The following is a 458,142-nucleotide window of genomic DNA, read 5'->3' as shown; positions in this document are numbered from 1 at the left end:
ATCGAAATCGATTCGTCCAGTTCAGCTCCCCGCGCTCACCCCGCGCGGCACGCACGCGGCCTTCGACACCGGCCGGCGAGCCGTCGTTGGCCGAGCACGCGAGCTGCGCCGCACGGCACCCCGGCAACATATCTCAAAAACGGGGCACGGACGAACCGACGATTTCATCATAGTAGTATGAAATTCGCCAAGAAATTGCGCGGACTACGGTCCTTTATTCGAATAATCCTTCCCGCCGCGTGATCGCGCGCCTAGTCGGCGCCTGTCTCGCCGGCCACCGGCTCGGTCGCGTCATCGGCCGACAGTCGCCGCAACCGCGCGCCCGCAAGCGCCTGCGGCCGTCGCGGCATGGGCTGCCCCTGCCCCAACATCCGCGCCAGTTGGCCGCGCACGCGCTCCCAAGCGGGCGCTGCATAGTCGGGCTGGCTCGCCGCCCATGCCTGCGCGAGATCGAACACGCGCTCGATCGTTGCACCGCAATACGTCAGGCCCGCGCCTTCGTCCTGCGCGGCGCCGCGCAGCCGTTCGTCGAGCGATTCGGCCAGCCACGGCATCTCGGCCGCGGCCGAATCGGCATACGCCTCCAGCGCGGCACGCGCGTGCCTGTCCTGTTGCGGGTCGAGCTCGATCCGGCTCAACCCCGCCACGCGTGCGGGCGCGATGCATTCCGCTGCGGACGGACTTCGAATGGTCCCTGGTCTGAAGGACATGTCCTCTCCCCGTTTGTACGACGGCAGCGTCAGGCATGGCCCCCGTGCCAGCCTCGTATGACGTACCGTGGCCGGCGCGTCGATCCGAGACGGACGACCGGCCGGGCCAGTATACGCAGCCGGCCGTGCGACGAGGTTTAAGAATTGTCAGAGGTGCGGAGAAGACGCGGCCGGGCCGCGACGGGCGCTGCCCGTGCGGGGGCCGCAAGCGGCGCGTGATGCGGACCGTCAGCGGCGGCGCATCAGGAACACGAACGTTTTGTCCTGGGTGGTGACTTCGACGATCTCGTTGCCCGTCTGCTTCGCGAACGCGGCGAAATCGCGCTGCGAGCCCGGATCGGTCGCGAGCACCTTGAGGATCTGCCCGCTCTCCATATCGGCGAGCGCTTTCTTGGCGCGCAGGATCGGCAACGGGCAATTGAGCCCGCGCGCGTCCACTTCCTTGTGAATCTGCATCGGCTTTCGACCTTCGAATGACGCGCCACGCGGGCGCGGGAGGAAGCGGCGATTTTACCGCAGCGCGACCAGCGCCGCCCGAGCGGCCGCCCTCGCCCGTCAGGCAGCCGAGAAGCCGCCCGCGAGCCGCTCGCGCAGGTGCCGCACGAGCGCGCGCGCCGCGCTCGGCACGACCGCGCTGTATGGGCGGATCGCGAAGATGTGGTCGCCGAACGCGCCCGACGGTCGCCAGCCATCGAGCAGCGCGACGAGCCGGCCGGCGTCGAGATCGCGCCGCGCGCTGAAATCCGGCAGCAGCGCGATGCCGAGCCCGCCGAGCGCGGCCTCGCGCATCGCCTCGCTGTTGTTCGCCGCGAAACTGCCGCGCACGGGCACGCTCACGCGCTCGCGCCGACGGCCGTGCGGCTCGAAGCTCCAGGCCGCCGGTTCGTTGTCGCGCAGGTAGCACAGGCAGCTGTGGTCGACCAGTTCGCCCGGGTGGCGCGGCGTGCCGCGCGCATCGAGGTAGTCCCGGCTGGCCACCAGCAATGAACGCGTGTCGCACAGCTTCCACGCGACGTGGGTTTGCGGCGCGGTCGTCGTATGGCGGATCGCGAGGTCGAAACCCTCCTGCGTCAGCGAATGCAGCCGGTCGGACAGGTCGAGTTCGATATGCACGCCCGGATGCTGCCGCAGGAAATCGGGCAAGTGCGGCACGATCTGCTGGCGCCCCAGCGCGACGGGCGCAGTCACGCGCAGCAGCCCGCGCGGTTCGCCGGCCAGGTCCTTCACGCGCGCGAACTGCTGGCCGATCGATTCGAATGCGTCGCGCGTGCTGTCGACCAGCGTCTGCCCCGCGTCGGTGAGCCGCACGCTGCGGGTCGTGCGCCGCACCAGCGGCACGCCGGCCGCCTTCTCGAGATCGGCGATGCGCTGGCTCATCGCGGCCTTGCTGATGCCGAGCCGCTGCGCGGCGGCCGTGAAACTGCCTGCGGCCGCCAGCACCGTCAGCGAATGAATATGCGGCCAGAGCGCCTGGACATTTTGCTGATTCATTCGTCGATTATTCAGAATTCTGAACAGTGAATCAAGTTGCGCGAGCTTCTCCCGCCCCGCCGCTTTGCCTAGACTAGGTTCCGTTCGCCCCCAATCTCAGGAGACACGATGAACCCGGTTCCCGCCTACACGTCCGACGCCGACGTCGGCCACTATGTCGACGGCGCGCCCGTTGCCGGCCGCAGCGGCCGCTTCCAGGACGTCTTCAATCCGGCGCTCGGCCGCGCGGTGCGCCGCGTCGCGCTCGCCGGCGACGACGAGGTACAGCAGGCCGTCGCGTCCGCCCGCGCCGCATTCCCGGCCTGGGCCGACACGCCGCCGATCCGCCGCGCACGCGTGCTGCACCGCTTCCTGCAGTTGATGAACGAGCACCGCGACACGCTCGCGGCGATCATCACGGCCGAGCACGGCAAGGTGTTCTCCGACGCGCAGGGCGAAGTCGCGCGCGGCATCGACATCATCGAATTCGCGTGCGGCGTGCCGCAACTGCTCAAGGGCGACTTCACCGACCAGGTCAGCACCGGCATCGACAACTGGACGATGCGCCAGCCGCTCGGCGTCGTCGCCGGGATCACGCCGTTCAACTTCCCCTGCATGGTGCCGTGCTGGATGTTCCCGGTCGCGCTCGCGACCGGCAATACCTTCGTGCTGAAGCCGAGCGAACGCGACCCGTCGGCGGCGCTGTTCATGGCAGACCTGCTGACGCAGGCCGGCCTGCCCGCCGGCGTGTTCAACGTCGTGCAGGGCGACAAGGGCGCGGTCGACGCGCTGCTCGACCATCCGGACGTGCAGGCCGTCAGCTTCGTCGGCTCGACGCCGATCGCGGCTTACGTGCAGCAGCGCGCGGTGCAGTCGGGCAAGCGCGTGCAGGCGCTCGGCGGCGCGAAGAACCACCTCGTCGTGATGCCCGACGCGAACATCGAGCAGGCGGTCGACGCGCTGATCGGCGCGGCGTATGGCTCGGCGGGCGAACGCTGCATGGCGATCAGCATCGCGGTGCTGGTCGGCGACGTGGCCGACAGGATCGTGCCGGCGGTCGCCGAGCGCGCGCGCAAGCTGGTGATCGGCGACGGGATGTCGCCGGAAGTCGAGATGGGTCCGATCGTCACCGGCGACGCGCTCAAGCGCATCGAAGGCTATATCGAGCAAGGCGTCAGCGAAGGCGCGCAACTGGTGGTCGACGGGCGCGGGTTGCGCGTGCCGGGCCGCGAAGCGGGCTTCTTCACCGGCGGCACGCTGTTCGATCATGTGACGCCCGACATGCGCATCTACAAGGAAGAAATCTTCGGGCCCGTGCTCGGCTGCGTGCGCGTGAAGGACTTCGGCGAAGCGGTCGACCTGATCAACGCGCACGAGTTCGGCAACGGCGTGTCGTGCTTCACGAGCGACGGCGGCATCGCGCGCGAATTCGCGCGGCGCATCCAGGTCGGCATGGTGGGCATCAACGTGCCAATTCCCGTGCCGATGGCATGGCACGGCTTCGGCGGCTGGAAGAAGAGCCTGTTCGGCGACATGCACGCGTACGGCGAGGAAGGCGTGCGCTTCTATACGCGCCAGAAGTCGGTGATGCAGCGCTGGGCATCGAGCATCGGCAAGGGCGCCGAGTTCGCGATGCCGACCGCGAAGTAAGCGCGATGGGCAAGCCCGCCTGCCGGAACTACCGGCGGGCGGCACGCATGCGCAACGCCGGCGTCAGCCGGCCTTCGTGCCGTGGGCGCCGTCGGCGGTGGGCAGATACGACAGCTCGAGGCGGTATGCGAGCGCGACGAACAGGCTCTGCGCGAGACCCATCGTCGCGGTCAGCGCGCGGAACCCGAACGTCGCGCTGTCCTGCACCATCAGCGTCACCTCGGCCTCGCGCGCGAGCGGGCTCATCCGGCTGTCGGTGATCGCGATCAGGCGCGCACCGCGCTGCGCGGCCTGCTGCGCGACCTGCACCGTCTCTTCCGCATACGGCATGAACGAGATCACGATCATCACGTCGCCCTCGCGCACCGAGCGGATCTGCCCCAGATGCATGCTGCCGAGCGCACTGAACAGGCCGATGCGCTTGTCGGTGTGCTGCAGCGCGTAGTCGAGATAGACGGCGATCGGAAACGCGCGGCGCGAGCCGGCGATCCAGATCGCCTGCGTGTCGGCGAGCAGGTCGACGGCCTGCGCGAGCGCCTGCGGGTCGAGCGTCTGCCGCAACTGCTGCATCCCGGCAATGCTGCCCTTGATGAATTCGTCGGCGATCTGCTCGGGCTGCAGGCTGGACGACCCCGATTCGATCACGTCGCGCACTCGCAGGTTGTACGCGCGGCCCGGCGCGATCTGCTGGGCCAGGCCCTCGCGGAACAGGCGCTGCATCTCGGAGAAGCCGGAGAAGCCGAAATGCTTCGCGAACCGCACGACGGCCGACGGCTGCACCCCGCACGCCTCCGCAAGCGACTGGATGCCTTCTAGCCCAAGCTGGTCCCGATGCGTTTCCACGTGACGCGCAATTACCTTCAGGCGATTGCTGAGGCCATCGTACTCCTGCGTCAGATGCTGCAGGAACTGCTCGACGGTGGCGGGAGGTTTCTCGGATGAACTCATCGGATAGCGCGAAGTTGACGGCCCCGATGCGCGCGCGACGCCGACGCACGCCGCCCGGGACTCACCTGTATGGATGCATGAAGGGCGAATTTAATCACGTTTGCGGCACGGACCGCGCCGCACGCTCGCTCCCACGCGCTCGATCATCACCTGCACACGCTCCACGGCGATACTGAAACGATTTTCCAACGCTCTCGCCGTGCCGTAAAGATCGGGACGTTTACCGACGCGGACGCGAACGCAACGCCGGTGGCCGCCGCCGCTGGCCGATGGCGCGCACCGGCCAGCCGTGGCTCAACGATAGTCGACCCACACGCCGCCCGCATCGGCGGAGCGCACGCAGTTCTCGACCCAGCGCACGCCCTCGACGCCGGCATGCACATCCGGAAAACGGATTTGCTTCAGTGCCTGCGCATCGCCGCGATCGGCCGCATCCATCGCGAGTGCGAAGCGCGCGTACAGGTTCGACCATGCTTCGAACAGCCCCTCCGGGTGCCCGGCGCCGATGCGGTCCTCACGCAACGCGTGCGGATGCAGATAGCCCATGCCGCGATCGAGCACCTGCGCGGGTTGTCCCTGGATCTCGTAGCGCAACTGGTTCGGATGTTCGTCCCACCATTCGACGCTCGCCTTCGAGCCGATCACGCGCACCTTCTGCCCGTGCATCGAGCCTGCGTTCACGGCGCTCGACCATACGTAGCCGATCGCACCGGTGTCGTATTCCATGATCGTGAACGCGTTGTCCTCGAGCGGCGCGCGGCTCTTCACGAAGCTTTGCCGCGAGCACATCAGCCGGCGTATCTTCAGCTCGGGCGCCATCACTTCCGAGATGTACAGCGGGTGCGTGCCGATGTCGCCGAGCACGTAGCTCGGGCCCGCGAACTTCGGGTCGACGCGCCAGCGCGCTGCCGCGCTCGCGGCCTCGACGCCCTCGCTGTGGAAACCGTGCGCGAACTGCATCTGCACGATGCGGATTTCGCCCAGATCGCCGCGCGCGATCATCTCGTGCGCCTGCTCGATCATCTGGTGACCTGAATAGCCATACGCGACGCCGACGATGCGGTTCTTCTCGATCGAAAGCCGCGCCAGCGCCTCGGCCTCCTCGGTCGTGAAGCACAGCGGTTTCTCGCAGATCACGTGCAGCCCGGCGTTCAGCGCCGCGCGGCAGATCTCGAAGTGCGTGTTGTTCGGTGTCGCGATCGACACCGCGCGAATGCCGTCGGCGCGCTTCGCCTCGGCCTCGAACATCGTCCGGTAGTCGGGATAGCAGCGCTCGGCGTCGACGCCCAGCTTCACGCCGAACTGCCGCCCTCGTTCGGCATCGATGTCGAACGCGCCGGCAACCAGCCGGAAACTGCCGTCGCGCAATGCGGCCGATCGATGGCTGTAGCCGATCTGGCTGCCGAGCCCGCCGCCGACCATGCCCCAGGGAATCGAATGTCCGAGCAGAATCTGTCCGTCGATCATGATTGTCGTGTTCCTGTCCGTGTTCAGATTTTCATATATTCAGAAGTACCGATCGTCCGTCGCTCACGCGAATCCGGCCGATGCGAGAAACGCGCGGCTCGCCGCGACGTCGCGCAGGCTCGTACCGGCATTGCGCGGGTCGCGCTCCTGTTCGATCGTGATGGTGCCCGCATAGCCGATGTCGTCGAGCGCGCGACGGATCGCGCGGTAGTCGAGCACGCCGTTGCCGATCGGGCACATCACGCCGCGCGCGCAAGCGGCGAAGAATGCGATGTGCTCGCCCATCACCGCGTCGTAGACGGCCGCGTCGATATCCTTGAAATGCACGTAGTCGAGCCGCGCCGCATGACGGCGCAACCACGTCTCGGGATCCATGCCCGAGTAGTACAGGTGGCCGGTATCGAGACACAAGCCGGCGGTGTCGGCCGCGATGTCCACGACGATCCGGTCGATCTCGTCCGCGAACTCGATGTAGCCGCCCGCGTGCGGATGAATCACCGCGCGCACGCCGAATTCGTCGCGCGCGACGGTCGCGATCCTACGGATATGGTCGACCATGCACGCCCAGCGCTCCGCGGACAGCCGCGGCGCGCGATCGGCATGGCCGGCCGCGTAGTCGCGCTCCTCGTGCCCCCAGTCGATTACGACCAGATACGGCGCCGCGTAGCGCTGGCCGGGTTGGGTCGGCAGCGTCGGCAGCCGCGAGATCAGCGCACAGATCTCGCGCGTCTGGCGCAGCAGGTTCGGCAGGTTCTCCGGCGACACCAGGTCGTCGAAGATCGTGCCGGCGGTGATGCTCAGGCGCTGCCGGTCGAGCTCGGCGCTCACCACGTCGAGCTCGAGCGGGATATAGCCGTATGGCCCGAGCTCGATGCCCGAGTAGCCGGCCTGCGCGGCCTCGGCAAGCACGTGCCGCCACGGCGGCAGGTGCGGGTTGTTCACGTCGTCGACGCCCCAGCAGCAGGGCGCGCAGCCGATCTTCATCGTCATGTCGGTCGCTCCGGTGGAAAAACGGCGCGTCGCCGCGTGCGTGGCGACGCGGCCACGGGTCAGGCGCGATAGAACGCCGGGCGTTCGGCCATTGCGATCGGCTCGACCGCCCCGCTTTTTTGGGCACGCACGCAAGCGTCGGCCGCGACCGCCGCCGCATAACCGTCCCACGCGGACGGGCCCGTCAGTGCGCCGTGCCGCACGCCGTCGATGAATGCCTGCAGCTCGACGTCGTACGACGCGATGAAGCGCTCCTTCCAGTCGGTCATGATCTCGACCGATTGGCGCGCCGCATGCTTGAGCCCGACAGCCGGCGGATCGGGCAGCTTCGCGATGCCGTTCTCGCCGACGACTTCGCACTGGATGTCGTAGCCGTACTGGCAATTGACGAAGATCTCGACGTCGATGCGCACGCCGCTCGCGGTTTCGAGCAGCACGATCTGCGGATCGGCGAGATGCGCGCTCGCGTGGCGCGTCTTCTTCGGATAGACGACCTGCGCGCTCGCATAGTCCTCGCCGAGCAGCCAGCGCAGCACGTCGAGCTCGTGGATCAGCGTGTCGGTGATCGCCATGTCGGTCGTGTAGCGCTCGCCGACGGATTGATTGCGGTGCGCGCAATGCAGCATCAGCGGCGCGCCGATCTCGCCGCTGTCGATCACGCGCTTGAGCGCGCGATAGCCTTCGTCGTATGGCCGCATGAAGCCGACCTGCACGAGCCGGCGGCCGTGCGCGACCTCGGCCTCGACGATCCGCATGCAGCCGTCGGCCGTCACCGCGAGCGGCTTCTCGCAGAACACCGGCTTGCCGTGCGCGATCGCGTCGAGCACGAACGCTTCGTGTGTCGGCCCCCAGGACGTGACGAGCACGGCCTCGACGTCGGCGGCCGCGACGACTTCGTGGCCGTCGCCGTAGATTTCCGCATCGAGCCCGTACTTCGTCACCGCATCGCGCGCCTGCTGCGGATCGATGTCGTTGACGGCCACCACGCGCGCGCCGGACAGCGTGCGCGTGAGCCTGCGGATATGGTCCTGGCCGATCGCGCCGCAGCCGATCACGCCGATTTGCAAGGTCATCCGGATATCTCCAGTCTGTCGTTCATCAACGGCACGGCCCGTGCCGTTCGTTCATGAGTCAGCGCGCCGCCGCGTGTGCGAAATGGCGATCGACGTAGCGCCGGATCGTGTCGCGCATGTAGCGCGACGACGCCTCCGCGCGGTCCTCCCACGCGAACACGCACGACGACATCACGCCGTCGAAGCCGGCATCGCCGAGCGCGCGAAAAAAGATGTCCCAGTCGATCTCGCCCTGCCCGATGTCGAGATGCTGGTGTACTCGAATCTGGTTCGAGCCGGGCGGGTTCACGATGTAGCGCAACTGGCTGCTCTTGCGGTGATCGAAAGTGTCGGCCACGCGCACGTGCGCGAGGATCGGCGCGGCCTGCGCGATCATCGCGGCCATGTCGTCGCCGTAATAGAACGTGTGCGGCGCGATGTACGACAGCTTCAGCGAAGGCGAGCCGATGTTCGTGACGATGTCGATCGCCGGCTGCAGCTGCTCGATCCAGTCCTCCGGATGCGGCTCGACCGACAGCACGATACGTTCGCGCTCGAGGATCGGCAGCAGCTCGTCCATCGAACGAAACCATGCGGCTTCGCACAGTTCCTTCGGATTCGCGCCCGGCCGCTCGCCGACCGAGCGCTCCGGCGACGCGCCGCGCCCGAACTCGGACACCATCAGCGCGCACTCCATCTCGAGCGCGACCTCGATCGCCTTCTTCCAGCAGCGCACCGCCCATTGGCGCTCGTCCTCGAACGGGCTGGCCCAGCGGTACATCGGCTGCAGCGACGCGAGGCCGACTCCGCTCGCACGCAGCGCTTGCCGGAACGCGGCCATGCGCTCGCGCGTCGCGCGCGGCATCACCCACCAGTCGAGAAAGTCGCTGCGCGGCGACAGCTCGATCTGGTCGTAGCCGAGTTCGGCAACCGCGTGCGGCAGCCGATCGAGCGGCAGGTGGCGAATCATGTAGGGATCCAGAGCAATTTTCATCTTCTTCCCGGTCGGTTCCGTATTCGATCGTCGCAGGTCAGCGGCGGGACTTCTTGTTGCGGTACTGGTCGGCGATCACGGCCGCGACGATGATCGCGCCCTTGACCATCTCCTGGTAATACGCGTCGATCCGGATGAACGTGAAGCCCGATGTCATCACGCCGAGGATCAGCACACCGATCACGGTGCCCGTCACGCGCCCGAGGCCGCCCGACAGCGACGTGCCGCCGATCACGACGGCCGCGATCGCGTCGAGCTCGTACATCACGCCCATGCCCGACTGGCCGGAGATCGCGCGCGCGGCCGTCACGGTGCCGGCGATCCCGCTCAGCAGGCCCGCGATCGCATAGACGAACACCAGGTGGCGCGTCACGTTGATGCCCGACACGATCGCCGCGTGGCGGTTCGCGCCGATCGCATACGTGTACTTGCCGAAGCGCGTGTAGCGCAGCACGACGTGGAAGATCGCGGCCACCACGACGAAGATGATCACCGGGTTCGCCCCCGCGCCGATCGCCGCGAACTGGTCGGTCAGCATCGACACCGGCATCCCGTTGGTGAACCACTTCGCGAAGCCGCGCGCGGCAACCATCGTGCCGAGCGTCGCGATGAACGGCGGGATGCCCGTCAGCGCGATCAGCGAGCCGTTCAGCAGGCCGACCAGCAGCCCGACGCACACGCCCGCCAGCACCGGCCAGATGACCGGCAGGTCGGTCAGGTGCGGGAACACCGCGCGCGGAAAATCGGATACCTGCGCGAGGCTGGCCGACACGACGGCCGCCGCAGCGACGACCGATCCCGACGACAGGTCGATCCCGCTGGTGATGATCACGAGGTTCACGCCGACCGCGATGATGCCGATCACGGCCATCTGCAACACGATGATCTCGAGCCGCTCGGCGTTGAACAAAAAGCTCTGGCCGACGACAAGCCAGCCGATCACCTCGAAGAACAGGCTGATGCCCACCAGCACCATGAAGATGCTCAGTTCGGGCGGCCACTTCGCATGCCGCGTCTTGATCGTCATGGACTGCGCGTCCGCGACGGGATTCAGGTTGCCCATTTCAGTTGTCTCCATGCTTGTTGCGGCTCAGCGCGAAGCCAGGTCCATGATGCGGACCTGGTCGGCGTCCTTGCGCTCGACGATGCCGGTCATCCGGCCTTCGTGCATCACCATCACGCGGTCGCTCATGCCGAGCACTTCCGGCATTTCCGACGAAATCATCAGCACCGCGACGCCCTTGCCGGCGAGCGCGCTGACGAGCCGGTGAATCTCGGCCTTCGCGCCGACGTCGATCCCGCGCGTCGGCTCGTCGAGGATCAGGATGCGCGGTTGCGTCAGCAACCATCGGCCGATCAGCACCTTCTGCTGGTTGCCGCCCGACAGGTTCTGGATTTCCTCGTGCAGCCCGGGCGTTTTCACGCGCAACATCCGGCTCATTTCCTCGCAGTCGCGCTTCAACTGCGCCTGCCGCACGAAATTGAACTTCACGTAGCGATTGCTGAGCACCGCGGCTTCCATGTTCGCGAGCAGGTCGAGATTCAGGAAGCATCCGGTGTCCTTGCGGTCCTCGGTGAGGAACGCCATCCCGTGCTTCATCGCCTGCGCGGGCGTGGAAATGCGCACCGGCTTGCCGTCGATCAGGATCTCGCCCGTCGTCGCCGGCACGACGCCGAACAGCGCCTCCGCGACGTTCGAGCGCCCCGAGCCGACGAGGCCCGCGACACCGAGAATTTCGCCCGCGCGCAACTCGAAGCTGACGTCGCGGAACACGCCGTCGACGCCGAGGTTCTTCACGGCCAGCACGACGTCGCCGATCGGCACCTCCTCCTTGGGGAACATCTGCGTGATCTCGCGGCCGACCATCATCCGGATGATGTCGTCGCGCGTGACGTCGGTCGACGCGTGCGTGCCGATGTACTTGCCGTCGCGAAACACCGAGAACTCGTCGGCGATCTCGAACAGCTCGTTCATCTTGTGCGTGATGTAGACGATGCCCTTGCCCTGCTCGCGCAACTGGCGAATGATCCGGAACAGGTGCGTGACCTCCTTGTCGGTCAGCGCCGAGGTCGGCTCGTCCATGATCAGCACGTCCGAGTCGAACGACACCGCCTTCGCGATCTCGACCATCTGGCGGCTCGCGACCGTCAGCGTGCGCACGTCGGCCTCGGGGTCGATGTCGATCGACAGCCGCTCGAACAGCGCGGCTGTGCGGCGGCGCAGCTCGGCGTGATCGATCAGGCCGAAGCGGTTCTTCGGTTCGCGGCGGATCCAGATGTTCTCCGCGACCGTCATGTACGGCATCAGGTTGAGTTCCTGGTGGATCATCGCGATCCCGCGATCGAGCGCGTCGAGCGGGCCGTTGAGCACGACCGGCTCGCCGTTGATCAGGATCTCGCCCTGGTCGGGCGTGTAGACGCCTGCGATGATCTTCATCAGCGTCGACTTGCCGGCGCCGTTCTCGCCCATCAGCGCGTGCACGGTGCCGCGGCGCACGCGAAACTGCACGCCGTCGAGCGCGACGACGCCGGGAAACGACTTGCCGACGCCGCGCACCTCGAGCAGGCAATCGTCGACGGGTACACCGGACGAACCCGGTGCGCCGAGCGAGGCGGCCGGCCCGCTTTCGCCGGCCATCGGGCGCGCCATCCTGGCTGTATACATGGACGTTCCTCGAAAGTCACACGCGAACCCGGGCGCGCCGGGCTCGCGCAGTTCAGCGGAAAAGCCGGTCAGTGCTTCGCGTACTGGCTCATGTTCTCCGGCGTGACGAGCTCGAACGGCACGTTCACGTAGCGCTCCACCGGCTGCTTCTTCGCGAGCTTCAGCGCGGTCGCGACGGCCTGCGCGCCCTGCCCGGCCGCGTTCTGGTACACGGACACCTTCAGCTCGCCGCTCTTCATCGCCGCGAGCCCGTCCGGCGTCGCATCGATGCCCGCGACGATCGTCTTCGGCGTCAGCTTGCGCGCCGCCTTCAGCGCGTTGATCGCGCCGATCGCCATCTCGTCGTTGTTCGAGACGATCGCATCGAACTTCGTGCCGGAACTGAGCCAGTTCATCGTGATGTCCTGGCCCTGCGTGCGGCTCCACTTGCCTTCGCGCTTGTCGACGATCTTCATGCCCGAGCAGTCCTTGGTCGCGATCACGTCCTCGATGTCCTTGGTGCGCGCGCGCGCCGACTCGTTGGACAGCTCGCCCATCAGCACCAGGATGTCGCCCTTGCCGCCGAGCAGCTTGCAGACCTGGCGCGCCTGCAGCGTGCCCGACTGCTTCTCGTCGGACGCGACCACCGCGACGCCGGCCGGCAGCTTGTCGAAATCGACCGGCTTGCGGTTCACATAGACGAGCGGAATCTTCGCGGCGGTCACCATCTTGGTGATCTTCGGCGTCGCGTCGGTGTCGACCGCGTTCACGATGATCGCGTCGACCTTCTGCGCGATCATGTTCTGGACCTGGCTCAACTGCTTGCCGACGTCGTTGCCGCCGTCCTCGATCTGCACGGTCGCGCCGTCCTTCTTCGCCGCATCGCCGATGCTGTTGCGCAGGATCGTCAGGAACGTGTCGTCGAACGATGCCATCGTCACGCCGATCTTCTCGGCATGCGCGAGCGGCATGGCCAGGATCGCGGCGGCCGCGGCGGCCATCAGCTTGGTCTTCATGATCACTCTGTCTCCTCATCTCCGGGGGCGGAAAACGGCGCGTTGCGCGCCGCCGGGCCGAGTCCGATAACGGACTGAAGCATCCGGATGAAACTGTAGATCACTTCCTCGAAATTTTGGAAATTTATTTCTACGTGATTTCACCTAGGGAACTGGATTTCCAAAAAGTCTAGACTCCGTTCCGTAGCCCGATTCCTCGCGGCAGGCGCACTCGTGTCGCGCCGCGGATGTGACGCATCGTCGTCCGGGATCGGTCCCCAATCTGCCGGCAAGGTCGAGCGCCGGCCGCGAGCGTGATACGTGATATGAGCCCGTTGAACTTTCCGACTGACCGCCCCATCGATCTCGCCTGCCTCGGCCGCGTCGCCGTGGATCTTTACGCGCAGCAGTACGGCAGCCGCCTGGAAGATGCGCGCAGCTTCCAGATGTATCTCGGCGGTTCGTCGGGCAACGTCGCGTTCGGCGTCGCCCGCCTCGGGTTGAAGACCGCGATGATCTCGCGCGTCGGCGACGAGCAGATGGGCCGCTTCGTGCGCGAGACGCTCGAGCGCGAAGGCTGCGACACGAGCCAGTTGCAGACGGATCCGGAACGGCTGACCGCGCTGGTGCTGCTCGGCCTGAAGGATCGCGACACGTTCCCGCTGCTGTTCGTGCGCGAGAACTGCGCAGACATGGCCGTGCGTGCCGACGAAATACGCGAGGACTTCATCGCCGGCTGCCGCGCGCTCGCGATCACCGGCACGCATCTGTCGACGCCCGGCACCCGCGAGGCGTCGCTCACCGCGCTCGGCTATGCGCGCCGCCACGGCGTCGTGCGGATCCTCGACATCGACTACCGGCCGGTGCTCTGGGGGCTGACCGCGCGCGGCGCGGGCGAGAACCGCTACGTGCCCGACGCGCAGGTCACGCGGCAGCTGCAGCAGGTGCTCGGCGAGTTCGACCTGCTGGTCGGCACCGAGGAGGAATTCCTGATCGCGGGCGGCGTGCCGCACGACCTGATCGCGTCGCTGCAGGCCGTGCGTCGCGTGAGCGGCGCGGCGCTGGTGGTCAAGCGCGGTGCGCTCGGCTGCTGCGTGATCGAGGGCGACGTCCCCGCGCGCATCGAGGATGCGCCGGCCTTCCACGGCGAACGCGTCGAAGTCCTGAACGTGCTCGGCGCGGGCGACGCATTCCTGTCGGGCCTGCTGTCCGGGCTGCTGCGCGGGCGCGACTGGGCGGAATCGACCCGCATCGCGAACGCATGCGGCGCGATCGTCGTGTCGCGCCATGCGTGTTCGGCCGCGATGCCGACGCCGGCCGAGCTCGCGCACTGGTTCGGCGGCAGCCGCAATCCGCAGGTGGACGCCGATCGCACGCTCGCGCACCTGCATCGCGTGACGGTGCCGCGCCGCGAATGGGACGACCTGTGCGTGATGGCATTCGACCATCGCAGCCAGTTCTACGAACTCGCGGTGCAGGCCGGCGCGGACGAAGCGCGCATCAAGACGCTCAAGCGCCTGCTCGTGCGCGCGGCCGAACAGGTCGAACGCGATCGCCACATCGAAGGCCATGTCGGCGTGCTGATCGACGGCGGCGCGTATGGCCGCGACGCGCTCGCGTCGGCCACCGGCCGCGGCTGGTGGGTCGGCCGCCCGGTCGAGCTGCCCGGCTCGCGGCCGCTGTGCTTCGACGACACGCGCTCGGTCGGCTCGTCGCTCACGCACTGGCCGACCGAGCAGGTCGTGAAGTGCCTCGTCCACTACCACCCCGACGACGACGTCGACCTGCGCGTCGCGCAGGAGCAGCGCGTGCTGGAGCTGTGGGAAGCCACGCGCGCGAGCGGCAACGAGCTGCTGCTGGAAATCATTCCGCCGCGTGCCGTCACGCCGGCCGGCACCGAGGACGACGCGGTGCTGCGCACGGTCGCGCGCTTCTACAACCTCGGCGTGATGCCCGAATGGTGGAAGCTCGCGCCGATGAGCGCGGACGGCTGGGCGCGGCTCGAAACGCTCGTTGCCGAGCGCGACCCGTACTGCCGCGGCGCGGTGATCCTCGGGCTGAACCAGCCGCTGCAGTATCTCGTCGACAGCTTCCGCTCGGCGACCAATCCGATCGTCAAGGGCTTCATGGTCGGCCGCACGCTGTGGGCCGACGCGTCGCTGCACTGGCTCGCCGGCCGCATCGACGACCAGGCGCTGATCGACGAAGTGGCCGGCAATTTCGCGCAGCTGGTCGACGCATGGCTCGGCCGCCGTGCCGCCGCGCGCGCCGCGGCAGCAGCCTGACGCGCATGCCCGTGACGACCATCCGACTCCTCTTGATCGACAGACGATGACCACCACCGTGAGACTGACCGTCAGCCAGGCGCTCGTGCGCTACCTGGCCGCCCTGCGCGCCGAAGTCGTCCAGCCGGACGGCCGCATCGAAATCCTGCCGTACTGCGGCGGCGTGTTCGCGATCTTCGGGCACGGCAACGTGGCCGGGCTCGGCGAGGCGCTGCACGCCGAAAAGGACCGACTGCCGACGTTCCGCGCGCACAACGAGCAAGGCATGGCGAATGCGGCCGTCGCATTCGCTAAAGCGAACTTCCGCCAGCGGATGATGGCCGCGACGTCGAGCATCGGCCCGGGCGCGACCAACATGCTGACCTCCGCCGCGCTCGCGCACGTCGGCCGGCTGCCGCTGTTGCTGCTGCCCGGCGACGTGTTCGTGTCGCGGCTGCCCGATCCCGTGCTGCAGCAGGTGGAGGATTTCGAGCAGGGCGACGTCAGCGCGAACGACTGCTTCCGGCCCGTGACGCGCTACTTCGACCGGATCACGTCGCCGGAACAGCTGCTCGTCGCGCTGCCGCGCGCGATCCAGGTGATGACCGATCCCGCGCAGTGCGGGCCGGTGTGTCTCGCGCTGCCGCAGGACGTGCAGACCTTCGCATACGACTGGCCCGAGGACTTCTTCGCGCCGCCGGTGATCCGGATGCGCCGGCCGCCCGCCGACGCGCTCGAGCTCGCGGATGCGCTCGACGTGCTGAAGGCCGCGAAAAAGCCGCTGATCGTCGCCGGCGGCGGTGTGCTGTACAGCCAGGCATGGGACGCGCTGCGCACGTTCGCCGACACGCACGGCGTGCCGGTAGCCGAATCGCAGGCCGGCAAGGGCAGCCTCGCGTGGGACCATCCGCTGAACCTGGGCTCGATCGGCGTGACGGGCTCGCCCGCCGCGAATCGCGCGGCCGCGCAGGCCGACGTCGTGTTCGCGGTCGGCACCCGCCTGCAGGACTTCACGACCGGCTCGCATGCGCTGTTCGGCAACGCGACGCTGCTGAGCCTGAACGTGCAGCCGTTCGACGCGGGCAAGAAACGCGGCAGGCAATTGATCGCCGACGCACGCACCGGCCTCGGCCAGCTGTCGGCCGCGCTCGCGGGCTGGCACGCGGATGCGGCGTGGACCGCCGCGAACCGCGACCAGGCCGCCGCGTGGAATGCGCGCGTGACCGAGCTGACCACGCGCGTGCCGAAGGACACGCTGCCGTACGACGCGGAAGTCATCGGCGCGGTGCGCGACTCGGCCGCCGACGCGGGGCGCGACAGCGCGCGCGACGATCTCGTCGTGTGCGCGGCCGGCACGCTGCCGGCCGAACTGCACAAGCTGTGGCGCAGCGGCGTGCCCGGCAACTATCACATGGATTACGCGTACTCGTGCATGGGCTACGAGGTCGCGGGCGGGCTCGGCGCGAAGCTCGCGCGGCCCGAGCGCGAAGTGATCGTGATCGTCGGCGACGGCTCCTACATGATGCTCAACGCCGAACTGGCGACCTCCGTGATGCTCGGCCGCAAGATCATCGTCGTGATCCTCGACAACCGCGGCTACGGCTGCATCGAGCGGCTGCAACTGAACTGCGGCGGCGCAAGCTTCAACAACATGCTCGACGACTGCGTGCCCGAGGGCGGCGAACGCTCGACGATCGACTTCGCGATGCATGCGCGCGCGATGGGCGCCGAAGCCGTGCACGTTCGCGACGTCGGCGAGCTGCGCCGCGAAATGACGCGTGCGCGTGCGGCGAAGACGAGCCAGGTCATCGTGATCGACACGACGCACGAGCGCACGACCGCCGATGGCGGCGCATGGTGGGAAGTCGCGGTGCCGCAGGTGTCCGCGCGCGCCGGCGTCGAAGCGGCGCATCGCGCGTATCTCGACGCGAAGACGCGGCAGCGGCACTGACACGCTTTCGGTTTCACTCCTTTGCCCCGCGACAACAACATTCGAACCAAGGAAGCAAGTCATGAGCTGGAACGTTCGCATCGGTATCAATCCCCTGTCGTGGATGAACGACGACCTGCCGTCGCTCGGCGGCGAGACGCCGCTCGAGACGGCACTGAAGGAAGGCGCCGAAATCGGCTATGCGGGCTTCGAGCTCGGCAACAAGTTTCCGAAGACAGGCCCCGAGCTTAAGGCGAAGCTCGCCGAATTCGGGCTCGTGTGCGTGTCGGGCTGGTATTCGGGCTTCCTTGCGGAAGTCGAACCGGGCATGAGCGATGCCGACGCGCTCGCCGCCGAAATCGAGCGTTGTCGCGCGCACATGACGAAGCTGCAGTTCAACGACGTGAAGGTCGTGGTGTATGGCGAATGCGCGGGTACGATCCAGGGCAGCATCGACACGCCGGTCGCGAAGCGTCCGCGTTTCGTCGACGACGAAGCCTGGCGACGCTATGCGGCACGCCTCGACGCGTTCGGCGCGCACCTGCTCGAGACCTACGGAATCAAGCTCGCCTACCATCACCACATGGGCGCATACGTCGAATCGCCCGCCGACGTCGATCGCCTGATGGCGCTGACCGATCCGGCCAAGGTGTTCCTGCTGTTCGACACGGGCCACGCATATTTCGGCGGCGCCGCCGATCCGGTGGCACTACTGAAGAAACATGTGTCGCGCATCGTGCACGTGCACTGCAAGGACGTGCGCCCGCAAGTCGTCACGCAGGCGCGCAACGGCGGCTGGAGCTTCCTGAATGCCGTCATCAACGGCACGTTCACGGTGCCGGGCGACGGCGCGCTCGATTACGAAGCGACGCTGCGCACGCTGAAGGACGCCGGCTACGAAGGCTGGCTCGTGGTCGAGGCCGAGCAGGATCCGGCCGTCGCGCCGAGCTATCAATATGCGAAGAAGGGCTACGAATCGCTGCGCGCGATCGTCGACCGGTTGAGCGCGTAAGCCCTGCCCCCAGTTGATCACCTTATTGCGGAGCTCCGTTCCATGGCGATTTCTCCCCTGCTGGTCAAGGCATCCGCCGACCGCGAAATCTGCAACGTGACGCCCGAGTCGGCCGGCTGGAAACACGTCGGCTTTCGCGCGCTGCGCCTGAAGGCCGGCGACACCGAGACGCTCGATACCGGCGCGCGCGAATTGTGCGTCGTCGTGCTCACGGGCACGCTGCGCGCACAAGTCGACGGCGAAACCTACGATGCGCTCGGCAAGCGCGACAGCGTGTTCGAGGAAGTATCGCCGGACGCGCTGTACGTGCCGGGCGGCAAGACCGTCACGCTGGTGGCGACGCGCGATGCGGAAGTCGCGCTGTGCACCGCGCCTTACGCGAGCGGCGACAAGCGCGTGCAGCGCCTCGACGGCGAACGGATGCGGCGCACGGTGCGCGGGCAAGGCACCAACACGCGTTACGTGTGCGACATCCTGATGGGCGACAACCCGGCCGCCGACCGGTTGCTGGTCGTCGAAGTGATCACGCCCGCGAGCCATTCGAGCAGCTATCCGCCGCACAAGCACGATCGCGACGCGGCGCCGGACGAAACGTCGCTCGAGGAAACCTATTACCACCGGATCGATCCGCCGCAGGGCTTCGCGTTCCAGCGCGTCTATACGGACGACCGCAGCCTCGACGAGGCGTGCGCGGTCGAGAACCACGACGTGGTGATGGTGCCGCGCGGTTATCACCCGGTGGTCGCGCCGCATGGCTACAACCTGTATTACCTGAACGTGATGGCCGGGCCGAGCCGCGCATGGGCGTTCAAGAACGACCCCGCGCACGAGTGGATGCTCGACGCGGCACCCGGGCGCTGATGCGTCGATGCGCTGAACGATCGACGGCGGACGCGCGACGCAGTGCACGCGCGCACGAACCGGACCTGGGACGACACGGAGCTGCCATGGCGACCACCTTCCCGCACTTCCCGCCCTTCGGCGACACCGCGTCGATGCCGATGCTGCCGCACTTCGATGCCGACGTCGCGCGCCGGCTCGGCGACATCGCGGTCAATCTCGCGTCGCGCCGCGGGCTGCCGATCGCGGTCGGCATCGTCGGCGAGACCGCACCGCTGTTCTATTGCGCGCTGGACGGCAGCCGCGCGAACGACAGCGACGCGATCCGCCGCCGGCAGAACACGGTGTTCCGGTTCGGTGTCAGTTCGCTCGAGGTCGGCGCGCGCTTTCGCCGCGCCGGCTGGTCGTTGCAGTCGCAGGGATTGTCGGACGCCGACTATGCGCTCGATGGCGGCAGCGTGCCGTTGCGGCTCGCCGGAGGCGGTTTCGTCGGCGCGATGACGGTCGCCGGGCTCGACGACGCGCGCGATCACGCGCTCGTCGTCGAAAGCCTGCGCTGGCATGTCGGCGCGCACGCGCTCGCGATGAGCGCGTAACCGCGCGCCGGCGCGTGCGATCAGTGCAGCCCGCCGCTCGCGACGAGGCGCTCGCCGGTCAGCCAGCGCGAGTCGTCCGACGCGAGGAACACGGCGACCGACGCGATGTCGTCCGGCTCGCCGAGTCGGCCGAGCGGCGTCTCGCTGCGCACCTGCTTCTCGAGATCCGAACCGATGATGCCGGCGCTGTGCGTGCCTTCGGTCACGATCATCCCCGGGTTGATCGCATTCACGCGGATCTTGCGCGGGCCGAGCTCCAGCGCGAGCACGCCGGTGATCGCGTCGACGGCGCCCTTGGTGCCGCTGTACACGGCGCTCGCGGGCGGCGTGATGCTCGTCACCACCGAGCTGATGTTGATGATGCTCGCGCCTTCGCCGAGATGCTTGACGGCAGCCTGCGTCGTCAGCAGCACGCCGAACACGTTCGTGTCGAACTGCCGGCGGTAGTGCTCTTCGGTGATCGCCTCGATCGGCGCGAATTCGTACACGCCGGAATTGTTGACCAGCACGTCGAGACGGCCATAGGTGTCGATCGCGGTGTCGACGATGCGCTGGGCGTCCGCTGCCTTCGACACGTCGCCGCCGACCGCGACCGCGCGGCCGCCTGCCTCGACGATCGCGTTCACGACCGCGTCGGCGCCTGCCTTGCTGCTCGCATAGTTGACCACGACCGACGCGCCTTCGGCGGCCAGCGCCCTTGCGATCGCGGCGCCGATGCCCTTGGACCCGCCCGTGACGATCGCTACCTTGCCTGCCAGCTTGCTCATGATTTCATTCCTCAGTCGGATGACCTTCGATGGATGGGTGCCGGTCTCGCCTGTCGCGGCGCACACCGGCCTTGCTGGCAATCTTGGCGGTTCGCGCGACCGCGATAAAGCGGCTCGACGCGAATTGACTGGCGGAGTTTTCCGAACAATCGGCGCACGGGCGATCAGCCCGCACTCAGCCATGCATTGACGACATCGGGACCGAGCCCGCCGAGCGGGCCGTCGTAGACGATTCGACCGCGCCCCATCACCGCGACGCGCCGCGCAAGCCGCGGCGCGAGCTGCAGCCGCTGCTCGATCAGCAGGATCGCGACGCCGTCGGCCTGCAGCGCGGCGAGACAGGCACCGACCTCGTCGACCGCGCGCGGCGCGAGCCCTTCGGCCGGTTCGTCGACGATCAGCAAGCGCGGACGGCCGGCCAGCGCGCGCACCAGTGCGAGCACCTGCTGCTCGCCGCCCGACAGCCGCCCGGCCTTCACGTCCGCCCGCGCGGCCAGCATCGGAAAGCGCGCGAGCAGCCGGTCGAGCGCCGCGCGTTCGGCCGCGCCGCGCGCGCCGCGCAGCCCGAGCCGCAGGTTGTCGCGCACGCTCAGCAGCGGAAACACATCGCGGCTTTCGGCGACGTAAGCGACGCCGCGTCGGGCGATCTCGAACGTACGCGCGCCCGCGCATTCGGCACCGGCGATGCGCACCGATCCCGCGGTGCGTACGAGCCCTGTCACGGCCTTCGCGAGCGTCGAGCGGCCCGAGCCGTTGCGGCCGAGCAACGCGAGCGTCTCGCCCGGCGCGAGCGCGAGATCGACGCCGTCGAGCACGGGTTGCATCCCGTACCACGCGCGCAGGCCGCGAATGTCGAGCAGCGCGCTCATGCAACGTCGCCGAGATAGGCGGCGCGCACGGTCGGGTCCGCACGGATCGCGTCGGGCACGCCGGTCGCGACCACCGCGCCGCGCACCAGCACCGTGATGCGCTCGGCGAAGCCGAACACCGCATCCATGTCGTGCTCGATCATCAGCACCGTACGACCCTGCGTCGTCGCGCGGATTAGCTCGATCATCCGCGCCGCCTGGTCGCGGTTCATGCCGGCCGTCGGTTCGTCGAGCAGTAGCGTGCGCGCGCCGCTCGCGAGCGCGATGCCGAGATCGAGCGCGCGCTGTTCCGCATAACCGAGTTCGGCGGCCATCGCGTCGCGCCGCGCATCGAGACCGATGTCGCTCAGCACGCGTGCCGCCGCGCGATCGACCGACGCGGATTCACGCAGCCGGTTCCACCAGCGCCGTCGCTCGGCCGGCGCATGCAGCGCCGCGCAGCGCAGGTTGTCGAACACGCTCAGCCGCGCGAACGCGCTCGTCTGCTGGAAACTGCGGCCGATGCCGAGCCGGCTCGCGACGACCGGCCCGCGCCCGCGCAGCTCGACGCCGTGCAACACGACGCGCCCGCGCGTCGGCCGCGTCGCGCCGGCAATCACGCCGAACAGCGTCGACTTGCCCGCGCCGTTCGGGCCGATCAGCGCGTGACGCTCGCCGGCCGCGACGCTCAGCTCGATACCGTCGAGCACCGTCTGCACACCGAAGCGCTGCACGATTCCGTGCAGCGCGATCGCGCTGCCGCTCATCGCTCGTCCTCCCGCTGGCCGTGCCCGTGGCGCGGGAATCGCGCGCGCCAGCGCCACAGCAACGTGCCTATACCGGCCGCCGAGCATGCGACGCCCCAGCCCGCCGGCGCATCGGCGTCGATGGCCCACGCACCGAATGCGAGGCCCGTGCCGTCGTCCTGCGCGAAGCGCCATGCATATCCGAGCTCGGCCGCGCAGACGATCGCGACGGCCCAGAACGCACATGCGCCGGCGCCGCACAGCACGCGCCAGCGCTCGGCGGGCGGCGCGTCGCCGCGCAACGCATGCGCGAGCGTCTGCGCGATGCCCGCGATCCCGCGCGGCGCGGCGACGACGACCGCGACGAACAGCACGCCGAGATACAGCGCCCATGCGCGCGACACGCCCGCGACGCCGATGCTCAGCGCTGTCAGCACCACCGCGCCGGCCGCCGGCCCGAAGAACGTGCCGGTGCCGCCAATCACCGCGGCGATGAGCACGGTCGCGGAACGCGCCATCGATACGCTGTCGGGCGTCGCGATCTCTACGTCGATCAGCGTCAGCGTACCGGCAATGCCGGCAAAGAACGACGCGCAGGTCACCATCGCGAGCCGCACGCGGCGCGGCTCGGTGCCGAGCGCGGCAACGCGCGCGGGGTTGTCGCGCACCGCGTTCGCGAGTCGCGCGAGCGGCGTGCGCGTCAGCGCATGCATCGCGGCCGCCGAGACGATGCACCACGCGGCGATCACGGCGTAGGCCTGCGTTTGCGCGCCGAAATGCCAGCTGCCCAACGGCGTGCCGCTCGCACGGTCGATCGGTACGCCGCCGAGGCCGCCGAACCATGCGGGCACGCTCCACGCCGCGGCGGCGACGCATTCGCCGAGGCCGAGCGTGATCATCGCGAACACGGTGCCCGCGCGGCGTGTCGCGAGCAGGCCGGCGACGAACCCGAAGCCCGCGCCGGCCACCCCGCCGACGAGCGGCAACAGCGGCAGCGGGCCGCCGACATGATTGAACCAGTGCGCGGCGGCGAAGGCGCCGAGGCCGGCGAACGCGGCATGACCGAACGACAGCAGCCCGGTCGTGCCGAGCTGCAGGTTGTACGACAGCGCGAGCACGACCAGCGCGGCCGTCTGCGCGAGATAGCCGAGCACCGCGCCGTGCGGCCACAGCCACGCGGGCAGCGCAACGCACGCCGCGAACAGCATCCAGCGCAACACGCCGGCTCGTGCGCGGCTAGCCATCGACTCGCTCGCCGAACAGTCCGCGCGGACGGGCGACCAGCACCGCGACGAGCAGCAGGTACGGGACCAGCGGTGCGAGTTGCGCGACCGACACGGCAGCGACGCTGTCAGGCAGCGCGATACCCGACCATTGCGCGAGGTCGCGCAGCGACGTATCGCTGGATGCCGCGAAGGTCTGCGCGAAGCCGACTGCGAGCGACGCGACGAATGCGCCGCCGAGCGAGCCGAGCCCGCCGATCACGACGACCGCAAACACCACCGACCCGACGGTCTCGGCCAGCGCCGGTTCGATCACCGCAAGCGGCGCGCCGATCACGCCGGCCAGCGCCGCGAGCGCGGTGCCCGCGCCGAACAGCGCCGTCATCATGCGCGGCACGTCGTAGCCGAGAGCCTCGACGGCGGCGCGGTGCGTGAGCGCGGCGCGCACGACGAGCCCGATGCGCGATGCCCGCAGCAGCGCGCCGAGCGCGACCAGCATCGCCGTGGACATCGCCATCATGAAGAGCCGGTAGCGCGGCAGCGCGAGGCCGAACACGGTCACGGGCGCGCCGTCGAACAGCGGCGGCACCGGGGCCGGCAGCGGCGCGAGGCCCCACAGGAGTTTCGCGCCCTCGCCGATCAGGTACGCGAGCCCGAAGGTCAGCAGCAGTTCGCTCGTGTGCCCGTGCGGCTGTACGCGGCGCAGCAGCCAGCGCTCGCAGCCGGCGCCGAGCAGGCCGACCGCGAGCGGCGCGAGTGTAAGCGCGGGCCAGAAACCCGCGCGGGCCGCGATGCTGTACCCAATGTATGCGCCGAGCATGTAGAAGCTCGCATGCGCGAAGTTGAGCACACCCTGCACGCTGAATATCAGCGTGAGACCGGCCGACAGCATGAACAGCAGCAACCCGTAGCTGAGGCCGTTGAACGCCTGGATGGCGATCGCGTGCACCGCCCGCGCCCGTCAGCCGGCGAGCGGTTCGAGCGCCGCGCGCAGCGCGTCGGGCAGCGGCACCGGACGCCGCGTGCCGCGATCGACGTACACGTGCACGAAATGCCCTTGCGCGGCCGGCGCGGCTTCGCCTGCCGCGAACAGCCCGATCTCGTAGCGCACGCTCGACGTGCCGAGCTTCGCGACGCGCAGCCCCGCATCGACCGACTGCGGAAACACGAGCGGAGCGAAATAGTTGCACTGCGTCTCGACCACGAGCCCGATCGTCTGCCCGTGCTCGACGTCGAGCACGCCCGCGCGGATCAGGTATTCGTTCACGACGGTGTCGAAGTAGCTGTAGTAGACGACGTTGTTCACGTGCCCGTAGACGTCGTTGTCCATCCAGCGGGTCGTGATCGGCAGGAAGTGGCGATAGGCGTCGCGCGGGCGCGGTTGCGGCTTGTCGGACATGGCGATGGCGTTCAGGATGAAGAGGGCGAAGCGGACGGCGCGCGGTGGCCGTGCCTGACGGCGCGTCGGTGAATGGCGGAATGTCGCGCCGCGACCGTGCCACGCGCGGCGGACGACATGCCGGAAGCGGCGCGGCCCGTCACTGCCCCGCTCGATCGACGAATTCGAAATCGAGGCCGCGCGCGCGCATCCAGTCGGCCAGCGCGTAACCGGTGCCGGCGCGCCACGGGCGCAGCATCGGCGGCTCGACGAGCCGGTATTCGAGCAGCTCGGGCGACAGCGCGACGGTGCCCGACGCGCGCACGTGATACGCGATGATCAGCTCGTTCTTGCGGATGAATTCATAGACGCCGACCAGCGCGACCTGCTCGGCCTTCAGCCCCGTTTCCTCGAACACCTCGCGCGCGATGCCGTCCTCAGGCGTCTCGCCGTTCTCCAGGAATCCGGTGATCAGCGCGAACATCCCTTCCGGCCAGGCCGCATTGCGCGCGAGCAGGATCTTGCCGTCGAGCTCGACGATCGCGGCCACCACCGGCAGCGGGTTGTTCCAGTGAACGTAGCCGCACGCGTCGTCCGGGCACGCCTGGCGAACGCGGCCGCCCTCGTGTTCGGGATCGGCGCGCTCGGTCAGCGGGCGCGCGCAGCGCGGGCAAAAACGGTAGTCGACGATGGTCATCGATGGAAGATCTGGCAAGCGCCGACGGCGGCCGGCAGCCGCGCCGCACGCCCGCTCGGCGCGGGAAAGGCTTCATTCTAGCGAGTTTGCCCGCGTCGCTGACGATCCGGCCCCGACGATGTCAGGGTTGCGTGCCGGGTCGGGCACGCCCGCGCGCGGCCGTCGCCGCGAAGCCGGCCGCACCGACGAGCAACGCACTCGCCGCGACCCACAACGCCGGCGAGAACGACCCGAAGCGCGCGGCGAGCGGCGCCGCGACGAGCGGGCCGAGAATCTGCCCGACCCCGTACGACGCGGTCGCGTAACCCATCAGCCCGGCCGCGCGCTCGCCGTGCAGCCGCCGCGCCTCGCGCATCGCGAACAGCGTGATCGCGGTGAACGGCAGCCCGAGCAGCGCGCTGCCGATCGAGAAGCCGGCCGCATTCGGCCACACGATTCCCGCCGTGATCCCGAGCGCCTGCGTCGCGCAACCGGCGGCGAGCAGCAGCCGGTTGTCCCAGCGGGCAGGCAGCCGCGCGGCCGCGATCGCGCCGACGATCAGCGCCGCGCCGAACATCGGCCAGAACAGATCCGGCCACGGCGAGCCGGCCGGCAGCGCGGCGCGCGCGATGACCGGCAGGAACGTCGCGGTGATGATGTAGCCGAAGCCCGGCATCCCGTAAAGGACGACGAGCCACGCGGCGTCCGCGCGACGGCGCCGCGCGTCGTGCGGCGCCGCATCCGTCGCCGCAGGCCGGACTGGCGCTGCCGACGTTGCGCCTGCCGCCGCCGGCACGGGCCCACCGCCGAAGGTGCGCCAGATCGCGACCGACAGCACCGCCGACAACGCCGCGAAACCCAGCCAGCCGGGCGCCGCGCGATGGCCGGCCAGTGCGCTGCCGATCAGGCCCGTGAGCACGATGCCGACTCCGGGCCCCGCGTAGATCACCCCGCTCCACTCGGGCGCGTGCAGCTCGGCGAGCCGCCGCAGTCCCCATTGCGACACGAACACGAACGTCCATGCGCTGACGACGCCCGCGACGAAGCGCACCACGAGCCACACCGGCAGCAGGTGGCCGATGCCCATCGCGGCGGTCAGCAGCACGGTGGCGGCAAGCCCGAAGCGCACCATCCGCGCGGGCGCGACGCGCACTGCCGCGCAGCTGACCGCGCCGACGAAATAGCCCGCGTAGTTCGCCGACGCGAGCCAGCTGCCCGCCTTCAGGCCGATCGAGCCGTCGGCGAGCATCAGCGGCAACAGCGGCGTGAACGCGAAACGGCCGACGCCGAGCGCGACGGCCAGCCCGATCATGCAGGCAAGCGCGGCCGTGCGGGCGCGGCGGTCGGCGTCATCGGACAGGTGTACGCCGGCGGCACTCGGAGCATCGGGACGGGACATGGCGGCGTGGGCCGCGCGGGTTGCGCAACGGCCGGAACGGGAGTCGGATTGCTTGTATCGTAGCTTGACCAACCATTCTCGAAAAATGAATAATTGAGAATCCAACCATCGCACGGAGAGAATCATGGATCTGGCGGCGCTGGCGATTTTCCGGGCCGTCGTGCGCGAGAACGGCGTGACGCGCGCGGCGGCGAAGCTCAATCGCGTGCAGTCGAACGTGACGACGCGCATCAAGCAGCTCGAGGAGGAGCTCGGTGCGGCGCTGTTCGTGCGCGACGGCCGCCGGCTCGTGCTGACGCCGGCCGGGCACACGCTGCTGCCGTACGCGGAGCGGCTGCTCGAGCTTGCCGACGAGGCGCGCCACGCGGTGCGCGAGGACACGCCGCGCGGGCGGCTGCGGCTCGGCACGATGGAAAGCACGGCCGCGAGCCGGCTGCCGACCGTGCTCGCGCGCTATCACCATGCATGGCCCGACGTGTCGCTGGAACTCGTGACCGGCACGACCGGCTGGCTGATCGACAAGGTGCGCGACTTCGAGGTCGACGCGGCGCTGTTCGCCCGGCCGCCGGAACCGGACACGCTGCCCGACACATTCGAGACGGTGCCGGTCTTCCGCGAGGACCTGGTGCTGCTGACGCCGCGCGGCCATCCGCCGGTGCGCACGCCGCGCGACGTGATCCTGCCGACGCTGATTGCGTTCGAGCGCGGCTGCACGTACCGGAAATACGTCGAACGATGGTATGCGGCATACGGAATGCGGCCGGAACGCGTGCTCGAACTGGGTTCGTATCACGCGATCGTCGCGTGCGTCGCGGCCGGTGCGGGCATCGCGGTCGCGCCGCGCTCGGTGCTCGAGCTTCAACCCGAGACCGGCAACGTCACCGCGCACACGATCGCGGAACTCGAAGGAATCGACACGCTGCTCGCGTGGCGGCACGGTTACGCGTCGGCGGCGCTCGCGGCGCTGCGCGATGCGCTGGGAGATGCCGCGCGGGAATCGGGCGATGCGCCCACGTTGCCGGCGACGGCATTACCGGCCTGATTCCGCGGCGTCGGCGGCCGGCACGCGCTCATCCCGCGCACCGGCGAAAACAAAACAACCCGACCGGCCATCGCCGATCGGGTTGTTCTTTCGTGCGCTGCGATGCAGTCAACAAGACCGCATCGCACCCACCATGACGATCAAAGACGCTGTTCGATCCAGCCCTTGACGCCTGCCAGCGCGCCCGGCAGGTTCGCCGGTTCGGTGCCGCCTGCCTGCGCCATGTCCGGACGGCCGCCGCCCTTGCCGCCCACCTGCTGCGCGACGAAGTTCACGAGCTCGCCGGCCTTGACCTTCTTGCTCGCCTCCTGCGTGACACCCGCGATCAGGCTGACCTTGCCGCCTTCGACGGCCGCCAGCACGATCGCCGCGCTCTTCAGCTTGTCCTTCAGCTTGTCGACCGTCTCGCGCAGGGTCTTTGCATCCGCGCCGTCGAGCGTCGCGGCCAGCACGTACACGCCGCCGATTTCGACCGCCTGTTGCGCGAGCTCGTCGCCCTGGCTCGAAGCGAGCTTCGACTTCAGCGCGCCCAGCTCCTTCTCGAGCGACTTCACCTGGTCCTGCACCTGCGCGATACGCTGCGTGAGCTCCGACGGCTGCGCCTTCAGCGCGGCTGCCGCTTCGTTGACCCGCGCATCCAGCTCCTGCACGTAACGCACGGCATTGTCGCCGGTGATCGCCTCGACGCGGCGAATGCCGGCCGCGACGCCGCCTTCGACGACAATCTTGAACAAACCGATGTCGCCGGTGCGATGCACGTGCGTGCCGCCGCACAGTTCGCGCGAGAAGCCGAGGTCGAGCACGCGCACTTCGTCGCCGTACTTTTCGCCGAACAGCGCCATCGCGCCGCCCTTCACCGCTTCGTCGTACGGCATCACGCGCACGATGCCCGGCGCGTTCGCGAGGATTTCATTGTTGACGATCTGCTCGACGCGACGGATTTCGTCGTCGGTCATCGGCGCGTTGTGCGCGAAGTCGAAGCGGGTTTTCTCCGCATCGACGAGCGAACCCTTCTGCTGCACGTGCGCGCCGAGCACTTCGCGCAGCGCCTTGTGCATCAGGTGGGTCGCCGAGTGGTTGCGCTGCGTGCGCGCGCGGCGCTGCGCGTCGATTTCCGCGCGCAGCACGTCGCCGACCTTCAGCGTGCCCTGCTCGAGCGTGCCGTGGTGGCCGATCACGTCGGCCTGCACCTTCAGCGTGTCGGCCACCGCGAAGCGCGTGGCGGCATTCGCAAGCACGCCCTGGTCGCCGACCTGGCCGCCCGACTCCGCATAGAACGGCGTGTGGTCGAGCACGACGACCGCGTCCTGGCCGTGCTTCACTTCGTCGACGGCCGAACCGTCGACGTACAGCGCGACGACCTTCGCGTCGTCGAACGCGATTTCCTCGTAGCCGTGGAAGGTGGTCTTCGCGCCCGAGTATTCGAGGCCCTGCGTGGCCTTGAACTTGCCGGCCGCGCGCGCCTGCTCGCGCTGGCGTGCCATCGCGTCGTCGAACGCCGGCTCGTCGACCGTCATCCCGCGCTCGCGGCACACGTCGGCCGTGAGGTCGAGCGGGAAGCCGTACGTGTCGTGCAGCTTGAATGCGAGTTCGCCGTCGAGCACCTTGCCGCCCTTCGCCTCGACATCCGCCAGCGCGGCCTCGAGGATCGACATCCCGTGCTCGATCGTCTCGAAGAAGCGCTCTTCTTCCTGACGCAGGACGTCCGTCACGCGCTGTTCGGCTTCCTTCAGTTCCGGGTACGCGTCGCCCATCTCGGCGACGAGGTCGGCCACCAGCTTGTGGAAGAACGAACCCTTGCGGCCGAGCTTGTAGCCGTGGCGGATCGCGCGGCGCACGATACGGCGCAGCACGTAGCCGCGGCCTTCGTTGCCGGGGATCACGCCGTCGACGATCAGGAACGAGCATGCGCGGATGTGATCGGCGATCACCTTCAGCGAGTTGTTGTTCAGGTCGCTGATTTCGGTCACGCGCGCGGCGGCCTTGATCAGGTTCTGGAACAGGTCGATCTCGTAGTTGCTATGCACGTGCTGCAGCACCGCGGCGAGGCGCTCGAGGCCCATGCCGGTGTCGACCGACTGCTTCGGCAGGCGCGTCATGTTGCCCTGCGCGTCGCGGTTGAACTGCATGAACACGAGGTTCCAGATCTCGATGTAGCGGTCGCCGTCTTCTTCCGGCGACCCCGGCGGGCCGCCCCACACGTCCGGGCCGTGGTCGTAGAAGATTTCCGTGCACGGGCCGCACGGGCCCGTGTCGCCCATCGTCCAGAAGTTGTCCGACGCGTAACGCGCGCCCTTGTTGTCGCCGATGCGGATGATCCGCTCGGTCGGCACGCCGACTTCCTTCGCCCAGATGTCGTACGCTTCGTCGTCTTCCTGGTAGACGGTGACCCACAGCTTTTCCTTCGGCAGCATGTAGACCGTGGTCAGCAGCTCCCACGCGAACTTGATCGCGTCGTGCTTGAAGTAGTCGCCGAACGAGAAGTTGCCGAGCATCTCGAAGAACGTGTGGTGGCGCGCCGTGTAGCCGACGTTCTCGAGGTCGTTGTGCTTGCCGCCCGCGCGCACGCTGCGCTGCGCCGTGGTGGCGCGCGAGTACGGACGCGGATCCGTGCCGAGGAACACGTCCTTGAACTGGACCATGCCCGAGTTCGTGAACATCAGCGTGGGGTCGTTACCGGGCACGAGGCTCGACGAGCGGACGATCGTGTGGCCCTTCGATTCGAAGAATTTGAGGAATTTCTCGCGGATTTCGGCAGCTTTCATGGCGTGCGGGGAATGTCTGGCTGAGACGGCTTCAAACGCCGGCCGTCCTCGCGGACGCACGGCGGGCAAATATCGTAATCGATCGATTATACGATACAGATCGGCGCCCCAGACGGCAGCGGCCCGGCGCGCCGGACGAGCGCGCTGGGCCACCCGCGCGACCGATTCGCCTTAAGATGCTCGGCATGACAATCCGCCTTGCCCCGGCCGGGCGAGCCATGAAAGGAGACGATTCGACGATGGGTGCCTTGAGCCATATCCGCGTGCTTGACCTGACCCGCGTGCTCGCGGGCCCGTGGTGCGCGCAAACGCTCGCCGACTTCGGCGCGGACGTGATCAAGGTCGAGCGCCCCGGCGCCGGCGACGACACGCGCCACTGGGGGCCGCCGTACCTGAAGGACGCGAACGGCGCCGATACGGCGGAAGCCGCGTACTACCTCGCGGCGAACCGCAACAAGCGCTCGGTGACGGTCGACATCGCAACGCCCGAGGGCCAGCAGATCGTGCGCGAACTCGCCGCGCAGAGCGACGTCGTGCTCGAGAACTACAAGGTCGGGCAGTTGAAGAAGTACGGGCTCGATTACGCGTCGCTGCGCGCGGTGAAGCCCGATCTCGTCTACTGCTCGGTCACGGGCTTCGGTCAGACGGGCCCGTACGCGCACCGCGCGGGCTACGACTTCATCGTGCAGGGAATCGGCGGCTTCATGAGCATCACCGGCGAGCGCGACGGCGCGCCGGGCGGCGGCCCGCAGAAGGCCGGCGTCGCGATCGCCGATCTCGCGACGGGCCTCTACTCGACGATCGCGGTGCTCGCCGCGCTCGCGCACCGCGACCGCACGGGTGAAGGCCAGTACATCGACATGGCGCTGCTCGACGTGCAGGTCGCGCTGCTCGCGAACATGAACACGAACTTCCTCGCGAGCGGCAAGCCGCCGGTGCGCTGGGGCAACGCGCACCCGAACATCGTGCCGTACCAGACGTTCCAGACGAGCGACGGCTGGATCATCGTCGCGGTCGGCAACGACGGGCAGTTCCGCAAGTTCGTCGAAGCCGGCGGGCGGCCCGAGCTGGCCGACGACGAACGGTTCGCGACCAACCCGTCGCGCGTGCGCCATCGCGACACGCTGGTGCCGATCCTCGCGGAGATGGTGAAGACGCGCGCCAAGGCCGACTGGATCGGCGCGCTCGAAGCGGCCGGCGTGCCGTGCGGGCCGATCAACGACCTCGACGAGGTGTTCGACAACGAGCAGGTGATCGCGCGCGGGATGCAAGTGACGCTGCCGCACCCGTGCGGCGCGGACGTGAAGCTCGTGCGCAATCCGATCCGGATGAGCGCGACACCGCCCGACGCACACACCGCCCCGCCGCTGCTCGGCGCACAGACGGTGGACGTGCTGCGCGACATGCTCGGCTACGACGACGCGCGCATTGCGGCGCTGAAGGCCAAGCAGGCGATCTGAATCGTTCCGGACGAGCGCGCCGCCGTGCCTGCCCGGCACGTGTCGGCGCGCCGGCGCGCAGGCGGACGCCGGTGAATCGATGGACCGGTTGTCAGCGGCTAGCGCGCGAGCGCATCGAGCCAGCCCCGCGCATCGGGCCAGTCGCCGAGCCCGCTGTCCGCGTTGATGTGGCCGCGCGGGCCGAGATCATGGAACGCGCTGCCCCACGCGTGCGCACAGCCGCGCGCGAACGCGAGCGAGCCGTACGGATCGTCGCTGCTTGCAACGACGCAGGTCGGAAACGGCAGGCGTTCGTGCGGCACCGGCCCGAAACCGTGTGCGTCGGCCGGAAACGCCGCGCCAGCCGGATCGGGCAACGCCACGAGCAATGCGCCGCGCACCTTCGCGAGCGCGGCCGGCCGCGCGTAGCGGGTCGCCCACCACGCGGTGGTCAGCGTGCCGAGGCTATGCGCGGCGATCGTCACGGGGCCCTTTGCGGCCTCGACCGCGCGGTCGAGCGCAAGACACCAGCCGTTGCGGAATGCACGCTCCCAGTCGGGCATCGCGACGCGCACGAAGCGCGCGTCGGCGCGCTCCCAACGGCTTTGCCAGTGGAGCGGGCCGGAGTTGCCGTAGCCCGGAAGCACGAAAACGATAGAGTCGCTCATGAAGGATTCGTCGACGATTGAAGTCGTTGTGTGATGTCGACGAAGTGTCGCACATCCGCTCCTCCCTGATGCTGCCTGTCGAATCGCGGAATGGATGTGCGGAGCGGGAACGGGCCGTGATGCGGCGGCAACGCCGTCACGCCCGGCCGGCGCTCATGCGCGCCGGCTTCGATCAGCGCACGCCGGCGCCGACCAGGCCGCCTGCCGCGGCGCCCGCAACCGTGCCGACCGGGCCGCCCGTGATCAGGTAGCCGAGCGCGCCGCCCGCGGCCGCGCCGATGCCGGCGTTGCGTTGCGTATGCGTCATCGCGCATGCGCCGAGTTGCGACAGGGCCGCGACGATCACCGCGGTACGAACGAGAAAAGTGGTCTTCTTCATCATGATTGTTGATGTCCTCCCGCCAGCAAAAAATGCGAATGGCGGCATTGAATCGGTAAGGCCATCATAGGAAAAGCCGAATGCGCGCGGCAATCCGATTTACGTCGTGTTACAGCCGACACACAATCGAGATATTGCGCTCACGCCCCGCGAACCGCCCGCCCGGTGGCGCAACCCGCGCGGGACGGACCCCGGTCAGGTAGAATTACGGGATTAAACCGGCGCGACGCGCCGACACAACCTGACGCCAACCGCATGAGCACCGAACGCAACGACGCCCCCGCGGCTTCCAACTTCATCCGCAACATCATCGACGACGACAACCGCACCGGCAAATGGGGCGGCCGCGTCGAGACACGCTTTCCGCCCGAGCCGAACGGCTATCTGCACATCGGCCATGCGAAGAGCATCTGCCTGAACTTCAGCGTCGCGCGCGACTACGGCGGCGTGTGCCACCTGCGCTTCGACGACACGAACCCGGAAAAGGAAAGCGTCGAGTACGTCGACTCGATCGTCGACGCGGTTCGCTGGCTCGGCTTCGACTGGCGCAAGGACGCGGTCGATCACCAGTATTTCGCGAGCGACTACTACGACAAGCTGTACGAATTCGCCGAGTTGCTGATCCAGCGCGGCAAGGCATACGTCGACAGCCAGAGCGCCGAGGAGATGCGCGCGAACCGCGGCTCGCTGACCGAAGGCGGCAAGCCGTCGCCGTTCCGCGACCGTTCGCCCGAGGAGAACCTCGACCTGTTCCGCCGGATGAAGGCCGGCGAGTTCAAGGAAGGCGAGCACGTGCTGCGCGCGAAGATCGACATGGCTTCGCCGAACATGAACATGCGCGACCCGGTGATCTACCGGATCCGCTACGCGCACCACTATCGCACCGGCGACGCATGGTGCGTGTATCCGATGTACGACTACACGCACTGCATCTCGGATGCGCTCGAAGGCATCACGCACTCGCTGTGCACGCTCGAGTTCGAGGATCATCGCCCGCTGTACGACTGGGTGCTGAACGAGCTCGCGGAAGCCGGCGTGTTCACGCGCCCGCTGCCGCAGCAGATCGAATTCTCGCGCCTGAACCTCACGTATGCGATCACCAGCAAGCGCAAGCTGCTGCAGCTCGTCACCGAAGGCCACGTCGAAGGCTGGGACGACCCGCGCATGCCGACGATCGTCGGGATCCGCCGTCGCGGCTTCACGCCGGAGAGCATCCAGCTGTTCTGCGAGCGGATCGGCGTGACGAAGGTCGATTCGTGGATCGACATGAGCGTGTTCGAAGGCGCGCTGCGCGACGACCTCGACGACAAGGCGCCGCGCTCGGTCGCCGTGCTCGATCCGCTCAAGCTCGTGATCGACAACTATCCGGAAGACCTCGAGGAAGCGTGCACGGCGCCCGTGCATCCGCACCACCCGGAGCGCGGCGTGCGCACGTTCCCGATCTCGCGCGAGCTGTGGATCGAACGCGAGGACTTCGTCGAGAATCCGCCGAAGGGCTATTTCCGCCTATTCCCCGGCAACAAGGTGCGCCTGCGCTACGGCTACGTGATCGAGTGCACGGGCTTCGACAAGGACGCCGACGGCAACGTGACGGCCGTGCACTGCAACTACTTCCCGGACAGCAAGTCGGGTACCGAAGGCGCGAACAACTACAAGGTCAAGGGCAACATCCACTGGGTCAGCGCGAAGCACGCGCAGGCGGCCGAAGTGCGGATCTACGACCGGTTGTTCAAGGAGCCGCACCCGGACGCAGGCGGCGCGAACTTCCTCGAGGCGCTGAACCCGGATTCGAAGAAGGTCGCGCAGGCCTATGTCGAACCGGGTGCCGGCGACGTTGCGCCGGAAACGCGCCTTCAGTTCGAGCGTCACGGCTATTTCGTCGCCGACCGCGTCGATTCGAAACCGGGCAAGCCCGTGTTCAACCGGATCGTCGGGCTGCGCGACAGCTGGGGCAAACCGGCCTGACGGCCGGCTCGATGCGCGACGTGCGGCTCCAGGGCCGGCGTCGCGTGACGATAAAAAAACCGGCCTTCGGGCCGGTTTTTCATTGCGCGCGCGGGATCGTCGCGATCGTCGGGATCGAAGCGGCCGCGCTCACGCGCTCGCCAGGCGCCGGTGCAGATCCGCGAGCGGCAGCGTGGTGCGAAACAGCCGCGCGAGGCTGCGGCTCGCATACGCATCGACGTCGCCGGGCGCGGTCCAGCGATACGCATCCATCTCGGGGATCGGCGAGCCGTCGCGACGGCTCGGAAACAGCGACGTGCACGTGCAGTGTGCGGGATCGATCTCGCCGTCCGCGACCCGCACCGCGAACAGGTGCAGGTCCTTGTCGTGACGGTAGGCAAAGCGGCCCAGATCGAGCAGCCGCGCGGCCGCGAGCTCGATGCCGGTTTCCTCGCGCAGCTCGCGCAGCGCGGCTTCGGCCGGCGATTCGCCGGGCTCGCCTTGCCCCTTCGGGATATCCCAGTGCGTGGTATCCGTCGCGTGCGCGAGGAATACGCGGCCTGCCCCATCGAGTATCACGACGCCGCACGACACCGTGCGCGGCGCACCGCTGCGCTTCATTGCTCGCGCGCTCAGCGCTTCTGCAGCTGCCACTTGCCCGCGGCGGTCTTGCAATAGACGGGCTTGAGCGTCATCGTCTGCCCCTTCGCGGAAATTTCGGTGGCGATCTCGCGGCAGGTCTTGCCGTCGCTCTCGGACGTCGACGGCGTGAGCTTCGCGTCGATCTGCGTGCCGCGGCCGCTGCTCTGCCACGTCGTGGTCTCGCCGTCCTTGCCCGCGTCGCGCACCTGCACGACGGCCTCGGCCAGCGACGCGCGGTCGGTCTTGCTGAAATAGCTCAGCGGCGTGTCGCTCAGGAAGCCCAGGTTGTTTTGCGCGTGGGCGGGCAGCATCGCGGCTGCGCACGCGGCGCCGGCCAGCACGCGCGTGACGACGAAAAGGGATGCACGCATCGACATGTGTTGTTCTCCTTGGATGTTCGATCGAACGGCGTGGCGCGCGGCCGGCGGCCCGGCACGCGCCACGCCCGTCAGCCAGCGAGCATAGCATGCGTGCCGCAACGACCGCGTTCTAGCGCGCCGCCGTCGTGGCCGCCGGTTGATATCCGTCGGTCAGCGTGTTCAGGAACGCGATCACGTCCTTGATCTCGGCCTCGTTCAGCGCGGGCGCGTCGCCGCGCTTGCGGTCGAACGGCGGCTCGCGGTTGATGTTGGGCCAGTAGCGCTTCGGCAGGTCGTCGTACACCTGCACCTTGCCGTGCACGACCGGATAGAACTTCTCCGGGTGGATGTCGCGCTCGACGTAGAAGTGCATCACCTCTTCGAGCGAGTGATATACGCCGTTGTGGAAGAACGTCTTGCGCAACGCGACGTTGCGCAGCGACGGCGTGCGGAACAGCCCGCAGAATTCGTCGCGGCCCTTCAGGTCGGTGCGCTCGGGGCCGCACGCGCCGAGATCGTGGAAGCGCGGATCGCGATTGACCGGCAGCGCGCGGTTGCGCGGCACCGCGATCGCGATCAGGCCGAAATCGCTGAACTGCGGCGGGCCGCCTTCGAGCGTGCGCTGGCTCACGTGGCAGCTCGCGCAGTTGCCCTTCTTCTCGTCGTTGAACAATTGCAGCCCGTGCAACTCCGCGGGCGTGAGCTGTGCGCGGCCGGCCAGATACGCGTCGTACTTGCTCGTGTATGGATCGAACAATGCCGGCTGCTGCTGGAATGCGTCGAGCGCACGCAGCACTGCACCGAAAGTCGCCTGGTCGTCGCCGAGCACGCGATCGCCGAACGCCTTGCGAAACGCGTCGGCGTAAGGTGCGGCACGCACCGCCTTCGCAACGCGCGCCGGCGAGCTGCTCATCTCGAACGGCGACGTGAGCGGAATGCGCGCCTGCGCATCGCGCGTGTCGACGCGACCGTCCCAGGTCAATCCGCCGGTCGGGCCCGCATCGATGCTTTCGTCGCCTTCGTCGGGCGAATCGTGGAAGTGCTCGGTGAACGGCGGAATGCCACGCACGTATTTCAGCGACGGCACCGCGCGAAAGCCCATGCGGTGCATGTCGTCGCCGCCGAGCTGCACCGACAGCGCATTCGGCGGGCCGAACGCATGCTCGGCGCTGTGACACGACGCGCATGCGAGCTTGCCGGAGCCGGACAGCGACGGATCGAAGAACAGCTGCTTGCCGAGCGCCGTCATCTGCTTCACGCCCTCGAATACCTGCGCGCGCGTTTGCGGCTGGCCGGCCGGCGCGACGGCCGGGGTGGCCGAGGCGGCCGGGGCTGCTTGTGCCGCCGACACGACCGAGGCCGCCTGCGCGTTCGCGCCGGGCCGCGCATCGCAACCGGCGAGCGGCGCGAGGCCGCCGATGAGCGCGAGCGCCGCCGCGGCCGGGATCAACGATCGCGCGAACGCGAGGGATTTCAGAAGGCTGTGCATCGTCGTTCTTCTTGTAGCGGTGGGCAATCGGCCGGAGCTTATGTCAGTTTCATGACCGGTGCATGACGTTCGACCGACAGTCAATTGAAAGCGCCCCTACACCCGGCTGTCAAACGGGTTCCAGATAATGCGCGCAGCCGGTCGGTGCCCCGTGGTTCCCGCGCCGGCCCGACGACAACCCGGTTCCCACACGCGACTAACGACGAAAGAGAGAACATCGCATGAAGAAGCACGCCTGGATTCGCTACACGCCGATCGCGCTCGCGGCCGCGCTCAGCCTGACCGCCTGCGGCGGCGACGACGTCACGCAGCAAGGCCTGTCGGCCGTGAAGAACGTCGTCGTGATCTATGCGGAAAACCGCAGCTTCGACAACCTCTACGGCAACTTCCCGGGCGCGAATGGCCTGCAGAACGCAACGGCCGCGAACTCGGTGCAGAAGGATCGCGATGGCTCGACGATGGCAACGCTGCCGAAGATCTGGGGCGGCCTGACCGCGACCGGCATCACGCCGGCGGTCACTGAAGCGATGACGGCGAACCTGCCGAACGCTCCGTTCGCGATCGACGATCCGAACGGTTTCAACCAGTCGATGAGCATCGCGACGCGCGACATCGTGCACCGCTTCTATCAGGACCAGATGCAGATCGACGGCGGCAAGAACGACATGTACGCCGCATGGACCGATGCGGGCGGCCTGACGATGGGCCACTACACGCCGGATCCGTCGAAGCTGCCGCTGTGGAAAATCGCGCAGCAATACGTGCTCGCCGACAACTTCTTCATGGGTGCGTTCGGCGGCTCGTTCCTGAACCACCAGTATCTGATCTGCGCATGCGCGCCCTACTACCCGAACGCCGACAAGAGCCCGGCGGCCGGCAAGATCGCAGTCCTGAATGCCGACGGCAAGTCGCTGAAGGTCGCCGCGAACTCGCCCGCATCCGCGCTGAGCGGCCCGCCGAAGTTCGTCAACGACGGCGCGCTGACGCCGGACTTCTACGGCGTCAACACGATGCAGCCGGCGTACCAGCCGAGCGGCAACAAGGCCGCCACGGGCGGCGACCCGCTGCTCGCCGACCCGGCCAACCCGTCGACGATGCCGCCGCAGACGGCGACCAACATCGGCGACCTGATGACCAACGCAAACGTATCGTGGGCATGGTACGGCGGCGCGTGGGGCCAGGCGCTGCAGGCGAGCCAGAACGGCACGTCGAACGTGATCTACGGCGCCGACCTGTCGACGCCGAACTTCCAGCCGCACCATCAGCCGTTCAACTACTACGCGAACCAGGCACCGGGCACCGCGAGCCGCGCGCAGCACCTGCTCGACGGCGGCGCGAACGGCGCGGAATTCATCAAGGCGATCGACGCGGGCACGCTGCCGCAAGTCACGTTCTACAAGCCGCAGGGCAACCTGAACGAGCACCCGGGCTATACGGACGTCACCTCGGGCGACCAGCACATCGCCGACGTGATCGCGCACCTGCAGGCCAGCCCGCAGTGGAAGAACATGGTCGTGGTCGTCACGTATGACGAAAACGGCGGCTTCTGGGATCACGCCGCGCCGCCGAGCGGCGATCGCTGGGGCCCGGGCACCCGCATCCCGGCGCTGATCGTGTCGCCGTTCGCGAAGAAGGGTTTCGTCGACCATACGCAGTACGACACGGGTTCGATCCTGCGCTTCATCACGCGCCGCTTCTCGCTGCCGCGCCTCGCGGGCCTGCAGCAGCGCGACGACGCGCTGAAGGCGAACGGCGCGCAGCCGATGGGCGACCTGACGAACGCGCTCACGCTGTCGCCGAACCTGTAACGGCATCGCGGCGAACGGGCCGGCCGCGCTGCCGGCCCGAACGAGCGAAGGGCGACCCGCCGGGTCGCCCTTTTTTCATGCACGCGCGCTGCCGTGCGGCCGCGTCACCAGCCGTACTTCAGCTCGATACCCGCGTAGTCCGCGTTGTGCCCGCCCGCCTGCCGGATCGTGTCGCCCACCTGGAAGTGCACGGCCTCGATCGAGCCGATCAGGTTCGCGGCGATCGTCCAGTCCGCGCGCAACTGCACGTACATCCCCGTCCACAGACCGCCCTTGCCTGCCGTGCCGGGCACGGCGACGTTCGGCTGCTGATAGACGGCGTCGCCGGTCGTCTCGCGCCACTGGAAACCGAGCGCGCCGAGCAGCGACAGGTTCGACGACGGCTTCAGCGTCACGGACGGCTTCACGTGAATCAGGTTCGCGTAACTCGTATAGCCGGCGAGCGTGAAGTAATAGCCGTTCGGAAACAGCGGATTGAAGGTGCCGACGCGGCCGTCGTGCGGATGCCGGTCGCCCGATGCCGCGTCCACCTGCAGCGCGATGCGCGGCGACCACGGCGCGTCGAGCTTGTAGCCCGCGATCGAGCCGACGGCCCACGCGCCGATCGTCGCGTTGCCGAGCGTGCCGGTCTGCAGCATCGTTTCGAGATCCCAGTCGAAGCGGCCCCGCGTGCCCGTGTAGCGAACGTCCCACACGTCGCGATGCTCGGGGCCGCTCGCGTCGAGGAAGCGTGCGTTGCTGCGGTTGTAGCGCGACCAGTAGCCCGACAGGTCGCCCGGCCCGACCGACTGCCGCTCGAAGCGCACGCCGCTGAACGTGAGGTCGCGATTCGACACGTCATCGAACGCGGACACCGTGCGGTTCTGCACGGGCTGCGTCGCATACGCGATGAAGCGCCACTTTTGATATTCGTAGTCGGCCCACACGGCATCGAACGCCTGCCGCACGTTCGGACCGTCGCGCGTCGCGATGAAGCGCTGCAAGTCGAACGCCATTTCCTGCCGGCCGACGCGGAACTTGAACGTGCCGCCACCGAGCGCGCCCGTGTAGGTCGCGAACGCCTGTTCGAGATCGAGCGGGTTCTTGTCGACCGGCGAGATCGTGTTCTTGCCGAATGCGCGGTCGTCCTGCAACTGCACGAAGAACTGCCAGTGCTGGCCCAGATGCGCATCGGCATGCACTTCGACGCGCTGGATCACGTACGTATCCGATTGCGCGGAGCCGATCCCGAACAGCGGCGCGTCGTTGGTCTCCAGCCGCTCGCGCAGGTTCACGCCCAGCGACAGATAGGAGGCCGGATCGTTGCCGAGCGGAATGTATTTCAGTGCGTCGAGCGGCGCGCGCGGCACGCACGGATTCGCGAGCACCGACCAGTCTTCCTGCCAGCGATTGAACAGCACCGTCGGCCGCTTCGCCGTGCAGGCCGACGCGGTGCCGTCACCGGGCGTCGATGAAGACATCGAACTCGCCGGCGTTTGCGCGACCGCCGCGTCGGCACCCGCGAACAGCAGGCCCGCGACGATCGACACGCGCACGGCCCGCTCGAAGCCGCCGCCGTGGCGGCTTCGTCGCCTGCGCCGCTCCCGCGCGATCATGCACGCTCCTGCGTGGCAGGTCCGGCTGCTCGCGCCGCACACAGTGCAAGCATCGCAAGCGCGCCGACGGGTGCGAGCAGCGCCAGGAATCCGACCTGGCGGAACCCGAGCGCACCGCCCATCGCGCCGAGCGCGAACGCGACGATCGCCGGCAGCATCTTGCCGAAGCGCGCGCGCGCCGCCGCGCGTGCGGTGTCGGGCGTGCCGGCCGACAGCAGATCGACGGCGTCGAGGATCGCCTGCGTCACGTTTCCCGTCATCACCGTGTTCGGCACGCCGCCCGCACGCGAAATCACGCGCGGATGCGCGTTCTGCACGCCCATCGCGAACGTGCCGACGATGCCGGCCACGAGCGCCGGCAACGCGTCGGGCTGCGTGACGGGCGTCGCCCATACACCGGCCGCGCAGAAGCCGAGCAGCAGCACGGCCTGCACCGCGTGCAGCGCGCGCGCCCCCTGCCACGCGGGCCGTCCGGACATCGACCGCGCGATCAGGCTGCTCGCGATCACGCCGCACACGAACGCGGGGAACACGCTGAGCTTCAGCACGACACCCTGGCCGAAGCCCGCGGTGCCCGCGCCGATCAGCACGAAGTTACCGGTCACGTGTGCGGTGAACAGCCCGAACAGCGCGACGAAGCTCAGCGTGTCGACGAAGCCGGCCACCGCGGCAAGGATCGTGTCTTCGTGCTTCATCGCGTCGCGCTCGCGTGGATTTCGGCGACGTAGCCGCCCGGGAACTGCACGAGTGCAGCGTCGCGGCCGTCCGCGGTGAACGGCGGCACGAGCACGGTCGCGCCCGCGGCTTCGGCCTTCTTCAGCGTCGCCGCGAGATCGGGCACTTCGTAGCCGGTCATCTCGCGCCCGAACGGGTAAGGCAGATGGCCGTCGGTCACGAGCACGGTCATCTTGCCGAAACCCGATTCGATGCGGATGCGGCGGTACGTATCGTTCGGCCGGCCGATCTCGATGCCCGGCGCCTTCAGGTCGTCCGACACCACCTTGCCCTTCGAGAACTTGACGAAGTCGTGCACGAACTTGCGTACGCTTTGCGGCGACACGTAGACGCGGTTCTCGGGAATCGTCTGCAGCGCGTCGTAGTGCGGCGCCTGGGTATGCCAGTAGAGCTGCATCTTCACGCCGCCCGCCCACGCAATGATCGCATCGCGGCCGATGGGATCCGGGAACGTGTCGACGATCACGTCGGCGCCGTGCTCACGCGCCGACTTCACGGCAACGTCCATGTCCGTGACGAGATAGCCGGTGCGCTCCGTGCAGAACGGATACGGGACCGGTGTCTTGAAGCCGAACACGGAGATCGTGCCGACCGGCGTCAACACGAGCTGCGACATCGTCTGGCTCGGTGTCGGCGTGACCTGGAACACACCCTGCTTCGACTTGCTGCCGCCGAAGGTCGCGACGAAGCTGTCGGTGAAGCGGTCGAAGTCCTCCGGCGCCACGCACACGTGCGTCGTGTCGTATTGCGGGCCGACGGCCACCGTGGGTGCGACGGCCGGCGGCACGGGCGGTTTCGCGAACGCGGCAGGCGCGGCGACGAAGCCGCCGGCAAGCGCAAGCGCCAGCAACGCGGAACGAAGAATTTTCATCATGGATGTCCTTGTTGTTTCATCAAATGGTACGGCGGCTCGGGCGATCGCGGTTACCCGCGGCTGTCGCCGGCTGGATCCCGCGCGTCGTCGACCACGGTAGCAAGCACGAGCGCTGCGATCAGGCCCAGATGCTCGAAGAAGCTGTTGAGCGCCATGAAGTGCGCGGTGCCCGTCTGGTTCCAGAAGTCGTTCGCCACCAGCATCGCGACGAGCGTCAGCATGCCGAGACTGCCGGCACCGAGCCACGTGAAGCGGCGAAACACCACGCAGAGCGAGCCGGCGATCTCGACCACCACCGCCAGTGCAGCCCACAGAGCGGCCGGCTGCAGCCCGAAATGCGCCTGCTCGGCCACCGCGTCGTCGAAGTCGAGTGCTTTAGCGATGCCACCGACCAGATAGGCTGACACCAACGCGAGACGCGTGAGCGGCAGGATCCACGGCTGCGACAACAGCAAGCGGACCCATGCCGGGTTGCCATGGACGTTGCGCGTCGTCATGTCAGATCGCCCAGCACGAGCAACCGAACGCGCCCCAGAAGCCCTTCGCGTCCGACGTCGGCAACGCACTGCCCCACGCGCTCGCATGCGCGTGCTGGTGCACGTTGCAGGCGTTCGCGCAGCCGCACATCGCGGCCGCCGCCGCCCGTTGCAGCGGCGCGCCGCTGCGCTGCGTCGCGCCCCAGCCGCCGTAGCCGCCGTACTCGCGCACCGGCGACCAGTCCGGCATCGCCGGCGGAATCGGCGCATCGTGCGACGCGAACGGGCCCGCGCCCCACACGATCTTGCCGCCGACCACCGTCAGCAACGCGGTCGTGCCCGCGATATCGTCTTCCGCGCATGCGAAGAAGTCACGATCCGGAACCACCAGGTCGGCGAGCTGCCCGACCGCGATGCGCCCCTTCTTGCCTTCCTCGTTCGAGAACCACGTCACGTACTCCGTCCACATGCGCAGCGCCGTCTCGCGATCGAGCAGGTTGCGCTGCGGGTACATCCGCAGGCCGCCGACCGTCTTGCCCGTCACCAGCCATGCGAGCGACACCCACGGGTTGTACGACGCCACGCGCGTCGCGTCGGTGCCGGCCGACACCTTCAGGCCCTTGGCGAGCATTTTCGCGACCGGCGGCGTGGCTTCGGCCGCCTGCGCGCCGTAGCGCTCGACGAAATACTCGCCCTGGTACGCCATCCGGTGCTGCACCGCGACACCGCCGCCGAGCGCGGCGATCCGGTCCATCGATTGCTCGGAGATCGTTTCCGCGTGATCGAAGAACCAGTTCAGCCCTTCGAGCGGGATGTCCTCGTTGACCTTCTCGAACACGTCGAGCGCGCGGCTGATCGTTTCGTCGTAGGTCGCGTGCATGCGCCACGGCCAGCGGTTCTGCGCGAGCACGCGCACGACGCCTTCGAGATCGTCCTCCATCTGCGCGGGCAGGTCCGGGCGCGCGACGCGGAAGTCCTCGAAATCGGCCGCCGAAAACACCAGCATCTCGCCCGCGCCGTTGTTGCGGAAGTAGTCGGTGCCGTCGTGATACTTGACGCTCTGCGTCCAGTTCACGAAGTCTTCCTTCTCGGCGTTCGGCTTCTGCGTGAACAGGTTGTAAGCAATCCGGATCGTCATCTCGCCCGCGTCGTGCAGCTTGCGGATCACTTCGTAATCGTCCGGGTAGTTCTGCGATCCGCCGCCCGCGTCGATCACGCCCGTCACGCCGAGCCGGTTCAGCTCGCGCATGAAGTGGCGCGTCGAGTTGTACTGATACTCGAACGGCAGCTTCGGCCCTTTCGCGAGCGTCGCGTACAGGATCGTTGCGTTCGGGTTCGCGAGCAGCAGGCCCGTCGGGTTGCCTGCCGCATCGCGCAGGATCGTGCCGCCGGGCGGCTCGGGCGTGTCCTTCGTATAGCCGACCACGCGCAGCGCGGCCGCGTTCAGCAGCGCGCGATCGTACAGGTGCAGGATGAACACCGGCGTATCGGGCGCGGCTGCGTTGAGTTCGTCGATCGTGGGCAGGCGCTTCTCGACGAACTGATGTTCGGTGAAGCCGCCGACCACGCGCACCCATTGCGGCGCGGGCGTCACGGCGACCTGCCGCTTGAGCATCTCCATCGCGACCGCGAGCGAAGGCACGCCGTCCCAGCGCAGCTCCATGTTGTAGTTCAGGCCGCCGCGAATCACGTGGCAGTGGTTGTCGATCAGGCCCGGCAGCACGCCGCGGCCGTCGAGGTCGACCACCTTCGTCGCGCGGCCCGCGAGCGGCATCACGTCCGCGTCGCTGCCGACCGCGACGAAGCGGCCGGCCGCGATGGCCACCGCGGTTGCGACGGGGTTCGAGCGGTCGAGGGTCGTGATGCGGCCGTTGTGCAGAATGAGATCCGGTTGAATGTCGGGTGCGTTCATCAGTTTGTCCTCGATGCAATCAGAAGCCGAGCCAGTGACGGACCGGTGCGACGGCCGCCACGCCGATCAGCATGCCGGCCAGCCCGACCAGCGCGATCAGCGGCGGCGCGGGAGAGCGGACCTTGATCACGCTGTACACGACGCCGACCAGCACGCCGGCGCCCAATGAAGTCAGATACGATTCCATACGCCCTTCCCGACTGAATTAAAATGTCCCGCATTGCCGCCCGGGCACCGCGCGCCGCTTTCCTGCCACCGTCTCCAGCCATGCAACATCTTCCCGATCTCGAAGCCTGGGCCATCTTCGCGCGCGTCGCGGAGACCGGTTCGTTCGCCAAGGCCGCCGACCTGCTCGGCATCACGCAACCGACCGTGTCGAAAGCGATCGCGCGCCTCGAAAAGCGCCTCGGCGCGATGCTGCTGTACCGCACGTCGCGCAAGCTGTCGCTCACGCCAACCGGCGAACTGCTGCGCGATCGCGCGATCCGGCTGCTCGCCGACGCCGAGCTGATCGAGGGCGAAGCATCCGCGCACGCGCTCGAACCGCACGGCCTCGTGCGCGTGAACGCGCCGATGTCGTTCGGGCTGCACCATCTGGCGCCGGTGCTGCCCGCGTTTCTCGAACGCTACCCGCGCGTCGACATCGACCTCGTGCTGACCGACCATTTCGTCGACATCGTGTCGGGCGGCTTCGACGTCGCGATCCGGATCGCCGAGCTCAACGACTCCTCGCTGCGCGCGCGCCGTCTCTGCGCGGTGCGCCGGCCGCTCGTCGCATCGCCCGCATATCTCGACCGGCATGGCCGGCCGACCCATCCGAGCGAACTCGAGCGGCACGTGTGCCTGACCTACACGAACATCCCGACACCCGACTACTGGCGCTTTCGCCACACCGCGTCGAACGATGAAATCGGCATACCCGTGCGCGGCCGCATTCGCACCAACAACGCCGACGTCATCTGCCCCGCGCTGATTGCAGGCCACGGTCTCGCACTGCAGCCGACGTTCCTGGTGTGGGACGCACTGCAAAGCGGCGAGCTCGAGGAAGTCATGCACGACTGGAAAATCGCCGACATCAACCTCAATCTCGTCACACCGCCCGGCATGCTGCGTGCCGCGCGCGTGACGGCGTTGCTCGACTTCCTCGTCGAACATCTGTCGCACGCGCCGTGGGCGCTGCCGCCCGTCTGAACGGGCGGCCCGCGGCCGTTACTTCGCCGGCACGGCCGGCATCGACTCGTGCGGCGTCGCGGTGCGTTGCGGCGCCTTGTGAACCATCGTGTACGCGTAGTCGATGCCCATCCCGTACGCGCCCGAGTGCTCCTTCGCGACCGCCATCACAGCGTCGTACGTGTCGCGGCGCGCCCAGTCGCGCTGCCATTCGAGCGCGACCTGCTGCCAGGTGACCGGCACGACGCCGGCCTGGATCATCCGCTGCATCGCGAAGTCGTGCGCGTCCTTGGACGTGCCGCCCGACGCATCGGCGACCATGTAGATTTCGTAGTCGCCTTCGAGCATCGCGCTGAGTGCGAACGTCGTGTTGCAGACTTCGGTCCACAGACCCGACACGATCACTTTCTTGCGACCGTTCGCGGCCAGCGCATCGCGCACCTTCTGGTCGTCCCACGAGTTCATCGACGTGCGTTCGAGCGTCTTCTGGTTCGGGAACACGTCGAGCAGTTCGGGATAGGTGAAGCCGGAGAAGCTCTCGCTTTCGACGGTGGTGATCGTGGTCGGGATGTTGAACGCCTTCGCGGCCTTGGCGAGTCCGACGACGTTGTTCTTCAACGTCTGGCGATCGATCGACTGCACGCCGAATGCCATCTGCGGCTGCTGGTCGATGAAGATCAACTGGCTGTTCTGGGGAGTGAGGACTTCAAGCTTCGGGTTGCTCATGGCGCGAATCATCCTTTGGACAGGAAACGTGTGAGGCTTGCCTCGACCGGAAACCGGGAGTAGCCGACTGTGCGTTGCCCCGGATCTGCGTGTTCCGGTTGCAGCCATTTAATCGGAAAAGCCGCCGTTCGAACATCCAACAAATGGAATCGATCGAATTCCGGACGACGGGGCTCTCCAGCGGCCATCCGCCCTTTTGTTCCACACGTAAACCCGATACGCTTCGAGCACGTCGAAGGCGCGCCCCGCGCCCCGGTCAGCCCGTCACGAGAGATTTTCATGATGAAACCGTATCTTCTGTCGCTGTTCGCAGGCGTCCTCGCCGGCGTCATCTACGGCGCGCTCGGCGTCAACTCGCCGGCGCCGCCGATCATCGCGCTCCTCGGCCTGCTCGGCATGCTGGCCGGCGAACAGATCCTGCCGCTCGCGCGCCGGATGCTGGCCGGCTATCGGCTGAATACCGCATGGCGCGATGCACAATGCAGCCAGCACATGTTCGGCGCACTGCCGGGCAGTGCCGCGAACGACCGCAAACCGTCGTGACGCCAGGCTCATGACCAACGTCGAACTGTTTCACTACCTGCTGCTGTTGATCTGCGCCGCCGGCGCGCTGACGTGGATCGCCGAGCGCATCTCGATTCCGCCGGCCGTCGTGCTGCTGCTCGGCGGCTGCGTGGTGGCCGTCGCCGGCAAGGGCGTGCCGGACATGGACCCGGCGCTGCTCCTCGCAGCCGTGTTGCCGCCGCTGCTGATGTCGAGCGGCTTCTACACGGCATGGAAGGAATTCCGGCGCGAGCTCGGCTCGATCGCGTCGCTCGCGCTCGGCGCGGTGGCATTCACGACGGTTGCGGTCGCGCTCGCCGTGCATGCGGCCGATCCGTCGCTGCCGTGGGCCGCATGCTTCACGCTCGGCGCGATCGTGTCGCCGCCCGATGCGGTCGCCGCGAAGGCGATCCTGCAACGCCATCCGCTACCCGCGCGGCTCGTCACGGTGCTCGAGGGCGAAAGCCTCGTCAACGATGCGTCGGGCCTGCTGCTGTATCAAATGGCCGTTTCGGCCGCGCTCGCCGTCACGATCACGACCGCGAGCGCGACCGGCCTGTTCTTCTCGCTCACGCTGATCGGCATCGCGATCGGTCTCGCATGCGGCCATGCGATGTGCTGGGTGCTGCAACGCCTGCGCGAGCCGATGCTCGGCATCGTCGTGACCTTCGCGATGGCGTGGGGCAGCTACGGGATCGCGGAAGCCGTGCACGGCTCCGGCGTGCTGTCGGTCGTGACCTGCGGCCTCGTGCTCGGCGTGCGTCAGCATCGCGTGTTCGACGCCGACATGCGGATCAAGGCGAAGGCGACCTGGGAAGCGATCGTGTTCGTGCTCGACGCGCTCGTGTTCATCCTGATCGGCCTCGCGCTGCATGCGATCCTCGCGCGCGTGAATCACGAAGGCGCGGTGCTGATGGCCGGCCTGCGCGTCGCGCTGCCGGCGACGGCCGCCGCGATCGCCGCGCGCGTCGTCTGGGTGTTCGTCGCGATGTGGCTGCCGGGCCGCCTGCGCGCGCCGCGCGCGGGCCATGCGCCGTGGTCGTGGCGCGAGGCCGTCGTGCTCGGCTGGTCCGGCATGCGCGGCGTCGTGAGCCTCGCGGCCGCGATCGCGCTGCCGAGCAATTTCCCGGGGCGCGACCTGATCCTGTTCAGCACGTTCCTGCTGATCATCGCGACGCTCGTCGTGCAAGGCGGCACGCTCGCGCCGCTGATCCGCGTGCTGAAGCTGCGCCCTGCCGCGCGGCACACGATGTCCGAGCACGCGGTGCGCGCAGCCACGTTCGGCGCGGCGCTCGCCGAGCTCGATGCGCGCGGGCAGCGCGGCTCGGGCCTCGAACGCGCATCGCTCGACCGGCTGCTGACCGAATACCGCAGCCGCGTCGCGTTCAACGAACGCGCGCACCGCGACGGCGCGGAGCCGGCGGACGTGCGCGCGCGGATGCTGCGCGTCGAGCTCGAGCTGGTCGGCGTGTCGCGCGACGCGCTGCTCGACCTGCATCGCGACGGCCGCGTCGACGACGCGGTGTTGCACCGCATAGAATCCGAGCTGGATTTCGAGGAACTGAGGCTGCAGCGCCTGCTCGAACCGTGACGTCCGGCCATGCCCGGCCGGCCCGTCTTCCCCTCCCCCACATGGAATTGCAATGAGCGAACTGTCCGTCGAAGCGAGCATCGGCTCCGTCGATTACCTGGTCCATTTCACCGACGGCGTGCATCAGTGGCGCGCCGACGAACCGGCGTCGCTCGGCGGCGGCGATACCGCACCGACGCCCGTCGCGCTGCTGCTGTCGAGCCTCGGCGCCTGCACCGCGATCACGCTGAAGATGTATGCGCAACGCAAGGGCTGGCCGCTCGCCGAAGTGCACGTGAAGCTCGCGCACGAAGCGGGCAGCGCGGGCAGCACGATCGTGCGCCGCATCACGCTCGACGGCGACCTGACCGACGAACAGCGCGAGCGCCTGCTGCAGATCGCGAACGCGTGCCCGGTGCACAAGATCCTCACGCACCCGATCGCGATCGATACGGCCATCGCCTGATTCACCGAAACCGGGAGACCACCATGTCCGCAACGATCAAGACCGTGCTCACGCCGCGCGAGAGCGACATCGGCAACCTCGTCGTGCGCCGCGTGCTGCCCGCGCGCGCCGCGCGCCTCGTCGGCCCGTTCATCTTCTTCGACGAGATGGGTCCTGCCGTGCTGCCGGCCGGCAGCGGGATCGACGTGCTGCCGCATCCGCACATCGGCCTCGCGACCGTCACCTATCTGTTCGACGGCACGCTGATGCATCACGACAGCCTCGGCTTCCGGCAGAAGATCGTGCCCGGCGACGTGAACTGGATGACCGCCGGGCGCGGCATCGTCCACTCGGAGCGCTCGCCCGACGAGGACCGCCCGCATGAGCAGCCCGTGCACGGAATCCAGACCTGGGTCGCGCTGCCGATCGAGCACGAGGACACCGCGCCCGCGTTCGTGCATCACGCGGCCGACACGCTGCCGTCGTTCACGCGTGACGGCGCGAGCGTGCGCGTGATCGCGGGCACCGCCTTCGGGCTCACGTCGCCCGTCGCCGTGTTCTCGCCGACGCTCTATGCGTATGCGGAATTCGCCGCAGGCGGACGACTCGTGCTCGACGCGGAACACGACGAGCGCGGCGTATATCTCGTCGACGGCGACCTCACGATCGACGGCACGCCGCTCGCACCGGCGACGATGGCCGTGCTCGAAGCCGGCGCGAACGTCGCGCTCGCGAGCGCGAACGGCGCGCGCGTGATGCTGCTCGGCGGCGCGCATCTGCCGGGCGAACGGTTCATCGAATGGAATTTCGTGTCGAGCGAGCGCGCGAAGATCGAGGCGGCGCGCAACGCGTGGGCCGCGCAGACCTTCGGCAAGGTGCCGGGCGAGGAAGACGAATGGACGCGCCAGCCGGAGCGCCGCGCGCAGTAAGCCGGTAGCCGCCGGCTCATCGATGCAGGGCGGCCGGCATTCACGCCGGCCGCCTTGCGCTTACCGCTTCAATCCCATCAGCTTCGCGAGCACCGGCCAGCGGTCGAGCGATTCGACGAACGCGCGCCGCGCCTGCTCGTCCACGTAGCGTGCGGGGTCCAGCGCGGGCAAATGCCGCGCGAGGCCGATCACGTCGTTCGGCTGCGACAGGCGATCGTCGTCGCCTTCGCCGATGTTTATTGTTCGTCGATCCATACGCCGTCCGGGGTCTTCACCGCATAGCCGGTGCTCGTCTGCATCGTCACCGTGCCTTCGTTCTCGCCGACCATCCGCGTGCGCGGCAGGTCGGCGGCATATTGCGCAAGCGTCACGCCCGGCTTGAACGGACTGTTCGACACGAGGTTCGACAGCAACTGCGCGAGCGCGAGAAAACTCGTCGGCTGGTCGATCACGGTCGTCGTGCCGTGGTTGCCGGTAAAGCCGACGAGCCGCACGCCGACCGGCCCGTGAACGATGCGCGGCGTCGGAATCTCGCGCAGGCCCGCGACCTGGTTCTTGTCGCCGCGCAACGCGGCACCGTGCTCGGGCACGAACACGATCACCGCGCGGCGGCCCGACTGCGCGATCAGGTCGGCGAGCCGGTCGAAGTCGTTCATCAGCTTGGTCGCGCGCTGCGGATACGAATCGATGCTGGTCAGCGAACTGCCGACCACGCGGTTGCCGTCGTGCAGGCTGATCGTGTTGTAGTACAGCGCGACCGGGCCCGGCACCGATGCACGCTGCGCGTACCAGTTCGCGAGCGTGCCGTAATCGTCCTTGATCGCCGAACCGTCGAACGCATGCATCGCGACCGGGGCGGCGGCGTTCGAGATCAGCGGTGCGTCGGGCACGCCGATATTGTCGTGAATGACCTGCAGGAAGTTGTCGAAGTGGCCGTCGTGATTCAGCAGCGACTGCACCGAATAACCCGCGGACGCGAGTTGCGAGAACAGGTAGCACTGCTGCGGCGCAGGTTTGTACAGATCCGCATGCGCCTCCTGCCCGCAGCTCGCGCGCAGCACGCGGATCGCGGCCGGGCCGCTGTAGCTCGCGGCCGTGCTGAAGTTGTTGAACAGGTAGTCGAAGTGACTGAGCATCGGGTGGTTGCGCACCTTCGCGGCGTCGAGGTCGTCCCACGACAGCGAGCACACATGCAGCACGATCACGTCGAATTGCGCGGACGTGTCGTTGCCGAGATGACCGAACGCGACCTGGCGCTGCGATTCCTGCGCGCGGAACGTCGCGAGTGCCGCGTTGTGGTCCTCCGGCTGGCCGGCGCGCACACCCGCCGCGTTCGCCTGCTGCGGCAGCGGCGCGACGACGCGCGCCATCAGCCCGTGGCCGGCCTGCCACAGCGGCATCACGATCAGCGCGGCCAGCACGAAGGTCGCAACACGCAGCCAGCGGTTGACGATGAAATAGACGATCAGCACGCCCGCCACCGTCAACACCAGCACCGGCGGCAACAGTCGCGGCAGCAGCTCCATCCAGTACTCGAGGCGGAACGTGCCGACCTCGCGCGCGGCTTCGGCAAGGCGCGCGAGCGGCGGCGCATGCATCTCGCGCGCGAGAAGCGGCACCGCGATCGCGATCGCGACGAGCTGCCGCACGATGCGCCACGCGCGTTGCCGGATCGGCGCGCTCGCCGCGAGCGCGAGCGCGAACGCAAGATTCGCGAGCCACAGCGGCTGCAGGTGACCGGTCGCGAACAGCGCGAACTTCAAGATGAAATACAGATTCCAGAACGTCATCTAAACCACTCCATGATGGGCGCCGCGTCAGTCGCGCGCCCGATCGAGCTTCGGTGCCAGCATCGACTGCACACCGCGCGCCGCACCCTTCCACATGCGTACGTAACCGTCCAGGCCCACGCGCAGCACTTCCTTCAGCCCGCGCAGCGGCGTGTCCGCGCGTGCGCCCGCATGCCAGTCGAGCCATGCGTCCGCGCGGCCGAACGTGCACTGCACCAGCTGGCGCTCCTGCTCGAGCGTCAGCGCCTCGAAGCTCACGCCGACATGCGTCGGCGTCACGCGGCTCACGCGCACCGGGAACGGAAACGGTCGGTCACCGCGCGTCACGCACACCGTCAGCGTGTCGCCGACCGCGAGCGTCAGCCCCGGCACCGCCTCGAGGCCGAGGCCGCCGGTCGAGTAGTCGCTGGTGAAGCAGGCGGCCGTCGACCCGTCGGCGAGCAGCAGCGTCGCCGGCACACGCATCGCGATCCGGTGCGTGACGCGCACCTGCTTGGTCTCGCGCGCGACGGCCAGCGCGGCGCCGAGCATCGCGAGGTTGTAGACGGTCCAGCCGAGCGTGATGAGGATCGTCGACGCCTCGTCGCCCTGATCGACCACGAGCCGCCACAGACCGGCCGCGATCGCGAGCACGTTCAGCGCGAACAGCACGAGATACGGCTTCGACGTCGACCAGTCGACGTAGCCTTCGTCGATCTTGCCGCCCTTGTCGGTCACGTTGAACTTGCCGTGCTTCGGGCTGAAGAACGCGACGGTGGTCGGCAGCGCGATGTACCACGCGAGCACCGATTCATAGACTTCCGCCCAGAACGAGTGGCGATAGCGCCCCTGCATCCGCGAGTTAGCGACGTTCGCGAGCACCAGGTACGGGATCACATAGCTCGCGAGCGCAACCGACGACGCATTGATGAAATACAGGTGGAAGAACAGGTAGGCGAGCGGGATCGTCAGGAACACGAGCCGAGGGATCCCGTAGAAGAAATGCAGCATCGCGTTGCCGTAGCAGATCCGCTGGATGAAGCCGAGCCCGCGCCCGAGGAACGGATTGTCGATGCGGAAGATCTGCGCCATCCCGCGCGCCCAGCGCGTGCGCTGCTTCACGTGCCCGGCGAGGCTCTCGGTCGCGAGGCCGGCCGCCTGCACGGTCGGCAGGTAGGCCGACGTGTAGCCGCGGCGATGCAGCTTGAGCGCGGTATGCGCGTCCTCGGTCACCGTCTCGACGGCGACGCCGCCCACCTCCTCCAGCGCGCTGCGCTTGAGCACCGCGCACGATCCGCAGAAGAACGTCGCGTTCCACAGATCGTTGCCCGACTGGACGAGCCCGTAGAACAGGTTGCCCTCGTTCGGGATCTCGCGGAACGTGCCGAGGTTGCGCTCGAACGGATCGGGCGAGAAGAAATGGTGCGGCGTCTGCACCAGCGCGCACTTCGGGTCGCGCAGGAACACGCCCATCGTGGTCTGCAGGAACGAGCGCGTCGGCACGTGATCGCAATCGAAGATCGCGATGTATTCGCCGTGGGTCTTCGGCAGTGCGCGGTTGATGTTGCCGGCCTTCGCGTGGCGATTGTCGTCGCGCGTCAGGTAGCCGATCCCCGCTTCCCGCGCGAACGCCTCGAACTCGGGGCGGCGACCGTCGTCGAGCAGGTACACGCGCAGCTTGGCCGTGGGCCAGTCGATGCTCTGCGATGCGAACACGGTCGGCTTCACGACCGACAGCGGCTCGTTGTAGGTCGGAATGTAGATGTCGACGCTCGGCCAGCTGTCGGGATCATCAGGCAACGGCACGATCGGCCGGTCGAGCGGCCATGCGGTCTGAATGAAGCCGAGCAGCAGGATCATCCACGTGTAGACCTCGGCACCGTAAAGCAGGTAGCCGGCGAACGCCTCGACGGGGCTGCGGAAATCGAGCGTCTGGGTCGTGCGCCACCACACGTAGCGGACCGTGGCGAGCAGCGCGAGCGATGCGAGCGCGAGGGTCGGCAGATGGCCCGGCAGGCGGCGCAGCGCCAGCGCCAGCACCGCGACGATCGCGAAGAATGCGAACTGCGCGCCGGGCATCAGCGGCGACATCCCGGCCGCGGCCCACATCAGCGTGCCGGCGATCAGCAGCAGCGGCGCGAGCCAGCGATGCCGGCCGACGCCGTGCGCGCGTGCATCCAGCCAGCCGCCCCAGCGCGCCCAAGGGAGTCGCTCGAGCAACGCGTCGAAGCGCTTGCCGAGTGCGCGCGCCGCGACGTAGGCCGGTACGACGAACGTGTCGAACCACGCGAGCGGATCGCGCGCGGGGCGCTCGTCGGCCGCGCGCGGCGCGCGCACGATCGCGCGCCACAGCCATTCACGCGGGCTCAGCGGCTGCAGCACGCCCCACTCCCGCGCGAGCCACAGAAACGCAACGCGCGCCCGCCGGCGCATCGGGTCGGCGCGGCCGGGCGGCGGCGCGTGGAAGAACAGTCGCACGAGCCAGTCGAGCAGCGTGCGCTCGGCCGGCAGCCCGATCCCGCGCGCGCACCAGTCGGTCGCGCGCCGAACCGCGGCGCGCCAGCGCGACGCGAATGCGGCGTTCATTGCCGCGCTCCCGTATGGCCGGCCGCCGCTGCGGCCAGCCACGCGTCGACCCAGTTCGCGACGCCGTTCAGATCGTGCGACGCCTGCGAATACGGTGCATCGTCGAAGATCCAGGTTCCGCCCGCGAGCGTCTCGGGCACGGCTGCATCGACGTGAATCCGCTGTTCGAGCATCGATGCGGGCCCCGCGACCGCGCGCAGCATCGCAAGCGCATCGCGCTGCATGTCGCGCGCCGGGTTCAACCGGTTCACGACGATCCGCAGGTCGCCGCCGCCGGCCCGCAGCGCGTCGAGGCGCGCGGCCACCGTCGCGCACGCGGCCGGTTCGGGCGGCACGACGACGAGCGTCAGGTCGGCAACGCGAATCGCCTGTTCGGCCTGCGGCGACGGATAACGCGCGGTGTCGACCAGCACGACGCCGTCGGCCGGCAGCGCGATCTCGTCGAGCGCACGCGACAGCCACGCCGGATCGGCGACGAGCCGCGCATCGCAGGCGGCGGCACCCGCCGCGTCGACCTGCCCGTACGGCACGAACAACACGCCGTCGGCGTTGCGCCACGTATGCGCGTGCCATGGCGCGGCGTCACCCGCGTCATCGAGCAGGCTGTGCGCGAGCCCGTGCTCGGCCAGCGCGTCGAGACCGAGCGTCACGCCCATCAGGTTCTGCGCATCGAATTCGACCGCGACGACCGGCCGGCCGCGGCGCGCGAGCAGCACGGCGAGCGCGCCGGCGAGCGTCGTGCGGCCCGCGCCGCCGGTCGTCGACGTGATGGCGATCGTCTTCATCGCGGGGCCTCGTCGCTACGGCCGGCTTCGGGTAACAGGCGCCCGCGCAGCGCGACCGGCACAAGCACGCACGGCACCACGTCGCGCCGGTGCAGGCCGCGCGGCGCATGAAAGCCGCGGCCGAGGCCCAGATGCTGCGCGACGATCCACACCGGCACCGCGATCGCGATGCCGACGACGAATCCGATGACGAGTTCGGCGATCATGCGCCCTCCGGCTTGCGCAGCGGCATCGCGCTGCGAATGGCGCCGCGCGGGCGCGCGGCGGGAAATTCGGCGGACGGTGCCGGCGCATCGGCGGCCGGCGTCGTGTCGCCGGCGCGCGGCGCCGCATCGGCAGGTTCGTCGACCGTCCGCGCCGCTGCGATTTCGGCTCCCGGTTCGGCACCCGGTTCGGCGAGCGTCACGGCTTGCGCGGCGCGTTCGATCGACGCGCGCGCCGCACCGGCCGGTTTCGCCGTCGCGAACAGGTCGCTGTAGTCGGCGATCGGCGCGCGCCGGTTCTCGGCCTTCAGCGCATCGAGTTCGGTGTCGATGCTGCCCTGGCCGAGACATACGACGCGATCGGACAGCGTGTCGACCGGCACGTCGAAGATCCGCGCGAGCGCGTCATCGGCATCGCCCGGCTCGCACGCGAACAGGAATACGTACAGGTGTCCGGCATCGGCGGTCACGACGTCGCCCGCGCGGCGCGGCCGGCAGTGGCGCAGCGCATCGACGTGCGACACGCCGGGCAGCAGCGCGATCTTCGCGAGCGTATGCGGCAGCGCGAGCACGGCACCGCGATCGAGCACCGCGCGAATCCGCAGGCAGAATGCGCCGACCGGCAGGTAGCCCAGCACCGAATCGCCGAGCGCGGCCGCGAGCGCCGCGCGATAGTCGGCCGCGACGGGCCGCGCATAGAGCTGCCCGCGCAGTGCGTTCACGGCCCCCTGCATCCGCGACATCGGCAGGTCACGGGCGACGACGCGGTTCGCGCCGACGCTCAGCACCAGCATCTCGAACTGCTGGCGCAGCACTTCGCCGCGTTCGACGACGGCGATCTTCAATGCGCCGCCGGATTGGCGGCGCAGTGCATGAACGGCCGCGCACAGCGCCTCGAGCTGCGCGTGCGAGCGGAACGCCAGCACCGCGGTCGCAGCCTGCGCGTGCGCACAGGCGGCGACGACCGCCGCGTTGTCGTCGACGACTTCCCAGCCGGCGGGCACGCGGCCCGTCTCGTCGAGCGCCGCGCGGCTGACGACGACGCGATCCTCGTCGGTCGCGAGCTTCATGCGGCTCGACGGCTCGGCGGCGCCGCCGTCGACGATCGCCGCGAGCCGGCCGCTCGGCGCGAATCGCAGCGGCCGCACTTCGCCGGCCGCGAGCGTGTCGCCGGCACGCCAGAAATCGACGACCCACAGCAGCTCGCCGTGCGTGCGCTGCAACTGCGCGACGCCCGAGCACACGCCGTGAAAGCCGCTGCGCGGCGCACGATTCGCATCGCGCACGAGCGGTGGATCATCGGTATCCAGGTCGGCGCCGGTGCGCACGATCTCCGGATCGACCAGCAGCACCAGCGCGATCCGGTGCGTGCGGCACCAGTCGGCGAGCGCGTGCGCCTCTTCCGCGAGTGCGGCCGGATCGTCCCAACTGAACCAGCGCTGCGCGCCTTCGATGAAATACAGCGAGCGCGCGCGGAAACCGTAGCGCTTCATCGCGCGCAGGGCGCCCGCGAGGCGCGCGAACGGACCGGGTGCCGCACGACGTGGTGCGCCCGATTCGCGCGCGGCATCGCCGTCGGCCGGCTCGTGCGCGCCCGGCATCGCCAGCACGTTCAGGTTGCGCGGCCAGCCGGCCGGCTGCGCGCCGCCCGCGAAACCGCGCGACGCCATCTGCGCGGCAACGCGCGCCGCGTCGCGCGAGAGCACGACCGTCACGTCGCGCGTGCGCGACTGCCGCGCGCTTTCCCACACCAGCGCGTCGCACGCCGGCGTGCCGGCAGCGGCATAGATCGCATACAGGCCGCCCGCTTCCAGCTGCGTCCATGTATCGGGCAGCCCGTCGATCGCGAGCCGGCTCAACACACCCGCTCGGCCGCCTGCCGGCCCCGTGCGCAGCAATGCGCGCAAGCGGCCCAGCAGGCCGGCGGCGCCGAGCGCGGGACGGGTTGCATCGATTTCCGTATTCACGCGCTTCCCCTAGTAATCCGAATAAAGCCGCACCGGCGTCGGCGTGACGAGCCAGCTGCGCTCCGCGCGTGCGTCGAACGCATAGCGCAGATACACGAGCGCCGAACTCGGCGCGTAGTCGTGCGACCGGTCGACGTGCAGTTGCGCGCCGACGCTCAGGTGCGGATTCACGCGATATTCGACGATGCCGTTCACGCCGTACGAGAACGACACGCCGCGCGTCGAACTGCCCGCGTAGACGAGCCCCGCCGCCTCCTGCGCGGCGCGCTGGTTCGCGAAGGTCGGGTAGAACAGCGAATCCTTTTCATAGCTGTTCGAGATCCCGGCCGTGACGGTCAGGTCCCACGACAGCGCGTCGCGCCGCCCGGCCCATTCGATCGGCACGCCGAGCGACAGGTAGCGCTGCGGGCTGTAGTAGCCGCCCTGCCCGTACGTGTAGTAGCGCAGGTTTTGCGCGTAGTGCCACGCGTTGCCGACGAGCCCCGTGCTCACCTTCATCGTCGCGCGTTCGTACACGGGCACCGTGAAGCCCGAGCGCAGCGTGACTTCCGCGTTGCGCTCGACGTTGCGGCCCGACAGCACGCCCGCGCCGAATTCGGCGAACAGGTTCACGCGCCCGACGTCGAGCGCCGCGCGCAGGTTCACGCCGTCGCGGCGCACGCCGCCCCAGACCGCCCCGGTCCACGGATCGCGCATCCCCGCATACGACAGCACGCTGCTCGTCTCCGGACGGCGCGACGCGTTCACGGTGAAGCTCGCCGGGCCCGCGTCGAAGCGATAGCGTACGCCGCCGACCAGGTAATGCACCGGGAAGCCGAGCGGCGACGTGCCGAGATCGAAGCGCCACGCGTCCGTGCGATAGCCGGCGCCGAGCGCAACGCCCGTCATCGGCTGATGCAGGTCGCCCGGCGGATGCGCGATCGACGCGGCAGCCGACGGATTCGCGGCGAACGGCGCAGGCAGCCCGATCGGCGAGTTGAGCGCCGCGTAGGTCCCGAATGTCTTCAGCGAATACGCGTTGGGGTCGCTCGTATCGAGCGTGCCGGCGTCCAGATGCACGGTGTCGAGCTGCAGGAACGCATGCCCGTCGTAGCGCACCGGCATCTGCATGTAGATCGGCACCTGCTGTGCACGGTACGCGGAAATCCCTTCGTCGCCCGACTTGTACGCGGGCAGCCAGCCGATCTCGATCTCGGGATCGCGCCGCTGCGCGAGCTCCGCGAACGCGGCCTGCGCGGGCGTGCGGCCATCGCGGCCCGGGCTCACGCCGCTTGCGCGCTCCTGCGACAGCGACAGCCGGTACAGCGACGCGGCATCGTCGTAGCGGCCCTGCGTCTCGGCCACGCGCCCCGCCGCGACCGTCACGTCGGGGCGCGCCGGGTATGCGGCCTGCAACGGGTCGATCACCTGTGCCGCGTCGTCCGGACGACGCAGCGCGTTCAGCCGGCGCACGATCGACAGCCGCGTATCGACGTCGTCGTCCGGCGTGCGCGCGAGCACGGCCTGCACGCGTGCGAGCGCGGCCGCGCGATGGCCGCTGTCCTCGTCGATGCGCGCGAGTGCGAGTTGCGTGTCCGCATCGTCCGGCGTGCGCGCGACCACCGGCGCGAGCGCGTCGCGGGCCGCGTCGTAATGCCCCTGCGCGCGTTCGAGATCGGCCCGCTCGAGCGCGTAGCGCTTGTCCGCGCGGCCGGCCGGGCTTGCCCGATCGAGCAGCGTGCGCGCGCGTGCATAGTCGCGTTGCGCGATCGCGTCGTCCGTCTGCCGCAGCACGAGCCGCAGCGACTGGTCCTCGATCCGCGCGGTCTGCGCCGGCGTCAGCGCCGGTTCACGGCGCAACGCGTCGAGCCACGCGGCGAGCGCGTCGTCGCGCGCCGCGCTGCCGAGCAGGTCGCCGTAGCGCAGCCGCACGTCGGTGTCGGCTTCGTGCGGATGCGCGGCGATCCAGTCGCGCAACGGCGCCAGACCGCGATCGGGTTCGCCCGCGTCGATCCATTGCGCGCCGATCGAGGCCAGCATGTCGGGATCGTCCGGCGCGCTCGCCTGCGCATGCGCGAGCGCCGCGTCGAATGCCGCGCGATCGCCACGGCCGAGCGCGCCGCGTGCGTCGGTCAACGCGCTTTCGGCATCGAGCTTGCGTGCGAGCGCGCGCATGCCGTCCGAACGATGCGCGTCGTCGACGCCCGCGAGCGCGGCCTGCGCGCCGGCGACATCGTCCAGCGAATTGCGGTACAGCGCGGTCGCATAGCGCATCTCCGGCGACTCGCTCCGTGCGAGCCCGTCGTCCATCACCGTGCGGCCAAGCTGCGGCAGTCCCATGTCGCGGTACAGCCGTGCGAGCGCGAAACGCGTCCACGGCGCGTCGGGCGCCGCACGCACGGCCGCTTCGTAGCGTTGCGCGGCCGGCCCGCGTTCGCCCTTCTCCGCGAGCGCACGCGCGTCGTTCGCAAGCAGGTCGGCACGCAGCCCGTCGAGCGCACGGCGATCGTCACCGCCCGTCATACGGCTTCGCAGCGCGTCGAGCAGCGGACCGACGCGATCGGCACGGCCGGTGTTCTCGTACAACATGGCCGTGCCGCGCACCGCCGACAGGCTCGGCTCGCGCGCGGCGAGCAATTCGCGCAGCAGCGGCTCCGCGCGCGCCCAGTCGCGCTGCGCGAGCAGCGCATCGGCGAGCTGAAGCTTCGCGTCGGGGCTGTCCGGCTGCATCGCGAGCGCCGCGCGCGCCGCACGTTCGGCATCCTGCGGCCGCCCGGCCGACGCCGCCGCGCGGCCTTGCGCGAGCAGGCCCCAGAACTGCGCGGTGCGCGCGAGACTCTGCCACTTGCCGCGCTGGTCGGTCGACAGCGCAGCGGCGCGCACAAACAGCGCGCGCGCTTCGTCATGCCGGCCTTCGCGCAGGCGCAGCAGGCCGAGCCCGCCGACCGCGTCGGCGTCGTCGGCCCGCGCTTTCGCCGCGCGCGCGAGCAGCGGATCGGCGCCGGCCAGGTCGCCGCGCACGAGCGCCTGCAGGCCGCGCTGCTGCGCGATGTAGTCGGGGTCGCGCTCGAGCCGGCGCTGCGCGTCGCGCTGCCGGTCGAGTGCGGCCGCGCGATCGCGGAATTCGGTGTCGTCCGGCACGAGCGCGAGATACGCGTGCAGCGCATCGAGATACGCGGGGTCGCCGCCGGCTGACTGCAGCACGCGCCGCCACACGGCCATCGCTTCCGTATGGTCGGCATCGACCCGCTTCGCGAGCGACCACGCGATGCGGTTCGCTTCGGCGCGCGTATCGGCGCGCTGGTTCAGCAGCCGTGCGAGCGCCAGCGCCGCGCTCGAATCTTGCGGGTCGGCCGCGACCGCACGGCGCAGTGCGGCGATTGCCGGCTCGCGGCCGCCCGGCGCGTTCGCGACGATCTGGTAATACTCGGCGCCGAGCGCGCCGGACGGCGCGCCGTTCGGAAACAGCGCGACGATGCGGCGGGCGGCCTCGTCGGCGCGGCCGCTGCGCGCGAGCAGGCGGATCTGCGCCATCTCGCCGCGGCCGCTCGTCGCGACGCGGTATTCGTCGGCCGCGCGCCGCGTGTCGGGCGCCGCGGGCGCGCGCGCCTGCAGGCGTGCGAGCGTGGACTGCGCGCCTTGCGCGTCGCCGAGCCGCAGCAGCACGCGTACCTGTTCCGCAAGCAGTTCGGGATCGTCCGGCGCGATCAGGAGCCCCTTGCGCAGTGCATCGCGGGCGAGGTCGTCGCGATGCTTGGCGCCCCACATGCGGGCAGTGGCAAGCTGACGCTGGACATCGGACGCGGCGGACGCAGCCGCCATCGACGCCGCTTTCGGCGCGACGGGTTTCGTCGCCGCGACGGCGACCGCGGCCGGCGCCGCCGCGGAGACCGACGACGCGAGCCATGCCAGCCCCGCGACACGCCGCGCGGTGCGCTTCATCGGGCCGCGCATGAACGGCCCTCCCAGCGCGCATCGAGCGACCCGTCCGCGCCGAACCGGTAGCGGCCGTCGCGCCAGCCGAGGCCGAACAGCGTCAGCACACTCGAGTAGTAGCCGGGCGGCGACTGGCGCGCGAGCGCATCGACACGCGCGGCCTGCGCATCCGCGAGCGCATGCTGGCCGCGCGCGTCGAGGAACGGCACGGCCGCCGCGGAGAAGCCGCCGTTGCCATCGTTCGGCCCCGCGACGCCGGTCGTCGTGTCGACCTTCTCCGGCGGCGCGCCATGCGCGGCGATGTGATCGGCGAATGGCGCGAAGCGCGCGAGCAGCGGTGCCGCGAACGGATCGGCACGATCGAGCATGCCGGCCCACAGGTACACGCGGATCGCGTTGTACGCGCTTTCCGCGTGGGTCTGCGGATCGGGCGCGAAGCCGGCACCGGCGCGATACAACGCCCAGTCCGGCGCAAAGCCCTTGGGCGCGGTGTCGAGCAGCACGCGGCCGGTGCTCGCCGCGAGCGCGGCCCAGCGGCGATCGTCCGGCAGGCGCGTGGCGAGCCCGCGGATCACTTGCGGCGGCGAATAGCTCGGGTTCACGCGCCATCGGCCGTCGGCCAGCCGGAAGCCGGTCGGCCCGGGCAGCAGCGTAAGGCCGAGGCCCGGCACGCTGGCCGTCTCGTCGTCGAGCACGCGCTTCGCCAGCAGCGCGCCGCGCGCGGTGTAGCTGCGCTCGTGCCAGAGCCATCCGGCTTCGACGAGCGTGTATGCGATCCACAGGTCGGCATCGGATGCCGCGTTCGCGTCGAGCACGCGCCACGCGCCGTCGGGCGCGCGGCCCCACAGCCACGCGGGCAGACGCGCGCTCAGGTCGCCCTGCGCGAGGTTGTTCTCGGTCCATGCGAGGATCGTGTCGAAGGTGCGCCGGTCGTTCGCGACGAGCGCGAAAAACAGTCCATACGCCTGCCCTTCCGATACCGTGCGCGAATCCGCCGAGCCGACATCGATCACCCGGCCGTCGGCCGACACGAAATCGCGCTTGAACGCGTCCCAGCGCGGCCACGCCGCGCCGCACCGTGCGTCGGCCGGGTCGCTTTGCGCGGCGTGCGCGCGTCCGGCGGCGCCGGCCGTCGCACACGCGGCCGCGATGGCCAGCACGAGCGTCGCGCCGACCCGCCGCGCGGCCCGTCGCCTTGCGAATGCCCACGCCATCCGTTACATCCCCCGTCGGCGCGCGGCGATTCTCTGCAGCACGCTGAACACGCCGAGCGCGAGCAGCAGCCCCGCGACGACGCCGACCACACCGAGCACCACCGGGTGCCGCGCCGCGTGCGTCCATACACGCGCGTACCACGGCACGAAGCCGACCACGTACGGCTCGCCGACGCGCAGGCTGTCGACCTGCCCCGGCCGCACCAGCGCGAGGTCGCCCTGCAGCTGCGACACGAGGCCCGGCTTCTCGAACACGTCGAGCAGGTCGGCCAGACGCGCCTGGTCGGTCGCCGTCAACGCCACGACGCTGCGGCCGTGGCTGCCCGGCAGCTCGAACCCGGCCAACGCCGCGAGCGAGCCGGTCTGCTCGATATGCGCGCCGCCGTCGGCCATGCCCACGCCGTTGCGCCAGCGTTCCTTCACCGAGAACGCGACACGCGTCGCGCCCGCACCGGCCTGGCGGTCGATCGACAGCGGCAACGCCGTGCGCCAGCGCGACAGCAACGGCGACGCGGGCGAACCGTCGATCACGAGCAGGTCCTTGCCCGCCAGTGCGGCCACGTCGCCGGGCCGCGCGATCTGCACGCGCAGCGCCGGGAAGCCGGTCCACTGCCCCATGTGGCCGAGCATCGTCAGGTAGGCTTCCAGCTCCTGCGGCGACGGCCGCTCCGGCATCACGACCGCCGTCTGCGACAGATCGGCGAAGCGCGTGAACGGGAAACCGCTGTTCGCGAAGAACGCGAGGTTCGGCAATTGCGCGTAATGGACGAAGTGCGAGAAGTCGATCGTCGAATCCGGATCGATCGCCGCGCGCTGCGGCTCGGTCGCGGTGCTCGAACACAGCCCCGTCTTCTGCGAATCGAGCGTGAAGCGGAACTGCAGCTGGTTGCCGCTGCCCACGCGAAACGCCGGGATGTCGACATCGCTCGTCACGCGCCCTTCCGGCACCGACAGCAGCGGCAATTGCATGCGCCCGCGCGCGTCTTCCGCATGCGCCGGCCCGAGCCGGTACGACTTCACGAGCTGATCGTTGATCTCGACGGCGAGCGTCGAGTTGTCCTGCACGGTCGGCGCCGTGTAGCGGTAGCGCAGCGTGATCGGCACGCCCGAGCCGTTCCACGAATGCAGATCGGCCGGCACGCGCAGGTTCAGCCGGATCGCGTCGGGCGACGTGCCGCGCACTTCCAGTTCGCGTGGATCCGACACCAGCTCGCGGAACGCGATCGGCCGGTTCACCGGCAGCCAGCGCGGTGCGTCGTACGGCTTGCGCGGCGCGCCGAGATCGACGTGCGCGACCGTTGCCGCCGGGCCCGACAGCGCCGCGCGGCCGAGCACGAGCGCCGCGACCGCATCGTCGACCTCGGCCGCCGTGCGGCCCGTCACGATCAGCAACTTGCGGCCCGGCGCGGCCGGGTTGTCGGCGACGGCGAGCAGCGGGCCGTCGACCGACGGCAGCGCGAGGCCGGCCGGCAAGGTCGCGGCCGTGCCGACCACCACCGCCTGGTCGTCGGCCGGGAGCGTCGCCGCGACCGGGAAGCGCGCCTGCCGATAGTCGGCCAGCGCGCCGAACCACGACGCGAGCACGCCGGCGCTGCGCAGCGTCGCCGAGTCGGGCGATGCCGGCAGCACGAACGGCAGCCGCAGGAGCCCGTTGTCGCGCCGGTCGAAGAACGGCGCGGGCAGCAGTGCGAGATCGTTCGGCAGGCGTACCGGCGACTCGTCGAGGATCAGTTCGCTCGTCGGGCTCACGTCGGCCCACAGTGCCGAGCTCGACGGATCCTCGCAGTGATCGAGCGTGTAATGCGCGATCAGGCGCAGGCCGATCTGGTTGAAATCGGAGAAGTAGCGCGGATCGATCGGGATGTCCTGCGTGACCGTGCGCCCGGCGCGCGTCGCATCGAACGGGACGGTCGCGACCACCTCGCCGTTCATCGACACCTTCAGGTGCGACATCGGAAAGACCAGCGACGGCGAATACGCGTAGGTCAGGCGCAGCCGTGCGCCGGTGACCACGCGATCGAGCCGCACACCCGCATTGATCGTGCGCGCGTCGTCGGCGCCGCGCAGGTGGAGCGGATCGAACGCGCCGAGCGACGCGAACGGCAGGTGCACGGTCGTCGCGGGCAGGCCGGCGGTGGCCACACCGGCGGCGGCGCCCGGCGCTGTCGCGAGCGGCGGCGCCGCCGTGCCGCCGGCGAGCATCGGCCCGGCCGGAGCGCCGGCGGACGCCGAAGCGGGCGCGGCCGGCATGGGCGCGGCCGACAACGCGGCCGCATGGAACGCGGCGAACGTGGCGACCGACACGACGAACAGCGACGCGGCCGGCTTCATGCGCGGCCCCGCATCGTCATGATCGTCCGGTCGTCAAGCGCGCCGCAACCGGCGCGCGCAAAGCAGCTATGCCCGTGAGTGCAGATCCCCACTGCTTCCCCTCAAAGTCTGGCCTGAATTGCATTTATCGAAACGACACGGCGAATCATTTTGCTGTCGAATCGTCGGACAGTGCGCACCTGGCACCGGTGCTCGCACATTCGTCACACTATCTCAAAATTGGGACAATTCTCACCCTGATTCGTGCTGATGAAGCGAAAAACAACTCAATCCGGTCGGAAATGCTGCGCGTCGCGATGGAATGGCAAGAGTTACGCCGTTGCTGCCGGCCAGGCCGACCGGCATACTGCCGGCGCCGCCGAACCGATGGGCCGACCGTCCGGGGCACCAACCGGATGCCGGCGGCGGCCCGTTGCGGGCCGCCCGGAACGCGCTGCCGCGTGAGCGGCGCGTATGCTACCGCAAGCCCGCGCCGCGCGCTGTGCTTTCTTCATGGAAAAGTGACTTGGATCAAATCGTCGACACCGCCACCCCGTCCCCCGATACGCTGCTGCGCATCATCGCCGTGCAGGCCGAGATCGTGAAACTCGGCCTCGACCTCGGCAGCGTGATGGCCTACGTGGCCGAGCAGGTCCCGCAACTTACGGGCGCGAGCGGCGCGGCGGTCGAATTCGCCGAAGGCGACGACATGGTGTACCGCGCCGCGTCGGGCTCCGCAGCCGGGATGCTCGGGCTGCGGCTGCGCCGCTCGGGCAGCCTGTCCGGCCTGTGCGTGACGCGCGGCGAACTGCTGCACTGCAAGGATTCCGAATCCGACCCGCGCGTCGACCGCGACGCGTGCCGCCGGGTCGGCCTGCGCTCGATGCTGGTGATGCCGCTCACGCATGCGGACACCACGGTCGGCGTGCTGAAGGTGATGTCGCCGGACATCGACGGTTTTTCAGCCGCCGATGCCGGCACGCTGCGGCTCACGGCCGACCTGATCGCCGCCGCGATGTTCCACGCGGCGCGCAACGAGGCCAACGAGCTGTACCTGCGTGCCACGCACGATTCGCTCACCGGCCTGCCGAACCGCGCGCTGTTCTACGATCGGCTGCGCCAGTCGATGCATACGGCACTGCGCGCGAACGGCCGGCTCGGCATCCTCAACATCGACATGGACGGGCTCAAGCCGATCAACGACGGCTACGGCCACCGCGCGGGCGACGCCGCGCTGCGCGAGATCGCCACGCGGATGCAGCGCGCCGTGCGGCGCTCGGATACGGTCGCACGCGTGGGCGGCGACGAATTCGCGGTGATCCTGCCGAACATCGCCAGCCGCGACGACGTCGATGCGCAACGCGCACGGCTCGCCCGGCAGGTCGGCGAGCCGTTCGAGTTCGAGGGGCATCCGCTGCGGCTCGGCGTGAGTGTCGGCATCGCGATGCTGCCTGACGACGGCACCGACATGAACGCGCTGATCGAGCGAGCGGATCAGGCGATGTACGAGGTGAAGCGCACGCGGACGCGGCGGGCGGCGCACGCATGACCGGCTTGGCAACCGCGGCCCGCCGGCCGCCCGTGCCGGTCGCGGATGGCTAACCGAGCCGCGGCAGCGCGATCGCCATGCCGATAGAACAGCGTGTCGCCGTCGTGCGTGACGAAGTCGGCCGCGCGGGCGGTGCGCGCGCTCACGCCATCTCTCTCGTTTCGTCGTTCGAATCATGCGCCGCCGCCCTCCGGCGCCGGTCCTGCCCGTCCTTCTGCGGCCGTTAGCCGCCCGCTTCGGCGACGCCGGCCTGCACGCGCCGCACCACCGTCACGATCGACAGCACGATCAGCACGCGCCACAGCCACACCGCCACGCTGCCGACCGGCAGACCGACGCCGATCCACAGCGCGAACGCGCCGAGCGCGAGCGCGCGGTCGCTCTTGCCGAACGGGCCGTCGTAGCGGCGCGTCGCGCCGGCGAGCGGGCCCATCAGCCCCGCGCATTCGACGATCACCGCCGTCAGCGCGAACAGCCAGACGTCCGCCTGAGCGAACGCGGCGACCGCGAGGAACGGCAGCACGAGCGCGACGTCGGATACGATGTCGCCGAGTTCGTTCAGGTACGCGCCCAGCGTGCTCTTCTGCCCGTGCTCGCGGGCGAGCATGCCGTCGATCGCGTTGAGCGCCATCCGCACGAACAGCCAGATCGGAATCAGCAGGAATAGCACGCGGGCGAACACGCCGAGCCCGGCGAGCGCGCCGACGACGATCGAGCCGCCGGCCGCGAACAGCGTGACCTGGTTGGCCGTGACGCCGCGTTCGGCGAGCGAATCCGCGAACGGGCGCAGACGGTTCTGGAATTTCGGTTTGAGTGCGTAGAGGCTCATCGTTTTATTGGTTTATTCACGTTCGGACACGTTTGCGGCAGCCCCGCCCCGGGCCGCGCACCCATCGGCAGTGGCGTGCAACGGATGGGCGTAATCGTCGCCGAGCGGTCGCCAGCGCGTCAAGCCGCACACGCGCCGGCGGTGCCGGGCAATCTGGCGTTTTCGACGGAAACTCGCGATAATCCGCTGGCCCGCGAGCGCAGCAATTCATTCGAACTGTGACCGGGCGCTCGTGCAACAGCCGATTATCACGCCGTCGAACGGCGCATTCGCCGCGACGCAACACCGTCGGCGCATCGTCCGATTATCGCGGCCCTGCGACAGGCAGCCACGAATTTGAAAAAACTTAAACAATGGCCGTCCGGTGCGCATTCTGCCGCGCCGGCATTCCGGGATTCCGTCCGCCGCGCATGCGCGGTTGCGCGGGCATGCGTGCAGGAGGCGCGACGCCGATGAACATCCTGAACGTGTGGCAGCGCGACTTCCTGCTGTCGATCGTGCGGCTCGTCGCCGGTGCGTATCCGGTCTGGCATCAGGCACCGCCCTCCCCGACACAGAAGATCTACTTCTCGAACCATACGAGCCATATCGACACGCTCGCGATCCTCGCCGCGCTGCCGCGCGACGTGCGCGCGGTCGTGCGGCCCGTCGCCGCGCGCGACTACTGGGACAGCAGCAACGTGAAGCGCCACGTCGCGCAGAAGCTGCTGAACGTCGTGCTGATCGACCGTCACCGCGAAAGCGGCGGCGACCCGTTGGACCCGGTGCGCGATGCACTCCGGCAAGGGCACTCGATCATCATCTTTCCCGAAGGCACGCGCGGCGCCGAAGTCTTGCCGCAGCCGTTCAAGAGCGGCCTGTTCCATCTCGCGACCGAGTTTCCTGAGGTCGCGCTCGCGCCGGTCTACCTCGAGAACCTGCAGCGCATCATGCCGAAGGGCACGATCTGGCCCGTGCCGCTGATCTGCAAGGTGCACTTCGGTGCGAACGAAGCGCTCGCCGCCGGCGAGGACAAGCCGACCTTCCTCGCCCGCATGCGCGACGCGATCGTCGCGCTCGCGCCGCCGCAGCGGCCGGCCGGTTGAACACGGCGCCCTTCTCTTCCTTTTCCGGACCTCTTCATGCGAACTCTCTTCTGGGAACTGGTCGCGGGCGTCACCGGCGTGCTGGTGCTCGCGACCGTGATCGGCGCGATCCTCGGCGCGCGCAGCGGCGGCACCAGCGCGACCATCGTCAACCTGAACCAGCGCATCCGCGCGTGGTGGGCGATGATCGCCGTGATGGTCATCGCGATCAGCCTCGGCAACAACGTCACGTATCTGGTATTTGCGCTGCTGTCGTACCTGACGCTGCGCGAGTTCATCACGCTCACGCCGACCACCGCAAGCGACCACACGACGCTCTTCATCGCGTTCTTCATCGCGATTCCGGTGCAGTACCTGCTGCTGGCGATCAACTGGTACGGGATGTATTCGATCTTCGTGCCGGTACACCTGTTCTTCGCGATGTCGCTGGTGTCGGCACTCACGCAGGACACGCGCGAATTCCTGAGCCGCAACGCGAAGATCAACTGGGCGCTGATGGTGTGCGTGTACGGGTTGAGCCATGCGCCGGCCGTGCTGATCCTCGACATTCCGCGCTACGCCGGGCAGAACGCGCTGCTGCTGTTCTTCTTCCTGTTCGTCGTGCAGATCAGCGACGTGCTTCAGTACGTGGTCGGCAAGCTGTGCGGGCGCCGCAAGATCGCGCCGCGGCTGTCGCCGTCGAAGACGGTCGAGGGCTTCGTCGGCGGCGGCCTGCTCGCGACGCTGTGCGGCGCGTCGCTGTATCGCGTGACGCCGTTCAGCTTCGGTGCGGCGTTCGGGATCTCGCTCGCGATCGTGATCGCGGGCTTCGTCGGCGGCCTCGTGCTGTCGGCCGTGAAGCGCTCGCTCGGCACCAAGGACTGGGGCTCGATGATCGCGGGCCACGGCGGGATGCTCGATCGCGTCGACTCGATCTGCTTCGCGGCGCCGGTGTTCTTTCACCTCGTGCGGTATTTGTACGTGTGATGCACGGGCGGCGCCATGCCGCCCGTTTCCGCGCATGAAGGATCAGTATCCTTCGCGCAACGCCTTCGGCACGATGTAGCGGCCACGCGCCGCATCGAACTTCACCGTGTAGCGCACGTGAATCGCGTGGCCGCCGCGGGTTCCGGTCTCGGTCACGATCAGCGGATAGACGATGCCAGCGTCGGTCGTATCGGGAGCGATCTCGAAACGGCGGTCCTCACAGCGGGTCGGGTTGCTTGCGCAGTCGTTCGACGCTGCATTGTCGAGTGCCTCGTTGATGCGCGGCGCGGCCAGTACCAGCGCATCGCCATTCGGCAGCCAGATCGAGCGCAGGCGCTGTGTGTAGCCTTGCCGTGAATCGGCTTCGCCGATCACGAAACCAAACAAATGTGGGCCGAGCCGCTGAATGTGCATCGTGCCCGGCTCGCCGCGCGCGCCGGACGCGATGCCTGTCTTCTTTAGCACCGGTTCGAGTCGACTGCCATCCGCCGACGGCTTCAGCACGTACAGGTCGATCGTACCCGTCGTCACGTCGTCGTCCATTCCAGGTGTTCCGTTCTGCACGGCGTCCTCGGTCTCGCCGCACATCGCGAGCAACGTGCGCGGGCCGTCGGCCGTCGCGACGCGCAACGATCCGCAGGGTGTGTAGATGAAGTCGCCGGCGCCTGCCTGCCAGCCCTTGCGGTCCGCGCGCCAGCCACCGTACGTGTCGCGGATGAACGCTTGCAGCGCATGCGCGAGATTCGCCGACTCGGCGGCATGGACGGGCGGCAGCGTGGCAAGCGAGGCGAATAGCGCGACGCCGGACAGTGCGGCGAGCGTTGCCGCGAACCGGCCAATGCGCACAGGCTCGACAATCGCGCCGCCTGGCATAACGATTTCTTTGTTCATCCCTGGATCCGGTCGATGCGTGCGCCCCCATGCCGCACGCGCGGGCCTGCCCGCGAGTCCGAAGCGTACACGTACAGCGCGGCATGCGCACGTGCGCATGCCGCGCGCCCTCGACCAGAACCGCCCGCCGGCCAATTACTTACTGCGGATCCCGCTGCCCTAGATCCACGTGCAGCGATTCGCCGATCGCATAGAAGTTGCCGCCCGCGATGTAGTGCAGGCTGCGCAACGCCGGATCGGCCGATTCGAAATACCAGTGGCCGTCGCGGAACACGCGCGTGTCGGACCACGCGCCGACCACCTCGCCGATGAACAGGTCGTAAGTCTGCTGGTTGTGCGGCTCCGGAATCAGCTTGCATGCGAGCCAGCCCGAGCAGCCGGCGACGAACGGCAGGTCGTGGCCCTCGACATCGAACAGCGTGACGCCCGCTTCGCGCAGCTTGTCCGGCCGCTCCGCAAGGCTGTGGCTGCCGACCGCATGCGTGAGCTGCAACTGCGCAGCCGTCGGTACCTGGATGACGAAAGTGCCGCTGCGCTCGACGAGCTCGCGCGTCTTCGCCGACTTGTCGAGCACGACCGTCAGCTTCGGCGGCAGGAAGTCGAGCGCGCAGGCCCATGCGGCGGCCATCACGTTGTCGACGCCGTCGTGACGGGCCGACACGAGCACGGTCGGGCCATGGTTGAGAAGACGGTAGGCTTTCTGCAGCGCCACCGGAGCGATGTGACTGTCCATGCGGGTTCCCTGGTGAGCGGCCCGACGCGTGCCGGCCGAAGGCCGCATTCTCGCACCCTGTGCCGATCGACGCTGACGGCGAGCGCGGGTCGGCGCGAGCGCGCAATAACACATCCGGCCCGCATGACGCGATTCAATTCATTAAATAATCAATTGATGAATCGGCGACGAATGCGTTCTCGTCGAATTTCCACCGAAAATCGCGCGGAATTATCACGAATCCGGCAATACGCCGATCGCTCCCCGTTGAAACTCAAATCGATTGATACACAATTCTCAATAATGTGAATCTCTCAATGGACCTTGCCGAAGCACGCACCTGTCTGCTTTAGGTCACATCGGAGAATTTCATTTTTGCCGTTCGTCGTCGGCTCGGTAGTCTTCCTGCCATTCCGGTTCAAGAAAGCAAGCCAATCGCAAGGAGATGAAATGAAACGCACGACCCTCTCGCTGATTTCGCTCGCATCGTTCGCGGCCATTCCCGCCGCGCATGCGCAGTCGAGCGTCACGCTGTATGGCGTGATCGACACGTCGATCACCTACGTGAATCATGCGCAGGGCAAGGACAACGCGTGGATGCTCGGCAACAGCAGCGCGGGCAACCTCGCCGGCAGCCGCTGGGGCGTGAAAGGCACCGAGGATCTCGGCGGCGGGCTGAAGGCGCTGTTCCAGCTCGAGAACGGCTTCGATCCGAGCACCGGCCGGCAGGGCCAGGGCAACCGCCTGTTCGGCCGGCAGGCGTTCGTCGGGCTGACGAGCGACCGCTACGGCACGCTCACGTTCGGCCGCCAGTACGATCCGCTCGTCGACCTCGTGCAGGGCATCACCGCCGACAACTATCTCGGCAGCGTGTTCGCAACGCCGGGCGACGTCGACAACTACGACAACAGCTTCCGCGTCGACAATGCGGTGAAATACACGTCGGCCGTGTATTCGGGCCTGCAGTTCTCGGCGATGTACTCGTTCGGGGGCATCGCCGGCAGCACCGGCGCCGCGCAATCGTATTCGGCTGCCGTGTCGTACAACAATGGCCCGTTCAGCGTCGCGGGCGGCTACTTCCACGCGACCAACAGCCCCGCATCGAACGGGCTGCGCACCGGCTGGACGAGCTCGTCGGACGGCACCTTCGACGGCCCGATCAACAACGGTTACGCGAGCGCGCACTCGATCGGCATTGCCCGCATCGCGGGCCAGTACGTCGCCGGCCCGTTCACGTTCGGCCTCGGCTACAGCAACGCGCAGTACCGCCGCGACGCGAGCTCGGTGTTCAACTCGAACGAGCACTACAACACCGGCCAGGGTTTCGTGAACTATCAGGCGACCAATGCGCTGCTCGTCGGCGTCGGCTACAGCTACACGCGCTCGGGCGGCGATACGTCGGCGACCTATCACCAGGTGTCGGCCGGCGCGGACTACAACCTGTCGAAGCGCACCGACGTGTACCTGACCGCCGCGTACCAGCATGCAAGCGGCCGCACGGGCGACGGCAACGGCGGGTCGATGGACGCGCAGGCGTCGATCGGTTCGTATGGCTATGCGGGCACGAGCTCGCAGACGATGGTCAACCTCGGCCTGCGCCACCGCTTCTGATCGATGACGGCCGGCTGCGCGCGGCAGCGTGCGGCCGGTCGATCGGCTCCGGATTCGGGGATCGAGATTCACCGACACGGCGGCTGCGGCCGCCGTCTTCGTTTTCACTGTGCGCGCACGGCCCGATGCGCCGCCCGTCATTCCGCGTCGCCGCATTATTCACTGCCGCCTTCACCGCACATGACGCGACGCGTCAGGATTGCGACCGCGATCGCCCGCCGGCACGCGCACGATCGCAGTCGTTTTTACCGATTCCGTCCCGGCGCGCATCGATACCGGCGCCCACCGAAATGCGCGACACATGCGCGGGCAAATGCAAAGGAAAGTTTGACGCGAGCCATTTGACTGCGCGCTATGGCACACTTCGCGTCTGCGTAATTTCCTTGCACCGGGCGGCCGGATTCCGCCCCAACCTGCCATGCCGCGTCAGACTGCCCGTTCGATCAGCCACGCCACGCCGAAGATCGCCGCGACGATCGCGCTGTCGTGCGCGCTGCACGGATTCGCGCAAGCCGACTGTCTCGACGACGCAGCCACGTTCCAGAAGGTGAGCGTGAGCCTGCTGCGCGGCATCGCGCAGGTCGAATCGGGAATGAATCCGAACGCCGTCAACACCAACACGAACGGCACCGTCGACATCGGGCTGATGCAGATCAACAGCACCTGGCTGCCGACGCTCGCGCGCGAAGGCATCACGCGGGAAAGCCTGTTCGATGCGTGCACCAACGCGTATGTCGGCGCGTGGATCCTGTCGCAGAACATCCGCCAGCTCGGTGCCAACTGGAACGCGATCGGCGCGTACAACGCCGCGTCGCCCGACAAGCGCCTCGCGTATGCGCGCAAGGTCTATGATGCAATCCGGACCATGCCGGATTCGCCGGATACTCCCATGCCCATCCTGCCCCCCTCCTTCACGCCGCCGCAGCAGGTGCAGCCGTACAACCCGTTCGCGAGCCTGAGCGTGTCGGCGCCGCCGGTCGCGCGTGCCCGCACGCTCGCGCCGGCCGCCCCGCCCCCGCAGCCGCAAGGCGGACCCGCCGGCCCGGCCGGCACGTACAACTTCGGCTGGACGGTCACCGGCGCCGACCAGGCGAAGCCGACCCAGGTGTTCGACGACGGCGCACGAATCTACGTGCAGTTCAGCGACATGAAGCATGTGCCGGCGATCTTCACCGAGACGTCGTCGGGACGCGTGCTGATGTCGTGGGAACTGCAGTTCCCGTATGCCGTTCTGACGCGTCCCGCGCAAACGTTAATCTTCCAGCTTGGGCCGTTCGAGGCGCGCGCGCAGCGCGGCGCTGGTGCGGCGGCTGCAGCCACAGCACAGGGCGGAACGGCAACGACAGCGGGAACGCAGCGTCCGGGGGCGGCGGCAACGGCCGCAACGGCTGCCGCAGCGCCGACGGCGAAACACGGTGCCAATGCGTCGGCCAAGCGCACCACGTCGTCCGATGCGCTCTGGTACATCGATACGGCGTCGACGTCCGGTTCGGCGGCGACCGCGAGTACGGCAAACTCGTCGCCGGCGTCCGCCACGTCCTCAACGCCAGCGACGTGGCCGACCGCAGTGACGTCGAACACACCGGCCCCCGTTGCGACGCCTCAGGCGCCCGCGGCAACGAAGCCGGCTGCGCGCGTCAGCACCGACGCGCTCTGGTACATCTCGAAGTAACGCACGCGCCGGCCCGCCGCATCACCCGCGCCGCACCCAGATCACCTTGCCGTCGCGAATGCCGAGATCGCGGCGCTCCGCGCGGTAATCCATCGTGCCCGGCAACGACTTGCCGTCGCGCTCCAGCACGCGCCACAGGCAGCCGTCGAGCAGCGCGGCCGCGTCGGCCTCGGTCCTGCCGATCAGCGCGTCGTCCGGGGCGGCGTCCGCCTTGCACGCAGCCGTGGTGCCCGACGGCGCCGGATCCATGACCGCGCCGCCGGCGGTGGCATTCGGATGCTTCACATTCATGTCCGCACATCCTGCAAAGGTTGCGCTTGCAACGAGCGCAACGATCATCGCGATCGTTTTCTTCATCGGTTTTCTCCGTGACGCGGCCCGGCCGTTCATGCGACGCATGATGCGAGCCACCGGGCATTTCGTGCGTAATCGATTCCGCGCGCGGCGCGAACCGCGCCCCGGCAGATGCAGGCCGGCGAACGACGGCACGCCGCGACGCGATCAAGCCACTTCAGCCAACCCGCGCCGCTGGCCCGGCGTCGCGCCGGACCGGATTGCATGTTACCGCACGCGATCCGCGGCAGCCATGACATCGGCGTCCGCATTCCGCATGCGCGATGCGGGCCGCCTTCCCGTTCAGAACTTGTACGTCGCGCCGGCCATTCCGAAGTAGTTGCTGCGCGTCTGCACGATCGGGCTGTCGCCGTAACGCCCGAGCAGCCGCGTAAAGCCGCCGGTCGCGCGCACCGACCAGTGCCGCGACACGTCCCAGTTCCACGCGAGCGACAGCGTCGCGCTGTCGACCCCGCCGCTCGTCGAATACGGCCTGAACCCGCTCGCCAGCGACTGCGCGTCGGTCACGCCGTAGAACGTCTGCATATAGCGTCCCGTGCCGGCGTGCACGCTACCCGTCGCGACGAACGAATGGCGTCCCGTCTCGAACAGCGGCACCGCGAGATCGACATGGCCGGACAAGCCGCGCGACGCATGCGTGACAGGCGCGTCGACCGCGATCGTCAGTTCGCCGCCATCCAGCAGCTTCACGCCGGCGCGCAAGCCGACGAGCACCGATCCCGGCACCCGGCCCATGCCCTTCAGGTGGTCCGAGCCCGGCAGGCCGAAGCGATTTTCGTCGGCGCGGCCCGCGTCGTAGCCCAACGCAGCCGATACGAATGCACCGTGGGGCAGGTTCAGGCGGTAGCCGGCGCCGGCGTTGGTATCGATGAAGAAGCCATTGCCGAACATCGCCGAAAACGACGGCCCGACGACCGCGCGATACTGGTTGCTCCCCTGGTAGCGCGGTGCGAAGCCGCCACCGAGCGATATCGTGTACTGGTTTTCGGCGTGAGCCAGGGCGGCAAGCGTGAGGCCGGCAAGCGGCATGCAATAGCGCAAGGAGCGGAGGGAAGGACGCACGATGTCGGGACAAGAGTGAAGGAGCCCGAAGTCTAGGTTCGGCCGCTCGGCACGACTGTCCGGAAACTGCGGCAAATGTGTGGTCAATTGTGTTCGAATGTTCCCGATTGTCGTGCGCGTCCCCGCGCCTTCGGAACGGCGGATAGAATTCGCGTGCCGCGCTCCGCGCCGCCGGCAGGATGACGGAGGACGCGCGCATTTCGAGGAGACCCATGAACGACAATCCGCTCAAACATCGCGTGCTGCTGATCGAGGATGACGACCGTCTCGCACGTCTCGTGCGCGAGTACCTCGACGGCTACGAGTTCGAGGTGACGGTCGTGCGCCGCGGCGATCTCGCGGTCGCCGCAATACGCGAACATCGGCCCGCACTCGTGATACTCGACCTGATGCTGCCGCATCTCGACGGGATGGAAGTCTGCCGGCGCATGCGCGCGTTCACCAACGTTCCCGTGCTGATCCTGACCGCGCGCGCCGACGTCTACGACCAGGTCGCCGGCCTCGAAATCGGCGCCGACGACTACGTGACCAAGCCGATCGAGCCGCGGGTGCTTGTCGCGCGTGCCCGCGCACTGTTGCGTCGCGCGCAGCCCGCCGCGTCGGAGCCGCACGCCGACACGCCGGCGCACGAACTCGTGTTCGGCGAACTGGCGATTTCGGCACCGAACCGCACCGTCACGTGGCGCGGTGAACTCGTCGACCTCAAGACCACCGAATTCAACCTGCTGCTGATCCTCGCCCGCTCGGCCGGCACGGTGCTCAGTCGCGACGCGATCCTGAAGCAGTTGCGCGGAATCGAATTCGACGGCATCGACCGCTCGGTCGACTCGGGCATCTCGAAGCTGCGCCGACGCTTCGAGGACGCTTCGTCGGAGCCGCAACGGATCAAGACGATCTGGGGCCGCGGCTACCTGTTCAGCCCTTCTGCGTGGGACGACTGAATGCTGCGCTCTCTGATCAGGCTGTACCTCATCGTGATCCTGTGCTGTGCCGCAGCGATCGTCTTCATTCAATGGTCGTTCAACAGAATCTTCTACGAGCGGGTGGCGCAGGCGCAGCGCGACGCGCTGACCACTTACGCATTCGTGCTGAACGACTACCTCGAACGTCATCCGGGCGGGAAACGCTCCCTCGCGCTGCGGGAACTTGCGCAGCACGGCAACGAGCGATTCGGTTTCGTGACGATGGCCGACGCCCGTGCCGCACTGACCGGCGCGCCGTTGCGCGATCTGGACGCCGGCCGGATCGCGATCAGTTACGACCGCAGGAACTACTACATGCCGCTCGCGGACGGCTCGGTCCTGCATGCTCGCCCCATCGCGCCGGCCGATCTCGACATCCAGATCTACGCATACGGGATGACCGCGCTCGCGGCGCTGTTCGCCGTCGCGCTGTGGATCTCGTATCACTGGCGCGACCTGCGCAAGCTGCAGGCCGCCGCGCACGCGTTCGGCGCGGGCAACCTGTCGACGCGCGTGAAGGTGTCCGGGCGGTCGAACATCTACGAGCTGTCGCGGCAGTTCAACGACATGGCCGAGCGGATCGAAGCGTCGATCAAGCAGCAGCGCGAGATGATGCACGGCATCTCGCACGAGCTGAAGACGCCGCTCGCCCGCCTCGAATTCGGCCTCGCGCTGCTCGCCGATTCCGACGACAACGGGCGGATGCGCGCACGTCGCGACGAACTGCGGCGCGACGTGCGCGAACTCGACGAACTCGTTACCGAGCTGCTGACGATCGGGCGGTTGGAACAGGGGGCAAGCGAGCTCGCGCCAATGGACGTCGTCGTCGACGCGCTGATCGACAGCGTCGCCGGCAACGTCGCGAACGATGTCGCGGATCGCGGCCTCACGCTCGGCGTCGCGACGACCGGCGCGCCTGCGACCCACGTCTGCGATCCGAAACTCGTCGCGCGGGCGCTGCTGAACCTGATCCGCAACGCCGCGCGTTATGCGTCGCGCACGATCCTGCTGTCCGCCACGCACGATGCGTGCGGCGCGCTCGTGCTCAGCGTGGACGACGACGGCCCCGGCATTCCGGTCGCCGAACGCGCGCGCGTGTTCGAACCGTTCCAGCGGCTCGACTCGAGCCGCGATCGGCAGACGGGCGGGTTCGGCCTCGGGCTCGCGATCGTGCGCCGCGTCGCGCTCGTACACGGCGGCGATGTGCGGCTCGAGGATTCGCCGCTCGGTGGCGCACGCTTCGTGATGACGCTGCCGTCGCATGCGTTGCCGGCGTTCCGCAGTGATGGGTCGTCGGCGTGCTGATGCATGTTCGTCACGAACACGCGAGCGGACCGAGCGCGTCGGATGAAAGCAGGAGGCGCGACGCTTCGCGGCGTCGCAGCCGTCGATCGGCGTCGCTTATCCGCCGACCTTGAACGCCGGCAACTGCTGCCCGAGCCGCGCGCCCATTTCCGCGCCGAGCGCCTGCAACGCATTGAACGGGCGGATCATTACCTCGAATTCGACGATCCGTCCGTCGGTGTCGAAGCGGATCATGTCGATCCCCTTCAGCCGCTTGTCGCCGACCGTCGCACTGAATTCCAGCACGACACTCGTGCCGTCGTCATCGGCGAACGCGCGGTGATATTCGAAGTTCTCGAGGATCGTCAGCACCGTGCGCAGCGCCAGCAGCAGCGCGGGCGCCGGTCCGTACGGCTTGAACGCCATCGGCGACCGGAACACGGCGTCCGGATGGACGATCGTGTCGAGCTCGCTGAAGTCCTTGCGCGCGAGCATCGCGTGCCAGGTCGCGAGCGATTTCGCGACGGCGGGCTGCACATTCGATAAAGGTTGCATACTCAACGACTCCGGGGACGTCACACAAAGGATGCTCGACCGAAGGCGGCGGCGGATCGGGCCGCCCTCGCATCGTCCGGCACGGCGCGCGTCATGCATCCGGCAGGATCACGACCTTGCCCTTCACCTGCCGGTTCGCCATGCGCGCGATCGCGTCGGCCGCGCCCGCGAGCGGCACGCGCTCGGTGATCGCGGGCCGCACCTTGCCGGCCGCGAACCATTGCGCGAGCTGGTGCATGTTCGCTGCATGTTGCGCGGGGTCGCGCCGCACCGCGTCGCCCCAGAATACGCCCAGGATGTCGCGCTCCTTGAGCAGTGCAAGATTCAGCGCGATCTTCGGAATTTCGCCCGCTGCAAAACCGACCACGAGGAACCGGCCGCGCCGCGCGGTCGCGCGCAGCGCCGCCTCGCTGTACGCGCCGCCGACCGGATCGTAGACGACGTCCGCGCCGCGTCCGCCGGTCAGTTCGTCGACGCGGCGCCGCAGATCCTCGGTCGCGTAGTCGATCGTCTCGTCGGCGCCGGCCTCGCGGCATAGCGCGAGTTTCTCCGCGCTCGACGCGGCCGCGATCACGCGCGCGCCCAGCGCCTTCGCAATCTCGATCGCGGCGAGCCCGACACCGCCGGCCGCGCCCAGCACCAGCAGCGTCTCGCCCTGCTGCAGGCGTGCGCGCTGCTGGAGCGCATGCAGCGACGTGCCGTAGGCCAGCACGAGCGCCGCGCCCTGCTCGAACGACATCCCCGGCGGCAGCGCCGCGATCTGGTGGACGTCGGCCACGCATTGGCCGGCGAAGCCGCCGTGGCCGGTGAATGCGACCACCGCGTCGCCCGGCCGCCAGGTGCTCACGCCGTCGCCGACCGCGTCGATCACGCCGGCGAATTCCGCGCCCGGCGAAAACGGCAGCGACGGCTTCACCTGATACAGCCCCTGGACGATCAGCGCATCGGGGAAATTGAGCGACGCCGCCTTCACGCGGATCCGCACCTGGCCGGCGGCCGGTTCGGGAATCGCGACATCCTCGATACGCAAGCGGTCGATCGGGCCGAATGCGGTACACAACAGGGCTTTCATGCTCTCCATTCTCCTTGCGCGACAGCGCCGCGCATCGATACGGCAGCGGGACGCGCCCGCCGGCGGCGCCGGAACCGGCCGATTGAGTCGTGACTGCGCATGCTGGCGGGAAACTTAGCACGGTCGTTCTAAAACGACAATGGCAGGTCGCCCCGACGGGAATCCGGGCGCGATGGCGCCATACGAAGATGGGACGCGCATCGATACGGGTCGAGGCACGCGACGCTCCGCGCGCGATGCGCAGCGTGCCCGGGCCCCGGCTCACGCGTGCGGCGGCAAGTCCGCGTCGTCGTCGGCCAGCGTGCCGAGCGGCACGAAAATGTAGCCCTTCCCGCGCACGGTGCGGATATAGCGATAATCGCCGACGGCCCGCTCGATCAGGTTGCGTAGCCGGAAAATCAGCACGTCGAGCCCACGCTCGGAGCGTCCGGCCACGTTCAATCCCAGCAGCGCGAGAATCTCCGTGCGCGACAGCACGCGCATCGGTTGCGAGATGAACAGCTCGAGCAGCGCGAATTCGCTCGCACGCAACCCGAGGTCGTATCCCGCGCGGGTCGCGCGCCGACTGACGAAATTCACCTCGATGTCGCCGAATGCGTAGGATTCGGGTTTCCCGCCCGCGCGCACCGGCTCCGCGCGGTTCGCCGCATACCGGCGCATCGCGCTGCGCACGCGCGCGACCAGTTCCATCGGCTCGAACGGCTCCACGACGTAGTCGTCCGCACCGAGCTCGAGCGCGACGACCTTGTCGACCACTTGCGCGTCGCGGCTGATCACGATCACCGGCATGTCGTGGCCGGCACGCCGCAGCGCACCGAGCGCCATGTGGAACGCCGTGGCCGGCCGTTCGACCCGCAACACGATCAGCGTGGGCGGTGCCTCGGTCACGTGCGCCAGCAGCAGCGACACGTCGTCGAGCGCGGACGAATCGATCTGGCAGCCGCGCAGCAGCGCACGCATCATGTCGCGCACGCGCGGATCGGGCTCTACGACGAGAACTCGGGTGGTCATAAGAAATCGCCCGGCACGACGGCTCGAACAGTGCATCGCGACGTCACGTCGCCTCGCGGTCCGGCCGCAACGGCCCGGCACGGCCTGCACGAACCCGCGAGCGTGCGGCACCGGCGACTACACATGCATGCAGCAATCGAGACTCGTCAGAAAATAGCTCAGGCTCTTGCGAATCGACGCCTCGACCTCCCGCACGTCGCTGGGCGCCGGCGACCGGCCGAGCAGCGTCGCGACGATGTCCAGTGCCTCCCAGGGATGCCGGTCGTCGTAATCGGCATGCAGCTTGAGCCAGCGCATCGCGCGATGCCGGACGGCCGGATCGAACTGCTGTTCGTACGGCGATGCGCAAAGCAGCGCACTCCACTCGCCGGTCACGCCTTCGATCGCGTAATTGGTCGCGGCGATGCTCGGCGCGAGAGCGTCTGCGCTGGCGCTCTTCCAGCACCAGTGGCTCAGCGCGAATCCGGCGAGCGGCGCCTCGCCGCGCAGCAGCATGTCGATAGTCACGCCCGATTCCGCGGCCCAGTTGGCCCAGTGATCGACGTGATTCTGCTCGACGCGGATATTGCGGATCAGATAGCGCCGCGCCTTTTCCTCGCCGCGCGACCGATAGGCGGCGGTCTTCACCAGGTTCATCGCCATGTATTCCGGAAACTGGCTGACCACCGCCCAGCCGGTCACGAAGAAGGCGCGCAGTTGCGACGCGCGCAGCGTCCCGCCGCTCATCGCCGCGAACACCGGATGCGCCCGGACGCGCGCCTTCAGTTCGTCGGTCGCGCCGACCACGTCGCGCAGCCAGGCCGGATAGCTCGCCAGGTCCATCAGGTCGCCGGTCAGTTCAAATGGAGCACTCATGCGTTCGTACCTCGCTTGTTCAATGGAATCCCCCTTCCCGCCAGGGCGCGGGGCGGCTGAAGTAATAGCCCTGGCAATAGTCGACGCCGAGCGCACGCAGCATCTCGGCCGTCGCCGTGTCCTCGACGTGCTCGGCGACGGTGCGGTACTGCATCACGTGCGCGATGTCGTTGATCGCGGACGCGATGCCGCGCTTGATGCTGTCGGACGTCATGGTCGCCACGAGGCCGCCGTCGATCTTCAGGTAGTCGATCGGCAACTGGCGCAGATACGAAAACGACGACATGCCGGCGCCGAAGTCGTCTAGTGCGAAGCGGCAGCCGAGATCGCGCAGCTCGCACATGAAACGCGACGCGACCTCGAGGTTGCGCACCGCGCTCGTCTCCGTGATTTCGAAACACAGCAGCGACGGGTCGAGCCCCGACGCCGACAGCTCGGCGATCACGAACTCCACGAAGCGCTCGTCGGTGATCGACATCGCCGACAGATTCACGTTGTATTCGACGTACTGGCGCTGTTCGAGCCGCGCGAGACGCCGGATCACGGTGCGCACGACCCAGCGGTCGATCATCGTCATGTGGCCGTAGCGCTCGGCGGCCGGCAGGAAGACCGGCGAGATCAGCTTGCCGTCGGCATCCGGGATGCGCAGCAGGATCTCCGCGCGCTCCTGCGCGCCGAGTGCCGGCTGGATCGGCACGATACGTTGCGCATACAACTGGAAGGAATTCGTTTCCAGCGCGGTCTTCACGCGCCGGCTCCACTGCATGTGGTACGCCTGACGGCCCGAGTTCATGTCGCGCGAATCCGCGACGTGCACGCGATTGCGGCCGCGATCCTTCGCGACGTAGCACGCGATGTCGGCCATCTGCATCGCCTTCTCGACGCTCTCGGGCCGGCAGGCGAGATCGAGCACGCCGATGCTCACGCTGATCTTGAACGGCTCGCCCTCCCACAGAAACGTGAAGTCCTCGAGACTCGCGCGGATGCGTTCCGCCTTGCCGCCGTCCCGCGCGCCATCGCGACCGCCCGGCAGCAGGATGCCGAATTCGTCGCCGCCCAGGCGGCCGATCACGTCACCGTCGTCGAGACAGCGCGCGAACACCGCCGTCGCTTCGCGCAGCAGCGCATCGCCGGCCGCGTGCCCGCACACGTCGTTGACTTCCTTGAAGCCGTCCAGGTCGAGTACCAGCAACATCCCGTCGCCGCGTTGCGCCAGCCCGTCGCCCAGGCGCCGCTCGAACGCCGTGCGGTTGATGAGGCCGGTCAGCGCATCGTGCGATGCCTGCCATGTCAGCTTCTCGATCAACTGGTGTTCGCGTGTCATGTCGCGCAGGATCAGCACGTAGCCGACGCAGCGGCCCGCGGTGTTGTCCATCTTCGACAGCGACGCGCGCACCGGCACCGCGGAGCCGCACACGCGGATCAGGTCGAGATCGCGGGTAAACGTGTGATCGCCGCTGTTGCTGAGCGACGCGAGCAGCTTGATCGACATGCCGGTCGACGTGTCGATCAGGTCCAGCACGTCGTTGATCGGCTTGCCGACGCACTGCTGCGAGGACGCGCCGAGCAGTTGCTCGGCAGCCGGATTGACGGTTTCGATGCTGCGCGTGAGGCCGATCGTGACGATCGCATCGGCGACCGAGCGCAGCGCGGCTTCCGCGAACGCCTGGCTCCGGTCGAGTTCGGTCTGCATCGACACCTGCTGGCGTTGCGCGCGGCTCGCCCATCGCACGGACAACAGGATGATCAGCAGCGACGCGACGATGTATGACAGGAACAGCTGGATGACGGCCGAGCGGAATTCGGCGCTCAGCTCGGCGGAAAAGCGCTTCGGCAACGGTTCGATGTGCGAATTGAGATCCCAGATCGCGCGGTTCAGGCGGCTCGTGCGCCGGACGTCGTCCGCATGCACGGACTCGCGCAGCGCATCGGCGATCTCGCGCAGGTCGACCAGTTGCCGATCCGCGTCCTCCCAGTATTGCAACGCGGCGTTCAGGCGCGCAAAACTGCTCAGGATCGGATAAAACCACACCACTGCCGCCGCGTCGACGGGATTGATGCCCGCCGCGATCAACGCCCGGCGCGCCACGCCGTGGTCCGGCGGCAGGCTGGTCATCGCGCGGCGCGCGACGCCGAGAAATGCGAGGGTTCGATCGACTGCCAGATAATCGTCGAACAGCTTTGCGTCGCCGGTCTGCCCGTAGCGGCTCAGCAGGATGATCTCGTCCTTTTGCGCCTTCGACCAACTGCTCTCGCCGCCGACGTACACGCGCAACGACATGATCACGATCAGGCTGACGGCGACGAACCCGGCCAGCGCGACGATCACGACGACGATCGGCAGGATGCCGAGCGCCGGACTCCATGGCCACACATGAAACGAGCTGCGTTGACTCTGGAGCTTCGAAATGTTTTCCATACCTGATTGACTTCTTTTCTGATTCTTCTCGATGCCGCCGGCCTGCCGCATCGCTGCGCGCTCCGGCCTCTCCCCCTTCCGTCCCGACGCGCCGGCGCTCATGCAGTCGTGGCGGGACGGCACACCGGCGGGCGCCGAGCCGCAGCACGCCACGCCGCCGACTAGGTCGTCCAGACGCGTCGCGACAGCTCGACACCGCCGCCCGTGCCGTCATCGATCGCGAGAATGCGGCGCGTTTCGTCGCGGATGACCCGATGGCAGTCGCAGCCCTGCCGCTCGAGACCGGCGAGATCGGTCAGCACGATGGCACCGCGATGCTGATGAATCACGCCGAGCTCGTGAAGCTGCCGCGTGGTATCGGTGACGGTCTCGCGGCGCACGCCCAGCATCTGGCCCAGCATGCCGTGCGTGACCGGGATTTCGATGCTGCGCGAGCGCTCGTAAGCGATCAGCAGCCAGCGGCTCAGTTGATGCCGCATCACGTGGTGGCGGCTGCAGAACATGACCTGCGATGCCTGGGACAGCACCAGTTGCATCCGCACGAAGATCTGCCGCCGGATCGCCGCCGATGCGTCGCACACGCTGGCGAACCGGCGCACATACAACCGGTACGCGAAGCCGCCGCGATAGACGACGACGCGGCGCTGCATCGCGCTGCCGATGACGTCGTCGCACACGATGCCTTCGCGGCCGATTTCCGTCACGCCGAGCGTCATCTTGCCGCCCGCCGTGTATTGCAGCGAAATACCCGCCGTCACCGGAAAATAGACGGCCTCCAGATCCTCGCCGGCATCGCACAGCACCTGCCCGGTCTTGAGATTGGAAAGCATCAAATGCGGCGCCAATTCCGAACGGCTAATTCCATCGAGCGCAGACAGGAAATGATTGGCACCAAGCGCATGCGGCAACTCGATGACGTTGTTGGCCTGATGTTTCACGGCACACCTCGTACGTTGTATCCCTGCCCCTCGGCCAACGAATCTTCATGCTGTTTTTACCGCACCGGTTTTACGGCGTTTCCGCCTTGTCGTCGCGGTGACATTGAGTAAAAAGGTATCACGCGGCCCTGCGGTTCGCGACACTTCGCTTTTGTTACATGAAGTAATTTGACAGTTCGATTCACCATTTCCGGATACTTGCATCGTCAATCAAAAATCCACGATTTAAACCCGCTTCATATAAGGTGGATTGCTCGATGAATCATTGAAAATGCCGGGCGAATGCCAATACGCGGCAATGCTATTTACACGGGAAATTAAAATCATTCTCGAATCGAAAATAATGCGGGAAATGTGGGCTATCTCGCATTTGTCGCGCGACAGGTGTGCGTGCGGCGGCGACACGCACGCCGGAGACGGCCGCTAGTGCGCCGATGCCGCGGCCCTGCCCGCGTCGAGCGACGCGGCCCGCAATGCGTCCGCCGGATCCGGGAAATCGCGTTGCCGCAGTTGCGCGATCCGCGCATCGCGCGCGTCGGGCGCAAGCTGCTGCGCATCGAGCCGGTCGCGCTCGGACGCATAGTCGCGATAGCGCGCCTGCCACGCGTCGTCGTCCTGCTGCATCCGCGCGACACGCGCGGCGACATCGGCACCGAGCTGCGCACGCAGCGCATCGGTCGTCGCGCGCTGGCCGTCGAGCCGCGCAATCGTTGCAATCGCGTCGCGTTGGCGCGCCGCGCGCGCGCGTGCATCGCGCTCGCCGGGCGGCAACGTCAGGTCGAGCGCGGCGAGACGCTCGCGTTTCTGCGCGTCGTCGAGCGTCGGATCGCGCGCGATCCGGACCCGGTCGAGGTCGTCGTGCTGACGCCGGAATTCCGCGTCGAAGAACGGCGTGCTCCAGTCGCCGAGCCAGCGGCGAGCCAGCGCCGCGCGCCGCTCGAGCTCGCCCGAGATCGCGTCCGGGTCGAGACTGGCGCCGGCCAGTGTCGCACCCGGCTGCGCGTCGAACGCGGCGATGCACGCGCGATAGCGCGGCCAGAGTTCGCGCGCGTCGCGGCGGGCCGCCGCACCGATCGGCTGTGCGTCGATCTCGCGCTCGACCAGTGCATCGAGCGCCACCGGCATCACGTCGTGCCGCGCCAGCAAGAAGTAATCGAAGAATTCCCGCACCGCGCTTACTTTCGCGAGATGCCCGTCCGGCCCGACCGGCAGGCTCGGCGCACGCGAACCCGCGAGCGACGCCGGCAGCGCGACATCGGACGCGGCAAGCACCGGCTGCGGCCGCGCGGCGTCGCCGGGCGCGGCGCGGCCAGACGGCGCATTGCCCGCGGCGGACGGCGAAGTCTGACGGCCGAACCCATGCCACACGGCCGCCGCCGCGATCAACCCGGTCGCGCCATACAACACGGCGCGGGACAGCATCGCCCGGACTTCCATCGCTCAGACGCCCTGCTGCTTCAACCGGTTCGCCTGCACGCGCAGCGCGGCGACCGGGTCTTCCGCGTAGGCGCCGCGAATGCCGAACAACTGGTTGATCGCGTCGAAGTGATTCCAGCGATAGCGCGTCGAAATCACCGTGCCGAACAGCGAACTGCAGGTCGACGTGAAACCGTCGTTCGCGCCGGCGCCGGCCAGCGCCATCACGTTGCCGGCCGTCAGGAACACGAGGGTCGACGGATCCAGCACGTTCGCTGGATCGATGACGGGAATCACGCTGGTGTCGACCGCCCCGGTCACGATACCGAGCAGCGACACCGGCTGATACGCGGCACCGCTCCACGAATACAGCAGATGCACGTTGCCGCCGATCGTCTCGACCGGTGCGCCGGCGCCGCACGCGCCGGCGCCGAGCCCCGGGCTCGGGAACAGCTGGTTGAATCGCGCGACGTAGGTCGTGCTCAGCGCGTTGAGCGCGGCGATCGCATCCTGGTTGGTGTTGTGCGTGTCGCTGGTGAGGATACCGAACAGGTTCAGCAGCGCGCCGAACACCGGTGTCGACAGGCCGGTCGGGTCCAGCTTCAGCGCGCCCAGCACGAAATCGGCGAACTGCGAGCCGCGGTGCGGCGTCGCGATCGTCGTGACCGATGCGACGAGCGCGGGTGCGACCGACGCCACGTATCGCGACGTCAACCCGCCCTGGCTGTGGCCGATCAGGTTCACCTTGGCCGCGCCGGTGACCGCGAGCACCTGCTTCACATAGGCCAGCAACTGCTCGCCGCGCCCGTTCGGACCAAGGTCGCTCTGGAAGCCGGACAGGTCGGCGACGTAGACCGTCGCGCCGTGCCGCTGAAGATCGCTCTGGATGCCGTACCAGTACGGCAGGATGCCGAAATAGTCGTCGGTTCCGGTCAGCCCGTGTACGAGGATGATCGGATAACGGGTCGCCGCGTAGTCGTCGGCGGCCGTCTGCGCGCCGGCCTGTGCCGGACCCGCGATGACACACGCGAGCAGCACGATGCGGGCGATGACCCGTGCGCGCACGACCGACATGCATCGCGCCGCCACGGCGTGCAGGCGTGTCGCGATGCGCTGCACGGAAATATCGGCGCGACGACGCAGCGCCACATGCCGGTTGATGTCGATGTCATGCATTTGCACTCTCCCATGCGGCCTGCGCGGCCACGCGCCGCTGCCATGCGATGAACAACGGCGCGCCGACGACTTCGAGCACCGTGAAGCCAACGAACGGCGGCCACGGCAGCCCGAGCGCCGCAAGCGAAATCAGCCGCCCGACACCGCCGAGAAAGATCATCATCCACAGCGTCGCGAACAGCCGTCCCTGACGCTCGATGCGCGGAATCACCGAAAACGCCGCCAGCCCGAGCCCGAGCCAGACGCCCGCATAGAAGCGCAGGTTGCCGTCCAGCGTCGCGTCGCTCGGCAGCGCGATGCCAAGCGACGCGTACAGCGGATCGCGGATGCCCATCATGCCGAGCACTCCGGTGACCGTCGGGACCAGCGCAAGCACGGCGGTCGCCGCCTGAAGCGCGCGTTTGCTCATTCGAACTCTCCTTGCGTCATCGATAGAAAATGCCCAGCACCTGGATGCTCGTCGACTCCGGCATCGCGCCGAAGCGGCTCCACGACGGCCCGCCCTGATGCAGCCATTGCAGCGCGACATCGAACCGGTCGAAACGCCGCCGCAGCTCGAGCCAGTATTGCCGGCCGCCGCCGAGGTCGGCCTGCACGAAGCCCGACAGGTCGAGGCGCCGCATGCCGACGTTACGCCATGCCGCCATCACGAACATTCCGTGACGGGTCTGCAGTTCCTGCGCGGCGATGGACGTCTGCACCGCGCGGCCCCAGGCAGCCGGGTTCGCGCGCTGCAACGACCGCCATTGCGCCGCGTCCGCGCCGCCGCCGTTGCTCTGGAATTCGGCGGTCAGCGACAGATCGACCGGCAGCGTCCATGTCGCGCCCACCGACGAACTGGTGCGGAACGCACGATCATCGGCCGCGCCCGTTGCACGTGCGATCAGCGAGCGCCGGTAGCCGCCCGTCCATTCGACGTACGCGACCACCGAGTTGCCGAGCAGCACGCTCAGATTCTGGCCGAACTGTGGCGCCTGCCCGCTTTCTCCGTAGACGATCCACTGCGGCTGGATCGCCGCGGTGAGCCGCTGGCTTGCGACGAGCATCCAGCGGTCGACACCGTTGGTGCGCTGCAGGTCGGACGCCGCGGCCGGGTCGCCCGGCAGGCTGCGGCGCTCGAGGCGCGGCGACAGCAGCGTCGTGAGCGATCCCGTCTCCCACACCTGCTGGGCGCGCAATCCGACCGTGCCGAGCCGGTTCGTATGCCGGCTGTCCGGGTCGGGCGGCACGTCGAGGCTCACCGCGCCGGCCCGGAAGAAGTCGGTCGGGTTGTAGCCGGTCGCCGCGCCGAGCCGCGCGTTCACGCGGCCCGCGTCGACGACGAGCGCAGGCGACGCGCGCCAGCTCGCATAGGCTTCCTTCACGAGCGTCACGTCGCGCGACGACGTGCGCGACGTGCCGAGCGGATCGAACCGGTCGAAGCGCATCGAGAAATGCGCGGCGAACGACGGCGTCAGCCACTGCCCGTACTCGAATTCGACCGACAACTGGTTGCGGCCGGCCTCGCCGCCATCGCGATAGCGGCTCGCGCGCAGCGCGTCCTGCACGTTCAGCTTCCACGGCTTCGCGGTGGCGGCCGGGGTCGCGGCCGGCTGGTCGGCGAGCGCGAGCGCCGCGGCATCGGCCGCGTCGACGCCGGCCGTGCCATCCGCCCCGCCCGCATCCGCCGCACGCGCGAACGCCGGTAGCAGCGCGAACGCGAGCATCGCGATCCGGCCTCGGTGCCGCGCCGTCATTGCGCCTGGAAGCGGGACAGGTAGTCGCGCTGAAGCCATGCATCGGGAATGTCGCGCCATGCGTAGTCGGAGAAGCGCATGACCGTGACCCAGTTGCTGTCGAGCCCGTCGATGATGACGGTTTCGGTCGGCCGCTCGACACCGAGCTGCATCATGTAGCGGCGATAAAACGCGGTCTTCAGCAGCCGGTCGCTTTCCGAATAGAAGCGTGCCTTCAGCGGCCGGTTGTTCGCCGCATCGATCCAGATCTCGATGCGGCGGTACGTGAGCCCTTCGCCGTGCCCGTTGAGCGCGAGCCGGTACGCGCGGCGCGTCTGCCGGTCGCCGTCGACGATGTCCTCGACGCCCTTCAGCTGGGCCGCGTAGTCGTGCGCGAGATTGACCGTCACGACGTCGCCGTTCGCGGCCTGGCCGAGCAGCCGCTGGTCCGGCGAGATCCGCACGCTCGCCTGGTTCGCCGGATCGTAGAACCACAGGTCGTTGCCGTTCTTCAGCATCAGCTTGCCCGTATCGCGCGCCGGCGCGACGAAGCGCACCAGCGTGCGGAACGCGCCGCCGGGCGCATCCGGCTTCGAAAGGATCGACAGCGTATTGCCGTCGACCTGCTTGCCGGACCGGTATTCGATGAGCGTCGCGGTCAGCACGAACGATTTCTCCGGCGTGCGGATCGCGTCGCTCGCCGCGAGCACCTTCTGCGGATCGGGCGCCGGCTGCGCGTGCGCGACGCCAGTGAGGAACGAAAGACTCAGACAGCATGAAACGAACAGGCGACGCACGGGCGCTCTCCCGAAAGTGAAATGAACGAAAAACGCGGCATTCGCGCGACATCACACATGCCGCAGCGCATCGACGATCGACAACCGCGCCGCGTGCCGCGACGGCAGCCACGCGGACAGCCCGGCCACGCACGCGAGTCCGACGAACGTGACGGCGATGGTTCGCCACTCGCCCCACACGCGCACCGTCAGCGCGACGGCATCGATCCGCGCGGGCGGGGTCCACGCGAGCCCGCTGTGATTGACGATCGCGGCAATCGCAAGCGCGACCAGCACGCCGAGCGATGCACCGGCCACGCCGAGCAGCGCGCCCTCGCAGACGAACAGCGCCTGGATGCCGCCGCGTCGCATGCCCATCGCGCGCAGCGTGCCGATCTCGACGGTGCGTTCGATGATCGCGGTGCTCATCGTGTTGCTGATCACGAACAGCACGATCGCGCTGATCAGCACGAACACGAAGCCGAAGATCACCGAGAACATCCGGTTGGTCTGGTCGTAGAACGGGTTCAGCGTCGCGAAGTCGACGACGTCGAGCGGCTCGCCGTCGAAGCCGCCGTGCAGCAGCCGCTCGATGCGCGCCCGCGCCGCCGGCAGATCGGCCGTGCGCGCGAGCTGGATCTCGATCGCGGTCGCGCGCGGCGCAGCGCCGCCGTAGACGAGCCGCTGCGCCTGCGGCAGGCGCACCGCGAGATACACGTCGTCGAGCTCCTTCACGCCCTGCTGGTCGGCCTTCACGACCGAGAAGCGACCGACGTTCGGCGCGCCGCCCGCGCTCGCGGTCAGCACTTCGACATGAGTCGCCCCGCCGTCGGCCGGCCGCGTGCCGGCTTCGGCCCGGGCGAGCGCCAGCACGTCGGGCGGCGCGCTCGCGGCCGCGCCGTCGGCAGCCGGCTCGGCCGGGCCCGGCGGTGCATCGTGGCAGTCCGGCACGCGCAGCGGGCCGCACAGGTGCAGCACGCGCGCGACGCCGAGGCCGACGATCGCCGCATCGTCGGCGCTGCCGCGCAACGCGAACGCACGCGGGCGCAGCGGAAACCCGTACGCGTTCCATTGCTGCATCCGGTACTGGTCGTCCGGAATCGCGCCGAAACCCATCACGGTGCGCGACACGCCGGCCGCGAAATTGCCTGCGATCCCGCCGAACTGCAGCGTCGGCGTGACGACCTGCAGCAGCGGCGCGAGCTGCGGATCGCGCCGCAGCCGTTCAATCAGCGCCGGGTAGTCACGAATTCCGTATGCGGCCGGATCGCCCGTGCCGTACAGGAAATAGCCCTGCCGCTGGATCTGCAGATGGCCGCTGCGCTGCACGAAGTCGGTCTGCAGGCCGAGCGTGATGTCGCGGCTGAAGCCGCCGAACAGCAGGATCGCGCTGACGCCGACGATCATCGCGAGCAGCGTGGTCAGCGAGCGCCGGCGGTTGCGGAGGAGATTGCGCAGCGCAAGCATCAGCGTATGGGTCATCGGCACACCTCCTGCGTCGCCGTGACGCCGCCGGGCCGTTCGTGGCCGACGATACGGCCGTCGAGAATCCGGATCACCTCGTCGGCCACCCGCACCACCTGCGGATCGTGCGACGACACGATGAACGACACGTCGCGCTCGCGCTGGATCGTGCGCATCAGCTCGATGATCGCGTGCCCGGTCGCGCTGTCGAGGTTCGCGGTGGGTTCGTCCGCGAGGACCATCGCGGGCTCGGCCGCGAGCGCCCGCGCGATCGCAACGCGCTGGCGCTGACCGCCCGACAGCTGGCTCGGCCGGTGTCGCGCCTTGTCGGCGAGGCCGACCGCATCGAGCAGGTCGCGCACCCGCGCGGTACGCCGTGCCGGCGCCCAGCCCGCCATCAGCAGCGGATACTCGACGTTCTCGTACGCGGACAGCACCGGCAGCAGGTTGAAGGTCTGGAACACGTGGCCGACATGGCGCGCGCGAAAATCGGACAGCGCATCGTCGGACAGCGACGCCGTGTCGTGGCCGGCAATCGTCACGCGTCCGCCGTCGGGGCGGTCGATGCAGCCGATCAGGTTCAGCAGCGTCGTCTTGCCGCTGCCCGACGGGCCGCTCAGCACCGTGAAGCGGCCCGCGTCGAGCGTCGCCGACACGTCGGCAAGCCCGGTCACGCGCACGCTGTCGAGCAGGTAGGTCTTCGACAGATGTTCGACATGCACGAGACTCACGCCGCACCTCCCGCGCGTGCCGCACGCACCGGCGCCGCCTCCGGCGCACTCGCCGGCGCGCCGCCGGCCACGGCCGGCAACGCGCGTATCAGCCGCCGCAGCTGCTGCCGGTACGCGAAATGTTCGACCTCGATCACATGCCGCGGCGTGCGATGGAACGCGATGCCGCCGCTCCAGTCCGAGCGGCCGCGCCGGATCAGCCGGTCGATGCGTGCGGCCTTGCGCGGCGCCGCGTCGCGTGCGTGCAGATAGCGTGCGAGCAGTTGCGCCTGATAGTCCATCAGCGGCCAGTTGCCGGTCGACGTCTGGAACAGCCCGATGAAGAACAGGTCGCGATGCTGCGCGTCGAACAGATTCAGGTACAGCGACGGCTGCTGCTTGCGCCATTGCAGGTGCGCCTGGTCGATGAACGGGAAGCTCGGCTGGTAGCCGGTTGCGTACACGATCACGTCGATCGGCTCCTCGCGGCCGTCGACGAACACGACGCGATCGCCCTTCAGTTCACGCACGTCCGGCCGCGCATCGAGGTCGCCATGGCCGAGGTGATAGAACAGCGTCGAGTTGATGATGAAATGCGATTCGAACAGCTTGTGGTCGGGCTTGCGCAGCCCGTAGTGTTCCGGCTGTCCGGCCGTCGTGAGGCGCAGCAGCCGTTCGCCGAAGAAGCGCCGCGCCCACAGCGGCATGCGCAGCCGCAGCGGCCATTCCGCCCACTCGTCCGCCGGCATCCCGAACAGGAATTTCGGCCAGTAGTAGTAGCCGCGGCGCGTGCTGTGGAATACCGCGCTCGCATGATGCGACGCCTCGACCGCGATGTCGCAGCCGGAATTGCCGGCGCCGACCACGAGCACGCGCTTGCCGTCGAAGATCTCCGGCGTGCGGTACTGCGACGAATGAAGCTGCAGCCCGTCGAATTGCCCCGGATAGTCGGGCAGTTGCGGATGCGACAGGTGGCCGTTGCAGACGATCACGCCGCGGTAGGTCCGCACCTCGCCGCGATCGAGTTCGACGCGCCACTGCGTGCCGCCCGGCACCGGCGCGATCTCGAGCACCGAGCGGCCGAACTCGATCCGGTCGTACACGCCGAAGCGCCGTGCGTATGCGCGCAGATACGCGAGTGCCTGGTCGCCGCGCGCGTAGGTCGGATAGTCGTCGGGAATCGGAAAGTCGGTGTACTCGGAAAAACGCTTCGAGCTGATCATGTGGATCGATCGGTACACCGCGCCGCTCGGCCGGCCGTAGTACCAGTTGCCGCCGACGTCGTCCTCGCGCTCGATCACGTCGAAGTCGATGCCGGCCGCGAGCAGGTTCTTCGCCGCGGTAATGCCCGCCGCGCCCGCGCCGATGATGCAGTATCGCGCGCCGTCGTTGCGCTCCGTCATGGTGAGCCTCCTCTTCCCGTTCAAAGATCCGGCGCCGCCACGGCCTGCGCGTCGGTCGCGCCGGCAAGCCGTGCGTCGTACAGTTCGGCGATCGATGCGCCCGCGCGATCGGCGATCGCGAAGCGATCGTCCGGATAGCGCAGCAACATGTCGGCATCGCCGGCCTGCGCGGCGCCGAACACGATGCGGCCGATGCGCCATGCGCGCGGTGGCTCGCCGTCGGCAGTCCGGGCGCCGAGCAGCACACGCAGCACGTTTTCGAGGTGATTGACCGGCAGCCACAGCTGCGGGCACGTCGCGCGCGCCGCATCGTCCTGCACGCCCCACAGCGCCGCGGGGTCGGCGGCCTTCCCCTGGGCGATGCCGCCGCTCCATCGCGCCTCGGGCAACAGGTCGTCGCGCCAACGCGCGCGCGCGGCGTCCCGGGCCGGGGCGTCTTCGGTTTCGCGCGGCAGCGCAACGGTCATGCCGCCGGGCGGATGACTGCGGTACACGAACGTCGCGTCAAGCAGCACGCGGCCCGCGAGCGACGCACAGCGCACCGTCACGTGCCAGCCGTCGCCTGCCGTGCGGCCGTTCGCGTCGGTGTCGAGCGCGAGATCGCCGTGACTGTCGAGTGCGTCGGCGAGTGCGTCGAGCGCGATCGTGATGTCGACGGCTTCGTGCAGGCAGGCCCGCTCGCCGCCAGGCGGCGCGACCCAGTCGGCCACGACGCGCGCGTGCTCGAGCAGCAGCGACGCCGGCACGGCCGCGCGGCCGTCGAAGCGGAATGCCTGCGTATAAGGTGCGCCTGACGTGCGATAGCGCGTCGAGAAGCAGCTGAACGGCCGGAAGCGTCGTGGCGTGCCCGCGTGATGCCGGCGCGTCGCGAGTTCGCCGAGGTTCGGCAAGCCGTCGACCGCATCGAATCCGCGCAGCTGGATCGGCGTCAGCGCGCGGCCGACCGCGCCCATGTACATCGGTTCGCCGCTGCCGGAGGACGTCGGTGTCGCCGGTGTCGCGAGTTCCGCGAGCCAGTGGCGCACGCCTTCGTCGATCCGCATCGGCGTCACGTAACGCCGCGTGACGGCAAGGTTCGTGATCATCCCGACCCCGTCCCAGGTCGGCCATGCAATCGTCTTCACGACGCGCGCGCCGGCATCGCGTCGCGCCCACCAGCCGAGCCGCGCAAGCGCCTCGTTCGCGGCCGCATAGTCGGTCTCGCCCGTCATGCCGCCCCAGCGGCCGGTCAACGAGCCGACGTTGACGAAGCAGCCGACGCGCGGCCGGTTGCGCACGGCCGCGTACAGATTGACGAAGCCGAGCACCTTCACGCGCACGGTGCCGATGAATTCATCGGCGCTCTTGCGCGACAATCGCACCGGCTGGTCGATGCCCGCGTTGTGAATCACGCCGCGCAGCCGGTCGCCGAAGGCGTCGCACAGCGTGCGCACCGCGTGTGCGTCGGTCACGTCGCATACGCGGTAATGCACCGGCAGGCCGAGCGCGGCCACCGCGTCGAGCGACGCCTTCAGTTCACGTCGGCGTTGGAGTTGCCGCAGCGTATCGCGGATCGCCTTCGGCGAACGCCCGGGTGCGGCCTGACGCAATTGCTCGAGCCCGTAGCGCTTGAAGCCCGCATCGTCGAGTGCGAGCCACGGCTCGTCGCCGGCGGGCAACGCGTCGCGCCCGGTGACGATCACCGTGCAACGATGGCGCTTCGCCAGCGCGCACGCAGCCAGGAATCCGATGCCGCGCGCGCCGCCCGAAAACAGGACGACGTCGTCGGCTCCCCAGTCCGGCGCCGCGTCGGCCGGCAGCGCGTCGCGGGCCGCCACGAGCGTATGTCGGCGTCCGCTGCGGTGCCCGACCTCGAAGCGTCCCCAGCGATACAGTTCCCGCATGATCAGCTGGTCGACGCGCCCCGTTTCGTCGGGCGCGATGTCAAGCACGCGCACGTTGCAGTTCGGCAGTTCCTGAGGCAGCGTCTTCGCGAGGCCGGCCCACAGTCCGCCGAGCGGCTGCACGAGCGTGTCGTCGCCATGACCCATCAGGCCGTCCTGCCAGGTGAGCGCCAGATAGAACAGTCGCGACGTCGACGCCTCCTGCGACCAGTCGCCATAGCATGCTTGCAGCAGTGCGACCGTGCGGCGCAACGGCGCTTCCCATTGATCGTGCACGTCGAGCGAGAACGGCGTTTCGACGCCGAGATCGACGATCCCGTCGAACGGCCCCGACTGCACGAAGAACGTGCTGGCGGCGGTCGCCGGATCGACGCCGTCGGCCGGCGCGAACACGCTCGGTTTCGCACAGGCGCGCGTGAGCGTCGCCGCCACGCGCTCGACCGTGCGACCGAGGCCGTTGACGATCGCGATCCGCTTGCCGCTCAGTTCGGCCGCCGGCAGGTCGGGCAGCGGCTCGATCTCGACCGGCCGCCATGTGAAGCGGTGCGTCGGCGTCGCGTCGGCGCCCGGCGACGCTTCGTCCGTGACCGGGTCGCGTTGCAGGAAGGCCAGCATGTCCGGCGCCAGCGCGGGGCCGGCGGAACGAACGGGCGTTGGCGATGCCGCATTCGCCGGTGGCGCGGTGCTGGGGGTCGGAGACGGCGCGGGCGCCTGAGCCTGAGCCTGCGCCTGTGCCTGTGCGCCACTGAACGGACACACGGAGGCCCGGTCGGCCGGCGTACCCGGGTCCGCTCCCGCGCGCCCAGTGCCCCCGCGCTCGCGCGATCGCCGCTTCGCGATCAATCGAATCCCGTCGCGCGGACGCAGCGAGATCGTCGCGCCGGTGTCCAGCGAATGACCGGGCACCGCGCTCAGGTCGACGTGCTGCACGACCACCGCGATCAGCACGCGGATCTGCAGCAACGCGGTCTGGTAGCCGATGCATTTGCGCATCCCGCCGCCGAACGGAAAGTACGCGTACTTGTGGCGCGCCGGCGCATGCGATCCGAAGTTCTCCGGATCGAATGCGTCGGGATTCGCCCACAGTGCGGGATGACGATGCGTGACATACGGCGACATGAAAACCGACGAGCCGGCCGGCACGTGATAGCCGCCGATCTCGTCGTCGTCGACCAGATCGCGCGTGAAGCCCCAGATCGGCGGATACAGGCGCAGGACCTCGTCGACGGTCTGCGCAAGGTACGGCAGGCGTTCGAGATCGGCGGCATCGGGCGCGCGGCCGCCGAGTACCGCGTCGAGCTCGTCGCGCAGGCGGCGCAACACGTCCGGATGCTGCGCGAGCGCATAGAGCCCCCACGCCATCCCGCTGCCGGTGGTTTCGTGACCGGCGAGAAACACCGTCATCACTTCGTCGTGCACCTCGCGCTCGGTCAGCGGCGCCCCGGTTTCCGGATCGCGCGCGGCGAGCAGCAGCGAGATCACGTCGCTCGTTTCGCAGCGCCCCGCGCGATGCTCGGCGACAATCGCGTCGACGATCGCGTCGATCCCGCGGCGCGCGTGCGCGATCCGGCGATTGAACGGCGTCGGCATCCAGCGCGGCACGAAATCGTTCAGGTTGCCCTGCGGCATCATCGCCGCGATGCCGAAACGCACGGCCGGCCCGACGTCGTCCGCATGCCGCGAAATGTCCGCGTTGAACAGCATCAGCCCGAGCATGCGCAGGCTCACGCGCATCATTTCCTCGACGGCGTCGAACGGCTCATGCGCCGGCCGCTTCAGCCAGCGCTCGACGAGCGCGAGCGCCGCGTCGCCGAGCGCGGCCGTATGCGACTCGACCTGCTTGCGGTGAAACAGCGGCTGCACCACGCGACGGTGACGCCGCCAGAACTCGCCGTCGGTCGTCAGCAGGCCGTCGCCGAAGAACATCTTGAAGTTGTCGTAGAAGCGGCCGCGCACGTAGTTGCGGTGGTTGTCCTGCAGCACGTGCTGGATGCCGTCCGGATGCGCGAGCGCGTGCGTGAGGAACGGGCCGAGCCGGTTGCGCGCGATGTCGCCGTACTGCTGCTGCAGCTTCAGCAGCATCGTGACGGGATTGCGCTTGTATTCCGCGAGGTTGCCCATCACGACGCTGCCGCGCGGGCCGGGCGCGAGTCGCTTCATGCTCATGCGGGCACCCGTTCGGAACGCGTGCGCGCGGCCAGTTGCGCGTCGATCTCGCCGCGCGCGGCGAACGCGCCGGTCGCACGATGCACGTAGCCGATCACGATGCCCGTCACGTCGCGCATCTGCATCAGGATCCTGCCGTCCGGGCGCACCGCGACGAACCGGTTGCCGCTGCTCGCCGGCCCTTCGAGCGCGAATGCGCGCGGCGTCACGCGCAGCGCGATCGACGCGTGGCGGCTCGACAGCTCGCAGTCGTTGCCGGCTTCATAGATATCGATGCGGCCGATCGACATCGGCGCCGCGAGCGGGATGTAGTCGCCTGCGACGTGATCGAGCGCGGCCACGCGCGCGAGCCCGTCGAGCAGGATGCTCGGGACCACGAAGCGCGAGAACACCGGGTCGTCGCCCGGCACGTTCAGCCGGAAACGCGCCTGCTTGCCCGCGTCGCTCATGCCGGTATCGGTCGTCGACACGAACATGCCGGTCAGCCGCACCGGCGCCGCGTCGAAGTGATACGGATCGGCGACGGGCGTGAACGCCCCCGCTGCCGGTTCGCGCCATATCGGTGCCGGCGCATATGCATCGGCGAGGCGAACGGTGATCTCGAAGTGCGGCTTGTCGCGCACGAGCACCTGCCCGCCAGGCGCGAGCACGTCGCCGGAGATCCGCACGCGCACCTGTACCGTGTCGCCGTCACGCGACGCGATCCGCGCATGGATGCGCTTCACGCTCGGCCGCTTCGCATCGTAGACGCGCAGGAAGTGCAGGAATGCCGCGTCCGCGAAGCCGACGACCTTGAGCCCCGGCACGAGCCGCAGCGCGGCCTCGGCGGCCACCTCGGGCACGAAGGTCCCCGGCAGCGTCGGAAAGCCGTTGACGACGTGATGCTGCAGGTACGCATCGCGCTCGAGGTCGAACACCCGCTCGAACGTCACGCTGTCGTCGGTGCGCGCAAGCTCGGCGCCGAGATAGAAATCCGGCTCGTGCGATGCGGCGACGGCGGCGCGGGCACCTTCGTCGAGATCGAAGTAACCGGGCAGGTGCGTTTCGATCGCGCGCCGCTCGGCTTCGCCGAGATGCACGGACATCGGCGCGCGCTCGCCGAGACCGAGTTCGCGCATGAAGTGATGCTGCCCCTCCGCAGTGCGCATGCTCGTGAACAGCCCGCTTTTCTCGAGGAACGCACGCGTGACCGGATTCGCGCCGAGCCCGACCGAGCGCCACAGCGTCCAGCCGATCGTGAATTCGTCGTGACCGAGCGCCGCGCGGTGGTACGACGCCTGGGTGTTCAGGAAGTCGTTGCCCGACGCGTAGTCGGTTTCGCCCGCCTGTCCGGTCAGTCCGATGAACGAGCCGAAGTTGCACCACAGGCGCGGCTGCCGCGTGCCGAACGCGCGGCGCAGATTCCAGTAACCGCGCACCTTGATGTCGCGCACCGCGACGAAATCGTCCAGCGACTTCACGCGCACCGATGCCGAACGGTTCAGGCCGGCGGCGTTGACCAGCAGGTCCACACGCGACTCGCGGGCAAGAATCGCGTCGATGGCCGTCTTCACGCTGTCCGGGTCGAGCACGTCCGCGCGCAGGTAGGTCACGCGATGCGCACCGCAGAACGCGCGCATCGCGTCGATGTTCATGCACGCCGTGCGCGCGTCGGCACGCCGCTCGAAGGCGCGGATGATCTCCGGCAACGGCCGTTCCGGATGCCGCGCCTTCTGCGCGCGGATGTAGTCCGGGCGGCTCTTCGCGAACGTTTCGTCGTCCATTGCAAGCAGCTCCGCGTCGATCGTGTCCAGCGCGCTGCTGCCGATCAGATACAGCGTCGGACGCACGTGCGAGGCCAGCGTCTTCATCAGTTCGCCGGTGATCCCGCGCGCCCCGCCGACCGCGACCACGACCGACTCCTGGCCGAGCGACAACCGCTCGTCCGCGCTCAGTTCGCCCGCATCCGCGATCACGCGCGGCGTGCGGCGGCGCCCGCCGCCCAGCGCGACGACCGGCAGCCAGTGACGTGCGCCGCTTTCGCGCTCGGCGTCGCGCAGCGCGTCGGGCAGCGCACGCGCATCGGTCAGCACGGCGACCGGGCGCGCTTCCGGCATCTCGATTGCGAGCGCCTTCACGAGGCCCGTGAACAGGCCCGCATCCGGGTGCGGCACGTCGCCCGCCAGCGCGTCGAGCAACAATGCGATGACGCTGCCGTTGTGCTCGAGCGCCGCATGGCATCGCTTGATCGCGAGGAATGCGAGGTCGTGCAGCGCGAGCCGTGCAGGCGCCGCCGGTGCCGTGGCGCCCGGTGCGAGCGTGCCCGCGTCGAGCGACGTGAGCACGCGCACGTGGCCGATGTCGTCGGGCACGACGTCGAGCGCCGCCGCATCGATGCGCTCGATCCAGTGCCAGCCCGGCCGGCGCGCGGCGAACGGGCGCGTCGATAGCACCACGCAGCCGGGGCCTGTATCGCCTCGCGCGGCCAGCGTGTCCGGCATGTCGGTCACGATCACGCAGCGCGGCGCGATGAACGGCACCGACCGGCCCGCCGGCCGCCACGGCGCGTCGCGCCATTCGATCCGGTAACGCGCGACGCCGAGCGGTTCGCCGTCGGTCGCGACGCCGGTCCGGCGCAGCGGGCCCGGTATCAACGTGCCCGGTGCAACGAGTGCGGCGCAAGCGACCGCCGATCCGGCCGGTTCAGCGGACGCAACGGCCGGTGCCGGCGCGTGCGCCGGCGGCATCTCGCGTTGCGGCTCGCGAGGCACCGCCGGCAGCGCGTCGGCCGCCTCGCATGCGACGTGCAGCGCATAGCGCGCGTGATCGCCGCCACCGCCGTCACGCGTGAGCGTCGTGCCCGCCTCGCGCGCGACGATGGCGCGTAGCACGTCGATCGCCGAATCGGCACCCGCATACGTGACCGCACGACCCGTCGCATCGCGCGGCGCGGCCGGTTCGACCGCAGCCCGCGCTTCGCCGCCGCCGACCACCGCGAGCACCGGCAGCCCTTCCGCTCGCGCGCGGCGCACCGTCGTGACCGCGAACAGCACGATGCCCTCCGCGAGCGGCAGCCCGAATGCCGGGCGTACTTCCTCCGCCGAATTGCCGTTGATCCCGCCGACGATCGCCATGTCGAGTTCGCCGCTGCACAGGAAGCGCTCGGCCGCCTCGAACGCGGCCAGCGTCGATGCGTGGCCCGCATCGACCGTCATGTTCATCCCGTGCAGGTCGTGATAGTTGGCAACGCGCGCCGGAATCACGTTCGGCATCATTCCCGGAAACGAATTCTCCGTCGTCGGCGCGACGAGCTGCTTCGTCGCCTCGCGCAATGCCTCCAGCACGCTTTCGGTCGCCGCGCGTTCGTCCGGCCGCGTCGCATCGCGCACCGCGGCCGCGATGTCGTCGAGATAACAGCGGCTCGCGTAGAGCGCCGCGTTGCGGGTAGGCCCCATGTGTCCCATCACGAGCCCGATCGTGTCGGCGTGCTCGCGCCAGAACGCCCCGAGGTGCTCGCGCAGGTCATGCGCGGCGTCGAGCGCCATCAGCTGGCAGCGGTCGAGTGCTCGCAGCACCGCCGGCGGCATCTTCACGCGCGCGAAGCTCGGCAGCCGGTAGCCGATCCCGAAGCTCGCGTCGGGCGCACGGCCTTCGCCGCGCAGCCACGCGGCGACCTCGGCGTCGCCGTCGAGGCCCGGAAACTTCGCGGACCAGCCGACGATCGCGAGCGGTTCGCGCTTGAACCGGCCGCTCGCCCGGCCGGCCGGCAGATCCGCGCGATACTCCGACACGATCAGGTGGCCATTCGTGCCGCCGAAGCCGAACCCGGAGACCGCCGCGACGCGTGCGGACTCGCTCCGGACCGGCCACGATACCGGCGCCACGGGAATCCGCAGGTTCGTGCCGGCGATGTCGAATTCCGGCGGCGGCTCGCTGAAGCGATGTTGCGGCGGGATCATCTGATGCCGCAGGCCGAGCAGCACCTGGATCACCGACACGACCCCGGCCGCCCAGCCCGTATGCCCGACCAGCGACTTGTTCGACGTCACCTGAACCGGGCGGTCGCGCCGAATCGCATCGCGCAGGCTCTGGAACTCGGCGAGATCGCCGGCCGGCGTGCCGGTTGCATGTGCAACCACCCAGTCGACGTCGGCCGGCACCGTCGCGGTGCGTGCATACGCGCGATCGATCGCGATACGCTGGCCGGCCGAGTTCGGCGCGTAGATCGCCTTGCCCTTGCCGTCGGACGACGAGCCGAACGATTTCAGCACGCCGAGGATACGATCGCCGTCGGCGCGTGCCCGCGCGAGGCGCTTCAGGATCACGACACCCGCGCCGTCCGCGAACAGCACGCCGTCGCAGTTGCGGTCGAGCGGCCGCACCTCGCCGCTGCGCGACAGCCCGTGCAGCTTCGAGAACAGCACCGAGCCGCGCGGCGCAAGCGCGAATGCGCCGCCGCACGCGACGACGTCCTGCTTGCCGAGCAGCAACGCCTTGATCCCCAGGTCGATCGAATACAGCGACGACGAACACGCGGTATCGACCATCATGCATTGCGCGCTGTCCGGCAGCACGCCCTTCATCGCGTTCAAGCCGACCCGGTGCGGGAAGAACGACGCGAGATCGCCGGCGCCGCGCGCATAGCGTGCGCTCAGCACCGCATCGATCGCGGCCACGCGGCGCTCGCGCTCGGCCGCGTCCACGCCCGCATCGATCAGCACCGCATTCAGGCGCTCGCGCGCGGCGGCCAGCACCATTCCCTCCTCGAGATGCTGGCTGCCGTCGGCCGTGTAGCCCACGAGGAATGCGACGCGATCGGCGTCGCGCAATGCCACGCCGTCGAGCGACTGGCACAGCGCGTGACGCAGCCACAACGTCGTCAGCTCGCGCGGCGCGGTGCCCGCATCGAGTTCCGCGCGTACCGTCGGGCACGGGTCGAAATGCTCGATGAAGACCGAGCGCGACTGATAGCTCTTGTCCTCCGCCGACGGATCGGGCGAGTAGAACGAGCGGTAATCCCAGCGATCCGGCGGCACGTTTCCGAACAACTCGGGGCCGTCGAGCAGCGCGCGCCAGAACGCGTCCGGATCGCTCGCGCCGGGCAATGCGAGACCCATGCCGACCACGGCGATATCGTCGCCGTCCGGCGCTTCGTCGGCCGGCGCGGCGGGACGCTCGCTCCCGCCCGAGGCCGTCTGCTGCCGCGTCGTCGACGGAGCCGGCCGCACCGCTGCGGGCGCCGCCGCGCCCGCGCCTTCGGCACGCCCCTCGCCCGCCCATTCCGCGCGCGGCGACAACCCCTCGCTGCACAGCGACAGCCCGCCGTCCGCGACGACCACCTGGCCCGTGATCCAGCGCGCCGCGTCCGACGCGAGAAACACGACCAGATCGGCGAGGTCCTCCGCACGTGCGAGCCGCTTCAGCGGCGTCGCCGCGATGCTCGAGCGCTTCGTGTTCTCCGGGTCCGGAAACTGCGCGGCGACGTCGCCGTCGATCAGCGTCGACGACGCGCCGTTCACGCGAATGTCGCGGCCCGCGTACTCGACCGCGAGATAGCGCGTCAGCGATTCGAGCGCCGCCTTCGCCGTGCCGACGACCAGATAGTTCGCCGGCACCAGCGTCGCGCCCACCGACGACACGTTGACGATCGCACCGCCGCCCGATCGCGCCATCAACGCCGCGGCCCGGCGTGCGCACCAGAACGCGCCTTTCAGGTTGGTGTCGAGCGCGCGATCGAAATGTTCGGCGCCGATCTCGTCAACGCCGAGCAGCGCACCGGAGGCCGCATTGTTGACGAGCACGTCGAGCCGGCCGTAGCGCCGTTCGATCTCGTCGAACATCCGGTCGACCTGCGCTTGCTGCGCGACCGACGCACGGATCACGTCGACCGTCGCGCCGAGCGCGCGAAGTTCGTCGGCCGTCTGCTTCGACGCGTCGAGCGAGTGGAAGAAATTCAGGATCACGTGCGCGCCCTGCTCGGCGAAACGCCTGCAGATGGCCTTGCCCACGTTTTTCGCACCGCCCGTCACGAGAACGAGCTTGCCGCGCATGCTGGTATTCGACATGGATCGCCTGCCTATCGAGAACGTGTCATTACGGGCAGGGCCCCCCCTGCCGACCAACGGCTCAGATCGCTGCCGTCAAGCGAGCGCCTTTCCCTGGTTCTCGTAGACGAAATCGACGATCTGCCCCATCGCCTTGAAATCGCCGCTGCGGAAATTGGCCGGCAGCGGCGGCAATGCGTAGCGCGCGGTAATGCGCTGGATGATTTCCGTCTGCTTGACCGAGTCGATGCCCAGTTCGGCTTCGAGTTCGATCGTCTCGGAGAACACCTCGGCCGGATACTCCATCGCTTCCGCGTAGATATCGACGAGCTCCGCGAACAGCCGCTCGCGCGGCACATGCGCGGGCTTCGCCGCCGTGTGCGGGTCGTGCGGCGCCGACGGCGCCGGTACGGCCGTCAGTGTCGGTGCGGCCACGGCCGCCAGACGCGGTGCGGACGCGGCGATCGGCTCGGCCTGCGGCGCAAATGCGGCGACCGTCGACGCCGCGGCCGGCGCGGCGGCGGCCGGTGCCGCGTTCGCCATATCGAACGCATGACGCAACTCGCCCTTGAGCCAGTCGACGATGTGCGGTCCGCGCGCATGCCAGAACGCGTCGAACCCGGAGCCGGAATTGCCGATGCGAATATCGTCCTTCATGATGTTGTCCTCCTGGAAATAACGGGTGATCGTCGTGACGACGCTCGATTCCTCTATCGCGTTCGACGGGCCGCCGAACGTCCTGACCGTGCCGGGCCCCGCGATGCGCACGACGATGCGCGCCAATGCGTTCAGCGCGCCGCATTCGACATAGCGTCCGATGCCGTCAGCGTGCGCGGCGCGAATCGCATCCGCGAACCGCACCGGCAGCACGAAGTGCGACGCGAGCCGCGCGCCCGGATCGTCGGCGCCGCTGTAACGGCGGCCGAGGATCGGCGAATACACCGGAATCGCGAGCGGGCCGTGCCGATACGCGGCAAGACGCGCGGCGAACTGTTCGCGCGCACCGGCCAGATCGGGGTGATGAAAGCCATACGGAGACCTGAGCGTCTGCGCAGCCACACCGCGTGCCGCACATGCCGCGACGAAATGCTCCAGCGCATCGCGCGCGCCGGACACGACGGTCTGCGACGGATGGTTCTCGACCGCGACGCACACGTTGCGCACCGCATGCGCGACGGCGCTCGCATCGATCAGCTCGCGCGTCACGTCGGCGCCCGCGGAGATCGCGGCCATCATGCCGTCGGCCGGCGCAGCCGCCTGCAACGACGCGATCCGGTCGCAGACGATATGCGCGCCCTGCTCGATCGAATACATGCCGCCGCACACCAGCGCCGCGATCTCGCCGAAGCTGTGTCCGATCAGCACGTCGGGCTTCACGCCATGCGCGTGCAGTACACCGAACATCGCGACCGACACGCCGTAGATGCCGAGCTGCAGCAGATCGGGCGCTTCGCGCAGCCACACGTCGAGTCCGGCATCGTCGCGCCACAGTGCGCCCGTCAGCGGGCGTCCGAGGCGCGCGCTCGCGACCGCATCGAGCGTGTCGAGCGTCTGCCGCGCGCTCCGGTGTTCACGTGCGAGCTGCCGCAGCGCACCCGCATAGAACGCGCCCTGCCCCGGGAACAGGAACGCGCAACCGCGCGCTTGCACGCCGCCCGTGTCTGCCCCCGCGCCGTTCAACCCGCGTCGTTCCATAATCCCAATCTCCCCAGGCTCTCGGCCAGCTTCAGTCTCGCGATCCGCCACTTCGATACCGCGAGCACGCGCTGACGCCGCGCATCCGCGAGCGCCGACTGCGCATTCAGCAGTTCCGTGAACGTGCCGACGCCGGCCTTGTAGCGGCCGCGCGCGATGTCGAGCGAATGCAGCGCGGTATCCAGCAGATGCCGCGAGTTGTCCAGGTTCGTCGTGTCGGTCTGCAGGCTCTGATAGCTCTTCCACACGTCGAGCGACACCTTGAGTTCCGTGTTGCGCAAGTCGGCTTCCTGTGCGTCGGCCTGCGCCTTCGCCTCCGCGATGCGGTAGCCCGATGCGAACCCTTCGAACAACGGGATCGATATCTGGATGCCGATCGAATTGCTGTGACTGCTCTGCAACTGGAGAAACGACGCTTGCTGCTGATATGACGGGTTGTTGCGCGCGAGGCTGCCCATCAGCGAAATCGTCGGCAACGATTGCGCGCGCACCGCGCGCACCTCGTCGCGCGCCGCTTCGAGCTTTTCGCGTGCGGCGATCAGCTTCGGGTGATGGCGCTTCGCCTCGGCGATCAGGTCGGCGACGCCACGCGTGAAGTCGTCGCGATCGGGCGACGGTTCCGCGTCGGCAATGCGCAGCGGCGTATCGGCGTCGGCGCCCAGCGTCGTCGCGAGCGTGCCGATCGCGTTCTGCAGGTCGCCCTCCGCGCTCACGCGATCGAGCAGCGCCTTGCGATAGGTCGTCTGCGCCTGCAGCGCGTCGCCCAGCGTGCCGGCGCCGCCGTCGTGCCGCGCGCTCGCCTCGGCCAGGCTCTCCTGTGCCGCATGTTCGACCGCCTGCGCGGCGGCGAGCGCCGCCTGCGCGTCGCGCAGCGCGTAGAACGCCTGCGCCGCCTCGTAGAAGACGCTCTGCAATGCGTCGTCGTGTGCCGCGTTGGCCGCACGCAACAACGCGCGCGCACGGTCGAGCGTCGCGCCGCGCTTGCCAAAATCGAACAGCACCCAGCTCAGGTTGAGCATGCCGTAGCGGCTCGTGCTGCGCTGGTCCTGCGTGAAGCCGCCGCTGTAGTTCGTCGTCAGGTTGTCGCGCTCGATGCCCACCGTTGCATTGAGCGTCGGCCAGTACGCCGCTTTCGACACGCCGACCTCGGCCGCCGCGGCGCGCGCGTCCGACCATGTGCGGCTCAACTGCGGATGCGAACAGATCGCGAGCAGGATTGCATCCTCGAGCGCGAGCGGCTGCGCGTCGACATGCCGCGCGCCGCACGCGGTCGCCGATGCCATCGAACCGGCCGGCGTCGCCGTGACCTCGTCGCGCGTGCCATAGACATCGAACGTCTGCGCGCACGCGCGCGGCGCGAGCATCGCGAACGCGACGGCAGCCAGCACGGAAGCGATCGAATGCCTCATCGCTCAACGCCCCGCGACCGGTTCAGCGGCGGCGCCGGTGTCATGCGGCGTAGCCGCCGCACCGGCGGACGTTCTGGCCGCCATCGCCGCGCGCATCGCGGCGGTCGACTGGTCGAGCACGACCTTGCCGCCCTGCAACATGATGACCCGCTGCGCCGACGCGATCGTCTCCGGCCGGTGCGCAACGATCAGCCGCGTCATCGCGAGCTGCGTGACGGCCGCGTTGACCTGCATCTCGCGCTGAATGTCGAGATGGCTCGTCGCCTCGTCGAGCACCAGAATGGCCGGCCGCTTGTACAGCGCACGCGCAAGCAGCACGCGCTGCTTCTGCCCGCCGGACAGCACCGTGCCCATGTCGCCGACCAAGGTGTTGTATCCCATCGGCATTGCGGCGATATCGTCGTGTACGGCGGCGATGCGCGCGCACTCGGCGATCCAGCGCGGGTCCGCGTCCGGGTCGAAGAAGCTGATGTTGTCCGCGATCGAGCCCGCGAACAGCACGTCGTCCTGCAGCACCGTGCCGACGAGCCCGCGCAGCCGTTCGATGCCGAGCCGGCCGACGTCGAGTCCGCCGATCCGCACCGTGCCGCTCGTCGGTTCATGGATGCCGAGCAGCACGCCGATCAGCGTCGTCTTGCCGCAACCCGACGGCCCGACGATCGCGACCGACTCGCCCGCGGCGATCTTCGCGCTCACGCCGTCCAGGACCAGCGGCTCGCCATCCGCGTAACGGAACGACATCCCGTCGATCTCGATGCTCGCGTCGAGCGCATCGGCCTCGCCCGGCACGCTGCGCAGGCTCGCGTCCGGCTCGCTTTCGGCAAACACGATGTCGGCCAGCCGCTCGCCCTGGAGCTGCAACATCCGGACTTCGAAGTATTTGTCGATCAGGCTGCCGACCCGGCTGTCGAACTGGTTCTTGTATGCGTTGAACGCCATCAGCACGCCGACCGTGAACTGGCCGTCCATCACCATGCGCGCGCCGAGCCAGATGATCAGCACGTTCTCGATGCCGAACAGCAAGCCGTTGAGCTGCTGATAGAAGATCTGCAGCTTCTGCACGTGCAGGCTCGCATTGACCTGTTCGACGATCAGCGTGATCCAGCTCGCACGCCGCTCCGTCTGGCGGTTGAACAGCTTGATCGTCTTCACGCCGCGCACCGTCTCGAGAAAATGGCTCTGCTGCTTGGCCGCGTGCACGATCTGATCCTCGGTCGCGCGTCGCAGCGGGCCGTACCACAGCCACCGGACGAGCGCGTACAACGCCATCGTCACGAGCGCGACCATGCCGAGCATGCGGCTGTAGACGAACATCATCGCGAGCGTCACGGTCGTCATCAATCCGTCGATCACCGCGCCGAGAAACGACGTCGTCAGCGTTTGCTGGATCGTGTCGATCGAACCGAAGCGCGACACGACGTCGCCGAGATGGCGCCGCTCGTAATAGCGCACCGGCAGGCTCAGCAAGTGCGTGAAGACGTTCGCGCGCCACTGGATGTTCAGCGTGACGCCGACGTACATCAGCGCCCACGCGCGAATCGTGCCGGTCGCCTGCTGCATCAGCAGCAACAAGCCGAAGCCGAGCGCCAGCACCGTCAGCAGGTCGCGATCGGCGCTGACGATCACTTCGTCGATCACCCACTGCAGAAAGAACGGCTGCACCAGCATGAAGACCTCGAGCGCGATCGCGAGCGCGAGGATTTGCGCCAGCGAGCGCGACAGCCCCGACACCGGGCCCAGCAACTCGCGCAGCTTCACCGCCGGACGTGCCGCGCGCGGCGCGAAGCCCGCGGCCGGCCACAATTCCAGCGCGACGCCGGTAAACGCCCGCGACAGTTCGGCGAGCGACACCTTGCGAATGCCGTGCGACGGATCGTGAATCGTCGCGGCCTTGCCGTTCACTTCCTTCAGCACGACGAAGTGGTTGAAATTCCAGTGCAGCAGACACGGCAGACGCAGTTGGCCGAGCTGCGCCATGTCGAGCTTCACGGCGCGCGTGCCGAGCGCGAGACGCTGCGCGACCTCGATCACGCGTCCGAGTCCCGCACCCTTCAGCGATACGGGGAATTGTCCGCGCAGCGTCGCGAGATCCACGTGATGGCCGTGATAGCCGGCCACCATCGCAAGGCATGCGAGCCCGCATTCCGCGGCTTCGGTCTGCAGGATCATCGGGAGCCGGCGGCCGAGGCCGAACGAGAGTCGATCGAGTAATGGCATGCGCGACCTCGTCAGAGTTTGCCGGTCAGGCTGTAAAGCGGCTCGAGCACCCACTCGTACAGGCGCCTGCGCTCCTGCAGGATGTCCGCCTGCAACGTCATGCCGGCCTGCAACGGCTGCTGCGCGCCATACGCGACGACGTGCTGCGCATCGAGCGCGACGATCACGCGATAGAAGGTCGCATCGCGCCCCTCGCCCGGCGTCGCCGCCGGGCCGCCGTCGTTCGCGAGTTCGGCCGCCGACAGCGCCGTGCGCGCGATCGACACGACCACGGCGCGATACTGGCCGAACTTCTGGTACGGGAACGCCTGATAGCGGATCAGCACCGGCTCGCCGACCCGTACGAAGCCGATCGCCGTGCTCGGCACGAACAGATGCGCCTGCCAGCGCGCACCGCCGGGCACCACGCTCGCGAGCGGCCGGGACGTATCGACCGACTGGCCGACGTCGGCGATCGCCGCCGTCACGATGCCCGTCTCCGGTGCGGTGACGACGATCCGGCGCTTCGCCTCGCTCTCGATCAGGTTCTGGTCGACGTCGATCACGTTGCGATCGATCTGCGCGAGCTGGTTTTGCTGCTTGAGGTCGAGGCCGGCCAACTGGTTGTTCGCTTCCGTCAGCGACTGCGCCGTCGACGCGCGCTCGCGAAGCAGCCCGTTCAGCTTCGACTGCTGGTCGAGCAGGTCGGCCTCGCGCTGCTGTGCCTGATCCTTCGAAATGTAGTCCTGGGCCAGCAGGCCGCGATAGCGTTTCGCGCCGTCGGCAGCGATCGACGTGCGCAACCGCTGCGCCGAAAGCTGATCGTCGATCTGTGCAAGCTCGCCGCGCAGGCTTGCGATCTTCGCGCGCACCGTCGCGCGTTCGTCCTGCTGCAGGCTGCGTGTCTTGTCCATTTCCGTGAGCAACGACGCCTTGCGCTGCCGCGCCTGCGCGATCAGCGCGGCCTGCGTCGCGCCCTCCGCCGCGCTTTGCAGATCGGTGGACACCGTGTAGAGCGTCTGCCCGCGCGCAACGTGCTGCCCTTCCCTCACGTCGCGCTCGACGACGATGCCCGGCTGCAGCGCATAGACCTTCACCAGTCCTGCATCCGGCATCACGACACCGCTGACCGTCGTGCGACGCGTGTAGGTACCGAACGCGAAGAACAGCAGCACGCATGCGGCCATCGCGACTGCGGCCACAGCCAGCAGCGTCAGCGACACGGGGCGCACCAGCACGATCTCGCCGAGCGCGCCGGCGCGCTGCGCCTGTTGAGCTTCGTGCCGGAAAAGAGAAGTCGGGTTCGTCAAGATACGGATGACAGACAGTCGGTTGGATTCGGCGGACGCATTGCGGTTACCGGCAAGATCGCCGCGACAGCCCGCTTCGGTGCCGCGGCAACCCGCGATTCACGCGATGGCGACGCAGCGCGCGCCATCGCACGGAAATCGCGTCCGGCTTACGCGTGCTGGCCGGTCAGCAGGCCGAGCAATGCGTTGCCCGTGCCGACGACAGCCGTCGTCAGTGCTTCGCCGACGTTGTAAAGCGTCTGGCCATACAGCTCGACCACGTTGCCCAGCGTGTCGAAAATCGAGCCGCCGCTGTAGTAGCCGCCGGAAACTTGTGCGATTTCCTGCTGATTCAGTTCTTGCATTGCGTTTCTCCAGATTGAGAATGCTAGATAACCCATCTAGCGAGGCATCGAGCCACGCCGCGATTGCGACGCAGATCAATACGTTGAATATCTTTACTTTATTGATGACATGATTATTCCGTCGAGCAATGCTTCATTAATTCACTCGACACGCAGGAATGCGAAACCATGCCAAATCAAACATCCAGGACGGCTTCCTGGCTTATAAATCTGAATTCAGCAACTGGTTTTTATTTCGGTTTTCGACGTGATGTTTTCAATCCACTGACGATCATTCTCTCCTGCTCGCGCGCCACGGCGCCTGGCGCGCCATGAGCACCAGAATGAAAGCGATGGCGAATACGCGGTCGACGATTTACCGGAAAAAATGTAGGCGCCCAGTGCCCAGCATCGAGCGAACCATGGCCACACGCTTAATCACGCCGATTTTACTCATTGAATTTTTTACAACGTTGAATTCGATGAGCCAATGATCCGACACTTTCCATCTGATCTTTGTACGATACCGCACCATCGGGCAAACCCGATATCCGAAGGCAATTGATTCTGTTTTTATGGGGAATTCCTGACCATAACGCCACGATTGAATTCCCGTGGTTGATTCTGGAAAGGACTGCCATGGCGGTCGAACGGATGGGGCGTAATCCGTCGAATTTATATGCGAATCACATGCATGAATGGATCGCGCAATCGCCCGGGTGCGCGAGCGGACGCCCGCGCCGGGCCTTGCGGGCTGCACGGCGCGCAGCATGCATTACCCGTCTTGCTGCTTTGCGAGCTGGTCCGCGACGGGCAGGCTGCGGATATGCGTGTCCGTCTCGGCGAAGATCGTATTGGTCAGCGTGGGCGGTGGCGCTTTTCGTCGTTTCGAAGAAGCGATCGGCCGATGGTCCGCGAGCATCCAGGCCAAGCCCACTACGGCCCGTCATGCTTCCTGACGGTAAAGAGAGTCAGCCGGATTCTCGACTCGTCCAGAAGGCTAAGCCTTCTGGACCGCATCACACCGTCGATGTTCAGTGCTTCAGACGGACGACGTATATCCCGGCGTCCTGCGCGCTCGCGCTAAGGCTGTAGTTCGGCGGATTCACATACGACGCTCCCTGAACAAGCGGCTTGTAGACCGTCGGTCCATTGGAATGGTCCGCCAATTCGATCACGGGCGGATTCGGGCTGGGCGTAACGGTGGTCGTAAAGTTCAGCGTCAGCGTTGCGGAGGCCATCGAGTGAAGACTCCCCTGAGGCACCTCAACACCGTAGATGTAATCCCCGGTCGCACCGGCCGAAGACGGGTCCATCTTGCCCAGACACACCGTGAGATCGCCGGTCAGGCCACTCGCAGGTGTCTTGAGCGTGAGCGTAGCGATACCATCGTCGGTCGTAAGATTGATGTTCGCGTTGGCTATCACGCTGCTATTCGAGATCGTCAGCTTCTTGTAGCCGTCCGTGCACGCAAACGACGGCTTTGACGATGTCGACGTGGTCTGCGACGTCGAACTCGATGTGTTCCCGGACGTCGCACCGCCGCTGCTGTCGTCGCCGCCACCGCAAGCGGCCAGAAAGATCGCCGAACTCATCAAACCCGCCAAAACAAGTTTCTTCTTCATTGCCTACCCCTTTAATTGTTAAATACAACTAACAAAATTGACAACACCTAACTTGGCGATATCGCTCAAGTCTTCCGGTGCGCCCCCGGGACAAAAATGCGCAGCTGTTCTGCAGACCACGCAAAGCGTCCAGACGGAGGGACGTCTAGACGCAACCACTCATGCGAAAGCCAAGCGCCTCTTCCGCTTCACGATAATCGTCGGCTCAGCAGCAGGCGCATAGACTCGGCCTGGTGTCTGCGACTCGACTTCCGTCTGTCGTGCCCTTTGCGTCGCACGGCGCTTTCCGTTCAACCACGGATGACGTGGGGGAAGCCGAATCGGCCTGGTGTCGCAAGATCCATTCGATTCGTCCAACTGCCTGTCGTCCACAAGCGGCTCCCCACTTAAAACTGCGAAGTCAACTGAAATCCAACGGTCACACGCGCGGTAGGAAAGCCGGACGGCTTGTAGATCGGCGTGCCCACGAACAGGTCGTACGCGTAGCCACCGAATCGAGTACCGATACTGCCCTTCACGCCGATGACCGCACCAGCCAACTGCGTACCGACGAGCGCGATCGGCTGCGGTCCCCAGACTCGGCCATAGTCAACACCCGCATACACCGCCTGCCCAGTCTGGCCGATCGGCATTTTCAGCTCGTTACGCCAGTAGAACCCACGAGCCGCAGCCAGCATCGTTTCGCCGTCAAAGCCCCGGACGGTGTACCGGCTGCCGATGGTCATGTCATCGAGGTAGTACAGGGTGTCCCCGGTGTACTGGCCGTGAAACGTGCCAATATAGCGAAACGGCTGCTTGCTGATCTCGAACGGCACTGACAGGTTCGCGTCGAGTACGGCCATCCTGAAGCGATACGTTGGGCCGCCGCCCGCGGCAAGCGCATCGTCCCTCGCGCCGAGGCCGCCGACGCCTTGTCGATACGCGAGCGAGCCGTCGAATTGCGCGCCGTCGAAGTAGTGCCGGTCGGTCAGGCCGAGTTCCACAATCGTGTTGTTGCGGCGCTGCTGCGAAATCTCGGTGTCTTCAATGAAGCTTTGCCCAAAGCGACGCGACAACCGGAAATACCCTCCCAGCACGTCGTTCTGGCTGCGCGCAATCACACGGGCCAGCCTGAAATCGACCGTCTTCGAATTACCGCTCGCGACGAACGTCTGGTTCACGCCTGCGATCTGCTGGTAGTAGGTATTCGTGTTTGCGGACAGCGTCGCCGTCCAGTAACCCCACGGAATCGAATAGAAGCCGTTCCAACCGTGCGAACCGAGGCGCTTGTCGCCGAACTCGAGGTCCTGGGTGACGCCGACGTTGAACATGTCGTTCAAACCGAGCGGGTTGTCGATGCCGACTGAGAGGTTGCCTTGCAGCTTGCCGGTAGCGCGCGTGCCGGAGTTGTCGATCGATGCGACGACGGTCCACGGCTTGCTGCGCTTCACGTCGAGCACGACATCGCTCTCGCCGGGGAGTTCGCCGGGAACGATCTGCATTGAGACGTCCTGACTCGTCACTCGCTTCATTTGCTCAAGACCTTGTTCGAGGTCGCGCAGATTCAATACTTCCCCGTCGCCGGTCGGGAATGCAGTTTTCCATGTGCCGCGCAGCTTTTCATCTGAGAAACGGATGCGCCGGATCGTGCCGGGAATCAGCGACAGTTTCAGCGTACCGGTCGACAGGTCTTGCTCGGGGACGAGCACGCGCGTGGTGACGTAGCCGCGCGCCAGAATTGCCTGAGACAGCCCCTTGACCAGCACGTCAACGCCTTGCTTGCCGACGCATTGCCCGGCGTAGTGGTCCAGCCAGTCGCGCGCAAACGCGAAGCGATCCATTGGCAAGGCGGATGCGCCCTCGGCCTTCGCTGCGTCGGACAACGAGGCCGGAACGTCGAGCGTAAAGCGGTCAATGCGAAAGCACGGCGTTTCGGTAGGAATGGCCGGATGCGCTTCAACCTTCGGCACTTCAGAGCGAACGGACGGCGCACGCACGGCCGCGTCGCGCTGCTGCGCGTCCCTCTGCTGCTGCGCCTGTCGCTCCCGTTCCGCATTCGCGCGCGCGGCGGCGGCTTGATCAGCTGGTGTGGGAGTCTGCTGTGCGTGCACCCCGAGCGAAATAAAGGCTGTTATTGGCAAAGCCATCAGCCGTCTTTTCATTTTCATTCTAATTATTTTTGCCGTTAATTATCTCGGCTTTCTATCCCAAACCGATCGAGTTTGACTGAGACTCGCCTCAGTCAAATCATGGTGCTCGTAGAAATCTCGAAACATTTCCAATGCGACCGATAGATCACGACACACTGTTCGGTCATCCCATTCATGGTCCAAAAAGCTAGTAGTCCCTCGAAATGGCGCGTCACCTGGCTCCCACCATTCTCGTCGCGCTGTCTTCTCGGTCGGCGGAGTTACGGGATCATAGACGATCCTACATTCGCCAGGATGGGAATACATCGCGAGAGAATCTCCTAGCAAGAGTCGATCGACGTCCTCGCGAACTGCGATCGTCAACGTGACTGTCCCACCAAATTCAAAGGCGCGTCGAACCCACTGCTCAATCTCCTCCCACGAACTCTCCTCACTATGGAATGAAGACAACTCTCCAGAATTCTTACTTGCCGCCTTCAATCGCATCACATTTTTCAAAATTTCGCTCCTTGAGTTTCAATCAGCTTATTTCCGCTTCCTCTGACCCATTGCGAAATCGATCCGTCTGCCCCATTAACAACGGTCAGTTTACTTAGCCCTGCAGCGTCAGCCATCTTAACGAGATCAGATTGACAATAATTGCATGGCGCCAACCCTCTCACTACGATTGTCATAGGTTGATCTTGCGTCAATCCCGCGTTATATGCTTGCTGAATGACACCGATCTCCGCATGGGCCTCACCATAGATTCCGTTCGGGTCGCCCGGCGCTACCAATTTGGAAATTAGCGTAGGTTGATTGGGGTCTCCAAATCCGACTCCGCGCGCCGACTGGTTGACATCATAGAACGATTGCCCCCCAATACTCGCATCAGCCGTCACCTGAACCGGCGCGGATGCGCCAGGTAGTGTCTTGCCAATCAGAGGATCAACAGACTGAGCCTTCGCAAGATCAATCGCAAGCGGCTCCGCGGTGGCGGCATTCGCGGTCCCGCCGGATGTGACCGGCTTCGGTACATCCGCTATAGACTGCGAAACCACGTCTGACACCGCAGCCGCGACCCGTCCCGCAATCGCTTTAACGGCTCCAGTCGCCAACCCTCCGCCCATAGTCGCCACAATAAAATCTTCGGCGGTATGCTCTGGCGCGATTGCATCCTGCGACGTTCCTGCCTTCGCAATCTGGTCTTGTGCGAATCCCGCCACCTGCTGGGTCGTCGGGCCGTTCGGATCGACGTAATACTGTGATCCGATCCCGGCCGTCTGAGGCGTTTGTCCCGGGGCGAGTGCATGTGCGGTTCCTCCCGGCGTACCAAACAACGTCGAGTCATTGAATTGACCGCTGGTCGACTGGAACGTCTTGACAGTGCTGCCATCCGCAACTATCGGACCGGTCATCCCCGAAATCGTATAGCCGGACATCTGATTGATCGCTTTCTGAGCGATCTCCAGATTCTGCATAAACGTGTCGAGAGCCTGCGAATTGCCTGATGCCTGAGCTGCCTGCACTAACTGAATTTCATACTGCGTGAGCTGTGACTGTGCCTGCGCATCTACCTTCGCGCCGGCCGCCAACGTCAGCATATTGGTCCAGTAGTCGGCCAGCGTCGCTTGATCAGCCGGTGTCTTGCCGTTCGCGGCTGCGATCCCCTTTGCCACCGTGGAAATCATGGTGCGTTCTTGCGGGTGAAGTTGGCGATTGAACAGATCCGCGCTCAATGCACCATTTGCGCCGCTCATTGCACCAGCCGAGCCGCCCAGCAAACCGCCTGCCGCCGCACCAGCCAGCCCCGACGCCGCATTCGCCAACAACGTGCCGCCCAGTGTATCGCCGAGCGCGTTCCCAACGGCATTGCCTGCCATGTCACCGGCTACCGTGCCAGCGACCGCCCCGGCCACATTGCCACCGCCCATCGCCGCCCCGATTGCAGCTACTCCTGCGTGCGACGCAATGCGTGCAGCACCATCGTTACCCCACAAAGCTTCCTGCTGTTGCGCCGCCGTGAAATCTGCCTGTGCCTGGGCCATCCCGGCCGTGTCGCCTGTGGCACTAGCGTTGGCGTATGCCAGTCGCGCCTTGGTTTCGTCTGCGATCGCCTTGTTTTGCAATGCGTTCGCTACGTCGCCCACCACCTGCATGCCGACTTGGCCGACCGACTGCTGAACCGCGATGTCGTTCTGCACGTTCTGCGCATTGAACGTGTTCTGTACCGCACCGTTCGCATTCGCGGTGTCGCGGCTCAGTCCGGCAGTGCTGTCATGTCCGGTACCTGCATCTCCGCGGACCGTGATCTTGCCCGGGCTGACGGCCGCATAGGTCGTCCCCGACGCGTCGCTGCTCGTGCCCGCCGTCGAGAATCCGCTCGGTCCCAAGCCTTGCGAGTTCTGCGCTCCCGGTACGGTGCTCGCGCCCTGCTTGACAGGCGTATTGAGGTTCACACCACCCGGCGTGCTGTTCCCGAATCCGCCGCTCGCGCTGACGCCCACCGTATCGCCCGAATAGGTCGCATGGTTCTCCAGATTGGTAAACCCGAGAGTCTGCGTCGACAAGCTGTTCTTGTCCGGCATCGCCGTGCTGGCGATCACGCCACCGTCGAGCTGCGTATGGTTCCCGACGTTCACGTTGTATCCGCCCGTGCCCGCATAGATCCCGCTTTGCTGGTTCACCGACTGATAGTTCGCATTGATGTTCTGCTGGCTCGCGCCCGCGCTGCCGCTCACCGTCTGACCGTAGCAGAACGGCGGCACGCAAATACTTGCCTGGAATCCGGCACTCGATTGCTTGCTGTCGTACGTGCTGGTGTCCTGCTGGCTCTGGATGTTCAGGTCGCGCCCAACGCTTGCGTTGACGGTATTGCCCGACACCTCCGCCCCGCGCAGGTTTGTATCGCGTCCGCTTGTCATCGACAGCGTATCGCTCGCGGTAATCTGCGTATCCCGATTCGTCACGCTGTTGCCGTTCGCGTTGCCGTGCGCCGTGCTCGCACCAAGCTCGAGCGTAAAACCATTCTGCTGTCCGCCGAGAGCGGCCCCCACACCGATACTACCGCCGCTGCTGCTGTTGCTGCTCGACTCCTGGCTCGTATCCTTCGCGCTTGTCAGGTTAATATCGCGAGCCGCGCTCAGCTCAACGTTCTGCGCGCTAATCTGCGTCCCGCTGGCATTGATGTCACCGTCGGTCGCAAAGCCATTCGCATCCTTGGCTCCGCTCCCCGTTGCAATCAGCGTTGCCTTACCGCCAGCGTGCAGCGTGCTCCCGTCGTTGGCGACCGAGCTCGATTGCGCTTCGCTGTGGCTGGTACCGCCGCCAATGCTGACTGTCGCCTTGACCAGTGCCTGATTCGTTGGCTGCCCGTTACTCAACGCACTACCAACTTGATATGCGTTGTATGCGGCAAGTCCGGCCTGTGCCTTGTCGAGCGCCGCCAACCGCGAGTCGCCGCCGCGCGCCGGTTGGCCAAACGCCTGATTCGCCTGCGCAATTGCATTGCCAACAGCACCGCCAAGCGCAACACTCACGCCGAACTGGCTCGAATCCTGACTCATCCGGCTCTGCGTCGCGTCCGTCCCCGGATCGAGATTCAGGTTCTTGCCGATCAGCGTCAAATCCTTGCCCGCGCTCAGATCCGAACCGGCCACCGTGATGTCCTGCTTCGCATCAAGCGTCACATTGCCGTTACCGCTCACGATCTGGCTGCGCATCGTGCTCTGCGTTTGCGACGCCGTATCCTGCACGCTATGGCTGTTCGCTACGCCCACCGAAAAACCTGTAGCCGTACCGTTACTGCCAAGACTGCCAACTTGGTGACTGCTCGACTCCTGATGCGTCACATTCGTATCGAGACCCGCCAGTACATTGATCGCACCCTGCGTTGCAACCAGATCGACGCCTTGCGTTCCACTGATGCCGGAACCAACGACGTTGATATCGCCTGTCTTGCTCTTGATGACGACGCTGTTACCCGTGACCGACGACGCCGTTTGCTGGGTCATCGTCTGGCTACCGTCCGAATTGCTCCGGCTCGCATTGTACGGAGACGGGCTATTCCCGCCACTGTTGGCTGTGCCGCCGATCCAGCGGGCGACGTCGCCGAGACTCGGCGTCGAAATTAGCGCAAGGCTCGTGCTGGAGCTGCTCGATGACGTACTCTGCTGAAGCTGATCCGTCGATGCCTGCAACGTCACGTTGCGATTTGCATCTAGCGTCGCCGTGCCGCCTGCGCTGATCGCCGAGCCGATCACCGCAATATCGCCGTCCACGATGTTGCCGCTTGCATCCTTCTGCGCGCCGCCAGTGGCTTTCACGGTTACATTGCCGCCGCCCCGTACCGTGCTTCCGGCGTTCGTCAGGCTCGACATATCGGTTGTACTGCTGCTGCGGCTCTGACCATACATCACTGAAATCGACGGCACGTCCGCGGCGCTTGCGCCGATTTCGGTCAGCACCGATTGACCACGCTGAAACCCGTTGCCCGACGACGCATCCGCTTTCAGGTTGCGCACCGTATCGAACGGCGTGCCGGTCACGGCCACCGTCAGGCCGCTCGAATGCGCTTCCCGTTGATCGTGCGATTGCGCTCGGTCCTGTCCAGGATCAATCGTAACATTCTGTCCAGCGATGCTGATGTTGCCCGTTGCACCAGTGGTATCGCCCGCGGCCTTGCCTGCCACGATGTCGCTGCCGCTGATATGGACGTCCTTCCCACCCGATACCGTCACGTTGCCTTCGACACTGCCGACAGTGCTGCGTGACTGGCTTTGCGTTGTCGACGACGCGTTATACCGATCGCTCTGTTCGCTCGATCCGATCGTGATGCCCAGGCCACCCGAACCCGACAGGCCCGAGTGCTTCTCTTGATGGTACTCGTTGTCCTGATAGGTATTGGTCGCCGCCGTGATGTTGACGTTGTCCTTGGCAGAAAGTGCTACATCGTGCGTCCCGATAATGGCGCTGCCGGTGACGTTGATGTCTTTCCCGCTCACGACCGTCACGCCGTCGGCCGAGATCGTGCTGCCATTGGCGTACGTGGTGGTCTGGTCAACCCGATTCGTCGCGCTCGTATGACTTGCGACACCGCCATGGTCATGCGATTCGTCCATGTTCGACACATGCGTTTCGGTTGCCGTGCCGACATTCACGTTGCCGACTGCCATCAGTCCGACGTTGCCCTGGTCAAGCGTAATCGTACTTCCGACGACGTTGATATCCTTGCCCGAAGCAACGTTTAAGGTATTGCCGCTATGCAGCGTCGTGCCAACCACGGTCTGGTCGGAGGTATGCAACGTTTCCGTATAGCTGCCGTGATGATCGCTACCCGAACTGTTGCTGTCGACCGTCGAAGTCGTGCTCGCCGCCCCGAGCGTGACATTACCCTTGGCAACGATCGTGCCGCCATTACCCAAGTTGATTTGCGCGCCACTCGCGGTCAAATCACCATTCACACCGATCATCGACACACCGCCGACATTCAGAGCGCTGCCCACCACGCCATTGATGTCGGTATTCGAAACACCATTCGCCCGCTGGACAACCTTGTGCTCGCCGACTTGCTGCGTACCGAGGTCGTAGTTCCCACCGACGAGCATGCCGAGATTGCCGCCGACCGTCAGCGCACCCGCGTGCTGTTCAAAGTTTCCACCGGTCACGATTGCTGCATCGCGCTTGACGTCAATCTGAGCGATCGGCCCGAGCGTCGACGTGACGCTCGTTGCGCCATCGCGGCTGACCCGCTTGTCGGTCTTCACTGCGGTATCGAGAATCAGGTCGTCGCCGGCATTCAGGTTCAAGCTACCGGCTTGGACCTTGGCCGAAGTCAAATCGACATTGCCGGTTGTCATCAACGACATCAGGCCACCGCTCTGCAGCGCACCAAATGCGTTGTCGATCTGCTTGCCCTGGATCAACAGCGTGTTGTCCGCCTTCACCGTGCCGCTGTTCGCGAAGTTCTGTGCGTCCTTCAGGTCGATGTCGGTGGCCGTAATCAGCGGACCGTTGATATTCTGTTGACTTGCCTTCGCGAGATACACGACCGGCACCAGCACCGACTGCCCGTCAACAACGCGCGTCTCCATCATGATCACGTTGCTCGTGAGCTGCGACACCTGCTCGGCCGACAGGCTCGCGCCCAACGGAAGGTTGAGCGACTTCTCCAGCGAAGCGCCTGCCGCCATCAGCGACTGGTACATCGACTGGAGATCCGTGTACGGACCGAGCACCGCACGGCCCGTCAGCGACGTGACTTGGTTGCGAACCAATTGCTGCTCGTAGAAGCCGTCACCCAGCCTCTTCGGAATGTGGGTAAGGTCGACACCGATCTGACCGAAGAAGTAGTCGCTCGAAATGAAACTCTTCTGATTCGTGAACGCCGGATTCGTCTCGATCACGTAGCTCGCGTTCGGCGACGGGTTCGGTCTGAACAAGCCGCCCTGCGGAATGGTCAGGTTGTTCAGCACGTTCGACGCAGTCGCGCTCGCGATGACCGGATCGACCGTGGTCACACCACCATGCACCGCCGACGCACCCGACTTCGTGCCGCTTGCGCTACCGCTCAGTCCACCGATCGTCAGGCCGGGGACGGCTTGCCCGGGCAGCAGGCCCAGCGACGGGATCGAGGCGTTGCCCGCGGTGTTGTTGATGCTCACGCCGGTTCCGGAAATCGTCCCGTTCGAACCCAACGTCGAATGGTAGTCCGGCAGAGAGTACTGCTTGACCGACGCCGGCGCAGCCTGCGTATAACCGCCCGGACGAGAGGTAACGAACGGCGCATTGCCGAACGGCAACTGCCAGTTGTATTCGCTGTTGTCGTAGTTGTTGTAGTGGTACTGCCCGGAGTACGACACGGTCACGCTCGGCGCCTGTTGTCCAGTGGCGGCCCACCCGTTAGCATCGTAGCTCTTCGGCATCTGGACATTGCCAACGGCCGTGATGCTGCTCCAGTAGTTTTGCAGGCTGGCGACCGTTGATGCATTGATACTGCCGCCCGACACGATTTGAGCAGCCGGGCTGATGCTGGTCACGGTCGTCGCGGTCGCGCTATCCGCGTAGTAGGTCGTGTATTGATACGTACTGTTCCACTGGCCGCCGTGGGGCGGATCGGTATACACCCCGCCAATACTGGTCGGATCCTTAACACCGACCTGCCCCGTTTGGCCCTTGATCGGTACGCCGAACTGCGCCAGCGTCGCGGGGTCGACCGAGCCGGTCGAAGTCGTCATCACGCGACGCGTGTTCGTGATCTTGTCGGCATGCAATTCCATGTCGCCGCCGGACTGGATCAACGCCGACGAATTGTTGATCAAGGCCGCGTTCGTGTAGTTGCCGCTGGCGTCCTTGCCACCGGCCAGGACAACCTTACCCATACCGAAGATGGCCGTCGTCGCCATCGAATCGGTCGCAGTGGTGTCATCGCGGTTCTCGATGTCGTTCGCGAGAATTTCAAGCGTGCCGCTGCTGTCCGACGCACCAATCAGCGCGGTCGGACCGAGGTTCGACACCGTGCTCGTTGCATTGAGCGACACGCTACCGCCGACGATCGCGCCAGTGTTGGTCAGATTGCCCGATTGCGTATGCAGCAACCCGCCCGCGGACAGTGCGCCCGCGTTGACGATATTGCCTGCATTGACGTTCAGGTTGTTGACCGATTGCACGTTGCCGCTATTGTTGAACGTGCCGGGCAACTTGAACGCAAGATCGTGACCGACGTTGAACTGATAGTCGGGCGTCACCGAGAAATCGCCCTGCAGGTTCACGTTGGCATCGTGGGCCGCGCTGTATGTGCCGCCGCCCTGCAGCGTCGGAGCCGTTACCGTCAGGTCATGCGTGGAGCTGATCTGCCCGTTCGTGTTCGTGACCGTGCCGGTCGTCGTCACGTCCACGTCGCCACTCGAATTCGCGACGTTACCGATCTGCCCACCGCTGTTGTCCAGGGTCGTCCCTTGAACGTGGAGGCTCGCACCGCTCAGCTGACCGCCCTGCGTGTTCGAAATCGATACTGCGCTTACCGTCACGTCGCCGTTGCCGGTGATCGCGCCCATGCCCGGGACGCCGCCCGCGTGACTGTTGGTGATCTGGCTGCCGCCCTGCACGGTCATCTTGCCGGCGCCGAGGTCTGCAATCGAGCCATCAGCATTGTTGATCGATGCCGACTGGATGCTGAGCGTGCTCGCATCGCCCGCCGCCGTCTGGCCGGCCTGAATGTGTCCGCCCTGGTTCACCAGCGCGCCGCCGTTCGTCAACGACAGGGATGCGCCCGCCCGGACCAGCCCTTGCGCGTTGTTCACGTCGCCCGCGATCGTGCCGGTGATGCCGCCCTGTGCGGCGAGGATACCGCCCGCGTTGTGCCAAGTGCTCGCGTCAACCACCACTTGGCCCTTGGTGACGATGGTGCCGCCTGCATTGTTCAGCGCGCTCGCACCTTTGCCCGGTTCGATCGTCAGCGTGCCCGTGCCGGCATGCGTGATCGTGCCGCCCGCATTGTTCAGTTGAACTGGAGCGAGCATGAGATCCGTGCTGTTCGTCTGAATCACGCCACCCGCGGAGTTGTCCAGCGTGCCGCCCACATTGACGCCCATCGCGGACGATCCAAACTGCGTGATCGTCCCGCCATGGTTCGTCAGGTTCGGCGTGGTCAACGCCATCTGGTTCGCTTCGAGCGTGCCACCGCTGTTGTCGAGCGTCGAATCGGCGGTGATAGACAAGTTCGGCGCAACCATCGAGCCGCCCTGGTTCGTCAGCGCGCCCGTATGGATTGTCGCATTCGTGCTCGCGCCAATCTGACCGCCGCCGTTGTTCGTCAGCGTACCGCTCGTCAAGCTGAGGTCAGTATTCGACAGCAGCTTGCCGTTCGTGTTGTTCAACGCGCCGCCAACCGTCGCTGCCAACCCAGTCTGAGCGTTGATCGAACCCGACGTGTTGTTCAGCGAGCCGGTATTCGCTGCTCCCCGCCCGTTGCTGGAGATCTTGCCGCCGACGTTCGACACCGAACCCGTGCCGTTGCCAAGCGTCAGCGTGCCGGTGCCGGCATGCGTAATGATGCCGCCGTCGTTGACGAGCGAGGCCGGCGCGAGCGTCAAATCGGTACTATTGGTTTGCAGCGTGCCGCCGCCCGAGTTATCAAGCGTGCCCGAGATGTTGACGGCCATCGCGCCGGACCCGGTCTGCGTGATCGTCCCGGCATGGTTCACGAGATTCGTCGCGTTCAACGTCACCTGAGCCGCCTGCACGGCGCCCGAACTGTTGTCGAGCGTCGTGCCGCTTAACGCCGCCGTCTGGCTGGCGATGGTGCCGCCGCTGTTGGACAGGTGCGCGACCGCATCGACCGTCACGCCCTGCGCGGCTTGAAGCGCCCCGCCGCTGTTATCGACTGACTGCCCGGAAACATGCAGATTCGTGTTCGACGTGATCGTCGCGTGGTTCGCAATATTCCCGCCCTGCACGATCACATCGCCGTTGCCGCCGATTACGCCGCCTTGCGCGCCGTTCGCGGTCGTGCCAGCCGCGTTCGTGAGCTGACCCGTTGCCGTCAACACCATTCCATCGGTGTTGAGTGACGTAATGCGACCCGCTGTATTGTCGATCGTGATTCCGTCGACCGTCGCCTGACCCGCGCTCTGGATCGTGCCTTGATTGTTCGCGATGGTGTTACCGCGCAGCGCCATCGTGCTGTCCGACACGAGCAGCCCGGCCTGGTTCGCAATCAGCCCGGCAGTCGTCACCGACAGCGGCCCGTGCGACGACACATTGCCGCCCTGGTTCGATATGTTGCCACCCGTCAGCGCCGTACTGCCACCGCTCGTCAGGCTGCCGTGGTCGTTGATGAGCGTCCCCGTGGCGTTCGCCGTGACTGCCCCTTGGGCGCTCGTCGTCGCGTTCGTGAGATTCACGTCGCCAGCCGTCGCGCTCAGCGACAGGTTGCCGTTCGCGGCAGTCGTGCTGCCCGCGAGGTTCACGCCGGCGCCAGTTGCCGAGACGTTGCCGCCCGCGACGTTCTTGCCGGTCGCGTTCAACTGGCCCGCCGTCGTCAGTTGCAGGTCGCCGACCTGCGTGACGGTACCGTCACTATTCACGCCTGCACCCAGCAAGCCCGTTGAATTCAGCGAACCCGCCGTCACGCCCACGTTGTGTTGCGCCGCGAGCGTACCGGTATTCACCACGTCCGCACCGGTATTGAGCGACACCGACTGCTGACCGTAGGTCGTGCCGCTGTTCTCGATTCCCCCCGCAGCGGACACCGCGACGTTGCCGAGCGAGCTGACCTTGCCTGATTGCACGAGTCGCCCGTCCGTCGTCAGCGTCAGGCCCATCGCATCGGCCGCGATCGTCCCGGCGTTCCGGACCCCGACGCCTCCCTCCGTGCCAACAAGGAAGATCCGGTTACTATACATACCACCCAATTGACCCACGTCGATTGCAACAGCAGGGGCTGCGCCATCGCCCTGAATGCGGGTCGACTGGAGCGTGTCGTGATTGACCTGATTTGCGCCAGTAACCACGTTCAGGTTCGACGCATAAATGGCGGCATTCGCCTGCACGGCTCTCGAAATGAGATCAACCTGATCCACATTCGTGGCGTTCAGGCCCGCGCCTTGTACCGTGATGAGGCCGCGTGTCACGTTGAAGCCCGCCAGCGAGCCGTCCGCATTCAGGTTCGGCGTGCCAGTCGTCAGAATTGCTCTCGAGGTGTTGATAAATCCGCCACCATCGACCACCAAACCCGACGGATTCGAAATAATCATCTCGGCACGCTGGCCGGCGATCTCGACAAAACCTTTCAGTTGTGAAGGGTTGTTGCTGTTGACCTGGTTGATGATGATCTTCGCCGAACCATTCGGACTAAGGTTCGGGTTGCCGTTGATATAGCCCGCCTGCTGTGTGTTCGTCAGCGTGGCTGAGTTATTGACGATAACGCCGACCTTAGGTACGTCGAACTGCGAGTACGTGTTCAGCGACACGCCTGCACCGCTCGGCTTGGTGATGTTGACCTGTTGAAGACCGTTTTGCGTCTGGACGACGGACGGCGCGTTCGCGCCAGCACCGACGACCTGGGCATTAACCCACGTCGGCACGACGCCCGACACGATCAGCGCTGCGAATGCTGCGTGACGCAGCGCGAATTGCGTCACTGCACGCTGCAAACTACCACCGGCCCGGATGGTTTCTCCCCCGTTCGCCTTCCCCGACGCGGTTGCAGTCTCTTCGACTGCAATCAACATGCCGCGGACGCGGCTGAATACCAGACGATATTGGTTCTTGTTCATAAATGCGGCAGACACTCGATTCGAGCGTCAAACGAGTGGATACGGGGCGCGTTGCGCGGTTACAGAAACGCTCGTCAACGCCAACCTCAACGCGGCTGAAATTTCTTGATTCTTCTTCACTCGCGTGGGCGGTAGAACAGTGGTCTCTCACACTGGAATTTATCGCAATGTATGCCGGCTCAATGTCAGAGATTGCAAAGGACACTACCCGACGCGCAGTCATCGTAGATCATCGGGATCACCGCCCATTAATTCAAGATAAGATCAAACTTATAGAAAGATAAAAATCAGCGACTTCCAAAATAAAAATTTAACCATTCGCATCACATCCTCAATGGCACACGTCAAGGCTGAAGCATCCAGGAAGGATGCAAACGATGACCGCACAGCGGACGAATAGCCGCATACACGCCGACCTCTCCCCCGTCAAAAGTCTCATGCAAAAATCGTCCGATTCGGCGCCTTTCCAATTTAAATAACATCACCACCTTAAAAAATAAAAAATAAGTAAGATGCAATTGAAACCCGATACTCGAACACAAACGATGAAAGCGTCACGATCTAACATTTAGATCGCCCCGTTTAATCAGACAACGCCTCGCATGCTGGAATCGGCACGTCGCTTTGCCATGTGACGAATTTACAACACGAGCGAGAGCCGATATTGGCTTTCACATCCGTAATCCAGCTTTTTTGAACCACATATCACTGTCCTGAGCACGGTCGGTCAAGGTCACTCCGCCGCTGCATCCCGCGTCGGCTCATGTGGCTCGGGAGTTTTCGTGAACCCTGCCCTCTACACCGCCGTGCTGGTCGGCCTGGCACTTGTGCTCGCCGCGATGTTCGGATTCGGATTCCATTGGCTTGCAATCAGAGACCGTTCCGTCCTTCCTGCTACACCAACGCCCGTCCCCGCTTCTCCGTCGCCAGCCGCGGTTGACGAGAACGACGAGTGGGAGGCATGTGCCCCCTATCCCGATCACGTTTTCCACGCCCCGCATTACGACGATGCGACGCTGAACGACATCTATCCGTCATTCGGTCGACACGAAGAACTGCTCCATGCTTCCCACACGGCTGACGTTCGGCACGATCTACACAACGCGATCGAGTCGTTGACAACCGGACCATCTGCACCGGAACCGCCCCGACCCGCTACCCCGCCATCTGCTACGACGCTTCGCTGTCCGCGTTGTCTGTTATCGCGCATCGACACGCGTACGTTCGACGCCGAAATCCAGCAACCGATGCACGGCCGGCCGTTCCGCCCCGAGATGACGGCGATCGTCGACATCGCGACGCGTCGCGCGGTCGACTTCTCGATCGGCCTGGCGGAATCGGCAATCGCCGTAATCGACGCGCTGCGCCACCTGTACAACGCGGACGCGCGCTGGTTCGATCAGCCAGATCGCAGCCATGGCGCCGTTGGAGACCGTCGCAAAGGCGACCGAGCCGCCGTACTCGGTGATCTGGACGTCGGCCGATGGCATCGACGTCACGCTCGATGCTGATGGGATGGTCGATCTCGCGATGGGCGTCGCCGCGCGGCACCCGAACGTTCACCAGATCGCCGCGCAGCGGAAAGCCCAGATCGCCGAGGCGCACGACGAGGCCGAACTTGTCGCTATCAAGTGGCCAGCCACGTCTCAACGCGCGGTGCCAAATAACCGCGAAATTTGAAGGATCCGTTTATGTTCATCTCCGCCCTTGGGGCGGAGCTGCCGCACTATCGCAATCTGCATGCTGGCAGCCCCCACTATGACCCGCACTACCGGCCGCGCTACGAAGCGTTGGTCGGTGCCCCCGGTAGTGCATATGCTGGCGCATTGTGCGTCGCGACGACCCTCACCGGCGACGCGGTAAGCAACTCGGACGTCGCCGTGACAGAATCAAGCCCCGTCCAATATTGATGCGCCAGGGCCATCATGTGGGGGACGGCCGGGCTTTGCTCATTCGGGAAAGGGCTGGTAATAGAGAAATGTTGCCGTTGAACACGGGGCTGTCCTCAACGAGTTCGACCTCGCAAATGAGCGACGTGTAGGCGTGTAGAAACCGATAAATCGAGGCGTGGCTCAGGGTTGGCAGGAGAAAGATCGATGTCAGGCGGCTCGGCCGGTTCGGCAAGGCACTGAGTCAAACGACCTCGAAGGTCATCTCTCGGGTCGATAGCGGCCCCAGCTCACGTGGTCTGTACTGGCTGATCACTCGGCCGAAATTGCCGGCTTTGATGACCGCGCCCGTCTCCGGCGGGATCGGACAGACGTGGAAGTATGTACTCATGGCCCCTCGCTCATTTTGGAGGGTGCATCCTGCTTTTCTTCGTTGACGGTCGTGTCAAAAGCCCCGCGAAATCCGCCCGGCGCGGTAGCGCCAAAGCCGAGGCGAGACAGTGCCAAAGTGCGCGCGACGCTACACATGGGGTTACACGAGCATGCCGACCGCGGACGGGGAATGTGAAAATACCAGCTAGCGTACTGATTTGACTGGCCCGCCCTACACGATTCGAACGTGTGACCTACGGCTTAGAAGGCCGTTGCTCTATCCAACTGAGCTAAGGGCGGTCGAGGGAAAAAGACACGGCCACAAAACCCGGGCCGCATTTGACGCTAAAGGGCTTTGAGCACAACACGGCACCAGCCGAATTCAAAGCCCCGAAACGAAACGGGCCCGGCATGAAGCCGAGCCCGAAATTATACCCGATCATCGCGTCAAATCACGCGCGCCGCGCGACCGGCACCGCACCCGTCAAACCGGCTGCGGATGCAGCATGAACCATCCGAGGCAGAACACCCCGGCAATCACGCAATACAAGCCGAACGAAGCCAGCCGCCCGCGGCCTTCGAAATAGCGCATCAGGAATCGCACGCTCAGATAAGCGGCAATCGCAGTCAGCACGCCACCGAGCAGCGCGTCGGCGAGCTGGTCGCGCGCATGGAACAGCTTCGGCAGTTCGAGCACGCCGGCGGCAAAAATGATCGGCGTGCCGAGCAGGAACGAAAACTCCGCCGCCTTCTCCGCCGTCAAGCCGGCCGCGTTACCGGCGATCATGGTCAGGCCGCTGCGCGAGAAACCCGGAATCAGCGCGCCGATCTGCGCAAGACCCACGAAGAACGCCTGCTTGAACGTCATCTTTTCGGGCGGCTGGTGCGCACGGCTGCGCTGAATCCGATCGCCGATCCACAGCAGCACGCCGTTGATGATCAGCGCGATCGCGACGATCCGCAGGTCGTGGAACACGCGCTCGATGCGCTTCTCCAGCAGCAGCCCGACGATCCCGGTCGGAATCGTGCCGATGATCAGCGCCCACATCAGGTGCCCGTCGTCGTTCTTGCGGCCGCCGAGCTGCGCGAAGAAACCGCTGATCAGCGCGATCCAGCGTGCGCGGAAATACCACAGCAGCGCGAGCGCGGTGCCGAGGTGCAGCGCGACGAGGAACGGCAGCAACTGCGGCGCATGCTTGTCGATGTGCATGCCGAACAGCGCCGGCACGAGCAGCGTGTGGCCGAGACTGCTGACGGGGAAAAGTTCGGTGACGCCCTGCAGGACGCTCAGGAATACCAGAAACCAGAGACTCACGCGTCGGTCCTTTTAGTGGTGATCGATCGGGAAGAAAAGCGGACGACGCATCGCGCGTCCGAAAAACGCGCCCCGATTATGCCGAGCCACGATTACTGCGCCAAGGCATTTGGCGGGATATTGCGGCAATGCACACAAACGCTTGCAATTTGTAAGCGCCAAGAAAGCAAAAAGCCCGCCATTTGCATGGCGGGCCTTGCGATTCCGGCAGAAATTGCCGTCAGCGGCCGAGCTGATAGAAAAACAATACCGTGCTGCCGGTGAACATGCCGAACAGTGCGATTCCCATTGCCATTGCCAGATCCATGGCCCCCTCCACGAAGTGTCATGACCCGGCAACATCACCGGTTTACAGGCATTATCCCGACCGTCGGCAGTCTGAAAAACTCGCGATTTCCCGAGAAGGGTTTTCCCCGACCGTGTCGCGGCCCGATAATGGAGCGCGCCATCGCGCATCCGCCCACCCGTTCATATCGATTCGCCATGCCGATCTTCCAGCAGCACGACATTCATGAACTTCACGCCGGCCCGTCGTTCGTCAGGGTCGCCCCGCAATTCGGCGGCCGCCTGCTGTCGTGGCACGTCGACGGCGAGCCTGTCATCTTCTGGCCGGAAGCCGCCGACTGGAGCAACCTCGCGCGCGTGCGCGGCGGCAATCCGCTGCTGTTCCCGTTCCTGGGCCGCCATCGCGTCGACGGCGAACTGGGCCGTTGGCGCGATGCCGCCGGCATCGTCCGCGACCTGCCGATGCATGGTTTCGCGCGCGACCTGCCGTTCGCGGCCCAACTGTCGGCAGACGGCGCCGCATTGTCGATGACGCTCGAAGCGAACGACGCGCTGCGCGAGAGCTACCCGTTCGATTTCCGGTTCGAGACAACCTACCGGCTCGCCGACGCGCACACGCTCGACGTCGCGCTGACCACGACCAACCGCGGCGACACGCCGCTGCCCTACTACGCGGGTCACCATTTCTACTTCGCGCTGCCGCACGGCGAGCGCGCGCAAACCACGCTCGAACTGCCGCCGACGCGCCGCTGCATGCAGCGCGCCGACGGCTCGATCAGCCCGCTCGAACCCGGCGAAGCGTCGTACAGCCTCGGCGATCCGGGCATCCTCGACCGCTTCCACTGCCTGGATGGCGCGCCGTCCACGCCGGTGCGCATCGTGATGCCGGGCCGCGGCCGCACGATCGAGATCGCGCTCGACGTCCCGGGCTCGATCCCGTGGTACGCGGTCACGACGTGGACGGAAAAGCCGGAATCTGACTTCTACTGCGTCGAGCCGTGGCTCGGCCTGCCGGACGCGATCCACAACGGCCTCGGGCTGCGCATGCTCGCACCGGGCGCGACCGAAACGGCCGCGCTGCGGATCCGCGTGCTTCCGCTCGCCAGCTGACGCCGGCCGCACCGGTGGACCGGTGCGCCGGCAGCGCCCGCGGCCCGAAACTGCGTTGCCCGGGTCGAACCCGTTAAAATCGGACGTTTTGTATCACCTGCCGCGTCGCGCGCGGCGGGGTTTTGCGAGGTTCAATGTTCGGAACAACAACGAAGCGGCTGTTCGCGGCCGCCTGCGCCGCGCTGCTCGTCGCATGCGGCTCCGCACCCGTCGGCCCGGGTTATTACCGCGTCGAGCGCGGTGACACGCTGTACAAGATCGCGCGCGAGAATCGCACGTCGATGGCGAACATCGTGCGCTGGAACCAGATCTCGAATCCCGACGCGATCGAAGTCGGCCAGGTGCTGCGCGTCGCGCCGCCGCCCGGCACGACGACCGCGTCGACCACCGGCACCGGCAGCGCGGGCCGCAGCCGCCCCGCGCCTTCGGCGCCGGTCGAATCGGCCGTCAAGCCGGCCACGAGCATCGCGCTGATCTGGCCGGCCGCGGGCAACGTAGTGCGCAGCTTCGACGGCTCGAAATCCAAGGGCATCGACATCGCGAATGCCGCGGGTACGCCGGTGCTGGCCGCCGCGCCGGGCACCGTCGTCTATGCGGGCAACGGATTGCGCGGCTACGGCAACCTGATCATCCTCAAGCACAATGCCGACTACCTGACGGCCTACGCGCACAACCGCGCGCTGCTGGTGAAGGAAGGCCAGTCGGTCACGCAGGGGCAGACGATCGCGGAAATGGGCAACAGCGACAGCGATCGCGTCGCGCTGCACTTCGAGCTGCGCTACGGCGGGCGCTCGATCGATCCGGCACGCTACCTGCCGGCGCGCTGAGCACGTCGGCGCCGAACAAGGACGACACGCGATGCCGGCATGCATCGCATGTCGTCGCGAGGCAGATCGGGAAGGTTGTGTCAGCGCTTGCGCAGACGGCCGATGAACCGGCCGGACAACGGATCGACGCGGCTGGCGAACACCACCAGCACACCGATTCCGAAGAGGCTGAACCCCGCAGCTATCAAAAGCAAATCCATGGTCTCATCACTGTTTTGTCATGATCTTATGCGTCATAGCCGAATCGTGCACTGAGCCGCCCGCGTTGCACGAGTCCGCACATTCCCCTATCCATCAGACGCCATTGTCGTTTCGGTCGCGTTAAACACCGATGTAATCCATCGACCGATGCCGGCGATCGGCGCCAAGGAGACTCTCGATGCTGCCAGCCGCCGACTGCTACGACAACCTTCTCTCCCGCTTCGCGTGGGACGTTCCGGCCCGCTACAACATCGGCGTGGACGTCTGCGACAAGTGGGCCGACGGCAGCGGGCGGCTCGCGCTGATTCACGAAACGGCGCAAGGCGACGTGTCGCGCGTCACGTTCGACGACCTGAGGAATGTTTCTAATCGTTTCGCAAACAGCCTCGCGCGGGCGGGTTTGCAACGCGGCGACCGGATCGCCATTTTCCTCGCGCAGGGTCCGGAAACGGCGATCGCCCATCTCGCCGCGTACAAGCTCGGCGCGATCGCGGTGCCGTTGTTCACGCTGTTCGGCGCCGACGCACTCGAATACCGGCTCGAGAACAGCGAAGCCGCCGCGCTCGTCACCGACGCCGCCGGTTACGAGAAGATCGCGCCGCTGCGCGCGCGACTGCCGGCGCTGCGCACGTGCTACTGCATCGGCGACGATGCGCCCGATGCGCCCGGCGTGTTGCGCTTCGATGCCGCACTCGCGGCCGAATCGCCGGATTTCGTGCCGGCGGACACCGCTGCCGACGATCCGGCGTTGATCATCTACACGTCCGGAACGACCGGCAAGCCGAAAGGCGCGCTGCATGCGCATCGCGTGCTGCTCGGCCACCTGCCGGGCGTCGAGATGTCGCAGCAATGCTTTCCGCGCGACGCGCGCCTGTTCTGGACACCGGCCGACTGGGCGTGGATCGGCGGGCTCCTCGACGTGCTGCTGCCGTCATGGCACCACGGTGTGCCCGTGCTTGCACGCCGCTTCGAGAAGTTCGACGGCGAAGCGGCGTTCGCGTTGATGGCGCGGCATGGCGTGACCCACGCGTTCCTGCCACCGACCGCGCTGAAGCTGATGCGCACGGTGCCCGCGCCGCGCGAGCGTTACGCGCTGGCGCTGAAATCGGTCGCGAGCGGCGGGGAGACGCTGGGCACCGAGTTGACGGCCTGGGGACGCGACGCGCTCGGCGTGACGATCAACGAGTTCTACGGGCAGACCGAATGCAACATGGTTTTGTCGTCGTGCGCGGCGCTGTTCGATGCGCAGCCCGGGGCGATCGGCAAGGCCGTGCCCGGCCACGCGGTCGCGATCGTCGACGAGCACGGCACGCCGCTGCCGCCCGGCGTCGAGGGACGCATCGCCGTGCGCCGCCCCGACCCGGTGATGTTCGTCGAATACTGGCGCAATCCCGCCGCCACGCGCGACAAGTTCGCGGGCGACTACCTGCTCACCGGCGACACCGGCACGATCGACACCGACGGCTTCGTGCGCTTCGTCGGCCGCGACGACGACGTGATCACGAGCGCCGGCTACCGGATCGGCCCGGGGCCGATCGAGGACTGCCTGCTCACGCATCCGGCGGTGCGGATGGCGGCCGTCGTCGGCGTGCCCGATCCGACGCGCACCGAAATCGTCAAGGCGTTCGTCGTGCTGAACCCCGGCCATGTCGGCGACGACGCACTCGTGCAGGCGCTGCAGGCCCATGTGCGCACCCGCCTTGCCGCGCACGAGTATCCGCGCGCCATCGCGTTCGTCGACGCCCTGCCGATGACGGCAACCGGCAAGATCGTCCGCCGCGCGCTGCGCGACGCGTGAACCGGGCGCATGCCCGCCGCGCGGCGCGGCCGGCCGTGCGCCCGGATGGTTTATAGTGGCGCCCACGCAGTCTTTTCAGCTCATCACCGATGTCCTCCGACCAACACGAAACCGCCGCGGGCGCGTCGCACAGCCCGCTCTACGCCAAACTCCTCGGCGAAACCGCCAAGATCGACTGGTGCGATCTCGAGCGCTTCTTCGCGCAGGGCAAGCTGCTGTCGGTCGCGCGCGATCTCGATCTCGTCAGCGTCGCGGAAGCGATCGCCGGCGACGACGCCGAACAAGTCACGCGGTGGCTGTCGGCCGGTCTTGTCGCGCGCATGCCGGCGGAAACCGCGGCCGATTTCGCGGCGCGCAATCCGGAGTTGTGGGCGGTCGTCGTGTCGCCGTGGGTCTGCGTGCAGGAACGCGCCTGACCCGCTAGCCATGTCCGAATCCGCCTTGCCGCACGGGGCCGGCATCGGGTCGGCCGCCGTCTCGCACCGGCGCGTCCTCGCGCTCGCCTTCCCGATCGTCCTTGCGAACCTGACCCAGCCGATCCTCGGCGCGGTCGACACGGCCGTCGCCGGCCACCTCGACGGCGCGCAGTATCTCGGCGGCGTCGCGCTCGGCGGACTGTTCTTCAACTTCGTGTTCTGGGGCTTCGGCTTCCTGCGCATGGGCACGACCGGCCTCGTCGCGCAGGCGCATGGCGCCGGCGACGCCGCCGGCATCCGGCTCAACGTGCTGCGCGCGCTGATCGTCGCGTTCGCGCTCGGTGCGGCCGTGCTCGCGTTGCAGGTGCCGCTGCTGTCGTTTGCGCTGACCGCGCTGGGCGGCAGCGATGCCGTCCGCGCGACGGCGCTGGCCTATGGCCACGCACGCATCTGGAGCGCGCCGTTCGCGCTCGCGAACTATGTCGTGCTCGGCTATCTGCTCGGCGTGCAGCGCGTTCGGCTCGCGCTCGTCGCGCAGGTGTTCATCAATGCAGTGAACATCGGTGCCGTGCTGCTGTACGTGTACGGCTTCGACTGGGGGATTGCCGGGATCGGCGCGGCAACCGCGACCGCGGATGCGTGCGGCTTCGCGCTCGGCGCATGGATGCTGTGGCGATTGCGCCCGCGCGGCCTCGCGCCGCTGGCCGCGGGTGCATTGGCGGATCGCGCGGCGCTCAAGCGGCTGATCGCGCTCAACCGCGACATCTTCCTGCGCACGCTGTGCCTGCTCGGCGCGTTCGGCTGGTTCGCGCACCTGGGCGCCCGACAGGGCGACGCGACACTCGCGGCCAACGCATTGCTGCTGAATTTCCAGACTTTCATGGCATACGGGCTCGACGGCTTCGCGCATGCGGCCGAGGCGCTCGTCGGCGCGGCAGCCGGTGCGCGCGACCGCGCCGCATTCCGGCGGGCCGTCCAGGTCACGCTGCTGTGGTCCGCGCTCGGCGCGCTGCTGTTCGCGCTCGTCTACTGGGCGGCCGGCGACTGGATCGTCGCACGGCTGACCGACCAGGCCGCGATCCGCGCGGTCGCGCTGCAATACCTGCCGTGGGCGGCAATTTCGCCGATCGTGTCCGTCTGGGGCTTCCTGCTCGACGGCGTGTTCATCGGTGCGACGCAGACGCAATCGCTGATGCGCGCAATGGTCGCGTCGTTCGCGATCTTCATCGCCGCGACGCTGGCGGCTGTCGGCCCGTTCGGCAATCACGGGCTGTGGTTCGCGCTGCTGCTGTTCATGGTTGCACGCGGCGCGACGCTCGCGCGCTACCTGCCTGCGCTCACGCGGCGAATCGGCGCCGACGTACCGACGGCCGGCGCCTGACGGCCGCGCAGGCAGGCCGATCGCGTTATTGCGCTGGTGACGTTGCGGGTGCCGATGGCGCCGGCTCACCGAGCATCGACGGGGGCGTCATGTCGGTCGGCACGCCATGGTAATCGGCCGGGTCTTGCGGCGGGTGGCCGCGACGAGCCTGGCGGGGATCGCTGGAACAGCCGGCAAGAATGGACGCGGCCAGCACGGCCAGCATGAGACGGGTCATCGGGAAGGCTCCGGAAAATGGCGCGCCCATCGCGCGCCAGGACCGCGCCGAGTCTAGCGGAATTCCGGGTTAGGGGTTGTCCCGCGCATGTCCTACCATGTAGCCATGGCGCTGTGCCGTTGAAAGGAGGCTGCCATGACGTCTGAAGAGATCGCGGGCCTGATCGGCCTGTTCATTGGCCTGATGGTGCTCGTCGCCCTGTCGTATTTCGAGTCGCGCGAATACAAGCGCAGCCATGGCGGCGAAGGGATGATTCACCACTGGATGGCCGAACACCACCTGCTCGACTGGCGGCGCAAGCACTAGGCAAGCCCGCCCTGCCGTCCGGGCCGCCGCGAGTGCGGCCCGTTCCGAACGTGCGCGCTGCCGCACGTTGGAGGGCGCGTATCGCCAAAATTATCGGGGCCGGATATACGACGATCGTCGGCACGAACGCCGTCGCGCGGCAGCCAGCCATGCGACGGCGTTCGTTCGTGTGCGCGCCATTGCCGGCGCGCTACGATCGGAGCGGCTCAGCCCAGGAAGTGCCGGGCGTAGCGTGCGTTGATGTCCGACAGCCGGAACAGCGTCAGGAAGTCCGCGCAGTTGAAGTCGGGATCCCATGCCGGCGCGCCGCAGATCTTCGCACCGAGACGCAGGTAGCCCTTGATCAGCGGCGGCGGTGCAACGACGGTGCCCGTCTGCAGTTCGTCGACCGGCAGCGCCGTGTGAGGGAACGCGCGATATTCCGGCGCCGTCAGCGAGTTGGCCGGCAGCGACTGATACAGGTTCGCCGCGTAGTGCCCGCCGTCGGCCATCGACACGCTCGCGCAGCCGAGCATCGTCTCGTAGCCGTTCTGCATCATGTACGCGCCGAGGCCGCCCCAGAGCGCCATGATGACGGCGCCGCTGCGGTAATCGCTGTGCACGCACGAGCGGCCGACCTCGACCATCTTGCCGCGCAGGTGCGTGAGACGCGACAGGTCGAATTCGCCTTCGGCGTACAGACGGCCCACACGCGCGGCCTGGTGCGGCGGCAACACGCGGTACGTGCCGACCACCTTCAGCGTATCGAGATCGCGCACCAGCAGATGATCGCAATAGGCATCGAACGGATCGACGTCGAGACCGGACGGGCCGCTGACCTGCGCGCCCATCTCTTCGGCGAACACGGTGTAGCGCAGCCGCTGGGCCTCGCGCAGTTCGTCTTCCGTGCGCGCCCACGCGGCACGCAGACGGTACTCGGATGTGACGGTTTCAGCAGCGCGCGGCAGATGACGCCGCGACGTGTCGAGGGGAAGCGAGGCAAAGGGGAGCGTAGGCGTCGGCAGTTCTCGCATTAGGCTTTCCTGGTCGTAAGGAATAGGACGACATGCCAGCCAATGTAGTAACCGGTCGTTACCGTTCTGTGGCACGACCGTGTCCTTTCAATGACGTGTCGCCGAATTGACTTTAGCAGAAAGCTTGCGAAACCGTATGAACAAAGCCTTCGATCCCGTTCAGACAAGGTCTGGCGTCAACACTGCGCGCAGTACGGCCTGACGGCTCCCGTCGCGCGTGCGGCTCGCGAGCCACACGATACCGCCCTTCTTGACGCTCCAGCTGTCGTCGTTGCCGGCGATCAGCTGCGCCGCGACACTGCCCAGCGTCGGCTGGTGTCCGACGATCACGACCGTCGGCGCGATGCCGTCGGGCCAACCGGCCGCCGCCAGTACGTCGTCGACGCTACCGCCCGGGGCGAGCGCGTCGACGGTCCGATACTGGTCGGTCAGCGCCTCGACGGTCTGCACGGTGCGCGCCGCAGGGCTCGCAAGGATCACGCTGCTCGACTCGAGCCGGTTGCGCAGCCATTTGGCCATCGCCTGCGCTTCCTTGCGACCGCGGGTCGTCAGCTGGCGGGCGAGGTCGTTTGCCGCGTAGTCTTCGGCTTCGGCGTGGCGCCACAGGATCAGGTTCATCATGATGTTCTCCCATACTTCGACGAATGATCTGACGGCACACCCGCGGGCCGGACGATCATCCTTCGAATTGTTGCCAATCGTAAGCGATTCGTGATGACGCGCGCCTTATATAAAACGTGATTGACCCGGCAACCCATTAGACGATAGAATCTCTGGCTCGTCGGAGCGTAGCGCAGCCTGGTAGCGCATCTGATTTGGGATCAGAGGGTCGAAGGTTCGAATCCTTTCGCTCCGACCACGAGATATACGACAAGGGTTGCAAGCCATCGCGCTTGCAGCCCTTTTTCGTTTGGTCAGCCGCCTGCATTCGCCGGCGGCGCTGCACCGCCCTTCAGCGCGCGCACGGCACTTGCTGGAACACGCGATAATGTCCGTGACCAACCCGCAACCGCGCATGAAAAACCACGTTTTCAAGACCGCCCTGCTCGGCGCGCTGCTCGCAATCGGCACCTTCGGCGCGCCCGGCGTCGCATCGGCCAAGTCGCTCGACGACGCGCTTGACTGCCATTCGAACGGCCACAAGTTCGTCGCGCCGCTGCTCGCCGCGGGCGACATCCAGTCGGAGCCGATGCACGTCGAGTCGAATTCGGTGAACGCATTCCGCACGAACCATCCGCTGACCGCCTACGGCTTCGGCGTGTATGTCGTGCTCGGCTACCAGGCGAACGACCCGATCTTCCGGCCCGGCGACGGCACGCCGATCGGCGACTGGGCATACGGCGTCGTGGTGCGCGGCACGAAGAGCGCAGTCGAAGAGGCCGTGCGCAAAGCGGGCAGCGATGCGACGGTCAAGCAGGCATTCCCGTTCCTGACCGCGATCGTGTGCTCGGACTGAGCCCAGCGCCACGCAGAACCAGACGGCGCAAGCGCGCCGCCGGCGTGCCGGCGCGTCACGCGCCCGTGTAAACCACGCGATACGGAATACCGACCTTCTCCCACTCGGCCGCTTCCTGGCTGAGGCTGTAGTCGGTCAGCGGGTTCTGCTCGACCCAGGCGCTCGGCAGGCGCACTTCATACCCGCCCTTCTTCATCTGCGACACGAAAATGTCCGGCAGCCCGGCATCGGTCCGGCGCCGGCACAGCAGCGCCGCGAGCCGCAGGCAGAACAGCAGCGGCCATTCGACGTCGCGCGCCTGCGACAGCTTGCCGAGCTTGCCCGCATGGCCGAGCACGAGCGCGGCAAGACGCGCCTGGTCGGTGCGCGAGAAACCGGGCATGTCGGCATTGCTTGCGATATAGGCCGAATGCTTGTGATACGAGCTGTGCGAGATCGACAGGCCGATCTCGTGCAACGCGGCTGCCCACCCGAGGAACATCCGGCCTTCCTCGCGCTCTTCGTCGTCGGCTTCGTCGAGCTCGTCGTAAAACCGCACCGCAAGCGCACCGATGCGCTCGGCCTGCGCGCGATCGACGCCGTAGCGGCGCGTGAAGCCCTCGACGGTCACCGCGCGCATGTCCTCGTGCTGGGTCCGGCCGAGCAGGTCGTAGAGCACGCCGAGACGCAGTGCGCCATCGGTCGTGTCGACGTAGTCGACCCCCAGCTCCTCGAATACCGCGAGCATGATCGCGAGGCCGCCGGCGAGCACCGGCACGCGATCGGGCTTCAGCGCGATCAGTTTCAGCCGGTTCACGTTCTCGGCCTTGATCAGCGCGCGCTTCAGCCGCTCCAGCCCGCCGCGCGAGATGCCGTGCGTGATGCCCGCGTCGTTGAAGCCGTTCGCCTCGACGAGCTCGGCGAGCGCACGCGCGGTGCCGGACGAACCGATCGCCTGGTCCCACCCGGCCTTCTTGTACTCGCTGGAAATGATCTGGATCTCGCGCTTGGCCGCGAGTTCGGCCTGCCGCATCGTGTATTCGTCGACGTTGCCGGCCGGAAAGAATGCCCGGCTATGGCTCACGCAGCCGATGTAAAGGCTCTCCATCACGATCGGCGTGTAGTGCGAGCCGATGATGAATTCGGTCGAGCCGCCGCCGATATCGACGACGAGCCGCTTGCCGGCGCTCGCCGGCACCGAATGCGCGGCACCCGCGTAGATCAGGCGCGCCTCTTCGCGGCCCGCGATCACTTCGATCGGAAAACCGAGCGCCGCTTCGGCCTCGCCGAGAAACTCGCCCGCGTTCTTCGCGACACGCAGCGTGTTGGTCGCCACCGCGCGCACATGGTCGGGATGGAAATCGCGCAGGCGCTCGCCGAACCGCTTGAGCGCCTCCCAGCCACGCTCCTGCGACGCGCGATCGAGCATCTTGTCGCTCGACAGGCCCGCGGCCAGTCGAACGGGCTCGCGCAGCGCGTCGACGGGATAGATCTGGCTGCCCGCCGGCGTTTCCTCGACGCGCCCGACGATCAGCCGAAAGCTGTTCGAGCCGAGATCGACGGCAGCCAGCAAGTGGGGGGATGTAACCATCAGAAGGGGGCTCCGTGCGCGTTCGCCCGCGGCAGCCGGCCGGCCGCGCTGAGCGATCAATCAAAGGCGACATTTTAAGCGTGGAACGCTTGCCATTGCCACGCTTCACGGGCATGTACACGGGTAGATTGTATATGGCCGAAACATTTATGAGACGAAACGGTTCCGGCGTAGAATTTCCCGATATAAATACATCATCGTCATCAGCACGTCATCGTACCGTGAGAGTTTCCGAGCGTCCTTTCGAATCATCGCCCGAATCATCCCCTACTCTGCCGATGTCCGTCCGTTATCCGCTTCTCAATCGTGAACTCGGCATCCTCGGTTTCAACGAGCGCGTGCTGGCCCAGGCGGCTGACCCGCAAATTCCATTGCTCGAGCGACTGCGCTTCATCTGCATCACCAGCAGCAACCTCGACGAATTCTTCGAAGTCCGGATGGCGGGCCTGCAGGAACAGATCCGCGACAACCCCGGCGCACTGACACCCGACGGCATGTCGCTGCAGCACGCTTACGACCTCGTCGTCGAGCGCGCGCAACGCCTCGTGCACCGCCAGTACACGATGCTGCACGAAACCGTGCTGCCGGCGCTCGAACAGGAAGGCATCTACTTCCACGCGAGCGACACGTGGAACGACGAGCAGCTCGAATGGGCGCGCCGCTACTTCCTCGATGAACTGCTGCCCGTGCTGACGCCAATCGGGCTCGATCCCGCGCACCCGTTCCCGCGCGTGCTGAACAAGAGCCTGAATTTCGTCGTCGAACTCGAGGGCCGCGACGCGTTCGGCCGCCAGGCGGTGATGGGCATCGTGCAGGCGCCGCGCGCGCTGCCGCGCGTCGTGCGCATGCCGCAGGCGCTGTCGGGCTTCGAGCACGGCTTCGTGCTGCTCAGCTCGTTCATGCAGCGCTTCGTCGGTGAACTGTTCCCGCAACTGGTCGTGAAGAGCTGCAACCAGTTTCGTATCACGCGCAACAGCGAGCTGTTCGTCGACGAGGACGAAATCACCAACCTGCGCGTCGCGCTGCAGGGCGAACTGCCCGCGCGCCACCTCGGCAACGCGGTGCGGCTCGAAGTGTCGGCCGACACGCCGGCGCATATCGTGCGGCGCCTGCTCGACGAAAGCCTGCTCGGCGAGAAGGACTGCTATCGCGTGGCCGGCTCCGTGAACCTCGTGCGGCTGATGCAGATTCCCGATCTCGTGGATCGCCCCGACCTGAAGTTCGCGCCGTTCGCGGCATCGATCCCGCCCGCGATCGTCAACGCGCCGACGATGTTCGACGCGATCGACGACGGCGACATCCTGCTGCACCACCCGTACGAAAGTTTCCAGCCGGTGCTCGAGCTGCTGCAGCAGGCCGCGAAGGATCCGAGCGTCGTCGCGATCAAGCAGACGATCTACCGCACCGGTACCGATTCGCCGCTGATGGACGCGCTGATGGAAGCCGCGCGCAACGGCAAGGAAGTGACCGTCGTCGTCGAACTGCTCGCTCGCTTCGACGAGGAAACCAACATCAACTGGGCGTCGCAGCTCGAAGCGGTCGGCGCGCACGTCGTGTACGGCGTGGTCGGCCACAAGTGCCACGCGAAGATGATGCTGATCGTGCGGCGCGTCGTGCAGCACGGCAAGGCGTCGCTGCGCCGCTACGTGCACCTCGGCACCGGCAACTATCATCCGCGCACCGCGCGCCTCTACACCGACTTCGGGCTGATGACGGCCGACCAGAAGATCTGCGAGGACGTCCACCATGTCTTCCAGCAGCTGACGGGAATCGGCGGCGAGCTCACGCTGCACGAGCTATGGCAGTCGCCGTTCACGCTGCATCCGCGCATCATCGAATCGATCCGCGCGGAGATCGACAATGCGCGTGCCGGCAAGCGCGCGCGCATCGTCGCGAAGATGAACGCGCTGCTGGAACCGTCGGTGATCGCCGCGCTGTACGAAGCGTCGCAGGCGGGCGTCAAGGTCGACCTGATCGTGCGCGGCGTATGCGCGCTGAAGCCCGGCGTGCCTGGGCTGTCGGAAAACATCACGGTGCGCTCGATCGTCGGGCGCTTCCTCGAACATCACCGCATCTACTATTTCCACGCGGGCGGCGCCGAGGACGTCTATCTGTCGAGCGCCGACTGGATGGACCGCAACCTGTTCCGTCGCGTCGAAGTCGCGTTCCCGATTCGCGATCGCAAGCTGAAGCGCCGTGTGATCGCCGAAGGGCTGTCGGTCTGCCTCGGCGACAACCAGTCGGCCTGGCAGATGCTGAGCGATGGCCACTACCGCCGGCGCCGCGCGGGCAAGACGATCCGCAACGCGCAACTCGGGCTGCTCGCGAAGTTCTGTTCGTAGGCACCGGGCGGCGCGCGGTTTCGCGTGCCGTGCCACCCAACGAAAAAGCACAGCCCGAGGGCTGTGCTTTTTCGTTTCCGACGGGGTGCCGATACAGGGCCCCCGAATCGCGTCACGCGCTCATGCTTCGAACGCAGCCGGCCGGATCGCGATGATCCGCGACGCCGGGAAACGTGCGGTGAACGTGCTGCCGCGCCCTTCCTCGCTCTGCACGTACAGGTGCGAATCGTGTCGCTGCAGCACGTGCTTGACGATCGCGAGGCCGAGCCCCGTGCCGCCCGTGTCGCGCGAGCGGCTGCGGTCAACGCGGTAGAAGCGCTCGGTGAGCCGCGGCAGGTCGGCGGCCGGAATGCCGAAGCCGCTGTCGGTGACGGAGAACACGCCCTGCGCGCCTTCGCGCCGCCATGACACGACGATCTTGCCGCCGTCCGGCGTATAACGGATCGCGTTGGTCACGAGATTCGCGAACGCACTGAAGACTTCCGTCTGCGCGCCCGTGACGCCGAGCGTCTCGTCGATCGTGAACGTGATCTCGTGATGCCCGTTCGACAGCGTGCGTGCATCTTCCTTCAGATGGTCGAACACGGCGCGCATGTCGATCGCGTGATCCATCGGCGGCTTGCTTTCGCCCTCGAGCTTCGCGAGCACCAGCAGATCGGTGACGATGTGCCGCATCCGCGACGCCTGCTGCTCCATCATGTCGAGATAGCGCGCGCGATCTTCTTCGTTCAGCGGCAGCTCGCGCATCGTCTCGAGAAAACCCGACAGCACGGTAAGCGGCGTCTTCAGTTCGTGCGATACGTTCGCGACGAAGTCGCGCCGCATCGCGTCGGTCCGCTCGAGCTCCGTGATGTCCTGCGTGAGCAGCAGCTTGCGGTTCTCGCCGTACGGAAACACCTGCACTTCCAGCACGTTCTGCCGCGAATCGCCCATCCCGCGCATCACGAGCGTCTCGTCGTAATGTTGCGCGTTCAGGTAGCGGACGAATTCCGGATGACGAACCAGATTCGTGATGTGCTGGCGCAGGTCGCGTTTCGCATCGAGCCCGAAATGCACCTCGGCGATCGCGTTGCACCATTCGATCTGGTCATGGTCGTCGAGCATCGCGACGCCGTTCGGCGACGCCTGGATCGCCTGGATGAAGCGCGAATGCTGCTGCTCGACCTGCCGCACCTGCGCATGCCACTGCTTCGCGAGCTTGTGCAGCCGGTAGTAGATTTCGCCCCAGATGCCCGGCGCGCTCGGCACCTCGCCGTAGACGGGCGCATCGAGCAGACGCCACAGGCGTTGCGTATGGAAGGTACTGAAGAAGCCCTGCGCGACCAGCATCACGACCGCGAAGCCGAGGCCCGCGATCGGGCCGGCGAACACGCCGACCAATACGCTGATCAGCACGAGCAGCACGAGCGACACGAGAAAGCGCGCCCAGATGATGTTCATGATTCAGCGCCCGAAAGAATGAACGGCATGCCGTGGCACACGGCATGTCCGGATACGTTACGCGTGCTTGGCGAGTCGGTAGCCACTGCCGCGCACGGTCTCGATCATCGCATCGCAGCCGGCCGGTTTCAAGGCCGCGCGCAATCGTTTGATGTGGACGTCGACGGTGCGCTCTTCGACGAACACGTGATCGCCCCACACCTGGTCGAGCAGTTGCGTGCGGCTGTGCACGCGCTCCGGATGCGTCATGAAGAAATGCAGCAGGCGGAATTCGGTCGGGCCGAGATCGAGCTTGATCTCGCTGCCGTCGCCGTGCGCGGCGACCCGGTGCGTGGCCGGATCGAGGCGCAGCCCGTTGATCGACACGACGTCCTCGGTCAGCTGGGGCGCGCGGCGGCGCAGCACGGCCTTGATGCGCGCCATCAGCTCCTTCGGCGAGAACGGCTTCGTCACGTAGTCGTCCGCGCCGATCTCGAGGCCGAGCACCTTGTCCTGCTCGTCGCCGCGCGCGGTCAGCATGATGATCGGGATGTGCTTGGTCCGTTCGTTGTTGCGCAGGTCGCGCGCGAACGCAATGCCGGACTTGCCCGGCAGCATCCAGTCGAGCAGCACGAGATCGGGCAGCACGTCGCTGATCAGGTTCTGCGCCTGCTCCGCGTTGTATGCGCGAATCGGACAGTGACCGGCATGCTGGAGATTCACCGAGATCAGTTCGGAAATCGCGGGCTCATCTTCAACGACGAGAATGTTGCTGGGCATCGGCACCTCTGTTCTTCCTTACGGAGTCGATTAACTGTTGGCTTCGCGATCGAGCATGTCGCGCGGCTGGTGCCGCACGTCCGTGCCCTTCACGATGTAGATGATGAATTCGGCGATGTTCTTCGCGTGGTCGCCGATCCGCTCGATCGCCTTCGCGATGAACAGGTACTCCAGGCCGACCGAGATCGTGCGCGGATCTTCCTGCATGTACGACACGAGCTTGCGCACGAACGCGCGGAATTCGAGGTCGATTTCCTTGTCGTCCTTGACGATCTGCGCGGCCGCCACCGTGTCGAGACGCGCGAACGCGTCGAGCGCGCGGCGCAGGATCGTCACGGCCATCTCGCCCGACACCTTGATCTCGGCGATGTTCACCGCACGCGCGGCCGGCTCGTCGATCAGGCGGCGCACGCGCTTCGCGATCTTCTCGGCCTCGTCGCCCGCGCGCTCGAGGTTCGTAATCGTTTTCGAAATCGACATCAGAAGGCGCAGGTCGCGCGCGGCCGGCTGCCTCCGCGCGATGATGTTGCCGCACTCCTGGTCGATGTCGACTTCCATCGCGTTCAGCGTTTCCTCGGCCGCGATCACCTTCTCGGCCGCGTCGCGGTCGAACTCGTTCAGCGCATGCATCGCGCCGACGATCTGCGACTCGACGAGCCCGCCCATTTCCAGCACTTTCGACGACACGGCATTCAGGTCCGCGTCGAACTGGCTCGACAGATGTTTATCCGACATGGTTGTTGTTCTCCGTCATCAGCCGAAACGGCCGGTGATGTAGTCTTCCGTTTCCTTGCGCACCGGCTTGATGAAGATCTTCTCGGTGTCGCCGAATTCGATCAGCTCGCCCAGGTACATGTAGGCCGTGTAGTCCGAGCAGCGCGCGGCCTGCTGCATGTTGTGCGTGACGATCACGACCGTGTAGTCGCTCTTCAGCTCCGCGATCAGCTCCTCGATGCGGCCCGTCGAGATCGGATCGAGCGCCGAGCACGGCTCGTCGAGCAGCAGCACTTCCGGACGGATCGCGATACCGCGCGCGATGCACAGACGTTGCTGCTGGCCGCCGGACAGCCCGTAACCGCTCTGGTTCAGCTTGTCCTTCACTTCGTTCCACAGCGCGGCCTTCGTCAGCGCCCACTCGACGCGATCGTCCATCTCCGAGCGCGTGAGCTTCTCGAACATCTTCACGCCGAACGCGATGTTGTCGTAGATCGACATCGGGAACGGGGTCGGCTTCTGGAACACCATGCCGATGCGCGCGCGCAGCAGCGAAATGTCGCGTTTGGTGGTCAGCAGGTTCTCGCCGTCCATCAGGATTTCGCCTTCGGCGCGCTGCTCCGGATAGAGCGCGTACATCTTGTTGAACGTGCGCAGGAGCGTCGACTTGCCGCAACCCGACGGACCGATGAACGCCGTCACCTTCCCTTCGGGAATGCGCAGGTTGATGTTCTTCAGCGCGTGGAACTTGTTGTAGAAGAAGTTGAGGTTGTTGACCTCGATCTTCGCGTTCAGCGGCGCCAGCGGACGGCCATTTGCCGCATCTTGCGTGCCGGCGGGCGCAGCGGTGCGCTCGACGGGGTTCAGGTGGCTTTCTGCCATATTCATCGGATTGCTCCGCCGTTACTTTTTCGAGAAGATCGAACGCGCCAGGATGTTGAGTCCGAGCACCCCGAGCGTGATCAGGAACACGCCCGCCCATGCGAGCGACTGCCATTCGGCGAACGGGCTCATCGCGAACTTGTAGATCGTGACGGGCAGGTTCGCCATCGGTTGGCTCATGTCCCACGAGAAGAACTGGTTCGACAGCGCGGTAAACAGCAACGGCGCCGTTTCGCCGGCGATCCGCGCGACCGCGAGCAGCACGCCCGTCACGATCCCGCCGACCGATGCGCGCAGCGTGATCTTCAGTACCATGCGCCACTTCGGCGTGCCGAGCGCGACGGCCGCTTCGCGCAGCGCGTTCGGCACGAGCTTGAGCATGTTCTCGGTCGTGCGGATCACGATCGGAATCTGCAGCAGTGCGAGCGCGATCACGCCGGCCCAGCCCGAGAAGCGCCCCGACTTCGCGACGACGATCGCGTACACGAACAGGCCGATGACGATCGACGGCGCCGACAGCAGGATGTCGTTGATGAAGCGGATCGTGCTCGCCAGCAGGTTCTTCTGGCCGTATTCGGCGAGATAGACGCCCGCGAGGATGCCGATCGGCGTGCCGACGAGCGTGCCGAAACCGCACAGCAGCAAGCTGCCGACGATCGCGTTCGCCAGGCCGCCGCCTTCCGTGTTCGGCGCCGGCGTCGATTCGGTGAACAGCTGCAGCGACAATCCGCCGACGCCCAGATGCACCGTCGTGTAGAGAATCCACACGAGCCATAGCAGGCCGAACGCCATTGCAGCGAGCGACGCGGTCAGCGCGATCGCGTTGGTCACCTTGCGCTTGCGCTGCAGGCGATTGCGCATCGCGTCGAGCACGGCGCCATTCGGCCCCGGAAAATTCATGACGGGCTCGCTCATTTCTTGCCCTCTCCTTTCTCGAGACGAAGCAGCAGCAGTTTGGAGATGGTCAGCACGATGAACGTGATCACGAACAGGATCAGGCCCAGCTCCATCAGGGCGGACGTATGCAGGCCCGGTTGCGCTTCCGCGAATTCGTTCGCGAGCGCCGACGTGATGCTGTTGCCCGGCGCGAACAGCGACACGCTGTCGAGCAGGTTGGTGTTGCCGATCACGAAGGTCACGGCCATCGTTTCGCCGAGCGCGCGGCCGAGGCCGAGCATCACACCGCCGATCACGCCGGTCTTTGTATAGGGCAGCACGACCTTCCACATCACTTCCCACGTCGTGCAGCCGATCCCGTACGCCGATTCCTTCAGCAGCACGGGCGTGACTTCGAACACGTCGCGCATCACCGATGCGATGTACGGGATGATCATGATCGCGAGGATCACGCCGGCCGCGAGAATGCCGATGCCGATCGGCGGGCCCGCCGTCAGCGGACCGAGCACCCACACGTCCTTGAACAGACGGCCGATCGGCTTCTGGAAGTATTCGGCGAAGATCGGCGCGAACACGAGCAGGCCCCACATGCCGTACACGATCGACGGAATCGCGGCGAGCAGCTCGATCGCGATGCCGAGCGGGCGACGCAGCCACACGGGCGCCAATTCGGTGAGAAACAGTGCGATGCCGAAGCTGACCGGCACCGCGATGATGAGAGCGATGATCGACGTCACGATCGTGCCGTAGATCGGCACGACTGCGCCGTAGATATCCGAGTTCGGATCCCACTCGGTTTGCCACAGGAAACCGAGGCCGAACTTCTGGATGGTCGGCAGCGACGCAATGATCAGGGAAACGATGATCCCGCCCAGCAGCAGCAGGGTCACGATCGCGGCCAGCCGTGCGAGGCCGCCGAACAGAACGTCTCCGAGACGGCTCGGCGCGCGTTGCTGCGCGGCATCGGACCGGGAAGACGTGTAGGAAATATCAGACATGGGCGCCTGTTCTGGATCGCCGGGCGCCGTAACGCCCGGCCTTACCGCACACACTGCCCGGCCGGCACGGCCGGGCAGCGAACCGCTGGATTGCTTACTCTGCGGCGACCGGCTTGCCCGATGCGTCCGTCACCTTCGTCTTCCACTGCTTGCGGATTTCCGTCTCGACCGACGCCGGCAGCGAGATGTAGTCGAGGCTGTCGGCTGCCTTCTCGCCGTTCTTGAACGCCCAGCTGAAGAACTTCAGCGTTTCGGCGCCCTGCTCCGGCTTGTCCTGCTTCGCGTGCAGCAGCACGAACGTCGCACCGACGACCGGCCATGCTTCCTTGCCCGGCTGGTTCGTCAGGATCTGGTAGAACGACTTCGACCAGTTCGCGCCGGCAGCAGCGGCCTTGAACGTTTCGGTCTTCGGCTCGACCACCGTGCCCGTCGAATTCTTCAGGGCCGTGTAGGTCATGTTGTTCTTCTTCGCATACGCCCACTCGACGTAGCCGATTGCGCCCGGCAGGCGCTGCACGAAGGCCGCGACGCCGTCGTTGCCCTTGCCGCCCGTGCCGGTCGGCCAGTTGACCGTCGTGCCTTCGCCGATCTTCGACTTCCACTCGTCGTTGACCTTCGACAGGTAGTTCGTCCAGATGAAGCTGGTGCCCGAACCGTCAGCGCGACGAACGACCGCGATGTCCGTATCCGGCAGCTTGACCTTCGGGTTCAGTGCAACGATCGCCGGATCGTTCCACTTCTTGATCTTGCCGAGGTAGATGTCGCCGAGCACCGGGCCCGACAGCGTCAGTTCGCCGGCCTTCACGCCCGGCACGTTGACGACCGGCACCACGCCGCCGACCACCGTCGGGAACTGGAACAGGCCTTCCTTCGCGAGTTCTTCATCCTTCAGCGGAGCGTCCGAACCGGCAAAATCGACCGTCTTCGCGACGATCTGCTTCAGGCCGCCCGACGAACCGATACCCTGGTAGTTCACCTTCGCGCCGCCGGACTGCTGGTAGTCGGCAGCCCATTTCGTATAGATCGGCATCGCGAACGTGCTGCCTGCGCCCGTGATGTCGGCAGCTTGCGCGGCGACTGCGAAAAGCGCGCCAGCCAGGCCGGCAATCGCGGTTTGCATCAATTTCATGAGACCTCCAGTGTGTGAGCGGATGACTACGGCACCGCGAAGGTTAGGGGCTCCTCATGACGATAATGTGACAATCGATGAAACTGGCGTGACAGTAACATGACTGGTTGAAAGGGTGTATCGGGCCCTGTGCGGGCGGCCGCGCGCCGACATCGCGGCGCGGGAATACCGGCTGGAACTGCCGGTCGGGAAGGGTCCTCGGCACCTGCATATGCGAGGCCCGAGCGAAGCGCGTGCGCCGGATGCGGTGCGGCACGCGCATCGCCGCCGGCCCTCGCGATTCAGGGTCGAAAACTTTCATCAGACGAAATTCGCGCCGAAGTCACCCTCTATTTAATAGCGCAAACCTTTGCGTCTGACGAATTGCGGCGCCCGAAAGCGCCGCCTGTCGAATCACCGGCGAGGCCGCACGTGGCCGGCCGGACCATCGTGCACCGTCGCCGGTTCAGCTCAGCTCGTCGCCGCGCGCACTGCGTCGGCGATCGCTTCCGCGTGACGGGTTGCATCGACCGCATGCTGCGCCTCGACCATCACGCGCAGCACCGGCTCGGTACCCGACGCGCGGATCAGCACGCGACCACGGCCGGCAAGCGCGCTTTCGGCCGCGTCGATCGCCGCGCGAATCGATGCGCTGCCCTTCCAGTCGGCACCCGGCTTCATCCGCACGTTGATCAGCTTCTGCGGGAACAGCGTGACGCCGTCCAGTATCTGCGCAAGCGTGCGGCCGCTGCGCTTGAGCGCCGCCAGCACGAGAAGCGCCGAGACGATGCCGTCGCCGGTCGAATGGCGATCGAGCGACAGGATATGGCCCGAACCTTCCGCGCCGAGCTGCCAACCGCGCTCGCGCAACTGTTCGAGCACATAGCGATCGCCGACGGCCGCTCGCACGAACTGCACGCCCTCGCGCTGCAGCGCGACTTCGACCGCGAGGTTCGTCATCAGCGTGCCCACCGCGCCGTCGACCTTGCCGGCAGTCGCGATCCGGTCCTTCACGAGCACGTAGAGCAACTCGTCGCCGTTGTACAGGCGGCCCGTCGAATCGACGACCTGCAGGCGGTCCGCATCACCGTCGAGCGCGATGCCGAGGTCCGCATGGTTCGCCCGCACCGCACGCACCAGTGCGTCGGGCGCCGTGGCGCCGACACCGTCGTTGATGTTGAAGCCGTTCGGCGCGACGCCGATCGGGATCACGTCCGCGCCGAGCTCGTGGAACACGTGCGGCGCAATCTGGTACGCGGCGCCGTGCGCGCAGTCGATCACGAGCTTGAGCCCGCGCAGGTCGTACGCGGCCGGGAACGTGCTCTTGCAGAACTCGATGTAACGGCCGGCCGCGTCGTCGAGGCGGCGCGCCTTGCCGAGACGGTCCGACGACGCGCATTCAAGCGGCTTGTCGAGCCATGCTTCGATCTCGGCCTCCGTATCGTCGGGCAGCTTGTTGCCGTCGGCGGAGAAGAACTTGATCCCGTTGTCCTGATACGGGTTGTGCGATGCGCTGATCACGACACCGGCCGACAGGCGCAGCGCGCGCGTCAGGTACGCGACGCCCGGCGTCGGCATCGGGCCGGCCAGCATCACGTCGACGCCGGCCGCCGAAAAGCCGGCCTCGAGCGCGGCCTCGAGCATGTAGCCCGACACGCGCGTGTCCTTGCCGATCAGCACCGTCGGACGCGCACCCGCCGCGACGTCGGCCGCGCCGGCCAACACCTTGCCGGCCGCATAGCCGAGACGCAACACGAAATCAGGCGTGATGGGCGCATCGCCCACCGTGCCGCGAATGCCGTCCGTGCCGAAATATCGACGTCCCATGGCGAACCTTCCTCCTTCGTCTTTCCAACTTTTGACTTATCGTTGCCGCGCGGCTTCGCGCACGGCATTCCAGACCTTCAGCGCATCGACCGTCGCCGCGACGTCGTGCACACGCACGATCGCCGCGCCGCGCTCGACCGCGCACAACGCGGCCGCCACGCTCGCCGCGACGCGTTCGATCGGCGGCTTGCCGCCGATCACCGCGCCGAGCATCGATTTGCGCGACATGCCTGCAAGAATCGGATACGCGCGCCCGTCGGGCCGCGCGGGCGCCGTGTCCGGCAGCGCGGCCAACAGCGCGTAGTTGTCGTCGACCACGGCCTTGCCGAATCCGAACCCCGGATCGACGCAGATCCGCTCCGGCGCGACGCCCGCATCGCGCAGCGCCTGCGCGCGGGCCGCGAGAAAGTCGCGCACGTCGGTCACGACGTCGCCGTAGTCGGGCTCGCCGACCTGCATCGTCTGCGGCTCACCCAGCATGTGCATCGCGCACAGCCCGCTGTTGCCTTCACGCACGGCGTCGATCGCGCCCGGCTGGCGGAATCCCCAGATGTCGTTGATCAGATCCGCGCCGGCGGCGAGCGCCGCCCGCATCACGGCCGGCTTGTAAGTGTCGATCGACAGCGGCACGTTCAGCGGCCGAAGCGCTTCGACGAGCGGAATCACGCGCGCGAGCTCCTCGTCGAGCGGCACGGGCGGCGCGCCGGGACGCGTCGATTCGCCGCCGATATCGATCAGGTCGACGCCTTCGGCAATCATCCGCTCGGCCTGGCGCAGCGCATCGTCGCGCGCGAGGAAGCGGCCGCCGTCGGAAAACGAATCGGGGGTGGCGTTGAGAATGCCCATCACGAGCGGGCGTTCGAACGTCAGCGAGAAACGGCCGCACTGGAGCGGCGCGGGAATGGAGGCTGAAACTGCGGAGTCGGGCACGGGCGGGAAGCGTTGATGAATGCAAAACGGGCCGGTGTGAAGCCACACCAGCCCGTGAACGGTGCTACGGCGGAGGTCAGGCCGGCGAAGCGGGCGCCGGCGCGCTGCCGGGCTTCACTTCGGCGGCCGTGCCGCCACCCGACGAATCGCCGCCAACGGCCGGCGAGCTCTTCGGCGAGCGCGGCGGACGCCCTTCCATGATGTCGTTGATCTGATCGGCGTCGATCGTCTCCCACTCCATCAGTGCGGCCGTCATCGCCTCGACCTTGTCGCGGTTCTCTTCGAGCAGGCGGCGCGCAAGGCTGTATTGCTCGTCGAGCACGCGGCGGATTTCGCCGTCGACCTTCTGCTGCGTCGCTTCCGAGATCGTGCGGGTGAAGCCGCGGCCGAACGGGCCGCTGTCGTTCTCGTCGTCGACATAGACCATCGGTCCGAGCGCGTCGGTCATGCCGAAACGCGCGACCATCGCGCGGGCCGTCTGCGTCGCCTTGTTGAAGTCGTCCGACGCGCCGGTGCTGATCAGGTTCAGGAACAGCTCCTCGGCCACGCGGCCGCCGAACAGGATCGCCAGGCGGTCGAGCAGGTAATCCTTCGAGTAGGTCTCGTTGTCATGCTCCGGCAACTGCCACGTGACACCCAGTGCGCGACCGCGCGGGATGATCGTGACCTTGTGCACCGGGTCGGCCTTCGGCAGCAGCTTCGCGATCACCGCGTGGCCCGACTCGTGGTAAGCCGTCGCGCGCTTCGCCTCTTCGCGAATCACCGCCGACTTGCGCTCCGGACCCATGAAGATCTTGTCCTTCGCGTCCTCGAAATCCTGCATTTCGACGATGCGCTTGCCGCGGCGGGCGGCGAACAGTGCCGCTTCGTTCACGAGGTTCGCCAGGTCGGCGCCCGAGAAGCCCGGCGTGCCGCGCGCGATGACCGCTGCGTCGACGTCGTTCGCAATCGGCACCTTGCGCAGGTGCACGCGCATGATCTGCTCGCGGCCGCGGATGTCCGGCAGGCCGACATAGACCTGGCGGTCGAAACGGCCCGGGCGCAGCAGCGCCTTGTCGAGCACGTCGGAACGGTTGGTCGCGGCGATCACGATCACGCCCGAGTTCGCTTCGAAGCCGTCCATCTCAACCAGCATCTGGTTCAGCGTCTGCTCGCGCTCGTCGTTGCCGCCGCCCATGCCGGCGCCGCGATGACGGCCGACCGCGTCGATTTCGTCGATGAACACGATGCACGGCGCGTGCTTCTTCGCCTGCTCGAACATGTCGCGCACACGGGCCGCGCCGACGCCGACGAACATTTCGACGAAGTCGGAACCCGAGATGCTGAAGAACGGCACCTTCGCTTCACCGGCGATCGCGCGGGCGAGCAGCGTCTTGCCGGTACCCGGAGGGCCGACCAGCAGCACGCCGCGCGGAATGCGACCGCCCAGCTTCTGGAATTTCTGCGGGTCGCGCAGGAAGTCGACGAGCTCGGACACTTCTTCCTTCGCTTCGTCGCAGCCCGCGACGTCGGAGAAGTTCACCGCGTTGTTGTTCTCGTCGATCAGCCGCGCGCGCGATTTCCCGAACGAGAACGCGCCGCCTTTGCCGCCTCCCTGCATCTGCCTCATCATGTAGAACCAGAACACGATGATCAGGATCGTCGGCCCGAGGTAGTACAACGCGGACATCAGCGCGTTCGGCTCGTCGTCGGCCTTGCCGCTGACCTGCACGCCGTACTTCATCAGATCGCCGACCATCCAGATGTCGCCGGGCGACACGATCTGGTATTTCTGCCCATCAGCCGGAGTGACGGTGAGGTTGCGCCCCTGCACGATGACGTTCTTGACCTTGCCGTTCTTGGCGTCGTCCATGAACTGCGAATAGGACACACCTTCCTGGACGCGGGGCTTGTCGAACTGCTTGAACACCGTAAACAGCACCAGTGCGATCACCAGCCACACTGCTGCCTTCGAAAACATATTGTTGTTCAAAGCACCACTCCTTCACTCGTAGACGAGCGCCTACATTTTCCTTGCGGCGCTCCTCGGTCATTCTAATCCAGTCCGACCACCCCCGCCATAAGCATTGACAACCGCCGCGATAGCGCTTCGCTTGTCTGGCAAGGGCCGGAGCCCGTTTGCGGCACCGCGCTCCGCGTCACCGCGGATGCTTCAGCTGCCGGCCCAAAATGAACGTTTCGGACGATTTGTCGCGCGACGCCTTCGGCTTGCGCGGCGCGACGACCTTAAACTGCTGTTTGAACTTTTCGACGATCTGACTGTAGCCGCTGCCGTGGAAACACTTCACGAGCAGCGCACCTTCCGGCTTCAGGTGATTCTGCGCGAATTCGAGTGCCAGATCGCACAGATGCTCGATGCGCGCCGCGTCCGCCGAGGCCACGCCGGAGAGGTTGGGGGCCATGTCGGAAATAACAAGGTCCACCGCGCGGCCTTCGAGCACCTCTTCCAGCCGGTGCAGAACGTCGTCCTCGCGGAAGTCGCCCTGGAGGAAGTGGACGTCGGCGATCGGCTCCATCGGCAGGATGTCGAGCGCAACGATCGTGCCGTCGATGCCGCCTTCGCGCTCCGCGTCACGCTTCTTGCCCTGCGCGAGCTTGTTGCGGGCATACTGGCTCCAGCTGCCCGGCGTCGCGCCGAGATCGACGATCACCTGGCCCGGACGGATCAGCTTGTCCTGTTCGTCGATTTCCTTCAGCTTGTACGCGGCACGCGCGCGATAGCCCTCCCGCTGCGCCATTTTGACGTACGGGTCGTTGATGTGGTCGTGCAGCCAGTGCTGGTTAAAGCGGTTTTTTGCCATTCGAGAGAGAGATTGCTGCTATTTGCTTCGTGAAGCCGTGCTTTTGGCGGATAATACGCGTCTTCTTCGCGCGGCTGCGGCCCCTTCCGGGGCCCAAGCCGCGATTTTACGTGGTTTCGGCGCGCGGCTGATGCGGTAACTTCCCGCGATTCGCTTCTGACGCAGTGCGCCCCTAATTTGATTTCGACATTTCCATGCCCGCCCTTTCGCTTTCCCCCGCCGAGCGCTCCGCGCTGCGTTCCCAGGCCCATGCGCTCAAGCCCGTCGTGCTGATTGGCGCCGAAGGGCTGACCGACGCCGTGCTGAAGGAAATCAAGGTGCACCTCGCCGCGCACCAGCTGATCAAGATCCGTGTGTTCGGTGACGAGCGCGACGAGCGCGTCGCCATTTACGACGAGATCTGCGACCGCCTGAACGCAGCGCCGATCCAGCACATCGGCAAGCTGCTGGTGATCTGGAAGCCCGAGGCTGCCGTGGCGGCCCCGGCCCGCGGCCGACGCGCCGGCGCGCTGCCGAGCGCGGCCGAAGCCGTCGACGACAAGAAAGGCCGTGCGCCGCGCACCGTCAAGGTCGTCAAGGTGTCGCCGAACGCGAGCCCCGTGCGTCGCCCGCGGCCGGTCAAGGTCACGGTGCGCGGCAACGAGCGCGTGACGGCGGGCGGCAACGTGAAGCGCGCGAAAAAGCGTCAGGCCAGCACGAAGCGGCCGCACCAGGGCAAGTAATCCTGCCGCGCGGCACGGGGCACCCCGTGCCGCCCTGCCGCTGCAACGCTCGAAGCGTTCAGGCGTCTCGCGCCGGCAGACGCCAGATCAGCATCAGCCCCAGCACGCTCTCGACGAGATAGAACAGGCTCGAGACGCCGTGCAGCATCCCGAAGCGGCTCGCGTACGGCGAGTTCGCGATATCGGTGCCCGCCTCCATCGCGGCCACCCGCAGCGCGTTCATGAACGGCTGCAGCGCGAAATACCCGACCAGCACGCACGCCACCATCGCCGCAACGATCCAGCGCACGCGCCGGTAATCGCCGCTGCCGCGCCGCACCTGCTGATTCGACAGCGCGAGCAGCAACACGCCGCACACGACGCCGACGATCGCCTCGATCCGGAACAACTGGGCGGCGACCGAGCCGGCCGTCATCCGCTCCAGCGTTCGGAACAGCACGGGCGCGACCGCATACCCGATCGTCAGCAGGCTGCCGACCCACACGGCCGACAGCAGACGGAACACGCGGTGCGGCATCACGTCGCCCCGCTTCAGATGTAGCTGACCGAGATGATTTCGTATTCGCGCACGCCGCTCGGTGCCTGGACGGCCGCGACGTCGCCTTCGGACTTGCCGATCAGCGCGCGCGCGATCGGCGAACTGACCGAGATCAGGCCGTGATCGATGTCGGCTTCGTCGTCGCCGACGATCTGGTACTTGACGGTGTCGCCCGACTCGAGATCCTCGAGTTCGACCGTCGACGCGAAGACCACGCGGCCTTCGGCATCGAGCACGGTGGGATCGATGACCTGCGCGGCCGACAGCTTCGATTCGATTTCCGCGATGCGACCCTCGATGAAGCCCTGCTTTTCTTTCGCAGCGTCGTATTCGGCGTTTTCGGACAGATCGCCCTGTGCGCGGGCCTCCGCGATCGCGTTGATCACGGCCGGCCGCTCGACGGACTTGAGGCGCTGCAATTCATCGCGCAGTTGCTCTGCGCCACGCTTTGTCAACGGAATGGTGCTCATAAACGGCTCAATCGCTAAAAACGGCTATAAAAAAAATCACCGCGATTAAGCGCATTCCCGGCGAACCGGAAACACCGCTTAACCGCGGCACGTGTTGCTTCGACAGGTAACTGACCGCTTAGTTTAGGCGAGCATGAAGACCTTGTAAATCATAGACTTCCAGATCCTTCAGGTAGCGCAAGCCTTCGACGGCCGCGCGCGCGCCCGACATCGTCGTGTAGTACGTGACCTTGTGCGCCTGCGCGCTCATGCGGATCGAACGCGAATCGGCGATTGCCTGGCGCGTCTCGTCGACCGTCGTGAACACGAGTGCGATCTCGCCGTTCTTGATCATGTCGACGATGTGCGGACGGCCGTCCTTCACCTTGTTGACGACCTTCACCGGCACGCCGGCCGCTTCGATCGCGGCGGCCGTGCCCTTGGTCGCGACGATCGGGTAGCCGAGGTCGTGCAGCATGCGCGCGACTTCGACGGCCTTCGGCTTGTCGGCGTCCATCACGGTCAGCAGCACCGTGCCCGACTCCGGCAGGCGCGAGCCCGCTGCGAGCTGCGACTTGAACAGCGCCTCGCCGAACGTGCGGCCGACACCCATCACTTCGCCGGTCGAACGCATTTCAGGCCCGAGGACCGGATCGACGGTCGGGAACTTGACGAACGGGAACACCGCTTCCTTCACGCTGAAGTACGGCGGCTCGACTTCCTTCGTCACGCCCTGCTGCGCGAGCTTCTGGCCGACCATCGCGCGCGCCGCGATCTTCGCGAGCGGCAGGCTGGTTGCCTTCGACACGTACGGCACCGTGCGCGATGCGCGCGGGTTCACTTCGAGCACGTAGATGATGTCCTGCTTCGAGCCGTCCGCCTGCGGCACCTGCTGGATCGCGAACTGCACGTTCATCAGGCCGACCACGTTCAGCGCCTTCGCCATCGCGCCCGTCTGGCGCTTCAGCTCGGCAACGGTTTCCTTCGACAGCGAGTACGGCGGCAGCGAGCATGCCGAGTCGCCCGAGTGGACGCCCGCCTGCTCGATGTGCTCCATCACGCCGCCGATGAACACCGACTCGCCGTCGCAGATGCAGTCGACGTCGCACTCGATCGCGTCGTTCAGGAAGCGGTCGAGCAGCACCGGCGAATCGTTCGACACCTTCACGGCCTCGCGCATGTAGCGCTCGAGGTCACGCGGCTCGTGGACGATTTCCATCGCGCGGCCGCCCAGCACGTACGACGGGCGCACGACGAGCGGGTAGCCGATTTCGGCCGCCAGCGCGAGCGCTTCTTCTTCGGCACGCGCGGTGCGGTTCGGCGGCTGGCGCAGGCCGAGGTCCTGCAGCAGCTTCTGGAAACGCTCGCGGTCTTCGGCCGCGTCGATCATGTCCGGCGACGTGCCGATGATCGGCACACCGTGCGCCTCGAGGTCGAGCGCGAGCTTCAGCGGCGTCTGGCCGCCGTACTGGACGATCACGCCGACCGGCTTTTCCTTGTCGACGATCTCGAGCACGTCTTCCAGCGTCAGCGGCTCGAAGTACAGGCGGTCGGACGTGTCATAGTCGGTCGACACCGTTTCCGGGTTGCAGTTGACCATGATCGTTTCGTAGCCGTCCTCGCGCATCGCGAGCGCCGCGTGCACGCAGCAGTAGTCGAACTCGATGCCCTGCCCGATCCGGTTCGGGCCGCCGCCGAGCACCATGATCTTCTTGTTGGTGGTCGGCTGCGCCTCGCACTCTTCCTCGTAGGTCGAGTACATGTAGGCCGTCTTGGTCGCGAACTCGGCCGCGCAGGTATCGACGCGCTTGTAGACCGGGCGCACGTTCAGTTCGACGCGGCGGCGGCGGACGTCTTCCGGCGTCGCGCCGAGCAGCTTCGCGAGGCGACGATCGGAGAAGCCGCTCTGCTTCAGGAAGCGCAGCTCGTCGAACGTCAGCGATGCGAGCGTGCGGCCCGACAGCGCCTTTTCCTTCAGGATGATCTGTTCGATCTGCTCGAGGAACCACGGGTCGATCGCCGTTTCCGCGAAGATTTCCTCGGCCGTCATGCCGATGCGGAATGCATCGCCGACGTACCAGATGCGGTCCGGGCCCGGCTCGTGGATCTCGATCGCGATCTCGTCGCGGTCGGTCGACTTCTCGTCGAGACCGTCGACGCCGACCTCGAGGCCGCGCAGCGCCTTCTGGAACGATTCCTGGAACGTGCGGCCGATCGCCATCACTTCGCCGACCGACTTCATCTGCGTGGTCAGGCGCGAATCGGCTTCACGGAACTTCTCGAACGCGAAACGCGGGATCTTCGTGACGACGTAGTCGATCGTCGGCTCGAACGATGCCGGCGTCTGGCCGCCGGTGATTTCGTTCTTCAGCTCGTCGAGCGTGTAGCCGACCGCCAGCTTCGCCGCGACCTTCGCGATCGGGAAGCCGGTCGCCTTCGATGCGAGCGCCGACGAACGCGACACGCGCGGGTTCATCTCGATGACGACCATGCGGCCGTCCTTCGGGTTGATCGAGAACTGCACGTTCGAGCCGCCGGTGTCGACGCCGATCTCGCGCAGCACCGCGAGCGATGCGTTACGCAGGATCTGGTATTCCTTGTCGGTGAGCGTCTGCGCCGGCGCGACCGTGATCGAGTCGCCGGTGTGCACGCCCATCGGGTCGAGGTTTTCGATCGAGCACACGATGATGCAGTTGTCGGCGCGGTCGCGCACGACTTCCATCTCGTATTCCTTCCAGCCGAGCAGCGACTCTTCGATCAGCAGCTCGCGCGTGGGCGAAAGATCCAGACCGCGCTTGCAGATCTCCTCGAACTCCTCGCGGTTGTACGCGATGCCGCCGCCCGAGCCGCCGAGCGTGAACGACGGGCGAATCACGACCGGGTAGCCGCTGCCGCCCGTCTCCGCCATGATCTGCGCGTGCACCTTGGTCGCTTCTTCCATCGAGTGCGCGATGCCCGACTTCGCGGAGCCGAGACCGATCTTGGTCATCGCTTCCTTGAACTTCTGGCGGTCTTCCGCCTTGTCGATCGCTTCCGGCGACGCGCCGATCAGCTCGACACCGAACTTCTCGAGCACGCCGTGGTGGTGCAGGTCGAGCGCGCAGTTCAGCGCGGTCTGGCCGCCCATCGTCGGCAGGATCGCGTCCGGGCGCTCCTTCTCGATGATGCGCGCGACGACTTCCCACGTGATCGGCTCGATGTAGGTGACGTCGGCCGTGTTGGGGTCGGTCATGATCGTCGCCGGATTGCTGTTCACGAGGATGACCTTGTAGCCCTCTTCACGCAGCGCCTTGCAAGCCTGCGCGCCCGAATAGTCGAACTCGCAAGCCTGGCCGATGATGATCGGGCCGGCGCCGATGATGAGGATGCTTTTGATGTCTGTGCGTTTTGGCATGGCTTGTGAATTCAGTAAGTAATCTTTGTCGTGGCGTTGTCGCGGATCGGCGGTTGCGCTCAGCTCATGGTGGCGAGCGCAAGCTTCACCGAGAAACCGATGAACAGGCCGCCCACGCTGCTCGCCGCGCCCGCCGCGAGCTTGCGGCGGCGGCGGAAATGCTCGGCAAGCCGTGCGCCCGCGAAGATCAGCGTGCTCAGGTACAGGAAGCTCGCGCATTGCGCGATCGCCCCGAGCACGACGAACGACAGCGCGGGATGCGGGAATGCCGGGTCGACGAACTGGATGAAGAACGAGATGAAGAACAGGATCGCCTTCGGATTCAGGAGGCTCACGATCAGCGCCTTGCGGAACGGCGTGTCGAAGGACTGCTCGCCGTCGACCGCGCGCGGCGCATCGGCCAGCTCATCGTCGCGCGCGCGCAGCTTCCGCCACGCGCCGCGCAGCATCCCGGCACCGATGTACAGCAGATACGCGGCACCGCCGTACTTGACGACGGAGAACAGCAGCGGGTTCGCCTTGAGCAGCGACGCGACGCCCGCGGCGGACAGCACCATCAGCACCGTGTCGCCGACGAACACACCGCAGGCCGCGCGATAGCCGGCCTTCACGCCACGCTGCGCCGCGAGCGACAGCACGTACATCGAGTTCGGCCCCGGCAGCAGGATGATGAAGATCACGCCGAACACGTAGGTCCAGATATCCGTGATGCCGAGTGCGTGGCCGAACATGATGCGAATCTCCCGTTCTTCGGTTGCTTCGGTTGCGTCAGGCGGAGCGCTGCTTCGCCGCGTCCATCAGGGCGGTGAAACGGTCGAACAGATACGCGATGTCGTGCGGGCCGGGCGACGCTTCCGGGTGACCCTGGAAGCAGAATGCCGGCTTGTCGGTCAGCTCGAAGCCCTGCAGCGTGCCGTCGAACAGCGACACGTGCGTTACGCGCGCGTTGGCCGGCAGCGAATCCGCATCGACCGCGAAGCCGTGGTTCTGCGACGTGATCACCACGCGGCCATCGCCGAGATCCTTCACCGGGTGGTTCGCGCCATGGTGGCCCGTCTTCATCTTCAGCGTCTTCGCGCCGACCGCGAGGCCCATGATCTGGTGGCCGAGGCAGATGCCGAAGGTCGGCACGCCGCGCTCGATGAATTCGCGGGCTGCCGCGATCGCGTAGTCGCACGGCTCCGGGTCGCCCGGGCCGTTCGACAGGAAGATGCCGTCCGGATTCAGCGCCAGCGCATCGGCCGCGCTCGCCTCGGCCGGCAGCACCGTCACGTGGCAACCGCGCTCCGCGAGCATGCGCAGAATGTTGTACTTGACGCCGAAGTCGTACGCGACGACGCGGTACTTCGGCGCTTGCTGCATGCCGTAACCGCTGCCGAGGCGCCACTCGGTCTGCTTCCACTCGAACGGCTTCGTGGTCGACACGACCTTCGCGAGATCCATGCCGGCGAGGCCCGGGAACGAGCGCGCGAGTTCGATCGCCTTCGCCTCGTCATTCGAGCCGGCCAGGATGCAGCCGTTCTGCGCGCCCTTGTCGCGCAGGATACGGGTCAGCTTGCGGGTATCGATGCCGGCGATCGCGACGACGCCTTCGTCGCGCAGGTAGTCGCCGAGCGTGCGCTCCATGCGGAAGTTCGATGCGAGCGTCGGCAGATCACGGATGATCAGGCCGGCGGCATGGACTTTCGTGGCTTCGACGTCTTCGGCGTTGACGCCGACGTTGCCGATATGCGGGTAGGTGAGCGTGACGATCTGACGCGCGTAGCTCGGATCAGTCAGGATTTCCTGATAGCCGGTAATCGCGGTGTTGAACACGACTTCACCGATCGTGTGGCCTTCGGCCCCGATCGAATAACCACGAAAGACCGTGCCGTCGGCGAGTGCAAGCAAGGCGGGAGAAAAAGACGGCAACACGGGAGGCTCCTTGGGGAACACCCTGCTGCCGACCTGTTTACCCTGCCGCGCGAGCGCCGCGCTGCGTAGGCGCGCGGAGTCGCTAGCTGGACGCGACCTGCGGTGTCGGCGCGCGAACCCGGCGCGTGGCGCACGAGGCTTCGCGGCATCGCCCGACAGGCGGCGTGCGGCGGATGAACGGGATAAGTGAGGTAGGCGCTAGGGTGCGAGGTTGATCAGCACAAACTTTCAAATTATAGCCCGAAAATGGCCTTATCTTCAATCGACATGGCCGTCCGATCATGCGTGTGGCGCGCACAATGCCGCTGTATCGCGCACGACGCGCGTTGCTGCGGCCCCGTTTCCGCAGCCGCGCTACCCGTCAGCGTACCGCCGGATCAACGCGCTTGCCAGCGCTGCGCGCGGGCCATGCGTACCAGACCGCGCTCGCGAGCTGCAGCGCGAGCAGCACGCTCCATGCGGTGACGTGCGCGACAGCCGGGTAACGGCCGTCGATCGCCGGCCAGTACGACAGCACCGCGCCGATACCGATCTGGAACGCAAAGATCAGCACGAAGATCACGAGCGTCAATGTCGTATTCGCGCGGCCGATCAGATGGGCCGGAAAGTGGCGGGCCAATACCGCATAGGTCAGGATCCCGACGCCGCCGAACATCCCGTAGGCCGCCCACAGCACGCCCGGCGGCAGCGAGACGCGCGCGACGATCGCAACCTGCGTGGCAACGAACAACGCCATGCCGACGCCGCAAAACGCCTGGACCGACACCCCGCGGCGCTCGAGCACGCGCGCCGCCGCGCCAAAACCGACACAACCGGCCATCATCGCAAAGCCGAGCACCGACACGAGCCGCGCGGCGTGCTGTGCGTCGAACCCGGCGACGTCGCGCAGGTACGGGCCGACCCATAGCGACTGCATCGCATAGAACACGCCCTGCGTGACGATCGAGAACGACGAGATCTTCCAGAACGCGCCGCTGCCGAGGATGTGCCACGTGCCCTTGAACTGGCTGACGAGTCCGCCCTGATGGCGCGGCTGCTCGGCCTCCGGCGCGCCGAAGCCGATGGCGGCCGCGACGGCGATCGTCAGCACCGCGAGGCCGCCGCAGATCACGCGCCAGCTCGTCATGCCGAGCAGCCACGTGAGCGGCGAGCCGACCGCGACGCCGCCCAGGCCGCCGACGGCCATCACGAGGCCGTTGACGAGCGGCAGCCGGCCAACCGGGAAATGCTGCGCGAGCGCCTTGAATGCCGCACCGAGACACACCGATACGCCGACGCCGATGAGCAATCGGCCCGCCATCATCGTGCCGAGGTCGTGCGCGACGCCGAACACGGCGGCGCCGGCGGCCGCGAACAGCAGCATGCCGGCCGTCACGCGGCGCGGGCCGAAATGGTCGAGCAGCACGCCCGCCGGAATCTGCGCACCGGCAAAGCCGAGGAAATACAGACTGGTAAGCAGCCCGAGATCGGCAGCCGAAAGCCCGAGCTCGTGCGTGACGAATGGCGCGAAGCCGAGATTGACGCCGCGGAACACATACGACACGAAATATCCGAGCGCAAACAGCGCGAGCACCCTCACCTGCACCGACGACATCGCTCCTCCTCGTGATCCGGGGCCCGCGAAGCAATAGCGTCGCGGCCGTGCACAAACGAAAACGCCGTCACCTCGGTGACGGCGTTCCATCGCGTTTCATCGGATGATAGCGCAAGCGCGCGGTTCTGCCGGCGCGCCTCGCCGCGGTCGCGACCGCGTTACTTCTTCTTGCCCTTGTGCGCAGCAGCCTTCGGCGCGGCCTTGGCCGGTGCCGCCTTCGCGGGAGCCGACTTCGTCGCACGGGCGGCCGGCTTCGCGGCGCCGTGCTTCGTGCCGCGCGACTTGCCGCCCACGGACAGGCTCGCGCGCTCGATATGCGCACCGGCGGCCGACGTCGCGATCCGCTCCGGACCCGGCTCTGCCGGCACCGCGCGGCCAACCGGCACGTGCAGCACGAGCGCCTGGCCCGGCATCGCGAGATCGCGATGCGTGCGGTTCCATGCCTTCAGCTGACCGACCGACACGCCGTAGCGGCCAGCGATCGCCGCCATCGACTGCTTGCGGCGCACGCGAATCAGCATCTTGCGCGTGTCGGGCACGTCGGGCTCCATCGCGAGCACGCCGTTTTCCGCGACGTCCGCGCTGATGTCCTCGTCGTCGTCATCGCCGCGCGGCACGACGATCGTCGAGCCCGGCTTCAGGCGCATGCCGGCCGGAATCTTGTTGACCGACATCAGCGTATCTGCGTCGACGCCGATCTTCTCGGCGATCGCAGCCGGGCGCGCGCGCTCGCTGACCGTATAGGTCGTCCACGTCGACAACTGGCCGCTGTACGCCTTCAGGTTCTTCTCGAACGCTGCCGCGTTGTCGAACGGCAGCAGAATCTGCGGCTCGGTCGCGCCGAGGATCACCGGCTTCGAGAACGACGGGTTCAGCGAACGGAACTCGTCGAGCGACAGGTTCGCGAGCTTCGCGGCCACCGCCACGTCGATGTCGCGCGACGTCGTGACCGTCACGAAATACGGGTGGTTCGGGATATCCGGCAGCGTCAGGCCGAACTGCTGAGGATTGGCGATGATGTTCTTCACCGCCTGCAGTTTCGGCACGTAGTTGCGCGTTTCGTTCGGCATCCGCAGGCTCTGGTAGTCGGTCGGCAGGCCGGCCGCCTGGTTGCGCGCGATCGCACGCTGCACGTTGCCCTCGCCCCAGTTGTAAGCGGCCAGTGCCAGATACCAGTCGCCGAACATGTCATGCAAGCGCGACAGGTAATCGAGCGCGGCGCTCGTCGACGCGAGCACGTCGCGGCGCTCGTCCTGCCACATGTTGCGCTTCAGGTTGTACGTGCGGCCCGTGCCGGGCATGAACTGCCACATGCCGGCCGCCTTCGCGACCGACAGCGCCTGCGGATTGAATGCGGATTCGATGAACGGCAGCAGCGCGAGCTCGGTCGGCATATGGCGCGCTTCGAGCTCCTCGACGATGTGATACAGGTACTTCTGCGAGCGCTCGGTCATGCGCTGCACGTAATCGGGACGTTGCGTGTACCAGGTCGTCTGCATGTCGACGAGGTCGCTCTGCAGGTCGGGCATCTGGAAACCGCGACGGATGCGGCCCCAGAGATCGGAGTCGGCACTGGTCAGATCGCCGACGGATTGTTTGTCGACGTCGACGGTTTCTTTGGCGGTGGCTGATTTACGGAGGTAGTTGGACGCCGCCTGCGAATCGGCGGCGTTGTTGGCGACAGGTGGCTGGCTCGCACAAGCGGCGAGCAGCAGGACCACCATCGCACTCAATATAAGTCGCATGAAAATCTCGGCTTCCGACGGCTGGAAATTGCTGGCGATACTACGGAAGTGCGTGCTTCACGTCAATAAAAACGCCGAAAACTCAGCCAAATCCTACATTTGGAGCAATTTTTACAGACTCCGCTTGAGCTTTGGAGTCCTCCGGAAATCGTCATCGGAACCGGTTTTTCCATTCGCGCATCAATGTGAATGCCGTCAGGCGATCCGGCACCGTTTCGTGCAACTCGGCCGCGAGCGTCGCGTGGATGGCCGCGCTATCCGCCCGCATGAACGGGTTAACGGCGCGTTCGTGCGCGATCGTAGTGGGCAGTGTCGGCACGCCGCGCGCGCGCAGCGCCTGCGCGTCGTCGCGCCAGGCGGCGAGCGCCGCATTGCCCGGTTCGCACGCGAGCGCGAAGCGGATGTTGGACAGCGTGTATTCGTGTGCGCAATGCACGCGGGTGTCGCCGGGCAGCGCCGAGAGCGCGTCGAGCGACGCGAGCATCTGCGCGGGCGTGCCTTCGAACAGGCGGCCGCAGCCGCACGAGAACAACGTATCGCCGCAGAACACGTGCGGCACGGCGGCGCCCTGCCCGGCCGCCTGGAAATAGGCGATGTGGCCACGTGTATGCCCCGGCACGTCGAGCACGTCGAACGCGAGCGCCGGTGCGTCCAGCATCACGCGATCGCCGCCCGCGAGCGGCCGCGTGACCACGCCGATCGCCTCGGCCGCCGGGCCGAAGACGTCGAGCGGCGCATCGTCCGGTTGGCCATCGCGCAGCGCGGCGACACCGCCGACATGGTCGGCGTGATGGTGCGTGAGTAAAATAGCGGTCAACCGCCAGCCGCGTTCGGCAAGAACACGGCGTACGGGTGCGGCTTCACCCGGATCGACGGCGATCGCATCGCGGCCGTCCGAGACGAGCCAGATATAGTTGTCTTCGAATGCCGGAACCGGCACGTATTCCAGCTCGTTCATGGGCGCGCAATCATCGTTATGTCCGATCGTCAAATTATAGACTGGCCCGCCTGGACCGACTCGCCGCCCGGCCGCTACGTGCTGGGCTGGGAGCAGGCACAGCTCGACCGGATCGTGTCCGACGTGTTCGGATTTCATGCGCTGCAGCTCGGCCTGCCTCAGCTCGATGCGCTGCGCGAGAACCGCATGCCGTATCGCGGCCTCGTGCTCGACCCGGCGAGCGGGGCGAGCGCGCCCTACCAGTATCCGTGGGCGCGCGACGCGCACGCGCCCGACCATGCGCCGGCCGGTAGCAGCACGACGTGGTGCGACCTGCTCGACCTGCCGTTCGAGTCGCAGAGCGTCGACCTGATCGTGATGCCGCACACGCTCGAATTCACGTCCGACCCGCACCGCCTGCTGCGCGAAGCCGAGCGCGTGCTGATGCCGGAAGGCCAGCTCGTGATCACCGGCTTCAATTCGCTGAGCCTGTGGGGCATGCGGCAATCGTTCGGGCGCATGGCGAACCGTCCGTTCATACCGGCCGCGCGCGACCAGATCGCGTTCATCCGGCTCAAGGACTGGATCAAGCTGCTCGGCTTCGATCTCGAGCGCGGCCGCTTCGGCTGCTACCGGCCGCCGCTCGTCACCGACCAATGGCTTGCCCGCTACGGCTTCATGGAAGCCGCCGGCGACCGCTGGTGGCCGATCTTCGGCGCAATCTACATGGTCACGGCCGTCAAGCGCGTGCGCGGCATGCGCCTCGTCGGCCCGATCAAGATGAAGAAGCCCGTGCTCGCGCCGGGCCTCACGCCGGCGGCCACCCCGACCACCCATCAAGAACATTCATGACCACCGACACCATCGACATCTATACCGACGGCGCCTGCAAGGGCAATCCCGGCCCCGGCGGCTGGGGCGCACTGTTGCGCTACGGCGACCGCGAAAAGGAGCTGTTCGGCGGCGAGCCCGACACGACCAACAACCGCATGGAGCTGATGGGCGTGATCGCCGCGCTCGAAGCGCTGAAGCGGCCGTGCCACGTGATCGTCCATACCGACTCGCAATACGTGCAGAAAGGCATCAGCGAGTGGATCCACGGCTGGAAAAAGAAGGGCTGGGTCACCGCGGCGAAGACGCCGGTGAAGAACGCCGACCTGTGGAAGCGGCTCGACGCGCTCGTCGTGCAGCACGAGGTCGAGTGGCGCTGGGTGAAGGGCCACGCGGGCCATCCCGAAAACGAACGTGCGGACGCGCTCGCCAATCGTGGCGTCGAATCGCTCGCGGCCTGAACGCAGGCCGCCCTACCGTCTTTCCCGATTTATCCGACATGCGCCAGATCATTCTCGATACCGAAACCACCGGCCTGAATCCCCGCTCGGGCGACCGCCTGATCGAAATCGGCTGCGTCGAGCTGCTGAACCGGCGGCTCACCGGCAAGAACCTGCACATCTACGTGAACCCCGAGCGCGACAGCGATCCGGGCGCACTGGCCGTGCACGGCCTCACGACCGAATTCCTGAGCGACAAGCCGAAATTCGCGGAAGTCGTCGACCAGATCCGCGACTTCGTGAAGGACGCCGAGCTGATCATCCACAACGCGCCGTTCGATCTGGCATTCCTCGATGCCGAATTCGCCCGGCTCGGCCTGCCGCCGTTCATCGAGCATTGCGGCGGCGTGATCGACACGCTCGTGCAGGCCAAGCAGATGTTCCCGGGCAAGCGCAACTCGCTCGACGCGCTGTGCGACCGGTTCGGCATCAGCAACGCGCATCGAACGCTGCACGGCGCGCTGCTCGACTCGGAACTGCTCGCCGAGGTCTATCTCGCGATGACGCGCGGCCAGGACAGCCTCGTGATCGACATGCTCGACGACGTCGGCGCCCACGGCGGTGCGGCGAACGGGCAGCGCGTGTCGCTCGCGTCCCTCGACCTGCCGGTGCTCGCGGCGAGCGACGACGAACTGGCCGCCCACCAAACGCAGCTCGACGAGCTCGACAAGTCGGTCAAGGGCACCTGCGTGTGGCGCAAGTCCGCCGACGTGGATGCCGCCGAAGCCGCCTGACGCGTCACCTGCCGAAGAGCGCTGCAGCCGTGCTCACGCGCGCGGCTGCAGCGCGATGACGGCCATCCCGCCGAGTGCGAGCACTGCGCCCGCCACATCCCAGCGGGACAGCGCGATGCCGTCGACCACCCGCAGCCAGATCAGCGCCACGGCGATGTACACGCCGCCGTACGCCGCATACGTGCGCCCGGCCGCACTCGGATGCAGCGTCAGCAGCCACGCGAACAATGCGAGCGACAGCGCGGCCGGCACCAGCAGCCACACGGGCCGGCCGCCCTTCAGTACGAGCCATGGCAGATAGCAGCCGACGATTTCGGCCAGTGCAGTAACGGCGAACAGCGCCGCAATCCTGATCAGTTCGGTCATCCGGTTCCTCGCAGATTCGCCCACCGCGCGGCGGGCCACGCGACCCCGCCGCGCGCCGCCGATCATACCGGAGCCGGCCCCGCCGGAACCGCGGCCAGACGGGGGCTTCGAGGCAATTTGCACGATCGTCTGCCATCGTGCTATCATGTCGCCTGTTTCAACATTCAATCTCTGTCTATTCGATTTCGAAAGAAGTCCGTCCGCGCGTTGCGGGCCGGTGCTTCGACCGAAATTGCATCCACAGGAAAGCCCGCCCGACAGGCCCGCTTTTCTCGTTTCGCTGCCCCTCCGGGGCGCTTGCCGGAACGCTGGACTCCGTCCGCACCGGCATCTGCCGCTCGTATCACGCGGCCCATTCTTCATGAGCGCACCGTCGCGACGGCCCATCCGGCCCGCGTCGAAGCAGTCCCTTGCGGCCCCTTACCGCCTCACGTGCAGTAAGCGCTTAAATGGCCTGCCCCGACGCGCAGCACCCGACATCGCGCTCGCCGGCAAACCGTGTCGGACGGCCATCCGTTCCGGCGCAGTCAAAGGAGTGCATGACCTTGACCGCAACACACGTCAGCCCGACCGCTGCTTCTTCCTCCACGTCGTCCGGCGCGGCCCCGCTCGCCGCGGACGACATTACCGTCGTCGACCAGAGCCTGCTCAAGCGCGCCGTCAGCGCGATGGCCATCGGCAATGCGATGGAATGGTTCGACTTCGGCGTCTACAGCTACATCGCCGTCACGCTCGGCAAGGTGTTCTTCCCGTCCAGCAGCCCGTCCGCTCAGCTGCTCGCGACCTTCGGCACGTTCGCCGCCGCCTTCCTCGTGCGCCCGCTCGGCGGCATGGTGTTCGGCCCGCTCGGCGATCGCATCGGCCGCCAGCGCGTGCTCGCCGCCACCATGATCATGATGGCCGTCGGCACCTTCGCGATCGGCCTGATCCCCAGCTACGCGTCGATCGGCATCATGGCTCCCGTGCTGCTGCTCGTCGCCCGCCTCGTGCAGGGCTTCTCCACCGGCGGCGAATACGGCGGTGCCGCCACCTTCATCGCCGAGTTCTCCACCGACAAGCGCCGCGGCTTCATGGGCAGCTTCCTCGAGTTCGGCACGCTGATCGGCTACGTGATGGGCGCCGGCGTCGTCGCGCTGCTCACCGCGTCGCTGTCGCAGGAAGCGCTGCTGTCGTGGGGATGGCGCGTGCCGTTCCTGATCGCGGGCCCGCTCGGCCTGATCGGCCTGTACATCCGGATGAAGCTCGAGGAAACACCGGCGTTCAAGCGCCAGGCCGAAGAGCGTGAAGCGCAGGACAAGGCCGTGCCGAAGGCGCGCTTCCGCGAAACGCTGATGCGCAACTGGCGCGCGCTGCTGCTCTGCGTCGGTCTCGTGCTGATCTTCAACGTGACCGATTACATGGTGCTGTCGTATCTGCCGAGCTTCATGTCGTCGACGCTGCACTTCGACGAGTCGCACAGCCTCGTGCTGGTGCTGATCGTGATGGTCTTGATGATGCCGCTGACGCTCGCCGCCGGCCGCCTGTCGGACCGGATCGGCCGCAAGCCCGTGATGCTCGCCGGCTGCGTCGGCCTGCTCGCGCTGTCGATTCCGTCGATGATGCTGATCCATGCGGGCACCACCGCGTCGGTGTTCGGCGGCCTGCTGATCCTCGGCGTGCTGCTGTCGTGCTTCACCGGCGTGATGCCGTCCGCACTGCCGGCGCTGTTTCCGACCGAGATCCGCTACGGCGCGCTCGCGATCGGCTTCAACGTGTCGGTGTCGCTGTTCGGCGGCACGACGCCGCTCGTCACCGAGTGGCTCGTCGACGTGACGCACAACCTGATGATGCCCGCGTACTACATGATGGGCGCTGCCGTGATCGGCATCGTGTCGGTCGTCGCGCTCGCGGAAACCGCGCGCCAGCCGCTCAAGGGCTCGCCGCCGGCCGTCGCGACGCGCCGCGAAGCGCACCAGCTGGTGCGCCAGATGCGCGAGGACGACGACGCGGAGATTTACGGCGTCGCGTCGACGGCACGCGCCTGAGCATCGCCCAACAAAAAGCCCCGGCAAAAGCCGGGGCCTGATCGGATTCGATCCGCCCGACCGGCTTGCGCCGGTCGGGCTTTTTTTCATCTGTCGCGTGGACGCGCGATCATGCGTGCGCTTCGCAGTCGCGGCAGAAAATCAGCGCCCGCGAGCGCGACACGGCAGCCTGCGCACCGCGCGCCGCGACGATCAGGCCGACCTGGCCGAGATTGAAATCGCGCTCGACCATCAGCTGCGTCAACGCGGCAAGCGGCAACACGACGGACGGGTGGTACAGACTCGATTCGATCAGCGCTCTCATCATCGGCTCCATCAGGCAATGCATATTCGATGGAGTGGATTCTAGGGACCGGCCGCAACCGGATAAACAGCGCGAATGCGAAGTCACTTGTCAGCGTCGGAGAACAATCGGCCGCGACCGTCACGGACGTGGTCAACGCGGTCGAGCGGACGGTGGCCCACGGCCCGGAAACGCAACGCGGAACATGCGCGACGGGTGTTTCGGGCACCGGCCCCGGTGCAAAAAGGCGCGCACGCGGGGCCCGTGGCGGGCCGGTTTATCCGTGCCGAATGCCCGCGCGACTGCCGCCGCGACCGTATGCTGGTTCCGTCGCCTGGCGCCCGCCCGTGCTCCCCCGCCTTCGTGCCGACGCGACAGCCGCCGCCTCAGTCGAGTGGCGTCTCGGCGAACGCCGGCAGCGCTTCCGCCCGCGCCGAATGCGCGGCGAGCGCCGGATATCGGGCCGGATCGATCCGCGCGAGCGCCGGGTAATCGGCGGTCATGAACTGCGTGAAGCGCCACGCGACGGCGACGGTCACGTCGGACTGCAGCAGGCGCGCGCCGCCGAGCCAGCCATTCGCTGCCGCGACGAGCGGCTCGAGCGCGCCGTACGCGGCCTCGATCTGGCCCAGCACGCGCTCGAGCCATGGCGCGTGCTGCTTTTCGGCCGGCCTCAGCGCGTGCTCGTACACCACCTGCACCGTCTTCTCCGCCGCTGCCAGCGCGAATCCGACCGGCACGAGCGTACGTAGCCGCGCGTCGGCGGCGTCGGGCAGCAGGCGCCGCTCGGGCGCGACGCAATGATCGAGATAATCGACGATCAGCGACGAGTCGATCAGCGTCGCACCGTCGTCGGTCACGAGCGTCGGCGCCTTCACCACCGGGTTGAATGTCTGGAACTGGTCGAACTGACGGAACACCGAGATCGACTCGTGTTCGAACGGCAGGTCGAGCAGCTTCGCCGAAATGGCGGCACGGCGCACGAACGGGGAATCCAGCATGCCGATCAGCTTCATCGCAAACGCTCCAGTCGAGGGATTCAGACCGACGAATGTAGCAGTGCCGCGTGTCGCCGCCTAGCGCTTGATGCACGTCGCTCCGGTCACGTTTCCGACACCCGCTGCGCGGCCGGAGTGACCATAATGCAGATTCACGCCCCCTCCGCCCCAAGGTTCGCCATGTGGTATGCCGTCGTCGAGCAGCAGCGGGAATGGATGCGCGCCTGGCGCGCGGCGACGTGCCATGCATTCGACGTGTGGCCCGCCGCGACGCTGGCGCACGCCGCATCGTCGTGCTACGACGACCTGTTCGAGCCGCTGCTCGGGCCTGCCGTCGCGCCGCCGCGATTCGAGATCGCGCGCCCGGCGATCGACGAGCGGATCGTCGCGTGCACGCCGTTCTGCCAGTTGCGACGCTTCGCGCGCGACGACGCGCGGCGCACGGTGCTGCTGTGCGCGCCGCTCGCCGGACATGCGGCCGTGATGATGCGCGAGACCGTCGAGGCGCTGCTCGCGGACGGCGACGTCTGCGTGACCGACTGGGTCAATGCGCGCGACGTCCCGCTCGCAGCGGGCCGCTTCGGGCTCGACGAATACGTGGCGACGCTCGACGGCTTCGTCGACGCGCTCGCTCGCGACGAACGGCCGCTGCACGTCGTCGCCGTGTGCCAGGCCACCGTTCCCGCGCTCGCCGCACTCGCGCTGCGCGCCGCGCGCGGCCTCGCACCGCCGGCGAGCGTCACGCTGATCGGCGGGCCGCTCGACGCGCGGGTCAACCCGAGCACGCTCGGCACCACCGCCGCGTCCCGGTCGCTCGCGTGGTGCCGCCGCCATCTGATCGACGTCGTGCCGCCCGGCTTCCCCGGCCGTGGCCGGCACGTGTTCCCGACCTATCTTCAGCAAGGCGAGATCGCGCTGCTGTATCCGCAACGCTTTCTGATGCTGATCGAGGACTACGCGCGCGCCGCGTCGCATTTCGACCTGGCGGCGCTGGCCGACGCGCGGCGTGCGCTGCGCGAATACACGGCCCTGCTCGACATGCCGGCCGAATACTTCCTCGATACCGTCGATATCGTGTTCCAGCGAATGTGCCTCCCGAACGGCACGTGGAACGTCGGCGGGCAGCACGTCGAGCCGGCCGCGCTGCGCGGCGTCGTGCTGGTGACGGTCGAAGGCGCTTGCGACGCCGTTACGGGCGCCGGCCAGACGCATGCAGCGCTCGCCATGTGTCGCGGACTCAAGGCCGGCGAGCGCCAGCGCGTCGATATCGACGATTGCGATCATTACGGGCTGTTCACCGGCGCGCGCTGGCGCGACGAAGTCCATCCCGCACTGCAGCGCGCATTCGCGCAGGCCGAAGCCGGCCGCCCGGGATCGCGCCGGCGGCGAGTCAGACGGGCGTGATGTCGTCGTCCGGCGCGCGGGCCGCGTCGAGGAGCGCACGCACCTCGTCGTCCCCGGTCTGATCGAAACGCGCGTAGAACTGGCTGATCCCGAAGAACGACAGCGGCTGCAACACCGTCACGAACGTGTCGGCGAGATCGTCGAACGCGTGCCGCGCGCCGTTCGGGGCGACCGGTGCGGCGGCCACGATGCGCGCGGGATGGCGCTCGCGCAGCGCCTGCAACGCGACCCGCATCGACGCGCCGGTCGCGACGCCGTCGTCGACGACGATCGCGATGCGGCCGTCGACCGGCAGCGGCGGTCGGGCGCCGCGATACAGCGCTTCGCGGCGCTGCAATTCGGCCGTCTCGCGCGCGATCACGTCGGCCAGTTGCGCATCGGTTACGCCCATCGCGCGGATCGCCGAATGCTGCAGATGAATCGCGCCGCCGGTCGCAATCGCGCCGATCGCGAATTCCGGATCGGACGGCATGCCCAGCTTGCGCACCACCAGCACGTCGAGCGGCGCGCGCAGCGCCTGCGCGACCGGGAAGGCGACCGGCACGCCGCCACGCGGCAGCGCGAGCACGACGACGTCGCGACGCCCCGCGTAGTCATGCAGCGCGTGCGCAAGCCGGCGACCCGCGTCGGCGCGATCGGCAAAACGCTCGGTCACGATCGGCTCCCTGCCGTTGCGCCGAATGCGCGACACGCGCACCGGCATCATGTTCAACGAGCATGGTTCATCGGGCGCGCCGATGCAAGCGGGGTCATACCGGCACGCGGCACCGGGATGGCAGCGGGAATGGATAGGTGGCGCTTGCCCTGCGCGGGCCGCCGTCAGACGCTCAGAGACCGCCGGCCTGCCGGTACAGCCGCCAGAACGACTGCGCATACGACTGCGCGAGCTCCGGTGCGCGCTGGAACACGTTCACCGTTTCCGCGTGCGCGGGCGCGCCGTCGGACAGCGTCGTCAGCGCGACGCTGTCGTCGACGATCGCGAAGCGCGGCGCGGGATCGCCGTGCCGCGAATCGATCGCGACGTCGATGCCGGCCGACTTCAGATATCCCGCGCCGCTGTACTTGCCCGCACGCGACGAGCGCACCAGCACGACCCGCACTTCGATGCCGCGCGAACGCGCGTCGCGCAGCGCCGCCGCGACCGCGGGCGGCACATACGCGTAGCCGGCCAGCAGCACGCGGCGCTGCGCCTGTCCGATCAGGTCGACGGTCGCGTCGGCCGCCGCATTGTCATACGAAAAGTATGTGCCGACCGATGCGGCATCGGATGGAATCGGGCTGGCGTGGGCGGCCGCCGCGCAGCAGAGCGCGGCGAGGAGGAAGGCGGCTGGTCTCATGGCGGGCGCCATTTTAGCGATGCCAATTCGCGTGGCAAGCGCCGGCTGCACCGCTGCTGCGCCGGCGCAACACCTGGTGCGCAACAACCATCCGGCGGGTCGTTTCCCGCATCGATGTTACCGGGAATTCCGAGCGTATCCGGGCCGCTCGGAGGCCGCCCGTCAGCCGGCCGCGACGCGCGCGAGCCAGCCTGCGATACCGTCGACGGACCGAAAATCCGCGACGCTGCGTGCCGGCAGCGCCGGATATGCAGCGCCCGCCATCTCGGCCAGCGCGCGGCCGGGACCGAGCTCGAGAAACGCGGTCGCGCCGGCCTCGACGCACGCAGCCAGACAGGCCGCCCACTCGACCGGCTCCGCGATCTGCCGCGCGAGCTTGTCGAGACCCGCGTCGACATCGAGCACCGACGCGCCGTCGATCCCGGAAAACAGCCGCGTACCGGGCAACGGCCGGCGCACGTTCACGGCGGCTAGCGACGCGCGAAACGCGGGCACCGCCGACGCGAGCCGCCGCGTGTGCGACGCGATCCGCACGCACACGGGCGCGACGCGCAGCGCACCGTCGCTTAGCGCGTCGTCGGCCACCGCGGCGACGTCGGCCTGCCGCCCGGCCACCACGAACGCGTCGCCCGGATTGGCGATCGCGATCGCCGCATCGCGGCCGTCGCACAATTGCGCGAGCTGCGCGCGCGTCAGCCCGCGCACGAACGCCATCCGTTCGTCGCCGCCGCTCGCGGCGTCCATCGCGCACGCGCGCGCGTCGGCCAGAGCCAGCGCGTCGTGCGGATCGATCATCCCCGCGACGCTCCAAGACGCGACTTCGCCGACGCTGTACCCCGCGACGCAGCGGCGGCGCGGCCACACAGCGTCGAGCATCGCGGCCGCCGCGAGCGCCTGCACGGTGCAAAGGATCTGCGCGGCGCGGTTCTCGCGCAGCGCGTCCGGCTCGGCGTGCCGTACCCAGTCGCGCGGATCGTCGCCAAGGAGGCGGCCCGCATGCTCGAACAGCGCATCGGCGCATGGCGCGGCGCCGGTCAGCTCGAACATGTCGGCGCGCTGCGCGCCCTGCCCCGAACACAGGATCGCCAGCGTCATTGCCGCTCCTCGGCCGCTTCGATTGCATCGACGAATACGCTCATCGCGAGCAGGTCGGCCGCGCCGCCCGGGCTCAGGCGCCGGGCGACGAACGCACGGTGAGCGGCGACGGCGCGCAATCGCCAGTCGCGCGCGCGTATGCCACCGCGCGCGACGAACGCGCGCGCCGTGGCCCGCGCGAAATCGAGGCCGGCCTGCCCGCCCCGGTGCAGCAGATTCGTATCGTCGAGCGCGGCGATCAGCGCGAAGCATGCGTCGACGCGCGCGGCCTCCGGATCGTCGGGCACGCGGTGCTGCGCGCGGCGCAGTGCCGGCAAACCGACGGAATACACGGTCGGGAACCCGTCGGCCGCCTCGCGACGCGCACCGCCGACACCGTAGCGGCGGCTCGCGCGCTCGCCGTGACTGTCGGGCAGCCGCGGGCCGCCCAGGATCTCGGTGCCCCACCGCTGCGCGACGAACGCGCCGAGCGTCATCGTGCGGCCGGCCGCGCCGGGCACCGTGCGGCGGCCGGCGGCCGCGCAAAGCAGCCCGAGCCCGAAGATCGCGCCGCGGTGCGTGTTGACGCCGCCGGTCGCGGCAAGCATCGCGTGTTCCGCACGCAGCCCGATCTTGCGCAGCACGGCCATGTCCGCATCACGCGCGCCGGCGGCGGCGAGTTCCGCGAAGTATGGCCGCAGCACGGCCGCGCTGCGCGCGAACGTCGCGGCGTCCATGTCCGCATGGCTGCCGGTGTCGACGTGGCTGACCAGGCCCGGTTTCGGATAGGTGTCGATTTCGAGCACGAGACTGCGCTCGGCGAGTTCGGCGATGCGCTCGGCGTCCGACAGCGCCGCCGCGCGGCAGGCGGCCCATGCATTCATCGCGTACCTCCGATGAATGCGTCGACGGACATCAGTTCGACGGCGATCGCCGTCTTCACCGCGACTTCAGGCAACCGCGCATGCAGCTCGCGCCAGTTCACGCCCGCGCCGTCGTCGCGCAGCAGTTCGCCGTCGATGCGCATTGGCGCGCGCGCGTCGATTGCCGCGAGACCGTCGAGCAGCACGGCGAGCGATGCGGCGCTGGGCAGCGGGAACACGATGTCGAGATCGGACGACGCGCTCACGTAACGCTCGCCCGTCAGCGCCTGCCACGCGAGGCTGCCGAACACGCGGCCCTGCACGCCGCAGCGCAGGCCGAGCGCATCGAGCGCGCGCAGCGTTGCGTGCCACGCGTCGGGCGCCGTGACCAGCACGTCGGCCAGCGTGGGCAGCGGGCCGACCGATTCCACCGCATCGGCGGAGACGTTCAGTGCGATGCGCCGCTTGCCCGCCGAAGGCGGCAGCGGCAAACCGAGCGGCGCGCACCGCGCATCGGCTTCGTCAGGCGACGCGCGGCGCACGATCAGCGGCCAGCCGTGCGCGGCCCACGCCTGCACGAGCGGATCGGCCGCCAACGCGGGGGCGCGCGCGCATGCCGCGCGCCACCCGGCCGCCGTCAGCGTGACGAGCGTGTGGCGGCGCAGCGGCGGCTCAGCGTGCGGCACGCGCGAGGGCCTCGACGCGCCGCGCGACGTCGGCCGCGACCGGCCGGCCGCGCGCCGCACGCTCGTCGGTGCGATCGATCGGCTTGCCGAGCCATTCGCCGACCTGCGCGTCGAGCGCGCGGGCCGGATCGAGCACGGCGTCGACGGCGCCCATCTTCACGAGATTGTCGAGCCCCGGCGCGAACACCGGCGTCGAGCGCGCCATCTCCTTGAGCACGTCGATCGGCAGCTTCGTCACGCGCGACATCGACGGCAGGTCCATCACCTCGGGCTCGGCACCCCGCACCGCAAGCAGCGTGCGCGTCGCGAGCGCGGTCGCGATGAATGCGCCCGCGGCCGTATGGCCGTACAGCAGCCCGATCGTCCGGTGCCCGGCGAGCGCCGCATGCATCAGGCATTTCGCGAGATGCGACAGCCCTTCGTTCAGGCCGAGCAGTTCGTCGCGCTTGCTCATCCGCTGGCTGTCGCTGTCGACGAGCACGAGAACCGGCGTGCCGCCGCCACGCTCGATCGTGTCGAGCACGTGCGAGGCGAGCGTCACGGCTTCGTCGATGCCGAACGGCAGGCGCTCGGCGACGCCGATCACGTCGACGCGCGTGCCGGCCAGGTCGCCATGGCCCGCCAGCAGGCCGCCGTTTCGCTGGATCGAATGGCCTTTGGGAAACAGGGAGCTCAGCACTTCATCGAGCGTCATGCTGCCTCCCGCGCGGCTGCCCAAATGGGCTTGGCGAGCAATTCGCGGAGCAATGCTGCGCGCCCGGCCAGCTGACCGTGGACGGCGCGCGCCCCGTCGTCTGGTGCCGTGCACGCGGCCGAAGCGGGCGCTGAAGCGGCGGCTTCGGTCGACGGCGAACGAACTGAGCATGTGAGTCGTTTCATTTCTGCTCCTGCAATTGATCGGCGAGCTTCGCGAATTCCTCGTCGGGCATGCCCGGAATCGCCTCCGGCTCGCTCGCGCCGAGCGTGTGCCACACGTCGAGCGCATCCTTGCACGTGCCGAACCGCTCGATGCGCGCTTCGAGCCGCGCCTGCTCCGCGCGCAGCATCGCCGCGTCAAACGGCGGCGCACGGTCGATCAGCTCGAGCACGGCCGTGCGAAACGCCGCGGGCGTATCGGCCACGTAACGGTCCGCGCCGCCGATCAGCCGACGATGCTTGCCGCCCATCGTGCGCCAGATCAGCGCGCGGTCCTTCGCGTCGAATTCCTCGACGCCGCGGTTGGTCTCGATCACCTCGGGCCCCGACACGCTGATGCGCCCCTGCTCGGACACCGCAAGCGCCGAGCAGCACGCGGCGAGCAGCCCGCCGCCGCCGTAGCAGCCCGCGCGCCCGCCGATCAGCCCGATCACCGGCACGCCCGCCGCGCGCGCGTCGACCAGCGCACGCATGATCTCGGCGATCGCGAGCTCGCCCGCATTCGCTTCCTGCAACCGCACGCCGCCGGTGTCGAACAGGATCAGCACCGGCGCGCCGAGATCTCGCGCCGCGCGCAGCAGCCCCGTGAGCTTCGCGCCGTGCACCTCGCCAAACGCGCCGCCCATGAAGCGGCCTTCCTGCGCGGCGACGAACACCGCCCGACCGTCGAGCCGGCCGTGGCCGACGATCATCCCGTCGTCGAACTGCTGCGGCAGGTCGAACAGCGGCAGGTGCGGGCTCGTCACGCGCTCGCCCGGCCCGAGAAATTCCGTGAAGCTGCCCGCGTCGAGCAGCCCGTCGACGCGCTGGCGCGCCGATGCTTCGTACCAGCTCGCAGCGTTCGCGACGAATGCGGGTCCGTCGTGGATCGCGTCGGTCATCGTGCGTCTCCCTCGATCGCGCGTACGGCCTGCGCGAGCCGCAGCGACACCATGTCGGGCCGCGCGCCGCCGTCGTTGATCGACAGCTTCAGGCCGCCCGGCGCGCGCCGTTCGACGAAATCCGACACGACCGCCTGCCACACCGCGCCGAAACCGACCGCCGCGGTGCGGATGTCGATCTCGCATTCGTTGCCCGGCAGCACGCGTTCGACCAGCACCTCGAGATTGCCGGACGCGACCACGCCGACGAGCGCCGTGGCCAGTTCGCCCCGCGCACGCGCGCGCGCGGTGAAGCGATAGTTCAACTGTTCCATGCCCTCTTCCTCACCAGTTGCGGAACCGGGCCGGCGGCGCATACAGGCCGCCCGACCAGTGCACGAGATCCTTGATCGAGCGCGCGGCGAGCCAGCGGCGATCGGCGTCGAGCGGATCGATGCCGAGATCCTCCGGGCGACGGATCACGCCGCGCTCGCGCAGCCGCTCGACCATCCTGCGGTCGCGGCCGCGGCCGACTTCCGTATAGCCGGCCACGCCGCGAATCGCATGCTCGCGCTCGTCCTTGTCGCGGCACATCAGCAGGTTCGCGATCCCTTCCTCGGTGACGATGTGCGTGACGTCGTCGCCGTAGACCATGATCGGCGCGAGGTCGAGCTGCAGCTTGTCGGCGAGCTTCAGCGCATCGAGCTGCTCGACGAACATCGGCACGTTCTTGTCGCCGAAGGTCTCGCCGATCTGCACGACCAGCTTGCGCCCGCGCCTGAGCGCGGCTGGCGTATCGGGGTCGGCCTGCGCGCCGGCCTTCAGCCATGGCTCGCTCGGGTGACGGCGGCCGCGCGCGTCGCTGCCCATGTTCGGCGCGCCGCCGAACCCGGCGATGCGCTCGGCCGTGACCGTCGACGAATGGCCCGACAGGTCGATCTGCAGCGTCGAGCCGATGAACATGTCGCACGCGTAAAGGCCGGCCGTCTGGCAGAACGCGCGGTTCGAGCGAAGCGACCCGTCGGGGCCCGTGAACCATACGTCGGAGCGCGCGCGGATGTAGTCGTCCATCCCGACTTCGGAGCCGAAGCAGTGGATCTGCTCGACCCAGCCCGATTCGATCGCGGGAATCAGCGTCGGGTGCGGATTGAGCGCCCAGTGCGTGCAGACCTTGCCCTTCAGGCCGAGCTTCGCGCCGTAGGTCGGCAGCAGCAGCTCGATCGCGGCCGTGTTGAAGCCGATTCCGTGATTCAGCCGCTTGATCCCGTAGGGCTCGTAAATGCCCTTGATCGCGAGCATCGCGGTCAGGATCTGGGTCTCGGTGATCGCGGCCGGGTCGCGGGTGAACAGCGGCTCGACGTAGAACGGCCGGCCGGCCTCGACGACGAAATGCACGCGATCGCCCGGAATGTCGACGCGCGGCACCTTGTCGACGATGCGGTCGACCTGCGCGATCACGATGCCGTCCTTGAACGCGGTGGCCTCGACGACGGTCGGCGTGTCCTCCGTGTTCGGGCCGGTGTACAGGTTGCCGTCGGCGTCCGCGCTGACCGCGGCGATCAGCGCGACCTGGGGCGTGAGGTCGATGAAGTAGCGCGCGAACAGTTCGAGGTACGTGTGCACCGCACCGAGCGCGATCTTGCCGCCGAACAGCAGCTTCGCGATCCGCTGCGATTGCGGGCCCGAATACGCAAAGTCGAGCCGCTTCGCGATCCCGCGCTCGAATACGTCGAGATGCTCGGGCAGCACGACGCCGGACTGCACCATGTGCAGGTCGTGGATCTTCGCGCTGTCGACGTCGGCGAGCGCCGTCGCGAGCAGGTCGGCCTGCTTCTGGTTGTCGCCTTCGAGGCACACGCGATCGCCGGGCCGCAGCACCGCTTCGAGCAACGCGACGGTGTCGCGCGCATCGACCCGCTTGCCGCGCGCGAAGGCAGCGCCGGCCGCGAGGCGTGCATCGCGCGCCTGCCGCGCGTGATTCCATCCCGTCATGAACAGTTCTCCAGCTTCAATGGTTCAGCGGCATTCTAAGCCTCGCGCCGCCGCCGATTGATGATGTTGACGAATCCGACTCAGAGGGCATCGCGATGGATGCGGCGCGCCGGTGCCCGCGCGCGACGGCTGCGCGCGCGAGCTGCCGGAATCGCGCGCGACGGGCCGTGCGCGCTCACGCGCCGACCAGCGCGCGCGTGGTGAAGAACAGCACCGACGGTCCGAGCAGGCAGCCGACGCCGGTATGGAAGGTCGCGACCAGCGCGCCATACGGCACGAGCCGGCGATCGGTCGCGGCAAGGCCCGCGCTCACGCCGCTCACCGTGCCGGCGAGGCCGCCGAAGATCATCGCGGAGCGCGGCGTCTTCAGGCCCATGAAGCCGGCCGCGACCGGCGTGCCGACCATCACGATGATCGCCTTCACGAGGCCCGTCGCGATGCTGAGCGCGATCACGTCGGAGCTCGCGCCGATCGCGGCACCCGTGACGGGCCCGACGATGTAGGTGACGGCGCCCGCGCCGATGGTCGTCATGCTGACCGCATCGGTGTAGCCGAACGCCCGCGCGATGCACGCGCCGACGATGAACGGCAGCACGGTGCCGAGCAACAGCGACACGACGCCGACAAGGCCTGCCTTGCGCGCCTCGGTCGGCTGCACTTCGAACGCGGTCGCGACGATCGCGAAATCGCGCAGCATCGCGCCGCCCATCAGGCCGACGCCCGCGAACAGCGGCACGTCGGCGATGCCCTTTTGCCCTCCGGTGAACGCCCCGCCGACATACGCGAGCGCAAGACCGATCACGATCGCGATCGCGGAACCGTGCACGCGGCCGAAGGTGAGCTTGCGCGACGCGATCGACGACAGCCACATGATCAGGCCGACCAGCGCGAACGACGCGACGAGCCCGTTGTGGGCGACGGTTTTTTCGAGCATCTGCAGCATGGCGGCCTCCGTCACTGTTGTTCGAATTGCGGCACGCCCGCGAAGGCCGTGTCGTCGCGCCCCGTGCGCACGAGTACCGCGATGCAGCATGCGCAGATCGCAACGGCGCCGATGGCGGCAAGCAGCGCGACCGGGCCGCCCTTCAGCGCGGCGACCACGTTCTGGTTCGCTGCCATCGCGACGACGACGGGGATGTACATCGCGCCCCAGAAACCGACGCCTGCCTCGGTCTCCTTCGGCAGCCAGCCGCGCCGGTGCAGCCACAGACGCAGGCAGATCAGCAGGAGCATCGCGATACCGACGCCCCCGACGTTGGTCTTCACGCCGATCGCGGCGCCCAGCAGGTCGCCGAGGAACAGTCCGGCCAGATGGCAGAACGCCAGCAGCGCGGTTCCGTAGATGATCATGAGTCGTCTCCAGTCTCTTCGTGACGGGCGCCTGACGCGTGCGGGAGTCAGGCCCGCACGCCGATCCCGGGCGCGGGAGGTCTGTCTCCGGCGGCGGTGCGCCGCGGCCCGGCGGCTCGTCGTGCGAGCGCGTTCTCGGGCGGTCGATGGGATGATGCGGTTTCGGGCCGGGCACCGGATGGCTTAGACTGACCGATGCAGCCGGCGGCACGACACGGGCTACGCGCCCGGAGTGCCCCTTGAGCATGGGCCGCACCAGCGCGTGATCCGATACTAGCGCCGCAAAATCCGGCCATTTATGAAGTTGTCGAAACCGATTCAGTGGATTTAGCAATGCGTCCATTACCGCCCGAGCTGCTGCGCAGCTTCGTCGCCGTCGCCCAGTCCGGCAGCTTCACCGCCGCGTCCGAGCGCGTGAGCCTGTCGCAATCGACCGTCAGCCAGCATATTCGCCGCCTCGAGGAACTGCTCGACCGGCCGCTGTTCGAGCGCGACACGCGCAACGTGCACCTGTCGCAGCACGGCGACGCGCTGTTCCGCTACGCGGTGCGCATCCTCGAACTGATGGACGAAGCCGTCACGTCGGTGTGCGGGCCGCCGCTGTCGGGCAAGGTGCGGCTCGCGATGTCGGAGGATTTCGCGTCCGCGCACCTGACGGCCGCGCTCGCGAGCTTCGTGCAGCGCAATCCGGAAGTCGAGCTCGCGATTTCGACGGGGCTGTCGGGCGACCTGTTCGACGCGCTCGACGAAGGCCGCCACGATCTGGTGTTCGCGAAACGCGTCGCGGGCAGCCGGCGCGGCCGCGTGATCCGCAGCGAGCCGCTTTACTGGTGCACCGGCCCCGATTCGCCGATCACCGGCCACGAGGCCGTGCTGCCGCTCGCGATGCATCCGGAGCCGAGCGTATCGCGCCGGCGCGTGCTCGAGTCGCTCGAGGCGGTCGGCCGCCCGTACCGGATCGCCGTGGTGAGCAGCAGCATCGCGGTACTGCGCGCGGCAGCGAGCGCGGGGCTCGGCGTCAGCGCGTTCGCCGGCTACGTGATTCCGGCCGGGCTCGCGCGGCTCGATGCGGGGCTGCCCGAACTCGGCGAACTCGAATACGTGATCGACCGGCCGGCGGCCGCGTCGCGCTCGACGCTCGCGCTCGAAGCGACGCTGATCGCGGCGGCGGCCGGGTTGTAGCGACCGCTTTCACCGTTTGCGCCGGTGCCGCCGCGGCTCGGCGTGAACGCGCAACTGACAGTCTTGCCCGAAACGCGTCAGCGTGCGCGCAGCGCCCGCTCGCGACAATGTGGCCCATCGGAACGCACGGCAGCGTGCCGCGCGTCCGCTGTCCCGTCACCTTGATCGGAGCACATCATGAACGCCTTGCGATTCGCCGTCGCGACCGCTGCAGCCGCGCTGCTGTCCCCAGCCTTTGCACAAACCGATGCCGCCGCACCGACACAGGGCCTGACGCGCGCGGAGGTCGTCGCGCAGTTGAAGCAAGCCTACCTCGACGGCGAACTGCCGACCAACGACGGCAACTATCCGCCGGATGCCGCCACGCGTGCACGCAATCGCGAGCTGGTGCAGGCCGCGCAGCCCGCGTGGCTCGCGCAGACGCCGCGGGCCCCGCAAACGGCCGCCCGGCAATAGCGCTTTGCCGGGCGCGACCGGCACGCTGCGCGACGACGCATTCAGGGCAGGAAGCTGCGGCGCCGCGCGTCGATCAGCTCGACGAGCAGCCGGTCGCGTTCGGCCGCCAGTTCCTGCATCGAACGCTCGCCCTGGATTGCGCGCAATGCTTCGTCGAGCTTGCGATCGACGGCCGGATCGAACGACGGCGTGCCAAGATCGTCCCACCACGTCGTGATCGGCCCCGACAGGTGTTCGAGGAAGTGCGCGATGCCGCCCGCGCCGCCGCCGAGGTGATAGGTCAGGCACTGCCCCATCAGCCCCCAGCGCAAGCCGGGACCCCAGGCAACCGCCTTGTCCGCATCCGCGACGCTCACCACGCCCTCGCCGACGAGGTGATACACCTCGCGAAACAGCGCGGCCGCGAGCCGGTTCGCGACATGGCCGGTCATTTCCTTGTTGAGCACGATCGTCTGCTTGCCGAGTGCGTCGTAGAAGGCCTTCACGCGCGCGATCACGCTCGGGTCGGTCGCGTCGCCGCCGACCAGCTCCACGAGTGGAATCAAGTGCGGCGGGTTGAACGGATGCGCGATCAGGCAGCGTTCCGGGTGCCTGTCGCATGCGGTCTGGATGTCGGACATCTTCAGGCCCGACGAACTCGACGCGATCGGCACGCGCGCGGGCAGCACATCGTCCATCTGGCGGTACAGCGCCCGCTTCAGGTCGAGCCGCTCGGGCCCGCTTTCCTGGACGAAATCGACGCGCTCGAGCGCGCGAGCAAGATCCGCATCGAACGACAGCCGCACGGAAAGTTCGGCGGCCCGCGGCTCACCGAGGAACGCGGCGAGCGCGTCGCGCAGCCGCGCGTCGGCCTGCGGTGCCGGATCGGTCGCGACGACGTCGAAACCCTTCGCCAGATAGAAAGCCGCCCAGCTCGCGCCGATGACGCCCGCCCCGACGATCGCGATGCGTTGAATGTCCATGTCCGTCCCGTCTCCGTGGTCTGTAAGTAGCGCGACGATTGTCGCATCGATTCACGTCGCGACGCGTTGACGGCGATTGCGCCTCCCCTCTTGAAAACCGCCGCGGCAGCCTCTAATTACCCGTTGCCCGGCAGTGCCCGTCACGCGCACTGCCCCCGTTTCGACTCAGCGGAAAACCGCGCGTCGCACTCGCCGTCGGCATTGCGTCGCCGCGTCTTTCGCGTTTCATGCTCCGGAGGACTTTCATGAGCGGTATCCATTACGGCCACGACCTGTTCGACGAATTCGCCCGCGTGCAGCGGCAGATGGCGAATCTGTTCGGCGAGCTTCCGGCCGGCATCCGCGCGGTGCGGCCGAGCGCGTTTCCCGCGCTGAACGTCGGCGCGACCGACGACGCGATCGAGATCGTCGCGTTCGCCCCCGGCATGGCCGCGGCCGACTTCGACGTCTCGATCGACAAGGACCTGCTGACGATCAGCGGCGAACGCAAGATCGCGGCGCACGAGCATGGCGACGACGTGCGCACCTATGCGCAGGAGCGCTTTCACGGCGCGTTCCGCCGCGTGGTCGAGCTGCCGCAGAGCGCGGATCCGGACAACGTCAGCGCCCGCTACGAAAACGGCTGCCTGCTGATTCGCGTCGGCCGGCGCGAGGCGTCGAAGCCGCGCGCGATCAACGTTCAGTAACCATTCAGGATTCCGACATGAACATGACCCAGACCCTGACCGAACGCCAGCCCGGCGCCGTCCAAGCGCCTGCCGCCGAAGCCGCGCGCCGGCCCGCGATCACGCCGGCCGTCGACATCGTCGAAGACCGACATCGCGTCACGCTGCGCGCCGACCTGCCGGGCGTGCCGCGCGAGAACCTCGACGTGAAGGTGCACGACAACACGCTGACGATCGAAGCCGACTCGCGCATCGAAACGCCGGCCGACCTGCGCGTGCGGCACGTCGAAGTCCGCGCGCCGCGCTACGCACGCTCGTTCGTGCTGAGCCCCGATCTCGACACGTCGCGAATCGATGCAAGCCTGCGCGACGGTGTGCTCACGTTGACGATTCCGCGCCGCGAGGAAACGCGCCCGCGCCGCATCGACGTGGTCGCCGGCAACGCGTAAGCGCCGGCGCGCGCCCATCGCGCGACGCGCATGGCGAAGCCCCGCCCGGCATCACGCCCGGCGGGGCTTTTTTCCATCGTGCCGCGCGAGACACGCGCGCCGTCACGCTCAATCGAAATCGAACAGGTCGAACACCGATTTCCTGCGACGCCGGCCATCGTGCCGGTAACGGTCATCGTGCGAGCGGCCATCGCGCCCCCAGCCATCGTCGCGCCCGCGCGGCGCCTGCGCGTCGTGCCGCTCGGGCGCCGCGTCGCGACGCGGCGGCGCATCGCCGGTTTCTCGTGCGATCAGCTTGTCGAGTTCGCCGCGATCGAGCCACACGCCGCGGCAGGTCGGGCAATAGTCGATCTCGATCGACTGGCGCTCGGCCATCAGCAGGTCGGGGGTCTTGCAGACCGGACATTTCATCGCGCTTCTCCTTTCGTTGAGCATTCCGAATCGAGGGCGGGCGCGGCCCGCCCGCCGTGTCAGCGACCTTCGACGCGTGCCGCGCGCTTCGCCTTCGCACGCCGCGCCAGCATGTTCATGCCTTCGACGAACGCCGAGAACGCCATCGCCGCGTAGATATAGCCCTTCGGCACGTGCGACCCGAAGCCTTCCGCGATCAGCGTCATGCCGATCACGACAAGGAACGACAGCGCGAGCATCACGATGGTCGGATTGCGGTCGATGAAACGCGCGAGCGGCTGCGCGGCGAACAGCATCACGCTCACCGCGACGATCACCGCGACGAACATGATCGGGATGTGCTCGGTCATGCCGATCGCGGTCACGATGCTGTCGATCGAGAACACGATGTCGAGCATCACGATCTGGCCGATCGCGGCCCAGACCGTCAGGCCGGCCGCGCCGCCGGACGCACCCGCGCCGTCGCCGTCGTGCGACACGTGATGATGGATCTCGGTGGTCGCCTTCCATACGAGGAACAGGCCGCCCGACAGCAGGATCATGTCGCGCCACGAGAACGGGTGATCGAACACCGTGAACACCGGTTCGGTAAGACTCGCGATCCACGCGACGCTGCCGAGCAATGCGAGGCGCATCACCAGCGCGAGCGCGATGCCCAGGCGCTGCGTACGGGCGCGCTGCGCTTCGGGCAGCTTGTTGCTGAGGATCGAGATGAAGATCAGGTTGTCGATGCCGAGCACGACTTCCATCACGACGAGCGTCAGGAGCGCAGCCCAGACGGCGGGGTCGGCGGCAAGCGTCAGCAGATAGTCCATGAAAAGGGCCGATTCGAATGTGGAAAGCCCGATGTTAGCGAACCCACAGCTTCGTAAAAATCAGAGAGAATCTGATCTTTAGTTCGGTTTTTTCGAAATGTCGATCCGATGCTGAATTTTCGCCATCTGTACTATTTCTGGGTCGTCGTGAAGGAAGGCGGCTTCGCGCGCGCCGCGCAGCGGCTCGACATGGCCGTGCAGACGATCAGCGCGCAGGTCCGCGAACTGGAAAAGTCGCTCGGCCACCAGTTGCTGCGCCCGGCGGGCCGTGGCGTCGCGATGACGGACGCGGGCCAGGCCGCGTATGCGCGCGCGGAGGTCATCTTCGAAATGGGTCGGCTGATTCCCGACGAAGTGCGCGCGGCGGCCAGCCAGCCGACCGTGCGGCTCGCGGTCGGCCTGGCGGACGGGATCTCGAAGCTCGCCGCGCATGCGATCCTCGCGCCGGTGCTCGACACGCCCACGCTGCGGCTGCTGTGCCACGAAGGCGAGCACGACGCGCTGCTCGCGGAACTCGCGCTGCACCACCTCGACCTCGTGCTGGCCGGCCAGGGCGCGCCGTCGGGGTCGAATCTTCGCGTGACGAGCGAGCGGCTCGTCGCGTCGCCGGTCGACTGGTACGGGCCTGCCGCGCTCGTCACGCCGGCCGCGCGGCAGCGCTTTCCGCAGTGCCTCGCCGAGCTGCCGGTGCTGCTGCCGACCGCGCACTCGGCGCTGCGCGCGCGGCTCGACCTGTGGCTGGAGCGGGAACGGATCGTGCCGCGCATGGCCGGGGAATTCGAGGACAGCGCGCTGATGGCCGTGTTCGCGGCGCGCGGCCTCGGCGTATTTCCGCTCAGCGAACTCGGCGCGAACGACGCGTCGCTGCTGCGCGGGCTGCGCCTGCTCGGCCGGGCGGGCGACGTGACCGAGGAGATCCATGCGATCCGCTCGCGGCGCGGCGAGCATCATCCGCTGGTGTCGCGACTGCTCGCGGCCGCGCGGCCTGCGCCGGACGCCTGAAGCGAGCCAGACATCAAACGAAACTATAATGACGCCCCGGCCATACGAGATTGCCACGCGCATCGCAGCGGCCCCGCCGCTGCACCCCCGGCCCCGCGCGGCATCTCGCCGAGCCTTTTGAAAGACGCCATGCACAACCGATTTCGCCTGTTTTCCGTTTCGTGCGCGCTCGCGGCCGCGACCGTGCTGGCGGCGTGCTCGTCGCCGCCCAAGCCGATCTACCAGCAAGAGCAGTTCGACGCGACGAGCAGCCCGTATGCGCACACGTTCCACTCGAAATCCGACGCGGCGTGCGAGGCCGCGCGGCGCGCGCTGCTGAGCCAGGGCTATGTGGTGTCGTCGTCGCGCAACGACGCCGTCGACGGCAGCAAGAATTTCCAGCCGAGCAACGACATGCACGTCGTGATCGAGTTTCACGTCGTGTGCGCGGACGCGAACGCCGACGGCTCGTCGAGCATCGCGTACGTGAACGCGGTGCAGGATCGCTACACGCTGAAGAAGTCGAATACGTCGGCGAGCGTCGGGCTCAGCGTGTTCGGCTCGCTGTCGCTGCCGATCGGGTCGAGCGACGACGCGCTCGTGAAGACCGCGAGCGAGACGATTCCCGCCGGCGTGTTCTACGAGCGCTTCTTCAATCTCGTCGAGCATTTCCTGAAGATCGATCCGGCCCGCCGCGATCGCGCGACCGTGAAGGCGGCCGAGAAGGAACCCGTCACGCCGCTGCCCGAACCCGCACCGACGCCGCAGGGCGAGCCGATGAAGATGACGACACCGGTCGTGCCGACGCCGCCTGCGGCGCCGGTACCGCTGTCGGTGCCGGGCATCGCGCCGGCTTCGGGCACGTCGGCCGTGCCTGCTGCGCCTGCTCCGGCATCGGCCGTGGTCGCGCCGGGGGCAATGCGGGGTGGCGTGCCGGCGTCGGCTTCAGCTTCGGCACCTGCGGCGGCTTCGGCCGCAGTCCCGGCTTCGTCGTCCACGTCGGCGCAGGCACCCGCTTCAGCGCCGGTGCCTGCTTCGACATCGGCGCCGGTCCCCGCTTCGGCAGCCGTGCCTGCTTCCACATCCGCTGCGGCGCCTGCCTCCGCTCGGATCCCCGCGTCTGCTTCGGCTCCGCCCGCGTCGACGCCTGCCCCCGCCACGCGCGCGGCAGCAACGCCGGCATCGGCGGCACCCGCTTCGGCGGCCTCCGCACCCGCTCCGTCGAACGCTGCTCCGGCATCGGCGGACAAGACGCCCGCGCCCGCTGCCGTCGATCCTGTGGCCTCGTCCGCACCCGCAGGTACCAGCGCGCCAGCCGCGAACTGATCGCGCAGTCCTCTCGGTGCGCCGTGCGCCGGTCGCGCGGCGCGCGATGTGCGCCCTTCCCCGCTGTCCGCGTAATGGTCGAACACCCAAAGGCCGGTTGCGCATACGCACCGTGACGTGACCGGCGATCGCGCACATCCCGTCGCGAAGGACCACACGCGTCGCGATTCCGCAGGCGCGCGCGATCATGCATGCCGTGCGCTCACTCCGCCGTTACTTCTTCACCCGCTTCATCGTCCGGCTGCGCCGCGTCACGCGCGTCGGCGCGTTACCGCAACGTCGCGCTCAGCGTCTGCAGTTGCTCGACCGTCGCCGTCACGCCACCGCACACGATCACCGCGATATCCGACGCGGACGCCAGCACCGGCACCGACTGCTCGAGCGCGGCCAGCGCGGCGCCGCACGCCGGCTCGACGACGATCCGGTGCTCGTCCACGAACCGCAGCGACGCAGCCACCGCCTGCGCATCCGACACGACGACCGGATGGATCGCATGCCGCTGCGCCCATTCGACCGCCGCGTCGCACGGCCGCTTCGCGCCGAGCGACGTCGCGATGCTCGTGATCGCCGGCAACTCGACCGGACGCCCGTGCGCGACCGAGCGCGCGTAGCTGTCGGCGCCTTCCGTCCCGACGGCGACGACCGGTACATCTTGCCAACCATTGCGCGCGAGCCCCTCCAGTACGCCGCACAGCAACCCGCCGCCGCCGACGGCAAGCACGATGGCATCGGGCTTCGGGCCGGCTGCCGCCATCTCGTCGATCATCGTCGCGTGCCCTTGCCACAGCACCGGGTCGTCGAACGGATGCACGAACGCGTCGTGCGCGCCGACGGCCGACAGCGCGTACGCATTCGCCTCGGCCCAGCTCGCGCCGTGCACGACCACCTCCGCGCCCTCCGCGCGGATCAGCTCGCGCGCGCGGGCCGATGCGGTTTCCGGCACGACGACGAGCACCGGCACGCCGAGCTCGCGACCGCAATACGCGACCGCGATGCCCGCATTGCCGCCTGACGACGATACGAACCGGCGCGCGCCGGCTGCATGGCGCGCTTCGCATGCCGCGCCAATGCCGCGCAACTTGAACGAACCGGACGGCTGCAGCGCGTCCAGCTTCAGTCGGATGTTCTTGCCGAAACGGCGCGAAGCGATTTGCGAGCGGACATAGGGCGTCTGGATATGGAGCGGCATGGTGAGGGACACGGTCGGGACACAGGGAATGCACGCGGCCGTAAACAGGCCCGGCAACGTCGATCATCGTACGGCAGCCGGACCATGCTTTCCAATACCATCCAATGACACTTGCTATGCTTGGCAGGCATACCACCGAATCAACAGCAACATCGGAGTCGATACCGCATGCGTCAGATCGAACTGCGTCACCTGCGTTACTTCGTGGCCGTCGCGCAAGCCGGCAGCGTGATGGGCGGCGCGCGCGCGGCCGGCATCGTCCAGCCGGCGCTGTCGCGACAGATCCGCGAGCTCGAGGAGGCGATCGGCACGCCGCTGCTGATCCGGCGTGCGACGGGCGTCACGCTGACGGCGGCCGGCGCAAGTTTCCTGCGGGATGCGACAGGCCTGCTCGCGACATTGCAGGACAGCCGCGAACGCGCGCTGCGCAGCGCGGCCGGCCAGCTTGGCGAGCTGCGCCTCGGCGCGCTGCCCAACTGCCTGCCGCTGCCGGTCGTCGCGGACGTGCTGAAGGCGTTTCGCGACGCGTGTCCGGACGTGAAGCTGTCGATCGCGCCGATGCTGTCCGCCGAACAGGCGGCAGCGCTGATGCGCGGCCAGCTCGACGGCGGGATCATGGCGTGGCGCCGCGACGAGGCACCGCATCTGTCGGGCGTGCGGCTGCTGAGCGACCGCTTCGTGCTCGCGATGCCCGCGCCGCCCGGCGGCCGCTTCCGCGCCCCGCGCACGCTCGCCGACGTCGCGCATGAGCCGTTCGTCTGGTTCGACGCGCAGCGCTCCGCCGCGCACCACCGCTTCCTGATGGCGCAGTGCGAACGGGCCGGCTTCACGCCGCGCATCGCGCAGGTGGGTAGCGACATCCCGACGCTGATCGGCCTAGTGGCAGCCGGCATGGGCTGCGCATTCGTGCCGGAAAGCGCGTCGCCGACGTGCCCGCGCACGGTGCGGCTCGTCGCGCTCGACGAACTCGCGAGCCGCTTCGATATAGAGTTCGTATTCGACGGTGCGGCGGTGCCCGCGTCTCCCGTCGTAGAGCGGTTTCTCGAGGCGGTGCGCGACGCGGCCGGTCACGCGGGATGATCCACTGCTACGGCACGCGTGCCCGCGCGTCGGCGGCGGATCCGGCCGGCCTCGCCGTCCCCGCGCACTAAACATCTGCTCGGGCGCACGAAAAAACTTTCAGATCGATGACGGACGACGACGCCGTGTCGGAATTTTTAAATTGGCGCCAAAAGAGGCCGTTTAACGTCATTTCGAAATGTCAGGCCCCGAAATATACTGCGCCCGCATCCAACCCTCGTGCCAAAGAGAGGATGCTTTTTGCCCCGGTCACGGCCCCCCTGTGACCGGGGCTTTTTTCCGTGGAGCGCCACACCGGCGCGAATCGTCGAACGCCGCGCCTCACGGGCTGCGCGCGCATGCTGCCTCCACGCGCTGCATCGTTCGCAGCGAATCGAGACAATTCAGTGGTGAACCTCGCCGCGTTCGAGCGGCAGGATCAGGCGTTCGGGGATGCTGCGTCGCGACGCGCGCGCACCGACGTAGTACAGCACGGCCGGCACGACCAGGCCAAGGATCCACGAGATGTCGGTGCCGCCGAGCGCGTCGACGAGCGGGCCCGTGTAGATGTGGGTCGACATGAACGGCAGCTGCACCAGGATGCCGAGTACGTAGATCGTAATCGCCATCACGTTCCAGCGGCCATAGCGACCGTCCGGATCGGACAGCGCCGGCACGTCGTAGCGCGAGCGCGTGAAGCAGTAATAGTCGACCAGGTTGATCGCGCTCCACGGCGTGAAGAACGCGAGCAGGAACAGAATGAACGCGGTGAATTCCTTCAGGAACGAATGGCGGCCGGCGAGCGCGATCAGCGTCGACACGCAGATCATCCCGAAGATGTACACGAGACGGCTGCGTGACGACACCGCCCGCTTGCCGCGAAACCCACTGACGATCGTCGCCATCGACATGAAGCTGCCGTATGCGTTGAGCGCGGTCACCGTCACCTTGCCGAATGCGATGCTGAAATACAGCAACGCAGCCACCGCGCCCGTCGAGCCGAGGCCGACGATATAGGACACCTCGTGGTGCGCGAACTGGCTGCCGGCCAGCGCGGCCGCGAACACGCCGAACACCATCGCCGCCTGCGCGCCGATCACCGAGCCGAGGCCCACCGCGAGGAACGTGGCAGCGGACGAGGTCGAGCGCGGCAGGTAGCGCGAATAATCGGCGACGTACGGGCCGAACGCGATCTGCCACGATGCGGACAGCGACATCGACAGCAGGAAGCTCGCGAGTGAAAAGTGCCGGTTCGCGAGCAGCGCGCCGACGTCGTGGTTCGCGAACAACTGCGCGAACATGTAGACGAACGCGACGATGCCGATCACGCTGGCGATGCGTCCGACGAAGTGGATCGCGCGATAGCCGAACACCGTCAGCACGACGATCACGGCCGCGAACAGCAGGATGCCGGCCGCGTCGTCGACGTGCAGCAGTTGCGCGACGGCCTGCCCGGCGAGCACCGAGCCGCTGGCGGAAAAACCGACGTACATCAGGCACACGAGCACGATCGGGATCATCGCGCCGTAGACGCCGAACTGCACGCGGCTCGAGATCATCTGCGGCAAGCCGAGTTGCGGCCCCTGCGCGCCGTGCAGCGCCATCACCGCGCCGCCGACGAGCTGGCCGAGCAGCAACGCGATGAGCGACCAGAACACGTCGCCGCCGAGCACGACGGCCAGCGCGCCCGTGACGATGGCCGTGATCTGCATGTTCGCCGACAGCCACAACGTGAACTGGCTCAGCAGCCCGCCGTGGCGCTCCGCGTCGGGAATGAAATCGATCGAGCGTACCTCGATCAGACCACCGGCCTTTCCACTGGGATTCGTTGACACGGGAAAATCTCCAAGATGCTGAGGATCGCAAATGATTTTGACGGCGAGACGGGAAACGTGCCGAGCCGCCCTTCTCGCCTCGGCGGGCCGGTGCGCCGTGTATCGCCGAAGCACGCGCGGCGCACGGCTGCACGCTCGCGCACGGCCGGTACGATTCGCGCCGACAATGCCAGCGGATGATCTTGTATATACAACTCGGACGATATCGGGGATTACCCGGTGTCCCGCAGTCTTGCCGAACGCCCGAAAAATCGCGCACAGCCGGCGACCGTGGATGTTGGTTACGCGTATGGAAAACGCAGGGAAAACGAAACCTCAGGTGCCGGTGGGCGACGCCTGATCGGGTGCGGCAATCATCTCGCCGGCGGGCAGCAGAAACAGCATGTGTCGCGCAGCCTCGATGTCGCGCGTGTGCAGCCACGCGTCGTAGTCGTCGCGGCGCAGGATCACGACACCGCGCTTCTCGTCGCCGGGCCGATGCATGCGCGCGAACACCGGATGGTCGTCGGCATTGACCGTGAGCATCGTCATGCCGATGCACTCGCGGCCGTCGGCCGTTTCGTAACGTCGCCAGAGGCCGGCGACGCAGCATGGTTGCCAGCCGTCGACACCGATCCGGTGCCATACGTTGCGGCCCGTTTCGTAGCAGGGCTCGAAGATCCAGCGTACCGGAATCAGGCAGCGCTGGCCGTTGCGCCAAGCGTTGCCGTAGAGCCGCGAAGAACCGACCGTTTCCGCGCGCGCGTTCACCGTATCGAGTTTCTTCCGCTTGCGACCGTGCTCGTCGAACCGCTCTGGCTGCATGAACTTCGGCCAGAAACCGAACACCGCGCGAACGACCACGAGACCATCGCCGTCGGCACGCGCAATGGGCGCCGCGTAATCCGGATATACGTCGGGCTCCCAAGGATCGCGACGAAACAGGTCGCCGATGCCGATCCTCAGCTCGCTGATACCCGGGTCTTCATCAGGGGCGCGGTAGTGGGTGCACACGGTTGGGCGGGCGATGGACGCAATGTCTTCATCGTAGGTCAGCGCGCACGCCACGTTTCGCCATCGTGTGGTATGACGAAACAGTCTTACGTCTGCCCGTCCCGCCGCGTGCCGATTTCGTCGCCCGCGTGGTCCAGCTTGCCGGTCGACGTCGGGCGGAGACGTCGGCAGAAATCGCATGAATGCGCGGCCGGATCCGTCGAGCAAACGACGAACAGCGTCGCGAAGCCGTTCGCCGCGAGCGCATCGATTACGTACCGAAGCAGCCGCTCGCGCCGTGCCGCGCAACGCGATGCATCAGCCGCATCGTCGGGCACGGCGCGGCGGTAGCGCGGTTCATGCAGCGTCGATCGCTTGCGCTTCCCGTCAGCGTGCGGCGCGACGGCGCGACGCATACAGGCAGATGAGTTCCAGCGCGATCGTCGCACCGGCCAGCGACGTGATTTCCGCATGATCGTACGGCGGCGACACTTCGACCACGTCCATCCCGACCAGGTTGATGCCGTCGAGCCCGCGCAGGATCTCGAGCGCCTGGTGGCTCGACAGTCCGCCCGACACCGGCGTGCCCGTGCCGGGCGCGAAGGCCGGATCGAGACAGTCGATGTCGAATGTCAGGTACACAGGATGATCGCCGACGCGCTCGCGGATCCGCGCGGCGACCGCCGCGGGCGTCGACGCATGCACGCTGCGCGCATCCTGGATCTCGAAGCCCATCGGCTCGTCGTTGGTCGTGCGAATCCCGACCTGCATCGAGCGTTCGGGCACGACCCATCCCTCCCGCGCCGCGTGATAGAACATCGTGCCGTGATCGATGCGCTTCACGTCGAGATCGGGCCACGTGTCGGTGTGCGCGTCGAAATGCACGAGCGACAGCGGCCCGTGCACCTTCGCATGCGCCTTCAGCAACGGATACGTGATGAAGTGATCGCCGCCGAGCGTCAGCATCGCGCAGCCGCGCGCGAGAATCGCGTCCGCATGGCGTTCGATCGCGCCCGGCACCGATTCGGGCTGCCCGAGATCGAACGCGCAGTCGCCGTAGTCGACCGCCGCGAGCACGTCGAACGGATCGAATGCCCACGGCCACGGACGTTCCCACGCGATGCCGGTCGACGCGATCCGCAGCCCGCGCGGACCGAAGCGCGTGCCGGGCCGGTGCGACGCGGCCGCATCGAACGGCACGCCGGTGATCGCGAGATCGACGCCGTCGAGATCGCGGCTGAAGCGCCGGCGCATGAAGCTCGTCGCACCGGCGAAGGTCGGTTCGGCCTGCGTGCCGTAAAGGGTGTCGCGCGTGAACGCGAGATCGTTCTGGGTCATGGTCGGATTCCTGTCGTGGGGAGAACGCGGTCGCGCGGCTCGCGACCTCGTGCCGGATTCTGCCGTGGCGTTATCCAACGAAAAATATGAACTAACATAAGCTGACTTCACAAAACGCGATGTATCGTCATGCTGACCCGATTGAGAGACATGGATGTGCAGTTGCTTCGGCTCTTCGTCACGATCGTCGAGAGCGGCGGCTTCAGCGCGGCGCAAGGCACGCTCGGAATGGCGCCGTCGACGATCAGCACGCAGATGGCCAAGCTCGAGACGCGCATCGGCTTCCGGCTGTGCGAGCGCGGCAAAAGCGGCTTCCGGCTCACGCCGAAGGGGGAACGCGTGCTGCAGTCGACGCGGCGCCTGCTGCAGGCGATGGACGCCTTCACGCGCGATACGCAGCACGTGTCGGGCACGCTACTCGGCGAGCTGCGCATCGGCTTGTCCGAGCGGCTCGCGCCGGACGTCGTCGAAGCGATCGCGACGGCCGTCGGCCGCTTTCGCGCGCAGGCGCCGGACGTGCTGGTCGAAATGCTCGCGGTCGCGCCCGACGAACTGGAGCGCAAGCTGCTGAAAGGCGAGCTGCAGCTCGCGATCGGGTATTTCTCCGGGCACCAGGCCGGCCTGAACCATGTGCCGCTGTTCGTCGAGCAGCAGTCGCTCTATTGCGGCGCGCGGCATCCGCTGGCCGCCAAGCGAACCGTATCGGTCAACGACGTCGAACGCGCGAGCAACGTCGCGCGGCTCTACAAGACCGGCACCGCCGGCTCGGCGCTGCGCAATACGCGGCCGACGGCGTTCTCCGAAAACGTCGATGCGGACGTGATCTTCATCCTGTCCGGCGCGCACGTCGGCTTCCTGCCCGACCATGTCGCGGCGCCGTGGGTCGCGGCCGGCAAGATGCGCAGGCTGCTGCCGGGCAAGTTGAGCCACGCCGTTGAATTCCAGCTCGCGACGCCGCGCAACAGCGACGGCAGCGAAGTGCTCGACGCGTTCTGCGATGCCCTCGCGGAACAGTTCGGACCGCTTGACGATGTCGGGCGCGACTAGCCGGTTCGGGCGGTTCGTTCGTGCGCGCCGGCCCGAGGTATCGGCTCCGGGTCGGTGCGCGTATCAGTTCAGGCAAGCTGCTCCGAACCGATCACGTGCACGCCCGGACGCGCGTCGAGCGCGGCGTCGAGCAGCGCGCGCGCAATGCGCGGTGCGGGATTGACGCGCCACTTCCTCGGCAGCAGCGGACCGGCGGCGCTCAATGCAAGCACCAGCATCCGTTCGCCGAAGCGGAATTCGTCGCGGCTGCCACCGATCAGGCCCGGCCGCACGCAGGTAAGCGACGCGAACCCGACGCCCGCGAGCGCGCGTTCGACCTCGCCCTTCACGCGGTTGTAGAAGATGCGCGAGCGCGGATCGGCACCGAGCGCGGAATTGAGTACGTAGGTCGGCGTGCCAGCCCGGTGCGCGAGCCGCGCGACCGCGAGCGGATAGTCGTGATCGACGCGCCGGAATGCGGGCTGCGAGCCCGCGACGCGCATCGTGGTGCCGAGCGTGCAGATCACCGCATCGGCCTGCCACCAGTCGGCCGCCTCGGGCAGGTGATCGAAGTCGACTTCCAGCGCGCGCATTTTCGGATGCGGCGACAACGGCCGGCGCGCGAGCACGACGATCTGGTCCACCCGCGCGTCGGCGAGCGCGGCATCAAGGACGAGGCGCCCGACGAGTCCGGTCGCGCCGACGAGCAACAGTTTCATGGGCAGTCATTCCGTGTGACGCAGGTGAATCGACGTGAACCGACACGATGAACGCTCCGCGCCGGAGGGTCAACCACAACCCGCATCACGCCCGCCACGAGCGCGTTCCCGCCTGCCGCGACACGCACGGTGCGACACCGGCCTGGCGCTTGTACGCCTGCGCGAAAGAGGACATGTCGCTGAACCGCGGCGCCTCCGCGATCTCCTCGATCGACAGCCGCCCTTCAGCGACCAGCGACCACGCGCGCGTCTTGCGCATTCCGTTCGAGACGCCACGGAAACACGCGCCCTCTTCCCGCAGCCGTCCGCGGAAGGCAATGTCGAACCCGGTGCGGGAAATCCGAAGCCGCCGCCGGCAGTCGACACAAACAACGAGCCCCGCCGCGGGGGGCTTCTGTCGAGCATGCGCGCTCACACGTGCAGCGCATGCCCGAGCGCGCGCAACGCCGCCTCCTGCATCGCTTCGCCGAGCGTCGGATGCGCGTGGATCGTGCCGCCGATGTCCTCGAGCCGCGCGCCCATCTCGAGCGACTGCGAGAACGCCGCGGCCAGTTCCGACACGCCGCGTCCGACCGCCTGCCAACCGACGATCAGGTGCGTGTCGCGCCGCGCGACGACGCGCACGAAGCCGTCGTTCGCCTGCAGCGTCATCGCGCGGCCGTTCGCCGCGAACGGAAACGACGCGCTGATGCAGTCGACGCCGGCCGCCTTCGCGTCGTCGGGCGACCAGCCGGACGTGACGACTTCAGGATCGGTGAAGCACACGGCCGGAATCGATGCCGGCGTGAACTTGCGGCGGCGTCCGGCGATCAGCTCGGCCACCATCTCGCCCTGCGCCATCGCGCGATGCGCGAGCATCGGCTCGCCGGCCACGTCGCCGATCGCCCATACGTTGCGCATCGACGTCCTGCATTCGTCGTCGATGCGCAGCGCGCGGCCATTGCGATCGAGCGGCAGCGATTCGAGCCCGAAGCCGTCGACGCGCGGCCGTCGGCCCACCGCGACCAGCACGCGATCGGCCGCCAGCGTGCTCTGCGCGCCGTCGGGTGCCTGTACGCGCACCGCGCCGTCGCTCGCGAGACCCAGCACCGTGTGGCCGAGTCGCAGCCCGACGCCGAGCCGCGCGAGCGAATCGGCGACCGGCTTCGCGAGTTCCGCGTCGTACGCGGGCAGCACGCGCTCGGCCGCCTCGACGATGGTGACGTCGACGCCGAGCTTGCGATAGACGAATCCGAGTTCCAGTCCGATGTACCCGGCACCGACGACGACCAGCCGCTTCGGCAACGACGCGGGCGACAGCGCCTCCGTCGACGACACGACGTGCCCGCCGAACGGCATCGACGGCAGCGCGACCGGCTCCGAGCCGGTCGCGAGCACCAGGTGCTCGCAGGCGATCCGCGTCGTGTGGTCGCCTGCGATGATGTCGACGGTCTTGCCGTCGACCACGCGCGCGTCGCCGTGCAGCACGTGCACGCCGTGCTTCTTCAGCAGCGCGCCGACGCCGCGCGTGAGCCGCTCGACGATGCCGTCCTTCCACGCGACGCTTTTCGCGATGTCGATCTCCGGCGCGCGCACGCGAATCCCGAGCATTCCGTCGCCGGCCTGCCCGCATGCCTGCTCGAACGCGTCGGCGACGTGGATCAGCGCCTTCGACGGAATGCAGCCGATGTTCAGGCACGTGCCGCCGAGCCGTTCGCGCTCGACGAGCACCGTCGGAATACCGAGCTGTCCCGCGCGAATTGCGGCGACGTAACCGCCCGGTCCGCCGCCGATCACGAGCAACGTGGTGTGTTCGTTCTTCATCGTTCTCACTCCACGAACAGCAGCGCCGGGCGCTCGAGCAATCCGCGCACGGCCTGGATGAATTCGGCCGCGTCCGCGCCGTCGACGACGCGATGATCGAACGACGACGACAGGTTCATCATCTTGCGCGCGACGATCGCGCCGTCGCGGATCATCGGCCGCTCGACGATCCGGTTCACGCCGACGATGCCGACCTCGGGATGGTTGATGACCGGCGTCGACACGATGCCGCCGAGCGCGCCGAGGCTCGAGATCGTGATCGTCGAGCCGGTGAGCTCGTCGCGCTGCGCGCGGTTCGCGCGCACCGCGTCGGCGAGCCGCACGATTTCCGCCGAGATCGACCACACGTCGCGCGCTTCCGCATGCCGCAGCACCGGCACCGTGAGACCGCCGTCCGTCTGCGTCGCGACGCCCATGTGCACCGCGCCGTAGCGCGTGACGACACCGGCTTCGTCGTCGTAGCGCGCGTTGATCTGCGGGAACTCGCGCAGCGCGATCACCATCGCGCGGATCAGCAGCGGCAGCGGCGTGAGGCGGCCGCGCGTGTCGCCGTGACGCCGGTTCAACTCGGCACGCAGCGATTCGAGCTCGGTGACGTCGACCTCCTCGACGTAAGTGAAGTGCGGAATGCGGCGCTTCGCTTCCTGCATCTTGCGCGCGATCGCGCGGCGCAGGCCGATTACCGGCACGTCGGTTTCGTCGTTGCGTTCGTCGTAGCCGCGCGCTTGCGATCCGCGTGCAGCGCCGCCGCCAGTGCGTGCATACGCATCGAGGTCCGCATGCAGGATCCGCCCGGCTTCGCCCGTGCCGCGCACGTAGCGCAGCTCGATGCCCATGTCCCATGCGCGCTGGCGTACCGCCGGCGACGCGATCGGCCGTTCGCCCGGCGCAAGTGCCGCTCGCGGCGGCACCGCGTGCTCCGCGCGGCGCGGCTCGGCCGGCACGCGGGGCGCGGCGTGCGTCGTCGCCTTCGACGACGCATGTGCTTCGGATCCCTCATCGATATCAGACGGTTCGGCACGCACATCGGCCGTCGCCGGAGCTTGCGCCACCTCCGCGCCGGGCTCGCTCGCCTTCGCGCCAGGCTTCAGGTTGCCGTCGCCTTCGACTTCGAGACGGATCAACTCGCTGCCGACCGCCATCATCTCGCCGATCCGCCCGCCGAGTTCCAGCACCTTGCCGGCCACCGGCGACGGAATCTCCACGGCCGCCTTGTCGGTCATCACATCGGCGAGCGGCTGGTCTTCGGCGATCGTCTGCCCCGGTTGCACGTGCCAGGCCACCAGCTCGACCTCGGCAATCCCTTCGCCGATATCCGGCATCTTGATGACATGAATCCCCATCTCAGGCCTCCATCACGCGTCGCAACGCTTCGCCGACCCGGGCCGGCCCGGGGAAATACGCCCATTCCTGCGCGTGCGGATACGGCGTGTCCCAGCCCGTCGTCCGCTCGATCGGCGCTTCGAGATGGTAGAAGCAGTGCTCCTGCACGAGCGACACCAGCTCCGCGCCGTAGCCGCAGGTGCGCGTCGCCTCGTGTACCACTACGCAGCGGCCGGTCTTGCGCACCGACGCGACGATCGTGTCGAGATCGACCGGCCACAACGTGCGCAGGTCGATCACTTCCGCGTCGATGCCGGTTTCCTCGGCGGCCGCCAGCGACACGTGCACGGTCGTGCCGTACGTCAGCACCGTCAGGTCGTTGCCGGGTCGCACGACGGCGGCCGTATCGAGCGGCACCGTGTAATAGCCTTCCGGCACCGCGCTGCCCGGATGCTTGAGCCACGACGTGACCGGACGCTCGTGATGGCCGTCGAACGGCCCGTTGTACAGGCGTTTCGGCTCGAGGAAGATCACCGGATCGTCGTTCTCGATCGATGCGATCAGGAGTCCTTTCGCGTCGTACGGATTCGACGGCATCACCGTGCGCAATCCGCAGACCTGCGTGAACATCGCCTCCGGGCTCTGGCTGTGCGTCTGCCCGCCGTAGATGCCGCCGCCACACGGCATCCGGATCGTCATCGGCGCGGTGAACTGGCCCGCGGAGCGGTAGCGCAGCCGCGCGCCTTCCGACACGATCTGGTCGGACGCCGGATAGAAGTAGTCCGCGAACTGGATCTCGCAGACCGGCCGCAATCCGTACGCGCCCATCCCGACCGCGGCGCCGACGATCCCGCCTTCCGAGATCGGCGCATCGAACACGCGCGACTTGCCGTACTTCGCCTGCAGCCCCTCGGTGCAGCGGAACACGCCGCCGAAGTAGCCGACGTCCTGCCCGAACACCACCACGTCGTCGTCGCGGGCGAGCATCACGTCCATTGCCGAGCGCAGCGCCTGGATCATCGTCATCGGCTGCGCCGATGCCGTCGTCGTTTCATGTTGCGCCATGATCACGCTCCCAGTTCCTGGCGCTGACGGCGCAGGTGCGCGGGCAGCTCCTTGTACACGTCGTCGAACATCGACGCCGGCGACGGAATCCGGTCGTCGGCCAGCGTCCCGAACTTCTCCGCTTCCTTCTGCGCGGCGATCACCTCCGCCTCCAGCTCGGCCGTGAGCGCGTCGTGCGCGCTGTCCGACCAGATGCCCTTCGCGATCAGGTGCTGCTTGAAGCGGGCGATCGGATCGCCGAGCGGGAAATGGGCCCAGTCGTCGCTCGGCCGGTATTTCGACGGATCGTCCGACGTCGAGTGCGCGCCGGCGCGATAGGTCACCCACTCGATCAGCGTCGGACCGAGATTGCGGCGCGCGCGCTCGGCCGCCCACGCCGACGCCGCGTAGATCGCGAGGAAGTCGTTGCCGTCGACGCGCAGCGAAGCGATGCCGCAGCCGACGCCGCGCCCGGCGAACGTCGTGCCCTCGCCGCCCGCGATCGCCTGGAACGTCGAGATCGCCCACTGGTTGTTGACCACGTTCAAAACGACCGGCGCGCGATACACGTGCGCGAACGTGAGCGCGGTGTGGAAGTCGGATTCCGCGGTCGCGCCGTCGCCGATCCACGCGGACGAGATCTTCGTGTCGCCCTTGATTGCCGACGCCATCGCCCAGCCGACCGCCTGGATGAATTGCGTCGCGAGATTGCCCGAGATCGAGAAGAAGCCGGCTTCGCGGTCCGAATACATGACCGGAAGCTGGCGTCCCTTCAACGGGTCGCCCTCGTTCGACATCAACTGGCAGATCATCCGTTCGAGCCGCACGTCACGCGCGATCAGGATGCTTTGCTGGCGGTAGGTCGGGAAGCACATGTCGCCATGGCGCAGCGCCATCGCGTGCGCGGCGCCGATCGCCTCTTCGCCGAGGCTCACCATGTAGAAGGAAATCTTCTTCTGGCGCTGCGCGATCATCATGCGCGCGTCGAAGATGCGCGTCTTGAGCATCGCGCGCATCCCGGCGATCAGGTGCGCATCGTCGAGGTCCGGCGCCCATGGGCCGAGGGCTTCGCCGTGATCGTCGAGCACGCGCACCAGGCTGCGGGCGAGATGGGCGGTGTCCGCCGGCGCAACGTCGATCGGCGGGCGGCGGACCGCGCCGGCCGGCGACAGATGCAGATAGGAAAAATCCGTCTTGCAGCCCGGACGCCCGGTGGGCTCCGGCACATGCAGACGCAATGGCTCTGACAGGCTCATCGTGTCGTCTCCACGCTCGATTGTGTCTCACGCTGATGGAAGCGCGCGGCCGGTTGCCGGCTCGCGCGCGGGATGGCGCACGGATAAGCGCGCCAACCTTGAAAATCTATGCCTTATGGCGCGAAACGTCGATGACCAACCCGCTCGTTGCGGATGAGCAGATTTGCCATGGCGGATGTGGATGGACGATCGGTGCGGCTGGTGGAGCGAACGCACGCCGCCCGTGCTGCGATGCGTCAACAGCCGGTGAAGCGTGCGTATCGAGGCCGGACCGATCGGTACACGTCGAGCATGTCGGACGATACGAAGGAAAAGACCCCGCGAAATCCTGGATCCGGGCGGGGCCTGGTATGTCGGGCGCTTGCGCTCCCGCCTCGCCGGGTGGCCCCGGCGGGCGATGCATCACGCGTCGGGGCGCGCGATGTCGAAGCGGCTGTCGGGTCTCACGTGCGCGTACGCCGACGGGCCGCCCGCACGCAGAATGATGCCCGCGCCGAACGTGTCGAAGATGCCGTCCTTCAGCAGGTCATGCCGAATATGCACGGCGATGACCTCGCCGAGCACCAGCGTCGCCGGAGTCTCGATGCCGCGGTGATCGCGCAGCGGGATCACGTCGGTCACCTTGCATTCGAAGTTCACGCCGCTTTCCGCCACGCGCGGCACGTCGACGACGCGCGACGCAATCGCGGTCAGGCCGCCGAGGTCGAATTCGTTGACGCCGTACGGCACCGCGGCGCAGGTCTGGTTCATCCGCTCGGCAAGGTCGCGCGTCGCGAGGTTCCACACGAACTCGCCGGTTTCCTGCACGTTGCGCAGGCTGTCCTTCGCGGCGATGCTCGAAAAGCCGATGATCGGCGGACGATAGTTGAACGCGTTGAAGAAGCTGTACGGCGCGAGATTGACCGTGCCGTCGGCGCCTCGGGAGGAAATCCAGCCGATCGGGCGCGGGCCGATGATCGCGTTCAGCGGATCGTGCGGGAGGCCGTGGCCTTGTGCGGGTTCGTAATAGTGGTAGGTGGAGTCGGTCATGGCGAGTGACGTTGCGGCGGGAACATCTGGTCGGATAGATCGTATTGCGATGGTAAACGCGAACCGCCCTTCGCGCTCGCACGGCGATGGCGCCACGTCCCGCCAGGCATGCTCGTAACGGCATCCTCCATCGAGTCGCCTCCGTGTGCGGCGCGTGGCGCCATCCGTCCTCGTGTGCAGCCCGCCGTGCTCCTCAGGCACCGTCAACAAGAAAGCCCGCAGAAGCGGGCTTTGACATCGCAATTCATTTCACCGCGCCGTTCTGCCTCGCGCTTCTTCCCGCTTGCGCGCTTCGCTTGGTGCGGGCCTGGTTCGTGCTGATACGCAGCCCAGGACTCGTGCGACCCTCAGCGAACAATTGGCGACGCTACTTGCCCGGGGCCCGGCCCGGGAATGTCTATGTCCGACAGCGCCATATCGAGGCAGGTCATGTACTCGTAGATATGCTGATAGCCAACCTGCGTGTGGAAATCACGGATGTGTCCATTCACCGTACCGTCGAGCCGGTATTGCATTGGCGTCGTCACCGACGCTGAAAGATCGGCCGTTCCCCATTGCGCGTAATCCAGGGGCCGGGTAGCCGCGGAAACCGCATCGACGGCAATCTTCGTATCGAGCGGAGTATCCAGCCCCGCATCGCTGTAGACGTCCTTCACCTGCAGAATGGTGTCCGCATTCCAGGCCATCGGAACGATATCCCGCGAATTGAACACGCGCACCGCACGGTCCCGCATTTGCTGGTTGAAATAGTCGGCAAATGCCGCATTGCCTGCTGTCGGGCCCGCGAATGTCTGGCAGTTGTACGTGTGGGCCTGCAAGCCATTCTGATTCTTCAGGTACAACACGATCGCGGATGCCAGCGCGCCGCCGAGGCTGTGCCCGATGACGTTGACGACCGACGACGGCTGCACGGTCCTCAGAAAGTCTGCAAGCTTCACGCGACTTGAATCCGGCGTGTCCAGCACGTAAAACAACGCCCCGTTGGTACCCGCCGATATGCGTGCGTCGGACGGGCAGTCCCGCACATACGCGCTGAACGGTTCAAGCGTTCCGAACGAAAAGTCGCCCATGAGATCGAGCGGCGATTCGAAATTGGTGCCGCTCGTCACGACCGAATATTCGCCGGTGGCGGTCGATTGCAACACGGCCGTGATATTGGCGGCATAGCCATTCCGGTCCGATACGATGGCGGGCCCCCAAACGATCGCAAACTGATCGTTCCGCGTCATCCGCGATCCGTTCAGGCGATCCACGATGATCTTTTTCACCTGCGGGGCTGTCGGATGCTGGATGCCGTGTCCGAATTTGTCCGTGGCCGCGTTGTTCAGCACATAGGCCAACGTGAGGTTGACCTGCATTTGCCCGAGTTTGCTGGATGTCATGGTTCGTCGCCTCGTCGTCGCACTGCGGAAGGGAATCATTGCGAGTAACGCCGGCTCCTGGCCGCTTGCGCCGGTGCAAATGTCATTCGGTGCGCAACGACGGTTCTTCAATTGCAGACGGCGCAGGTTCGCAATAATCGCGCAAATAATGGCGCACGCATTAGAGCGAAACAACCTGTCGATATTGGCAGGTGCCATTGAGCCATTTTCGGATTCACGTCAAATACCGGCCCTTATTTTTATTGAATAAATTCAACATCGCCAAATCGATGTTCGCCGTTTCAAATAATCGCATCACCATCCCGATATTTTCGATAAGCGAATAAATTGGTGCGGACACGTAACATCGCTTACGTCTGAAGAATTTTCGACTAGAATTCGATCCGACGTGGCCACGTCGAGCATCGTATGACAACTCGGAGAACAACGATGGCAGACTACGTGAAGTACGGCGATGTTATTCGACTCACCAACGGCTACGGGGGCAACTGGAAAGGCGGTTATCTGTGCGTGGGCGGCCCTGCCCGAGTCGATGGCGGCCAGGATTATGTGGGAACCGTCTCGTCGCTCAGCGGAAATGAAACGGCAACGCAATGGATTATCGTTTCGCCGCTCAATCAGAAACCCAAAGGGCAAAACGTCGTCAGTTGCGACCAGATTCTGCTTCAGAGCGTCAAGGACAACAGCTATCTGGCCCTGTTCAATAACAATGCCAATAACGGCCAAAATCTCGACGTCGCCACATCGGGCGGCCTGGGCGGCACCGGATCCGTCGCCTGGCATATTTTCATTCGCTCGAATCCCCAGAACGATCCGAAGCTGATTACCGAAGACCAGCTATTTTTGCTGAATTCGTTCAATAACGGCGCCGGATTCCTCGATACGCGGGGCGAAGGACAATCCGGCTTCCTGTACAACGTCTCGGCTTCGTTGCTGGTGGATCGAGAAGGGAGCGGCAGCGGTGCATGGATGATCACGCGCGGTTAGGCGTCGCGCCTCGGTCCCGTGTGCAACGGCATTGGGCCGAGGCGCCATCCTGGCGATACGCCGAGCCGCCTTCAACGGCAGCGGGATGGTGGAGTCGACGAGAGATCGATCCGGAGAGGAAACGGCCGGCACGCCGCAACGGCTCGGTCCATGCCGCCGCATGACGCGGACGCGTGTCGGCAAATACGAAATGGTGCCGGGGACCGGACTCGAACCGGCAAGCCAATCAAGGCGGCGGATTTTCGTCACACTGCTTCTTTCAAAGCCGGCGTCGTCGAAACGACACCGTTCGTGCGCTGGACTATGCCTTCGCCGTCGCGCGCGGGCGTGATCGCCACCCGTGCGCCTTAGGCGCCCCCCGTCTAGTCTCTACACCTTCCTCGCTCGAGCTGTACCGCGAGGCTTGGCTCGGCGTTGCCTCGACGCGCGTCGCGCATCAGGGGTTTCGCCGAATTTGAAGGGTTCTGCACCGACCGTTTCCGGCCGGGCACTCAATCATTTAAGTCCGCTATGTTTACCAATTTCATCACCCCGGCAAAAGGGCGGACGCGATTCTACCATTGCTTGCACATGCATTAGCTGATTCACGCGTATTGCATCGCGATGCAGCATGTCGGCGCGCACCGTGCACGCCCGGATTCATCCGGCGTCTTCGACATCCACGCGACACGGTCGTCGATTTCGCCCCGCACCGCAGCATCCGCCGATACAATCGAATCCGCCCCGCTCGCCGGGCGCTGAAACATCTGACGTTTGTATCGCAATGTCGACGAAACAGACGTCTCATGCGTCATCGCGAAGTCACAAACGTTTTCGATAATTTCCTCGCCGAAAACGTTTACATCGCATCACGCCATGACCCCGACCATCAAGGACGTCGCCGCACTCGCCGGCTTCTCGATCGCTACCGTCTCGCGCGCGATCAACGCGCCGCACACCGTCAGCCCCGCCACGCTGGCGACGATCCGCACCGCCATCGACACGCTGCAGTTCCGCCCGAGCCCGCTCGGCCGGCAGTTGCGCGGCGAGCGCACGCGGCTGGTCGGCGTCGTCGTGCCGACGCTGTCGAACCCGGTGTTCGCCGACTGCCTGCAGGGCATCGACGAACTCGCGACCGCAGCCGGCTTCAAGCTGATCCTGATGACGACCGAATACGACGCCGCGCGCGAACGCCATGCGATCGAGACGCTGCGCGAGCAACGCGTCGAAGGGCTGATCCTGACCGTCGCCGATGCGGACACGCATCCGCTGCTCGACATGCTCGACCGCGACGGCCCGCATTACGTGCTGATGCACAACGACACGCAACGCCGCCCGTCGGTGTCGGTCGACAACCGCCGCGCCTCCTATGACGGCGTCCGTCTGCTGACCGCGCGCGGCCATCGTCGCGTGCTAATGCTGGCCGGCTCGCTCGCCGCGTCGGATCGCGCACGCCAGCGCCATCTGGGCTACGCGCAGGCACTCGAGGAAGCCGGCGTCGCGACGCTGCCGCCGGTGGAAGTCGACTTCAACGCGGCCGAGCTTCCCGACGCGGTGCTCGCGCACCTCACCGCGCAAGCCACGCGCCCGACCGCCCTCTTCTGCAGCAACGATCTGCTCGCGATGGTCGTGATGCGCGGCCTGCGTCGAGCAGGCTTCTCGATTCCCGACGACCTGTCGGTGCTCGGCTTCGACGGCATCGCGATCGGCGAGCTGCTCGCACCGCCGCTTGCGAGCGTCGCGACGCCGAACCAGGACATCGGCCGCCATGCATGGCGGCGTCTCGTCGAATGCATCGGCGGCGCGACGATCGAGCGCACGTCGCTGATCCTGCCGCATACGGTACGCGACGGCGCGACGGTCGCGTCGCCGGCCGCCGACCTTCAGCTGCACCAAGCCTGAACACGCGCCGCGCCACCGCGCGCGGCGCGGCGACATACCTTCACCCCGCCCGGAGACCCACCGTGTCCTTTCGCCTGACCTCGCTGCTGCGCGTGCTCGCCGCACCCGTCGCCTGCGCCGCGCTCGTCGCGCTCGCCCCCGCTGCCCACGCCGACGAAACCGCGATCTGCTACAACTGCCCGCCCGAATGGGCGGACTGGGCCGCGCAGATCGCGGCAATCAAGCAGAAGACCGGCATCCGCGTGCCGTTCGACAACAAGAACTCCGGCCAGGCGATCGCGCAGCTGATCGCGGAGCAGAAGAGCCCGGTCGCCGACGTCGTCTATCTCGGCGTGTCGTCGGCGTTCCAGGCGAAGGACAAGGACGTGATCGCGCCGTACAAGCCCGCGCACTGGAACGACATCCCGGCGAACCTGAAGGATCCGCAAGGCTACTGGTTCGCGATCCACTCGGGCACGCTCGGCTTCTTCGTGAACAAGGATGCGCTCGACGGCAAGCCCGTCCCGCGTTCGTGGGCGGACCTGCTGAAGCCCGAATACAAGGGCATGGTCGGCTATCTCGATCCGTCCAGCGCGTTCGTCGGCTACGCGGGCGCGGTCGCCGTCAACCAGGCGCTCGGCGGCAGCCTCGACAACTTCAAGCCGGGGCTCGACTGGTTCCGCAAGCTGAAGGCGAACGCGCCGATCGTGCCGAAGCAGACCGCGTATGCACGCGTGCTGTCCGGCGAGATTCCGATTCTGCTCGACTACGACTTCGACGCGTATCGCGCGAAGTACAAGGATCACGCGAACGTCGAGTTCGTGATTCCGAAGGAAGGCACGATCGCGGTGCCGTACGTGATGAGCCTCGTCAAGGGCGCGCCGCACGATGCGAACGGCCGGAAGGTGCTCGACTTCGTGCTGTCCGACGAAGGCCAGAAGCTGTGGGCCAACGCATACCTGCGGCCGGTGCGTGCGCAGACGCTCGGCGCCGACGTCGCCGCGAAGTTCCTGCCGGCGAGCGAATATGCGCGCGCGAAATCGGTCGACTTCGGCAAGATGGCGGCCGGTCAGCAAGCGTTCGGCCAACAATACCTGCAGGTGATGCAGTAAGCGCCGGATTCACGTCATGCTCGACCTGACTTTCCCGCTGCGCTGGCGCGTCGCGCTCGTCGCGCCGGCGCTGGCGGTGTTCGCCGCGTTCTGGCTGCTGCCGATGGCGGCACTCGTGCACGTATCGGCCGACGGCGCGTTCTTCACGCAGTACGCGGCACTGCTCGGCAACGCGCGCTACATGAAGAGCCTCGGCGAAACGGTCGCGTTGTCGGCCGGCGTCACGCTCGCGACGCTCGCGCTGTCGACGATCTCGGGCCTGCTGCTTGCACGTCGCGAATTCGCCGGCAAGCGCGTGCTGCTCGCGCTGCTCACCTTTCCGCTCGCGTTCCCGGGCGTCGTGGTCGGCTTCATGGTGATCATGCTCGCCGGCCGGCAAGGGCTGATCGGGATGCTGTCCGCGAAGCTGACCGGCGACAAGTGGGTGTTCGCGTATTCGGTTGCCGGGCTGTTCGTCGGCTACCTGTACTTCTCGATCCCGCGCGTGATCGTCACGGTGATCGCGGCCGCGTCGAAGCTCGACGCGTCGCTCGAGGAAGCGGCGCGCTCGCTCGGCGCGTCGCCGTGGCGCATCTTCGCCGACATCGTGCTGCCGGCGCTCGCGCCGGGCCTGATCGCCGCCGGCGCGATCTGCTTCGCGACCGCGATGGGCGCGTTCGGCACCGCCTTCACGCTCGCCACCGACCTGAACGTGCTGCCGATGACGATCTACACCGAATTCACGCTGAACGCGAACATCGCGACGGCCGCCGGCCTGTCGATCGTGCTCGGCATCGTCACGTGGGCCGTGCTCGCGCTCGCGCGCCGGTTCACCGGCCACACCGCCGCCGCCGCGGCCTGAGGATTCCTTCATGCAATCGCTTTCCGGTTCGTCCGCGCCGTCGCCGGCGCCTGCCCCATCGCACGCGACCGGCGCCGCGCGCCGCGCACCGCGCGTGTCGGGCGCGCGTGCGATCGCCGCGCTGCAATGGGGCGTCACGCTGCTGCTGTGCGCGTTCCTGATCGTGCCCGTCGTGATGTCGGTGCTCGCGGGCCTCACCGTCAACTATTTCCGCGGACTGTCGAGCGGCCTCACGCTGCGCTGGCTCGAACAGGTGTGGCAGCAATACCAGGGATCGGTCGTGCTGTCGCTCGGCGTCGCGTTCGCGACGCTCGCGATCGTGCTCGTCGTCGGCGTGCCGGCCGGCTATGCGCTCGCGCGCAGCAAGAATCGCGTCGCCCGTGTGATCGAGGAAGCGCTCGTGCTGCCGGTCGCGCTGCCGGGCCTCGCGTCCGCGCTCGCGCTGCTGGTCGTGTACGGCGGCTTCACCGCGTTCCGGATGAGCCTCTGGTTCATCGTCGTCGGCCACGTCGTGTTCACGCTGCCGTTCATGGTGCGCGCGGTCGCGGCCGTCGCCGCCGGTGCCGACCTGCGCACGCTCGAGGAAGGCGCGGCGAGCCTCGGCGCGTCGTTCGTCACGCGCTTCGTCACGATCGTGCTGCCGAACCTGCGCCCCGGCATCGTCGCGGGCGCGCTCGCTGTGCTCACGCTGTCGATCGGCGAATTCAACCTCACGTGGATGCTGCACACGCCCGATACGAAGACGCTGCCCGTCGGGCTCGCCGACACCTACGCATCGCTGCGCCTCGAAGTCGGCAGCGCGTACACGATCGTGTTCCTGCTGATGACGCTGCCGCTTCTCGTCGCGATGCAGTGGCTGGGCGTCGATCCGTCCGGCACGCGCGCGCTGAAGCGTCGCCCGCGCTGACCCTGCGTTGACCCTCCCGCTCCCATGAAACTCGAATCCACTTCCATCACCCTGACCCGCTGCGCGAAGACGTTCCGCGGCACGCGTGTGCTCGAGCCGCTCGACCTGTCGATCGGCGCGGGCGAGACGCTCGTGCTGCTCGGCCCGTCGGGTTGCGGCAAGACGACGACGCTGCGCCTGATCGCCGGCCTCGACACGCCGGACGCCGGCGGCACGATCCTGTTCGGCGGCGACGACGTGACCGCGCTGCCGATCGAGCGCCGCCAGGTCGGCATGGTGTTCCAGAACTACGCGCTGTTCCCGAACCTGACGGTGCGCGGCAACGTCGGCTACGGGCTGAAGATCCGCAAGACGGAGCCGCGCGCGCTGCGCGCACGCGTCGACGAATTGCTCGCGATGATGCGGCTCGACGCGCATGCGGACAAGCCGGTCGATCAGCTGTCGGGCGGCCAGCGCCAGCGTGTCGCGCTCGCGCGCGCGCTCGCGGTGCGCCCGCGCGTGCTGCTGCTCGACGAGCCATTGACCGCGCTTGATGCGAAGCTGCGCGACGTGCTGCGTCGCGACATGAATGCGCTGCTGCGCGAGCTCGGCGTGACGACCGTCTACGTCACCCACGACCAGGCCGAGGCGATGGAGCTCGGCGACCGGATCGTCGTGATGGGTGCGGGCCGCATCGAGCAGATCGGCACGCCGCGCGACATCTATTACCGGCCGGCGAACCGCACGGTCGCGCAGTTCATCGGCACGCTGAACCGGCTTGCGGGACAATGGCGCGATGGCGCGCTCGTGACGACGGGAGGCTCGATCGTCACGCCGCACGCCGCCGACGAGTGGTTCTTCCGCCCGGAGGATGCACAGCTCGCCGATCCCGCGCATGCGCCGCTGCGCGGCGCGATCGGCGCGTGCGCATTCCTCGGCGAGCGCACGCGGCTCACGATCGAGCACGCCGCGCCCGACGCGCTCGTGATCGACGTGCCGGGACGCATCGAGCTCGCACGCGGCACGGCGGTCGGCCTCGCGATTGCGGCGGAAGGCCTGATCGCACTCGCCGCGTGACAACGCCCCACGATAATCAGATATTCCGAGGAACAACGATGCTGCTTGCTCAAATCAGCGATCTTCACATCAAGCGTCCGGGCCAGCTCGCGTACCGGCGCGTCGACACCGCGGCCGCGCTCGCGCGTTGCATCGCGAAGCTGAACGCGCTGGTGCCGCGCCCCGACGCAGTGCTCGTCACGGGCGACCTGACCGACTTCGGTCACGACGACGAATACCGCCATTTGCGCGACTTGCTCGCGCCGCTCGAGATTCCGTATTACCTGATGGTCGGCAACCACGACGATCGTACGGGGCTGCGCCGCGCGTTCGCCGATCGCGCCGAATTGCAGGACGGCGAATTCGTGCAGTACGCACTCGACATCGACGCCGTGCGCGTGCTCGCGCTCGATTCGCAGGTGCCCGGCGCGAGCCACGGCGACCTGTGCGATGCGCGACTCGCGTGGCTCGCCGCGCAGCTCGACGCCGCGCGCGACCGGCCGGTGATCGTCGCGCTGCACCATCCGCCGTTCGCATCCGGAATCGGGCACATGGACGCGCTGCGCCTCGCGCCCGCCGCCGCCGCGAAACTCGATGCGCTGCTGCGCGGCCATCCGAATGTCGAACGCGTGCTGTGCGGCCACGTGCACCGGACGATGTTCACGCGCTTCGGCGGCACGCTTGCGTCGGCCGTGCCGGCGCCCGCGCACCAGGTCGCGTTCGACTTGCGGCCGGACGCGCCTTCCGCGTTCCGGCTCGAGCCGCCGGCGTTCGCGGTGCACGTCCATACGCCGGAAGCGGGCGTGGTGTCCCATCACGTGTACGTGGACGAAGGCGACGGGCCTTATCCGTTCTATGAACCGAGCGGCGAACTGGTGGACTAAACGCGCGCGTCGCGCGCGATGACGGGCCGGTGCGGGCGGTCGCGGCTGCGGACCGTTGGATTGCGGCGGATCGGCGGCCCGTCACACGCGGCCCTGCTGCCCGGCCGTGGCGGCCCGGCCGGCAGGATTCGCCATGCTCCGGTATGATCGGCACCCTCGATCGGCACCCGGCGCCTGCGCAACCGATGCAGGGCCGCCCGCCCAACTCCGTTCCATTGCCGCCATGTCCGCCGCTTCCACCGACCGTCCGACCGACGCCGCCTCGCCCCACTACTCGCGCAGCCTGCTGTTGCTGCTCGCGACGATCGCGGGCGTGTCGGTCGCGAACATCTATTACAACCAGCCGCTGCTCGACAGCTTCCGCTCGGCCTTTCCCGACGGCGCGTCATGGATCGGCGCGGTGCCGACCGCGACGCAGCTCGGCTATGCGGCCGGCATGTTCCTGCTCGCGCCGCTGGGCGACCGTTTCGATCGTCGCGGGCTGATCCTGATGCAGATTGCGGGCCTGTCGCTCGCGCTGATCGTGGCCGCGACGGCGCCGTCGCTGGCCGTGCTCGCCGGCGCGAGCCTCGCGATCGGCGTGCTCGCGACGATCGCGCAACAGGCGGTGCCGTTCGCGGCCGAAATCGCGCCGCCGGCCGAGCGCGGGCATGCGGTCGGTACCGTGATGAGCGGCCTCCTGCTCGGTATCCTGCTGGCGCGCACGGCGGCCGGCTTCGTCGCCGAATATTTCGGCTGGCGCGCGGTGTTCGGTGCCTCGGTCGCGGCGCTCGTCGCGCTGGCCGCGGTGATCGTGCTGCGGCTGCCGCGCAGCTCGCCGACGTCGACGCTGCCGTACGGCAAGCTGCTCGGCTCGATGTGGCACCTCGCGGTCGAACTGCGCGGGCTGCGCGAGGCATCGCTGACGGGCGCCGCGCTCTTCGCCGCGTTCAGCGCGTTCTGGCCGGTGCTTACGCTGCTGCTCGCCGGCGCGCCATTCCACCTCGGCCCGCAGGCCGCGGGCCTCTTCGGGATCGTCGGCGCGGCCGGTGCGCTGGCAGCGCCATACGCGGGCCGTTTCGCGGACAAGCGCGGCCCGCGCGCGATCATCTCGCTCGCGATCGCACTGCTCGCGGTGTCGTTCGTGATTTTCGCACTGTCGGGGACGAGCCTCGTCGGGCTCGTGATCGGCGTGATCGTGCTGGACGTCGGCGTGCAGGCCGCGCAGATCTCGAACCAGTCGCGCATCTACGCGTTGAAGCCCGAAGCACGCAGCCGCGTGAACACCGTCTACATGGTGTGCTACTTCATCGGCGGCGCGCTCGGCTCGTCGGCCGGCGTCGCCGCGTGGCACGCGTTCGGCTGGCTCGGCATGTGCGCGGCCGGCCTGCTGTTTACCGCGCTCGCCGGCTGGTTCCACCACCGCGGCGCACGGCACGGCTGAACGCCGCGCCTCGCGGGCATCACGCGTCGGCGCGAGACGCGGCCGGTTCATCGGCGGGCGGAAGCGTGAATGCCGGCGCGGGATCCATGACGGCCGCCGGATCCACGACGGCGCCCGGTGCCGGCACCGCAAGCGGCACCGCGGAAGGCGTGAGGATCGGCGCCGCGTCCGGCGTTGCGGCCTGTTCCGGTGCCGGTGCCGCCGCACCCGTTGACGATTCGACGGCCACGGTTGCCGCAACCGATGACGCATCGGCGGCCGCGCGCGCGGCGGGCCGGCGCGCCGGATCGAACACGAACGACAGCCCGACACTGCCGAGGATCGCGATCGTCGCGATCACGGTCGCCGTCGTCACGGGCTCGCCCAGCATCAGCGCGCCGAGCGCGACCGCGACGATCGGGTTCACGTACATGCAGCTGCTCGCGATGATCGGGCTCGTATGGCGAATCAGGTAGCCGTAGGCGACATACGCGGCCATCGTGCAGAACACCATCAGGTACAGGAACGCGAACACCGGACCGACCGCGACCTGCTCGATGCGCTCGCCCATCAGCCACGCGGCCATCGTGGACATCAGCCCGCCGAGGCCAATCTGTAGCGACGTCGACAGGAACAGGTCGGACGGCAGCTTGAGCCGCGTCGCGAGATGCGCGCCGCCAGCCCAGAACAGCGCGCCGGCAAGCACGCAGATCGTGCCGAGCGCCGAGTTCGCGGCGGCCGCGCCACCCGAATTCAGCACGACGATACCGACCATCCCGAGCGCGACGGCCGCCCACTCGCCCTTCGTCACCGGACGCCCGGCGACCGCCGCGATCACTGTCGCGAACAGCGGCACCGTCGCGACCATCACGGCGGCCGAGCCGCTGCTGACCGTGCGCATCCCGAGCGCGATCGTGCCGGACGAAAGCGCAACCAGCATCGTGCCGACGATCGCCGAGTTGCGGATTTCCAGCAGCGTCGGCCATTCGGGCTTGCGACGCAGCGCGAAGATGAACAGGCCGATCCCGCCGAGCAGGTTGCGCAGCCCGGACAGCAGCAACGGCGGGAACGACTGCAGCGCGAAATGCAGGCCGCTGTAGGTCGAACCCCAGACGAAATAGATGAATACCAGGGCCAGTGCGACACGGCCGCCGCGGCTTTGCGGCAGGCGGATCCGGATCGGCAGGCGGGCGAGGAAATCGAGAAGGCGATCGAGCGGTGTCATCGTTCAGCCCGCCTGCACGGCGTGCCGCGTGCCCCGCTGCAAGACGCCGGCGATGCCGGCAAACGCCCCTGACGGGACGAGGAAGGCGGAGACGAACGTGCGGAACGACATGGCAGTGCGAACGGCGACGAAGAGAACCGGCAAGCGGCGGCAGAGGGTCGAAAAACGTGCGCGGACCGCTTTGGCCGCGCACGCTCGGCATTATGGCATCAAGGATTCGAAAGCATCGCCAGACCTGTCTGAAAGGATATCGACTGACGTTTCGGCGCGACATTTTTCGGGATCCGGACCAACGCGATCAGGGCCGGACACGCGCCGCGCGGGGCGCCGCGGACATCACCGGCAGTCCTTCCGCGCCCATCGCGATCGATCCATCGGCCTGACGGCCAGTCATGCGCTGCGAGCGTTGCTTCGCGCTTATGGTGATGGTCGGCCTGCCCGTCCGGGCGGACATTCCATTCGTTCAACCCGCGCACTGCGCATACAAAATTTTGTATAATCCCACCATCCTTCCGCCGAAGCCGGTGGTCTTCGTCGGCAGCGCACTGGACGCGCTGCGCGGCTTTCCGATGCCCGCGCGCCGCGAAGCCGGTCACCAGATCGACCAGGTGCAGCGTGGCCTGGCGCCTGACGACTGGAAGCCGATGCGCACCATCGGTGCCGGCGTGCGGGAAATTCGCTTGCGCGATGCGAGCGGCGCATTCCGGATCGTCTACGTCGCGACCTTCGTCGACGCGATCTACGTGCTGCACTGCTTTCGCAAGCAATCGGCGCGCACCTGCAAGACCGATATCGAACTGGCCACCCGGCGCTATCGCGCGCTGGCGATCGAGAGGAAACGATGAGTAACGAACGCTATACGAATGTCTGGGACGCCATCGAGAGCCAGCCGGCCGAGGCCGAGAACATGAAGCTGCGCTCCGCGCTGATGATCGCGCTCAAGCAGCGCATCGCACAGCTCGAACTCAGCCAGGCCGAAGCCGCTAAGCGGCTGGGTGTCACGCAGCCGCGCGTGTCCGATCTGCTGCGCGGCAAGATCAATCTGTTCGGGCTCGACGCGCTCGTGAACATGGCGGCGGCGGTCGGCCTGCGCGTCGATCTGCAGGTAAGCGAATCCGCGTGACGCAGCCGTGAAGCACGGCGGGCGCGGGCGCGCCCCGCCGCTCACGATCCGCCGAACCAGTTGTATCCCTGATCGACCCAGTAGCCGCCCGGAAAGGTATCGGTCACGAAGATTTCCATGATGTGCTTCGGATTCTTGTAGCCGAGCTTGGTCGGCATCCGCAGCTTCATCGGAAAGCCAAACTCCGGCGGCAGGCGGCGGCCGTCGTAGTCGAATGCGAGCAGCGTCTGCGGATGCAGCGCGGTCGGCATGTCGATGCTCTCGTAGTAATCGTCCGCGCATTTGAAGCCGACGTATTTCGCATGCGTATCGGCGCCGACGCGGGCAAGGAACGCGCCAAACGGCGTGCCGCCCCAGCGGCCGATCGCGCTCCACCCTTCCACGCAGATGTGCCGCGTGATCTGCTCCGCGTGCGGCAGCGCATACAGCTCGTCGAGCGTCCACACGCGCTTGCCCGTCACCCGGCCCGACAGCACGAGCCGGTACGTCGATGCGTCGACGTGCGGCACGTCGTCGATGCCGTAATACGCGTTGAACGGGAACGGCCGCGTGATGTCGGCCTCCGTATAGGTCGGCGCGAGCCGCTCGCCGCTGAACAGCCACGCCTGCACGCGATCGTTCATGCGCGATACCTTCTCGAGGAACGCGTTGACCGACGCGTCGTCCTGCAGCGTGCAGCCGGTCAGCATCGTCAGGCCGCCGAGCGTCAGCACGCGCCGGTTGAACAGGCGCCGCGACGGCATCTCGAGTTCGCGGCGCACGTCGAGCTCGAGCGACTTGCGGTCGAGCGTCCAGCCCGGCCGACCACGGTTGTTTCCGGATTCCGACATGATGAATTCCTTCGCCCGCGGCATGCGGGTCAGCGGCCGCGCAGCATCGCGAGCAGCGAGCGCGGCACCAGCAGCGCCATCGCGACGTGTACGACGAAAAACGCAACGAGCAGCGACATCGCCCAGAAGTGCACGACACGCGCGTTGTCGTAGCCGCCGAACAGCTCGCGCAGCAGCGGAAACTGCACCGATTTCCAGATCGTGAGCCCCGACAGCACCAGCACGATCAAATCGACGATCGCGGTCAGGTACGCGGCCCGCTGCACCGCGTTGTAGACGCTCAGGTCGTCGTGCGACAACCGGCCGCCCAGTGCCGCGCGCACGTCGCGCCCTATCGAGGCCGGCGTGACCGGCAGCATCTTGCGCGCGAGGCGCCCCGTCGCGATCGACATCGCGAGGTAGAACAGCCCGTTGCCGACCAGCAGCCACATCGCCGCGAAATGCCATTGGAGCGCGCCGCCCAGCCAGCCGCCGAGCGTGATGCCGTGCGCGAACGTGAACGGCGGATAGATCGGCGACGCATCGTAGATGCGCCAGCCGGACAGTGCCATCAGGATCGCCGCGAGCGCGTTGAGCCAGTGGCTCACGCGCACCCACAGCGGATGAATCGTGCGCGCGGGCGGCGTGGCAGCCGCGTGCCCGGCAGCGGGAACGGTTTGCATGATGAAGACTCCCGGAACGTAGCGGCGGTGCGCGACGCGCGCGCGGCCTCGTGTGCCGCATGCGCGGGCCGCGCGCCACCGCGTGGGTCAGTTCGACGGCGCCATCTTGTCGCCCGACGTCGACTTGCCCATCGCGTCGTGCGACATCGCGTCCTTCTTCATCGCGTGCTTCTTCATCGCGTCTTTCTTCATCGCACCGTCCTTCGCCATCGCGTCGTGGCCCATTGCGTCCTTCGACATCGATGAGCCCTCCTTCGACATCGCGTCGTTCTGCGCATATGCGCCCGTTGCGACCATGGCGAAACCGGCGACACAGGCTGCGATCAGTACTTTTTTCATGACATCTCTCCGAAACATGGGTTTGAGGAGCCGAATAGACGGAGGACGTCGCGGGATATGACAGTCGTTTCGAGAATTTTTTTTCAGGGACCGTCGAAACCGCTGCATTGCTGCACCGCGCCGTCATTGTCAGCGGGGCCGCAGGGCCGCGCGGCGGTGCAATTGAGCGCGGCTTGCGCGGCGGGCGCTCGCCCCGCATTGCTGCAAGCGCACCGCGGCCACCGGTCCGCCACCGGTTGAAACCGCCGCGAAGCCAGTGTATCGTGTGCGCTGCTAACGCGGGGGTCCTGCAATGCGTTCGGTCAAACAACCGGCATTGCGGGTGAGAAATACCCTTTGAACCTGATCTGGATAATGCCAGCGCAGGGAAGCGTACGGATTTCACCGCCATCCTTCTGACGAAATCCGCCGCCTCACCAAGCCTCGTCTCCTGCTTAGCTCGAGCCCCACATTCGTCAAGGGCTCCGGGCAAGCGCCGTGGCGCCTGTCCGGCGCTCACACAGGAGATTGCATGAACGCCAATCCGAAATTTCTGTCCGCGGACGCGCACGTCGACGCCGCCGCCGTCGCCCCGCTGCCCAATTCGCGAAAGGTTTATGTAACCGGCTCGCAGCCCGACATCCGCGTGCCGATGCGCGAGATCACGCAGTCCGACACGCCGACCGGCTTCGGCGGCGAAAAGAACCCGCCGATCTACGTGTACGACACGTCGGGCCCGTACACCGATCCGGACGCGAAGATCGACATCCGCGCAGGCCTGCCGGCACTGCGCCAGCGCTGGATCGAAGCGCGCGGCGACACCGAGGTGCTCGACGGCCTGTCGAGCCTGTACGGCCGCGAGCGAGCCGCCGACCCGGCCACCGCCGACCTGCGTTTCCCGGGCCTGCACCGCAACCCGCGCCGCGCGCAGGCCGGCAAGAACGTCACGCAGATGCACTACGCGCGCCAGGGCATCATCACGCCGGAAATGGAATACATCGCGATCCGCGAGAACCAGCGCCGCGCCGAGTACATCGAGAGCCTGAAGTCGAGCGGCCCGAACGGCGCGAAGCTCGCCGCGATGATGGGCCGCCAGCATCCGGGCCAGGCATTCGGCGCCGCGGCCTTCGGCGCGAACGCGCTCGCCGAGATCACGCCCGAGTTCGTCCGCGACGAAGTCGCGCGCGGCCGCGCGATCATTCCCGCGAACATCAACCACCCGGAATCCGAGCCGATGATCATCGGCCGCAACTTCCTCGTGAAGATCAACGCGAACATCGGCAACTCGGCCGTCACGTCGTCGATCGGCGAGGAAGTCGACAAGATGACGTGGGCGATCCGCTGGGGCGGCGACACGGTGATGGACCTGTCGACCGGCAAGCACATCCATGAAACGCGCGAGTGGATCATCCGCAACAGCCCGGTGCCGATCGGCACGGTGCCGATCTACCAGGCGCTCGAAAAGGTCAACGGCAAGGCCGAGGACCTCACCTGGGAAATCTTCCGCGACACGCTGATCGAGCAGGCCGAGCAAGGCGTCGACTACTTCACGATCCACGCGGGCGTGCGCCTGCAGTACGTGCCGCTCACCGCTAACCGGATGACGGGCATCGTGTCGCGCGGCGGCTCGATCATGGCGAAGTGGTGCCTCGCGCATCACAAGGAAAGCTTCCTGTACGAACACTTCGAAGAGATCTGCGAGATCATGAAGGCGTACGACGTGAGCTTCTCGCTCGGCGACGGCCTGCGTCCCGGCTCGATCTACGACGCGAACGACGAGGCGCAGCTCGGCGAACTGAAGACGCTCGGCGAGCTCACGCAGATCGCGTGGGAGCACGACGTGCAGGTGATGATCGAAGGCCCCGGCCACGTGCCGATGCAGCTGATCAAGGAGAACATGGATCTCCAGCTCGACTGGTGCAAGGAAGCGCCGTTCTACACGCTCGGGCCGCTGACCACCGACATCGCGCCCGGCTACGACCACATCACGTCGGGCATCGGCGCCGCGATGATCGGCTGGTTCGGCACCGCGATGCTGTGCTACGTGACGCCCAAGGAGCACCTCGGGCTGCCGAACAAGGACGACGTGAAGGAAGGCATCATCACGTACAAGCTCGCCGCGCATGCGGCCGACCTGGCCAAGGGCCACCCCGGCGCGCAGGTGCGCGACAACGCGCTGTCGAAGGCGCGTTTCGAGTTCCGCTGGGAAGACCAGTTCAACATCGGCCTCGACCCCGACAAGGCGCGCGAATTCCACGACGAGACGCTGCCGAAGGATTCGGCGAAGGTCGCGCACTTCTGCTCGATGTGCGGCCCGCACTTCTGCTCGATGAAGATCACGCAGGACGTGCGCGAGTTCGCGGCGCAACAGGGCGTGTCGGAAACCGAGGCGCTGAAGAAGGGAATGGAAGTGAAGGCGGTCGAGTTCGTGAAGACCGGCGCCGAGATCTATCACCGCCAGTAAATCTGCAAGCGAACGCGGCGGCCCGCGCGGGCCGCTTCGCTTCGTGAAGCACGGCACGAAGCCCGCCATCAGGCGGGCTTTTTTCTGCGCGCTCGCATGCGGTGTACCCGCCGGTGCGAGCGAAACAATTGATTACGAAACCGCCAGAGCCTTAACAAGTCCTTACAACCGCCGCTCGGAAGCGCGCGTAGATTGAATTCATGCGCGGCCGTCAGGCGGTCGCGCGACCTCCGTTCACTACCACAAGGACAACGATCATGAACCATTCGATTCGGCGTTTTGGGGTATGCGCGCTGCTCGTCGCGACGGTGGCCAGTCTCTCGGCCTGCGATTCGATGACACGACGCCAGCGCGATACCGCGATCGGTGCCGGTGTCGGCGGCGTCGCCGGCGCGGCGATCGGCGGCAACGCGCTGTCGACGCTGGGCGGTGCGGCAGCAGGCGGCATCATCGGCAACCAGGTCGGCAAATAAGCCGGCCGGCTTACCCGGCTGCCGCGCTACGCGCGGCAAGCGCCGGCCTGACGGCGTTTCCGCCACGCGGGAGCGCCGTTTTTCATATGCGGCGCCGCAACATCCCGTAGCGGCCCGGAAATGATCCGTTACCGTTTAGCGCACCTTGTCATCGCCGCGCGGCCTAAGCTTAAGCATCTGCCGATTGCCGGCCCCGCCGGAGAGACATCATGAACAGGATCTTCGTCGCCGCGGCGCTCGCGTGCACGACGCTCGCCGGCTGTTACTACCCTTACGGCTACTATCCGTCCGGTTACTACGCGGCGGCGCCGGTTCAGCCCGCGCCGGTATACGTCGATCCGGGCCCCGCGTACTACTACCCGGCCCCTGCGTATGCGCCGGCCTGGGGCGGCTACTGGGGCCCGGCGGTGTCGCTCAATTTCGGCTTCGGCGGACACGGCGGCTGGCACCATCATTGAACGGCCGGCCGGGTACCCGGCCGGGCCACGTCGCCGACGGGCCGACTTCCCGGTTCTTGTCATTTCATCCGATCGTGAAACGACGGCACGGGAACACATGTAAGATTCTTCGCATCCCGTCCCCTCGCCGCCACGCTCGATGTCGCCCAAAAACGCCTTTCTGCTGACCGTCCTCGCCGCCCTGTGGGGCGCGTCGTTCCTGTTCATCCGGATCGGCGTCGCCGATTTCGGTGTCGCGCCGTTGATGGCGCTGCGCGTGGGCATCGGCGCGCTGTTTCTCGCAGGCTTCGCGCTGACGCGCTTCAAGCCCGCAGAGCTCGGCGCACAGCTGCGCCGTCGCGCGTGGCCGCTGTTCGTCGTTGGCGCGCTGAACTCGGGCATCCCGTTCTGCCTGTTCGCGTTCGCGGAACTGACGCTGTCTGCCGGCGTGACGTCGGTGATCAACGCGACGACGCCGCTGTGGGGCGCGCTCGTCGCGTATCTGTGGCTGAAGGACAAGCTGTCGCTGCCGCGCGCGCTCGGCCTTGTGATCGGGTTTGCGGGCGTCCTCACGCTCGTGTGGGACCAGATCGCGAACGCACACGGCAGCACCGGCGCCAGCGCGACCGCGCTCGCCGCCGTCGCCGCGCTCGGCGCGACGCTGCTGTATGGCATCGCGGCAAACTACACGAAACGCACGTTGAGCGGCGTCGACCCGCTCGTCAACGCGACCGGCAGCATGATCGGATCGACCGTGCTGCTGCTGCCGTTCGCGATCGCGACGTGGCCCACGGCGGCCGTCGGCATGCATGCCTGGGGTGCCGTGCTCGCGCTCGGCATCGCCTGCACGGGCATCGCGTATTTCATCTTCTTCCATCTGATCGCGCATGTGGGCCCGGCCCGCGCGATTACCGTGACGTTCGTGATCCCGGTGTTCGGCCTGCTGTGGGGCGCGCTGTTCCTCGGCGAACACGTATCGCTCGTGATGATCGAAGGCTGCGCGATCGTGCTCGTCGGCACCGCGCTGGCGACCGGCGTGATCAAGCGGATTCCCGGGCTCCGCCCGCGCGGCGGCGAAGCGGCCTGAACGGCGGATGCGGCCGGTGCCCCGCCGGTGCGGATTTCCCGCGCCGCACCGGCCGCCGATCCTCGAGCGCCGCATGTCGCCCGGTGCGCGACGGCGCGCGTCGAGTTTCGCGTGACGCAATGCAGCCGCGCGGCTTTCCGGCCCTCCCGTATTCCTTGCACGCGATGCGCGCGGCACACGCGGCGCTGTCGCCGCATACGCGAGCAGCGAGCCGCGCGTGTCGTGTTCCCGGTCGCACAGCCGCGTCCAGCCGTCGGTGTAGCGTTTGCGTCTGGAGTTACCCTGATACGCGCGCGGCACCATTGCCGTTACACTCGAAATATCCATCCGCAGAAGGCGGTTACGATGCACCACGATCTTTCGCGTCCACCTGTGCGTGCGACGGCTTCTGCGTGGCGCGTACGATGCCGCCCCCCCGATCGCCCCCGGGCATCGTTGACATGAAGCCCTCCCGCGATCTCTCGCTCGACTCCCTGCTCGAACGCCTCACGCCGACGCCCAGCGGCTGGACCGCCACGTACCGCGAGACGACGCTGCGCAGCGTGTTTCAACCCGTGCTGTCGATCACGCACAAGCGCGTGGTCGGCTATGAAGCGTTGCTGCGCGTCGTGGACGAGAACGGCACACTGGTTTCGCCGGTCGCGCTGTTCGACAGGACGCGTGCCGCTGCCGAAGCGTTGCTGCTCGACCGGCTCGCCCGCTGCCTGCATACGGCCAACTTCGTCGCGCAAGGCATCGGCGACGGCTGGCTGTTCCTGAACGTGACGCCGCGCGTGCTCGATTCGGGCCTCGTGCAGCGCGAATTCGTCGAAGCGCTGTGCCGTCATTTCGCGCTGCCGCCGAACCGCATCGTGCTGGAAGTCGTCGAGCAGCCCGCGCGCGACGAAGCGGCGCTCGCCCGCACGATCGACATGATCCAGCACCGGGACTTCCTGATCGCGATCGACGATTTCGGCACCGGGTTCTCGAATTTCGACCGTGTTTGGCGCACACGTCCCGATATCGTGAAGCTCGATCGGTCGCTGGTCGAACGCGCGAACGCGTCGGCCGACGACCGTCGCATCATGCACCACCTGGTATCGATGCTCCACCAGGCCGGCGCGATGGTGCTCGCCGAAGGCGTCGAAAGCGACGACGCGCTGCAGACGCTGATGGAGGCCGACATCGATTTCGTCCAGGGTTTCCAGTTCGGCCAGCCCGACGCATCGATCGCGCACGCGAGTGCCGCGGCGCCCGCGATGCTCGACGCCGCGTGGCAACGCTTCATCGCCCGCCGGCATGCCCCGGCGATCGCCGAGCAGCCTGGCTTCGACGCGATCGAGCGGCTCGTGCTCGCCGGCGCGGCCGCATTTTCCGCGAGCGGCAATCTGCAGGACGCCGCTCAGCGCGTATTCGCGGTGCCGGCCGCGCGCCGGGTGTTCGTCACGGACGAGATCGGCGAACAGTTCCTGCCGTCGATCGGCGCGCGTCCCGAGGACGGCCAGACGACCGGCACGCGGCTTTCGCCGCTGTTTCCGGAGACGCACAGCAACTGGTCGCGGCGCCCGTACTTCCAGCGCGCGATCGCGGCACCGGGGCGCGTCGCGCTGATGGGCCCGCACTTCTCGCTGACCGAAGGCCGCGATTGCTACACGGCAGCCGTCGCGATTCGCGCGCAAAGCCGCCTCGTGGTGTTCTGCGTCGACTTCGTGCTCGACAGTGCGGGCACCGTGATGCGTTAGCTGACGCCGCGGCACGGCTGCGCCGCGATGGCGGCCCATCGACCGGTTCCGGCGTCAGTCGGTCACCTTGCCTCTTCCGGACTTCACCATGCTGCGGCGCGACTTGTGTTCGAGCCGCCGCTCCTTCGATGCGCGTGTCGGCCGTGTCGCGACCCGCGCCCGCGGCGTGAACGCGACGCTGCCGATCAACGCATCGAGCCGCGCGAGTGCCGCCTCGCGGTTTTTCTCCTGGGTGCGGTATTCCTGCGACTTGATCACGACGATGCCGTCGCGCGTGATGCGCTGGTCGGACAGCGCGAGCAGCCGTTCCTTGATGACGGGCGGCAGCGACGACGCCCGAATGTCGAAACGCAGGTGAATCGCGCTCGACACCTTGTTGACGTTCTGGCCGCCGGCGCCCTGCGCGCGCACGGCGGTCCATTCGACTTCGGCCGGATCGAGCGTGTAGCGGATCATCATCGCGACGTCTCCTTGCGGCGCCGCGCGAGCGCCTCGTCGACGCGGGCGGCAAGGCCCGAATCGCGTTGCGTACGTGTCGCGACCGCCTGGGCCAGCACACGCCGCGGGCCGATTACCTGCACGCGCGTGCGTGCGCGCGTGACGGCGGTGTAGACGAGTTCACGCGTGAGCACCCGGCCGAACGACGCCGGCAGCACGAGCGCGGCCTCGTCGAATTCGGAGCCCTGCGACTTGTGGACGGTCAGCGCGAATGCCGTTTCGTGCGGCGGCAGCGCTGCGGGCGACACGGCGCGCGCGGTGCCGTCCGCGCGGCGGAACCATACGCGCAACACGCCGTGCGCGTCCGGCAGCGCGATGCCGATGTCGCCGTTGAACAGGCCGAGTGCATAGTCGTTGCGCGTCACCATGATCGGCCGACCGGTGAACCAGTGTGCGCCGACCGCGAGCGGCACGCGCGCGGCATGCCGCAAATGTGACGCCACCAGCGCATTGACGTGTTCGGCACCGCGTGATCCCGTGCGCGTCGCGCACAAGATCCGGAAGCGGTTGAGCGCATCGAACAAGGGCAACGGATCGGGCTCCGGCTCGGACAGCGCGGCGCGCAGCGCATCGAGGTACGCGCCGAACCGGCGCGCAAGCCGCTCGACCGTCGACGCCGCAAGCGTCTCGCCCGCATCGTCGTGAAACGATGCGGCAGCGGCATCGTCGGCCGGCAACGCATCGAGCGCGCCTTGCACGTCGCCACGGCGGATCGCGAGCGACAGGCGACCGATCGGCGAATCGAGGCCGAAACGGTAATTGCGCTCGAGCCACACGACGCAGTCGGCGAGCGGTGCGGGCGCGGGCGGCGCGGCGGCGATGTCGTCGGCTCGCGTGGCGTCGATCGGCGCGATCGCCGGAGCGGACGGATCGAGCGGCGCGAGCTCGATCGCATCGAGCCACGCGAGGTCGTCGGCCTCGATCCACGCAGGATCGGTGGCCGCGAACGCGTTATCGAGATTCGCCGGTTCAGGCGACGACGAAGCGGCCGGGGAAACCGCTTCTTCCTGCGGGCCGTCGTCGAACAGCGACGCCTGGCGTGCATCGACGTTGCGCCGCGCCGACGGCTTGCGCGCAGCACTCGCCGACAACGGCGCAGGCGCCGGGGCCGGCGCTCGAGCCGCGACGGCAACCGCCGCCTCGCCGTCCGGTACCGGCAAAGCGGCAACGAAAGCCGCTTCGTCGATCCCGAGCGCATCCGCGATGCGCTTGCGCGCGGCGGCGGTAAACGTCGGTCGCGCGCTGAGTTCGGCAAACACGGCGCCGGCTTCGACCGCGGCAAGCTGATCCTTGTCGCCGAGCAGCACGAGCCGCGCGCCCGGCGCGAGCGCGTCGAGCAGATGGGCGGCGAGCGCGACGTCGATCATCGACGCCTCGTCGACCACGATCAGGTCGTACGGCAACGGATTGTCGCGATGATGGCGGAAGCCCGCGCCACCGCCACCGCCACCGCCCAGCAGGCGATGCAGTGTGTACGACGTGTCGGGCAGGCGCGCGGCAAGTTCCGGCGGCAGGTCGCCCGCCCGCGCATGCAGCGCTTCCTGCATCCGTTGCGCGGCCTTGCCCGTCGGTGCGGCCAGCGCGATGCGCAACCCCGGATGCGCGTCGAGCAGACAAGCCAGCACGCCGACGACGGTCGTCGTCTTGCCGGTGCCGGGGCCGCCGCTGACGATCGTCACGCGTCCCGTCAGCGCCACGATCGCCGCGACGCGTTGCCAGTCCACCTCGCCCGTCGCCGGCCCGAAGTAACGCGCGAGACTGTCGCGCAACCGGTCGGGCGACAGCGCGTCGCCCGGCGCGGAGACGCCTGCCTGCGCGACGAGTGCATCGGCGAGCCGTCGCTCGTAGTCGAAATAGCGCGACAGATAAAGATGGTCGTGCCGATCGACGATCAGCGGCCGCTCGTCGCCGCGCGCGAGCGTGCCGAATGCCACCACGCCGCTCGCGGCAAGTGCCGCGCGCACGTCGTCGAGCGGTTCCTCGTAGCGCTGCGCGAGCGCGCCGAGCGACACGCACACGTGGCCGCCCGCGGTCGCCCGGCTCGTTGCGAATGCGGCACGCGCGGCCCAGCGCGCAGCCGCGGCGGGCGCACCCGCGCGGCGCGACAGGTCGCCGATGCGTCGCGCGAACCCTTCCGCCAGCGCGATGCCGAAATCAGCCGGCTCGGGCAAGCGCGCGACGAGGCCGCCGGTGAATTCGAGCGTATCGTCGGACACGTTCATGCGCGGCCCCCTTCCATCATCCGGTCGAGCGCGTCGACGAGTTCGCGCGCGGGCCGCCGCGCGTGCACGCCGGCCGGCTCGCCGGCGCTGCGCCAGTGCGGCCGCACGCCGCGCACGAACAGGTACAGGTAGCCCGCGACATGCGTGTCGTAGTCGTAGTCGGGCAGCCGGCCGCGCAAATAGCGATGCAGCGCGACCGTATAGAGCAGCGCCTGCAGGTGATATGCGTGATCGGCCATCGCGACGTCGAGCGCGCGCGGGCCGTAGGCGTCCGGCGTATTGCCGAGATGGTTCGACTTCCAGTCCACGATCCAGAAGCGGCCGTCGTGTTCGACGATCATGTCGATGAAACCCTTGATGAAACCGGCGAGCGTGCCCGCGTCCAGCGCAACGTCCGGATAGCCGTGCGCGACCAGCAGCCGGCGCAGCGCGCCGAGCTCGAGCGCAGGCGCCGGAAACAGGAAACCCATTTCGTCGAGCCGCCGGGCGGGATCGAGATCCGCAAGCCGCATGCCCGGCACGAGCTCCGTGCGCACGACATCGTCGACGAGCCGCGCCATCATCGCGGGCAGGCGCTTTGCGAGTTCCGGCTCTGCCTCGACCGGCCGGTCATGCAGCGCGCCGAGTGCCGCCTGATGCCACGAATCGGGCGCGTCGAATCGGCTGAGCTCGAACAGGCGGTGCAGACACTCGCCCGCTGCCGCACCGCGCGGGAACATGAGGATGTCGTCGTCCGGCGGCTCGACCGCGACGGCGTCGCCCACGCCAGGCGCACCGTCCGGCAGCACGGCCGCAAGCGCGTCGTGATCGGGCCGCAGCTCGTCGTCCGGCACGGCCGCGACGCCCGCCTCCTCGCGCGCCATCGATGCGGTCAGCGAACTGAAGCTCGCTATCCGCCACGCGTCGCGCAGCACGCGCGTCGCATGGCGAGCGGCGAGGGTCTGCGATGCATCGTGGCCAGCCACCAGCCGCTCGCGGCGCACCGGCATCGGCAACGGTGCGACGCTCACGGGCCCGCCCGCTAGCGCCTGCCACGCAGCATCGAGCACCGCTTCGTCGGGCGGCTCGTCGAGCCACGCGTCGAACGACTGGCCGGCCCCGGCCACGAGCCAGTTCAGCACGCTGCGCCGCGCCTCGCGGGTCGAGCGCGACGACAGATATGGCCCTGCGACGAGATAGCACCGATAGACCGCGCGCGTGAGCGCCACGTAGACGAGCCGCGCGCGTTCCGCCGCCTGCTCGCGCAACGCCTGGCGCGCGGCATGTTCGGCAGCTTCGTCGTCGCACCCGTAATGGAGGACGGCGTCGCCTGCATCGTCGTGATATTCGCGCGCGTCGGGCAGCGCCGAAGCGGGCGCTTCGCGCAGCGCGCCGTCGTTCAGGAACGGACAGAACACGACCGCGTATTCGAGGCCCTTCGACTTGTGCACGGTCACGATCTGCACGAGGTTCCGATCGGATTCGAGACGCAGTTGCGCTTCCTCGCCGCCGCCGTCGAGCCGTTGCGCGGCGAGCCAGCGCAGCGTCGGCGCGATGCCCGGCTGCGCGGACGCACGCGCCTGCGTCAGTTCGGCCAGATGGTTGATGTCGGTCACGCGCCGTTCGCCGTCCGCACCGGCCATCAGCCGCTCGGCAATCCGCAGCTCGCGCGTGAACGTACGCCACATCACCGCGAAGCCGCGCTCGCGCCACAACAGCCGATAGCGCGAGAAGCGCTCGACCCAGCTCATCGCGTCCGCAGTGTCGGCGGCTGCGCGCGACGCATCGCCGTCGCCCTGCTCCATCCGCCACAGCGCCTGCGCATCGAGGCCGAACCAGTCGGCGGCGAGCGCCGCACGCAAGCGTCGCAGATCGCCCGGCGCATCGATCGCCGTGAGCACGCGCTCGAGCTGCTCGGCATCGCCGGTCGAAAATACGGAGGCCTGCGCAAGCTCGACACTGCCGATGCCCCACGTGGCCAGCACGCGTTTCACGAGGCTCCCTTGCCGGTGCGTCTGCACCAGCACCGCGATATCGCCCGGCGACAGCGGCGTATCGCCGAGCCGCACATGGCCTTCGCGCGCACCGCGCATCAGCCGCGCGATCTCGGCCGCACACGCCTGCGCGGCCTGGGCTTGCGCATCGCGCTTGAGCAGCGTGCCGTCGCCGGCCGGTAGCGCCCAGATCCGAAAATCGCCGGCCGGCCCCTGATCGGATTCATCGACGAACGGTGCACGCACGCGCGTGCCGGCCCGTACCGCGTAATAGTCGAGCCCGTCGAGCACGAATGCGCGCGGGTTCGACATGAAGAAGCGGTTGCACGCATCGACGATCGCCGGTGTCGAGCGCTGGTTCACCGCGAGCGTGTAGCACGCGCTCGCGCTTGCCCGTGCGGCGAGATACGTATGCAGGTCCGCCGCGCGGAAACTGTAAATCGCCTGTTTCGGATCGCCGACGAGAAAGAGCGGCCCGCCCGGCGCGAAGATCCGGTCGAAGATCGCGAACTGCAGCGGGTCCGTGTCCTGGAATTCGTCGATCAGCGCAGCCGGATAGCGTGCGCGCAGCGTCTGGGCAAGCCACGGATGCGCATGCAGCGCGTGATGGAGATTGGCGAGCAGATCGTCGAACGACACGACGCGCCGCGTACGCTTGCGTTCGGCCAGCTCGCCCGGGGCGGTGTCGAGCCAGTCGGCAACCAGCGCGAGCCAGCGTGCGCGCTGCGTGGCCTCGACGGCGGCCACCGCCCCTTCGAGCGCGTCGGCCACGTCGAAGAACGGGTGTTCCGGCGTCGCGCCGCCCTTTTTCGTCGCCTTCGCGAGCGCGGTGCGCGTGAGCTTGAGCGCCGCCTTCGGTAGTGCGGCCGCGGCGTTGCCTTGCGCGAAATGCGCGGACCACGCTTCGAGCGCGTCGGCGAGCGCGTCCGGCTTGTGCGAGCGCTGATTGAGCACGGGCTGCGCAGTGCGCAGCAACGCGTCGATCGCATCCCGCTCGTCGGCCCACATCCGCGCGGCCTCCGCGAAGCATTCGGCGGCAGCGGCCTCCGCCGCTGCGTCCGGTTCGCCGACGCCGTCCCAGCGCAGCGCGGCGAGCGGCTTCTTCAGCCGCCGTGCGAGCTGCGCGTCGAGCGCGGCCGGGCCCGCGCCCGCATCGACGAGCCACGTCGCGAAACCCGGCCAGCGCGCGGCCATCGGCTCCACGCGCGTGCGCCAGAAGTCGGCCGCGAGCTCGAAGCGCAGTGCCGCATCGTCGGCCTGCATGTCGAATGCGAACGGCATCGCGGCCGCGAACGGCGCTTCCTGCAGCGCACGCTGGCAGAACGCGTGGATCGTGTGGATCGCCGCCTGGTCGAATGCGCGCAGCGCACGCCGGATTCGCTTCGCGGCGGTATCGGGGTCGAGCGCGCCGCCTTCGCCGAGCGTGGTCTCGAGCAGGCGCGCAACGAACGGATCGCCGCCGTCGTCACCGGTATCGAGTGCATGTGCGAGTTGCGCGAGCCGGCCGCGGATCCGCTCGTGCAGCTCCGCCGTCGCGGCCTTCGTGAAGGTCACGACGAGGATTTCGTCCGCGCCGAGATCCTTCTCCAGCAGCAGGCGCACGTAAAGCGCGCAAATATTCCACGTCTTGCCGGTACCGGCCGACGCCTCGATCTGGTTGACGCCGTCAAGCGGGCATGCGAACACGTCGAGTTCGAGCGCCGCCTGCGGCTGGGATTCGGCGCTCATGCGACCTCCTTCAGGTGTTCCAGCATCGGCTCGAACACCAGCCGCGCGAGTGTGCCGAACGGCTCGTCGAGCGACGGATGCGCGCCGCGCCACGCGATCGCGATCGCCGGATCGTCGGCTTCGCTCACCACGCGCTCGTTGATCCAGACGCTCGCGGCCTTCGCCTCGCCGTCGGAAACGCGCGCCCACGCACTGCGCGGGAAGAACCGCAGCGGCATGCGCCGCCCCGCGCGGAACAGCGCGGCGAGCGGCGCGAGCCGATCGAGCGGTGCCGCGACCGGCGTGAGTTCGAATGCGCCGCCGCTGCCGAACCAGAGCGTGCGGCGCGGGCCGTCGGGCGCCACCGCGCAGTAGACGAGGTGTGCGAGCCACGCGGACAGGTAATCGCGCGCGCTCGGCCGTGCATAGCGATAGATGATCTGGCCCGCCGGCGTCAACCGGTTCAGCGTGCCGTGCAGCTCGAGCGGCGCATCCACCGCATCGCGCGACAGCATCGCATCGTCGGCACCGAACAGCGTCTGCTCGGTGTCGGGCCATGCCGGTGCGATCGCGAGCGTAAACGCCCGCCGTTCCATGCCGTCGGCCAGCGCACGGCGCACGTTCGACGCAAGCTGCGCCATCGAGCCGAGCGCCTGGTCGCGCCAGACGGCACCCGTCGCGCCGCCTGGCAGTTCCGGGCTGGCATCCGCGATGCGCAGCGCGTGATCGTGCACGCCGCCTTCATCCGATTCGATCAGAAGCGGCAGCACGCGCTCGGCGAGCGCGTCGCTGCCCGCGAAGTCGAGCGCGAACGGCTCCGTGTCGAGCAGTTCGGCCTGCGCGTCGGCAAGCACGATGCCGAGCCGTGCGCGCAGCAACGCGCGAGCCGGATGCCGCCAGAACCGTTCGAATTCGCTGAACGCGACGGGTTCGACCGGCTCGGCCGGCAACGGCTGCGCGAAGAACGGCTGCTCGCGCGTCGCATCGCGCGCGCCGTCGGCTGCCAGCAGCGATGCGAGCGTCGCGCGCTCGGCGTCGTACGACACCAGATCGCTGCCGGGCCGGAAATACTCGGCCGCGAACGGTTGCAGCGGGTGTTCGACGATGAACGCGCGCCGTGCGGCATCGACCGCATCCGGCGCGGCGTCCTCGCCGGCCGTGACGAGCGCGAGATGGTCGAGCAGTTCGTCGACGAGGGCCGCCGGCGGCAATGGCGCGTTGTCGCGAATGCTGCGCCCCGTATAGGCGATCAGCAGCCGGTCGCGCGCGGCGAGCAGCAGGTCGAGGAACAGGTTGCGTTCGTCGTCGCGGCGCTGGCGGTCGCCGAGCTTCGGCAGCACGGCCATCAGGTCGAACTCGTCCGCGCGAGCCAGGCTCGGCAGCACGCCGTCGTCCATGCCGAGCAGACACACGACGCGGTATGGCAGCCCGCGCAGGCTCGTCAGCGACGAGAACGTGACGCCGCCCCACGGCACGCCGCCGCGCGCCGGATCGTCGAGCGCGGCTGCCAGGCCAGCGCGTACGACGGCCGCGGGCAAGGCCTCGTCGGGGGCGCCCTCCGTCATCGCGGCGAGCATCGCGTCGAGCGCGTCGCGCACGCCCGCGAGCGCATCGGCATACGCGGCACCGGAGTCGAAGAATCGCGCGAGCGTATCGGCGAACAGTTCGCTCCATGCGCGCGGCGTGTGCGCGTCGGCGAGCCGTCGCGAGAAGCCGTCGAGATCGTCCGTGAAGCGCGCGAGCCGGCCGAGCAGTTCAGCCTCGCTGCCGGTCGCCGCCTCGATCGGCAACCATGCGCCGACCGGCGCGGCGCCTTCGGGCATCGCATAGCCGAGGAAGAGTCGCGCGAGCGCATCGGAAAACGTATGGCGCGGCGCGGGCACCGCCGCATCGTCGCTCACCGTCGGCGACAGCCCGCGCCGCGCGCCGGCGGCCGCGAGCCAGGTCTGAACCGTCTCGAGCGCGGTTGCGTCGATGCCGTAACGGGCCGCCACCGCGTCGACGCGCAGCCATTCGACCAGCTCGGGCGCGCCGACCTGCCGTTCCGGCAACGCGAGCCATTCGAGCAGCACGCGCGCGACCGGGTTCGCCTGCGACGGCGGCAGGCCGGTGATCCGATAAGGCACGCGCGCGCCGCCGGCGCCCGCCGTGCCAAACACGGCATCGATCAGTGGCCCGGCCGCCGCGAGATCGGCGACCGCCACGAGCACATCGGACGGCTGCAGCGTCGCGTCCGCATCGAACCACGCGAGCAGACGATCGTGCAGCACCTCGAGCTGGCGCGCGAGGCTATGGCACACGTGCACCTCGATCCCGCGCTCGGCCGGCGCTTCGCCGAGCTCGGCCTCCGGTTGCAGTTCGAGGATCGCGTTCTGCACACGCGCGAGCCAGGTCGGCGCGGGGTTCTCGACGAAACGCGACGCATCGCCCGACGCGGCGCTTTCAGTCAGTTCGTGCAGCATGTGCAACTGCGCCTGCGTCTGCCGCCCCCACTCCGCGAGCAGCGGATGGCCGACTTCCTGATAGTCGAGCCGGCCGGCCGCGTCGAGCGCCTCGGCGTGCGCGGCGGTGACGATGTCGAACCAGAATTCCCGGCACGGGTTGAGCGCATAGACGCGCACGTCGATCCAGCGCGACAGCTCGCGCAGCAGCGCGACGTGCAGCGGCGGCATCGTCGGCAGCGCGAACACGCTCACCGATTCCGGCCAGTCGGCACGCGCGACGGTTTCGAGATCGAGGTTGCGCGCCTCCACCAGGAAGCGATGCGCGGGCGGCGGGCCGCTGTCGCTCAGCTCCGCGAGCAGCGCGCGCCACAGCGCGGCCTGCCAGTGCTCGTCGTCACGTGCGGCATCGCTGATTCCGCGCGGCGCGGCGTCGCCCGCGAGCACCGACTCGCCGGCTTGCCACGCGGCGAGCCATTCGGGTCGATAGGTCAGGTAATGATCGAGCACGGACGCGACACGCTGCGCGAGCTCGTAGCGCATCGCGTCGTCGGACGCGGACAGATACGCGGCCAGCCGCGGCGACGCGAGCCACGGCGCGCCGCTGCCGCCTTGCGCGAACAGCCGGTAGCAGCGCCACACGAGGCGATCGGGCGCGAACGGCGAGCGCGCCGGCACCGTCAGCACGCGGCCGATCTGCGCCCACAGCCACTGCGCGAGATACGTGAACTCGACGTTCGCGCACACGCCGTGGCGCGCGGCGATGTCGAGTTCCAGACGGCGGCGCAGCGCAGCGCTCGGCACGATGACCTGTTGCGGCGCCCACGGGCCGTTGCGGGCCGGGAACGCGGCCAGGTCGTCGAGCAGCGCGTCGGCCAGCGTTTCGTGACGGTTCGAATAGAAGAGATGGAGCATGCGGCGGGTGTCGGAGCCTCGCGCCGGACAGGCCGGGCGAACAGGAGCACCAAGGATAGCAAAAGGGCCGTCGCGGCGGACCTCGTCCGAATGGCCAGGTTTTGCGGACCGCGAAATACGATAGACTCGTCGCCAGTCAATACGCCGCCCCGGGCGTCTTCGTCTGTCATTCAGCTCATCGATGCGCTATTCGGTCGAAATCAGAAAGTTTTTCTACAGCCAGTACTTTTTCGGCGGCCTGCGGATCGCGGTCGGCGTATCGCTGCCGGCCGTGCTGTGCCTGATCGTGTTTCACAACCGGGAGCTCGGCTTCACGATCTCGACCGGTGCGCTCGGCGCGTGCGTCGTCGACATGCCGGGCCCGCTGAAGTACAAGCACAACGAAATGCTTGCGTGCAGCGTGATCGGTTTCCTGGCCGCGCTCGCGACCGGCCTCGCCACGCCGAACATCTTCGCGCTGTGGCTCACGATCGTGCCGCTCACGTTCGTGCTGTCGCTGATCGTCGTCTACGGCAACCGCTGGCCGCAGATCAGCTTCGCGACGCTGTTCATGATGGTGATGACGCTCGAGGAGAAGTTCACGCCGCTGCAGGCATTCGTCAATGCCGGCTGGATTCTCGCGGGCGGCCTCTGGTACACGTACTGGGCGACGCTCGTGTCGCAATGGCAGGCGCGCCGGATCGAACAGCAGGCGCTCGCCGAAAGCCTGTTCGCGTGCGCCGACTACCTGCTCGCGCGTGCGCAGTTCTACGATCTCGATGCCGATCTCGACGAGTGCTATCGCAATCTCGTCGCGAAGCAGATCACCGCGGTCGAAACCCAGGAAACGGCACGGGACATCGTGCTGCGCAATTTGCCGAAGCTGCGCCGCGGCAAGCTCGACCCCGGCCGCACGACGATGTACAACCTGTTCATCAACAGCGTCGACCTGCACGAGCTGTTCGTCGGCGCGCACACCGACTACCCGCTCGTGCGCAACACCTTCGGCGGCTCCGACCTGATCATTTTCTATCGCGACCTGATTCGCAAGGCGGCCCGCGACCTCGAGGAAATCGGCCTGGCGGTGCTCGAGAATCGCGCGCCGCATTCGCGGATCAGCGTAAAGGCCGAGCTGCGCGCGATCGAGTACGAGATCGAACTGATGCGCAAGAAGAACTTCCCGGCCACCAACGCGGAAGCCTACGCCGCCGTGCTCGCGACGTTCCGGCGCATCTGGAGCGCGACGCGCCTGATCGACCGGATGCGCCGCAACCTGTCGGGCCATGCCGACCCGCAGCAGACCGAACTGAAGATCGACAAGGCGCTCACGCGCTTCCTGCAGCGGCGCCGGATGTCGCCGCTGCTGATCTTCTCGAACCTGAACATGCGCTCGCCGAGCTTTCGCCATGCGCTGCGCGTGACGATCGCGGTCGCGGTCGGCTTCTGGCTCGGCCGGCTGCTGCCGCTGACGAACGCCTACTGGATCGTGATGACGACCATCATCATCCTGAAGCCCGGCTACTCGCTCACCAAGCAGCGCAACGCGCAGCGTATCGTCGGCACGCTGATCGGCTGCGCGGCGAGCATTGCGCTGATCTACACCGTCAAGGAGCCGCACCTGCTGATCGCCATCATGTTCGGGTCGATGGTGATGAGCTACAGCCTGCTGCTGTTCAACTACGCGGCGAGCGTCGTGTTCACGTCGTCCTACGTGCTGCTGATGTTCCACCTGCTCGCGCCGGGCAGCATGCGCATCATCGGCGAGCGCGCGATCGACACGGTGGTCGGCTGCATGATCGCGATCGCAGCGAGCCGCCTGTTCCCGTACTGGGAATACCGGCTGATGGGCAAGCTCGTCACCGACATGCTGACTTCGACCCGCAAGTATTTCGAGGCCGTGTGGCGCGCCGGGCGCGGCGTGTCGCCACCGCCGGTGCCGACCGCCGACGGCGCGGCGGTGGTGCCGGTCGTGGCCGCGGCGATCGAGACGCCGGCCACCGCCCTCGACGACGACTACCGCTACCGCCTCGCGCGCAAGGACGTGCACATCGCGTTCGCCAACCTCGGACAGGCGTTCCAGCGGATGATGATCGAGCCGAAGGCGCACCAGCGCTTCGTGCCGGAGCTGAACGACCTGCTCGTGCAGACGCACGTGCTCGGCGCACAGATCACCGCCGCCGCGCCGCTGATCCGCAGCGCGTGCGCGGCCGACGCGAACCTCGTCCACGACGATGCGCTGCGCCGCGGCCTGTCGGCCGTGCTCGAGAATCTCGAGAAGGCGGAAGCCGGCGAGCCGCCGCCGGCCGACCATCTCGACGCGACGAAGCAGATCACCCGCGACCTCGACGCGATGGTCGTGTCCGCGGAAAAATCCGACGCGGTGGGCGCCGAGCTCACGCACGACCTGAAGGTGCTCGCGCACCAGTGCAAGCAGATGCTCGCGTCGTCGCTGCTGATTCGCAAGGACGCAAGCGTCATTCGCCTGCCTGCATGACGCGATGAAGTCGTTCCGCCACCGGCTGCCTGCGCAAGCGGGCCGGCCGGCAGCGCTCGCCGCCCCGCAACATCCTCCCCAAGCATGATCCGCACGCCCGATACGCCACCCGCGCCTGCCACGCGGTGGCCCCACCTCCGATTGCGCCGGTTGCGCCACTCAGGGAATACCCGATTCCGGTCACATGGCCCGGCTTGTTATCATTCCGTCACATTCAAGTTGTATAGACAACTTGAGCCAACCGGGCCGGCTCCGCTCGCCCGGTCCGTCGCATAACGATATCGGAGACTCGATGAAGAACTTGCAGCGCCATCTGAGCGCGCGGCACATCCGCTTTCTCGCGCTGGGCTCGGCGATCGGCACCGGGCTGTTCTACGGCTCGGCGTCCGCGATCCAGCTTGCGGGCCCGGCGGTGATCCTGGCCTATATCCTGGGCGGCGCGGCTGTCTACATGGTGATGCGCGCGCTCGGCGAGATGGCCGTGCGCGAGCCCGTCGCCGGCTCGTTCGGTCACTACGCGACCGAGAACCTCGGCCCGTTCGCCGGCTTCGTCACCGGCTGGACCTACACGCTCGAAATGGTGATCGTCGCCATCGCCGACATCACCGCGTTCGGCATCTACATGGGCTTCTGGTTTCCCGATGTCCCGCAATGGATCTGGGTGCTCGGCGTCGTCGCGGTCATCTGCGGGCTGAACCTGTGCCATGTGAAGGTGTTCGGCGAGCTCGAGTTCTGGCTGTCGATCATCAAGGTCGGGGCGATCGTCGCGATGGTCGGCGGCGGCGTCGCGATCCTGCTGACCGGCATGCACTTCGGCCATTCGGCCGACGTGCCGACGTTCGCCAACCTGTGGAACCATGGCGGCTTCTTCCCGAACGGGATCGGCGGGCTGGTCGCGTCGCTGTCGGTCGTGATCTTCGCATACGGCGGCATCGAGGTGATCGGGATGAGCGCCGGCGAGGCGAAGGATCCGGAGCGCGTGATTCCGCGCGCGATCAACGCGGTGCCCGCACGCATCCTGTTGTTCTACGTGCTGACGATGATCGTGCTGATGTCGATCAGCCCGTGGACCGGCGTCGGCAGCGACGGCAGCCCGTTCGTGCAGATCTTCTCGGCACTCGGTGTGAAGTCGGCGGCGACGATTCTCAACCTCGTGGTAATCAGCGCGGCGATCTCGGCGATCAACAGCGACATCTTCGGCGCGGGCCGGATGATGTTCGGGATGGCGCGGCAGGGCCAGGCACCGCGCGTGCTGATGACGACATCGCGGCACGGCGTGCCGTGGGTCACGGTGCTCGTGATGGCCGGCGCGCTGCTGGTCGGCGTGCTGCTCAACTACCTGATGCCGAAGGACGTATTCCTGGTGGTCGCGGCGATCGCGACGTTCGCGACCGTGTGGGTGTGGCTGATGATCCTGCTGTCGCAGGTCGCGATGCGCCGTCGCCTGTCGCGCGCGGAAGTCGCGGCGCTGAAGTTCAAGGTGCCGCTGTGGCCCGTCGCACCCGCGCTGACGATCGCGTTCATGACTTTCGTGATCGTGATGCTCGGCTGGTTCGAGGACACGCGCGTCGCGCTCTACGTCGGCGCGGCATGGCTCGCGCTGCTCGCGGTCGTGTTCTACGCACGCATCCGCCCGAAGTTTGCGCCTGCGTCACGTTGACGCATAGCTGACCCATCCACGCGGCGCGCCGGCTTCGGCGCCCGCGTCCGTCCCGGCGCGACGCCCTGCGCTGCCCACCGCTTCCATTCTTCCTGCCGTTCCCGAGCATCGCTGGCGGCCCGATCGTGCGCGTGCGCGCGTGCGTCAGTGCGACGCGGCGCTCGCGGCCTCGGCCGGATGGGCTTCGTCGTACGCGCGCTTCTGCGAGATCGCGTTGTACAGGATCGTCCCGATCACGAGCAGCACAACGACGACGATCAGGATGCTCACGTTGCGGACAGGGTTCTTCTTGCGCTGATCGTTCATGGTCGGTGCCGCTCCGTCGAATTCGTTGAAGCCGGCATTCTACGCGCTTGCGTCCGCGCTGCGGCGCGCCGGGAGCACCCTCCTCTCGCCTTCGTCCTCGCGTCGCGCAACCTTTCATTTGATAATCATTCCCATTCCGATCTAGAATCCGAAATCTTTCGCTTTGTAATGTTTCGGGTTGCTCGGGCGGCAGGCACGCCCCGGAACGCTTCTTCGTCCGCCTGCCTCATCGGAGTCTCCATGTCGAATCCGCGCACCCGCCTGCTGCCGCTCGCCGGCGCCCTCGCCCTTGCCGCCGCCGCATTCGCGCCGCTGGCTCACGCGGCCGAGGAAGTGAGCCTGTACACCACCCGCGAACCGAAGCTGATCCAGCCGCTGATCGACGCGTTCACGAAACAGAGCGGCATCAAGGTCAACACGGTGTTCGTGAAGGACGGCCTGCTCGAGCGCGTGAAGGCGGAAGGCACGCAGTCGCCGGCCGATGTGCTGATGACGGTCGACATCGGCAACCTGCTCGACCTTGTCGACGGCGGGCTCGCGCAACCGGTGCGCTCGAAGATGCTCGACGATGCGATTCCCGCGAACCTGCGCGGCGCGCAGGGCGACTGGTACGCGCTGTCGCTGCGCGATCGCGTGCTGTACGTGGAGAAGGACCTGAAGGTCGACGCGTTCCGCTACGAGGATCTCGCCGATCCGAAATGGAAGGGCAAGGTCTGCATCCGCTCGGGGCAGCATCCGTACAACACGGCTCTCGTCGCGGCGATGATCGCGCACGACGGCGAAGCCGCGACCGAAAAGTGGCTGCGCGGCGTGAAAGCGAACCTCGCCCGCAAGGCGACGGGCGGCGACCGCGACGTCGCGCGCGACATTCTCGGCGGCATCTGCGACGTCGGTCTTGCCAATGCGTACTACGTCGGCCACATGAAGAACGCGGAGCCGGGCACCGATGCGCGCAAGTGGGGCGACGCGATCAAGGTCGTGCGGCCGACGTTCGCGAACGCGAAGAGCGGAGGCACGCACGTGAACATCAGCGGCGCGACGGTCGCGAAGCACGCGCCGCACAAGGCCAACGCGGTGAAGCTGCTCGAATACCTCGTGTCGCCCGAAGCGCAGGCGCTGTATGCGCAGGCGAACTACGAATATCCGGTGCGCGCGAACGTGAAGCTCGACCCGGTGATCGCGAGCTTCGGCCCGTTGAAGGTCGACTCGCTGCCGCTGACCGACATCGCGAAGCACCGCAAGGCGGCCAGCCAGCTCGTCGACAAGGTCGGCTTTGACAACTGATGCATCGATCGTCCGCGCGCGAGGCCGGCGGCGCCATGCGCGCGCGGGCGCGCTCTGGCTCGGCGCGGCCGTCGCGATCGCCGCGGTGGTCGCGGCGCCGCTCGCGGTGCTGGTCGCGGCGTCGTTCGGCGCGGATCTCGCGCACTGGAAGCATCTCGCCGAATTCGTGCTGCCGCAGGCACTCGTCAACACGCTGCTGTTGCTCGCGGGCGTCGGCACGATCGTCACGGTGCTCGGCACGGGCTGCGCGTGGCTCGTCACCGCGTACGATTTTCCCGGCCGCCGGATGCTGACCTGGGCGCTGCTGCTGCCGCTTGCGGTGCCCACCTATATCGTCGCGTTCGCATACCTCGACCTGCTTCATCCGATCGGCCCGGTGCAGGGCGCGATCCGCTGGCTGCTCGGCTTCGACAGCCCGCGCCAGTTCCGGCTGCCCGACCTGCGTTCGCTACCCGGTGCGATCTTCGTGCTCGGCTTCGTGCTGTATCCGTACGTGTACCTGAGCACGCGCGCGATGTTCGTCACGCAGTCCGCGAGCCTGCTCGAAGCCGCGCGCACCCTCGGCGCGGGGCGCGTCACGACGTTCTGGCGTGTCGTCGTGCCGCTCGCGCGGCCCGCGATCGCGGTCGGCGTGAGCCTTGCGCTGCTCGAAACGCTGAACGACATCGGCGCATCGGAATTCCTCGGTGTGCAGACGCTGACCGTGTCGGTCTACACGACCTGGATCACGCGCTCCGATCTCGCCGGCGCCGCGCAGATCGCGCTCGCGATGCTCGCGATCGTCGTCGGCATGATCGTGCTCGAACGCTACGGGCGCCGACGCCAGCGCTACGCGCACGGCCGGCGCATGCGTCCGATCGCACCGCGCAAGCTGACGGGAAAGGCCGCGTGGAGCGCCGCCATGCTCGGCTGGTTGCCGGTGCTGCTCGGCTTCGGCGCGCCGGCCGCGTACCTCGCGGTCGAGACCGGCAAGCGGCTGCATCTCGTCGGCGGCGTATCCGCTCAATTGATGACCGGGCTCGCGAACACGCTGACCATCGCCGCCGCCGCAACCGTCGCGACGCTCGCATGCGGGCTCGTCGTCGCGTGGGCGGCGCGCGCGCGGCGCGACAGCGCGCGTGCGGGCCCGGCTCGCGTGTGCGCGCGAATCGCGAGCCTCGGCTATGCAGTGCCGGGCACCGTGCTCGCGATCGGCCTGCTGGTCCCGTTCGCGGCGGCCGACCGGCTGCTCGGCGCGGCGTTCGGCCGCGACGGCCTGCTGCTGATGGGATCGGCGGCCGCACTTGTGATCGCGTACACCGTGCGTTTTCTCGCGATCTCGGCCGGCAGCATCGAAGCCGGTCTCGCGCGCATTCCGCCGTCGCTCGAGCATGCCGCGCGCTCGCTCGGCGAGACGGCCAGCGGCACGCTGCGCCGCGTGCACCTGCCGCTGCTGCGGCCCGCGCTCACGACGAGCGCACTGCTCGTCTTCGTCGATGCGATGAAGGAGCTGCCCGCAACGCTGCTGCTGCGCCCGCTGAATTTCGACACGCTCGCGACGTGGCTCTATGCAGAGGCCGCGCGCGGCACCTATGAGGAAGGCGCGGTCGCCGCGCTCGCGATCGTGCTGGCCGGGCTCGTGCCCGTGATCCTGCTCGCGCGCACCCGTCACAAGATCGGAACCTGACACCGTGAACCTTCTCGAACTCGACGACCTCTGCATCGCCTATGACACGCCGCACGGCCGCCGCACGGTGGTCGACGGGCTGAGCCTCGCACTGCCACGCGGCGACATCGGCTGCCTGCTCGGCGCATCGGGCTGCGGCAAGACCACCGTGCTGCGCGCGATCGCGGGCTTCGAGCCCGTGCGCATGGGACGCATCGTACTGGACGGCACGCCCGTCGCGGCGCCGTCGCTCGACGTGCCGCCCGAGCGGCGGCGCATCGGGATGATGTTCCAGGACTACGCGCTGTTCCCGCACCTGAGCGCGGCCGACAACGTCGCGTTCGGGCTGCGACGGTTGCCGAAGGCCGAGCGACGCGCGCGCGTCGCGGACATGCTCGAACTCGTCGGGCTCGCCGCTTCCGGCAGCGCATATCCGCACGAGCTGTCGGGCGGCCAGCAGCAGCGCGTCGCCCTCGCCCGCGCGCTCGCGCCGTCGCCGGAGCTGCTGCTGCTCGACGAGCCGTTCTCGAATCTCGACGTCGATACGCGCGAGCGTCTCGCGTTCGAGCTGCGCGACATCCTGAAGCGCACGGGTCACACCGCGATCCTCGTCACGCACAACCAGGCGGAAGCGTTCGCGATCGCCGACCGGATCGGCGTGATGAACGACGGCCGACTCGCGCAATGGGACACGCCCTACGCGCTGCACCACCATCCGGCCAGCCCGTTCGTCGCGGAGTTCGTGCGCCGCGACGCGCTGGCGGACGAACGCGCCCGCGCGCTGTCGCGCGGCCGCTGACCGGGCGACGACGGCGCGTATCACCGGCGCGCATGCGCGGCACCGCTGCGCGCCGACGCGATCCGTTGCCGTCCCTTGCGCTATGCCGGCTCGGACAGGTCGCGCACCGGCAGCGCGGTCGAATACTTGATCTGCTCCATCGCGAACGACGAGCTCACGTCGAACAGCGGCACCGCGCGGATCAGCTGCTTGTACACGCGATCGTAATCGTCGATGCCGGCCACCACGACCCGCAGCAGATAGTCGGTCTCGCCGCTCATCCGGTAGACCTCGACGACTTCCGGCATGTCGCGCACCGCCTGCGTGAAGCGCTGCGCCCATTCCTCCGTGTGCTGGTTCGTGCGGATCGCGACGAACACCGTCGTGCCGACACCGAGCTTGCGCGGATCGCACAGAGCGACCTGCGCGCGGATCGCGCCGGTTTCCTTGAGCCGCTGCACGCGCTTCCAGCACGGCGTCTGCGACAGGTTCACGCGCTGCGCGAGCTCCGCAATCGGCAATGTGGCATCTGCCTGCAACAGCTCCAGCAGCTTGCGATCGATGGCATCCATTTGCCAGGTCCCTCGTAGATAGAAATTTTTTCTATGCATCCTGCATGACGGGGAACAATATGGAAACCGCCGCGCGGCGTCGACCGGGATAAATACCAATCGGCCGGGAAGAAACCGCGCCACGCACGCGCCCGGCGCGGCGGTCCATCGATCATCGGCACATCAAACGAAACAGGCGATTCCACCGGTCGAGGTGGAATCGCCTGAAGTCGCGGCAGCCGCGCTGCCGGCTGGCCGCTCACGGCGAAGGGCGGCACCCGCGCGCCGCCTTGCCGTGAGATCGCTCAATACGCGACCGTCGCGATCTCGCGCACGAAGCCGTGTTGCTCGAGCGCATCGACGAACGCGACCGCGTAGTCTTCCGCCGAGATCCTGCTGTTGCCCTCCGCGTCCACGATCAGCTTGCCCGCGCCCGTGCGGAACGTGCCCGTACGCTCGCCCGGCGCGATCAGGGCCGCCGGCGCGAAGAACGTCCAGTCGAGATCGGTGACCGTCTTCAGATAATCGAGCGCATCGCGGTGCGCGAGCGCGACCGCCTTGTACGCGTCCGGGAAGCCTTCGGTGTCGACCAGCTGCTTGCCCGGCGCGACTTCGAGCGAACCGGCGCCGCCCACCACCACGAGCCGCTTCAAGCCCGCCTTCCGCGTGCTTTCGACCAGCGCCTTGGCCGCGGCGACGATCTTCGCGGGCTCGTCCTGCTTCTGGCTGTACGCGCTCGCGACGACGTCATGGCCCGGCAGCGCGGCCGCGATGCTGGCCGCGTCGAACAGGTCCGCCGCCTTCGCGGTGATGCCGTCGCCGGCCGCGCCCGGGTGGCGCGACAGCGCGGTCACGCGATGGCCGCGGCGCACGGCCTCCGCGGCGATGCGCGAGCCGATCATCCCGGTGGCGCCGAACAGGGCGATGTTCAAGGTACGTTGCGTCATGTCGATTTCTCCAGAAATAAAAAGTAACTACAGCAATTACATATAAGACCGAAAAAAACGGAGCAATGCTCCGTCGCGCCGTGCGAGACACCCGGCGTCCCGCGCTGCTTCATTCGTTGCCCGGGATCAGCCGCCCGTGCTGCCCGCCGGCCGGCTGCGTTGCTCCGATTCGAGCACGTCGGCCGTGACGTCAGCGAGCGTGCGCGTGGCAAGCGAGGCTTCCATCGCGCGCTGCGCGTCGCCGATATAGTCGATCAGCACGCCCTGGATGTGCCGCCCGACGAGACACGCGGGGTTCGGCGCCTCGCGATGCAGCGCGAACAGCTGCGCATCGTCGACCGCGCGATACACGTCGAGCAAGGTGATCTCGCCGGGCTCGCGCGCCAGCAGCGCACCGCCGCCCGCACCGAGCTGCGACGTGGTCAGCCCCGCGGCCGCCACCATCGACAGCAGACGGCGAATCAGCGCCGGATTCGTGTTCACGCTACCCGCGATGATGTCGGACGACAGCGGCACACCTTCCTGCATCGACAGCAAGGCAAGCACATGTACGGCAAACGCGAACCGGCTGCTGGTATTCATTCCCTACTCACTCGGTGACGCCGGCCCGGACGGCAGCCGGCGACAATGTGTAACCACTATAATTACATTTCGCGGATTCCGCAAGTGCCCGGTGCGCTTACTCGCCGCTGGCCGGCTTCGCACCCGGCGCGTTCTGCTGGCTCCACTGCTGGAGCTTCTTGCCGGCCTCCGCCATTTTCGCGCCCGCTTCCGAGGCCGCGTGTGCGACGACGGCGGACGCGGCCGCATCGATCTGCGCCTGCGCAGCAGATGCGAGACCGCTTGCGGACAGCGGCGGCACGGCCGAGGCCGCGCTCGCGAGGCCGGCCTTCGCGGCATTGATCTGCTGGTTGACGGTGCTCGCCACCTGGTCGAGCGCCTTGGCCGCGCTGTTCGCGGCATCGGCCGCCGCGCTCGCGGCCGTATCGGGTTGCGGGGCCGGCGTGCCGGACTTCTCGCAGCCTGCGAGCAACAGCACCGCACCGGCGGCCGCGGCCGCCAGCACCGAACCTCGCACGCGGCGTGCCGGCCAGGTCTTCATCTTCATCAGCGATCTCCGGCCGTGCGCTGCACGGCCTGAATGGTTGAACCAGCGTCGATGATACCGCCTGTCGAACCGGGCCAAGAACCACTCGTGATTAAAAATGCCTTTCAATTTCAGAATTATCTGATTCAATCGCCAGCTTGCCGCCGCTAAAGTGGGCACACTTCAATCCGCTCCGTCCGCTTCCCGTTCGTTCATGGCTTTCCTCATCGACTGGTTCATCGCGCTGGCCGCCACGCTCGCCGCCACACTGTTCCTTGGCCTTCGCTCACCGGCCGCATCGCGCCTGCGGGCGGCCGGGCGCTCGCGCCGCCGGGCGTGCGCTCGCTTGCTCGCCCAAGCGGTCATCGGCTTCTGGACGGCCGCGCTGATCGTCACGCAAGGCATCCTTGGCCCCGACGGCGACGGCCAGTCGCACGCGGGCTTCGCCGCGCTCGCGTTTGCCGCGCTCGGGCTCACCGCCGTTGCCATCTACTGGTGCGCGTGCGCGCTGCGGCTGCGCTGGCGCATGCTGTCCCCCTACCGCTGACGCGCCAGACCGGTGCATCGCGACGCACCACGTCGCGCATCGCACGCACCAGTTACGCACGCATCGCACCATGCGCGTGCAACCCGGACGGCTTCACGTCTTGTCCCGCCTGCCCCGCTACCGTGCACGCATCGCCGGCATCGCGCACCGCGCGGCCTTCCGCACCACTTGTACGCACCCGTTCACCAACTTGGCTCGATATTTGCATTCCTTGCCCGTTTTTTGCGCAAGGAAGCCACGGCATGGATGGTCTGAAATCCGGCGTCGACACACTGTTCCTGTTGATCGGCGCCGTCATGGTGCTCGCGATGCACGCGGGCTTTGCATTTCTCGAGCTCGGCACGGTTCGCAAGAAGAACCAGGTCAACGCACTCGTGAAGATCCTGGTCGACTTCTCGGTGTCGACGCTCGCGTACTTCTTCATCGGCTACACGATCGCGTACGGCGTCGAGTTCTTCGACGACATCGGCACGCTGTCGCAGCACAGCGGCTACGCACTCGTGCGCTTCTTCTTCCTGCTGACGTTCGCGGCGGCGATTCCCGCGATCGTGTCCGGCGGGATCGCCGAGCGCGCGAAATTCAATCCGCAGCTCGTCGCGACGCTGATCATCGTCGGCTTCATCTATCCGTTCTTCGAAGGGATCGCATGGAACGAGCGCTTCGGCGTGCAGGGCTGGCTCACGCAGGCATTCGGCGCGCCGTTCCACGATTTCGCGGGCTCGGTCGTCGTGCACGCGTTCGGCGGCTGGGTCGCGCTGCCGGCCGTGCTGCTGCTCGGCGCACGCCACGGCCGTTATGTGAAGGACGGCCGGATCGCCGCGCACCCGCCGTCGAACATCCCGTTCCTCGCACTCGGCGCGTGGGTGCTCGCGGTCGGCTGGTTCGGCTTCAACGTGATGAGTGCGCAGACGCTCGACAAGATCAGCGGCCTCGTCGCCGTGAACTCGCTGATGGCGATGGTCGGCGGCACGCTCGCCGCGTGGATGGCCGGCCGCAATGACCCGGGCTTCACGTACAACGGCCCGCTCGCGGGGCTCGTCGCGGTCTGCGCGGGCTCGGACGTGATGCACCCGATCGGTGCGCTCGTCACCGGGGCGGCCGCCGGCGCGTTGTTCGTCGCGATGTTCACCTGCGTGCAGAACAAGTGGCGCATCGACGACGTGCTCGGCGTGTGGCCACTGCACGGGATGTGCGGCGCGCTCGGCGGCATCGCGGCCGGCGTGTTCGGGCAACCGGCGATCGGCGGCCTCGGCGGCGTGTCGTTCGTGTCGCAGCTCATCGGCACGCTCGGCGGCATCGCGATCGCCACCGCCGGCGGCACGCTCGTGTACGGCGTGCTGAAGGCGACCGTCGGCCTGCGCCTCGAGCGCGAAGCCGAATTCGACGGTGCCGACCTGTCGATCCACCGCATCTCGGCGACGCCCGAACGCGACTGAGTGTGACCAAGCGCCACTGAGCGCGAACGCGCGTCCGGCCGGCGTCCGGCAGCCCGCCTGCCGGACGCCCGACGCATCATTACGTTTTCAATTCAAAAAACTTTCATCTAGCGTCCCTAAACTTCGGTCCAGTTTTCATCTCGCCTTCGCCATGCTTGCTGATTCCCTGCGTCGCGACAGGCCATTCTTCCAACATTCGAAACTGGACTCCACATGCCCGCGTTGCCCAATGCTTCCCGTCGTCAGGCCCTGAAGATCCTCGCCGGCGCGCCCATGCTGCCCCTCTCCGGCCTCGCGCTGCCGGCCCTGCTGACGGGCTGCGGCGGCGACGACAATCCGGCGGCGACGCCGGCCGCCGCCGCGTACACGTCGGCGGCGTTCTCGGCCATGGCCGCACCCACGCTCGACAACGCGGCCGCGATGGCCACGACGACGGTCGGCTCGACGCTGTCGGTGTCGTTCTCGGACGGCTCGTCGCGCAACTTCAAGCTCGCGTACCGCCCGTTCTTCGTGACGGGCGACATGGTGCCGGACGGCAACGGCGGCACAACGCTCGCGGGCGGCTACTACGACATCAACAACCAGCCGATCATCGATCGCTCGGTGGCGGGCAAGGAGCGCCAGTTCTATTCGGACTGCCCGGACGGCAGCTCGCTGCTGACGCTGAAGAACGCGAACGTGGCCGGCGTGAAGGGCAACACGGTGTTCGCGGTCGTGCAGTTCGAGTACACGACGCGCGACCAGGCGAGCGCGTCGCAGTACGGCCAGCTGCCGTCGCCGATCGCGGTGATCACGCTCGACCAGGATCCGGCGAGCGGCGCGCTGAAGGTCGTCAAGTATCACAACGTCGATACGTCGAAGGCGCACGGCCTGTGGATCACGTGCGGCGCGAGCCTGTCGCCGTGGGGCACGCACCTGTCGAGCGAGGAATACGAGCCGGACGCGACGAAGGCCGCGACCGACGCGCAGTTCAAGGCATTCAGCAAGAACACGTTCGGCGACGAGACGAAGGCGAATCCCTATCACTACGGCCATCTGCCCGAGATCACGGTGAACCCGGACGGCACCGGCTCGGTGAAGAAGCACTACTGCCTCGGCCGCATCTCGCACGAGCTGATCCAGGTAATGCCGGACCAGCGCACGGTGATGATGGGTGACGATGCGACCAACGGCGGCCTGTTCATGTTCGTCGCGGACAAGGCGGCCGACCTGTCGGCCGGCACGCTGTACGTCGCGAAGTGGACGCAGACGTCGTCGGTCGGCGCGGGCAGCGCGACGCTCACGTGGATCCGGATCGGCCACGCGACGAGCAGCGAGATCGAGACGCTCGCGAACACGCTGAAGGCGTCCGACATCATGGACCTGACGACGACCGACCCGAACGACGCGAGCTACACGAAGATCCACTTCGGCGGCAAGTTCAACTGGATCCGCGTGAAGCCCGGGATGGAAAAGGCGGCCGCGTTCCTCGAGACGCACCGCTACGCGGCGCTGATCGGCGGCAGCATGGCGTTCACGAAGCTCGAAGGCACGACCGTCAACGCGAAGGACAAGATCGTCTACACGGCGATGTCGCGGATCGAGACGTCGATGGTCAAGGGCAACGCGGTGTCGCGCGACGTCGCGGTGGACAAGAAGATCGCCGCGGGCGCCGTCTACGCGCTGAACCTGAAGGCCGGCCAGCGCGACACGTCGGGCGGTGCGATCGACAGCGAATGGGTGCCGGTCGACATGAGCGCGCCGGCTGCGCTCGTCGGCGAGGACCTCGCCGCGGCCGATGCGCTCGGCAACCTCGCGAACCCGGACAAGATCGCGAACCCGGACAACCTGAAGTTCTCCGAGAAGCTGCGCACGCTCTTCATCGGCGAAGACTCGGGCATGCACGTGAACAACTTCCTGTGGGCGTACAACGTCGACACGAAAACGCTCGTGCGCGTGCTGTCGTGCCCGGCCGGCGCCGAGTCGACGGGCCTGCACGCGGTCGACGAGATCAACGGCTGGACCTACATCATGAGCAACTTCCAGCACGCGGGCGACTGGGAGTCGCCGCTGCACGACAAGGTCAAGCCGACGCTCGATCCGCTCGTGCGCGCGAACTACAAGGACCGCTTCGGCGCGAGCGTCGGCTACCTGACGGCCGAGCCGACCAGCATCAAGCTCGCGAAGGGCTGAGCTTCCGGCCCGGCGGCGTCGGCCGGGCACCGCTTTCTTCTTCACGTTTCATTCGTCGGCGCTCCACGCCGTTTTACGCGCGATGCCCATTGCGGGCATCGCGCTTTTTTTCGTGCGGCCGCCGCGTCAATGCAGGCCGACCGGGCGCTGGCCGGGCAGCGCGCCGCCCGGAAAGCCGGACAGGCTCGCCGCACTGGCCGGCATCGCCGGTGCAACCGCCGGTGCGTCGGCGACCGGCGCGGACAGCCCCGGTGCGAGGTACACGAACTTCCATTGCCGATAGGTCTCGGCGCCTTCGAAATCCCGGTATCGATCGGGAAATCCGGCGCGTTTGACCGTCGCGCCGTCCGAGCTGCTGTACAGGCCGTAGAAACGGTCGGCCCGCCACAGGAACGACCAGTCGTTCTTGCCGCTGACCGGATCCGGATACGCGCGGCGCAGGTGGTGCATGGGCTTCGCGAAACGGGTGTCTTCCAGCAGATCGTCGACCGTTTGCGGATACGCGCGCGTGAGCCGGTAATAGCTGACGATGGCCTTCCGGTACTGGTCGCCCACGAACAGCAGTTGCCGCTCCTGCTCGCGGCGGCGCTGCAGCGACCAGACGTCCAGCGCGCCGGCCAGCGCGATCGACATCAGCATCAGCGCGATCAGCAGCGCAAGCAGCACGAGCCCGCGCTGTCGCCCGCCGCGGCGCCGGGCATGCGGCGCGCGCACGACGCGGCGCCCGGCCCCGCTCATTTCGGCGCTCCGGGCGCGTCCGTCGCCACGATGCCCGGCGACACGCCCTGCGCGCTGCTCGCCGGCGCGACGTCGTACACGCCCGGCTTGGTCTCGTCCGGCGATGCAAGCGTCGCCCATTTGTCGTCGCCGTTCACGGGATCGACCGGCACCGCGCGCAAATAGTGCTTCGCGACCAGTTCGTCGAGCGTCTCGGGATACTGCCCGTTGTCGCCGTAATACTGGTCGATCGCATTGCGCATCACCGCGAGGTTCTGCCGCCTCACCTGCTCCTTGCCATGCTCGATGCTGTGCATGTAGCGTGGCACGGCCAACGTCAGAAGCAGGCCGACGATGGCCATCACGACCACGATTTCGATCAGCGTAAAGCCGCGGGTGCTGCGGATGCGAGCGGATTTCATGATGAACCGTCACCACTGTTTGTACGGAATGCCGTTGATGCCGATACGCGCCGATTTCGACGTGACGTCGAACACGTCCTTGCCCGGATCGATGCCGCCGGGCGGCCCGTCGGCCGCCTGATCGGGCGGCGTGCCGTATGCACGCACGTCCCAGGTGTCTGCGTCCGGCGTATCGGGGTCTCCGGTGAAGAACGGATCGCGCGGCACCCGGCGCAGGAACATCACCAGGCCGCCCTTCGGATCGCGGGCGTCTTTCACGCCCGTCACGAGCACGATCAGCGACGGCGGATAGCCGGACGATTCGGCCTCCTTCTCGATCTTTCCCTCATCGCTCGCCTCCTTGTAAGCATCGAGCGCCGTGCGGATTTCGCGCAACGCGGCGCTCAACTCCTGCTCCTTCTGCCGCTGCACGAGCAGTTCGGAGAACGGCATGATCGCGAGCGCGAGGATCGCCACGAGCGCGAGCGTGACGACCATCTCGATCAACGTGAAACCGCGCAGGCCGATGCGGCCGACACGGCCGTACCGAGGCGCTGCGTAGCGCGCGGCCACGGCTCACTTCCCGACCGGGCGAAGCGGGTTTTCGCTCGGGATGTCGCCCGCGGGCATCTGCAGCGTCGCGGGCGGGGCCGTCGGCGCGGCTGCCGGTGCGTTGGCCGTCGCGGCAGCCTGCTCGGCCGGCGCAGGCGACGCAACCGGCGTCACGGTGGTGCCCGGCGCGGGCGCGACTTCATTGGCGGCCGGTGCGCCCGGCGGGGGCGCGCCGCCGCCAGCCGGCTGCTCCGCCGCCGCTGCCCCGCCCGCCGTGCCTGCCCCGGCGGCCGGCGCGGACAACGCCGGCTGAGGCCGCGAGAACCGCCCGCCGTACGGGTCGGGCGGCGGCGTCGTGCGCGGGGCGGCCGGCAGCTGCCCGAACGCGCCGCTCGCCGGCGACGGCTGCGCACGGTTCGCCGCGGCCTCCAGCGGCGACGGCGCCGCGCCACCCGAGGTGCCGCCGCCGACGCTGCCCGGAACGGGCCTCGCCTCAGGCGCCGTGGGTGCCGCAGGCGCCGCCTCCGCGCTCAGCGTCACGGGATCGAGCCGCAACTGGTCGGCGTGCACGTTGACGTCGGTGCCCGACCACACTTCCTGCGTGTCCGCATCGGCCGCCACTTGCGGACGGACGATATGCGGCGTGATCTGCAGCACGATCTCGGTCTTCTTGTGATCGCCGCCGTGATCCGAGAACAGCCGGCCGAGCACCGGCAACTGCCCGAGACCCGGCACCTTGTTCGCGTTGCGGCGGTCCTCGTCCGAAATCAGGCCGCCCATGATCTGCGTTTCGCCGTCGCGAAGCCGCAGGCTGGTCGACGCACTGCGCGTGCCGATCTGATAGGCGAGCGAGCTCAGCCCCTGCGAGTTGCCGCTCGAGATCGTGTTCGTGATGTTGCTGACTTCGAGATTCAGCTTGATGCCGACGTCGCCGTCGCGATAGACCTGCGGCTCGACCTCGAGCTTGATGCCCACGTCGAGGTACTGGATCATCTGCGTAAACGACGGGCCGCTGGTGCTCGGCGTGCTCGAACTCGAAATCACCGGCACCTTGTCGCCGATCATGATGCGCGCCTTCTCCTTGTTGCGCGCGCGGATGCGCGGGCTCGCAAGCAGGTTCGCGTCGGTATCGGTGAGCTTGAAGTCCGCGGTGGCCGACAGCCCGCTGACGTTCAGCGCATTGACGGGCAGATGGTGCAGCACGCCCCACGTATCGGCCGAGCTCGGTGTCGACACCGTAAACGAGTTCGGCCAGTTGATGCCGAGCTGCGACATCCGGTCATGCGAGACCTCCAGCACCTCGACCTCGAGCATCACCTCCGGCTCGGGCAAGTCCTGGGCGGAAATCATCTCCTCGGCGACCTTGATCATGTCCGGCGTGCCGCGGATCGTCACCGTGTTCGCGCGCTCGTCGATCACGGCCTCCTTCACCTTCAACAGGCTCTTCAGCAGCGACTGGATCTGCTTCGCGTCGACGTTCGACAACTGGAACGTGCGCACCTTGAGCTCCTGGTACTCGAGCTCCTTAGCAGGCGTCGCCGGGTAGATGAACAGCGTATTCGCGTTCATCTGCTTCTTGTCGAGCTGGTTCTGCAACAGGATCATGTCGACCGTGTCCTGCAGCGATGCGTTCTGCACGAAGATCGTCGTCTTCAGGTCGGCGCGCACGTCGCGATCGAAAATGACGTTCAGCCCGGACGTCCGCGACAACGCCTCGAATACCATCCGCACGTTCGCGTCGCGGAATTGCAGCGACACCGGGGTGCGCATGATCGACGACGACGCGAGCTTGTCGTCGCGCTCCGCGTGCTGCTGGCGGCGCTTTTCGTCGAGTTCGGCCTGCATCCGCGTCGCCATCGCATTGGCCGGATCCTCGACCAGCACGCGATGCACGCGTTCGGCCGCCTGCGCATACGAACCTCGCTTCATCATCCGATCGGCTTCCTGCAGGATCGCAAGATGCTTGCGGTCCTGGTCGATCATCGCGCCGATGCGCCGCGCGCGCTCGCTGGCCGGATCGAGCTGCTTCGCCATGTAGACCGAGCGCGCCGCGTCGTCGAACTCGTTCTGCTGGCGAAACGTGTCGGCGTTGTCGAGCAGTTGGTCGACCGCGTCGTTGCGCTCGTGGATGGCGTCGATCTTCACCTGCGCGTTGGTGGGGTCGTCGTGAAGATTCGGCACATGCGCACAGCCGCCGCAGGCAAGCAGCGCCACGGCGATCGCCAGCGCGCGTTTCGTCGCGCACCGGTGCGGCAATGCCTGTCGCGCGTCGACCGGGGCGGCGGAACAACGGCGTGTCGACCGGCCGCCCTCCCCGGTGCGGCGCGCATTCCGTGTACGTAGCGTTTCCATTTACTTTCCTTCTACTGGAATGGGCACCATCTGGGGCTGGTTCAACGGCAGATAGGTGAGCATCACATTCGACTCGGACACCGAATCGACGCGATACTGACCGTCGATCACATCGCCCGGCGACACGATCAGCAACTGATCGCCGTTGCCGAGAAACACCTGCGGCTTCGCCGCCTTGGGATCCTGCTGGCCGAGATAGACGAACGGCACCGGCGGCGCGGTCGGCGGCGCCGGCCGCGTCTCGGGCGGCGGCGGCACGACGGGCGGCGGCGGCAGCCACGACGACGCGGTGAACGGATCGTGCGCCGCGTCGACCGACACGGGCGCACGCAATGCGGCGAGCCGCTCCCGCGGCGTCGGCGGCGCATCGTGCGCCACAGGCACCGACGCGGGTGCGGACGCCGCCGACGCGGCCGACGCGGCGCGCGACGCCGGCGCGACGTGCGCGCTTGCCGGCGCGGACGCCGGCCGCGCACCGGCACGATGAACGATGCCGGGTGCGGCGGCCGGCGCCGGCTGCTGCATCGCCGCCACCAGCACGCGATATCCGGTACCGGCGACGACCAGGCAACCGAGCACGAACGCGAGCCGCGTACGTGAAGCGGGCTTCATGACGGCGGAAATCATGGCTGGGCGCTCCGATAAACGAGTTCGAAACGCACCCGTGCATCGAGAATGCTGCTGCCCACTGCCGGGCGCTCGACGTGGATTTCCTGCAGCGCCGCGTTCGGTACGTGATTCAGCACCGACGCGAGAAAATGCCGGATCGCGCCGTACTCGTCCTTCACCGGCAGCAGCACCTGATAGCGCGAGAAGCGTGCGCCCGACTCGGTCGTCATCTGATACTCGGCGGACCCGAGTGCCAGATGGCTGTCGCGGGCCTGTTCGAAGATCGATGCGATGTCGTCCGCGCTTTGCGAGGCAGGCGGAAAAAGCGCGGGCAGCGCGTCGAGCGCCACCGCATCCGCCGCCGTGCCGCGCACCTCGGCGGGATGATGCCCGCGCGCGGCGCGCACGACGCCGGATGGCGCGAGCATCGCGCGCGTGTCGGACTCGACGCCCGCGATTGCCGCGTACGTGATACCCGCCGCGCCAAGCATCAGGACCCCGGCGAGCCCCGGCACACCGAATGCGCGCCGCCACTCGAAGCGAAGCGTGAGCAGGCGGTCCGCGAAACGATCGGCTTTCATGATTTTCTCCAGACGGCCGTGATCTGGAAACGCACCGGCTTGCCCGCCACGTTCTCCTCGACCAGATGACCGTTGAGCGTCGCCTCGCGCAACACGACGCTCGTCTGCAAGTACTTCAGGTACGCGATCATCGCGTCAGGATCCTTCGCTTCGGCCGTGATGCGAATCTGGCCCTGCGCCGGGTTCTGGTCGATGCCGATCAGCGCGACGTCGTGGCCGGGGTAGTCCTCGACGATCGAGAAGAGCGTCTGCCACGGCACGGTCAGTTCGCGCAGCACGGCCTGGCTCTGCTTTTCCGCGAGCCGCGCGGCCGCGCTCGGCGGCGGCTTCGCGACGTGCTGCTGCGCGAACACGCGATGCTGGACGACCGCGAGGCTCTCCCTGACGCGATCGTTTTCCGCATACGCGTGCCAGAGCCGGACGGCGCACATGGCCCACAGCAACGCGGCGACGCCGAGCAGGATCGCCCCGCTCGTGCCGATGCGCGCACGGCGCCGGCAAAAATCGATGTCGAGCGTGCGGATCATGACGCGTACTCCAGCAACCGGCGCGCGGGCGAGCCGTCGAGCGCCGTGCGGCCCGGCAGGACGGCCGCGGCGAAGCGCGCGTCGAACGGCCCGGCGTCCAGCTCGGCGCCCGACAGATAGACCGTGCACACGTCGCACTTCAGGCCCGTGCGCATCGCCGAGCGCTCGAACAGTTGCTCGGCGAGCTCGGCAAGCCGCGACGCGTCGCCGGCCTCGCCCGGAAAGAGGCGCTGCGTGTCGTACGCGGCCCACTCGCCGCGCTCGATCATGACGGCCTGCAACAGCGCTTCGCCGACGACGAGCAGCATCGCGTCGCCGTCCGGCTTCACCGCGAACCGGTTGAGCGTCTCGGGGAGTGCCGCGCGCAGGCAGCGGATCCGCACGTCGCCGGATGCGCCCGTGTCGAGAATGCCGTCGTACAGCGTGCGCGGCAACGCGCTGGCGAAGAGCGCGCGGCCGCCCTGCCGCACGTCGACGCGCGCGACCAGCGACTCGGCGGCGACACCGCACGTGTCGGCGAAATGCGCAAGCGCTATTTCCTCGAGCTCGCGTGCGTGCAGCGCGCGGAAGTCTCCGCGCAGGATCGCATGACAGCACCAGAAATCGTCGAGCACGACGTGCGCGCCGTGCGCCGGTGCCCGCTTCGCGCCGCCAGCGGCACCGCGCGTCGCAGCAAGCGCGGCCTGCAGCGCATCGAGCATCGCCGTCTCGCTGCCGAACTGCTCGTCGGGAATGACGATGCTCAGCGGATCGGCGACGAACGCGCGGCGGCCCGGCCGCCACGGTGCGCGCGACCGGATGCCGGCGACGATCTCGCGCGTGCCGACGCCGACGGCAACACGTTCATTCGACCATGGTGACACGATTGATCTCCTCGAGCGTCGTTTCACCGCGCCTCACCAGGTCGATCGCCGACGCCCGCAACGTCGTCATCCCGTAGCGCAGCGCCGCGGCCTTGATCTGCCCGAGCGGCGCGCGCTCGGACAGCAGCTGCCGCAGTTCGTCGTTCATGCGCAGCGCCTCCGCGATCGCCCGTCGGCCGCGATAGCCGCTGCCGCGGCACATCGCACACCCGGTGCCGCGGCGAAACAGATAGCTGCCTGCCGTATCCGGATCGATGCCCGAGCGGGCGAGCGCATCCGCATCCACCGGGTCGTCGTCGAGACACTCCGGGCAGCACTGGCGCAACAGCCGCTGCGCGATGACCCCGTTCAGCGCCGATACGAAGCTGTACGGATCGACCTCCATGTTCGTGAACCGGCCGATCACGTCGAACACGTTGTTCGCATGCACGGTGGTGAACACCTGATGGCCGGTCAGTGCGGCCTGCACGGCGATCTGTGCCGTTTCGGGATCGCGGATTTCGCCGACCATGATCTTGTCCGGGTCGTGCCGCAGGATCGAGCGCAAGCCGCGCGCGAACGTCAGGCCCTTCGCCTCGTTGACCGGAATCTGCAGGATCTCGCCGAGCTGGTACTCGACCGGATCCTCGATCGTCACGATCTTCTCGAGCCCGTTGTTGATTTCGGTGAGGATTGCGTAAAGTGTCGTGGTCTTGCCGCTGCCGGTCGGGCCCGTGACGAGCAGCATCCCGTACGGCATCGACGCGACCGACCGCATGAAGCGCGTGTCGGCCGGCTGGAACCCCAGTGCCTCGAGCGTCAGGCCGCCCGACGCCTGGGACAGCTGATAGCGGTCGAGAATGCGCAACACCGCGTCCTCGCCGAACTGATTCGGCATGATCGACACGCGAAAATCGATTTCGCGTCCCGCGTACATCGCCTTGAAGCGCCCGTCCTGCGGTATGCGGCGCTCGGCGATATCGAGCTCCGAGATCACCTTCACGCGCGACAGCACCTGGTCGGCGACGTCGCGGCCTTCCACCCGTCCCACCACCGTCAACACGCCGTCGACGCGGCACTTGATCATCAGGCCGGTCGCCCTGCATTCGAGATGGATGTCGCTCGCCAGCATCTTGAGCGCATCGTAGATCGTCGAATTGAGCAGGCGCACCACCGGGCTGTCGTCGCTGCTGATGCCCTGCAGCGTCAACGCGAGCGACGCCGGATCGGGCACGCACTGGACCGGATCGTCGAACGCGAGCGAATCCATCGCGCGGATGTCCTTCTCGCGCACCGCAAGATACGCGCTCAGGTCGCCCGCGCTCGCCAGCGCCCATTGGTACGGCAGCGCCGGATGCGCACGCATCCGGTGTTCGACCCAGCCGCGCGTGCGGGCATCGAGCGGATCGGCGATCGCGAACAGCAACGCGCCGCCGTCAGGATCGCGCAGGCACACGCAAAGACGCGCCATCGCCTCGACGAACGGCACGAGCTCGAAATCCGGCTCCAGCCGGTTCAGCTCGCGTATGCCGATCGCCTTCATCCGGAACTGCGTCGCAAGCCGCTCGCGCATTTCGTCGGCGCCGAGCGCCGTGTGCGCCGTCAACGCCTCGAGTGCGCGGATGCCGGACCCGTGGCGCTCGCCGAGTGTGCGAAGCAGGTCGCGCAGTCCGGCATCCGCGTCGGGACCGGGACCGGGATCGGGTTCGAGGGGAGAAGTGACGGTGTCCACGCGCGTCTCCAGGACGGTCTACTGAATGCTCGACGCGATCTCGAAGATCGGCATGTACATCAGCACGACGATGCCGCCGATCACCACGCCGATCACGATCATCATCGCGGGTTCGATCAGTCGCGAAATCAGGTCGATCGTGCGTGACACCTGCGCTTCCTGGAACGCGGCGATCCGGTCGAGGACGGGCCCGAGCCCGCCGGTCTTTTCGGCCACCGTCAGCAGGCGATAGCCGATCGCGTCCGCGAGGCCGGCCTGTTGAAACGCTTCGGACACCTTCGCGCCGTTGCGGATCTGCTGCAGCGCGGCGGCAAGCGCAGCCTGGTCCGCGCGGCCGACGAGACCGCGCGCGAGGTCGAACGCGCGAATGGCGGGAATGCCGCCGTCGACCAGCATCGCGGTCGTGCGATAGAACTGCGATTGACGAAACACGCGGAAGTGTTGCCCGATGCCGGGCAGCGCCAGCAGACGGTCGGCAAGCCAGTTGCGCAGCGCCGGCCGCCGCAGCGCGACGCCCACGGCTACCGCAAGTGCAGCGAGGCCGCACGCGAGCCCGGCGCCGTGCGCGTGCACCATGCTGCCCCACGCCATCAGCAGTCGCGACATCAGCGGCAGTTCGCGTCCGCTGTGTTCGAGCAGCGTCGCGAAGCGCGGCACCACGAAACCGAGCAGGAACAGCACGACGGCCGCGCCGACGAACAGGAGCACCGTCGGATAGATCGCCGCCGACACGACCCGTGCGCGCAGCTCGCGCAGCGTCGCGCTGTTGACCGAATAACGCGTGAGGCTGTCGGCCAGGCCGCCGGTCTGCTCGCTGGCCTTCACGCACGCCACCAGCACCGGCGGAAAGATCGGGCTCGCGTGCTCCAGCGCCATCGACAGCGACTGCCCTTCCTCGAGATGCCGCAGCAGATCGCGATACACCTGTGCGGACGCTTCGCGCCGTGAGCTGCCGCCGAGCGTGCGCAATGCGTCGACGAGGCCGACGCCCGCATCCAGCAGCGCGGCCAGCTCGCGCGCGAACATGTCGACGTCCAAGCGCGCACGGGGCATGCCGAACCGGTTCGCGCCGCGCCGCTGCCGCGCGGCGTCCGCGCTGACCGACACGACGCGCAGGCCGCGCGCGCGAGCGAGCGACGCGGCGTTCGCCGGCGAATCGCTGTCGATCCGCAGCGTCTGCACCGAGCCGCCCGTATCGAATACCCGCAGCACGAATTTCACGTCGACTCTCCTTGCGGTCCGCTCACGTCGTGAACAGCACCCGCGCCTCTACCATGAAGAAATCGTCACGTTCTCGCCGGTACCGCCGCCGCGTCCGTCCTTGCCGAGCGAAAACAGGTCGTAGTCGCCGTGCTCGCCCGGCGAGCGATACTGATAAGGGCGATCCCACGGATCCACCGGAACGGACTTCTGCAGATACGGGCCGCTCCACCGCGATGCGTTTTGCGGCTTGTTCACGAGCGCATCGAGGCCTTCCTCGGTGGTCGGATACGAACCGACGTCGAGCCGGTATTGATCCAGCGCCTGGCCCAGCGACACGATCTGCGCGCGCGCGATCTTCACGTTCGACTTGCCGACCTGTTCGAAGTACCGTGGCGCGACCAGCCCCGCCAGCAAACCGATGATGACCATCACGACGAGCAGTTCGAGCAACGTGAAGCCGCGGCTCGCGAACGCGCGGCACACGCTTCGTCCGTCGCGCTGCCGCCGGCCCGGCCCGCCGGCCGGTATCGAGGACGATTCGTGGCTCACGGCTTACCTCCCTGTATCGACCCGCGGCGTCGGTGTTGCCGAGGCCGTTGACTGCATTCTTGTTCACGCCGGAACGCACCAGAAGTAGGGAGTGCCGTCCATCCCAATGGGTAAATCCCCCCCAGTTGAACCATGCGCGGATTGGGGGAAATTACACACGGTCGTCGTCGTTCAGCGCGAGCACGCCGATGTCGATCGCGAAGTGAACCAGGCCGGTCAGATTGGCGATACCGAGCTTGCGCATGAGATTGGCGCGGTGCTTGTCCACGGTCTTCGGACTGACTTTCAGGCACTCGCCGACCTGCCGGCTCGTGTGCCCCTCCACGACCAGACGCAACACCGTGCGCTCGCGATTGGTCAGCGCGCTCCACAAGCGCGCGTTGTGCGCGTTCGGGTCGCGCGACCCGTGCAGGCCGGCACGGGCGCGATACGCGTCGAGGCTGACGACGCACTTGCCCTGCATCACGAAGCGCATCTCGCGCACCAGATCGGCGAACGGCGAGTCCTTGACCACGTAGCCGTCCGCACCGGCGGCGAAGGCATCGCCCACGTCATCTTCGCTGTGATGAACCGTGAGGACGATGATCCGCGCATGCGGCACGTTGCGCTTGATCGTCGCGATCGCTTCGAAGCCGCTGCCGCCCGGCATCGACAGATCCATCAGGATCAGGTCGGGCCGGGTCTTCTCGGCGAGATGACAGGCCTCGACCCCGCCGCTCGCCGCGCCGACGATGCAATAGTCGGCCAGCTCGGAAACCAGATGACTCAGGCCGACGCGCAACAGATGCTGGTCCTCGACGACCAGCACGCGATGCTTGTTGTCCAATTTCGACGCTCCCTCGCGAAGACATGGCCCCTAGTTCGACGCGACGACGTCGCGATAGGCGGCGAGCAGCTCGGTGGGCGTCGCGAAACCGTCGATCCGCAGCCACGGCTGACCCGGCGCGGCACGCACGAACGTCACCGGCGTGTGGTTCATCTTGTCGCCGCGATACACGTTGAACGCGCGCTGCGCGGCCACGCTCGCATCGACGGTCCCGGTGTAGTGCTGCCATTCGGGGCCAGCGCCGAAGCGTGCCGCGTAGCTCCTGAGCCGCTCGGGCGTGTCCGCCTCCGGATCGATCGAGATCGACATGATGTGGACCTTGTCGCGGTCGGCGCCGAGTTCGCCCTGCAACTGCTCGAGCGTCTGGCTGATCATCGGGCAGATGGTCGTGCAGCTGGTGTAGACGAACGTCAGAATCACGGGCCTGCCGTCGTCGAGCTCCTTGACCAGCGAGACGGTCCGGCCGTCGTCGCGCACGAGCTGCACCGCCGGCGCCGCGTACTGGACCATCGTGTGCACGGTGCCCGGCATCACCGCGTGATGCATGTGCATGCCGGCGGGTTCCGTCGCACTCTCGGTCTCGGGCATGCCGGCCTTGCCGGTCGCGTTATCGGCAGGCGCTGTCGGTGCGGGCTGGGCGGGCGCGTCGGTGGCGGGCGCCATCGCGGGTGCGGCAGCGGGCTCCTCGGCAGCGGCGGTCGCCGGCTCCATCGCATGATCCATTTCATGCTCGGCCGCCTGCGCCGGCGCGCTGCCGGCGGCGCTGTCGTCGACGCTCTGCGTCGCGTTTTCGGCAGGATGGCCGGCACCGTTGTGCATGTCCTTTCCCATCAGACTCTCGATGGCATCCGGCGCCGTGTTCTCCGTGGCGCTCGCGTTCGCCGCCGCGCTTTCGGCGGCCGCGCCGCCCGCATCGTCCATCGTGCCGCCATCGGACGCACACCAGGCCGGCGCCGCGACAAGCGCGACACCCGCGACCACGAATGCACCCATCGTCGATCTGGCGATCCTGTTCATACGAGCCTCCATGACACGATTCAGGCAACAGACGATTCCGTGCCTCACGAATGCAGTGTCATGAATTTGCTCGCGAAGGTCATGGGATGACGCTCCCCAAAGGCCGGTAGGACATGCCCGCCCTGCACGATCTCCCGATGCGGGCGGCAGGTATTTCCCTATGAAGAACCCGCGAAATCCCCATGTTGCGGCCCGCGTCGGTCACGTCCTAGAATGACCGCAACCTTACGGTTTCCTGAAAACTGCGCGTCGGGAGCCGCCTCGGGAGCCACCATGACTGAACGCCAGCCCGAAGGACCACGGATCAGGCTGCTCGATCTGATCGATGCGATGCGCAGGCTGCGCAGTGCGCTTCGTCACGACGATCCGCGCGCGGCCGTCGTCACCGATGCGCGTGGCGCGGCGCTCGCCATTCTCGACGATGACGGCACCTTCGTATCGGTCAATCGCAGCGCCGCTGCGCTGTTCGGCTATACGAGCGCCGAGCTCGCGGGCCGGCAGTTGATCGACATGGCACCCGACGACGCGCGCGGCGCGCTGGCACACGAACTGTCCGCACACGCCGCGCTTCAGCCGCGTTCATTCACGGCGATGCTCAGCGGACGAACCGGTCATCCCGCGCAATTCGTCATACATCAGCAGGCAGTGCCCGGTACTTCGCTGTCGCTGACGCTGTTCGAGGAACCGCCGGCGCCGGAGCCCGTTCGCCGCGGCGCCGCGGCGAACGATGCGGGCGTGCACGCGTACCACACGTATCTGCTGATGGGCCAGCAGAAGGAACGACATCGGCTCGCCGCGGAATTGCACGACGGGCTCGGCCAGGCGCTGACGCTCATCAAGCTGATGAACGAGGACGCGCTGATGCGGCTTCGTCGTGGCGAGATCGCCGACGCGACGAACCTGCTCGACGTCGGCGTGCTGCGCATTCGCGAGACGATCGCCGAAGTGCGCCAGATTTGCGGCGAGCTGAACCCGCCGATGCTCGACCGGCTCGGCCTGCCGGCCTCGCTCGCGTCGCTGTGCCGCCGCATCGAGCGCGACGCGGGCCCGCTGTCGGTCGCATTCGAGTGCGACGTCGACGACGACGACATTCCCGAGCACTTGAAGGCGGACATGTTCCGGGTCGCGCAGGAGGCACTGCACAACGTCGTCAAACATGCGCAGGCCACCGAAATCGTGCTGGGCCTGCGGCGCGATGCGGGCGGGTTGCTGCTGACGATCGACGACAACGGCGTCGGTTACGAGCGCCATCCGCTTGCGACGGACGACGCGCGCGCGGCGGGACTCGGCCTGATCGGCATGCAGCATCGCGTCGAGTCGCACGGCGGCACGTTCGCGATCCTGTCGTCCGCCACGGCCGGCACGCGCGTCTCGGCGACCTGGCCGCTCTGACACCGGCTGCGCTCAGCGCTTCGCACCGCCGGCGGGATAGCCGTCCAGCGGCGCGACGGCGTCGGGCGCGTGCATGCCGTCGCCGGCCGGGCTGGCCTGCACGTCCTCGACGTTCGGCTCCGCGCATTTCGCCGCGAGCGTGGTCAAGAGACCCATGTTCATCGCGACGAGCACCAGCTCCGTCAGATTCGCGAGATGGAGCTTGTGCATCATGCTCGCCCGGTACTTCTCGATCGTCTTCGGGCTCAGGCTCAGATACAGACCGACCTGTCGGTTCGTGCGCCCTTCCGCGATCAGCTTCAGTACGCTGCGTTCGCGCGCGGTCAGGACGTCCCACGCCTTCTTGGGCGCGGGCGTCTCGCGGCCGGTCACGAACGAGTCGACCATGTAGCCATACACGTCCGCGCTCAGGTGCCGCTTTCCCTGCATGACCATGCGCATCGCAAGCAGCAATTCGTCGAACGAAACGTCCTTGAGCACGTAGCCGTCGACACCTGCACGCAGCGCCTCGCGCACGTATTCTTCGTTCTGATGCACGGTGAGTACGACGATCCGGATCGTCGGTACGCGCCGCTTGATCGTTGCACTCGCATCGATACCGTTCATCCCGCGCATCGACAGATCCATCAGGACCAGGTCCGGCGCGAGCGTCATCGCCAGGTGACATGCTTCCTTGCCGTCCCGTGCTTCGCCGACGACTTCGTAATCGCCTTGAGCGGAAAGCATCGACCGTAGCCCGTTTCTCAGCAGATCGTGATCCTCTGCGATCATTACGCGATATTGTGTGTTCACGACTTCCCCCAAGTTTTCCCGCGCTTGCACCACGCCGGTTCTCGACGCCTCGTTTGCACGGTGCCGGACGATTTTTTCGCTGTTGTGCGCTGTCCGGTCTGGCGGCCCCGTCTCGCGAGCGACGGGCCACGCCCGTGCTGCGAGCAAGGATCGCGCCACCGCGCGAAGCGCGAGCGCACGCGCCGGACAAGCACCTGAGAAAACGTGTGAAAGCGGCTGGAATGTTGCAGGCGTGAATCGATTCGACGTCGTGTGCCGCATTGGTAGGACTACGGATGGCGGGACTATCCGAACGCTTCCGCCCCGCGCGGAACGATTCATTCCGCGACGACGGCCGCATTGAGCAGAAAACAACTTTTCCGCGTAAGGATCGTCAACTTCGCCCGGTTACCGAGCACTACCGACGATTACTTGTGTAACAGTTTTGCAGCGCGGCAGCCGGGTATCTCTTCACGCATCGAAGTGTAGGAGGTCGCCCCATTGTCGAGCCGATGCACCGACCACGACAATGCAGGTGCAGGAGGCCAGACAGATGCACCGCCGCCCTTCATCCGGACTGGGAACAGCGCTCGTTGCCGCATGCGTGGGAATCGGCTCGGCATGGTCGTGCCCGACTCATGCGCAGATCTACGGCACGGTGGCCAGCAATGGCGTAATCGTCCTGACCAACGAACCCGGCACGGCCAATCTGAAAGTGATCGTCGCGGCCGCCGAGCCGGCCGCGTCGGCCCGGTCGACCGCGAAGCATGCCGCGTCGAAATCGGCGGTCGCGGCGTCGTTCGCCGACGTGATCGCCGAGGCAAGCCGCGCATTCAATGTTCCGCCCGAGCTCCTTCGCGCGGTGATCGACGTCGAATCGGGCTACAACCCGAAGGCGGTCTCCGACAAAGGCGCGCTCGGACTCATGCAGTTGATGCCGGACACGGCACGCCGCTTCTCGGGCGGCGACATGTTCGATCCGCGCGACAACGTGCTGACCGGCGCGCGGTATCTTCGCTTTCTGCTCAACCTGTTCAAGGAAAACGTCGAGCTCACGCTCGCTGCCTACAATGCCGGCGAGAACGCCGTGATTCGGGCCGGTTATCGCATCCCGTCGTCGCCGCAGACGCGTGACTACGTGCCGCGCGTACTTGCGCGCTACAAGCGGCTCCTCGCCGCGAATTGACGCCCATGCGCCGCGTGACGCCGTCGGCGACGCGCGTGCGATTCGCCGCCGACACTGTCGGGCGATGACGTGCGGCCGCGCACGTCGGCCGGCATCGCGCCGGCCGACGCGTCGACGCACGATCAGGGAAATGCCGGGATGGCCGGATCCTCGCCCTGCAGGTGCGCATCCGAATGGCGAAGCCTGATCGCGTCTTCGATCTCGTGAACGCGGTCGGTCGGAACGTCGATCATCATCAGTAATTCGCCGTGCTCGATGCCGTCCTCGAAACGCTTCAGGCGCGTGCTCGGCACGTCCACGCCGATCATCGTCGCGACCCACGCGCCGAAGGCCGCGCCGAACAGCGTGATCGCCACCACGATGCCGCCGCCGATCGGCAAGCCGTCGGGCGGGAACAGCAGCACGAGCAGCCCGAGCAACATGCCCGTCCCGAAGCCGACCGCCGTGCCACGCGCGAGCGACGGCAGCATGTCGCTGCGCTGCGCGAGCGTGGCCGCCGGCAGCCCGTCGCGCATCACGTCATGATTGGCGAGGCAATGGATACGTCGCCACTCGATGCGCATCGACAACAGTTCGCCGACGATCGACTGCGCGCATTGCGTCGTCGGCAGCAGAAAATAGACCCTTCTCATGGCAGTTCCTCCTACGTCACCGCGCAATGCGGCGATACCCGCTTCTCACATTCTCGTTCGGTGCGTATCCGGCTTGTAGTGGTAATGCCCGCCGAAATGCATGGGTGGAACACGGTAGGAGACCGCGCGGTTTTAGAGCTGCCCGTAGCTGTGCAGCCCCGACAGGAACATGTTGACGCCGAGGAACGCGAATGTCGTCACGAGCAGGCCGGTGAGCGCCCACCACGCGGCGACCGCGCCGCGCAGACCCTTCATCAGGCGCATGTGCAGCCAGGCCGCGTAGTTGAGCCACACGATCAGCGCCCAGGTTTCCTTCGGATCCCAGCTCCAGTAGCCGCCCCAGGCTTCGGCCGCCCACAGTGCACCGAGGATCGTCGCGATCGTGAAGAACGCGAAGCCGACCGCGATCGACTTGTACATCACGTCGTCGAGCACCTCGAGCGTCGGCAGACGATCGGCGAGCACGCCGCGCTCCTTCATCAGGTACGCGACCGACACCATCGCCGACAGCGCGAAGCTGCCGTAGCCGATGAAGTTCGCCGGCACGTGTATCTTCATCCACCAGCTCTGCAGCGCCGGCACGAGCGGCTGGATCTGTTGCGCGTCGCGCGCGACCGAATACCACATCAGGAAGCCGACGGCCGCGCTGATCACCAGCAGCACGAACGCGCCGAGCGAGCGCGTGCCGTAGTGGCCTTCGTAATACAGGTACAGCAGCGCGGTTATCAGGCTGAACAGCACGAATACTTCATACAGATTCGACACCGGGATATGCCCGACGTCCGCACCGATCAGGTAGGACTCGTACCAGCGCACCATCAGGCCGGTGAAGCCCATCAGCACCGCGACCCACGTCAGTTTCTGGCCGATCGCCGAACCCGACTCCGAGCGCGCGAGCAAGCCGATCCAGTAGAAGATCGTCGCGAGCACGAACAGCGCGCTCATCCACAGGATCGCGGACTGGCTCGACAGGAAATACTTGAGGAAGAACGCCGAATCGGCGCGCGCGAGATCGCCCTGGTAGATCTGGATCGACAGCAGCGACAACACCGCGATCGACGCCATCATCAGCCGCGCGGGCTTCCAGCGCCAGCCGAGCACGACAAGCGCCGGCACGGTGCCGATCATCACCGCCTTGTCGTAGTCATTCATGTGTTCGTTGTCATGCACGAACGCATAGCCCGCGCCGACCACGAGTGCCAGAGCGAAGATCCAGTCGATGATCGACAGGCCGGCCGCGAATGCAACGCGCATGCGGCGCACGTCGACGCGCGACCCGCGTCGATGCAGGTCCGGCCGGCTTGCGATCGGCACCGTGTCGTTGCGCGTGAATCGGATGGCTTTCATGGTGCTCGGGTACGAACCCGCCTCTCGAATAAAAAGCGGCGCCCCGCCACGAGGGAGACGGTGCACCGAAACGATGCCGGCCGGTCCATCGCGCACGGCTGCGGCCAGTGCGGCTCGGCTGTCCGCACGCGCGGCAACTCGACCGGCGTCAGCTCATTCACGCGCCGACGTATTCGCCGGTGCATCATGCGCGTCCGGAAACGCTTCGACGAAAGCCGCGACCGCGCGCATGTCCTGGTCGGTCATGTTCGCGCACACCGCCTTCATGACGGCTCCGCGTGGCCGCGTATCGGTCTCGCGGAACACCCGCAGTTGCTTGATCACGTAGTCCGCGTGCTGGCCGGCAAGACGCGGAAACCGGTCCAGCCCCTCGCCATGCTGCCCATGGCATCCGATGCACGCGGCGACGCCCTTGTCCGGCAGTCCCGACATGAAGATCGCCCGGCCCGCGTCGACCAGCGCAGGATCGCCGGCCGAGCCCAGCGTCGGCGGCTGGCTCGAGAAATAGGCCGCGAGCTCGTCGATCTGCGCGTCGGTCAAATGCGTGAAGCCCCACATGAACCGCTTCGCGTTCGGATCGGCGCGCGCGTGACGCTTGAAATCCGTCAGCTGGTCGACGAGGTATTCCTTGCCCTGCCCGGCAAGCTTGGGAAACATCGGAGAAACCGACACGCCGGTCGCGCCGTGACAGTTCGAGCACACCTGCAGCGCAATGGTCTTGCCCGACACGGCCGGATTGTCGACTTCCCTCGACCGCTCGAGGTCGTGACAACCCGATGCCGCGAGCACCAGCGCAAGCAAAGCGAAATGGGTCACCTTGATCATTTCAATGCTCTCCCTGCCGCGACGTCCGCAACGCCAGTCGCCCCGCCGGACGTCAGAACGACGCGATCCATAGATAGATGAACAGCGTGTCGTTGTCCCTCGCATTGCGTCCGTTGCCGTCGTAATTGGTCGTCGCGCCGAGGTATTTGGTGAAGTGCGTGTACTGGATGCCGACGCGAACATGTTGATCCGGTATCCAGAATATTTCCGGCGTCCAGCCCTGCGTATTCGGATGGAAGTTCGCGCTCGCCGCATAGGCCGCGCTGTCGGCGGTGCCGGTCGTATTGAAGAACGACAGGCTGATGCCGTACTTGGCCTGGTAGACGTACGACGCCTTGAGCCGCAGCGAATTCAGGTTCGCGGCCGTGTTGTCGCTCACGACGAAGTTGTTCGGGTCGTGAATGTTTTCGCGCACGTAGCGCGCCTGGGCGGTAATCGTATGCGGCTCGAGCAGGTACTGATACTGCGTGTCGAAACCGTAATCCCGATAGCGCGTCACACCCGTGCCGAAGATCGGGAAGCTGTTCGGGTCGTTCGGATAGATGTCGACGCTCAACCCGAATGCGCCGACCATCAGGCTGTGCGGCCCCCAGTCGCGCGTCAACGCGATGCGCGCATACGGGTTGTAGCCGCGCAGGTAGACCTGCGGGTGATCCGGATTGCCCGCGTGGTTGCCCTTGCTCAGGAACGACCAGATACCGTCGGCCGTGCTGTAGGCGGTCAACTCCGCATAGACCGTCTTGTTCCAGTACAGATACCCGCCCATGCCGACGACCTGCATCGCGAGCCCGCCCTCGATCATCGGCGTGACCGGCACACCGCCGACCGGGCTGATCGCCGAGCCGATGTAGGGATAGCTCCACGCCGGCGCCGTATTGAAGACGTCCTGCACGGTCGGGTTGTTGTGCAAGGTCAGCCCGAGAATCAGGTCGTTGGTGGGCGACATGATCCGGTCGACGAAGCGGAAGTCGGTGTTGTCCGATGCCCACCATCCTTTCCATTTCGCGTTGGCATCCTGATGATCGTAGTTCGCGTAGGTGAACTGCGCGAAGCCGCCGAGATGGTCGGTGATCTTCCCGGCGAGGAACACGCTCGCGAAGTCGAAGATCGGCAGGCCGTCCTTCGGACTGACCGGATTGCCGCTTGCGTCGCTGTTGAAGCGCGTCTTGGTCAGGTCGCCTACGGCCATCGCGGCAAGCGGAATCGTGCGCTCGCCGAACGTATAGCCGTTCAGCTTGAACATGCGTCCGTACGGCGTCAGTTCGGGAAACTGACCGCCGGCATGGCATGCGACGCAGCTCTGCCCGGTCTGCCGGGCAAAGATCGGCAACGCCCGCGCGACGGACGCCTGAAACAGGACGAGCGCCACGCACAGGGCCATCCAGGTGAAGCGCACCCGGCGATGATGTGCGTCATGGCCGGCCAGAGAGGTACTCATGGCGATTTCCCCCACACCGAGTGTCGTCGCGCGCCGATGCAAACGCCGAACGGCGGGTGACGACTTCATTGTGCGATCCGGCGCTGCAAGCCGACATGGGGCACCCTCCTCCTTGCACGGTCAGACATCTACTCAATTCGTGCGCGGCCCGGCTCAGGGAACGATCCAGCCGCCGTCCGCGCGAACCGTCGTCCGATCCGCGCCGGCGAACCGCACGATATACCCGCCCTTCGACGCGAAGCGCTGCCCGGGCGCCAGTGTCAGGCGCGGGTAGTAGCCGGTCAGGATGCGGCGTTCGAGCATGTCCTCGATGCGCTCGACCAGATACTCGCGCACGAACGCATCCACCAGATGGCTCAGCGTCTCGGCGAGCAGCCCGCACGCGAGATACGTATCGGCCTGCACCTGCGGTGCGACGATCGGAATCTGCCGGATGGTGAACCAGCCGAACGCGTAGTCGACGCGCACGCGGCGCTCCTCGGGCAAGTCGAACGGATAGGCGACGCGCGTCACGCCGCGCCAGCGGGCCGGCAGCGGCGTGCTGTCGAGCCCGCCGAGCAGCCCCGACATGAAGACCGTGTCCGACGCGGGCGGCACATGCTCGAGCGCCGCGAGGTCGGGCGGCCGCAGCCACAGCACGAGCACGTCGTCGCGCGATATTCCGTGCAGCGCCTGCGCGACGCCGTCGCGCGGCGCGAGCACGCGGTTCGACACCGCGATGCCGTGCGCCTTCAGCGCAGCCGCCAGCGCCTGCGCGCCGCGCTCGCCGTTGTCGCCCGCGCGATAGACCTGCCATACGGAACTCATCGTCTTCGACGTCGGCCGCGCGCCGCGCTCATCCTCGATCCGCTTCGCGATCAGGTCCGACTCGAGCAACACGCCTCGCGAGAAGTACACCGAGTAGAAATCGCGATCGGTTCCTGCCGGGACTTCGACATTCGGAAACAGGCACGGCACGGCCTCCTCTTCGCAGAAGTCGTGAACGGGCGCCCAGTTCCTGCCGCCGAGCCCCGACACGACGGCCAGCACCGGCTGCCGTGCGAGAAATTGAGCGAGCTGCGCCCGCCAGGTTTCGGGCGGCCCCGTGAGCTGCCAGACGTGCAGTTCCCAGCGGCGATTGACCATGAACATCATCTTGCGCGTCGAGCGCAGCGGCGGCGTCGCGCCGATCGGAAACGCGTTCTTGTCCGCGAAGTAATGCTGCAGTACATCGAGCATGCCCGCCCGCTTAACCGGATCCGCGTCGGGGGTGATGATCGTCGCGAAATGCAGCACCGTGTCCGTGACGCCGGACGGTTTGCGCGCGTCGAGCCGTTTCAGGTACCCGCTCAGCGCCGCCATGTCCGCATCGCTCAACGCATACTGCGGCATCAGCCTGCCGAGCGGCTTGCCGTCCGCGTCGATGCCGTCGCGCACGGCGCGGGCGAGACGTTCCTCCGTGTACGGTTCGCGATCGATACGCATGCCGGAAACGTACGGGATGTCGAGATCCTCGCCGGTTCGCGCGCGAGGATGCGCCAGATAGCGCCACGTGATCGGCGGCACCGTGTTGTTGCCTTCCTTCGAACCGAGGCCGCTGCGCCGGTGGCAATTGATGCAGGCGGCTGCCGCGCCCCGCAGGCGCACGCCGTCCTGATGCACGGCTTCGAGCGGCGCGCCCGAGCCGAGGATGCCGCGCTGGAAGATTGCCTCGCCCGCGTCCGCCGGCGCGACGGGCGCGGACGCGACGGACTCGGCAGCCGCCACTTCGTCGCAGCGTGCGTAACCGGTGGGCGCGCACAGCGCGGCGAGCAACAACCAGCGCGCCAGCCGGCGGTTCACGGCAAGCGTGCGCACCGCCGCGAGGGCACGCAGCAGCAGCCCGATGCCGCTCATGGCCGCGCCGTCGGGAGGCCGGCAGGCGGCGGCGCCGGCGACACGCTCGCGTCGATCGCGACCGAACGGCGTCCACCCGGCGACGTCGGCCGAGTGAAGATTGCATCGTCGAGCGGCGGATTCAGCGTCACCTTGTCGATGACCAGCGTGTCCTTGTTCGTGGAAGTCGCCGTATGGCTTTCGATCCTGAGCGGGATCTGCAGCCCGTCGATACGCTTGAAATCGCCGTAGGTCACTTCGACGGTGACCGGCCCGCGCGGGCCATGCAACTGACGGTCGAACTTCACGTCCAGGAACGTGCGGCCATCGATCCACACATGGCGAACCGCGCCGGAAGGCAGCGTCACCGCGAGGCGGTATGCATCGTGCCCGCCGATCTGGTCGATCCCTTCCAGCGTCACGCCGACGCCCTTCGCTTCGTGATCGATCAATGGCCCGTCGATCACCTGCTCGTCACGCGCCGACCTGATCTCGTCGATCGAATACGGCCGCGGACTCGCGCCGAGCTTCCAGCCTTCCCTGCCGTCGAACACGCGCACACTCTTCTCGTTCAATACCGTCAGCTCGAAGCGCGTCTTGTTCGGGCGCTTCATCGCGAGGACGAACGGCAAGTCCCGCACCGGAGCGTTGGCACTGTCGACATGACCGAACCAGACCATCGTCCGGACCTTGCGCCATGCGTCGAGCCCGCCGCGCGCGGCGACATTCCTCTCGACGATCTGTTCCGCGGTGAGATCCTGCCCCGCGACCTGCTTGCACGCGCACAAGGCAAGCGCCATGCAGCCGGCGAGCACCCACGATTCGATTCGCTTCATGGCCTCGGTCCTCGCGCGATCGTGCGGCTAGCGGCTCGTGACCCTGGTCGCACCGAGCTGCGGCTTGCCGAACGATGCATCGTCCACCGGCTGATTCACGGCCACGTGATCGATCGTCAACTTGTGCGTTCCCTTCACGCCCGCGACGGCCGTCTCGAGCGTATGCGGCACGACGATTCCCCCCTCCTTGCGGAAGTCGCGAAAGAACACGGAGACGCCGTGCATCCTGCCGTCGAGCACGCGCGGGTCGCCGTCGATCTTCAGCTCGAGGAACGTGGCCGCATCGATCCACACGCGACGCTCCGCATGCTCTTTGGTCGTCACTTTCAGCACGTAGGCGCGATGCCCTTCCACCGTCTCCGAGCCGATCAGCTGGACCGTGCTGCCCTTGCTCGCGTAATCGACGAGCGGCCCGTCCAGTTCCGCGGCCTGCGCCGCCGATTTCGCCTCGGCCGGCGTATAGGGCTCGACTTCGTCACGGCCGAGAAACGGTCGGACTTTCCAGCCCTGCACACCGTCATAGACCTGGAACGCCGTCTGCCCGTTGAAGCGGACTTCGACGCGGCTCTTGTGCGGACGCTTCATCGTCATCACGAATGGCAGCGCGGTGTTCTTCTTGCCGCCGGCCTCCATCAGCCCCGACATCGTCAGCGTATTGACCATGCGCCAGGCCTGCAGCCCGCCGCGCGCCGCCACGTTGCGCTCGACGATCTGCGCGGCGCTCGCGCGTCCCGCCGATGCGCCCCCGGCCTGGGCGGTGCCTGCCGCCGAGGCCGCCATCGAATCGGGCGCCGACGCGAGCAAACCGGCCAGCGAGGCCGCCCCAATCACTACCGAAAGAAACCGGGTCATGAGTCTTCTCCTGTCCCTGTGCCGTGAATCGCGGCCGCATCGTCATTCGACCAGCAGCCCGTCGATATGCAACGATCCGATGATCACGTTCACGCGTTCGCCGACCTTCACGACGTTGCCCTTGTTCGAAAACACCATCCAGTACTCGCGGCCGGCCTCGAGGCGGCCGCTTTGCCGCAACTGGCCTACCTTGTCCATCACCGGCACTTCAAGCAGCGCGTGACTCGTCTGCCCGTACAGATACGGCGTCGCGCTTCTGTCCGCGAGCCGCTTCGCGGCGTCGGGATCGGTCACGCGGTAACTGAAGCGGATCAGGTTGTCCGATGTGATGCGGTGCACCTTCAGGTTGTCGATCCCCCGCGTCATCATGTAGTAGGTCCTCGCGCGCTGCGGGAGGCCCGGCCGGTATGGCGAATGCCTCGCGCCCGCGCCGGGCGCAGCAGGTGCGCCCTGCTGCGCAGCGGCCGGCTCTGCGACGGCCGCGGCGAGAAGACAGGCGGCGGCGTAACGCGCCGCTCGCCTGCACAGCAAAGTTGAACGGTTCATGGCCCCCCCTTCAACGTTGATTCGGCACCGTGCCGAGCCCGAGCGGAGCGATCGGCAGGCCGCCCACGATGCCGGCCGGCGCGATCGGCGCCGCTGGCGGAGCGATCGGCAGGCCACCCACCGCGCCGGTCGGCACGGTCGGCACCGCCAGCGGCGGAATCGGCAGCCCGCCCAAGGCGTCGGCCAGCGCCGTGCCGAGCGCCAGCGGATCGATCGGAAGGCCGCCCAAGATGCCGGCCGGCAGGAATTCGACCGCACCGATGTCGTACTTCCCCTGTTGCGGACGCGTCGTGCCGAAGAAGTCATGATTCGGCGCACCCGTCGGCGTTCCTGCGTTGATCGCGGGCGAACCTGCGCGCGGCGAGTAGTTGCCGAGCAATACACCGTAACCGGTACTGCCGGGCACGATCGACATGTTGAACAGCGACAACGGACCGTACGACATGTTGATCCACTGATTGCCCTCATCCGGCACGGCCGACGGCAGCAGCGAGAACAGCGGGTTCGGCAAGACCGTGTCCGAGATGCCGGGCGGCACCGCGAACCCGTTTCCGCCTCCTTCCGGCGGCACGCGCGCGCCATTGCAATACTGGCTCACGACGGCCGGGTTGGCCCCGCTGTTGTTCGCGCCCGGGTAGTCACCCGCATCCGTCAGGATCGAATACCGCGGGCTCAGCATAAGGCCCGACTGATGGTTGCCGGGGCCGGTGTCGCCATACGCGCCGATATCCCAATACACCGCGTGCGGATCGCAATAGCCTGTCGCATGCCCCGCCTGGTTCAACGTCGGGTTCAACGTCACCGTGTTCTGCATCCCGGGGATGTTCGGGTTCTTCCCGGACACCGTGATGAAGAACGTGCGGTTCTGCCAGAACACGTTGTTGGTCAGCACCGGGTTCGAGAACGTCGTGCAGTTCGACAGCCCCCCAGGACACGCCACCCCGGCGGCGGTGAACGCCGTCACGAAGTTCGCCGTATGCCGCGCGGTCTCGAGCCCGGCCGGCTGGTATGTCGACGTCGTGATCGGGTTGCACGTCGTTTGCGAGCCGACCGTGGTGCAGTTCGGCGGCCCGACGTTCGCCTGGGTCGCCGCGTCCGTGTTGAACAGCACGCCGGCGGACGCCGTCGCGTCGTTCGACATCACGGTGTTGTTGACGAAGCTCACGCGCACCGCATCCTGCAGCGACACGCCGCCGCCGCCCCAGCCCGCGACGTTGTTGGCGATGATGTTGTTGATCACCCGGACCGCGTACCAGTTCGCCGCATTGCCCGGGCTGCGCTGCACGTCCGTGCCGTTCACCGCCTGCAGCCGCAGCCCGCCGCCCTTGCCGCTCTCGGCCGTGTTGCCCATGATCAGGTTGCCGTCGATCACCAGTTGCGGCCCGATACCGTCGGACAGTTGCGGCGCGCAGTCCACGTCGACCGTCGAGTTCTCGCAGAAGGTGCCGTCCGGCGGCACGCCCTGCGCGATGATGCCGCCGCCATAGGTCGGCAGTGTCGGGTTGTTGCTCTGGTTGAACAGCACCCAGTTGTGCGAAATGTCGCCGGCATAGCTGAAGCCGAAGTGCGCGACGCCTCCGCCGTCGCCGCTGCTGATGTTGCCGCACACCCAGTTGTAGTTGAAGTGGTAGTTGTCGGCGCCCGAGCAGAACACGACGCCGCCGGCCGATGACGGTGTGCTCGAATTGATTTCATCGCCGTACGACGCGTTCGACGTCACCGAGTTGTGGTGCACGTTCACGGCCTTGTTGAAGCCGAACGGAAGCTCGGTGATGCCGTCGGCCGCGATCGTGCCGTCGGGCACTTCGACCTGGCCGACCGAGATGCCGCCTGACAGCGTGCCGGCGTTCGAATACACGCGGTTGTTCGACACCTCCATCAGGTGGTTCCAGCCGTGCAGGAAAATCCCGCCGCCGCCTTGCGAGCTGTTGGTGACCGTGATGCCGTCGATGCGCGATGGATTGCACAGGAAGTTGCTCGGATAATTCGCGCAGTCCGGCGGATTCGGCCGCAATGCGCTCGGGCCCGTGAGCGGCACGCAGATGCCGTTCGCGACGCAGTTCGGGTCGGGCTGCGGCACGCCGCCCACCAGCACGTCGCGCACGCCCTTGCCGAGCACCGTGATGCCGGCACCTTCGTAGGCGCCCATCAGCGACGGCTCGAGCAGCATTTCGCCGAGATTGCCGTTCAGGGTCGAGTCCCACCCCACGGTCGGCTCGAGCGGGATCGGGTCGACCTTGCGCTGCATCGCCGTCGGGCACGTGTACGTGCCGCTCGGGTCGTACGGGTTCGACGACGAAATCATCGCGCCGTTGATCGCGACGCCGAACAGGCAGTCGACCTTCCTGCGCCACGCGTCCATCTTGCCCGACGGATGCGTGTTCGCATTGATCACCACCGACGGCGCGCCGACGCCTTGCAGCCGCACCGGCTTCCACATCACGGTCATTTCGTTGTAGGTGCCCGGACCGACGATGATCAGGTCGCCCGGGGTCGCCTTGTCGATCGCGGTCTGGATCGCGTCGTTGGTCGCGTTCTCGCCGTTCACGTAAGTCGGCGCCTTGCCGCCCACCGTCACGGTGACCGTGTCGATCGAGTTCTTGCCGCTGGCGGTCGTGACGACCAGTTCGCCGCAGGACGTCGGCGTCAGCACGCCGCGCTGCTGAACCGTGCAGCTCGAGCCGATGAGCGGCGGCACGACGACGCGGATCTCCGAATCGGTCCATGACTGCACCGCAGCCGTCCTGCCGCCGATCGTGACCTTGCCTTGCGCCGCCCCGAAGCCGTAATGGCGCTTGACGAACTTCTGGTTGAACGGCGTGGCGGTCGCGGCCGGCCCGTTGTACGCGTTGTTCGCCACGGTCTGATCGCCGAGCGCCTTGATCGTCAGCGGGTGACCGACCGCGCTGACCCACGGGCCCGCGCCGCCGCCGCTCGCGTCGCCGGTCACGCTGGCAATCGCGGGCGTGCCGTCCGGGTACGCGCAGTCAGGCGGGTTGTAGCCGGACGCGAAGGCCTGCACCGGCACCACCGGCGTGTCCATGTACTGCGTCTGTCCGGGCATGAACGGAATCTCGTAGCAGAACTGGCTGTATGCCGGGTTGAACAACGGATCGCGGATCGTCTTGCCCGGATGCGCCGGGTCGGGCATGTCGGGATCGTTCATGCACGCGACCATCATCGTCGGCGCGTAGCCGGTCGGATTCGGCGGATTGACCTGCCACGTCGAATAGTTCAGCCCGTTGAAGATGCCCCAGGAGTCCGAATAGATGCGCGCGACTTCATTGCCGCCGAAATCCTTCATCGAGATCGGCACGTTTGGCACCGCGAACTTCTCGCCGAACTGCGGCGAGTACGGATCGAACTCGGATGAGAAATCGTCGAGCATGAAGCCGGTGAAGTGCGCGGCAACATGGGTCGAGCTGAACAGCCAGAACTTCGCGAGCACCGACATTTCGTTCGTGAGCGTGACCTCCTTGCGGTCGCAGAGATGCCGCGACGCGCCCGCGAACGGCGCGACCTCCTTCGAGCCCGGGAACAGGCTGATGTAGTCCGGCACGATGCGCAATGCGCCGACGCACGGCCAGAACGTCTCGACGCTGCCCGTATCGCCTTCGTGCCGCGGCGTCGAACCGAGGTCGGTCGTCGGGTTCTGCGCGTTGTTCGGGTTGAAGGTCGAATTCATCGCCGCCTGGTCGGGCAGGATGAAGATGTTGCCGAGGCCGCCGAACTGCTGCGTCACCGGGGCGATGTAGTTGTCGCCGATCAGGATGTTCTTGTCCTCCTCCTTCACGAGCTCGTAGCCCGGCGGCACCACCACCTCGACGACGTATTTCCCGGTCGGCAGCATCCGCGTGCCGTCGCCCGACGGATTCGCCACGCAGATCTTGCAGTTCGTGCCGGTCGGCAGGCCCGTCGACGGATCGCGCGTCGTCACGCTCGGGAACTGGTACATCCCGTCGTACGGCGCGGGCTGCACCTGGTTGAACGCATGCATGCCGTCATAGCACTTGAATTGCGAATGCGCGGGCAACGCGCGATGCGTCGGATCCAGCCACTGCGGGCTGTCCTTCAGCGTGAAGAAGAACGGGTCGCTCGTCTCCTGGCCCGGGCAGTTCATGTTCGGAATGCCGTCGGTGCGGAACCCCTGCGCCCAGTCGTCCCAGCTGCTCGTCTTCGTCGTATCGACGAGCGCGAGCGTCGTCGTGCCGTCCGGCGCCGTGTCTTCCCGGTACAGGTTGACCGTCACGTTCGGAATGTTCGGCGTCCAGCTCGTGTGAATGAGCAGCGCCGGGTCGTCGAACGGCCGCGTCGACGCGTAGATCACCTCGCCCTTGATGCCACCGTTCTCGGTCGGGCCGTACGGCTTCTTGCCGAATTCGATGAACGAATTCTGGCCGGAGAAGCCCTGCCAGCCTTCGGTCGTCACCCACGGCGGGTCGATCCGCGCGGTCGACGGGTTCGTGCCCGATTGGTCGGTACAGTCCGCATCGTTGCAGTAGCGGGCGCCCGGCACGCGCAGGTTCGTCGGCAGATGCGCCGTCGGCGATTCGACCGTGTTGGCGAAATTCGCCGCGATGTTCGAGGTGCCTCCGCCGGGCGTGCCGTCGACCGGCCCGCCCGCGTCATACACCACGTGCACGCCCGTCTGCTTGTAGCGCGTCGTGTCGGCTTCGGCCACATACCAGTTGAACAGCGGGAACACTTCGTTGAATCCGGCGAAGCCGTTCAGGTCCGTGTTGTTGAAGTTCGAATAGCTGCCGTCGCGGAACCGTATGTTGGTGGGCACGAGCGTGAGCCCGGGCTCGTTGTCCTGCGAGACGCCGTCGCCGTTCTGGTCGAAGAAGGTCCGCGTATACAGATTCGTATGCCATTGCAGCACGGGGATGTCGCCGAGGTCCTTGGACTGTCCGCCCTTCAATTGCGTCGCCGTCGCCAGCCCGTCGACGATCTGGTCGTTCCATTGATCGAAGACCGTGATGCGGAACGTGCCGTCCGGCAGGCCGCTGATCTTGAACGTGCCGTCCGGATTGCACTTGGTGAAGGCGATGTCCTCCCCGTCGGTGTCGCCGACGCTCACGTAGCACTGCGTGAAGCCGAGCGAATCGCGCGAGCCCGAGCCGTACAGGTTCTCGTTCGGCGGACGGCTGTAGTGCAGATTCGTGATCCGGCCCGCGAGCGAGTTGTTGCAGGTCGCGCCGGCGCACACCAGCGGCAGCCGGTCGTTGATGATCTTCGGATTCGCGAAACCGATCGACACGTGGAAGCCGGCGGGCCCGAACTCCTGGAAGTACGAAGGACCGCCGACCTTGATGAATGCGTCGTGCGCCTTCTGTCCGTCCAGCGTGTTGGTCTGCAGCCATTCCTCGCCGCGGCCGGTGCGATCCGCGCCCGGCGTCGCGACGACGCCATAGCGTCCCGGCATCAGGTTCGCGATGACTGCCTGGCCGACCAGCGGCGACAACGTCTTGCCGTCGGACTCGTACTTCGGGCAGGTCGGGATCATGCCGACGAGGCCGTCGGTCGACGTCGTCGAAATCGGGCAGGCGTTCAGGCCCGTGGCGGGATCGACGGTGCCCTGCAGCGAATTCGACAGCGGCATGTTGAACATGTCGTAGGTCATCTGCCCGGTGGCGTCGCCGGTGCCGCCGGCGTCGTCGAACAGCTTGATCTCGAACCCGCCGAGGCCCGGCTCATGCGCGGTGCCGAAGCTGTCGGTGCCGCCGCTCACGTCCACTTCGCCATTGACGGGTGCATCGTCCTCGAACACGAATACCGATATCTTCGCGGTCTGCAACGGCGTCTCCTGCACGAGCACGTTGACGCTCTTCTGTCCCGGCGCGATCGGCGCGCCACCCATCGTGTGACCGCAGGTGCCCGTGCCCGGCGCGAAATCCGCGCCGCCGGGGCCCGACGGGCAATCCTTCGAAATGTCGAACTGCCGCTTCGCCCCGGTCGGGTTGTTCGGGTCGACGGGCTGCGGAGCGCCCGCTCCGCTCGAGAAACTGTTGCCCGCGTCGCCCGGCAGAATCGAGATGTAGTAATGCTTGGTCGGATCGAGCGAAACCTGGCTCGGGTCGACCGGCACCTGCTGCGCGGCATTCGTACGGCACGCGCCGTCGCCGACGTCGCATACCGCGGGCACATGCGTGTTGGTGGCAGGATCGAACACCGTCTGCCCCGACTCGCACGCCACCGTGCCGACACAACCCGCCGCGACCACCGGCATGTAGCTCGAATGGAAGCTGGTGCCCAGACTCGGCACCGGCAGCGGCGGGCAGTTCGCGGGGCGCGGCGTCGTGTTCACCTGGCAGGCCGGGTCGATCTGGAACGTGCGGTCTTCCTCGATGATCCAGCGGTAGTCGGTGAGCTGCACGGGCGTCTTTCCCGGGGCCGCGCTCGGCGCGTCCAGGACCTTGACGGCGAGTCCGCTGCCGCCGTTGAACCTGACGGTAACGGTCGCGGGCGCGCTCGCCGTGTTCTGCGAGTTGACGGCCGTGTACTTGAAGGTCACGCCGGCGGTCGCGCCGCCGACCGGCGGTACGGCCGGCGTCACGCTGAATGAGCCGTCCGCGTTCAGCGCGACCGTGCCGCCGCTGGCGCTGTTCGGCACGACGACCGCCGCGAGCGGCAGGCCGCTCGGGTCCGTGTCGTTGACGAGCACGCCGGGTGCGCCGATCTGCAGCCGCGACGCGATGTTGCTGGTGTAGCTGTCGTCGTGTGCGACGGGTGGACCGGACAGGCAGCCGGCAGCTTGCGTGCACGGGGCCAGCGTCACCGTCGCGGTGACCGCGGGATTGCCGTTCGCCTGATACACGAAGCTGTCGGAAGTCGTACCGGGTTTGGGCACGTAGCTGAACGTGCCGTCAGGGTTCAGCGTCACCGTGCCGTTGGCCGGCTTGGTCAGGAGCTGCACGCCATAGACGCCGACGTCGTTGGCGATCACGCCCTTGCCGGGGTCCGCCACGGTCAGCGTGTTGCCTGCCACAAGGAAGTACTTGTCGGGATTGGCGACCACGTTCTGGCCGGCCGCGCCGACAGACGGAAGCGCACCGTTGTTGATGCTGAGATACGCCTGCATGCCGCCGTCGCGCTGGTTGTTGGTCGACAGGCTCAGTTGCCGGTCGAACACCGGCAGCGCGGGCGCATTCACGCCCGGCGCGTTCATCATCACGTCGTAAGTCTTGCCGGCCGCCATGAACACGGACGATTGCACGCGCGGATTGCCGGGCAACGGATTGCCGTCCTCGGCGACGAGCGTGAAGCCGGAGACCGCCGGGTTGCCGCTTTGCGCGCCGACCACGGACGGCACGTGCATCCGCAGGCCCGCGTTGACGAAGCGCAGGAGAACCTGGCCGGTCGACACGGGCGCCGTTGCGAGGAACGACGACCGGTCCGGATGCGTACGATCGAACGCGACGCCGTTGATCAGGTAATAACGCGGATCGTAGTTCACGGCCGGCGGATAGCAGGTGCCGAACGATGAGGAATGCGAATCGCCACATCCACCAGAAAGGCCGGACCAGACCTTGGTTTCGCTGAAGCCGGCAGTGGCGACAGCCGCGGCGACTGCCGCGTTCTGCAGCGGATCGATCTCGCTCAGTACGAGCGGGATGTCGGCGTCGTACTGCACGCCCGGATAGGCGACCGGTCGCGACGTCACGCTCGCCGGCGGCGTGCGCACCACGAGCACGCCATAGAGACCCATCGGCCCCTGGATCGACGGATGCGAGCCCGATTCGATCAGGTAGGTGCCGGGCCGCAGGTTGTTCCACTTCAGCGCTGTTGTCGCGCCATGAGGCACTTCGGTCGAGAACGACTGAACCCGTGGCCCTTGCGCGGGCGGCGTAAACGTCGCACCGCTGCCGGTACCGGCAATCGGCCAGGTCGTCGAGGTCTGTGTCGGATGCACCGGGCTCGGGGTCGACGTCGCCGTCTTGCCGAGGCCGCCGCCCAACTGCCCGACGATCACGAGCGACGTCGGCACGGAAGCGGGCAGACTGTTCGTGAGGTTGATCGTCAGCGTCGCGCCGGACGGCACGGTGATCACCACCGGCGACCAGCCCGCGCCGGCGCCGGGATTGGCCGCCGCACAGGTGGCCGGCGCCACGGCTGCCGCCGAGCACGTGTAGCCCCACATCGGCACGATCTCGCCGTCGGGCATCGTGGCCGACACGGCCTTCGCCGTCAGGTTCACGGTTTGGGCGAGCGATGCCTCGCTCGCTGCCAGCAGAATGAACGCGGCGAGGCTCGCCTTCGCCACGCGGAGGAACATCGCCTTGAACTGGATGAATGGCATTTCCGTTCTCCCCGCCTCTAGTTGCCTTCGTTGATCACGAAGACTTGTGGATCGACGAGCATCATCATCATCATTCCGCCGGGGAAGATGTTGTTCGTGGTGATCTCGCGTTCATTGTGCGAATGCCACATGAATGCAAAGCCCGCTTCGCTTCCCGGCGGATTCGCGATCGTGCCGCTCGGCGGCGTTGTGCCGGTCGGCGAAGTCGCGCGAATCGTCGCATCCGGGCCGAGATAGGGGCTGCCGCCATACCACGCACCGTTCGTCAGGATGTGCGAGTCGGGCAGCGTGACCGGTCCGCCGCTGCCGACGTTTCCGAACGGATGCGCTTCGAGCGCCTTGTTGTGGTCCGCGCACCATTCGTAATAGTTCGGCGCCTTCGGGTCGGCGGTGTAGTAGCCGTTCGCATCGGGAATGCAGACGCTGCCGTCGCCAGGCTTGTGCCCGTAGATGTCCCAGTTGAGTCCCTTGCCGGTCCAGTAGAAGATGCCGTCCAGGGTTTCGCCGGGCGTCGTGGTCGTGGTGAACAGCAACGGGCCCGCGACCTTGGTCGCGTCCGACTTGGAAAGCAGCAGGTTCCCGTCGCGTGCGAGCACGCGAACGTGATTGCCGTGCTCGTGGAACGGATGCTGCCAGCGGCCCGTGCCGATGATTCGCAACAGCACCAGCTCGCCGGGGTGCATATGCGGATTGCCGTTGTAGGGCTGATGCGGATACTGCATCGCGTAGTTCGGATCCATGTCGTCGGGCATCGAGCGGCCGTTGATCATGAAGTACGCGGGGTGATAAGGCTCCGTCTCGACGGTCATGCAGCCCGTCGGCAACGCGCACGTCTTCGCGGCCTCCTGCTCGGCCTGCGCATGGATGCGCGGGTCCATTTCGGAGAACTGAAAGAGATACTCGCGGTCGTAGCAGGCCGAGCCATGGTTGTACGCCGCCGCCGCGTTGCGGTAGTCCGGCTGGCCGTCGGGCAGCGTCGCGGCGACGGCGCGGCACCCTGCCGGCACGGCAAGCACGCCCGGCGCCGATGTCGGCAACACGATGATCGCGCCGTAGAGGCCCATCTCGATCTGAAGGTCGCCCCGAGTGCCACTGTAGTAGGCATGCGTGCCGGGTGTGGCCGCAACGAAACTGTAGGTGACCGTGTTGCCATGCGTCGCCTCGCGCGTGAGCAGTCCGGGCACGCCGGTGAGCGCGGCCGGACACGAGCCGTCGGGATTGAGCGCCGCCGCGCACACCTGGAATCCCTGAAACAGGATCGACGTGTTGCCCGCCGCTGCGGGCAGGTTGTTCGTGAGCGTCACCGTGATCACGTCGCCCTGCCGCACGATCAATGTCGGGCCGGGAATCTGCATGCTGGGGCAACTCGCGCCCGTGATGCCCGCCGGCGAGAATCCCGCCGGTGCCGTGCGGCAGCCGTAGCCCCACGAATAGACGCTCGATCCGTCGGGCTGGCTGATCCGGCTCGCTTCCGCGCTCAGGTCGAAATGCGTGCCGGTGATGCCCGGCGCGGCGGCCAGAACCGGCCCGCAGAGCAATACGGCAAGCATTGCGACGGCGAGACGTACGAGCAATCCGGCACCCGTACGCATTGCGGTCCGGATGTCATGAGTGAAGTGGCCCACGATATTTCTCCTAGATGCAGGACTTCGTAGCCGGGTCGAGCGCGGCGGGACAGATGCGGACCTCCGTCATCAGTCCCCCGAAGTTCTCGGCGTCGTTCGACAGGTGATCGAGATTCGGCGTGTAGAGGTAGTAGACCGACCCGGGCGCGTACATCGTCGTGTCGCTCGCATCCAGAATCACGTCGATGGATTCACCGCCGCCGAGCGTGATCGAATTCGTGTAGTAAGTCATGTCGTTGCCGGCCATGTCGCGCAACAGCCGGGCGTTGACGCCGATCACATGCATCCTCACGCCCAGCGACGCGAGCGTCTGGAATTCGGTGACGTCGAGATCGGAAATCCTGAGCAACGCCCTGCCCCCGGCCGGGATGTTGATGATGGTCGGCAGCGGTTGCGAAACGTGCGCCGTGCCGTCGGCCACCGGCGTCTGCATCGGCCCAGGGGTCACCGTGTCCGGATAGCTGCGCCCGTTGAGCATGAAGTACTTGTCCTTCATGTCGGTGAACGGTTCCGGATTGAACGTCATCCCCACGAAATGGAAGTTCGGATCGAAGCCGTGTATCTGCACCGGATACTCGACGTCGTACGCGGTCGACCCGTCGCCGTCGTTGTATGCGTAGAGCGTCGGCTTGCCGCTCTTGTCGTTGGCGTGCAGCACGCCGTTCGAAGGCGGCAGGGGCGTCGAGCACAGAATGTCGTTGCCGCACCGGGTGCGAAGATCGCCTTGCTGCGCGACCAGCGCGGCGTATAGCGACTTGCCGAACGGCACCCGGTTCTGGCGCGGCCGCACGAAGACCTGGCCGACCATCCCCATCTGGAGGTGCTCCGGCGGCGTGATGTGGCAGTGCCAGAAGTAGGTGCCCGCATCGGGCGCGAGATAGTAATAGGTGAAGCTGGCACCGATGTTGATCGCCACCGACGCATCCGGCACGCCGTCATAGAACGACGACGCATTCGGATAACCGTGGAAGTGCACCGTGTGCTGCTCGAACAAGTCGGGGCGCATGATCATGCCGACGTTCGTGAGCGTCAGGAAGAACTCGTCGTCCTCGTCGATCGCCATCTCGGGCGCCGGCATGTTGCCGTTCATCACGCCGATATCCATGATCGCCCGCGGATCCACATGGCCGGTCAACTGGCCCGGCGGCGACGATTCCGGGTCGGGCACGAGGCCGACCGCTCCGTTGTAGGCCGGATCCGTTCTCGGATCGCCGACCGTGTTGAACACCGCCGCGAACTCCGTACCGGCGCGGCCGGCCTGGATGTCGGCAATGCCGGACAACGGGCCGAAGGCAAACAGATACGTCTGCGTGCCGTCGGCCATGGTGGCGTACCCGTCGCCGCCGGAGATCTGTTGACACTTGATGGCGCCGTTGACGATACCGGTCGGCACGGAGGTCTGCCCGGTGAAGGACGGTCCGGTGTAGGCGGGTTCCACGCTGCCGGCCGGCAGCGCCGTCGGATGAGACGGCGTGGTGAACGGACATTGAACGCGAAACGTTTGTGCAAACGATGGAACGGCGCACATCAGGAGCAACAGTGCCGCCGCACTGCTGCAACACGCGCGGGTACTGAACATATGACCTCCATCCAAGGGGTCCGCCAGCGACACGCGCTGGCCGTCATGCTCTGCTGCAGACGCGAGCCGCGAAGCTTTCACGGCCCGTACCGGCATTCTGCAGACACGCAGGACGGGCCGGGATGGGTCACCCTCCTACTTTTGCATAGGGGGTCCCCGGCGAATGGCACGCATCGTTTTCCGTATGACCGGCGCGCATTCGCGCTGAATGACGGGCGTGCGGCAGCCGCACGGCGATGGCGCGCGAAGCGGATCGAAACGACGGAATCGCCGGCTGGCGCCGAACGACGCAGCGGGGCTGCAAGGGGCGGGATAACGGGTGACGCGGTAGACTTCGCAGTGGCGCAACGACGGCGTTGGCGCCGGGGTGGCGGGCTCGCCGGCCCGCGCAGGAAAGGCAACGGGCAAAAAAAAGCGCCACGGAGACCGTGGCGCTAAAAAAGTTCTAGCCATTCCGAGGGCCGTGCTAGAACCTGAGAGACTGCGCGAAACACCGTCGCCGGTTAAACTCCTGAAACGATGTTTCGAAAACGTGAGACATTCTTTCCGTTTCCGCCCGACAAGTCAAGCGGTATTTGCACCGGTCTGTTCACTTTCCGGCGATGCTCATTTGAATACTTTCCTAATAAACCAAGGGTGAACCCGTAAAATCTCATCCGATGAACGATTCACCCATGGAACATGCATCTTTTGACAATCATCCTACAATACCAACAAAATTGAAATCGAGTTTCGGAAATAGAGAGAATCCCTCGTGTCGACACCTGTAACGCCTCCCGCGCCCCGAGATCGCGAATCGTCGCCGGACGAGATCACCGCGCTCGCGCGCGGCCTCGCCGTGCTGCGGCGCATCGCGGCCGCCGACGCCCCGGTCAGCAACCGCGAGCTCACCGAATTGACGGGCATCCCGAAGCCGACCGTGTCGCGCATCACGGCAACGCTCGTGAGCGCCGGTTTCCTGTTCCAGTTGCCGGACAGCGAGCGCTTCGTGCTGACCGCATCGGTGCTGGAGCTGAGCCACGGCTTCCTGCGCAACTTCGACATCCGCGCGCGCTCGCGGCCGTTCATGATCGAACTCGCCGAGCGCACGTCGCTGTCGGTGCACCTCGCGGTGCGCGATCGCCTCGACATGGTCGCGATCGACGTGATCCGGCCGCGCTCGGCCGTGCTCGTCACGCGCCTGGAGATCGGCTCGCGGATGGACATCGCGCGCACCGCGGTCGGCCGCGCGTATCTCGCGGCACTGGAGGACGACGAGCGCCGCGCGCTGCTCGACGCGCTGCGCGCGACGGCCGGCGACGACTGGCCGCACATATCGGCGCGCCTGACCCCGGGCGTCGAGGACGCGATGCGCGCCGGTCACGCAATCGCGATCGGCGAATGGCGCGAAGGGCTGAACGCGGTCGCAGCCGGTTTCGTCGGTCCGTCCGGCCAGCGCTATTCGGTGAACTGCGGCGGCGCTTCCAGTCAGTGCCCGCCCGAATGGCTGCAGGAACACGTCGTGCCCGCGCTGCACGAATGCATTGCCAAAATCACCCGCGAGATCGGCGGCGCACCGGCCCGGCGCAGTGGCGCGTAATCGATTCGTCATCGCGCTGTCGCGTTCTGTAACGACCGTAACCCGTTGAAAGATAGGCCACTGGACTGTAACGGGGACGGGACGTAGGATCATGCCCATCGTCGCGCCGCATTCGCGGCGCGCACCGCTCTTTTCAATTCCCGCGCGGATCGCCAGGGCCCGGACCGAGCCGGCCCACCGGCACCGCATGCCCACGCGCCGCCCCAGGGCCCGACTCCCGGCCCGCCGCGCCGTCTTCCTGACAGAACACGATGGACAACCAACAAAAGCCCACGCCCCCTTCGAAGGATCCCGCCTCCCCTGCCGCGCGCCGCCCGCGCCGCACGCTGGCGATCGGGACGCTCGCGGTCGTCGTCATCGGCGGCTTGCTGTGGTGGCACCCGTGGAACCGCACGCCGGCCGACGCGTCCGCCACGGGCGGCGCGGCCTCCGGCGCAAGTGCCGCCGGCGGCCATCGCGGCCGCGGCGGCCCCGCCGCCATGGCGAACGTTCCGCAACCCGTCGCGGTCGCGACCGCGACACAAGGCGAGATGCCGATCGTGCTGTCCGCGCTCGGCACCGTGACGCCGCTCGCAAACGTGACGGTCAAGACCCAGTTGTCGGGTTATCTGCAGTCGGTCGCATTCCAGGAAGGCCAGATCGTCAAGAAAGGCGACCTGCTCGCGCAGATCGACCCGCGCCCGTACCAGGTCGCGCTCGAGAATGCCGAAGGCACGCATGCGCGCGATTCCGCGCTGCTCGCGACGGCCCGCCTCGACCTGAAGCGCTATCAGACCCTGCTGTCGCAGGACTCGATCGCGTCGCAGACGGTCGACACCCAGGCGTCGCTCGTCAAGCAATACGAAGGGACGGTCAAGACCGACCAGGCGGCGATCGATTCCGCGAAACTGAACCTCGCGTATGCGCGCATCACGGCGCCGGTGTCGGGCCGCGTCGGCCTGCGTCAGGTCGACCCCGGCAACTACGTGACGCCGGGCGACACGAACGGCATCGTCGTGATCACGCAACTGCAGCCGATGAGCGTGATCTTCACGACCTCGGAGGACAACCTGCCGCAAATCCTCAAGCAGGTGAACGCGGGCCGGAAACTGTCGGTCACCGCGTACAACCGCAACAACACGGTGCCGCTCGAGACGGGTTCGCTCGAAACGCTCGACAACCAGATCGACACGAGCACCGGCACCGTCAAGCTGCGCGCGACCTTCGACAACAAGGAAGGCCTGCTGTTTCCGAATCAGTTCGTGAACACGCGGCTGCTGGTCGACGTGATGCGCAATGCGACGATCGTGCCGACCGCCGCCGTGCTGACGGGCTCGATCGGCCAGTTCGTATACATCGTGAAACCCGACAACACGGTGACGGTGCGCAAGGTCACGACCGGCCCGGTCGACGGTGAGCGCACGAGCATCGTCAGCGGCGTCGCGATCGGCGAGCGCGTGGTCACCGACGGCTCCGACCGGTTGCGCGAAGGCGCGAAGATCACCATCCCGGCCGACAAGCCGAAAGGCGCATCCGGTGCGCATGGCGCCGGCGCGGCGTCCGGCGCATCGGGCGCATCGGGTACGGCCGCCCACCGCGGCGGACACAAGCACGGCGCGTCGCAGGCAGCGGCCCCCGCGGCCCAGTAACGCGCGGGCCGCTCGATGAATCCATCCCGCCTCTTCATTCTCCGTCCGGTCGGCACCGCCCTCCTGATGGCGGCGATCATGCTGGCCGGCCTCGTCGCGCTGCGCTTCCTGCCGCTCGCCGCGCTGCCCGAAGTCGACTACCCGACGATCCAGGTCCAGACCTTCTATCCGGGCGCGAGCCCGGAGGTGATGACGTCGTCGGTCACCGCGCCGCTCGAGCGGCAGTTTGGCCAGATGCCGTCGCTGAACCAGATGTCGTCGCAAAGCTCGGCGGGCGCGTCGGTGATCACGCTGCAGTTCTCGCTCGACCTGCCGCTCGACGTCGCCGAACAGGAAGTGCAGGCCGCGATCAACGCGGCTGGCAACCTGTTGCCGTCCGATCTGCCGGCCCCGCCGATCTACGCAAAGGTCAACCCGGCCGACGCGCCGGTGCTGACGCTCGCCATCACGTCGAAGACCTTGCCGCTCACGCAGGTGCAGGACCTGACCGACACGCGCCTCGCGATGAAGATCTCGCAGATCGCCGGTGTCGGCCTCGTCAGCCTGTCGGGCGGCAACCGGCCGGCCGTGCGGATCCAGGCGAACCCGACCGCGCTCGCGAAATACGGGATGAACCTCGACGATCTGCGCACGACGATCTCGAACCTGAACGTGAACACGCCGAAGGGCAACTTCGACGGCCCGACGCGCGCGTACACGATCAACGCGAACGACCAGCTCACCAGCGCGGACCAATACAACGACGCGGTCGTCGCGTACAAGAGCGGCCGTCCGGTGATGCTGACCGACGTCGCGAAGGTCGTCGCCGGCTCGGAGAACACCAAGCTCGGCGCGTGGGTGAACTCGGAGCCCGCGATCATCCTGAACGTGCAGCGCCAGCCGGGCGCGAACGTGATCGCGACCGTCGACGCGATCAAGGCGCAGTTGCCGAAGCTGCAGGAGACGCTGCCCGCCGCGCTCGACGTGCAGATCGTCACCGATCGCACGACGATGATCCGCGCGGCCGTGCGCGACGTGCAGTTCGAGCTGCTGCTCGCGGTCGCGCTGGTCGTGCTGGTGATGTACCTGTTCCTCGCGAACGTCTATGCGACGATCATCCCGAGCCTGTCGGTGCCGCTGTCGCTGATCGGTACGCTCGCGGTGATGTACATGGCCGGTTTCTCGCTGAACAACCTGTCGTTGATGGCGCTCACCATCGCGACCGGCTTCGTCGTCGACGATGCGATCGTGATGATCGAGAACATCGCGCGCTACGTCGAGGAAGGCGATTCCGGTCTCGAGGCGGCGTTGAAGGGCTCGCGGCAGATCGGCTTCACGATCATCTCGCTGACGGTGTCGCTGATCGCGGTGCTGATTCCGCTGCTGTTCATGGGCGACGTGGTCGGCCGGCTGTTCCACGAATTCGCGATCACGCTCGCGGTGACGATCGTGATCTCGGCGATCGTGTCGCTCACGCTCGTGCCGATGATGTGCGCGAAGCTGCTGCGCCATTCGCCGCCGCCCGAAAGCCACCGCTTCGAGGCGCGCGTGCACCGCGCGATCGACTGGGTGATCGCGCGCTACGCGGTCGCGCTCGAATGGGTGCTGAACCGCCAGCGCTCGACGCTCGTCGTCGCGCTGCTGACGCTCGCACTCACTGCCCTGCTCTACGTATTCGTGCCGAAAGGCTTCTTCCCCGCGCAGGATACCGGCGTGATCCAGGCGATCACGCAGGCGCCGCAGTCGATTTCGTACGGCGCGATGGCCGAACGCCAGCAGGCGCTCGCGGCCGAGATCCTGAAGGATCCGAACGTCGAGAGCCTCACGTCGTTCATCGGCGTCGACGGCAGCAACATCACGCTGAACAGCGGCCGGATGCTAATCAACCTGAAGGCACGCGACGAGCGCTCCGAGTCGGCCGCGCAGATCATCCGCGACCTGCAGCAGCGCGTCGCGGACGTGACCGGCATCACGCTGTTCATGCAGTCGGTGCAGGACCTGACGATCGACTCGACCGTGAGCCCGACGCAGTATCAGTTCATGCTGACGAGCCCGAACCCCGACGAGTTCGCGACCTGGGTGCCGAAGCTCGTCACGCGGCTGCAGAAGGAGCCGTCGCTCGCCGACGTCGCGACCGACCTGCAGAGCAACGGCCAGTCGGTCTACATCGAGATCGACCGCGCAAGCGCCGCGCGCTTCGGCATCACGCCCGCGACCGTCGACAATGCGCTGTACGACGCGTTCGGCCAGCGCATCGTGTCGACCATCTTCACGCAGTCGAACCAGTACCGCGTGATTCTCGAGTCGGAGCCGAAGGAGCAGCATTACGCCGAATCGCTGAACGACATCTACCTGCCGTCGGCGGGCGGCGGCCAGGTGCCGCTGTCGTCGATCGCGTCGTTCCACGAACGGCCGTCGCCGCTGCTGGTCGCGCACCTGTCGCAGTTCCCGTCGACGACGGTCTCGTTCAACCTCGCACCGGGCGCGTCGCTCGGCGAGGCCGTGAAGGCGATCGCGGCCGCCGAGAAGGACATCGGCCTGCCCGGCTCGTTCCAGACGCGCTTCCAGGGCGCGGCGCTCGCGTTCCAGGCGTCGCTGTCGAACCAGCTGTTCCTGATCCTCGCGGCGGTCGTCACGATGTACATCGTGCTCGGCGTGCTGTACGAGAGCTACATCCATCCGATCACGATCCTGTCGACGCTGCCGTCGGCCGGCGTCGGCGCGCTGCTCGCGCTGATGATCACCGGGCACGACCTCGACATCATCGGGATCATCGGGATCGTGCTGCTGATCGGCATCGTGAAGAAGAACGCGATCATGATGATCGACTTCGCGCTCGAGGCCGAGCGCGTCGAAGGCAAGCCGCCGCGCGAGGCGATCTATCAGGCGTGCCTGCTGCGCTTCCGGCCGATCCTGATGACCACGCTCGCCGCGCTGCTCGGCGCGGTGCCGCTGATCGTCGGCGCGGGCGCCGGCTCCGAGCTGCGCCAGCCGCTCGGGATCGCGATCGCGGGCGGGCTGATCGTGTCGCAGGTGCTCACGCTGTTTACGACGCCGGTGATCTATCTCGGCTTCGACAGCCTCGCGCGCCGCGTACGCGGCTGGTTCGAGCGGCACGGCCCCGGCCGCGACGCAGGCAAGCAAACGGGCGCGTAAGCGATGAACCTGTCGCGCCCCTTCATCACCCGCCCCGTCGCGACGACGCTGCTCGCGCTCGGCGTCGCGCTCGCCGGCCTGTTCGCGTTCATCAAGCTGCCGGTGTCGCCGCTGCCGCAGGTCGACTTCCCGACCATTTCGGTGCAGGCGTCGCTGCCCGGCGCGAGCCCCGAGACGGTCGCGACCAGCGTGACGAGCCCGCTCGAGCGGCACCTCGGCTCGATCGCCGACGTCAGCGAAATGACGTCGACCAGCACCGTCGGCAACGCGCGGATCATCCTGCAGTTCGGGCTGAACCGCGACATCGACGGCGCCGCGCGCGACGTGCAGGCCGCGATCAATGCGGCGCGCGCCGACCTGCCCGCGTCGCTCAAGAGCAACCCGACGTACCGCAAGGTCAACCCGGCCGATTCGCCGATCATGGTCGTGTCGCTCACGTCGGAAACGTCGTCGCCCGCGAAGCTGTACGACGCCGCGTCGACGGTGCTGCAGCAGTCGCTGTCGCAGATCGACGGCGTCGGCCAGGTCTCGGTGAGCGGCTCCGCGAATCCGGCCGTGCGTGTCGAGCTCGAGCCTCATGCGCTGTTCCACTACGGGATCGGCCTCGAGGACGTGCGCGCCGCGCTCGCGTCCGCGAACGCGAACAGCCCGAAAGGCGCGATCGAATTCGGCCCGAAGCGCTACCAGCTCTACACGAACGACCAGGCGTCGCAGGCGTCGCAGTACAGCGACCTGGTCGTCGCGTACCGCAACGGCGCGGCCGTGCGGCTGTCCGACCTGTCCGAGGTCGTCGACGGCGTCGAGGACCTCCGCAACCTGGGCCTGTCGAACGGCAAGCGCGCGGTGCTCGTGATCCTCTACCGCTCGCCCGGCGCGAACATCATCGAGACGATCGACCGCGTGCGCGCGGCGCTGCCGCAGCTCACCGCGTCGCTGCCGGCCGACATCACGGTGACGCCGGTGCTCGATCGTTCGACGACGATCCGCGCGTCGCTGAAGGACACCGAGCACACGCTGCTGATCGCGGTGAGCCTGGTCGTGATGGTCGTGTTCCTGTTCCTGCGCAACTGGCGCGCGACGCTGATTCCGAGCGTCGCCGTGCCGATCTCGATCATCGGCACGTTCGGCGCGATGTACCTGCTCGGCTTCTCGATCGACAACCTGTCGCTGATGGCGCTGATCGTCGCGACCGGCTTCGTCGTCGACGATGCGATCGTCGTGCTCGAGAACATCACGCGCCACATCGAGAACGGCAAGCCGCGGCTGCAGGCCGCCTTCGACGGTGCGCGCGAGGTCGGCTTCACCGTGCTGTCGATGAGCATTTCGCTCGTCGCGGTGTTCCTGCCGATCCTGCTGATGGGCGGCATCGTCGGGCGCCTGTTCCGCGAATTCGCACTGACGCTGTCGCTCGCGATCGGCGTGTCGCTGGCCGTTTCGCTGACGGTCACGCCGATGATGTGCGCGCGGCTGCTACGCGAGCCGCACGAGGTGCGCGAGGAAGGCCGCCTCGGCCGGTTCCTCGAGCGCTTCTTCACGCGGATGCAGCGGGGCTACGAGCGCACGCTGTCGTGGGCGCTGCGCCGCCCGCTGCTGGTCCTGCTGATCCTGTTCGCGACGATCGGCCTGAACGTCTATCTGTATATCGTCGTGCCGAAGGGCTTCTTCCCGCAGCAGGACACCGGGTTGATGATCGGCGGCATCCAGGCCGACCAGTCGACGTCGTTCCAGGCGATGAAGCTGAAGTTCTCCGAAATGATGCGGATCGTGCAGTCGAATCCGAACGTGAAGAGCGTCGCCGGCTTCACCGGCGGCACGCAGACCAACTCGGGCTTCATGTTCGTCACGCTGAAGGACCGCACCGAGCGCAAGCTGTCGGCCGACCAGGTGATCCAGCAACTGCGCAAGCCGCTGTCGGACGTCGCGGGTGCGCGCACGTTCCTGCAGGCCGCGCAGGACATTCGCGTCGGCGGCCGGCAGAGCAGCGCGCAATATCAGTTCACGCTGCTCGGCGATTCGAGCGCCGAGCTGTACAAGTGGGGGCCGCTGTTGACCGAGGCGCTGCAAAAGCGCGCCGAGCTGACCGACGTGAACTCCGACCAGCAGCAAGGCGGCCTCGAGGCGATGGTCACGATCGATCGCGCGACCGCCGCGCGGCTCGGCATCAAGCCCGCGCAGATCGACAACACGCTGTACGACGCGTTCGGCCAGCGCCAGGTCTCGACGATCTACAACCCGCTGAACCAGTATCACGTTGTGATGGAGGTCGCGCCGAAATACTGGCAGAGCCCCGAGATGCTGAACCAGGTATGGATCAGCACGTCGGGCGGCAGCGCGAACGGCTCGCAGACGACCAACGCCGCGGCCGGCACCTTCGTCGCGACCTCGGCCGGCACGTCGAGCGCCGGCACGGCCGCCACCAGCGCCGCGGCGATCGCGTCCGATTCCGCGCGCAACCAGGCGCTGAACTCGATCGCGTCGAGCGGCAAGTCGAGCGCGTCGTCGGGCGCGGCGGTGTCGACGTCGAAGTCGACGATGATCCCGCTGTCCGCGATCGCGACCTTCGGCCCGAGCACGACGCCGCTGTCGGTCAACCACCAGGGGTTGTTCGTCGCGACGACGATCTCGTTCAACCTGCCGCCGGGCGTGTCGCTGTCGCAGGCGACGCAGGTGATCTACCAGACGATGGCGCAGATCGGCGTGCCGCCGACGATCGTCGGCAGCTTCCAGGGCACCGCGCAGGCGTTCCAGCAGTCGCTGAACAACCAGCCGATCCTGATCCTCGCGGCGCTGCTGGCCGTCTACATCGTGCTCGGGATCCTGTACGAGAGCTACATCCATCCGATCACGATCCTGTCGACGCTGCCGTCGGCCGGCGTCGGCGCGCTGCTCGCGCTGCTGCTGTTCAAGACCGAGTTCAGCATCATTGCGCTGATCGGCGTGATCCTGCTGATCGGTATCGTGAAGAAGAACGCGATCATGATGGTCGACTTCGCGATCGACCAGACGCGCAACGGCAACAAGTCGTCGCTCGATGCGATCCACGAGGCGTGCCTGCTGCGCTTCCGGCCGATCATGATGACGACGATGGCGGCACTGCTCGGCGCGCTGCCGCTCGCGTTCGGCAACGGCGACGGCGCCGAGCTGCGTGCGCCGCTCGGGATCGCGATCGCCGGCGGCCTGATCATGTCGCAGGTGCTGACGCTCTATACGACGCCGGTCGTCTATCTGTACATGGACCGGTTGCGCGTGTGGGGCGAGAAGCGCCGCAACCGTCGCGGGAATTCGGGCGGGCCGGCGGTGGCGGGCGAATAAGCGAATAAGCGGGTAAGCGAATCAGCGGATAACGGCACGCGGCCGCATCGGGCGGCCGCGTCGCCGAGGCTTGCGCGCCCGCCGCGATCGGCTATCGTGTGTCCATGCCCACCCTCGCGCCGATCTCCGGGACCCGCCATGAACGTCCAGTTGAACCACACGATCGTCTGGTGCCGCGACAAGCACGCGTCGAGCCGCTTCCTCACCGAGCTGCTGGAGTTGCCGGCGCCGACGCCGTTCGGCGCGATGCTGGTCGTGCAACTCGACAACGGCGTGTCGCTCGATTTTTATGAAAAAGAGGGAGAGATCACGCCCCAACACTACGCTTTCCTGACCGACGAGGCCGGCTTCGATCGCGTGTTCGCACGCATTCGCGCACGCGGGCTGCCGCACTGGGCCGACCCTGCGAAGCGGCAGCCCGGCGACATCTACCGCCACAACGGCGGGCGCGGCGTGTATTTCGATGATCCGGACGGTCACTTCCTCGAAGTGATGACACAGCCTTACGTGCTGAACGGATAACGGAGCGTCGGCCGGCATTGCACCGGCCCACGTGGCGACACGGGCGGCGCCCTGCGTCAGACACCGCCCTGCCGTGACGCGGTGACGCCGTTACTCGGCGGCAGCGGCCGTCTTGCGCGGGCGCCGCGCGCGGGTCGCCGTCTTGCGGGCCGGTTTCTTCGGCTTGGCGCCGGTTGCGGCTTCGACAGCCGCTTCACCGGCCGATTCCGCGACCGATGCTGCTTCGTGCGACGGCTGCGCGGCAGCGGTCGCGCCACCGTGCTCGCCGGCCGTCGGCGCCGCGTGTTGCGCCGCGACGTGGCGGTCCTCAGCGTGTTCCGCGTCACGATCGCGCGCTTCGGCATGCTTGGCGCCGTCGTGCGCAGCGTCGTCCGGCTTCGCCGCCGCGTGACGGCCGGCGGCCTTCGCGTCGCCCCCCTTCTTCGCGCCGGCCTTCTTCGCCGCGCTCTTGCGCGCGCGCTTGCGGCCGTCCTTCGCGTCGCCGTGCGTCGCGTCGCCGTGCGTCTCGGCTGCTTCGTTCGCGTCGGCCGTCGCTGCCGGCACGGGCACCGCGTCGTTCACGACGTCGACGATGTCCGCCTCGTCGGCCTCGATCTGCACACTCTCTTGAACGGCCGCTTCCCTACGCTGCCCGCGATGCCGCGACTCGCGCTCGGCAGCGGCACTTTCCCCGTGGCGCCCGCCGTGACCTTGCTGTGTGCCGCCCGCTTCACGCACCGCCACCACCGGCTCGGCCACAACGGCGGGCTGGCGCGGCCGCGACACGAACGCGCCCGACTTGTCGTCGCGGCCCACTTCGAGCAGGCCGCGCGCCTGCGCTTCGTCGAGCAGGTTGCCGAACGCACGGAAACCGTAATACGACTCGTTGAAGTCCGGTTTGCGGCGCTTGATCGCGCTCTTGAGCACCGACGCCCAGATCTTGCCGACGTCGTCGCGTTCCGATGCCAGCGCATCGAACGTCTCGACCGCGAGCGCGATCGCCTCGCTCCGGCGCACTTCCAGTTCCGGCTTGCGCGACGGCTCGTCGGCGCGCTTCGCGCCGCCGTTGCCCGTACGCTGCTGTTCGCGTTTGGCCAGCGCGCGCTGCTGCTCGCGCACGAGGTCGTCGTAGAAAATGAACTCGTCGCAGTTCGCGACCAGCAGGTCCGACGTCGACTTCTTCACGCCGACCCCGATCACCTTCTTCGCGTTCTCGCGCAGCTTCGACACGAGCGGCGAGAAATCCGAATCGCCGCTGATGATCACGAACGTATCGACGTGCGATTTGGTGTAGCAGAGGTCGAGCGCGTCCACGACGAGCCGGATGTCGGCCGAATTCTTGCCGGACTGGCGCACGTGCGGAATCTCGATCAGTTCGAAGCTGGCCTCGTGCATCGACGCCTTGAAGCCCTTGTAGCGCTCCCAGTCGCAATACGCCTTCTTCACGACGATGCTGCCTTTCAGCAGCAGCCGCTCCAGCACGGGCTTGATGTCGAATTTCTCGTACTTCGCGTCGCGCACGCCGAGCGCGACGTTCTCGAAGTCGCAGAACACGGCCATGCTGACGTTGTCCAGGGGTAATGCCATGTGTACTCCAACCGGTTGGTCGCCGCGTTGTATTGCTTGGCGGCGAAAAATGCATCGCGCACATGATAGCCGGTCGGCGGGTCGATTCCGCCATCCATGCGCGCGAGCGCGCGGAAAACGGGCGCCGCGCCGGCCGTCACGGAGCGGTACCGCCCCAATTACCCGCGCGCCGCCTCCCCAAATCGACATACACTTGAGTATCGGTCGTCCGTCCCTATCTGGAAGGATGACGCATCGCGCAAGGAGCGGTTTCATGACGACGAAGGTATTGCTGATTGGCGCCACCGGCCGGACGGGCCGGGCCTGCGCGGATCTGCTGCTCGAGCAGCCGGAATTCGAGGTGACTGCGCTGGTGCGCCGGCACGGCTATGCGCTGCCGGGCGCGAAGGTCGTCGAGGCCGATCTGGCGGGCGATTTCTCGCACGCGTTCCAGGGCATCACGCACGTGATCTATGCGGCCGGCTCGGCGGAATCGGAAGGTGCGGCCGAGGAAGAGCAGATCGACCGCGACGCGGTCGCGCGCGCGGCCGAGCATGCGCTCGCGTACAACGTGCAGAAGCTGGTCGTGATCAGTTCGCTGAGCGCGTACTCGCCGGAGCGCAGCGGCGACGCGCTGCGCCATTATTCACAGATGAAGCGCGAGGGCGACGAGCGCGTGATCGCGTCGGGCATCGACTACGTGATCCTGCGCCCCGGCCCGCTCGCGGACGGCCCGGGCGTCGGCAAGATCGCGCTGACCGAGGAACTGCTCGATCCGGCGCCCCCGGTGTCGCGCCAGGATGTCGCCTGGGCCGCGATCGAGGCGATCAAGCTCGGCATTTCGCGCAAGGTCATCGGTTTCGTCGGCGGCAGCGTGCCGATCGAACAGGCATTGCGCGCGTAACGCGCGCCCGGGCCGGGCGCGATTCATCATCGTGCCGGCGGCCCGCGGCGGGCCGCCCGACTACACGCTTGGTGCCGGCGGCTTACTGCTTCGGATGCGCGTCGGCCCACGCCTTCACCGCGCCGAGCGTGTTCTCGACATGCTTGTCGGGCGACAGGCTCGTGTATTCGTACAGCACCTTCCCTTCCGGCGAAATCACGTAGGACACGCGATTCGCGCGATCGAGCGCGGGCAGCTTCGCGTCGTATTCGCGGATGATCTTCGCGTCCGGGTCGGCCGCGACCGGGAACTTGCTGCGGCACTCGCTCACCGAGAACTTCGTCAGCGTGTCGATGTTGTCCGCGGATACGCCGATCACCGTCGCGCCGTAAGCCTTGTAACGATCGACCGCATCCGCGAACGCATGCGCCTCGATCGTGCAACCCTTCGTGAACGCCGCCGGGTAGAAGTACAGCACGACCGGCCCGTGCTTCAGCGCATCGGCCAGCGAGTACGTGTAAGTCTTGCCGCCCAGCGACGCCTGCGTCGTGAAGTCGGGCGCCGTGGCGCCCGGCTTCAGCTGCGCGTGCGCCACCAGCGCATGACCGGCCACCAGCAGCGCCGCCGCGGCGCCCACCAACAGTTTTCGCTTCATCTGCGTCCTCATTTCTTATAAAGTCAGCCTCGATGTAGGCCACACCGGCGTTCGCCTGCCGAACACCTGTGTGTACGATCCGGTCAGGCGGCAGCGCCAGCCGCGACCGACCGGTTAAAGATTCCGCGCAGTCTGCCGTTATTCCTTCCGGACAGCCGGTTCCAGCCCTTCACGTCAGCGAGATACATGGAAGCCAACAGGAAACAGACGCCACGCAAGGGCTCCTGGCGCAATGCCTTGCATACGCTGCGCCGCTTCGCCTGGTCGGGCGGCGCGCTGATGCCTGCGCGCGCCGGCGCGCCGCGCCGCGACGACACCGTGCGCAACTGGCTGGAACAGACAGTCGGCACGGTCGATTTCCTCGCTCATGTCGACCGCGAGTTGCGCTTTCTCTACGTGTCCGACGCGAGCCTGCGCTTCATCGGTTATCACCGCGATTACCTGCACACGCTGACGCTGCGCGACCTGATCGCGGAACAGGATACCGCGGCGCTCGAAGGCCTGCTTGCGCGCGCCGCGCGTTCCGGCCAGGTCGAGAAGGCGACGATGTGCATCGTCAAGTCGCTCACCTATCCGCTCGACGTCGAGATTCGCGCGTTCAAGAGCCGCCACCACGGCGTGGACGGCTTCGCGATCGCGGCGTTCGACGTGTCGGCCTGGCGTGCGCTCGAGGCGCGCCTGACGTACGAAATGCACCACGACCCGATGACCGGGCTCGACAACCTGTCCGCGCTCGTGCCCGCGCTGATGCGCGCGCAACAGGCCGCCGACGAGACCGGCACCTGCGCGGCGCTGCTGCTGCTCGACCTCGACGACTATCAGCGCATCAACCGCGCGCTCGGCTACGACGCCGGCGACACGCTGCTGCGCGACACCGCGCAGCGGCTGCAGGCGCTCGTCGCGCCCGACGAGCAGCTCGCGCGCGTCGCGAGCGACAAGTTCGCGGTCGTGCTGACCGCGCCGGACCGCGCGCGCGCGAGCAACGCCGCGGACGCACTCGCGCGCCGGCTGCAGGCCGCGGTGCGCGAACCTTACGTATACCAGGGGCAGACCGTCCACCTGTCCGCGAGCATCGGTATCGCGCTGTACCCGGACGAACGCGCCGCGCCGCATCGCGCGCAGCATCACAGCCCGCTGCTGCGCCGCGCCGACCATGCGCTCGCGCAGGCCAAGGCGTCGGGCGGCAATGCGCTCGCGTTCCATGAGCCGGTCGACGATCCGGCCGACGCGGAACGACTCAAGCTCGAGGCCGACCTGTACGACGGCGTGCGCAACGGCGAGTTCTCGCTGCACTTCCAGCCGATCACGCGCAGCCAGTCGGGCGCGGTGGACGGCGTCGAGGCGCTGATCCGCTGGCGCCATCCGGTGCATGGCCTCGTGCCGCCGGCGACTTTCATTCCGCTCGCCGAATCGATCGGCCTCATCAACTACCTCGGCAACTGGGTGCTCAAGGCGGCGTGCATGCAGCTCGTCGCGTGGGATCGCCAGGGGCTCGCGCTGCAGTACGTGGCGGTCAACGTGTCGCCGCAGCAGTTCCGCGACCCGCGCTTCACGCAAAGCGTGCGCGAGGCGATCGCGCTGACGGGCATCGACCCCCGCCGCATCGTGCTGGAAATCACCGAAAGCCTGCTGATGCACGATCCGGTGCAGGCGAAGGGGCTGCTCGAGGAGCTGACCGCGCTGGGCATCCGTTTCGCGATCGACGATTTCGGTACCGGCTATTCGAGCCTCGCCTACCTGCAGCGCTTCCCGCTCGCGAAGCTGAAGATCGACCGCAGCTTCGTCGAGAACCTGCTGACGTCGCGCAACGATCGCGCAATCGTGTCGGCGGTGGTCGGCCTCGCGCAGACGCTCGATCTCGAACTCGTCGCGGAAGGCGTCGAGACCGAGGCGCAGCGGGAACTGCTGACCGAGATGGGCTGCAACCACATTCAGGGCTGGCTCGTCTGTCAGGCGCTGCCGTCCGAGGAGCTCGCGCGGCGCTTCGAGGCGCAGCAGCTGCGCCTGCACGCCGCCTGACGCGCGCGGCGAACCGGATAGATCCGTATGTCAATCACCGCACACCTGCCCCGCACCGCGCTGCTCGACAAGCTGTGGGCCCGGATGAACGAACGGGGCGACTTCCCGCTGCTGTCGGAATCGCTGCGCGCGACGATGGCCGCGATGAAGAACGACGACCTCGATTTCACCGCGCTCGTGCGCGTCGTGCTGTCGGATTTCGCACTCACGCAGAAAGTCCTGCGGCTCGCCAACTCCGCGATGTACATGGCGTTCGGCGGCAACATCACGACCGTCACGCGCGCGTTGATGGTGCTCGGCATGGACACCGTCGGCCATCTCGTCGTCGGGCTCAAGCTCGTCGACCATTTCCATCACAGCACGCCGCGCCGCATCGATGCGAAGCTCGAGCTGAACCGCGCGCTGCTGTCCGGCTGCGTCGCCCGCAAGCTGACCGAGCACGCCGAATTGCGCGGCGGGGAGGAAGCCGTCGTCTGCACGCTGATGCGCCAGGTCGGCAAGCTGCTGGTGGTCTGCTATCTCGACAGCGAATGGGATCGCATCCGCCGCCGCGCGGCCGAGCTGAACGGCGACGAAGCAGCCGCGTGCGTCGACGTGCTGGGCGTCGGCTTCGACGAAATCGGTCTCGAGGCCGCCGCGAGCTGGCGGCTGCCGGACGTGATCCGCGCCGGCATGGCCGACGGCGACGGCGGCAGCACACACGCCGCCGGCGGCGACGAGGACGACATCGACGCGGACCGCCCGCGGCCGCGCGATGCCTGCGCCGACGACAGCGCCGAGCGCGTGCGCTGGCTGCGCGCGGTGAGCCGCTGCTCGACCGACGTCGCCGGTGCGCTCGCGATGCCCGCGGGCCCGCAGCGCGATGCGCGTATCGCGGTGCTCGCGCAGCACTACGGGCAGGAGCTGGACATCGACGCCGACGCGCTGGTGGAAATCGCCGAGCGGCTCGCCCGCGAGGAAGCGAGCGACACCGTGATGCGCGAGATCGTCGAGCTGCGCGCGAACGCCGACGCGATCGCGCGGGCGCAGCCCGAACCCGAGGCATGCCTCGAAGCCGGCCTCGCGGACCTGCGCGCGCTGCCGTCCGAGCACGTGCTGACACCGGTGCTCGCGCTCGCGTCCGAGAGCCTGCTGGCGGGCCTCGCGTTCACGCGCACCGTGATGTTCGTGCGTCGTGAAGACGGTGCGTTCGCCGCGCGGCTCGGCTTCGGCCCGGACGTCGATGCGGCGCTCGAGCGGCTCAGCTTCGACGAGCGCTTCGAGCCGGACGTGTTCCATCTCGCGATCACGAACTCGGTCGGCATCTTCATCGAGCAGGCGCAGGACCCGAAGATGTTGAAGCGCCTGCCCGCGTGGTATCTCGAGGCGCTCCCCGACACGCGTGCGTTCGTGCTGCTGCCGGTACGCGTCGGCACGAAGACGGTCGGCCTGCTGTACGGCGACTGGGCCGGTGCGCAGCCGGCACGCAAGATCACGCAGCAGGAGATGAGCGTGCTCAACGAGCTTGCGCGCGAACTCGGGCGGTTCTTCCCCGCATAACGCACGCGGCACCCCAAAAGCAAACCGGCCGCAAAAGCGGCCGGCTGCATCGTGCGACGGATCGAAACGCTTACTTGAGCGTGACCGGCACGCTGAAGTACTTCTTCGCGAGGTTGTCGATCGTGCCGTCGGCCTTCAGTTCCTTCAGCGCCTGATCGAGCGCCGTCTTCAGCGCCGCATCGTTCTTGCGCAGGCCGAAACCGACGCCCGAGCCGAGGATTTCCGCATCGCTGACCGTGCCGCCCGCGAAGCCGAAGCCCTGGCCTTGCGGCTTCGTCAGGAAACCCTTCGAGCCCGCTTCCGAATCCTGGAACGTCGCGTCCAGGCGGCCCGACTTCAGGTCGGCGTAGGCGAGGTCCTGCGTCTGATACGGCACGACGTCGACGCCGGCCGGCGCCCACTTCTTCTTCGCGTACGCTTCCTGGATCGTGCCCTGCAGCACGCCGACGCGCTTGCCTTTCAGCGATTGCGGAGTCGGCAGCAGGCCGCTGCCCTGCTTCGCGATCAGCTGGTTCGGGATCGTGTAGATCGGATCGGTGAACGCGATCGCGTGCTTGCGCTGCTCGGTGATCGTCATGTCCGAGTTGATCACGTCGAACTTGCGCGCCTGCAGCGCGGGGATCAGGCCGTCGAAGTCGTTCTCGACCCACACGCACTTCGTCTTCAGCTTCGCGCACACCGCGTTGCCGATATCGATGTCGAAGCCGGTCAGCTTGCCGTCGGGCGTCTTGTATTCGAACGGCGCGTACGAGGCCTCGACGCCGAACCGGATCTCCTTCAGATCCGCAGCCATCGCGCTGCCTGCCGCCACGGCCGATGCCGCCACTACCGCATGCGCGGCCACTTTACGCCAATCCAACTTCATCAGGTGTTCTCCTCGATACTCGAATGTTCCGGAACTACGGGCGCATGCATCATTGCAGGGTCGGATGACATCCACAACGGCGATGCCGCGCCTTGATGCGGCGCAACAGCCGCAAGGCCGCGATTGTACCAACCTGCGCAGCCCGATACGGCAAAGCGGCCGCCGGCACGCGATGCTGCGCTGCGTGCGCGATGCCGCCCGAATGCGCCGTCGAACTTGCAAGACGGTGTCGCAAATGCGCAAGGCGCGACACGCGGGCCGTCCGTGCGGCATGCGGGCGCCGACGCAATTCGGGGATGCTGCGGGACGACGCGCGCGCGACGGATCCGTCGTCGCGCGCTTCCGTCTTTCGTCAGACGAGTGCGGCGAGCGTCTCGCGCGTCGTGTCGACGACGAGCAGCCCCGCGCGCAAACCCGGCTTCACGGTCGGATTCGGAAAGACGATGCGCTCCTCGTCGTGCTTCACCGTGTAGCGGTAGTCGCCGTCCTGCGCGAGCACGGTGCCGCGCGCGAACGCGGTGAAGTTGGCGACGTCGGCCGCGACGAACAGCTCGAGCGCGTCGCTCTGCTTCGTGATCTGGTCGATCACGGTGAACACGCGCGGCAGCGGCGCGTCGGCGTCGCGCGGCGCCCCCGCGACGAGCTTGCGCACCGCACGATCGGCCGGCGCGAAGCGCGACAGGTCGTTCTGGCCGAACGGCCGCACCTTGCCGAGCTCGAGCGTGCACGCGAGCGCGCCGCAATGCTCGGCCGTGTAATGCGAATACGTATTGCCCTTCGCGGTATGCAGCAGCACGGCCGCGATGCGCGCGTCGCCGAGCCATTCGACCATCGCGCGGGCAGGCGGCGTGCCCGTGTGCGGCAGCAGCGCGAACTGTTCGAACACCGATGCGCGAATGGCCGTGTGCATGTCGATGTGCCAGCGCGCGCCGCGGGCCGGCGCGGCCGCGAAGAACGCGGCGGCCGCCGCTTCGAGCTGCGCCGCGCGCGGCGCTTCGCGGCTCGCGCTCACCTGCGCGTGACGACCGCTGAACAGGCGGTTCAGGTCGTCGTCGAGATAGCGTTCGCCCGCGCGCATCGCCGGCACGTTGCCGAGCACGACGAGCAATCGGCACGCGAGCGGCAGCGTACCCGCCGCGAGATCGCGCACGAGCGTCGACAGCAGCTCGATCGGTGCGGTCTCGTCGCCATGCACGCCGGCCGACACGAGCACGCTCGCCGCATCGCCGCCCACCCTGGACAGGGCCGGCTCGAGCTGGAGCAGCCCGTCGCCGAGCCATTGCCAGCGCACCGCACCGCCTGCGCACGCACCGTCCGTCACGGCCGGTGCGTCACCCGCGAGCGTGAACGCGAGGAAATCGTCGAGCAGCGCGGCAGCCGGCATGCGGGACTCAGCGCTGAAAGTCATACAGCGACCCGACACGCAGGATCTGCGTGAGCTCGTCGAGCGCCGTGCGCGATTCGTCGAGCAGCGTCGGATCGGCGAGATCTTCCGGAGCGAGACGATCGCGATAGTGCTTTTCGATCCACGCGTCGAGCGACGCGAACAGCGTGTCGTTGATCCACACGTTCGACGTGACGGCCGCACGCTCGGCTTCGTTCAGCACGACGCGCAGGCGCAGGCACGCCGGGCCGCCGCCGTTCTTCATGCTTTCGCGCAGGTCGAACACGAGCACGTCGCGGATCGGGCCGTTGCCGCCCGCGAGCTGATCCAGGTACGCGGCGACGTTCGCGTTCTCGCGGCACTCCTGCGGCACGACGAGCACCTGCGAGCCGTCCGCGCGCGACAGCAGCTGGCTGTTGAACAGATACGACGTCACCGCGTCGTTCACGCTCACTGCCGCGTCGGGCACCTCGATCACGTTCAGCCGCGCGCCGCGCGCGTCGAGTGCGGCCGTCAGCGTGTCGTAGATCGCCTGCTTGTTGACGAACGCGCGCTCGTGCGTGAACAGCGTGTCGCGGTTGCCGACCGAGATCACGTCGTTGTGGAACACGCCTGCGTCGATCACGTCCGGATCCTGCTGCGCATAGACCGTCGCCGTTTCGGCAAGACCGTGGCGATGCGCGACCGCGCGGCTCGCCTCGAAGGTCTGGCGTGCCGGGAAGCGCTTCGGCTCCGGGCCGCGGCGGTATTCCGCGCGACCGTACACGAAGAACTCCACGCCCGGCTTGCCGTATTCGGCACAAAAGCGCGTGTGGTTCGCGGCGCCTTCGTCGCCGAGTGCGGGCGTGCCGGTCAGTGCCTCGTGCACCGCGAAGTGCGCGGGATCGGCGAACAGCGTCGACAACGTGCGGCGCGTCGCCTCGTGCTCGATCGCGCGATGCAGCTTGCTGCACAGGTTGGCCGGCGTGAAGTGCACGCGGCCGTCGCTGGTGTCGGCCGACGGACTGACGGTCGCCGCGTTCGCGGTCCACATCGCCGACGCCGAGCTCGCCGCGGCGAGCAGTTCGGGCGCCTGCTTCGCGGCCTTCGCGATCACGTCCGCATCCTTGCCGGTGAAGCCGAGCTCGCGCAGCAGGCGCAGCGACGGGCGCTCCTGCGGCGGCAGCACGCCTTGCGCGAAACCGAGATCCGCGAGCTGCTTCATCTTGCGCAGCCCCTGCTTCGCGGCGGCCTTCGGATTCGCGGCCGACTTCTCGTTGTTGAGCGACGCCACGTTGCCGAACGACAGCCCGGCGTAGTTGTGGGTCGGGCCGACGAGTCCGTCGAAATTGGCTTCTTGTGCGTTCATCGTCGTTCCCTCGATCAGAAATGCAGGCCCGGCGACAGGCTCGCGGGCAAGGTCAATTCGGTGCTCTCCACCGACGCCATCGGATACGCGCAATAGTCGGCCGCGTAGTACGCGCTCGGCCGATGATTGCCCGAGCGGCCCGTGCCGCCGAACGGTGCGGCGGACGACGCGCCGTTGGTCGGGCGGTTCCAGTTGACGATCCCCGCACGGATCGTGCGGCGGAAGTGGTCCCACGCCTTCGCGTCGTCGGCCAGCAGCCCGGCGGACAAGCCGAACGCCGTGTCGTTCGCGCGCTCGATCGCTTCGTCAAACGTCGCGTAGCGGACGATCTGCGCGAGCGGGCCGAAATGCTCTTCGTCGGGCAGGTTCGCCACGCCGGTCACGTCGATGATCGACGCATTCACGAAACCAAGGCGCGGATCGCGCTGCGTCATTGCGATGACCGGCTTCGCGCCCTGCTCGATCAGGCGCGACTGCGCGTCGACGAGCCTGGCAGCCGCGCGTGCCGAGATCACCGCGCCCATGAACGGCTGCGGATCGGCGTCGAACACGTCGGCCGTGATCTTCGACGTGACGTCGGCGAAACGTGCGAGGAAGCGGTCGCCGAACGCGCCCTGCGGCACGAAGATGCGGCGTGCGCACGTACAGCGCTGGCCGGCCGACAGGAACGCCGACTGGATCGTGTGATGCACGGCCGCGTCGATGTCCTCGACTTCGCCGATCACGAGCGGATTGTTGCCGCCCATCTCGAGCGCCAGCACGATTTCCGGACGCCCGCCGAACTGCTTGTGCAGCAGCGTGCCGGTGTCCGAGCTGCCGGTGAAGAACAACCCGTCGATCTGCCGATGATTCGCGAGCGCGATGCCCGTATCCTTTTCGCCCTGCACGAGGTTGAGCACGCCGGCCGGCAGCCCGGCTTCCTGCCACACCTCGACCGTCGCGCGCGCGACGCCCGGCGCGAGCTCCGACGGCTTGAACACGACCGTGTTGCCCGCGATCAGCGCCGGCACGATATGGCCGTTCGGCAAGTGGCCGGGGAAGTTGTACGGGCCGAACACCGCGACGACGCCGTGCGGACGATGGCGCAGCACCGCGATGCCGTCGACCATCTCCTGGCGCTTCTCGCCGGTGCGTTCCTGGTACGCCTGGATCGAGATGCCGACCTTCGCGGCCATCGCCGCGACTTCGGTGCGCGCTTCCCACAGCGGCTTGCCCGTCTCGCGGCCGATCGCGGTGGCGATCGCTTCCTTGCGCTCGGTGAGCAGCGCCGCGAAGCGCTTGACGATCGCGCAGCGCGATTCGAAGTCGAGTGCCGACCAGCCGGCGAATGCGCGACGCGCGCTCGCGACCGCGCGATCGACGTCGGCCGCCGATGCACTGCCGCCCTGCCAAGCGACCGCATCGGTGCCCGGGTTGCGCGAAGCGAAGACGGGGCCCGAGCCTGCGACCCAGGCGCCGTCGATGAAGAGTTCCGTCATGATTCGTTTATCCCTGTTTGACTTTGAGCGGCAGCACGCGGACCGGGTCGCCGGCCTTCACGTCGAGCGCGGCGGCATCGTCGGCCGACAGCACGAACGCGCCGTTCGCGACCACGCCCGGCGCGACGCCGACGCGGAAATCGCCGAGCGACGTATTCGACACGAGCGACTTCGGTGCGTTTTCGCTGGCGTCGGGCACGCCGATCGCAACGGGCACGACGACGCTCTCGCGCACCGTGCGCAGGTCGTTGACGTGGCATTCGAGCACCGGGCCCGCGTCGAAGATGTCGACGTGGTTCTGATAGCGCAGCCCTTCCGCCTCGAGCATCTTGCGGGCCGGCAGCGTGTCGCGGTGCGTGAGGCCGACCGCGTCCTGCGCGTCCTGCGGCAGCAGGTCGACGTACACCGGATAGCGCGGCATCAGTTCCGCCAGGAACGACTTGCGGCCGTGCGAGCTCAGGTAGTCCGCCGCGTTGAAGTCGATCTGATAGAAGTGCGAACCGACCGCGCGCCAGAACGGCGACGTGCCGTCCTCGTCGAAGTGGCCGCGCAGCTCCGCGCAGATACGTTCCGGAAAGCGCTCGCGGAACTGCGCGATGAACATGAAGCGCGAACGCGACAGCAGGCCGCCGACGCCGCCCGTGCGATAGCGCGGGCTCAGGAACAGCGAGCACACTTCCGCGTAGCCCGTCAGGTCGTGCGAGATGTTCAGCGCGTGCATCCGCGTCCACACGCCGAGCTCCTGGCTCGCATGCACGACCGTGCTCACGCGATAGTTGTAGAACGGCTGCTCGAGGCCGACCTGCGACTCGATCCCGCACACGCCCGCGATGTCGCCCGTCTTCGATTCTTCCATCACGAAGAAGTAGCCGGCTTCGCCCGGCGCGGCTTCGCCCGCGAGCGTGCGGCGCGTGCGTTCGATGCGCGCGGCGAGCGCGTCGCGATCGGGCTTGAACGTGGTCAGGCCCGGCCCGGTTTCCTTCGCGAGCGACACGAGCGCGTCGACGTCGCCCGTTTGTACGACCCGAACGACGATCATGCTGCGTCTCCCTTCATGTCTTCATCGTCGCGGCGGTGCAGCGGCACGCAGCGCACGACGTCACCTTCCTTCACATCGAGTGCCGCGCGCACGTCACCGGCGAGTGGCGCATGGGCGCCCCGCGCCTCGGCCGTGCCGCCCGGCAGGTCGGCCAGCACGCAGCGGAACGACTCGCCGCTGCCCGTCGACACCATGTATGCGACATCGCCCTGCTGCCGCGCCGCTTCGCGCACGGTGCGCTCCGCGCCGTGCTTCACGCATGCGGTGCGGTCGACCTGCGCGGTCAGCACCGGGCCCGCGTCGAAGATGTCGACGAAGCGGTCCGGCTCGAAGCCTTCCTCGAGATGAATGTCGTACGCGAGCAGTGCCGATTCGTTCGGCTCGCCGAGCACGCGCTGCGCGGCTTCCGGCAGCAGCGGCACGTAGAGCGGATACGCGGGCATCACTTCCGCGATGAACGTGCGGCTGCGGCCGCCCGACGCGATATCGACGTCGGTGAAGTCGCGGCCGAAGAACTTGCGGCCCACCGCTTCCCAGAACGGCGATGCGCCCGTGGCGTCGCTCACGCCGAGCAGCAGCGTGAACACTTCCGGCGTGAAGCGGCGGCGGTTCGCGGCGATGTACATCATCCGAGCGCGCGAGATCAGGTGCGCGGCCGCGTCGCCGCGCAGCGACGGATCGACGTAGAAGCCGGCCAGCCGGCTCTTGCCGGTCAGCTCGTGCGACATCGTGAGCGCGTGGATCTTGCGGTTCACGTGCAGCTCGCGCGACGCGTGGATCAGTGCGTCGTTGCGGAATGCGTAGAACGGCTCCGAGTAGCCGGCCGCGGCCACGATGCTCGCCGTGCCGAGCAGCTTGCCCGTCGACGAATCCTCGAGCACGAACAGGTAGAACTCCTCGCCGGCGAAGTCGACGTCCGCGCGAAACGAATCCTCGGAGAGCGCCACGCGCGCTTCGAGCGCCGCGCGGTCGTGCGGCAGCGAGTGCAGGACCGGCTGCGCGGTGCGCGCCATGTGCGCGAGCGCATCGAGATCCGTGAGTTTGCCGGGGCGAACAAATAGCATCGTCGTTCCTGTCTGCGGTGGGGGCGCCGATCAGCGCGCGGTGGCTTCCTGGGCCGCGAGCACCTGCTCGACCGCCTTCTCGAAGCGCTTCACGCCTTCGTCGAGCAGGTCGAACGGAATCACGAGCGACGGGACGAAGCGCAGCACGTTCGGGCCCGCGATCAGCATGATCAGGCCGTTCTCGGCAGCGGCGGTGACGAAGTCCTTCGCACGGCCGTCGAATGCGGCGGTGAGTTCCGCGCCGACCAGCAGGCCCTTGCCGCGGACGTCCTTGAAGATGCCGAAGCGTGCGTTGATGCGTTCCAGCGCGCCCTTCAGTCGCACGCTGCGTTCGCGCACGCCTTCGAGCAGGGCCGGGTCGGCGATCAGTTCGACGACCTTGTCCGCGATCGCCGACGCGAGCGGGTTGCCGCCGTACGTCGTGCCGTGCACGCCGACCTTGAAGTGCGCGGCCAGTTCGTTCGTCGTCAGCATCGCGCCGATCGGGAAACCGTTGCCGAGTGCCTTCGCGGTCGTGAGGATGTCCGGCGTGACGCCCGTGTCCATGTACGCGTAGAACTGGCCCGTGCGGCCGACGCCCGTTTGCACTTCGTCGAAGATCAGCAGTGCGTCGTTGGCGTCGCAGGCTTCGCGCAGTGCCTTCAGGAACGCCGGATCGGCCGGGATCACGCCGCCTTCGCCCTGCACCGGCTCGACGATCACCGCGCACGTTTGCGGGCCGATCGCGGCCTTCGCGGCTTCGATGTCGTTGAACGGCAGGTGCTTGATGCCGGCCGGCACCGGGCCGAAGCCTTCCGAATATTTCGGCTGGCCGCCGACGCTGACCGTGAAGAACGTGCGGCCGTGGAACGACTGGACGAACGAGACGATTTCGTATTTGTCGGCGCCGTGGCGGTCGAACGCGACGCGGCGGGCCAGTTTCAGCGCGGCTTCGTTCGCTTCGGCGCCCGAGTTCGCGAAGAATGCGCGGTCGGCGAAGGTCAGCGATTCGAGGCGCTTCGCGAGGCGCAGCACCGGCTCGTTCGTATAGCCGTTGCCGATGTGCCAGAGCTTGCGGCCCTGTTCGTCCAGGACCTTCAGCAGTTCCGGATGGCCGTGGCCCAGCGACGTCACCGCGATGCCGCAGGCGAAATCCACGTATTCGCGGCCGGCCGTGTCCCATACGCGCGAGCCCTCTGCACGGTCCGGCACGAACGGCGCGGGAGAAAATACCGGCACCATCACTTCGTCGAATGTCTGGCGGGTCACGGTCGAGGTCGTCATGGTCGTTCCTTTCGGTTTCGTAAGAGGGTTCAACAGGATCAAGTTTAGGTAAGGGTGACGCAAGCGTCTTGCGGATTTGCGACGGGTTCTATCGGAAGCGGTGGGTTCGGGTTTGTTTGACCTTTTTTGGTGGGGGTTTTTGGTGTCGCTTTATTTTGGGGTCGGTTGGGGGGTGCGCATTCGGTGACGTGAAGCACCTGGGATCGTGTCGGTCCATTAGCGTCGCCCCTGCGCGGGGCGGCGGTTACTTTTCTTTGTCTTGCCAAAGAAAAGTAACCAAAAGAAAGGCGCTCGGACAACGCATGACTTCCCGGTGCCATGGTCATCCAAGTGGCCCTCGCCTAAGTGTCCGCGCCAGTCAGGACACCGGAGTGGTTCGAGCAATGGTTCTGACATCACTCACCACCCCACGGAGCGGTATACCGCCCGCTAGCTCCATCCTCGCTTCGCTCGGCTGCAAGGTTCTTCGGCCGCAATTCATGCGCCCGTGCCACTTCTGCGAACGTCCACTGATCGGTTTCCTCGATCCAGTCAGGCGCCCGGTGCAGGTAACGGCAAATTCGATTTACTGAATTGATGTGCTTCCACCGCGAGTCGGAAAGATATTCGTCCGATCGCGTTGAGAAAGTTGGGGGGGCGGGTGGACCGGTCGGCCGAGCGAAGCGAGGACGGAGCTAGCGGGCGGTATACCGCTCCGTGTGGCGGTGAGTGATGTCAGAACCATTGCTCGAACCACTCCGGGTTCCTGACTGGCGCCGACACTTAGGCGAGGGCCACTCAGATGGCCATGGCACCGGGAAGTCATGCGTTGTCCGAGCGCCTTTCTTTTGGTTACTTTTCTTTGGCAAGACAAAGAAAAGTAACCGCCGCCCCGCGCAGGGGCGACACTAATAGACCGACACGATCCCAGGTCTTTCACGCCAACAAAAAACGGCAAGACAAAAAAACCTCAATCCTTCCCCCTCTCAACGAGCGCCCCCCCTCTCGGCTCGCCCCCACCGCCGGTCTGCTTCTCGAGCCATGCCCGACGATCTTCCCGAGGCGTAACCCCAAACCGCTCGCGATAAGCATTCGAAAAATGCGCAGCAGAAGAAAACCCGCATGCGAGACTGACCTGAACCACCGACTTGCTGGTCCGCTGCAACTGGGTCCTTGCCTTGAGCAACCGGAGATTGAGGTAATACTTGGAGGGCATCGCCCCGAGATACTGTCGAAAGAGCCGCTCCAACTGCCGCCGTGAAACGCCCACGAGTCCGGCGATCTCGTCGGTCGTCAACGGATCCTCGACATTGGCCTCCATCAACAGCAACGCATCGTTCAGCCGCGGATGCCGCTCGCCCGGCGCGGTCACGAAAGGAATCCGTTGCCGCTCCTCGCCGCTGCGCAGCGTGCCGGCCCCGAGCGCATCGGCAATGCGCTCGCCCAGATCCGCGCCGTGCTCCCGGCCGATCATGGCCAGCATGAAATCGACGGTCGCCTGGCCGCCCGCGCACGTCGCCCGATCGCGATCGATCTCGAAGATCTGCTGCGTGACGATCGACCGCTCGAACTGCTCGGCGAACTGCTGATACGTCTCCCAGTTCACGCTCACGCGATAGCCGGAAAGCTGCCCGGCCATCGCGAGCCACCACACGCCGTGGTGAATCCCGGTCACCACCGGCGTGCGCTGCCCGACCCGCGCGAGACTCGCGAGAAACAGCCGATAGTCCGCAAACTGCTGAAACCGCTCCGATACGACGATCAACCAGTCGCACGCGATCGCATCGTTGAACGCCGCATCGGCATGCCACTGCGCACCGCCGGCGAGCGGCACCGGCCGCCCGTCCCACGAACACACCTGCCAGCGATACAGCAAGCGACCGTCGATCTCGTTCGCGAGATGCAACGCATCGACGATCGGACCCACGCCCGACATCGACACGGGCGGCAATGCAACGATCGCCACCTGCGTCGTGCGGGTGGCGCCTGCGGGACGAGACACCGGTACCACGTATGAAACCCGCCCTTCGCGTTACTTGAGACTGCCCGACAGGAACTGCTTCAGACGCTCGCTCTGCGGACGCATCAGCACCTCCTTCGGATCGCCCTCTTCCTCGGTCCGCCCCTGATGCAGGAACATCACGTGGTTCGACACGTTGCGCGCAAAGCCCATCTCGTGCGTGACGACGATCATCGTGCGCCCTTCCTCGGCCAGCTTCTGCATCACCTTCAGCACTTCACCGACCAGTTCCGGATCCAGCGCGGAGGTCGGCTCGTCGAACAGCATCACGTCGGGATGCATCGCCAGCGCCCGCGCGATCGCCACACGCTGCTGCTGCCCGCCCGACAGATGCGACGGATACTGCTTCTCGACGCGCGGCGGCAAACCGACCTTCTCCAGGTACTCCCGCGCACGCTCCTCGGCTTCCTTCTTCGAAATGCCGAGCACGTGCACCGGCGCTTCCATCACGTTCTCGAGCACGTTCATGTGCGCCCACAGATTGAAGTGCTGGAACACCATCGCGAGCTTCGTGCGGATGCGCTGCAACTGCTTGTGATCGGCAACCTCGAGCGCGCCGGCACGGTCAGTCTTCGTGCGCACGGCCTCGCCGTCGACGACGATCTGCCCCGCATTCGGCCGCTCGAGAAAATTGATGCAGCGCAGGAACGTGCTCTTGCCCGACCCGCTCGCGCCGATGATGCTGATGACGTCGCCCGCCTTCGCGTTCAGCGACACGCCCTTGAGCACCTCGTTGTCGCCGTAGCGCTTGTGAATGTCGACCGCGGCAAGCTTGACGGAAGCGGACGCGCTCGTTTGAGTGATCTCGGCCAACTGGCTCTCCTCGAAGTGAAATCAATGACGGCCGGCCGCGAGATACGCGAGCCAGTGGCGCTCCGCCCGGCGAAATGCCGCGACGAGTGCGAACGATACCGCAAGATAGATCAGCGCGGCGATTCCGAACGACTGGAACGCCATGTAGGTCGCGGAATTGGCGTCGCGCGCGACCTTCAGGATGTCGGGCACGGTCGCCGTGAACGCGACGGTGGTCGCGTGCAGCATCAGGATCACCTCGTTGCTGTACAGCGGCAGCGCGCGGCGCAGCGCCGACGGCAGGATCACGCGGCGGTACATCGTGAACGGCGACATCCCGTAAGCGCGCGCCGCCTCGACCTCGCCGTGCGGAATCGCGCGAATCGCGCCGGCGAAGATCTCGGTCGTGTACGCGCAGGTGTTCAGCGCGAACGCGAGGATCGCGCAATTGAAGCCGCTGCGGAAAAACGCGTCGAGCAACGAGTGCGATCGCACGAACTCGAGGCTGTACATGCCCGTGTACATCAGCAGCAGCTGCACGTAGAGCGGCGTGCCGCGGAACACGTACGTGTAGAACCGCACCGGCATCGACAGCCATTTCTTCTTCGACACGCGCGCGACCGCGAGCGGCACCGCGCACACGAAGCCGAGCGAGATCGACGCGACGAGCAGCCACAGCGTCACCGCAAGGCCGGAGAGGCGCTGGCCGTCCCAGTAAAGGAACGCCTGGCCGAATTCCTGGAGGATCTCGATCATAGTTCTGCGTGCCGCACGCCCATGGAATAACGCTTCTCGAGCTGGATCAGCACGAGGTTGGAAACGGTCGTGATCGCAAGGTAGATCAGCGCCGCGACGAGGATGAAGAAGAACATGTTGAACGTGCTCTTGCCGGCGTCCTGCGCGGCCTTCACGACGTCCGCGAGACCGATGATCGACACCAGCGCGGTCGCCTTGACGAGCACCTGCCAGTTGTTGCCGATGCCCGGCAGCGCAAAACGCATCATCTGCGGAAACATGATCCGCACGAACACGCGCATCCCGCTCATCCCGTACGCCGCGCCCGCCTCGAGCTGGCCGCGCGGCACCGACAGGAAGGCTCCGCGAAACGTCTCGGTGAAGTACGCACCGTAGATGAAGCCGAGCGTCAGCACGCCGGCGACGAACGGATCGATGTCGATCTGGTCCCAGCCGACGAGGTCGGTGAACTGGTTCAGCCAGATCTGGATGCTGTAGAACAGCAGCAGCATCAGGACAAGATCGGGCACCGAGCGGATCAGCGTCGTATAACCGGTCGCGATCGCTCGCAACACCCGGTTGTGCGACAGCTTCGCCACCGCGCCGATCAGCCCCAGCGCCACCGCGGTGGCAAGGGACAGCACCGACAGCTCGATGGTCTGCACGGTGCCGGCCCAGAGGACGGGACCAAAGCCGTAAAGGAACACGCGCGTCTCCAGTGTTGATATGAACACCGGCGCGCATGCCTTCCCGCGCCGGGCTGACGCGGATAGTCGCAAGCGAAATTGATTGCCTCAAATCACCGTGCGCGCGATTGCTGCGTCGCAGCAATTCGTCCCACCATTTGCCGGCACGGCCTACGCCGCTGTTTCAAAAGGAAAAAAGCCGCTTCCTGACAGTCGGATGACATGCAGGGAAGCGGACTTTTTGCAATTTTCCGGTCGCTTTTTCGATATAGCGCCGCGGGCGTTCTCACCGCCCCTTCAGGATGTCGGAGCGCGAAGTCGTATAGACAAGCCCGTCCGGGCCGAAATGAACGTTGAAGAACGCGTCGGTGTTCACGCCGTCCTCGAGCCAGCGCCAGCGCCACACCGTCTCCGGTTTCAGCGGGTACTGCGCGATGTCGCCCGGCTTGCCGAGCAGGCGCCGCACCTCGTCCTCGTTCATACCGGGACGCACCTTCGCGAAATTCTCGGCGGTCAGCACCTGCGTCGCGCCCGTGTAGTGCCCGCTCGCGTCGAGGTCGACGAACCAGGTCTGGTTGCCCATCGGGCCGCGCGGATATTCGAGGCGCTTCGAGCCGTCGGTGAACGTGCGCTCGGTCTCGGGCTTGCCCATCGTGGCGCGCACGTCGGCTTCGGTCGATACGCCGGCCTTCAGCCCCTTGAGCAGCAGCGGCGCCGGCTTGATCGCGTTGAAAAAGTCCCTGATACGTTGCACGTCGAGATTGCCTTGCTTGTCGTCGCAGCCGGTCAGTACCAGCGCGGCGGCCAGCAGCGTCACGGGAAGCAGCCGGAAACGAAAAATCATCGGAAGAAATGCGCGTCGAGAAAACACGCGGCAAGGATACCCGCGCAACGCCAAAAGCGCGAGACGGGCGCGTGGCCCGTCTCGTGTTCAATGCATGGTTTCGGTGTGCGTCTCGGCTTCGCGGCGCACCGCTTGCGGCGCCTGCGCCACCGCCCGCGCACCGCCGATCCGGCGCCGCGTGCGCACGAGTTCGGCAAGCTGCCACGAACCGAGCGCGACGCAGCCGAACAGCACCTCGCGGCCGCGCTTGACCAGCGCCAGCGACAGCGCCGTCTCGCGATCGACGCCGAACATCTGCGCGAGCAGCACGACGGTCGCTTCCTGCACGCCGAGGCCGCCCGGCACCATGAACGCCGCATGACGCACGGCCTGCGTCATCGCCTCGATCGCGATCGCGCCGCCGATCGACACCGGATGGCCGAGCAGCGCGAGCGCCCAGTAGATCTCGAGCGCGCCGAGCACATAACCGGCCAGTTGCCAGAAGAATGCGCTGAACAGCAGCGTCGTGCGCGACATCAGCGCGTCGATGTCGCCATCGAGACGGCGGCCGTCGACGCCCTGCAGCAACCGGTGCGAATCGCCGAGCAGACGCCCCGCGAACCGCTCGATCGCATGGAAGATTCCGCCGCGCCGCATCAGCACGACGCCGAGCACCGGCAACGGCAGCGTCAGCAGCAGCGCAAGGCCGATCGTGCCGCCGCCCATGTCGTGCGTCGTCGCGAGCAGCAGCACGAGACCGAGCGCCGCGAACGCATACTGGACGACGATCGTCACCAGCACCTCGACGATCACCGATGCGGTCACGCGGCTGGCGTCGGGCACCTGCCAGCGCGCCATCCGGATCCCGACCAGCTCGCCGCCGATGCCGACCACGGGCAGCAGCCGGTTCACCGCTTCGCGCACGGTCGCGATCCACCACAGAAACGGCAGCGACGCACGCCGGTCGAGCAGCTGGTGCCACGCATACGCGTCGAGCAGCAGCGGCAGCGCGTGAAACGGCACCAGCCAGAGCAGCGCGAAACCGGCACGCTCGAGCATCTGCGTCACGTCGCCGATGCCTTCGTGCAGCCCCAGCGCAAGCAGGATGCCGATGCCGATCGGCCAGCCGAGCCATTTGATCCATCGGGTCATGACGGCTGCACCCCCGCTGCGCGCGACGCGCGCGTACCGCGCCGCGCCGAGGGCTGGCCGAACACGTCCGCGAAACCGCCGGTCGCGACGCCCGCGGCCTTCAGCGCGGCCGCGACACGCGGCGACAGCAGCGCGTCCAGCTCGTCGACCGGACGGTAATCGGCCATCGTCGGCGTGATCGGGCCGTCGCCCGCTTCCGCCGGATGACAGTAGATCTCGCCGACGCCGGGCGGCAGCGCCGCGAGCGCGTCGAGCAGCACGGCCTCGTCCATCGCGCCCGTATGCTCGATCCCGACCACATAGTCGTTGTGCGCGAGCCCGGCGCGGTCGAGCCGCGCGCGCACCAGCGCGATCCACGGCTTGAGCAGCGCGGGCGCGCTCGTTTCGTACGGCAGCCGCACCGCGCGCAATCCGTAGTCGCGGCCGATCTCGATGATCATCGACAGCACAGTCGGATGCAGGTGGAAATGCTTGTGCGCGTTCACGTGGTCGAGCGGCAGGCCGCTCGCCGCGAACGCGTCGAACTGCGCGCGGATCTCGCGGCGCAACTGCGCCCGCACGTGCGGCAGGAAGAAGAAGCGGCAGCCGTCCTTCGCCATCGCGTCGCCGAATCGCCCGTCGGGGCCGACGAGCGCGGGTATTTCATGCGCGGGCAGCGTGGCCGGGCCGTCCGCGAGAACGAGATGCAGGCCGACCGCGAGCGACGGCAGCCGCCGCGCGCGCTCGATCGCATCCTGCGCCGCGGGCGCGCCGACCATCAGGCTCGCGGCGTTGAGCACGCCGTCGCGATGCGCGCGCTCGACCGCCGCGTTGACGCGCGGGTGCAGCCCGAAGTCGTCCGCGGTGAAGATCAGCGCCCGCGCCGCCCGCTGTGTCGTCACGAATCAGGCCTCGTGCGCGCGCAGGAAGCGGAAGAACTCGACGCCTTCGCGCAGACGGCGCTTCATCATGTCCCAGCTGGTCAGCATCTCGCGGACGATCTCCCAGATCTTCGACGGACGGAAGTAGAACTCGCGATAGAACTGCTCGAGGTGGTGATAGATCTCGTCGCGCGACAGGTGCGCGTAGCCGATCGCCGCGAGCTGCACGCCTTCCTTGCTCACCAGGTTGATGGTCTTGTTCTCTTCCATCCAGCCGTTTTCGACGGCCTGCTTGTAGAGCGTCGTGCCCGGATACGGCGCGGCGAGCGACACCTGGATCGTGTGCGGATTGATTTCCTTCGCGTACTCGATCGTCTTCTTGATCGTTTCCTGCGTCTCGCCCGGCAGGCCGAGAATGAAGGTGCCGTGGATCTTGATGCCGAGCTTCTTGCAGTCCGCGCTGAAGCGGCGCGCGAAATCGGTGCGCACGCCCTTCTTGATGTTCACGAGGATCTGGTCGTCGCCGGATTCGAAGCCGACCAGCAGCAGGCGCAGGCCGTTTTCCTTCATGACCTTCAGCGTCTTGTACGGCACGTTCGCCTTCGCGTTGCACGACCACGTCATGCCGAGCTTGCCCAGACCGATGGCGATCGCTTCGGCGCGCGGCAGGTCGTCGGTGAAGGTGTCGTCGTCGAACATCAGCTCCTTCACTTCCGGCATGTTGTCGCGGATCCACTTCGCTTCCGCCAGCACGTTCTCGACCGAGCGCGTGCGATAGCGATGGCCGCTGACCGTCTGCGGCCACAGGCAGAACGTGCAGCGCGACTTGCAGCCGCGGCCCGTGTAGATCGACACGTACGGATAGTTCAGGTAGCCGATGAAGTAGTTGTCGATCTTCAGGTCGCGCTTGTAGACGGGCGCGACGAACGGCAGCTCGTCCATGTTCTCGAGGATCGGGCGCGCTTCGTTGTGCTCGATCGAGCCGTCCTTCGCGCGCCAGCTCAAGCCCTTGATCTCGGCGAACGGCTTGCCTTCCGCGAGTTCCTTGCAGGTGTAGTCGAATTCCTCGCGGCACACGAAGTCGATGGCCTCGCTCGCCGTGAGCGAGTTGTGCGGATCGACCATCACCTTCGCGCCGACCATGCCGACCAGCATCGACGGCTTCATCTTCTTCAGATCCTGCGCGAACATCGCGTCGGTCGGGAACGACGGCGTGCTCGTGTGGATGATCACGAGGTCGTAGTCGTTCGCGATCTTCAGCGTCTCTTCGACCGACAGGCCGTCGGCCGGCGCGTCGACGACGCGGCTGCCCGGCACGAGCGCGGCCGGCTGCGCGAGCCACGTCGGGTACCAGAAGGAACGGATTTCGCGCTTCGCCTGATAGCGCGAGCCGGCTCCGCCGTCGAAGCCGTCATACGAAGGGGCCTGCAAGAACAGCGTTTTCATGAATGCTCCGGTAGCCTGCATAGTTCGATTCGTTTCAACGATTCAGTCAATCAACCGCGGGCCGCCCTGCCGGCGCCCGCCTCTCTGTCATGTCGCGTCGCCCGGCGTGGCCGCGCGGCGCGTCTCGGCCTTCGGGCCGGATTCGATCGGAACCGCGCACGTGGCCGGTTCCGTCGGGAACGCACGTCAGCGGCCGTCCCCGCCTTCCACGGCCGCAGCGGCGCGTTCGCCGCCGACGACCGTCATCCTCGCGCCGCGCCACACGACGTGGGTACCGAACACGGCCGCGAGCCATTCGAGCGCGAGCAGCGTGTCGCGCACCGCGACGAGCGGCAGGTCGCGCCAGAATGCACGCCAGCCGTCCTCGCCGCGCGCGTGCAGCACTAGCCGCCCGAACGCGCCGACGACGGCCGCGCCACCCGCGAGCGTGCCGGCGACCGTGCCGTCGAGGCGCAGCGCCAGTGCCGCGCCGATCGCGAGCCACGGTGCGGTAAACGTAATGAACAGGAACGCGAAGCCGGCCGGATTCAGCGAACGGATCGTGCGCAGCCAGCGCGTTTCGCGGTGCCAGAGCGGCCCGAACGACGGCTCGATCACGTCGGTCGCGACCTCGACCTCCGACAGCACGGTGCGCCGCCCGAGGCGGCGCGGCAGCTCGGCGAGCCAGAAATCGTCGGCCAACTCGTCCTTCAGCGCGGCGAAGCCGCCGATCCGGTCGAGCGTGTCGCGCGTGAGGGCGAGCGTCGCGCCGAAGCCGAAGCGGCTCGAGCGGCCGAGGTGCGTAATCCGCACCGACGGCGCGAACCACGCATCGACGAACTGCGCGCCGATCCGCGTCCAGAACCCGCCGACGCTGCGCGCATGATACAGGCACGTGACGACCCCGACCGATGCATCGGCGAGCGGCGCCGTCACGCGCTCCAGGTAATCCGGCTTCACGGCAATGTCGCTGTCCGCGATCACGATGCGGCCATATTTCGCGCGTGCGGCCAGATTGATCAGGTTGCTGACCTTCAGGTTCTTGCCGTGCACGCGCGCATCGACCACGAGCGTGATGTCGCATTCCGGATAATCGGCGCGCAGCCGCTCGACCACGGCGATCGCCGGATCGGCCGCCGACGCGACGCCGAACAGCACTTCATGGCGCGGGTGGCGCTGCTCGCAGAACGTCGCGAGGTTTTCGTACAGGTGCGGCTCCGCGCCGCACAGCGGCTTGAGCACGCTGACGGGCTCGAAGCCGTCGCGCGCGGCGGTGCGCGGCGTGCGCGGACGCGGCGCGAACGCCGCCACGAGCGCATAGCCGGCCGCGGCCAGCGTGAACACGGTCAGGAGCCAGTCCAGCAACGTGACGGCCGGCGTCATGCGCGACGCCCTCCGGCCACGCGCGCGCGCTGCCGATCGATCGAACCGGGTTGAACGTGATTGGGTATTCCGACAGCAACGAACGCGGGCACGACCCGACTCCTTGTTCCAGCAGCGTCTGTGTAATGGGGAGGCACGGCCCATTCCCTGAAGGCGGCCATGCCCGGCTTCGCGTCGCACATCCTCGCGCGATGCCCGGACGGGATGCGGGAAGATTCGAATGGCTACCATCGGCACAACATGGACAGGCGCCGGATTTTAACAGCCCGCGCCCACCCGCGCTCGGATGCCTCGCGAAACGGACTGGTGCGATTTCGGCAAAGCTGCGCGGCCGACGAACCATTCCGGTGCGACCTCGTTCACGCTAGCGTAAGCGCTTTGCAGGCATATTGCAGTCTTGAAAATCAAACGTTTCGTGGAATTTTGTACGTCGATGCAAAGACATGCCCAATCGCCGTAAAGATTGGTAATTATTCGGCGATTACATCGATTCTTGCAACGATCGTCGGGCCCGACCTTGCACCCCTGAAAGGCGCATGGGTATCGACGCGTCGCCAGCGCGTTCCGGAACCCTTTGGCAAAATCGTCGGCATCTGTTGCGCATGCGCATCACCGCGCCCCTCCCCTTCGAAGGCCATCCGATGATTCCGTTTTCCGTACTCGACCTCGCCCCCATTCCCGCCGGCGCCGACGCCGCCCAGGCGTTCCGCAACACCGTCGATCTCGCGCAGCACGCGGAGCGCCTCGGCTACCGGCGCTACTGGCTCGCCGAACACCACAACATGCCGGGCATCGCGAGCGCGGCGACCGCCGTCGTGATCGGTCATGTGGCGGGCGCGACGAAGACGATCCGCGTCGGCTCGGGCGGGATCATGCTGCCGAACCATGCACCGCTCGTGATCGCCGAGCAGTTCGGCACGCTCGCGTCGCTGTATCCGGGCCGCATCGACCTCGGGCTCGGCCGCGCGCCGGGCACCGACCAGACCACGTCGCGCGCGCTGCGCCGCGACCTGATCGGCAGCGCCGACTCGTTTCCCGACGACGTCGCAGAGCTACAGCGCTACTTCGCGGAACCGGTGCCCGGCCAGCGCGTGCGCGCGGTGCCCGGCGCGGGGCTGGACGTGCCCGTGTGGCTGCTGGGTTCGAGCCTCTTCAGCGCGCAGCTCGCCGCGATGCTGGGGCTGCCGTTCGCGTTCGCGTCGCACTTCGCGCCGGACTACCTGATGCGCGCGCTCGAGCTCTATCGCGCGCAGTACCGGCCGTCGGCCGCGTGGCCGAAGCCGCATGCGATGGTCGGGATCAACGTGTTCGCGGCCGATACCGACGACGAGGCCCGGCGCCTGTTCACGTCGCTGCAGCAGCAGTTCATCAACCTGCGCCGCGGCACGCCGGGCAAGCTGCCGCCGCCGGTCGACGTGCTCGAGGCGACCGAGTTCGAACTCGCGAACGTCGCGCACGCGCTGTCGTTCGCGGCGGTCGGCTCACGCGACACGGTGCGCGACAAGCTGCGCGACCGGATCGCGCAGACGGGCGCGGACGAAGTCATCATCACCGCGCAGATCTACGATCACGCGGCGCGGGTGCGCTCGTTCGAACTGGCCGCGCAGATTCGCGACGAACTCGCGACCGAAACCCGCTGACCGGCGCGGCCCGCCCGCGCAGGCGTCACTGCGGGTGCACCGCAGCCAGCCCGTCGAGCAGCGCCTTGTGGAACGCGTCCGGATCCTGGATCTGCGGCGCGTGCCCGAGCGCGGGAAATTCGACGAGTTGCGCGCCGGGGATCGCCGCCTGCGTGCGCTTGGCGAGTTCCGGATAACGACCGAGCTTCGCGTGCACGTCGGGCGGCGCCACGTCCTTGCCGATCGCGGTCGTGTCCTTGTCGCCGATCAGCAGCAGCGTCGGCACGCGGATCGCGCCGAGTTCGTACACCACCGGCTGCGTGAGGATCATGTCGTAGATCAGCGCGGAATTCCACGCGACCGCGTCGCGCCCCGGGCCGCGATACATGCCGGCGAGCATCTGCACCCAGCGCTCGTAGGACGGCGCCCACTTGCCCGCGTAGTAGGTCGCCTGCTCGTAGCGGCGGATTCCGTCGGCCGTCGTCTTCTGCTCGCGTGCATACCAGTAATCGACCGACAGCGGCGGCACGCCGAGCGCCTTCCAGTCCTCGAGGCCGATCGGGTTCACCAGCACGAGCTGCTCGGTCGCCTTCGGGTACGTCAGCGCGTAGCGCATCGCGAGCATCCCGCCCGTCGAATGGCCGACGATCGTCGCCGACTTCACGCCGATCGATTCGAGCAGCGCATGCGTGTTGCGCGCGAGCTGCTGGAAGCTGAACTGGTAGCGCTCGGGCTTCGACGACTTGCAGAAGCCGATCTGGTCCGGCGCGATCACGCGATAGCCGGCGCGGCTCAGCACGCCGATCGTGTCCTCCCACGTCGCCGCGCAGAAGTTCTTCCCGTGCAGCAGCACGACGGTGCGCCCGTTCGGGTGCGCCGGCTGCACGTCCATGTACATCATCTCGAGGGTTTCGCGCTGGGACACGAACGCGTAGCGGTGCACCGGCTCGGGATACGCGAAGCCTTCCAGGCGGGGGCCGTACGCGGGCCCGTCGTTACCGGCCGGCGCCGGTGCGGCAGCCGCGGCCGCCGTCACGCATGCGGCGACGGCACCCGCGCCGAGCACGGCGGCGCGCGCGAGGGACAACATCTTGCAAATCGAAGGCATGGCGCTCACGGTAAGGGGAAATGCACGCGGGCAGCCAGACGGCTGCGCGCCCCGCGATTCTACGCGGTCAGGCTGACGACGGCGCGCAACAGTCGATCGCCGCGCGACTTTCGCGCATGCGACGATCTCGGGTATCTTGTGACGTGACCCTGAAACGCCTGCAGGCGAACGCACATGAAAAACGTCCTCAGCATTCAGTCGCACGTCATCTACGGGCACGCCGGCAACAGCGCGGCCGTGTTCCCGATGCAGCGCCTCGGCGTCAACGTCTGGCCGCTCAACACCGTCCAGCTGTCGAATCACATGCAGTACGGTCACTGGGCCGGCAGCGCGATCGACGCCGCGAAGATGGAGCAGCTCGTCGACGGCGTCGCGGCGATCGGCGCGCTCAAGCGCTGCGATGCGGTGCTGTCCGGCTTCGTCGGCTCGCCGGCGCAGGCGCGCGCAACCGTCGAGATCGTGCGCTCGGTGAAGGCGATGAACCCGAACGCGTGGTACTTCTGCGATCCGGCGCTCGGCCAGACGGGCGGCATCCGGCCCGAGCCGGGCGTCGAGGAATTCATCGTCCAGGAGATGCCGGCGCTCGCGGACGGCATGTCGCCGAACCACACCGAGCTGCAGAAGCTCGCCGGGCGGCGCATCGAGACCGTCGCCGAAGCCGTCGACGCGTGCCGCGCGCTGATCCGCCGCGGCCCGAAGATCATCCTCGTCAAGCATCTGCACGACCGCAACAGCCCGGCCGACCGCTTCAACATGCTCGCCGTCACCGAGACCGAAGCGTGGATCGGCCAGCGCCCGCTGTATGCGTTTCCGCGCCATCCGGTCGGCGTCGGCGACCTCACCAGCGCGATCTTCGTCGCGCGCCGGCTGCGCGGCGACTCGGTGCGCGCCGCGTTCGAGCACACGCTCGCGGCCGTGCACGCGGTCGTGAAGGCGACCTACGATGCGCGCCGCTACGAGCTCGAACTCGTCGCCGCGCAGGATGAAATCGCCCGCCCGAGCGAATGGTTCGGCGCGTGGGTCACGGACGCCTGACGCCCGCGCATCGCCGCCGGCCCGCTTCTCGGGCCTTTCCCCCGCGCCGCCCCTGCCTCTCGCGTCGCTCTCCGCAACCCGATCGTCGGCGCCGCGCCGTGTGCGTTCCGTCCGATTGCCGTGCAAACGTTTTCGGACTTCACATGAATGACACCGAATCCCCGCTATGCTCGCGGCGGCACGACCGGCGCAGCCGCATCCTGCACCGTTGACGCGCCCGCTTTTTTCCGCATGTCCCGCCAACCGGCTCCCCCTTTAACGCACGATAACGACCATGACCCGATCGAACCGTCGTGACTTCCTGCGCGTTGCCGCCGGCACCGCCGGCGCCGCCGCGCTGAACCTGTTCCCGCCCGTGATCCGCGATGCGCTCGCCATTCCCGCGAACCGCCGTACCGGCACGATCCGCGATATCGAACACATCGTGATCCTGATGCAGGAGAATCGTTCGTTCGACCATTACTTCGGCACGATGCGCGGTGTCCGCGGCTTCGGTGACCCGCGCCCGCTACGCCTCGCGAACGGCAAGTCGGTGTTCCATCAGCCGGTCGGCCCGGCCGAGCTGCTGCCGTTCCACCCGGGCGCCGACAAGCTCGGCCTGCAGTTCCTGCAGGACCTCCCGCACGGCTGGCAGGACATGCACGCCGCATGGAACAAGGGCCGCTACGACCAGTGGGTGCCGAACAAGGGCACCACGACGATGGCGTACCTGAAGCGCGACGACATCCCGTTCCACTACCAGCTCGCCGACGCATTCACGATCTGCGACGCGTACCACTGCGCGATCCCGAGCTCGACCGACCCGAACCGCTACTACATGTGGACCGGCTACGTCGGCAACGACGGCACGGGCGGCGGCCCCGTGCTCGGCAACGAGGAAAAGGGCTACGGCTGGACGACCTATCCGGAAGTGCTCGAGCAGGCCGGCGTGTCGTGGAAGATCTACCAGGACGTCGGCACGGGGCTCGACGCGAACGGCTCCTGGGGCTGGACGCAGAACCCGTACATCGGCAACTACGGCGACAACGCGCTGCTCTACTTCAACCAGTACCGCACCGCGCTGCCCGGCACGCCGCTGTACGACAAGGCGCGCACCGGCACCAACATCAGCGCCGGCGGCACGCTGTTCGACATCCTGCAGCAGGACGTGAAGAACGGCACGCTGCCGCAGGTGTCGTGGATCTGCGCGCCGGAAGCGTACTCGGAACACCCGAACTGGCCGGCGAACTACGGCGCGTGGTACATCGAGCAGGTGCTGAAGGCGCTCGTGTCGAATCCCGACGTGTGGAGCAAGACCGCGCTGTTCATCACCTACGACGAGAACGACGGCTTCTTCGACCACGTACAGCCGCCGTTCGCGCCGCAGTCGCGCGACAACGGGCTGTCGACGGTCGCGACGACCAACGAGGTATTCGCCGGCGACGCATCGCACATGGCCGGCCCGTACGGGCTCGGGCCGCGTGTGCCGATGCTGGTGGTGTCGCCGTGGACCAAGGGCGGCTGGGTTTGCTCGCAGACCTTCGATCACACGTCGCTGCTGCAATTCATCGAAGCGCGCTTCGGCGGGCAATACGCGGTCACCGCGGCGAACGTGTCGCCGTGGCGCCGCGCGGTGTGCGGCAACCTGACGTCTGCGTTCGACTTCGCGAGCCCCGACGCAAGCTGGCCGCAGCTCCCGGACACGAGCGGCTACGCGCCGCCCGACCGCAACCGTCACCCCGACTACATCCCGGTGCCGCCGGTCGTCCAGCACCTGCCGAAGCAGGAGGCCGGCCTGCGTCCGGCGCGCGCGCTGCCGTACGAACTGTTCGTGCATGGCCGGATCGACAACGCGAGCGGCCAGTTCCGGCTGACCTTCGCGAACACCGGCACCGCGGGTGCGGCGTTCCAGGTTCAGGCGCGCAATCGCGTCGACGGCCCGTGGACCTACACGGTCGAGGCCGGCAAGCGGCTCTCGGACACGTGGAGCCCGGCGCCGTCGCTCGGCCTGTACGACCTCGACGTGTACGGCCCGAACGGCTTCTATTGCCACTTCCGCAGCCCCGCCGCGTCGGCGGTCGGCCCCGCGAGCGTCAATCCCGAGGTGATCTACGGCTACGACGTCGCGAACGGCAACATCACGCTGCGCCTGATGAACCGCGGCCACAAGACCGTGCGGCTCAAGGTGACGAACGCATACGGTCACGGCCATGCGCGTGAGTTCGAGCTCAAGCCGGGAACGCACGTCGACGACTACTGGGACCTGCGCGGCAGCAACGGCTGGTACGACCTGACCGTCACCGACGGCAAGCCGCTCGGCTTCCAGCGCCGCTTCGCCGGCCACGTCGAAACCGGCCGCCCCAGCACCAGCGACCCGCTGATCCGCACGACCGCGGCGCACGACGACGCCGAAGCCGCATCGGACGCGCTGTCCGACTGACGGCCCTCATGACGCGGCGCGGCCCCGGCGGGCCGCGCCGTGCCCGTACCCGCACCGCCGCCGTTGTCCCGCCTCCCTGCCCGCCGCGCCCGCGACGGGAAACTCCCGATACCGGCCGCCCGCGCTCGCGTGGAAGCTATGCGCAAATCCGCATCGAATGCGCGGCAAATCGCCAAGACCCGCACATATCGGCGACCTATATATCGAGGCGATCGGGGCTCCTCGCAGAGCCTGACGGGAGATTCTTCCGGGAAGCACCAACATGCCGACCTCCCCGCCCGATTCCGAGAAGCGGTCGAACCGCCCGCCCGTCGCACGCATCCGGCCCGCCGGCTGCGTGCGGTACCCACCCGCTGGTGTAAGAACAAGAGGAACGAAGATGAAATTCCGTCATTCCCTGTTGTCGGTATCGGTCGTATCCGCGGTAGCTCTCCTCTCGCAACAGGTCGCCCAGGCGGCCGACTCGACCGACGTCAAGATCGGCTTCGCCGCGCCGCTCACCGGCGTGAACGCCGGTTACGGCAAGGATCTCCAGAACGGCGTGCAGCTCGCGCTCGACGACGCGGCCGCGCAGAAGATCCAGATCGCCGGCAAGCCCGCGCACTTCAACCTCGTCGTGCAGGACGACCAGGCCGACCCGCGTATCGGCGTGCAGGCCGCGCAGGCGCTCGTCGACCAGAACGTGTCGGTGGTGGTCGGCCACTTCAACTCGGGCACGACGATCCCGGCGTCGGTGGTCTACGACAAGGCCGGCATTCCGGTGATCGATCCGGCCGCCACCAACCCGACGCTCACGTCGCGCGGGCTCGCGAACATGTTCATGGTGATCGCGACCGACGGCCAGAACGCCGGCAACGCCGGCAAGTACGCCGTGGACGTGACCAAGGCGAAGCGCATCGCGATCATCGACGATCGCACCGCGTTCGGGCAGGGCGAGGCCGACGAGTTCGAGAAGGCGGTGAAGGCAGCCGGCGGCAACATCATCGGCCGCGAGTTCACCAGCAACCAGGCGGTCGACTTCCGCGCGCAGATCACGAGCCTGAAGGGCAAGAACCCCGACCTGATCTTCTTCGGCGGGCTCGACTCGCTCGCCGCGAACTTCATCAAGCAGATGCGCCAGCTCGGATTGAATGCGCAGTTCGTCGGCGGCGGCGGCGTGAAGGACAACGAGTTCATCAAGATCGCGGGCCCGGCCGCGGAAGGCGCGATGGCGTGGGAATACGGACGGCCGCTCGACGAGCTGCCGCAGGGCAAGGATTTCGAGCAGCGGTTCAAGAAGCGCTTCGGTGTCGACGTGCTGTCGTATGCGCAGTTCGGCTACGACGCGGCGTGGGCGGCGATCAAGGCGATGCAGGCGGCCAACTCGACCGATCCGAAGGTCTATCGCCCGGCGTTGAAGAAGATCGACTTCGAAGGTGTCACCGGCCGCATCTCGTTCGCGAATGATGGCTCGCTCAAGAGCGGGATGTCGACGCTTTATCAGGTGAAGAACGGTGCGTGGAAGACCATCGTGACGAAGGGAGGCTGATCGGGCGGAGCGGCGGCCCGGGTAGCCGGGCCGCCGCCCCGGCGCGGGCGATGGCGCGACACCGCCTCGCCCTCTTTGGATGATGCGCGTACCGGCGGATGCGCAGCCGGCAATAAAACGATCGGCACAATTGGCGCCGACCTCATACGACGACTGATGTTTCGACGATATTCACCTTGACCCGCGGCGATGCGCGGGCCGCGCGGGGGAGCGTCTCGTCAGCCCGCCTGCGTGTCGCGCTCCGCCTCGGCCGCCTCGTGCGCACGGCGCAGCCGTTCGCGGCTGTTGGTCAGGTGCGTGCGCATCGCGGCGCGCGCGGCTTCCGGGTCGTGACGCGCGATCGCTTCGTAAATGTCTTCATGCTCGTGATTGAGCCGGCCGACATAGCGCTCGAGGTCGTCACCGGCAAAACGCGCGGAATTCACGCGCGTGCGCGGAATGATCGACGCGCCCAGCTGCGTCATGATGTCGACGAAGTAGCGGTTGCCGGTGGACTGCGCGATCTGCAGATGGAACTGGAAATCGAGCTGCGCGGTGTCGCGGCCGCCGCCCGCCCCCGACGCGATCGCATCGAGCGCACGCCGCAGCGCGGCCAGGTCGGTATCGTTCGCGCGCTGCGCGGCGAGGCTCGCGCATTCGCTTTCGAGGCTGATACGCAGTTCGAGCACGGCAAGCACGTCGCGCAGCGTCGTGATGGTCGCCGGATCGATGCCGAGCGTCTGACGGCGCGTCGGTTCGAGCACGAAGCTGCCGATGCCGTGGCGCGTCTCGATGAGGCCGCTCGCCTGCATCCGCGAGATCGCTTCGCGCACGACCGTGCGGCTGACGCCCTGCGCCGCCATGACTTCGGTTTCGGTCGGCAGCTTGTCGCCGGGACGCAGCGTGCCGTTTTCGATCTGCGCGGTCAGCGCGTCGACGACATCTTGTGCGAGGCTGCGTGCGCGACGGCGCGGCGCTGCGGGAAGCGTGGGCACGGACATGAGGCCGGTTCCTTTTTGAATGATCGTAATGTGAGCCGAGGGTTTACGCGGGGTTTGAGCGAACGCCGATGATTCATTATACTGCGTCACAAGTCATCCGACGACTGATGATCGCGACACGGATCTCCTGTTGACCGCGGCCGGCGCACCAGCGCCTGCCGGGTCCCGTGGTTCGCGATCGGCCGGCATTCGCGCTTGCGCGCGGCTGCCGGCGTCCGGTTTCACGGTCGGCCGAAGCACGCCATCCGCGCTTGCTCTGGTCTGCCGCGACGCCGGCATCGAGCGGGTCGCCCTCACCCTGTCGGGTTGCCGTCGACATGCGGGCTTGCGTGCCGCGCACGTCGGTTGTCGAATGATCGCACCTCCCGCCGCGCGCGGCAAAGCTTTTGCCGCACGGCATCGCCCACTCTTTCGCCATCGCCGCCATGAACGCCGTCACTGCCTCGCCTACCCACGACACGCCACGCATCGTCGAGCTGCAAGCCATTCCGGTCGCCGGCCACGACAGCATGCTGCTCAACCTGAGCGGCGCGCACGGCCCGTTCTTCACCCGCAACCTCGTGATCCTGAAGGACAGCGCGGGCCGCACCGGCGTCGGCGAGGTGCCGGGCGGCGAAAGCATCCGCCGCACGCTCGACGATGCACGCGCGCTCGTCGTCGGCCAGCCGGTCGGCAACTACCATGCGGTGCTCAACGACGTGCGGCGCACCTTTGCCGACCGCGACGCGAGCGGCCGCGGGCTGCAGACCTTCGACCTGCGCACCACGATCCACGCGGTCACCGCGCTCGAAGCCGCGCTGCTCGACCTGCTCGGCCAGCATCTCGGCGTGCCCGTGGCCGCCCTGCTCGGCGAGGGACAGCAGCGCGAGCGCGTCGAAATGCTCGGGTACCTGTTCTACATCGGCGACCGCAAGCAAACCGCGCTGCCCTATCGCGACGGGCGCGACGCGACCGACGACTGGACACGCGTACGCGACGAGGCCGCGCTCACGCCCGAGGCGGTCGTGCGCCTCGCCGAAGCCGCGCATGCGCGCTACGGGTTCAACGATTTCAAGCTGAAGGGCGGCGTGTTCGAAGGCGCACGCGAGGTCGAAGCCGTGACGGCGCTCGCCGAGCGCTTCCCCGACGCGCGCGTGACGCTCGATCCGAACGGCGCATGGTCGCTCGACGAGGCCGTGCGGCTGTGCCGCGACCTGCATCACGTGCTCGCGTATGCGGAAGATCCGTGCGGTGCGGAAAACGGCTACTCGGGCCGCGAGGTGATGGCCGAATTCCGCCGCGCGACCGGGCTGCCGACGGCGACCAACATGATCGCGACCGACTGGCGGCAGATGGGCCACGCGGTGCAGTTGCAGGCGGTCGACATCCCGCTGGCCGATCCGCACTTCTGGACGATGCAGGGCTCGGTGCGCGTCGCGCAGATGTGCCGCGACTGGGGCCTCACGTGGGGTTCGCATTCGAACAATCACTTCGACGTGTCGCTCGCGATGTTCACGCACGTCGCGGCCGCCGCGCCCGGCCAGGTTACCGCGATCGACACGCACTGGATCTGGCAGGACGGCGAACGGCTGACGCGCGAGCCGCTGAAGATCGAGAACGGGCTCGTGGAAGTGCCGAGGCGTCCGGGCCTCGGCGTCGACATCGACATGGATGCGGTCGCGCGCGCGCACGAGCTGTACAAGCAACATGCGCTCGGCGCGCGCGACGATGCAGCCGCGATGCAGTATCTGATTCCGGGATGGACGTTCAACAACAAGCGCCCGTGCCTCGTGCGCTGAGCGCGGGACGCGCCGGGCGGCGGCCCGCCCGGTCGAAAGTCCTGGCCGGCTGAGCCTATCCGGCCAGCCCGATCCCCCGCGCCATTCCCGACGCGGCGAACACGATGACCATCACGAGCATGGCCTGCCAGTGGCCGATCCGCACATAGGTTCGTGCGCGGCCCAGATCGGGCATTTGCCGTTGCCGCGCGGCGATGCGCCAGCGGATCAGCCCGAGCATCGGCACGATCTCGAGCAGCAGGATCAACACGAGCGCGGTCATCTTGACGTGAAAGAGCGGCTCGTGAAGGTAATATGCGGCGCCCTTCTCGAAGCCGCCGAACGCGCGTGTGAGCCCGGTTGCGATCAGCACCAGCGCGGACAATCCCCAGGCCGCGTCGGCCTTGAACACGCCGGGCAGGTCGGCGGCCTGCGCCGATGCGATGACCCGGCGCAGCGCGCGGTTGCGCCCCGCGATCGCGGCGAACGCGACGCCGAACGCCATCAGGTGAACGGCTGCCAGCAACCAGCGAACGATCATTGTGCCTCCGTGTCGCCCGCGCGCCGCGCAGGCCTTGTCAGACGATCTGTTTGAGCGCGGCGTCGAGCGCGAGCACCGCAACGCGGTCGCCTTCGGTCGCGAGCGGTGCGCGCATCACGATCTGCCGGTTATGGCCGACGGCCGCCGGCGAATCCCACAGCAGTTCCACCTGCGGCCGCCGAAACAAGCTGCCGCGACGCGGCGGCACAGCAGCCGCCGGCGCCGCCTGCTCGACCGCGCCGGCCGCGCCGCGGCCCGGCCAGCGTACCGACAGTTCGCGCGCGTCGTACTGGCCGACCTTGCGGCTCTCCATCCACACGATCGCGGTGCGCGTAAGCGTATCGAGCGAGATGGCGTAGCGGCCGACCGCGAAGCGGCGCGCGGCAACATTGGTGCGCCACAGCGGCCGCGGGCGGCACATCCACACGATCGCCGCATACAGCGCCGGCGCCGCGAGGAGCCAGCCGTTGGTCGCCGTCACCGCGTGCAGCGCACGGCGCCAGCCGGCCGCCCATGCGAACGCGCCGATCGACCACACGGCAAACAGGAAACCGATCAGCGCGAAAACGCGCAGCGCCTGACGCAGCCATTGCGGCAGCGGATGGAACGGCCGCTCGGCGCGCGCAGCAGCGCCCGGCAGCGCGAGCAGCAGGAAGATCAGCACGAGATAGACGAACGCCCAGGGCGACGACACCATCGCCGACAGCGACGCGCGATAGCCCATCTGGGACATCGAGAACAGCCAGCGCGCGAGCAGCACGAGACCGATCGCGCGCAACGCGAAGATCACGCCGGCGCCGGGGGCCGGCGCTGCGCGCGTGGTTTTCGATCTCGCCAAGACTGCTCTCCTCTCGATGTTCGTGCGGGGCCGGATTTCACGGCACGGCCATTATAGGGACATTACCGTCTGGACAGACGCCCGGATGGCGTGCCGTCCCGGTTCCGGGGCCGTTCGCGGCGCCGGGCGCGGCGAGAATACAACAGATCCGCGCCGCAGATGTGACAACGCCCCGCCGGGGACCCGGACGGGGCGTCGATGACGGCTTCAGCCGCTGCGCGGCCGGCGCGCCGGCATCAGCCTGCGTTGACTTCGCGCAGCACCGTGCGGCGCTTCTGGCGCAGCAGTTCCTCGTAGCCCTTCACGTAGTTCTGCGCCATCACCTTCGACGAGAAGCGTGCCTCGAACGCGGCGCGCACCTTCTCGCGCGGCAGCGTATCGAGACGCTTGAGCGCCGCGACGGCCGACAGTTCGTCTTCGACGACGAAGCCCGACACGCCGTTCTCGATCACTTCCGGCACCGAACCGCGCTTGAACGCGATCACCGGCGTGCCGCACGCCATCGCCTCGATCATCACCAGGCCGAACGGCTCCGGCCAGTCGATCGGGAACAGCAGCGCGTGCGCGTTGCCCAGGAATTCGGTCTTTTCCGACTCGCTGATTTCGCCGATGTACTCGACGTGCGGCAGCGCGAACAGCGGCTTGATCTTCTCTTCGTAGTACGCGCGGTCGGCCTTGTCGAGCTTCGCGGCGATCTTGATCGGCAGGCCGGCCTGCTCGGCGATGCGAATCGCGGTGTCGACGCGCTTCTCCGGCGAGATGCGGCCGAGGAATGCGAGGTAGCTCGGCTTCACGTTCGGGATCGGCGTCAGCAGGTTTTCCGGCAGGCCGTGGTACACGGTCGACAGCCAGTTCGCCTGCGGCAGCGGAATGCGCTGGTTGTCGGAGATCGACACGACCGGCACGTCGCTGAACGCGTTGAAGATCGGCTGCAGTTCCGGCAGGTCGAGACGGCCGTGCATCGTCGTCAGATGCGGGACCGGCTGGCGCGAGAACAGCGAGAACGGGTAGTAGTCGATATGGCAGTGCAGGACGTCGAACTCTTCCGCACGGCGGCGCACCTGCTCGAGCAGCAGCATGTGCGGGGCCATCACGTCGCGGATCGTCGGGTCGAGGCGCAGCGCCTGCGGCCAGCACGCTTCGAGCTTCGCCGACGTTTGCGAATCGCCGCTCGCGAAGAGCGTGACGTCATGGCCCATCTCGACGAGCGCTTCGGTGAGATAGGACACCACTCGCTCGGTACCACCGTACAGTTTCGGGGGCACCGCTTCGTGCAACGGAGCGATTTGGGCGATTCGCATGCGTAACTCCTAAAAAATCGGCTAAAAACCAGGTATGGGTCGGCAACCTGCCGGCGGTCCGGGCTGGATGCATTTCGTCCGAAGATCGGACGAATCAGCCTGCCGGGGGCGTCGAACCCGCGCTGCACAAGGAGCGTCGGCGACGCGACAGGCATAGAACGTTTGAAACGAAGACCCGTTGACAGGGGTTCGTAAAAACCTGGACTCGAACCCGGAGCCGATTATCTAGGGTTAATCCCGATACGGCGGACAACATTTCAAACACTTTACTTTGTTACAAAGGCGCAACACTTTGCAACCCGCGGACTTGGGCGTCCGTTCTAGAGTGGAAGGCCCTTTTGGCGTTCCGGGTCCTCCCGTCGCTGCCGGTGTCGCAATTCCGGCGCATGCGGCAGGCAGGATGAGGATGCCGGATTTTATCTCAAAATTGGCCGTGCGCCCCTGGCCAGCGCAAGAATTCGCGCAGCGCAATGCACGGCCTTGTTTACAATGCCGGATTATTCAGTCCGAGCGCCCCGTGGGCTGCGATCCAGCCGAACCGCTCAATCACCGAATCACCGCACGCATATTTTGGAATCTCTCACCCCTGCCCAGCGCAACGCCCACAACGCGAAGCTGTCGAGCTACGCGCATCGGCCGATCGCGTTCCTGTTCCGCTACATCCGCCTGCATCCCGTCGCGCACCTGATCGTGCTCTGCAGTGTGCTGGCCGCCGTCGGCTGCGCGCTCGGCTCGCAATATGCGATCAAGCACCTGATCGACGTGCTCGCGACCGGGCGCCATCATCCGGGCCCGCTGTGGAGCGCATTCGCGCTGCTCGTCGGGCTGATCGCGGCCGACAACCTGCTGTGGCGCGTCGGCGGCTGGGTCGCCGCGCACACGTTCGTCGCGGTCACCGGCGACCTGCGGCGCGACCTGTTCCAGTACCTGATCGGCCATTCGCCGACCTATTACTCGGAAAAGCAGCCGGGCACGCTCGCGAGCCGCATCACGGCCACGTCGAACGCCGTCTACACGTCCGAGAACACGATGGCCTGGAACGTGCTGCCGCCGTGCATCGCGGTGATGGGCGCGATCCTGATGATCATCGTCGTGAACCCGCTGATGGCTGCCGGCCTGCTCGGCTGTTCGGCCGTGCTCTCGGTCGTGCTGTTCAAGCTCGCCGGGCGCGGCTCCGCGCGCCATCACGCGTTCGCGGCGAAAGCCGCCGCGGTCGACGGCGAGCTCGTCGACGTGATCGGCAACATGGGCCTCGTGCGTGCGTTCGGGATGACGCTGCGCGAACAGAAGCGCTTCAGCGCGACGGTGAAGGCCGAGATGGACGCGCGCCAGCAAAGCCTGCTGTATCTCGAGAAACTGCGGCTGCTGCACGCGGTGATCACCGCGATGCTGTCCGCCGGCCTGCTCGGCTGGGCGCTGTGGCTGTGGGACCAGGGCCGCGCGACCTCCGGCGACATCGTGCTCGTCAGCTCGCTCGGCTTCACGATCCTGCACGGCACGCGCGATCTGGCGGTCGCGCTCGTCGACGTCACGCAGCACGTCGCACGCCTGTCCGAAGCCGTGAAGACGCTGCTCGAGCCGCACGGAATGCCCGACCGCTCCGACGCGCAGCCGCTGTCGGCCAAGGGCGGGCGCGTCGATTTCGAGCGCGTGACGTTCGCTTATCCGCACCGCCGCGCGATCCTCGATCACTTCGATCTTCATATCGAGCCGGGCCAGCGCGTCGGCCTGATCGGCAAGTCGGGCGCCGGCAAGTCGACCGTGCTCGCGCTGCTGCAGCGCTTCTACGATACGCAGGACGGCGCCGTGAAGGTCGACGGTCAGGACGTGAAGACCATCACGCAGGACAGCCTGCGCCACGCGATCGCGCTCGTGCCGCAGGACATCTCGCTGCTGCACCGGACCATCTACGACAACATCGCGTACGGCCGCCCCGATGCGACCCGCGAGGAAGTGCTCGCGGCCGCGCGCGATGCCCGCTGCGCGGAGTTCATCGAGGCGATGCCGGAAGGCTATGACACCATCGTCGGCGACCGTGGCGTGAAGCTGTCGGGCGGCCAGCGCCAGCGCATCGCGATCGCGCGCGCAATCCTGAAGGACGCGCCGATCCTGCTGCTCGACGAGGCGACCTCCGCACTCGACAGCGCATCCGAGGAAGCGATCCAGAGCGCACTCGACCGCCTGATGGTCGGCCGCACGGTGATCGCGATCGCGCACCGCCTGTCGACGCTGCGCAACTTCGACCGGATCATCGTGATGAGCAACGGCAAGGTGATCGACGACGGCAGCCCCGACGTGCTGCGCAACCGCCCGGGCCTGTACCGCGACCTGCTCGCGAAGCAGCACGGCCGCCATCACGTGCCCGACGGCACCACACCGACCGGCGCACGCGTGGCCTGACGCCGCGACGCGCAGCCGACAAAAAAAGCCGCCGTGCACCGGGCACGGCGGCTTTTTTTCATGGCGTCACGCGAGCGCCGCCGCGCGGCGCGCGCGTTACACGCGCTGCAGGTCGCGCAGGAAGTTGTCGCGCCACACCGACACGTTGTTCTCGCGCAGCTGCGCGATCATGTCCGCATAACGCGCGCGCCGCTCGGCAAGCGGCATCGTCAGCGCCTGCGACAGCGCATCGGCCATCCCGTCGATGTCGATCGGATTGACGATCAGCGCGCCCGTAAGTTCGCGCGCGGCACCCGCGAAACGCGACAGCACGAGCACGCCCGGATCCTCCGGATTCTGCGCGGACACGTACTCCTTCGCGACGAGGTTCATGCCGTCGCGCAGCGGCGTCACGAAGCCCACGCGCGCGAGGCGATACAGCGCGGCCAGCACCTGCCGGTCGTACTGGCGGTGAATGTAGAGGATCGGCGCCCAGTCGAGCTCCGCGTAGCGGCCGTTGATACGCCCCGACTCCGCCTCGAGCTGCAGGCGGATGTCCTGGTACGCGCGCAGGTCGGCCCGCGTCGACGGCGCGATCTGCAGGAACGACACGCGGTTGCGGATCGACGCCTGATGCTCCAGCAGCTTCTCGAATGCGCGGAACCGCTCGACGAGCCCTTTCGAATAGTCGAGCCGGTCGACGCTCATGATCAGCTGGCGCCCGCGCAGCGACGTGGCCATGCGCGCGGCCTTGCCGTGCTCGCCGGCCTGCGCGAGCGACGCGATCTCGTCCGGATACACGCCGATCGGATACGCGGCCGCACGCAGCGTGTTGCCGAACGCGCTGACGCGCATCGTGCGCCCTTCGCGCGCCACTTCGCCGCCGGCCTCGAATTCGATGTAGTCGCAGAACGCGCGCAGGTCCGGCTCGGTCTGGAAGCCGAGCAGGTCGAACGCGCACAGCGACTCGACGAGCTCGCGATGCGGCGGCACGTTGACGAGCACCTGCGCGGCCGGAAACGGGATGTGCAGGAAAAAGCCGATGCGGTTCTTCACGCCGGCCGCGCGCAGCGCACGTGCGAACGGGATCAGGTGATAGTCGTGCACCCAGATCACGTCGTCGTCCTGCAGCAGCGGCACGAGCTGCTGCGCGAGCCACACGTTCACGCGGCCGTAGCCTTCGAACTCGTGGCGATCGTACTGGATCAGGTCCGCCCGGTAATGAAACGCGGGCCACAGCGTCGCGTTCGAGAAACCGCGGTAGTACTGGTCGTAATCGCGGCGCGACAACCCGACGGTCGCGAACGTCACGGGGCCGCGCTCCTCGATGTGGATCTGCGGCGCACCGGACGCGACCACCTCGCCGCTCCACCCGAACCACATGCCGCCCGTCTCCTTCAGCGCGTCGTACACACCGATCGCGAGACCACCCGCCGCCGGCTCGCCTTCCGAAATCGGGGCGACGCGGTTCGAAACGATGATGAGTCGACTCATGCGCCTTGCTGCTCCGCGTGAAGCCAGCGGGCGATCTGCTCGTGCAATGCGTCGACCGAGTCGAGCCGCGTGCGGGCCGACGTCTCGCCCGCGCCGACCTTGATCGACAGGCCGCCGCGCGCATTGACCACCGCGAAGCCCTTCTCGTCGGTCAGGTCGTCGCCCGCGAACAGCGGCATGCGGCCCGCGAACGGCGGCTCGTCGAGAAACGCGGCCAGCGCGCGCCCCTTGTCGACGCCCTTCGGCTTGATCTCGAATACCATCTTGCCGGGTTGCAGCACGTACGCATCCGCATATTCGGCGACGAGGCGCTCGGCCGCTTCGCGCGCGACCGGCTCGCGCTCGGGCGCGTTGCGGTAGTGCAGCGCGACGGCCGCGCCCTTGATCTCGAGCAGCATGCCCGGATGACGGTCGACGATGGCCGCGAGTTCGCGCTCGATGCGCAGCAGCCGTTCGTCGTTGAAGCCGATACGCTGCGTGTCGCCGTTCGCATCGCGACGTTCGGCGCCGTGCAGGCCCGCGATCGGCAGATCGGGCATTTTCAGGAACGTGTCGAGATTGTCGATGCCGCGACCCGACACGACAGCGACCGCACCGTGCGTGCGGCGCCGCAGTTCGTCGAGCAGCGTCAGCAGCGACGGCGGCACGTGAATGCTGTCCGGCGTCGGCGCCAGCTCGACGAGCGTGCCGTCGAAGTCGAAAAAGAACGCGGTATCGGTCAGGGACAGGGAAGCCGGAACGGATTGCATCGATTCGATGGTCTGAGGAGCGGCCGGCAAACGCGCGGCCGCCGCTTCGAGAATGGAATTGTGCGCATCTTACCGCGCCTGCGTATCGAGATGGGCGAAACCGGCGGAGGGCGGGCCGCGCGCGGCCACGCGCGTCGACTGCGACATATTGCCCCGTTCGCCCGTGCCGTACGGGTTTCGAAAGGACGCAGGCGCGGGAATTGCGCTACAGTCGGCAACCGCCGGCCGCGCGACGCATGGCGCCGCGCCGGCCGACGACCGTTCCGTCCGATCGAGCCCCTGGATGTCGTCTGCCCGTCCCGCGCCGCACCGGCGCCTCTTCAGCCTGACCCGCTTCGTCCGCACCGCCGCGGCGCTGAGCGCCGCCGTCGCGCTCGCCGCATGCACGCACGACGAGCCGAGCTGGCACCTGACCAACGTCACCGGCCACCTGCCCGACCTGTCGTTCACACTCACCGGCGGCGACGGCCATCCGGTCGACGCGAACGCGTTTCGCGGCCGCGTCGCGCTCGTCTACTTCGGCTATACGCACTGCCCGGACGTCTGCCCCGAAACGATGGCCCGGCTGATGGAGGTGCTCGCGAAGCTCGGCCCGCAGGCGAACGACGCGCGCATCCTGTTCGTGTCGGTCGATCCGGCGCGCGACACGCCGCAGGCGATGCAGTCGTACGTCGCCGCGTTCGACGCCGCGCACGCGCGCGGCCTGACCGGCACCGACGGGCAGATCGAATCGCTCGCGAAGCGCTATCGCGTCGCGTACCAGATGGAAAAACGCGATCCGTCCGGCGGCTACGAGGTGACGCACAGCTCGGCCGTCTACATCTTCGATGCGAACGGCCGCGCGCGCCTGCTCGCCACCGACCGCGATTCGCCCGATGCCATCGCCGCCGACGTGCGCCGCATCATCGACACTGCCTCCCCCACCTGAACTCCGACATGAAGACGACCCTCAAGACATTCGCCCTCCTCGCCGCGCTGTGCACCGGCGCGCACGCCTATGCCGCCGGCGCGATCACCGCGCAGAATGCATGGGTGCGCTGGCTGCCGAACAAGCTGCCCGCGGGCGGCTACGTGACGCTCGTCAACACGAGCGACAAGCCGATCGATCTCGTCGACGTCGACAGCCCCGACTACGGAATGGCAATGCTGCACCAGACCGTGTCGAACGGCTCGACGCAGAAGATGGAGATGGTCGACAAGCTGACGATTCCCGCGCGCGGCAAGGTCGATATCGCGCCGGGCGGCTATCACTTCATGCTCGAGGAGCCGAAGCACGCGATCAAGCCCGGCGACACCGTGCGCCTGCGTCTGAAGTTCTCCGACGGCGAGACGGTCGACACGCCGTTCGCCGTGAAGTCGCCGGCCCAGGCGAAGTGATGCGCGCGCGATGAACGTCCTGTACTGGCTCGATCCGTGGGAACCGTCGCCGACCGTCGTCATCGCGGTGCTGGCGGCCGCCGTGCTGTTCGCGCGCGGCGTGAAGAAGGCGAAGGTGTCGCCGCTGCGGCAGTTCTCGTTCTGGCTCGGGCTGACGGCGCTCTACATCGCGCTGCATACGCGGCTCGACTACTTCTTCGAACACGAGTTCTTCATGCACCGCGCGCAGCATCTCGTGCTGCATCACCTCGGGCCGTTCTTCATCGCGCTGGCCTATCCGGGCGCGGCGATCCGCGCGGGCATACCGTTTCGCTGGCGGCAGCGCTTCGTGCGCCCCGCGCTCGCGTGGGCGCCCGTGCGCGCGACGCTGGACGTGGTGTTCCATCCGGTCGTCGCGGTCGTGCTGTTCGTCGGGCTGATCTATTTCTGGCTGCTGTCGCCGATCCACTTCATCGCGATGCTCGACTGGCGCCTGTATCGCGTGATGAACTGGAGCATGGTGATCGACGGGTTGCTGTTCTGGTGGCTCGTCGTCGATCCGCGCCCCGCGCCGCCGGCGCGGCTCTCACCGGGGCGCCGGATCCTGATCGTCGTCGCGGCGATCCCGCCGCAGATCGCGCTCGGCGCGCTGATCTTCTTCACGCCGCACGAGCTGTATCCGATCTACTCGATCTGCGGGCGCGCATTCACGTGGCTCAGCCCGCTGCGCGACCAGCAGATCGGCGGCCTGCTGCTGTGGATTCCCGGTTCGATGATGAGCGTGATCGGCGCGCTGATCGCGCTGCGGCATTGGCTAAGGCTGTCGGCGCGCGGCCGTCTGATCGACGAACGGGCGGCCGCCCGGCGTGCGCAAAACCGGCCGGCGACGCGCGCCGCCCACTGACCGCGCGGCGCGTCAACCGCGCGTGCCGGTCATCCACACGTGCGGGATCCCGTCCTCGTCGTGCACGTCCGAGCTCGGCGTGAAACCGAACGCCCCGTAGAAGCGCTGCAGATGGGCCTGCGCATGCAGGCTCACCTGCGCGTCCGGCCACTGCGCACGGATGTGCTCGAGCGCGCGCGACAGCAGCGCGTTGCCGAGGCCCGCGCCGCGAAACGGCGCGGTCGTCAGCACGCGGCCGATGCGCACGTCGGTGTGCTGCGCATCCGGTAGCAGTACGCGCAGATAGCCGGCGAGGCGGCCCTCCGGATCGTACGCGGCCAGGTGCCACGCGTCGTGATCCGCGCCATCGATGTCGCGATACACGCAGTTCTGCTCGACGACGAACACGGCGCTGCGCGCGTCGAGGATCGAATAGAGTTCACGCGCGGTCAGCGCGTCGAAGAATTTCCAGCGCCAGTCGAGATCGTCGGCGCGCACGGAGGCGGCAGGTGCGGAAGCGTTCATGGTCGGTCCTGATTCGAGCGCGCCGGCCGGCGCGCGGCAACCGTCGATTATGCCTCGAAGCGCACGCGGCACGCGTGCCGCCGCTCCGTACACGAAAAAAAGCCCCGCATTGCGCGGGGCCTTCCGTTACGCCGGCATCCGGCCGAAGCGGCCGCCGTTGAAATCGTCGATCGCGGTGCGGATCTCCTCTTGCGAGTTCATCACGAACGGCCCGTAACCGACCACCGGCTCATCGATCGGCTCGCCGCTCAAAATCAGCAGCTTCGCGTCGCCGTTCGCTTCGATCTCGACGTCGCGGCCGTCGCGGCTCAGTTGCACGAACTGCGCTTCGCGGGCCACCGTCTCGCCGTTCACGAGCAATGTCCCGCTCAGCACGACCACCGCGAGCGTCCGGCCTTCGGCGATCGGGAACCGTGCACGGCCGCCTGCCGCAAGCCGCACGTCCCACACGTCGATCGGCGTGTGGGTGCGGGCCGGCCCGCGCCGCCCGTCGAACTCGCCCGCGATGATCCGCGCGCGGCCTGCGCCGTCCGGCAGTTCGACCACCGGGATGTCCGCGTCCAGCAGCGTCTGGTAACCGGGCGCGCCCATCTTGTCGGCGGCGGGCAGGTTCACCCACAGCTGCACCATCTCGAGCGGACCGCCGCGCTTCGTGAACGCTTCCGAGTGGAATTCCTCGTGCAGGATCCCGCTCGCGGCCGTCATCCATTGCACGTCGCCCGGGCCGATCACGCCGCCCGCGCCGGTCGAGTCGCGGTGTGCGACCTCGCCGTCATAGACGATCGTCACCGTTTCGAAGCCGCGGTGCGGGTGCTGCCCCACGCCGCGCGGCGTCGAAGCCGGCTCGAAGTTCACGGGACCGGCGTAGTCGAGCAGCAGGAACGGGCTCAGGTGCGTGCCATGAGACTGATAGCTGAACATCGAACGCACCGGGAAACCGTCGCCGACCCAATGGCCGCGCGGCGCACTGTACACACCCTGGATCTTCTTCATTTTGCCTTCTCCGAATTGCGGCGAAACACGTGTTTCGCATCCTGAGGAGGAATATAGAGGTGGAACGATCGATCCGGTAGACTGCCAAAATCGCACTCAGCGTTCTATTTCATGAACGATAACGACCGGGATCTGAACGATCTCTACTACTTCGTGCAGGTGGTCGAGCACGGAGGCTTCGCGCCGGCCGGGCGCGCGCTCAACATGCCGAAATCGAAGCTGAGCCGCCGCATCGCGCTGCTCGAAGCGCGGCTCGGCATGCGGCTGATCCAGCGCTCGACACGCCGCTTCACGGTCACGGACGTCGGCCAGACCTATTACGCGCATTGCCGCGCGATGCTCGTCGAAGCGGACGCCGCCGACGAGGCGATCGCGCTGCTGCACGAGGAGCCGCGCGGCATCGTGCGGGTCAGTTGCCCGGTCGTGCTGCTCGATTCATTGGTCGGCGCGATGATCGCCGCGTTCATGGTCGCGTGCCCGCGTGTCGAGATTCATCTGGAAGCGACCAACCGGCGCGTCGACGTGGTGGGCGAAGGCATCGACGTCGCGATCCGCGTACGGCCGCCACCGCTCGAGGACAGCGATCTCGCGCTGCGCGTGCTGGCCGAGCGCGGGCAGTGTCTCGTCGCCAGCCCCGCGTTGCTGCGCGAGCATGGTGTGCCGGCCGTGCCCGCCGACCTGACACGCTTGCCGAGCCTCGATCACGGCGTGCCGCAAGCCGCGCACGTGTGGCGGCTGCGCGGCCCCGACGGCGCGCAGGCGGAAATCCACCACCAGCCCCGGCTCGTGACGGGCGGCATGCTCGCGCTGCGCGCAGCGGCTGTCGCGGGCGTGGGCATCGTGCAGTTGCCGACGATGATGGTGCGCGATGAAGTCGCGCGCGGCGAACTGGCGACCGTGCTGCCGGACTGGGCGCCGCGCCGCGAAATCGTGCACGCGGTGTTTGCCTCGCGGCGCGGGTTGCTGCCCGCGGTACGCGCGCTGCTCGATTTCCTGGCCGAGCGGTTCGCCGGACTGGAGCCCGATTGAGCGACGGCGCGCGCGCCACGCGCTGCAAACGCGCCGCGCGTGCCGTAGACTGCGGGACGCGCATCGCGCTTTTCACAACCCGCCCTTCACAACCCTTTTCGCATTTCAGCCATGTTCACGCTGTCCACCGACCCTCACGCCTCCAAGGCCGAACTCTATGCGACGCTCGTCGAGCAAGCACGCGCGCTCGTCGAATCGGAACGCGACCTGATCGCGAACGCCGCGAACTTCTCGGCGCTCGTCTATCACTCGCTCGACCGCCTGAACTGGGCCGGCTTCTATTTCTTCGACGGGACGGAACTCGTGGTCGGGCCGTTCCAGGGCAAGCCCGCGTGCGTGCGGATCGCGCTCGGCAAGGGCGTGTGCGGCACGGCGGCGCAGACCCGCGAGACGCAGGTCGTGCGCGACGTGCACGCATTCCCCGGCCATATCGCCTGCGATGCCGCGTCGGAATCGGAAATCGTCGTACCGCTGGTAGCCGCCGACGGCACGCTGATCGGCGTGTGGGACGTCGACAGCCCCGTGGCCGCCCGCTTCGATGACGAAGACCGCAACGGGATGGAAGCGCTGTGCCGCGTATTCGTCGAACATGCGTGGCAGAAGGCGCGCGGTTGAGCCGTGATTGAACCGTGATCGGGCCGCGTGACGTCGCGGGTCGGCCGCGCGACTCCGGATGAAAAAGGCGCCATGACGGCGCCTTTTCATTTCATTGCGCCGCCCTGGGCGGCACGCCGCCTGTCAGGCCGCGTGCGTGCCGGACAGCGGCGCGAACGCCGGCGGCTTCACGTCGTCCGACAGGATCTCGACGCCCTGCTCCGTCACGACGACCATGTGCTCCCATTGCGCCGACAACGAGTGATCCTTCGTGACGACCGTCCAGCCATCGGCCAGCACGCGCGTATCGCGCTTGCCCGCATTCAGCATCGGCTCGATCGTGAAGATCATCCCCGGTCGCAGCGGCACGCCGGTGCCCGGGCGGCCATAGTGCAGCACCTGCGGCTCGTCGTGATAGACGTCGCCGATCCCGTGGCCGCAGTACTCGCGGACCACGCTGAACCCCTCACGGTGCGCGACCTGCTGGATCGCATAGCCGACGTCGCCGAGCGTCGCGCCCGGACGAACCGCGCCGATGCCCGCGTGCATCGCCTCGTAGGTCGTCGCGACGAGGCGCCGCGCCAGTTCGCCCGGCTCGCCGACGAAGTACATGCGGCTCGTGTCGCCGAACCAGCCGTCCTTGATCACCGCGATGTCGAGATTCACGATATCGCCGTCGCGCATCGGGCGCGACGACGGAATGCCGTGACAGACCACGTGGTTGACCGACGTGCACAGCGTTTTCGGATAACCGTGGTAGCCGATGTTCGCCGGAATGGCGCCGAGTTCGTCGACGATGTATTCGCGGCAGCGCGCGTCCAGTTCATCCGTCGTGACGCCCGGCTTCACGTGCTCGGCGATCATCGTGAGCACCTGGGACGCGAGCTTCGCGGCTTCGCGCGAGCGGGCGATTTCCGCGGCACCGCGGATCGGGATTTCGCGTCTTGCCATCACGCCACCTGCTCGATGCCGTGGGCGACCGACTCCGTCGGACCGGCATCGCTGCCCCGCGCTTCACTCTCGATCAGCATCCGGCAGATATCGCCGTAGGACAGCGACGGATTGAGCTCCGCCAGCATCCCGACGCGCAGCCAGTGCTCCGCCTGCGCGTTGATCGAACGGCTCAGCGCGGTACTGGTCGAGCGCAGCCGTTCGTGCATGTGCTCGGATATCTTGATGATTCCCATATGTCTCTAATTAAACGAAATGTAGTCGTTTCGTATATTACGCTCGCACGGAGCGCTGGGCAAGCATCTGAGCGCGCTCGGAATCATCGAGCCGGGACCGCGACAGGACGGTTTCCCCGTTGACATCGAATTCCAGCTTGCTGGACAATAAATCCATCATGCAAGAATCAGCTCGCGCCCCCGCCGACGATACCGGCATCAATGAACGCATCGCCCGGCGCGTGCGCGATCTGCGCATGCTGCGAGGCTACACGCTCGATGCGCTCGCCGCGCGTTCCGGCGTCAGCCGTTCGATGATCTCGCTCATCGAGCGCGCGTCGGCAAGCCCGACCGCCGTCGTGCTCGACAAGCTCGCGGCCGGTCTCGGTGTATCGCTGGCCGCGCTGTTCGCCGGCGATCGCGACGACGCGCCCGCCCAGCCGCTGGTGCGGCGTGCGCAGCAGGCGGAATGGCGCGATCCGGCGTCCGGGTACGTGCGGCGCAATCTGTCGCCGCCGGGCTGGCCGTCGCCGATCCAGCTCGTCGAGGTCGATTTCCCGGCCGGCGCGCGCGTCGCATACGACTCCGGCGGGCGCGAAAGCGCGCTGCATCAACAGGTGTGGGTCGTCAGCGGGCGCGTCGACATCACGTTCGGCGAGCAACGTCACGAACTGCACGAAGGCGACTGTCTGGCCATGCGCGTCGATCAGCCGCTTGTTTTCAGCAACCCTTCGTCGCACGCCGCGCGCTATGTCGTCGCGATCTGCGACGCCCCCGCCGCCGTCGGCGCGCGAGGTGTGCCATCCATTCAAGGCCGACAGGCGCAGGAGCCCGCATGAATCCCCCGACACCGCGCGACGACGTGCGCCTGATCGATTGCAGCGAGGCCGAGCATGCGGCGGCCATCCTCGAGATCCTGAACGACGCGATCGTGAACTCGACCGCGCTGTACGACTACCGGCCGCGGCCGCCGGAAGCGATGGTCACGTGGTTCGCGACGAAGCGCGCCAACGGGTTTCCGGTCGTCGGCGCGGTCGACGAATCGGGCACGCTGGTCGGCTTCGCGAGCTGGGGCACGTTCCGCGCGTTCCCGGCGTTCAAGTACACGGTCGAACACAGCGTCTACGTCCATCGCGACCATCGCGGCCGCGGCCTCGGCGAGTTGCTGCTGCGCGAGTTGATCCGGCGTGCGCGCGAAGCTGGCGTGCACGTGCTGGTCGGCTGCATCGACGCGACCAACGGCGGCAGTGTCGCGCTGCATACGCGGCTCGGCTTCGTGCACTCCGGCACGATCACCGAGGCGGGCTTCAAGTTCGGCCGCTGGCTCGATGCGGCGTTCTATCAGTTGACGCTCGACACGCCGTCGCAGCCGGTCGACGGCTGACCGGCGGTGCCGTTCGGGCAGCTGACCTGTCGCACCGTCTCCTTCCGCCACTGTCCTCTCCGCGATCGGACAGGGAGTCGCCACGAGCATGACGTTCGCGGGGTGACTTCTGCTCTATGGCTCTCCCTCAGCGACATTCCGAGAATGTGCGAGCGGGCATGACCGCATCCCCCGGTCAACCGCTTCATTCGTCACATTCAATGAAGGAGAACGGCCATGTACCAGCCTCAGGATATCGCGCCCAAAACGATCATCGGTTGGGCGGAAGGCGCGCTTGTTGAAAGAAGCACGCTCACTCAATACCGCCGGACGCCCGAGCCCGTGGATTACTTTCTCGAAAAAGGCGGCTGGGAGAACGTACTGAAGCTCTGGCTGTCGAGCAAATTTCGCGAGCTTCCCGGCACCCCGACCGTGGAGTGCGAACAGGCGATCTACCAGGATCCGCATCAAAACGTCGACATCCTGATCCGCCCTCCGCTTGGCAAAGCGATTTGCATCGAACTGAAGGCGGAATCCCTCTTCCACTCCGCACTACAGGGGCGACAGACTGTACCCCACAAATTCTTCGACGAAGTTGGCGACGACATCGAAAAGCTTCGTTGGGTGAAGCCGCAATATGCCGATGCGATCAAGATGGTGATCGCAGTTTGCTTCAGCGTCGAAGCCGCGGAATCGATGCGCAATCACGCTTTCGAGGAAGACACCATCACGTTGGGCGAGGGTGAGAATAGCTGGCCGATCACAATTTTCTGGCGGGTCATCTGAGTGGCGCCAGCAGATCGAATTTCCAGGACGAGCCGCAAAAAAGAAAAGCCCCGCCGAAGCGGGGCTTTTCTTTTCCTACCTGGAGGCGCGAGCCGGAGTCGAACCGGCCTAAACGGCTTTGCAGGCCGCTGCATAACCGCTTTGCTATCGCGCCAAAAGCGGACTGTCCGGATGCCACGGAGGCAAGTGACAGATTCGTTTATTCGAGGACCGTCGGCCCATCAAATAAAAAGGGAAGCGCGGCTTCCCCATGACTTGGAGCGGGAGACGAGTCTCGAACTCGCGACCTCAACCTTGGCAAGGTTGCGCTCTACCAACTGAGCTACTCCCGCATCGTCCTGCATCTGCAGCGCTTTGCCATACAACACGCTGCCAGAAAAATCTGGAGCGGGAGACGAGTCTCGAACTCGCGACCTCAACCTTGGCAAGGTTGCGCTCTACCAACTGAGCTACTCCCGCATCGTCCTGCATCTGCAGCGCTTTGCCGTACAACACGCTGCCAGAAAAAATCTGGAGCGGGAGACGAGTCTCGAACTCGCGACCTCAACCTTGGCAAGGTTGCGCTCTACCAACTGAGCTACTCCCGCGTATTGCTACGCTACTGCTTCCCCGTCACACACTTACTTCGTCGTGCAGCGGAGAAGCGAGATTATGTCGAAGGCACATTCGTATGTCAAGGGCTTTTCCAGCCCTTTTTCCAAAAACCTGCGCTGCCCACCGTGCCGAGGCGGTCACGCGCCGCCGCGCTCGCGAATCTGCGGCCACGCGAGCTTCATGTAGTACAGCATCGACCAGATCGTCAGCACCGCCGCGAGATACATCAGCCACTCGCCCCACACGCGCGTGTCGATCGTCGCGATGCCGAGCGGCAGCGGGCCGTAGTACAGCAGCATCGGAATCGCGACCATCTGGCACGCGGTCTTGAACTTGCCGAGCTGGTTCACCGCGACGCTCTTCGACGCCCCGATCTGCGCCATCCACTCGCGCAGCGCCGAGATCGCGATCTCGCGGCCGACGATCACGAGCGCGATCGCCGCATCGACCCGCGCGATCTGCACGAGGATCAGCAACGCGGCGGTCACCATCAGCTTGTCCGCGACCGGATCGAGGAACGCGCCGAACGACGACGTCTGGTTCCACTTGCGGGCGAGAAACCCGTCGAACCAGTCGGTGAGCGCCGCGAGAATGAAGATCGCCGCCGCCGCGAGGTTGCGGTGCGCGCCGCCCATCACCGTGTCCGGCAGATAGAACACGCCGACGACGAGCGGAATCAGCACGATCCGTACCCACGTCAGGAAAATCGGGAAATTGAACGGCATGGCATGCGGGTCAGTAAAGGATTCGCAATTGTGCCGTGTCGACCGGCCTGCCACAAGAACGCGAGAACCGCGTGCATGAGCCACCGACCGCACGGCCGCTTCAGTGCAGCTGCTTGTAGATCTGCTCGGCGAGTGCGTGCGAGATGCCCTCGACGCTCGCCAGTTCCTCCACGCTCGCGGCAACCACGCCGCGCAGCCCGCCGAACCGCGCGAGCAATCGCTGCCGACGTTTCGCACCGACCCCTTCGAGTTCCTCGAGCCGCGAGGTCTGGCGCGCCTTCGCCCGCTTCGCGCGCATTCCGGTGATCGCGAAACGGTGCGCTTCGTCGCGGATCTGCGCGACGAGCATCAGCGCGGCACTCTCTTTGCCGAGTTCGAGCGGCGCGCGGCCGTCCGCGAATACGAGCGTCTCGAGGCCGACCTTGCGCCCCTCGCCCTTCGCGACGCCGACCAGCATCGACGTGTCGAGCCCGAGTTCGGTGAACACCTGCCGCGCGATCTCGACCTGCCCCTTGCCGCCGTCGATCAGCACGATAGTCGGCAGCAGGCTCGATGCTTCGGCCTTGCGCGCGGATTCGCCGTCGATGCCGGCCGCGTCGTCGGCGGCCGCCGCCTGCGCGGCCTGCTCGACCATCTTCTCGTAGCGGCGCGTCAGCACCTGCCGCATGGCCGCGTAATCGTCGCCCGGCGTGATGCCCGTGATGTTGTAGCGACGATATTCGCCCGACTGCATCTTGTGATGGTGATAGACGACGCACGACGCCTGTGTCGCCTCGCCCATCGTGTGGCTGATGTCGAAACATTCGATCCGCAGCGTTGCAAGGTCGTCGCCTTCGAAGCCGAGCGTCTCCGCGAGCGCGCGCGTGCGCGCCTGCTGCGAGCCCTGCTCGGACAGCAGCCGTGCGAGCGCGATCTGCGCGTTCTGCTCGGCCATCGACAGCCACGCGCGCCGCTGCCCCTGCGGCTGCCGTACCAGCGACACCTTGTGACCGGCCTGCTCGGACAGCAATTCGAGCAGGTCGCGGCTCGCGGGCGCATGGCTCACGACCAGCACGGGCGGCACGCGATTGCCGAGATAGTGCTGCGCGATGAATGCATCGAGCACCTCGGCCTCCACCGACGCCACCGCATCGCGCGCGGCAGCAGCGTCCTCCGCCGGCCGATCGGGCAACGCCGCGGCGGCTTCGTCGGCAACGTCCTGCACATCGGCTTCGTCGCCGAGCCCGCCTTCGGCAAGCGTCAGCGCACTTTCGACGTGCGTCGGGAAATAGGCCTTGTCGCCGAGATGGCGGCCGCCGCGCACCATCGCCAGGTTCACGCACACGCGTCCGCCCTGCGCGACGACCGCCAGGATGTCGACGTCGCTGTCGCTGCCGACCTCGATCGCCTGCTGATGCAGCACCGTCGCGAGCGAGCTCATCTGGTTGCGCACCGCGGCCGCCTGCTCGAACTTCAGCTCGGCCGCGAACGCGTGCATCTTCTGCTCGAGCTCCTTCATCACCTCCGACTGCCGGCCGAGCAGAAACCGCGCCGCATTCGACACGTCGATCGCGTAGTCGTCCTCGGAAATCGCGCCGACGCACGGCGCCGTGCAGCGCCCGATCTGATGCAGCAGGCAGGGCCGCGTGCGGTTGTTGAACACCGAATCCTCGCAGGTGCGCAGCTGGAACACGCGCTGCAGGATCTGGATGCTCTCGCGCACGGCCCATGCACTCGGGAATGGCCCGAAGTACTGGTTCTGCTTGTCGACCGAGCCGCGGTAATACGCCATGCGCGGAAAACGGTGCGCGGTGAGCTTCAGGTACGGATACGACTTGTCGTCGCGAAACAGGATGTTGTAGCGCGGCGCGAGCGCCTTGATCAGATTGTTCTCGAGCAGCAGCGCCTCGGCCTCCGAGCGCGTGACGGTGGTCTCGATGCGTGCGATGCGCGTGACCATCATCGCGATGCGCGGCGACAACTGCGTCTTCGTGAAATAGCTCGATACGCGCTTCTTGAGGTCGCGCGCCTTGCCGACGTAAAGCACGGCGCCCGCCGCGTCGTAGTAGCGGTAGACGCCCGGCATGTGCGGCAATTGCGCGAGGATCTTCTTGGGTTCGAACGGGATGTCGGCGGCTTCTGGGGATGTCATGCGTGATCCGGGTGCCTTGTGGCGCGGAACGGGTCCATTAGAATCGTCAGTTTAGAGCATTCACCGGCCCGCTTCGATGCCCCGCACTGCCCCCGCCTCCCCTGCACCGCTCGCCCCCGACGAACCGATCGCGTGCGACCTCTTCTGCACCGTGATCGACAACTTCGGCGACATCGGCGTGTGCTGGCGCCTCGCGCGCCAGCTTTCGCACGAGCACGGCTGGCAGGTACGCCTTTTCATCGACGACCTGCGCACGTTCGCGCGACTGTTGCCGGCGGTCGATCCCGGTGCCGCGCGGCAGACGCTCGATGGCATCGTGATCGAACACTGGCACGCGAAAGTCGGCGATGCGCTGGAGATCGCCGACGTCGTGATCGAGGCATTCGCGTGCGAGCTGCCGGGCGCGTATCTCGCGGCGATGGCGCGCCGCGCGCGCCGCCCCGTGTGGATCAATCTCGAATACCTGAGCGCCGAGGACTGGGTCGCCGATTTCCATTTGCGACCGTCGCCGCATCCGCGCTACCCGCTGCTGAAGACGTTCTTCTTCCCCGGGCTGTCGGCCGGCACGGGCGGGGTACTCAAGGAACGCGACCTCGACGCACGCCGCACGGCCTTCGAAACCGACGCGGCAGCACGCGCCGCGTGGTGGCGGCAGGCAACGGGCGATGCGCCGCCGGCGCCCGGCACGACGGTCGTCAGCCTGTTCGCCTACGAGAATCCGGTCGTCGACGCGCTGCTCACTCAGTGGCGCGACGGCCCGTCGCCCGTCGTCGCGCTCGTACCTGCCGGCCGCATATCGCCGGCCGTCGCCCGTTTCTTCGGGGTCGAAGCGTTCGGCGCCGGCGCGCGCGCGCACACCGGCAACCTGACCGCTTACGGGCTCGCGTTCGTCCCGCAGGCCGACTATGACGCGCTGCTGTGGGTGGCCGACGTCAACTTCGTGCGCGGCGAGGATTCGTTCGTCCGCGCGCAATGGGCGCGCAAGCCATTCGTGTGGCACATCTATCCGCAGGCCGACGATGCCCACCTGCCGAAGCTCGACGCCGCGCTCGCGCACCTGTCGGCTGGCCTCGCCGACGCGCCGCGGGCGGCGCTCGCGCGCTTCTGGCACGCGTGGAACGGGCGCGGCACGCCCGACTGGGCCGATTTGCTGCAACACCGTGCCGCGCTGGACGCCAACGCGGCATGCTGGGCCGACGCGCTGGCGGGCGTCGGCGATCTCGCCGGAAAGCTGGCGGAATACGCAAAATCTCAGTTAAAATAAGCGGTTATCCGACGGCTGACCACGCAAGCGCTCGCGTTCAGGGCACCTGGCACCCACCGGAACGCCCCCGCGCTTGCGCCGTCAGCCGTTGTGCAACGCTCAGGCACCTATTTATTTGATTGGATCAGGACAGTTTTTTATGAAGACCGCACAGGAACTCCGCGTAGGCAACGTCGTGCAGATCGGCAGCGACGCATGGGTCATCGCAAAGACGGAATACAACAAGTCGGGCCGTAACGCCGCCGTCGTCAAGATGAAGATGAAGAACCTGCTGACGAACGCAGGCCAGGAATCGGTCTACAAGGCTGACGACAAGTTCGACGTCGTCGTGCTCGACCGCAAGGAAGTGACGTACTCGTACTTCGCAGATCCGATGTACGTGTTCATGGATGCCGACTACAACCAGTACGAAGTCGAAGCGGAAATGATGGGCGAAGCGCTGAACTACCTCGAAGACGGCATGGCTTGCGAAGTCGTGTTCTACAACGAGAAGGCGATCTCGGTCGAACTGCCGACGATCCTGGTTCGCGAGATCACCTACACGGAACCGGCCGTCAAGGGCGACACGTCGTCGGGCAAGGTCCTGAAGAACGCCAAGCTCGCAACGGGCTTCGAACTGCAAGTGCCGCTGTTCTGCAATACCGGCGACAAGATCGAAATCGATACGCGTACGAACGAATATCGCAGCCGCGCGTAATCGCCTGCGATTTGCGGATCGAACAAAGCGCCCTTCGGGGCGCTTTTTGTTTGCCTGCGGCCAACAGCGCCGGTGTGCCGCCACCATGAACAACACAAAATCCAGCACTAAAGGTATTCAATTTGTATCATCGGTAACTGTTTTATATCGGCAGAGAAATAATGCACGTCAGGCGTTCGGCGGGGCATAAAATCAGTTTTTAATCTGACACTGACATGCGGCTGCGGCGGGCTCGATGGCCGACAGCCCGCCTCTCCTGACTCGACTCGCGTCCACCATGCCACACGCCCTGATTGTCGAAGACGATCCCAACAGTCTGTCCGGCCTGACCGCCCTGCTCGCCGCGGACGGCTTCTCGGTCGACACGGCCACATCGCTCGCCGAAGCGCGCACGGCGCTCGGCCGCTCGATTCCCGATGTCGTCCTGGTCGACCTGAACCTGCCGGACGGCAGTGGATTCGACCTGCTCCAGCATCTGCCGCAGCAGCAGCCGAACGGCTCGCTGCCGGTGATCGTGTTGACGGGCAACGCGACGGTCGAAAGCGCGATCGAAGGCCTGCGTCACGGCATCTGGGACTACCTGCTGAAGCCGATCAACATCCCGCGCCTGCGCAGCCTGCTGGCCCGGATTCCACGTCCGTACGAACTGATCGATCAAGTGCGGACGCTGCGCGCGTCGCTGCGCCAACTGGGCCGTTTCGGCGCACTGGTGGGCCGCAGCGAGGCGATGCAGCACGTGTACGACATGATCGAGCACAATGCCGGCACCGAGACGGCCGTCCTGTTCACCGGCGAAGCCGGCACCGGCAAGAAACTCGCCGCGCGCACGCTGCACGACCTGAGCCGGCGCCGCAAGGGGCCGTTCGTGTCGTTCGACTGCCGTACGATCGCGCATGCCGGGCGCCACGGCGCGTCGCTCGACAGCGTGCTGTTCGGCCATGAACGCGGCGCGTTCGACGGCGCCGAGCGGCGCGAATCGGGCCTGTTCGAACAGGCCGGCGGCGGCACGCTGTTCCTCGACGAGATCACCGCGCTGCCGCTCGTGCTGCAGGAGGCACTGCTGCATGCGCTCGATTCGCAGAACTTCATGCGCATCGGCGGTACGAGCTCGATCGCGAGCGACTTCCGGCTGATCGCGACCACGCGCCGCCCGGCCCGCGAGGCCGTCGCGAACGGCACGCTGCGCGAGGATCTGTGGCTGCGCCTCGATGCGGCATCGATTACGATGCCGCCGCTGCGCGAGCGCGACGGCGATGCGCTCGCCATCGCGGACGCGCTCATCGACGAACTCAACCGCGAAGCGCGCGCCACCGGCCGCAGCACGACCGACAAGCGGGCGGCACCGGGCTTCGTGCGCGAATGCCTGTCCTACGAATGGCCCGGCAACGTGCGCGAATTGCAGGAGCGCGTGCGTTTCGCCTACGACGCGTCAGGCGATTTCGTCGAAACGCTGCGCGCGGGCGAAGCGAGCTTCGCGGCCGGCGCCGCGTTGAACGGCAGCAGCGTGCAGATCAAGGTCGGCACGCCGCTGTCCGACGTCGAGGACCTCCTGATCCGTGCGACGCTCGACGCAGTCGGCGGCACGCGCCATCGGGCGGCGACGCTGCTCGGCATCAGCCCCAAGACGCTGTACAACAAGCTGCAGCGGATGAAGGTGAACTGACCGCCGCAGTTGTTCGGGGTATCGGCGAGATTTGACGGTTAGTTGCGTAAAATCACGTCGCGTCGCTCCGCACTGCACCGATGGAAAAACAAAAAGCCGCGCAGAAGCGCGGCTTTTTGTTTTCGGCCCCGGGAACGGCGACATCGAGCCGCCCTTCTCCATTCAAGCCAGTGCGCTGCGCAGCAGTGCCTGCGCCTGCAGATACTCGGGTTGCACGATCAGCTTGTCCCACTTGAGCGGCTTGCCGCGTGCCCGCATCCGCTTGATGCGCCGCACCGAATCGGCCGACGCCTGTGCCTTCAACCCGTTCAGCACGACCTCGGCGGCGTCCGGCTGGTTGCACACCAGGACCATGTCGCAGCCGGCGGCGAGTGCTGCGTCGGCCGCTTGCGTGAGCGTGCCGCCTTCGCGCGCTGCCTCCATCGACAGATCGTCGCTGAAGATCGCACCGGTGAAGCCGAGCCGTCCGCGCAGGATGTCCTGCAGCCACACGCGCGAGAAGCCCGCGGGCTGCTTGTCGACCTGCGTGTAGATCACGTGCGCGGGGATCACCGCGGACAGCGACAGGCCAAGCCAGTCATACGGGGCGACGTCCTGTTCGAGGATCGCGTCGAGCGGCCGGTCGTCGGTCGGCAGTGCGACGTGCGAATCGGCTTCCGCGAAGCCGTGCCCGGGAAAATGCTTGCCGCAGTTCGCCATTCCAGCGAGCGACAGCCCGTGGTTCAGGCTTTTCGCGAGCAGCGTGACGACGCGCGGGTCGCGGTGGAACGCGCGATCACCGATCACCTTCGAGTGCCCGTAATCGAGATCGAGCACCGGCGTGAAGCTCATGTCGATCCCGCATGCGCGCAACTCGGCGGCCAGGATGTAGCCGACAGCGGTCGCGACTTTCGTCGCGAGCAGCACGTCGCGGTCCCACAGCTCGCCGAGACGGCGCATCGCCGGCAGCACGGTGAAGCCGTCGGTGCGGAAGCGCTGCACGCGGCCGCCTTCATGATCGACGGCGATCAGGATGTCCTCGCGCACCGCGCGGATCGAATCGGTCAGCGCGGTCAGTTGCGCGCGGTTCTGGAAATGCCGCGCGAACAGGATCACGCCGCCGGTGTTCGGATGCGCGAGGCGGCGCGCGTCATCGCGCGACAGGGCCGTGCCGACGACGTCGAGCATGACCGGGCCGGGAGTCGTTTTCATCGAATCGGGAAGTCCGTCAGGGAGTGGTTCGGGAAACAGCTGCGGGTGCAGGCGGCGGCGCGGCATCGGTCTCGGCGACCACGAACGACACTGCGTAGTCGCGTTCGTCGCTGACCGTCACGCGCGCCGTGATGCCGCGCGCGGCAAGCCAGTCGGCGAGCTCGCCCGACGCGACGACGTACGGTTCGCCGCTGCGCTGGTTGAGCGTCTGCAGCGCGCGCCATGTCATCGGCCAGTGCATGCCGAGCCCGATCGCCTTCGAGAACGCTTCCTTCGCGGAAAAGCGCGTCGCGAGAAACGCGATGCCGCGCGCCTCCGAGCGCGCACGGCGCGCATGGAACACGCGCAGCTCGTCGGGGCCGAGCACCTTTTCGGCGAACCGGCCGCCCGTGCGCTCGAGCACGGCCGCGATGCGGCTCACCTGCACGATGTCGGTGCCGATGCCGTAGATCGCCATTTCACCGCCCGCCGTGATGCGCGAACGGTGCCGGGCAGCAAGCGACGCACGCGCGCATGCCACGCATCGTCAACGCGCGCCGCCGTGCAGCGCGGCGACGCGTGCGGCGACCATGATCGCCTTCATCTCGCGCACCGCGTTGTCCCAGCCGGCGAAGATCGCGTGCGCGACGATCGCATGGCCGATGTTCAGCTCGACGATGCCGTCGATCGCGGCGATCTGCTGCACGTTCGTGTAATGCAGGCCGTGGCCGGCATTGACCTTCAGGCCCAGTTGCGCGCCCGCCTGCACGCCCGCGACGATGCGTTCGTATTCGCGTTGCTGCTCGGCCTCGTCGTGCGCATCGGCATAGCGTCCGGTGTGTAGTTCGACCACGGGCGCGCCGGCTTCGTGCGCGGCGCGGATCTGCGTCTCGTCCGGATCGATGAACAGCGACACGCGCACGCCGGCGTCGGCGAGCTGCCTGCATGCCGCGCGCACGGCCTCGAAGCGGCCGGCCACGTCGAGACCGCCTTCGGTCGTCAGCTCCTCGCGCTTCTCGGGCACGAGGCACGCGTCGTGCGGGCGCACTTCGCATGCGATGTCGAGCATCTCGGCCGTCACCGCGCATTCGAGGTTCATCCGCGTCTTCAGCAGCGGACGAAGCTTGCGCACGTCGGCATCGACGATGTGGCGGCGGTCTTCGCGCAGATGCAGCGTGATCGCATCCGCGCCGGCCTCTTCTGCGGCGAGCGCCGCGCGGATCGGATCGGGATAGGTCGTGCCGCGCGCATTGCGCAGCGTCGCGACGTGGTCGATGTTCACGCCGAGATCGATGGCGGTGGGCGTTGTCAGGAAGAAACTCATAGGTTTTGCAGGTCGATCAGGATCTGACGCGTGGCAAGCGGCGTACCGCCGAGATAGGTGTTCAGCAGGAAGCGCATCAGCGTCTTGCTTTGCGCGACCGTCTGGGCTCGATGGTAATCGTCCTGCTCCATGTCGAGCAACGTTTGTCCGGTAATCACCGGCCAGTGCGACGGTACGTCGTCGTCCGCATTGCGCACGCCGCGCTCGGGATCGAACACGTAATGGCGATCCGGCTCGACCGCACGGCGCGCGACCGTGCGGTTCAGCGCCATCGCATAGCCCGTCTCGCGCAGCAGCACACGCTCGAACGAACGCAGCACTTGCACCGCGGGTTCGCCGTGCGCAAGGCGCGTGAGCGTCAGCACGTAATGATTGAAGAGCGGCGGCTGCGGATCCTCGCGCGCGCAGAATTTCACGAGCAGCTCGTTCGCGTAGAAGCCGCATAGAAGCCCGTCGCCGCCGAGCGGGAGCATCCCGCCGACCCATTCGGCACCCGTCAGCGTGCGTACTTCGGATTTGCCCGACCAGGACAGCAGCAGCGGCTGGAACGTCTGCAGCACGCCGCGCAGCGCGGAGTGCGGGCGCTTCGCACCCTTCGCGACGAGCGCGAGCCGGCCGTGGTCGCGCGTGAGCACGTCGATGATCAGGCTCGTTTCCCGATACGGATAGCTGTGCAGCACGAATGCCGGCTGCTCGGAGACGCGGAAATCGGACGTGCGAGACGTCGCGCGCCGCGCCTTGCGACGCGGCGGTTCGGGCGGTGCCGGCAACGGCGCGTCGTTCGCGCCGGCGGTCACCGCGTCTTCGGTCGACGTCAGTGCGTCATTCGTACCCATAGGCGCGCAGCCCTGCCTCGTTGTCGGCCCACCCGCTCTTCACCTTCACGAAGGTCTCGAGGTACACGGGGCCGTCGAACAGTTTCTCCATGTCCATCCGCGCCTCGGTGCTGATCTGCTTGAGCTTCTCGCCCTTCTTGCCGATCACCATCGCCTTGTGCGAATCGCGCTCGACGAGAATCGTCGCGAAGATACGCTTCAGACGCCCTTCCTCCTCGAACTTGTCGATCAGCACGGTGCTCGTATACGGCAGCTCGTCGCCGGTCCAGCGGAACACTTTCTCGCGCAGGATTTCGGCCGCGAGGAAGCGCGAGCTGCGGTCGGTCAGTTCGTCCTCGCCGTAGATCGGCTCGCCTTCCGGCAGGTACGGCTTGATTGTGTCCAGCAGTCGCTTGATGTCTTCCGGCCGCTGTGCCGACAACGGCACGAGCTCGGTGAATTCGCGCAACCCGCTCATCTGCTGCATGAACGGGAACAGCGTCGCCTTGTCGGCGACGCGATCGATCTTGTTCGCGATCAGCAGCGTCGGCATGCCGGGCGGGATCAGGTCGAGCACCTTCTGGTCGTCGGGCCCGAAGCGGCCGGCCTCGATCACGAACAGGATCACGTCGACCGACGTGAGCGTCGACGTGACCGCGCGGTTCAGCGAGCGGTTCAGCGCGGTGCTGTGACGAGTCTGGAACCCGGGCGTGTCGACGAACACGAATTGCGCGTCGTCGAACGTGTTGATGCCGGTGATGCGATGGCGGGTCGTTTGCGCCTTGCGCGACGTGATGCTGATCTTCTGGCCGACGAGTGCGTTCATCAACGTCGACTTGCCGACGTTCGGACGGCCCACGATCGCGATCATGCCGCAACGGAAACCGGTAGGAGCGGGAGTGTTCATATCGTTTGGGAGACAGGTTCGGAAACGGCCGCGCGGCGCGCGGCACGATCGATGGGCAATTCAGTGATCGGCATCGGCCACGCGCGCCTGCGCGGCAGCGAGGCTCGCGCCGCCCTGCGGCGCGTCGGCGCCGGGCGCCGCTGTGTCGCGCGCGCGCGACGTCGCGCGTGAAGCGGCGTCGGAACCGGCGGCAGGCTTGTCGGCGGACGCGGCAGGATCGACCGCCTGGCCCGCCTGGCCCGCCTGCTTGTCGGCTGCACGGGGCGCGGCTTCCGCTGGCTTGTCGGCGCGATCGCCCGACTTGTCCGCCGCGCGCGAGCCGGCTTCGTTGCGATCCGACGGTTTCTCTGGCGCCTTCTCGGCCGTCGGCTTCGCGGGCCGGTCGGCCTTGTCCGCGCCCGTTTCCACATGCGCCGCGCGAATCGCGGCCATCGGCGCCTGCGTCGGCCGCTCGCCCGCGTTCGCACCGGCGTCGGCCGCGGCCGCCGCCTTCGCGTCACGCGCCGCGGCGCGCTCCTTCCGTTCCGGCGAACGCAGATCGAGCGCTTCCTGCACGCCCTTCACGCCCGGCACGATTTCGGGCTCGGCGTGCTTCGACCCGCGTGCGTTCTTCGAACGCTTCGGCTTCGCGGCCAGCATCGGGGCGGCCACCAGCACCTCGTCGAGCGCCTTCTTCGCGGCAGCCTGCTCGGCCGCGCGCCGGCTCGCGCCGGATCCCGACACCTTCACGTCGAGCTTCGGCACCGTGCATTCGACTTCGAACTGCTGATTGTGCGCCGCACCATGCGTCGCGACGACCGTGTAGGTCGGCAGCGCGATCTTGTGCCCCTGCAGGTACTCCTGTAGCAGCGTCTTCGCATCCTTGCCGAGCGTGCGCGGGTCGATGTGGTCGAGAATCGGGATATAGAGGCGCTTGATGACCCCTTGGGCGGCTTCGAAGCCGCCATCGAGGAATACCGCCCCGATGATGGCTTCGAACGCGTCCGCGAGGATCGACGGGCGACGGAAGCCGCCGCTGCGCAATTCGCCCTCGCCCAGCCGCAATCCTTCCGAAATATTGAGGGCCTGAGCGATTTCGTAGAGCGACTGTTGCTTGACGAGATTGGCGCGCACGCGCGACAGGTCGCCTTCGTCCAGCTTGCTGAAACGCTGGAACAAAAGGGCAGCCACCGCGCAATTCAGAACGGAATCGCCGAGAAACTCGAGCCGTTCATTGTGCGTGGCACTGTGACTGCGATGGGTCAAAGCCTGGCGCAGCAATTCCGCATTGCGAAATTCGTAGCGCAGCCGGCTTTCCAACTGGGATAGGGGCATGTGCAGGAGTATAACGCGGGCGCCGGTCGGGCCGAAACGGCACGGCCGGACGCGAAAAGGCGTGACGAGGCGGTGTTACCGCCGGTTCTTAAAGTAGTTCTGCAATACGCGACGCGGCCCGTGCGTCGCGCATTGCGTGCGAGTCGAACGCGATCAGTTGAAGGAACCGATGCGCTTCAGGTCGCCGAAGTTCATCCAGATGAAGAACGCGCGGCCGACGATGTTGTTGTCCGGCACGAAACCCCAGTAGCGGCTGTCCGCGCTGTTGTCGCGGTTGTCGCCCATCATGAAGTAGTGGCCCGGCGGCACCTTGCAGATCACGCCGCGGCTGTTGTACGTGCAGTTGTCGCGATACGGATAATCGTAGGCGCCCATCACGAACGGCGGCACGGCCGGATTGTTGAGGATCGCGTTCTTCTTCGTGCCGATCGTCTCCTCGAACTGCTTCGCGTAGTTCTGGCGCTCGTCGTCGAAGAAATCCGGCAGCGGCGTTTCGGGCACCGGCTGGCCGTTGATCGTCAGTTGCTTGTCCTGGTAGGCGACCGTGTCGCCCGGCAGGCCGATCACGCGCTTGATGTAGTCGACCGACTCGTCCTTCGGATAGCGGAACACGACGACGTCGCCGCGCGACAGCGGGCTGCCCTGCGTGATCTTCGTGTTCGTGATCGGCATGCGCAGGCCGTACTCGAACTTGTTGACGAGGATGAAGTCGCCGACCAGCAGCGTCGGCACCATCGAGCCCGACGGGATCTTGAACGGCTCGACGACGAACGAACGCACGACGAACACGGCCAGGATCACCGGGAAGAAGCTCGCGGTGTACTCGAGCCACCACGGCTGGCGCAGCTTCTCGTCGCGCAGCTTCGAACGCGTCTGCCCTGCGTTTTCGTCCGCGAAACGCTTGTCGATACGCGACTGCTGGCGATCGAACTCCTCGATCGCCGCGTCGGCCGCCTTGCGTCGCCGCGGCAGGAACACCAGTTTGTCCAACACCCACGCTACGCCCGTCACGACGACGAGCACAAAAAGAATCAGCGCAAAATTCATAAAAGGATCAGTCCTGTTATTTGTCTTCGACGCGCAAGATCGCGAGGAACGCTTCCTGCGGGATCTCGACCGAACCCACCTGCTTCATGCGTTTCTTACCTTCTTTCTGCTTCTCGAGCAGCTTCTTCTTTCGCGTGATGTCGCCGCCGTAGCACTTCGCGAGCACGTTCTTGCGCAGCGCCTTGATGTTCTCGCGCGCGACGATGTGCGCGCCGATCGCGGCCTGGATCGCCACGTCGTACATCTGGCGCGGAATGATCTCGCGCATCTTCGCGGCCACTTCGCGGCCGCGATACTGCGACTGCGAGCGGTGCACGATGATCGACAGCGCATCGACCTTGTCGCCGTTGATCAGCATGTCGACCTTCACCACGTCCGACGTGCGGTATTCCTTGAACTCGTAATCCATCGACGCATAACCGCGCGACACCGACTTCAGGCGATCGAAGAAGTCGAGCACGATTTCGGCCATCGGGATTTCGTACGTGAGCTGCACTTGCCGACCGTGATACTGCATGTTGATCTGCGAGCCGCGCTTCTGCTCGCACAGCGTGATCACGGAGCCGACGTAGTCCTGCGGCATGTACAGGTTCACGGTGACGATCGGCTCGCGGATCTCGGCGATGCGCGCGGGTTCCGGCATCTTCGCCGGGTTCTCGACCATGATCGTCGAACCGTCGCTCTGCACCACCTCATAGACGACCGTGGGTGCGGTCGTGATGAGATCCATGTCGAACTCGCGCTCGAGCCGCTCCTGCACGATTTCCATGTGCAGCAGCCCGAGGAAGCCGCAGCGGAAACCGAAGCCGAGCGCCTGCGACACTTCCGGCTCGTACTGCAGCGATGCGTCGTTCAGCTTGAGCTTCTCGAGCGACTCGCGCAGCGCGTCGTACTGGTTCGCCTCGACCGGATAGAGGCCCGCGAACACCTGCGGCTTCACTTCCTTGAAGCCCGGCAGCGGCTCGGTGGCGGCCTTGGTCGCGTGCGTGACGGTATCGCCGACCTTCGCGGCCGTCAGTTCCTTGATGCCGGCGATGATGAAGCCCACCTGCCCGGCCGACAGCGATTCGAGATTGCGCGACTTCGGCGTAAACACGCCGATATGCTCGACCGGGTATTGCGCGCCCGTCGCCATCAGCTTGATCTTGTCCTTCGGGCGCAGCGTGCCGTTGACGATTCGCACGAGCATCACGACGCCGACGTAGTTGTCGAACCACGAGTCGATGATCAACGCCTGCAGCGGCGCGGCCGGATCGCCCTTCGGCGGCGGCACCTTCGCGATCAGCGCTTCGAGCACATCCTCGACGCCGAGACCCGTCTTCGCGCTGCAGCGCGTCGCGTCGGTCGCGTCGATGCCGATCACGTCCTCGATCTCCTCGATCGCGTTCTCGGGGTTCGCGGCCGGCAGGTCGATCTTGTTCAGCACCGGCACGACCTCGACGCCGAGCTCGATCGCCGTGTAGCAGTTCGCGACCGTCTGCGCCTCGACGCCCTGGCTCGCGTCGACCACGAGCAGCGCACCTTCGCACGCGGACAGCGAGCGGCTGACTTCGTACGAGAAGTCGACGTGCCCCGGCGTATCGATCAGGTTGAGGTTGTAGACCTTGCCGTCGCGGGCGCGATAGGACAGTGCTGCCGTCTGCGCCTTGATCGTGATGCCGCGTTCGCGCTCGATATCCATCGAATCGAGCACCTGCGCTTCCATTTCACGGTCGGCGAGGCCGCCGCATACCTGGATGATGCGATCCGCGAGCGTCGACTTGCCATGGTCGATGTGCGCGATGATCGAGAAATTGCGAATATGATCCATTCAGTGCCGATCAAGCGAAAAAGGCGCGCTCGACGACTGCGGAGCACGCCTTGTAAGTCGGTGAAAAAACGGCTTATTTTAGCCGAAAAGGCCTTTGCCGGGCGGTAATTTGGGGCGCCTGGTCGAGCACGCCCGGTCAGGGCGCCGTGCCGCCGACCTCGGCGGGCAGCTCGCCACCGCAACCGGTCGCCCGGACGGCGCGGCCGGCCACGGGGCCAGGTTCAGCGGCGCGCCGTCAGCGCGCCGCGCACCCTCGTCTCGTCGAACCGGTGGCGGCACACTTCCGTGCCGTCCAGCAGCAGAACCGGCACGTCCTCGTCGTAACGGGCAACGAGCGCCGGATCGGCATCGATGTCGACGTAGTCGACGGCAATGCCGAATTCGGCCGCCACCGGTGCCAGCGCGTCGCGCATGTCGTCGCACAGGTGGCACCAGCCGCGGCCGTAGAGCGTGAACATCGGCGCGTTACTTCTGGACCGGGCGCGGGCGCACCGGCACGAACTGCGTGTTGTCGCCGCGCCGCACGAGCACCGCGACCGCCTTCTGCGGATCGAGCTGCGCGGTCACGTCGGCGAACTGCTTCGCGCTCGTGATGTCGGTGTCGCCGACGCGCAGCACGATGTCGCCGCGCTGCAGGCCCGCGCGGGCCGCCGGACCGTCGACGCCGTCGATCTGCACGCCGTTCTTCAGCTTCAGCGACTTCATCTGGTCAGCCGAAAGGTCACTGACCGTCAAGCCGAGTGAATTGGCCTGGCGCGGCTTCTGCGGCACATTCTTGCGCTGCTCGGCCTTCGCCGTCGTCTCCGCCGGCGTCTCGGCGATCGTGATCGGCACCTCGCGCGCCTGGCCCTTGCGCCACACGCTGACGGTCGCCTTCGTTCCCGGCTTGGTGTCGCCCACCATGCGCGGCAGGTCCGACGCCGCATCGACCGGGCGGCCGTTGAACTTCAGGATGATGTCGCCCGGCTGGATGCCCGCCTTGTCGGCCGGACCGCCCGGCTCGACGCTGCTGACGAGCGCGCCTTCCGCCTTCGGCAGCCCGATCGAGTCGGCCACGTCCTTCGTCACCTCGCCGATTGCCACCGCGATGCGGCCGCGCGTGACCTTGCCGGTCGCCTTCAGCTGGTCTGCCACGCGCATCGCCTCGTCGATCGGGATCGCGAACGAAATGCCCATGAAACCGCCGGTGCGGCTGTAGATCTGCGAGTTGATGCCGATCACCTCGCCCTGCATGTTGATCAGCGGGCCGCCCGAGTTGCCGGGGTTGACCGCGACGTCGGTCTGGATGAACGGCAGGTAATCGCCCGTGTTGCGGCTCTTCGAGCTCACGATGCCGGCCGTCACGGTGTTGTCGAGGCCGAACGGCGAACCGATCGCGACGACCCACTCGCCGACGCGCACCTTGTTCGAATCGCCGATCGCGACGACCGGCAGATTCGATGCCTGGATCTTGACGACCGCGACGTCCGTGCGGTCATCCACGCCGACCAGCTTGGCCTTGAATTCCCGCTTGTCGGTCAGCGTCACGTAGATGGTGTCCGCGTCGTCGACGACGTGCGCGTTGGTCATCACGTAGCCGTCCGCCGACACGATGAAGCCCGAACCGACGCCGCGGTTCTGCTCGGTGTCGGGCGGGTTGTCCGGCGCCGGCGCGTTCTTCGGGTTGCCGTTGCCGCCACCGTTGCCGGGCGCCTGCGGCAGCGGAATGCCGAAGAAGCGGCGGAAGAATTCCGACATGTCGCCGTTGTCGAAGCCCGGCGGCAGCACGCCGCGCGGCCCGGGCGTCGGCACGTTCGCGGTGGTCCGGATGTTCACGACCGCCGGCCCGACCTTCTCGACCAGATCGGCGAAGTCGGGCAGGCTGGCAGCGGGAGGCGTGACAGCCGCCGCGGGTTGCGGGACGAGCGGCAGGCAGGCACACAGCGCCGCCGCCGCGAGCACTTTGCGCAGCGTGAGTTTCGTCATGTCGGAAGCCGTAGCGTTACTTGGAAGCCTTGTATTCTATGGCAGACGCGAACTGCTGCAACGTGGCCGGCGGCACTTCGCCGAGCACGGTGATCCAGTAGTCGCCGCGACGCTTCACGAGAACGTGGGTCGCGCCCGTGCTGCCCGCGCCTTCCTTGCGCGTGTTCTTTTCGGCCGGCTCGATGAAGACGGAGATCGTCGCGAGGCCGTCGGTGAACACCGCCTGATCGACCGGAATCGGCGGATCGCCCGCGTCGCGCGCGGCCATCGGCCGGCGCACCTCGCGAATCTTCCGGAACCCGGCGATGGTCGGTGCGATCTGCCAGCCCTGCGCTTCCATGTCGACCGCCGCGACCGGCGGGCGAACGACCGTCCAGCCGTTCAAGTTGCGCATGCCGGCCGCGATCGCGGATTTGTCGCCTGCCGTGCCGCCCGTCTGGATTTGCGAAAACGCGACCTGTTCGAGCACGTGATCGCTCGCATCGAGCGTCTGCGAACGCAGCAGCAGCCCGGTGCGGGTATCGGCCCACAGCTTGTACGTGAACCGGTACGCATCCTTCGGCACGAGCTCGACCACTTGCGCGTCGACCCCGGCCACGCGGTCCTTGCCGAGCAGCTTCGCGTCATAAACGGACATCACCTGCTCGCCGCCCGCGCCGAGCAACGCAGGGAACGAATCGCGCGTCTGGCGGCGCTCGACCACGCACAACTTGCGCTCGGGAACGAACGTGTACAACTCGTCGTTGTGCCGCAGAACCTTGCGCGGCTTGCCGTCGAGCGACTCGATCCGCTCGAACTCGCCGTCGCGGGACGCCACGTGCGCGATACGCGACGACTGGACATAGCCGCCGCGCTGGTAAACGAACGTACCCTCGTAGCTCTGCTGCTGGGCCGCCTGCTGGATGCGATCGAGCCAGTCCGCCGCACCCTTGCGGGTCGCGACGGGATCGTCCGGTTGCTGCGCGCTGGCTGGGAGGGATTGAACGGACAACAGGGCGGCTGCGCAAAGCAGGAGGGCCGGCAGCCGCTTCCATCCGGAGATGGCGTGATTCAACTGCAATGTCCGCATCGGGTTTATTGGCCTGGCGTGGTGGTCACGGCAGCGCGGATCAGCGGCATCGAGCCCGTGACGACGGGCTGCTGCGCGAATTGCTGGTGCGCTTCAAGGTATTGGTCGAGACTTGCGTCGCGGATGATGTTGACATCCTGCAGGCCCGGCTGCGCCGATGCCTGCGCAACCGTCACGCGCTGCAGGTTGCCGCTCTGCGGTGCGCCTGTCGATGCGACCTGGACGGCGCCCGGCGCACCGGCCGTCTGCATCTGCGGAACGACGATCCACGTCAGCGTGGCGGCCGCGGCGGCCACCGCGAACGCGGGCACGACCCGCCGGCGCAGCGACAGCAGCTTGCGCGCGACCGGCGCGGCGGCCGGCGCGAGCAGGTGCGGCTCGCTTTCGAGCGCGGCCGACATGCGCGCGGTGAACGCGGCACTCAGCGCGGGCGACAGCGCGAGCTCGTCCGAGCGCAGCGCATCGCCGATCAGGTGGTAATGGGCCCACGCAGCGCGATCCGCGCGGTCGAGCTCAGCCAGAAACTGCCCGTGATCCGGGCCGTCGAACAGTTCACCGTCGACCAGAGCGGAAAGGCGCTCGCCGCGCGAGCACGCTTGCGACTGCGTATTGACCGACCCCATGATGCTCCCCATCTTGCACACACCCCGTCGTGACTTCACGACTCTATCCGTAACTAGACCCCGACCCGCGTCGTTGCACCCGTCGCGCTTACCAGCGCTTGCCTTCGGGTGTATCGAGCAGCGGACGCAATTTCGCAGCGATTGCCTCGCGTGCCCGGAAGATCCGCGACCGGACCGTCCCGATCGGGCAATCCATCATTTCCGCGATCTCTTCGTAGCTCAGGCCCTCGATCTCGCGCAGCGTGATCGCCTGGCGCAGCTCTTCGGGCAGGACGGCCATTGCAGCGTTGACCGTCTCGGCAATCTGCTTGCTCATCAACATCGACTCAGGCGTGTTGATATCCCTTAGTTGGTCTGCGTCGGAGAAAGTTTCCGCTTCCTCGGCATCGGCCTCGGTGGAGGTCGGTGCCCGGCGGCCCTGCGTCGCAAGGTAGTTCTTCGCCGTATTGACGGCAATCCGGTACAACCACGTGTAGAACGCGGACTCGCCGCGAAATTGCGGCAGCGCACGATACGCCTTGATGAACGCGTCCTGGGCCACATCCTCGACCTCGGCGGGATCCCGCACGAGGCGCGAGATCAGCCGAATGATCTTGCGGTGGTATTTGGAGACCAGGAGTTCGAACGCTGCCTTGTCGCCCTTCTGTACGCGCTCGACCAGAGCCTGATCGATTTCTTTTTCACTCACCTGACAAATCCGTTAACTAGGGATGCAACGCGGAGCGTTATTGTAGCGTTCCGGCGCCGGCCGCTGGTTACGGTCGGTAACCGTGTCGCCGTCATGCCCGCGCCGCCGCGCCCGCGGTACGCGCCAGCACGGACAGCGCGCTGAACGACGCGGCGTCGAGCGCGTCGGCAGGAATCAGCAGCGGCCGCGCACGCCGGGCGCCCTGCCCGACCGACAGCACGAGCAGCACGCTGCTCCAGTGTGCATGGCCGGTCACGCGGCCCCGGGCCAGCAAGCGCCCGGTGCGGCCAAACGCCGCAATCTCCCCGAATGCATCGATCTGCAGCTCGGCAGGCAGCCGGCGGGCACAGGCCCGTGCGGCACACACGGCAAGCAGTGCAGCCGTCACCGCGGACACGCATGCGCCGGCGGCGGCACCGGCCCGCGGCGCCCAGAACAGGTACGCGGACGCGGCGGCCGCCGCGACGAACACGGCCAGCACGACATACGACACGGCCGAGGCCCGCAACGCAAAACGCTGCGGACGCCCGGCCGGAGCATCGAATGGACTCGTCAAGCGATTTCAGCGTCAGACGCGCTTGAACACCAGCGTGCCGTTGGTACCGCCGAAGCCGAAGTTGTTCTTCACGGCAACGTCGATCTTCATGTCACGCGCGGTGTTTGCGCAGTAATCGAGATCGCACTCGGGGTCCTGGTTGAAGATGTTGATGGTCGGCGGCGACACGTTGTTGTGCAGCGCGAGCACCGTGAACACCGACTCGAGACCACCCGCGCCACCGAGCAGGTGGCCCGTCATCGACTTCGTCGAGTTCACGACCATCTTGTACGCGTGCTCGCCGAAGGCCGCCTTCACCGCATCGGACTCGTTCTTGTCGCCGAGCGGCGTCGACGTGCCGTGCGCGTTCAGGTACTGGACCTCGTCCGGATTCACGCCGGCATCGCGCAGTGCCGCGACCATGCAGCGGCGCGGGCCGTCCATGTTCGGCGCGGTCATGTGATACGCGTCGCCCGTCATGCCGAAGCCCGAGACTTCCGCATAGATCTTCGCGCCGCGCGCCTTCGCCGCTTCGTACTCCTCGAGCACCATCACGCCCGCGCCTTCGCCCAGCACGAAGCCGTCGCGGTCCTTGTCCCACGGACGGGACGCGGTGGCCGGATCGTCATTGCGGGTCGACAGCGCACGCGCTGCCGCGAAACCGCCGATGCCCAACGGAGACACCGTCGACTCCGCGCCGCCGGCGACCATCACGTCGGCGTCGCCGGCCTGGATCAGGCGCGCCGCGAGGCCGATGCTGTGCAGACCGGTCGTGCAGGCCGTCACGGCCGCGAGGTTCGGGCCCTTCAGGCCGAACATGATGCTCAGGTGGCCCGAGATCATGTTGATGATCGAACCCGGCACGAAGAACGGCGAAATGCGACGTGCGCCGCGATCGACGTACGTCTGGTGCGTGTCTTCGATCATCGGCAGGCCGCCGATGCCGGAGCCGACCAGCACGCCGATGCGTTCCGCATTGGCTTCGTTCACTTCGAGGCCGCTGTCGCGCATCGCCTGGACACCGGCTGCGATGCCGTAATGGATGAACGTATCCATGTTCCGGGCTTCCTTCGCCGGGATGTACTCCTCGGCGTTGAAACCCTTCACTTCGCCCGCGAAATGGCACGCGAGGTTCGACGCATCGAACTTGGTGACGGTGGCGATGCCGGACTTGCCGGCGACGAGATTGGCCCAGCCGTCGGCAACATTATTGCCAACAGGCGAAATCAGCCCCAGGCCTGTAACGACAACACGACGGCGGCTCACGGTAACCTCTTTTCCATTGGATGACAAAAGCAAAAGCCACAGTGGCCACAGGAACCAGCCCTGCGAGCCCTGCGGCTGTTAGTCCGTCCGGCGCGGTTGCCGGCAGGATGGCGCGTCAAACGCGAAGATCGCGGCGACGTGGCAGACAAGCGCGAAAGGCGCTTACGCCTTGACGTTTGCGCGAGCGTAGTCGATCGCTTGCTGAACGGTCGTGATCTTCTCTGCTTCTTCGTCCGGGATTTCCATGCCGAACTCGTCTTCGAGCGCCATCACCAGTTCAACCGTGTCGAGCGAGTCCGCGCCCAGATCGTTCACGAACGATGCTTCGTTCTTGATCTCGGCTTCTGCGACGCCCAGTTGCTCAGCGACGATCTTCTTGACACGTTGTTCGATGTTATCCATTACCCCTCCGAGGGAAAGTTCAGATTTACAAGTGCGCGCATTTTATCAGGTTTGCTGACGCCAAAACGCGCGTTGGCTTGATGGTCGATCAAGCGCCGATCCGCCTGAAAAACGGGATACGGCGCGGATGGTAAACGAAAACCGTTACGACATGTACATGCCGCCGTTCACGTGCAGCGTCGTGCCGGTGATGTAACCGGCCTGCGGCGATGCGAGGAACGCAACGGCATGGGCGATGTCTTCCGGGCTGCCGAGGCGGCCGAGCGGAATCTGGGTCTTGAGCGCGGCCTGCTGTTCTTCCGGCAGCGTCTTCGTCATGTCGGTATCGATGAAGCCCGGCGCGACACAGTTCACCGTGATGCCGCGGCTGCCGATCTCGCGCGCGAGCGCGCGCGTCATGCCCGCGACGCCGGCCTTCGCGGCCGCGTAGTTGGCCTGCCCCGGGTTGCCGGCCGAGCCGACCACCGACGTGATGTTGATGATGCGCCCGCCGCGGGCCTTCATCATCGGACGCAGCACTGCGCGCGACAGCCGGAACACCGACTTCAGGTTGGTGTCGATCACCGCGTCCCAGTCCTCGTCCTTCATCCGCATCGCGAGCTGGTCCTGCGTGATCCCGGCGTTGTTGACGAGCACGTGCAGCGCGCCGAATTCCTTCACGGTCGCGTCGATCAGCGCTTCGGCTGCCGCCGCGTCGTTGACGTTCAGCACCGCGCCGCGCCCGGTCACGCCTGCTTGCTCGAACCCCGCGGTAATCGCGGCGGCGCCCGATTCGCTCGTCGCCGTGCCGATCACCGTCGCGCCCAGGCGCGCGAGTTCGAGCGCGATCGCCCGGCCGATGCCGCGCGACGCGCCGGTCACGATCGCGACCTGTTTATCGAGAGTCTTTTCCATGAATCGAATATCCGTCTCTTGAGGAAAGGCGCCGCGTCAGGCGGCCGCCAGCTTCAGTGCTTCGTCGAGCGAAGCCGGATCGAACACCGATGCGCCGACCAGGTTGCCGTCGATGCGCTTGGTCAGGCCCGCCAGCACCTTGCCCGGGCCGCACTCGATCACGTGCGTGACGCCCGTGCCCGCGATGTGTTGCACGCACTCGACCCAGCGCACCGGGCCCGCGGCCTGGCGCACCAACGCGTCCTTGATCGCGGCCGGATCGCTGACCACCGCGACGTCGATGTTGTTGACCACCGGAATCTGCGGCGCCTTCACGTCGACGCTCGCGAGATAGTCGCGCAGCTGGTCCGACGCCGGCTTGAGCAGCGACGAATGGAACGGAGCCGACACGGGCAGCGGCAGCGCGCGCTTCGCGCCCTTTGCCTTCGCGATCTCGCAGGCCTTCTCGACGGCCGCCTTCGCGCCCGCGATCACGACCTGCGCCGGCGCGTTGAAGTTCACGGCTTCGACGACGCCCGCCTGCGCGGCTTCGGCACACACCGCGCGCACCGTGTCGTCGTCGAGACCCAGGATCGCGGCCATGCCGCCCTCGCCGACCGGCACGGCCGTCTGCATCGCCTGCGCGCGAAAGCGCACGAGCGGCACCGCGTCCTTGAACGCGATCGCGCCCGCGGCGACGAGCGCCGTGTATTCGCCGAGGCTGTGACCCGCGACGATCGACGGTGCCGAGCCGCCGGCCTGCTGCCATGCGCGATAGCACGCGTAGGCAGCCGTCAGCATCACGGGCTGCGTGTTCGTGGTCAGATTCAGTTCTTCGGCCGGACCTTCGGCGATCAGTTTGCCGAGATCCTGATTGAGTGCATCGGATGCTTCCTGGAGCGTCTCGCGCACGACGGCCAGATCGGCGAATGCGTTGAGCATGCCGACCGATTGCGAGCCCTGCCCCGGAAAAACGAATGCAAATTTCATATCGTCCCCAATTGAATCGATTCGGACGGCGCGCGCGAACGGCGCGCCGGTTCGGGATCCGCGCGCAGCAAGTGCGCGCCGCGGATCAGTAGCGGAAGACGGATGCGCCCCACGTGAAACCGCCGCCGACGCCCTCGATCAGCACGTGCTGACCGCGCTGGATGCGGCCGTCGCGCACCGCGGCGTCGAGCGCGAGCGGGATCGATGCAGCCGACGTGTTGCCGTGCTGATCGACCGTCACGACCATGCGCTCCTGCGGCAGGCCGAGCTTGCGGCAGGTGCTGGTCATGATGCGGATGTTGGCCTGGTGCGGAATCAGCCAGTCGATCTGCTCGGGCGCGAGATTCGCCTTGGCGAGCGCCTCGATCGCGACCTTTTCGAGCACGTTCACCGCGAGCTTGAACACGGCCTGCCCGTCCATGTGCAGGAACGCGCTGCCGTCGATCACGCCGCGATTGACGTTGCCCGGCGTGCAGAGGATGTTCGAATAGCTGCCGTCCGCGTGCAGCGCGCTGCCGAGCACGCCCGGCTCGTCCGACGCGGACAGGATCACCGCGCCCGCGCCGTCACCGAACAGCACGCAGGTCGTGCGGTCCTTGAAATCGAGAATGCGCGAGAACGTCTCCGCGCCGACGATGAGCGCCGTGCGATGCTGGCCGCTGCGAATGAAGCTGTCGGCCGTCGCCATCGCATACGCGAAGCCCGAGCACACGGCCTGCACGTCGAATGCCGCGCCGCCGTTCTTGATGCCGAGCTTGTTCTGCAGCAGGCACGCCGTGCTGGGGAACACGAAATCGGGGGTCGAAGTCGCGACGATGATCAGGTCGATCGACTGCGGATCGATGTCGGCCGCCTCGATCGCTCGACGCGACGCTTCGAGCGCGAGATCGCTCGTCGTGACGTCCGGTGCGGCGAAGTGACGCGCATGGATGCCCGTGCGCGCAACGATCCACTCGTCGCTCGTCTCGATGCCTTCCTTCGCGAGACGATCGGCGAGCTGCTGGTTCGTGACGCGGTCGGGCGGCAGGTAGCTGCCCGTGCCGAGCACGCGGGAATAGAGAGTCGATTGGGCCATTTATGCTTTAGAGGATTGCGCAGCGGAAGGTTCGGCGTGATGGCCTGCGGCCGGGCTCGTCTGGCCCGCGCCGCCCGCGTCGTGTTCGCCGTCGCCGAGCGACGCCGAATTGTCTGCCATCGCGCGCGTGAGGCGCTCCAGCACGCCGTTTTTGACGGCATCATACCCGCGTTTGATCGCCCACTCAAACGCGTACGCGTCGGCCGAACCGTGGCTTTTGATCACCAGGCTCTTCAGTCCCAGCAGCGCCGCGCCGTTGTACTGACGGTGATCGACGCGCTTCTTGAAGCGCATCAGCACCGGCAGTGCGAGCAGCGCCATCAGCTTCGACATCAGCGAGCGGCCGAACTCTTCGCGGATGATGTCGGACAGCATCTGCGCGAGCCCTTCGGACGTCTTCAGCGCGACGTTGCCGACGAAGCCGTCGCAGACGATCACGTCGACGGTGCCCTTGTAGATGTCGTTGCCTTCCACGTTGCCGCGGAAATTCAGCGTGCTGGCGCGCAGCAGTTCACCCGCGCGCTTGATCGTCTCGTTGCCCTTGATGACCTCTTCGCCGATGTTCAGCAGGCCGATCGTCGGACGCTCCTTGCCCTCGAGCGCGGCGACGAGCGCATGCCCCATCTCCGCGAACTGCAGCAGGTGCTGCGGCTCGCAGTCGACGTTCGCGCCGAGGTCCAGCATCATCGTGTAGCCGGTCGGGTTCGGCAGTGCGAACGCGATCGCGGGCCGCTCGATGCCGGGCAGCGTCTTGAGCACATAACGGGAAACGGCCATCAGTGCGCCGGTGTTGCCGGCGGAGATACAGGCCTGGGCCGCGCCTTCCTTGACGTGGTTGAGCGCGACACGCATCGAAGAATCCTTCTTCTTGCGCAGCGCCACTTCGACAGGGTCGTCCATCGCCACGACTTCGGTGGCGGGCACGATGGTCAGCGCGGGATCGTCGAGGGCTTTCAGCTTTTTCAGCTGAGCGCGGATCGCGCTGTCGATGCCGACGAGCATCAGGTGCGCATCGGAATGCGCGCGAACGAACTTGACTGCCGCGGGAACGGTCACGGACGGGCCGTGGTCGCCTCCCATGCAATCGATTGTGAGCTTTACGGTCATGGAATGCGACGAATTTCAGGCACAAAAAAGCGGCAGTTGAATGCCGCCTTTTTGTTGAGCCAGGAAAGTGTCAAGCGAACCAGTTGTCACGCGAACGGCGATCGTAGCGCGCAACGCGTGACTTGACGCTTAGTCGTTCTTCGTCTTGACGACTTTCTTGCCGCGATAGTAGCCGTTCGGGCTGACGTGGTGACGCAGGTGCACTTCACCCGTGCTCGGCTCGACTGCCAGCGGCGCTGCCGTCAGGAAATCGTGCGAACGATGCATGCCGCGCTTCGACGGCGACTTCTTGTTTTGCTGGACTGCCATGACTAACTCCTAAATAATTTTCCGGATTCTAACACAGCCCGATCCGGCGCTTAACTACCCTGGCCCAAAGCCCTTACGCCTTCCCGCGCCACAACTGCTTAGTGTTTCTTGCCGCCGTCCCCGTCCTTCTTCAGCGCTTGCAGCGCCGCGAACGGATTCGGCCGTTTGCCTTCGTCCTCGTCTTCGGCGGACTCGTCGTCCGCGTCTTCCGAAGGACCGCTCGCACCCGACACGAGGCTTTCGTGAACTGCCGGGCAAACCTCGTGCTTGGGCACGAGCGGCAACGAAAGCAGCAACTCCTCTTCGATCAAGTCGACGAGATCGAACTGGCGCGAGCCCACGATCACATCGGCTTCATCGTCGTCGAGCGGAAATTCTTCAGCTTCTTCTTCGGTCGTAACGACCCGGTACGTCATGTCGACGTCGAACGTCTGGTCGTACGGGGTCATGCAGCGCTGGCACGTGAGCCACGCATGGCCGTGCACCGCGAGGCGCAGATACGGCTGCTGCCCATCGGCGCCGTCGTCCTGCAACTCCTTCTGGGTGAACCCTTCGGCCTGCCACGTGAAGACCGTGTCGCGATCGGGCGCGTCAGCCGGCACTTCGTTCAGCATGCGCGGCAGCTGCGACAGGCGCACGGCACCGGCTGCCTGCCGCCCGCTGCGGGCGAATTCGAACAGGTCGACTGCGTGCGGATCAAGCGATGCCGCAGGTTTGCCAGAAGAAGTGTTCATGTTGCGCTCCTGCCTACAGGCTGACTGCGGGATCCGGCTTGTGGCGCCGCACTTTCGGCGCCGCGCACGTGCGCGATCTACGCCGCGTACGATTACGTACTTTACTTCCGAAGACCCGGCAGGCGCCACCGCGGTGAAAGCCTGCCGACGAAAAGCGGGAAAGCATACCTGTTTTACCTTTTGCGGTCAATCACTTATGCTTGCGCCCTCGCAACACCGCGCCACACCTGACGACTCATCGACCCAATCGACCATGCCGGATACCGTTTGCCGCCCGCCGCGGCTGATTCTCGCCTCCAGTTCCCGCTACCGCCGCGCGCTCCTCGAGCGCCTCGGCCTGCCGTTCGACGTCATGTCGCCCGACCTCGACGAAACCCCGCTCGCAGGCGAAACGCCGGCCGCGACCGCGCTGCGTCTCGCCGGCGCGAAGGCGCGCGCGGTCGCCGCGACGATCGATGCGCCGGACGGCGTGCTCGTGATCGGGTCGGACCAGGTCGCGACGTTCGACGGCCGCCAGATCGGCAAGCCCGGCACGCACGAGCGCGCGCTCGCTCAGCTCCTGTCGATGCAGGGTCGCGACGTCGAATTCCACAGCGCGCTCAGCCTGTATGACAGCCGCACGGGCGAAAGCTGGAGCGAGGACGTCGTCACGCACGTGCGCTTCCGCTCGCTGCCCGAAGCCGAACTCGACGCGTACTTGCGCGCGGAAACGCCGTACGACGTCGCCGGCAGCGCGAAGTCCGAAGGGCTCGGCATCGCGCTGCTGGATGCCATCGACTCGAACGACCCGACGGCGCTCGTCGGCCTGCCGCTGATCGCGCTCACGCGGATGCTGCGCGACGCGGGCTATCCGCTCTTTGCCACCCACGGAGACCGCGCATGACCGCCGGCACGCTCTACCTCGTCCCGAACACGCTCGGCGAAGGCGATGCATCGATGCTCGCCGCCGTGCTGCCCGCCGCCGTGCAGGCGCGCGCCGGCACGCTCGGCTATTACATCGGCGAAAACGCGAAAACGACCCGCGCGTTCCTGAAGAAGATCGGCACGACGCGGCCGATCCAGGAAATCGAGATCCGGGAACTGAACGTCAATACGCCGGCCGGCGAGATCGACCGGCTGCTCGCACCGGTGCTCGCAGGCGCGGACGCCGGGCTCGTGTCCGAGGCCGGCTGCCCCGCCGTTGCCGATCCTGGCGCGCTGCTGGTCCGCCGCGCGCACGAGCGCGGCGTGAAGGTCGTGCCGCTCGTCGGGCCGAGCTCGATCCTGCTCGCGCTGATGGCCTCGGGCCTGAACGGCCAGAGTTTCGCGTTCAACGGCTATCTGCCGGTCGATGCGGCCGCGCGCGCGAAACGCCTGCGCGAACTCGAGCAATTGTCGCGCAAGGCACGCCAGACGCAGATCTTCATCGAGACGCCGTACCGGAATCACTCGATGCTCGATACGCTCGTCGCCACCTGTGCGCCGTCGACGCAGATCTGCGTCGCGGCCGATCTGACCCTCGAGACCGAGACCATCGCCAGCCGCTCGGTGGCCGACTGGAAAAAGGCGCCTGCGCCGAATCTGCACAAGCGCCCCGCCATCTTCCTGCTGCTCGCGAACTGAGCTCCGCACCGGTCGCAGCGCTGGCGGCACGGGGCGTCGTGCCCCGATCGCCGCGGTGGCGGCCGGCCGCCGCTCAGCGCAGGCCGAACGAGGCGCCGCCTGCGGTCAGCGCCTTCATCGCGGCACCGCCGACCGCCGCGCCGAACTTGCGCGCAACGCGATTCGTCAGGCTTTCCTTCACCGTGTAGTCGACGAGATCCGGCGCCTTCAGCACGTCGCGGGCAACCGTGTCGGTCGTGCCATAGCCGTCGGCCAGCCCGAGTTCGACGCTCTTCTCGCCCGTCCAGAACAGGCCCGAGAACATGTCGGGCGTCTCGTGCAGCCGCTTGCCGCGGCCATCCTTCACCGCCTTGATGAACTGCGCATGAACCTGGTCGAGCAGCGCCTGCGCATGGGCGTCCATCTTCGGCGTCTCGGGCGAGAACGGGTCGTAGAAGCCCTTGTTTTCGCCCGACGTGTGCAGGCGGCGATCGATGCCCAGCTTGCCCATCAGGCCCGTGAAGCCGAACCCGTCCATCAGCACGCCGATCGAGCCGACGATACTCGCCTTGTCGACGAAGATCTTGTCGGCGGCGGACGCAATGTAATAGCCGCCCGATGCGCACATGTCGGTCACGACGACGTACAACGGCTTGTCCGGATACTTCTTGCGCAGCCGGCGGATCTCGTCATAGACCATTCCCGCCTGCACCGGGCTGCCGCCCGGGCTGTTGATCCGCAGCACGACGCCGGCCGTGCCGCTGTCGTCGAAAGCGGCGTCCAGCGCCGTATTGATGTCGTCGGCGTTCGCGTTGGTGCCCGCCGCGATCTCGCCGTCGATCGTCACCAGCGCCGTATGGCGCCCGCTCGACGCGAACTTCGAGTCGCTCGAGAAATCGATCAGCGCGAACGCGAGCAGCACGAATACGCCGAGGAACGCAAAGCGGAAGAAGATCTTCCAGCGTCGCGCGGCGCGCTGTTCCTTGACGGCCGCCAGCGCGATCCGCTCGAGCGCTGCACGCTCCCAGTTCGGTTCGCGGCTGTCGGGACGGGACGAGGAATCGGGGATGTTCGGTTGGTCGGCCATGCAGTAATGTCTTCAGTCGGTCGTGGCGGAAGGGGGCGCAGCGGCAGGCCCCAGGTCGGCATCCGGTACCCAGAATACCGCACGCCCGTCCGGCGTGTCGCGCTCGTCCACCTCGACCGCCCGCAGGCGGCCGCCGCGGCACGGGCCGCCGACACACTTTCCGGTATCGGGCGCGTAGATCGCGCCGTGCGTCGCGCACATCAGGTACAGGCCCGACGACTCGAAGAACTGCCCTTCTGCCCAGTCGAGCTCCATCGGCACGTGCGCGCAGCGGTTCAGGTAACCGTACGCACGACCCTCGTAGCGCACGAAGAACACGACCGCCTGCTCGCCGCGCAACGACGCGTCGACACGCACGCCGGCGCCGCCGTCGGCCAGCGCATCCGATGCGCACACACGCACGGCTTCCGGCGCCGTGCTCATGCGTGCTCCCGCAGCCACGCCGCCAGCGCGCCGACGTCCGGCGCGACGAAGCGCGGCGTCAGCGCGGCCAGCGCATCGGCCGTGTGCGCGCCGTACGACACGCCGATGCCCGCGGCCCCGGCGCTGGCGGCCATCTGCAGGTCGTGCGTGGTGTCGCCGATCATCACGGTACGCGCAAGATCCTGCCCCAATTCGCGGGACAGTTCATGCAGCATCGCCGGGTGCGGCTTGGAGAACGTCTCGTCCGCGCAGCGCGTCGCATCGAACAGGCTCGTCAGCTTCGACTGGTCGAGCACGCGGTTCAGCCCGACCCGGCCCTTGCCGGTCGCGACCGCGAGCAGATAACCCGTGTCGCGCAATTCCGCGAGCAGTTCGCGCACGCCGGCGAACAGCTCGATGCGCTGATCGTCCAGCAAATAGTGATAGCGGTAGCGTTCGGCAAGCCGCGAATAATCGGAAGGATCGAGGGTCGGTGCCGTAATCTGCAACGCATCGCGCAGGCCGAGGCCGATCACGTAGCGGGACGCCTCGTCCGACGGCGCGGGCAGGCCGAGATCGCGGCACGCGGCCTGGATGCTGTGCGCGATGTGCGCAGTCGAATCCATCAGCGTGCCGTCCCAGTCGAAGACGATCAGGTCAAATTGCTGTCGGGCCATGCGAGTCAGGCGGTATCGCGCAGAGCGCGGAGTTGATCGAGGAAGCGCCGGCATTCGTCCGGCAGCGGCGCGTCGAACTGCAGCGCCTCGCCGGTCAGCGGATGCGCGAGCTTCAGCCGGTACGCATGCAGGAACATCCGTTTGAGCGACGGCTGTGCGTTCGCGCGCGCCAGCGCCTTGTTCAGTGCGAAGTCGCCGTACTTGGCGTCGCCGGCGATCGGCAGGCCGAGATGCGCGAGATGCACACGAATCTGATGGGTCCGACCCGTCTTGAGTTCCGCCTCGACCAGCGCATAGTCCGGCCAGCGCTCGATCAGGTTGAACACCGTATGCGACGGCAGGCCGTCGTCCTGCACGCGCACGCGCCGCTCGCCTTCCGGGGTCGAATACTTGAACAGCGGCGCCTTCACCGCACGCCGACGCCCCCAGTCGGGCTGCCATTCGCCATGCCCGCACGCGAAGTAGCGCTTGTCCATCCGGTTCTCGCGGATCTGCTCGTGCAGGCCGACGAGCGCCGAGCGCTTCTTGGCGAGCATCAGGATCCCGGAGGTCTCGCGGTCGAGCCGATGCACGAGTTCGAGGAATTTCGCGCGCGGACGCGCCTGGCGCATCTGCTCGATCACGCCGAACGCGACACCGCTGCCGCCGTGCACCGCGACGCCGGCCGGCTTGTTGATGACGAGCATCGCATCGTCTTCGTACAGCACGTCGAACTGCGCGGGCGGCACGACAGGCGTGTCGGCACGCGCGAGGTCGGCTGCCGCCACGCGCACGGGCGGCACGCGCACGACGTCGCCGAACGCGAGGCGATACTGGGCGTCGACCCGACCCTTGTTTACGCGCACTTCCCCGCTGCGCAGGATCCGGTAAATATGGCTTTTGGGCACGCCTTTACAGACGCGCAACAGGAAGTTGTCGATCCGCTGACCGGCCGAGTTTTCGTCGATCTGGATCATCGATACCTGGCCGCTTGCGACTGAATTCTGGGATATTTTGCCTAACTCATTCATACTGAATATAATTTTGCCCAGCCTGACGTTGAGGGTGGCCTGACAGGCCGGCCCCGACGGAATCGGGCAAGGCGCAAGCGCAAACTGCTATTTTACTTGCGCCGGGGGTCTGCTGCTCGCCCCTAATCAAAGAGATGCAGCAAGTTGCACGCACGGCGCCGCCCGTCGGCAAGGATCGCGCCCACAGGCGGATTCGGTCGGCAAGGCGCCGCGGTAACGGAAAGTTGGTTGAAAAGAATTTGATCGGCAGCCCGGCGGCGTGAAGTACGTCCGCAGGCTGCCGGTTGCGAAAATTACGGCGTTGCGCCCGATTTGGCCCCGCGAAGCGTGCGGGGCTTGGCGACGTCAAACCAGGGAAGTACACCCCAGGCGGGAAAGTCGGGCTGGATTCGATACTCCCCGCTGCGGCCCAAGCCGCAGCATCTGCCGCCCGTCGGCGCGCGCGACGCATTGCGCGCGCCCCGTGGCAGTGCCCCGGTCTCAGGCTTAGCGCGCTTTCGCAGCGTGCGGTGTGTGGACGCCGTGCTTTGAAGCCGTGTTCGCAAGTGCCCTATGGCCGCCGGCCCCGTGTTTCGGGCCCAAGCGCCTCTTCAGGCAATTCTCCCCGCCATCCTTCCCGCTCCAGCGTGCTCGTGACAACACAACAAGGCGCGGCCTGCCGTCGTTCCCGCCCTCGCGACTGACAACCGCGAGGCGCCGGCAGCAGAGCCGCCTGGAGTCGTTCATGAAACGCATGCTGTTCAATGCGACGCAGCAGGAGGAGCTGCGCGTCGCCATCGTCGATGGGCAAAAGCTCATCGACATCGACATCGAAACAGCCGGGCGCGAACAGCGCAAAGGCAATATCTACAAAGGTGTCGTGACCCGCATCGAGCCGTCGCTCGAAGCGTGCTTCGTCAACTACGGCGAAGACCGCCACGGCTTCCTGCCGTTCAAGGAAGTCGCCCGTCAATACTTCAAGGAAGGCATCGACATGCGCTCCGCGCGCATCCAGGATGCCCTGCGCGAAGGCCAGGAGCTGATCGTCCAGGTCGAGAAGGAGGAGCGCGGCAACAAGGGCGCCGCCCTCACGACCTTCATCTCGCTCGCCGGCCGCTACCTCGTGCTGATGCCGAACAACCCGCGCGGCGGCGGCGTGTCGCGCCGGATCGAAGGCGACGAGCGTCAGGAATTGCGCGAAACGATGGCGCAGCTGCAGATTCCGGACGGCATGAGCATGATCGCCCGCACCGCGGGCATCGGCCGCAGCGCCGAGGAACTGCAGTGGGACCTGAACTACCTGCTGCAGCTGTGGCGCGCGATCGAAGCGGCATCGCAAAGCGGCAACGCCGGCCAGCCGATGCTGATCTATCTGGAATCGAGCCTCGTGATCCGCGCGATCCGGGACTATTTCCAGCCCGATATCGGCGAAATCCTGATCGACACGACCGAGATCTACGATCAGGCCCGTGCGTTCATGGACATCGTGATGCCGGACAACGTGTCGAAGGTGAAGCGCTACCACGACGACGTGCCGCTCTTCTCGCGCTTCCAGATCGAGCACCAGATCGAGACCGCATATTCCCGCACGGTGCCGCTGCCGTCGGGCGGCGCGATCGTGATCGACCACACCGAAGCGCTCGTCGCGATCGACGTGAACTCGGCGCGTGCGACCAAGGGCGCGGACATCGAGGAAACGGCGACCCGCACGAACCTCGAAGCGGCGGACGAAGTGGCCCGCCAGCTGCGCCTGCGCGACCTCGGCGGCCTGATCGTGATCGACTTCATCGACATGGAGTCGGCAAAGAGCCAGCGCGAAGTCGAGCAACGCCTGAAGGACGCGCTCAAGCACGACCGTGCGCGCGTGCAGATGGGCAAGATCTCCCGCTTCGGCCTGATGGAACTGTCGCGCCAGCGCCTGCGCCCGGCCCTGTCGGAAGGCAGCCACGTGACGTGCCCGCGCTGTAACGGCACCGGCCACATCCGCGATACCGAATCGTCCGCGCTGCAGGTGCTGCGGATCATTCAGGAAGAAGCGATGAAGGAAAACACCGCGGCGATCCACTGCCAGGTGCCGGTCGAGGTGACCGCCTTCCTGCTCAACGAAAAGCGTCAGGAAATCAACAAGATCGAGTCGCGCTTCAAGGTCGGCATCGTGCTGATCCCGAACAAGCACCTCGATACGCCGCACTACAAGCTCGAGCGCCTGCGCCATGACGACGCACGCCTCGACGATCCGCGTGCATCCTGGAAGATGGCCGAGGAAGCCGCCCGCGAACTGGAGTCGGAAACCGGCTACAGCAAGCGTGCGGCGGACGTGAAGCCGAAGCAGGAAGCCGCGGTCAAGGGCATCACGCCCGAGCGTCCGGCACCGAGCCCGGCACCGCAGCGTCCGGTCGAGCCGGTTGCGGCGCCGGCACCGGTCGCCGCGGCGAGCGGCGGTTTCATCGGCTGGCTGAAGGGTCTGTTCGGCATGTCGCCGGCTCCGGCGCCCGCGCCGGTCGCACCGGCACCGGCGAAGGAACAGGCCGCCCGCCCGGCGCGCGAGCGGACCGAGAAGACCGAGCAGCGCGGCGGCGATCGCAATCGCAACCGCCGTGGCGGCGCCCAGCAGGCTCAGGGCGGCCGCGACCAGGTAGCGGCCGGCCGTGGCCAGTCGCAACGCCAGGAACGCGAAGGCAAGGAAGCGCGCGAGCCGCGTGAACCGCGCGAGGGTCGCGAACCGCGTGAAGGCCGCGAGCCGCGCGAAAGCCGCGAAAGCCGCGAAAGCCGCGAAGGTCGCGAGGGCCGCGGTCCGCGCGAAGGCCGCGAACCGCGTGAAGCCCGCGAGCCGCGTGAACCGCGCCAGAACCGCGAACCGCGCGAACGCACCGAGCAGCCGGAAGCCGTCGAGGCAGCCGGCAGCGGCGAGCGCCAGGAACGCGGCGAGCGTCGCGAGCGCGGCGAGCGCCGCAAGCCGACGCAACACGCGGCAACGCTCGAAACCGTCACCCGTGGCGAGAACCATCCGGAGGCGGAAACCGCCCAGGCCGCAGCCGTCGCCCTGCCGGGCGCCGATGCAGCAGCCGACGCGGAAGCCGGCGCACGTGACGGCGAGGAACGTCGTCGCCGCCGCCGCGGTCGCCGTGGCGGCCGCCGCGAGCGCGAGGACGAAGGCGCAGTGGTCGACCACGCCGAGCAAGGCGCGGACGGCGAAGCCGTCGTGCAGGCCGTGACGACGGAAGCCCCGAGCGCTGCCGAGCCGGTTCATACGGCCGCACCGGTCGCGGTGGCAGCCGTCGCCGCTGCCGGCGCCGCCGTTGCCGAAGCAGCCGTGGCTGAAGCAACCGCACCGGTCGCGGCCGAGCCGCAGCCGGCACCGGTTCGCGTCGAAGCGACGCCGGTCGCGCCGCTCGAGCCCGCCGTCGTCGCACCGGCAGCCGAATCGGCACCGGTCGTGCCGGCTGTCGCTCAGGAAGCCGGCCCGGCTCCCGTCGCGGTGTCGCCGACCGATGCGTTCGAAGTGCCGGCCGCGCCGGCCGTCGTCGAAGCGCCGCAGTCCGCGCCCGTCGAGCAAGCCGCCCCGGCACCGGTCGTCGCAGCCGAAGCGGCTCCGTCCGCCGTCGAACCGGCTCACGTCGAACCGGCGCGTGTCGAAACTGCGCCGGCCGAGGCCGTTGCCGCACCGGCACCGGCGCCCGTGCAACCGGTCGCGTCGCCCGCTTCGACGAGCCTCGATGTCGTGCTGCAACAAGCCGGCCTCGTGTGGGTGAACACCGACGCCGACAAGTTCCGCGCGGCCCAGGAAGCCGCGTCGCGCCTGCCGCGCGCGGTCCGCGTCCCGCGCGAACGCAAGCCGCTGCCGCCGGTCGACACGACACCGATGCAGCAGGTCGAAACGTCGCGGCATTAAGCGGCGGATCGCCCGACCAGGAAAAGCCCGCCTCCGGCGGGCTTTTCCATTTCCGCGCTGCGGGTTTCCGCCCACCGGCCCGGCCAGCCGCTTGCGGCTAAAATAGAAGCTTGGCTCGCACTTCTTTGAACATGTCCCGACGCATCATTCCTCTCGCCGACGTCAGCGGGATGCCGGATATCTCCGGTGTCGCGCATCTCCCCGACGGCGCCTTGGCCGACAGGTTCGCCAGGCCGTTGCGCGACCTGCGCATCTCGGTGACGGACCGCTGCAACTTCCGCTGCGTGTATTGCATGCCGCGAGACGTGTTCGACAAGAATTACCCGTTCCTGCCGCACAGCGCGCTGCTCGCGCACGAGGAGATCGAGCGCGTGGCGCGGCTGTTCGTCGCCCACGGCGTCGAAAAGATCCGGATCACCGGCGGCGAACCGCTACTGCGCAAGAACCTCGAATTCCTGATCGAGCGCCTCGCGCGCCTGACGACCCATGACGGCCGCCCGCTCGACCTGACGCTGACCACCAATGGCTCGCTGCTCGCGCGCAAGGCGCGCGCACTGAAGGACGCCGGCCTCACGCGCGTGACGGTGAGCCTCGACGCGCTCGACGATACGCTGTTCAAGCGCATGAACGATGCCGACTTCGCGAGCGCCGACGTGCTCGACGGCATCTTCGCCGCGCAGGCCGCGGGCCTCGCGCCGGTCAAGGTCAACATGGTCGTGAAGCGCGGCACCAACGATGGCGAAATCCTGCCGATGGCCGAGCGCTTCCGCGGCACCGGCGTGATCCTGCGTTTCATCGAATACATGGACGTCGGCACGTCGAACGGCTGGAACATGACCGAAGTGCTGCCGTCCGCGGACGTCGTCGCACGCATCGCCGAACGGTTTCCGCTCGTGCCGCTCGAGCCGCACACGGCGGCGGAAACCGCGCAGCGCTGGGGCTATGCGGACGGCAGCGGCGAAATCGGCGTGATCTCGAGCGTCACGCAGGCATTCTGCGGCGACTGCACGCGCGCGCGGTTGTCGACCGAAGGCAAGCTGTACCTGTGCCTGTTCGCGTCGACCGGCCATGACCTGCGCGCCTTAGTGCGCGGCGGCGCGAGCGACGCGGAAATCGCGACCGCGATCGCCCGGATCTGGCAGGCGCGCACCGACCGCTATTCGCAGCTGCGCGGCAGCGCGTCCGCCGACGCGGCACCCGACGGTGCCGGCAAGCGCGTCGAAATGTCGTATATCGGCGGATGACGCGCGCCCGCCTTCCTCGATTCCCCGTGATGTCCGCTTCCGCGTCGCCTTCCGTCACCGGCCTGCTGCTCGCTGGCGGCCGCGCGACGCGCATGGACGGCGCCGACAAGGGCCTGCAACTGCTCGACGGTACGCCGCTTGCGCTGCACGTGCTGCGCCGGCTTTCGCCGCAGGTCGACGAGATGCTGATCAGCGCGAATCGCAACGCCGATCGCTATGCCGAGCTCGGTGCGCCGTTCGACGCGCGCATCGTGCCGGACGACACACCCGATTTTCCCGGCCCGCTCGCCGGTCTGCTTGCCGGCATGCGGGCGGCGCGCGCACCGCTCGTCGCGTGCTCGCCGTGCGATACGCCCTATTTGCCGACCGACCTCGTCGCGCGGCTGCTCGCGGCACTCGACGCGCATCAGGCCGACATCGCGATGGCGGTGACCGTCGACGCGCAACAGGCACGTTCGCCGCAGCCGACGTGCGCGCTGCTGCGCACGTCGCTCGCCGACGATCTCGCGGCCGGACTCGCGGCCGGCGAGCGCAAGGTGCGTGCGTGGTACGCACGCCACAAGACGGTCGAAGTCGAGTTTTGCGACGAGCGTGCGTTTTACAATGCCAACTCCTGGCAGGAACTAGCCGCGCTTGCCCGCCGCTGACGGCGCCGGCATCCGTTCCCGCCCGCCGCATGCGCCTTCGCGCTCCGGCGCCCTGCGCGCGCCACCGGCCACGAACCCGATACGCCTTGCGGCGCAGTCAGACTGATGATCACGCAATCCTCGCCCGCCTCCCGAACCGCACCCGATTCCGCTGCCCCGTTGTCGCTCGCCGATGCGCAGGCGCTCGCGTGCCGGTTCGCGGTGCCGGTCGCCGCGTGCGACACGGTGAGGCTGCATGACGCGCTCGACCGCGTGCTGGCAGCCGACGTGATTGCGCCGTTCGACATTCCCGCGTACGACAACTCGGCGATGGACGGCTATGCATTCGACGGCAGCGCATACGCGCCCGCTTCGGCCGCCGACATCGCGCTGACAGTCGCCGGCACGGCGTTGGCCGGCCATCCGTTCGATGGAGCCGTGGCGCCCGGTGCATGCATCCGCATCATGACCGGCGCGCCGATGCCGGCCGGATGCGACACGGTCATTGCGCAGGAACACGTGCGCGTCGACGGCGATGTCATCCGCTTCGCCGCGCGCGACATCACACGCGGCGCAAACTGCCGCCGCGCCGGCGAGGATCTGGCGCGCGGCGCCCGCGCGCTTGCCGCCGGCCGCGTCCTGCGCCCGTCCGATCTCGGCCTGCTCGCGTCGTTCGGATTGGGCGAAGTCAGGGTGCGTCGCCGCGTGCGCGTCGCCGTGTTCTCGACTGGCGACGAACTGCGCGAACCCGGCGAGCCGCCCGCCCGCGGCACGCTGTACGACAGCAATCGCGCGATGCTGGTCGCGATGCTCGAAAAGCTGCACATCGATGCGCTCGATCTCGGCATCGTCCGCGACGATCCGGCGGCGCTCGAACGCGCGTTGCGCAATGCCGCCGCCGCTCACGCAGACGCGGTGATCACGTCGGGCGGTGTGTCGGTCGGCGAAGCCGATTTCACGCGCGACGTGATGGCGCGGCTGGGCGACGTGACCTTCGCGAGTCTCGCGCTGCGCCCCGGCCGGCCGCTCGCGTGCGGCACGCTCGCGCGCGACGGCGGCGGCGCGGGCCACGTGCTGTTCTTCGGGCTGCCCGGTAATCCGGTCGCCTCCGCCGTGACGTTCCATGCGATCGTGCGCCCCGCGCTGCTGACGCTGGCTGGCGCGCATGTGCCGCCGCCGGCGATGTACACGGCACGCAGCACGCAGGCGCTGAAAAAGCGCCCGGGCCGCACCGAATACCTGCGCGCGATCGCGACGCGCGACGCCGACGGCCAGTGGCTTGTCGCGCCGGCCGGTTCGCAGAGTTCCGCATCGCTGAGCGGCCTCGCGGCCGCCAACTGTTTCATCGTCCTGGGCCACGATTGCGCGACAGTCGACGCGGGCGCCCCGGTCGACATCCTGCCGCTCGACGGCTCGATCTGAATTCCAATCGGTATATCTCTACGGGGGCAATCCGCACATGAAGAAACAAATCTCGTCGATCGCCGCGGGGCAGACCGCAAAGGCGCTGATCCTCGTCTACCTGACGTTCAGCGTGCCGATCGTGCTGCTCGGTATCCTGGTCGCGTACATCCGTTACGGGATGGTCGAACTGAGCACGATCCTGAGCGCGCTGCTGCTGAACGCGATCCTCGGTTTCGTGCTGCTGTGGATCGCCTGCCACGCGTACAACTGGGTCGCGTCGCGCTTCGGCGGCATCGAGATCGTGCTGTCCGATCCGCCGGAGGAAGCGTGAGCGTCACGCCGCTGATCCGCGCTGCCGAAACGCGCGACGTCGGCGCGATCCTCGCGCTGATGCGAGAGCTGGCCGAATTCGAGAAGCTCACGCACCTGTTCGTCGCGAGCGATGCCGATCTGGCCGACGCGCTGTTCGGCGAGCGCCCGGCCGCCGAGGCGCTGGTGGCCGAGCGCGATGGTGCGATCGTCGCGTACGCGCTGTTCTTTCACAATTATTCGACGTTCCTTGGCCGGCGCGGCCTGTATCTCGAGGATCTGTACGTCCAACCGTCGCAGCGCGGCACGGGCCTCGGCACGGCGATGCTGCAACACCTCGCCGCACTCGCCGTCGAGCGCCGTTGCGCCCGCTTCGAATGGTCAGTGCTCGACTGGAACCAGCCGGCGATCGACTTCTACGAGAAGATGGGCGCGACCGTGCTGCCGGAATGGCGCATCGTGCGCGTCACCGGGGATGCGCTGAACATGCTCGCCGCACGTTGAATGCAAACCGGCCACGCGCCGGTTGTTGCTGCAAAGGAAACGGGCGCCGCGGCGCCCGTTCTTCGTTCCGGCCGGCTTCGGCCTTGCGTGCGATGCGTCATGCATCGTCGGCATCGGCACCGTCGGCCGCTTCCGCGCCGAGCAGCCCGGCCGCCGTCTCGCCCGGCAACGCCTCGACCTGCTTCAGCTTGCGGTTCATCACGCGGGTACGCTGCTCGGCGGCCTCGATCGAGCGCGTGACCGTTTCGAGCTGCGCCTTCGTGCGCGCGAGCACATCGCCGAACTTGCCGAATTCGGTCTTCACGGCGCCGAGCACCTGCCACACCTCGCTCGAGCGCTGTTCGATCGCGAGCGTGCGGAAACCCATCTGCAGGCTGTTCAACAGCGCGGTGAGCGTCGTCGGCCCAGCTACCGTCACACGATAGTCGCGCTGCAGCAGATCGGTCAGCCCCGGGCGACGCAGGATCTCCGCATAGAGCCCCTCGGTCGGCAGGAACAGCAGCGCGAAGTCGGTCGTATGCGGCGGCGCGACGTACTTCTCGGCAATCGTGCGCGCCTCCATCCGCACGCGCGCCTCGAGCGCGCGGGCCGCGTCCTCGACCGCCACCGAATCGGCGCGCTCCTGCGCGTCGATCAGCCGCTCGTAGTCCTCGCGCGGGAATTTCGCGTCGATCGGCAGCCACACCGGCGGCGCATCGCGCGTGCCGGCTTCGCGCCCCGGCAGCCGGATCGCGAACTCGACGCGTTCGCTGCTCTTCGGCACCGTCGCGACGTTCTTCGCGTACTGGTCGGGCGTGAGCATCTGCTCGAGCAGGGCCTCGAGCTGCACCTCGCCCCACGTGCCGCGCGTCTTCACGTTGGTCAGCACCTTCTTCAGGTCCCCGACGCCGGCCGCGAGCGTCTGCATCTCGCCGAGCCCGCGGTGCACCTGCTCGAGACGGTCGGACACGAGCTTGAACGATTCGCCGAGCCGCTGTTCGAGCGTCGCATGCAGCTTCTCGTCGACGGTGCGGCGCATCTCCTCGAGCTTCGCCGCATTGTTCGTCTCGATTTCCTTCAGCCGCTGCTCGAGCGTCGCACGCACTTCGCCGATCCGGCGATCGTTGGCCTCGGTCAGTTGCGTGAGCTGACGGTTCAGCGTGTCGCCGAACAGCCGCAGCGCAACCGTCTGCTCTTCGCGCGCCTGCTGCGCCTGGCGCTGCACGCTCTCGCGCATCGCGTCGAACTGCTGCGCGTTGCCCGCGACAAGCTTGCCCAGTTGTTGCGCGAAACCCTCGATCTGATTGTTCTGCACGGTCGCGATGCTCGTCAGCTGGGTCGCGAGCGTCTGCTGAAGTTGCGAGAAACTGCCAGCCAGCTCGGTGCGCGAGCCGCGCGCGTTCTCGACGATCTCCCCGCGCAGCTCGCGCTCGAGCCGCTCCACTGCAAGCGCCTGTGCGTGCGCGGCGTCCTCGATCCGGTCGCCGAGCACGGCCGCATCGTCGTGGCGGCCGCCGCCACGCACGAGCGCGACGATCGCCACCGCGAGCGCGACGGCCAGCACGACGACCGCCGCCAGCAACAACGTCGTCGTCATGCGCGCGGCTTCCCGATCACGTCAGGGTTGATCGGGTTCGGCGGCCGGCCCGCGCGCGGCCCTTCGCCGAGCGCGGCGATCAAATTGTCGGCCGCGAGGTTCGCCATCGCGCGGCGCGTCTTCTCGGTCGCGCTCGCGATGTGCGGCGTCAGCACGACGTTCGGCACCTCGAGCAGCGCCGGATGGACGCTCGGTTCGCCTTCGTAGACGTCGAGGCCGGCCGCGGCGATCGTCCCGTCGCGCAGCGCGGCGGCCAGCGCCGCGTCGTCGACGATGCCGCCGCGCGCAATGTTGGTCAGCGTCGCCGTGCGCTTCATCTTCGCGAGTTCGGCCGCGCCGATCGTGTGGTGGTTCTCCTTCGTGTACGGCAGCACGAGCACGACGTGATCGGCACGTGCCAGCAAGTCGTCCTTCGATACGTATTCGGCATTCAGCTCGGCCTCGATCTCGGGCGCGACCCGTGACCGGTTGTGATAGATCACCTGCATCCCGAAGCCGCGCGCGCGCCGTGCGAGTGCCTGACCGATACGTCCCATGCCGATCACGCCGAGCGTCGAGCCGTAGATGTCGCTACCGAGGAAACCGTCGTACGCCCACTTCTGCCAGTGCCCGGCGCGCAACCAGTGTTCGGATTCGGCAATCCGCCGCGCGGCGGCCATCATCAGCGCCCAGCCGAAATCCGCGGTCGATTCGTTCAGCACGTCGGGCGTGTTGGTGCCGAGCACGTTCGCGGCGTTGAACGCGGCCATGTCGAAATTGTTGTAGCCGACCGCCATGTTCGACACGACGCGCAGGCGCGGCGCCGCCGCGAGCACGGCCGCGCCGACCGGATCACCGGCCGTCAGCGCACCGTCCTTGTCCGCGAGGCGCGCGGCAAGCGCGTCGGGCGCGAGCGCGTCGCCGTTGTTCCAGTCGACTTCAAAGTACTGCTCGAGCCGTTCGATCACGTCCGGGAAGATCGGACGTGCGACCAGGATCTTCTGCATCGCCATCTCCGCATGCCGCGGCCGGCACGCGGCACATCGTGCGCCGCCCAGGCCGTCCGCGCTAGGTTGAAAATCGTCAGCCTACGCCGGGAAGAAGATCCACGACGTCAGCAGGAATACAGGTACCAGGATCACGAGCGCCCAGCCGAGATAGGCAAAGAAGCTCGGCATCTTCACGCCGCGCGATTCCGCGATCGCCTTCACCATGAAGTTCGGCGCATTGCCGATGTAGCTGTTCGCGCCCATGAACACCGCCCCCGCGGAAATCGCGGCGAGCGTCGTCGCGCCCGTCGTCATCAGCGATTGCGCATCGCCGCCCGCGAGGTTGAAGAACACCAGGTAGGTCGGCGCGTTGTCGAGGAACGACGACAGCAGTCCGGTCGCCCAGAAGTACATCGCGTCGATCGGCTTGCCGTCCGGCCCCGTGACCAGATGGACGATCGGTGCGAACGCGCCGTCCGCACCCGCGCGCAGGATCACGATCACGGGCGCGATCGTCACGAAGATCCCCGCGAACAGCTTCGCGACCTCCTCGATCGGCGCCCAGTTGAACGCGTTGCCTTCGCGCGCCGAGCGCGGCGTCAGCGCGAGCGACGCGAGCGCCACGACGGCCAGCGCCGCGTCGCGCACGAGATTCTGCAGCGCGACGTGCGTGCCCCACACGTCGAACGTGACGTCCGGCTTCCAGATGCCGCTCATCAGCACGAGGCCGATCACGGCCGCGAGCAGCACGAAGTTGATCTTGCCGTCGATCGACAGCGCGCCGCCGTCGGGCGTCGGGTCGAGCGCGGCCGGCCGCTCTTCGCCGGCCTTCCGGTAGAAGTACGTGTCGAGCACGAAGAACATCGTCAGCAGCACCGCGCAGATGAACAGCATCGGCAGCGCGAGATGCGTGGTCGTCCAGAAGAAGCTCACGCCATTCAGGAAACCGAGGAACAGCGGCGGATCGCCGAGCGGCGACAGCGAGCCGCCCGCGTTCGCGACGAGGAAGATGAAGAAGATCACGACGTGCACGACGTGCTTGCGGTTATCGTTCGCGCGCAGCAGCGGCCGGATCAGCAGCATCGCCGCGCCGGTCGTGCCCATCACGCTCGCGAGCAGCGTGCCCAGCGCGAGAATCGCGGTGTTCAGCTTCGGCGTGCCGTGCAGGTTGCCGTTGACGCAAATGCCGCCGGCGACCGTATAGAGCGCCGTCAACAGCACAATGAACGGGATGTATTCCTCGAGCAGCGCATGCACGAGCGTGCCGAACGCCGTGCCGGCGCCGAACGCGAAGGCGAACGGGACCAGGAACACGATCGCCCATGCCGCGGCGATCTTGCCGAAGTGGTGATGCCAGAACACCGGCGCGACGAGCGGGAACATCGCGATGGACAGCAGGATCCCGGCGAACGGGATGCCCCAGAGTGCGGACAGCGTGGCACCGTCGAGCGTGGCGGCCGATGCAAGCGCGGGAACGGCGCCAAGCGCGGCTCCCGACGCCATGCCCGCCCAGGCGGCATGTCGTTTCATGCAGAACTTCCTTGTGCGAATGAGTCGAGTGAGGATGGATCAGGCGCGCACGTCATGCGCCGCGTACGACGATCGCGTGAACGCGGTACGGGCCGTGCGCGCCCAGCACGATGGTCTGCTCGATATCGCCCGTGCGCGACGGGCCCGATACGAAATTGACCGCGCGCGGCAATTCGCCGCGCTCCGCGCGAATCAGCGCGAATGCGTCTTCATGACCGGCGACGATCCGCGACGCCGGCACGATCGCGATGTGCGTCTCCGGCAGCAGCGCGGCCGATGCATAGGTGTCCGGCCCGGACAGCAGCACCAGCGAACCCGTTTCGGCGGTTGCGCAGAAGCAGCCCGTGAGGCCGACGAGATCGCCGTCGCGCGGCTTGCGGCATTCGACCGACAGGCCCGCGCCGGCCCAGTCGAGCTCGGCCAGCGTGCGCCATGCAACGGCCTGCAACGGCAGGCCGTGCGCGGAAAGATAGCGGGCCGCGGCGGCCGGCGCGTCGGCGAGGGTCGCGACTTCGTCGACCGTCGTCGACAGGCGCGCCGCTTCGTCGACGAATGCCGCGACAAGATCCGCCGGCATCGGCGGGCGCGGCCCCTCGGGATGGCGGGCGAGATAGTCGGCGACGCCGTCGCGCTCCACTGCATCGGGCTCGGGTGCGCGTCCTTGCGCCGCGCGAATGCGTGCGAGGATCTGGCGACGGGCAGCGGAAGTGTCCATGAACGGTCCTCGTGACGTTGGCGTGCGATACCGTCGGATTATACCGGCCGCCCTCGCCGCGACGCACCTGGCCGCATGGCCGACGCTTACTGCGATGCGTCCTCGTCGACCGGCTGCGCGATGCCGAACACCTGGCGCAGGTACGCTAGATACGCCTTGTCGTCGCACATGCTCTTGCCGGGCGAATCCGATAGCTTCGCGACCGGCTGCCCGTTGCAGCGGACCATCTTGATCACGATCTGCAGCGGCACGTAGCCGAGATCGTTCGTGAGGTTGGTGCCGACGCCGAACGCGAGCTTGCAGCGGCCGCGGAACCGTTCGTACAGCTGCATGACCTTCGGGATGTCGAGCGCGTCGGAGAACACGAGCACCTTGGTACGCGGATCGCAGCGGTTCGCCTCGTAGTGGCGCAGCATGCGCTCGCCCCACTCGAACGGGTCGCCCGAATCGTGGCGCGCGCCGTCGAACAGCTTGCAGAAGTACATGTCGAAGTCGTTCAGGAACGCGTCCATCCCGTAGACGTCCGACAGCGCGATCCCGAGGTCGCCGCGATACTCCTTCGCCCACATCTCGAAACCGTAGGTTTGCGAATCGCGCAGCCGCGGGCCGAGCGCCTGGCAGGCCTGCAGGTATTCGTGGGCCATCGTGCCGAGCGGCGTCAGGCCGTGCTTCATCGCGTACAACACGTTGCTCGTGCCCGCGAACTGCGCGCCGAGCCCGTCGCGCAGCGTGAGCGCGACCTCCTCGTGCCACACCTTCGAGAAGCGCCGGCGCGTGCCGTAGTCGGCGATCTTGCAGTCGGCGAACTCGGGCTTCGCGCCGAGCAGCTTGATCTTCTCGCGCAGCCGCTCGCGGCCTTCGCGATAGTCGGGCTCGCGCTGCGTGTTGCGGAAATAGACTTCGTTGACGATCGCGAGCACCGGAATCTCGAACAGGATCGTGTGCAGCCACGGCCCCTCGATCACGATGTCGATCTCGCCGTTGCCCTTCGGCGAAGGCATGATCGAAATGTATTTCTCGTTCAGGTGGAACAGCGCGAGGAAGTCGACGAAATCGCTCTTGATGAAGCGCATGCGCCGCAGGTAGTCGAGCTCGACGTCGGTGAAGCGCAGCGAACAAAGGCCGCGCACCTCGTCGCGGATCTCGTCGATGTACGGGACGAGATCGACGCCGGGCGTGCGGCACCGGAACCGGTACTCGACGTTTGCGGCAGGAAAGTGATGCAGGACGACCTGCATCATCGTGAACTTGTAGAGATCCGTGTCGAGCAGCGAAGTGATGATCATGATTACGGCACCGCCAATATCGTGACACGGCCCGGCGCACCGCGCGCCGCCCGGTCTGCGGCCATGTTACCCGAATGCGGGCCCGACCATCGCGAAACCGCCCGCGCACTGCCCGGGCGCGTCGCGCGAATGCCGCATGCGCGAGCAGCGAGGTTGCCGCCATAAACTAATCACGAAACGATATAAGCCGGAAAGCCGACCACGCGATGCGGGTTTTGCGCTTCAGTTACAATGCCGCTTTTGGCGCAAACGCCACCCCATATATACCGCCAAGCAGGAGCGTTTTAATGACTCACGTTGTGACCGAAGGCTGCATCAAGTGCAAATACACGGATTGCGTGGATGTGTGCCCGGTGGATTGCTTCCGTGAAGGTCCCAACTTTCTCGCCATCGATCCGGACGAGTGCATCGACTGCGCCGTGTGCGTCGCCGAGTGCCCGACCAATGCGATCTATGCCGAAGAAGACGTTCCGGGCGACCAGCAGCAGTTCACCGCGCTGAACGCGGAACTCGCCAAGAACTGGCCGTCGATCACGAAGACGAAGCCGGCACCGGCCGACGCGGACGAGTGGAAGGACGTGCAGGAAAAGCTGCACCTGCTCGAGCGCTGATCGCGCAGCGGCGCCGCAAAAAAATTTTTGTGCGTCGCCGCTCAAAAGTGTTGACAGGTTAGCGAACGCTCCATACAATCTCGTTTCTCTGCTGTTGTTGTTTGTTCCCCGATAGCTCAGTCGGTAGAGCGCCGGACTGTTAATCCGTAGGTCCCTGGTTCGAGCCCAGGTCGGGGAGCCAAAAATGCAAGAGCCCGTTGAAAGTAGACGGGTTTTTTGTTGGTTACCGAACAACGAAGCAGATGTACCGATTTATTCCCCGATAGCTCAGTCGGTAGAGCGCCGGACTGTTAATCCGTAGGTCCCTGGTTCGAGCCCAGGTCGGGGAGCCAGACAGCAAAAGGCCCGTCATTCGACGGGCCTTTAGTTTTTCCGGCGCCCATCGGCCACCGCCGCGCGTGCTAGAGTCTGTGTCCCGCATTCGCATCCGGTTCCGTCGATGAAGCACCGCCTCCTTTCCGCCGCGCCGTTCGCCCTTCTGCTCTCCGCCGTTGCCGCCGCGCCATTCGCGCACGCGGAGGAAGTCGGCAGCGTCAACACCCATTTCCGCGTGACGGGCTCCGATCGCGTGGTCGTCGAAGCGTACGACGATCCGCTCGTGACGGGCGTCACCTGCTACGTGTCGCGCGCGCGCACCGGCGGGATCAAGGGCACGCTCGGCGTCGCGGAGGATCCGAGCGAAGCGTCGATCGCGTGCCGGCAGGTCGGCCCGCTCAGCTTCAAGGAGCCGCTCAAGCAGCAGACCGACGTGTTCAGCGAGCGGATGTCGTTCATCTTCAAGACGCTGCACGTCGTGCGCGTGGTCGACAAGAAGCGCAACACGCTCGTCTATCTGACCTACAGCGACCGCATCGTCAGCGGCAGCCCGAAGAACGCCGTCACTGCCGTGCCGATGCCGGCCGGCACGACGATTCCGGTCAAGTAAGCGCGCGCCGGCCGGGCGCCGGAGCGATACACTGTCGATTCGACCGCCCGCGCGCCCGAACATGTCCGCCACCCGCCTTCTTCCGGACTCCGCACGTTACTGGCGCACGCCGCTGCTGCCGGACGCGGATCTGCTCACGGCCACCTATCGCAACCACACGTTCGCGCCGCACTGGCACGACGCGTACACGATCCCCGTGATCCTCGAGGGCGCGGAGCGCTACACCTGCCGCGGCAGCGGCCATGTCGCCGAAACGGGCACCGTGCCCGTGATCAATCCCGGCGAAGTGCACACGGGCTCGCGCGCGACCGACGAAGGCTGGTGCTATCGCGTGAGCTATGTGCCGGTCGACTACATCCGCGCGCTCGCGCGTGCGATCGCGGGGCGCCCGCACGATGCGCCATGGTTCCCGTCCGACGTGATCCGCGACGCCGATCTCGCGGCGCGGCTCGCGCTGGCCCATCGGATGATGGAGGCCGGCAGCGAATCCATGACGCCGTTTCACCCGCAAGAGCAGCCGGCTGCCGAGGCGCCGGCCGCCGCGGCGCCGCGCGTCTACGATCCGCTCGCCGCCGAAACGGCGATGCTCGATGCGTTGTCGACACTGATCGTGCGCCATGCCGACGCGCGGCTGCAGCCGGCGGCGCTCGCGGCCGACGAGCCGCGCGTCGACGCGATGCGCGAGCGGCTCGCCGCCGATCTCACGGGCACGGTCACGCTTGACGACGTCGCGCAGGCCGCCGGCCTGTCGCCGTTTCACGCGGCCCGGCTGTTCACCCGGACGATCGGAATGCCGCCGCACGCATGGCGCAATCAGTTGCGGCTGCAGCGCGCGCTTGCGCCGTTGCGCGCCGGCGTGCCGATCGCCGATGTCGCCGCGGCCAGCGGCTTCGTCGACCAGAGTCACTTCTCACGGCATTTCAAACGAATGTTCGGCGTGCCGCCCGGCCGCTGGCAAGCGCGCTGACGCATACTTTCCGGCCTGCAATCGACAGCGAGCGGCATCCGGCACGCAGCTTGCGCCGCCGGCACCGCGGGCGCAAGAACGTACAAGCCGTCACGGCTGCGCACCGCTATCCTGCAATTCATGGAAACGCGCCCCTTGAAACCCGCACACTCGAATTCACCGCCGCCCCGCCGCCCGCTCAACGAATGGTTCGACGGCGCACGCGACACGATCCCGATGATGATCGGCGCGGCACCGTTCGGCGTGATCTTCGGCACGCTGGTCGGCGGCGGCCCGCTCGCCGCATGGCACGGTGCGCTGATGTCGCTTGCGGTGTTCGCCGGCTCCGCCCAATTCATCGCGCTCGGCCTGATCGCCGGCAGCGCGAGCTTCGTCGTCGTGCTCGCGACGACGCTGATCGTGAACCTGCGTCACCTGTTGTACAGCGCGACGCTCGCGCCGTACGTCGCGCACCTGCCGCTGCGCTGGCGCGCGACCCTCGGTGCGTTGATGACCGACGAGGTGTTCGCGGTCGCCTACGCGCACTACCGGCACTTCCCGCCCGGTACGATCGGCCCCCACTACTTCTTCGGCTCCGGCCTCGCGATGTACCTGAACTGGCAGGTCTGGACGCTGGCGGGCATCGGCTTCGGCGCGGCTTTCCCCGGCCTGCAGTCGCTCGGCCTCGATTTCGCGATGGCGGCGACCTTCATCGCGATCGTCGTTCCGCAGCTCGGCACGCTGCGCTATTTCGCGGCCGCCGCGACAGCCGGCACGCTCGCGTACTTCTGGCAAGGCTGGCCGTACAAGCTCGGGCTGCTGGGCGCGGTCGCCGCCGGCGTCGCGGTCGGCGTCGCGCTGACGTTGCGGCACGCGCGTTCGCGCACCGCTTCACGCACGGAGACCGCCTCGTGAGCTACGCGCTGCTGATCCTCGGAATGGCCGTGATCACCTATGCGATCCGCACGACGCTGTTCCTGTTCGGCGAGCGGCTGACTTTCCCGCCGCTGGTCCGGACCGCGCTCGGCTTCGTGCCCGTCACCGTGCTGACCGCGATCATCGTGCCGATGACCGTCTCGCCGCACGGCGGCACGGCCGAGCTGACCTGGCGCAATCCGCAGCTCGTCGGCGCGCTCGCCGCCGTGCTCGTGTCGGCGACGACACGCCGGCCGCTCGTGACGATCGCGGTCGGGCTCGCGGTGTTCTTTGTCTGGCAAGGGATCGTGATACCGCACTGGCTGTCGGCCTGAGCGAACGTCGACGGCGGCGCTCAAGTTTTCGCCCGGCGCGCCGATATCGGGTATGAAGACCCGCCATCAGCCTCGGCGCGAACCGGTCCGTCGACGCTGCGCCCGCACCGGTGCACGACGTCGGCCGCCGGCCCGCGCGGGCCGCCATCGAGACGATTCATGGGCCAGATCACCCTTTCCCTCAAGGACGACACGCTTGCGTCCCTGCGCAAGGACTACGACGCGTTCGTGCGTGTGTCGCTGAAACTCGACCCGCAGTTCGCGACGCCGTCGTTCGAGGATTTCCTGCGCGCCAAGTTGCTCGACAACATGGTGCCGCTGACCGAGCACGCCGTGCAGCGGATGCTCGAGGGCGGCCAGTACGCGTGGGCGAAGCGCACGCTCGACAAGGAATTTCCGGATGTCGTCGCGATCCTGATGCGACAGGCCGGCGAATTCGGCTTCGGCTTCGCGTCGCGCTCCGAATGGACGCCCGACGAACTCGCGAAGGCGTGCCGCGACTGGGCCAAGGCGATCGTCGCCGAAGCGCAGGGCGACGCGTCGCTGGTCGATCCGCTCGCCGCGCAGATCAAGGGCGCCGTGCAGGACATCCAGGCGCTCGAGGAAATGATGCAGACTCCCGCATGGCGGCTCGCGGAATCGCTGCGGCAGCGTGTCTACGAGGCGAAGCTCGCGTGCGAGATGAGCGTCGGCAGCGCCGCGCGCGACAAGCTCGGCGAGCTGCGCGGCCTGCTGCGGCTCGGGCTTGCGCACGGTTCGTTCCAGAAGCAGGAAGCGCAGCAGATCATGGAGTATCTGCGGCTGCTGAAGCCGGAGATCTTCGTGGACGAGCCGTACGACGTATTCGCGCGGCTCGCCGCGTGGCTGCGCAGCGTATTCACGCCTTCCGCCGCGCGACCGGCCCACGGGCCGGGGCCGGAACAGCACCGGCCATGACGGCACGCGTGCCCGCATGAAGAACGGCCCGGTTCGCGCGAAGCGAACCGGGCCGCCGATCGATCGCCGTTACGACGCGCCGTCCGGGGCGAACGTCGTGCGACGTCGCGGGACCGCTTACTGCGCGGCGCCCGAGGCCGATGCGCCGCCCTGCACGCCTGTCGACGCGCCGCCCTCGACGGCCTCGTCGCCCACCTTCGACTTTGCGGTGCCGGCACGATGCTTGGCCGACTTCGTCGCATGCTTCGCGTGCTTCTTGGCCGAGTGGACCGACGACGACGCCGTATCCTTCGCGCCGTCGGCTGCCGCGCCGGCCGCGTCGGTCGCGCCGCCGACCGCATTGCCGGACGCATTCGCGCCGGCACCGCCCTGCATGCCTGCGTCTGCGCCTGCTGCCGGCGCCTGCGTCTGCACGCCGGCACCTGCGGTGCCCTGTGCCGCGACGCCCGTTTGCGCGAACGCGGCCGAAGTGGCGAACGCCGTCAGCGCGGCACCGATCAGCATCGTACGAATCTTGGACATGACAATCCTCCTCAAGAAGTTGTGGGCGCGGACCGCGTCGATGCGATCCGTCGCGTCCCCTGCCGCAACACGCGGCAAGTACGAGGAAAGACCCGCCCGCCTCACTTGCGGTTCTCCAATCTCTCAGACTGTTACCCACCGTTTCATTTGCTGACGAATCGCTCACAGTCCTTAACAACTGCGGCGCGCGGGCCCGCGCGAGCGTGCGCACTCGCGCGCGGGCCCTCGCTGCCGTATGATGCGGGGCGACTCCTCCCTCCCGCGCACCGCGCGCTTCCTTCGTCATGCCCAACCTGGATTTCACGCTGACCGGCGAATACGTCGAGCTGCACAACCTTCTCAAGATCACCGGCCTCGCGGACAGCGGCGGCACCGCGAAGATGTTCGTCGCGTCCGGCGCGGTGAAAGTCGACGGCGTGGTCGAACTGCGCAAGACGTGCAAGATCCGCGCGGGCCAGGTCGTGCTGTTCGGCGACACGCGGATCGCGGTTCACGACGCGTAGCGCTTCCCCCTGACCGTGACATGGCCATCGGTGCGCGCGTTCGACACCGTTCGAATAAAGCCGTAAGCTAGCCGTCTCTCAAAATAAATACAGACAGCGCGGGCCCGCATCCGCGCGAGCGCTCATTCCATGTCGCATTCCGGTCTTACGCGGACGGCCGCCGCGCCGCCGTCCCTGTCCAGTCATGCCGCCGATACCGCGCGCCTCGCCGCGCCGCTCGCGATCGCGCAGCTTTCGCAGATGGCGATGAGCGTCACCGACACGGTGCTGCTCGGCTCGCTCGGCCCCGATTCGCTCGCGGCCGGCGGCCTCGGCGCGAACTTCTTCTTCGTCATCGTGACCGTGCTGCAGGGCGTGCTGTCGTCCGTCAGCGTGAGCGTCGCGCATGCGCGCGGCGCGCAGGCGGAACATCGCGTGCCGCACATCTACTGGACCGGCTTCGCGCTGTCCATGTTGCTCGCGATTCCGGCAATCATTGCGCTGTCGCTGTCCGAACCGATCCTGCTGATGTTCCACGAGCCGCCGACGCTCGCGCATCACGTCGGCGAGTACACCGGCATCCTGCGGTTCGCGGCGCTCGGCAGCCTGATCGGCGTCGGACTGATGCGCGCGTTCCTGCCGGCGATCGGCGCCGCGCGACGCCTGCTGTGGGTGTCGATTGGAGGCGTCGGCGTCAACGGCGTGCTGAACTACGGGCTGATTCACGGTGCATTCGGCTTGCCGCGGCTCGGCTTCCTCGGCTCGGCGGTCGCGACGACCATCACCATCTGGCTCACCGCGCTCGCGCTGATCTGGCTGCTGCACGGCCGCCAGCGGTTTCGCCATTTCGTGACGGCCGCCCGTCCGAAACTGCCCGTGATGGGCGAGCTGATCGGCATCGGCTGGCCGGTGGCGATCACGTACGGGGTCGAATCGACGCTCTTTCTCGCCACCGGTCTCACGATCGGCGTGCTCGGCGCGACGTCGCTCGCCGCGCACCAGATCGCGCTGAACGTCGCGTCGGTCGCGTTCATGGTGCCGCTCGCGATCGGCCAGGCCGCCAACGTGCGGGTCGGCTACTGGGTCGGCGCCGGCCAGCCGGTCGCCGCGCGGCATGCGGGCTTCGTCGCGCTTGGCCTGGGCATCGCGTTCATGTCGCTGTCGGGGCTCGTGCTGATCGTCGCGCCGCATGCGATCGTCGGCCTGTATCTGCAACTCGACGACCCGGCCAACGCGCCGACCGTTTCGCTTGCCGCGTCGCTGCTCGGCATCGCCGCGGTGTTCCAGATCGTCGACGGCATGCAGACGGTCGGGTCGGGCGCACTGCGCGGGCTGCGCGACACGCGCATCCCGATGCTCGCTGCGACCTTCGGCTACTGGGGCATCGGGTTCCCGACCGGCTACTGGCTGGCGTTCCATGCCGGCCTCGGCGCTCGCGGCCTCTGGTGGGGGCTCGCCGCCGGCCTCGCGAGCGTGGCCGTGCTGATGGCCTGGCGCTTTCACCGGAAGACTTCGTCGCTCGTCGCGTCGCCGCGTTGAGCTCGGCACGACGCGAAATCTCGGGCGGCGCTATGCTTGTCGGCTGAAGACCAGGACGCCGCGCCAGCGGCGCGACTGCCTCACGATACGCCAGGCGCCGCGCGACGCGCGGCCTTTCCCCTTTCCAGGAGGAGTGCATCATGAACGAAGCAGTTCGGATGGAACGCGACACGTTCGGCGAGATCGCCGTGCCGGCCGACCGGCTCTGGGGCGCGCAAACGGAACGCTCGCTGCAGAATTTCCGGATCTCGACGGAGAAGCAGTCGCCCGAGCTGATCCACGCGCTCGCGATCGTCAAGCGCGCCGCGGCCGCCGTGAACCAGTCGCTCGGCGTGCTGGCCGACGACAAGGCGCGCGCGATCATCGACGCCTCCGACGAGATCATCGCGGGCAAGCACCCGCGCGAATTCCCGCTCGCGGTCTGGCAGACGGGCTCCGGCACGCAGACCAACATGAACCTCAACGAGGTGATCGCGAATCGCGCGAGCGAGCTGCTCGGCGGCGAGCGCGGCGAAGCACGCAAGGTCCACCCGAACGACGACGTGAACCGCGGCCAGTCGTCGAACGACGTGTTCCCGACCGCGATGCATGTCGCGGCCGCCTACGCGATCGTCAACCATCTGCTGCCCGCGCTGCGCACGCTGCGCGCGACGCTGGACGCGAAGTCGAAGGCCTTCGCCGACATCGTGAAGATCGGCCGCACGCATCTGCAGGACGCGACGCCGCTCACGCTCGGCCAGGAATTCTCCGGCTACGTCGCGCAGCTCGACCAGGGCGTCCGGCACGTCGAATCGGCGCTGCCGCACCTGTACGAGCTCGCGCTCGGCGGCACCGCAGTCGGCACCGGGCTGAACGCGCATCCGGAGTTCGCAGTGCGCGTGGCCGACGAGATCGGCCGGTTGACGAAGCTGCCGTTCGTGACCGCGCCGAGCAAGTTCGAGGTGATGGCCGCCGCCGACGCGCTGGTGTTCGCGCATGGCGCGCTGAAGACGGTCGCGGCCGGCCTGATGAAGATCGCCAACGACATCCGCTGGCTCGCGAGCGGGCCGCGCTGCGGGCTCGGCGAACTGTCGATTCCGGAAAACGAACCGGGCAGCTCGATCATGCCCGGCAAGGTGAACCCGACGCAGTCCGAAGCCGTGACGATGCTGTGCTGCCAGGTGTTCGGCAACGACGTCGCGGTCAACGTGGGCGGCGCCAGCGGCAATTTCGAGCTCAACGTGTTCCGGCCGATGATCGCGCACAACGTGCTGCAGTCGGTGCGGCTGCTCGCGGACGGCGCGCAGAGCTTCAACGACCACTGCGCGGTGGGCATCGAGCCGAACCGCGCGCGCATCGACATGCTGCTGAACGAATCGCTGATGCTCGTGACGGCGCTCAACCCCCACATCGGCTACGACAAGGCCGCGCAGATCGCGAAGAAGGCGCACAAGGAAGGCACGACGCTGAAGGCCGCCGCGCTCGCGCTCGGCTACCTGACCGAAGCGGAATTCGACGCGTGGGTGCGACCCGAGCAAATGATCGGCTCGCGGTAATCGCGCAGTTGACGCAATGACGGACGGGGCGGGCGAGCCGCTTACGCGGCGCCCGTTGCCGTCAGACGGTGCCCTTCGCCACTTCCTCGGGCTTCATCTCGACGATCTTGTCGAGCGCGGCGCGCACGTCGGCCGCATATTTTGCGAGCACCTTCTGCTCGTCGGTTTCGGGCACGAACGGCGGCACCGGCACCGGGTTGCCGTTCTCGTCGACCGCGACGAATACGACGAGGCAGTCGGTGGTCTGGCGCAGTACGCCGCCCTTCGGATCGCCGGCGTGCACGGACACATGAATGTGCATGCTGGTGCGCCCGGTCGCGACGACGCGTGCCTTCAATTCCACCAGGTTGCCGACGAGAATCGGACGCTGGAAGCGGATGTTGCCGACGCTGACCGTCACGCAATAGCGGCTTGACCAGACCGCCGCACACGCATACGCGACCTCGTCGATCCACTTCATCAGCGCGCCGCCGTGTACCTTGCCGCCGAAGTTCACGGACGACGGCTCGGCGAGGAAGCGGAATACGGTTTCGGTGCGGTCGAGGGCGGCCGGTACGGGGGACGGTTGGGACATCGTGATAGCTCCAGGCGGCGGGGGCGCTGCAATCGGCGCATTATACGTTGCACTGCGGCAAGCCGTCGCGGCGCCCGCCGCGCAGCGGCGACGGCACGCGCGCCGGTGCGCCAGGCCGGCATCGGCACCGGAAATCGGCGGCCGTCAGCGGCGCACCGTGATGCCCTGGTCGATCGTTCCGTACATCTCCAGGCTGCCGCCGCGCTCGCCGGTGCCCGCGCCGCCGTCCGCACAGGCTGCGCAAACGAACGCGGCCGCCAACACGCAGAAAATCGTCTTCATCGTTGCATCGTGTCACATGCGGCGGCCCACTGCCACCGCGTCCGGTCATTCTACGCGCGCGCCGCCGGCGACCGCGGGTCGCGCACCGCCCCGCCGCATCCGACATTTCAACCGAACACGAAACATCGAATGTGCGCGGGCGCCTACACTGCAGTCATTCCGCCTGACGAGACACGATGATGACCGATCAAGACGACCACCATTTTCCAGGCCTGAGCCGGATCGGCGCGCTGATCGCCGATCCCGGACGCGCCGCGATGCTGTGGGTGCTGATGGACGGCAGCGCACGGCCGGCCGGCGAACTGACGATGATCGCGGGGCTGTCGCCGTCCGCGGCGAGCGCGCACCTCGCGCGCCTGACCGAAGGCGGGCTGCTCGCGCTCGACGTGCGTGGCCGGCACCGCTACTACCGGCTCGCATCCGCCGATATCGCGGCGTCGCTCGAGGCACTCGCGAACGTGGCCCGCGCGGCCGCGCCGAACCGTCCGGTGCCGCCACCGTCACGCACGGTGCCGGCCGAACTGCGCTATGCGCGCACCTGCTATGACCACATGGCCGGCGAGCTCGCGGTCCGCATCTTCGACGGACTCACCGCGCGCGGCTGGCTGCAGGCCGACGGCGACGCGATCGAAGCCACGGAACTCGGCACGCACGCGCTCGCGCGCTGGGGCATCGACGTCGAGCAGCAGCGCACGCGCCGCCGCCGTTTCGCATGCGGCTGTCTCGACTGGAGCGAGCGCCGACCGCATCTCGGCGGCGCGCTGGGCGCGGCACTGCTCGACAGCTTCTGCGCGCGCGGCTGGATCGAGCGCACCGCGCGGCCGCGTGTGCTGCGCGTCACCGTGCCCGGACAGCAGATTTTCGACGACTGGCTTACGTCCGCTTGACGCGCGCATTGCGAGCGGGCGACAACGGCGCGCGTTGGACAGGTTTTGTTACATCGCGTGCCATTCGACTTACAAAACACCGAGCACTGAAACAGGCCGAGCGGATATTGTGAACTCAACGGCACGAATCGACGCGCCGCGATAACGACGAAGACGCTCATCATGGCCTCCCTGTTCACGCTCAAGCGAACCGCCCACTGCACGCTGCTCGCGTTCGCCACGCTGACGACCCTGCCCTGCGCATTCGCGCAAGTGACACAGGCGGCGGCGTACGCCGCCGCCCAACAGCCGGGCGGCGATCCGCCGGGCCGCGTGGCCCGGCTCAACTACATGTCGGGTGCCGTGACGACGGAGCCGGCCGGCACCGACACGTGGTCATACGCCGCCGTGAACCGGCCGCTGACGACCGGCGACCAGCTGTGGAACGATGCCGGCGCACGCTCGGAGCTGCACATCGGCTCGACCGCGGTGCGTCTCGGCGAATCGACGAGCATGTCGGTCCTGAATCTCGACGACAACACGACGCAGTTGAAGGTCGGGCTCGGCACCGTGTCGACACACGTGCGCGGTCTGCCGCCCGGCGGGACCTACGAAATCGACACGCCCAATCTTGCGCTCGGGATCACGGGCCCCGGCGACTATCGCGTGGATGTCGCGCCGAACGGCGCGACCACGACAGTCACCGTCCGCAGTGGCAGCGCCACCGTCTACGGCAGCAACGGGCAGTATCCGCTGTCGCCCGGGCAACAGGTCGTGTTCACCGGCACCGACCTGCAGGTCGCGCAGCAATCGGCCGCGCCGGCCCCCGATGCGCTCGACCAGTGGGCAGCGAGCCGCGATGCGGCCGAGCAGCGCTCGGTGTCGGCCCGCTACGTATCGCGCGACATTCCCGGCTACCAGGACCTCGATGCGAACGGTACGTGGCGCGAAACCCCGAATTACGGCGAGGTCTGGGTGCCGAACGACACGCCGGCCGACTGGGCGCCGTATCACGACGGCCACTGGATCTGGCAAGCGCCCTGGGGCTGGACATGGGTCGACGATGCCCCGTGGGGCTTCGCGCCCTATCACTACGGCCGCTGGGCCTATGTCGACGACAGCTGGGCGTGGGTGCCCGGCCCGATGGTCGTCAGCCAGCCGCCCGTCTACGCGCCCGCACTCGTCGCGTTCGTGGGCGGTGGCGGCGGTCCCGACTGGAGCGTCGCGCTGACGGTCGGCGGCGTCGCCGCGGCCGGCTGCGCGTGGTTCGCGCTCGGCCCGGGCGAGCCCTGGCATCCCGGCTGGGGCGGCTGGAGCCCGCATTACTACGACCGCGTGAACCGGAACATCGTGGTCAACAACGTGACGGTCAACAAGACCGTGAACGTGACGAACATCACCAACATCACGAACATCAACAAGACGTACGTGAACTTCCGCGCACCGCACGCGATCACGGCCGTGCCGGCGTCCGCGTTCGTGCACGGTCAGCCGGTCGCGCACTTCGCGCAGCACGTCGACCCGCAGCAATGGCGCAACGCGCACGTGATGCCGGGCACCCCCGGCATTGCCCCGGTGCGCCAGAGCTTTACCGGCGGCCTGCGCACGGCCAGCTACCGGCCGCCGGCAGCGATCGGACGGCACACGTTCGTTGCCACACGCAATCCGGCGATACCGGCCGCGTATCGCGACCAGGCGGCCGCGCATCTCGCCCGGCAAGGCGCGCGCGTGCCGGGCGCCGGTGCGCCCGTCGCGAGGACGAACGTGCCGGCCGACTATGCGGCTCGCCCCGTCCGCGTGCCGGGCAATCCGAAAGCCGGTACGTGGGCGATGCGCAACGTGCAGCTCGTGAATCCGCACGGTCCCGTCGTGCAACCGGCGCATGCGTCGCGCGACGGGCAGCCGGCCCCGGCACAGGCACTCGTCGCCAGGCCTGGCGCGCCGATGCCGATCGGGCCGAATGGCGCACGGCCGATGAACGGCGAGGCTCCCAACGCGCCGCGCTTTGCGAACGGCGCCACGCCGCAGGCGCCGGGCAATCCGGCTGCACATCAGGCGCCCGGCGTCGGAAATGGCGTCCCGCACCCGCCGATGGCCGTCAACGCGCCGACCGGGCGCGACAGCGCGCATGCAGTCGCCGCACCCGCGCCCGCGTGGATGCAGCCGCACACGCCGATGGAGCGTCAGCGCGCGACGCCGCCGACGGCGCTCCACGCAGCGGGACAGAATGCGCTGCCGCCCGTGCGGGGCGCGGCCCCCGTTCCGCATCCGGAAGCCACGCCCGGCGCGCCGCTCGGCGGGCGGCAGGAAACCCCGCGCGCGCTGCCGCAACCACGACTCGATACGACCGCGCAGATTGCGCAGCCGCGTCCGCGCCCCGATTTCGCTGCGCCGGCCCAGCATGCGCAGCCGCGCCCCGAGCGGGCCGCCCCGGCGCCGCAACCGCGCCCCGAATTCGCGCAACCGGCACCGCGACGCGAAGTCGCGCCGCCGCACGTGAATGAGTACCGCCCGCCCGCGCCGGCCGTGCATGAAATGCCGCGACCGCAGCCGCAAGCGCCGCGCATGGAACCGCGGCCGTCGATGCCCGCACCGCACGTGGAACCACGGCCGCAACCGGCTCCGCACGTCGAGGCGCCGCGCCCGAGCAATCCGCCGCCCGGCGGCCACGACGAGCGGCATCGCCAGTAACCGCGGCCGATGAAGCAAAAAGGACCGACCGGCACGTGCCGGTCGGTCCTTCTTCATTCTGCGTGACGCGGGTCGCGCAACCCGCGCCGTCATCGAACGCCGGGGCTCAGACCGCCATCGGCGCCGTCAGCGGCTCATGATGCCGGTAGCCGACGAGCGAGAAGTCGGACGGCTCGATCCGCTCGAGCCATTCGGGCGCATAAACGCCCGTCTTCGCATAGTCGGGCACGCGCTCGGCAATTTCGAGCCGCGGGCTGTCGTAAGGCTCGCGCGTGAGCTGCTGCTGCAGCATGTCCAGCTGGTTTTCGTAGATGTGCGCGTCACCGATGAAGTACGTGAACCAGCGCGGCGTATAACCCGTCAGCCGACCGACGAGCGACAGCAGTGCAGCGCCTTCCGTCAGATTGAACGGCGTGCCGAGCCCGACGTCGTTGCTGCGGATGTACAGGCACAGCGAAATCTCGCGCTTCGTGACGTTCGGCAGGAACTGATACAGCAGATGGCACGCGGGCAGCGCGATCTGGTCGAGCACGGCCGGATTCCACGCGTGAAACAGGATGCGGCGATCGGCCGGGTTCTCCATGATCGTGTCGAGGCACTGGCGCAACTGGTCGATCGCCTTGTAGAGCAACACTTTCGGCGCACCGTCCTCGTCGAAGCGCGTGACGATCCGGAAACCGCGGCGCGTCGCGTCGGCGATCTGCGCGTCGGCGCCCGCGTCGAGCACCTTGTAGCCGGGCCACTGACGCCATTGCACGCCGTACACGTCGCCCAGGTCGTCGACGCCCTGGCGGTACGGATTCGCGAGCCACTGCGCATTGTCGTTCGCGTTCGCATCCCACACCTTGCAGCCGAGCGCGCGGAAATCGGCCGCGCTTCGCGATGCCCGCAGGAAGCCGACCAGTTCGCCGATCGCGGACTTGAACGCGAGCTTCTTGGTCGTCACGGCCGGGAAACCTTGCTGCAGGTCGAACCGCAGCATCGCACCGGGCATGCTGATGGTGCGGATGCCCGTGCGGTTCTCCTGCCAGGTGCCGGTGTCGAGGATGGTGCGAACGAGGTCGAGATACTGTTTCATGCGGGTTCCTTCGGCCGCGAGGGCGGCCGTCACCCGCCAATTTTAGCAAGCGTGATGCCGAATCTCCGGCAACGGCGCCGAAAACCCTGCCAGCGGGTCGCCGCGATCGCGCATGCCATGCGCGCACATCAGCCGGTACAGCGTGACGCGCGACACGCCGAGTTCGCGCGCCGCATCGGCAAAACGGCCACGGTGGCGCAGCAGCGCCTGCTCGATCGCCTGCCGTTCGGCCGCTTCTCGCGCCTCGGTGAGCGACACGGGCGCCAGCGTCGCGAATTCGTTGAGTTCGAGATCGGCCGCGGTGATCATCCGGCCCTCCGACATCACGATCGCCCGGCGCACGCGATTGATCAGCTCGCGCACGTTGCCGGGCCACGAATAGCCGTACAGCGCGGCGATCGCGTCCGGCGAAAAGCCGCGCAAGCGGCGATGCGCGTCGCCCTTGAAGCGTTCGAGCATGTGGCGCGCCAGCAGCTCGATATCCTTGCCGCGCGCGCGCAGCGGCGGCTCCTCGATCTTCAGCACGCACAGCCGGTGGAACAGGTCCTCGCGAAACCGCCCGTCGCGCAGCGCCGCTTCCATGTCCACGTGCGTCGCGCAGATCACGCGCACGTCGACCGGCACCGATACATGCGCGCCGAGCCGCTCGATCTTGCCTTCCTGCAGGAATCGCAGCAGGCTCGCCTGGCTCTCGAGCGGCAGGTCGCCGATTTCGTCGAGAAACAGCGTGCCGCCATTCGCGGCCTCGACACGACCGATCTTGCGCTGGTTCGCGCCCGTAAAGGCGCCGCGCTCATAGCCGAACAGTTCGGCTTGCAGCAGTGTCGACGGAATCGCGCCGCAATTGATCGCGACGAACGGCGCCTGCGCGCGCGCCGAGCGCTCGTGGATCGCAACGGCCGTCAGTTCCTTGCCGGTACCCGATTCCCCGGAGATGAACACCGGTGCATCGGTCGTCGCGACGCGCCGGATCGTCCTGAACAACCCGAGCATCGCGTCGCAGGTGCCGACCATCTCGCCTTCGGTGCGCCCGGCGCCGACCGGCGACGCCACCGGGTCGGTCAGTGCGACCATGCCGTGCGCATGGCCGATGGTCTCGACGATGCGCGACGCCTCATACGGCATCGTCACGTAGTCGAAGCAATAGTCGCGAATGAGATGCCGCAGCGTGGCGTCCTGCAACTGCCCGCGCCGGGTCGCCGCGATCCAGCCGATGTGCTGGATGCTCAGACACGTCTCGAGTTCGCGCAAATCGGCGGGCCGAAAGCCCGGCGAGAAATCGAGCAGGCCGGCGGTTGCCACGCCGTGCTGCACGACACGCCGCACGTCGCGCGCGCTTTCCGCAAGATCGACGCGCCACCCGCATTCGTCGAAATGCCCGCGCAACGCATCGTTCGGCTCGCGCGAGAAATAGATCACATGCCGCTGCTCGGCTCCCATATGCCCACCCCGTTCATCAACCGTCTAACGATTGCCGCGCACGCCAAGTCGCGTGCAAAAGGATCGAACCGGGTCAGCCGAAGCGGCTCGATTCGCCATGCCGATGCGCGACAACAACCGGCCTCGCATGATGGCGCTTGTTTCGCGTCCAGTTATTTTTTGGTCACGACGGCTTAGTTATAGGCGCTGAATACGACAATCCAGTTGCAGCGCAGACGGGCGAGCGGCCGAATCGCTCAATGGTCGACGTTCATCAATCATCTGCACATAGCACATGCGCAGTGACGCGTGCCTGCATCGACACACGCACAAATTTTCATCCTTGAAGCGTATCGATTGAATCCGCAGTATTCCCGAGCCCCGTCGTTTCACGCCTGAAACATTTCCCGGCGTTTTCGATTGCGATTCGCGACGCTCTCCCGCGGATCGCAGACGAGACAACGCTCTTCGCCCGATGGCATGCATTTCGCTGAATGTGCAACGGATCGGAGAAGGCGGCCATGCGAACACTTTTTTCACGGTCTTGCGTGCAGATGACGACTGCGTTTGCGCTCGCGTGCGCGTTCATGCCGGCACGCGCGGATGAAAGCGTGCAGCCCGAACGCGCGATGCTGCTTGCCGGTAACGCGCCGCGCATGCAACCGAACAACCGCATCGGTATCGTGCCGGTCGCCGCACCTCGGCCGCGTTCGTCGGGCAAGACATCGGTGACGCTCTGGGACGAGCTCGCCCCGTCTGCTCCATTGCCGATACCGATTCCTGTTCCGCTTCCCGGCAATGCGCAGCATGCAATGGAGGGAAACGCCGGAAACCGCATGCATCAATAATCCGCACACGACGCAGATGCCGCCCGATCGTTGAGGATTCCAGATTGAGTGGAATGAGCGAGGTCGTTTGCTGCAGCGTCGATATCGCGACGCGAAGCTTTTTTGTGTCCGTCCCCCGGCGGGCACTCTTTTTATTCGGAAGGTAACGGCGCGAAGGCAGCACCTCGTCTTCGCAGGCGACGCGCTGCCGACCGGAGGCCGCCAACGCGCCGGCGCATCCGCAGCGGTGCGGCCGCGCGCCGCCATTCCGGTAGAATCGGCGCCATTCCCGCTCTCCTCTTTCCCGACCTTCATGACGACGTTGACCCTGATCGTCGCGCGCGCCCGCAACGGCATCATCGGCCGCGACAACCAGTTGCCCTGGAAACTTCCCGAGGACCTCGCGTTCTTCAAACGCACGACGATGGGCGCACCGATCGTGATGGGCCGCAAGACTCACGAGTCGATCGGCCGGCCGCTGCCGGGCCGGCGCAACATCGTCGTGACGCGCGACGCGGCGCGCCGCTTCGACGGCTGCGACACCGTCACGTCGCTCGCCGATGCGCTCGCGCTCGCCGCGCGCGACGGCGTCGCCGAAGCCTTCCTGATCGGCGGCGCACAGCTCTATGCGGAAGGCCTGCAACTCGCCGACAAGCTGATCGTCACCGAAATCGACGCGGACTTCGACGGCGATGCGTCGTTCCCGGCGCCCGATCCCGCGCACTGGCAGGAAGTGTCGCGCGAGCCGCATCAGGCCGCCGCGCCGAACACGTTCGGCTATGCGTTCGTCGTCTACGCGCGCAAACGCGACTGACACGCGGCACACGACAAAAAGCCCGGCCGGCGCACGCGCGCCGGTCGGGCTTTTACGTTTCCTGGCGGCCGACGCCGCGCCGCTTACTGCCCGGCGATCGTCATCTGCTCGATCAGCACCGAGCCGGTTTCCTTCGTACCGCGCACGATCGAATCCGCGCCGATCGCGACGATGTGCCGGAACATCTCCTGCAACATGCTCGCGACCGTGATTTCCTCGACCGGATACTGGATCACGCCGTTCTCGACCCAGAAGCCGGCCGCGCCGCGCGAATAGTCGCCGGTCACGTAGTTCACGCCCTGCCCCATCAGCTCGGTCAGCAGCAGGCCCGTGCCCAGCTTCTTCAGCATCGCGTCGAAATCGTCGCCCGGCTGCGTGTTCGAGCTGCGCAGCGCGAGGTTGTGCGAGCCGCCCGCGTTGCCGGTCGTCTGCGTGCCGAGCTTGCGCGCCGAATAGGTCGACAGGAAGTAGCCTTCGACGACACCGTCGTTGACGACGCTGCGCGCACGTGTGCGCACGCCTTCCTCGTCGAACGGCGCGCTGCCCATCGCACGCGGCACGTGCGGATCCTCGACGACCTGCACGTGCGGCGCGAACACCGGCTTGCCGAGACTGTCGACGAGGAACGACGTCTTGCGGTACAGCGCGCCGCCGCTGACGGCCTGCACGAATGCGCCGAGCAGGCCGGCCGCGAGCGGCGCCTCGAACAGCACGGGCACCTTGCGCGTGTCGAGACGGCGCGCGCCCATGCGCGCCAGCGCGCGCTCGGCCGCATAGCGCCCGACGGCTTCCGGCGCCGCGAGATCGACCGCGCTGCGCTTCGACGAATACCAGTCGTCGCGCTGCATGTGGCGGCCGGTGCCCGCGATCGGCGCACACGCGATGTAGTGGCGCGAGTACGGGTAGCCGGCGAGGAAGCCGCGCGACGTCGCGAGCACGAACTGCGAATGCTGCGCCGACACGCTCGCGCCTTCCGAGTTGCGGATCTGCGGGCTGACCGCGAACGCGGCGTCCTCCGCGCGGCGGGCGAGCTCGACGGCGTCGTCGGCGGTGAGCGCCCACGGGTGGTAGAGATCGAGGTCGCGCGGGTCGGTTTCGAGCAGCTCGGCCTCGGCAAGGCCGGCCGCGTCGTCCTCGGCCGTGAAGCGCGCGATGTTGTACGCGGCGGCGACGGTATCCTTGATCGCGGCCGGCGAGAAGTCCGACGTGCTCGCGTTGCCGCGCTTCTTGCCGATGAACACCGTCACGCCGACCATCTTGTCGCGGTTGTGTTCGATCGTCTCCACCTCGCCGCGACGCACCGACACCGACAGGCCGTCGCCTTCGGAGATTTCGGTCGCGGCGTCCGTCGCGCCGAGTGCCTTCGCATGGCGAAGGATGTCGGAGGCAATTTCCTTGAGCTGGTCCTGCGTGTGCGGGAAATAGCGCGCTTGTACGTCGAGATTGGCTGCCATCGTCGTGATATCCGGTGGCGGGCGTGCCGCCCGCATGTTCAAAATGTTGCGTATCCCGCGATCATAGCAAGGTCCGGGGCCACATACCGACAAGCTTGGGGTGTCCGCGCCGCGATACAATGCCGCCCATGACACGCAAAACCCGAATCCAGCCGATCGAGCATGCCGACGACGACACCGGCAATGGCTACGATCGCCCCAGCAAATCCCAGTTGAAACGCGAGATGCACGCGCTGCAGGAGCTCGGCCAGGCCCTGGTCGACCTGCCGAAGGACGCGCTCAAACGCATGCCGATGCCCGAGGATCTGGCCGACGCCGTGCGCGAGGCGCGCCGTATCACCGATCACGAAGGCAAGCGCCGCCAGCTCCAGTACGTCGGCCGCGTGATGCGCTCGCTGACCGACGAAGAAACCGCCGCCCTGCGCACCGCGCTGGATGCCCAGCGAGGCGTGAACAAGGCCGCGACGGCCCGCCTGCACTGGATCGAGCACACGCGCGAACAGCTGCTCGCCAGCGACGACGCGCTGACCGAGTTCCTGCGCCAGCATCCCGAAGCCGACATCCAGGAAGGCCGCACGCTGATCCGCAACGCGCGCAAGGAAGCGCAGCAAGGCAAGCCGCCGCGCTATTTCCGCGAGCTGTTCCAGTGGATCAAGACCGCGAGCGGCACGGACGAGACCGACGCAGACGAAGCGCCGGACGAAGCCGGAGACGACCATGACGACGAAGCGTAACCACCCGGACGAGCTCGTGGTCGGCCTCGTTTCGATCAGCGACCGCGCCAGCACGGGCGTCTACGAGGACAAGGGCATTCCGGCGCTGCAGGAATGGCTCGCCGGCGCATTGCGCTCGCCGTGGCGCGCCGAAACCCGGCTGATCCAGGACGACGCGCCGACGATCTCCGCCACGCTGACGGAACTCGTCGACGTCGCGGGCTGTGACCTCGTGCTGACGACCGGCGGCACCGGCCCGGCCCGGCGCGACGTGACGCCGGAAGCGACGCTGGCCGTTGCGACGAAGGAAATGCCGGGATTCGGCGAACAGATGCGGCAGATCAGCCTGAATTTCGTGCCGACCGCGATCCTGTCGCGGCAGGTCGCGGTGATCCGCGAGACGGCCGACCATGCGGCGCTGATCATCAACCTGCCCGGCCAGCCGAAGTCGATCCGGGAAACGCTCGAAGGGCTGCGCGACGCCGACGGCAAGTCGACCGTGCCGGGCATCTTCGCAGCGGTGCCCTACTGCATCGACCTGATCGGCGGCCCGTACATCGAGACCGATGCCGCGGTGGTCGCGGCGTTCCGGCCGAAGAGCGCACAACGCGCGCCGCGCTGAGCGCGTGCCGGCCCGCTCAGACGGCCGGCGCGGACTCGCCCGCCGGCGCCGATGCCGCCGGAATCAGGAAATGCTGGCGGTAGTACTTCAGCTCGTCGATCGACTCGTGGATGTCCGCGAGCGCCGTGTGCATCGCGCGCTTCTGGAAGCCCTTGTAGATCGCGGGCTGCCAGCGGCGGCACAGCTCCTTGAGCGTGCTGACGTCCAGGTTGCGGTAGTGGAAGAACCGCTCGAATTCGGGCATCCAGCGCGCCATGAAACGGCGGTCCTGGCAGATCGAATTGCCGCACATCGGCGACTTGCCGGGCGATACGTACTGCGCGAGGAACGCCTGCAGCTGCGCGGCGGCGTCGGCCTCGGTCACGGTCGACGCGCGCACGCGGTCGATGAGGCCCGAGCGGCCGTGCGTCGACTTGTTCCAGTCGTCCATCTTCGCGAGCGTCTCGTCGCTCTGGTGGATCGCGAACACGGGACCTTCCACCGCGATGTCGAGCGTGGAATTGGTCACGACGACCGCGATCTCGATGATGCGGTCGTTATCCGGGTCGAGGCCCGTCATCTCCATGTCGAGCCAGACGAGGTTCAACTCGTTGCGCACGAGCGCGGGCTGGCTGGCGGAAGCGGCGGTATCGGTCATGAGTCATCCTGGAAAATGGCGGGCGGCGCGCGGCGCCGCCCGGGCGGCGGGCATTGCATGAGCGGGCCCGGTCCGCAAGAACATATAATTCTCGCATAGAACCCTTTGGCGCCTTCGATGTCACCCTTTTCGTTCACCCTGCTGTTCGCGATCGCCGTGCTCGCGATGGTCGTCACCAAGCTGTGGCTCGCGTCGCGGCAGATCCGCTTCGTCGCCGCCCACCGCAACGGCGTGCCCGCGCAGTTCAGCGCCACCATTCCGCTGACCGCCCATCAACGCGCGGCCGACTACACGGTCGAGCGCACCCGGCTGGCGATGTTCGAGATCGTCGTCAGCGCGGCCGTGCTGGTCGGCCTCACGCTGCTCGGCGGCGTCGGCGCGCTGGACACGCTGCTGACGGGCTGGCTCGGCCGCGGCTACGCGCAGCAGGTCGCGCTCGTCGCCGCCGTGCTCGCGATCACGGGCGTGATCGACGTGCCGTTCGAGTATTACCGCCAGTTCGGGATCGAACAGCGGTTCGGCTTCAACCGGATGACCAAGCGCCTGTTCTTCACCGACATGCTGAAGAACACGCTGCTCGGCGCCGTGCTCGGCCTGCCGCTGCTGTTCGTCGTGCTGTGGCTGATGAATCAGGCCGGCAGCCTCTGGTGGCTGTGGACCTGGATCGTCTGGGTCGCATTCCAGATGCTCGTGCTGCTGATCTACCCGACCTTCATCGCGCCGATCTTCAACAAGTTCGAGCCGCTGAAGGACGAAGCGCTGCGCACGCGCATCGAGTCGCTGATGAAACGGTGCGGCTTCGCGGCGAAGGGCCTGTTCGTGATGGACGGCAGCCGCCGTTCCGCGCACGGCAACGCGTACTTCACGGGCTTCGGTGCGTCGAAGCGGATCGTATTCTTCGACACGCTCCTCGCACGGCTGTCCGGCCAGGAAATCGAGGCCGTGCTCGCGCACGAACTCGGTCATTTCAAGCGCCGCCACGTGATGAAGCGGATGCTCGTGTCGTTCGTGCTGAGCCTCGTGCTGCTCGCGCTGCTCGGCTGGCTCGCGCAGCGCACGTGGTTCTACACGGGTCTCGGCGTCACGCCGTCGCTCGACACGAGCAACGCGGGCGCCGCGCTCGTGCTGTTCTTCCTCGCAATCCCCGTGTTCCTGTTCTTCGCCACGCCGGTCAGCAGCCTCACGTCGCGCAAGCATGAATTCGAAGCCGATGCGTTCGCGGCCAGCCAGACCGATGCGCAGGACCTCGTCAGCGCACTCGTGAAGCTGTACGAGGACAACGCGTCGACGCTCACGCCGGACCCGGTCTACACGGCCTTCTACTACTCGCATCCGCCCGCGTCGCAGCGGATCGACCGCCTGATGCAGCACGCATGAGCCGGCCGACCTCCCGCAAGCCGGCCCCGCGCGCATCCGGCGCGCCGCGAGTCGAAGGCCGCGTGATCGCGGCGCACGGCCGGCACTACATCGTCGCGCCCGACGACGGCGGCCCGATGCTGCAGTGCTTCCCGCGCGGCAAGAAAAGCGAGATCGCGGTCGGCGACCGCGTCGTGTACGAACAGGCGTCGGCCGACCAGGGCGTGATCGTCGAGATCGGCGAGCGGCGCAACCTGCTGTACCGTTCCGACCAGTTCAAGTCGAAGCTGTTCGCGGCGAACCTCGACCAGTTGCTGATCGTGCTCGCGACCGAACCCTATTTCAGCGAGGACCTGCTCGGCCGCGCGCTGATCGCGGCAGAAGCGAACGAACTGAAGCCGCTCGTCGTGCTGAACAAGATCGACGTCGAGGCCGCGCTGCCGGTCGCCCGCGAGCGGCTCGCGCCCTACCGCGCGCTCGGCTACGACGTGCTCGAGCTGTCGGTGAAGGGCGCGCCCGACGATGCGCGCGCGCAACTGATGCCGCATCTGGCCGGGCATTCGACGATCCTGCTCGGCCAGTCGGGGATGGGCAAGTCGACGCTCGTGAACCTGCTCGTACCCGATGCCGAAGCCGCGACCCGTGAAATCTCGGCCGCGCTCAACAGCGGCCGCCACACGACGACGTTCACGCGCCTTTACCCGCTCGAAGGCGGCGGCGCGCTGATCGATTCGCCGGGCTTCCAGGAATTCGGCCTCTACCACCTGACGGAAGGCCGCCTCGAGCGCGCGTTCCCGGAATTCCGCCCGCTGCTCGCGGACTGCCGTTTCTATAATTGCCATCATCTGCACGAGCCGGGCTGCGCGATTCTCGAAGCCGTCGCGGACGGCCGCATCGCGCCGTCCCGCCATGCGCTTTACGCGCAGCTCGTGCACGAGGCAAGCCAGGTCGTTCGCTGAGTTCCGGCGGACGGCATGCGCCGGGCCGAAGCCGCCCTTCACCGACAGGAGCCGCGATGCGTTTCAAGGCCCCCGACCTGGCCACCGCGCAGCACTGGGCGAACGTGCTGCAGGTGGCCGGCATCGGCTGCGAACTGCACAACTGCTACGCGACCGGCGCGCTCGGCGGCCTGCCGGCCGACGCATGCGCGCCCGAGCTGTGGCTCGATGACGAGCGCGACGATGCGCTCGCGCGGCGGCTGATCGACGCTGCATCACACGGCCCGTCGGCCGGTGCGGCCCCGTGGCGGTGTCGCCGGTGCGGCGAGGCGCTCGAGGCGCAGTTCACGGCTTGCTGGCAATGCGGCACCGTGCGCGATCCGCTCGACGACTGAACGCGCCGACCGGACGCACAGCGAAAAGGCCGGCATCGAGCCGGCCTTTTCGTTTCATCGCGTGCTGCGCGAGCGCGTCACGAAATCCAGACCGCCAACGTCAGCATCAACAGCAGGATCATCCACAGGATCACCGCGCGCCACACCAGGCCGACCGCCGACTGCAGCGTGCGCGGCGTGCAATCATCACCGACCGTCAACGGGCCGCTGTCGCCGACCGCCAACGCGTCGAGACTCGACGGTTCCGCGAGCGGCCCTGCGAGGCGCGCACCGAGCGCGCCGCTGCCGGCCGCGAGCAGCACGCCGTCGTTCGGGTCGGGCCACTGGCGCGTGTGATTGCGCCACGCGTAGATCGCATCCTCGAAGTTGCCGACGATCGCGAAGCCGAGCGCGGTCAGTCGCGACGGAATCCAGTCGATCACGAAGAACGCACGCTGCGCGAACGTCGAGAACGCGGCGGTGCGATCGTCACCCGGCGTCGACCAGCTGCGCGCGAGATATTCCGAGATGCGATACAGCACGGCGCCGGCCGGACCGAGCGGCAGCACGTACCAGAAGAACACGCCGAACACGTGGCGATGCGACGCAACGACCGCATGAATCAGCGTATGGCGGACGATTTCACCGACCGGCATGTCGACCGTGTCGAGGCCCGTCCACTCGTGCAGGATCTCACGCGCGCGCGGCACGTCGTCGTTGTTGAGCGCGAGATGGATATCGGTGAAGTAATGGCTGAACTGGCGGAAGCCGAGCGTGAAGTACACGACGACGACGTTCCAGATGAACGCGAGCACGAAGCTCACCTTGAACAGCAGAAAGTAGATCAGCGCGACGATCAGCACCCACGGCAGCACGACTGCGAGCCATGCGAGCACACCATGTTTTTGCTTGCCGGCGTCGAGGCCATGCGCGACGGTTTCCGCATGAAACTGAAACAGCGCGAACACCGGATTGTTCGGCGACAACGCGCGGACCTGTTCGATGATGAGGGCGAGAAGAACCGAAAAGAAAGTCATGCGTGGCGCCGTCTTCGGAGTTATGTCATTTTTTGCATAACGATAGCACAGCGTAAGCAGCGGATGGCTGCCGACGCGACGGGCCGGCAGCCGGCCGCGCACGCAGGTTCGGGCGGGATGCTATCCGGCTGCCAAGAAGCGGTACAGATTGCGCAACATGCCGGCAGTTGCGCCCCAGATGAAGTAATGCCCGGCCGATTCGCCGTTCGGATAAGGCATCGCAAAAAAACGACGCTCGCCCCCTTCCCAACGGAACACGCGAACCTGGTGGTTCGCCGGGCTCATCAGGAACGCGAGCGGCACCTCGAAAATCTCGGCAACTTCAAACGAATCGGCCTGCACGGTGAATGGCGGATGCACGAGGCCCACGACGGGCGTCACGCAGAAGCCGGTCCCCGTCAGGTAGTCGGGCAGCGCGCCGAGAATCTCCACCGGTTCGGCGGCCAGCCCGATTTCTTCCTTCGCCTCTCGCAACGCGGTGGCCGTCGCATCGCGATCGAACGGCTCGCGACGGCCTCCGGGGAAGCTGATCTGCCCGGCATGGTCGTTCAGGTGATCGGCGCGCTGGGTCAGCAGCACGGTGAGGCCGCTCTCGCGAACGACGAGCGGGATGAGGACGGCGGCGCTGCGCGGGTCGACGCCCTCCTGCAGCCGTACCTCGGCGGGCTCGACGCTCCATTCGAGCGTGCGCGCGAAACGCTCGCGCAGCCCGGGCGGCGTCATCAGACGGGATTCGATGGATGGCAGGCCGGCGCCGGTGCCTTCGACCGGCAACACTTCGGGATCAATGATGGGGCGGCGATTCAATGGCGGTCTCGAGTTCGTGACGTATCGAACATATTGTCGCGCCAGAATGAAAAAAGCACCCGGGTGGGTGCTTTTTCCTTACAGCTCTTACTCTTGGGCAGCTGCTGCGGCGCGATCCTTCGACACCAGCTTTTCCTTGATTCGAGCCGACTTGCCCGAACGCTCGCGCAGGTAGTACAGCTTGGCACGACGCACATCACCGCGACGCTTCACGACGATGCTCGCCAGCAGCGGCGAGTAGGTCTGGAACGTACGCTCGACGCCTTCGCCCGACGAGATCTTGCGGACGATGAAGTTCGAGTTCAGGCCACGGTTGCGAATCGCGATCACGACGCCTTCGTATGCCTGAACGCGCTTGCGGTTACCTTCAACCACGTTCACGTTCACGATCACCGTGTCGCCCGGGGCGAATTCGGGGATCGTCTTGCCGGCGAGCGCGCGCTCGATCTCTTCCTGCTCAAGTTTTGCAATCAGATTCATCACTGACTCCTAAAGCCATCTTGTCGGCGTTTGCGCCCGCCTGCTTCCAGGCCTGGCCCCGATAGAGGATGGATTCACATCAGGCACCGCGCACGCATGCACGGCACCGCCATTTCCCGCACGCGACACTGCCTCAGGAGGCGTTCTTCGCTTCGCGTGCGAGGTTCGCGAGCCACGCCTCGTCGGCACGGCTCAACAACTTCTCGCGGCGCGCCCGGACGATCAGGTCCGGCCGCTTCCGCAACGTATTCCTCAATGCTTCCTGGCGCCGCCACCGCTCGATCTCGGCATGATGGCCGCCGAGCAACACGTCCGGCACGCGCATCCCCTCGTATTCCTCGGGGCGCGTGTAATGCGGACAATCGAGCAGCCCGTCGGCGAAGCTGTCCTGCACGGCCGACTGCGCATCGTTCAGCACCCCTGGCAAAAGACGCACGACGGCATCCATCATCGCCATCGCCGGCAGTTCGCCACCGGACAGAACGAAATCGCCGAGACTGATTTCCTCGTCGACGCAACGGTCGAGCAGACGCTGATCGATCGCCTCGTAGCGGCCGCACAGCACGATGACGCCGGGCTCCTGCGCCATCCGCACCGCACGTTCGTGCGTGAACGGCGCGCCCTGCGGCGACATCATCACCACCCGCGTGCTCGCGACGCCCTGCTCCGCCTGCGCTGCTTTCGCAGCACCGATCGCGGCCTCGAGCGGCCTGGCCAGCATCACCATGCCCGGACCGCCGCCGTACGGACGATCGTCAACCGTACGGTAGTTGTCCGTCGTGAAATCACGCGGATTCCAGGTACGCAATCCGAAGCGCCCCTGCTTCACGGCCCGACTGGTGATCCCCCAGTCGGTCAGCGCGCGGAACATTTCGGGAAAGAGCGTGACGACGTCGAACTGCACCGCGCTCTCCGTAACCTGGTTCATTAGTAATCGGCTTCCCAGTCGACGACGATGCGACGTGCCGCCTGATCCACCGTTTTGACGTAGACGCCGACGAACGGAATCAGCCGTTCGTCGGTGGTCGGCCGTCCATCCTTGCCGACTGCCGGATACTCGACGCGCATGATCGAATGCACGCCGTTGTCGATCATCCCGCTCACCGTCCCGAGCGCCACCGATTGCTCGTTGACGACTTCGAGGCCGATCAGGTCGACCCAATAGAATTCGTCCGCGGCCAATGCCGGGAAATCTTCCCGGCGCACGAACACGCGAAAGCCGCGCAAAGCCAGTGCGGCATCGCGGTCGCTGACACCCGCGGTGTGCGCGACGACGGTGTCGCCGTGCGTCTTCGATTGCAGGATGCGGGCGGACAACCGCTCGTCACCCCGTTCCAGCCACCAGCGGCGCGCCTTGAGCAGCGCATCGCCGCCGCGACCGGCGTCGGCATGCGTCGCCACCTTGACCCAGCCTTTCAGGCCGTAGGCGTCGACGACCGCCCCGACCTCGACAGCATCGTCGGGCCAGGTTTGCGCCGCTTCGAGACTGCCCTGCTCGGCAGCCGCACCGGCGCTCGCGACAGTGTCGCGCTCGACCGGCTTGCGGACGAATGCACCAAACGATGCTCGCCCGCGCCTTGCGTTACCGGAATCGTGACCGGACATCAATGCTCCTTGCAGCCGGCACGACCGGCACACCGCGCCATGTTAGGCAGCCGGTTGCGCCTTTTGCGCTTCCTTCACGAGACGCTGGACGGTCGGCGACAGTTGCGCGCCAACGCCTTGCCAGTACGTCAGGCGATCCTGAGCGATACGCAGCGATTCGCCCTTCGTGGCGACCGGGTTGTAGAAGCCGACGCGCTCGATGAAGCGGCCGTCACGACGGTTGCGCGAATCGGTAGCAACGATGTTGTAGAACGGGCGCTTCTTCGAGCCGCCGCGAGCCAGACGGATGATAACCATATGAAATCCTTCGGGAAAACCGGGTTCGAAACTACTGAAACATGCGATTATAGCCGGAAACCAAAGCCACAACAAACACTTACGCGCAAAAATTCCACGGGCACCCGGCACGCCGGGCATACAATCGTCGTGTCCACGACGCTTACCGCCGCCATGCCGCTATTTTGCGTCACCCGCGCGTGCCGCGGGCAACACCGCCTCGCGGGCTTGCTGGCCGGCCTCGTCACCTGGTTTGCAGCAACCGCGGCTGGTGCCGCACCGCCGGCAGACAAGCTCGTCGTGCCACCCGGCTTCCACGTCGACGTGCTGACCGATGCCGTGCCGACCGCCCGCGAAATGGCATGGTCGCCGCGCGGAATCCTGTATGTCGGCTCGCGGGAAGGCCGCGTGCATGCATTCGTGATGCGGGAGGGTCGGATCACGGCCCGTTACGTGATCGCATCGGGGCTCGATATGCCCGTCGGCGTCGCGTATCGCGACGGCGCGCTCTATATCTCCGCCGTGTCGCGCATTCTGCGTCTCGACCACATCGACGACCGGCTCGCCAAGCCGCCGGCACCGGCGGTCGTGACGGACGCGCTGCCGACCGATCATCATCACGGCTGGAAATTCATCGCATTCGGCCCCGACGGCAAACTCTACGTGCCGGTCGGTGCGCCGTGCAACGTGTGCCTCGCCGACCGCGGTCGATACGCGATCATCGCACGCATGAACGTGGACGGCAGCGGCCGGGAAGTATTCGCCCGCGGCATACGCAATACCGTCGGCTTCGCCTGGCACCCCGATACGCGCGAGCTGTGGTTTACCGACAACGGACGCGACTTGATGGGCGACGACGTGCCCGACGACACGCTGAACCGTGCGCCGCGCGCCGGCCTCGATTTCGGTTTTCCATACTGCCACGCCGGCGACACGCCCGACCCGGAATTCGGAAGCGCCGACATATGCCGCCGCTACGCGCCGCCCGTGTTGAAACTCGGCGCGCACGTCGCGGCACTCGGTATGCGCTTCTATACGGGCCCGATGTTTCCGGCGTCATATCGCAACAACATCTTCATTGCCGAGCACGGCTCGTGGAATCGCAGCACGAAGGTCGGTTATCGCGTGATGCGCGCCGTCGTGTCGGCCGACGGCAGCCATGCAAGCCAGACACCGTTCATCACCGGCTGGCTGCGCGCGGACGGCACCGTTTGGGGGCGCCCGGCCGATGTCCTGCCGCTGCCGGACGGCTCGCTGCTCGTCAGCGACGACTACGCAGGCACCATCTACCGCATCACCTATGCGGCACCTTGACGCAGGCCAGGGATGACCGGGCCCGATCGGGCATCGTAGAATGCGAGCCGGGCCGAGCGCCCCGCGCCGGCCTGCCGGCCGCCCATGCCAACGACAATCCGCCGCCATTCATGTCCAGCAGCACTGCATCGACCCGCCGCTTCCGCTCCAAGACGCTCACCGCCGGCCTCGCGTTCCTCCTTGGTTCGCTCGGTGCGCACCGCTTCTACCTGTACGGCTTTCGCGACGTGTACGGCTGGGCGCACCTGCTGGCGACGATCGTCGGAATCCCGGGTTTCCTGCTGCTCGCCGCCACCCAGCGCAGTGCCAGCCTCGGCTGGTGGCTTGCCGTGCCGGGTGCGGTTTCGCTTCTGGCAGCGTTCCTCGCCGCGCTCGTCTACGGCCTGCGCCCCGACGAGAAATGGGACGCGCAATTCAATGCCGACACCGGCAGGCACAGCCAGTCAGGCTGGACGGTGATCTTCATCGTGATCTTCTCGCTGCTGATCGGTGCGTTCCTGCTGATGACGGCGCTCGCGCTGTCGTTCCAGACATACTTCGAATCGCAAGTCGAAGCGGCGAAGCAAATCTCGCAGTAAGCGTCGACGTGCATCGGCCGGATCAGAACAGACTCAGCTGAAGGTCGTCACGCGATTTCGCGCCGTTTGCGCCCGCCAGCGGGCGCTGCGCTGCCGCCGCGGCCTGCGGCGCACCGCGAAACTGGGACAGATCCAGGATCCCGTTCGCACGCTCGTTCAATCCGAGCCGCTTCACGGCCTGACGGAACCGCTGCCGCAACAGGTCGGCCCAGATTCCCTCGCCCTTCATCCGCTTCGAGAAATCCGAGTCGTAATCCTTCCCGCCACGCATGTCGCGCACGCGGTTCATCACGCGCTCCGCGCGATCGGGGAAATGCGCGCAGAGCCAGTTCTTGAACAGCGGCGCAACCTCCCACGGCAACCGCAGGATGATGTAACTCGCGTGCGTCGCGCCGGCTTCCGCACAGGCTTCCAGCACGCGCTCCATGTCCGGCTCGGTGACGAACGGGATCACCGGCGCAATGCTGACGCCCACCGGCACGCCCGCGTCGCGCAGCGCGCGGATCGTGCGCAGCCGGCGCGCCGGCGTGGCCGCACGCGGCTCGAGCGTGCGTGCGAGATCGGCGTCGAGCGTCGTGATCGTGACCGCGGCCATCAACTGCCCGCGCTCGGCCATCGGCGCCAGCAGATCCAGATCGCGCTCGATCAGCGACGATTTCGTGATCGCGGCGAACGGCAGCCCGTGGTCGTGCATCACCTGGATCACGCTGCGCGTGATGCGCAGATCGCGCTCGACCGGCTGGTATGCATCGGTGTTGACGCCGAGCGCTATTGGCTCCGGCACGTAGCGCTTGCGCGAAATCTCGCGTTCGAGCAATTCGGCCGCGTTGACCTTCGCATAGATGCGGCTCTCGAAATCGAGCCCCGGAGACAGGCCGAGATAACTATGGGTCGGCCGCGCAAAGCAGTAGATGCAGCCGTGCTCGCAGCCGCGATACGGATTGAGCGACACGCTGAACGGTATGTCCGGCGACTGGTTGCGCGTGAGGATGCTCTTCGCACGCTCCTCGAACACCTGCGTGCGCAGCGGAGCGGGCAGATCGGCGTCTTCCGATTCGTGCGTCCAGCCGTCGTCGACCGCTTCGCGCAGCGCCGTTTCGTATCGCCCCTGGAGGTTGTCGACCGCACCGCGCCCCTTGCGGGGCGCCGGCGGCGCTATCGGAAATTCGTTGTCGGACCGGCCGTCCATGCGCTCACCCATTTGCAGGCATCCAATACTGTATGTTTATACAGTATTGGATGCCTCATGCCAAGCGCCGAATAGAGGGACGGGATGCAGGCCGCAGCCACGGTCATTCGCCAACCGAGATCGTCAGCGTCTCCTTGATTTCTTCCATCACGACGTAGCTCTTCGACTGCACCGCGCCGGGCAGCTGCAGCAGGATATCGCCCAGCAGCTTGCGATAGTCGGCCATTTCGCCGATCCGCGCCTTGATCAGGTAGTCGAAGTCGCCGGACACGAGATGGCATTCGAGCACTTCGTCGATCTTCATCACTTCGCGCCGGAACTGCTCGAACATGTTGCCGCCCTTGTGGCCGAGCGTGATCTCGACGAACACCAGCAAGGCCGCGCCCAGCTGCGCCGGATCCACGCGCGCGTGATAGCCGGTGATCACACCGTCGCGCTCCATGCGCCGCACGCGTTCGATGCATGGCGTGACGGTCAGCCCGACCTGTTCGGCGAGGTCCTTCATCGCCATCCGGCCGTCGTCCTGCAGCAGTTTGAGGATGCGGCGGTCGAGCTTGTCGAGCGAGCGTACTGGCTGACGTTGCGTTCTCATTTGTTTATGCTGAAAACCTGAAAAATACGATAACAAAACCTACACATTCGACAATACCATAGCGCAAAAAACTAGATCAGCTAGAGGTTACACGGAGCCGCACGTGCGCCCGGCCTCGCCCTGATCCTTCCATCTGGAGCAGCTATGCGAGTCGTCATTCTGGGCAGCGGTGTGGTGGGCGTGGCAAGCGCGTATTACCTCGCGCGCGCCGGTCATGAAGTCACGGTGATCGACCGGGAAGCAGGCCCGGCGCTGGAGACGAGCTTCGCGAACGCAGGCCAGATCTCGCCCGGTTATGCGGCGCCGTGGGCGGCGCCCGGCGTGCCGCTGAAGGCCGTCAAGTGGATGTTCGAGAAGCACGCGCCGCTCGCGATCCGCCTTGACGGTACGCGTTTCCAGCTGCAGTGGATGTGGCAGATGCTGCGCAACTGCACGGCCGAGCGCTATGCCGTCAACAAGGGCCGCATGGTCCGTCTCGCCGAATACAGCCGCGATTGCCTGCAGGCGCTGCGCGCCGACACGGGCATCCAGTACGAAGGCCGCACGGGCGGCACGCTGCAGCTGTTCCGCACGCAACAGCAACTCGACGGCGCAGCCAAGGACATCGCGGTGCTCCAGGAAGCGAACGTGCCGTTCGAACTGCTGTCGCCGGCAGAACTCCGGAATGCCGAGCCGGCGCTCGCCGCCGTGTCGCACAAGCTGACGGGCGGCCTGCGGCTGCCGGGCGACGAAACGGGCGATTGCCAGCTGTTCACGACGCGCCTCGCGGCGCTCGCTGAATCGCTGGGCGTGAAGTTCCGCTACAACACGCCGATCGATGCACTGGCGATCGCCGGCGGCAAGATCGCCGGCGTGCAGTGCGGCAGCGAGACGGTGCGCGCCGATGCATACGTCGTCGCACTCGGGTCGTATTCGACCAACTTCATCTCGAACCTGATGAAGATCCCCGTCTATCCGCTGAAGGGTTATTCGATCACCGCGCCGATCGTGAACGAGGCGGCCGCGCCCGTGTCGACGGTGCTCGACGAAACGTACAAGATCGCGATCACGCGTTTCGATCAGCGCATCCGCGTCGGCGGCATGGCGGAGATCGTCGGCTTCGACAAGAACCTGCGCGCCGCACGGCGCGAAACGCTCGAAATGTGCGTGAACGACCTGTTCCCGGGCGGCGGCGACACATCGAAGGCAACGTTCTGGACGGGCCTGCGCCCGATGACGCCGGACGGCACGCCGATCGTCGGCCGCACGCCGGTGTCGAACCTGTTCCTGAACACCGGCCACGGCACGCTCGGCTGGACGATGTCGTGCGGGTCGGGCCAGTTGCTCGCCGATCTGATCTCGGGCAAGAAGCCGGCAATCCAGGCCGACGACCTGTCGGTGCATCGCTACCTGAAGGACGTGGCCGGCCAGACGCGCCCGGCATACGCATAAGCGAAACGGCCGGCCACGACACGGGCCGGTCCGCATCGACGAAAAAGGCGCCCCGCGGGCGCCTTTTTTTCGTTGCGGCGAATGCGTTGCCCGCTCTCAACAGCGCTTGCGGCATCGCGCGCGTGGTTCTCGCCGTTGCACGCCGACGATCGACGCTTCCGGCCGCCCTGCCCGTACGGCGACATGTACGATGCAGAACCGAGCGAGCACGGCTCGCTGCCCGGCAAAACGCCCGATCGCTTCCGTCATTGCACGAAAAAAAGGGGCGCTCATCGCGCCCCTCGTATTGTGTACCTGCCGCCGGAGCGTCAAGCCACGTCGTGTCAGCCCAGTTCGTTGACCAGTTCCGGCACGAGGGCAAACAGATCGCCGACGAGGCCGTAATCGGCCACGCTGAAGATCGGCGCTTCCGGATCCTTGTTGATCGCGACGATCACCTTCGAATCCTTCATGCCGGCCAGGTGCTGGATCGCACCCGAGATGCCGACCGCGATGTACAACTGCGGTGCGACGATCTTGCCGGTCTGGCCGACCTGGTAGTCGTTCGGCACGTAGCCGGCATCCACTGCCGCGCGCGATGCGCCGAGCGCCGCCGACAGCTTGTCGGCCAGCGGCTCCAGCACCTTCGTGTAGTTCTCGCCGCTGCCCAGACCGCGGCCGCCCGACACGATGATGCTCGCGCTGGTCAGCTCCGGACGGTCCAGCTTCGTCACTTCACGGCTGACGAACTGCGACTTGCCTGCATCGGCCGCTGCTTCGATCTTCTCGACCGATGCGCTGCCGCCTTCCGCTGCCACCGGATCGAAACCGGTCGCGCGCACCGTGATGACCTTGATCGGGTCGCTCGACTGCACCGTCGCGATCGCGTTGCCTGCATAGATCGGGCGCTCGAACGTGTCGGCCGAATCGACTGCCGTGATGTCCGAGATCTGCGCGACGTCCAGCTTCGCGGCGATACGCGGTGCAACGTTCTTGCCATAGGCAGTGGCCGGCGCGAGGATGTGCGAGTAGTCCTTCGCGATGTTCAGCGCGGTCGCCTCGACGTTTTCCGCCAGGCCTTCGGCCAGCTGCGGCGCGTCGGCCAGCAGCACCTTCGACACACCCGCGATCTTTGCTGCCGCGTCGGCCGCGCCCTGCGCGTTGTGCCCCGCGACCAGCACGTGAATGTCACCGCCGATCTTCGCAGCCGCCGCCACCGTGTTCAGCGTCGCGGCCTTGATCGACGCGTTGTCATGTTCTGCAATCACCAGAATCGTCATTTCTTTCCGCTCCCTTTACAGCACCTTGGCTTCGGTCTTCAGCTTCTCGACCAGCGTCTTCACGTCCGGCACCTTCACGCCGGCCGCGCGCTTCGGCGGCTCGGCCACCTTCAGCGTCTTCAGACGCGGCGTAACGTCCACGCCCAGGTCTTCGGGTTTCACCGTTTCCAGCGGCTTCTTCTTCGCCTTCATGATGTTCGGCAGCGTCACGTAGCGCGGCTCGTTCAGGCGCAGGTCGGTCGTCACGACCGCCGGCAGCGACAGCGACAGCGTTTCCGCGCCACCGTCGACTTCGCGTGCAACCGTTGCCTTGCCGTCGGCGATCGTCACCTTCGACGCGAACGTCGCTTGCGGCAGACCAGCCAGCGCAGCGAGCATCTGGCCCGTCTGGTTCGAATCGTCGTCGATCGCTTGCTTGCCGAGGATCACGAGTTGCGGCTGCTCCTTGTCGACCAGCGCCTTGAGGATCTTCGCGACGGCCAGCGGCTCGACGCCATCGTTCGACTCGACCAGGATCGCGCGATCCGCGCCGATCGCCAGTGCCGTGCGCAGCGTTTCCTGCGCTTGCGCGACACCGACCGACACGGCGATCACTTCAGTCGCCACACCGGCTTCCTTCAGGCGCACGGCTTCTTCAACGGCGATTTCGTCGAACGGGTTCATCGACATCTTCACGTTCGCGATGTCGACGCCCGTGTTGTCCGACTTCACGCGGACCTTCACGTTGTAATCGACCACTCTTTTCACTGGCACCAGGATTTTCATGCACACGCTCCAAAGTTACGAATACGACCAGAGGCCATTCTATAGCGAGGCCTCATGACTGCGCGGCCAAGCGGACCAATCCATCGTGGCTATCGAGGATAGCGCTCCTCTGCGGCGCGCCGGCAATAGCGAACGGTCGTTCTATTTTAAAAGAGAAAAAACCCGGACGCAAAGCCCGGGTTTTCGATCATCGACTCTAATCGTCACCGGGCGCGCCCAGCACCAAGTGTCACCAGGCGGCGATGACCGCGCCGCCGAACTTCTGTTCGATGAACTGCTTTACGTCCGCGGAGTGGTAAGCCGCCACCAGCTTCGCGACCCACGGCTTGCTCCGGTCGGCCTCGCGAATCGCAAGGATGTTCGCGTAGGGGCCGTTCGGACCCTCGATCGCGATCGCGTCCTGCTTCGGTTTCAACCCCGCTTCCATTGCGTAATTGGTATTGATGGCCGCAGCGTCGACGTCGCCGAGCGAGCGCGGAATCTGCGCCGCATCGAGTTCGACGATCTTCAGCTTGCGCGGATTGTCGACGATGTCGAGCGGCGTCGCCTTCAGCCCCGCATCCGCACGCAGCTTCAGCAGCCCCTGCTTCTGCAGCAACAGCAGCGCGCGGCCGCCATTGGTCGGATCGTTCGGCACGGCGATGCGCGCGCCCGGCTTCAACTCGGCAAGCGACTTTACCCGCTTCGAATAGATGCCCATCGGGAACGTGACGGTATCCGCGACCTTGATCAGCTTGTAGCCGCGATCCTTCACCTGCGCCTGCAGATAAGGATCGTGCTGGTAGCTGTTCGCGTCGAGATCGCCCGACGCGAGCGCCGCGTTCGGCTGCACGTAATCGGAGAATTCGACGATGCGGATGTCGAGGCCGCTTCTGGCCGCGACCTTCTTCACCACGTCCATGATCTGAGCGTGCGGACCGCCCGTCACGCCCACCTTGATGGTTTCGGCCTGCGCGTGCGCGCTCGCGAACAGCGCGGCCGCGCCGAGTGCGGCCGCGAATTTCAGCATGAAACGTCGTTGCATCGTCTCCCCTACCTGTGAATGTCGTTTTTACTTGTGGCTCAGCCGGCGCACGAGCCAGTCGCCGAACGATTGCACGATCTGCACGAACACGATCAGGATCGCGACGACCGTCCACATCACTTCCGGCAGATAACGCTGGTAGCCGTAACGGATCCCGAGATCGCCGAGCCCGCCGCCGCCGATCGCACCGGCCATCGCCGAGTAGCCGACGAGCGACACAAACGTGATCGTCAGGCCCGCGACGATGCCGGGCAGCGATTCCGGCAGCAGCACCTTGAAGACGATCTGCGACGTCGTCGCGCCCATCGACTGCGCGGCCTCGATCAGCCCGCGGTCGACTTCGCGCAGCGCGGTCTCGACCAGCCGCGCGACGAACGGCGCGGCCGCGAGCGTCAGCGGCACGACCGCCGCGGCCGTGCCGATCGACGACCCCGTGACGAGCCGCGTGAATGGAATGACCGCGACCAGCAGGATGATGAACGGCGTCGAGCGCACCGCGTTCACGATGCCGCCGAGCACGCGATTCACACCGAGGTTCTGCAGCACGCCCTGGCGATCCGTCAGGTAGAGCAGCACGCCGAGCGGCAGCCCGACGAGCGCGCCGACCGCTCCCGAGATGCCGACCATGATCAGCGTCTCCCAGAACGACTGCACGAACATATCGAACATCTCACTCAACATACGAAAGCTCCTCTACCACCACACCTTGCTCGCGCAGGAACGCGAGCGCCTGCCCGACCTTGCCCGGTTCGCCGCCCGCGAGCACCGCGAGCGACCCGAACGCCTGCCCCTGGATCTCGTCGATCTGGCCATGCAGGATGTTGAAATCGAGTTCGTAGCGGCGAATCGTCTCCGACAGGATCGGCTGGTCCACCCCCGAGCCGGTGAACGCGAGACGCAGCAAATGCCCGCTGCCCGCCTTCAGCCGCTCGGCCACGCGCGCCTTCAGCGCGGGCGGCAATTCCTGCGCGATCACGTCGCCGATCAGCGCGCGCGTCACTTCGTGATGCGGCTGCAGGAACACGTCGATCACGCGGCCTTCCTCGACCACGCGACCCGCGTCGAGCACGGCCACGCGATCGCACACCTGCTTGATCACTTCCATCTGGTGCGTGATCAGCACGATCGTCAGGCCGAGTTCGCGGTTGATGCGTTTCAGCAGGTCGAGGATCGCGCGCGTGGTCTCGGGATCGAGCGCCGACGTCGCTTCGTCCGACAGCAGCACCTTCGGCTTGCTCGCGAGCGCGCGGGCAATGCCGACACGCTGCTTCTGGCCGCCGCTGATCTGCGCCGGGTAGCGATCCTTCTGCGCGGACAGCCCGACGAGGTCGAGCAGCGGCAGCACGGCTGCCTCGATGTCGGCACGGCTCGCGCCTGCAAGCTCGAGCGGCAGCGCGACGTTGTCGAACACGGTGCGCGACGACAGCAGGTTGAAGTGCTGGAAGATCATGCCGATGTCGCGGCGTGCTTCGCGCAGTGCGCCGGCCGACAGCATCGTGAGATCGCGCCCGCCGACGACGACGTTGCCTTCGGTCGGCCGCGTGAGCAGGTTGATGGTGCGCACGAGCGTGCTCTTGCCGGCGCCGCTTCGGCCGATGATGCCGAACACCTCGCCCTGCGGGATCGTCAGATTGACGTTGTGCAATGCGTCGACCCAGCCGGTCGGCCCGGGGAAACGCTGCGACAGATTGCGTAATTCGATCATGTAAACAAAACGGCGGCCGACAGGCGAGGCTCGCCAGTCGGCCGCCGATGCATCTGGAATAGCCGGCGATTTTACCGCAAACCCCTCATTCCACTTAATAATCGATTTCGATCTTTTCATAACCGCACGAAATTAGAGGAGCGCTGCTGGCCCGCCGCTTGGGCGCCGCGACTATGATCCGGAAACACCGCTGCCAACGACACAGGAGACCCGCCCGATGACCGCCACCACCACGCAGGCTGCCGCCCCCGCCGCCACCGCCGCGCCGGACACGGCAGCGCCTCCCGCCCCGCGAATGGGCCGGCTGCGTACCGCGGACGGGCTCGAACTGGCGTCGTATCGCTGGCCGGCGGGCGACGGCACCCGGCCTGCGCGCGCGACGGTCGCGCTCGTGCATGGTCTCGCCGAGCACGCGGGCCGTTATGCGGCGCTCGCGGCCAGACTGAATGCGGCCGGCATCGGCGTGCTGGTGATCGATCTGCGCGGGCACGGCCAATCGCCGGGCAAACGCGCGTGGATCGAGCGTTTCGACGATTACCTGAACGACGCGGACGCCCTCGTTGCCGAAGCCGCCCGCGACGATACGCCGCTCTTCCTGATGGGGCACAGCATGGGCGGCGCCATCGCGGCGCTGCATGCGATCGAACGCGCGCCGGTTCGCGGCCACACGCTGGCGGGCCTCGTGCTGTCGAGCCCGGCGCTCGCACCGGGACGCGACGTGCCGCGCTGGATGCTTGCGATGAGCCGCTTCATCAGCCGCGTATGGCCGAGCTTCCCCGCGATCAAGATCGACGCGGCGCTGCTGTCGCGCGATCCGGCAGTCGTCGCGGCCAATCGCGCCGATCCGCTGGTCCATCACGGCGCAGTGCCGGCGCGCACCGGCGCCGAGATCCTCGACGCGATGGCGCGCATCGAGCGCGGTCGCGGCGCGCTTCGCGTGCCGGTGCTCGTCTATCACGGCACCGAGGACAAACTGACCGAACCGGACGGCAGCCGGGCGTTCGGTTCACGCGTCGGCTCGCCCGATCGCACGCTGACGCTGTACGAGGGCGGATTCCACGAAACGATGAACGATCTCGAGCGCGATCGCGTGATCGATGCACTGATCGCGTGGATTCACGCGCGCGCACCGGCGCGCTGAGCGCGCGCCGAGCCGCCGCCGGTCAGATGCCGGCCAGCACGCGCAAGTGCGCGACGACGCTGCGGCCGAGCGCGGACAGGTTGTAGCCGCCCTCGAGACAGCTCACGATGCGGCCCTGCGCATGCCGGCGCGCGACGTCGACGACCTGCGCGGTGAGCCATTCGAAATCCGCCTCGACGAGACCGAGGTTGCCGATGTCGTCCTCCCGATGCGCGTCGAACCCGGCCGACACGAACAGCATCTGCGGCTTGAACGCATCGAGACGCGGCAGCCAGAACATGTCGACCGCTTCGCGGATCGCCATCCCGTTGCTGCGCGCAGGCATCGGCAGGTTGACCATGTTCGGCGCCTGGTGATCGACGCCCGAGAACGGGTACAGCGGATGCTGGAAGAAACTGCACATCAGCACGCGCTCGTCGTTCGCGAATGCGGCTTCGGTGCCATTGCCGTGGTGCACGTCGAAATCGACGATCGCGACGCGCTCGAGGCCATGGACGTCGAGCGCATGCCGCGCGGCGATCGCGACGTTGTTGAAAAAGCAGAATCCCATCGCGCGCGCGGGTTCCGCATGATGACCCGGCGGCCGCACGCTGCAGAATGCATTCGCGTAGCGGCCCTCGATTACGGCGTCGGTCGCCGCGATCGCCGCGCCGGCCGCACGCAGCGCGGCACGCCACGTGTCGCGATTCATCATCGTGTCGGGATCGATCTCGACGTAGCCGTCGACGGGCGTCATGCTGCGGATGTAGTCGATGTGAGCCTGCGTATGCACGCGGCCCAGCGCCACCTCGCTCGCGAACGGCGCGGTTTCGTGCACGATCAGGTCGTCGATGCGGCTCGCGATCAACTGATCCTGGATCGCCGACAGGCGGGCCGGGCATTCCGGATGCCACTCCCCCATCTCGTGCAACAGGCAGTCGGGGTGCGTATAGAAGGCGGTTGCCATAATCTGTCATCCGCGACGCGCGGTGCGCCGCAGGTCTCCATCAATGATGTCCATCGTCTGCCGCGAATTCGCCGCTAACTTACCACAACGGTGCGCAGCCACGCCCCGGCACGCAGGATGCGTCGGGTATACTGCGCCGAACCCCATCGCCCTGTCCGCCCGCTTCGACATGAATTCCAGCAATCCTGCCGTCCTTCTCTCCGCACTGTTCCGCGTTCGCGCCCCGCTCGTTGCCGCCGCCGTCGCCGCGAGCGTGGCCGCCGCGCCCGCCGTCGCGCAGACGCAGCCTGCGAAGTCCGCAGGCACGCGCGTCGCGCAGGCGCAACCGCAGCAGCCGGCGCCGCAAGGCCAGACCTTCGAAGAGGAAATCGTTCCGCAGCGTTACGCGAACAACGCGCAGGTCGATGCGTTCATCGACGAGATGGTGAGCCGCAACGGCTTCGATTCCGCGAGCCTGCATGCGCTGTTCTCGCGCATCAGCTACTCGGCCACCGCCGTCAAGCTCGTCAAGCCGGCGCCCACGCCTTCGGTGAAGAACTGGCGCGTCTATCGTTCGCGTTTCATCGAACCGATCCGCATCAACGCGGGCGTGAAATTCTGGAAAGCGAACCAGGCGACACTGCAGCGCGCGTCCGCGGAATTCGGCGTGCCGCCCGAAGTGATCGTCGGCATCATCGGCGTCGAGACGATCTACGGCCGCTACATGGGCAACTTCCGCGTGCTCGATGCACTGACGACGCTCACGTTCGACTACCCCGACACGCCGAATCGCGACAGTCGTCAGGCAACGTTCCGCAAGAATCTCGAGGACTTCCTCGTCTGGACCCGCGATAACCAGCTCGACCCGACCACCGTGCTCGGCTCGTACACGGGCGCGATCGGCATCCCGCAGTTCCTGCCGAGCAGCATCCGCGAGTATGCGGTCGACTACGACGGCGGCGGCCACGTCGATCTGCGCAGCAGCCCCGCGGACGCGATCGGCAGCGTCGCGAACTACCTGAAGCAGCACGGCTGGGAAACCGATCGCCCGGTAGTCTGGCGGATCACGCCCGACACGGGCAGCCTCGGCATCGCCCAGGCGGCCGCGGACGGCCAGCCGGAACCGCACTGGGCACTGTCGCAACTGCTGCGCGCCGGCATGACGCTCAACGAGCCGATGGTCAACATCACCACCGAAGCCGGCACGCCGGTTACCGTGGTCGATCTGCCGTCCCCGGGACGGCCGACCGAATACATGCTCGGCCTGAAGAACTTCTACGTGCTGACACGCTACAACCGCAGCTTCTTCTATGCACTCGCCGTCTACCAGCTCGGCGAAGCCGTGAAGGCACAGATGGAGGCGGATGGTGCGCTGCCGTTACCTCCCGCGGACACGGAAGCGCCAGCGCAGTGAGCGCAGTGCGCCCAACGAAAAAGCGCCGCTCGTGCGGCGCTTTTTTATCGCGTGACGCTGCTGATGCCGTTCGGGCTCACGCGGGAAATACGCCGGTCGACAGGTAGCGGTCGCCGCGATCGCAGACGATGAACACGATCGTCGCGTTCTCCACCTGACGCGCGATGCGCATCGCGACTTCGCATGCGCCGCCCGACGAGATGCCGGCGAAGATGCCTTCGACAGCCGCGAGTCGGCGCGCCATCGTTTCGGACGCGGCCTGGCTCACGCTCTCGACGCGATCGACGCGGCTGCGATCGAAGATCGTCGGCATATATGCTTCCGGCCACTTGCGAATGCCCGGAATGCGCGACCCTTCTTCAGGCTGCGCGCCGACGATCTCGATCGCCGGATTCTGTTCCTTCAGAAAGCGCGACGTGCCCATGATCGTACCCGTCGTGCCCATCGCCGACACGAAATGCGTGACGCGCCCTTCGGTATCGCGCCAGATCTCCGGGCCCGTTCCTTCGTAGTGCGCGATCGGATTGTCAGGGTTCCCGAACTGATCGAGGATCACACCCTTGCCTTCGCGCTGCATCTGCTGCGCGAGATCGCGCGCCAGTTCCATCCCGCCCTTTACCGGCGTCAGGATGATTTCTGCGCCGTAAGCGGCCATGCTCTGGCGACGCTCGACCGACAGATCCTCCGGCATGATCAGCACCATCTTGTAGCCGCGGATCGCCGCTGCCATTGCGAGCGCGATGCCCGTGTTGCCGCTCGTCGCCTCGATCAGCGTATCGCCCGGCTTGATGCGACCGCGTGCCTCGGCCTTGCTGATCATCGACAGCGCCGGGCGATCCTTCACGGAACCGGCAGGATTGTTGCCTTCCAGCTTCGCGAGCAGCACGTTGTTACGTGCGCGAATCTCGTCGTCCGGCAGGCGGACCAGTTGCACGAGCGGTGTGTTGCCGATCGTGTCTTCGATAGTTTTGTAAGCCATGGAGATACCGTGAGTGCGAGGCCGATCAATCGGTTGATTGTAAACCAGCACTGCGGCTCGCGCCGGCAACCCCATTGCGGCGATGGAATAGAGGCGCGTCACGCTTCACGCGTGTGTCTTTGCACGATGCACGCAAAAAACCCGCGGCATGCCGCGGGAAGCCGTCGCAACGACGGCGGCTGAAGGAGCCTTTTGTCTCGTGTGCGTTACTTCTGCGCGGTGCGGGCAGGTGCGGCGGCAGGCTTCGGTGCGGCAGGCTTGCTCGCCGCCAGTGCCGACGCACTTGAGCCGGCCGCGCCTACGCCGGTCGCACCTATGCCGGCCGCGCCTGCGCCGGTCGCACCGATCGTCAGCCCTTCCCGCTGGAGGCGCTCGACCGTATGGCCGCCCATGCCCTTCACGCGTGATGCGAGATCTTCTGCATTCCTGAACGGCCCGTGTGCGCCGCGCTCGTCGAGAATCGCCTTTGCCCGCGCGGGACCGATGCCCTTGATGCCGACGAGTGCATCCTCGTTGGCGGAGTTGACGTCGACGGCCGCCCAGGCCGATGCGATCGCGCCGAACATCGCGGCGGCGGCAAACCACTTCCTGATCATGTGCTGGATCTCCGATGAAAACGGTCGGCGACTGCCGACCGTGAGACCCAGTCTAGCGATGCGACGCGCGGGTTTAAACCTGGCCGGATAGCCAACGCACGTAGCGATCGACGCCTTCCTGCACCGTCAGGAACGGCGCATCGTAGCCGGCAGCACGCAGTTTCGTCTGATCGGCCTGCGTGAAGCACTGGTACTTGCCGCGCAGTGCGTCCGGGAACGGCACGTATTCGATCAGCCCCTGCTCGACCTGCTGTGCGAGCGTCAGCGGCGGCAGGTTGTCGAGCGCGCGCAGCGTGTTGACGACCGTCGATGCGATGTCGTTGAACGGTTGCGCCCGGCCGGTGCCGAGGTTGAAGATGCCCGATTTCTCCGGATGATCGAAGAAGAACAGGTTCACCTTCGCGACGTCCTCGACCGACACGAAGTCGCGCGTCTGCTCGCCCGGCGCATAACCGTTGTACTCGCCGAACAGCTTGACCTTGCCTTCCGCGCGGAACTGGTTGAAGTTGTGGAACGCGACCGACGCCATGCGCCCCTTGTGCGTCTCGCGCGGCCCGTACACGTTGAAGTAACGGAACCCGGCGATCTGGCTCTTCGCGCTCGGCAGCACGCGGCGGATCACCTGGTCGAACAGGAACTTCGAGTAGCCGTAGACGTTCAGCGGCGCCTCGACCTCGCGCTCCTCGACGAAACGCGTCGAGCCGCCGTAGATCGCGGCCGACGACGCGTACAGGAACTGCGCACCCTGCGCGAGGCACGCATCGAGCACCGCGCGGCTGTAGCGGAAGTTGTTGTCCATCATGTAGCGGCCGTCGGTTTCCATCGTGTCCGAACAGGCGCCTTCATGGAACACCGCGCGCACCTTGCCGAAATCGCCGCGCGCGAAGCGCTCGACGAATTCCGTTTTGTCGAGATAGTCGTCGATCTCGCAATCGACGAGATTGCGGAACTTGTCCGCGCGCGTCAGATTGTCGACCGCGATGATGCGCGACTCGCCGCGCTCGTTGAGCGCCTTGACGATGTTCGCGCCGATAAAACCGGCCGCGCCGGTGACGATGATGGTCATGGTCGTTCTGCCTGAAAAATTGCAAGACATACGTGCGGAGCACCGCCGAATGCGCTCAGTGAAACAGTTCGTCGTAGTCCACAGTGGCCGTACCCAGCTTGCCGACCACGATGCCCGCCGCACGGTTCGCGAGCACGACGGCATCGACGAGCGGCACGCCCGCGCCGAGCATCGACGCAACCGTCGCGATCACGGTATCGCCCGCACCGGACACGTCGTACACTTCGCGCGCGAGCGCCGGCGCGTGCAGTTCGCCCGCGGCGGAAAAGAGCGTCATGCCCTCTTCCGAACGCGTGAGCAGCAACGCATCGAGATCGAGCTCCGCACGCAGCGTCGCGACACGCTCGCGCAGGTCGTCTTCCGACTGCCACTGACCGATGACCTCGCGCAACTCCGCACGGTTCGGCGTGATCAGCGACGCGCCGCGATAGCGCGCCCAGTCGTCGCCTTTCGGATCGACGAGCACCGGCTTGCCGGCCGCACGCGCCTTCTCGATCATCGTCGTCACGTGCGTCAGACCGCCTTTCGCGTAATCCGACATCAGCACGACGTCGTGCTGCGGCAGCAGCGCATCGAAACGCGCGAGCCCGGCAAGCAGCACCTCGTGGGTCGGCATCGCCTCGAAATCGACGCGCAGCAACTGTTGCTGGCGCGCGAGCACGCGCAGCTTGATCGTCGTCGGCAATGCCGCATCGCGTTCGAGATGGGATGTCACGCCGCTGCCGTCGAGCAACTCGACGATGCGCTCGCCAGGCTCGTCGCAGCCGACCACGCACAGCAGCCCGGCCTGGGCGCCGAGCGTCACCGCGTTGCGCGCGACGTTGGCCGCGCCGCCGAGCCGCTCTTCCTGGCGCTGCACGTGGACGACCGGAACCGGCGCTTCCGGAGAAATGCGCTCGACGTTGCCGAACCAGTAGCGGTCGAGCATCACGTCACCGACCACGAGCACGCGCGAGCGCGCGAGCTGCGCGCGCGGTACCGGCACCACTTCGCGAAGGGTAGTCATCGTGCGCTCATCCACGGGAAGAGGACTGGGGGGCGACATGCGGGCGCCCGATCGCATGGTAGTCGATGCCGAGTTCGGCCATCGCGTCCGGCTCGTAGAGGTTGCGCCCGTCGAAGATCACCGGCGCCTTCAGTTCGGCCTTCAGGCGCGCGAAATCCGGGCTCCTGAATTCCTTCCATTCGGTGACGATCACGAGCGCATCCGCGGCGGTCACGGCCGCGTCCTGGGAATCGACGAAGTGCAGGCGCGCAAGCGCGTCGGAACCGTCGCCCAGATCGAGCGCGAACACACGGCGTGCCTCGTCGATCGCGACCGGATCGTACGCGCGCACGATCGCGCCACGCGCGAGCAGCGCGGCGATCAGCCGACGGCTCGGCGCCTCGCGCATGTCGTCCGTGTTCGGCTTGAACGCGAGGCCCCAGACCGCGAATTCGCGACCGCTCAGGTCCGCGCCGAAGCGCTGCTCGATCTTGCCGATCAGCACGTCCTTCTGCGCGGAGTTGGCCGCTTCGACCGCCTCCAGGATGCGCAGCGGCTGACCGTTTTCGCTCGCGGTGCGAATCAACGCCTGCACGTCCTTCGGGAAGCACGAGCCGCCGTAACCGACGCCGGCGTACAGGAAGTGATAGCCGATGCGCGGATCGGAACCGATCCCGCGACGCACGGCTTCGATGTCGGCGCCCACTTTGTCGGCGAGATTCGACATTTCGTTCATGAACGAAATGCGCGTCGCGAGCATCGCGTTCGCCGCGTATTTCGCGAATTCCGCCGAACGCACGTCCATGTAGATCGTACGCTCGTGATTACGGTTGAACGGCGCGTACAGCTTCTTCATCTTCTCGCGCGCCACGGTGCCCGTCTCGTCGTCGTCAACGCCGATGATGATTCGATCCGGACGCATGAAGTCCTCGACCGCCGCACCTTCCTTCAGGAATTCCGGATTGGACACGACCGAGAAACGGTGCGCGACGCTGCCCGCGAGGCCGCGTGCGCCGAGCGCCTCGTCGACGACCGCACGCACGCGCTGCGCGGTGCCGACCGGCACGGTCGACTTGTCGACGATCACCTTGAAGCCGGTCATGTAACGGCCGATGTTGCGCGCGGCCTCGAGCACGTATTGCAGGTCGGCCGAACCGTCCTCGTCGGGCGGCGTGCCGACCGCGATGAACTGGATCTCGCCGTGCGCGACGCTCGCCTCGATGTCGGTCGAGAAGCGCAAGCGCCCTGCCGCGCGGTTGCGTGCGATGATGTCGAGCAGGCCCGGTTCGTGAATCGGCATCCCGCCGTTGTTCAGGATCTCGATCTTGCGCGGATCGACATCCAGACAGAAGACGTCGTGACCGATCTCGGCGAGACAGGAGCCCGTGACGAGACCGACATAGCCAGTGCCGATGATGGTGATTTTCATAGATGTTCCGGTACGTCCCGGTAATTGACTAACTTGGCCGCCGGGCCAGGCCCGGCGACAACCGCAGCGCGCGCTCGCCGAACGCCTGGATCAGCCCGGCATCGCCGGTTCGACGCGGCGCGGCGCATAGGTTTCCCACCCGCTGCATCCGGGGCACTGCCAGTAGAAGAGTCGTGCCCGGAAACCGCAATTCTGGCACGTATAGCGTGGCAGATTCTTGGTGCGCTGCTTGATCAGCGCACGCATCATTTCAAGTTCCTTACGGCGCGGCTCGTCGGCGGCCGCGATCTGTGCATCCAGCAGGTGCAACATGCCCGACAGGTTCGGCGACTTCTCCATCTGCGTGCGCGCGAGCGTATGGGCCGCTTCCTGGCCGCGCAAACCGGCAATGTGCTGATAGGCAATATCGAGCAAGTCGTTCGACGGATAGCGATCGACGTAGCCCATCAGCAGCTCCGCGCCCTCGACCGGCTTGCCGAGCGCGACGTACGCCTTCATCAGCTTGTCGGCGACGAGCGGCAGATACGCCGGATTCTGCGCTTCGACACGCTTCCAGTGCTCGATCGCGGCCGTGTGGTCGCCCGCCGCCTGCGCGGCATCGCCGGACAGGATCGTCGCGCGGACGTTCTGCGGGTTCGCTGCAAGCGCAAGCGTCAGCTGCTCGGCCGCGGCCGCGGCGTTCTTGCGTTGCAGCGCGTCCTGCGCGAGTTCGCAATGGAACTGCGCGATTTCGATGCCGAGCGGCTTGTCGCTCATCGATTCGATCCGCTTCGCGGTATCGATCGACTTGTTCCAGTCCTTCTCGATCTCGTAGATCGTCAGCAGCGCCCGCTGCGCGCCCAACGCGTAATCGCCATCGGCGAGCCGGTGGAAGGCTTCCTCCGCACGATCGAGCAGGCCGGCCTTCAGGAAATCCTGACCGAGCTCGTACAGCGCGTGATCGCGCTCGTTCACCGGCAGGTCAGTGCGGCTCAGCAGGTTCTGGTGCACGCGGATCGCACGGTCCGTCTCGCCGCGACGGCGAAACAGGTTGCCGAGCGCGAAGTGCAGTTCGACCGTCTCGGGGTCGAGCTTCGCGACCTCGATGAACGCGTCGATCGCCTTGTCCGGTTGTTCGTTCAACAGAAAGTTCAGGCCGCGGAAATACGATCGCGGCAGGTTGGCGCTCTCCGACAGAAGGTTCTTCAGGTCATAGCGTGACGCCGCCCAGCCGAGCGCGAACGCCACGGGAATCGCGAGCAACCACCAGAAATCCAGATCCATGCGAAATATCGAAGCAGAGACGAAAACCGCGCGAAGATCGCGCGGCGTCGGTGTTAAATGACGGGCGGCATCGGCGGCTGATCGATGACGGCCGGGGTTTCGCGCGCCGCACGCAGATCGCGTTTCAGGCGCCCGTTCTCGAGGCGCATGCGAAAGATCGCCGGCAGCGCGGACAGCAGGCCGGCCAGCAGACCCACGACGAAGAACGCGAGGCCGATCAGGATCAGCGGCGCTTGCCATGCGTATCCGGCAACGAAATTCAGCGTCGCGGTTTGCGTATTGGCCAGTGCAAGCACCAGCAGCAGCACGAACACCAATACCCGGATCAGCCAGACGATAAACTTCATGAAGCCCTCTCTTTGTTGAGGTTTGCCGTGGCGCGCGACTCCCCTTCGCGGCGCCGAATCGACCCGTATTGTAAAGGATGCGTTTGCGCGTCACTGCACATCCTGCGGATGCATCCTGTCACGCGGTTGCCGGAAATGAAAAAAGCGCCCGCAAGGGGCGCTTTTTTTTCAGCCTTCGCCGGACGGATTCCGGGCAAACCGAACGACGCTCAACGCTCGTCGTCCGGATCATCAGCTTTCAGCGGCTCGCCGGCGCGGCCGTCGACGCGTTCACGCAATTCCTTGCCGGGCTTGAAGTGAGGCACGAACTTCTCGGGCACCTGCACTTTCTCCCCCGACTTCGGGTTGCGTCCGACGCGCGCCGGGCGACGGTTGAGGCCGAAGCTGCCGAAACCCCGAATTTCGATGCGATGCCCTTTCGACAAGGCGTCGGACATCGCATCGAGCATCGTTTTCACCGCGAAATCCGCATCCTTGAGGACAAGTTGCGGAAATCGCAGTGCCAGCTGCGCGACCAACTCGGATTTGGTCATACTTCAGCAGACCTCGTGAGGCTTACTGGTTCTGGCCGTCGAGCTTCGCCTTCAGCAGCGCGCCGAGGTTGGTCGTACCGGTCGCGGCAGCGCTCGTGTCCGACTGCAGGCCGCGGATCGCTTCCTGTTGTTCAGCCGAATCCTTCGCCTTGATCGACAGGTTGATGCCACGCGACTTGCGATCGATGTTGATCACCATCGCGTTGACCTTGTCGCCTTCCTTCAGCACGTTGCGTGCGTCTTCGACGCGATCCTGCGAGATTTCCGATGCACGCAGATAGCCTTCGACGTCGCCCGTCAGCGTGATGACAGCGCCCTTCGCATCGACCGACTTCACCACGCCGTCGACGATCGAACCCTTGTCGTTCATTGCAACGTAGTTGCTGAACGGGTCGCCTTCGAGCTGCTTGATGCCGAGCGAAATACGCTCCTTCTCGACGTCGATACCGAGCACGATCGCTTCGACTTCGTCGCCCTTCTTGTACTTGCGAACGGCTTCTTCGCCAGCTTCGCTCCACGACAGGTCCGACAGGTGGACCAGGCCGTCGATGCCGCCCGGCAGACCGATGAACACGCCGAAGTCGGTGATCGACTTGATTGCGCCCGTGATCTTGTCGCCCTTCTTGAAGTTGCGGCTGAAGTCATCCCACGGGTTCGGCTTGCACTGCTTCATGCCGAGGCTGATACGACGACGGTCTTCGTCGATCTCGAGGACCATGACTTCGACTTCGTCGCCCAGCTGGACAACCTTCGACGGAGCAACGTTCTTGTTGGTCCAGTCCATTTCCGACACGTGGACGAGGCCTTCGATGCCCGATTCCACTTCGACGAATGCGCCGTAGTCGGTGATGTTCGTGACCTTGCCGAACAGGCGCGTGCCCGACGGGTAACGGCGCGAGATGCCTTCCCACGGATCGTCGCCCAGTTGCTTGATGCCCAGCGAGACGCGGTTCTTCTCTTGGTCAAACTTGAGGATCTTCGCGGTGACTTCCTGGCCAACCGACAGGACTTCGCTCGGGTGACGCACACGACGCCATGCGATGTCGGTGATGTGCAGCAGGCCGTCGATGCCGCCGAGGTCGACGAACGCACCGTAGTCGGTGATGTTCTTGACCACGCCGTTGACGATCGCGCCTTCCTTCAGCGTCTCGAGCAGCTTCGCGCGCTCTTCGCCTTGCGTTGCCTCGATCACTGCACGACGCGACAGCACGACGTTATTACGCTTGCGATCGAGCTTGATCACGCGGAACTCGAGCGTCTTGCCTTCGTACGGGGTCGTGTCCTTGACCGGACGCGTGTCGACCAGCGAACCCGGCAGGAACGCGCGGATGCCGTTGACCATCACGGTCATGCCGCCCTTCACCTTGCCGGTGATCGTGCCGGTGACGAGTTCGTTGTTGTCGAGGGCCTTTTCCAGCGACAGCCACGATGCGAGGCGCTTCGCCTTGTCGCGCGACAGGATCGTGTCGCCGTAGCCGTTTTCGAGTGCGTCGATCGCGACGGACACGAAATCGCCCGACTGCACCTCAACCTCGCCCTGATCGTTCAGGAATTCCTCGATCGGAATGTAAGCCTCGGACTTCAGGCCTGCATTGACGACCACGAAGTTGTGGTCGACGCGCACGACTTCGGCGGAAATCACTTCGCCGGCGCGCATGTCTTGGCGGGTCAGCGACTCTTCGAACAGAGCCGCAAAGGATTCGGTATTCGGGGTGGAGGTTTGCAGGTCGGACATAAAAATCTGATTGTGCATGGATCGCTGTGCCACGCCGGCCGGAATGGCAGGCTGAAAGGGCCAGATCGAAACCATACGGGGTTAAGGGTTCGAAACACGCTCCGCACTCCTCGCGCGAAGCACCTACTGTTGCCCGCCTTCTCAGGCGGGCTGACCGAGCGCCCGGTACCACTGCAGCACCTGGTCGACTGCTTCATCGACCGAAAGCGCCGACGTGTCGAGCAGCTTGGCATCTGCCGCAGGCTTCAGCGGCGCGGCCGCGCGATTGCTGTCGCGCGCGTCACGTTCACGAAGATCCCGGAGCAAGTCATCTATATTAGCAGAAAAACCTTTTTGCATCAATTGCTTATGCCGTCTGGCCGCGCGCGCCTCGGCGCTGGCCGTCAGGAACACCTTCAGCACGGCGTCCGGGAAGATCACGGTGCCCATGTCGCGGCCGTCCGCGACGAGGCCGGGCGTCTTGCGGAACGCGCGCTGACGTGCGACGAGCGCGCTACGCACCGGCCCGTGCACCGCGATCGCCGACGCACGGTTGCCGACCGCTTCGGCGCGGATGTCGTTCGACACGTCAACGCCGTCGAGTTGCGCGCACCCCTCGCGGAACGTGATGTGAAGATCGTCGATCAGCTTCACGAGTGCGTCGATGTCCTCGGCCGCAATGCCGTAGCGCACGCTCGCGAGCGCCGCGAGACGGTACAGCGCACCGCTGTCGAGCAGGTGGAAGCCGAGATGCGCGGCGACAAGCGCCGCCACGGTCCCCTTGCCGGAGGCAGTCGGACCGTCGATCGTGATGACGGGGGTCGGGTGAAAGGGTCGGGTGGATTTCATCGGAACTGTCGGGTCAGGCTTTGGCGAGCGCGGCGAAGCGGTCGAAATAGTCGGGGAACGTCTTGCCGACGCACTTCGGATCGTTGATCCGCACGGGCACGCCGCCCAGGCTGACGAGCGAGAAGCACATCGCCATCCGGTGATCGTCGTACGTGTCGATCGCCGCGTTCGGCGTGAGCCGTTGCGGCGGCGTGACGACCAGGTAGTCGGGGCCTTCCTCGACGGTCGCGCCGACCTTGCGCAGTTCGGTCGCCATCGCGGCGATGCGGTCGGTTTCCTTCACGCGCCAGCTCGCGATGTTGCGCAGCGTGCTCGTGCCGCTCGCGAACAGCGCCGCGACCGCGATCGTCATCGCCGCGTCGGGAATCAGGTTGAAGTCCATGTCGATCGGCTCGAGCTTGCCGTGGTCATGGCCGATGCCGCGCACCTCGATCCAGTCGTCGCCCATCGAAACGTTCGCGCCCATCTGCATCAGCGCGTTCGCGAAGCCGACGTCGCCCTGGATGCTCGCGCGCCCCACGCCCTCGACGCGCAGCGGGCCGCCGCCGAGCGCACCGGCCGCGAGGAAGTACGAGGCCGACGACGCATCGCCCTCGACCATGATGCGCCCCGGCGAGCGGTAGCGAACCCCGGCCGGCACGACGAAGCGCTGCCAGCCGTCGCGCTCGACGGTCACGCCGAAGCGCGCCATCAGCCGGATCGTGATGTCGATGTATGGCTTCGAGATCAGTTCGCCGTCGACTTCGACGACGATCCTGCCGTCCTTCGCCTTCACGAGCGGCAGCGTCATCAGCAGCGCGGTGAGGAACTGGCTCGACACGTCGCCGCGCACGCGGATCGGCGCATCGACCGCGATCGCCGCGGGCTTGATCCGCAGCGGCGGAAAGCCTTCGTTCTGCTCGTAGTCGATCTGCGCGCCGATCTGCCGCAGGCCGTCGACGAGGTCGCCGATCGGCCGCTCGTGCATGCGCGGCACGCCGTGCACGCGATAGTCGCCGCCGTTGACCGCGAGCGCCGCCGTCAACGGTCGCACCGCGGTGCCTGCATTGCCGAGGAACAGATCGGCGGTCTTCGCGGTGAACGCGCCGCGCGTGCCGGTGACGACACAGGTGTCGCCCTCGCGCGCGAGCTTCACACCGAGCTTGCCAAGCGCGTCGAGCATCACGCGCGTGTCGTCGGAATCCAGCAGGTTGGTGATCGTCGTATCGCCTTCGGCAAGCGCCGCGAGCAGCAGCACGCGGTTCGAGATGCTTTTCGAACCGGGCAGGCGCACGGTGCCCGATGCGCTGGAATACGGACCGAGATCGAGGTAGTCCATGGGAATCGTCCTGTTTCCTGTTATTTCTTGACCGGTTCGGCAGCGGGCTGCGCGCCACGTTCCTGCCATGCCTTGCGTGCGGCGCGCGAGCGCGTGAACACAACTTCGAGCGCCGCGCCATCGCCGGCGTCTATCGCCGCACGCAGCCGGGCGAGCACGCGCGTGTAGCCGTCGAGCTCATCGAGCAGCGCCGCACGATTCGCGATACATACGTCGCGCCACATTTCCGGGCTCGATGCTGCAATTCGCGTGAAGTCGCGGAAGCCGCCCGCCGCGTACGAGAATTTCAGTTCGGCGTCCGCCTCGCCGAGAATCTGCTCGACGAGCGCGAACGACAGCACGTGCGGCAGATGACTGATCGACGCGAACACGCGATCGTGCTGCGCCGTGCTCATCGTGCGCACGTCGGCGCCGGTCGCCCGCCACATCGCTTCGATCCGCGCGACCGATTCCGGCGCGTTCTCCGGCAGCGGACACAGCACGACGTTGCGCCCGACGTACAGATCCGGCAGCGCAGCTTCGACGCCGCTCGATTCGCGCCCGGCGATCGGATGGCCCGGAACGAATTGCGCGATCCGCGCGCCGAGCGCATCGCGTGCGGCCGCGACGACGTCCGACTTGGTGCTGCCGGCGTCCGTGACGAGCGCCGTTGCGTCGAGCCACGGCGCAATGCGTGCGAGCAACGGGCCCGTTTGCGCGACGGGGGCGGCCAGCAGCACGAGATCGGCGCCGGCGAGCGCATCGCGCAGTTGCGCATCGTCATCGAGCGCCACCGCACCATCGATCACGCCCAGCGCGAGCGCGCGCTCGACCGATGCACGCGAACGACCGACGCCGACGACTTCGCCCGCACCACCCGGTGCGCGCTCGCGCAGCGCGCGCGCCAGCGATCCGCCGATCAGGCCGACGCCGAAGATCACAAGTTTGTTGAATGCAAAGCCTGACACGACTAGAGCCAAGTGACGCACGCGGAACGTCGCCCCGCGCACGGAAATCCAGATTCCGGGCAACGGGCCCGATCCGGCGCGATGTGCACCGGATACCGCCCGAACCCGCCTTGGGCAGCGCCGCCAGGCCTGCCCTGCACGCTGCCCGCGCCGCCCCTTCGCTGCCGGCGACCGGCCGTTACGCGTTAGCGCGCGCGCGGATACGAACCGAGTATCTTCAGGAACGCGGCCTTCTGGCCGAGCTCCGCGAGCGCGGCTGCCACGGCTGGTTCGTCCCGGTGCCCTTCGATGTCGATGTAGAAGTAATACTCCCACGTGCCGACCCGCGCCGGGCGCGACTCGAAGCGCGTCATTGACACGCCGTGCCGCGCGAGCGGTTCGAGCAGCTTGAACACCGCGCCCGGCTCGTTCTTCACCGACACGATCAGCGACGTCTGGTCGTGACCGCTCTGCCCGGCCGCCTGCTTGCCGACGATCACGAAGCGCGTGCGGTTATGCGGGTCGTCCTGGATTAGCGAGAACGCGATCTGCAGGCCGTAGTGCGCAGCCGCGCGGTCGCCGGCGATCGCCGCGACACTCGGATCCGCCGCCGCGAGACGCGCGGCCTCCGCATTGCTCGCCACCGCCTGCCGCTCCAGGTGCGGCGCGTTCGCAGCAAGCCACTGCTGGCATTGCGCGAGCGCCTGCGCATGCGCGCAGACGCGCGTCACACCGTCGAGCGTGCCGCTCTGCGTGAGCAGGTTGTGATGGATCGGCAGTGCGAGTTCGCCGCTGATCAGTAACTGCGTCTGCAGCAACAGGTCGAGCGTGCGCGATACCGCGCCTTCGGTCGAGTTCTCGACCGGTGCGATGCCGAATGCGGACGCGCCGGCCTCGACCGAGCGGAACACCTCGTCGATCGACGGACACGGCAGGCCTTCGATCGACTGGCCGAAATACTCGAACATTGCCTGTTCGCTGTACGTGCCGACCGGCCCGAGGAACGCGACGTGGATCGTCTGTTCGAGCGCGCGGCTCGCGGCCATGATCTCGCGCCAGATGGCGCTGATGTGCTCGCTCGCAAGCGGCCCCGCGCTCATGTCCTGCAGGCGCGCGATCACCTGCAGCTCGCGCTCCGGCCGGAACACCGGCGCGTTGAAATGCTTCTTGACCTCGCCCACCTCGAGCGCCACCGCGGCGCGCTGGTTGAGGAGCGCGATCAGCTGCGCGTCGATCGCGTCGATGCGGTCGCGCAGCGGTTTCAGGCGGGAATTCAGTTCGTCGTCCATGCGTAGTTGCCGTGCTGTTTGAACAGCGCCGCGCTCAGGCGCCGCGCTGTTCGAAGTCCTTCATGTACTCGACGAGCGCTTTCACGCCCTCGAGCGGCACCGCGTTGTAGATCGACGCCCGCATGCCGCCGACGGACTTGTGGCCCTTCAGCTGCAGCAGCCCGCGCGCCTTTGCGCCGGCAAGGAAGTCTTCATTGCGCGTTTCGTCGGCCAGGAAAAAGGGCACGTTCATACGCGAACGCGCCGCCGGCTCGACCTTGTTCAGATAGAAGCTGCTCGCATCGATCGTGTCGTAGAGCAGCTTCGCCTTCTCGACATTGCGCGCCTCGATCGCCTCGAGGCCGCCCTGCCGCTTCAGCCACTGGAACACGAGCCCTGCGATGTAGATCGCATAGGTGGGCGGCGTGTTGTACAGCGAATTGTTCGCGGCGACGGTTTTCCATTCGAATGCGGACGGGCAGATCGACAGCGCACGATCAAGCAGATCCTCGCGAACGATCACGACCGTCACGCCGGCCATCCCGATGTTCTTCTGCGCGCCGCCGAACAGCACGCCGTACTTCGCGACGTCCATCGGACGCGACAGGATGTGCGACGACACGTCGGCGACGAGCGGCACGTCGCCGAGGTCGGGAATTTCGAACGTCTCGACGCCGTCGATCGTCTCGTTCGTGCACAGATGCACGTAAGCCGGATCGTCCGACAGCTGCCATTCGGCACGGGCGGGCGCGCGCGTGAAACCGTCGGCCGTCTTGCCGGATGCGGCCAGATGCGGGGTGCCGTATTTCTTCGCTTCGTTGAACGACTTCTGCGACCACGAGCCCGTCACGACGAAATCGGCGGTCTTGCGCGAACCGAGCAGGTTCATCGGCACGATCGCGTTCTCGGCGATGCCGCCCCCCTGCAGGAACAGGATCCGATGGCTGGCCGGCACATCGAGCAGTTCGCGCAGGTCGGCAAGCGCTGCCTCGTGGATCGACATGAACTCCTTGCCGCGATGGCTCATCTCCATCACGCTCATGCCGCTGCCGTGCCAGTCGAGCATTTCGTCGGCGGCCTGCCGCAGCACTTCCTCGGGCAGCGCCGCAGGACCGGCGGAGAAATTAAAGACGCGCATCGTGAAAACCTCGGGAGGGACGCGACCGGCTTGCCGCCGGCAGAAAGAACCGCGCCAGAAAAGGAATGGCCGCTTGCGCTCGCGCGCAAACGGCCATTATCGCACTGTCATCAGGCTCCCGCCAAACCCGGCCGAACGGCCGGGCGGCGTGCCCGGACGGCTTACTTGCCCGGCTTGACTGCCGCGACTTCCTTGTCAGCCTGCGCGCGCGTTGCCTGGATCGCTTGCGGCATGTACTTCTGCATCAGACCGTTGACCACGTCGCGGCCGACCTGATCCTGGACCTGGATGAACTTGCGGCCCGTCGGGCTCTTGTAGAACGTCGTCAGATCCTTGATCTCCGACGTGCTGTAGTACTTCGCGTATGCGTCGTACTGAGCCGACATCGCGTCGCTCTGGAACTGCTGCGTGCCGAACACCTTGCCCGCGCCGTCAACCAGCTTCGGCACCGCGTTCTTCTGCAGCGTCGGCACGGCGGCTTGCTTTTGCTTGTCGTTCAGCGTCTTGTTTTCCGACAGCGCGTCCGACAGGATCGCCGGCACGAGCTGCTTTGCCTGCATCTCGGCGCTGTTGCCGATTGCCGACACGAGCTTCGGCGCGTCGATCGCGTCGAGCAGATCCTTGATCGCAGCCTTCTTGTCGGCGTCGATCGGCGCAGCTGCTGCCGTTGCGGCCGGTGCGGAATTCGACAGCGCTTGCGCCATCGCGAACGTCGGCACCAGTGCAGCCAGCAGAACCAGTTGCTTGAATTGCTTTTGCATCATCACTCCCTCTTGGAAATATGAATGGTTGCTCGCCGACCGCGGCGCGTTACGCCCGCGGCGGCTCGAGTCTCATCCGTTCTCAGGCTTCGCCGTCCGACGCCTCGTCGGCCTCGCCGTCGCCCTCCTCCGCTTCTGCGATCTGCTGCAGGCCGGAGAGCTTCGTACCCTCATCGAGACTGATGAGTGTAACACCTTGCGTGGCGCGTCCCATCTCGCGAATCTCGGACACGCGCGTACGAATCAATACGCCGGCAGTCGTGATCAGCATGATCTGATCCTCGGCGTCGACGAGCGTCGCCGCGACGACCTTGCCGTTGCGCTCCGACGTCTGGATCGCGATCATCCCCTTCGTGCCGCGGCCGTGACGCGTGTACTCGGTGATCGGCGTGCGCTTGCCGTAGCCGTTCTCGGTCGCGGTGAGCACGGTCTGCTCCTCGCTGCCCGCAACCAGCAGCGCGATGACCTGCTGCCCGTCCTCGAGCTGCATGCCGCGCACGCCGCGCGCTTCCCGGCCCATCGGGCGCACGTCGTTCTCGTCGAAGCGCACGGCCTTGCCGGCGTCGGAGAAGAGCATCACGTCGTGCGCGCCGTCGGTGATCGATGCGCCGATCAGATAGTCGCCTTCGTCGAGACCGACCGCGATGATGCCCTTCTTCATCGGACGGCTGAATGCCTCGAGCGGCGTCTTCTTCACGGTACCGAGCGATGTCGCCATGAACACGAACTTGTCGGCCGAGAATTCCTTGACCGGCAGCACGACGTTGATCTTCTCGCCGTCCTGCAACGGGAACATGTTGACGATCGGGCGGCCGCGCGAGTTGCGCGAGCCCTGCGGCACTTCATAAACCTTGACCCAGTACACGCGGCCGCGGTTCGAGAAGCACAGAATGTAATCGTGCGTGTTCGCGATGAACAGCGTCTCGATCCAGTCGTCTTCCTTCATCTGCGTCGCCTGCTTGCCGCGGCCGCCGCGCTTCTGCGCGCGATACTCGGACAGCGGCTGCGACTTCACGTAGCCCGCGTGCGACATCGTGACGACCATGTCCTGCGGCGTGATCAGGTCTTCGGTATTCAGCTCGGTCGCGTTCAGCTCGATCTTCGAGCGGCGTGCGTCGCCGAATTCGGCCTTCACCGTCGTCAGCTCCTCGCCGATCATCGTCGTGATCCGCTCGGGGCGCGCGAGGATGTCCAGCAAGTCGGCGATCTGCGCCATCACTTCGCGGTACTCGCCGATGATCTTGTCCTGCTCGAGACCGGTCAGGCGCTGCAGACGCATCTGCAGGATTTCCTGCGCCTGCGTGTCGGACAGACGGTACAGCCCGTCGACCTGCATCCCGAACGCCGGGTTCAGACCTTCCGGACGGTACGCGGAGCGGCCGCCCGCCGACGCGTTCTCCGTCTCGGCGCGCGTCAGCATCTCGCGCACGAGCGACGAATCCCACGGCTTGGCCATCAGTTCCTGCTTCGCGATCGGCGGCGTCGGCGCTGCCTTGATGATCGCGATGAACTCGTCGATGTTCGCGAGCGCGACCGCGAGACCTTCGAGCACGTGGCCGCGTTCGCGGGCCTTGCGCAGTTCGTAGATCGTGCGGCGCGTCAGCACTTCGCGTCGATGCGACAGGAAGCACTGCAGGATTTCCTTCAGGTTCAGCAGCTTCGGCTGGCCGTCGACCAGCGCGACCATGTTCATGCCGAACGTGTCCTGCAGCTGCGTCGCCTTGTACAGGTTGTTCAGCACCACTTCGGGCACTTCGCCGCGCTTGAGCTCGATCACGACGCGCATGCCGCTCTTGTCGGACTCGTCGCGGATGTCGGAGATGCCCTCGAGCTTCTTCTCGTTGACCAGTTCGGCGATGCGCTCGAGCAGCGAGCGCTTGTTCACCTGGTACGGCAGTTCGTCGACGATGATCGCCATCCGCTGGCCGCGGTCGATTTCCTCGAAGTGCGTGGCCGCGCGCATCACGACGCGGCCGCGCCCGGTGCGATAGCCGTCGCGCACGCCGGCGACACCGTAGATGATGCCGGCCGTCGGGAAGTCCGGCGCCGGGATGATCTCGATCAACTCGTCGATCGTCGCTTCCGGGTTGTTCAGCAGGTGCTGGCACGCGTCGACGACTTCGTTCAGGTTGTGCGGCGGGATGTTGGTCGCCATGCCGACCGCGATGCCCGACGAGCCGTTGATCAGCAGGTTCGGGATGCGCGACGGCAGGACCGACGGCTGCGTTTCGTTGCCGTCGTAGTTCGGCTCGAAGTCGACCGTTTCCTTGTCGATGTCGGCGAGCAGTTCATGACCGATCTTCGCCATGCGAATTTCGGTGTAACGCATCGCCGCGGCATTGTCGCCGTCGATCGAGCCGAAGTTGCCCTGTCCGTCGATCAGCATGTAGCGCAGCGAGAAGTCCTGCGCCATCCGCACGATCGTGTCGTACACCGCGGTATCGCCGTGAGGGTGATACTTACCGATCACGTCACCGACGATACGCGCCGATTTCTTGTACGCGCGGTTCCAGTCGTTGTTCAGTTCGTGCATCGCGAACAGTACGCGCCGGTGCACGGGCTTCAGGCCATCGCGGACATCCGGAAGGGCACGTCCGACGATCACGCTCATCGCGTAATCGAGATACGAACGGCGCATTTCCTCCTCTAGGGAGGTGGGCAGGGTCTCTTTGGCGAATTGATCCATGTATCCGTATCGTTTCGGAGCGAAGACGGCGAACGCCTTTCGCGTGGGCGCTGCATGCGCAACGCAACGCGAGATTCTAACATGCGCCCATCGGCCGCCAATTCGCCGCCCCTCTATATGTAAACAGCAAAAATCGCGGCCCATGGAAAAGGCGCGCCGGAGCGGTCCGGGTCGCACCCCTCGAGCGTTCGGCGGTGGCGACTGGATCCTTGACACGCCCGCGCGTAAACCCTTGCGGGCTTTCATGCAATTTCGCGGGCACGCTCTTGACAATCCCTAAAAGTTACGGCAGGCGGGTGTTGCGCATGCACCACAAAGTTGAAGCGATCTTGGGGTGGGGAGGATTTTTTTTCGTAGGAAGGGAACGATATGGCAAAATGCCAACGCACTGAAAGTTAGACGCTGCTCGAAGTCTACACAGAGCGGTGCCGCGTTTTTTGTGCCGCACCAATGTTATACTTCGAGCAATGTATGACTTGTCACCGTCAACAGGCTCGCAGTAAACCTGCGGTAATCTCAATTTCGAGAGGAGAAATATGAATAAACTTTCAAAGCTCGCGTTCATTGCAGCTACCGCAGTTATGGCTGCATCCGCTTCGGCACAGTCGGTGCCGGCGTCGCGTCAAGCCGTCAACGACAACTGGGTGAACGGCACGGGCGAATGGGTGTGGATGAACGGCACGAACGAGCTCTGCTGGCGTGACGCGTTCTGGACGCCGGCCACCGCCAACGCGAAGTGCGATGGCGCACTGGTCGCCCAGGCACCGGCACCGGCACCGGTCGCACCGGTTGCTCCGGCCATCACCAGCCAGAAGATCACGTACCAAGCCGACGCACTGTTCGACTTCGACAAGGCAACGCTCAAGCCGCTGGGCAAGCAGAAGCTGGACGAACTGGCTTCGAAGATCCAGGGCATGAACACGGAAGTGGTCGTTGCAACGGGCTACACGGACCGCATCGGTTCGGACAAGTACAACGACCGCCTGTCGCTGCGCCGTGCGCAAGCCGTCAAGTCGTACCTGGTCAGCAAGGGTGTCCCGGCCAACAAGATCTACACGGAAGGCAAGGGCAAGCGCAACCCGGTCACGACCGGCTGCAACCAGAAGAACCGCAAGCAACTGATCGCCTGCCTCGCACCGGATCGCCGCGTGGAAGTGGAAGTGGTCGGTACGCAAGAAGTCCAGAAGACGACCGTTCCGGCGCAGTAAGCCGCGGTTTTCGACTGCTCAAAGCCCCGCTCCGGCGGGGCTTTTTCTTTGACGCCCGCCCAGGCGCTCGCTGGCCTCGTCGTGCGCCCGCTTATATACTCGGGGCTTGATGTACCAACGCACCGCCCTCCTTCCGTAGCCCGTTTGCCGACATGACCAACGCCGATCCGCACGAACTCCAGAAATTCAGCGACCTCGCCCATCGGTGGTGGGATCCGAATGCCGAATTCAAGCCCTTGCACGACCTGAACCCGGTCCGGCTCGGCTGGATCGATTCGCATGCGCATCTCGCCGGCAAGCGCGCACTCGATATCGGTTGCGGCGGCGGCATCCTGTCCGAATCGATGGCCGGCCTCGGTGCCCAGGTGAAGGGCATCGACCTGTCGACCGAAGCGCTCGGCGTCGCCGACCTGCACAGTCTCGAAAGCGGCATCACCGTGGATTACGAGGCGATCGCCGCCGAAGCGATCGCCGAACGCGAGCCGGGCACTTACGACGTCGTCACCTGCATGGAGATGCTCGAGCACGTGCCGTCGCCGGCCGGCGTCGTCGCCGCATGCGCAACGCTCGTGAAGCCGGGCGGCTGGGTGTTCTTCTCCACGCTGAACCGCAACCTGAAGTCCTACCTGTTCGCGGTGATCGGCGCCGAGTACATCGCGCAGATGCTGCCGAAGGGCACCCACGACTACGCGCGCTTCATCCGCCCGTCGGAACTGGCGAGCTTCGTGCGCGCGACCGATCTGCACATCGTGGAGATCAAGGGCATCACCTATCATCCGATCGGCAAGCGCTTCGCGCTGTCGAACGATACCGACATCAATTATCTCGTCGCGTGCCGCCGCGGCGCGTGACCCTCCGACTCGCATGACGATTACCCTTTCGAACGGGCGGCCTGCAGTTGACGCGCCGCGCCTGCTGCACTGCGACGCCGTGCTGTTCGACCTCGACGGCACGCTCGCCGACACCGCGCCCGATCTCGCGGCTGCCGTTCACAAGATGCAGCGCGTGCGCGGCCTGCCCGAAACGCCGCTCGACGTGCTGCGACCGCTGGCATCGGCCGGTGCGCGCGGCCTGCTCGGCGGCGCATTCGGCATCGACCCGCAATCGCCGGGCTATGAAGCGATGCGCGACGAATTCCTGGCGAATTACGCGACCGACATCTGCGTGCATACGATTCTGTTCCCCGGGATCGACGATGTGCTCGACGAACTCGATGCACGGGGCGTGCGCTGGGGCATCGTCACGAACAAGGCGATGCGCCTCACCGCGCCGCTCGCCGACCTGCTCGGCCTCACGGCGCGCGCGGCGTGCATCGTCGGGGGCGACACAACGCCGCACTCGAAGCCGCATCCGGCCCCGCTGTTGCATGCGGCGGAACAAATGACGCTCGCGCCGGAGCGCATCGTCTACGTCGGCGACGATCTTCGCGACATCCAGGCCGGTAGCGCGGCGGGGATGGCGACGGTCGCGGCCGCGTACGGCTACTGCGGCGACGGCGTCGCGCCGGCCGACTGGCAGGCGCAGCATCTCGTCGGCACGACGCAGGAACTGCGCGAACTGCTGCGCGATGTTGGGCTATAATGATCGATCTTATCCGCGGGGGCGACCTGGTTTCGACAGGGGTTGTGAAGCGGCTAGGGCATGTCGAGGACCCGTCACCTCGTTAATCAATGGGAAAATCGTAACTGCAAACGACGATACGTTCGCACTGGCAGCCTAAGGGCCGCCGTCCTCTGCCTAGTTCACTGACGGGCTAGTGTCGCAAGACCGGTAGCAATACCGCCAGAGGTCATTTACGTCAGTTAAGCCCTGTCGGCGTCGCGACGCCAGGGTCGAAAACCTAGCGAATCGCCGTAGCGCAGCGTGTTCGTCCGCGTCGCTGCGGTTAAATCAAATGACTGAACTAAACATGTAGAACTAGTCGTGGAGCGCTTCTGGACGCGGGTTCGATTCCCGCCGCCTCCACCAAATTCCGCGCTTAGACGCACGAACCCCGCACGACGCGAGTCTGCGGGGTTTTTTGTTGCACAGGAAGCCGAACGTCCCGCGCCTTCCGAAAAAGCGCCCGGCCCTGAACGGGCCGGACGGAATGCCGCCGGTATTCGAGCGGCAGGAGGTATCGGATGGCCGGCGTCGCCCGCACGGCGCTCAAACGCGGCGGGCGGCCTCGTGTCGGGCCTCGCGACGCGTCATTGCGCCCGCAACACGCGTCACCGGGCGATACGTTGCTCAGCTGCCGCGATACAGCGACTTCATTTCTTCTTCACTGGCCGGGCGCACGCCGATCGCGCGCGAACCCGATGCCGACGCGCCCTGCCCTTGCGCGCCGTAACCGCTGGCGTCGGTGCGCTGCGCCTGGGCGAGCGCGCTGCGCTGTTGCTCCGCGACACGCGCCGTGGCGGCCTGGATCGCTTCCGGATAGTGCGGATCTTCGCCGCGGGCGGTGTTGTAACCGGCCTGCTGGAGCTGAACCAGTTCGGCGCGAACCTGCGCGCGGGTGAGTGCCGAGCCGGACTGCGCGAAGGACACGACCGGGGCGACGAGAGCGGCAGCAACGACAACGGCTTGAACGAGCGACTTCATGATGACCTACCTCCAGATTTGTCTGATTTCGCGGTGAACACCCGTTCATCGCTGACAAACCGAAGTTTATGTAGGCGCGTGCTTAAGAATAAGGCAGGTTTCAGGAAGGCATCCTTCCTGAAACAAGGGTTAACCCTAGCATGGTGTATGCACCCCGCTCCGGCACTGCGCGCTCGCACCACGCGATGCACAGCCACAAAGCATGAGCCCCGCAGGGCAGCTCGCCCTGCGGGGCTCGAAACGAACCGCGCGGCATCGGCGCGGCCCGGACAAACGATCGCGGCCGCGACAACGCGGCGCGTCAGCGCTCGCTCATTGAGTGTCCATCGGGCACTTCAGATTGCAGCCGTTCGGGTCCCCCATGTCGCCCTTGCGGCGCAATGCCGACTTCTTGCCGCTCTGGTATTTCTGCGACGGCGCCGACGCCGCGAACGGCATCTGCGGATGCTCGTTCAGGCGGAACTGCTCGCTCAGGATCCCGCCGGGCACGCCGGGTGAATTCTGCGCGAGCGCCAACGGCGAAACGGCGACGAGAAGCCCTGCGGCCAACGCTGCCGCGGCGAAGGGAACGGAAAGTTTCATGGCGGGATGACGCCTGAACGGCGTGCTTGTTGGAACGTTGATCAAACGGCAAGCGTAGCGCAAATCCCTCACTGCTGCAGCGCGGTTCGCACGCGCCCTCGTTACCGTGCGTTGCCGTCCGGCATGCCGTGCGCGGCGGTGCCGGCGAATCCTTCCGCGACGCTGGCGAGCGTCCCGCACGCGGCCGGATCGTAGCCGTCGAGATGCGCGACGCGCTCGACGAAGCGCGCATCGCGCAGCAACGCGAGCACGCCGGCCAGCGGTCGCGAGTCGAGCTGCGCGCGTTCGCACGCAAAGTAATAGTCTTCGTCGACGACGGGGATGAAGTCGAGCCCGAAGTGATGGGCGGCCGGCTCGACGCCGAAGCCGAGATCCGCCATCCCGCTTGCGACGAACGCGGCGATCGCCGAGTGCGTGAGTTCGGCCGACGCATAACCGTCGATACGCTCGGGATCGATGCCGATCGCGCGCAATGCAAGATCGAGCAGCATTCGCGTGCCCGAGCCCGGCTGCCGGTTGACGAAGCGGATGTCGTGGCGGGCGAGATCGGCGAGCCCGCCGACCTGCTTCGGGTTGCCGCGCGGCACGAACAAGCCCTGCTGGCGACGCGTCAGGTGAATCAGCACGTGGCGCGTGTCGTCGAGCCACGGTCGATAGATCTGCGCGCACTGTTCGCGGAACGCGCCGCGAGGTAGATGAAAACCGGCCAGTTCGCATTCGCCGCGCGCGAGTGCCTGCACGGCTTCGACGCTCCCGCGATACCTGATGTCGACGGCTGACTGCGCATCGACGAGCGCGGACACCAGCGTCGCGACCGCGTAGCCGTGCGATGCATGGATGCGCACGGCACCGTCGCGCTGTGCGAGCCGCCGGTTCAGGTCGCTCGCCACCTCGGCTGCCAGCGCGCGGAGATTCCCGTCAAGACGGCTGCGCGCGAGCCGCTGCGCGTCGACGACGGCCTGCCCAAGCTCCGACAACGTCGATCCCTTGCCGCGCGCGGTCTCGATCAATTCGCCGCCGATGCACGCCTCCAGCGCCCGCAGCATGCCCCACGCGTGCCGATACGACAGACCCTTCGCCTGCGCGGCCTGCGCGATGCTGCCCGTGTCCGCCACGAGCTCCAGCAACGGTGCGACGTCGGACAGGCTCGCCGTCCGACCCTCCGTGTCGCGCACGGTCAGATACGCGTCGCATTCGATTCGAACCAATTATGTACTCCGATTTCCTATTGCGACTGCGAAATCTTCCGCTTATCGTTGCTCAAAATCAATCAGGACGAAGTCCCGATGTGCACTATATGAATCAGAAGCACATATGAGGCTTTGGAGGAGCATAACCGATGTCCCCGAATTCCCCCGCGCCCGACGCGCTCGTCGAGCGCCACGCGCGTGCCGGCCGCTCGCTCGTCGCGATTCTCCACGCGATCCAGGACGATGCAGGCTACGTGCCGGCAGGCTGCGTCGCACCGCTCGCGAAGGCGTTGAATCTGTCGCGCGCGGAAGTGCACGGCGTGCTCACCTACTATCACCACTTCCGTACCACGCCGCCCGCGCGCGTGACGATCCAGATGTGCCGCGCCGAGGCGTGCCGCAGCATGGGCTGCGAAGCGCTGGCCGAGCATGCGCAAGCGCGCACGGGTTGCCGGTTCGACGCGGCGCACGGCGATGGCGCCGACACGCATGCGCCGGCCGACGTCGCGCTCGAATCGGTCTACTGCCTCGGGCTGTGCGCGCAATCGCCGTCGATGACGATCAACGGCGTGCTGCACGCAAAGGTCACGCCGGAAAAGTTCGACCGCCTGCTGGCCGACGCGACCGCCCACGCCCCGGAGGCCGCATGACGACCCGCATCTACGTTCCGCGCGATTCTTCCGCGCTGGCGCTCGGCGCCGACGCCCTGGCCGCCGCGATCGTGGCCGAGGCCGAGCGGCGCGGCGTCGCGATCGAACTGATCCGCAACGGCTCGCGCGGGCTGCTCTGGCTGGAGCCGCTCGTCGAGGTCGGCACGGCCGCCGGGCGCGTCGGCTATGCGAACCTGTCGGCCGCGGACGTGCCCGCCCTGTTCGACGCGAACTGGCTCGACGGCGGCGCGCATCCGAGCGGCATCGGACTCGTCGACGCCCTGCCCTATCTCGCGCGCCAGCAGCGCCTCACGTTCGCGCGCATCGGCCTGACCGATCCGCTGTCGATCGACGATTACCTGAAGCATGACGGCCTCGCCGGGCTGAAGAACGCGCTGTCGCTCGACGGCGGCGCCGCATGCGAATTGCTGATCGAATCGGGGCTGCGCGGCCGCGGCGGCGCGGCCTTCCCGGCCGGCATCAAGTGGCGCACGGTCCGGCAGGCCAGCGCGACGCAGAAGTACATCGTCTGCAACGCGGACGAAGGCGATTCGGGTACGTTCTCCGATCGCCTGATCATGGAAAGCGATCCGTACTGCCTGATCGAAGGAATGATCATCGCGGGCATCGCGACGGGCGCGACGCTCGGCTACATCTACGTGCGCAGCGAGTACCCGCACGCGATCGCGGCACTCGAAACCGCGATCGCGCGCGCCCGTGAAGCCGGCTGGCTCGGCGAACACGTGCTCGGCTCCGCGCACGCATTCGACCTGCACGTCGCGAAGGGGGCCGGCTCATACGTGTGCGGCGAGGAAACGGCGCTGCTCGAATCGCTCGAGGGCAAGCGCGGGGTCGTGCGCGCGAAGCCGCCGCTGCCCGCGCTCGCCGGTTTGTTCGGCCAGCCGACCGTGATCAACAACGTGATCACGCTCGCGACCGCGCCGGTGATCTTCGCGCGCGGCGCCGCGTTCTATCGCGACTACGGGATGGGCCGCTCGCGCGGCACGCTGCCGTTCCAGCTCGCGGGCAACATCCGCCATGGCGGCCTCGTCGAGCTCGCGTTCGGCGTCACGCTGCGCGAGCTGCTGTTCGACTACGGCGGCGGCACGGCGAGCGGCCGGCCGGCGCGCGCGGCGCAGGTCGGCGGCCCGCTCGGCACCTATTTGCCCGAACACCAGTGGGACGTGCCGCTCGACTACGAGGCATACACGGCGATCGGCGCGGTCGTCGGTCACGGCGGCATCGTGCTGCACGACGACACGTCGAATCTCGCCGAGCTCGCCGAATATGCAATGAAGTTCTGCGCGATCGAATCGTGCGGCAAGTGCACGCCGTGCCGAATCGGCTCGACGCGCGGCGTCGAGACGATCGCGCGCATTCGCCAGGGCGATACGTCGGAACGACAGGTCACGCTGCTGCGCGATCTGTGCGACACGATGCTCGCCGGCTCGCTGTGCGCGATGGGCGGGATGACGCCGTACCCGGTGCTGTCCGCGCTCGACCATTTCCCCGAAGATTTCGGGCTCGCCGCCGGCAAGCAAGCCGCGTCGGGTCCGGTCAAGGCCGCGGCCTGACCCAGAAGGAGCCCTGAATGTCCCTCGACACGAACAACGTCCGCCAAGGCGGCTGCGGCTCGGGCCAATGCGCGTG

Annotated in this window: 398 protein-coding genes, 8 tRNA genes, 1 other RNA gene and 1 riboswitch (1 of these 408 only partly in view); of the genes, 138 read left to right on the top strand and 269 right to left on the bottom strand. The window is 67.2% G+C overall.

Features of this window, described 5'->3' with window-relative positions:
• Positions 1–251: 251 nt before the first annotated feature.
• The 3 genes from WS51_RS17420 to WS51_RS17410 all read right to left on the bottom strand — a co-directional run bounded on the left by WS51_RS17420 (position 252) and on the right by WS51_RS17410 (position 2,201).
• Positions 252–710 carry a hypothetical protein gene (locus WS51_RS17420; RefSeq protein WP_059503046.1) on the bottom strand — a complete coding sequence of 153 codons (459 nt, stop codon included), beginning with the start codon at positions 708–710 and terminating at the stop codon, positions 252–254.
• A gap of 228 nt (positions 711–938) precedes the next feature.
• On the bottom strand, positions 939–1,166 hold the full coding sequence (locus WS51_RS17415) for a sulfurtransferase TusA family protein (RefSeq protein WP_006753156.1): 228 nt from the start codon (positions 1,164–1,166) through the stop codon (positions 939–941).
• A 99-nt stretch (positions 1,167–1,265) separates the two neighbouring features.
• A complete protein-coding gene (locus tag WS51_RS17410) occupies positions 1,266–2,201 on the bottom strand; it encodes a LysR family transcriptional regulator (RefSeq protein ID WP_059448279.1) in 936 nt (311 codons plus the stop codon).
• 108 nt (positions 2,202–2,309) lie between these two features.
• Between WS51_RS17410 and WS51_RS17405 the strand changes: the two genes are divergently transcribed.
• Entirely contained in the window at positions 2,310–3,830 is a 1,521-nt protein-coding gene (locus WS51_RS17405; RefSeq protein WP_059448278.1) for a CoA-acylating methylmalonate-semialdehyde dehydrogenase, read from the top strand.
• A gap of 63 nt (positions 3,831–3,893) precedes the next feature.
• Here the strand turns inward: WS51_RS17405 and WS51_RS17400 are convergent, their stop codons facing one another.
• From WS51_RS17400 to WS51_RS17365, 8 genes are all read right to left on the bottom strand, one after another.
• On the bottom strand, positions 3,894–4,778 hold the full coding sequence (locus WS51_RS17400; RefSeq protein WP_059503042.1) for a MurR/RpiR family transcriptional regulator: 885 nt from the start codon (positions 4,776–4,778) through the stop codon (positions 3,894–3,896).
• A gap of 294 nt (positions 4,779–5,072) precedes the next feature.
• Positions 5,073–6,245, bottom strand: a complete 1,173-nt coding sequence (locus WS51_RS17395) for a Gfo/Idh/MocA family protein (protein ID WP_069229519.1) — start codon at positions 6,243–6,245, stop codon at positions 5,073–5,075.
• 63 nt (positions 6,246–6,308) lie between these two features.
• Positions 6,309–7,235 carry a TIM barrel protein gene (locus tag WS51_RS17390; protein WP_069229518.1) on the bottom strand — a complete coding sequence of 309 codons (927 nt, stop codon included), beginning with the start codon at positions 7,233–7,235 and terminating at the stop codon, positions 6,309–6,311.
• Positions 7,236–7,294: 59 nt separating this feature from the next.
• Positions 7,295–8,308: a bifunctional inositol 2-dehydrogenase/D-chiro-inositol 1-dehydrogenase gene (gene iolG / locus WS51_RS17385; protein WP_059448274.1), complete on the bottom strand. Its 1,014-nt coding sequence runs from the start codon at positions 8,306–8,308 to the stop codon at positions 7,295–7,297.
• Positions 8,309–8,366: 58 nt separating this feature from the next.
• The gene (locus WS51_RS17380; protein ID WP_059448273.1) at positions 8,367–9,281 is read right to left on the bottom strand and encodes a sugar phosphate isomerase/epimerase family protein; all 915 of its coding nucleotides are present in this window, start codon (positions 9,279–9,281) and stop codon (positions 8,367–8,369) included.
• A gap of 37 nt (positions 9,282–9,318) precedes the next feature.
• Positions 9,319–10,344, bottom strand: a complete 1,026-nt coding sequence (locus WS51_RS17375; RefSeq protein ID WP_059448272.1) for an ABC transporter permease — start codon at positions 10,342–10,344, stop codon at positions 9,319–9,321.
• A 27-nt stretch (positions 10,345–10,371) separates the two neighbouring features.
• Positions 10,372–11,946 carry a sugar ABC transporter ATP-binding protein gene (locus WS51_RS17370; protein ID WP_059545137.1) on the bottom strand — a complete coding sequence of 525 codons (1,575 nt, stop codon included), beginning with the start codon at positions 11,944–11,946 and terminating at the stop codon, positions 10,372–10,374.
• Between the two features lie 68 nt (positions 11,947–12,014).
• On the bottom strand, positions 12,015–12,941 hold the full coding sequence (locus tag WS51_RS17365; protein WP_059448307.1) for a sugar ABC transporter substrate-binding protein: 927 nt from the start codon (positions 12,939–12,941) through the stop codon (positions 12,015–12,017).
• A 305-nt stretch (positions 12,942–13,246) separates the two neighbouring features.
• Here WS51_RS17365 and WS51_RS17360 point away from each other — a divergent pair, with 305 nt between their 5' ends.
• The 5 genes from WS51_RS17360 to WS51_RS17340 all read left to right on the top strand — a co-directional run bounded on the left by WS51_RS17360 (position 13,247) and on the right by WS51_RS17340 (position 19,562).
• Positions 13,247–15,205, top strand: coding sequence for a bifunctional 5-dehydro-2-deoxygluconokinase/5-dehydro-2-deoxyphosphogluconate aldolase (locus WS51_RS17360; RefSeq protein WP_059503036.1), 1,959 nt, complete (start codon positions 13,247–13,249; stop codon positions 15,203–15,205).
• Positions 15,206–15,251: 46 nt separating this feature from the next.
• A complete protein-coding gene (gene iolD, locus WS51_RS17355; RefSeq protein ID WP_069229517.1) occupies positions 15,252–17,135 on the top strand; it encodes a 3D-(3,5/4)-trihydroxycyclohexane-1,2-dione acylhydrolase (decyclizing) in 1,884 nt (627 codons plus the stop codon).
• A 61-nt stretch (positions 17,136–17,196) separates the two neighbouring features.
• Positions 17,197–18,126 (top strand): myo-inosose-2 dehydratase, encoded by a 930-nt coding sequence (gene iolE, locus WS51_RS17350; protein WP_059448268.1) that lies wholly within the window; start codon positions 17,197–17,199, stop codon positions 18,124–18,126.
• Positions 18,127–18,168: 42 nt separating this feature from the next.
• A complete protein-coding gene (gene iolB, locus WS51_RS17345; protein ID WP_059503033.1) occupies positions 18,169–18,987 on the top strand; it encodes a 5-deoxy-glucuronate isomerase in 819 nt (272 codons plus the stop codon).
• A gap of 86 nt (positions 18,988–19,073) precedes the next feature.
• Complete coding sequence (locus WS51_RS17340; RefSeq protein ID WP_060023005.1) at positions 19,074–19,562, top strand: heme-degrading domain-containing protein; 489 nt, start codon at positions 19,074–19,076, stop codon at positions 19,560–19,562.
• Between the two features lie 20 nt (positions 19,563–19,582).
• Here WS51_RS17340 and WS51_RS17335 read toward each other — a convergent pair whose 3' ends face one another.
• From WS51_RS17335 to WS51_RS17300, 8 genes are all read right to left on the bottom strand, one after another.
• Positions 19,583–20,329, bottom strand: a complete 747-nt coding sequence (locus WS51_RS17335) for a glucose 1-dehydrogenase (RefSeq protein WP_059448265.1) — start codon at positions 20,327–20,329, stop codon at positions 19,583–19,585.
• A 164-nt stretch (positions 20,330–20,493) separates the two neighbouring features.
• Entirely contained in the window at positions 20,494–21,198 is a 705-nt protein-coding gene (locus tag WS51_RS17330; RefSeq protein ID WP_059868383.1) for an ABC transporter ATP-binding protein, read from the bottom strand.
• Entirely contained in the window at positions 21,195–21,944 is a 750-nt protein-coding gene (locus WS51_RS17325; RefSeq protein ID WP_069229516.1) for an ABC transporter ATP-binding protein, read from the bottom strand. The genes WS51_RS17330 and WS51_RS17325 overlap by 4 nt, the downstream gene beginning before the upstream one ends.
• Positions 21,941–23,167: a branched-chain amino acid ABC transporter permease gene (locus WS51_RS17320; RefSeq protein ID WP_059545144.1), complete on the bottom strand. Its 1,227-nt coding sequence runs from the start codon at positions 23,165–23,167 to the stop codon at positions 21,941–21,943. Before WS51_RS17320 ends, WS51_RS17325 begins: the two co-directional genes overlap by 4 nt.
• Positions 23,160–24,095 carry a branched-chain amino acid ABC transporter permease gene (locus WS51_RS17315; protein WP_059980118.1) on the bottom strand — a complete coding sequence of 312 codons (936 nt, stop codon included), beginning with the start codon at positions 24,093–24,095 and terminating at the stop codon, positions 23,160–23,162. The genes WS51_RS17320 and WS51_RS17315 overlap by 8 nt, the downstream gene beginning before the upstream one ends.
• Positions 24,096–24,107: 12 nt before the next feature.
• Positions 24,108–24,545: an acyl-CoA thioesterase gene (locus WS51_RS17310; protein WP_044846106.1), complete on the bottom strand. Its 438-nt coding sequence runs from the start codon at positions 24,543–24,545 to the stop codon at positions 24,108–24,110.
• 139 nt (positions 24,546–24,684) lie between these two features.
• Complete coding sequence (locus WS51_RS17305; protein ID WP_069229515.1) at positions 24,685–25,221, bottom strand: NUDIX domain-containing protein; 537 nt, start codon at positions 25,219–25,221, stop codon at positions 24,685–24,687.
• 121 nt (positions 25,222–25,342) lie between these two features.
• Positions 25,343–26,599 carry a YbfB/YjiJ family MFS transporter gene (locus WS51_RS17300; protein WP_069229514.1) on the bottom strand — a complete coding sequence of 419 codons (1,257 nt, stop codon included), beginning with the start codon at positions 26,597–26,599 and terminating at the stop codon, positions 25,343–25,345.
• A 124-nt stretch (positions 26,600–26,723) separates the two neighbouring features.
• Here WS51_RS17300 and WS51_RS17295 point away from each other — a divergent pair, with 124 nt between their 5' ends.
• The gene (locus WS51_RS17295) at positions 26,724–27,641 is read left to right on the top strand and encodes a LysR substrate-binding domain-containing protein (RefSeq protein WP_069229513.1); all 918 of its coding nucleotides are present in this window, start codon (positions 26,724–26,726) and stop codon (positions 27,639–27,641) included.
• A 140-nt stretch (positions 27,642–27,781) separates the two neighbouring features.
• Here WS51_RS17295 and alaS read toward each other — a convergent pair whose 3' ends face one another.
• Positions 27,782–30,406 (bottom strand): alanine--tRNA ligase, encoded by a 2,625-nt coding sequence (alaS, locus tag WS51_RS17290; RefSeq protein ID WP_059448257.1) that lies wholly within the window; start codon positions 30,404–30,406, stop codon positions 27,782–27,784.
• A gap of 239 nt (positions 30,407–30,645) precedes the next feature.
• On the opposite strand from alaS, the gene WS51_RS17285 reads away from it, so the two are divergent.
• On the top strand, positions 30,646–31,866 hold the full coding sequence (locus WS51_RS17285; protein ID WP_069229512.1) for a CaiB/BaiF CoA transferase family protein: 1,221 nt from the start codon (positions 30,646–30,648) through the stop codon (positions 31,864–31,866).
• Positions 31,867–31,964: 98 nt separating this feature from the next.
• Here the strand turns inward: WS51_RS17285 and WS51_RS17280 are convergent, their stop codons facing one another.
• Together WS51_RS17280 and WS51_RS17275 are read right to left on the bottom strand one after the other, a co-directional pair.
• Positions 31,965–32,513, bottom strand: coding sequence for an RBBP9/YdeN family alpha/beta hydrolase (locus WS51_RS17280; protein ID WP_059503013.1), 549 nt, complete (start codon positions 32,511–32,513; stop codon positions 31,965–31,967).
• Between the two features lie 172 nt (positions 32,514–32,685).
• Positions 32,686–32,895, bottom strand: coding sequence for an ornithine acetyltransferase (locus WS51_RS17275; RefSeq protein ID WP_006497729.1), 210 nt, complete (start codon positions 32,893–32,895; stop codon positions 32,686–32,688).
• A gap of 252 nt (positions 32,896–33,147) precedes the next feature.
• Here WS51_RS17275 and WS51_RS17270 point away from each other — a divergent pair, with 252 nt between their 5' ends.
• A complete protein-coding gene (locus WS51_RS17270; protein ID WP_069229511.1) occupies positions 33,148–34,857 on the top strand; it encodes a glutamine--tRNA ligase/YqeY domain fusion protein in 1,710 nt (569 codons plus the stop codon).
• Positions 34,858–34,986: 129 nt separating this feature from the next.
• Here the strand turns inward: WS51_RS17270 and WS51_RS17265 are convergent, their stop codons facing one another.
• The 3 genes from WS51_RS17265 to WS51_RS17255 form a co-directional block, all read right to left on the bottom strand.
• Positions 34,987–35,457 (bottom strand): NUDIX hydrolase, encoded by a 471-nt coding sequence (locus WS51_RS17265; RefSeq protein WP_059503009.1) that lies wholly within the window; start codon positions 35,455–35,457, stop codon positions 34,987–34,989.
• A gap of 11 nt (positions 35,458–35,468) precedes the next feature.
• The gene (locus WS51_RS17260; RefSeq protein ID WP_059797968.1) at positions 35,469–35,855 is read right to left on the bottom strand and encodes a hypothetical protein; all 387 of its coding nucleotides are present in this window, start codon (positions 35,853–35,855) and stop codon (positions 35,469–35,471) included.
• Between the two features lie 112 nt (positions 35,856–35,967).
• Positions 35,968–37,326, bottom strand: a complete 1,359-nt coding sequence (locus WS51_RS17255) for a cytochrome-c peroxidase (protein ID WP_059503005.1) — start codon at positions 37,324–37,326, stop codon at positions 35,968–35,970.
• A 221-nt stretch (positions 37,327–37,547) separates the two neighbouring features.
• Here WS51_RS17255 and WS51_RS17250 point away from each other — a divergent pair, with 221 nt between their 5' ends.
• Positions 37,548–39,134 carry an acid phosphatase gene (locus tag WS51_RS17250; protein WP_059448250.1) on the top strand — a complete coding sequence of 529 codons (1,587 nt, stop codon included), beginning with the start codon at positions 37,548–37,550 and terminating at the stop codon, positions 39,132–39,134.
• A gap of 104 nt (positions 39,135–39,238) precedes the next feature.
• Here the strand turns inward: WS51_RS17250 and WS51_RS17245 are convergent, their stop codons facing one another.
• From WS51_RS17245 to WS51_RS17220, 6 genes are read right to left on the bottom strand one after another with little or no spacing between them, the layout of a single operon-like run.
• Positions 39,239–40,729: an alginate export family protein gene (locus WS51_RS17245; protein ID WP_069229510.1), complete on the bottom strand. Its 1,491-nt coding sequence runs from the start codon at positions 40,727–40,729 to the stop codon at positions 39,239–39,241.
• On the bottom strand, positions 40,726–41,424 hold the full coding sequence (locus tag WS51_RS17240; RefSeq protein WP_059448248.1) for a YoaK family protein: 699 nt from the start codon (positions 41,422–41,424) through the stop codon (positions 40,726–40,728). The genes WS51_RS17245 and WS51_RS17240 overlap by 4 nt, the downstream gene beginning before the upstream one ends.
• On the bottom strand, positions 41,421–42,335 hold the full coding sequence (locus tag WS51_RS17235; RefSeq protein WP_059503084.1) for a VOC family protein: 915 nt from the start codon (positions 42,333–42,335) through the stop codon (positions 41,421–41,423). The genes WS51_RS17240 and WS51_RS17235 overlap by 4 nt, the downstream gene beginning before the upstream one ends.
• Before the next feature lie 53 nt (positions 42,336–42,388).
• Positions 42,389–42,835 (bottom strand): DoxX family protein, encoded by a 447-nt coding sequence (locus tag WS51_RS17230; protein ID WP_069229509.1) that lies wholly within the window; start codon positions 42,833–42,835, stop codon positions 42,389–42,391.
• A gap of 1 nt (position 42,836) precedes the next feature.
• On the bottom strand, positions 42,837–44,726 hold the full coding sequence (locus WS51_RS17225; protein ID WP_069229508.1) for an amidohydrolase: 1,890 nt from the start codon (positions 44,724–44,726) through the stop codon (positions 42,837–42,839).
• 19 nt (positions 44,727–44,745) lie between these two features.
• Positions 44,746–44,913: a DUF1427 family protein gene (locus WS51_RS17220; protein WP_059449297.1), complete on the bottom strand. Its 168-nt coding sequence runs from the start codon at positions 44,911–44,913 to the stop codon at positions 44,746–44,748.
• A gap of 80 nt (positions 44,914–44,993) precedes the next feature.
• Here WS51_RS17220 and WS51_RS17215 point away from each other — a divergent pair, with 80 nt between their 5' ends.
• Complete coding sequence (locus tag WS51_RS17215) at positions 44,994–45,917, top strand: LysR family transcriptional regulator (RefSeq protein ID WP_059506192.1); 924 nt, start codon at positions 44,994–44,996, stop codon at positions 45,915–45,917.
• A gap of 18 nt (positions 45,918–45,935) precedes the next feature.
• Here the strand turns inward: WS51_RS17215 and WS51_RS17210 are convergent, their stop codons facing one another.
• The gene (locus WS51_RS17210; RefSeq protein WP_059769726.1) at positions 45,936–46,622 is read right to left on the bottom strand and encodes a hydrolase; all 687 of its coding nucleotides are present in this window, start codon (positions 46,620–46,622) and stop codon (positions 45,936–45,938) included.
• Positions 46,623–46,904: 282 nt separating this feature from the next.
• Here WS51_RS17210 and WS51_RS17205 point away from each other — a divergent pair, with 282 nt between their 5' ends.
• From WS51_RS17205 to WS51_RS17190, 4 genes are read left to right on the top strand one after another with little or no spacing between them, the layout of a single operon-like run.
• Positions 46,905–47,165, top strand: a complete 261-nt coding sequence (locus WS51_RS17205; RefSeq protein WP_059449451.1) for a DUF1427 family protein — start codon at positions 46,905–46,907, stop codon at positions 47,163–47,165.
• Positions 47,166–47,175: 10 nt separating this feature from the next.
• Entirely contained in the window at positions 47,176–48,756 is a 1,581-nt protein-coding gene (locus tag WS51_RS17200; protein WP_069229507.1) for a cation:proton antiporter, read from the top strand.
• 52 nt (positions 48,757–48,808) lie between these two features.
• Entirely contained in the window at positions 48,809–49,201 is a 393-nt protein-coding gene (locus tag WS51_RS17195) for an OsmC family protein (protein ID WP_059546284.1), read from the top strand.
• Positions 49,202–49,224: 23 nt separating this feature from the next.
• Positions 49,225–50,109: a pirin family protein gene (locus tag WS51_RS17190; RefSeq protein ID WP_059769730.1), complete on the top strand. Its 885-nt coding sequence runs from the start codon at positions 49,225–49,227 to the stop codon at positions 50,107–50,109.
• A 60-nt stretch (positions 50,110–50,169) separates the two neighbouring features.
• Here WS51_RS17190 and WS51_RS17185 read toward each other — a convergent pair whose 3' ends face one another.
• Genes WS51_RS17185 through bcsB form a run of 9 tightly spaced genes read right to left on the bottom strand, consistent with a single transcriptional unit; the run spans position 50,170 to position 64,879 of the window.
• A complete protein-coding gene (locus WS51_RS17185) occupies positions 50,170–50,364 on the bottom strand; it encodes a hypothetical protein (RefSeq protein ID WP_059506181.1) in 195 nt (64 codons plus the stop codon).
• Complete coding sequence (gene bcsG, locus WS51_RS17180; protein ID WP_069229506.1) at positions 50,346–51,899, bottom strand: cellulose biosynthesis protein BcsG; 1,554 nt, start codon at positions 51,897–51,899, stop codon at positions 50,346–50,348. Before bcsG ends, WS51_RS17185 begins: the two co-directional genes overlap by 19 nt.
• A gap of 27 nt (positions 51,900–51,926) precedes the next feature.
• Entirely contained in the window at positions 51,927–54,464 is a 2,538-nt protein-coding gene (gene bcsA / locus WS51_RS17175; protein ID WP_059789846.1) for a UDP-forming cellulose synthase catalytic subunit, read from the bottom strand.
• Positions 54,461–55,249: a cellulose biosynthesis protein BcsQ gene (gene bcsQ / locus WS51_RS17170; protein WP_069229505.1), complete on the bottom strand. Its 789-nt coding sequence runs from the start codon at positions 55,247–55,249 to the stop codon at positions 54,461–54,463. The genes bcsA and bcsQ overlap by 4 nt, the downstream gene beginning before the upstream one ends.
• Positions 55,246–55,455: a hypothetical protein gene (locus tag WS51_RS17165; protein WP_059506174.1), complete on the bottom strand. Its 210-nt coding sequence runs from the start codon at positions 55,453–55,455 to the stop codon at positions 55,246–55,248. Before WS51_RS17165 ends, bcsQ begins: the two co-directional genes overlap by 4 nt.
• Complete coding sequence (gene bcsE / locus WS51_RS17160) at positions 55,452–57,419, bottom strand: cellulose biosynthesis protein BcsE (protein WP_059798380.1); 1,968 nt, start codon at positions 57,417–57,419, stop codon at positions 55,452–55,454. The genes WS51_RS17165 and bcsE overlap by 4 nt, the downstream gene beginning before the upstream one ends.
• Before the next feature lie 9 nt (positions 57,420–57,428).
• Complete coding sequence (locus WS51_RS17155) at positions 57,429–61,352, bottom strand: cellulose synthase subunit BcsC-related outer membrane protein (protein WP_069229504.1); 3,924 nt, start codon at positions 61,350–61,352, stop codon at positions 57,429–57,431.
• Positions 61,337–62,548, bottom strand: coding sequence for a cellulose synthase complex periplasmic endoglucanase BcsZ (bcsZ, locus tag WS51_RS17150; protein ID WP_069229503.1), 1,212 nt, complete (start codon positions 62,546–62,548; stop codon positions 61,337–61,339). Before bcsZ ends, WS51_RS17155 begins: the two co-directional genes overlap by 16 nt.
• Positions 62,549–62,551: 3 nt before the next feature.
• The gene (gene bcsB, locus WS51_RS17145; protein WP_069229502.1) at positions 62,552–64,879 is read right to left on the bottom strand and encodes a cellulose biosynthesis cyclic di-GMP-binding regulatory protein BcsB; all 2,328 of its coding nucleotides are present in this window, start codon (positions 64,877–64,879) and stop codon (positions 62,552–62,554) included.
• Positions 64,880–65,384: 505 nt separating this feature from the next.
• Here bcsB and WS51_RS17140 point away from each other — a divergent pair.
• Positions 65,385–66,407 (top strand): sensor domain-containing diguanylate cyclase, encoded by a 1,023-nt coding sequence (locus tag WS51_RS17140; protein ID WP_069229501.1) that lies wholly within the window; start codon positions 65,385–65,387, stop codon positions 66,405–66,407.
• Positions 66,408–66,630: 223 nt separating this feature from the next.
• Here WS51_RS17140 and WS51_RS17135 read toward each other — a convergent pair whose 3' ends face one another.
• Positions 66,631–67,236: a CDP-alcohol phosphatidyltransferase family protein gene (locus tag WS51_RS17135; RefSeq protein WP_069229500.1), complete on the bottom strand. Its 606-nt coding sequence runs from the start codon at positions 67,234–67,236 to the stop codon at positions 66,631–66,633.
• 452 nt (positions 67,237–67,688) lie between these two features.
• Here WS51_RS17135 and WS51_RS17130 point away from each other — a divergent pair, with 452 nt between their 5' ends.
• Both WS51_RS17130 and WS51_RS17125 read left to right on the top strand, forming a co-directional pair.
• Positions 67,689–68,321, top strand: a complete 633-nt coding sequence (locus tag WS51_RS17130; protein WP_069230001.1) for a lysophospholipid acyltransferase family protein — start codon at positions 67,689–67,691, stop codon at positions 68,319–68,321.
• A 36-nt stretch (positions 68,322–68,357) separates the two neighbouring features.
• On the top strand, positions 68,358–69,287 hold the full coding sequence (locus WS51_RS17125; RefSeq protein ID WP_059506159.1) for a phosphatidate cytidylyltransferase: 930 nt from the start codon (positions 68,358–68,360) through the stop codon (positions 69,285–69,287).
• 42 nt (positions 69,288–69,329) lie between these two features.
• Here the strand turns inward: WS51_RS17125 and WS51_RS17120 are convergent, their stop codons facing one another.
• Together WS51_RS17120 and WS51_RS17115 are read right to left on the bottom strand one after the other, a co-directional pair.
• Positions 69,330–70,178 carry a hypothetical protein gene (locus WS51_RS17120; protein WP_060330243.1) on the bottom strand — a complete coding sequence of 283 codons (849 nt, stop codon included), beginning with the start codon at positions 70,176–70,178 and terminating at the stop codon, positions 69,330–69,332.
• A 139-nt stretch (positions 70,179–70,317) separates the two neighbouring features.
• Positions 70,318–70,911, bottom strand: a complete 594-nt coding sequence (locus WS51_RS17115; protein ID WP_059546263.1) for a flavin reductase family protein — start codon at positions 70,909–70,911, stop codon at positions 70,318–70,320.
• Between the two features lie 429 nt (positions 70,912–71,340).
• Here WS51_RS17115 and WS51_RS17110 point away from each other — a divergent pair, with 429 nt between their 5' ends.
• Together WS51_RS17110 and WS51_RS17105 are read left to right on the top strand one after the other, a co-directional pair.
• Positions 71,341–72,501, top strand: coding sequence for a porin (locus tag WS51_RS17110; protein WP_060023181.1), 1,161 nt, complete (start codon positions 71,341–71,343; stop codon positions 72,499–72,501).
• A 418-nt stretch (positions 72,502–72,919) separates the two neighbouring features.
• A complete protein-coding gene (locus WS51_RS17105; RefSeq protein ID WP_069229499.1) occupies positions 72,920–74,173 on the top strand; it encodes a lytic transglycosylase domain-containing protein in 1,254 nt (417 codons plus the stop codon).
• A gap of 21 nt (positions 74,174–74,194) precedes the next feature.
• Here the strand turns inward: WS51_RS17105 and WS51_RS17100 are convergent, their stop codons facing one another.
• Positions 74,195–74,530 (bottom strand): hypothetical protein, encoded by a 336-nt coding sequence (locus WS51_RS17100; RefSeq protein WP_059506151.1) that lies wholly within the window; start codon positions 74,528–74,530, stop codon positions 74,195–74,197.
• A 279-nt stretch (positions 74,531–74,809) separates the two neighbouring features.
• Positions 74,810–75,556 (bottom strand): MipA/OmpV family protein, encoded by a 747-nt coding sequence (locus WS51_RS17095; protein WP_059789863.1) that lies wholly within the window; start codon positions 75,554–75,556, stop codon positions 74,810–74,812.
• Between the two features lie 245 nt (positions 75,557–75,801).
• Between WS51_RS17095 and WS51_RS17090 the strand changes: the two genes are divergently transcribed.
• Together WS51_RS17090 and WS51_RS17085 are read left to right on the top strand one after the other, a co-directional pair.
• Positions 75,802–76,530: a response regulator gene (locus WS51_RS17090; protein ID WP_059769754.1), complete on the top strand. Its 729-nt coding sequence runs from the start codon at positions 75,802–75,804 to the stop codon at positions 76,528–76,530.
• Entirely contained in the window at positions 76,531–77,856 is a 1,326-nt protein-coding gene (locus tag WS51_RS17085) for an ATP-binding protein (protein ID WP_069229498.1), read from the top strand.
• 96 nt (positions 77,857–77,952) lie between these two features.
• Here the strand turns inward: WS51_RS17085 and WS51_RS17080 are convergent, their stop codons facing one another.
• From WS51_RS17080 to WS51_RS16965, 25 genes are all read right to left on the bottom strand, one after another.
• Positions 77,953–78,390, bottom strand: coding sequence for a nuclear transport factor 2 family protein (locus WS51_RS17080; RefSeq protein ID WP_081053720.1), 438 nt, complete (start codon positions 78,388–78,390; stop codon positions 77,953–77,955).
• A 91-nt stretch (positions 78,391–78,481) separates the two neighbouring features.
• Positions 78,482–79,462 (bottom strand): NADPH:quinone oxidoreductase family protein, encoded by a 981-nt coding sequence (locus tag WS51_RS17075; protein WP_069230000.1) that lies wholly within the window; start codon positions 79,460–79,462, stop codon positions 78,482–78,484.
• A gap of 261 nt (positions 79,463–79,723) precedes the next feature.
• Complete coding sequence (locus WS51_RS17070; RefSeq protein ID WP_059789865.1) at positions 79,724–80,473, bottom strand: winged helix-turn-helix domain-containing protein; 750 nt, start codon at positions 80,471–80,473, stop codon at positions 79,724–79,726.
• A 117-nt stretch (positions 80,474–80,590) separates the two neighbouring features.
• Positions 80,591–81,328 carry a TenA family transcriptional regulator gene (locus WS51_RS17065; RefSeq protein ID WP_069229497.1) on the bottom strand — a complete coding sequence of 246 codons (738 nt, stop codon included), beginning with the start codon at positions 81,326–81,328 and terminating at the stop codon, positions 80,591–80,593.
• A 19-nt stretch (positions 81,329–81,347) separates the two neighbouring features.
• Positions 81,348–83,747: a putative bifunctional diguanylate cyclase/phosphodiesterase gene (locus WS51_RS17060; protein ID WP_059798389.1), complete on the bottom strand. Its 2,400-nt coding sequence runs from the start codon at positions 83,745–83,747 to the stop codon at positions 81,348–81,350.
• Between the two features lie 161 nt (positions 83,748–83,908).
• On the bottom strand, positions 83,909–84,685 hold the full coding sequence (locus WS51_RS17055; protein ID WP_059546240.1) for a Crp/Fnr family transcriptional regulator: 777 nt from the start codon (positions 84,683–84,685) through the stop codon (positions 83,909–83,911).
• 423 nt (positions 84,686–85,108) lie between these two features.
• Positions 85,109–86,107, bottom strand: coding sequence for a lipase secretion chaperone (locus tag WS51_RS17050; protein ID WP_418219697.1), 999 nt, complete (start codon positions 86,105–86,107; stop codon positions 85,109–85,111).
• Positions 86,108–86,125: 18 nt separating this feature from the next.
• Positions 86,126–87,175, bottom strand: coding sequence for an esterase/lipase family protein (locus tag WS51_RS17045; RefSeq protein WP_069229999.1), 1,050 nt, complete (start codon positions 87,173–87,175; stop codon positions 86,126–86,128).
• 94 nt (positions 87,176–87,269) lie between these two features.
• Entirely contained in the window at positions 87,270–87,686 is a 417-nt protein-coding gene (locus WS51_RS17040; protein ID WP_059506130.1) for a DUF4345 domain-containing protein, read from the bottom strand.
• Between the two features lie 16 nt (positions 87,687–87,702).
• Entirely contained in the window at positions 87,703–89,013 is a 1,311-nt protein-coding gene (locus tag WS51_RS17035; protein ID WP_059952022.1) for a hypothetical protein, read from the bottom strand.
• Positions 89,010–89,789 (bottom strand): outer membrane lipoprotein-sorting protein, encoded by a 780-nt coding sequence (locus WS51_RS17030; protein ID WP_059546228.1) that lies wholly within the window; start codon positions 89,787–89,789, stop codon positions 89,010–89,012. The genes WS51_RS17035 and WS51_RS17030 overlap by 4 nt, the downstream gene beginning before the upstream one ends.
• A 51-nt stretch (positions 89,790–89,840) precedes the next feature.
• The gene (locus WS51_RS17025; protein ID WP_069229495.1) at positions 89,841–91,250 is read right to left on the bottom strand and encodes an ABC transporter permease; all 1,410 of its coding nucleotides are present in this window, start codon (positions 91,248–91,250) and stop codon (positions 89,841–89,843) included.
• Positions 91,247–91,963: an ABC transporter ATP-binding protein gene (locus tag WS51_RS17020; protein WP_059506122.1), complete on the bottom strand. Its 717-nt coding sequence runs from the start codon at positions 91,961–91,963 to the stop codon at positions 91,247–91,249. Before WS51_RS17020 ends, WS51_RS17025 begins: the two co-directional genes overlap by 4 nt.
• Positions 91,960–93,345: a flavin-containing monooxygenase gene (locus tag WS51_RS17015; RefSeq protein ID WP_059546222.1), complete on the bottom strand. Its 1,386-nt coding sequence runs from the start codon at positions 93,343–93,345 to the stop codon at positions 91,960–91,962. Before WS51_RS17015 ends, WS51_RS17020 begins: the two co-directional genes overlap by 4 nt.
• Before the next feature lie 20 nt (positions 93,346–93,365).
• On the bottom strand, positions 93,366–97,394 hold the full coding sequence (locus WS51_RS17010; protein WP_069229494.1) for a cytochrome P450: 4,029 nt from the start codon (positions 97,392–97,394) through the stop codon (positions 93,366–93,368).
• Entirely contained in the window at positions 97,391–103,438 is a 6,048-nt protein-coding gene (locus WS51_RS17005) for an SDR family oxidoreductase (protein ID WP_069229493.1), read from the bottom strand. Before WS51_RS17005 ends, WS51_RS17010 begins: the two co-directional genes overlap by 4 nt.
• Positions 103,439–103,513: 75 nt before the next feature.
• Entirely contained in the window at positions 103,514–105,112 is a 1,599-nt protein-coding gene (locus tag WS51_RS17000; RefSeq protein WP_069229492.1) for an acyltransferase domain-containing protein, read from the bottom strand.
• On the bottom strand, positions 105,094–106,521 hold the full coding sequence (locus tag WS51_RS16995) for a TolC family protein (protein WP_069229491.1): 1,428 nt from the start codon (positions 106,519–106,521) through the stop codon (positions 105,094–105,096). Before WS51_RS16995 ends, WS51_RS17000 begins: the two co-directional genes overlap by 19 nt.
• Before the next feature lie 3 nt (positions 106,522–106,524).
• Entirely contained in the window at positions 106,525–108,738 is a 2,214-nt protein-coding gene (locus WS51_RS16990) for a peptidase domain-containing ABC transporter (RefSeq protein WP_069229490.1), read from the bottom strand.
• 11 nt (positions 108,739–108,749) lie between these two features.
• Complete coding sequence (locus WS51_RS16985) at positions 108,750–110,027, bottom strand: HlyD family secretion protein (protein ID WP_069229489.1); 1,278 nt, start codon at positions 110,025–110,027, stop codon at positions 108,750–108,752.
• A 149-nt stretch (positions 110,028–110,176) separates the two neighbouring features.
• Positions 110,177–110,371 (bottom strand): hypothetical protein, encoded by a 195-nt coding sequence (locus WS51_RS16980; protein ID WP_059449338.1) that lies wholly within the window; start codon positions 110,369–110,371, stop codon positions 110,177–110,179.
• Positions 110,372–111,384: 1,013 nt separating this feature from the next.
• The gene (locus tag WS51_RS32555; protein WP_069229488.1) at positions 111,385–111,975 is read right to left on the bottom strand and encodes a hypothetical protein; all 591 of its coding nucleotides are present in this window, start codon (positions 111,973–111,975) and stop codon (positions 111,385–111,387) included.
• Positions 111,976–112,361: 386 nt separating this feature from the next.
• The gene (locus tag WS51_RS16970; protein ID WP_069229487.1) at positions 112,362–114,122 is read right to left on the bottom strand and encodes a ShlB/FhaC/HecB family hemolysin secretion/activation protein; all 1,761 of its coding nucleotides are present in this window, start codon (positions 114,120–114,122) and stop codon (positions 112,362–112,364) included.
• Between the two features lie 21 nt (positions 114,123–114,143).
• Complete coding sequence (locus tag WS51_RS33175; protein WP_414132992.1) at positions 114,144–114,590, bottom strand: DUF6911 family protein; 447 nt, start codon at positions 114,588–114,590, stop codon at positions 114,144–114,146.
• A gap of 8 nt (positions 114,591–114,598) precedes the next feature.
• Positions 114,599–125,359, bottom strand: coding sequence for a hemagglutinin repeat-containing protein (locus tag WS51_RS16965; RefSeq protein ID WP_167357985.1), 10,761 nt, complete (start codon positions 125,357–125,359; stop codon positions 114,599–114,601).
• Between the two features lie 782 nt (positions 125,360–126,141).
• On the opposite strand from WS51_RS16965, the gene WS51_RS31125 reads away from it, so the two are divergent.
• Genes WS51_RS31125 through WS51_RS32125 form a run of 3 tightly spaced genes read left to right on the top strand, consistent with a single transcriptional unit; the run spans position 126,142 to position 127,269 of the window.
• The gene (locus tag WS51_RS31125) at positions 126,142–126,870 is read left to right on the top strand and encodes a hypothetical protein (RefSeq protein ID WP_081333577.1); all 729 of its coding nucleotides are present in this window, start codon (positions 126,142–126,144) and stop codon (positions 126,868–126,870) included.
• A complete protein-coding gene (locus WS51_RS16955) occupies positions 126,776–127,039 on the top strand; it encodes a DUF4376 domain-containing protein (RefSeq protein WP_069229486.1) in 264 nt (87 codons plus the stop codon). The genes WS51_RS31125 and WS51_RS16955 overlap by 95 nt, the downstream gene beginning before the upstream one ends.
• An 11-nt stretch (positions 127,040–127,050) precedes the next feature.
• Positions 127,051–127,269, top strand: a complete 219-nt coding sequence (locus WS51_RS32125) for a hypothetical protein (protein WP_155640040.1) — start codon at positions 127,051–127,053, stop codon at positions 127,267–127,269.
• 574 nt (positions 127,270–127,843) lie between these two features.
• Here WS51_RS32125 and WS51_RS16950 read toward each other — a convergent pair.
• Positions 127,844–127,920: transfer RNA gene (locus WS51_RS16950), tRNA-Arg, on the bottom strand.
• Positions 127,921–128,104: 184 nt separating this feature from the next.
• Positions 128,105–128,935 (bottom strand): undecaprenyl-diphosphate phosphatase, encoded by an 831-nt coding sequence (locus WS51_RS16945; RefSeq protein ID WP_059506104.1) that lies wholly within the window; start codon positions 128,933–128,935, stop codon positions 128,105–128,107.
• A gap of 483 nt (positions 128,936–129,418) precedes the next feature.
• Between WS51_RS16945 and WS51_RS16940 the strand changes: the two genes are divergently transcribed.
• The 5 genes from WS51_RS16940 (at position 129,419) to WS51_RS16920 (ending at position 134,953) form a co-directional block, all read left to right on the top strand.
• Positions 129,419–130,330, top strand: a complete 912-nt coding sequence (locus WS51_RS16940) for an aldose epimerase family protein (protein ID WP_069229485.1) — start codon at positions 129,419–129,421, stop codon at positions 130,328–130,330.
• 134 nt (positions 130,331–130,464) lie between these two features.
• Positions 130,465–131,157, top strand: coding sequence for a peptidoglycan DD-metalloendopeptidase family protein (locus WS51_RS16935; RefSeq protein WP_059546162.1), 693 nt, complete (start codon positions 130,465–130,467; stop codon positions 131,155–131,157).
• 379 nt (positions 131,158–131,536) lie between these two features.
• Positions 131,537–133,156: an acyl-CoA synthetase gene (locus WS51_RS16930; protein ID WP_069229484.1), complete on the top strand. Its 1,620-nt coding sequence runs from the start codon at positions 131,537–131,539 to the stop codon at positions 133,154–133,156.
• 89 nt (positions 133,157–133,245) lie between these two features.
• On the top strand, positions 133,246–133,572 hold the full coding sequence (locus WS51_RS16925; protein WP_059449343.1) for a DUF2288 domain-containing protein: 327 nt from the start codon (positions 133,246–133,248) through the stop codon (positions 133,570–133,572).
• A 10-nt stretch (positions 133,573–133,582) separates the two neighbouring features.
• On the top strand, positions 133,583–134,953 hold the full coding sequence (locus tag WS51_RS16920; RefSeq protein ID WP_069229483.1) for an MATE family efflux transporter: 1,371 nt from the start codon (positions 133,583–133,585) through the stop codon (positions 134,951–134,953).
• A gap of 25 nt (positions 134,954–134,978) precedes the next feature.
• Here the strand turns inward: WS51_RS16920 and WS51_RS31120 are convergent, their stop codons facing one another.
• Positions 134,979–135,170 carry a hypothetical protein gene (locus WS51_RS31120; protein ID WP_081053352.1) on the bottom strand — a complete coding sequence of 64 codons (192 nt, stop codon included), beginning with the start codon at positions 135,168–135,170 and terminating at the stop codon, positions 134,979–134,981.
• 135 nt (positions 135,171–135,305) lie between these two features.
• Here WS51_RS31120 and WS51_RS32550 point away from each other — a divergent pair, with 135 nt between their 5' ends.
• Positions 135,306–135,476, top strand: a complete 171-nt coding sequence (locus WS51_RS32550; protein ID WP_167357983.1) for a hypothetical protein — start codon at positions 135,306–135,308, stop codon at positions 135,474–135,476.
• 206 nt (positions 135,477–135,682) lie between these two features.
• On the opposite strand, the gene WS51_RS16915 is transcribed toward WS51_RS32550, so the two are convergent.
• Both WS51_RS16915 and sixA read right to left on the bottom strand, forming a co-directional pair.
• Positions 135,683–136,489 carry a GNAT family N-acetyltransferase gene (locus WS51_RS16915; protein ID WP_059449345.1) on the bottom strand — a complete coding sequence of 269 codons (807 nt, stop codon included), beginning with the start codon at positions 136,487–136,489 and terminating at the stop codon, positions 135,683–135,685.
• A 159-nt stretch (positions 136,490–136,648) separates the two neighbouring features.
• Positions 136,649–137,110 (bottom strand): phosphohistidine phosphatase SixA, encoded by a 462-nt coding sequence (sixA, locus tag WS51_RS16910; RefSeq protein WP_059506094.1) that lies wholly within the window; start codon positions 137,108–137,110, stop codon positions 136,649–136,651.
• A 161-nt stretch (positions 137,111–137,271) separates the two neighbouring features.
• Here sixA and WS51_RS16905 point away from each other — a divergent pair.
• Positions 137,272–137,348 (top strand) — tRNA-Pro (locus tag WS51_RS16905).
• 156 nt (positions 137,349–137,504) lie between these two features.
• Positions 137,505–137,945 (top strand): hypothetical protein, encoded by a 441-nt coding sequence (locus tag WS51_RS16900; protein WP_059506208.1) that lies wholly within the window; start codon positions 137,505–137,507, stop codon positions 137,943–137,945.
• 55 nt (positions 137,946–138,000) lie between these two features.
• On the opposite strand, the gene ppx is transcribed toward WS51_RS16900, so the two are convergent.
• Positions 138,001–139,515 carry an exopolyphosphatase gene (gene ppx, locus WS51_RS16895; RefSeq protein WP_069229482.1) on the bottom strand — a complete coding sequence of 505 codons (1,515 nt, stop codon included), beginning with the start codon at positions 139,513–139,515 and terminating at the stop codon, positions 138,001–138,003.
• A 278-nt stretch (positions 139,516–139,793) separates the two neighbouring features.
• Here ppx and ppk1 point away from each other — a divergent pair, with 278 nt between their 5' ends.
• Complete coding sequence (gene ppk1 / locus WS51_RS16890) at positions 139,794–141,857, top strand: polyphosphate kinase 1 (protein WP_059449348.1); 2,064 nt, start codon at positions 139,794–139,796, stop codon at positions 141,855–141,857.
• Positions 141,858–141,977: 120 nt separating this feature from the next.
• On the opposite strand, the gene phoR is transcribed toward ppk1, so the two are convergent.
• The 11 genes from phoR to WS51_RS16830 all read right to left on the bottom strand — a co-directional run bounded on the left by phoR (position 141,978) and on the right by WS51_RS16830 (position 154,213).
• Entirely contained in the window at positions 141,978–143,297 is a 1,320-nt protein-coding gene (gene phoR / locus WS51_RS16885) for a phosphate regulon sensor histidine kinase PhoR (protein ID WP_059449349.1), read from the bottom strand.
• 57 nt (positions 143,298–143,354) lie between these two features.
• Entirely contained in the window at positions 143,355–144,056 is a 702-nt protein-coding gene (gene phoB / locus WS51_RS16880) for a phosphate regulon transcriptional regulator PhoB (RefSeq protein ID WP_006750313.1), read from the bottom strand.
• 30 nt (positions 144,057–144,086) lie between these two features.
• Positions 144,087–144,791 (bottom strand): phosphate signaling complex protein PhoU, encoded by a 705-nt coding sequence (gene phoU, locus WS51_RS16875; protein WP_059789907.1) that lies wholly within the window; start codon positions 144,789–144,791, stop codon positions 144,087–144,089.
• Between the two features lie 18 nt (positions 144,792–144,809).
• The gene (pstB, locus tag WS51_RS16870) at positions 144,810–145,658 is read right to left on the bottom strand and encodes a phosphate ABC transporter ATP-binding protein PstB (RefSeq protein ID WP_059506092.1); all 849 of its coding nucleotides are present in this window, start codon (positions 145,656–145,658) and stop codon (positions 144,810–144,812) included.
• Between the two features lie 15 nt (positions 145,659–145,673).
• Positions 145,674–146,567, bottom strand: a complete 894-nt coding sequence (pstA, locus tag WS51_RS16865; RefSeq protein WP_059465600.1) for a phosphate ABC transporter permease PstA — start codon at positions 146,565–146,567, stop codon at positions 145,674–145,676.
• The gene (gene pstC / locus WS51_RS16860; RefSeq protein ID WP_059506089.1) at positions 146,564–147,547 is read right to left on the bottom strand and encodes a phosphate ABC transporter permease PstC; all 984 of its coding nucleotides are present in this window, start codon (positions 147,545–147,547) and stop codon (positions 146,564–146,566) included. Before pstC ends, pstA begins: the two co-directional genes overlap by 4 nt.
• A 94-nt stretch (positions 147,548–147,641) precedes the next feature.
• Positions 147,642–148,676 (bottom strand): phosphate ABC transporter substrate-binding protein PstS, encoded by a 1,035-nt coding sequence (pstS, locus tag WS51_RS16855; protein ID WP_059506087.1) that lies wholly within the window; start codon positions 148,674–148,676, stop codon positions 147,642–147,644.
• Between the two features lie 450 nt (positions 148,677–149,126).
• The gene (glmM, locus tag WS51_RS16845; RefSeq protein ID WP_059870358.1) at positions 149,127–150,482 is read right to left on the bottom strand and encodes a phosphoglucosamine mutase; all 1,356 of its coding nucleotides are present in this window, start codon (positions 150,480–150,482) and stop codon (positions 149,127–149,129) included.
• Between the two features lie 36 nt (positions 150,483–150,518).
• The gene (folP, locus tag WS51_RS16840) at positions 150,519–151,412 is read right to left on the bottom strand and encodes a dihydropteroate synthase (RefSeq protein WP_151004157.1); all 894 of its coding nucleotides are present in this window, start codon (positions 151,410–151,412) and stop codon (positions 150,519–150,521) included.
• A gap of 76 nt (positions 151,413–151,488) precedes the next feature.
• A complete protein-coding gene (gene ftsH, locus WS51_RS16835) occupies positions 151,489–153,384 on the bottom strand; it encodes an ATP-dependent zinc metalloprotease FtsH (RefSeq protein WP_059449357.1) in 1,896 nt (631 codons plus the stop codon).
• A 166-nt stretch (positions 153,385–153,550) separates the two neighbouring features.
• Complete coding sequence (locus WS51_RS16830) at positions 153,551–154,213, bottom strand: RlmE family RNA methyltransferase (RefSeq protein WP_059506083.1); 663 nt, start codon at positions 154,211–154,213, stop codon at positions 153,551–153,553.
• Positions 154,214–154,407: 194 nt separating this feature from the next.
• Between WS51_RS16830 and WS51_RS16825 the strand changes: the two genes are divergently transcribed.
• Positions 154,408–154,935, top strand: a complete 528-nt coding sequence (locus tag WS51_RS16825) for a YhbY family RNA-binding protein (protein ID WP_059449359.1) — start codon at positions 154,408–154,410, stop codon at positions 154,933–154,935.
• A 58-nt stretch (positions 154,936–154,993) separates the two neighbouring features.
• Here the strand turns inward: WS51_RS16825 and WS51_RS16820 are convergent, their stop codons facing one another.
• The 8 genes from WS51_RS16820 to gloB form a co-directional block, all read right to left on the bottom strand.
• Positions 154,994–155,452, bottom strand: a complete 459-nt coding sequence (locus WS51_RS16820; RefSeq protein WP_059449360.1) for a DUF4149 domain-containing protein — start codon at positions 155,450–155,452, stop codon at positions 154,994–154,996.
• Between the two features lie 14 nt (positions 155,453–155,466).
• Positions 155,467–155,943 (bottom strand): transcription elongation factor GreA, encoded by a 477-nt coding sequence (gene greA, locus WS51_RS16815; protein ID WP_021163362.1) that lies wholly within the window; start codon positions 155,941–155,943, stop codon positions 155,467–155,469.
• Between the two features lie 118 nt (positions 155,944–156,061).
• The gene (gene carB, locus WS51_RS16810; RefSeq protein ID WP_059449361.1) at positions 156,062–159,316 is read right to left on the bottom strand and encodes a carbamoyl-phosphate synthase large subunit; all 3,255 of its coding nucleotides are present in this window, start codon (positions 159,314–159,316) and stop codon (positions 156,062–156,064) included.
• 59 nt (positions 159,317–159,375) lie between these two features.
• Positions 159,376–160,047: a leucine efflux protein LeuE gene (gene leuE / locus WS51_RS16805; protein WP_069229480.1), complete on the bottom strand. Its 672-nt coding sequence runs from the start codon at positions 160,045–160,047 to the stop codon at positions 159,376–159,378.
• Positions 160,048–160,084: 37 nt separating this feature from the next.
• Entirely contained in the window at positions 160,085–161,230 is a 1,146-nt protein-coding gene (gene carA, locus WS51_RS16800; protein ID WP_059506081.1) for a glutamine-hydrolyzing carbamoyl-phosphate synthase small subunit, read from the bottom strand.
• A gap of 361 nt (positions 161,231–161,591) precedes the next feature.
• A complete protein-coding gene (locus tag WS51_RS16795) occupies positions 161,592–162,824 on the bottom strand; it encodes an MFS transporter (protein WP_069229479.1) in 1,233 nt (410 codons plus the stop codon).
• A gap of 158 nt (positions 162,825–162,982) precedes the next feature.
• Complete coding sequence (locus WS51_RS16790) at positions 162,983–164,569, bottom strand: transglycosylase SLT domain-containing protein (protein WP_059506077.1); 1,587 nt, start codon at positions 164,567–164,569, stop codon at positions 162,983–162,985.
• Between the two features lie 151 nt (positions 164,570–164,720).
• Positions 164,721–165,527, bottom strand: coding sequence for a hydroxyacylglutathione hydrolase (gene gloB / locus WS51_RS16785; RefSeq protein ID WP_069229478.1), 807 nt, complete (start codon positions 165,525–165,527; stop codon positions 164,721–164,723).
• An 18-nt stretch (positions 165,528–165,545) separates the two neighbouring features.
• On the opposite strand from gloB, the gene WS51_RS16780 reads away from it, so the two are divergent.
• The 3 genes from WS51_RS16780 to dnaQ are packed head-to-tail and all read left to right on the top strand — an operon-like array spanning position 165,546 to position 167,571.
• On the top strand, positions 165,546–166,358 hold the full coding sequence (locus WS51_RS16780) for a class I SAM-dependent methyltransferase (RefSeq protein ID WP_069229477.1): 813 nt from the start codon (positions 165,546–165,548) through the stop codon (positions 166,356–166,358).
• Positions 166,355–166,798 carry a ribonuclease HI gene (gene rnhA, locus WS51_RS16775; protein ID WP_059847854.1) on the top strand — a complete coding sequence of 148 codons (444 nt, stop codon included), beginning with the start codon at positions 166,355–166,357 and terminating at the stop codon, positions 166,796–166,798. The genes WS51_RS16780 and rnhA overlap by 4 nt, the downstream gene beginning before the upstream one ends.
• A 38-nt stretch (positions 166,799–166,836) precedes the next feature.
• Positions 166,837–167,571 (top strand): DNA polymerase III subunit epsilon, encoded by a 735-nt coding sequence (gene dnaQ, locus WS51_RS16770; protein WP_069229476.1) that lies wholly within the window; start codon positions 166,837–166,839, stop codon positions 167,569–167,571.
• Positions 167,572–167,604: 33 nt separating this feature from the next.
• Here the strand turns inward: dnaQ and WS51_RS16765 are convergent, their stop codons facing one another.
• The gene (locus tag WS51_RS16765; RefSeq protein ID WP_059449370.1) at positions 167,605–167,937 is read right to left on the bottom strand and encodes a YnfA family protein; all 333 of its coding nucleotides are present in this window, start codon (positions 167,935–167,937) and stop codon (positions 167,605–167,607) included.
• A gap of 539 nt (positions 167,938–168,476) precedes the next feature.
• On the opposite strand from WS51_RS16765, the gene proP reads away from it, so the two are divergent.
• Positions 168,477–169,961 carry a glycine betaine/L-proline transporter ProP gene (gene proP / locus WS51_RS16760; RefSeq protein ID WP_069229475.1) on the top strand — a complete coding sequence of 495 codons (1,485 nt, stop codon included), beginning with the start codon at positions 168,477–168,479 and terminating at the stop codon, positions 169,959–169,961.
• Between the two features lie 109 nt (positions 169,962–170,070).
• Here proP and WS51_RS16755 read toward each other — a convergent pair whose 3' ends face one another.
• Together WS51_RS16755 and WS51_RS16750 are read right to left on the bottom strand one after the other, a co-directional pair.
• The gene (locus WS51_RS16755) at positions 170,071–170,268 is read right to left on the bottom strand and encodes a hypothetical protein (RefSeq protein ID WP_040144915.1); all 198 of its coding nucleotides are present in this window, start codon (positions 170,266–170,268) and stop codon (positions 170,071–170,073) included.
• A gap of 362 nt (positions 170,269–170,630) precedes the next feature.
• Positions 170,631–171,260, bottom strand: coding sequence for a glutathione S-transferase (locus WS51_RS16750; protein ID WP_069229474.1), 630 nt, complete (start codon positions 171,258–171,260; stop codon positions 170,631–170,633).
• Positions 171,261–171,422: 162 nt separating this feature from the next.
• On the opposite strand from WS51_RS16750, the gene phaZ reads away from it, so the two are divergent.
• Positions 171,423–172,646, top strand: a complete 1,224-nt coding sequence (gene phaZ, locus WS51_RS16745) for a polyhydroxyalkanoate depolymerase (RefSeq protein ID WP_059798409.1) — start codon at positions 171,423–171,425, stop codon at positions 172,644–172,646.
• Here phaZ and WS51_RS16740 read toward each other — a convergent pair.
• From WS51_RS16740 to madL, 11 genes are all read right to left on the bottom strand, one after another.
• On the bottom strand, positions 172,633–173,301 hold the full coding sequence (locus tag WS51_RS16740; protein WP_059944609.1) for a phosphoribosyltransferase: 669 nt from the start codon (positions 173,299–173,301) through the stop codon (positions 172,633–172,635). The genes phaZ and WS51_RS16740 overlap by 14 nt on opposite strands.
• A gap of 172 nt (positions 173,302–173,473) precedes the next feature.
• Positions 173,474–173,995 carry a phospholipase D-like domain-containing protein gene (locus WS51_RS16735; RefSeq protein WP_059546035.1) on the bottom strand — a complete coding sequence of 174 codons (522 nt, stop codon included), beginning with the start codon at positions 173,993–173,995 and terminating at the stop codon, positions 173,474–173,476.
• A gap of 150 nt (positions 173,996–174,145) precedes the next feature.
• Complete coding sequence (locus WS51_RS16730; RefSeq protein WP_069229473.1) at positions 174,146–175,078, bottom strand: acyltransferase domain-containing protein; 933 nt, start codon at positions 175,076–175,078, stop codon at positions 174,146–174,148.
• The gene (gene mdcB / locus WS51_RS16725; RefSeq protein ID WP_060272825.1) at positions 175,075–175,941 is read right to left on the bottom strand and encodes a triphosphoribosyl-dephospho-CoA synthase MdcB; all 867 of its coding nucleotides are present in this window, start codon (positions 175,939–175,941) and stop codon (positions 175,075–175,077) included. The genes WS51_RS16730 and mdcB overlap by 4 nt, the downstream gene beginning before the upstream one ends.
• On the bottom strand, positions 175,938–176,606 hold the full coding sequence (mdcG, locus tag WS51_RS16720; RefSeq protein ID WP_069229998.1) for a malonate decarboxylase holo-[acyl-carrier-protein] synthase: 669 nt from the start codon (positions 176,604–176,606) through the stop codon (positions 175,938–175,940). The genes mdcB and mdcG overlap by 4 nt, the downstream gene beginning before the upstream one ends.
• A complete protein-coding gene (gene mdcE / locus WS51_RS16715) occupies positions 176,593–177,300 on the bottom strand; it encodes a biotin-independent malonate decarboxylase subunit gamma (RefSeq protein WP_069229472.1) in 708 nt (235 codons plus the stop codon). Before mdcE ends, mdcG begins: the two co-directional genes overlap by 14 nt.
• Before the next feature lie 181 nt (positions 177,301–177,481).
• Positions 177,482–178,402, bottom strand: a complete 921-nt coding sequence (locus WS51_RS16710; protein WP_069229471.1) for a biotin-independent malonate decarboxylase subunit beta — start codon at positions 178,400–178,402, stop codon at positions 177,482–177,484.
• Positions 178,399–178,716: a malonate decarboxylase acyl carrier protein gene (gene mdcC / locus WS51_RS16705; RefSeq protein ID WP_059952000.1), complete on the bottom strand. Its 318-nt coding sequence runs from the start codon at positions 178,714–178,716 to the stop codon at positions 178,399–178,401. Before mdcC ends, WS51_RS16710 begins: the two co-directional genes overlap by 4 nt.
• Positions 178,717–178,726: 10 nt before the next feature.
• On the bottom strand, positions 178,727–180,373 hold the full coding sequence (gene mdcA, locus WS51_RS16700; protein ID WP_059506055.1) for a malonate decarboxylase subunit alpha: 1,647 nt from the start codon (positions 180,371–180,373) through the stop codon (positions 178,727–178,729).
• A gap of 175 nt (positions 180,374–180,548) precedes the next feature.
• The gene (gene madM / locus WS51_RS16695) at positions 180,549–181,316 is read right to left on the bottom strand and encodes a malonate transporter subunit MadM (RefSeq protein WP_059449381.1); all 768 of its coding nucleotides are present in this window, start codon (positions 181,314–181,316) and stop codon (positions 180,549–180,551) included.
• An 11-nt stretch (positions 181,317–181,327) separates the two neighbouring features.
• A complete protein-coding gene (gene madL / locus WS51_RS16690; protein ID WP_059449382.1) occupies positions 181,328–181,723 on the bottom strand; it encodes a malonate transporter subunit MadL in 396 nt (131 codons plus the stop codon).
• A 333-nt stretch (positions 181,724–182,056) separates the two neighbouring features.
• Between madL and WS51_RS16685 the strand changes: the two genes are divergently transcribed.
• Positions 182,057–182,905, top strand: a complete 849-nt coding sequence (locus tag WS51_RS16685) for a LysR substrate-binding domain-containing protein (RefSeq protein ID WP_059449383.1) — start codon at positions 182,057–182,059, stop codon at positions 182,903–182,905.
• A 174-nt stretch (positions 182,906–183,079) separates the two neighbouring features.
• Entirely contained in the window at positions 183,080–183,361 is a 282-nt protein-coding gene (locus WS51_RS16680; protein ID WP_081053716.1) for a DUF4148 domain-containing protein, read from the top strand.
• A 41-nt stretch (positions 183,362–183,402) separates the two neighbouring features.
• Here WS51_RS16680 and WS51_RS16675 read toward each other — a convergent pair whose 3' ends face one another.
• Positions 183,403–184,323: a 3-hydroxyacyl-CoA dehydrogenase NAD-binding domain-containing protein gene (locus WS51_RS16675; protein ID WP_060330225.1), complete on the bottom strand. Its 921-nt coding sequence runs from the start codon at positions 184,321–184,323 to the stop codon at positions 183,403–183,405.
• A 245-nt stretch (positions 184,324–184,568) separates the two neighbouring features.
• Between WS51_RS16675 and WS51_RS16670 the strand changes: the two genes are divergently transcribed.
• Both WS51_RS16670 and WS51_RS16665 read left to right on the top strand, forming a co-directional pair.
• Positions 184,569–185,009 (top strand): Hsp20/alpha crystallin family protein, encoded by a 441-nt coding sequence (locus WS51_RS16670; protein ID WP_059449386.1) that lies wholly within the window; start codon positions 184,569–184,571, stop codon positions 185,007–185,009.
• A gap of 17 nt (positions 185,010–185,026) precedes the next feature.
• Entirely contained in the window at positions 185,027–185,437 is a 411-nt protein-coding gene (locus tag WS51_RS16665; protein WP_059546019.1) for an Hsp20/alpha crystallin family protein, read from the top strand.
• Between the two features lie 108 nt (positions 185,438–185,545).
• Here WS51_RS16665 and WS51_RS16660 read toward each other — a convergent pair whose 3' ends face one another.
• Both WS51_RS16660 and WS51_RS16655 read right to left on the bottom strand, forming a co-directional pair.
• On the bottom strand, positions 185,546–185,848 hold the full coding sequence (locus WS51_RS16660; protein WP_059769808.1) for a TFIIB-type zinc ribbon-containing protein: 303 nt from the start codon (positions 185,846–185,848) through the stop codon (positions 185,546–185,548).
• 59 nt (positions 185,849–185,907) lie between these two features.
• Complete coding sequence (locus tag WS51_RS16655) at positions 185,908–186,663, bottom strand: TerC family protein (protein ID WP_059506041.1); 756 nt, start codon at positions 186,661–186,663, stop codon at positions 185,908–185,910.
• 108 nt (positions 186,664–186,771) lie between these two features.
• Here WS51_RS16655 and WS51_RS16650 point away from each other — a divergent pair, with 108 nt between their 5' ends.
• Both WS51_RS16650 and WS51_RS16645 read left to right on the top strand, forming a co-directional pair.
• On the top strand, positions 186,772–187,665 hold the full coding sequence (locus WS51_RS16650) for a LysR family transcriptional regulator (RefSeq protein WP_059546014.1): 894 nt from the start codon (positions 186,772–186,774) through the stop codon (positions 187,663–187,665).
• 129 nt (positions 187,666–187,794) lie between these two features.
• Complete coding sequence (locus tag WS51_RS16645) at positions 187,795–188,970, top strand: DUF2242 domain-containing protein (protein WP_069229470.1); 1,176 nt, start codon at positions 187,795–187,797, stop codon at positions 188,968–188,970.
• 268 nt (positions 188,971–189,238) lie between these two features.
• Here WS51_RS16645 and WS51_RS16640 read toward each other — a convergent pair whose 3' ends face one another.
• A complete protein-coding gene (locus WS51_RS16640) occupies positions 189,239–190,159 on the bottom strand; it encodes a pyridoxal-phosphate dependent enzyme (protein WP_069229469.1) in 921 nt (306 codons plus the stop codon).
• 168 nt (positions 190,160–190,327) lie between these two features.
• Here WS51_RS16640 and WS51_RS16635 point away from each other — a divergent pair, with 168 nt between their 5' ends.
• Complete coding sequence (locus WS51_RS16635) at positions 190,328–191,239, top strand: LysR family transcriptional regulator (protein WP_069229468.1); 912 nt, start codon at positions 190,328–190,330, stop codon at positions 191,237–191,239.
• A gap of 383 nt (positions 191,240–191,622) precedes the next feature.
• On the opposite strand, the gene WS51_RS16630 is transcribed toward WS51_RS16635, so the two are convergent.
• From WS51_RS16630 to speB, 3 genes are all read right to left on the bottom strand, one after another.
• Positions 191,623–193,053 carry a purine-cytosine permease family protein gene (locus WS51_RS16630; RefSeq protein WP_059449394.1) on the bottom strand — a complete coding sequence of 477 codons (1,431 nt, stop codon included), beginning with the start codon at positions 193,051–193,053 and terminating at the stop codon, positions 191,623–191,625.
• 315 nt (positions 193,054–193,368) lie between these two features.
• Positions 193,369–194,046 carry an SOS response-associated peptidase family protein gene (locus tag WS51_RS16625; protein ID WP_069229997.1) on the bottom strand — a complete coding sequence of 226 codons (678 nt, stop codon included), beginning with the start codon at positions 194,044–194,046 and terminating at the stop codon, positions 193,369–193,371.
• Positions 194,047–194,412: 366 nt separating this feature from the next.
• Positions 194,413–195,363: an agmatinase gene (gene speB, locus WS51_RS16615; protein ID WP_059546008.1), complete on the bottom strand. Its 951-nt coding sequence runs from the start codon at positions 195,361–195,363 to the stop codon at positions 194,413–194,415.
• A 129-nt stretch (positions 195,364–195,492) separates the two neighbouring features.
• On the opposite strand from speB, the gene WS51_RS16610 reads away from it, so the two are divergent.
• A complete protein-coding gene (locus WS51_RS16610; RefSeq protein WP_059506027.1) occupies positions 195,493–196,410 on the top strand; it encodes a LysR family transcriptional regulator in 918 nt (305 codons plus the stop codon).
• 68 nt (positions 196,411–196,478) lie between these two features.
• On the opposite strand, the gene WS51_RS16605 is transcribed toward WS51_RS16610, so the two are convergent.
• From WS51_RS16605 to WS51_RS16575, 8 genes are all read right to left on the bottom strand, one after another.
• Positions 196,479–197,108: an NAD(P)H-binding protein gene (locus WS51_RS16605; RefSeq protein WP_069229467.1), complete on the bottom strand. Its 630-nt coding sequence runs from the start codon at positions 197,106–197,108 to the stop codon at positions 196,479–196,481.
• Between the two features lie 85 nt (positions 197,109–197,193).
• Positions 197,194–197,367 (bottom strand): hypothetical protein, encoded by a 174-nt coding sequence (locus tag WS51_RS31105; protein ID WP_155773600.1) that lies wholly within the window; start codon positions 197,365–197,367, stop codon positions 197,194–197,196.
• A gap of 152 nt (positions 197,368–197,519) precedes the next feature.
• Entirely contained in the window at positions 197,520–198,911 is a 1,392-nt protein-coding gene (lpdA, locus tag WS51_RS16600) for a dihydrolipoyl dehydrogenase (RefSeq protein ID WP_069229466.1), read from the bottom strand.
• 5 nt (positions 198,912–198,916) lie between these two features.
• Positions 198,917–200,254 carry a dihydrolipoamide acetyltransferase family protein gene (locus tag WS51_RS16595; RefSeq protein ID WP_069229465.1) on the bottom strand — a complete coding sequence of 446 codons (1,338 nt, stop codon included), beginning with the start codon at positions 200,252–200,254 and terminating at the stop codon, positions 198,917–198,919.
• 1 nt (position 200,255) lies between these two features.
• On the bottom strand, positions 200,256–201,299 hold the full coding sequence (locus tag WS51_RS16590) for an alpha-ketoacid dehydrogenase subunit beta (protein WP_059806161.1): 1,044 nt from the start codon (positions 201,297–201,299) through the stop codon (positions 200,256–200,258).
• A gap of 2 nt (positions 201,300–201,301) precedes the next feature.
• A complete protein-coding gene (locus WS51_RS16585; protein WP_069229464.1) occupies positions 201,302–202,534 on the bottom strand; it encodes a 3-methyl-2-oxobutanoate dehydrogenase (2-methylpropanoyl-transferring) subunit alpha in 1,233 nt (410 codons plus the stop codon).
• Between the two features lie 402 nt (positions 202,535–202,936).
• Positions 202,937–203,563 carry a flavin reductase family protein gene (locus tag WS51_RS16580; RefSeq protein ID WP_059449403.1) on the bottom strand — a complete coding sequence of 209 codons (627 nt, stop codon included), beginning with the start codon at positions 203,561–203,563 and terminating at the stop codon, positions 202,937–202,939.
• A 347-nt stretch (positions 203,564–203,910) separates the two neighbouring features.
• Entirely contained in the window at positions 203,911–205,143 is a 1,233-nt protein-coding gene (locus tag WS51_RS16575) for a lipase family protein (RefSeq protein ID WP_236872390.1), read from the bottom strand.
• Positions 205,144–205,374: 231 nt separating this feature from the next.
• Here WS51_RS16575 and WS51_RS16570 point away from each other — a divergent pair, with 231 nt between their 5' ends.
• From WS51_RS16570 to WS51_RS16535, 8 genes are all read left to right on the top strand, one after another.
• Complete coding sequence (locus WS51_RS16570; protein ID WP_059449405.1) at positions 205,375–205,932, top strand: hypothetical protein; 558 nt, start codon at positions 205,375–205,377, stop codon at positions 205,930–205,932.
• An 855-nt stretch (positions 205,933–206,787) separates the two neighbouring features.
• The gene (locus WS51_RS16565; RefSeq protein WP_069229463.1) at positions 206,788–207,813 is read left to right on the top strand and encodes a LacI family DNA-binding transcriptional regulator; all 1,026 of its coding nucleotides are present in this window, start codon (positions 206,788–206,790) and stop codon (positions 207,811–207,813) included.
• Between the two features lie 62 nt (positions 207,814–207,875).
• On the top strand, positions 207,876–208,904 hold the full coding sequence (locus tag WS51_RS16560; RefSeq protein ID WP_059806153.1) for an ABC transporter substrate-binding protein: 1,029 nt from the start codon (positions 207,876–207,878) through the stop codon (positions 208,902–208,904).
• Between the two features lie 16 nt (positions 208,905–208,920).
• Positions 208,921–209,745 (top strand): ABC transporter permease, encoded by an 825-nt coding sequence (locus WS51_RS16555; protein ID WP_059449408.1) that lies wholly within the window; start codon positions 208,921–208,923, stop codon positions 209,743–209,745.
• A gap of 10 nt (positions 209,746–209,755) precedes the next feature.
• Entirely contained in the window at positions 209,756–210,652 is an 897-nt protein-coding gene (locus tag WS51_RS16550; RefSeq protein WP_059506006.1) for an ABC transporter permease, read from the top strand.
• 24 nt (positions 210,653–210,676) lie between these two features.
• A complete protein-coding gene (locus WS51_RS16545; protein ID WP_059545992.1) occupies positions 210,677–211,708 on the top strand; it encodes an ABC transporter ATP-binding protein in 1,032 nt (343 codons plus the stop codon).
• Between the two features lie 38 nt (positions 211,709–211,746).
• Positions 211,747–212,571: a phosphodiesterase gene (locus WS51_RS16540; protein WP_069229462.1), complete on the top strand. Its 825-nt coding sequence runs from the start codon at positions 211,747–211,749 to the stop codon at positions 212,569–212,571.
• A gap of 223 nt (positions 212,572–212,794) precedes the next feature.
• Positions 212,795–213,994 carry an MFS transporter gene (locus tag WS51_RS16535; RefSeq protein WP_059797919.1) on the top strand — a complete coding sequence of 400 codons (1,200 nt, stop codon included), beginning with the start codon at positions 212,795–212,797 and terminating at the stop codon, positions 213,992–213,994.
• A 19-nt stretch (positions 213,995–214,013) separates the two neighbouring features.
• Here WS51_RS16535 and WS51_RS16530 read toward each other — a convergent pair whose 3' ends face one another.
• Positions 214,014–215,198 carry an EamA family transporter gene (locus WS51_RS16530; RefSeq protein WP_069229461.1) on the bottom strand — a complete coding sequence of 395 codons (1,185 nt, stop codon included), beginning with the start codon at positions 215,196–215,198 and terminating at the stop codon, positions 214,014–214,016.
• A 491-nt stretch (positions 215,199–215,689) separates the two neighbouring features.
• Here WS51_RS16530 and WS51_RS16525 point away from each other — a divergent pair, with 491 nt between their 5' ends.
• Positions 215,690–216,043 (top strand): type II toxin-antitoxin system RelE/ParE family toxin, encoded by a 354-nt coding sequence (locus WS51_RS16525; protein ID WP_069229996.1) that lies wholly within the window; start codon positions 215,690–215,692, stop codon positions 216,041–216,043.
• Positions 216,040–216,321: a helix-turn-helix domain-containing protein gene (locus tag WS51_RS16520; RefSeq protein ID WP_059449414.1), complete on the top strand. Its 282-nt coding sequence runs from the start codon at positions 216,040–216,042 to the stop codon at positions 216,319–216,321. Before WS51_RS16525 ends, WS51_RS16520 begins: the two co-directional genes overlap by 4 nt.
• A gap of 41 nt (positions 216,322–216,362) precedes the next feature.
• On the opposite strand, the gene WS51_RS16515 is transcribed toward WS51_RS16520, so the two are convergent.
• The 3 genes from WS51_RS16515 to WS51_RS16505 form a co-directional block, all read right to left on the bottom strand.
• Entirely contained in the window at positions 216,363–217,151 is a 789-nt protein-coding gene (locus WS51_RS16515; protein ID WP_059506201.1) for a molybdopterin-dependent oxidoreductase, read from the bottom strand.
• A 29-nt stretch (positions 217,152–217,180) separates the two neighbouring features.
• On the bottom strand, positions 217,181–217,813 hold the full coding sequence (locus tag WS51_RS16510; protein WP_069229460.1) for a cytochrome b/b6 domain-containing protein: 633 nt from the start codon (positions 217,811–217,813) through the stop codon (positions 217,181–217,183).
• Between the two features lie 87 nt (positions 217,814–217,900).
• Positions 217,901–218,152 carry a pentapeptide MXKDX repeat protein gene (locus tag WS51_RS16505; protein ID WP_059449417.1) on the bottom strand — a complete coding sequence of 84 codons (252 nt, stop codon included), beginning with the start codon at positions 218,150–218,152 and terminating at the stop codon, positions 217,901–217,903.
• 270 nt (positions 218,153–218,422) lie between these two features.
• Positions 218,423–218,539, top strand: a riboswitch (TPP riboswitch).
• 124 nt (positions 218,540–218,663) lie between these two features.
• Here WS51_RS16505 and thiC point away from each other — a divergent pair.
• From thiC to WS51_RS16480, 5 genes are all read left to right on the top strand, one after another.
• Positions 218,664–220,595, top strand: coding sequence for a phosphomethylpyrimidine synthase ThiC (gene thiC, locus WS51_RS16500; protein WP_069229459.1), 1,932 nt, complete (start codon positions 218,664–218,666; stop codon positions 220,593–220,595).
• 257 nt (positions 220,596–220,852) lie between these two features.
• Positions 220,853–221,068 (top strand): glycine zipper 2TM domain-containing protein, encoded by a 216-nt coding sequence (locus WS51_RS16495; RefSeq protein ID WP_059449419.1) that lies wholly within the window; start codon positions 220,853–220,855, stop codon positions 221,066–221,068.
• 209 nt (positions 221,069–221,277) lie between these two features.
• Positions 221,278–221,526: a hypothetical protein gene (locus tag WS51_RS16490; protein WP_059505988.1), complete on the top strand. Its 249-nt coding sequence runs from the start codon at positions 221,278–221,280 to the stop codon at positions 221,524–221,526.
• Between the two features lie 139 nt (positions 221,527–221,665).
• Entirely contained in the window at positions 221,666–222,592 is a 927-nt protein-coding gene (locus WS51_RS16485) for a DMT family transporter (RefSeq protein WP_059505986.1), read from the top strand.
• A gap of 440 nt (positions 222,593–223,032) precedes the next feature.
• Positions 223,033–224,313, top strand: coding sequence for an EAL domain-containing protein (locus WS51_RS16480; protein WP_059505984.1), 1,281 nt, complete (start codon positions 223,033–223,035; stop codon positions 224,311–224,313).
• Between the two features lie 54 nt (positions 224,314–224,367).
• Here the strand turns inward: WS51_RS16480 and arfB are convergent, their stop codons facing one another.
• From arfB to recC, 4 genes are read right to left on the bottom strand one after another with little or no spacing between them, the layout of a single operon-like run.
• Positions 224,368–224,772: an alternative ribosome rescue aminoacyl-tRNA hydrolase ArfB gene (gene arfB / locus WS51_RS16475; RefSeq protein ID WP_059870307.1), complete on the bottom strand. Its 405-nt coding sequence runs from the start codon at positions 224,770–224,772 to the stop codon at positions 224,368–224,370.
• Positions 224,769–227,033, bottom strand: coding sequence for an AAA family ATPase (locus tag WS51_RS16470; RefSeq protein ID WP_069229458.1), 2,265 nt, complete (start codon positions 227,031–227,033; stop codon positions 224,769–224,771). Before WS51_RS16470 ends, arfB begins: the two co-directional genes overlap by 4 nt.
• The gene (gene recB, locus WS51_RS16465; RefSeq protein WP_069229457.1) at positions 227,030–230,734 is read right to left on the bottom strand and encodes an exodeoxyribonuclease V subunit beta; all 3,705 of its coding nucleotides are present in this window, start codon (positions 230,732–230,734) and stop codon (positions 227,030–227,032) included. The genes WS51_RS16470 and recB overlap by 4 nt, the downstream gene beginning before the upstream one ends.
• Complete coding sequence (gene recC, locus WS51_RS16460; RefSeq protein ID WP_069229456.1) at positions 230,731–234,069, bottom strand: exodeoxyribonuclease V subunit gamma; 3,339 nt, start codon at positions 234,067–234,069, stop codon at positions 230,731–230,733. Before recC ends, recB begins: the two co-directional genes overlap by 4 nt.
• Before the next feature lie 181 nt (positions 234,070–234,250).
• On the opposite strand from recC, the gene WS51_RS16455 reads away from it, so the two are divergent.
• Both WS51_RS16455 and WS51_RS16450 read left to right on the top strand, forming a co-directional pair.
• Positions 234,251–236,542, top strand: a complete 2,292-nt coding sequence (locus WS51_RS16455) for an FUSC family protein (protein ID WP_059769852.1) — start codon at positions 234,251–234,253, stop codon at positions 236,540–236,542.
• 292 nt (positions 236,543–236,834) lie between these two features.
• On the top strand, positions 236,835–238,202 hold the full coding sequence (locus WS51_RS16450; RefSeq protein WP_069229455.1) for an amino acid permease: 1,368 nt from the start codon (positions 236,835–236,837) through the stop codon (positions 238,200–238,202).
• Between the two features lie 144 nt (positions 238,203–238,346).
• Here the strand turns inward: WS51_RS16450 and WS51_RS32120 are convergent, their stop codons facing one another.
• Positions 238,347–238,508: a hypothetical protein gene (locus WS51_RS32120; protein ID WP_147956104.1), complete on the bottom strand. Its 162-nt coding sequence runs from the start codon at positions 238,506–238,508 to the stop codon at positions 238,347–238,349.
• Positions 238,509–238,748: 240 nt separating this feature from the next.
• Between WS51_RS32120 and WS51_RS16445 the strand changes: the two genes are divergently transcribed.
• Genes WS51_RS16445 through WS51_RS16435 form a run of 3 tightly spaced genes read left to right on the top strand, consistent with a single transcriptional unit; the run spans position 238,749 to position 242,236 of the window.
• Positions 238,749–239,792, top strand: coding sequence for a Fe(3+) ABC transporter substrate-binding protein (locus WS51_RS16445; protein WP_059769854.1), 1,044 nt, complete (start codon positions 238,749–238,751; stop codon positions 239,790–239,792).
• Entirely contained in the window at positions 239,782–241,458 is a 1,677-nt protein-coding gene (locus WS51_RS16440; RefSeq protein WP_069229454.1) for an ABC transporter permease, read from the top strand. Before WS51_RS16445 ends, WS51_RS16440 begins: the two co-directional genes overlap by 11 nt.
• A gap of 4 nt (positions 241,459–241,462) precedes the next feature.
• Complete coding sequence (locus WS51_RS16435) at positions 241,463–242,236, top strand: ABC transporter ATP-binding protein (RefSeq protein ID WP_059449430.1); 774 nt, start codon at positions 241,463–241,465, stop codon at positions 242,234–242,236.
• Between the two features lie 80 nt (positions 242,237–242,316).
• On the opposite strand, the gene WS51_RS16430 is transcribed toward WS51_RS16435, so the two are convergent.
• The 4 genes from WS51_RS16430 to WS51_RS16415 all read right to left on the bottom strand — a co-directional run bounded on the left by WS51_RS16430 (position 242,317) and on the right by WS51_RS16415 (position 244,821).
• Positions 242,317–242,787, bottom strand: a complete 471-nt coding sequence (locus WS51_RS16430; RefSeq protein ID WP_006754321.1) for an Lrp/AsnC family transcriptional regulator — start codon at positions 242,785–242,787, stop codon at positions 242,317–242,319.
• 284 nt (positions 242,788–243,071) lie between these two features.
• On the bottom strand, positions 243,072–243,713 hold the full coding sequence (locus WS51_RS16425) for an NAD(P)-dependent oxidoreductase (RefSeq protein WP_059769858.1): 642 nt from the start codon (positions 243,711–243,713) through the stop codon (positions 243,072–243,074).
• 126 nt (positions 243,714–243,839) lie between these two features.
• On the bottom strand, positions 243,840–244,295 hold the full coding sequence (locus tag WS51_RS16420) for an Rrf2 family transcriptional regulator (RefSeq protein WP_069229453.1): 456 nt from the start codon (positions 244,293–244,295) through the stop codon (positions 243,840–243,842).
• Between the two features lie 97 nt (positions 244,296–244,392).
• The gene (locus WS51_RS16415) at positions 244,393–244,821 is read right to left on the bottom strand and encodes a hypothetical protein (protein ID WP_059449433.1); all 429 of its coding nucleotides are present in this window, start codon (positions 244,819–244,821) and stop codon (positions 244,393–244,395) included.
• A 193-nt stretch (positions 244,822–245,014) separates the two neighbouring features.
• On the opposite strand from WS51_RS16415, the gene WS51_RS16410 reads away from it, so the two are divergent.
• The 3 genes from WS51_RS16410 (at position 245,015) to WS51_RS16400 (ending at position 248,955) form a co-directional block, all read left to right on the top strand.
• Positions 245,015–245,347, top strand: coding sequence for a hypothetical protein (locus tag WS51_RS16410; protein WP_059870294.1), 333 nt, complete (start codon positions 245,015–245,017; stop codon positions 245,345–245,347).
• Positions 245,348–245,589: 242 nt separating this feature from the next.
• Entirely contained in the window at positions 245,590–246,783 is a 1,194-nt protein-coding gene (locus WS51_RS16405) for an ammonium transporter (protein ID WP_069229452.1), read from the top strand.
• 213 nt (positions 246,784–246,996) lie between these two features.
• Positions 246,997–248,955 carry a PhoX family protein gene (locus tag WS51_RS16400; RefSeq protein ID WP_059449436.1) on the top strand — a complete coding sequence of 653 codons (1,959 nt, stop codon included), beginning with the start codon at positions 246,997–246,999 and terminating at the stop codon, positions 248,953–248,955.
• Positions 248,956–249,081: 126 nt separating this feature from the next.
• On the opposite strand, the gene WS51_RS16395 is transcribed toward WS51_RS16400, so the two are convergent.
• From WS51_RS16395 to WS51_RS32870, 13 genes are all read right to left on the bottom strand, one after another.
• The gene (locus tag WS51_RS16395; protein ID WP_069229451.1) at positions 249,082–249,693 is read right to left on the bottom strand and encodes a type II secretion system protein; all 612 of its coding nucleotides are present in this window, start codon (positions 249,691–249,693) and stop codon (positions 249,082–249,084) included.
• On the bottom strand, positions 249,690–250,094 hold the full coding sequence (locus WS51_RS16390) for a type II secretion system protein (protein WP_069229450.1): 405 nt from the start codon (positions 250,092–250,094) through the stop codon (positions 249,690–249,692). The genes WS51_RS16395 and WS51_RS16390 overlap by 4 nt, the downstream gene beginning before the upstream one ends.
• Positions 250,095–250,103: 9 nt before the next feature.
• A complete protein-coding gene (locus tag WS51_RS16385) occupies positions 250,104–250,646 on the bottom strand; it encodes a type II secretion system protein (RefSeq protein WP_069229449.1) in 543 nt (180 codons plus the stop codon).
• A gap of 3 nt (positions 250,647–250,649) precedes the next feature.
• Complete coding sequence (locus WS51_RS16380; RefSeq protein ID WP_069229448.1) at positions 250,650–252,977, bottom strand: type IV pilus secretin PilQ; 2,328 nt, start codon at positions 252,975–252,977, stop codon at positions 250,650–250,652.
• Positions 252,978–253,604: a hypothetical protein gene (locus tag WS51_RS16375; protein ID WP_059505950.1), complete on the bottom strand. Its 627-nt coding sequence runs from the start codon at positions 253,602–253,604 to the stop codon at positions 252,978–252,980. It abuts the gene before it with no gap.
• Positions 253,601–254,167 carry a hypothetical protein gene (locus WS51_RS16370; protein WP_059449442.1) on the bottom strand — a complete coding sequence of 189 codons (567 nt, stop codon included), beginning with the start codon at positions 254,165–254,167 and terminating at the stop codon, positions 253,601–253,603. The genes WS51_RS16375 and WS51_RS16370 overlap by 4 nt, the downstream gene beginning before the upstream one ends.
• Positions 254,164–254,694 carry a hypothetical protein gene (locus WS51_RS16365; protein ID WP_059545951.1) on the bottom strand — a complete coding sequence of 177 codons (531 nt, stop codon included), beginning with the start codon at positions 254,692–254,694 and terminating at the stop codon, positions 254,164–254,166. The genes WS51_RS16370 and WS51_RS16365 overlap by 4 nt, the downstream gene beginning before the upstream one ends.
• On the bottom strand, positions 254,691–255,557 hold the full coding sequence (locus tag WS51_RS16360) for a hypothetical protein (RefSeq protein ID WP_069229447.1): 867 nt from the start codon (positions 255,555–255,557) through the stop codon (positions 254,691–254,693). The genes WS51_RS16365 and WS51_RS16360 overlap by 4 nt, the downstream gene beginning before the upstream one ends.
• Positions 255,538–257,268 (bottom strand): GspE/PulE family protein, encoded by a 1,731-nt coding sequence (locus WS51_RS16355; RefSeq protein WP_236872389.1) that lies wholly within the window; start codon positions 257,266–257,268, stop codon positions 255,538–255,540. The genes WS51_RS16360 and WS51_RS16355 overlap by 20 nt, the downstream gene beginning before the upstream one ends.
• Positions 257,269–257,286: 18 nt before the next feature.
• Positions 257,287–258,489, bottom strand: a complete 1,203-nt coding sequence (locus WS51_RS16350) for a type II secretion system F family protein (RefSeq protein ID WP_069229446.1) — start codon at positions 258,487–258,489, stop codon at positions 257,287–257,289.
• 48 nt (positions 258,490–258,537) lie between these two features.
• Positions 258,538–258,954: a type II secretion system major pseudopilin GspG gene (gspG, locus tag WS51_RS16345; protein WP_059545947.1), complete on the bottom strand. Its 417-nt coding sequence runs from the start codon at positions 258,952–258,954 to the stop codon at positions 258,538–258,540.
• Between the two features lie 217 nt (positions 258,955–259,171).
• Positions 259,172–259,846, bottom strand: coding sequence for a response regulator (locus WS51_RS16340; RefSeq protein WP_059449446.1), 675 nt, complete (start codon positions 259,844–259,846; stop codon positions 259,172–259,174).
• A 30-nt stretch (positions 259,847–259,876) separates the two neighbouring features.
• A complete protein-coding gene (locus WS51_RS32870) occupies positions 259,877–260,434 on the bottom strand; it encodes an SCO family protein (protein WP_151006902.1) in 558 nt (185 codons plus the stop codon).
• A gap of 702 nt (positions 260,435–261,136) precedes the next feature.
• On the opposite strand from WS51_RS32870, the gene WS51_RS16330 reads away from it, so the two are divergent.
• Positions 261,137–262,255 (top strand): sensor histidine kinase, encoded by a 1,119-nt coding sequence (locus WS51_RS16330; RefSeq protein WP_059944523.1) that lies wholly within the window; start codon positions 261,137–261,139, stop codon positions 262,253–262,255.
• 12 nt (positions 262,256–262,267) lie between these two features.
• On the opposite strand, the gene WS51_RS16325 is transcribed toward WS51_RS16330, so the two are convergent.
• A complete protein-coding gene (locus WS51_RS16325; protein WP_059505937.1) occupies positions 262,268–263,047 on the bottom strand; it encodes a response regulator in 780 nt (259 codons plus the stop codon).
• A 532-nt stretch (positions 263,048–263,579) separates the two neighbouring features.
• Here WS51_RS16325 and WS51_RS16320 point away from each other — a divergent pair.
• Positions 263,580–264,212 (top strand): lytic transglycosylase domain-containing protein, encoded by a 633-nt coding sequence (locus tag WS51_RS16320; protein WP_196483506.1) that lies wholly within the window; start codon positions 263,580–263,582, stop codon positions 264,210–264,212.
• Positions 264,213–264,334: 122 nt separating this feature from the next.
• Here the strand turns inward: WS51_RS16320 and WS51_RS16315 are convergent, their stop codons facing one another.
• The 11 genes from WS51_RS16315 to WS51_RS16265 form a co-directional block, all read right to left on the bottom strand.
• Positions 264,335–264,844 carry a DUF1269 domain-containing protein gene (locus WS51_RS16315; RefSeq protein WP_069229444.1) on the bottom strand — a complete coding sequence of 170 codons (510 nt, stop codon included), beginning with the start codon at positions 264,842–264,844 and terminating at the stop codon, positions 264,335–264,337.
• 132 nt (positions 264,845–264,976) lie between these two features.
• Positions 264,977–266,098 carry a c-type cytochrome biogenesis protein CcsB gene (gene ccsB / locus WS51_RS16310; RefSeq protein WP_155773622.1) on the bottom strand — a complete coding sequence of 374 codons (1,122 nt, stop codon included), beginning with the start codon at positions 266,096–266,098 and terminating at the stop codon, positions 264,977–264,979.
• A gap of 246 nt (positions 266,099–266,344) precedes the next feature.
• Positions 266,345–267,016, bottom strand: a complete 672-nt coding sequence (locus WS51_RS16305; protein WP_059944988.1) for a c-type cytochrome — start codon at positions 267,014–267,016, stop codon at positions 266,345–266,347.
• A gap of 52 nt (positions 267,017–267,068) precedes the next feature.
• Entirely contained in the window at positions 267,069–268,454 is a 1,386-nt protein-coding gene (locus WS51_RS16300) for a hypothetical protein (protein WP_059502780.1), read from the bottom strand.
• A 153-nt stretch (positions 268,455–268,607) separates the two neighbouring features.
• Complete coding sequence (locus WS51_RS16295) at positions 268,608–270,329, bottom strand: c-type cytochrome (protein WP_155773599.1); 1,722 nt, start codon at positions 270,327–270,329, stop codon at positions 268,608–268,610.
• Positions 270,326–271,144 (bottom strand): LolA-like protein, encoded by an 819-nt coding sequence (locus WS51_RS16290; RefSeq protein WP_060329797.1) that lies wholly within the window; start codon positions 271,142–271,144, stop codon positions 270,326–270,328. Before WS51_RS16290 ends, WS51_RS16295 begins: the two co-directional genes overlap by 4 nt.
• Positions 271,145–271,171: 27 nt before the next feature.
• Positions 271,172–271,996: a LolA-like protein gene (locus WS51_RS16285; protein WP_208606685.1), complete on the bottom strand. Its 825-nt coding sequence runs from the start codon at positions 271,994–271,996 to the stop codon at positions 271,172–271,174.
• Between the two features lie 42 nt (positions 271,997–272,038).
• Positions 272,039–272,365, bottom strand: a complete 327-nt coding sequence (locus tag WS51_RS33170; RefSeq protein WP_414125472.1) for a hypothetical protein — start codon at positions 272,363–272,365, stop codon at positions 272,039–272,041.
• Between the two features lie 187 nt (positions 272,366–272,552).
• Positions 272,553–280,841, bottom strand: coding sequence for an Ig-like domain-containing protein (locus WS51_RS16275; RefSeq protein ID WP_081333576.1), 8,289 nt, complete (start codon positions 280,839–280,841; stop codon positions 272,553–272,555).
• Positions 280,842–280,858: 17 nt separating this feature from the next.
• A complete protein-coding gene (locus WS51_RS16270) occupies positions 280,859–282,391 on the bottom strand; it encodes a multicopper oxidase family protein (protein WP_230944435.1) in 1,533 nt (510 codons plus the stop codon).
• 85 nt (positions 282,392–282,476) lie between these two features.
• A complete protein-coding gene (locus tag WS51_RS16265; protein ID WP_059502787.1) occupies positions 282,477–284,045 on the bottom strand; it encodes a multicopper oxidase domain-containing protein in 1,569 nt (522 codons plus the stop codon).
• Positions 284,046–284,799: 754 nt separating this feature from the next.
• Between WS51_RS16265 and WS51_RS16260 the strand changes: the two genes are divergently transcribed.
• From WS51_RS16260 to WS51_RS16240, 5 genes are all read left to right on the top strand, one after another.
• Positions 284,800–285,624, top strand: a complete 825-nt coding sequence (locus WS51_RS16260) for an IclR family transcriptional regulator (RefSeq protein ID WP_059451645.1) — start codon at positions 284,800–284,802, stop codon at positions 285,622–285,624.
• Between the two features lie 251 nt (positions 285,625–285,875).
• Positions 285,876–287,252, top strand: coding sequence for an MdtA/MuxA family multidrug efflux RND transporter periplasmic adaptor subunit (locus tag WS51_RS16255; protein WP_069229442.1), 1,377 nt, complete (start codon positions 285,876–285,878; stop codon positions 287,250–287,252).
• Between the two features lie 15 nt (positions 287,253–287,267).
• Positions 287,268–290,387 carry an MdtB/MuxB family multidrug efflux RND transporter permease subunit gene (locus tag WS51_RS16250; RefSeq protein ID WP_059502791.1) on the top strand — a complete coding sequence of 1,040 codons (3,120 nt, stop codon included), beginning with the start codon at positions 287,268–287,270 and terminating at the stop codon, positions 290,385–290,387.
• 3 nt (positions 290,388–290,390) lie between these two features.
• Positions 290,391–293,699 (top strand): efflux RND transporter permease subunit, encoded by a 3,309-nt coding sequence (locus WS51_RS16245; RefSeq protein ID WP_059502793.1) that lies wholly within the window; start codon positions 290,391–290,393, stop codon positions 293,697–293,699.
• 138 nt (positions 293,700–293,837) lie between these two features.
• Positions 293,838–294,221: a VOC family protein gene (locus WS51_RS16240; RefSeq protein ID WP_059794293.1), complete on the top strand. Its 384-nt coding sequence runs from the start codon at positions 293,838–293,840 to the stop codon at positions 294,219–294,221.
• Positions 294,222–294,311: 90 nt separating this feature from the next.
• On the opposite strand, the gene WS51_RS16235 is transcribed toward WS51_RS16240, so the two are convergent.
• Positions 294,312–295,787, bottom strand: coding sequence for an NYN domain-containing protein (locus WS51_RS16235; RefSeq protein ID WP_069229441.1), 1,476 nt, complete (start codon positions 295,785–295,787; stop codon positions 294,312–294,314).
• A 253-nt stretch (positions 295,788–296,040) separates the two neighbouring features.
• Between WS51_RS16235 and WS51_RS16230 the strand changes: the two genes are divergently transcribed.
• On the top strand, positions 296,041–296,670 hold the full coding sequence (locus tag WS51_RS16230) for an NAD(P)H-binding protein (RefSeq protein WP_059451635.1): 630 nt from the start codon (positions 296,041–296,043) through the stop codon (positions 296,668–296,670).
• An 82-nt stretch (positions 296,671–296,752) separates the two neighbouring features.
• Here WS51_RS16230 and WS51_RS16225 read toward each other — a convergent pair whose 3' ends face one another.
• Positions 296,753–297,304, bottom strand: coding sequence for a peroxiredoxin (locus WS51_RS16225; RefSeq protein WP_059502800.1), 552 nt, complete (start codon positions 297,302–297,304; stop codon positions 296,753–296,755).
• 279 nt (positions 297,305–297,583) lie between these two features.
• On the opposite strand from WS51_RS16225, the gene cdpA reads away from it, so the two are divergent.
• Positions 297,584–299,323, top strand: a complete 1,740-nt coding sequence (gene cdpA / locus WS51_RS16220) for a cyclic di-GMP phosphodiesterase CdpA (RefSeq protein WP_196483266.1) — start codon at positions 297,584–297,586, stop codon at positions 299,321–299,323.
• 27 nt (positions 299,324–299,350) lie between these two features.
• Positions 299,351–300,862 (top strand): HDOD domain-containing protein, encoded by a 1,512-nt coding sequence (locus WS51_RS16215; RefSeq protein ID WP_059451632.1) that lies wholly within the window; start codon positions 299,351–299,353, stop codon positions 300,860–300,862.
• Positions 300,863–300,932: 70 nt separating this feature from the next.
• Here the strand turns inward: WS51_RS16215 and WS51_RS16210 are convergent, their stop codons facing one another.
• The 16 genes from WS51_RS16210 to hpnI all read right to left on the bottom strand — a co-directional run bounded on the left by WS51_RS16210 (position 300,933) and on the right by hpnI (position 319,158).
• Complete coding sequence (locus WS51_RS16210) at positions 300,933–301,727, bottom strand: ABC transporter substrate-binding protein (RefSeq protein WP_069229440.1); 795 nt, start codon at positions 301,725–301,727, stop codon at positions 300,933–300,935.
• 352 nt (positions 301,728–302,079) lie between these two features.
• Entirely contained in the window at positions 302,080–303,111 is a 1,032-nt protein-coding gene (gene astE / locus WS51_RS16205; RefSeq protein WP_208606684.1) for a succinylglutamate desuccinylase, read from the bottom strand.
• A 7-nt stretch (positions 303,112–303,118) separates the two neighbouring features.
• Positions 303,119–304,459: an N-succinylarginine dihydrolase gene (gene astB, locus WS51_RS16200; protein ID WP_059451629.1), complete on the bottom strand. Its 1,341-nt coding sequence runs from the start codon at positions 304,457–304,459 to the stop codon at positions 303,119–303,121.
• A gap of 14 nt (positions 304,460–304,473) precedes the next feature.
• Entirely contained in the window at positions 304,474–305,937 is a 1,464-nt protein-coding gene (gene astD / locus WS51_RS16195; RefSeq protein WP_069229438.1) for a succinylglutamate-semialdehyde dehydrogenase, read from the bottom strand.
• A gap of 7 nt (positions 305,938–305,944) precedes the next feature.
• Positions 305,945–306,976: an arginine N-succinyltransferase gene (gene astA / locus WS51_RS16190; protein ID WP_059502810.1), complete on the bottom strand. Its 1,032-nt coding sequence runs from the start codon at positions 306,974–306,976 to the stop codon at positions 305,945–305,947.
• Entirely contained in the window at positions 306,973–308,040 is a 1,068-nt protein-coding gene (gene aruF / locus WS51_RS16185) for an arginine/ornithine succinyltransferase subunit alpha (RefSeq protein ID WP_059451626.1), read from the bottom strand. Before aruF ends, astA begins: the two co-directional genes overlap by 4 nt.
• Before the next feature lie 30 nt (positions 308,041–308,070).
• Entirely contained in the window at positions 308,071–309,303 is a 1,233-nt protein-coding gene (locus WS51_RS16180) for an aspartate aminotransferase family protein (RefSeq protein WP_059451625.1), read from the bottom strand.
• Between the two features lie 949 nt (positions 309,304–310,252).
• A complete protein-coding gene (locus WS51_RS16175) occupies positions 310,253–311,293 on the bottom strand; it encodes a GlxA family transcriptional regulator (protein WP_059447649.1) in 1,041 nt (346 codons plus the stop codon).
• A 21-nt stretch (positions 311,294–311,314) separates the two neighbouring features.
• Positions 311,315–312,115 carry an ABC transporter ATP-binding protein gene (locus tag WS51_RS16170; RefSeq protein ID WP_069229437.1) on the bottom strand — a complete coding sequence of 267 codons (801 nt, stop codon included), beginning with the start codon at positions 312,113–312,115 and terminating at the stop codon, positions 311,315–311,317.
• A 21-nt stretch (positions 312,116–312,136) separates the two neighbouring features.
• Entirely contained in the window at positions 312,137–312,850 is a 714-nt protein-coding gene (locus tag WS51_RS16165) for an ABC transporter permease (protein WP_059447650.1), read from the bottom strand.
• Positions 312,847–313,536 (bottom strand): ABC transporter permease, encoded by a 690-nt coding sequence (locus WS51_RS16160; RefSeq protein WP_009690868.1) that lies wholly within the window; start codon positions 313,534–313,536, stop codon positions 312,847–312,849. The genes WS51_RS16165 and WS51_RS16160 overlap by 4 nt, the downstream gene beginning before the upstream one ends.
• Positions 313,537–313,801: 265 nt before the next feature.
• Positions 313,802–314,359, bottom strand: a complete 558-nt coding sequence (locus tag WS51_RS16155; RefSeq protein WP_069229436.1) for a hypothetical protein — start codon at positions 314,357–314,359, stop codon at positions 313,802–313,804.
• A gap of 87 nt (positions 314,360–314,446) precedes the next feature.
• Positions 314,447–315,490, bottom strand: a complete 1,044-nt coding sequence (locus tag WS51_RS16150; protein ID WP_059502818.1) for a lysylphosphatidylglycerol synthase domain-containing protein — start codon at positions 315,488–315,490, stop codon at positions 314,447–314,449.
• Positions 315,487–316,371 (bottom strand): hopanoid biosynthesis-associated protein HpnK, encoded by an 885-nt coding sequence (gene hpnK, locus WS51_RS16145; RefSeq protein ID WP_059447653.1) that lies wholly within the window; start codon positions 316,369–316,371, stop codon positions 315,487–315,489. Before hpnK ends, WS51_RS16150 begins: the two co-directional genes overlap by 4 nt.
• A gap of 3 nt (positions 316,372–316,374) precedes the next feature.
• Positions 316,375–317,817 (bottom strand): hopanoid biosynthesis associated radical SAM protein HpnJ, encoded by a 1,443-nt coding sequence (gene hpnJ / locus WS51_RS16140; protein ID WP_315970400.1) that lies wholly within the window; start codon positions 317,815–317,817, stop codon positions 316,375–316,377.
• 165 nt (positions 317,818–317,982) lie between these two features.
• The gene (gene hpnI, locus WS51_RS16135) at positions 317,983–319,158 is read right to left on the bottom strand and encodes a bacteriohopanetetrol glucosamine biosynthesis glycosyltransferase HpnI (RefSeq protein WP_059502821.1); all 1,176 of its coding nucleotides are present in this window, start codon (positions 319,156–319,158) and stop codon (positions 317,983–317,985) included.
• 641 nt (positions 319,159–319,799) lie between these two features.
• On the opposite strand from hpnI, the gene WS51_RS16130 reads away from it, so the two are divergent.
• Complete coding sequence (locus tag WS51_RS16130) at positions 319,800–320,798, top strand: LLM class flavin-dependent oxidoreductase (protein ID WP_069229991.1); 999 nt, start codon at positions 319,800–319,802, stop codon at positions 320,796–320,798.
• Between the two features lie 25 nt (positions 320,799–320,823).
• Here the strand turns inward: WS51_RS16130 and WS51_RS16125 are convergent, their stop codons facing one another.
• Entirely contained in the window at positions 320,824–321,885 is a 1,062-nt protein-coding gene (locus WS51_RS16125; RefSeq protein WP_059447656.1) for an alpha/beta fold hydrolase, read from the bottom strand.
• 174 nt (positions 321,886–322,059) lie between these two features.
• Here WS51_RS16125 and pdxY point away from each other — a divergent pair, with 174 nt between their 5' ends.
• The 3 genes from pdxY to WS51_RS16110 all read left to right on the top strand — a co-directional run bounded on the left by pdxY (position 322,060) and on the right by WS51_RS16110 (position 326,867).
• A complete protein-coding gene (gene pdxY, locus WS51_RS16120) occupies positions 322,060–322,920 on the top strand; it encodes a pyridoxal kinase PdxY (RefSeq protein ID WP_059447657.1) in 861 nt (286 codons plus the stop codon).
• 274 nt (positions 322,921–323,194) lie between these two features.
• Positions 323,195–325,339: a phosphocholine-specific phospholipase C gene (locus tag WS51_RS16115; RefSeq protein WP_059771660.1), complete on the top strand. Its 2,145-nt coding sequence runs from the start codon at positions 323,195–323,197 to the stop codon at positions 325,337–325,339.
• Positions 325,340–325,718: 379 nt separating this feature from the next.
• Entirely contained in the window at positions 325,719–326,867 is a 1,149-nt protein-coding gene (locus WS51_RS16110) for a branched-chain amino acid ABC transporter substrate-binding protein (protein WP_059447659.1), read from the top strand.
• 218 nt (positions 326,868–327,085) lie between these two features.
• Here the strand turns inward: WS51_RS16110 and WS51_RS16105 are convergent, their stop codons facing one another.
• Positions 327,086–327,847, bottom strand: coding sequence for a FadR/GntR family transcriptional regulator (locus tag WS51_RS16105; protein ID WP_059502827.1), 762 nt, complete (start codon positions 327,845–327,847; stop codon positions 327,086–327,088).
• Positions 327,848–328,272: 425 nt separating this feature from the next.
• Between WS51_RS16105 and gudD the strand changes: the two genes are divergently transcribed.
• A complete protein-coding gene (gene gudD, locus WS51_RS16100; protein ID WP_060297600.1) occupies positions 328,273–329,625 on the top strand; it encodes a glucarate dehydratase in 1,353 nt (450 codons plus the stop codon).
• Between the two features lie 55 nt (positions 329,626–329,680).
• Here the strand turns inward: gudD and WS51_RS16095 are convergent, their stop codons facing one another.
• The 3 genes from WS51_RS16095 to WS51_RS16085 all read right to left on the bottom strand — a co-directional run bounded on the left by WS51_RS16095 (position 329,681) and on the right by WS51_RS16085 (position 332,284).
• Entirely contained in the window at positions 329,681–330,145 is a 465-nt protein-coding gene (locus tag WS51_RS16095; RefSeq protein ID WP_059447661.1) for a DUF2214 family protein, read from the bottom strand.
• Positions 330,146–330,182: 37 nt separating this feature from the next.
• Entirely contained in the window at positions 330,183–330,983 is an 801-nt protein-coding gene (locus WS51_RS16090) for a hypothetical protein (RefSeq protein WP_059502831.1), read from the bottom strand.
• A 236-nt stretch (positions 330,984–331,219) separates the two neighbouring features.
• On the bottom strand, positions 331,220–332,284 hold the full coding sequence (locus WS51_RS16085; RefSeq protein ID WP_044844742.1) for a glycosyltransferase family 4 protein: 1,065 nt from the start codon (positions 332,282–332,284) through the stop codon (positions 331,220–331,222).
• Positions 332,285–332,854: 570 nt separating this feature from the next.
• On the opposite strand from WS51_RS16085, the gene WS51_RS16080 reads away from it, so the two are divergent.
• A complete protein-coding gene (locus WS51_RS16080; protein WP_059447663.1) occupies positions 332,855–334,684 on the top strand; it encodes an ABC transporter ATP-binding protein in 1,830 nt (609 codons plus the stop codon).
• Between the two features lie 96 nt (positions 334,685–334,780).
• On the opposite strand, the gene otsA is transcribed toward WS51_RS16080, so the two are convergent.
• Together otsA and otsB are read right to left on the bottom strand one after the other, a co-directional pair.
• Positions 334,781–336,157: an alpha,alpha-trehalose-phosphate synthase (UDP-forming) gene (gene otsA / locus WS51_RS16075; protein WP_059447664.1), complete on the bottom strand. Its 1,377-nt coding sequence runs from the start codon at positions 336,155–336,157 to the stop codon at positions 334,781–334,783.
• A complete protein-coding gene (otsB, locus tag WS51_RS16070; RefSeq protein ID WP_059502836.1) occupies positions 336,154–336,906 on the bottom strand; it encodes a trehalose-phosphatase in 753 nt (250 codons plus the stop codon). The genes otsA and otsB overlap by 4 nt, the downstream gene beginning before the upstream one ends.
• A 283-nt stretch (positions 336,907–337,189) precedes the next feature.
• Here otsB and WS51_RS16065 point away from each other — a divergent pair, with 283 nt between their 5' ends.
• The 3 genes from WS51_RS16065 to WS51_RS16055 are packed head-to-tail and all read left to right on the top strand — an operon-like array spanning position 337,190 to position 339,166.
• Positions 337,190–337,834 (top strand): SCO family protein, encoded by a 645-nt coding sequence (locus tag WS51_RS16065; RefSeq protein WP_059848641.1) that lies wholly within the window; start codon positions 337,190–337,192, stop codon positions 337,832–337,834.
• A gap of 8 nt (positions 337,835–337,842) precedes the next feature.
• Positions 337,843–338,283, top strand: a complete 441-nt coding sequence (locus tag WS51_RS16060) for a copper chaperone PCu(A)C (RefSeq protein WP_059545231.1) — start codon at positions 337,843–337,845, stop codon at positions 338,281–338,283.
• 10 nt (positions 338,284–338,293) lie between these two features.
• The gene (locus WS51_RS16055; protein WP_059545229.1) at positions 338,294–339,166 is read left to right on the top strand and encodes a cytochrome c oxidase assembly protein; all 873 of its coding nucleotides are present in this window, start codon (positions 338,294–338,296) and stop codon (positions 339,164–339,166) included.
• Positions 339,167–339,178: 12 nt separating this feature from the next.
• Here WS51_RS16055 and WS51_RS16050 read toward each other — a convergent pair whose 3' ends face one another.
• Both WS51_RS16050 and WS51_RS16045 read right to left on the bottom strand, forming a co-directional pair.
• Positions 339,179–339,670 (bottom strand): GNAT family N-acetyltransferase, encoded by a 492-nt coding sequence (locus WS51_RS16050; protein WP_059447669.1) that lies wholly within the window; start codon positions 339,668–339,670, stop codon positions 339,179–339,181.
• Positions 339,671–339,796: 126 nt separating this feature from the next.
• Positions 339,797–340,663, bottom strand: a complete 867-nt coding sequence (locus tag WS51_RS16045; RefSeq protein WP_059545227.1) for a pirin family protein — start codon at positions 340,661–340,663, stop codon at positions 339,797–339,799.
• A 111-nt stretch (positions 340,664–340,774) separates the two neighbouring features.
• Between WS51_RS16045 and WS51_RS16040 the strand changes: the two genes are divergently transcribed.
• On the top strand, positions 340,775–341,692 hold the full coding sequence (locus WS51_RS16040; RefSeq protein ID WP_059807278.1) for a LysR family transcriptional regulator: 918 nt from the start codon (positions 340,775–340,777) through the stop codon (positions 341,690–341,692).
• Between the two features lie 111 nt (positions 341,693–341,803).
• Positions 341,804–342,307 carry a GAF domain-containing protein gene (locus WS51_RS16035; RefSeq protein ID WP_059502844.1) on the top strand — a complete coding sequence of 168 codons (504 nt, stop codon included), beginning with the start codon at positions 341,804–341,806 and terminating at the stop codon, positions 342,305–342,307.
• Between the two features lie 123 nt (positions 342,308–342,430).
• Here the strand turns inward: WS51_RS16035 and map are convergent, their stop codons facing one another.
• Positions 342,431–343,237, bottom strand: a complete 807-nt coding sequence (gene map / locus WS51_RS16030) for a type I methionyl aminopeptidase (RefSeq protein WP_059545221.1) — start codon at positions 343,235–343,237, stop codon at positions 342,431–342,433.
• Entirely contained in the window at positions 343,237–343,473 is a 237-nt protein-coding gene (locus tag WS51_RS16025) for a ParD-like family protein (RefSeq protein WP_059502848.1), read from the bottom strand. The genes map and WS51_RS16025 overlap by 1 nt, the downstream gene beginning before the upstream one ends.
• Positions 343,474–343,631: 158 nt before the next feature.
• Here WS51_RS16025 and WS51_RS16020 point away from each other — a divergent pair, with 158 nt between their 5' ends.
• From WS51_RS16020 to WS51_RS16010, 3 genes are all read left to right on the top strand, one after another.
• On the top strand, positions 343,632–344,291 hold the full coding sequence (locus WS51_RS16020; protein ID WP_069229435.1) for a helix-turn-helix domain-containing protein: 660 nt from the start codon (positions 343,632–343,634) through the stop codon (positions 344,289–344,291).
• Positions 344,288–344,836, top strand: coding sequence for a GNAT family N-acetyltransferase (locus WS51_RS16015; RefSeq protein ID WP_059502852.1), 549 nt, complete (start codon positions 344,288–344,290; stop codon positions 344,834–344,836). Before WS51_RS16020 ends, WS51_RS16015 begins: the two co-directional genes overlap by 4 nt.
• Positions 344,837–345,052: 216 nt before the next feature.
• The gene (locus WS51_RS16010; protein ID WP_059447677.1) at positions 345,053–345,601 is read left to right on the top strand and encodes a hypothetical protein; all 549 of its coding nucleotides are present in this window, start codon (positions 345,053–345,055) and stop codon (positions 345,599–345,601) included.
• 80 nt (positions 345,602–345,681) lie between these two features.
• Here WS51_RS16010 and WS51_RS16005 read toward each other — a convergent pair.
• From WS51_RS16005 to uvrC, 6 genes are all read right to left on the bottom strand, one after another.
• Positions 345,682–345,755, bottom strand: a tRNA-Cys gene (locus WS51_RS16005).
• 102 nt (positions 345,756–345,857) lie between these two features.
• Positions 345,858–345,933, bottom strand: a tRNA-Gly gene (locus WS51_RS16000).
• Between the two features lie 51 nt (positions 345,934–345,984).
• A tRNA-Gly gene (locus WS51_RS15995) sits at positions 345,985–346,060 on the bottom strand.
• A 52-nt stretch (positions 346,061–346,112) separates the two neighbouring features.
• A tRNA-Gly gene (locus WS51_RS15990) sits at positions 346,113–346,188 on the bottom strand.
• A gap of 144 nt (positions 346,189–346,332) precedes the next feature.
• Positions 346,333–346,920 (bottom strand): CDP-diacylglycerol--glycerol-3-phosphate 3-phosphatidyltransferase, encoded by a 588-nt coding sequence (gene pgsA / locus WS51_RS15985; protein ID WP_059447979.1) that lies wholly within the window; start codon positions 346,918–346,920, stop codon positions 346,333–346,335.
• A 100-nt stretch (positions 346,921–347,020) separates the two neighbouring features.
• A complete protein-coding gene (uvrC, locus tag WS51_RS15980; RefSeq protein ID WP_069229434.1) occupies positions 347,021–349,051 on the bottom strand; it encodes an excinuclease ABC subunit UvrC in 2,031 nt (676 codons plus the stop codon).
• Between the two features lie 76 nt (positions 349,052–349,127).
• Here uvrC and earP point away from each other — a divergent pair, with 76 nt between their 5' ends.
• The 3 genes from earP to WS51_RS15965 all read left to right on the top strand — a co-directional run bounded on the left by earP (position 349,128) and on the right by WS51_RS15965 (position 352,675).
• Complete coding sequence (gene earP, locus WS51_RS15975; RefSeq protein ID WP_069229433.1) at positions 349,128–350,315, top strand: elongation factor P maturation arginine rhamnosyltransferase EarP; 1,188 nt, start codon at positions 349,128–349,130, stop codon at positions 350,313–350,315.
• A 139-nt stretch (positions 350,316–350,454) separates the two neighbouring features.
• Entirely contained in the window at positions 350,455–351,012 is a 558-nt protein-coding gene (efp, locus tag WS51_RS15970; RefSeq protein ID WP_034206788.1) for an elongation factor P, read from the top strand.
• A gap of 277 nt (positions 351,013–351,289) precedes the next feature.
• On the top strand, positions 351,290–352,675 hold the full coding sequence (locus WS51_RS15965) for a sigma-54-dependent transcriptional regulator (RefSeq protein WP_059447976.1): 1,386 nt from the start codon (positions 351,290–351,292) through the stop codon (positions 352,673–352,675).
• A 162-nt stretch (positions 352,676–352,837) separates the two neighbouring features.
• Here the strand turns inward: WS51_RS15965 and nagZ are convergent, their stop codons facing one another.
• From nagZ to WS51_RS15855, 22 genes are all read right to left on the bottom strand, one after another.
• On the bottom strand, positions 352,838–353,866 hold the full coding sequence (gene nagZ / locus WS51_RS15960; protein WP_060329784.1) for a beta-N-acetylhexosaminidase: 1,029 nt from the start codon (positions 353,864–353,866) through the stop codon (positions 352,838–352,840).
• Between the two features lie 16 nt (positions 353,867–353,882).
• On the bottom strand, positions 353,883–354,323 hold the full coding sequence (acpS, locus tag WS51_RS15955) for a holo-ACP synthase (protein WP_059545210.1): 441 nt from the start codon (positions 354,321–354,323) through the stop codon (positions 353,883–353,885).
• A 69-nt stretch (positions 354,324–354,392) separates the two neighbouring features.
• A complete protein-coding gene (gene pdxJ, locus WS51_RS15950; protein ID WP_059447973.1) occupies positions 354,393–355,169 on the bottom strand; it encodes a pyridoxine 5'-phosphate synthase in 777 nt (258 codons plus the stop codon).
• A complete protein-coding gene (recO, locus tag WS51_RS15945) occupies positions 355,166–356,005 on the bottom strand; it encodes a DNA repair protein RecO (protein WP_059447972.1) in 840 nt (279 codons plus the stop codon). Before recO ends, pdxJ begins: the two co-directional genes overlap by 4 nt.
• Entirely contained in the window at positions 355,992–356,891 is a 900-nt protein-coding gene (gene era / locus WS51_RS15940; RefSeq protein WP_041490532.1) for a GTPase Era, read from the bottom strand. Before era ends, recO begins: the two co-directional genes overlap by 14 nt.
• Positions 356,892–356,951: 60 nt before the next feature.
• A complete protein-coding gene (rnc, locus tag WS51_RS15935) occupies positions 356,952–358,205 on the bottom strand; it encodes a ribonuclease III (protein WP_069229432.1) in 1,254 nt (417 codons plus the stop codon).
• A gap of 153 nt (positions 358,206–358,358) precedes the next feature.
• Positions 358,359–359,252: a signal peptidase I gene (lepB, locus tag WS51_RS15930; protein ID WP_059447970.1), complete on the bottom strand. Its 894-nt coding sequence runs from the start codon at positions 359,250–359,252 to the stop codon at positions 358,359–358,361.
• A 16-nt stretch (positions 359,253–359,268) separates the two neighbouring features.
• The gene (lepA, locus tag WS51_RS15925; protein WP_059447969.1) at positions 359,269–361,062 is read right to left on the bottom strand and encodes a translation elongation factor 4; all 1,794 of its coding nucleotides are present in this window, start codon (positions 361,060–361,062) and stop codon (positions 359,269–359,271) included.
• A 221-nt stretch (positions 361,063–361,283) separates the two neighbouring features.
• A complete protein-coding gene (locus tag WS51_RS15920; protein WP_059447968.1) occupies positions 361,284–361,520 on the bottom strand; it encodes a glutaredoxin family protein in 237 nt (78 codons plus the stop codon).
• 7 nt (positions 361,521–361,527) lie between these two features.
• Positions 361,528–363,027, bottom strand: coding sequence for a DegQ family serine endoprotease (locus tag WS51_RS15915; RefSeq protein ID WP_059447967.1), 1,500 nt, complete (start codon positions 363,025–363,027; stop codon positions 361,528–361,530).
• 16 nt (positions 363,028–363,043) lie between these two features.
• On the bottom strand, positions 363,044–364,096 hold the full coding sequence (locus WS51_RS15910) for a MucB/RseB C-terminal domain-containing protein (RefSeq protein WP_059447966.1): 1,053 nt from the start codon (positions 364,094–364,096) through the stop codon (positions 363,044–363,046).
• Positions 364,097–364,101: 5 nt separating this feature from the next.
• On the bottom strand, positions 364,102–364,719 hold the full coding sequence (locus WS51_RS15905) for a sigma-E factor negative regulatory protein (protein WP_059502868.1): 618 nt from the start codon (positions 364,717–364,719) through the stop codon (positions 364,102–364,104).
• Between the two features lie 88 nt (positions 364,720–364,807).
• Complete coding sequence (gene rpoE / locus WS51_RS15900) at positions 364,808–365,407, bottom strand: RNA polymerase sigma factor RpoE (protein WP_006752490.1); 600 nt, start codon at positions 365,405–365,407, stop codon at positions 364,808–364,810.
• A 91-nt stretch (positions 365,408–365,498) separates the two neighbouring features.
• Complete coding sequence (locus tag WS51_RS15895) at positions 365,499–365,963, bottom strand: protein YgfX (RefSeq protein WP_059545204.1); 465 nt, start codon at positions 365,961–365,963, stop codon at positions 365,499–365,501.
• Between the two features lie 12 nt (positions 365,964–365,975).
• Positions 365,976–367,208, bottom strand: a complete 1,233-nt coding sequence (gene fabF / locus WS51_RS15890; protein ID WP_059447964.1) for a beta-ketoacyl-ACP synthase II — start codon at positions 367,206–367,208, stop codon at positions 365,976–365,978.
• Between the two features lie 162 nt (positions 367,209–367,370).
• Positions 367,371–367,610 carry an acyl carrier protein gene (gene acpP / locus WS51_RS15885; protein WP_004197638.1) on the bottom strand — a complete coding sequence of 80 codons (240 nt, stop codon included), beginning with the start codon at positions 367,608–367,610 and terminating at the stop codon, positions 367,371–367,373.
• A gap of 144 nt (positions 367,611–367,754) precedes the next feature.
• The gene (fabG, locus tag WS51_RS15880; RefSeq protein ID WP_059447963.1) at positions 367,755–368,504 is read right to left on the bottom strand and encodes a 3-oxoacyl-ACP reductase FabG; all 750 of its coding nucleotides are present in this window, start codon (positions 368,502–368,504) and stop codon (positions 367,755–367,757) included.
• Between the two features lie 36 nt (positions 368,505–368,540).
• Positions 368,541–369,473, bottom strand: a complete 933-nt coding sequence (gene fabD, locus WS51_RS15875) for an ACP S-malonyltransferase (RefSeq protein ID WP_069229431.1) — start codon at positions 369,471–369,473, stop codon at positions 368,541–368,543.
• Between the two features lie 85 nt (positions 369,474–369,558).
• On the bottom strand, positions 369,559–370,548 hold the full coding sequence (locus WS51_RS15870) for a beta-ketoacyl-ACP synthase III (RefSeq protein ID WP_069229430.1): 990 nt from the start codon (positions 370,546–370,548) through the stop codon (positions 369,559–369,561).
• Positions 370,549–371,655: a phosphate acyltransferase PlsX gene (plsX, locus tag WS51_RS15865; RefSeq protein WP_059447960.1), complete on the bottom strand. Its 1,107-nt coding sequence runs from the start codon at positions 371,653–371,655 to the stop codon at positions 370,549–370,551. It abuts the gene before it with no gap.
• A 129-nt stretch (positions 371,656–371,784) separates the two neighbouring features.
• Complete coding sequence (gene rpmF, locus WS51_RS15860) at positions 371,785–371,964, bottom strand: 50S ribosomal protein L32 (protein WP_006051932.1); 180 nt, start codon at positions 371,962–371,964, stop codon at positions 371,785–371,787.
• A gap of 98 nt (positions 371,965–372,062) precedes the next feature.
• Complete coding sequence (locus WS51_RS15855) at positions 372,063–372,698, bottom strand: YceD family protein (RefSeq protein WP_059447959.1); 636 nt, start codon at positions 372,696–372,698, stop codon at positions 372,063–372,065.
• Between the two features lie 253 nt (positions 372,699–372,951).
• On the opposite strand from WS51_RS15855, the gene WS51_RS15850 reads away from it, so the two are divergent.
• Complete coding sequence (locus tag WS51_RS15850) at positions 372,952–373,581, top strand: Maf-like protein (RefSeq protein ID WP_059502876.1); 630 nt, start codon at positions 372,952–372,954, stop codon at positions 373,579–373,581.
• Positions 373,578–374,300 carry an SAM-dependent methyltransferase gene (locus WS51_RS15845; protein ID WP_069229429.1) on the top strand — a complete coding sequence of 241 codons (723 nt, stop codon included), beginning with the start codon at positions 373,578–373,580 and terminating at the stop codon, positions 374,298–374,300. The genes WS51_RS15850 and WS51_RS15845 overlap by 4 nt, the downstream gene beginning before the upstream one ends.
• 73 nt (positions 374,301–374,373) lie before the next feature.
• Here WS51_RS15845 and WS51_RS15840 read toward each other — a convergent pair whose 3' ends face one another.
• From WS51_RS15840 to WS51_RS15825, 4 genes are read right to left on the bottom strand one after another with little or no spacing between them, the layout of a single operon-like run.
• Positions 374,374–375,366, bottom strand: a complete 993-nt coding sequence (locus tag WS51_RS15840; protein ID WP_059545196.1) for a S49 family peptidase — start codon at positions 375,364–375,366, stop codon at positions 374,374–374,376.
• A 12-nt stretch (positions 375,367–375,378) separates the two neighbouring features.
• Positions 375,379–375,789 carry a Rieske (2Fe-2S) protein gene (locus WS51_RS15835; protein WP_059545195.1) on the bottom strand — a complete coding sequence of 137 codons (411 nt, stop codon included), beginning with the start codon at positions 375,787–375,789 and terminating at the stop codon, positions 375,379–375,381.
• The gene (locus WS51_RS15830) at positions 375,786–376,445 is read right to left on the bottom strand and encodes an HAD-IA family hydrolase (RefSeq protein ID WP_059502883.1); all 660 of its coding nucleotides are present in this window, start codon (positions 376,443–376,445) and stop codon (positions 375,786–375,788) included. The genes WS51_RS15835 and WS51_RS15830 overlap by 4 nt, the downstream gene beginning before the upstream one ends.
• A 5-nt stretch (positions 376,446–376,450) precedes the next feature.
• Positions 376,451–377,455, bottom strand: coding sequence for an RluA family pseudouridine synthase (locus WS51_RS15825; protein WP_059447953.1), 1,005 nt, complete (start codon positions 377,453–377,455; stop codon positions 376,451–376,453).
• Positions 377,456–378,179: 724 nt separating this feature from the next.
• On the opposite strand from WS51_RS15825, the gene WS51_RS15820 reads away from it, so the two are divergent.
• The 6 genes from WS51_RS15820 (at position 378,180) to WS51_RS15795 (ending at position 385,413) form a co-directional block, all read left to right on the top strand.
• On the top strand, positions 378,180–381,326 hold the full coding sequence (locus tag WS51_RS15820; RefSeq protein ID WP_069229428.1) for an Rne/Rng family ribonuclease: 3,147 nt from the start codon (positions 378,180–378,182) through the stop codon (positions 381,324–381,326).
• Positions 381,327–381,457: 131 nt separating this feature from the next.
• Positions 381,458–382,570: a GTP 3',8-cyclase MoaA gene (gene moaA, locus WS51_RS15815; protein WP_069229427.1), complete on the top strand. Its 1,113-nt coding sequence runs from the start codon at positions 381,458–381,460 to the stop codon at positions 382,568–382,570.
• A gap of 29 nt (positions 382,571–382,599) precedes the next feature.
• Complete coding sequence (gene mobA, locus WS51_RS15810; RefSeq protein ID WP_059502889.1) at positions 382,600–383,217, top strand: molybdenum cofactor guanylyltransferase MobA; 618 nt, start codon at positions 382,600–382,602, stop codon at positions 383,215–383,217.
• A gap of 105 nt (positions 383,218–383,322) precedes the next feature.
• Entirely contained in the window at positions 383,323–384,618 is a 1,296-nt protein-coding gene (moeA, locus tag WS51_RS15805; protein WP_069229426.1) for a molybdopterin molybdotransferase MoeA, read from the top strand.
• 37 nt (positions 384,619–384,655) lie between these two features.
• Entirely contained in the window at positions 384,656–384,931 is a 276-nt protein-coding gene (locus WS51_RS15800; RefSeq protein ID WP_006476519.1) for a hypothetical protein, read from the top strand.
• Positions 384,928–385,413, top strand: coding sequence for a GNAT family N-acetyltransferase (locus WS51_RS15795; RefSeq protein WP_069229425.1), 486 nt, complete (start codon positions 384,928–384,930; stop codon positions 385,411–385,413). The genes WS51_RS15800 and WS51_RS15795 overlap by 4 nt, the downstream gene beginning before the upstream one ends.
• 97 nt (positions 385,414–385,510) lie before the next feature.
• Here WS51_RS15795 and WS51_RS15790 read toward each other — a convergent pair whose 3' ends face one another.
• The 5 genes from WS51_RS15790 to pncB all read right to left on the bottom strand — a co-directional run bounded on the left by WS51_RS15790 (position 385,511) and on the right by pncB (position 391,488).
• Positions 385,511–386,989 (bottom strand): DNA recombination protein RmuC, encoded by a 1,479-nt coding sequence (locus tag WS51_RS15790; protein WP_059447947.1) that lies wholly within the window; start codon positions 386,987–386,989, stop codon positions 385,511–385,513.
• A complete protein-coding gene (locus tag WS51_RS15785; protein ID WP_059447983.1) occupies positions 386,986–387,975 on the bottom strand; it encodes a 2-hydroxyacid dehydrogenase in 990 nt (329 codons plus the stop codon). The genes WS51_RS15790 and WS51_RS15785 overlap by 4 nt, the downstream gene beginning before the upstream one ends.
• An 81-nt stretch (positions 387,976–388,056) precedes the next feature.
• Positions 388,057–389,487: a sodium:proton antiporter gene (locus WS51_RS15780; protein WP_059977920.1), complete on the bottom strand. Its 1,431-nt coding sequence runs from the start codon at positions 389,485–389,487 to the stop codon at positions 388,057–388,059.
• Between the two features lie 52 nt (positions 389,488–389,539).
• Entirely contained in the window at positions 389,540–390,202 is a 663-nt protein-coding gene (locus tag WS51_RS15775; RefSeq protein ID WP_059502899.1) for a LutC/YkgG family protein, read from the bottom strand.
• Between the two features lie 86 nt (positions 390,203–390,288).
• Complete coding sequence (pncB, locus tag WS51_RS15770) at positions 390,289–391,488, bottom strand: nicotinate phosphoribosyltransferase (protein WP_059447944.1); 1,200 nt, start codon at positions 391,486–391,488, stop codon at positions 390,289–390,291.
• Between the two features lie 287 nt (positions 391,489–391,775).
• Here pncB and fdxA point away from each other — a divergent pair, with 287 nt between their 5' ends.
• The 8 genes from fdxA (at position 391,776) to WS51_RS15730 (ending at position 396,156) form a co-directional block, all read left to right on the top strand.
• Positions 391,776–392,099: a ferredoxin FdxA gene (fdxA, locus tag WS51_RS15765; protein ID WP_042583454.1), complete on the top strand. Its 324-nt coding sequence runs from the start codon at positions 391,776–391,778 to the stop codon at positions 392,097–392,099.
• Positions 392,100–392,204: 105 nt separating this feature from the next.
• Positions 392,205–392,280: transfer RNA gene (locus WS51_RS15760), tRNA-Asn, on the top strand.
• A gap of 75 nt (positions 392,281–392,355) precedes the next feature.
• Positions 392,356–392,431 (top strand) — tRNA-Asn (locus WS51_RS15755).
• A 107-nt stretch (positions 392,432–392,538) separates the two neighbouring features.
• Positions 392,539–393,024 (top strand): CreA family protein, encoded by a 486-nt coding sequence (locus WS51_RS15750; RefSeq protein WP_059502901.1) that lies wholly within the window; start codon positions 392,539–392,541, stop codon positions 393,022–393,024.
• A gap of 61 nt (positions 393,025–393,085) precedes the next feature.
• Entirely contained in the window at positions 393,086–393,991 is a 906-nt protein-coding gene (locus WS51_RS15745) for an AraC family transcriptional regulator (RefSeq protein ID WP_059798693.1), read from the top strand.
• A gap of 120 nt (positions 393,992–394,111) precedes the next feature.
• Positions 394,112–394,885, top strand: a complete 774-nt coding sequence (locus WS51_RS15740) for an AzlC family ABC transporter permease (RefSeq protein WP_059502905.1) — start codon at positions 394,112–394,114, stop codon at positions 394,883–394,885.
• Positions 394,882–395,220: an AzlD domain-containing protein gene (locus WS51_RS15735; RefSeq protein ID WP_059502907.1), complete on the top strand. Its 339-nt coding sequence runs from the start codon at positions 394,882–394,884 to the stop codon at positions 395,218–395,220. Before WS51_RS15740 ends, WS51_RS15735 begins: the two co-directional genes overlap by 4 nt.
• A 159-nt stretch (positions 395,221–395,379) precedes the next feature.
• Positions 395,380–396,156 (top strand): DUF4088 family protein, encoded by a 777-nt coding sequence (locus WS51_RS15730; protein ID WP_059771602.1) that lies wholly within the window; start codon positions 395,380–395,382, stop codon positions 396,154–396,156.
• 117 nt (positions 396,157–396,273) lie between these two features.
• Here WS51_RS15730 and WS51_RS15725 read toward each other — a convergent pair whose 3' ends face one another.
• Positions 396,274–396,678: a hypothetical protein gene (locus WS51_RS15725; protein ID WP_069229424.1), complete on the bottom strand. Its 405-nt coding sequence runs from the start codon at positions 396,676–396,678 to the stop codon at positions 396,274–396,276.
• Positions 396,679–396,962: 284 nt separating this feature from the next.
• Here WS51_RS15725 and WS51_RS15720 point away from each other — a divergent pair, with 284 nt between their 5' ends.
• The 3 genes from WS51_RS15720 to fumC all read left to right on the top strand — a co-directional run bounded on the left by WS51_RS15720 (position 396,963) and on the right by fumC (position 400,234).
• On the top strand, positions 396,963–397,181 hold the full coding sequence (locus WS51_RS15720) for an RNA-binding S4 domain-containing protein (protein ID WP_006753074.1): 219 nt from the start codon (positions 396,963–396,965) through the stop codon (positions 397,179–397,181).
• 129 nt (positions 397,182–397,310) lie between these two features.
• Positions 397,311–398,699 (top strand): multidrug efflux MATE transporter NorM, encoded by a 1,389-nt coding sequence (gene norM / locus WS51_RS15715; RefSeq protein WP_059447937.1) that lies wholly within the window; start codon positions 397,311–397,313, stop codon positions 398,697–398,699.
• A 140-nt stretch (positions 398,700–398,839) separates the two neighbouring features.
• On the top strand, positions 398,840–400,234 hold the full coding sequence (gene fumC / locus WS51_RS15710; RefSeq protein ID WP_069229423.1) for a class II fumarate hydratase: 1,395 nt from the start codon (positions 398,840–398,842) through the stop codon (positions 400,232–400,234).
• Between the two features lie 61 nt (positions 400,235–400,295).
• On the opposite strand, the gene WS51_RS15705 is transcribed toward fumC, so the two are convergent.
• Together WS51_RS15705 and WS51_RS32540 are read right to left on the bottom strand one after the other, a co-directional pair.
• Positions 400,296–400,808 carry an acyl-CoA thioesterase gene (locus tag WS51_RS15705; RefSeq protein WP_014897688.1) on the bottom strand — a complete coding sequence of 171 codons (513 nt, stop codon included), beginning with the start codon at positions 400,806–400,808 and terminating at the stop codon, positions 400,296–400,298.
• Between the two features lie 144 nt (positions 400,809–400,952).
• The gene (locus tag WS51_RS32540; RefSeq protein WP_167357982.1) at positions 400,953–401,090 is read right to left on the bottom strand and encodes a hypothetical protein; all 138 of its coding nucleotides are present in this window, start codon (positions 401,088–401,090) and stop codon (positions 400,953–400,955) included.
• A gap of 179 nt (positions 401,091–401,269) precedes the next feature.
• Here WS51_RS32540 and WS51_RS15700 point away from each other — a divergent pair, with 179 nt between their 5' ends.
• Both WS51_RS15700 and WS51_RS15695 read left to right on the top strand, forming a co-directional pair.
• The gene (locus WS51_RS15700; RefSeq protein WP_059447982.1) at positions 401,270–401,977 is read left to right on the top strand and encodes an ArsR/SmtB family transcription factor; all 708 of its coding nucleotides are present in this window, start codon (positions 401,270–401,272) and stop codon (positions 401,975–401,977) included.
• 162 nt (positions 401,978–402,139) lie between these two features.
• Positions 402,140–404,647, top strand: a complete 2,508-nt coding sequence (locus tag WS51_RS15695) for a DUF6600 domain-containing protein (RefSeq protein ID WP_069229422.1) — start codon at positions 402,140–402,142, stop codon at positions 404,645–404,647.
• A gap of 106 nt (positions 404,648–404,753) precedes the next feature.
• On the opposite strand, the gene WS51_RS15690 is transcribed toward WS51_RS15695, so the two are convergent.
• Positions 404,754–405,725: a thymidylate synthase gene (locus WS51_RS15690; protein WP_059502945.1), complete on the bottom strand. Its 972-nt coding sequence runs from the start codon at positions 405,723–405,725 to the stop codon at positions 404,754–404,756.
• Positions 405,726–405,767: 42 nt separating this feature from the next.
• A complete protein-coding gene (locus WS51_RS15685) occupies positions 405,768–407,165 on the bottom strand; it encodes a sigma-54 dependent transcriptional regulator (protein WP_059447933.1) in 1,398 nt (465 codons plus the stop codon).
• Between the two features lie 590 nt (positions 407,166–407,755).
• Between WS51_RS15685 and WS51_RS15680 the strand changes: the two genes are divergently transcribed.
• Together WS51_RS15680 and WS51_RS15675 are read left to right on the top strand one after the other, a co-directional pair.
• On the top strand, positions 407,756–407,992 hold the full coding sequence (locus tag WS51_RS15680; protein WP_236872388.1) for a hypothetical protein: 237 nt from the start codon (positions 407,756–407,758) through the stop codon (positions 407,990–407,992).
• 292 nt (positions 407,993–408,284) lie between these two features.
• Positions 408,285–408,785, top strand: a complete 501-nt coding sequence (locus tag WS51_RS15675) for a dihydrofolate reductase (protein WP_059502917.1) — start codon at positions 408,285–408,287, stop codon at positions 408,783–408,785.
• Positions 408,786–408,868: 83 nt separating this feature from the next.
• Here WS51_RS15675 and pmbA read toward each other — a convergent pair whose 3' ends face one another.
• Entirely contained in the window at positions 408,869–410,239 is a 1,371-nt protein-coding gene (gene pmbA, locus WS51_RS15670) for a metalloprotease PmbA (protein WP_069229421.1), read from the bottom strand.
• Between the two features lie 128 nt (positions 410,240–410,367).
• Here pmbA and yjgA point away from each other — a divergent pair, with 128 nt between their 5' ends.
• Positions 410,368–410,973, top strand: coding sequence for a ribosome biogenesis factor YjgA (gene yjgA / locus WS51_RS15665; protein WP_272481911.1), 606 nt, complete (start codon positions 410,368–410,370; stop codon positions 410,971–410,973).
• Positions 410,957–411,574 (top strand): molybdopterin adenylyltransferase, encoded by a 618-nt coding sequence (mog, locus tag WS51_RS15660; RefSeq protein ID WP_081053329.1) that lies wholly within the window; start codon positions 410,957–410,959, stop codon positions 411,572–411,574. Before yjgA ends, mog begins: the two co-directional genes overlap by 17 nt.
• A 16-nt stretch (positions 411,575–411,590) precedes the next feature.
• Here mog and orn read toward each other — a convergent pair whose 3' ends face one another.
• Positions 411,591–412,211, bottom strand: a complete 621-nt coding sequence (orn, locus tag WS51_RS15655) for an oligoribonuclease (protein WP_059447929.1) — start codon at positions 412,209–412,211, stop codon at positions 411,591–411,593.
• A gap of 117 nt (positions 412,212–412,328) precedes the next feature.
• On the opposite strand from orn, the gene WS51_RS15650 reads away from it, so the two are divergent.
• Genes WS51_RS15650 through WS51_RS15640 form a run of 3 tightly spaced genes read left to right on the top strand, consistent with a single transcriptional unit; the run spans position 412,329 to position 414,900 of the window.
• Entirely contained in the window at positions 412,329–413,588 is a 1,260-nt protein-coding gene (locus WS51_RS15650; protein ID WP_059771591.1) for a M48 family metallopeptidase, read from the top strand.
• Positions 413,585–414,526, top strand: a complete 942-nt coding sequence (gene rsgA, locus WS51_RS15645) for a ribosome small subunit-dependent GTPase A (RefSeq protein WP_059447927.1) — start codon at positions 413,585–413,587, stop codon at positions 414,524–414,526. The genes WS51_RS15650 and rsgA overlap by 4 nt, the downstream gene beginning before the upstream one ends.
• Before the next feature lie 56 nt (positions 414,527–414,582).
• Positions 414,583–414,900 (top strand): putative signal transducing protein, encoded by a 318-nt coding sequence (locus WS51_RS15640; protein WP_059447926.1) that lies wholly within the window; start codon positions 414,583–414,585, stop codon positions 414,898–414,900.
• 77 nt (positions 414,901–414,977) lie between these two features.
• On the opposite strand, the gene WS51_RS15635 is transcribed toward WS51_RS15640, so the two are convergent.
• From WS51_RS15635 to rpsP, 6 genes are all read right to left on the bottom strand, one after another.
• Positions 414,978–415,916, bottom strand: coding sequence for a CobD/CbiB family protein (locus WS51_RS15635; protein WP_059447925.1), 939 nt, complete (start codon positions 415,914–415,916; stop codon positions 414,978–414,980).
• A gap of 120 nt (positions 415,917–416,036) precedes the next feature.
• On the bottom strand, positions 416,037–416,723 hold the full coding sequence (locus WS51_RS15630) for a CoA pyrophosphatase (protein WP_059447924.1): 687 nt from the start codon (positions 416,721–416,723) through the stop codon (positions 416,037–416,039).
• Positions 416,724–416,810: 87 nt separating this feature from the next.
• A complete protein-coding gene (gene rplS, locus WS51_RS15625; RefSeq protein WP_059447923.1) occupies positions 416,811–417,203 on the bottom strand; it encodes a 50S ribosomal protein L19 in 393 nt (130 codons plus the stop codon).
• Positions 417,204–417,336: 133 nt separating this feature from the next.
• Entirely contained in the window at positions 417,337–418,131 is a 795-nt protein-coding gene (gene trmD, locus WS51_RS15620; RefSeq protein WP_059447922.1) for a tRNA (guanosine(37)-N1)-methyltransferase TrmD, read from the bottom strand.
• Entirely contained in the window at positions 418,131–418,808 is a 678-nt protein-coding gene (rimM, locus tag WS51_RS15615; protein WP_059447921.1) for a ribosome maturation factor RimM, read from the bottom strand. Before rimM ends, trmD begins: the two co-directional genes overlap by 1 nt.
• A 42-nt stretch (positions 418,809–418,850) precedes the next feature.
• The gene (gene rpsP / locus WS51_RS15610; protein WP_006476550.1) at positions 418,851–419,105 is read right to left on the bottom strand and encodes a 30S ribosomal protein S16; all 255 of its coding nucleotides are present in this window, start codon (positions 419,103–419,105) and stop codon (positions 418,851–418,853) included.
• A 153-nt stretch (positions 419,106–419,258) separates the two neighbouring features.
• Here rpsP and WS51_RS15605 point away from each other — a divergent pair, with 153 nt between their 5' ends.
• Positions 419,259–420,398: a PQQ-dependent sugar dehydrogenase gene (locus tag WS51_RS15605; RefSeq protein ID WP_060023034.1), complete on the top strand. Its 1,140-nt coding sequence runs from the start codon at positions 419,259–419,261 to the stop codon at positions 420,396–420,398.
• A gap of 110 nt (positions 420,399–420,508) precedes the next feature.
• Positions 420,509–420,976, top strand: a complete 468-nt coding sequence (locus WS51_RS15600; RefSeq protein ID WP_059545280.1) for an NINE protein — start codon at positions 420,509–420,511, stop codon at positions 420,974–420,976.
• 22 nt (positions 420,977–420,998) lie between these two features.
• On the opposite strand, the gene WS51_RS15595 is transcribed toward WS51_RS15600, so the two are convergent.
• Together WS51_RS15595 and WS51_RS15590 are read right to left on the bottom strand one after the other, a co-directional pair.
• Entirely contained in the window at positions 420,999–422,177 is a 1,179-nt protein-coding gene (locus tag WS51_RS15595) for a PA0069 family radical SAM protein (RefSeq protein ID WP_069229419.1), read from the bottom strand.
• Positions 422,178–422,268: 91 nt separating this feature from the next.
• Positions 422,269–422,757 carry an Lrp/AsnC ligand binding domain-containing protein gene (locus WS51_RS15590; RefSeq protein WP_040143708.1) on the bottom strand — a complete coding sequence of 163 codons (489 nt, stop codon included), beginning with the start codon at positions 422,755–422,757 and terminating at the stop codon, positions 422,269–422,271.
• 144 nt (positions 422,758–422,901) lie between these two features.
• On the opposite strand from WS51_RS15590, the gene WS51_RS15585 reads away from it, so the two are divergent.
• Entirely contained in the window at positions 422,902–424,188 is a 1,287-nt protein-coding gene (locus WS51_RS15585; protein WP_059447917.1) for a D-amino acid dehydrogenase, read from the top strand.
• Between the two features lie 323 nt (positions 424,189–424,511).
• Here the strand turns inward: WS51_RS15585 and WS51_RS15580 are convergent, their stop codons facing one another.
• The 5 genes from WS51_RS15580 to WS51_RS15560 all read right to left on the bottom strand — a co-directional run bounded on the left by WS51_RS15580 (position 424,512) and on the right by WS51_RS15560 (position 428,941).
• A complete protein-coding gene (locus WS51_RS15580; RefSeq protein ID WP_059522890.1) occupies positions 424,512–425,447 on the bottom strand; it encodes an electron transfer flavoprotein subunit alpha/FixB family protein in 936 nt (311 codons plus the stop codon).
• Positions 425,448–425,462: 15 nt separating this feature from the next.
• On the bottom strand, positions 425,463–426,212 hold the full coding sequence (locus WS51_RS15575; protein ID WP_059807337.1) for an electron transfer flavoprotein subunit beta/FixA family protein: 750 nt from the start codon (positions 426,210–426,212) through the stop codon (positions 425,463–425,465).
• A gap of 229 nt (positions 426,213–426,441) precedes the next feature.
• A complete protein-coding gene (locus WS51_RS15570) occupies positions 426,442–427,236 on the bottom strand; it encodes a MetQ/NlpA family ABC transporter substrate-binding protein (protein WP_059790230.1) in 795 nt (264 codons plus the stop codon).
• A 27-nt stretch (positions 427,237–427,263) separates the two neighbouring features.
• Entirely contained in the window at positions 427,264–427,917 is a 654-nt protein-coding gene (locus tag WS51_RS15565; RefSeq protein ID WP_044844825.1) for a methionine ABC transporter permease, read from the bottom strand.
• Positions 427,907–428,941 carry a methionine ABC transporter ATP-binding protein gene (locus WS51_RS15560; RefSeq protein ID WP_059448236.1) on the bottom strand — a complete coding sequence of 345 codons (1,035 nt, stop codon included), beginning with the start codon at positions 428,939–428,941 and terminating at the stop codon, positions 427,907–427,909. The genes WS51_RS15565 and WS51_RS15560 overlap by 11 nt, the downstream gene beginning before the upstream one ends.
• A 217-nt stretch (positions 428,942–429,158) precedes the next feature.
• Between WS51_RS15560 and WS51_RS15555 the strand changes: the two genes are divergently transcribed.
• Positions 429,159–430,082, top strand: a complete 924-nt coding sequence (locus WS51_RS15555; protein ID WP_069229418.1) for an alpha/beta hydrolase — start codon at positions 429,159–429,161, stop codon at positions 430,080–430,082.
• A 22-nt stretch (positions 430,083–430,104) separates the two neighbouring features.
• Here WS51_RS15555 and WS51_RS15550 read toward each other — a convergent pair whose 3' ends face one another.
• Positions 430,105–431,028 carry a histone deacetylase family protein gene (locus tag WS51_RS15550; protein WP_059507158.1) on the bottom strand — a complete coding sequence of 308 codons (924 nt, stop codon included), beginning with the start codon at positions 431,026–431,028 and terminating at the stop codon, positions 430,105–430,107.
• Between the two features lie 43 nt (positions 431,029–431,071).
• Here WS51_RS15550 and mltB point away from each other — a divergent pair, with 43 nt between their 5' ends.
• Positions 431,072–432,421 (top strand): lytic murein transglycosylase B, encoded by a 1,350-nt coding sequence (gene mltB, locus WS51_RS15545; protein ID WP_081333575.1) that lies wholly within the window; start codon positions 431,072–431,074, stop codon positions 432,419–432,421.
• A gap of 76 nt (positions 432,422–432,497) precedes the next feature.
• On the opposite strand, the gene cysM is transcribed toward mltB, so the two are convergent.
• From cysM to gyrA, 16 genes are all read right to left on the bottom strand, one after another.
• The gene (gene cysM, locus WS51_RS15540; RefSeq protein WP_069229416.1) at positions 432,498–433,400 is read right to left on the bottom strand and encodes a cysteine synthase CysM; all 903 of its coding nucleotides are present in this window, start codon (positions 433,398–433,400) and stop codon (positions 432,498–432,500) included.
• Between the two features lie 206 nt (positions 433,401–433,606).
• The gene (locus tag WS51_RS15535) at positions 433,607–433,996 is read right to left on the bottom strand and encodes a ComEA family DNA-binding protein (protein WP_059847625.1); all 390 of its coding nucleotides are present in this window, start codon (positions 433,994–433,996) and stop codon (positions 433,607–433,609) included.
• A gap of 73 nt (positions 433,997–434,069) precedes the next feature.
• Positions 434,070–435,062: an ADP-glyceromanno-heptose 6-epimerase gene (gene rfaD, locus WS51_RS15530; RefSeq protein WP_059507155.1), complete on the bottom strand. Its 993-nt coding sequence runs from the start codon at positions 435,060–435,062 to the stop codon at positions 434,070–434,072.
• Between the two features lie 55 nt (positions 435,063–435,117).
• Positions 435,118–436,068 (bottom strand): D-glycero-beta-D-manno-heptose-7-phosphate kinase, encoded by a 951-nt coding sequence (gene rfaE1, locus WS51_RS15525; protein WP_155623680.1) that lies wholly within the window; start codon positions 436,066–436,068, stop codon positions 435,118–435,120.
• 7 nt (positions 436,069–436,075) lie between these two features.
• On the bottom strand, positions 436,076–437,476 hold the full coding sequence (locus WS51_RS15520) for a UDP-glucose dehydrogenase family protein (RefSeq protein WP_059772174.1): 1,401 nt from the start codon (positions 437,474–437,476) through the stop codon (positions 436,076–436,078).
• Between the two features lie 90 nt (positions 437,477–437,566).
• Positions 437,567–438,739: a lipopolysaccharide assembly protein LapB gene (gene lapB / locus WS51_RS15515; RefSeq protein ID WP_059543722.1), complete on the bottom strand. Its 1,173-nt coding sequence runs from the start codon at positions 438,737–438,739 to the stop codon at positions 437,567–437,569.
• 53 nt (positions 438,740–438,792) lie between these two features.
• Complete coding sequence (locus WS51_RS15510) at positions 438,793–439,086, bottom strand: lipopolysaccharide assembly protein LapA domain-containing protein (protein WP_059448226.1); 294 nt, start codon at positions 439,084–439,086, stop codon at positions 438,793–438,795.
• A 209-nt stretch (positions 439,087–439,295) separates the two neighbouring features.
• A complete protein-coding gene (locus WS51_RS15505; protein WP_006750752.1) occupies positions 439,296–439,619 on the bottom strand; it encodes an integration host factor subunit beta in 324 nt (107 codons plus the stop codon).
• Between the two features lie 22 nt (positions 439,620–439,641).
• Positions 439,642–441,354, bottom strand: coding sequence for a 30S ribosomal protein S1 (rpsA, locus tag WS51_RS15500; RefSeq protein WP_059448246.1), 1,713 nt, complete (start codon positions 441,352–441,354; stop codon positions 439,642–439,644).
• Between the two features lie 141 nt (positions 441,355–441,495).
• The gene (gene cmk, locus WS51_RS15495; RefSeq protein WP_059507151.1) at positions 441,496–442,182 is read right to left on the bottom strand and encodes a (d)CMP kinase; all 687 of its coding nucleotides are present in this window, start codon (positions 442,180–442,182) and stop codon (positions 441,496–441,498) included.
• Positions 442,183–442,195: 13 nt separating this feature from the next.
• Positions 442,196–443,500 carry a 3-phosphoshikimate 1-carboxyvinyltransferase gene (gene aroA, locus WS51_RS15490; RefSeq protein ID WP_059507150.1) on the bottom strand — a complete coding sequence of 435 codons (1,305 nt, stop codon included), beginning with the start codon at positions 443,498–443,500 and terminating at the stop codon, positions 442,196–442,198.
• Between the two features lie 20 nt (positions 443,501–443,520).
• The gene (locus tag WS51_RS15485; protein ID WP_069229415.1) at positions 443,521–444,447 is read right to left on the bottom strand and encodes a prephenate dehydrogenase/arogenate dehydrogenase family protein; all 927 of its coding nucleotides are present in this window, start codon (positions 444,445–444,447) and stop codon (positions 443,521–443,523) included.
• Positions 444,448–444,632: 185 nt separating this feature from the next.
• Entirely contained in the window at positions 444,633–445,715 is a 1,083-nt protein-coding gene (gene pheA, locus WS51_RS15480) for a prephenate dehydratase (RefSeq protein WP_059448222.1), read from the bottom strand.
• Between the two features lie 34 nt (positions 445,716–445,749).
• Positions 445,750–446,832, bottom strand: a complete 1,083-nt coding sequence (gene serC / locus WS51_RS15475; protein ID WP_059448221.1) for a 3-phosphoserine/phosphohydroxythreonine transaminase — start codon at positions 446,830–446,832, stop codon at positions 445,750–445,752.
• A gap of 161 nt (positions 446,833–446,993) precedes the next feature.
• Positions 446,994–447,593: a DUF2059 domain-containing protein gene (locus WS51_RS15470; protein WP_059448245.1), complete on the bottom strand. Its 600-nt coding sequence runs from the start codon at positions 447,591–447,593 to the stop codon at positions 446,994–446,996.
• An 82-nt stretch (positions 447,594–447,675) separates the two neighbouring features.
• On the bottom strand, positions 447,676–450,279 hold the full coding sequence (gyrA, locus tag WS51_RS15465; RefSeq protein WP_069229414.1) for a DNA gyrase subunit A: 2,604 nt from the start codon (positions 450,277–450,279) through the stop codon (positions 447,676–447,678).
• A 536-nt stretch (positions 450,280–450,815) separates the two neighbouring features.
• On the opposite strand from gyrA, the gene ompA reads away from it, so the two are divergent.
• From ompA to ssrA, 4 genes are all read left to right on the top strand, one after another.
• A complete protein-coding gene (ompA, locus tag WS51_RS15460; RefSeq protein WP_044844842.1) occupies positions 450,816–451,487 on the top strand; it encodes an outer membrane protein OmpA in 672 nt (223 codons plus the stop codon).
• Positions 451,488–451,639: 152 nt separating this feature from the next.
• On the top strand, positions 451,640–452,338 hold the full coding sequence (gene ubiG / locus WS51_RS15455) for a bifunctional 2-polyprenyl-6-hydroxyphenol methylase/3-demethylubiquinol 3-O-methyltransferase UbiG (RefSeq protein WP_059448219.1): 699 nt from the start codon (positions 451,640–451,642) through the stop codon (positions 452,336–452,338).
• A 13-nt stretch (positions 452,339–452,351) separates the two neighbouring features.
• Complete coding sequence (gph, locus tag WS51_RS15450) at positions 452,352–453,068, top strand: phosphoglycolate phosphatase (RefSeq protein ID WP_069229413.1); 717 nt, start codon at positions 452,352–452,354, stop codon at positions 453,066–453,068.
• A 17-nt stretch (positions 453,069–453,085) separates the two neighbouring features.
• Positions 453,086–453,455, top strand: a transfer-messenger RNA (tmRNA) gene (gene ssrA / locus WS51_RS15445).
• Between the two features lie 261 nt (positions 453,456–453,716).
• Here the strand turns inward: ssrA and WS51_RS15440 are convergent.
• The 3 genes from WS51_RS15440 to WS51_RS15430 form a co-directional block, all read right to left on the bottom strand.
• Positions 453,717–454,070: a DUF4148 domain-containing protein gene (locus tag WS51_RS15440; protein ID WP_059507146.1), complete on the bottom strand. Its 354-nt coding sequence runs from the start codon at positions 454,068–454,070 to the stop codon at positions 453,717–453,719.
• Positions 454,071–454,382: 312 nt separating this feature from the next.
• Positions 454,383–454,652: a hypothetical protein gene (locus WS51_RS15435; protein ID WP_059507145.1), complete on the bottom strand. Its 270-nt coding sequence runs from the start codon at positions 454,650–454,652 to the stop codon at positions 454,383–454,385.
• 101 nt (positions 454,653–454,753) lie between these two features.
• Entirely contained in the window at positions 454,754–455,860 is a 1,107-nt protein-coding gene (locus WS51_RS15430) for a substrate-binding domain-containing protein (RefSeq protein ID WP_059800388.1), read from the bottom strand.
• A gap of 131 nt (positions 455,861–455,991) precedes the next feature.
• Here WS51_RS15430 and WS51_RS15425 point away from each other — a divergent pair, with 131 nt between their 5' ends.
• The 3 genes in view from WS51_RS15425 to fdhF are tightly spaced (at most 17 nt apart) and all read left to right on the top strand, a layout consistent with a single transcriptional unit that may run on beyond the window.
• Positions 455,992–456,492, top strand: a complete 501-nt coding sequence (locus WS51_RS15425) for an NAD(P)H-dependent oxidoreductase subunit E (protein WP_059543709.1) — start codon at positions 455,992–455,994, stop codon at positions 456,490–456,492.
• Complete coding sequence (locus WS51_RS15420; RefSeq protein ID WP_060346052.1) at positions 456,489–458,066, top strand: formate dehydrogenase beta subunit; 1,578 nt, start codon at positions 456,489–456,491, stop codon at positions 458,064–458,066. Before WS51_RS15425 ends, WS51_RS15420 begins: the two co-directional genes overlap by 4 nt.
• Before the next feature lie 17 nt (positions 458,067–458,083).
• Positions 458,084–458,142, top strand: partial view of a formate dehydrogenase subunit alpha gene (gene fdhF / locus WS51_RS15415; protein ID WP_069229412.1) — the 5' end (the start) only. It continues 2,878 nt past the right edge of the window; only the first 59 of its 2,937 coding nucleotides appear in the window; its start codon is at positions 458,084–458,086; its stop codon lies off the right edge, out of view.

It is taken from the genome of Burkholderia territorii (assembly GCF_001718335.1).
Lineage (GTDB): Bacteria > Pseudomonadota > Gammaproteobacteria > Burkholderiales > Burkholderiaceae > Burkholderia > Burkholderia territorii.
Note: the sequence above shows the minus strand (reverse complement) of the source record. Positions and strands in the feature narration are given on the sequence as shown.

What these genes read in the sequence shown, in the direction of transcription:
- bcsQ (WP_069229505.1), bottom strand. Translation starts at nt 55,249, where the DNA reads ATGAAGACGATCGCCATCACGTCGACGACCGGCGGCGCGGGCCGCACG.
- WS51_RS17035 (WP_059952022.1), bottom strand. Translation starts at nt 89,013, where the DNA reads ATGACGGCGCGGCACCGAGGCCGGATCGCGATGCTCGCGTTCGCGCTG.
- WS51_RS15560 (WP_059448236.1), bottom strand. Translation starts at nt 428,941, where the DNA reads ATGATCGAATTACGCAATCTGTCGCAGCGTTTCCCCGGGCCGACCGGC.
- WS51_RS16105 (WP_059502827.1), bottom strand. Translation starts at nt 327,847, where the DNA reads ATGTCCGTGCCCACGCTTCCCGCAGCGCCGCGCCGTCGCGCACGCAGC.
- acpS (WP_059545210.1), bottom strand. Translation starts at nt 354,323, where the DNA reads ATGGCGATCTACGGCATCGGCACCGACATCGTGCAGGTGAGCCGCATC.
- WS51_RS16565 (WP_069229463.1), top strand. Translation starts at nt 206,788, where the DNA reads ATGACCCCGACCATCAAGGACGTCGCCGCACTCGCCGGCTTCTCGATC.
- rnhA (WP_059847854.1), top strand. Translation starts at nt 166,355, where the DNA reads ATGACCACCGACACCATCGACATCTATACCGACGGCGCCTGCAAGGGC.
- WS51_RS32870 (WP_151006902.1), bottom strand. Translation starts at nt 260,434, where the DNA reads ATGCCCGAGACCGAGAGTGCGACGGAACCCGCCGGCATGCACATGCAT.
- WS51_RS17130 (WP_069230001.1), top strand. Translation starts at nt 67,689, where the DNA reads ATGAACATCCTGAACGTGTGGCAGCGCGACTTCCTGCTGTCGATCGTG.
- WS51_RS16300 (WP_059502780.1), bottom strand. Translation starts at nt 268,454, where the DNA reads ATGAGTACCTCTCTGGCCGGCCATGACGCACATCATCGCCGGGTGCGC.
- arfB (WP_059870307.1), bottom strand. Translation starts at nt 224,772, where the DNA reads ATGATGATCCGCTACACGCTCGATCCGGCCGAAGTCGAATGGACCGCC.
- WS51_RS16735 (WP_059546035.1), bottom strand. Translation starts at nt 173,995, where the DNA reads ATGGCGCCCGCCATGAGACCAGCCGCCTTCCTCCTCGCCGCGCTCTGC.
- WS51_RS16590 (WP_059806161.1), bottom strand. Translation starts at nt 201,299, where the DNA reads ATGGCGCAACATGAAACGACGACGGCATCGGCGCAGCCGATGACGATG.
- WS51_RS16115 (WP_059771660.1), top strand. Translation starts at nt 323,195, where the DNA reads ATGACCCGATCGAACCGTCGTGACTTCCTGCGCGTTGCCGCCGGCACC.
- WS51_RS17090 (WP_059769754.1), top strand. Translation starts at nt 75,802, where the DNA reads ATGAACGACAATCCGCTCAAACATCGCGTGCTGCTGATCGAGGATGAC.
- WS51_RS16930 (WP_069229484.1), top strand. Translation starts at nt 131,537, where the DNA reads ATGCTGCCAGCCGCCGACTGCTACGACAACCTTCTCTCCCGCTTCGCG.
- WS51_RS15840 (WP_059545196.1), bottom strand. Translation starts at nt 375,366, where the DNA reads ATGGCCGACCAACCGAACATCCCCGATTCCTCGTCCCGTCCCGACAGC.
- WS51_RS32550 (WP_167357983.1), top strand. Translation starts at nt 135,306, where the DNA reads ATGACGTCTGAAGAGATCGCGGGCCTGATCGGCCTGTTCATTGGCCTG.
- WS51_RS15850 (WP_059502876.1), top strand. Translation starts at nt 372,952, where the DNA reads ATGCCGGATACCGTTTGCCGCCCGCCGCGGCTGATTCTCGCCTCCAGT.
- ompA (WP_044844842.1), top strand. Translation starts at nt 450,816, where the DNA reads ATGAATAAACTTTCAAAGCTCGCGTTCATTGCAGCTACCGCAGTTATG.
- phaZ (WP_059798409.1), top strand. Translation starts at nt 171,423, where the DNA reads ATGTGGTATGCCGTCGTCGAGCAGCAGCGGGAATGGATGCGCGCCTGG.
- WS51_RS17400 (WP_059503042.1), bottom strand. Translation starts at nt 4,778, where the DNA reads ATGAGTTCATCCGAGAAACCTCCCGCCACCGTCGAGCAGTTCCTGCAG.
- WS51_RS16520 (WP_059449414.1), top strand. Translation starts at nt 216,040, where the DNA reads ATGAGTAACGAACGCTATACGAATGTCTGGGACGCCATCGAGAGCCAG.
- WS51_RS17405 (WP_059448278.1), top strand. Translation starts at nt 2,310, where the DNA reads ATGAACCCGGTTCCCGCCTACACGTCCGACGCCGACGTCGGCCACTAT.
- rfaE1 (WP_155623680.1), bottom strand. Translation starts at nt 436,068, where the DNA reads ATGACTACCCTTCGCGAAGTGGTGCCGGTACCGCGCGCGCAGCTCGCG.
- WS51_RS17105 (WP_069229499.1), top strand. Translation starts at nt 72,920, where the DNA reads ATGCCGCGTCAGACTGCCCGTTCGATCAGCCACGCCACGCCGAAGATC.
- fabG (WP_059447963.1), bottom strand. Translation starts at nt 368,504, where the DNA reads ATGGAAAAGACTCTCGATAAACAGGTCGCGATCGTGACCGGCGCGTCG.
- fdxA (WP_042583454.1), top strand. Translation starts at nt 391,776, where the DNA reads ATGACTCACGTTGTGACCGAAGGCTGCATCAAGTGCAAATACACGGAT.
- WS51_RS16580 (WP_059449403.1), bottom strand. Translation starts at nt 203,563, where the DNA reads ATGACCGACTCCACCTACCACTATTACGAACCCGCACAAGGCCACGGC.
- WS51_RS33175 (WP_414132992.1), bottom strand. Translation starts at nt 114,590, where the DNA reads ATGCGATTGAAGGCGGCAAGTAAGAATTCTGGAGAGTTGTCTTCATTC.
- pstA (WP_059465600.1), bottom strand. Translation starts at nt 146,567, where the DNA reads ATGAGCGAGCCCGTCATGAATTTTCCGGGGCCGAATGGCGCCGTGCTC.
- WS51_RS15915 (WP_059447967.1), bottom strand. Translation starts at nt 363,027, where the DNA reads ATGACGAAACTCACGCTGCGCAAAGTGCTCGCGGCGGCGGCGCTGTGT.
- WS51_RS16480 (WP_059505984.1), top strand. Translation starts at nt 223,033, where the DNA reads ATGAAGCCCTCCCGCGATCTCTCGCTCGACTCCCTGCTCGAACGCCTC.
- WS51_RS17250 (WP_059448250.1), top strand. Translation starts at nt 37,548, where the DNA reads ATGAAGAAGCACGCCTGGATTCGCTACACGCCGATCGCGCTCGCGGCC.
- WS51_RS16430 (WP_006754321.1), bottom strand. Translation starts at nt 242,787, where the DNA reads ATGGATGCCATCGATCGCAAGCTGCTGGAGCTGTTGCAGGCAGATGCC.
- WS51_RS16250 (WP_059502791.1), top strand. Translation starts at nt 287,268, where the DNA reads ATGAATCCATCCCGCCTCTTCATTCTCCGTCCGGTCGGCACCGCCCTC.
- trmD (WP_059447922.1), bottom strand. Translation starts at nt 418,131, where the DNA reads ATGAACCAGGTTACGGAGAGCGCGGTGCAGTTCGACGTCGTCACGCTC.
- WS51_RS16990 (WP_069229490.1), bottom strand. Translation starts at nt 108,738, where the DNA reads ATGCCATTACTCGATCGACTCTCGTTCGGCCTCGGCCGCCGGCTCCCG.
- leuE (WP_069229480.1), bottom strand. Translation starts at nt 160,047, where the DNA reads ATGTTCGGCCACGCACTCGGCATCACGGATATCTGGACCTACGTGTTC.
- WS51_RS16575 (WP_236872390.1), bottom strand. Translation starts at nt 205,143, where the DNA reads ATGGCACCTGCCAATATCGACAGGTTGTTTCGCTCTAATGCGTGCGCC.
- WS51_RS15685 (WP_059447933.1), bottom strand. Translation starts at nt 407,165, where the DNA reads ATGGGAGCCGAGCAGCGGCATGTGATCTATTTCTCGCGCGAGCCGAAC.
- earP (WP_069229433.1), top strand. Translation starts at nt 349,128, where the DNA reads ATGCCCCGCACTGCCCCCGCCTCCCCTGCACCGCTCGCCCCCGACGAA.
- WS51_RS16330 (WP_059944523.1), top strand. Translation starts at nt 261,137, where the DNA reads ATGACTGAACGCCAGCCCGAAGGACCACGGATCAGGCTGCTCGATCTG.
- WS51_RS16955 (WP_069229486.1), top strand. Translation starts at nt 126,776, where the DNA reads ATGGCGCCGTTGGAGACCGTCGCAAAGGCGACCGAGCCGCCGTACTCG.
- WS51_RS16790 (WP_059506077.1), bottom strand. Translation starts at nt 164,569, where the DNA reads ATGCGACTTATATTGAGTGCGATGGTGGTCCTGCTGCTCGCCGCTTGT.
- pstB (WP_059506092.1), bottom strand. Translation starts at nt 145,658, where the DNA reads ATGAATATGGCAGAAAGCCACCTGAACCCCGTCGAGCGCACCGCTGCG.
- WS51_RS16255 (WP_069229442.1), top strand. Translation starts at nt 285,876, where the DNA reads ATGGACAACCAACAAAAGCCCACGCCCCCTTCGAAGGATCCCGCCTCC.
- WS51_RS16980 (WP_059449338.1), bottom strand. Translation starts at nt 110,371, where the DNA reads ATGCAAGAACTGAATCAGCAGGAAATCGCACAAGTTTCCGGCGGCTAC.
- WS51_RS16155 (WP_069229436.1), bottom strand. Translation starts at nt 314,359, where the DNA reads ATGATTTTTCGTTTCCGGCTGCTTCCCGTGACGCTGCTGGCCGCCGCG.
- WS51_RS15470 (WP_059448245.1), bottom strand. Translation starts at nt 447,593, where the DNA reads ATGCAAAAGCAATTCAAGCAACTGGTTCTGCTGGCTGCACTGGTGCCG.
- WS51_RS16570 (WP_059449405.1), top strand. Translation starts at nt 205,375, where the DNA reads ATGGCAGACTACGTGAAGTACGGCGATGTTATTCGACTCACCAACGGC.
- WS51_RS17410 (WP_059448279.1), bottom strand. Translation starts at nt 2,201, where the DNA reads ATGAATCAGCAAAATGTCCAGGCGCTCTGGCCGCATATTCATTCGCTG.
- WS51_RS16320 (WP_196483506.1), top strand. Translation starts at nt 263,580, where the DNA reads ATGCACCGCCGCCCTTCATCCGGACTGGGAACAGCGCTCGTTGCCGCA.
- WS51_RS17230 (WP_069229509.1), bottom strand. Translation starts at nt 42,835, where the DNA reads ATGACGACGCGCAACGTCCATGGCAACCCGGCATGGGTCCGCTTGCTG.
- WS51_RS17285 (WP_069229512.1), top strand. Translation starts at nt 30,646, where the DNA reads ATGGGTGCCTTGAGCCATATCCGCGTGCTTGACCTGACCCGCGTGCTC.
- WS51_RS16750 (WP_069229474.1), bottom strand. Translation starts at nt 171,260, where the DNA reads ATGAAGCTGATCGGCATGCTGGATTCCCCGTTCGTGCGCCGTGCCGCC.
- WS51_RS17265 (WP_059503009.1), bottom strand. Translation starts at nt 35,457, where the DNA reads ATGAAGCGCAGCGGTGCGCCGCGCACGGTGTCGTGCGGCGTCGTGATA.
- WS51_RS17365 (WP_059448307.1), bottom strand. Translation starts at nt 12,941, where the DNA reads ATGAAGACCAAGCTGATGGCCGCCGCGGCCGCCGCGATCCTGGCCATG.
- carB (WP_059449361.1), bottom strand. Translation starts at nt 159,316, where the DNA reads ATGCCAAAACGCACAGACATCAAAAGCATCCTCATCATCGGCGCCGGC.
- WS51_RS15695 (WP_069229422.1), top strand. Translation starts at nt 402,140, where the DNA reads ATGGCCTCCCTGTTCACGCTCAAGCGAACCGCCCACTGCACGCTGCTC.
- ubiG (WP_059448219.1), top strand. Translation starts at nt 451,640, where the DNA reads ATGACCAACGCCGATCCGCACGAACTCCAGAAATTCAGCGACCTCGCC.
- hpnJ (WP_315970400.1), bottom strand. Translation starts at nt 317,817, where the DNA reads ATGCAGGCTACCGGAGCATTCATGAAAACGCTGTTCTTGCAGGCCCCT.
- WS51_RS16595 (WP_069229465.1), bottom strand. Translation starts at nt 200,254, where the DNA reads ATGGGGATTCATGTCATCAAGATGCCGGATATCGGCGAAGGGATTGCC.
- WS51_RS16655 (WP_059506041.1), bottom strand. Translation starts at nt 186,663, where the DNA reads ATGGACTATCTGCTGACGCTTGCCGCCGACCCCGCCGTCTGGGCTGCG.
- WS51_RS31120 (WP_081053352.1), bottom strand. Translation starts at nt 135,170, where the DNA reads ATGACCCGTCTCATGCTGGCCGTGCTGGCCGCGTCCATTCTTGCCGGC.
- thiC (WP_069229459.1), top strand. Translation starts at nt 218,664, where the DNA reads ATGAACGCCAATCCGAAATTTCTGTCCGCGGACGCGCACGTCGACGCC.
- WS51_RS17120 (WP_060330243.1), bottom strand. Translation starts at nt 70,178, where the DNA reads ATGAACAAAGAAATCGTTATGCCAGGCGGCGCGATTGTCGAGCCTGTG.
- pgsA (WP_059447979.1), bottom strand. Translation starts at nt 346,920, where the DNA reads ATGCCGTTCAATTTCCCGATTTTCCTGACGTGGGTACGGATCGTGCTG.
- WS51_RS17220 (WP_059449297.1), bottom strand. Translation starts at nt 44,913, where the DNA reads ATGGAATCGTATCTGACTTCATTGGGCGCCGGCGTGCTGGTCGGCGTC.
- bcsG (WP_069229506.1), bottom strand. Translation starts at nt 51,899, where the DNA reads ATGACGTTCTGGAATCTGTATTTCATCTTGAAGTTCGCGCTGTTCGCG.
- WS51_RS16660 (WP_059769808.1), bottom strand. Translation starts at nt 185,848, where the DNA reads ATGAAATGTCCGGTCTGCAAGACCCCCGACCTGCTGATGGCCGAGCGC.
- mdcA (WP_059506055.1), bottom strand. Translation starts at nt 180,373, where the DNA reads ATGACGGGATGGAATCACGCGCGGCAGGCGCGCGATGCACGCCTCGCG.
- WS51_RS16915 (WP_059449345.1), bottom strand. Translation starts at nt 136,489, where the DNA reads ATGCGAGAACTGCCGACGCCTACGCTCCCCTTTGCCTCGCTTCCCCTC.
- lepB (WP_059447970.1), bottom strand. Translation starts at nt 359,252, where the DNA reads ATGAATTTTGCGCTGATTCTTTTTGTGCTCGTCGTCGTGACGGGCGTA.
- WS51_RS16245 (WP_059502793.1), top strand. Translation starts at nt 290,391, where the DNA reads ATGAACCTGTCGCGCCCCTTCATCACCCGCCCCGTCGCGACGACGCTG.
- WS51_RS32540 (WP_167357982.1), bottom strand. Translation starts at nt 401,090, where the DNA reads ATGAAGACGATTTTCTGCGTGTTGGCGGCCGCGTTCGTTTGCGCAGCC.
- WS51_RS16510 (WP_069229460.1), bottom strand. Translation starts at nt 217,813, where the DNA reads ATGCAAACCGTTCCCGCTGCCGGGCACGCGGCTGCCACGCCGCCCGCG.
- WS51_RS16765 (WP_059449370.1), bottom strand. Translation starts at nt 167,937, where the DNA reads ATGACCGAACTGATCAGGATTGCGGCGCTGTTCGCCGTTACTGCACTG.
- WS51_RS15690 (WP_059502945.1), bottom strand. Translation starts at nt 405,725, where the DNA reads ATGAAACAGTATCTCGACCTCGTTCGCACCATCCTCGACACCGGCACC.
- orn (WP_059447929.1), bottom strand. Translation starts at nt 412,211, where the DNA reads ATGACCGATACCGCCGCTTCCGCCAGCCAGCCCGCGCTCGTGCGCAAC.
- otsA (WP_059447664.1), bottom strand. Translation starts at nt 336,157, where the DNA reads ATGAGTCGACTCATCATCGTTTCGAACCGCGTCGCCCCGATTTCGGAA.
- WS51_RS16675 (WP_060330225.1), bottom strand. Translation starts at nt 184,323, where the DNA reads ATGGACATTCAACGCATCGCGATCGTCGGGGCGGGCGTCATCGGCGCG.
- WS51_RS15745 (WP_059798693.1), top strand. Translation starts at nt 393,086, where the DNA reads ATGTCCGCCACCCGCCTTCTTCCGGACTCCGCACGTTACTGGCGCACG.
- WS51_RS15650 (WP_059771591.1), top strand. Translation starts at nt 412,329, where the DNA reads ATGTCACCCTTTTCGTTCACCCTGCTGTTCGCGATCGCCGTGCTCGCG.
- WS51_RS17415 (WP_006753156.1), bottom strand. Translation starts at nt 1,166, where the DNA reads ATGCAGATTCACAAGGAAGTGGACGCGCGCGGGCTCAATTGCCCGTTG.
- WS51_RS17205 (WP_059449451.1), top strand. Translation starts at nt 46,905, where the DNA reads ATGAAACCGTATCTTCTGTCGCTGTTCGCAGGCGTCCTCGCCGGCGTC.
- WS51_RS15785 (WP_059447983.1), bottom strand. Translation starts at nt 387,975, where the DNA reads ATGCAGAAGATCCTGGTCGCACGTCCGATCTTCCCGGACGTGATCGAA.
- WS51_RS15575 (WP_059807337.1), bottom strand. Translation starts at nt 426,212, where the DNA reads ATGAAAATCCTGGTGCCAGTGAAAAGAGTGGTCGATTACAACGTGAAG.
- WS51_RS16125 (WP_059447656.1), bottom strand. Translation starts at nt 321,885, where the DNA reads ATGCCTTCGATTTGCAAGATGTTGTCCCTCGCGCGCGCCGCCGTGCTC.
- WS51_RS17245 (WP_069229510.1), bottom strand. Translation starts at nt 40,729, where the DNA reads ATGATCGCGCGGGAGCGGCGCAGGCGACGAAGCCGCCACGGCGGCGGC.
- WS51_RS16040 (WP_059807278.1), top strand. Translation starts at nt 340,775, where the DNA reads ATGAACGATAACGACCGGGATCTGAACGATCTCTACTACTTCGTGCAG.
- WS51_RS17005 (WP_069229493.1), bottom strand. Translation starts at nt 103,438, where the DNA reads ATGTCGAATACCAGCATGCGCGGCAAGCTCGTTCTCGTGACGGGCGGT.
- WS51_RS17015 (WP_059546222.1), bottom strand. Translation starts at nt 93,345, where the DNA reads ATGACGGAGCGCAACGACGGCGCGCGATACTGCATCATCGGCGCGGGC.
- WS51_RS17390 (WP_069229518.1), bottom strand. Translation starts at nt 7,235, where the DNA reads ATGACGATGAAGATCGGCTGCGCGCCCTGCTGCTGGGGCGTCGACGAC.
- otsB (WP_059502836.1), bottom strand. Translation starts at nt 336,906, where the DNA reads ATGCAATCCGTTCCGGCTTCCCTGTCCCTGACCGATACCGCGTTCTTT.
- WS51_RS16585 (WP_069229464.1), bottom strand. Translation starts at nt 202,534, where the DNA reads ATGAGCCTGTCAGAGCCATTGCGTCTGCATGTGCCGGAGCCCACCGGG.
- WS51_RS16515 (WP_059506201.1), bottom strand. Translation starts at nt 217,151, where the DNA reads ATGTCGGAATCCGGAAACAACCGTGGTCGGCCGGGCTGGACGCTCGAC.
- WS51_RS16410 (WP_059870294.1), top strand. Translation starts at nt 245,015, where the DNA reads ATGGCTTTCCTCATCGACTGGTTCATCGCGCTGGCCGCCACGCTCGCC.
- WS51_RS15905 (WP_059502868.1), bottom strand. Translation starts at nt 364,719, where the DNA reads ATGGGGTCGGTCAATACGCAGTCGCAAGCGTGCTCGCGCGGCGAGCGC.
- WS51_RS15600 (WP_059545280.1), top strand. Translation starts at nt 420,509, where the DNA reads ATGTCCAGCAGCACTGCATCGACCCGCCGCTTCCGCTCCAAGACGCTC.
- WS51_RS16535 (WP_059797919.1), top strand. Translation starts at nt 212,795, where the DNA reads ATGTCCGCCGCTTCCACCGACCGTCCGACCGACGCCGCCTCGCCCCAC.
- WS51_RS16285 (WP_208606685.1), bottom strand. Translation starts at nt 271,996, where the DNA reads ATGACCCGGTTTCTTTCGGTAGTGATTGGGGCGGCCTCGCTGGCCGGT.
- WS51_RS16485 (WP_059505986.1), top strand. Translation starts at nt 221,666, where the DNA reads ATGTCGCCCAAAAACGCCTTTCTGCTGACCGTCCTCGCCGCCCTGTGG.
- WS51_RS16550 (WP_059506006.1), top strand. Translation starts at nt 209,756, where the DNA reads ATGCAATCGCTTTCCGGTTCGTCCGCGCCGTCGCCGGCGCCTGCCCCA.
- WS51_RS16965 (WP_167357985.1), bottom strand. Translation starts at nt 125,359, where the DNA reads ATGAACAAGAACCAATATCGTCTGGTATTCAGCCGCGTCCGCGGCATG.
- mdcB (WP_060272825.1), bottom strand. Translation starts at nt 175,941, where the DNA reads ATGAATGCATGGGCCGCCTGCCGCGCGGCGGCGCTGTCGGACGCCGAG.
- WS51_RS16710 (WP_069229471.1), bottom strand. Translation starts at nt 178,402, where the DNA reads ATGACCGACGCGATCCACGACGGACCCGCATTCGTCGCGAACGCTGCG.
- WS51_RS15420 (WP_060346052.1), top strand. Translation starts at nt 456,489, where the DNA reads ATGACGACCCGCATCTACGTTCCGCGCGATTCTTCCGCGCTGGCGCTC.
- madL (WP_059449382.1), bottom strand. Translation starts at nt 181,723, where the DNA reads ATGATCATCTACGGAACCGCGCTGCTGGCGTTCTGCCATCTGGCCGGA.
- WS51_RS16645 (WP_069229470.1), top strand. Translation starts at nt 187,795, where the DNA reads ATGCACAACCGATTTCGCCTGTTTTCCGTTTCGTGCGCGCTCGCGGCC.
- map (WP_059545221.1), bottom strand. Translation starts at nt 343,237, where the DNA reads ATGGCAAGACGCGAAATCCCGATCCGCGGTGCCGCGGAAATCGCCCGC.
- WS51_RS16635 (WP_069229468.1), top strand. Translation starts at nt 190,328, where the DNA reads ATGCGTCAGATCGAACTGCGTCACCTGCGTTACTTCGTGGCCGTCGCG.
- WS51_RS16010 (WP_059447677.1), top strand. Translation starts at nt 345,053, where the DNA reads ATGTACCAGCCTCAGGATATCGCGCCCAAAACGATCATCGGTTGGGCG.
- WS51_RS16275 (WP_081333576.1), bottom strand. Translation starts at nt 280,841, where the DNA reads ATGCCATTCATCCAGTTCAAGGCGATGTTCCTCCGCGTGGCGAAGGCG.
- ppk1 (WP_059449348.1), top strand. Translation starts at nt 139,794, where the DNA reads ATGTCCGTCCGTTATCCGCTTCTCAATCGTGAACTCGGCATCCTCGGT.
- WS51_RS16395 (WP_069229451.1), bottom strand. Translation starts at nt 249,693, where the DNA reads ATGAGCGGGGCCGGGCGCCGCGTCGTGCGCGCGCCGCATGCCCGGCGC.
- WS51_RS17225 (WP_069229508.1), bottom strand. Translation starts at nt 44,726, where the DNA reads ATGAACGCACCCGACATTCAACCGGATCTCATTCTGCACAACGGCCGC.
- moaA (WP_069229427.1), top strand. Translation starts at nt 381,458, where the DNA reads ATGTCCCGACGCATCATTCCTCTCGCCGACGTCAGCGGGATGCCGGAT.
- WS51_RS15870 (WP_069229430.1), bottom strand. Translation starts at nt 370,548, where the DNA reads ATGGCCCAATCGACTCTCTATTCCCGCGTGCTCGGCACGGGCAGCTAC.
- WS51_RS16415 (WP_059449433.1), bottom strand. Translation starts at nt 244,821, where the DNA reads ATGAAGATGAAGACCTGGCCGGCACGCCGCGTGCGAGGTTCGGTGCTG.
- WS51_RS16210 (WP_069229440.1), bottom strand. Translation starts at nt 301,727, where the DNA reads ATGAAGTTGGATTGGCGTAAAGTGGCCGCGCATGCGGTAGTGGCGGCA.
- WS51_RS15590 (WP_040143708.1), bottom strand. Translation starts at nt 422,757, where the DNA reads ATGAGAACGCAACGTCAGCCAGTACGCTCGCTCGACAAGCTCGACCGC.
- phoU (WP_059789907.1), bottom strand. Translation starts at nt 144,791, where the DNA reads ATGTCGGATAAACATCTGTCGAGCCAGTTCGACGCGGACCTGAATGCC.
- WS51_RS15580 (WP_059522890.1), bottom strand. Translation starts at nt 425,447, where the DNA reads ATGACGATTCTGGTGATTGCAGAACATGACAACGCGTCGATCAAGGCC.
- WS51_RS16610 (WP_059506027.1), top strand. Translation starts at nt 195,493, where the DNA reads ATGCTGACCCGATTGAGAGACATGGATGTGCAGTTGCTTCGGCTCTTC.
- WS51_RS17085 (WP_069229498.1), top strand. Translation starts at nt 76,531, where the DNA reads ATGCTGCGCTCTCTGATCAGGCTGTACCTCATCGTGATCCTGTGCTGT.
- glmM (WP_059870358.1), bottom strand. Translation starts at nt 150,482, where the DNA reads ATGGGACGTCGATATTTCGGCACGGACGGCATTCGCGGCACGGTGGGC.
- WS51_RS16095 (WP_059447661.1), bottom strand. Translation starts at nt 330,145, where the DNA reads ATGATCGTTCGCTGGTTGCTGGCAGCCGTTCACCTGATGGCGTTCGGC.
- uvrC (WP_069229434.1), bottom strand. Translation starts at nt 349,051, where the DNA reads ATGACATCCCCAGAAGCCGCCGACATCCCGTTCGAACCCAAGAAGATC.
- WS51_RS17360 (WP_059503036.1), top strand. Translation starts at nt 13,247, where the DNA reads ATGAGCCCGTTGAACTTTCCGACTGACCGCCCCATCGATCTCGCCTGC.
- WS51_RS16685 (WP_059449383.1), top strand. Translation starts at nt 182,057, where the DNA reads ATGCGTCCATTACCGCCCGAGCTGCTGCGCAGCTTCGTCGCCGTCGCC.
- iolD (WP_069229517.1), top strand. Translation starts at nt 15,252, where the DNA reads ATGACCACCACCGTGAGACTGACCGTCAGCCAGGCGCTCGTGCGCTAC.
- WS51_RS16150 (WP_059502818.1), bottom strand. Translation starts at nt 315,490, where the DNA reads ATGACCCGATGGATCAAATGGCTCGGCTGGCCGATCGGCATCGGCATC.
- WS51_RS16545 (WP_059545992.1), top strand. Translation starts at nt 210,677, where the DNA reads ATGAAACTCGAATCCACTTCCATCACCCTGACCCGCTGCGCGAAGACG.
- madM (WP_059449381.1), bottom strand. Translation starts at nt 181,316, where the DNA reads ATGCTGCAGATGCTCGAAAAAACCGTCGCCCACAACGGGCTCGTCGCG.
- WS51_RS17340 (WP_060023005.1), top strand. Translation starts at nt 19,074, where the DNA reads ATGGCGACCACCTTCCCGCACTTCCCGCCCTTCGGCGACACCGCGTCG.
- WS51_RS15910 (WP_059447966.1), bottom strand. Translation starts at nt 364,096, where the DNA reads ATGCGGACATTGCAGTTGAATCACGCCATCTCCGGATGGAAGCGGCTG.
- WS51_RS17070 (WP_059789865.1), bottom strand. Translation starts at nt 80,473, where the DNA reads ATGACCACCCGAGTTCTCGTCGTAGAGCCCGATCCGCGCGTGCGCGAC.
- pdxJ (WP_059447973.1), bottom strand. Translation starts at nt 355,169, where the DNA reads ATGAGTTTCTTCCTGACAACGCCCACCGCCATCGATCTCGGCGTGAAC.
- WS51_RS16225 (WP_059502800.1), bottom strand. Translation starts at nt 297,304, where the DNA reads ATGAAGCGAAAACTGTTGGTGGGCGCCGCGGCGGCGCTGCTGGTGGCC.
- fumC (WP_069229423.1), top strand. Translation starts at nt 398,840, where the DNA reads ATGAACGAAGCAGTTCGGATGGAACGCGACACGTTCGGCGAGATCGCC.
- WS51_RS16640 (WP_069229469.1), bottom strand. Translation starts at nt 190,159, where the DNA reads ATGCCGCTCCATATCCAGACGCCCTATGTCCGCTCGCAAATCGCTTCG.
- WS51_RS16830 (WP_059506083.1), bottom strand. Translation starts at nt 154,213, where the DNA reads ATGGCAAAAAACCGCTTTAACCAGCACTGGCTGCACGACCACATCAAC.
- serC (WP_059448221.1), bottom strand. Translation starts at nt 446,832, where the DNA reads ATGCGCGTCTTTAATTTCTCCGCCGGTCCTGCGGCGCTGCCCGAGGAA.
- WS51_RS15845 (WP_069229429.1), top strand. Translation starts at nt 373,578, where the DNA reads ATGACCGCCGGCACGCTCTACCTCGTCCCGAACACGCTCGGCGAAGGC.
- WS51_RS16495 (WP_059449419.1), top strand. Translation starts at nt 220,853, where the DNA reads ATGAACCATTCGATTCGGCGTTTTGGGGTATGCGCGCTGCTCGTCGCG.
- WS51_RS17050 (WP_418219697.1), bottom strand. Translation starts at nt 86,107, where the DNA reads ATGCTGTCCCGCGCCGTGTTGTATGGCGCGACCGGGTTGATCGCGGCG.
- bcsZ (WP_069229503.1), bottom strand. Translation starts at nt 62,548, where the DNA reads ATGGCGTGGGCATTCGCAAGGCGACGGGCCGCGCGGCGGGTCGGCGCG.
- astA (WP_059502810.1), bottom strand. Translation starts at nt 306,976, where the DNA reads ATGATCGTCGTTCGGGTCGTACAAACGGGCGACGTCGACGCGCTCGTG.
- WS51_RS16730 (WP_069229473.1), bottom strand. Translation starts at nt 175,078, where the DNA reads ATGACGCTGGCGATCCTGTGTTCGGGGCAGGGCGCGCAGCGCGCCGAC.
- WS51_RS17300 (WP_069229514.1), bottom strand. Translation starts at nt 26,599, where the DNA reads ATGTCCCGTCCCGATGCTCCGAGTGCCGCCGGCGTACACCTGTCCGAT.
- pstS (WP_059506087.1), bottom strand. Translation starts at nt 148,676, where the DNA reads ATGAAATTGATGCAAACCGCGATTGCCGGCCTGGCTGGCGCGCTTTTC.
- WS51_RS16935 (WP_059546162.1), top strand. Translation starts at nt 130,465, where the DNA reads ATGTTCGGAACAACAACGAAGCGGCTGTTCGCGGCCGCCTGCGCCGCG.
- gudD (WP_060297600.1), top strand. Translation starts at nt 328,273, where the DNA reads ATGAACGCCGTCACTGCCTCGCCTACCCACGACACGCCACGCATCGTC.
- bcsB (WP_069229502.1), bottom strand. Translation starts at nt 64,879, where the DNA reads ATGAAGCCGGCCGCGTCGCTGTTCGTCGTGTCGGTCGCCACGTTCGCC.
- WS51_RS16290 (WP_060329797.1), bottom strand. Translation starts at nt 271,144, where the DNA reads ATGAAGCGAATCGAATCGTGGGTGCTCGCCGGCTGCATGGCGCTTGCC.
- WS51_RS15640 (WP_059447926.1), top strand. Translation starts at nt 414,583, where the DNA reads ATGCGTTTCAAGGCCCCCGACCTGGCCACCGCGCAGCACTGGGCGAAC.
- WS51_RS17380 (WP_059448273.1), bottom strand. Translation starts at nt 9,281, where the DNA reads ATGAAAATTGCTCTGGATCCCTACATGATTCGCCACCTGCCGCTCGAT.
- WS51_RS16780 (WP_069229477.1), top strand. Translation starts at nt 165,546, where the DNA reads ATGTCCGATCGTCAAATTATAGACTGGCCCGCCTGGACCGACTCGCCG.
- WS51_RS16920 (WP_069229483.1), top strand. Translation starts at nt 133,583, where the DNA reads ATGTCCGAATCCGCCTTGCCGCACGGGGCCGGCATCGGGTCGGCCGCC.
- mdcE (WP_069229472.1), bottom strand. Translation starts at nt 177,300, where the DNA reads ATGACGCTCGATGAAGTGCTGAGCTCCCTGTTTCCCAAAGGCCATTCG.
- WS51_RS16970 (WP_069229487.1), bottom strand. Translation starts at nt 114,122, where the DNA reads ATGAAAATGAAAAGACGGCTGATGGCTTTGCCAATAACAGCCTTTATT.
- WS51_RS15780 (WP_059977920.1), bottom strand. Translation starts at nt 389,487, where the DNA reads ATGAAACGACATGCCGCCTGGGCGGGCATGGCGTCGGGAGCCGCGCTT.
- WS51_RS16445 (WP_059769854.1), top strand. Translation starts at nt 238,749, where the DNA reads ATGTCGAATCCGCGCACCCGCCTGCTGCCGCTCGCCGGCGCCCTCGCC.
- WS51_RS17165 (WP_059506174.1), bottom strand. Translation starts at nt 55,455, where the DNA reads ATGATCGCCGAACTCGTCATCGGATTCGTCGTCGGCATCGCGATCGCG.
- WS51_RS16365 (WP_059545951.1), bottom strand. Translation starts at nt 254,694, where the DNA reads ATGATCCGCACGCTCGACATCGATTTTTGCCGGCGCCGTGCGCGCATC.
- cmk (WP_059507151.1), bottom strand. Translation starts at nt 442,182, where the DNA reads ATGAAATCCACCCGACCCTTTCACCCGACCCCCGTCATCACGATCGAC.
- WS51_RS17200 (WP_069229507.1), top strand. Translation starts at nt 47,176, where the DNA reads ATGACCAACGTCGAACTGTTTCACTACCTGCTGCTGTTGATCTGCGCC.
- WS51_RS15835 (WP_059545195.1), bottom strand. Translation starts at nt 375,789, where the DNA reads ATGAGCACGGCGCCGGAAGCCGTGCGTGTGTGCGCATCGGATGCGCTG.
- phoB (WP_006750313.1), bottom strand. Translation starts at nt 144,056, where the DNA reads ATGCCCAGCAACATTCTCGTCGTTGAAGATGAGCCCGCGATTTCCGAA.
- WS51_RS15425 (WP_059543709.1), top strand. Translation starts at nt 455,992, where the DNA reads ATGTCCCCGAATTCCCCCGCGCCCGACGCGCTCGTCGAGCGCCACGCG.
- WS51_RS17080 (WP_081053720.1), bottom strand. Translation starts at nt 78,390, where the DNA reads ATGCAACCTTTATCGAATGTGCAGCCCGCCGTCGCGAAATCGCTCGCG.
- fabD (WP_069229431.1), bottom strand. Translation starts at nt 369,473, where the DNA reads ATGAAATTTGCATTCGTTTTTCCGGGGCAGGGCTCGCAATCGGTCGGC.
- WS51_RS17295 (WP_069229513.1), top strand. Translation starts at nt 26,724, where the DNA reads ATGGATCTGGCGGCGCTGGCGATTTTCCGGGCCGTCGTGCGCGAGAAC.
- pncB (WP_059447944.1), bottom strand. Translation starts at nt 391,488, where the DNA reads ATGATCATCACTTCGCTGCTCGACACGGATCTCTACAAGTTCACGATG.
- WS51_RS15750 (WP_059502901.1), top strand. Translation starts at nt 392,539, where the DNA reads ATGAAGCACCGCCTCCTTTCCGCCGCGCCGTTCGCCCTTCTGCTCTCC.
- WS51_RS16900 (WP_059506208.1), top strand. Translation starts at nt 137,505, where the DNA reads ATGAAAAACCACGTTTTCAAGACCGCCCTGCTCGGCGCGCTGCTCGCA.
- WS51_RS17215 (WP_059506192.1), top strand. Translation starts at nt 44,994, where the DNA reads ATGCAACATCTTCCCGATCTCGAAGCCTGGGCCATCTTCGCGCGCGTC.
- hpnI (WP_059502821.1), bottom strand. Translation starts at nt 319,158, where the DNA reads ATGACGCCGGCCGTCACGTTGCTGGACTGGCTCCTGACCGTGTTCACG.
- WS51_RS15505 (WP_006750752.1), bottom strand. Translation starts at nt 439,619, where the DNA reads ATGACCAAATCCGAGTTGGTCGCGCAGCTGGCACTGCGATTTCCGCAA.
- WS51_RS15820 (WP_069229428.1), top strand. Translation starts at nt 378,180, where the DNA reads ATGAAACGCATGCTGTTCAATGCGACGCAGCAGGAGGAGCTGCGCGTC.
- WS51_RS17375 (WP_059448272.1), bottom strand. Translation starts at nt 10,344, where the DNA reads ATGGGCAACCTGAATCCCGTCGCGGACGCGCAGTCCATGACGATCAAG.
- speB (WP_059546008.1), bottom strand. Translation starts at nt 195,363, where the DNA reads ATGACCCAGAACGATCTCGCGTTCACGCGCGACACCCTTTACGGCACG.
- rpmF (WP_006051932.1), bottom strand. Translation starts at nt 371,964, where the DNA reads ATGGCAGTCCAGCAAAACAAGAAGTCGCCGTCGAAGCGCGGCATGCAT.
- WS51_RS16540 (WP_069229462.1), top strand. Translation starts at nt 211,747, where the DNA reads ATGCTGCTTGCTCAAATCAGCGATCTTCACATCAAGCGTCCGGGCCAG.
- ppx (WP_069229482.1), bottom strand. Translation starts at nt 139,515, where the DNA reads ATGGTTACATCCCCCCACTTGCTGGCTGCCGTCGATCTCGGCTCGAAC.
- WS51_RS16755 (WP_040144915.1), bottom strand. Translation starts at nt 170,268, where the DNA reads ATGATGAGAGCGCTGATCGAATCGAGTCTGTACCACCCGTCCGTCGTG.
- WS51_RS15775 (WP_059502899.1), bottom strand. Translation starts at nt 390,202, where the DNA reads ATGGACACTTCCGCTGCCCGTCGCCAGATCCTCGCACGCATTCGCGCG.
- WS51_RS15535 (WP_059847625.1), bottom strand. Translation starts at nt 433,996, where the DNA reads ATGATCAGGAAGTGGTTTGCCGCCGCCGCGATGTTCGGCGCGATCGCA.
- rsgA (WP_059447927.1), top strand. Translation starts at nt 413,585, where the DNA reads ATGAGCCGGCCGACCTCCCGCAAGCCGGCCCCGCGCGCATCCGGCGCG.
- gloB (WP_069229478.1), bottom strand. Translation starts at nt 165,527, where the DNA reads ATGAACGAGCTGGAATACGTGCCGGTTCCGGCATTCGAAGACAACTAT.
- gph (WP_069229413.1), top strand. Translation starts at nt 452,352, where the DNA reads ATGACGATTACCCTTTCGAACGGGCGGCCTGCAGTTGACGCGCCGCGC.
- WS51_RS16795 (WP_069229479.1), bottom strand. Translation starts at nt 162,824, where the DNA reads ATGTCGTCGGTGCAGGTGAGGGTGCTCGCGCTGTTTGCGCTCGGATAT.
- WS51_RS16305 (WP_059944988.1), bottom strand. Translation starts at nt 267,016, where the DNA reads ATGATCAAGGTGACCCATTTCGCTTTGCTTGCGCTGGTGCTCGCGGCA.
- WS51_RS15965 (WP_059447976.1), top strand. Translation starts at nt 351,290, where the DNA reads ATGCCACACGCCCTGATTGTCGAAGACGATCCCAACAGTCTGTCCGGC.
- WS51_RS16375 (WP_059505950.1), bottom strand. Translation starts at nt 253,604, where the DNA reads ATGATTTCCGCCGTCATGAAGCCCGCTTCACGTACGCGGCTCGCGTTC.
- WS51_RS16940 (WP_069229485.1), top strand. Translation starts at nt 129,419, where the DNA reads ATGCCGATCTTCCAGCAGCACGACATTCATGAACTTCACGCCGGCCCG.
- WS51_RS16400 (WP_059449436.1), top strand. Translation starts at nt 246,997, where the DNA reads ATGCCCGCGTTGCCCAATGCTTCCCGTCGTCAGGCCCTGAAGATCCTC.
- cysM (WP_069229416.1), bottom strand. Translation starts at nt 433,400, where the DNA reads ATGGCTTACAAAACTATCGAAGACACGATCGGCAACACACCGCTCGTG.
- WS51_RS17100 (WP_059506151.1), bottom strand. Translation starts at nt 74,530, where the DNA reads ATGAAGAAAACGATCGCGATGATCGTTGCGCTCGTTGCAAGCGCAACC.
- WS51_RS15435 (WP_059507145.1), bottom strand. Translation starts at nt 454,652, where the DNA reads ATGAAACTTTCCGTTCCCTTCGCCGCGGCAGCGTTGGCCGCAGGGCTT.
- WS51_RS15510 (WP_059448226.1), bottom strand. Translation starts at nt 439,086, where the DNA reads ATGAAGTTTATCGTCTGGCTGATCCGGGTATTGGTGTTCGTGCTGCTG.
- WS51_RS16665 (WP_059546019.1), top strand. Translation starts at nt 185,027, where the DNA reads ATGAACATGACCCAGACCCTGACCGAACGCCAGCCCGGCGCCGTCCAA.
- WS51_RS17270 (WP_069229511.1), top strand. Translation starts at nt 33,148, where the DNA reads ATGAGCACCGAACGCAACGACGCCCCCGCGGCTTCCAACTTCATCCGC.
- aruF (WP_059451626.1), bottom strand. Translation starts at nt 308,040, where the DNA reads ATGCTATTTGTTCGCCCCGGCAAACTCACGGATCTCGATGCGCTCGCG.
- ccsB (WP_155773622.1), bottom strand. Translation starts at nt 266,098, where the DNA reads ATGCGCGTTGCATTCGCGGCCGGCCTGTCGATCATCGACTGGATCTTC.
- WS51_RS17075 (WP_069230000.1), bottom strand. Translation starts at nt 79,462, where the DNA reads ATGAAAGCCCTGTTGTGTACCGCATTCGGCCCGATCGACCGCTTGCGT.
- phoR (WP_059449349.1), bottom strand. Translation starts at nt 143,297, where the DNA reads ATGAACATCATCTGGGCGCGCTTTCTCGTGTCGCTCGTGCTGCTCGTG.
- WS51_RS16045 (WP_059545227.1), bottom strand. Translation starts at nt 340,663, where the DNA reads ATGAAGAAGATCCAGGGTGTGTACAGTGCGCCGCGCGGCCATTGGGTC.
- nagZ (WP_060329784.1), bottom strand. Translation starts at nt 353,866, where the DNA reads ATGAAAACGACTCCCGGCCCGGTCATGCTCGACGTCGTCGGCACGGCC.
- WS51_RS17115 (WP_059546263.1), bottom strand. Translation starts at nt 70,911, where the DNA reads ATGGACAGTCACATCGCTCCGGTGGCGCTGCAGAAAGCCTACCGTCTT.
- WS51_RS15555 (WP_069229418.1), top strand. Translation starts at nt 429,159, where the DNA reads ATGACCGCCACCACCACGCAGGCTGCCGCCCCCGCCGCCACCGCCGCG.
- mltB (WP_081333575.1), top strand. Translation starts at nt 431,072, where the DNA reads ATGATGTCCATCGTCTGCCGCGAATTCGCCGCTAACTTACCACAACGG.
- era (WP_041490532.1), bottom strand. Translation starts at nt 356,891, where the DNA reads ATGAACACTCCCGCTCCTACCGGTTTCCGTTGCGGCATGATCGCGATC.
- greA (WP_021163362.1), bottom strand. Translation starts at nt 155,943, where the DNA reads ATGAGCACCATTCCGTTGACAAAGCGTGGCGCAGAGCAACTGCGCGAT.
- WS51_RS17060 (WP_059798389.1), bottom strand. Translation starts at nt 83,747, where the DNA reads ATGGAAAACATTTCGAAGCTCCAGAGTCAACGCAGCTCGTTTCATGTG.
- rnc (WP_069229432.1), bottom strand. Translation starts at nt 358,205, where the DNA reads ATGCCCCTATCCCAGTTGGAAAGCCGGCTGCGCTACGAATTTCGCAAT.
- WS51_RS17310 (WP_044846106.1), bottom strand. Translation starts at nt 24,545, where the DNA reads ATGTCCGACAAGCCGCAACCGCGCCCGCGCGACGCCTATCGCCACTTC.
- moeA (WP_069229426.1), top strand. Translation starts at nt 383,323, where the DNA reads ATGATCACGCAATCCTCGCCCGCCTCCCGAACCGCACCCGATTCCGCT.
- WS51_RS17110 (WP_060023181.1), top strand. Translation starts at nt 71,341, where the DNA reads ATGAAACGCACGACCCTCTCGCTGATTTCGCTCGCATCGTTCGCGGCC.
- WS51_RS16555 (WP_059449408.1), top strand. Translation starts at nt 208,921, where the DNA reads ATGCTCGACCTGACTTTCCCGCTGCGCTGGCGCGTCGCGCTCGTCGCG.
- WS51_RS15675 (WP_059502917.1), top strand. Translation starts at nt 408,285, where the DNA reads ATGACGACGTTGACCCTGATCGTCGCGCGCGCCCGCAACGGCATCATC.
- pheA (WP_059448222.1), bottom strand. Translation starts at nt 445,715, where the DNA reads ATGGACGACGAACTGAATTCCCGCCTGAAACCGCTGCGCGACCGCATC.
- WS51_RS15565 (WP_044844825.1), bottom strand. Translation starts at nt 427,917, where the DNA reads ATGTTGAGTGAGATGTTCGATATGTTCGTGCAGTCGTTCTGGGAGACG.
- mog (WP_081053329.1), top strand. Translation starts at nt 410,957, where the DNA reads ATGACGACGAAGCGTAACCACCCGGACGAGCTCGTGGTCGGCCTCGTT.
- WS51_RS17190 (WP_059769730.1), top strand. Translation starts at nt 49,225, where the DNA reads ATGTCCGCAACGATCAAGACCGTGCTCACGCCGCGCGAGAGCGACATC.
- acpP (WP_004197638.1), bottom strand. Translation starts at nt 367,610, where the DNA reads ATGGATAACATCGAACAACGTGTCAAGAAGATCGTCGCTGAGCAACTG.
- plsX (WP_059447960.1), bottom strand. Translation starts at nt 371,655, where the DNA reads ATGACCGTAAAGCTCACAATCGATTGCATGGGAGGCGACCACGGCCCG.
- WS51_RS16085 (WP_044844742.1), bottom strand. Translation starts at nt 332,284, where the DNA reads ATGCGAATCGCCCAAATCGCTCCGTTGCACGAAGCGGTGCCCCCGAAA.
- WS51_RS16605 (WP_069229467.1), bottom strand. Translation starts at nt 197,108, where the DNA reads ATGAAACTGTTGCTCGTCGGCGCGACCGGACTCGTCGGGCGCCTCGTC.
- WS51_RS17155 (WP_069229504.1), bottom strand. Translation starts at nt 61,352, where the DNA reads ATGCGCGGCCCGATGAAGCGCACCGCGCGGCGTGTCGCGGGGCTGGCA.
- recO (WP_059447972.1), bottom strand. Translation starts at nt 356,005, where the DNA reads ATGGGTACGAATGACGCACTGACGTCGACCGAAGACGCGGTGACCGCC.
- WS51_RS17095 (WP_059789863.1), bottom strand. Translation starts at nt 75,556, where the DNA reads ATGCCGCTTGCCGGCCTCACGCTTGCCGCCCTGGCTCACGCCGAAAAC.
- norM (WP_059447937.1), top strand. Translation starts at nt 397,311, where the DNA reads ATGTCGCATTCCGGTCTTACGCGGACGGCCGCCGCGCCGCCGTCCCTG.
- alaS (WP_059448257.1), bottom strand. Translation starts at nt 30,406, where the DNA reads ATGAAAGCTGCCGAAATCCGCGAGAAATTCCTCAAATTCTTCGAATCG.
- WS51_RS17420 (WP_059503046.1), bottom strand. Translation starts at nt 710, where the DNA reads ATGTCCTTCAGACCAGGGACCATTCGAAGTCCGTCCGCAGCGGAATGC.
- WS51_RS17000 (WP_069229492.1), bottom strand. Translation starts at nt 105,112, where the DNA reads ATGGAACGACGCGGGTTGAACGGCGCGGGGGCAGACACGGGCGGCGTG.
- bcsA (WP_059789846.1), bottom strand. Translation starts at nt 54,464, where the DNA reads ATGAACGCCGCATTCGCGTCGCGCTGGCGCGCCGCGGTTCGGCGCGCG.
- dnaQ (WP_069229476.1), top strand. Translation starts at nt 166,837, where the DNA reads ATGCGCCAGATCATTCTCGATACCGAAACCACCGGCCTGAATCCCCGC.
- WS51_RS15720 (WP_006753074.1), top strand. Translation starts at nt 396,963, where the DNA reads ATGCCCAACCTGGATTTCACGCTGACCGGCGAATACGTCGAGCTGCAC.
- WS51_RS15550 (WP_059507158.1), bottom strand. Translation starts at nt 431,028, where the DNA reads ATGGCAACCGCCTTCTATACGCACCCCGACTGCCTGTTGCACGAGATG.
- efp (WP_034206788.1), top strand. Translation starts at nt 350,455, where the DNA reads ATGAAGACCGCACAGGAACTCCGCGTAGGCAACGTCGTGCAGATCGGC.
- WS51_RS17335 (WP_059448265.1), bottom strand. Translation starts at nt 20,329, where the DNA reads ATGAGCAAGCTGGCAGGCAAGGTAGCGATCGTCACGGGCGGGTCCAAG.
- cdpA (WP_196483266.1), top strand. Translation starts at nt 297,584, where the DNA reads ATGCCTGCGCGCGCCGGCGCGCCGCGCCGCGACGACACCGTGCGCAAC.
- WS51_RS17330 (WP_059868383.1), bottom strand. Translation starts at nt 21,198, where the DNA reads ATGAGCGCGCTGCTCGACATTCGCGGCCTGCGCGCGTGGTACGGGATG.
- WS51_RS15725 (WP_069229424.1), bottom strand. Translation starts at nt 396,678, where the DNA reads ATGTCCAAGATTCGTACGATGCTGATCGGTGCCGCGCTGACGGCGTTC.
- WS51_RS17370 (WP_059545137.1), bottom strand. Translation starts at nt 11,946, where the DNA reads ATGTATACAGCCAGGATGGCGCGCCCGATGGCCGGCGAAAGCGGGCCG.
- lapB (WP_059543722.1), bottom strand. Translation starts at nt 438,739, where the DNA reads ATGGATCTGGATTTCTGGTGGTTGCTCGCGATTCCCGTGGCGTTCGCG.
- WS51_RS16270 (WP_230944435.1), bottom strand. Translation starts at nt 282,391, where the DNA reads ATGCTTGCCGTATTGCTCTGCGGGCCGGTTCTGGCCGCCGCGCCGGGC.
- WS51_RS16215 (WP_059451632.1), top strand. Translation starts at nt 299,351, where the DNA reads ATGTCAATCACCGCACACCTGCCCCGCACCGCGCTGCTCGACAAGCTG.
- WS51_RS16995 (WP_069229491.1), bottom strand. Translation starts at nt 106,521, where the DNA reads ATGAGGCATTCGATCGCTTCCGTGCTGGCTGCCGTCGCGTTCGCGATG.
- WS51_RS16240 (WP_059794293.1), top strand. Translation starts at nt 293,838, where the DNA reads ATGAACGTCCAGTTGAACCACACGATCGTCTGGTGCCGCGACAAGCAC.
- WS51_RS15570 (WP_059790230.1), bottom strand. Translation starts at nt 427,236, where the DNA reads ATGCAACGACGTTTCATGCTGAAATTCGCGGCCGCACTCGGCGCGGCC.
- WS51_RS17255 (WP_059503005.1), bottom strand. Translation starts at nt 37,326, where the DNA reads ATGCACAGCCTTCTGAAATCCCTCGCGTTCGCGCGATCGTTGATCCCG.
- mobA (WP_059502889.1), top strand. Translation starts at nt 382,600, where the DNA reads ATGTCCGCTTCCGCGTCGCCTTCCGTCACCGGCCTGCTGCTCGCTGGC.
- WS51_RS16035 (WP_059502844.1), top strand. Translation starts at nt 341,804, where the DNA reads ATGTTCACGCTGTCCACCGACCCTCACGCCTCCAAGGCCGAACTCTAT.
- WS51_RS17210 (WP_059769726.1), bottom strand. Translation starts at nt 46,622, where the DNA reads ATGAGCAACCCGAAGCTTGAAGTCCTCACTCCCCAGAACAGCCAGTTG.
- aroA (WP_059507150.1), bottom strand. Translation starts at nt 443,500, where the DNA reads ATGGACTACCTCGATCTCGGTCCGTATTCCAGCGCATCGGGCACCGTG.
- astD (WP_069229438.1), bottom strand. Translation starts at nt 305,937, where the DNA reads ATGACGGAACTCTTCATCGACGGCGCCTGGGTCGCAGGCTCGGGCCCC.
- WS51_RS17010 (WP_069229494.1), bottom strand. Translation starts at nt 97,394, where the DNA reads ATGAGCATGAAGCGACTCGCGCCCGGCCCGCGCGGCAGCGTCGTGATG.
- WS51_RS16425 (WP_059769858.1), bottom strand. Translation starts at nt 243,713, where the DNA reads ATGACGCAACGTACCTTGAACATCGCCCTGTTCGGCGCCACCGGGATG.
- WS51_RS16130 (WP_069229991.1), top strand. Translation starts at nt 319,800, where the DNA reads ATGATTCCGTTTTCCGTACTCGACCTCGCCCCCATTCCCGCCGGCGCC.
- astE (WP_208606684.1), bottom strand. Translation starts at nt 303,111, where the DNA reads ATGCCGGCTGCCGCGCTGCTCGACGATTTCCTCGCGTTCACGCTCGCG.
- WS51_RS16025 (WP_059502848.1), bottom strand. Translation starts at nt 343,473, where the DNA reads ATGGGAATCATCAAGATATCCGAGCACATGCACGAACGGCTGCGCTCG.
- WS51_RS15605 (WP_060023034.1), top strand. Translation starts at nt 419,259, where the DNA reads ATGCCGCTATTTTGCGTCACCCGCGCGTGCCGCGGGCAACACCGCCTC.
- WS51_RS15740 (WP_059502905.1), top strand. Translation starts at nt 394,112, where the DNA reads ATGGAAACGCGCCCCTTGAAACCCGCACACTCGAATTCACCGCCGCCC.
- rimM (WP_059447921.1), bottom strand. Translation starts at nt 418,808, where the DNA reads ATGTCCGGTCACGATTCCGGTAACGCAAGGCGCGGGCGAGCATCGTTT.
- WS51_RS16505 (WP_059449417.1), bottom strand. Translation starts at nt 218,152, where the DNA reads ATGAAAAAAGTACTGATCGCAGCCTGTGTCGCCGGTTTCGCCATGGTC.
- recC (WP_069229456.1), bottom strand. Translation starts at nt 234,069, where the DNA reads ATGCTCCATCTCTTCTATTCGAACCGTCACGAAACGCTGGCCGACGCG.
- pstC (WP_059506089.1), bottom strand. Translation starts at nt 147,547, where the DNA reads ATGTCTGATATTTCCTACACGTCTTCCCGGTCCGATGCCGCGCAGCAA.
- sixA (WP_059506094.1), bottom strand. Translation starts at nt 137,110, where the DNA reads ATGATGAACCTGATCCTGTGGCGCCACGCCGAAGCCGAAGACTACGCG.
- WS51_RS16380 (WP_069229448.1), bottom strand. Translation starts at nt 252,977, where the DNA reads ATGGAAACGCTACGTACACGGAATGCGCGCCGCACCGGGGAGGGCGGC.
- WS51_RS17325 (WP_069229516.1), bottom strand. Translation starts at nt 21,944, where the DNA reads ATGAGCGGCAGCGCGATCGCGCTGCACGGAATCGTGCAGCGCTTCGGT.
- WS51_RS16820 (WP_059449360.1), bottom strand. Translation starts at nt 155,452, where the DNA reads ATGCCGCACCGCGTGTTCCGTCTGCTGTCGGCCGTGTGGGTCGGCAGC.
- lepA (WP_059447969.1), bottom strand. Translation starts at nt 361,062, where the DNA reads ATGGATCATATTCGCAATTTCTCGATCATCGCGCACATCGACCATGGC.
- lpdA (WP_069229466.1), bottom strand. Translation starts at nt 198,911, where the DNA reads ATGAAGAACGAACACACCACGTTGCTCGTGATCGGCGGCGGACCGGGC.
- WS51_RS16405 (WP_069229452.1), top strand. Translation starts at nt 245,590, where the DNA reads ATGGATGGTCTGAAATCCGGCGTCGACACACTGTTCCTGTTGATCGGC.
- WS51_RS16650 (WP_059546014.1), top strand. Translation starts at nt 186,772, where the DNA reads ATGCTGAATTTTCGCCATCTGTACTATTTCTGGGTCGTCGTGAAGGAA.
- recB (WP_069229457.1), bottom strand. Translation starts at nt 230,734, where the DNA reads ATGAGCGCCGAATCCCAGCCGCAGGCGGCGCTCGAACTCGACGTGTTC.
- WS51_RS16065 (WP_059848641.1), top strand. Translation starts at nt 337,190, where the DNA reads ATGTCGTCTGCCCGTCCCGCGCCGCACCGGCGCCTCTTCAGCCTGACC.
- WS51_RS17275 (WP_006497729.1), bottom strand. Translation starts at nt 32,895, where the DNA reads ATGATGAAGAAGACCACTTTTCTCGTTCGTACCGCGGTGATCGTCGCG.
- WS51_RS16235 (WP_069229441.1), bottom strand. Translation starts at nt 295,787, where the DNA reads ATGGCATTACCCCTGGACAACGTCAGCATGGCCGTGTTCTGCGACTTC.
- WS51_RS15700 (WP_059447982.1), top strand. Translation starts at nt 401,270, where the DNA reads ATGACCGATCAAGACGACCACCATTTTCCAGGCCTGAGCCGGATCGGC.
- WS51_RS17025 (WP_069229495.1), bottom strand. Translation starts at nt 91,250, where the DNA reads ATGACCCATACGCTGATGCTTGCGCTGCGCAATCTCCTCCGCAACCGC.
- WS51_RS15730 (WP_059771602.1), top strand. Translation starts at nt 395,380, where the DNA reads ATGGGCCAGATCACCCTTTCCCTCAAGGACGACACGCTTGCGTCCCTG.
- WS51_RS16165 (WP_059447650.1), bottom strand. Translation starts at nt 312,850, where the DNA reads ATGATCGAGATCCTCCAGGAATTCGGCCAGGCGTTCCTTTACTGGGAC.
- WS51_RS15520 (WP_059772174.1), bottom strand. Translation starts at nt 437,476, where the DNA reads ATGAAAATCACCATCATCGGCACTGGCTATGTCGGTCTCGTCACGGGC.
- mdcC (WP_059952000.1), bottom strand. Translation starts at nt 178,716, where the DNA reads ATGGAACAGTTGAACTATCGCTTCACCGCGCGCGCGCGTGCGCGGGGC.
- WS51_RS32120 (WP_147956104.1), bottom strand. Translation starts at nt 238,508, where the DNA reads ATGAACGATCAGCGCAAGAAGAACCCTGTCCGCAACGTGAGCATCCTG.
- WS51_RS16315 (WP_069229444.1), bottom strand. Translation starts at nt 264,844, where the DNA reads ATGAGAAGGGTCTATTTTCTGCTGCCGACGACGCAATGCGCGCAGTCG.
- WS51_RS16265 (WP_059502787.1), bottom strand. Translation starts at nt 284,045, where the DNA reads ATGTTCAGTACCCGCGCGTGTTGCAGCAGTGCGGCGGCACTGTTGCTC.
- WS51_RS15920 (WP_059447968.1), bottom strand. Translation starts at nt 361,520, where the DNA reads ATGTTCACGCTCTACGGCCGCGGCTGGTGCCACCTGTGCGACGACATG.
- WS51_RS17305 (WP_069229515.1), bottom strand. Translation starts at nt 25,221, where the DNA reads ATGACCATCGTCGACTACCGTTTTTGCCCGCGCTGCGCGCGCCCGCTG.
- WS51_RS15830 (WP_059502883.1), bottom strand. Translation starts at nt 376,445, where the DNA reads ATGGCCCGACAGCAATTTGACCTGATCGTCTTCGACTGGGACGGCACG.
- rpsA (WP_059448246.1), bottom strand. Translation starts at nt 441,354, where the DNA reads ATGTCCGACCTGCAAACCTCCACCCCGAATACCGAATCCTTTGCGGCT.
- WS51_RS16825 (WP_059449359.1), top strand. Translation starts at nt 154,408, where the DNA reads ATGCCCGCCCTTTCGCTTTCCCCCGCCGAGCGCTCCGCGCTGCGTTCC.
- WS51_RS15855 (WP_059447959.1), bottom strand. Translation starts at nt 372,698, where the DNA reads ATGAACACTTCTTCTGGCAAACCTGCGGCATCGCTTGATCCGCACGCA.
- WS51_RS15800 (WP_006476519.1), top strand. Translation starts at nt 384,656, where the DNA reads ATGAAGAAACAAATCTCGTCGATCGCCGCGGGGCAGACCGCAAAGGCG.
- proP (WP_069229475.1), top strand. Translation starts at nt 168,477, where the DNA reads ATGACCTTGACCGCAACACACGTCAGCCCGACCGCTGCTTCTTCCTCC.
- WS51_RS17395 (WP_069229519.1), bottom strand. Translation starts at nt 6,245, where the DNA reads ATGATCGACGGACAGATTCTGCTCGGACATTCGATTCCCTGGGGCATG.
- pdxY (WP_059447657.1), top strand. Translation starts at nt 322,060, where the DNA reads ATGAAAAACGTCCTCAGCATTCAGTCGCACGTCATCTACGGGCACGCC.
- WS51_RS17320 (WP_059545144.1), bottom strand. Translation starts at nt 23,167, where the DNA reads ATGGCTAGCCGCGCACGAGCCGGCGTGTTGCGCTGGATGCTGTTCGCG.
- pmbA (WP_069229421.1), bottom strand. Translation starts at nt 410,239, where the DNA reads ATGGCAGCCAATCTCGACGTACAAGCGCGCTATTTCCCGCACACGCAG.
- WS51_RS15635 (WP_059447925.1), bottom strand. Translation starts at nt 415,916, where the DNA reads ATGACTTTCTTTTCGGTTCTTCTCGCCCTCATCATCGAACAGGTCCGC.
- iolG (WP_059448274.1), bottom strand. Translation starts at nt 8,308, where the DNA reads ATGACCTTGCAAATCGGCGTGATCGGCTGCGGCGCGATCGGCCAGGAC.
- WS51_RS31105 (WP_155773600.1), bottom strand. Translation starts at nt 197,367, where the DNA reads ATGCGCAAGACGCGCGCGTGGTCGCTGGTCGCTGAAGGGCGGCTGTCG.
- WS51_RS16060 (WP_059545231.1), top strand. Translation starts at nt 337,843, where the DNA reads ATGAAGACGACCCTCAAGACATTCGCCCTCCTCGCCGCGCTGTGCACC.
- WS51_RS32125 (WP_155640040.1), top strand. Translation starts at nt 127,051, where the DNA reads ATGTTCATCTCCGCCCTTGGGGCGGAGCTGCCGCACTATCGCAATCTG.
- WS51_RS17185 (WP_059506181.1), bottom strand. Translation starts at nt 50,364, where the DNA reads ATGGATCGACGAACAATAAACATCGGCGAAGGCGACGACGATCGCCTG.
- WS51_RS17040 (WP_059506130.1), bottom strand. Translation starts at nt 87,686, where the DNA reads ATGAGCAAACGCGCGCTTCAGGCGGCGACCGCCGTGCTTGCGCTGGTC.
- WS51_RS16230 (WP_059451635.1), top strand. Translation starts at nt 296,041, where the DNA reads ATGACGACGAAGGTATTGCTGATTGGCGCCACCGGCCGGACGGGCCGG.
- rpsP (WP_006476550.1), bottom strand. Translation starts at nt 419,105, where the DNA reads ATGGTTATCATCCGTCTGGCTCGCGGCGGCTCGAAGAAGCGCCCGTTC.
- WS51_RS16530 (WP_069229461.1), bottom strand. Translation starts at nt 215,198, where the DNA reads ATGACACCGCTCGATCGCCTTCTCGATTTCCTCGCCCGCCTGCCGATC.
- WS51_RS17125 (WP_059506159.1), top strand. Translation starts at nt 68,358, where the DNA reads ATGCGAACTCTCTTCTGGGAACTGGTCGCGGGCGTCACCGGCGTGCTG.
- iolE (WP_059448268.1), top strand. Translation starts at nt 17,197, where the DNA reads ATGAGCTGGAACGTTCGCATCGGTATCAATCCCCTGTCGTGGATGAAC.
- WS51_RS15585 (WP_059447917.1), top strand. Translation starts at nt 422,902, where the DNA reads ATGCGAGTCGTCATTCTGGGCAGCGGTGTGGTGGGCGTGGCAAGCGCG.
- WS51_RS16470 (WP_069229458.1), bottom strand. Translation starts at nt 227,033, where the DNA reads ATGAACGTGTCCGACGATACGCTCGAATTCACCGGCGGCCTCGTCGCG.
- WS51_RS15825 (WP_059447953.1), bottom strand. Translation starts at nt 377,455, where the DNA reads ATGAATGAGTTAGGCAAAATATCCCAGAATTCAGTCGCAAGCGGCCAG.
- WS51_RS16925 (WP_059449343.1), top strand. Translation starts at nt 133,246, where the DNA reads ATGTCCTCCGACCAACACGAAACCGCCGCGGGCGCGTCGCACAGCCCG.
- WS51_RS16455 (WP_059769852.1), top strand. Translation starts at nt 234,251, where the DNA reads ATGCGCTATTCGGTCGAAATCAGAAAGTTTTTCTACAGCCAGTACTTT.
- rfaD (WP_059507155.1), bottom strand. Translation starts at nt 435,062, where the DNA reads ATGACCATCATCGTCACCGGCGCGGCCGGTTTTATCGGCGCGAACATC.
- WS51_RS32555 (WP_069229488.1), bottom strand. Translation starts at nt 111,975, where the DNA reads ATGAAGAAGAAACTTGTTTTGGCGGGTTTGATGAGTTCGGCGATCTTT.
- WS51_RS17065 (WP_069229497.1), bottom strand. Translation starts at nt 81,328, where the DNA reads ATGAGTGCTCCATTTGAACTGACCGGCGACCTGATGGACCTGGCGAGC.
- WS51_RS17240 (WP_059448248.1), bottom strand. Translation starts at nt 41,424, where the DNA reads ATGAAGCACGAAGACACGATCCTTGCCGCGGTGGCCGGCTTCGTCGAC.
- WS51_RS16450 (WP_069229455.1), top strand. Translation starts at nt 236,835, where the DNA reads ATGAAGAACTTGCAGCGCCATCTGAGCGCGCGGCACATCCGCTTTCTC.
- WS51_RS16370 (WP_059449442.1), bottom strand. Translation starts at nt 254,167, where the DNA reads ATGAAAGCCGATCGTTTCGCGGACCGCCTGCTCACGCTTCGCTTCGAG.
- WS51_RS17260 (WP_059797968.1), bottom strand. Translation starts at nt 35,855, where the DNA reads ATGTCGATGCGTGCATCCCTTTTCGTCGTCACGCGCGTGCTGGCCGGC.
- iolB (WP_059503033.1), top strand. Translation starts at nt 18,169, where the DNA reads ATGGCGATTTCTCCCCTGCTGGTCAAGGCATCCGCCGACCGCGAAATC.
- WS51_RS17045 (WP_069229999.1), bottom strand. Translation starts at nt 87,175, where the DNA reads ATGTCGGTCGTGCGCGCACGGGTCATCGCCCGCATCGTGCTGCTCGCG.
- WS51_RS16490 (WP_059505988.1), top strand. Translation starts at nt 221,278, where the DNA reads ATGAACAGGATCTTCGTCGCCGCGGCGCTCGCGTGCACGACGCTCGCC.
- WS51_RS17235 (WP_059503084.1), bottom strand. Translation starts at nt 42,335, where the DNA reads ATGAAAATTCTTCGTTCCGCGTTGCTGGCGCTTGCGCTTGCCGGCGGC.
- WS51_RS16180 (WP_059451625.1), bottom strand. Translation starts at nt 309,303, where the DNA reads ATGACGACCTCGACCGTGACCCGCCAGACATTCGACGAAGTGATGGTG.
- WS51_RS16055 (WP_059545229.1), top strand. Translation starts at nt 338,294, where the DNA reads ATGAACGTCCTGTACTGGCTCGATCCGTGGGAACCGTCGCCGACCGTC.
- WS51_RS16390 (WP_069229450.1), bottom strand. Translation starts at nt 250,094, where the DNA reads ATGAAATCCGCTCGCATCCGCAGCACCCGCGGCTTTACGCTGATCGAA.
- WS51_RS15790 (WP_059447947.1), bottom strand. Translation starts at nt 386,989, where the DNA reads ATGACGACGACGTTGTTGCTGGCGGCGGTCGTCGTGCTGGCCGTCGCG.
- WS51_RS16050 (WP_059447669.1), bottom strand. Translation starts at nt 339,670, where the DNA reads ATGAACGCTTCCGCACCTGCCGCCTCCGTGCGCGCCGACGATCTCGAC.
- WS51_RS15440 (WP_059507146.1), bottom strand. Translation starts at nt 454,070, where the DNA reads ATGAAGTCGCTCGTTCAAGCCGTTGTCGTTGCTGCCGCTCTCGTCGCC.
- WS51_RS16020 (WP_069229435.1), top strand. Translation starts at nt 343,632, where the DNA reads ATGCAAGAATCAGCTCGCGCCCCCGCCGACGATACCGGCATCAATGAA.
- WS51_RS15705 (WP_014897688.1), bottom strand. Translation starts at nt 400,808, where the DNA reads ATGTCCCAACCGTCCCCCGTACCGGCCGCCCTCGACCGCACCGAAACC.
- astB (WP_059451629.1), bottom strand. Translation starts at nt 304,459, where the DNA reads ATGAACGCACAAGAAGCCAATTTCGACGGACTCGTCGGCCCGACCCAC.
- WS51_RS16420 (WP_069229453.1), bottom strand. Translation starts at nt 244,295, where the DNA reads ATGAATACCAGCAGCCGGTTCGCGTTTGCCGTACATGTGCTTGCCTTG.
- WS51_RS16295 (WP_155773599.1), bottom strand. Translation starts at nt 270,329, where the DNA reads ATGAGCGGCATCGGGCTGCTGCTGCGTGCCCTCGCGGCGGTGCGCACG.
- WS51_RS15595 (WP_069229419.1), bottom strand. Translation starts at nt 422,177, where the DNA reads ATGGGTGAGCGCATGGACGGCCGGTCCGACAACGAATTTCCGATAGCG.
- WS51_RS16110 (WP_059447659.1), top strand. Translation starts at nt 325,719, where the DNA reads ATGAAATTCCGTCATTCCCTGTTGTCGGTATCGGTCGTATCCGCGGTA.
- gyrA (WP_069229414.1), bottom strand. Translation starts at nt 450,279, where the DNA reads ATGGATCAATTCGCCAAAGAGACCCTGCCCACCTCCCTAGAGGAGGAA.
- WS51_RS16670 (WP_059449386.1), top strand. Translation starts at nt 184,569, where the DNA reads ATGAGCGGTATCCATTACGGCCACGACCTGTTCGACGAATTCGCCCGC.
- WS51_RS17280 (WP_059503013.1), bottom strand. Translation starts at nt 32,513, where the DNA reads ATGAGCGACTCTATCGTTTTCGTGCTTCCGGGCTACGGCAACTCCGGC.
- WS51_RS16015 (WP_059502852.1), top strand. Translation starts at nt 344,288, where the DNA reads ATGAATCCCCCGACACCGCGCGACGACGTGCGCCTGATCGATTGCAGC.
- rplS (WP_059447923.1), bottom strand. Translation starts at nt 417,203, where the DNA reads ATGAATCTGATTGCAAAACTTGAGCAGGAAGAGATCGAGCGCGCGCTC.
- WS51_RS17135 (WP_069229500.1), bottom strand. Translation starts at nt 67,236, where the DNA reads ATGAGCCTCTACGCACTCAAACCGAAATTCCAGAACCGTCTGCGCCCG.
- yjgA (WP_272481911.1), top strand. Translation starts at nt 410,368, where the DNA reads ATGACACGCAAAACCCGAATCCAGCCGATCGAGCATGCCGACGACGAC.
- WS51_RS33170 (WP_414125472.1), bottom strand. Translation starts at nt 272,365, where the DNA reads ATGATGACGCGGGGGATCGACAACCTGAAGGTGCACCGCATCACATCG.
- WS51_RS17195 (WP_059546284.1), top strand. Translation starts at nt 48,809, where the DNA reads ATGAGCGAACTGTCCGTCGAAGCGAGCATCGGCTCCGTCGATTACCTG.